Genomic DNA, 392,377 nt, shown 5'->3' with positions numbered 1-392,377 from the left:
CCCCCCTTGCGGGGGAGAAAGGATTTTCACGATCTTAGACGAGCACGCCCGCAGGGCGGCGCAGGCTAAGTCGTAGAAAATCCAAGAGAGGGGATTTTCAGCTGAGAGGTTCGCGTGATTTCTCGATTAGCCTCTCAATCCAGCAGCGCCTGCAGCGTCTCGATGCGGTCGGCTTCGGCGGTCGGCTTGTCCCAGCGCAGGCGGGAGATGCGGGGGAAGCGCATGGCGACGCCGGATTTGTGGCGCGTCGAGCGGTTCAGGCCTTCGAAGGCGACTTCCAGCACCAGGCCGGCGGTGCGGTCGGCGCGCACCGAGCGCACCGGGCCGAAGCGCTCGATGGTGTTGTCGCGCACATATTTGTCGATCTGCTTCAGCTCCTCGTCGGTGAAGCCGAAATAGGCCTTGCCGACCGGCACCAGCTCTTCCGCGCCTTCCGGGCCCGACCAGACGCCGAAGGTGTAGTCGGAATAGAAGGAGGAGCGCTTGCCGTGGCCGCGCTGGGCATACATCAGCACCGCGTCCACCGTGTGAGGATCGCGTTTCCACTTGAACCACGGGCCCTTCGGGCGGCCGGCGACGTAGGGAGAATCCCAGCGCTTCAGCATCACGCCTTCGATGATCGGGTGCGGCGGGTTGCTGCGGCCGGCTTCGAGTTCGGCCCAACCGGTGAACGCCACCAGCGGCGAAAGATCGAAGCGGGCAGGGTCGAGCGTCTTGATGAACTCTTCCAGCCGGCCGCGCCTTTCGCGGAAGGGCAGGGCGCGCAGGTCTTCGTCGCCCAGCTGCAAAAGGTCGTAGCAGCGCATGAAGGCGGGGTATTGCGCCTGGATCTTCGGCGACACGCTCTTGCGGTTCAGCCGCTGCTGCAGGTCGGAGAAGGTGCCGGTGGCGCTGGGCGAGCCGACCAGCAGTTCGCCGTCCAGCACTGCTTCGAAGTCGATCGCGTCGGTGAGGTCGGGGAAGGCGCCGGCGACATCCTCGCCGGTGCGCGAATAGAGCCGCCGCACGCCGCCTTCGGCTGCCGCCTGCACGCGGATGCCGTCCCATTTCCATTCGGCGGCGTAGTCGGCGGGGTCGAGCTTGTCGAAATCCTTGTCCTCGGCCGGATGCGCCAGCATGACGGGCCGAAACAGCGCCTTGGCCGCGCGCTCGGGCTTGCCGGTCTTGCCCTCCAGCCAGGCGAACAGCTCGCTGTAGGGCGGCGTCAGCCCATGCCACAATTCCTCGATCTCGCTCACGTCGACCTGGCCGAGATCGGCTGCCGCCTGCTTGGCAAGCCGTGCCGACACGCCGATGCGCAGGCCGCCGGTGACCAGCTTGATGATGGCGAAGCGCGCCGAGATGCCGGCGCTGTCGAGCAGGCGCGCCAGCACTTGTCGCGCGTCGGAGCGGCTGGCCGCCTGCAATTTCGCCACCACCTCGCCCAGCGTCGGCACATGGTTGGCGCGCGTGGCCGGGTCGGCCGGCCACACCAGCGAGACGGTCTCGGCAAGGTCGCCGACATAGTCGTAGGAATAGCCGAACAGCACCGGGTCCATGCGCTCGGTCACCAGCGCGCGCAGCATGGCCGGCTTCACCGCGGCGATCGACAGATCCCCGGTGATCGCCGCCAGCGCATAGCCGCGATCGGGGTCCTCGACGCTGCGGAAATAGTCGGTCAGCAATTTCAGCTTGCCGTTGCGCGAAGGCGTCAGCACCAGCCGGTCGAGCAGTTCGGCGAAGCGGTTCATGAGCGGATGTCCCCGGCGGGGGCGGAAAGCGGCTTGGACAAAAGCCACGGCAAGACACCCCCACCCCTAACCCCTCCCCTCAAGGGGGAGGGGAAGCTGCCGCATGCCAAGTTCCCCTCCCCCTTGAGGGGAGGGGTTAGGGGTGGGGGTCTCCTGCCACGTTCCGCAAAGGTCCCCGCGCCGTCTCGATCACCTGTGCCGCCGTTCCAGCCCGTCATTGCCCCTCATCCTCATAACCGATGAGATGCAGCGGCTTGGCCGTCAGCCCTTCCAGCTCGCACCAGCGCACCAGCGCTTCCTCGCGGCCGTGGGTGACCCAGATCTCGCGCGCGCCGGTCTCCTTGATCGTCGCCGCCAGCTCATCCCAGTCGCCATGGTCGGAGATGATCAGCGGCAGCTCGACGCCGCCCTGCTTGGCGCGCTGGCGGATGCGCATCCAGCCTGACGCGAAGGAGGACACCGGGTCTGGGAAGCGCCGCGCCCAGCGGTCGGCGAAGGTGGAGGGCGGGCCGATGACGACGGCCCCGGCGAAGTCCGCCTTCGTGCCTGTCTCGACCGTCGCCGGTTCGAGCTGGCCGAGATCGATGCCCTGGCTCTGGTAGTAGTCCGAGATCTTCGCCATCGCGCCGTGGATGTAGATCGGCCGGTCATAGCCGGCGTCGCGCAGCAGCCGCATCACGCGCTGCGCCTTGCCCAGCGCATAGGCACCGACCAGGTGCGAGCGCTCCGGGAACTGCCCAACCGAGCGCAGCAGCTTGGCGATCTCGTCCTCAGCCGGCGGATGCCTGAACACTGGCAGCGCGAAGGTCGCCTCGGTGATGAAGACATCGCACGGCACCACCTCGAAGGCCGCGCAGGTCGGGTCGGGCTGGCGCTTGTAGTCGCCCGAAGCCACGATGGTGAGGCCGTTGTATCGCACGGCGATCTGCGCCGATCCCAGCACGTGGCCGGCCGGGTGGAAGCAGACGGAAACGCCGTTCAGGTTGATCGTCTCGCCGAGCCGGGCGGCCTGGGTGGTGCCGGCGAAATCCTCGCCATAGCGCAGGGCCATGATGTCGAGCGTCTCCTGCGTCGCCAGCACCGAGCGATGGCCGGAGCGGGCATGGTCGGAATGGCCGTGCGTGATCAGCGCGCGGTCGACCGGGCTGACGGGATCGATGAAGAAGTCGCCGGGCGGGCAGTAGAGGCCCTGGGGCCGGGAACAGAGCAGGTCGCTTGGGCGCATTCTTTCAGGATAGGTCATCGCCCGCCGGATGAAAGATGCTCCTGACAAGCCTGCTGCCAGATTTGTCAGGAGGTGCGGTTCGCTGCAGGCAAATTGAAAGGGCCAGTGGAGCTTTCCAAGGGCTCGAATGCCCCGAGGACGTAGCCGAGGGCCCGGACGATCCGCATAGGGAAGGGACCCCCACCCCTGACCCCTCCCCTCAAGGGGGAGGGGACCAGCCGATATTTCCGCTAGGCAAAATCGTTGGCGGTTTGGCAGGACATAGCGGCCGCAAGTCACCCGGCCTCCAAGGGGAGGGAGACCAGCCGGCATTTCGGCCGGGCAAAATCGGCGGTGGTTTCGCAGGTCATAGCGGCTCGCAAGTTCCCCTCCCCCCTGAGGGGAGGGGTTAGGGGTGGGGGTATCTCGTCGAGGGTCGATCGAGGGGGCTTGCGCGGAATACCGCTCTCCGGCTAAGCGACGCGCCGGAGATTCTCCTCATGAAACCGCTACCCGCTTCGTCGGGCGACCTGCTTGCCGACCGCCGCGCCGATTACGCGGAGGCGCTGTTCGCGTCGCACGATTATGTCGATGCCGCCGCGCTGATGCTGGGCGCGCTGGAGCTGGCGCCCGGCTGGACGCTGGGCTGGTTCCGGCTGGGCGAAATGCAGGAGGCGGCCGGCGATCTCGAGGCAGCCGCCCACGCCTGGATGATGGCGCTGAAGCTCGACCCGGCCGACCGGCCGGGCTCCGCGCTGAAACTGGCGCTGATCGGCAAGGCGCCGGTTGCCGCCGCCCCGCCCAGCGCCTTCGTCGAGGCGCTGTTCGACCATTATGCGCCGAACTTCGACACCTCGCTGGTGGAGAAGCTGGACTACCGCGTGCCGGAATATCTGGACGAAGCGATCCGCGCGCAGGACAGCCGCCGCTTCCGCCTGGCGCTCGATCTCGGCTGCGGCACCGGCCTGATGGGCGAAAGGCTGCGCCCGATCGCCGACCGCCTCGAAGGCTTCGACATTTCCGCCGCGATGCTGCGCAAGGCCGAGCGCAAGGGCGTCTATGACCGGCTCGGCAAGGCCGACCTGCAGCAGTTCTCCTATGACGGGCCCGCCCCCGATCTCGTCACCGCGGCCGATGTCTTCATGTATGTCGGCGCGCTGGAGAAAGTCGTCGCCACGGTCGCCGGCCTGCTGGCCGCGGACGGCCTGTTCGCCTTCTCGGTGGAAAAGCTCTCCGGGCCCGACGGCTTCGCCCTGCAGCCCTCGCGCCGCTACGCGCACTCCGAAACCTACGTCCGCGCCGTGCTTTCCGCCAACGGCTTCTCCGTGCTGTCACTCGCAGAGCGCACCATCCGCCAGGACAGGCGTGAACCGGTCGCGGGTCTGATTGTCGTGGCGGGACGGTAGGGCGCAGGCGCGACGCCTCTATCTCCCCCCTTGTGGGGGAGAAAGGATTTTCACGATCTTAGCGAGCACGCCCTTTAGGGCGGCGCAGTCTAAGTCGTAGAAAATCCAAGAGAGGGGATCTTCAGCTGAGGGGTTTCATAGGTGAGAGCCTTCTCTTCTCCGAAACAGATGAGAAGAGCAGATCGCCGACGTTGTGCCGGCAAATCCCCTCTCTTGCGATTTCTAGCACTTAGCCTGCGCCGCCCTTCGGGCGTGCTCGCTAAGCTGCTGAAATCGCTTTCTCCCCCGCAAGGGGGGAGATGAGGGTGCCGCGCCCGGTCGCTCCTCACTATCAACCGGCAAACCCCTCTTTTCACAGAGTCTCGCACCATCTAACCAAGGGTGCCCAATTCGCATCGTCTGGGCGAAGCGTCGACGCTGCTATCTCCCCCCTTGCGGGGGAGAAAGGATTTTCACGATCTTAGCGAGCACGCCCGCAGGGCGGCGCAGTCTAAGTCGTAGAAAATCCAAGAGAGGGGATCTTCAGCTGAGGGGTTTCATAGGTGAGAGCCTTCTCTTCTCCGAAACAGATGAGAAGAGCGCCGACGTTGTGCCGGCCCTCGGCTATGGCCTCGGGCGTTCGAGCCTTTTGAAAGGTCCACCGGACCTTTCAATTCGCCTGCGGCGAACCAGGCTCTCACCCCCTCTCTTGCGATTTCTAGCACTTAGCTGTGCTGCCCTTCGGGCGTGCTCGTCTAAGATGCTGAAATCGCTTTCTCCCCCGCAAGGGGGGAGATAGAAGCGCCGCGTCCGGTCGCCTACCTACCCAAAGCCGATCCCCTTTTGTTCCAAATTCCGCTTGGCTGTTACGCACACCCGCGCTAGGTCTTTCCCGTGACCGCCGAACCGCGCCTTGCCGACGAGCCCGCCCTGCTGCCCGAACCGTTCACCCGGTGGTTCGCGGCCAAGGGCTGGGCGCCGCGCGCGCATCAATTGGAGCTGCTGGCCAATGCCCGCGCCGGCCGCTCCATGCTGTTGATCGCGCCGACCGGCGCCGGCAAGACGCTGGCCGGCTTCCTGCCGTCGCTGACCGAACTGGCCGGCCGCCCGAGGCGCCGTCCGGGCGAGCGGCCGCGCGGCGTGCACACGCTCTACATCTCGCCCTTGAAGGCGCTGGCCGTCGACATCGAGCGCAACCTCGGCAAGCCGGTGGAGGAGATCGGTCTGCCGATTTCGATCGAGACCCGCACCGGCGACACGCCCGCCCACAAGCGCCAGCGCCAGAAGCTGGCGCCGCCCGACATCCTGCTCACCACGCCCGAACAGCTGGCGCTGCTGATCGCTTCCAACGGCGCCGACCGTTTCTTCGAGGATCTGCGCTACATCGTGCTCGACGAGCTGCATTCGCTGGTCACCTCCAAGCGCGGCCACCTGCTGGCGCTGGGGCTGGCGCGCCTGCGCACCTTCGTGCCGGACCTCACGGCCATCGGCCTTTCCGCCACCGTCGCCGAACCCGACGAGCTGCGCCGTTGGCTGGTGCCGCAGGCGCCTTTACCCTCCCCCTTGAGGGGAGGGTCGGCGAGCACCCTGAGCGAAGCGAAGGATGTGAGCCGGGGTGGGGGTATCAACGCGCCAACGTTTCCGACCCCCACCCCGGCGCTTCGCGCCGACCTGCCGGGGCGAGCCACGGGTCTCGCCCGTCCTGCGGACCCCCTCAAGGGGGAGGGTAACTTTCCCATGGCCGGCCTCATCACCGTCGCCGGTGGCGCCAAACCCGACATTTCCATCCTCGATTCCCGCGAGCGCGTGCCCTGGTCCGGCCATTCGGCGCGCTACGCCATTCCCGAGATCTACGAGGCGATCCGCCGCCACAGGATGACGCTGCTGTTCGTCAACACGCGCAGCCAGGCCGAGCTGCTGTTCCAGGAACTGTGGCGGGCCAATGAGGATGCGCTGCCGATCGCCCTGCATCATGGCTCGCTCGAAGTCGGCCAGCGCCGCCGCGTCGAGCAGGCCATGGCCGACAACGCGCTCAGCGCCATCGTCGCCACCTCCACGCTCGACCTCGGCATCGACTGGGGCGATGTCGACCTCGTCGTGCATGTCGGCGCGCCGAAGGGGGCGAGCCGCCTTGCCCAGCGCATCGGCCGCGCCAACCACCGCATGGACGAGCCCTCCAAGGCGATCCTCATTCCCGCCAACCGCTTCGAGGTGCTGGAATGCCGCGCAGCACTCGATGCCAACTATCTCGGCGCGCAGGACACGCCGCCGCTGCTGGCCGGCACGCTGGACGTGCTGGCCCAGCACGTGCTGGGCTCGGCCTGCGCCGCACCCTTCGACGCCGACCGGCTTTATGCCGAGATCTGCACTGCCGCGCCCTATGCCGAGCTTGCCCGCGAGACCTTCGACCGCGTCGTCGATTTCGTCGCCACCGGCGGCTATGCGCTGAAGAGCTACGAACGCTACGCCCGCATCCGCCGCACCAAGGAAGGGCTGTGGCGCGTCACCCATCCGCGCATCGCCCAGCAATACCGCCTCAATGTCGGCACCATCGTCGAGATGCCGGAGCTCAATGTGCGCTACGTGCGCCAGGGCCGCGGCATGGCCGGGCGCGGCGGCCCGGTGCTGGGCAAGATCGAGGAGTATTTCGCCGAGACCTTGCGGCCCGGCGACAATTTTTTGTTTGCCGGCAAGATATTGCACTTCGAAGGCATCCGCGAGAACGAGTGCGTCGTCTCCAACGGCACCGGCGCCAACATCATCGTGCCGAGCTATGCCGGCGGCAAGTTCCCGCTTTCCACCTATCTGGCCGAGCAGGTGCGCGCCATGCTGGCCGACCCGGCGCGCTGGCAGAACCTGCCCGAACAGGTCGCCGAATGGTTAGCCATGCAGAAGCTGCGTTCGGTGCTGCCGAAAAAGGGCGACATGCTGGTCGAGACCTTTCCGAAGGGCAACCGCCACTACATGGTCTGCTACCCCTTCGAGGGCCGCCTTGCGCACCAGACGCTGGGCATGCTGCTCACCCGCCGGCTGGAGCGCGCCAATGCCCGCCCGCTCGGCTTCGTCGCCACCGACTATTCGCTGGCCGTGTGGGCGCTGGACGACATGGGCGCGCTGTTCAAGGCGAAGCAGCCTTCGCTTGCCGAACTCTTCGACGAGGACATGCTGGGCGACGATCTCGACGCCTGGCTGAACGACAGCTGGATGCTGAAGCGCACCTTCCGCAACTGCGCCGTCATCGCCGGCCTGATCGAGAAGCGTTACCCCGGCCAGGAAAAGAGCGGCCGCCAGGTCACCGTCTCGGCCGACCTGATCTACGATGTGCTGCGCAGCCACGAGCCCGACCACATCCTGCTGCAGGCCACCCGCAGCGATGCCGCCGCCGGCCTGCTCGATGTCAGCAGGCTTGGCGCGCTGCTCTCGCGCATCCGCGGTCGAATCGTGCATAAGGTGCTGGACCGCATTTCGCCGCTGGCCGTGCCGGTGATGCTGGAGATCGGCAAGGAGCCGGTGAACGGCGGCGCCAATGAATCGCTGCTGATGGAAGCGGCCGATCTGGTCGAAGAGGCAATGGGACCGGGGGCCAGGACCACTTAATATGATCGAAATGGCGCCTGAAACGGCAAAGAGATGCCAGGAGAAGTCCGAAGGTCGATGGGGTTCCATCGGCCGAGGAGTTCGACGCCGCAGATCGCAGCCGTTTCGGCGTCCTTCGGATGTGGGCCATCTGCCCGCCTACAGCGCATGTCCCGTGCGGACGATAGTCCGCACGAAAGGAACATCCGCCATTTTAGATGTCGGAGCGTCCTTTGCGCGTTCGTTGAACGCGCGGCGCTCCGATCTCGCGAGGGACTTGAAAGCCTTCAGGCTTCCTTCGCCCTCGCTCACCCGCATTTTCCAAATGGAAAATGCAAACTCAAAATCGGCGCATGGCCTTGTCCGAAAAGTCTGCAACTTTTCGGGGCCATCCGCTGTATCCGGCCAGATGGCCTCACACCATTTCGACCAGATTAAGAGGTCCTGGCCCCAATGAATTTTTCGGCCGCGCGTGCAGTGACAGCCATAGGCGGCGAGGCGGTGACCGTCGCTGGCGAGCGCGCGCTGTGCGATCCGCGCGGAACGCTGTTCTTCCCCGACCTTTCCCTGCTCGCCGTCTCCGACCTGCATCTCGAAAAAGGTTCGTCCTTCGCCCGGCGCGGCAAGCTGATCCCGCCCTACGACACCGTCGCGACGCTCGCCCGCCTGGAAGCGGTGATCGCGGACTATCAGCCAAGGATCGTCGTCAGCCTCGGCGACTCCTTCCATGACGGCAAGGGCGCCGAGCGCCTGCATCCCGATTTCCGCCAGCGGCTCGAAGGGCTGATGACCGGGCGCGACTGGTTCTGGATCGCCGGCAACCATGACCCGGAAGCCCCGGCCGACCTGCCCGGCGAAACCGTGCTGGAACTCGCCGTCGGCACCGTGCTGTTCCGCCACGAGCCCTCGAAGCAGCGCGTCGAAGGCGAGATCGCCGGCCACCTCCACCCCTGCGCCCGCATCGTCCAGCGCGGCCGCTCGGTGCGCCGCCGCTGCTTCGCCGGCGACGGCGGCCGCCTGATCATGCCCGCCTTCGGCGCCTACACCGGCTCGCTGAATGTGCTGGATCGGGCGTATCAGGGCCTGTTCAGGCGGGAAACGCTGATGGCGTATATGCTGGGGGCGGAGCGGGTGTTCGCGATCTCTGGGGCGATGCTTAGGGCGGGGTGAGCGGGAAGAGCTGCCTGATCGATAGAGCCACCGCAGCTCATGTAGGAATTTACAGTAGTCGATCGCGTTTCTGAAACCTGCCAATCTGAACTATGCACAGCATCTTGCTGGTAGCAATCGACGCTCTACTCAGTGTCCGAATGATCAGCTAATGATCTGCTTTGCCTCGTAAAGGAAGAGAAGTGCAATGGCTTTGACCGCTGCAGCATTGGCCGATCTACACTTTGGTCTGCGTTTCGCGGCGGGTCGTTATAAAGCGTACGCCAATATGGACAACTCAGCAGGCAATGCGGAGCTCTTCCTTTCAATGTCCCATGAGCGTCAGGGGGACGCAGCCGATCTCGATCAGACCGCCCACCAAAGTGGACTTGCCCTGCGCGATCCGACGATCAGCAATGAGACCGCCGGGCCACTACTAGGCATGGGGGAGGGAGATCCTCACGCAGCTGCTGCCGCTGCCTATCGTGTACAGCGAGCTGAAAATATCCTTTGGCGAATGGCCACGCAGCTTACTTCACTGTCACAAGATAGCCATCTGAGGGACGCTCTCAACCGAGTTCGCGAACACATCGATCGGCGTCGCAAGGCTGTCCGAGCCGCGCGGCAACGCGCTCGGACACTGCAACTGGATGGGTACCACTATGACCGTGCGATGAGTAGGCAACCTATCGAAGGGCAACAGATCGATGTTTGGTTCGGAACCAACCGTCGTCACCATCAGAAAGGGCAATTTCTCGGCGAGCGGGCGAGCAACGTAACCTATGGCCGATGCAGCGTTTTCGTCCCTAGAGACCGGCCAATGGGTTCACTCGGTCGAGGGGTGTTTGGTCGGATCTTCAAGGGTGACAACCGCGTCAAACTGCAAGCGGTTGATATTTTCGACGAACGCCAATTCTGGTCATCTCTAGCTAATGAAGTGTCCGCGCTGAACTCCAGCGATCAGCACGGGTTCATTTTTTTACATGGGTATAACACGAAATTTGAGGACGCAGCGCGCCGAACCGCTCAACTCAAGGTCGACTTAGCACACAAAGGGCCGGCTGGGTTCTTCTCTTGGCCATCGCTGGGCGCGCCTGCTGGCTATGCTGGCGATGAGGCAGCAATTGAAGGCAGTGAGCTCGAAATCCGACGCTTTTTGGTTGACTTCGCTAGCCGCTCTGGCGCCAGCACCATTCACATTATCGCCCATTCGATGGGAAATCGAGGTTTGCTTCGTGCAATGGACGCAATTGCCAATGCTGCTGCATCAGTTTTGCCCGTTCGCTTTGGCCAGATCATTCTCGCTGCCCCCGACGTCGACGCACAGGTCTTCCAGAATCTTGCCGCCGCATATAGGCAGCTATCGACGCGAGCTACCCTTTATGTGACGAACAACGATAGGGCGATCGGCATCTCGCGCCGGTTGCACAATTTCGCGCGGGTGGGGTTGACGCCTCCAGTTGCCGTCGTTCCCGGGATCGATACGATCGACGCAAGCCACGTCAATTTGGGGCTCTTAGGCCATGCCTATGCAGCTGAGGTACGGCCAGTACTTTCGGATATTTATCATCTGATTCAGCGCGATACGGCGCCTGATTGTAGGTTCGGCTTGCGTAAAGCCTTAGGCGGAAAAGCGGATCACTGGGAATTCATTCCATAGCTCAGTAGGGATGCTTCGCCGCCGGAGTCGTCGATGTCAGAGACGATGGTGTTAGAAACCCAATGACGTCGAAGACCGCGAACTGTGGTCGTTTTGGCGCTTCATCGTTGGTCCTATCAGGAGTTGTTCAACCGCGAGACACTGATGGCGTACATGCTGGGGGGCAGAGCGGGTGTTTGCGATATCCGGAACGATGTTCAGGCCGGGGTGAGGGGGCTTTGCGCCTCCGATTTAGCCATTTGAAGGCAACGCGCACCATCCCGAAAACAGGGATGGCTGCGGCCGGCGCACAGGTGCAGTGAGAATGGAAAGCCGACCTTTGCCGTGAGCTTAGCACGCAGAAGTTGTCATTTGCGTACCAAGCGGTCGCCATAGGCCTGTAAAGCCAGGGTCTATGCTTCACAAATCTATTACATGCAATAAAAAGCAAATACTCTAATGCAAGGAATAGATGGCGTGCGCTCGCTTTTTTTAGATCGACTGAAAATCAGGTTGGGTTCGCAACCCTGGTTTTGGAAGATCCGAGCGCGGATCGGAAGGATCGAGTTTGGATTCGAGCGTAGGGCCTATGAGAGGAACAGCTCAATCACCAAAGCAAAGATGCACGCTCGAATTTTGGGTTCTTTCGCATGGGTGGGCGTGAAGAGCCTTTTCTGGGTCGGTGTGGGGCTAGCAGCGCTGATTTCTGCAGAAGATTATGTAAGAGGCAGTCAGACTTCGCTTGCCCCGCTCGGAGCAGGTGACCGAGAGTTCAATATTGCACAGCTCCGGCTATACGCTGAGCTTCTTACCGCAATTTTCTCAATTTACTTTGCAACAATTGGAATTATATTGAGTGCTGGATACACACGACTTCGTCGCGACATCATATACATGCTTACCAATGAGCAAGTGGGCAGCGTCTATTCTCGCGTCCTAGTGCTTGCTGCGATGTTTTGTCTGGCAGCGACGACATTACCCTCATTGGGATTTGAGCCCGGACTTTTTGTTTATATCATCGGAACGGTTCTGACACTGTTGAGTGCCCTGGCCTTATTTCCGTTAGGCCAGAGATTATTCAATTTCTTTGATCTCAACGTTCTCGTTCGCAGCGAAATACTCCCCAATATTGTGCGCCATATCAAAGGTGCGGCAAACCGTAAGAATTCCATCTCGTTGGCCAACCATCATTCGAAGGCTGCGCGACATGCTCTCGAACAACTTTCGTACATTGATGATCGGATAAAGGCCAACAAAGAGAGTCTGGACGACAATTTACCCGCGTTGACCGGCGACTATACAGCTTTGCTTCTCCACTACCTTCAGCAAAAACATAAAATCAACCAGGACAGCTACTGGTTTCCTAGGCGCAGCAAGCACAAGCAATGGTTCTTTGCTGGAGACACCGCGACGTCTATGGCGCTGCAAACAAGCAGTCAGCAAATGCTGGTGGAGGAAAAAACCGACCATCAATGGCTCGAGACCGAGATCGTCAACCGGCTTTCAAGTCACGTTGAGCTTGCGTTTGAGGTTGGAGACTTCGAACTTGCATTGAAACTCCTAGGGCACTTCTCGACGCGAGCTTTGGTGTATGCGGAACAGTTTCAGTTCGACCTCGGTATGCAGGAGCTCAAAAATTTTAAGGAAGTCATTGAAGAAGCTTTTGCGAAAGAGGACGCTTTACTACAAAGAACTGCGGTGGTGACAAGGATTGTCATAGCTGACACATGGGCTGCACTGGGAAGTAACCTGTGTCTAGAAGCCCTTCGCCGTATGTTGGTCTTCGAGAAAGAGCTGAAACGGTTCTTCGATGCGGACGAGTGGAATCAGGAATCTCTACGCAATCTGCCCGCGTTTCTGCAAGTTGAACTCAGGTTCATTGTTGAACGCATTGAATTTGAGCAGGAGATAGAAGGTCATCGGCTTTCTAAGCCAAAATACGTGCGGCAAGTGGCGGTTCAAAAGCTTTTGCAGCACTACGCGAAAATTCTGCCGGAAGTGTGCAAATTCTACCTAGAGACGGTTCCAGCCTTCGTGGCGACATTGACGAAACTGAAGATGTCTGAGGCCGCTACGCAAGTCGTTCTGGCAAGTCTACACAGCCATTGGAAGCTGCCACGCTGGTTCAACGAACTGGCCGAGCTCTTAGATCGGTATAGTGAGCTTGGACACTACAAGGAAGTACAATACACATTACCAACCATCGACGTTGCCGGGATGTCCAAGCAAATCGCAGCGGCGCGAGACACCGCACTTGCAACGCTTGGCAATGGGGCAACGGTCGGACACATCTTTGAGCCAAAACATTACGAGGAGTTGCCGGATCATTTTGGACAGATTTACTTCGAATTAGCCGAAGCATGTATAAGTGCGCTTGAGCAAAACGACGTTGATAAGCTGAACAAAGTCCTTCCGATGTTTATGACCCTTGCATTTCTCGCGGCGGACTCAAAGTTTGTCGATCCAACTCTCGATATTAATAACGAATTCCGACTCCATCTCATTTCAACTGTGATAAATGACTTGGCGTCTGTCTTAGGATTTGCCATTCTCTATGGCGCTTACTTCGAGAACGAGCAGTTGTCGGACGGTGCGCTGGCCAAGTTTGATGCCTGGGTCGGGAAAGCCGCTGAGAAGCAACGATACCTTGAAAGAATGGTACTGCTCTCTGACCCGCATAGCTTCAGTATGAGTGCGTCCCCCCGTGAATTGATTCGGATCAATTGGAAGATGTCGTTCGAAAATCGTGCACGAAATGACGGGTTTGGGAGCCCAATGGAGATGGCACGAAGTGAACAGCACCCGAACAAGATCGTGAGGGAATTTCTAAATTCGTATTCTGATGCGTCTCACCTTTTCTTTGCAAAGCATGTTGTCCAGGATCTTAAATCAAAAGAAATAGATATAGATTATCAAATTACCAACCTTGCCCGGCGATTAATCGAAGAACGCGAATAGGGTCAGCATGAAGATCGTTAGGGCAGAAACACCTTTGCGTCACTACCACTTTGATAGTGAGAGTCTTGGGTTTGTTGATAGTCTTTTTTTGAAAGGAAGAGAGAGAAGGTCTAATTTCAATCGGAGAATGTTTGATGAAGATTTCGCCCGTATCATCAATTACACTGGACGGCGCGGTGGAATATTGTTTGACATTTCTTCAAATGATGAAAAATTGACTGATAGATTGCTCTCCGGCATCGAAACCAGATATGGATCCCGTCCTGTCGATGAGGTGGTTCGTGAGCTGGTCAGAGAAATCGCTGAATCGCTTGTCCGGTCCGGTGCCGCATACTATTTCCTGAAGGATGGCGCCGAGCGTGATGATATTCACATCACTCCGTTTAGTCCTAATGGCGTTGCGCGTCTCTTCGGCATGTATATTCAGTGGGTGCCAAAACGCACGGAAAGACATTGGGATCGTGATGACGAAGTGATCCCCAGGGAATTGCGTATCTTGAATTCAGCTAAAGTGATGCGCTTTGTGATGCCCAAAGCAATCAAGCGTATGCTTTCTTCGCAGAACAGGACTTTGGCTGTGATAGATGAGCACCAGTTTAGGATGACTGACTTCCACGCCCAGGCTACGCATGAGAATCCGAACCCCACCAATCATTTTGATTTCAGCGTTTGGCGAAATACGCAAGAACGCGCTTTGTACCGTTCCACGCGGGCCATTGGTTGGAATGGTAGAAAATACGACTCTTCCAAGCGCTCCGATTTTTTCGATTGTCACCGACTGATCCGGTTCCGACGTAACCAAATTGCGTTGAGAGACGGTATTCTGAATCAGCTCAGCGCCGAACTTGCGAGGATCGGCAGGGTTTACAACAGCGAATTTGCCGTAAAAATTTCAGGAACCAATGATCTGCCGAGTGCCGCACATCTCAACGAACTAGAAGCAAGACTGATCCGAGAGGAAGCAGGCTTCACCGAAATTATCGACTATTGCTTCCAACGCTGATTGGCCGGTGGAGCTGGCCGCAGCTTTGGGTCATCCGCAAAGGTGGGTACCACTCTCATGAGTGTCCGCTTCATCGGATCGGTAGAATTTCACTGTCCGGTATCGGCTCTTATTGGGACTCCGACCCGATACCACCCTAGGACCGCGCGCCCCATGAAACTCCTCTTCAGCCGCAACCCCAATCCCCGCCTCGCGGTCGCGGTCGCCCGCTATCTCGACGCCAAGATCGAGTTTGAGTTCGCCTCGCCTTTCGCGCCGGGGCAGGCGGAGCGCTATCGGCCGCTCAATCCGAATCTTTCCTTGCCCATCCTGGTCGGCCCGGCAAAAAGCCTCTGGGAAGCCGATGCCATCGCGTGCCGGCTGTCACGCGATGCGGGTTCCAATTTCTGGCGTACCGGCGACGACGAGCCCGAGATGATCCGGTGGCTGAGCTGGGGCAAGGAGAACTTCGCGCGGGCCTGCGACATCGTGCATTTCGAGCGCGGCACCAAACAGCGCTACGGGCTTGGCGCGATCGATCAGGAACAGGTCGAGGAGGGGCTGAGACGCTTCGCCACTTCCGCCGCGATCCTGGAAGTCGAGCTTGCCGGGCGAAGCTGGCTGGTGGGGGATACGGTTTCCTACGCCGACTTCCGAATGGCCACCTTCCTGCCCTTCAACAATGCCGCCAGACTGCCGCTCGGTGACTATCCTGCCGTCAGCCGCTGGTATGGCCGGCTCGAAGCGATCGATGCCTGGCGCGATCCTTTCCGGGGGCTGGATGCGCCTGCATTGGCCCCCATTCCGGGTGGATGAGCCGAATGACAGGTCGGGCGCAGGTGACGACGCGGTCCGCCTGCGCGCAGCGGTTTTGCGCCTGTCATAACAAAACGCACTCCCCGTCTCGCGGAACCGCCGCCTCACCCCTCCAGCCAGGCCGCCAGCTTCTCCAGCGTCTGCAGCCCATATTCCACCGCGCCGAAGCCGATGACGATCTGGCGGCGTTCGCGGCTGGGGTGGAGCTGGCGCAGCGTCAGGATCGTCTTGCCATCGCTTTGTTCATCGAAGGTCACCGTTACGCGGAAGCGGTCGGGGTCGTTCGGGTCGGCCGAGCCATGGTCCATCACGATGCGTTCGTTCGGCACGATCTCCAGGAAGCGCATCAGGTTGGGGAAGCGCTGCTCCTTGCCCTCGAACGTGCCAACCATGTCGAAACGCCAGATCCCGCCCTCGCGGATGTCGGCCTCGTGGCTCTCGATGCGCAGGCCCGTCGGGCCGAACCATGCGGCCAGCGCCTCGGGCTTCGTCCAGGCGGCAAACACCTTGGCGCGCGGATGGTTGATGAGCTTGACCAGCACGATCTCGCGATCGAGCGACCAGCTCTCGAGCGGGGTTGCTACGTCTTTCATTCGTTCCTCTTCCCTTCTACCAACGGTCATCTGACCGTTGGAGCGCGCGACTGCGCGCCGCGCCCGTTGGCGCGTGAGCCAAGCGGCCCGGATGGGCCGCGCCGGCGATTGAGGGGTCCTGGATGTTTCATCCAGGACCTTCAGAATTGTCTAAGTAAACATCCAGCCGCTCCAGCCGCATGGCCCAGTTGCGGCGCTCCGCTTCCATCCAGTTGGCCGCCTCGTCGAAGCGCGCCTTCACCAGCCGGCACCAGCGGCTGCGCCCGCGTTTCTCGGAAATGATCAGCCCGCATTCTTCCAGCACCCTCAGATGCTGGGCGAAGGAGGGCAGCGCCATGTCGAACGGTTCGGCCAGCACGGAGACCGGCACCTCGCCCTCGGCCAGCCGCGACACCACCGCGCGCCGCGTCGGGTCGCTGAGCGCGTGGAAGGCAAGGTCGAGCGGGGTCGAATGATAGGGCATGCGTATCCGTAAACCGGTCGAGGGCACCGGTCAATAAAAGAAAGGTACTTGCCTTAGTGTTCGTGTTTCGACATAAAGGTAGTTACCTTAGTATCCGGCTCGCGCCGGGCAACCACACGCAAGGAGGCCCCGATGGCAGTTCGTGTCGATTTCAACATCTCGCTCGACGGTTTCGCGACAACGACGGACCAGACGCCCGAGCAGCCGATGGGGCCGGACTGGATGCGCCTCGTCGGCGCCTATATCGAGACAAGGACGTTCCGCGAGCGCGTGTTCAAGGACACCAGCGGCAAAGGCACGACCGGCATCGACGACCGCTATGCCCGGGGATATTTCGCCAACATCGGCGCCGAGATCATGGGCGCCGGCATGTTCGGCCTGCACTCCTTCCCCGATGATCCGAACTGGAAGGGCTGGTGGGGCGACGAGCCGCCGTTCCGCTGCCCGGTCTTCGTGCTGACCCACAGGAAACGCCCTTCGATCGAGATGGCCGGCGGCACGACGTTCCACTTCATCGACACCACGCCGGCCGAGGCGCTGAAGCAGGCTGTTGCCGTCGCGGGCGGCAAGGACGTTCGCATCGGCGGCGGTGCCAGCACCGTGCGCGACTTCCTCAAGGCGGGCTTCGTCGACCGCCTCCACGTCGCCATCGTCCCCATCCTGCTCGGCCGCGGCATCCGCCTGTGGGACGACCTGCGCGGGCTGGAATCCGGCTACACGGTGGAGTCCGAAACGGCGGAGAGCGGGGTGGTTCACCTGACGTTTCGGCGGTGAACCGCTGCGCAGAGCTCCGCTGGACAGGCGCCTCTATCTCCCCCTCTTGCGGGGGAGAAAGGATTTTCACGATCTTAGCGAGCATGCCCGTAGGGCAGCGCAGTCTAAGTCGTAGAAAATCCAAGAGAGGGGATATTCAGCTGAGTGGCGGCGCAATTGAGCGAAACTCTCTATTTTTTCGAAGGGATGTGAAAAGCCGATTGTCAGCGCTGCGGCTGAAAATCCCCTCTCTTGCGATTTCTAGCACTTAGACTGCGCTGCCCTGCGGGCATGCTCGCTAAGATGCTGAAATCGCCCGGCCTCGGCTATGGCCTCGGGCGTTCGAGCCTTTTGAAAGGTCCACTGGACCTTTCAATTCGCCTGCGGCGAACCAGGCTCTCACCCCCCGCAAGGGGGGAGATAGAGCGCACACTCCTGCAAGGGGAGCTAGAAGCTCTGATGCTGGTGTCACCATCGACGCAGGATATCGGCCCCGGCGCCTCTACAGAGACGTCCGCGCGCTGTCGGTGATCAGCTTCAACCCCAGCGCGCCGACCACCAGTCCCGCGGCCCGGTCGATCCAGGCCTTGGAGCGCAAATAGATGGCCCTTGGCCGGCGCGAGGAGAAACCGAGCGCCACGATGGTGTACCACAGGGCCTCGTTGAGGAAGAGCAGCGGCGGCAGGGCGAACAGCATCCAGGATGGTGTCGGCGAGGGCAGTAGTGCTGCGAACATCGAGGCGTAGAAGATTGCCGTCTTCGGGTTGGACAGCTGCACGAACAGGCCGCGCAGCAGCGACTTCCACAGCGTGCCCGGTCGCCCGGCGGTCGTCTCGGCAACCTCGAGCGGTTCGGGCGCGGCGCGCCAGATGTTGATGCCGAGCCAGACGAGATAGGCGCCGCCCGCCAGCCGCAGCGCCAGGTTCAGCCACTCGACCTGCAGCAGGATCGCGGTGAGGCCGGCCATCGCGATGCAGGCGAACAGGAAGCCGCCCAGGCCCATGCCGATCGCCGCCATCACACCGTCGGCGCGCGAGCCGGAGATGGCGATGCGCGACACCACGACGAAGCTCGGGCCCGGGCTGATGGCGCCGAGCAGGAAGACGCCAAGGATGGAGAACAGGATCGCAAGGTCATGCACGGCGTTTCCTCCTCTTCGCTCCGCACCGGGGTAGCCGCTCGATAGTGGGGCGTCTCATCGGCGTCCGCAATGGGGCAGCCGGAACAGCTGTTGTTCCATCGAGGTCGCGGAGCGTGCAACTTTGGACAGTCGCCCGGGCATGGGGTTTCGTGTTAGATGTTGCCAGCCTCAGCAAGGGAGATTGGCGAGTGAACAAGGCCAGCGTGCGGAGCAGGTTGAGTGATCTGGCCTCGGCCGAATTGGACGGCGCGAGGGCCGCCTATGCCGAGCACCTTCGGGCGAGCAAGCCGCTAGAGGATGAAGCGACCGACGCTGACGATCAGGCTCAGGCCTGGTCGCAGGCGGAGCTCGCAGAAGACCTCGAGAAAATGGTGCGTGCCGCCGAAGCCAAGGTCGCGGTGCTGAACGCGCTCGACTTCGGGCCGAAGGAGTTCGTCGAACCAAGGGCGGTTGTGACCGTTGATGGCCGCCACTTCGTGATCGGCATCTCGATGGACCGCTTCACCTGCGACGGGATCGAGCTGACAGGCCTATCATCGCAGGCGCCGTTCTATCAGGCGATCGATGGATTGGGAAAATCCGACACGGCCGAGTTTGGCGGCCGAAACGTGAGGATTGAAGAAATCCTCTGAGCAAGGGAGAGGGGAAGCGCCTGCCAATCTCTGCCGTTCAAATCAGCTGCACGTCCTCGCGTCCTCGAGCGCCCTGGCGTGGGAAGCTTTGGGCAGATCCCCGATCCGCCGAACGGCGGCGTAGAACCTTGGATAGTCGCCGGCGCACAGGTCGAACAGCCTGAGAAACGCCGGAACCTGTTCGCCGTAGACGGCCGTCGCGGCGAGCTTGGCGTTGTTGATCGGTGTTTCGAACCAGCCGTCATATCCCCGGTATCCCGCCCAGCGCCTGTCGCGCATGTGCCGGTAGCGCATCCGCAGCTTCTCGATCGTGGCTGCCTTGGCCGCCGCCATCTGCGCCGGGCTGCGGGCGCTTCCATAGACCTGCCGCAATTCCTCCCGCGTTTTCGACACCAGGTCCAGAAAATCGGCCCTGCGCTTGCGGTCGGCTTCGTAGCGGCGCAGTCCGGCGAGATTGCCGCCGGCGCGCAGCCATTTCCTGACGCCGGTGGTTTCGACGGCGACCGCGAAGGCTTCATTGAAGGCGGAATCGTCGTTCACATAGACGCGCTGATGCGCCAGCTCGTGAAAGACGAGGCTTGCGACAGACGTATCGTCCTGGCGCAGCATGGTCGAGAGCAGCGGATCGCTGGACCAGCCGAGGGTCGAATAGGCGGTGACGCCGGTGACGTAGACGTCCAGCCCCTCCCGCTGAAGTTCGCCGGCGGTTTCAGCCGCGGCTTGCCGGTCGAAATAACCCTTGTACGCAACGCAGCCGAAAACGGGAAAGCACCAGGTTCGCGGCGTCAGCGAGAATTGCGGCGCGGCGAACACCGCCCAGGTCACGGCCTCGCGGCCGATGTCGACATAGCTGCGGTAGCTGCTGTTGTCGGGCAGGGCCAGCTCGTCCGTCGCAAACCGCCTGATGGCATCCGCCGATGCCAGCTTGGCGCGCAGGGTCTCGGGCGTCGCGGGATCCTGGATCAGGGAGCCGACATTTTTCCGCGCGGCCATGATCTGCATATGGCCTTCCAGCGACGTCGCGTAATAGGAAATGCTGGTGCAGCCGGCCAAGCCGGACACCATGATCGCCGCCACGACCAATCGAAAAACACGCTTCACGGCCGCCCCGCCATTCGCTCATTTCGCCCTAAAGCAAATGTTCCCCACTGCCCGGTCTCAAACAGGCTGTGCGATTTTCGTCAAGGTCTTGAAGGGACGGTGGATCGAACGTTGGCGGAATCTGGACCGCTATGCATTCCGGAACATTGACGGGAATGGCTCCGCCTCCGCGAGATTGCTCCACCTGCATTCTCGCGACTGTGTCAGCCCAACTTCGCAGGAACCCCACACCATCCACGGCGTTCGACATGCAGCGACCTCGTGGAGGAACTGCAGAAATGAACATCGCACCACAACTGGCGTTTTCGGGTGAGTGCCGGCAGGCGTTCGAGTCCTATGCCCGGCTGATGGGTGGCGTGATCACGGTGATGAACACGTTCGGCGGCAATGAGGGCAAGGCGCTGCCGCCGGGGTCCACGGCTGCCGCGGCCGATCAGGTCCGCTTCGCCGAACTCAGCCTTGGCGACTCGGTGCTGAGAGGCAACGACGTGCCAGCCGACCAGTACACGCCGATGCAGGGGTTCAATGTCTCGCTGCACATCGAAGGCGCCGATGAGGCGCGGCGGATATTCGAGGCGTTGAGCGAAGGCGGCACCGTGACGACGCCGCTGACCAAGGTCGACTGGGCGGACCGGTTCGGCATGGTCACCGACAGGTTTGGCGTTCCGTGGCTGGTGCTCGGCATGAAGGCATAGGACATCCCGCCAGCCTTCACCTCTTGATTGTGCATTCCCGACGACAGGTGCGGCAAAGGCGCGGGCGACGATGTATCGTTCGCAGGCGGTGCGATGCCAGGATTCGCAACCGCCCAGGAACAGGAGCCGGCTGATGACGGGCACACGAATGCGCAGGGCGTCCGGCAAAGGCAAAGCTCCCACCGGTGTACGGCAATTCCTCGATATCGAGCAGCAGCGCGATTGGATAGACGGCAAGGCCGATCTGACGGATGCCGACGAGCGCTCGGAATCGGTGGAACACCGGTTCAGATATGCCGCCCGGTTCGAGAAGCTGCTTTCCCGCCCGCAGGGAAAGGACGTGCTGGCAATCCTCGGCCTCTACGGTCCGACCTGCATTCCGATCCCGCGCCGGACCGAGCGTTTCTACTGGTCGGTGTCGTGCCTGCCGTCGACCTCGGACAAGCCGCTCACGCGTGTCAATGCGAGCTGGATGGAGCTTTTCACGCTCTATGCCGATGGCGAGGATGTCCGCTCAAGGTTCATCCTGCATCTCTCGGATTTCACGACCGATGGGTCCGCGACACCCGCGCTCATAGACGAAGCCTTTCTCGAGCAGAGCGTCGCGACGCCGGAAGACGTCAGCTGGTTCGTGCCGAGCGGCGCCGACATGTTCGGCGTCAGGGTGCGCGGCTCCATCTCGATCCGCAAGTTCCTCGCCAATCCCCGTGCGCTGCGCGCCATCCGCACGTTCAACCTGACGCATATGAACAGGGGGCGGAACGCCTATCAGGCGAGCCATAGCTACAGCGTGGCGGATCACATGCTGCCAGGTTGAGAGGACGCCGGCGCGGCGAACGCGCCGGCGCCGTTCCGTCACACCACGATGAAGTCCGAATTGGTCAGCGCAAGGCCCGCTTCGAGCACAGCGAAGTCGGTGAACCCGCCTGCGGCATCGCCATTCGCATCGTAGGTCAGATGGCCGGTTGTCGGGTCGTAGATGACACGGTCGTTGGCATCATGCGCCGCCGTGCCGATATGGAAGGCGGCGGCGTCGAGCGTGCCGGGCGTGGTCAGCGCGGTGAACACGGCGTTGTCCAGCTGGATCGTGTCGTCGGCAACCGAGAAGTCGGCGATCCTGTCGACATTGCTGTTGGGGTTGAGGGCCGTGTTGAACAGGAAGGTGTCGTTGCCGTCGCCTCCCACCAGCGTGTCGTTGCCGAAGCCGCCGGCAAGCGTGTCGTCGCCGGCGCGGCCGTCGAGCCTGTTGGCTCCGGTGTTGCCGGTCACGATGTTGTCGAGATCATTGCCGCTGCCGTTGAGATTGCCGCTGCCGGTCAATGTCAGGTTCTCGATGTCGCCCTTGAAGATCGTCGTGTTCGAGAGCGAGACGGAATAGCTCGACTTTACCGTGTCGATGCCGTCCGGAGGGATGCCGCCATCGGGGGCTTCGTCGACCCGGTCCTCTATGCTGTCGATGGTATAGGTGTCGTTGCCGGTGCCGCCCCACAACTTGTCGCCGCCGGCGCCGCCGTCGAGGATATCGTTGCCGTCGCCGCCATAGAGCTGGTCACGCCCGGTGCCGCCTTCGAGCGTGTCGTTGCCGACTTCGCCCATCAGATAGTCGTTGCCGCCGCCACCGCGCAGCACATTGTCTGCATAGCTTCCGATCATCCCATCATCGAAGGCCGAACCGTCGACATTCTCGATGTCGAAATAGGAATCGCGAGCCCCCATACCGGGATAATATTGCGGGTCGCCAAAACCCTGCCCTGTACCATCTGTACTAAGGTAGAGCGAAATATAGCCTGGGGCGTCGGCGTAACTCACCGTGTCGATACCGGCGCCGCCGTGGAAGAAGTCACCGCCAAGACCTCCATGCAGCGTATCGTCGCCGTCGCCGCCATAAAGCTCATCGCGTCCGGCATCGCCCCACAGGCCGTCATTGCCTTCATTGCCCTCGATCCGGTCGTCGCCGGCACCGCCCTGGATGACGTCGTCACCGCCGAAACCGAACAGGCGGTCGTTGCCGCCGAAGCCGAGTATCTGGTCGCGGCCGCTTGTGCCGTAGAGCTGATCGTCTTTTTCAGTACCGGGAATATAAGCCATGGTGGATCTCATCTCCTTGATAAGCCCCATAGCCCTGAAGCGGCTGCGCCGCCCGACACTTGCGCGGACCAGTTACCGTCCCCATGGACCGCCAGAGCGCTTTCGCGCCCCTTCAGTGTCGTCGCTCATGGTGACATACGGAACTTGACCATTTTGTGACCCGCTGTGAATACCGGCGGTTTGCGGGCGCTGGTCTGCGATGGCAGCGCGGGCAATTGCATGTTGCGCAAGACCCCCTCTCCGTCTCGGCTTCGCCGAGCCACCTCTCCCCCATTTCCTGGGGGCGAGGAACCCAAGCCGGAGAAGCGTCGGCATTGCAACTGCGGTTCCTCGCCCCTGCCGAAGGCGGGGGAGAGGTGGATCGGGCGTAGCCCGAGACGGAGAGGGGGAGCCTCATACGCAATCGCCCTGGATGGCAAAGGATGTTCAAAAGCCGGCCATCTGTTGCTTCGGCGGAATGGCGCCACTTCCTTTGCCGGCATTCAGACGCCGTAAAGGATGCTGATGGCTCATCGCCGCGACGGGTGAGCAAATCGTCGTTGAATTCGATCTTCTAAGTTGCTTCAAAATCGGTCTGGACTGCGGAAAGGGATGCGACATGGTGGATCCTGATCGGATCGACAGGCTGATTGCAGCGGTACCCGCTGCCCTGGCGCTTCGCGCCGGGTTGGATCTTGGCATTTTCACCCGGCTCGGTGGCGGCGCCGCGACCGCTGACAGCCTCGGGGCCGCGCTCGAAGTCGAGCCCGATCGTCTGTCGCGGCTCCTCTACGCGCTCGCCAGCATCGGTTTCCTCGAAGTCGAGGACGGTCGATTTCGTAACGGCGCCGAAGCATCAGCCTTCCTCGACGCTTCGAAGCCGACCTATCGCGGCGGCGATCATGCGCTCCTGCGCGAGCTCTGGGGAGCCGACCTCCTGACCGCGGAGTCGCTGCGGCAGAACCAGCCTGCTGCGCTGCACGACTTTTCCGAAGCGGGGCCTGAGGCGGCGGCCGCCTTCAGCCGCAGACTCGCGCCGGGCGGGTTGATTTTCGGCCGAAATCTGGCCGAGGAAATAGACCTCTCGGCAATCGGTTCGGTGATCGACATCGGCGGGGGACCCGGGACCATTCTCGTCGGACTTCGCGAGCGGCGGCCGCAGATTGTGGCGACGCTGATGGAACTCCCGACGGTCGCGGCGGTAGCGCCGGCCATCCTGTCGGAATACGGTGCCGGCGACGTGGTTGTCGAAGAGGGCGACATAACCGTCGCGCCATCGGTTGGCCGGCACGATCTGGCGATCCTCAAGGCCGTCGTCCAGGTCCTGCCGCCGGATCAGGCGCGCAGCGCGATCCTGAACGCGGCGCGCTGCCTCACACCCGCAGGCGAGATCGCGATCGCGGGATCGGGTGTCATCGATGACGATCGCCTCGGCCCGCCTGAGGGCGTCTTTCTCAACCTCACCTTCCTGAACCTCTATCGCCACGGCGAATCCTACACCGAGGGTCAGTATCGCGCATGGATGACCGAGGCTGGATTCCGGAACATCACCAGGTCGCGCATGAAGGACGGCGGCACGTTGTTTCGTGCGCGCCTTGCAGGCTGATCTTGGCCGAGACTCGAGCTGGGATAGCTGCACCTTCGCCTGCATTCCCGGGCCGGGCGAACGCGGTGATCCCGCATAAGCAGAAAACGATGGGTGTTCAAAAGCCGGCTATCTGTTTGCGTTACCCGGCATAATGGCGCTATTGCGTTTGCCGACGTCAGGGATTGCGGAGAGAAATCATGTTGGGCTGGTTCAGGCGGCTGCTGCCGCGCGAAGATCGTTTCTTCGATCTGTTCGAACAGCATTCCCAGACCGTCGTCGGCGGTGCGGAAGCCTTGCAGCAGCTGCTGTCGGGCAACGATGTCGAGCGCTGGTGCAGGGAGATCGTCGCTCTCGAGAACCGGGCCGACGCGATCACCGCCGAAGTGCTGCTGGCGGTGCGCCGCTCCTTCATCACGCCGTTCGACCGTGGCGACATCAAGGACCTGATCCAGTCGATGGATGATGCCATCGACATGATGCACAAGACCGTCAAGACGGTGAAGCTGTTCGAGAAGCGCGAATTCGATCCGCTGATGCAGGAGATGGGCGTCGTCATCGTGGAAGCGGCGAAGCTGGTCGCGCAGGCGATCCCGCTGCTGAACAAGATCGGCACGCATGCGACGCAGCTCAACGCCATCGCCGAGCAGGTGATGCGCGTCGAAGGCCGCGCCGACGACCTGCATGAGCAGGGCCTCAAGGATCTCTTCCGCCGGCACGGCAAGTCCGATCCGATGGCCTACATGATCGGCTCCGAGATCTACGGGCAGCTCGAGAAGGTCGTCGACCGTTTCGAGGATGTCGCCAACGAGATCAGCGGCATCGTCATCGAGAACGTCTGACCAGCATGGATCCCACCATCGCCTTTCCGATCCTGGTCGCGCTGATCGGCGTCGCGCTGTTCTTCGATTTCCTGAACGGCCTGCACGATGCCGCGAACTCGATCGCCACGATCGTTTCGACCCGGGTGCTGCGGCCGCAATACGCCGTGCTGTGGGCCGCCTTCTTCAACTTCATCGCCTTCACGGTCTTCGGCCTGCATGTCGCCGAGACCATCGGCAAGGGCATCGTCGATGCCGACATCGTCACGCCGGGCGTGATCTTCGCAGCCCTTACCGGCGCGATCGTGTGGAACATCGTCACCTGGCTCGCCGGCATCCCGTCCAGCTCTTCGCATGCGCTGATCGGCGGGCTGGTCGGCGCGGGTCTTGCCAAGACGGGCTTCAGCGCCATCGTCTGGAGCGGGCTTTTGAAGACGGTCGCCGCCATCGTGCTCTCTCCGCTCACCGGCTTCGTGCTGGCGCTCGTCCTGGTGCTGATCGTCTCCTGGACGTTCGTGCGGCAGACGCCCTTCGCCGTCGACAGCTCCTTTCGCGTGCTGCAGTTCTTCTCGGCCTCGCTCTATTCGCTCGGCCATGGCGGCAACGACGCGCAGAAGACCATGGGCATCATCGCGGTGCTGCTCTATTCGCAAGGCATGCTGGGCGACACATTCTATGTCCCGTTCTGGGTGGTCATCACCTGCCAGAGCGCGCTGGCCTTCGGCACGCTGTTCGGCGGCTGGCGCATCGTGCACACGATGGGTTCCAAGATCACCCGGCTCAATCCCATGCAGGGCTTCTGCGCCGAAACCGGCGGCGCCATCACCTTGTTCGCGGCGACCTGGCTGGGCATCCCGGTCTCGACCACGCACACCATCACCGGCGCGATCATCGGCGTGGGCGCCGCACGCCGCGTCTCGGCCGTGCGCTGGGGCATCGCCGGCAACATCGTCGTCGCCTGGGTCGTGACATTGCCCGCCACCGCGGCGATCTCCGGCCTGACCTATCTGGCTCTCAGCCTGTTCTAACCGGCAGTCCGCATCCCGCGTCACCCCAGCCGGACGGGGATGCGCGCTTCGAAGCGACCGAACACCCATACGATCAATCCGGTCAGGATCATGTATGCCAACGCAAGCAGAAGCAGGGGCTCGTATATGACGAACGTGTCCTGGCGAACGCGCAGGGCAACGGCGTAGAGGTCGAGCACGGTTATAGTGGCGACGAGCGGTGTCGATTTGAGCTGCAGCACGGTTTCGCCCGCCAGCGTCGGCAACGCCTTGTGAATTGCCTGCGGCAGCCAGACGCGGCGGAAGACCTTCCAGCGGCTCATCCCGAATGCCCTGGCAGCCTCGAGCTGGCCGTGCGGCACGCCGGCGAAGGCGCCGCGCATGACCTCGCCCTCATAGCCGGCGAAAGACAGGGTCAGCGCCAGCACGGCATACGGCCACGCCTGTCGCACCAGTGGCCACAGAACGGATTCCCGTATCTCCGGAAATTGCGGGAAGAGCGTGCCGAGCCCATAGTAGAGCAACCACAATTGCAGAAGCAGCGGCGTACCCCGGATGACGGTGCAGAACGCTTTCGATGGCATGCTGAGCCATCTTGGCCCAGTCACCTGGGCAAATCCCAGCGGCACCGCCAGGGCAAAGCCGAACACGCAAGTCACGACCAGGATCCAGATCGTCTGCCATAGGCCGGAGATCGCAAGGTCGTAATATTGCGGCAGCCAGTCCCAGCGCATGAAAACGGCGGCCGCGATGACAAGGGCAGCGGCCATGGCGGCCAGAACGACACGGTGCGGCTGGAACGCGATGGCCGGAAAGCCGTTCGCCGCTGTGGTTGAGGACAAAGTCATCACCGCCTCTCCGCCATCGCCGGTTGGCCACGCCTTGCCCAGTTCTCGATCCGGGCTATGGCGATATTGGAGACCAGAGTGAGCATCAGATAGAGCGCGCCGGCCGCCACGAAAAAGGTGAAATAGGCTTTCGTGGCGCCCGCGGCCTGGCGTGTCTCCAGGGTGAGTTCGCTGAAACCGACAACAGCAAGCAATGCGGTGTTCTTGGTGGCGACGAGCCACAGGTTGGCGAGCCCTGGAATGGCGAAGGGCAGCATTGCCGGTGCCGTGATGCGCCGCATCAAGACCACCGGGCTCATGCCGAAGGCCCTGCCGGCTTCGATCTGCCCTTGCGGCACTGCGAGGATTGCGCCACGCAGCACCTCCGTGGCGTACGCGCCCTGCACGAAGCCGAGCGCAACGATGCCTGCCACCTGGCCGTTAACGTCCACCGGATCATGGCCGAACGCTTCCATGAATCGGTTGAGCAGATCCGTACCGGCGAAATAGATCAGCAGGATCAGCACCAGTTCGGGCACCGCGCGGCTGAGCGTCGTGTACATTTGCAGCAGATCGCGCAGGATCTTGCCGCCATAAAGCTTGCCATATGCGCCGCCGGTGCCGACGAGCAGTCCCAACGCGAAAGCTCCGGCGCCGATCTCAAGTGAATTGACAAGTCCGCGCAGCAGGTTTCCGCCCCAGCCGGGCGGGTAGGGCGAAAGAAGCTCGAAGACAGCGGGCAGGAATGGGAGTTCGGTCAAGGGCCGGCACCTCAGCGAGAGCGATCAGTTCAGGTTCACCACAGCGCATCGCGTCTCAGTCGCCGTAGATGTCGAAACCGAAGTAGCGATTTGAGATCTCGGCATATTTCCCGTTGTCGCGGATTGCCTTGATCCCGGCGTTGATCTTTTCCAGGATCTCGGTGTCCCCCTTTCGCACGCCGGCGCCGACGCCTCGCGCCATGATCTCCGGATCGTTGGCGACCGTTCCCTTGACCTCGCAGCAACCCTTGCCCTGGTCGGTGTTCAAGAATTCACTGATGGTGATCCTGCTTGCCAGCGCGGCGTCGATGCGGCCGGCGACCAGGTCCTGCTCGACTTCGTCTTCGGTCTGGTAGGTCTTGAGCTGTGCCACGCTGTCCTGGAAATGCCTGCTGGCGTAGACCTGCGCATTCGTGGAGGTCTGCACGCCCAGGATCTTGCCCTTGAGCCCTTCGGCCGTGGGCTCGACCGCAACCCCCTTCGGGCCGACGACCGTATATCCGTTGTCGCTGTAGTACTTGTCGGAGAAGTCGATCGTCTTCTTGCGTTCCTTGGTGATCGACATCGAGCTCATGATGACATCGATCTTCTTGGACGTCAGCGACGGGATGATGCCATCCCAGGCGACCGGGGTGATCTGGCATTCGAATTTTGCCGCGGCGCAGACGGCATCGATGATCTCAATCTCCCAGCCGACCCACTTGCCCGAAGAATCGAGAGAGGAGAATGGAGGGTAGGGCTCGGCGCTGATCCCGACCCTCAGATTTTCGGCTTGGGCGCCAAGCACCGATGTCGAAAAGGCCACTGCTGCCAACGTCATTCTGTTGAAGATACTCATGTCATTCCCCGTTCGTTTTTATCGTTTCAGATTGCAGAGTTATCCAAGCCTGCGGATGAACTGTTGGAGTCGTTCCGATTTTGGCGATCCGAATATCGCATCCGGCGAGCCCTGTTCCTCAAGCCGCCCCTCGTGGAGGAAGACCACGTGAGTGGCTACGTCGCGGGCAAACTTCATTTCGTGCGTGACGAGGATCATCGTGCGGCCTTCGCGGGCCAGTGCGCCTATGACGCCCAGCACCTCGCCGACAAGTTCGGGATCGAGCGCCGACGTCGGCTCGTCGAAGAGCATCACGCGCGGTTGCACTGCGAGCGCGCGGGCGATTGCGCCACGTTGCTGCTGTCCGCCGGATAGAAAGGCGGGATAGACGTCGCGCTTTTCGAGCAGCCCCACTCGGGCCAACAGCTTTTCCGCTTCGGCGATCGCCACCGCGCGTTTCAGGCCGAGCACATGGATCGGCACTTCGATCACGTTCTCGATCAGCGTCATGTGGCTCCACAGATTGAAGCTCTGGAAAACCATCCCAAGTCTCGAACGGATACGTTCGATCTGCTTGCGGTCGGCGGGAACCGTGTTGCCCGAACCGTCAGGCTTGAGAAGGATCTCCTCGCCGTTCACCCGGATCTTGCCGCTCGTCGGATTTTCCAGGCAGTTGATGCAGCGGAGCAGTGTCGACTTGCCTGAGCCGCTGCCGCCGATGATCGCCACCACGTCGCCGTCGCGCGCAGAAAGAGAGATCCCCTTCAGCACCTGCAGCGTGCCGAAGGTCTTGTGGAGATTGTCGATGTGGATCGCTTCCGCGGCGTCGTTCAAGGCTGTCTGGGAAGCAATCGCGCTGGTCGTCATGGTCATGGGTGATAAGTTCCGCGGTGGGCGAGGAGAACGGTCGGGACAAGGAGTTCTGACGTCATGCGTCCCTGGCCATGGCGAACTGACTTCTCAGACATAGACGCGAGGAATGTGGTCGCGGAGCTGGGAATAGAGCCCGACGATGTCGGTACCCCAGCAGGCGGCGACCTCATCATGCGAGATGGTCTCGTTATCCTGGTGTCCGAGCAGGAGCACCTGGTCGCCAAATCTTGCATTCGGGATGTCCGTCAGATCGATGCGCAGATGTTCGAGATGCACGGGTGGAAGCAGGCGCGCTCGCTTGCCGTTTACCAGCGCCGCGGCCTGAGCCGGCAAGCGCTGCGGCAGTCCGTCTCCGCAACCCATCCCCAGGACCCCGATCGTCATGCCTTGCCGGAATCCAGGCATGTCCGGCAGTGGGCCAAGGGATGCGTCGATCCGCTTGACCGAAACCAGGCATGTCGAAATGGCCTTGAGTGCGGGCCGCAGCACGACCGGCCGAGCGATCGGGCCTGTCTCGGACAGGCCGATGAACAGCGCTCCCGGGTCGACGGCGTCGAAATCCATCTGCGGATGTTGAAGCACGCCCCCAGAGCTCGACATCATCGCGATGGGCGGTCGCGTGCCTGAAGCGGTTGCCGTTTCAAGGACCTTCTCGAAGCGGAGACGCTGTTCGTCAGCGTGCGTGGAGACCAACGAGGGCAACTCGCTGAGATGCGCGTAGAGTCCCTGGACTTCGACGTCCTCATAGGCACGGCCGGCCGCAAGCAACTCGCCAACGGCCGCCGGCGTCGCCCCAGCCCGATGGAAGCCGAGATCAACCTTCACGAAAACGCGGGTCGAGGTCATGGCGGCACGCCAGCGTTCAAGCTCGTCGAGGCTGGAGACGGTGACAGTCAATCCAAGGGCTTCGATGATTTCGGCGGATGCGGGCAGGGGGCCGGGGTAGAGCAGGATCGGATGCTCGATTCCGGCCTTCCTGATCGCGACAGCGTCTGGCAAAGCGGAGACGGCGAAACCGTATGCGCCCTCGGCAGCCAGTGTGGCGGCGACCCGTCCTGCGCCGCAGCCATAGCCGTTGCGCTTGAGGCAGGCGAAAATCTTCACTTTTGCGGGAAGACGCGTGCGAAGTTCGCGAAAGTTGTGCCTGATCGCGTTGAGGTCGATCTCATACCAGCTGCCGCGTGCCGGCACGACTTCGGGATGTGAAGTTGGCGCGCTCGGCAAACGTTGATCTGACCGTGTCGGGTTGTTCAATTGCATGCCGAAAACGATGGAAAGAATTGCGGGAAGCGTCAATTTATTAAGTTTTTCCGACACCCTATTAGCTCTAGTGATATGGCAGTTGCAGGCTGTGCTGAGATCTGTCCGATAGGGAGCTTACGACGATGGAAGAGGCATCGGAGCGCAAGAAGGCGGGGTTCAGGTCCGCCGAAATCTTCAGGGAGATCATCAGGACCGGATCCACCCGGCGCGCCGCCAGGGAGCTCGGCATCACCCAGTCGGCGGTGAGCCAGTATCTCAAGGTGTTCGAGGATGCGGTCGGTGAAAGCCTGTTCGTGCGGGACCGCCGCGGGCTTATTCCCACGACGCGCGCGATCGAGATCTACAACCGTGTCGACAGGTATGTAACGACCTTAAGAAGCATCGAAAGGGAGATCGCGGGGGCTTTCCAGGCTGATCGCGACAGCCTGACGATCGCTGCACCTCACATCTGTGCGTTCAAACTCGTGCCCGAGATCATTCAGGCTGCCGATAAGCTCGACCCGTCTTTGGAATTCCACTTCAAGGCACTGCGATACGACCAGATCGCGCACAACATGATGACCGGAGAGGCCGATATCGGGATCTCGCGCCTGCCCCTGGATGAGCGTTTCTTTGAATGGGAAATCGTGGCCGAGAGCTCGAGCGTCTGCGTCGTGCACAGAGACCATCCGCTCGCCACGAAAGATGTCATCACGATCGACGATATTGCGAGCGAACCGCTTATTGTCCTCGAAAGAGACTTCACCTCCAACAAGCTCGGCTTGGCATCCTACGGCCGGCGTAAGTCCCCGCTCAGGCCAAAGGTCCACTCCGACACCATTGGCCTGGATGTTTCGTTTGTGGCTCACGGCATAGGGGTCGCCATCGACAACGAATTCATCGCTCACCAGTATGACATGTTCGACGTGGCGGTCGTTCCGTTCGAACCTTCGGCGAAGTACCAGTACGTGGTGTTTTGGCGAAGGGGCAGCGGCAGGTTCTCGCGCCAATCGAAGATCGTCGAGACATTCCTGGATGTCATAAAGCGCTCGACTGACCTTTGGGGATCTCAAAGGAAACAGAGACATCCGGCTTTGGATAAAGCTGCGCTTTAGCGGGCTCTTGACCGCTGGCGCTTGCCTCTGGCTCTCCCGCAATCGCACCTGAAGCAGGTCGATCGCCTTGGGGTGTCCCGTCGCTGAATTCAGGCGTTGCTATTTCCCGGTCTGACCTCGGGCGGAATCGGGCAGGCATAGTTCCGGCCGCCGGTGCGCTGAAGCAACTCTGTCCTGGCCCCTACGAGAAGGTCGGGTTTGCGCAAGCAGTTCGCCGCCGTCGTCGCCATGGCTTTTGCCGCCAACAGCATTCCCTTGTGAGCGGCAGGCAGGTTGCCCTGCGTGACGAGCTGCCAGGTATGGAACGCCGTGCCGATTGCAAAACATGCGGTGTGGCATTGAACCGTAGGGGCGATCCAGCTCACGTCGCCCACATCGGTGCTGCCCATCATGACGCCTTCGCTGGCAGGAATGGGGAGCAGTCCGTCGTGCAGCGCCTGGTTGGCGAGGGAGCGATCGTAGGGTGAAACGCTGGCTACGATGTCCTCCTCGCTCAGCGAGGCCTTCTGCAGGCTCTCCGCAAAGACATGATCGCTCGCATCGAAGCCAGGCCCGCCCAGTCGCCTCATGTTTTCAAACATCGCCTCCTGCAATACGTTGTTTGGCAACACGTTCGAGTTTGCGTCCACAATCTCGACGTCGATGGCAGTCTCCGTCATGAGTGCGGCGCCTTCGGCGATTTTCTTGATGCGTTGGAACAGCCGCTGCGCCTGCGGCAACTGCGGTGACCGCACGAGGTAAAGGCTTTCGGCGTTTGCCTGTACGACGTTTGGCGCATCGCCACCCGTGTTGACGACGGCGTAGTGAACGCGCGCGTCCGAGGGCATGTGCTCCCGCAGATAGTTCACGCCGACATTCATGAGCTCGACAGCGTCGAGCGCACTGCGTCCGAGATGTGGAGACAGGGCCGCGTGCGACGCGTGGCCCCTGAACCGGAACCGAGCCTGGATGCAGGCGAGAGACGACGTGGTTTGCACCATATTGACCACATTCGGGTGCCAGCACAGCGCCAGGCTCAGATCATCGAAGAGGCCGGCCCGCGCCATAAACGTCTTGCCTGAGCCGCTTTCCTCCGCAGGGCAGCCATAATAGCGGACCACGCCAGGGATGCCTTCCGCCGCGAGTGCGTTTTTCAACGCTGCTGCCGCCAACGCGGATCCGGAACCAAGCAGATTGTGCCCGCATCCGTGACCGGCTGCACCGTGTTCGGCAGCTTGGATCTCGGTCGCGCCGGAAACCTGGCTTAGACCGGGCAGCGCGTCGAATTCACCAAGAAATCCGATGACGGGCCCGATGCTGCCGTATTCCGCCACGAAGGCCGTGGCCATGCCGCCGGCGTTTCTTGTGATACGGAAGCCCTCGCCCTCAAGCAGGGCAATCTGCCGCCTCACCGCGTCATGCTCCTCGAACGCCAGCTCCGGCGTTTCCCAGATGCGGTCGCTGAGTTCCAGATAGGCTGCCTTTCTGTCGTCCACGCGCCGTACGATCTCATTGAGGCTCAAGGGATCGTTGAACATGTTTGCTTCTCCCTTATCCAGGTCTGGCGTCATCAGCCGGACGGGGCAGTTGATCCGGTACACCGGACTGAAGATTCGAATGACAAGGGGCTATTCGCCGGCACTGCGCTGATCGTCTTCGGGCCAGATCACGCGGCCATCGTGTGCGATGCAGGTTCCATACCTCTTGGAGCGCCGGGACAGATCTTCGAGCATCGCTTGCGACAGGTGCGGGGAGGCGGGCACCGGCACAATTCTCTCATGGTAGTTGCCGCTGCTGCAAAGCATCTGCTCGCCTCCAATCACGATCGGGAGCAGTTCAATGGACTGTAGTTCGTCGTTCGCATCGAAACTGCATGTCGCGACGACGCTCTGCCATATCTCTGGCGAACTCCACTCGTTTTCGCCTTCGGGGAGATGAAACAGGAAATTCCCCAATCCGTAGAAGACCGGGGCTCTTCTGTAGATCTCGATCGCCTGCAGGACAGGGGCGCCGTGGCTTGCAAAGGCGTTGGCCCCGGCATCGATACAGGAGCGCGCGAAGCTTCGGACCCATTCAGGAACCTCATTCCAGCGCGGTTCCCAGTGATGATGATGGAGATAGGCGATGACAAACGCTCCGGTGGCGGCGGCCTGTCTGATCGTCGCCAGTTGTCCGTCGAGGCTTGCTTCATCGACGACCAACCGCCGGCGATCCGAGCCTGCCCGACGGAAAACCGTGCCGTAGAAGTCGATATCGTTGGGGGTTTCGAGGCAAACCGGGTCGTTCGGTTGAGCGTAGGATGCACGCTCTCGATCGGAGCTTGCGAAGGCATCCTGGATGGCGCGCAAATGTCCGAACTTTTCGTCATTCACCTCGAACACGCGCGAGACGGCAAGCCTGTTTACGCCGGGGCGAGCAGGTCGCCCGGTGGCGGCGTTGTCGGCGTACATTATGGATGGCCCGGGTCCTGCGTCCATCGCGACGAGAGCGACCATCCTCTTGTCGAATTGCTGGAAACCGGCCCTGCGTGCATCCTTGGCATCAGCCCCGATACCTGCATGGAGGAACCCGCGCGCTTGCACCTCCTCAAGCGTCGAGAGCACTCCTGACGGGCCGAGATCGAAGGCATGATTGTTGGAGAGGGCCAGCGCGTCAAAACCGAGGTCTCGTAAGCTATCCAGCACCACAGGCTGCGAGCAGCCGAAGTAGAAGCCTTTCAGCGGCCAGCCGCCGTGACGGCCATATATGGTGGTCTCGAGGTTGGTGAACGAGACGTCCGCGCTGCGGATCAGGTCTCTTATGGCAGCAAAGCCACTCTCGCCCACTTGCCTAAGATCGTGATGAATGAGCGACTGTCCAGTCAAAGCAAGAGTGAATGGTGAAGACATGACCCGGGTTCAAACTCCAATATGCGGAGACTGGCGACCATCGGCTTGACCGCCATGCCAAGGGAGATGCTCGCTATTCGGAAGCCCGTCAATTCATTAGGTTTTCAGGACTACCTATTAACACAGCTGATCAAGGCATCCGGTAGCCATTTCATGAAGCGCCGAGACGTTTCGCCGCCAGCGCCTGCGACGATTGCCAGATTGCTTCCATCGTCGTGCCGCTCGATTTCTCCGAGCTGCGGTACAATCGGATCTCGAGGTCGAGCATCCATGAGCGGTCGCTTGAACAGGCGACAAGGCCGCCGCTGGAGATGTCTTTCTCGACGAGACTTTCCGGCAGCCAGCAGATGCCCACACCGGTCAGTGCCAATTCCTTGAGGCCTGCGCTGATCGTGCTTTCATGCACGGTCTGGCGCCGGAACGGCGAGCGCCTCGAAAAGATGCTGCCGAGGGCGACGCCGAAGAAGGAACTGTAGCCGTAGCCCAGATAGGGCAAGGTGCGCTTTGTCGTGTCCACCTTGTCGAGGATGCCTCTTGCAGGCACCGGCGACCTGTCGAGACGCAGCTCCGGCGCGGCGACGGGGATGAGCCGGTCCGATCCGATCGTCACAGAGGAAAACTTGTCGCGGTCGAGGTGAAACGGCACCTCGTGGTGCGCGTAGGTCAGGAAGAAGTCCGCTTCGCCGTCGGTCAGCGCGGCAAGGTTCGCCTCGATGCCGCCTCGGTCGGCGATGAACGAGGTGCCGAACATGCGGTTGTCGCCCTGCAGTTCCCGCAGCCAGATCGGAAAGAAGGTGATGGTCAAGGTGTGAAGGGCCGCGAAGCGCACGAGCCCCTGCGCCGATGGCGGCCGCAGCGTTTCGCGCACCGAATAGAACATTCGGATCGCGTCCTGGGCCATCGGAAGAAAGTTGCGTCCTGCCGGCGTGAGTTCCGCAGGCAAGGTGGCGCGACTGATGAGCGGGGCTCCGATCCAGGTCTCGAGCTGCTTGATCCGCCGGCTGAAAGCGGGCTGGGTGACGTTGCGGATCTCGGCCGCGCGCGAAAAGCTCGATGTTTCCGCAAGCGTCACAAAATCCTCGAGCCATTTGATTTCCACGCGGCCTCCTCCGATGCGGCCAACTGCCGTCGAACGCCTGGGCGTTCCATCACAACTGCAACCTTATGCAATTTTTGCATTTGTGATTGCGAAAACCGAATTGGCCATGTCACCGTTGACACCGCAACCTGTCAGTCGAAAGCAAATCGAGTGCCAGGCGAAACCCTATCGCTGCCAGCGAAGGAACGTACCGCGCACCATTCGGAATCGGCGACGCTTCATGAGCGCCGGGGGGAGAAGAAAAAGCAGCATGAATTCCCAGGCCGATCTCGTTCTGCACGGCGGCAAGATCTGGACCGGATACGGAAATCCGGTCGTGGAGGCGATCGCGATCGCGGGCAACAGGGTCCTGGCCTGCGGCTCCAACGCTGATATCAAGGCCCTGGCCGGATCGGGTACCAAGGTCGTGGACCTGGCCGGGCGTTTTGCGATGCCGGGTCTGAACGATGCGCATCTGCATCTGATCTCGACCGGGCTGCTGCGCGGCAAGGTCGACGCGACACCGGACGCCGCTCCGACCCGCGGCGCCCTGATGGCCGCCTTGCAGGCGCGTGCCGCCGAAACGCCCAGGGGAAAATGGGTCATGGCGCGCGGCTTCGACCAGACCCGCTATCCCGACGGATTGATGCCGAGCGCCAAGGAACTGGATGCGGCGCTGCCGGATCACCCGGTTTCGGTCACCCGCGCCTGCGGCCATGTCACGGTCGTGAACTCGCGTGCGCTGGCGCTGGCGGGGATAGACATCGGCACGCCCGATCCCGACGGCGGCCTGATCGGGCGCGAGGGCGGTGCGCTCACCGGACTGCTGGCCGAGAATGCGCAGAACCTCGTCTACGACATCCAGCCGACGCCGTCGCTCGCCGAGATCGTCGATGCCATCGAGGCGGGCGGCCGTCATCTTTTGCAGTTCGGCATCACCTCCTGCATGGACGCGGCTGTCGGCCAGGTCGACGGCATGACCGAGATCGAGGCCTACCGGCAGGCCGAACATGGCGGCCGGCTGCCGGTGCGGGTCTGGGCGACGCTTCTGGGCGACCCCGGCTCGTCCATCGTCGAGCCGTGCCATGCCGCCGGCCTCGTCACCGGCGTCGGCAGCGACATGTTCCGCATCGGCGGCGTGAAGGTGTTCACCGATGGTTCGGCCGGCGGACGCACGGCCTGGATGCGCCGGCCCTATGTCGGCCAGCCTGACAATTTCGGCGTCCGGATGCTGCCGGACGCGCAGCTGTTCGAACTGGTCGACCGCTACACCGCCATGGGCTACACCATGGTCTGCCACGGCATCGGCGACGCCGCGATCGACCAGCTCGTGCGCGCCTATGAGCGTGTGCGCGCCGCCGATCCGGGCCACGGCCACCGGCACCGCATCGAGCATTGCGGCTATGTCGACGATGACATCAACCGGCGGATGCTGCAGGCAGGCATCCTGCCCGCGCCGCAGCAGGCCTTCATCTACGATTTCGGCGACGCCTACGTCTCGGTTCTCGGGCCGGAGCGCGGCCTGCGCTCCTATCCGATCGCGACTTGGGACCGCCTGGGCATGAAGCCGTCCACCGGCAGCGACTCGCCGGTCTGTTCGCCCAATCCCTTCCCCGACCTCTACGCGATGCTGACGCGCCGGACGCACAAGGGCACGGTCATGGACGCGTCCGAGATGCTCACGCCCGAACAGGCGTTGCGCGCCTATACCGAACATGGCGCCTACTCGCAGGGCGCGGAGACCGTGAAGGGCCGGCTGGAGCCTGGCATGCTCGCCGACATCGCCGTCTTCTCCAACGACCTCCTGACGGCGGCGCCGGAAAGGATCCTGCGCGAAACGCGCTGCGAGATGACAATTCTGGATGGGCGCATCGTCCACGAACGAAGCTGAGACAGGGGATTTCCACAGGAAGTCAGCAACGAGAGAGAAACACCCAGGGAGGAACTGAGGGATGTTGACCAGACTTGGCTTTATCGCAGCGCTTGCGCTTGGAACGGCCAGCGCCGCGCTGGCGCAGGACGCCACCCCGAAGGATGGCGGGAAACTGGTGTTCACCGCGGCTTACGGGAACTCCATCACGTCGCTCGACATCACCGCCACACCGCACACGCAAGACGAGATCGTGGCCAAAGCGATCAACCGCTCGCTCTACAAATGGAACCCCGAAAGCGGCAAGCCCGAGCTCGACCTCGCGGAATCCTTCACGAAGTCGGACGATGGCAAGACCTATACCTACAAGCTCCGAGAGGCGACCTTCCACAATGGCGACAAGCTCGACGCCGATGACGTGGTCTGGTCCTACAACCGCCTGGCCGACCCCAAGAAGGCGCTGCCGGGCGCCGAGCAGATGCTGCAGATCGCCGGCGTCGCCGAATTCCAGGCCGGCAAGGCCGACCATATTTCCGGGGTGAAGAAGATCGACGACAGGACCGTCGAGATCACCGTCGTCAATCTGGCCGATCCGGGCTGGAACCTGATGTCGAACTATGCGCCGATCTATTCCAAGGACTATCCGGAAGACCAGCTTGCCTCCAAGCCGAACGGCCTCGGCCCGTTCAAGCTGGCGAACTATGTCCCCGGCTCCAAGGTCGAGCTGGCCAAATTCGACGGCTACTACGAGAAGGGCAAGCCGCATCTCGACAAGCTCGACATCATGCTGATGGGCGAAGCCTCGGCCCGCGACGTCGCTTTCCGCAACGGCGAGATCGACGCCAACATCCTGGGCCCGGTGCAGTACGACGCCTACAATCAGGATCCGGCGCTGAAGGATCACATCCTCGAAGTGGCCGAGGTCTATACCCGCAACATCGGCTTCAACCCGAAGGTCAAGGCGTTCCAGGACAAGCGTGTCCGGCAGGCGATCAACTACGCGATCAACAAGGATGTGATCGTCACCAAGCTGCTGAAGAACAAGGCCTATCCGGCGGTCTCCTGGCTGCCGATCTCGTCGCCCGCCTTCGACAAGAACGCCAAGCCCTATGCCTATGATCCGGAAAAGGCCAAGGCGCTGCTGAAGGAAGCCGGCTTCGAGACCGGCCTGAAGTTCTCGGTCACCGCGACTTCCAATGAAAGCTGGGGCGTGCCGATCGTCGAGGCGATCATTCCCATGCTTGCCAAGGTCGGCGTGGAAGTCACGACGGATCCGGTGGAAAGCTCGGTCCTGTCGGACAAGATCCTGTCCGACAATTTCGAAACCTTCATCTGGTCGAACTCGTCGGGTCCGGACCCGCTGAAATATCTCAACTGCTTCTATTCCAAGACCTCGCAGACCGCCTGCAACTACGTCAAGTTCTCCAACCCCGACTTCGACAAGCTCATCGAACAGGCGGGCAACGAAACCGATCCGGCCAAGCAGAGCGATCTCCTGAAGCAGGCCAACAACCTGTTGCAGGAGGAAGCGCCGGTCTGGTTCTTCAACTACAACAAGGCCGTCATGGCCTACCAGCCATGGGTGCACGGGTTGAAGGCCAACGCCATGGAACTGGCGATCCAGGATTACGAAGACATCTGGATCGACGACAAGGCGCCGGCATCGCGCAAATAGCGAGCTGAGACGGCCATCGCGTGGGATCGGCTGCGGCCGGTCGCACGCGATGCTTTGCGACCGCCGAATGAAAGGCCGAGCCCGCAGATGTTGCGCTTCATCCTTCGCCGCACATTGCAGATGATCCCGACCCTGCTGGCGGTCGTCGTGATCATCTTCGTGATCTTCTCCGTCATTCCGGGCAGCTTCATATCGAGCCTGATGGCGGAAGGGCGAAACGCCACCAATGCCGACGTGATGGCCCATCTGAACGCGCAGTTCGGCCTGGACAAACCCTTGCCGGTGCGCCTGTGGGACTATCTGTGGAACCTCGGGCATTTCGACCTCGGCATTTCATACCGCACCCGCGAGCCGGTGTGGAACGTGATCGAGCCGCGGCTCTGGCCCTCGGTCAAGCTGGCGCTGGCTGCGATGTGCTTTGCCGCCGCGGTCGGCATTCCGCTGGGGTTCCTCGCGGCGCTGAAGCCCGGCAGCGTGTTCGACACCGGCACGATGATGGTGGCGGTTTCCGGCCTGTCGCTTCCCGAATTCTGGTTCGGCCTGCTGCTGATGTATGTCTTCGCGCTGGAGCTCGGCCTGCTGCCCAGCTTCGGCTATCAGGCCGGCAGCTTCAGACACATCATCCTGCCCGCCATCGCGCTCGGCGTATCGCCGATGGCGTTGCTGGCGCGAACCACCCGTGCCGGCGTGCTCGATGTGATGAACGCCGATTTCATCCGCACCGCGCGCGCCAAGGGGCTGTCCGAACCGCGCCTGGTGCGCAGCCATGTCACCCGCAACGTGCTGGTGCTGATCCTGACCACGCTCGGCCTCCAGGTCGGTTCGCTGATGGGCCAGGCGATCGTGATCGAAAAGCTGTTCTCCTGGCCGGGGATCGGATCGCTGCTGGTCGACAGCGTGTCGGCGCGCGACATCCCTGTCGTGCAGGGCACGGTCATCGTGATCGTCCTGTGGTTCCTGGTCATCAACATGCTGGTCGATATCGCCTATGCGGCGATCGACCCGCGCATCAAGGTGAGTTGATCGATGCGGCTGCGCTTCAACTTCGCCTTTGGCCTCGCGCTGGTGCTGCTCGTGGTTGTCGCGGCGATCTGCGCCGGGTGGATCGCGCCCTACGATCCGATCATCGACGCGGATCTGATGAACTCCGAAATGCCGCCGAGCTGGGAGCACTGGCTGGGCACGGACGGGCAGGGCCGCGACGTCCTTTCGCGTGTGCTTTATGGCGCGAGGGTATCCCTGACCGTCGGTCTCGTCTCGCAGCTGATCAACTCTGTCATCGGCACGGCGCTCGGCGTTTCGGCGGGCTATTTCGGCGGCTGGTGGGACGACCTGGTGAACGGGCTGACCAATGTCATGCTGGCGATCCCGTCCCTGGTCTTCGCACTCGCCATCATGGCGGTGCTGGGGCCGGGCCTGCCCAGCCTTCTCATCGCGCTCGGCCTGACCAACTGGTCCTGGACCTGCCGCATCGCCCGCGGTTCGACCTTGTCGCTCAGGAACCAGGGCTTCGTGCAGGCCGCCAGGACGGCGGGCTTCGGCGACGCCAACATCATGCGCACGCAGATCCTGCCGAACATCCTCGGCCCGGTCCTGGTCATCGCCACGCTCGGCATCGGCGGCGCGGTCCTGTCGGAAGCGGCGCTGTCCTTCCTGGGGGTCGGTATCCGTCCGCCGCAGCCGAGCTGGGGCAACATGCTGACCGACGCGCGCGAACTGTTGCGCAGCGCGCCCTGGGCCGCGATCTTCCCCGGCCTCGCCATCTTCATCACCGTGCTTGGCTTCAACCTGCTTGGCGACGGGCTGCGCGACATGCTCGATCCCCATATGAGGACCCGCAGGACATGAGCAGCGCTCTTCCCGATCCGGTCCTGTCCGTCCGCAACCTGCGCATCGGCGTCGGCAGGCGCAATGAACTGCTGCACGACGTGTCCTTCGACATCCTGCCGGGCGAAACCTACGGGCTTGTCGGAGAGTCCGGCTCCGGCAAAAGCATCACCGGCCTGTCGCTGATGGGACTGCTGAAGCGTCCGCTGCAAGTGACCGGCGGCTCGATCGTCTTCCAGGGCCAGGATGTCCTGAAGCTTGGCAGCCGCGCCAGGCGCCGGCTGCGCGGCGAGCGCATGGCCATGGTGTTCCAGGAGCCGATGACGGCCCTCAACCCACTGGTGACGATCGGCCGGCAGATCGCAGAAATGTTCGTCATCCACAGCGGCCTTGGGTGGTCCGAGGCGCGCCGCAAGGCCGTCGAGGCGCTGGAAAGCGTTCGCGTCCCGTCACCGGAGGAGCGCGCCCGGTCCTATCCGCATCAACTGTCGGGAGGCATGCGCCAGCGCGTCATGATCGCGATCGCGCTGGCCTGCCGGCCCGACCTGCTGATTGCCGACGAGCCCACCACCGCGCTCGACGTGACGGTGCAGGCGGGCATCCTGGAACTGATCGCCGAGCTTTGCAAAGCCGAGGGAACGGCCGTGCTGCTGGTCAGTCACGATCTCGGCGTGATCGCCAATATGTGCCGGCGTGTCGGGGTCATGGATCAGGGCCGGCTGGTCGAGGAGCAGGACACCCGGGCCTTGTTCGAAAAGCCGCTGCATCCCTACACCCGCGGCCTGCTCGCGTCGCGCCCGCGCCTGGGGTCGCGAACGCCGGCCGGCCGCGGCCGTCTGGCCGAACTCGACACGGTGGTCGCGAGGGAAGAACGCGGGCGCGACGCGCCGACGCTGACGACGCCGCGCGGCCTCCGTCTGGAGGCGAGCGCATGACCCGCCCCCTGCTGGAGATCCGCGACCTCGACGTCCACTTTCCGCTGCCGCGCCAGTCGCTTTTCGCGCCAAGGCGCAAGCTGCGCGCCGTGCAGGGCGTGAACCTGACCCTGAACGAAAAAGAGTGCCTGTCCATCGTCGGGGAATCCGGCTGCGGGAAATCCACCACGGCGCTGACCGTGATGGGGCTGCAGGAGCCGACCGCGGGAGAGATCCTGTTCCAGGGCAAGCCGTTGACGGGTCCCGGCGCTCCCGCCCGCAAGGATCGCGCGCGCATCGCCCAGATGGTCTTCCAGGACCCCTATGCGTCGCTCAATCCGCGCCAGACCATCGGCCGCATGCTGTCCTCGCAGCTTTCCCTGCATGGCATCGCCAAAGGCAGCGAGGCCAGTCACCGCGTCGCCGAGATGCTGACCCGCGTCGGCCTGACGCCGGATCACGCCGACCGTTACCCGCATGAGTTCTCGGGCGGACAGCGTCAGCGCATCGGCATCGCGCGCGCCCTGATGCTGGATCCGAAGATCCTGGTGCTGGACGAGCCGGTGTCGGCGCTGGACGTGTCCATCCAGGCGCAGATCATCAACCTCCTGATGGACCTGCAGGAGACGCTCGGCCTGAGCTACATCATGATCTCCCACGATCTGAGCGTGGTCGAGCATGTCAGCGACCGGGTCGCGGTGATGTATTTCGGCCGCATCGTCGAGGAGGGCGACTGGCACTCGATCTTCAGCCGCCCGACGCATCCCTATACGCGCCGCCTGATCGGTTCGGTTCCCGACCCCGACGCGATCCTGGCGGGCGCACGCGGGCTGCCGGACGCTGCCCCGGTGCCCGACGCGGCGCGCTTTTCGCCCGACATATCGCGCCGTCCAGATCCCGACGAAGAACCTGAACCCAGCAGGCTTGTCGAGATCGGACGGAGCCACCGTGTCCGCCTTGCACATCAGAGCATTCCATAGAAAGTTTCGATGACCTTCACCGTCCTCACCTGCGAATTCATGCACGAGAGCAACACGTTCTCGCGCTACCAGACCGGCCTGCCGCAATTCCAGGTGGATACGCTGTTTTATGGCGACGAGGCGATCCGCGCCCGGCGCAACGCCAACACCGAACTCGCCGGTTTCATGGATGTCGCCGAACCCGCCGGCTGGAATGTCGTCCACGCGATTTCGGCCCACGCCGTGCCCGGCGGACAGGTGACGAAGGCGGCCTACGATCACATCGCCGGCACCATTCTGGAGGCCGCGCGCTCGAACCGGCTCGACGGTGTCCTCCTCGGTCTTCACGGTTCGATGGTGCCCGACTTCTGCGACGACGGGGAGGGTTATCTCCTGGGCCTCCTGCGGGCCGAACTGGGCGGGGATATTCCCATCGCCGTGACGCTCGACCTGCATGCGATGGTGTCGGAGGACATGGTCCGCCACGCGCAGATCTTCGTTTCCTACAAGACCTATCCGCATGTGGACATGCGCGAAACCGGCGCTCATGCCGCCCGCATCCTCGACCGCGCGATGAAAGGCGAGATCGCGCCGCGTACCATCAGGGCGCATGTGCCGATGCTGGACGAGGCGAATTCCGGCCGCACCGACATTCCCGAGACGCGCGCACTTTATGAGCGGGCCCGCGATGCCGAGACCGGAGGGCTGCTTGCGGTCTCGGTCAACGCCGGTTTCACGGGAGCGGATGTCTCCTGTGTCGGTGCCACCGTGCTTGCGACCTATGACAGCCGCGGTCCCGGCGCCGAGGATGCCGCCAGGCAGGTGACGGAGGACCTGGCGGACAGGATCTGGCAGGGGCGCACGAAGAAGCGCAACGTCTTCATCGAGGTGGATGAAGCGGCGGCCGAGGCGCTCTCCTGGCGCGGCGACAGACCGCTCGTCATCGCCGACTATGCCGACAACCCCGGCGCAGGCGCCTATGGCGACGCGACGGCGCTGCTCAAGGGTTTGCTCGACGCGGGCGTGAGAGGCGCCGTGTTCGCGCCGATGGTCGATCCGCAGGCGGCGCGGGAGTTGCACCGCGGCAGGCAGGGCGAGACCGTGACGGTCACGATCGGCGGCAAAGGCGATCCGGATTTCGGCGGCGGCCCGCTGACGGTGACAGGCGTACTGCGCAAGCTTTCGGATGGAGCCTATGTCGGCGATGGGCCGATCCAGGGCGCGCTTGCCCATAGTTTCGGGCCGACCGCCGTCATCGATGTCGACGGGATCGAAGTGCTGGTCGTCTCGGAGGCGCAGCAGATGGTCGACCTCCAGCAATTGCGCGCCTTCGGGATCGAACCGACGGCCCGCAAGGTGCTGGCGCTGAAATCGATGCAGCATTTCCGCGCGGCCTTCGAGCCGATCGCCGGCAAGGTCATCGTCTGCGATGCGGGTGCGCTGGCAACGCCACGGGCGGAGCGGCGTCGCTACAGCCGCGCCCCGCGCCCGCTCTGGCCGCTCGACAGGGATTTCGAGCGCGTCCCTGCCGCCTTATCCGATACGCTCTAGAGCAATTCCAGGAAAAGTGTGTAACGGTTTTCCTGGAATTGCTTGAGGGCAGGGGATGACATCTTCCATGGATCGCCGGTTGCGCAAGGTGCTGTCGCTCGACGATTTCGAGCCCCTGGCGCGACGGCACTTGCCGGGACCCCTGTTCGGCTATATCGCTGGAGCCGCCGAGACCAACGCCTCGCTCCGGCTCAATGCCGGGTCGTTCCAGGACTATGTGTTCAAGCCGCGCGTCCTCCGCGACGTCTCGGCACGCACCGCCGCGACGGACCTGTTCGGCGAAACCTATGCCGCACCGTTCGGCATCGCCCCCATGGGCATCAGCGCCTTGATGGCCTACCGGGGCGATATCGTGCTGGCCAAGGCTGCCGAGGAAGCCGGCATTCCGATGATCATGAGCGGCTCGTCGCTGATCCGGCTCGAAGAGGTGGCAAGCATCGCGCCGCGCAGCTGGTTCCAGGCCTATCTGCCGGGTGAGCCCGAGCGGATCGATGCGCTTGTCGACCGGGTCATCGCCGCCGGTTTCAGGACGCTTCTCCTGACTGTCGATACCGCGACGCTGCCAAACCGCGAGAACAACATCCGGGCTGGCTTCTCGACGCCGCTCAAGCCGAGCCTCGCTCTTCTCTGGCAAGGCCTGTCGCACCCCAGCTGGACCGCCGGCACGTTCCTCAGGACGATCGCCAGGCATGGCATCCCGCACTTCGAGAACTCCTACGCGACGCGCGGCGCGCCGATCGTCTCGTCAACCGTGACGCGCGATTTCGGCAAGCGCGATCACCTCAATTGGACACATCTCGAGCGGATCAGGAAACGGTTCCCCGGCAGGCTGATCGTCAAGGGCATCCTGCATGAAGACGATGCCGACCGCGCCGTGGCAACCGGCGTCGACGGCATCATCGTTTCCAATCACGGCGGCAGACAGCTCGACGGTGCGACCGCTCCGCTCCATGCCTTGCCCGACATCGTCGCACGCGTCGGAGACAAGACGTCGGTGATGCTCGACGGCGGCATCCGGCGCGGCACCGACATCCTGAAGGCGCTCGCGCTCGGCGCCCGGTTCGTATTCGTCGGCCGGCCATTCCTCTACGCGGCCGCGGTGGCTGGCGAGCCCGGCGTGGCCAGGGCGATCGAAATTCTCGAGAAGGAACTGCTCCAGGACATGGCGCTGCTGGGCATCTGCGGCGTTCGCGACATACAGCAGGATCATGTCCGGCCAGCCTGGGGCCGAAGGAACCTGTAGCGGAATCGGCTTCCTGGTTCCCCGCCCACGGTTCCAACCGTTAAGGGATGCCCCTAACTGCTTATCCAGGGCATCTCGATCGCCCCGAGGGACACGACGATCCCGAGCCCAACGAGCGCAATGCCCAAGGCACTTTCGAACCAGCGGCCGCGCGGCAGTAGCTTCTCGACAAAGACGACCAACGTCAGAAGCAGCATCCAGGCGACGCTCACGACGCCGGCCGCAACCAGCACGGTAAACAGCGCCCAGCAGCATCCAAGGCAATAGACGCCATGGCGCAGCCCCATCTCAAGGGCGCCAATCCGGCCGTCGCGCCAATGCTGTGCAACGAACGCGAGCGGCGAACGGCAATGGCTCAGGCAAATGTGCTTGAGCCTCGTGAATTGGTAAAGCCCGGCGACGCCAAGCGTGGCCCCAAGCGCGAGCGGCGCCCATTTCGACCGCTGAGGCGGATCAAGGCTCGCGGCCACCTCGCTGCCTAGCTGGACCACGACGTACACCAGAAGGCCTGCCGCCGCCCAGACAAGGATGTAGCCCGCAACGAAGATCCATGTCGGGATGGCAACGTGTTGCGCGCGTCTCGCCTGTGCCGTCGCGAACATGAAGATCATCGGCGTGGCAGCTGGCAGCATCATGGCCGCCATCATCACAGTCCACACGGTGAGAAAGGCGACGGCGCTTGTAACTGACCAGCCATTGGCGGCGATTCCGGCCATGGCCATGCCAGTCATCCCATCCATACCCGCCATCCCGCCCCGCACGGTGATGCCCATGGGCATGTCCATGCTGATCGTTTGGTAGATGGTGAGCGCCCATGCCGCCGCTGTTAGCGCAGCCAGTGATCCAAGAAGGCCCAGCGGCATGCCCCGGAGATCCCGAGTGAAATGCCACCATTTCTTAGGGAGCACATCAGGCAACGGCTCGCTACCCTAGTTCGGCCCGCTCCAGTCGAACGGAATGTGCTTGCTGGAGCGGGCTGTTCCTGTCCAGTCGAGCCCGAAGCCTTTGGTGCTTACTTCTACTGAGCGCCCCCAGGTGGCAACCTGGCCCGGGCCAACCTCTGAGCCCGGCGGGTTGATCGTCTGGACCCGCTTGCCGGGCGGTGTGGTTGGACCGGAAAGTGCTTCAGCATGCCCAACGACGCGGTCAGGAATTTCGACGCGCCAGGTGGCAAGGTCGTCCGCCACCTCAAAACTGATCGGCACAAACTCCATGCCACGCATCTCGCCGATATTGGCCGCAAAGCCCGCCGGCCAGCCGCCGGCCTGGCCGCCGAAGATCGTCTGCAGGGCTTCGCGCTGCCGCTCGTCCGCCTTCTCGTCGATATACATGCCCATTACGGCCTTGGCTTCGCCGGCCCAGAGATTGCCTTCGAACTCGCCGAGTGCCACCAGCGTCAAGCCGTCCAGCTTCACGTCGCCATATTGGCCCTCCTGCACGTGCCAGGCGAGCACGCCTTGGCAGTGATTGCCAGTTGGCCGCTGTGCGAACTCGCATGGGCAAGGGATGTCGCAACTGCAGATATCGAACCAGTCGCCTGCTAGACGCCATTGAGGTACGCCATTCATGGCTGTCCCTCCCAAAAATTCAGAGGCGGATAATACGCCCATGCCGGCTCGCAATCCAGCTGTTCTTGGTTGCCCCACGCTTCCGTGCGGTGTTTGGCCGTTGGTGATGGATCAAAGCTCCCGAAGTCAGCTTTGCGCGTCAATTCGGCCGTCGAAGACGACCTTCTATGTTCCCGAGAGCGGACTGGCAGGTCGGCCAGACCGGCAGGCGGTGGCGCCCGATCTCTATATCGCCTGCGACATCTCTGGTGCCATGCAGCATCTCGCCGGTATGAAGGCTGCAAGGTCATCGCCGACAGCCTCGCCGGCCTCAAGGTGCTACGATGAGAAGCAGATAGGCAAAGAACACCACCAGATGCACGAGACCGGTCAGCACCGTCGTTCGTCCGGTTCCGAAGCTGACGATGCTGGTGCCTAGTGCAACCACAAGCAAAACCGTATCTCCTGAACTCAAACCGAGTGTCAACGAACGCCCCGTCAAAAGACCTGCGGCGGCGACAACAGGAATGGTCAAGCCGATGGTTGCGCAGGCTGAGCCCAGGGCAATATTTAGGCTGCGCTGCAATTCGTTCCGGAGCGCCGCCTTGATGGCAGCAACCGATTCCGGCATCAAGACGAGTGTGGCGATGAAAGCGCCGACTACCGCGTCCGACTGCTCGATGCCAAGGCTCACGAGGCCATCTTCCAGGCCGGCGGCTGCCTCTTCCGCCAGCAGGACTATCCCGACAAGACCTATCACAAGAAGAGCAGAACTGACCGCCACACCTTTGCCATGAGCAAGCGGCCGTTCTGCTGTCGAGTGATCCAGATCCTCCACGAAATCTTCTCGATGGCGCTTCATCTGTGCCAGCACAAAGCTGCCGTACAAGAGAATCGAAAGGATGCTGACAAATTCCATTTGCGTAGGGGAGAAAGTGCCTGGGTCGCTGGCGAGCGTGAAATTCGGCAAGACGAGAGTAAAGCCGGTCAAGGCGATCAGCATAGCCAGAAAGGCGCTCGTCCCTTGCCTTTTGAGATCCTGATGGCGATGGCGCCAACCGCCAAGCGTGATACAGACGCCGACCACGCCGGCACAAACGATCATCACAGTGGAGAAAACGGACTCCCGGGCGAGCGTGGGATTGTTTGCGCCGTGAAGCATCATCGAGACGATCAAAGATGCCTCGATTGTGGTTACTGACAGCGTCAGAACAAGGGTGCCGTATGGTTCGCCGGCATAGTGCGCGACGGTCTCGGCATGGCGCAGGACGACGAAGACCGTTGCGACGAGGAGGCCGATGGCCATTGCTACGAGCGTCACCCTGAATGGCAAACTGGTATCCTCCATTGGAAATTCACCAAAGGAGGCTGCGAGCGGCACAAGCAGGGCGAAAATGGGAAGTCCGACGTTGACGGCAGTTTTGCGATCGAGGTTCATCGTGAACTAATCTTCCGGCCGGGCTCAGCTGAAGCGACTCATCGGATTGCCTGCGTGCGCATATTGTGCCGGAGCGGGCTGAGGTGTCGAGAAGGAGTCGGTCTTGCGCCCACACACAGTCGCCGCAGCCTTGAGCGTGGCGGCCGATCAAGCCACCGGTATCAGGGGCGCAGGCCCGCCAGCGTCAGCGCGACAATATGATCGCGATAGACGGCCAATGCCTCGGGTGTGGAAAGATCGCGCCCGAAAATGGCGGACATGGTGATGCCGTTGGCGAAGTAGAAAAATGTCATGCCGGCAATCGAGATGTAGAGGTTGAGCGGATCGATGCCCTTGCGGAAAACGCCCTGTGCCTCGCCTTCACGCAGGGTCGCCCCGATCATCTCGATCAGCGGCGAATTGGTGCGCTGAAAGGCCTCCGATTCCCGGACGTGAGGGCCACCAAGGGCGTTCTCGTCAGCCAGCATGCGGATGAACTCCCGATGCTGCGCCAGATAGCTGAGCGAGAAATCGATGAGCCGCACGATGGCGTCCTGCGGCGGCAGCGACCGCAGGTCCAGGTCCTTTTCACGCAGGCGTATCTCTGAATAGGCTTCCTCAAGCGTGACCCGGTAGAGGTCGTCCTTGCTGCCGAAATAATAATAGACGAGCTGCTTGTTGAGACCGGAGCGTGCGGCAATGCTGTCGACACGCGCGCCATTGAAGCCCTTTTCGGCGAATTCCACGCGCGCGGCGGCCAGAATTATGTCGCGGGCGTTTCCCGCCTTATGAGCGGCGCGGGTTTGAGTTTTCGCCATTCACAGTCCGTGTTGCCAGCTCTGTTGATCCGCCAGACCTGCTCCGGCCTTCGCCAGGCGATCCGCCCTTCCCGGGCCCCTGCGGGCCCGCCTCCTTGGCAGGCTGAACTGGTACCCCTGCTCACCTTCAGCGCGTTTGATAGTGGGCTAGGCAGGGCCTGTCTAGGTCATCTGCACGGCCATACGGGCGAACTGACACCCGCTCATCGGCAACTGACAACAGAGCCGCAAATCCCACCCCGTCCAGATGCCGATAACGTGACAGCGCCGGACAGCTTGTCTGTCACCGATCTCGAAATCAACCAAATAGTTGAAATCGTTCCCGGCAGCGGTCTAACCTCAGGGCAACAGCCGGAGGCCCACTGATCATGATTCCCGCCATCGTTACCGACGAATTGTCGGATTCGCCCGAAACCGCCTTCGAGCTTGGCCTTGAATGGGGCGTAGACCATTTCGAACTGCGCGGCATGCACGATGCCCGCGTGCCGCGTCTGAGCCCGTCGCAAAGGCGGCGGCTGCTGCGGGCGATCCGCGAATTCGACGTACGGATCAGCGCCATATCTCCCGGGCTTTTCAAGATTCCCCTGCCGCCGGAATCCGCGCAAAGTTCCAATCTCGCGTGGATGGACCGCGAGTTTCACGACGCATGGGCCGGCGCCGAAACATTGCTGCGCGACCATGTCGAAAGACTTCTGCCGGAATCGCTGGAATTCGCCGTGGCCGCCGGGGCGCGGCACCTGATCGCCTTCAGTTTTCATCGCGGCGGGCGGCCTTCAGGACCAGCACCCAGGCGGGTTGCGGATTTGCTCGCCCATGCGGCCGAACTGGCGCAGAGCGCGAATGTGTCGCTGATCATCGAGAATGAGGAGAGCCACTGGGCCAACACGGGAGCGCTTTCGGCGGCTCTGATCGCGGCCACAGGCGCCCCGATCGGTCTCAACTGGGACCCCGCCAACGCGCTGATCGACGGCGATATACCGTGGCCGGACGGTTATGCCGCCTGCCGCCATCTCGTCCGCGGCGTCCATTTCAAGGATGCCCGCGTTCACGCCGACAATTCGTGGGAGTTGCTGGCCGACGGGGATGTCGACTGGGCCGGGCAGGTGAGGGCGCTGGAGGAGGATGGCTACACGGGCTGCGTAACCATGGAGCCGCATCTGTGGCCATCCATAGCCTCGGTCCGGAACGCGCTTTCCAAGTTTAAGTCATTGATAAATATGAAAAATAATCATGCATAAAAAATCCGGCATAAATTCAACCAAATAGTTGAATTCCTTTTTCGCTGCGGCTAGTGTCATCGGCAAGAAAGAACATGAGGGAGCCGATCTTGCATCAGACAGTCGCCAATGATTCCGGTCTGGCCGCCGCCGCGCTGCCCGAGCGCTTCGGTTCCGTGGATGAACTCGAAGAGTACATGACCCGGCCAACCCCCGCTCTCGTGCGGGATCTGGCCTCGGTGGACGGCGACATCGTCATCCTCGGCGTTGCCGGCAAAATGGGCCCGACGCTTGCGCGCCTGGCAAAGCGTGCCGCGCCCGAAAAGCGGGTGATCGGCGTTGCCCGGTTCAGCGAGCCGGAGCTGCGGGCGCAGCTCGAATCCTGGGACGTCGAGACCATCAAGGCCGACCTTCTGGACGAAGCTCAGGTTGCGGCGCTCCCCAAGGTGCGCAATGTGATCTTCATGGCCGGCATGAAGTTCGGCGCTTCGGGCAATCAGGCGCTGACCTGGGCGATGAACACCCATGCGCCGGCGCTGGTTGCCAATGCCTATCGTGACTCGCGCATCGTCGCCTTCTCGACCGGTAACATCTATCCCCTGATGGATGTGCTGCAGCAGGGCGCTCTGGAGACGACGCCGCCCGAGCCGCGGGGCGAATATGCCATGTCCTGCCTCGGCCGCGAGCGGATGTTCGAGCATTTTTCGCGCGTCCACGGCACGCCCGGCAGGCTGTTCCGGCTGAACTATGCCATCGATCTGCGCTACGGCGTCCTCTACGATCTCGCCAGCCGCATCAAGGCCGGCACCCAGCTCGACCTGTCCCTGATGGGGCATGTCAATGTCGTCTGGCAGGGCGATGCCAACGCGCAGGCGCTGCGCTGCCTTGCCCATTGCACGGATGTCACCAGTCCGATCAACGTTTCGGGTCCGGAAACCCTTTCGGTTCGCTGGCTGGTTCATGAACTGGCGTCGCGTCTCGATGTCGAGCCGCGCCTGTTCGGTTCCGAGGCAACCACCGCCTGGCTTACCAACACCGCGCAGGCCAACAGGCTGTTCGGCTACCCATCGGTGCCGCTGACGGCGATGCTGGACTGGACCGCCGACTGGGTTGCCCGCGGCGAAGTCGCCTATAACAAGCCCACCAAGTTCGAAGCCCGGAGCGGAGCGTTCTGAGCATGACCGGGAAAGCCACCCCTCAGGCCCGGCAGGCCGCAATGGACCTTCTGCGCGAAGGGACCGTCATTCCCGCGCATCCCCTGGCGCTCAATGCCGATCGTCAGCTCGATGAGCGTCGCCAGCGGGCGTTGACGCGCTATTACCTTGATGCGGGCTCCGGTGGTCTGGCGGTCGGTGTGCACACCACCCAGTTCGCCATTCGCGAGGTCGGGCTCTATGACCGGGTGCTGTCGCTTGCCGCCGAAGCCGCTGCAAGCTGGACCGACCGCACGCTGGTCATGGTCGCCGGCCTTGCCGGCCCCACCGCGCAGGCGGTCGGGGAGGCGAAGACGGCCATGTCTCTCGGCTACCATGCCGGTCTGCTCAGCCTTGCCGCCCTCAAGGGCCAGGGCGAGGATGCGCTGATCGCACATTGCGAGCAGGTTGCGGCTGAGATTCCGCTGGTCGGCTTCTATCTGCAGCCGGCTGTCGGCGGGCTGCACCTGTCGGCCGATTTCTGGGCGCGCTTTGCAGCCATCCCCAATGTGGTGGCGATCAAGGTTGCTCCATTCAACCGCTATCGCACCGTCGATGTGGTGCGCGGTATCGTCAATGCCGGGGCTGAGAACAAGGTCACGCTCTATACCGGCAATGACGACCACATCATTCTCGATCTGGTCACGCCGTTCACCGTGATGCGCGACGGCCAGCCCGTCACCCTGCGCTTCAAGGGCGGACTGCTCGGCCACTGGTCGGTGTGGACGAAGGGGGCGGTCGAAATCTTCGAGCGCTGCCGGGCGGAAGCGGCGAAGGATGCGGTTTCCGCCGAAATGCTTGCGCTCGACTCCCGCGTGACCGACTGCAACAGCGCCTTCTTCGATGTCGTCAACGATTTTCACGGCTGCATTGCGGGTTGCCACGAAATCCTGCGCCGGCAGGGCCTGCTGGAGGGGATCTGGTGCCTCGATCCGGAGGAGGGGCTTTCGCCGGGACAGGCGGAAGAACTGACCCGTGTCAGCCGCCTGCACGCCGACCTCGCGGATGACGATTTCGTTCGCGCCAATCTCCCGCGCTGGCTGGACTGACCCGATGGCGAAATTGCGCGGAAAATTTCTGGAACTGGTGCCCGCCATCGTTCTCTTCGTTGCGATCATGGCCATATGGCAGGCGGCTGTAAGCTGGGGCGGGGTCAAGCCCTATCTGCTTCCAAGTCCGCGTTCGGTGCTGGACGCCATGCTCGACACCTCGATCGACTGGTGGGGCCACATATGGGCCACCGGCCTCGCCATCGTGGGTGCTTTCGTGCTGGCGGCGGCGAGCGGCGTTCTGCTGGGCACGATGATTGCGTGGTCGCCGGTGCTTTCGCGGGCACTGATGCCGTTCCTGGTGTTTCTCAACACCCTTCCCAAAGTGGCCATTGCGCCGCTGTTCCTGATCTGGGTCGGCTACGGCATTCTTCCCAACATATTGATGGGCGCCCTGATCGGCTTCTTCCCGGTTGTCATCAACACGGCAGTGGGTCTCTCGCAGATCGATCATGACATGATCGATCTCGGACGCGTCTTCAGCGCGCCGAAGTGGAAGGTGTTCGCCAAGATTCGCATTCCGAATGCCTATCCCTACATCCTGTCGGCGCTGAAGGTCACGGCGACGTCCGCCGTCGTCGGCGCCATCGTGGGCGAATTCGTCGCCTCGCAGACAGGGCTCGGCTATGTCATCGTGACCAGCCAGAGCAGCATGAACACCGCGCTGGCTTTCGCCGCGCTCATCTATATCTCGATTATCGGTCTGCTGCTGTTCGCCGCCGTCGGCCTGATGTCGCGTTATCTGGCTCCGTGGGCCGAGGGGACCGACGCCTGAGCCTGAATCATCGTCACCATCCGATAACTGAAAAAATGGGAGCGAACGGGATGAAGACTGCACTGATGATCACAACGGCCATGGTAGCCGCGCTCGCGGCAGCACCGGCCATGGCCAACGAAAAGTTCACCTTCGCGCTGAACTGGTTTCCGGTTGGCGATCACGCCGCCTACTGGGTGGCGAAGGAGAAGGGCTACTTCGCCGAGAAGGGCCTCGACGTGGTGATCGAGAACTCCAAGGGCTCCGGCGATTCCATCGCCAAGGTCGATACCGGCCGGGCCGATGCCGGCCTTGCCGACGCAGCGGTCGTCATCGGCTCACGCGGCCGCGGAACCACCGTGAAGGTTGTCGGCGTCATCTTCGACCGCACGCCGATGAACTTCTTTTCCAAAACCTCCGCCCCGATCACCAAGCCCTCCGACCTCCCCGGCAAGACGGTTGGCGCCCCGCCCGGCGACAGCCAGCGCCTGATGTGGCCGGCATTCGCCAACGCAAACGGCCTCGATCCCAACGTCATCAAATGGGTGAACATCGAGCCTTCGGCCAAATATGTAGCGCTTGCCGAAGGGCGCGCCGATGCGGTGTCGGACTACACGACCGGGCTGCCGCTGGCGGAGAAGGCGGTCGGCAAGGGCAATGCCGCGACGCTGAACTGGGCCGACTACAATTTCCAGCTCTACGCCATGTCGATAATGACCAGCGAAGCCACCATCAAGGACAGGCCCGAGGCGCTTCGCGGTTTTCTGGAGGCCGCGTACAAGGGCTGGCAGGACGTCATGAAAGATCCTGAAGGCGCGATGAAAATCTACAAGAAGGCCGTACCCGAGATCGATGTCGTGGCCCTGCGCGAAAACATGGATCTCGGTTTCGAACTCATGAAGACCAAGACCTTCAAGGAAAAGGGTATCGGAGCCATCGACAAGGAAAAGATGTGCGGATCGGTCGACCTCGTGAACACCTATATGGGACTGTCCACGAAGATAGATTGTGCGGACGCTTATGACGACACTTTCCTGACCAGGATAGAGCTTCCGTTCGACGTTCAATGACCTCTGAAGACAGGCTAGACAGCGTGGACAACACTTCCATCCTGCTCGACGGGGTCTCGATGACCTACGGCACCGCTTCGGGGCCGGTCGAAGCGTTGCGTGACATCAATCTGGCGGTCCGGCAGGGTGAGTTCATTTCGCTCGTCGGCCCGTCCGGTTGCGGAAAATCCACCCTGCTGCGCGTGGTCGCCGGCCTGCGTGAGCGCAGCGCCGGCACGGTCACGGTGGATGGCCAGAAGGTGATGCGGCCGATCCCCAATGTGGGCATGGTGTTTCAGGCGGCTGTGCTGCTGAAATGGCGCACCATCCTCGACAATGTTCTGTTGCCGGCGGAACTGGCGGGCCTGAACCCGCGCAACTACCGCCAGCGCGCCATGGAGCTGCTCGAACTCACCGGGCTCGGGGAATTCGCCAACAAGCTGCCGCGTGAGCTTTCCGGCGGCATGCAGCAGCGCGCCGCGATCTGTCGTGGCCTGCTTCTGGATCCCAAGCTGCTGCTCATGGACGAACCCTTCGGAGCCCTCGACGCCATGACGCGCGACGAGATGAACCTGGAACTGCTGCGCATCTGGGGCGAGGCCTCGGGTGCGCGCAAGACCGTCCTGTTCGTGACCCACTCCATTCCCGAAGCCGTGTTCCTGTCGGATCGCGTGGTGATCATGTCGCCGCGTCCGGGACGGATCGACACCGTGCTCGATATCGATCTGCCGCGGCCGCGCACCGTCGAAAGCCGTATCACGCCGGAATTCGGCGCCCTGTCGCTGAAGATCTACGACATGCTCACCGGCCGGCAGAGCGGCGACGCCCCTCGTTTCGTGCCGGCATGACCTTGCGGCTCAGGGTCGTCGACGTCTGCTGTTACGAGCGGCCCTACCGCATGCGCATCCCGTTCCGTTTTGGCATGAAAACCGCGACGGGCGGAAGGCAGGCCGTGGTCTCGGTCCGCATTCGTCAGGAAAGCGGGCAGGAGGCCACGGGCTGGGCAGCCGAGGCGCTGAGCGCCAAATGGTTCGACAAGAACCCTTCGCTCACCGATGACCAGAACCACCACCAGCTGCGCCGCTCCATCGAGCTGGCCGCGCAGGCCCGTCTTGCCTCCGGTCTGCAGACCGCTTACCGCCTCTTTGAGACCAGCTATTTTGAGCTGAACGACGCATGTGCCGCGCAGGCGCTCAATCCACTGATCGCAAGCTTCGGGATGGCGATGCTCGATCGCGCCATTCTCGATGCCCTGTGCCGGGCGCAGGGCGTGAGTTTCGCACAGGCCATGTCCATCAATCTGGCCGGCATGCGCACCGGGACGCTCGTACCCGAACTGGACGGCTTCGATCTGGATGCCTTCCTTGCTTCCCGTCGCCCCGCGCCGGATATCGACATCCGCCACACCGTGGGACTGGTCGATCCGCTGGTGCCCGACGATCAGGAAAGCCGTGTGAACGACGGCTTGCCGGAGACGCTGTCGGAGGTCATCGCGACCTATGACTGCCGTTACTACAAGATCAAGATCGGCGGCGACGCGGAAGCGGATCTGGAGCGTCTCGGCCGGATTGCCTCGCTGCTGGACAAAAGCGGCGTAGACTACCGCGTGACGCTCGATGGCAACGAACAGTTCGCCGACGGCGATGCCATCGCGGCGTTTTTTGCCCGGGTGGAAGCCGACCCGGCGCTTCGCCGGTTCAGCAAGGCGTTGCTGTGCCTCGAACAGCCGGTCCGGCGCGACCGTGCTCTGGAAGAGCCGGTGCATCGTCTCGCTACCCGAATTCCGGTGATGATCGATGAGTCGGATGGCGGTCTGGATGCATTCCCGGCCGCGCGCTCGCTGGGCTATACGGGCGTGTCGTCGAAGATCTGCAAGGGCTTCTACAAATCGATACTGAATGCCGCCCGGGCGCAAGTCTGGAATGGCGACGGTGCGGCGCGCTATTTTCTCTCGGCCGAGGATCTGACCTGCGAGCCGGGCATCTCCTTGCAGCAGGATCTTGCCCTCGTCAGTTGGCTGGGGCTCACCCATGTCGAGAAGAATGCCCACCATTTCATCGATGGCTTCGCCAATCGCCCCCACGGCGAAGCGACGGCCTTCCTTGCCGCACATGGCGACCTCTATCATCTCCAGAATGGTGTGGTTCGGCTGAAGCTTGAAGGTGGCAAGGTCGCAACGGGTTCGCTACGCGCTCCCGGATTCGCAACGGCATTGTCGCCGGACATTGCCGGACTGGAGCCTATGCCTTCCGCCGACTGGAGCTGAGGGGTCGGATTTGCCGGAGCGCGCGGCGTCGCGATCCTGAACCTTCGGTCCCGTTCCGCTCACAACGCTTTGCTCTCGGTATCCGCAGTCATCGCCTGCAGGCCGGCATCCAGCCCAATCTTGGACGATTGGCTCCGATTGCCGACATCCGGATGTGAGCTGTGGCTAGCTCTTGATGCCGAAGACGGGTTCCAGTGCTTCCCAGCTCTTGTCCATCGCGTAGGTGGACGACAGTACCGGGATGCCAAGGTGCCCATAGATTGGCCAAAGCTGTCTTTCAGCGTCCTCCTCGTCCATGCCTGCCACCTGGCTTGCATAGATGACGGACACCAGGCCGGATCGATCCGCCCCAGCTTTGCAGTGGATCAGAATTGGAGTCTGAGCGGATTTGAGGAGGGCTACCAGTTCCTTGGCTCGGGAAACCTCAAATTCATGGCTTGCCGACATTTGAAAATCGATCATCGTCAGGCCCATGGCCTTGGCGACGCGCTTCTCATCTTCGTACCATCGTGCGCCGGGGGCCGCCCCTCGCAGATTGATGAGCGTCTTTAAGCCATACTGTTTGGCGTAGACTTCAAGGTTTCCCGCACTCGGCTGCGCCGAACGATAGAGCTTGCCCGGAACCACAGTGTGGAAATTCCCGGTCAGCTGCAAGGCTCCCAATCCACCGAGGTAGAGCAGAACGGCAGAGCTGAACCCGATGAGAGCGTTTCGTATGTATCGACGCAATTTCAATTCGATGATCCCAATCGTGCATCTTCATCAATTCCAGACTTTGGCGAATTTGCGTCAGCATTCGAAAATGCGCTTTCGGATATTCAAGACAAGGCCGCCCACCAAAAGTGTTCTGGCCGAGCATGGTGGGGCGGAACGACGAAAGCTGGGTGATGTGCAGGGCTTCGCAATTTCGGGGTCAACCTGACACGCCTGCCGCCGGGTATTGCCTCGGCGGAGCGGCATTGAGACTGCCCTGGGGTGGAGTTCGGACCGACGACTCTCGGATGGACCCGTTGCAGACACTTCTCCGCTTGCGCGAATACATCCGATTGCCGATGATAAATACATGACCGCGTTTGCCGACCACGATGCCTACATCGCTGCGGCTCCAGAAGCGCTCCAGCCACTGCTGGCGTTCGTACGCGCCCGGCTGGCGCAAACGCTCCCTGATGCGGAAGAGATCATCCGGTACGACATGCCAGGGTTCGGTTCCGCGGGTTTAATCATCGCCGGCTATGCGGCATTCAGCAAACAGTGTGGTCTGTACGTCAGCAAGGGCGCGATCAGCGCATATTCGGACGACATTGCCGCAGCCGGGCTCAAAGCGTCGAAAACTGGCGTCACATTCTCGCCGAGCAAGCCCATTCCGGACGAACTCATCGCTGCACTCGCCCTTGCGTCGCGAAAGGAGCTAGGGGTGTGAATGCCGATGCGCGGTGTCTGCCAGAAGGGGCGTGGAGTTGATATTGCTGCGCGACCGCGAACGGCAGGAATGACATCGACTGCTGAATAGCAGCTCTCCGACGATTATGTCCTTCAGCGGATTTTCCGCTTCGGTCACCCCTTGCCGCTGCTCAGCCTCTCGACGGCATTGACGATCATGTCGGCGAATTTCGGCCAGTCGAGCTGCATCGCCACGGTGTGGCGGAAGTTGATCTGCTCGCTGGCGGTGCCGCCGAAATGGTGCATGCCGCCCATCTTCTCGAAGTTGCAGACGGTCATGCCCTTGGTCCACCGGCCGGCGATCTCGACGCGGATGTCAGCTTTTTCGGTAGTGAAGACGGTCGGGTCGATCAGGGCAGCGACGCAGCAGGCGTCATGAACGGCGGGATGCGCGATCTGCAGCAGGCCGCCATGCGTCGTCGCGATGAATTTCCAGATGTCGAGGATAAACCGGCTGATCGGGCCACCGATGGCGCGCACCCTGTCCTGCAGTTCCGGGGTGGCCAACGCCTGGTGGGTGAGGTCGAGCCCCACCATGGTGACGTCCCAGCCAGCACGGAACACCACGTCGGCGGCTTCCGGATCGCCGTAGATGTTGAACTCGGCCGCGGGCGTGATGTTGCCGCGCGTATAGCTGCCGCCCATCGCGACGACCCGCTTCACGCGCTCGACGATGCGCGGCTCCTTGCGGGCGGCGAGCCCGATATTGGTATAGGGCCCGACCGGCACGAGCGTGACCGTCCTCGGCTCATGCGCCATCACCGTATCGATGATGAAATCCACGGCATGGCGCCTGTCGAGCTCGAAGGAGGCGGGCGGCAGCACCGGCCCGTCCAGCCCGGTCTCGCCGTGGATCTCGATGGCCAGGACCTGCTCGCTGAGCATCGGGACGGGCGATCCCTTCGCCACCGGCACCTCGATGCCATAGGCGGTACACACGGAAAGCGCATTGCGCGTGGTGTTCTCGACATTGTGGTTGCCCGACACCGTCGTGATGCCGAGCAGGTCGATGTTCGGGTTGCCGGCCGCAAGCAGGATGGCGATGGCGTCGTCATGCCCCGGGTCGCAGTCCAGGATGATCTTTTCCATGAGGGTCCTCTTCCCGGTTGAACCCGATTACAGACTGCGGCGCCGCGCGCCGTCAAGCGCGGTCCAGGCAAACCAAGGGGACGGCGCGCTGCGCGGCATCCGCGACGATCTTAAGGCTACGCTGCTATCTGCGCTTGGCGTCCCACATCGTGATCAGCCACAGCACCAGCCCGGCCAGCGAAAGGGCGCAGCCGACATAGCCGGCGGAAGGGAAGCCGTAGCCGGCAGAGATGGCGAGGCCGGCGAGCCAGGGGCCGAGCGCGTTGGCGACGTTGAAGGCACTGTGGTTGGCGGCGGCCGCCAGCGTCTGGGCGTCGCGCGCCACATCCATCAGATAGGTCTGCAGTACGATGGCGAGGCCCGTGGTGCAGCCGACGAGGAAGACCACGAGCGAGATCGACCACAGCGAGCCGGCCGCATAGGGGAAGGCGAAGAGGGCGGCGGCGCTCGCGATGATCAGCACCGTCGCCGTCGGCTTCAGCGCCTTGTCCGCGGCCCAGGCCGAAACCAGGTTGCCCAGCGTCATGCCGACGCCGAACAGGCCGATCACCAGCGGCACCACGCGCGGGTCGACCCTGGTGACTTCGAGCAATGTCGAGGCGGTGTAGGAATAGACCGCGAAGAGTCCGCCGAAGCCGATGGTGGCGGTCGCCAGCGTCAACAGCACCTGCCGGTTGCGGAAGGCGCCGAGTTCCCGCAAGGGGCTCGCGCTGTCGTCCGGCCTGTCGCGTGGCGCGAACAGGGCGACCATGATGAAGGTGGCGAGCGCCAGCAGGCCGGTCAGCGCGAAGCCCGCCTGCCAGCCGAAGGCCTGGCCGAGATAGGTCGCCGCCGGCACGCCGACGATCGTCGCCACCGTCAGGCCGAGCATCACGCGGGCGATCGCGGTGGTGCGCTCCTTCGGGCCGACCAGCGATGCCGCGACGAGCGCCGCGACGCCGAAATAGGCGCCGTGCGGCAGGCCGCTCAGGAAGCGGAAGACCAGCAGCCATTCATAATCCGGCGCCAGGGCGGTCAGGCAGTTGGTGACCCCGTAGGCGGCCATCAGGGCCATCAGCAGGGTGCGGCGCGGCACGCGGGCCGACAGCACGGCGATGATCGGCGCGCCGACGACCACCCCCAGCGCATAGGCGCTGATCGCATGCGCGGCCTTCGGCTCGTCGATGCCGAGCCCGGCCGCGATGTAGGGCAGCAGGCTCATCGCCGCGAATTCGGTCGAGCCGATGGCGAAGCCGCCGATGGCGAGCGCCAGCATCACCAGCCAGGGCTGCACGGCGGGCTCGCCTTCGAGGATTGCTGCGTCTGTCTGGGAGGTGGACATGAGGCCGTTCCTGCGCTGCGTCGCGCTGATATGCTGCGCTGCAATATCGGCTTGCGCAGGCCAGGGCAATGCTGCCAGCACCCCGGAGCGCATGGTGCAGCGCGCCGTCCGCGGCGCCACACCTGCCGCACCTTCTCGCCGTGAGCACGGGGTGGCCGTGCTTCGGCCACGGCTATCCTTTCTGCGTTCCGGAATGGATCCCCGACACTCTCCACTCCCTCCGGTCGCTCCGAGGTCGAGGATGACGGGCTTCATGTGCTGTCAGCGCTAGTTGTCACCGTTGGATCCAGCAATTCCAGGAAAAGTGTGTGCGGTTTTCCATCCGGAATTGCTTGGAATAAAGGGGCAGAGCGTTTCCGCGTTTTCGTGAAAAACGGAAACGCTCCAGGGAAAGGCGCGGGCGAAAAGGGAACTCCGTCATCCTCGACCTCGGAAGGAGCGAAGCGACCGGAGAGTGTCGGGGATCCATTCCGGAACGCGGACGAAGGCGCGGCGATCCAGACCCGGCTTCGAGTCCCACCGGCTGCTGTATGCGATTGCGCTGCCGTAGACGGGGAGAAGTGCCCGGCAGGGCGATGAGGGGCAGCGCCCATGGGCGTGCCTCGCAAGCGGAAGAAGGAAGCGCCATCCGATTTTTGCCTATCCACATCGTTCCGGCCACCCTATGAGAACGGCCTGGTGAATCGCATCGGAGGGATCGCGGATGAGCGACCGGAAGACCATAACCACCTGGTACGTCGACCCTGACGCGGAAGACCGCATGGCGGACGGCCATGCGCCGGTCTGGCGCCATCTCATCGACATGATGGTCGAACGCGACCTGTCGGAAAAAAGCGTGCTGGATTTCGGCTGCAACCAGGGCGGCCTGCTGCGCCATCTCCATGCGATGCGGCCGTTCCGCAAGGCGCTCGGTATCGACATCGCCGAACAGTCGATCGCCAGGGCCGAAGCCCTGAAGGGAAATCTTCCCGTCCAGCACGCCGTTGGCGCAACGCTCGAGGGCTGGGTCGAGGAGTTCGACCTGGCGATCAGCCATGAGGTCATCTACCTCGTCGAGGACATCGACGCCCACGCCGCGGATATCTTCAAGGCCCTGAAGCCGGGCGGCGTCTATTACGCCGTCACCGGCTGCCACACCGACAATCCGCTCTGGCCGAAATGGCGCGAGCTGGTGGCCAAGCGCACCAACACCGTCGTGCAGGACCGCTCGATTTCCGACTACGGACGGACGTTCGCCAAAGCGGGTTTCGACGTCTCCGGCCGGAAGCTGGAGTATGACGGGTTCATACCCTTCGTCGAGGACGGCTGGACGCCCGATTTCGCCGACGCGCTGACCTACTACACCCAGACGAAGATCGTGTTCCGCCTCGTCAAGCCGCGCCGGTAATCCGGGCAAGCTCGACGTCGAAATGTGGCGGCTTGTCGGGGGCGACCTCGACGAACCGCCCCTTCACCCGGAACGTCTTTTCGATCAGGCCGCTTTCGGCCAGCGCCCTCGGCTCGCCGTCGAAGCGCAGCTCGCCCTTTTCGAGCAGGGAGATGCGGTCGCTGACGGCGATCGCCTGGTTGATGTCGTGGATCGCCATGACGATCGTCACGCCTTTCTCGCGGCTGAGGCGGTGGACGAGGTCCAGCACCTCGACCTGATAGCCGATATCCAGGAACGAGGTCGGCTCGTCGAGCAGCAGGATGGCTGCCTCCTGCGCAAGTGCCGCGGATATCCAGGCGCGCTGGCGTTCGCCGCCGGAGAGCTCCTGCAGCGTCCGGTCCGCGAGACTTGTCAGCCCGGTGCTTTCGAGCGCCCATTCGATGGCCTCTTCATCCCGGCGCCCATAGGAGCGGAACAGCCCGACATGGGGGAAGCGGCCCTGCCGCACCAGTTGCGCGATCGTCATCTCGTCGGGCGCGGCGGGTTGCTGCGGCAGGAAGGCGAGTTTCCTGGCGATGGCGCGCCGCGACATCGACGCGACCGCGACACCCTCGATCGCCGCCTGTCCGCCGGCGGGCGCGATCAGGCCGGCAAGCGCTTGCAGGGCCGTGCTCTTGCCGGAACCGTTCGGGCCGATCAGCGCCCGGATCTCGCCCTTCTGCAAGGCGAGCTCAAAACCGTCCAGCGCCAGGCGGGGACCGTAACGAACCGACAATTGCGAGCAGGTCAAAGGCATGGCGATCTCAGGGCGTTTTGCGGAGCAGGGCGAGCAGCACCGGCACGCCGGCCAATGCCGTGATCACGCCGATCGGCACTTCCTCGGTGCCGCCGGCGAGGCGGCCGGCGAGATCGCCCAGCGTGACGATCACGGTGCCGAGGGCGACCGTCATCGGAAGGATCAGCGCGAAATGCCGTCCGGCCAGGAACCGCGCCAGATGCGGCACGACCAGCCCGACGAAGACGATGGGCCCGACCACGCCGACGGCGCTTGCCGCGAGCGCGCAGGATACCAGCAGCAATATGGAAAACTGGCGGCGATAGGCGAGACCAAAAGAGCGGGCGACGGGCGCATCGAACTGCAGCAGCACCAGCGGGCGATAGATCAGGGGCAGCACGGCGAGGCCAGCCACGGTGAACGGCAGCAGGAACAGCGCATGATCCCATGTGCGCGCATAGAGGCTGCCGGAAATCCATTCGAGGATGATCTCGATGCGCGCCGATCCCCAGCCGGCGATCAAGCCGATGGCGATGGCGTGGAGAACGGCGCCGATGGCGATGCCGCACAGCGTGATGCGAAGCGGGCTGAGCTCGAGCCGGAAGGCCAGCAGGTAGATGATGCCCCCGGCTGCCATTCCGCCCACCATTCCGGCCAGCGGCAGCCAGGCCACGGGGAGTTCGGCCACGGTGTTCGAGCCCGGGTCGAAGATATAGACGGTGAAAAGGAGGAACAGCGTCACCGTCAGCGTCGCGCCCTGCGAAACCCCGATCAGCGACGGGTCGGCGAGCGGATTGCGCGTGATCGTCTGCAGGATCAGGCCGGCGACCGCCAGTTGGATCCCGGCCAGCATGCCGGTGACGATGCGCGGCAGCCTGATCTCGAAAATGATGGAATGCGCTTCCGGCGAGCCGGCTCCAGTCAGCACCGAGACGACGTCGGCGGCTGGAACGTCCACCACGCCGAGGAACACCGCTGCAAGCAGGGAAAGCAGAACCGATGCGGCCGCGGCCGGCAGCAGCCAGGCGTTCGATCTGCGCGGTATCCGGGAGGCGGCCGTCATGGCTGCTGCGCCTTGAAGTCGAGCCGGCCGCGCTGGATGAGGTAGATGAAGACCGGTCCGCCCAGCAGCGCCGTGATGATGCCGACGGGCAGTTCCTTCGGAATGGCGGCGGTGCGGCCGACCAGATCGGCGCAGGTGACGATCAGCGCGCCGATGGCTGCCGTCAGCGCAATCTCCCAGGCTGCTCCTTTCGGGCCCAGCAGCCGGGCCATATGCGGAGCCGCAAGGCCGACAAAGGCGACGGGGCCGGCGATCGGGGCGACGCCGGCGACGGGCAGGATGGCGAGGATGAGCAGCACGGGCTTCCACAGGTTGAGCTGAAGCCCCATGCCCGCGGCGGCGTGATCGCTCAGCGCGAACATCGCCACCACCCGGTGCAGCGACAGCGCGCCCGCCACGCCGAGCGCGACCCATGGCAGCATGTGGAGGAGCTGCGCCCAACTCCGGCCCTGGAAGCCGCCCGACAGCCAGAACAGCAGAGCGGTGGATTGCGGGCCGGCCAGCAGCAGCACGTAGATCGTGATGGCGCCGAGGAACAGCGACACGCTGATGCCGCCGAGCGCCAGATGCAGCGGACGTCCATTGCCGCCGCGCGCCACCCAGAAAGTCACCGCCGAGGCGGCAAGCCCGCCCGCGAGGCCGACGAAGGGATAGGAGGCAGACGACAGCCAGGGCAGGAAGACGAAACAGGCCACGATCGGGGCGATGGCTCCGGCGGTGGCGCCCGTGATGCCCGGATCGGCGAGCGGATTGCGGGTCAGCGCCTGCAGCAGATAGCCCGAAACGGCGAGACCCGCCCCCGCGACGGCGGCCGCCAGGCTTCGCGGCAGCCTGAGCGTCCAGACCAGGATGGACTCGATCCTGCCGTCGGGAGCCCACAGCACGTGCAGCGCATCGTGGAGGGACAAAATCCTGGCGCCGGGCATCAGGCCGAACAGGATGACAGACAGAGTCGCGGCGACGATCAACGCAATGGCTATGGCTGATTTCCGTGCGTCCATCGTCGTGCGGATCGGCTGGTTACTTCTGGGCCTCGGCCGGGATGATCCTGGCGGCTTCCGCCTTCACGTCGACCGCGGGGAACGCGTCGGGATAGAGGTAATGGGCGGCTTCGCGCAGCACGATCTCGCGGGCGATCGGGCCGTTCGTTTCCACCCATTGATCGCCGACATAGAAGACCCGCTTGTTCTTCACCGCCGAGAGCTCCTGCCAGATCGGATTGTTCTCATGCGGCCGGTCTGGACCGGAATCGTAGATGAAGAGGACTTCCGGATCCTTCTCCAGCATGGTCTCGAGGCTGAGATCGATGCCGAACTCGCCGCCCGGCGTCATCTTGCCGGCGATGTTGTCGCCGCCGATCGCCGCGACGATGGATGCCGCCGTGTTTTCGGTGTGGAAGGCGAATGGCGTCTCGCCGCCCCACATGATCGCGAAACGCGGATGCACGTCCTTCGGCGCCTTGGCGGTGAAGTCGGCCAGATGCTCGCGGAAGTCCTTGTTCAACTGGATCCCGCGCTCGGGCTTGCCGAGGATCTTCGAAAGTTCGGCGATCTCGCGGTCGCTGCCGTCCAGCAGCTCCATATTGTAGGCGACGTAAGGCGCGATCTTCTCGAGCTGCGGCGCGTTGCCGACCGTGTAGCGGCGGATGGCGACGATCAGGTCGGGCTTGGCTTGCGAAAGCAGTTCGAGGTTCGGTTTGGCGCGCTGGCCGATCTGCTTCATATCCTTGGTCAGGCCAAGCAGGAAATCGGGCTCACGTCCGGCCGTCATGTAGGTGCTCGCCACGGGCTTGATGCCGAGGGCGAGCGCGACATCGTCCGCGAAATAGGAGATCGAGGCGATGCGTTTCGGCTGTGCCGGAACCTCCACCGTGACCCCACGATCGTCCGTTATCGTGAGGGCGCTCTCGGCACCGGCGGGGCCGGCCGTCATCAGCGCGGCCAATAGGCCGAAGAGAGTCGCTATTCCACCTGCGTTCGCCATCGCGATGCCCTCTGCATGAATACTGACATCGCTTTAGTCATTAAAGCGGAGCCAAACAATCCACTTTTCGCGCATCCGCGCTGTTAAATCGGAAACCGGCTTCCGCCGGGGAGCCGGCCGCAACCGCCGTGGCTATCCCGCGGCGACTGGCTTTGGCGCCGGCGCTCGAGCCTGAGAACGCACCGCTGCCGACGTCGAGGATTTTTCTCGATTGGTGCTGGAATTGGAATTTGGTTCGTATCCAGCCAGTGCTGACCGTTTATTCTACTAATTCAGTAGACTAATCAAAACGGATCGGACGGCGGGGCACTGGTGGGCAGGCATTTCAATTTCAACGCCCAAGGCAAAGCAGGTCGTCGGATTGCCGATGACTGACACTGCTGAAAAAACCGCACCGGCCAGGATCGTCGATCAGCAGGAGCCTGTGCCTGGCCTGCTGGGCAGCGTCGGGTGGCATCTGCTGCCCTGGCTTCTTCCCTTCGTGCTCCTGGCTCTGTGGCACTGGTCGGCAGTCAGCGGTCATCTGAACCGGAGCGTCCTGCCCGGCCCGCTGGACGTCGTCGACGTGGCGGTCTCCCTGATCGAGCGCGGTCAGCTGCAGCATCACCTGATCGTCAGCCTGCGGCGCGTTGCCGTTGGCTTTGGCCTGGGCGCGGTGACGGGGCTGGCGCTCGGCATTGTCGTCGGGCTGTCCACGACTGCCCGCCAAGTCGCCGATCTCACCATCCAGATGGTCCGCACGGTGCCGCATCTGGCGCTGGTGCCCCTCATGATCTTCTGGTTCGGTATCGGAGAGGAGCCCCGCGTCCTGCTGGTGGCCCTCGGCGTCGTGTTCTCCGTCTACATCAACACCGTTTCCGGCATTCGCAGCGTCGATCCGAAGCTCGTCGAGATGGGGCGCAGCTACGGCCTTTCGAAGCCGCAGCTGATCTGGTCGATCATCCTTCCGGGAGCGCTCCAGCAGATCCTGACGGGCATCCGGTATGCCCTCGGCGTCGCCTGGCTGACGCTCGTGGTTGCCGAGACGATCGCCTCCCGCGAAGGGCTCGGTTTCCTGGTCCAGGACGCGCGCGAACTGCTGCGCCTGGACGTGATCGTCCTGGTCATCCTCATCTATGCGGCGGCGGGCTGGCTCGCCGATCTCCTGACGCGCTCCATCGAAGCCAGGCTGCTGTCCTGGCATCCGTCCTACAGCCCGCGAGCCGCCCGATCATGAGCGGGGCGGCCGTAACGATCCGTCGCCTGGAGCGCAGCTTCGGCGGCAACACCGTCCTGAACGGCGTCGACCTCGATGTCGCGCCGGGCGAGTTCGTTTCGCTAATCGGCGCGAGCGGTGTCGGCAAGTCGACCTTGCTGAAGATCGTCGCGGGGCTCGATGAAGCTACCGCCGGGATACTGCGTGTCGATGCCGGCGCAAAGCGACCCCAGGTGAGGATGATGTTCCAGGAAGACCGTCTGCTTCCCTGGCGGACCGTCCTCGGCAATGTCGTTCTCGGCACCAGGGGCCGCGAGGCTGACGGAGCGGAGATCCTTCACGCCGTGGGACTGGGGGAGCGCGGCAATGATTATCCGGCCGTGCTGTCGGGTGGACAGCGCCAGCGTGCCGCGCTGGCGCGCGCCCTCCTGCATCAGCCGGATCTTCTGCTTCTGGACGAGCCCTTCGGTGCCCTGGACGCGCTGACGCGCGCTGCGATGCAGGAACTGCTGTCGTCCCTGCTCCGGCAATCGCCGCGCACGGTCCTTCTGGTCACGCACGATGTCGATGAAGCCCTGCTTCTGTCGGACCGCGTCATCGTCATGCGGGCTGGAAAGATCGCGCGGAGCCTCGCATTGCCGGGGCCGCGGCCAAGACCGCGCGGCGACGCCGAACTCGCTCGCCTGAAAGAAGAACTCATCGGAAGCCTTCTGCACGACGAAGGCACGGCCGGTCCGGACAAGCCACGGCGCTTCGAGCGCGAACTTCAACCTCACAACTAGATCGGAGCGTCTCATGCTCACTCTCAATCGTCGCAGCTTCATCGCCGCCGGGGCATCGTCGCTGGCCATGTCCGGCCTGAGCATCCCGGCGCTCGCACAGGACAAGCCGGAAGTCACGATCGCCATCATCGGCGACGGCCGCACCGGGCCGTGGGCGGCAGCCCGGGCGGATATCACCGGCTACGACTTCGAAAAGGCGATCGGCGCCAGGCCCCGCTGGCAGCCCGGCTTCACCGCATCGTTGCCCGTGATGGAAGCAATCCGCTCGGGCGATGTCGATTTCACCTTCGCAACGTCGACGGCGGTCGTGAACGCAGTGGACGTCGGCATTCCGATCGTTCCGATCGCGGCCTTTCCCTTGCCCGTCAACACGGTCGACGGCGTCGTGCGCAAGGAGAGCGGCATCAGGCAAGCTACCGACCTGCGCGGCAGGAAAGTCGCTTACCAGCGTGGCACGACCGGTCACTTCAGCCTGCTGAAATATCTCGAGGCTGCCGGGGTCGATTTCAGCGAGGTCCAGGGCGTCAGCCTCACCGGCGCCGACGGGTTCACCGCCTTGTCGCAGGGCGAAGTCGACGCGTGGTTCCACTGGCAGCCGGCGGCGACGATCGGGCTTGCACGGCTGGCCGATCAGGTGAACAGGCTCGATGGCGTGCCGACCTATGACTACGCATTCTACGTCGCGCGGGAAGGCTTCCACCAGGAGCATCCGGAAATCGCGGTCAGGCTCGCGGTCGCCGTCCGCGAAGTCCAGCGGCGCATCAACGCCGATCCCGCCGGGACGGTCGCCATCTGGGCCGCGAATGGGGGCTTCGAGGCCGGGAGCATCGAGGCGAAGGCTTTCGAGCAGCTCCTGACCGAGAAGCGCGTATCGGAATCGACGGCGGTGGACCTTCGTCCGGCCGACAAGCAGGCCGCCGATGCCACCCAGGTGCTGGCGACGAGTTTCTACAAGCATGGAGTGCTTCCGCGCGAGGTCGACCTGCCGGGCTTCATCCTGGACCCGCGTTTCGATCCCGTCCGCGAGGCGGTCGCCGGGGCACTGGCCGCCTGATCATGACCAGCTTCAATCGAAACGGGCAGCTCCACCTTGGAGCCTTCGTCATCGCGGGACCCGGACGTCCGGGTGGCTGGCGCTATCCCCAGTCAGAGGATGGCTGGCTGGACATCGACTATTACCGGCGCATTGCCCAGGTGCTCGAGCGAGGCCGCTTCGACCTGGCGTTCTTCGCCGACATTCTGGCGGTGCCCAATCGCTATGGGAATTCGCATGACAGTCAGCTGCGATACGGAGCGCTCGGCGCGCTGAGGCTCGAACCCCTGCAGGTGCTCGCCGCGATGGCCGGGGCGACCCGGCATCTGGGGCTCGCCGCGACAAAGTCGACTTCCTACTACGAGCCGTTCGACATTGCCCGAGGCATCGCCACGCTCGATCATCTGAGTGGCGGGCGGGCTGCCTGGAACATCGTGACGTCATTCCAGGACGCCGAGGCACGCAACTTCTCGCGGGAAGAGCATATCCCGCGCGAGAAGCGATATGATCGCGCCGACGAGTTCCTGGAAGTGACGCACAAGCTGTGGGACAGCTGGCAGGACGACGCGCTGGTGGCCGATCGCGCCGAGCCGCTTTTCGCCGCGCCCGACAAGGTTCGTCCGATCCTTCACCAGGGCGAATGGTTCAAGGTCGACGGGCCGCTGAACGTTCCGCGCCCGCCGCAGGGCTATCCGGTCCTGATCCAGGCCGGCGCATCCGACCGAGGCCGGGATTTTGCCGCGCGCTGGTCGGACCTGATCTTCGTGACCCATTACTCGCTGGAAAGCGCGGTGGCCTTCTCCCGGGAAATGAAAGAGCGTGCCGCGCGGTTCGGACGCAATCCCAAGGACCTCAAGATCCTGCCGGGCATTACCCCGCTTGTCGGTGAAACCGATGCCATCGTCGCCGAAAAGCGGCGCGTGCTCGCGGACCTGATCGAGCCCGTGTCCGGCCTCACCACCCTGTCCTATCATCTGGATGTCGATCTTTCGGTGTATCCGCTCGACGAGCCTCTCCCGCATCTGAAGGTCCCCGGCGTGACCGGCCATTATGACGAAATGCGCGAAGCCTCCGACAAGGGCGGGCTGCCGCTTGCCGAGGTCGGCCGCATGTATGCCAACCGCTACGAAGGCGACTTCATCGGAACGCCCGACGCGATCGCCGACAGGATGCAGGAGTGGTTCGAGGCCGGTGCCTGCGACGGTTTCATGGTCGCGGCGCATTGGCAGCCGGGTGCCTTCGACGACTTCGTGCGGCTGGTCGTCCCGGAATTGCAGCGCCGAAACCTCTTCCGCAAGGAATACTCCGGCAGCACGCTGCGCGATCACCTGAACCTTTCTCGCCCCGCTGCCGGAGACTGGCAGCGTCTGCATCACTAGAGCGTTTCCGTTTTTCACGGAAACGCGCCCTAACTCTTTTGTTTTTTGATCTAGAACGAGGTAACGGAATGACGGAAACCGCGCTCGATCCCGATGTCGGCAGCCGTGTCGAAGGCAGGGCCGACGAAACCTATGGCCGCGTCGTGCTTTCCGCACGCTCCAACCACCTGATCTCGGACGGACGGGCTTCGCAAGGGGCGCCGGGCGAGGCTATCTCGGCAGGCGAGCTGCTGCTCGCATCCCTGGTGTCGTGCGGGCTCGGTCTGGTTCATGCCAGCGCGCGCGAACGCGAGGAGCCCAGGCCGAATGTGAAGCTGACGGCCGAGTTCCTGCGCGATGGGGAGGACCCGACGCGCTTCGCCTCGTTGACGCTGACCTTCCAGTTCAAGGATGCGGGGCGGGAAAAGGCAGAGCTTTACGTCGCTCACTTCACATCGAAATGCCCGATCTACAACACCCTCAAGCGGGGTGGCTCGATCGACGTGATCATCGAAGCTGCCGGTGGGAAAGCGAACCCAACGGCAAGCTAGCTGGCTTGCACTGGCAATCGCTTGGTGAAGGGAATTCCCACCAATCGCCTGGGGAACCCCCACCCCTAACCCCTCCCCTCAAGGGGGAGGGGGATTCCGCGTCAGCGCTTTCCCCTATGGCTATCACGGACGCGGCGACAACATCGTTCCCCTCCCCCTTGAGGGGAGGGGTTAGGGGTGGGGGTATGCGACAGGCTCGATGTGCAGGACCCGTAAGATCGTGAAGCGATCCAGCGGCAATTCCGCGCGCTGAAGAGCGGTCATTACAACTTGGTCGATGCCGTGGTATGCGCGGCTTCGACAGAGAGACCACGATCATGACATCGACCGACCAGGCAGCATCCCTGCCCATCCACCCCGCGCTTGCTTCCGCCCTGGAAGCGAAAGGCTATCACCAGCTGACGCCTGTCCAGGTGGAGATGGCCAACGCCGACGTCGAGGCCGACCTCCTGGTTTCGGCGCAGACTGGTTCGGGCAAGACCGTCGCCTTCGGCATCGCCATCGCCCCGACCTTGCTTGGGCGCGCCGAACGGTTCCCGGCAGCCGGCCGGCCGCTCGGGCTCGTCATCGCGCCGACGCGCGAACTCGCGATCCAGGTGCAGCGGGAGCTCGACTGGCTCTACGCGGCTGCAGGCGTCAGGATCGCGACCTGCGTCGGCGGCATGGACATGCGCAGGGAGCGCCGCGCCCTGGAGAGCGGCGCCCATCTCGTCGTCGGCACGCCGGGACGCCTGCGCGACCACATCACCAAGGGCGCGCTGGATCTCGGCGCGCTACGCGCCGTGGTGCTGGACGAGGCCGACGAGATGCTCGACCTCGGTTTCCGCGAGGACCTCGAATTCATCCTCGGTGCTGCGCCTGAGGATCGACGGACCCTGCTGTTCTCGGCAACGGTGCCGCGCGGCATCGCGGAGCTGGCCAGGAATTTCCAGCACGACGCGGTGCGCATCGCGGCGACCGCTGCCACCGAGCAGCATGCCGACATCGAGTACCAGATGATGCTGGTGCGGCGCGACGAGCGCGAGCATGCCGTCATCAACACGCTGCTGGATTCCGACAGCGCCAGCGCGCTGGTGTTCTGCCACACGCGCGAGGCGGTGCGGCACCTGACCGCGCGGCTGGCCAACCGCGGCTTCTCGGTCGTCTCGCTGTCGGGCGAGATGGCGCAGTCGGAGCGGTCGAACGCGCTGCAGTCGATGCGCGACGGCCGCGCGCATGTCTGCGTGGCGACCGACGTCGCCGCGCGCGGCATCGACCTGCCGAACCTCGACCTCGTCATCCATGCCGATGTGCCGAGCAATCCCGCGACGCTGCTCCACCGCTCGGGCCGGACCGGCCGTGCGGGCCGGAAAGGCGTGTGCGTGCTCATCGTGCCCGAGAACAGGCGCGGTGCCGCCCAGCGCGTGCTGGCGCTGGCCAAGCTGTCGGCCGTCATGCGTGCCGCGCCGGGCATCGCGGAGATCGAGACCCGCTATCGCGCCCAGATCCTCGACGCGGTGCTGTCGGCCGCCGAGCCCGACGAGGCGGAAGCCGCCTTCGTGGCGGAACTGCTTGCCAAGGCAAGCCCGGAGCGCATCGCCGCCGCCTTCCTGCGCCAGCAGCTTTCCGCCCGGCCCGTGCCCGAGGACCTCTCGCCGTTGCCCGTCCAGGACATGCAGGCGAGGAAATCCAAACGCGACAGGGGGATCGAGGAAAAACGCGACGGCGAGCCGCGCCGTCCGGACATGGAGGGCGGCGTCTGGTTCACGCTGTCGCTCGGGCGCAAGCAGCGCGCCGACCCGAAATGGCTGCTGCCGATGATCTGCCGGGCCGGCGGCGTCTCCAAGCGCGACGTCGGCTCGATCCGGATCGAGGACACGCAAACCCGCTTCGAGATATCCGCCGACAAGGCGGCGGGTTTCATCGAGCAGATCAGGCAGCCCGGCAGCACCGAGCGCGGCATCGTCATCGCGCCTGCCGGCGAGGGTGGCGCGGCATCGTCGTGGCGGGCCAAGCCGAAGTTCGGCAAGGGAAAGCCGGATTTCGCGAAGGGCGACAAGTTCGGCAAAGGCGGCAAACCGGGAAAGAAGCCCCACCGCGGCCAAGGCGCGCCTGGGGATCGCAAATCCAAGGGCAAGCCGAAGCGGCAGGGCTGAGCCGGGTCGGGCTTTTCGAAACTCGCCTTGAGGCCTTGGCTTCCAGTCGCCTGTCATCACCAGCGCGGTATGGCCGCTTTGCGCCGTCAACTCGGCCATTTAAGTACGCTCTGCCGCTGCCTGAAAGCAGACGTTGCCGCGCGGCTATGGTGGACCGTCACGGTTGCGTCACCAGCGGTCGCTAAAGCGATCAAGGCTGGGCGGCCGGAGCCGACTCATTGCGAAAGTTCGTTCGCCCGCGCGGCGCACTTCACGCCCACGACCACCCCGAGGGTCCTTCCAAGATACGCTTACGAGCGACTATGTGGATCAAATGTACGCGTGAGTTCAGCCTGAACCTGCCACTCCGATAGCCGGTCCCTCAAAACGTAGGCGACACGACTGTTCTCAGGCGAACAGCCAGTCCTCAGCCGAGAGGGCCCGAACACCTCCCAGGGTCAGCACGTCTCCGGTGTCAAAGGTAAGCGTCAGACTGCCGTTCCGGGTGCTCAGGCCGATGTCGCCGCTGTCGATCAATGCCTCCAGTTCGGCAAAATCGTCGATGTGATTGCTGCCGATGCTGACATCGAGTTGCACCCGGTCGAAGCTGGGATCGTTCGCATGGCGACTCTGGTCGAAGTCGAAGACCCAGTCGCGACCATCTCCTTCCTTGAAAACGACCAGATCGGATCCCTTGCCGGTCCAGATCCGGTCATTGCCTGCGCCGCCAAGCGCGATATCGTCGCCCTTTCCGGCAAATATCTTGTCGTTGCCATCACCGCCGTCGAGCCTGTCATCGCCCTCGAGGCCGAAAAGAACATCCTTGCCGCCGTGCCCGCGTAAGACATCGTTGCGGTGGGTCCCCTTTAGGACGTCGTTGCCGTCATCTCCGTCCTTGACCACCCCATCCACTGGTGGGGCGACCTCGATCTGGACCACGAAGATATCGTGGACGCCGTTGGTATCACCGGGCACCAGGTTCGTGGCGTTGCTGCTGTAGGCCAGGAAGCGGCCATCCGCGGAGATTGATGGACCGCCGCTGAGATTGTTCGCTTCGGAGACGGTTGTGATGGTGTTGGCCAGCCGGTCGAACAGGAAGACGTCGGTGGTGTCGTTAGGTCGGTCGGTGAATACGTTGTCGTAAGTTACGAAGCGGCCATCCGCCGAGATTGAGCTGTGGAAGCCAGTGCCCTCCGAAGCAGCCGTAGTGGTGTTGGTCAGCCGGTCGAACACGAAAACGCCCTGGAGGCTTCTCGAGTAGCTTACGAATTGGCCATTCGCAGAGATTTCGGGTTGGAAGCCGCCGTCGTCGCTACCGTCGATGGCCATCGAGACTCGTGTGGTGGTGCCGGTCTGTCGGTCGAGCACAAAGACATCGCCGGTGCCGTTGGTATCACCGGAGACAAGGTTGGAGGCATGGCTGCTGTAGGTTACAAAGCGGCCATCCGCCGAGATTGAGGGATCATCGCTGGAGGCGTTCGCTTCAGAGCCGTCACTGGCCACCGAGAGGCGCGTGGTGGTGTTGGTTTGCCGGTCGAACACGAAGACGTCGGTGGTGCCGTTGGTGTCGCCGGAAACCAGGCTGGAGGCGTTGCTGTCGTAAGTTATGAAGCGGCCATCTGCGGAGATCGAGGGATTGAAGCATTGGTAGAACATTTCTGTGGCGTCGCTGGGTACCGAGACGCGTGTGGTGGTCTCGGTCTGTCGGTCGAACACGAAGATGTCGTAACCGTTGGTGTCGCCGGGAACCAGGCTGGAGGCGCCGCTACTGTAGGTAACGAAGCGTCCATCCGCCGAGATTGACGGCTCGGCGCTGTGGTCGTTCGCCTGGGTGCCGTCGCTGGCCACGGACACGCGCTCGGTCGTATTGGTATATCGGTCAAACACGAAGATATCGGTGACGCCGTTGGTGTCGCCGGGGACCAGGTTCGTGGCATTGCTGCCATAGGCGACATAGCGCCCATCCGCCGAGACAGAGGGGCTGCCGCTGCTGTTGTTTGCTTCAGTGCCGTCGCTGGTCACCGAGATACGCTCGGCCTGAAAGGTCTGCAGGACTGACACGTTTTCCTCGGTGGTCTGGTTGCCCATCGTGCCTCCTTCTCGCCGTAGCGAAGCGACCTCTGGGCCGGCGGCTCCGGTCGAGGTCTATGGGTAAAATTGCGGGCCGGCCACCTGAGTTCGTCAGTGCCGGGCAAAGGCCTTATGGCGCGGAGCGCCTAGGAATGGGTCGCTAGGATGCGCTGCTCGATACCCGTGCTGGCGTGAATTACCTAACGGCAAAATAGCATGTCAGCCTACGAGGAGAAAGGCAGAGGAACGGCTAGGGCATTCATTTGAAGATTCCACCAACACGGTCCTCCAGTTGGCCACTTGGACCTTCCGTTGGCGTCAAGTCATCACGATGCGACCCGTCTGCCTTGGATGAAAGCGGGTTTCCGCTGATCGCAATTGACCTGACAGCTATTGACCCGATCGAATTTCGGTCCGAGGCGCGATAATGGACGGATCACTGGAGTTGGATTAGGTCTGTTGTTGGGGGAGCACGCCATGCATCACTGGCACTGGTTCGACATCGCCTTTCCCTGGATTGGCGGCGCTGGCGCAATCGTGTTGGTGGTCCTGCTTTTTGCAACGGACCGTCTCCGGAGCGATCCAGGCCGCTCGCGATGGCATGACCGGGTGTGGTTGTCCTGGCTGGGGATGGCGGCCTATCTGCTTCATAACTTCGAAGAATACGGCATCGATGGGCTTGGGACGTTCCATGCATTTCCGGACATGATGTGCGCACAGCTCGGTTTGCCGCCTCATCCGAACTGCCCGATCCCACCGGTGTTTTTCCTTGCGGTCAATATAACGCGTTCTGGGTCGCGGCCCCCATCGCAGCCCTGTTGAGCGGACGACACCCGCTTGTCGGGCTTTCTGTCTACAGCATCATGATCGTCAACGTCCTGCCACATGTCGTGGCCGCGTTTGGCGGTAACTTCGGCGGAGGATTTTTCACTTCACTGCTGTTCGCCGCCCTGGCCGTGTGGATCATCCACGCCTGCTTCGGTCCAGGCCGGATGAGCTACGGCGCGCTCGCGCTTCTTGTGGCTGGCGGGATCATCGCCCACATCGTTCTGGCGGCCCCGTTGTTGCTGTTCCTCAATTCCGGCTCGAGCATAGCCGTCCTGCTGCAACTGGCGAATCCCTTCCTGCTGATGCTCATCCTGTGGCTTGGTGAGCGGTGGCGTGATGGGGCGCTGATCTCGAACCGGCGAAACCAACTCACCTCAGGAGCGGCGCGGACCTGACCGCGAACGTCCGTTCCTGCTCTTCCTGCCGCCCCGTCGCTCGCTATTCCGCAGGCTCCTGGCGTCTCAGATCACAACCACCGATTTCTGTTTTGCGCTCAGTTCGAGGCCTTCAGCGTGAAAGCCATGACATAGTCGCCTTTGTTCGGTGAATAAGGCGCGCCACCGACAGAGATCAGCACGTATTGCTTGCCTGTCGTGGGCGAGACATAGGTCATCGGGGTGGCGCTCGAGCCGACCGGAAGCGGGTATTTCCACAGTTCCGTGCCATCAGCGGCGTCATAGGCGCGCAGATAATAATCCTGCGTGCCGGCGAAGAATACCAGGCCGCCGGCGGTGGTGCTCGTGCCGGCATAGGTCGGTAGCCCCATCGGCATCCGCATGCCCGACTTGATACCAAACGGCCCCAGTTGCTCGGCGGTTCCCGCCGGCACCTGCCAGGCGATGGTGCGGGTGTTCATATCGATCGCCGTGACCGTTCCAAACGGGGGCGTCACGCAGGGTATGCCCAGCGACGAAACCCACAGTTCCGTCGCCATGCCGTAGGGCGTGCCATTTTGTGGCGACGGGCCGTGGCCGCTGCCATCGGCATGGGCCTTCTTGGCGAAGTCGGGATAATTTTCGCGCGGCACCAGGGCAAAGATACTGGGCGCGCGGATATCGTTCATGAAGACGCGATTGTTATGCACGTCGACCGAAACGCTGCCCCAGTTCAAGCCGCCGACATTGCCGGGCTGCTCGATGGTGTATTTCAGGCTGATCGGCGTGAAATCGCCGTCATAGTGCAGTTGCTGGAAGGCAATGCGGCAAGCAAGCTGATCGAACATCGTCACGCCCCACATGGTTTTCTCCGTCAGGCGGGCGCCCCCGATCGTCGGCATGCCAACCGAATAGGGTTGCGTCTTCGACAGGCGCGGCAGCTCCTCGGGGACAGCCCCCTCAGTCGTCACCGGCTTTTCGGCGACCTCCGCCAGCGGTTTGCCTGTCGCACGATCAAGCAGGAACAATTGCCCGCGCTTGGTCGTCTGCAGCACGGCCTTGGCCGTGCCGCCCTTCATATCCGGCACGTCGATGAGCGCGGGCTGCGACGGCAGGTCGTAGTCCCATATGTCATGATGCACAGTCTGGAATTTCCAGCGTTCCCGGCCGGTCTCGACATCGAGCGCCACGAGCGTCGCGTTGTATTCGTCGGCGAAAGCCGGACGTAACGCACCGTAGTAGTCCGGCGTCGTATTCCCGAGCGGAGCGTAGACGAGGCCCAGTTCGTCATCGAAGGCTGCGGTCGTCCAAAGATTGGGCGTGCCGCGGGTATAGGTCGAACCTTCCGGCGGCAGGCCGGTGATCGCCGGATTTGCGAGGTCCCAGGCCCAGTCGAGCTCTCCGGTAACTGCGTTGAAGGCGCGGATCACGCCCGAAGGCTCGCCGACCTCCTGGTTGTCGACGACCCAGCCGCCCACCACCACCTTGTCTCGGGCGACGAGCGGTGCCGATGTCTGGAAATAGAAACCCTTCTTGACCTCACCCATCCCCTGCGACAGCTGCACCGTGCCGCCTTCGCCAAAACCGGGACAGTAGGCGCCTGTCTTCGCATCAATCGCGATCAGGCGCGCATCGATGGTGGTCATGATCAGACGCTGATTGCATGGCTGATCGGCGATCTGCTCGGCTTTCGGAAGTTCGAAATAGCCGATGCCCCGGCAGCGCTGCCAGAACGGAGCCGTGGCCTTCGGGTCGAACTTCCAACGCTCCGTCCCGGTGTCCGCATCCACGGCCGCCACGACGTTCGCCGTCGTGCAGGTGTAGACCGTATCGCCGATCTGCAGGGGCGTGTTCTGGTCGAAGCCCGTGGTGCCGCGGCCGGTGCGATAGGTCCAGGCGAGGTCCAGCCCGGTCACATTGTCACGGTTGATCTGATCGAAGGGAGAATAGCGCAACCCCTTGGTCGTACGCCCGTAAGACGTCCAGTCGACGGGCGCATTGTCGCCTTTCGCGGCTTCGTAAGCTGGAACGGCAGCGGATGGGCGGATGATGCCATGCGGCTGGAAGGCGAGCGCGAAGCCGACGGCAAACAGCACGGCGGCGAAGGCCGCGCCACCATAATACAGTGGCCGCTGCGGCTGCCGCGCCACCGACGGCGTGAAGAGCAATGCAAAGCCCGCCAGCGCCAGCGGTGACATCAGGCGGGCGAACAGTCCCCAGAAATCGAATCCGGTTTCCCAGATTGCCCACGGAACCGACAGCAAAGCGACGAGTACCATCAACCATGCGCCCGCCACCTTACCCCGCCAAAGCAGCAGCGCGCCGAGGAACCACGCGATGCCGACGATCAGATAATACGGGGAACCACCTAGTGCGATCAGCCAGCCCCCAGCGACTGCGACGGCAATGCCAATCAAGGCGAGTACGACAAGGTAAAGGTGTGAAAGTATCCGCATCCCAGTCTCTTTCTGTGGAGCATGATGCTCCGGAACATGCTCAGCCGGTGACCATGCACTTGTGGCAAGCATCATGGACAGCAGACGATCCTGCAAGGCGTGCTGCAAAGATGGCCCGTCGGGTCGCTGAAGGCCGCAGCATGTGAAATTCCGACGAAGATTGCCTGTTTCATCGATCTGGCACGGCACACTGATTCCGATGCGTCATTCGCATAGGCAATCGTTGTATCAGGTGTGATATTACGAATTTGAACGTGGAATGGATCGACAGGCATTGTGTCGGGCCATTCCAAGACGATAGATGCCGTTTTAGCCACGGAAGAGAGGTTGAGAATTGGTTGCAACCAGGAAAGTCGTGATGATGGTTTATGCCGCCGGCAGCCTGCGCCATGTGCTGCCGTCCCTGCTGGGCGCTTTTGAGGCTTCGACCGGTGTTGTGGCCGAGACGCGGCTCGGCCCCGCCGGGCTGCTGCGCGAGCGCATCGAAGCCGGTGAGCGCCCGGATATTTTCCTGTCGGCAAGTTTCACCCATCCGGCGCGGCTTGCGGAGCGAAAGCTGGCGCGGCCGGCGATGGTCTTCGCCCGCAACACGATGGCTGCCGCCGTACGTCGCGACGCCGGCATTACGACGGATAGTTTCGTCGACCGGCTGCTCGACCCGGCCATCGGCATCGCCACCTCGACGCCGCAGAAAGACCCGTCCGGGGACTATGCATGGGCGATCTTCCGGCGGATTGACGAGAAGAGACCCGGCAGTTTCGCGCTACTCGAGTCCAAGGCGCAGAAATTGGTCGGTGGTTCCGAAACTTCGAACACGCCTGGCCGTTACGATCCGATCGCGACCGCGATGACGGCGGGTCAGGCACATGTCTTCCTCGGCTACCGCACCGGGTTGACCGGACTGGTGACTGAAGTCGAAGGCACCGAGATCGTCGAGATTCCGCCCGAGGTGAATGTCGTGCCTGAATATGGGCTGGCAACGTTGCAGGGCTGCTCGGAGGCAGGGCTGGCTTTCGCGCTGTTTATCCTCTCAGCCGTCGGCCAGGGGATATTGCGCGACTTCGGTTTCCAGCCGGTGGCGCTGCCGCAGAAAAGCTGAGGCGGGGCGGAGAAGCCCGCAAGGGGAGATCTGCTGCATCTGCCTTGCCGCCTCGCGCTCAACGCTATATGCAATAAAACATATCGTTCCCGGTTCCGGGCATCTTGAGAGGTTTCCACATGAACCTGCGTAGCGGCCCGTTGCTGGCCCTTGCCGTTGCCTTGTCGCTGCTGATGCTCGGCCCGGCCGATGCCCGAACCGTCACCGATCAGCTCAACCGCACGGTAACCGTTCCCGACAAGGTCGAGCGCATCGTCGTCCTCCAGCATCAGACGCTCGACATCCTGGTCGAGCTCGGCGCCGCGGACAAAATCGTCGGCGTGCTGCGCACCTGGCAGAAGCTCATTCCCGGCCTCGACAAATACGCGCCTCAGATTGCAAGCCTGCCGACGCCGGGCGATCTGCAGGCCGCCAATGTCGAGGAGGTGCTCAAGCTGAAGCCGGATGTGGTCTTCGTCACCAACTACGCGCCGCCGGCGATGATCGATCAGCTCGCGAAGGCCGGCCTGCCGGTCGTGGCGATCTCGCTGTCAAAAGGCGAGGGCGTCGAGGCACCGAAACTAAACCCGACCTTCGTCGATGACGATGCCGCCTATGCGGAAGGGCTGAAGATCGGCGTGCGCCTGATCGGCGACATCGTCGGCAAGGGCGACCGGGCTGAACAACTCATCGACTACGCCTTTGCCCAGCGCAAGAAGGTGGAGGATCGTGTCGCCTCTATTCCGGATGGAGAGCGGGTGGAGCTCTATATGGCCAATCCCGACATGAGCACTTACGGCTCCGGCAAATATACCGGCGTCATCATGAAGCGCTCCGGCGGCATCAATGTCGCCGCCGGCGTGCGCGGCGCCACCAAAGTGTCAATGGAGGATGTGCTGGCCTGGAACCCGCAGGTGATCTTCGTGCAGGACCGCTACGCGCCGGTTGCCGACGAGATCAGGAAGGGTGCTGCCTGGCAGCATGTCGACGCGGTTGAGAACGAACGCATCCACATCACGCCGGAATATGTAAAACCTTGGGGCTATCCGCTGCCCGAGGCGCTGGCTCTCGGCGAATTGTGGATGGCGAAGAAGCTCTATCCCGAGCGCTTTGCCGACATCGACATGCAGGAGCAGGCTGACGCCTACTACACCCAGTTCTACGGCCAGAAGTACACCGGGCCAAACTGAGCCGTGACGTTGCCGGCGCCAGTTCATCAAAAACCGACGCGCAGCCTCGCGGCGGTCTTTCTCATTCTTCTGCCCGTCGCGATCTTCCTTTTGTCCTTTCTGCTTGGCCGTTATCCGGTCGAACCACTAACCGTCATAAAGGTGATCGCAGCGCAGTTTCTGCCTGTCTCGCCGGATTGGCCGCCAGTCGTAACCTCGGTGGTGCTCGATGTCCGGCTGCCGCGCGTCCTGGCGGCGATGGTGGTCGGAGGCGGCCTGGCGATCGCCGGCGCCTGCTATCAGGGCGTGTTCCGCAACCCGCTGGTCTCGCCTTTTACGCTCGGCGTCTCGGCCGGCGCCGGCTTCGGCGCGGCGGTGGCCATCCTGTTGTTCGGCGAGCGTTACGCTACGCAGGCCTGCGCATTTGCCTTCGGCCTGCTGGCGGTAGCCATCTGCTTCGCCATGAACCGCTTCTTCAGACTGAACTCGACCATCGCTTTGGTGCTGGGCGGCGTCATCGTCGGCTCGCTTTTCACCGCGCTGCTCTCCCTGCTCAAATATGTCGCCGATCCGAACTCAAAGCTGCCGGTCATCGAGTTCTGGCTGCTTGGCTCGCTTTCCTCGGTCTCGACCGCTGACCTCGTGCCCGTCCTCACCGTCACCATTCCAAGCGTGCTCGGGCTGCTCGCCTTGCGCTGGCGGCTCAATCTTCTGGCGATGGGCGACGAGCAGGCAAGCATCATGGGTGTCGAGGTGGCGCGGCTCAGGCTGGCGATAATCCTTCTTTCGACATTGATTGCCGCTTCCGCCGTTTCGATCAGCGGCATCATCGGCTGGGTTGGCCTGGTCATCCCGCATCTTGCCCGCATTCTCGTCGGGCCGGATTTCCGCCGGCTCCTGCCGGCAGCGCTGTCGCTTGGGGCTTGCTACCTTTTGATCATCGACGACGTCGCTCGCACGGTGACCGCGGCTGAAGTGCCGCTCGGCATTTTGACCGCACTGATCGGCGCGCCGGTCTTCATGCTGTTGCTCGGCCGCGGCAGGCTCGGCTGGGCATGAAGGGTTCGCCATGATCCTGTCCGCCGACAAGCTCGGTTTTTCCTATCCGGACCGGCCGGAGCGGATCTTTTCCGATCTCAGCCTGAATATCGCGGCGGGCGAAGTCGTCTGCGTGCTCGGTCCGAACGGCGTCGGCAAGTCGACGCTGCTGCGCTGCCTGGCCGGACTCTCGCAGCCGAACGCCGGCGAGGTCGAACTCGACGGGCGGTCAATGGCATCGCTGTCACGTCCGGAAATCGCCCGGCAGCTGGCGCTTGTGCCGCAGAGCCATGAAACCGTCTTTGCTTTCTCTGTGCGCACCGTGGTCGAAATGGGAAGAGCACCGCATCTGGGCCTCTTCGATGTGCCAGGAAAAGAGGTGACGGAACTTGCGCTGGCAGCCTTGAGCACACTTGGGATCGGCCATCTGGCGGAAGCAGCCTACACCGAAATCAGCGGCGGCGAACGCCAACTCGTCCAGATCGCCCGCGTCCTGGTCCAGGCACCAAAGCTGATGATCCTTGACGAGCCGACTGCGCATCTCGACTTCGCCAATCAGGTGCGCTTCCTGGCGCTTGTCCGCCGCCTGGTCGAGACCGGCCTCGCGGTAATCTTCACCACACACGCGCCCGACCATGCCTACATGCTCGCCGACCGCACTTTGGTGCTCTCACGCGATCATCCGCCTGCGGTCGGGCCGACATCCAAAATCCTGACGGAAGAGACCTTGTCGCAGGCCTATGGCGTGCCGATCCGGGTGATCCGATCTGGCAACCACATCACCTGTGTTGCCGAAATCGATAGGGCGTGACCTACGCGTGGCGTTCAGCGCATGATCGGGCCGGCAGATCTCAGGCACACTTGTATAAGATTGCAGACCAGGCGCTCTTCTTCGTCAGCCTGTTGCGCCCGGCTTAAGGGCCGTACCAAGGTTTCCACGATAGCCCCCACAATGCACATGGAAGTGACCTTGGCGTCCTGGACGACGAATTCGTCTGCTTTGATGCCCTCGTTGATCACATCCTCGATGATCGCCCGGTAGGGTTCACGGAACCTCATCCGATCCGCATCGATTTCCTCGTTGACGGATTCGACCAACAATGCCCATGCGAGCTTGCGACCCGCGAGCGCCCGTCGGGCAAATGTCTCCATCATTTGGGTCAGGCGTTCGCGAGGTGTGCCCTTCGTGTCGGCAACTTCGCGAAACACTTCGATCTCATGCCGGGCGGCTCGCTGATACACTTCCGAGAACAGAGCCGTCTTCGAAGGGAAATGAGTGTAGACGCTGCCGGTGGAAACGCCCGCCGCCTTTGCGACGTCGGGAATAGCCGTACCTCCATAACCGGCTTCTGCCACAAGCCGATGAGCCGCCGTCAGGATCTGCTCGCGTGCGGCATCGATGCGACCTTGCATCTTGGGTGTTCGGCGATAGGCCATTAAGGATTGAACTCCAGTTCATTCTTTCTTATGGTGCTTCTCACGACAGGCTGATCCCTTGTCTCTTCACCTTGAGGAAGCCCTGGTGAGGCATGAATTGCGAGCTGGAATCTTACATTGGCCGCGCAGACTGCGCGAGTGGATCTCGATCGGATCGCCGAAGATCAGATCGTTAACTTCTGCTTTCGGACACTCTCAAAGGAGACAATCCATGAAGCGGATCTCTGCGGGCGCTCTCCTCGCTGGCTGGCTTGTTTCCGGATTTCCGGCGCATGCACAGAGCCTCGAATCCACTGTGGCTTTCGAAATGCCGATCAACGTCGAAAACTGGCGGCCGGACATCGTCGGTCAGAACGGCATGTACAGGTTTCGGCAGGTTTCAGGCGCTTGCCAGATCACCTTTGCCCAGAATCTCGGTGCGGATGCGGCAAGGGCAGCAGGTCGAACGCCGGGCGATACGATCGAGGCCTATGCGCGAAAACTGAAATCGCAGGTTGGCGACGTGGCAAGGAACAAGTCGCCTGACCTGAAGCTGCGCGCCAGCACGGGAGACCCGGTGGCCTTGCTGTCGGAGGAGGCCAGCTATCGAGGGAAAGATGGCATCCATTACCGCAACCGCATCGCAACCCAATGGGTGGAGACGGTGGAATTGCTGATCGTCGCAGCCTGCCCATCGGCCGAATGGAAACGTCAGGCAGCAGCCGTGGACGCATTCATCGCCAAAGTGACGATACATCGATGATGCATCGAAGCTGAATTTTACTCTTTGAAAGAGCGATCGTTACTTCAAAAATTTGTCGTTTTATTTAAGGCCGTTTTGTTCGGAGGCAAGTACGATGACTGTTCGCCAAATCCATCAGCCCTCGCACCACAATGCCGTGGCGAAGTCCGGTTCTCCGCGCGCTGGCACGCTGAATGTGGAGCGGTTCAATGACTTGATGGCAAGGCATATCGAGCAAACCTCTTCGGAGGGCGAGCGCCGGCAATCGACGGCGATGCCTGGCGTGCGGCAAACGGGCGGCACGATGCCCCCGCTTCATCTTGCTCCAACCTTCCGGATCGCTCCGGGCACCACCGTCGAGGAAATCGACGTCACGGCGGACGTCGAGACCGACAAGGAAACACAAACCGACGAGATGATCGACGGTATCGAGGCCGGCAAGACCACCGCCGCGATCGCGGAGGAACTCGGTGTGACCGAGGAAGAGGTCATCGAGGCGCTCGAAGCGCAGGGCTACACTTTCAATCCGATCAATGACGGAACCATCGTAGGCGTTGAAATCATCGATCCCGATGGAGACGTTGCCGCCGTACATGCCCACGATCAGGAGCAGACCGCCTCACAGGAACCTTGGGCCGTCACCTACATCTACTTCGTCGATGGTGACGGCAACGAGGTCAGCCGTATCACCTACAGCGACGGGACGGTGGTAGAGGTTGTGACCGACACCGACGGCCGCGTGACGACAACCGAAGTCGAGCCGGTCGGGGATGGTTCTCCGACCGAACATGAGGTCAAGGACGGCGAAAACCTTACCGAGATCGCCGAACTCTACGGCATCACGCTTGCTGAACTGGCGAAAAGCAATCCCGAACTTTTCGAGACGCGCGATCCCGATCTCATTCATCCCGGCGAAACGATCATCATCGAAGACGGCTCGAAAACGACTGTCACGATCGAGTTCGATGGCCAGACATTGACGACTTACCCGGACGGGAGCGTCGAACTGACCTACGCCGACGGCACCGTGATCCAGATCGCTTCCGGCAGCTTGGAGGAAACCCTTGCCCACCTCCTGCTTTCCGCAAATCCCCACAGCAGCGATCCTGAAGAAGCGAAGGAAGGCGAAATCATCGCAACCGTGGTCACGGGGCTTCTCGCAGGCAAGACTTACGAGGCTCTGTTGGAAGAGGCGGCAGCGAAGGCAGAAGACGTCCAATCCGCAATCGACACCTATGGCATCGGGCCAGAAACGGAACCGACCGTAGATACCGACGGCCGCGGCAACCAGATCGTGAATCTCTTTGGCGAACCTCCCGATGAGGAGACACCTTCAGGGATTTGGGTGCCGGTATCCCTGGACGGCAAGTATCATTGGGTGGACCAGAAAGTGGCCTTGGCAATCAGGGCGGAGGATCTCGCCAATGCCAAGCTGAACGCGCTTCCGGCGACCTTTGAAGAAGGTCTTGCTCAACTCGATGCCTGGGCGCTGGATGCCGACTACGATCAAGCCATGTCGGATGCCGGGAGCGCGTTGAACGAGGCCCTCTCGCCCCATGGCCTGTCATGGGCAGGCCCTGCTCCTGACGGGACGTTGGCCGAAGCGGAGACACGGTTGGACGAAGCTTCGGCGGCTCGCGAATTGGCTGACGGCGCGGTGCAAGCCTACGCGGAAGCCGCAAGCCTGACCGGAGACACATTCACGGACCCGAACCAGGTCGATGCAACCTTGTTCGAGATCGATGCACTGACGACAGAGGGCGACAGGCTGTCGGTCGACTACACGGTCGCGCAACTCGAGGACAAACTCGATACGCTCGAGGAGGGATCCGAGGAGTACGAATATTTCGACGACGAACTGCAGAAAGCCAAAGACCTGCAGGAAGCTTTCGAGAGCAAGTCAGACCTCGCGAGCGCCTACGCCGACTACTACAACGCAAGAGGTGATCTCGCTTCTGTCCAGGCACTCCAAGAGCAGATCGTCGAGGAATGGCAAAAACAGAACCCCATGCCTGAGGATCCGGACTGGAACCATATCGCTGGAAACGGGGCGTTCCTGGGCAAGCTTGAAGAGACAGAGACCTTTGTCGACGATGACGGTCAACTCTGGATCGTCCTGCATTACGAAACCCAAGACGTCAAATGGCAGCTTACCTACGACATCTGCGACCCGAACGCCCCGCAGGAAATCCGCGACTCCGAGCTCAACCAGCAATGGCAAGCGATCGGGCCAGACCTATCTGACCTGAAGGAGAACGAACTCATCGCGGGCAAGGAACTGAACGAGACGCTGGAAGACCAGCTGGATATCCAGATCAATGACAATGATGCTCTGATCGAGGACCTTCAGGAAGAGTTCGATGAACTCTATGTCGAACTCGGGTCGGAGAATGTCGAGCCGCCGGAAGGCGAACAGGTTGAGATAACCGTGGCAGGACAGACGGTTCTCGTATCGGAGGAGGTGGCCAAGGCCTACGAAGAGACAGGGATCGAAGCAATTTCGGATCTCGGACAGCCGGTGCGCATCGAAATCGATGGGCAGCAGGTTTGGGTCGATGCCGAACTGGCCGTGGCAAAAATAGCGCTTGATGCCGCGCAGGAGACGGGCTCCTCACTCGAGGATGCCAGGGAAGCGGTAAGGGATGCGGTCAGCTACTCATCATTCCAGCTCACCCAGCCGATCAGTCCGTTGGACTCGCCCGCGGAGATCGCACGCATGCAGAGCACCTACCTTGAACAGCATGAGCAGGAAATGCTGGACAGCTTTTTCCAGCCGCAGGTTCAGGCGCTTGCATCGGAATACGGCAATGAATTCCGTCAGTTGAATGAAAGTGGCATCGCCGAAGCACTCCAGATAGATCCGTCGACTGAGCCCGGCAAGGAAACCATCGAACTGGTTTCAGCCAAGATCAATGAGATCGGCGGCATGGACAAGGTCCGTATCGTACCGTTCTTCCATGTTGAAGAAGCCGTCGGCGCTCGCAGGACTGCGCTGTTTGCAGTCGAGGATTCCGACGGAAAGACCTGGTATGTCGACGAGTCAGGCATGACGTTCGAAAGCATCCAGGATTTTCAGGACAGCAATTGTCTGTTTTCCCCGGACGCCAAGCTGGTCGTTCCCTCCGACCTTCAGATGCAGCAGGACGGAACCGGAGAAATCCCGCTTGAAGTCGTTGCGGGACACAACACTTCGGAAGTGGAAACAGTCGTCGACACCTCCGTCAGCATCGTCACCACGGCAGCTGCCGGCCTGTCTGTCATTCCGGTGCTGACTCCGTTCACCGCGCCGATCGCTCTGGTAGGGGGTGCCTATCTCGGAGGTCGCGCCCTCAATGACGAGGTGGATTATCTGAGCCACGGCGGCGATTTTTTCGACAGCAGATCGCTGATGAACGTGGCGTCGGTTGCAACAAGCGTGTTGCCGATCGCAGGCAGTTCGCTGCGCTGGGCGGGCACGGTAAAAAACCTCGGCAACCTCTCCAAGGGCGAAATCTATCTTGCGAGCCTGGGCACCGTGCGCTCGACGAGCGTCATCGCCGCGCCGAATGCCAAAGCAATCAACAGCTATCTGAGGACGGGAGGCGAGTGGAGTCTGGCGGCCCGCGTTGTCGATCGCACGGCAATGGGGATCGGCACCCCACTCGCGGCGGTAAGCGCGCAAAACCTGATCCTCAATTGGGATCAGATGTCGAGCCTGGAGATTGCCGACGCGCTCGCGGGTTTTGCCAGCGGCTTTGCAGCTGCAGCTCTGGGTGCAAGAGGGACGTTGTCCAACAGAGCCGACAGGCAATGGTCGGACGGCTCAGGCACGATGCCCGGCGAACCATTGCCAACCGATATCGCGCCCCCGCCAGCGGATGGGACAACGGTTGCTCCGGTCTTCGACGACGGCGATCCGACCGCTGTTCCAGACATCGATCTCGATCACGTCCTGACAGCTCAAAGCTCTGCAGCGGAAACAGCCGCCCTGTCGGCTGCGGTGAAGAGCGCAGGCGACACGTATCAACAGGCCTTCAGCGCCGAACGGGAGCTTATCGGCATACGAAAGGGGTTGAATAAGAGGATCAGGGAAGCTGAAAAACAGAAGAATGCCGACGAGGCCAATCGCCTGAAGGAAGAACTGGCCGAGGTGGAAGCCCGCCGGGAAGAAGCCGCGAAAGACGTGAAACAGGCCAAAATAACTTTCGAAAAGGCAGAGGATAGTCTTTTTGAGGGACGAGTTCGCGAAATCCTCCGTTGGTCCATGCCCGAATTTGCTGGCGAAACCCGGTTTTTGAACGGAACGATCATCGATCGCGATCCCGGCGGCAAACATGCCCATCCGGACGGTTATCTGGAACAGGAATGGAGCAGCAGCCGGCCAACCAATTTCCTGGCGCTGGAAGTAAAGAACTTCAGGAAGCACAGGACCCAAAGCATCAGGGAACTGTATGAGCAGATCAACAAGCGCCACCCGCATATCGAGACGGAAGGCCGTCATGTCAGGCACGCTGTCGTCATTCCGTCCAAGGCGTATCCGAACGAAACCAGAAGGATAGAGATAGCCACAAAGCTCAATGCGGAGACCAACGGAAAGGTCCATGTCGAGGACGTATTTTTCCTGACCGATCACGGTGACACCGCGACCCTTGAATCGGCCGTGCCGGTTAGAGGGCCTGACCGCTTCGGTCCGGGCGGGGAGCAGCGGTACCGGATGGACACCGAAACCTTGAGGCAGCCATTTTTGGTGCTCGACGTCCAGCCTGATGGTCATGGATCCGACCCTCTGCCCGACGGCAAAGATCCGGACAAGCAGGGGACGCCGCTCGATCCGGACCGGCCGGATACGAGCCATGTTTCGGCACTGTCTCTCGAGGAAGTCGCAGCGCTATCCAAAAAAGAACTTGGCTCTTACTCCGTCTGGGAAATGGAGGCGCTGACGCGCCCGCAGATCGAGAACCTGTCGCCAGGGCAGCTCTCCGCACTCGCTCCGAGACAGTTCCGGAAATTCACGCCGGAGCAGGTGGCATGGATGTCACCGGAACAGTTGGACGCGCTGTCGGTCGCCCAACTGAGGCCGTACCAGAGAACGCACGGAAAGACGATGACTTCCGACCAGAAGGCGGCCGTGGAACTGGCTCTCTCGTTTGCCAGGATGCGGGAATACCAGCAGGGGATCGATATCCTCGTATCCATGTTCAACACGTCGCACTTCATCTATGCCATGTTGCCAGAATTGGGGCTGGTGACGGCGGGCGCCTATACCATCCGCTCGGTTGTCTTCGGCACGCAGTCGTTGTTTCCCAATGCCACTGCTTCGGACACGAAGCTTGGCCGGAGCCTCAACATCGCAAGCGGTCTTTCATTCCTGGGCTCCTCTCCGGGTACGTGGCTATCATTCCTGGGCGGTTCGGATCGGATCGGCGATGGGGCCTCCATGGGCGGCAACCTGATTTATGGACCTGGGTCGATCTATAAAGGGCTCGCCGGAGCGCCCGTGCTCCGCTTCCTAAGTGACCATGCCGGCAACCTTGCCTACCTTGTCGGCTCGGCCTCCGCCACGATGCATGCCGGGGGTGCCCCCATGGGGACGACGGCAGGTTTGTTGTTCACGTTCGCCAGCTTCGAATTCTGGGCTTCGGCAATCAGGACCGACAAGGTCTACAACAAGCCCGTTCCGAGGACGCTCGCCGAGATAGCGCAAGCTGCAAAGTCGGATGCAAGGTGGGCAATGGCCGATCGGATTGCGCTTGGTGCGGGCTTCAGCATCGGAATGGGCCTGCTGGCCGTGGACAAGCTGATGAGCACGATCGCTCAGGATGAAGCTGGCAAGCCCGTCGAGCAGGCGGATGAAGTCGATCAGGAAGCAGAAATCGAAGAGGATGAATCTCCCCGGATTTCAGGGCCCGGACGCTACAATCCGAAACTCGAGCAAGAAGGCTACCTGTGGGTGGACGTGATGGAAGGAGACAGTGTGCGGACCATTGCCAACGCCCATTTTGCCGATGTGGCCGAGACCGCCATGCTCAACATGGATCACATCTTTTTCCTGGATCTCGTCCAGCCCGGAGACAGGATCTACCTGCCGACGGCAGCCTAGCTTGGCTCTTGGCGGTAGGGGCCGAGCGAGAGGGGGTAGAAGTTGGTTGCCGCATTCGTCCAGGATGGGCTTGACCCGTCAGGCGCCGATCACGCGTAGCGACCTGTCGAGCGTGGTGAACGACTTGAAGCCTTCCCGGGTGATGAAGCCGGTGTCTTCCACCATCATCCCGCCCCAGCCCGGTTCGTAATAGGGCGTTTCGAGACAGAACGTGGCGTTCTCCCGCAGGACGGCCGTGCTCTCGGGCGTGATGACCGGCCATTCGTAGACCGACAGGCCGATGGCATGGCCGACATGCTGGCGTCTGTAGGGCGAAAGGCCTTTCTTCTCGACCGTCTCGACGCTCGCGTCGAACACGTCGCGGGCAACGGCGCCGGTCCTGGCCATCTCGAAGGCGGTTTCCAGGCCGGCAAGAAGAGCATCGTAGCGGGATTGCTGCAGCCCGGTCGGCTCGCCCATCACCGCCGTGCGCGCGATGTCGGATTTGTAGCCGTAATAGCTGCAGCCGATGTCGAAACGCAGAAGGTCGCCTTTTTGCAGCGGACGTTCCGCGCTCAGCACGTCGGCCAGCGCGCTTGCGGAGCCGCCGGCGACGGTGACGTTGCGCGGATAGCCCCCGGCGGCCGACATGGCCGCCGCCACGACGTTCGACACCTCCTTGTCGGTCACCCCGACCGCAGCGGCGGCAATGCCGGCGTCCAGCGCCCGTTCGGTCATGTTGGCGACATGCTTGAGAAGCGTGTGTTCAATCGGCAGCTTCTCCGCCCTGAGATCGAGCATCCACTGGCCCGCATCCTCGACGCCGGCGGACCAGGCCTCGACGACGGCCCTGGCCTTGTCGGATATGGCATGCCAGTCGACGAGCGCCTTCGTGCCGCGCAACCGGCCGAGGGCATCCTTCAAAGCCGCGTCGAAACCGGCATGTGTGACATCGAGGGTCGACGAGCGCGTTTGGCCGCTGAAGAAGAAGCGGCCGAAGGGAACCACATCGTCGGGCGACAACCCACTATCGATGGCAGGCGCGAAATCGGCTGACGGCGCCACCAGCATCAGACGGTCGGCTGTCAGGATGACGGCAAACGGATGCGATCTGCTCAGCATTGCCGGCATGCTCTCATAGCCGCTGACGTAGAGGACGTTTTCCGGCGCGCTGACGATCAGCACATCGGCGTTGGAGCGCGCGAGCCATTCGCGCGTGCGCTTCAGGCGCTGCGCGGCCAGTTCGGAAAGAGACACGGGTACCGGAATGAAGGTCATTGCATTGCTCATTGCTGTGGACGGCATGCGCCGTTTCTGGATCGGGGCGGGACGGGGGAACGGAGCTAGAGAACCTTGGACAGGAATTCCCTGGCTCGCGGCGAGCGCGGATTGGCGAAGAAGTCAGCAGGTGCGCTTTCCTCGGCGATCACCCCGCCGTCCATGAAAGCGATGCGGTCGCCGACTTCCCGGGCGAAACTCATTTCGTGGGTGACGATCGCCATCGTCATGCCTTCCCTGACCAGGGATCGGATGACTTCGAGCACTTCCTTGACCATTTCCGGATCGAGCGCCGAGGTCGGCTCGTCGAAAAGCATCGCCTCCGGTTCCATGGCCAGTGCGCGCGCGATGGCGACGCGCTGCTTCTGGCCACCGGAAAGACGATCCGGCCGGGCATGGGATTTGTCGGCAAGTCCGACCTTCGCCAGCAGTCCGTGCGCAAGCTCCTCGGCCGCGGCCCTGCTCATTTTTCTGAGCCGCACCGGCCCGAGCGTGATGTTGTCCAGCACGCTCATATGCGGGAACAGGTTGAAGTGCTGGAACACCATGCCCATCCGTTGCCTGAGCCGGTCGACGAGATACTTGCTGTCGAGGATATCGACGCCGTCGAACAGCACTTCCCCGCCCGTCGGCTCTTCCAGCCGGTTGAGGCAGCGCAGGAACGTCGATTTGCCGGACCCGGAAGGACCGATGATGCAGACGACATCCTTCTTGTCGATCTTCAGGTTGACCCCTTTGAGCACGCTGAGCGCCCCGAACTCCTTCGTCACCGCCTTGGCTTCGATCATCGTGAAATCCTCCGCTCGAGCGCGAACGACAGGCGTTCGACGATGAGGAAGATGAGGAAGTAGATGATGCCCACCATCGTCAGCACCCGGACCGTGTCGAAGTTCATCGAATAGATCGTCTGGCCGGACATCGTCAGCTCGGCGACGCCGATGACCGAAAGCAGGGACGTGTCCTTGAGCGTTATGCTGAACTGGTTCGCCAGCGCGGGGATCATCCGCCACACGGCTTGCGGAAACACGATGAGGCGCATCGTGCTCCAGTAGGTGAAGCCGATCGACCTGCCGGCCTCGGTCTGCCCCCGGTCGACCGACTCTATTCCGGCACGGAAAATCTCCGACAGCATGGCGCCGGTGAACAGGGTCATGGCGATGGTCCCCGCGACGATCGCAGGGATCCTGACGCCGAGCAGGAGCGGCAAGCCGAAGTAGATGTAGAGGATCTGGATGAGCAGCGGCAGGCCGCGGATCAGGCTGGTGTAGCTTCTCGCGATGGCTTTCGCGACACGGCTGTTCGATATCTGCATGAGAGCCAGAACCGCTCCCAGGACAGAGCCGAGCACCATGGCCAGAAACGTGACGACGATGGTGAACCACGCTCCGTGCAACAGGGCCGGCAGATAATTGAGGATCGGTTCCATGGTCATGCCCGAAAAGGCACGCACCTGTCGCCAGATGCGTGCGAAGGAAAGTCATTCGGCAACGTAGGTCTTGACGATCTTTTCCAGTTCGCCGGACTTTCTCAGCTTTTCGATCCCGGCATTCAGGATCGGCGTCCACTTGCTGTCCTTCGGCAAGGCGAAGGCGATGTCCGTGGGGTGCTGCACCTCGCCGACGATGCGCAGGGTGGGCTTGTCCCCCTCCAGCGAGATCCGATAGGCGACGATGGCCGAATCGAAGAATATGCCGTCGGCGTTCCCCGACTGGACGGCCATCAGCAGGTTCGCCTCATCCGCCATGGCGCGCACGTCGACACCGCGTTCGGGAGCGATGCCCTGCAGAACGGAAAGCGCCGCCGACCCCTGCTGTGACACGATCGTCTTGCCCTTGAGGTCGTCATAGCTTTTGATCGGGCTGTCGATCGGCACGGCCAGCGCGCTCCCTTCGGTAAAGAAGGGTTCCGAGAAATCGATGATCTTCTTGCGCACGTCCGTCACGAAGAAACCCGCCACAGCGACATCGATCTGATGGGCCTGCATGGCCGGGATCATGGCGTCGAAACCCATGGGGTTCAGGTGGATCTTGAAACCCTGATCCTTGGCGATGGCGTTGAGGAGATCGTAGGTGATGCCCTTCTGCTGGCCGTTGTCCACGTAGGAGAACGGCGGCGCCGTCATCAGGATGCCCGCTTCGATTGTGTCCGACGGTTTCTCGTCGGCCTGGGCCGGCGCCTGCTGCGCCATGAAAAAAGCAAGTCCCGCCGTCAGCGCAAACCTGCCGATGGATGCAAATACACGCATGGATCCTCCTTGTTCCCCGATTGATGCGTTCTTAATGTGTATCTATAATCGGTTCACTGTACCGTTAACTGAATGAGTCGGAACGGTCAATGCAAATTGTGCGGGCCCGGCCGCCAGCTTGACAGGGGCTCGAAATGAACGGAATAAATCCGCGTTTCTATAATCGGGACAGCAAATCGATGTCTGGAAGCCAATCTCTCGATCGCGGCCTGGCGGTGCTCGAGCTCCTCGACAATTCGCCCAGACCGGTCGGCATTCGTGAGATCGCGCGTCAGGTCTCCCTCAGCCCGACGATCGTCCAGCGCCTCGTCAAGACCCTGGCGGACCACAACTATGTCAAGCAGGACGAGGAGACCCGGCGCTACAGCATCGGTTACCGCGCGCTGAGCCTTGGCATGTCGCTGGCACGGACGGACAATCTGATCACCTATGCCCATGCCGAGCTCGAAAAACTTGCCGAAGAGCATCAGCTCAACGGATATCTCGGCACGCTCCATGGAACGCGCGCGGTCTACCTGCTCTCCGTGCAGGGGAAAGGACCGGTGGCGATCCGCAACGAGCCGGGAGAGGTGACCCACCTGCATACCACCGCGATGGGAAAGGTCCTCCTCGCATCGCTCACCGACGAACAGGCGGCGACCCTGATGGGGCCGGGGCCGATGGCACGGGTCACGGAAGCGACCATCACGGATCCGCGCCAATTGCTGGCCCAGTTGGAAAGCATTCGCGCCAACGGCTACGCCACCGTCGTCGACGAGAATATCGCCGGCGTGACCTCCGTGGGGGCGCCCGTACGCGGCGTTTCCGGACGCATCATCGCCTCGTTGAGCGCTGCCTATGTCCGGCAATTCTGTCCCGACCTGACGGTCGAGGCCGCGGCGCGCCTGCTGATGGACGCTGCGGGTCGCCTGTCGGCCAAGCTCGGCTACGCCTCGAAATAAACAGGCCGTTCCCTGGAAAGCTGTCGGCGCCCTTGACAGGCGCGGGACACGCACGTTAGCTATTCATAATCGTAACAGTGTTCCGATTATAGAAACATATTCTCGCTACCAGAGACCACCTCCATGCATGATCATACGATTTGCGTTCAGCATCCCGAAGCTCCGATGGCAGGTTACGCCAGCCTGACGACGCCGACCTATCGCGCTTCGACGATCGTATTCGACAGCGCCGCCGCCTATGCGGCACGGAAGGACCGCGGTCCCGACGGCTACACCTACGGCCTTTCCGGAACGCCCACGACCAAGGTTCTGGAACGCCAGATCAGTGAACTTCATCAGGGCAGCCATACCGTGATCGTGCCATCCGGGCAGGCAGCCATCGCGATGATCATGCTGGCTGTGCTGAAGCCCGGCGATCGCGTGCTCATCCCCGATACCGTCTACCCTCCCACCCGCGCGCTGTGCCGCAACTATCTCGCCGCTCGCGGGATCGACCATGTCATCTACGATCCGGTCGGCCCGATCGAGGAACTGCTCGATTCACGGACCAGGCTGGTCTGGATCGAATCTCCGGGTTCCACCACGATGGAGGTCCAGGACGTGGCGGCGATCGTCCAGGCCTGCCACGCCCGGAATATCCTTGTCGGCTGCGACAACACCTGGGCAACGCCGCTCCTGTTCAAGCCTCTGCTGCACGGCGTCGACTTCGCGGTCGAGGCGCTGACCAAATATATCGGCGGGCATTCCGATCTGCTGCTGGGTTCGATAACGGTCCGCGACAAGGATCATTTCGCCGTGCTCAGGGAGACGATGTCGACGCTGGGCATCGGCGTTTCGCCGGATGAATGTTCGCTGGCGCTGCGTGGCATCGAGACGATGGCCGTAAGGCTCCGGCATGTCGGCGCGGTCGCTCAGCGGTTTGCGCAGCGCCTGTCCGATCAGCAGGCCGGCTACACGGTGCTGCATCCCGCTCTTCCGGGCGCCGCGGGCCATGAAATCTGGAAACGGGATTTCGAAGGAGCCAGCGGGGTGTTCAGCGTGGGGTTTCCCGCACAGGCCGCAACCCGTCTCAACGAAGCGCTTCAGGGTCTCGCGCTGTTTGCCATCGGGGCATCCTGGGGAGGCACGCATAGCCTTCTCGCACCGATGTCGGTGGAGAACGACCGCCATTTCGGCCCGTATGGTAAGAGCCTTCTGCTGCGCGTGAGTATCGGTCTCGAGGACGAAGCGGAGCTGTGGCGGGAGCTTCAGCGCGTCGTATCCGTGCTGGATAGCTCTGCCGAATAGACAAGCTCCCCAACTATTCAGATGATCGCAGCTCCCGCGCCAGCCTTTTGCCGCCGACCGCGCTCACTGAGGCTGAGATCGCAGGTATTGTACCGGGCTGAACGGTGTTTCGTAGCCAGGCTATCCAATAATTTCCACGCTTTCATGCGATGTGATTTGCAGCAGCAGGCACTGGCCCCGGTTCAGCCTTAGTTCGGCTTATAGCGTTTCTGCGGCGGAAGGGCTGTTTGGCTGGAGATATCTGCCTTGCAGCACTCAAAACAAATCCTGGTGACAGGTGGCGCTGGATTCCTAGGTTCATTCCTATGTGAACGGCTTTTGGCCCAGGGTCACGAGGTTATCTGCGTCGACAATTTCTTCACCGGCAGTCGGTGGAACGTCGCGCATCTTGTTTCGAATCCGGCGTTCGAACTCATTCGTCACGATGTGACGTTTCCCCTCTATCTGGAGGTCGATGAGATCTACAATCTGGCTTGTCCCGCAAGCCCGGTCCACTACCAGCACGATCCGGTGCAGACGACCAAGACCAGCGTGCACGGCGCCATCAATATGCTCGGCCTCGCCAAGCGGTTGAAGGCCAAGATCCTGCAGGCTTCGACATCCGAGGTCTATGGCAGTCCCGACATGCATCCTCAGCAGGAGGGCTATTGGGGCAATGTGAACCCGATCGGGCCTCGCTCCTGCTATGATGAGGGCAAGCGCTGCGCCGAAACGCTGTTCTTCGACTATTGGCGCCAGCACGCGCTGCGCATCAAGGTTGCACGGATCTTCAACACCTACGGGCCGCGCATGCATCCGGACGATGGCCGCGTCGTCTCCAACTTCATCGTGCAGGCACTCCGCAACCAGTCGATCACCATCTATGGCGACGGCACGCAGACCCGCTCCTTCTGCTACGTCGACGATCTCATCACCGGCCTGATCAGCCTGATGGAGACGTCCGACGAGGTCACCGGCCCGATCAACATCGGCAATCCCGGCGAATTCACCATGTTGGAGCTGGCGGAGCTGGTGCTGGAGCTGACCGGCAGCCGTTCCAAGATCGAGTTCCTGCCCTTGCCGATCGATGATCCCAGGCAGCGGCAGCCCGACATAAGCGTGGCCAAGGACGTGCTCGGCTGGACACCGCGCACGCCACTGCGTGAGGGCCTCGGCAAGACGATCGCCTATTTCGACGGGCTGCTGTCTTCCAATCGCAGCGGACATGTCGCCGCCGAATGAAGACCGTTCTTGTTACCGGCGGCGCCGGTTATGTCGGCTCGCATTGCTGCAAGGCGTTTGCTCGTGCGGGCTGGACGGTCGTGGTGCTCGACAATCTCTCGCGCGGCTGGCGCGGGGCCGTGAAATGGGGACCGCTGTTCGAGGGCGATATTGCCGATGCCGATGCCGTCAGCACGGCTTTGGAACGTTACCGTCCGGATGTGGTCGCCCATTTCGCCGCCTATGCCTATGTCGGGGAATCCGTTTCCCGGCCGGAGATCTACTATCGCAACAACAGCTCCGGTACGCTCGTCCTGCTCGAGGAGATGATGAAGGCCGGTATCGGCAGGCTGATCTTCTCCAGCACCTGCGCATCCTACGGCATTCCGGTGCGCACGCCGATCGACGAAGAGCATCCGCAGGTGCCGATCAATCCTTACGGTTGGTCGAAGTTCATGATCGAGCGGATGATCGAGGATTTTTCGCGGGCGCATGGCCTCAGCGCCGTGATGCTGCGCTATTTCAATGCGGCGGGCTGCGATCCCGATGGCGAGATCGGCGAATGGCACGAGCCTGAGACCCATGTCATCCCGCTCGCCATCGAAGCGGCTCTGCGGCAGGATCGCACCTTCACCGTCAACGGCACGGATTTCGACACACGCGATGGCACTGCGGTGCGTGACTATGTGCATGTCTGCGACCTGGCGCAGGCGCATGTGCTGGCCGCCGAAAAGCTGCTCGGCAGCGAGGGCGCCCATGTCTACAATCTGGGGACCGGCAACGGGACGACGGTAAGCGAGCTGGTCGAGGCCGTCAGCCGGCTCTCCGGATCGCCATTGCGCGTCGCGCATGGACCGGCACGGGCCGGCGATCCGCCGATCCTGGTCGCCGCGCGCGGCAAGGCCGAACGGGAGCTCGGCTGGGTGCCTGCGCAATCCGGCATCGACCGCATCGTCGAGACGGCACTGGCCTGGTATCGAGGCCGGCTCTAGTTCCGAAGCAGTCTGTCGAGAGCACCACCGACCGCCTCGAGCGAGAATTTCTGTTCGACGCGGCGACGCGCGGCCAGCCCGAGCCGCCGGCGCAACGCTGTATCAGCCTGCAGCCGTTTCAGGCCGTCGGCGATGTCCTGCGGCCGCTCCTTGGGAACCAGCAGGCCGCCCGACATTTCGCCGTCGGCAAGGATATCCGGCAAGCCCTGTGCGTCGCTCGCCACCACGGGAAGACCGCAGGCCATAGCTTCCAGTGGCGCGACCGGCATTCCTTCGGTGCGGGAAGCCGTGACATAGACATCCGCCGCCGAGAGCCATTGCCGCAGCAGGGCGCGGTCCGTCGTGTAGTCGGAAAGCCAGCGCACATTGGTCAGTCCGCTTTCCTGCAGCAGCGCCGCAAACGGCTCGCGATCCTGGCCGGAACCAATGATCACCAGCTCCGCCCGCGGGTCGCCGGCGAAGGCCGACCACGCTTGCAGGAGGATGTCGAGGCCCTTCCTGCGGATATCGATGCGTCCGTGGTTGATGACGACAAAGGCGTCCGCCTTCAGGCCGAGCACGGCGCGTGCTTCCTGGCGTTCGCTCGCCTGCCACTCCTGCACGTCCAGCGGGTTCGGGATGTCGACGACGTTCAGCCGCAGGCGCCGATAGGCATGCGCGATCCGCTCCCTTTCCGCCGCTGAGGCGACGATCAGTCCGCGGCAGGCGCGCAGCGAAAGCTGCCGGGCGACACCCTCGATCCAGGACAGCGTGCGGTCGCCGCCCTGGAACGTCGCATAGAGTGGCAGGCTCATGCGCCATGCCAGCCAAGTCAGTGCGTCGAAGCGTGTGTATTCGTATTCCTGGGCCAGGATCATGTCGCATCCTGTGCGGGTCAGCACCTCGCGGAACGCCGCGAGCGGTGTCGCCTGCCAGCGCCGTAGGCTGTAGGCGGCATCCGATCCTTCCTTGCGGGCTCGCCAGCCGGGCACCACCCATATCGGCGTGCCGGTGGCGGCGTGGTCGAGGCGGGTGATCTCGCCGACACGCTCGGAGGCGCAGACGATGACGGGCGTGTATCCTGCCAGTTGCAGCGCCGCCGCATAGCCGAACAGCCAGCCGCCGGTCATGCGCCCGGCGAAATCCTCAAGCCGCAGCCCAATCGGGTCGAGGAACTCTTCCGCCACGTCTCCCCACGGAAACAGGGCAACAACGGTGTCGCTCATTTGCGCCAGGCGAAGGCCGTTTCGGTGCCGCGCGTCGATGGCCGATGCAGCATGTAGCCAACCGCTGTCAGCGGCGCCGCCAGCGCGTAGAGCAGCTTGCGGCGGCGCGGGCCGAGCCGTGAGAAGGCGACGTCGTGGAAGAAGGCGGTGACCGGATTGATGAAGGTCGCGCGGCGCTCCGCCGGTCGGCCGAACAGGGCATCGAGTTCGGGGTCGCTATAGCCCCGGCGTACATGGCCCCATTCGCGCATGAGTTCGGATTCGTGCGGGCAGTATCGCCGCATCGCCTTGTAATAGGGATAGTGCCACTCGGCCTCCGGCGTGGAGACGAGCACGCAGCCGCCGGGACGCACCACTCGCAAGGCCTCCTGCGCGGCGCGGTCGTCCTCTTCGATATGCTCGAGCACGTCGAACAGCGTCACCACGTCGAAGCTGTCGTCCGGAAAGGGCAGGGCGCGTGCGTCACCGCAGATGAAGACCGAGCGCTCCCAGCTCGGCTGGCTGTCGGCCAGAGCTGGATCGATGTCCAGCGTGACGATGTCGGCTTCCGGATAGAGCAAGCTTGCCATGCCGCTGCGACCGCCGCCGACCTCCAGCACGCGCCCGCGCCCTTCCAGGCGGGGCGGCGCGACACGATGGATGGCCCGCATCTTCTCGCGATAGAACAACCCGTCGGTCAGGCCGTTGGGGAAGGGGTTGCCGGCGAGGAATGTGCCGAGCGGCGCCTTGTGGCTCATCGGCCTGCTCCTTCGGCGGAAAGTTGCGGCGCTCGCTGTCTGCGCCATTTCGGGCGCAGCAGGAATTGCAGGCCGGCGATCCAGCCCGCCACTTCCGCCGTCAGCGTTTCCGGCCGACCCTGGCGCCCCTCCAGCAGACCCTTGAGGAAGGTCTTCAGGAAATACACGGGAAGCTGACCGAAGATGCGCTGGAGATTGCCGCGGTCGCCGAACGCGTCATATTGCGCGACGAGCGCGGCGACGTGCCCCTTCATGTAGGAGCGGGCCTGGTGCCGCAGCTCCGGCAGTTCGCGGCGATGGTGATGGAAGACCACGGCGCGCGGCTCGTAGAGGCAGGCGCCGCCATGGGCGAGCATCCTGTACCAGAGTTCGGAATCCTCGGAGCAGCCGGCAGCTCCCGCGCCCAGCCGTTCGTCGAACAGGCCGATGCGGTCGAACAGCGCACGGCGGAAGGCCATGTTCGCACCCGCGCCGATCTTCCACACATGCGCCCCGTGCGGCCGCGTCTCTTCGAGGAAACGATGGTCGAAGCGCAGCGGCACGAAGGTCGTGCCGAAGCCGCCCATGTCGAGCTGGAAGATGCGCTGCGCCGGCGTGTCGAGCCGGGCCGGCAGCACCAGGCCGGCCAGCGCCTCGACATCCTTGTCCGCAAAGGCACGCGCCACCTCGGCGGTCCACCCCGGATGAAGCTCGACGTCGTCGTCGGTGAAGGCGACGATGTCGTGGCTGCTCGCGCGAATGCCGGCGTTGCGCGCGACGCTGAGCCCCGGGCGCGGCTCGTGCACATGACGCACTTGCGGAAAGCGCTGGCAGATCGACGCTGCACCGCCATCGCGCGAATTGTCGACGACGATAATCTCGCCGGCAGGGCTGTGCTGCGCCGTCACGCTGGCCAGGCATGCGGCCAGCGCCTCGCCGCGGTCGCGCGTGCAGATTACGACCGAGATGTCGCTGGCGGATGCGGCTGCCGCGGTGGCCAGACGGTCCAGTTCGTCGACGAGATCCGCCGCTTCCGCAAGGTGCGTCAGCGTCAGCGCCTGCTTCGGCCTGCCTTCGAAGGTGGCGCGCAGCGGCGCGCCGAGCGCCGGGCTGCGCGAAGCGAGCTGGGCCGCGCCATATTCCGCCGCGAACTGCCGCAGCTGGGCTTCGCCGAAAGGCAGTTCCTCGGCAAGCGAGGCCCGCATGCCCAGCGGCAGGTCCTTCCACCAGAAGACAGAGAAGGCCGCGGCGTCCCCCGCATGGCTGTCGCTGCGTGTGGTGCTGAGGTCGATATGTCTCACGGCAAGCGCCGTCATGGGTTGGACTCCCGTATCGCCTGCACGCGCGAACGCGAGCGGTCGTATTCGCCGGCAAGGCCACATATGCCGCCCCAGATCTCGGCAAGGCCGAACTTGACGTCGCGGCCGCGAAGACCGCGCATGGCGCGCGCCAGCGCCCGGCCCTGGTCGACGAACCACCAGCGGACCATGGCGCGGTGGCGGGCGCGCAAGGCTTGGTCGCTGCGCCGGCACTTGACCAGAAACGCCATCATGCCGAGTCCCCAGGACCAGTATTGCCGCCTCAACTGGGCGATCGTCTCGCGATGCTCGTGGTAGACGGCGAATTGCGGCTCGTAGACCATCGTGCGGCCGGAACGTAGAACGCGGTAGAAGATATCGAGGTCGCCGCCGCCGGGCAGCGGCGCGCCGGTGTCGAGCGCCTCGTCGAACCCGCCGAGCGACATCAGCAGCGCGCGCTCGAAGGCCATGTTGCAGCCGGCACCGAGCACGCCCGTGCCGACGGGGTGAAGCGGATTGTCGAAGCGGGCGTTGCGGAATTCGTTACGGTAGAAGCCGCGCCCGAAGCCGCCGCGCTGTTCGAAATAGACCTGCGCTTCGGTGTCGAGCCGGTAGGGCAGAACCAGCCCGGTGAAGCCGCCTGCGTCGGGATTGTCGCGGCAGGCCTGGGCAAGGCCCTTCAGCCAGTTGCGGTCGACGACCACGTCGTCGTCGAGATAGGTGATCAGCGTGCCGGTGGCGGCCCGCAGGGCTGCGTTGCGGGCGAAGTCGAGCCCTGCCTTGGGCTCGAAAACGTAGCGGACCCCGTCAAAACGCTCGACCGCTTCGCGTGTCGCCGTATCCGTCGAGGCATTGTCGACGACGACGATCTCCAGCGCCTCGAACGGCGAGTTCGCGCGTACCGCCTCCAGCGAGGCAAGCAGCCGCGACAGCCGCTGCGCCCTGTCCTTGGTGCAGATCGCGATGCTGAGCGAGGGCAGCTCCACATCGGGCGCGTCCGCTGCCAGCTCGTCTTCGAGCTTTGCGATGAGCACGCGTGGGGCGAAGTAGTGGTCCGTAAAGACGCCGAGCTCGCCGACGGCAAAGGTCGAGCCGGCGGGGCGCGAAATCATCTCGAAACCGACCAGCCGGTCGTGCCAGCGCGCGATCAGCCCGATGCCGTTCTGTTCCGGCGCAAGCTCGATCGCCTGGAAGGGCTTGGACAATTCGATTTCCACGATCCGGTATGCCATCCCGCGTCTACCTCGCCGCCACGACGGACAGGTGTCCGGCCTGAAGATTGTAAAGCCGGGCAAAATGGCCGGGCTGCTCGAGCAACCGGTCGGGTGGGCCGACCTCGACGACACGCCCCTTCGACATCACGATGATCTGATCGGCTGCGCGCACGGTCGAAAGGCGGTGTGCGATGACCACCAGCGTGCGGTTCTGCGAGAACTGTTCGAGCGCCAGCTGGAAGGCCTGTTCGGTCTCGACGTCGAGGGCGTTGGTCGCCTCGTCGAGCAGCAGGATGTCGGGGTCGCGCAGGATGGCGCGGGCAAGGGCGATGCGCTGCCGCTGTCCGCCGGACAGCCGCATGCCCTGGTCGCCGATCCTGGTGTCATAACCCTCGGGCAATGCGGCGATGAAGTCGTCGGCCCTGGCGATCCGAGCCGCTTCCCTGATCTGGTCAGGGTCGGCATCGAAATCGGCATAGCCGATGTTTCCGGCGATCGTGTCGTTGAACAGCGAGACATCCTGCGACATCACCGAGAGCCGTTCACGCCAGCTGTGCAGGTCGAATTCGGGCAGTGCGGTTCCGTCGGCGGCGATCTCGCCCGAGCTTGGGTCGCGGAAGCGGAACAGCAGCGACATCACGGTCGACTTGCCGGCGCCGGACTCGCCGACAATCGCCGTGGTCTTGCCGGCAGGGATGCTGAACGAGACGTCGTCGAGCGCCAGCGGTTCGCCGGGCGCATAGCGGAACGAGACGCCGCGGAACTCGACTGCCTGCCGGACCGGCTGCACGGGGAGGCTTCCACTCTTCAGGAAAGGCGTGTCGGTGGCGCGCAGGAAGTCGTCGACATCGTCGATCGCCGCGCCGATGCCGTCGAGCGCGATCTTCGACTGCAGCAGTTCCTTGACCGGCCCCTGCAGGCGGTAGAGCAGCGACAGGAAAGCCGCCAGCGCGGCGATGCCGGTGCCGCTCCGTTCCGCAGCCAGGATCAGGATGCCGATCATGATGGCGATCGACATCTCCGAAACCGGTCCCGGCGCCGCCCACAGCATGTCGAGGCGCAGCAGCCGCTGGCGTACCCGGTCCGATATCCGTCGCAGGCGCTGGCTCTCATAGTCCTCGCGGGCAAAGGCGCGGATCAGCTGCAGGGCGTTGATGCTTTCCCACATGCGCAGCCCGAACTGCTTGTTCTCCTCAACGACCGCCTTGCCTGTCTCGTCGGCGCGGCGCGTCGCGAAGCGGATGGCAAATGCCGCCACCGCAAGGAACAGCAGCGAAAGCAGCGTCAGGCTGACCGAGATCGCCAGCATCAGCGCGACGAAGACCACGAAGGTGCAGGCGCAGATGATCAGCCGGTAGCAGAGGCTGAGCCCCTGGCTGAGCTTCCAGGTGTTGTTGGCGATGGTGGTGACGATGTCGGCGCGCTTGCTTTCGACCCGGTAGTCGATGCAGGAGCTGATCGTCTGTTCGAACACCCGGCATCTGAGCTGATGCGCGACCTGTCCGTCGACATAGCGGGTCACCCAGGTGTTGACGAGGTTGACGGCGATCTTCAGCAGGATGCTCACGCACAGCACCATCACCAGAACCGCTGTCACATAATGCTCGGGGATCGGCGACAGGATGCGCTCGAACAGCGGTCGCCACCGGCTGGGCTCCGCCGTCGCACCGAGGCTTTCGATGAGCGGGATGAACAAGAACAGTCCTGCGCCTTCCAGCACGGCCCCGACGAGTCCGAGCGCGACGATGGATGGTCCGGCCCAGGAAGGTGCATCCGCCAGGCGGAAGATCCTTCGCATGCGCGCCAGAAGCGACGGCCTCACCATGCCATCTCCTCATAGGGCGGCCTGGGCTGGGCGCCGCGCACGCGCCGCCAGCCGGTCTTGGCCCATTGCGGCACGAGCCGGGCGCGGCAATAGGTGTCGAGCATGCCGGGCAGGCGCGACACCGCCATGCGGGGTTCCAGCGCCAGCAATTGCCGCATCAATTCGCCGGCGGCGAGCAGGCGGCCGCCGACCAGTGCCCGGACGACGAGCCATTGCAGCATGTCGACCAGATGCGCATCGAGTTCGCCGCGCAGCTCCGGATGCTTTTCCCTGAATTCGGCAAAGACGATCTCGCAGGAGCGCAGCATCTGCTTCACGTCGCTCGACATGTTCGTGTTGGTCATGCGGTAGCCGACCAGATATTGCGGCACGACGCGGAACTCGAACTGTTCGGCCACGCGCAGACAGATCAGCATGTCTTCGCAGCCCTGCGCGTGTCGGTCCCGCAAGGAGGGATCGAAGCCGCCGGCGGCTTCGAAGGCGGCGCGGCGCAGCATCATCGAGCTGCCATTGCCGACGAAGTTGTTGCGGCACATGGCCTGCAACACCCAGCCTTCGGCCAGCGGGCGGTTGTTGAGCGAATAGACGCGGCTTTCGGCATCGATCTGCGCGAACCAGCAATAGGCAAGGCCCGCAATGGAGCCGGCTTGCTGCAGCGCCAGGACTTGCTGTTCCACCTTGGAGGGCGCCCACAGGTCGTCGGCGTCGACAAAGGCCAGGAATTCGGCATCGGTAGAGGCGGCGCCGAAATTGCGCGCGGCGGCCACGCCGCTGTTCTGTTGCCTCAGCAGGCGAATGCGCGGGTCCCGCCGCGCGTAGCTCTCAACGATGGAGGCCGATGCATCGGTCGAGCCATCGTCGACCACGATGATGTCGAGCGCGCCATAAGTCTGGCGGCAGACGCTTTCCAGCGTCGAACCGACAGTGCGCTCGCCATTGTACATCGGTACGATGACGGCGACCGGAACGTTGTCGATTTTCACCGGGCAGCGGTCCTCGAACGGTCAGGCCCGCGGCGATACATGCTGGAATCCGACATCGATGAAACTCCTGAGCACAAGTTCCCTTGCCCAAAAAGCCCAATGCCACCCGTAGTCGCGCCGATCGAAATGATATCCCGACACGCCGGTTGCCATGGCGCGCCGAGCAACGCGTCTGACATAGGGTGAACAAAAATGGTCACATTGCGGCGCGGCAAGGCACTGCCTGCTGCTGTCCGGTCAGCTTTCTTAACAGTGTGAAATAGCTTTTGAAGCCTAGGGTACAGCCTTCAAAGACCGACTGAATGTCTGAGAAGAGATCGGATGCTGAACGGCAGCTATCACTGAGAAGCAAATCAAATCCGACCGTTCGCAACCGGCACCAAAACCGCCGCTGCTGTCACGGGTAGAGGTAGTACTTGGACCATTCCTCTTTGAGGATCTTGTCTCCGATCCGGTAGCCGAAGTTCAGCACCTCCATATGATCGGGCGCTGTTTCGCATTTGAATTTCAGCCGGTACCACTCGCCCCGGCTGCGGAAGGCAGCAACCTTGCTCTTGATGGAATCTTCCGTCATTTCCGGCTGGCCGAAGGCATAGGCCACGACCCGGTCGGCCTTGTAGTGCGGGTCGTCATGCGTGATCCGGTCGAGCACCTCCGCGTCGCAACGCTGTTCCAGCCGCGTCTGCGGATCGAGCTTCAGCAATCCGGCTTTCAGGCGACTGTCGAGGGCATGGGCTGTTGAACTGGCCGCCAGGATGGCGAGCGCGGTGAGCAAGGCTGTTCTCATGGCCCGGGAAGCCACCATATTTTGTCCGACTAATCAACCCGTCACGAAGCCTCACGCGGGGACAGAAGGGCAAACCCCGCGACCGGTAACCGGCAACGCACCGCGAGACCCGCCGAGTTTGGCCGAAATGCCAAATAATTTGTCCTGATCGCCAATTTCGGACAGAGACGGCCTCGCCTACGCTGTCTGGAGGGTGGATTTCTCGTTGATGTTTCTGTTGCGCGCAGCCGTGGGAGCGGCCGGCGGAGGGGCGGCTTGCGCTTCGCATGGCGCAATCAACGGGGTCGCATCGCAAGACTTGAAGCCGCGCCGGCTTCGAGTAGGGGAACCTTGGAGGAGAAGATGAAAGAAAAACCCTTTACCGGAGCCGAATATCTCGAAAGTCTCCGGGATGGCCGTGAGATCTATATCTACGGCGAACGGGTCAAGGACGTTACGACCCATCCCGCGTTCAGGAACAGCGCGCGCTCGATCGCACGCCTTTACGATGCGCTTCACGACGATACCGGCGGCGTGTTGACGACCCCCGTCGACAACGACCAGGGCACGTTCACCCACAAGTTCTTCAAGACGCCGCGCACGGCCCAGGATCTGCGCGAAAGCCGGGACGCCATCGCCGCCTGGCAGCGCATGGTCTATGGCTGGCTCGGCCGCACGCCCGACTACAAGGCGTCGCTGCTGGCGACGATGGATGCCAACAGTGCGTTCTATGCGCCTTACCAGCAGAATGCGCGCGACTGGTACAGGAAGGCGCAGAACCGCGTTCTTTATCTCAACCACGCCATTGCCCATCCGCCGATAGACCGGCACCTGTCGACAGATGCCGCCGGCGACGTCTGCGTGCATGTCGAGAAGGAAACCGACGCGGGCATCGTCGTTTCGGGCGCGAAGGTCGTGGCAACGGGCTCGGCGTTGACGCACTACAATTTCGTCGCCCATTACGGCATGGTCATCAACAAGAAGGAATATGGCGCGGTCTTCATCTCCTCGATGGACACGCCCGGCGTCAAACTGATCTCGCGCGCCTCTTATGAATTCCAGGCGGCGGCGGTCGGCAGTCCTTTCGACTATCCGCTGTCCAGCCGGCTGGACGAGAACGATTCCATCCTCGTCTTCGACAAGGCGCTGGTGCCGTGGGAAAACGTCCTCGCTTACGGTGATATCGAACGCAGCAGTTCCTTCCTGGTTCGCTCCGGCTTCATTCCGCGCTTCACGCTGCATGGGATGACCCGCCTGGCCGTCAAGCTGGATTTCATTGCCGGCATGGTGCTGAAGGCGGTGGAAGCCACCGGGGTCAAGGATTTTCGTGGCGTGCAGGCCCAGATCGGCGAAATCATCGCCTGGCGCCATCTGTTCTGGTCGCTCACCGAGGCCATGATCGCCAATCCGACCGTATGGGAAGGCGATACCATGCAGCCCAACACCGAGGCGGGCCTGGCCTATCGCGTTCTGGCGCCCATTGCCTACCAGCGCATCAAGGAGATCATCGAGAACAATGTCGCCAGCGGCCTGATCTATGTGAACTCCAGCGCCGCCGACTGGAAGAGCGGCGAGATCCGCCCTTATCTCGATCGCTATCTGCGCGGCTCGCACGGCATCGAGGCGGTCGATCGCATCAAGCTGATGAAGCTGCTGTGGGATGCGATCGGAAGCGAGTTTGGCGGTCGCCACGAACTCTATGAGCGCAACTATGCCGGCAACCACGAGGATACGCGCATCCAGACACTCATGCACGCGCAGGCCACGGGTCTTGCCGCCGACTGGCGCGGCTTTGTCGAGAAGTGCATGGGCGAATATGACCTGGACGGGTGGACGACGCCCGACTTCGTAAACCCGGATGACATCAGCCTGATTGGCCGTCGGTGAAATCCTTCACGTGGCGCAGGAGATGCCTGCGCCACCATCCTGGGTGGTGATCATGACTGATGTTTCGCCTGCTGCGATGCGCAAGACGCTCGGCCGTTTCTGCACCGGCGTCACGGTGATCGCGATCCAGCATGAAAATGGCGTTCACGCCATGACTGCCAACGCGTTCATGTCCGTGTCGCTGGAGCCGCCGCTGATCCTGGTGTCGATCGACAAGCGCGCCAGGATGCGGAACTATCTCGACCGGCCTGGCTGCGCCTTCGGCGTTTCGGTGCTGCATTCCACGCAGGAAGCCGTCGCCTGGCATTTTGCCGGCCGCCCCGTCGCCGATGGCGAGACGGCGATCGACGTCGACGAAAACGGCTTCCCGTTCGTCATCGGCGCGATCGCCCACGTCGCCTGCAGCCTCGAGCAGGCCCACGACGCCGGCGACCACACGCTCTATATCGGGCGCGTCTCGCGCCTGTGGAGTGGAACAGGCGAGCCGCTGCTGTTCCACAGCGGCAAGTTCGAACAGATCGAAAAGAGGGTGCTGGACGAACGCTGGGCCTGACGGAGTTCAGCCCGCCAGAATCCGGCTCGCGAAACGGCGGGGGGTCACGCCGACCTCCTTCTTGAACATGGTCACGAAGGAAGCGGGGCTTTCGTAGCCCAGATCCTGTGCGATCTCCTTGATCTGCCGGCCTTGCATCATCAGCGTCGCCGCCGCCACGACATGGGCGTGGCGGCGCCACTTGTCCAGGCTCAACCCGGTTTCGGCCTTGAACAGGCGTGCCATGTTGCGCTCGCTCATGCCGATGCTTTTCGCCCAGCCCGGCAATGTCTTCTTGTCGTCCGGCTTGGCCAGCAGCGCATCGCAATAGGCACGCAGGCGTGGATCCAGCGGCAGCGGCAGATCCAGGAAACCGGGCGGGGCGGCGAGCAGCTCGTCGATCAGCACCCAGGAGAGACGATCCTCCGGTCCGCCTGTCTCATAGCTGTCCGGCAGCAGCGCCATCCTTTGGATAAGCGCCTTCAGGAAGGGCGAAACGCCGACGGCAAAGCAGCTCGAATGCATGCCTCGGGCGATCGCCGACTGCATGAAGATGACGAACCCGGTAGCGTCGCCGATGCTGCGAAACCGATGCACGATGCTGCCTGGGACCCAGATGCCGCTCTGCGAGGGAGCAATCCAGACCCCTTCATGCGTCTCGAGCCTGACCATGCCGCTGGTGACGAAGATCAGCTGGCCCTGCTCGTGCTGATGAAAGGGCAGGTTCCAATGCTCCGGCACGTCTTCGAGATTGGCAACCGAAATCCGCGCCGTGCTGTTGTGAGGGTATTTCGTGTCGAAGTCGCTCAGCGCTTCAGGGACAGCTATGGCACGCACTGGTCATCCGCTTCGCTCCCGTAGCGATCAATGACGGGAGATTAAAGGCTGGGACAACGGATTATCAAGTGAGGGATGACGGTGTCGATCGGACGCTTCACGCACGTCGCGTGCCACGCTTCATCGTTCCCCGATCTCGATTGTGGAGAACAGCTCGTCGACCTTGCCTTGCAGCCGGTAGCCGCCCTTGTCGTAGGTCAGGTCGAACCGTGTCGTCTTTCCCGGCCGCTCGTCGGTCTGGCAATCGTCCGCCGTGGGTTTCGAGGTGGCGAGGGTTTCGCTCTGCTCCACTTCGAGAGCGCGGTAGCGCGCGCTGGTTTTCGGGCCGAGCGTTACGGTGCGCTTCACCGTGGTCATCTCACCCTGGCAATTGCCGTCGTTCTCGCCATTGCCGCGCTCCACGATCAGCCCGTCCAGCACGCGTTCGATGCGGCCTTTGTCGAAGGTGTAGAGCCACAGCGCCTGCTCGTTGTAAGGGTTCACCCGCGAGCTGCCATATTGCGTGGTGCGCAGGCCGAAGGCGCGCAGGCCCTCGGTGACGTCGTAGCGGGCCGTATCGAGGCTCATGTCGCTGAACCGGATCGCGTCGGAGAAGGCCATGCCCGGTTCGAGGCGCCGCGCCAGCGGCTTGCCGGCGCGGTTGGTGACGAGGATTTCGACATCGCCCTTGTTCGAGCCCTCGTCGGCTGGTTTTGCCTCGAGCAGCGGTACGGCAGCCAGCATCAGTTCCGGCCGCCAGGGCCAGGCCTTGCAGACAACGTCGTCGGGCTGGATCGAGCGCTCGAAATCGCCGCCTTTGACCAGCAGGCCGTCCTCGCTTTGCTGCGCATTCGGATAGGCTTGGGCGAGCAAGGGCTCGGTGATGGCGCATTGGGCGAGCGCCGGGGCAGGCAGGATGAAGGCGAAGACGGCGAGGGCAAGCTTCATGGAGGCGTGTTCCGGGAAGGGCGGTCCGACATCGATACACGAAGTCTATGGTCTGGCGTAGCCGCCCTGGTGTTTCCGGACCGCCGGTGATGGCCGCAACGGTCCAAGCCCGGGGGCGCAGCGTAGCAAAAAAGCCCGCCCGCTACGCCAACCTCTGGCGCTTCGGTGCCTCGAACAAAGTCCGGACGCTTTCCGCCGGCGCCGGCCGGCCGACGTGGAAGCCCTGGGCGTGGTCGATGTCGAGCCTGCGCAGCAGTGCCATCTGCTCCTCGCTTTCCACCCCTTCGACCAGGATTTTGGGGCCCCGGTTCCGGAGCAGTCCGACAATGTCCTGGAACATGGCGCGGCCGCGCGGCGTCACGCAGTCGTGCAGGAAGGAGCGGTCGATCTTCACCGTGTCGAAATCGATCAGCCTGAGCCAGGAGAGACCCGCAAAGCCGGTACCGAAATCGTCGAGCCAGACCTTTATGCCGAGCAGCTTCAGGTCGCTGATGCAGCGCAGCACATCGGAATGCATCTCCATTTCCAGCCCCTCGGTGATTTCCAGGGCGAGCCGATCGCCGGTCACGCCGGCCTCGCCGAGCGCGGCCGCCACGGAGGCGGCGAAACCCGGCGCCTTCAGTTGGACGGGGGAGACGTTGACGCTGATCGTGCGGATGTGCTCGTTGGACATCAGTTCGCGGCAGGCTGTCCTGATCGCCCAGCGGCCGAGTTCCAGGATCGTCCCCGTCCGTTCCGCCACAGGGATGAACAGGCTGGGCGGCACCGCCGTCTCGTCCGGCATGGTCAGGCGCATCAGGGCTTCCATCGCCTCCACATTGCCGGAGCGCACATTGGCGATGGGCTGGAAGACGAGGGAAACCAGCCTGCGCTCGATGGCGATCTTCAAAAGCGCCGCGATATTCTCGCTTTCGTCGCTGGTTTGCGGATCGTTCGGGTCGAAAAGATGCACGCAGTTGCGGCCGTCGGCCTTAGCCAGATACAGGGCTCGGTCCGCCTCCTGGATGATCCTCTCGAGCTTGGTTCCTGCCTCATCCCGCGTGAATGCCGCGCCGACCGAGACCGTCACCATCTGGGAACCATCCCGGCGCTCGTTGTGGGTGATCGCCAGCGCTTCCACTTCCCGGCGGATGTCCTCCGCGAGATCGAGGACGTCTTCATGTCTTTTCAGTTGGGCCAGAACGATGAACTCTTCGCCGCCGTAGCGGCCGATGGAAGCGTTGCGTCGCTCCACCACCAGGTGGCGCAGGCTGTCGGCAACCTCCATCAGGCAGCGGTCGCCCTTCTGGTGGCCGTAGTAGTCGTTGAACCGCTTGAAGAAGTCGACGTCGATGAGCAGCACCGCAAAAGTGCTGCCATCACGCTGCCAGCCATGCCACAGGTCCCGCAATCGCTCGTCAACGGCGCGGCGGTTTTCCAGCCCGGTCAGCGGGTCGGTCCGCGACAGCTTCAGCAGCGCCTTGCCTCTCTCCGTGGCTTCCCTGTGCTGGTTTCGAGCTTCGAGTGCATTCAGGAAGACGTTGAAGCGCTCCCTGTTCAATTTCCAGTTTATGTAGGAGGTGAATACAAAACACGAGATGTAAAAAGCGCCAAAGACCAGCTTGTAGGTCAATGTCGATGGTATGAAATAGTTCACCGCATAGAGTATTGAAAGGATAATGGCTGATGTGATGACAGAAAACCTGAACTGGAACGTGAAGAACAGGTTGGCGCTCATCATGAATATGGTTCCGAAAACCATATAGTATGAAACGCTTTCCTGATTGCCGCTTGCAGCCGTTGGCACCAGCCAGCCGATATAGCCAAGGATGATCGCGCCGGCGCAGGTGACGTCCAGCCACTTGGTGGGTGCGTGGAAGCGCAGCAGGGTTTCCAGGGTGAGAAGCGCGGTCACGCCGACCGCGAGGCGCGCCGCGATGGTGTAGAACGCGACATCCGGCACCAGCAGAATGTCCGAGAAGGCAAACAGCAGGTAGATGACGACGGCGATGTAGAGTCCTGGACGGGCTGCCGTTCTGCGTGCGGCCTGGGATTCCTTGTGGAAGAGCGCCCGCAATTCGGCGGCCTCGGGCAGAGCCTCCGTCTGGATGGCCGGCTCCACGGGCGCGAGTTCACCCACTGCCGATATCGCATAATTGCTCATCGCCGAGAGACCTCTCAGGAGGGGCTTTTGCAACCCGTTTGTTGCTTCCGGCCTCAACGCAGAACAGCTCCAACGTGCGAGGGCGATCTCGGCGACTCGCAGACTATGCGGGGTCAGGCAACAAGGTTGGGTTAATCGCGCACGGAATCCGGCGCGAAATGCTCTGGCGCAATCAAACGCGGTAAATGGTGCGTTAACGATAACGTTAGAATGCGACCCAGCGCGGCTTTGCAGGGGGACGGCTTCGCGCTATGAACGTGCCGGGCTGTTAACGGGTTGTTAACCATAGGGGTTTCGGGTGGCCACTGTCCTCGACGGCAAGAGTCTGATTACGGAAGAAACGATCGCAGCCAATCTCGGAAGAGGGCTGGACGACCGAAGCGAAGCCTTCGAAACGGCGCGCGCCGAGCTCGCGCTCATCCTGCTCACCACGCAGCAGCAGATCGCCCTGAAGAAGGGGCCGGCTGAAATCATCCGCCCGCTGATGGCGCGTCTCGAGGCGCTGCGGCTGAAGCTTCATGACGACACCTGGAACGCGCTTGCGCCGATCATCCAGAACCACCCGGTGCTCGACTATTTCCTGGAAGACCCGCTGACACGCTGGTCGTTCGAGAAGCCGCGTGGCTATTCCGGCGACGCCGAGCTGCTGGACTACATCTATTGCGATCCGCATGTCGCCGACGCTGTCGCCGGCGCTTCCGAAATCGGCAAGGCGCTCTATGCCTATACCCAGAACGTGCCTTCCTGCGTGGCGGCGCGGGAGCGGCGCGACCTACTCGCCCGCTATGTCGACGCAATTGCCGAAAAGCGCGGACCTGAAACCGAGGTCCTGGCTGTCGCCGCCGGCCATCTGCGCGAAGCGAACCTGTCCACCGCCTTGCGCGAGAAGCGGCTGAAGCGCTGGGTCGCGCTCGACCAGGATCCGCTCAGCGTCGGCCTCATCTCCCGCGACTTCGCCGGCACCGCGGTGGAAACGGTCGACGGTTCCGTACGCACCTTGCTGACCAGGGGCCACAAGCTCGGCAAATTCGACTTCATCTATGCGTCGGGCCTCTACGACTATCTGCAGGACAAGGTGGCGGTGAAGCTCACCAAGACCTGCCTGCAGATGCTGAAGCCGGGCGGCACCTTCCTGTTCGCCAACTATGCAGAGGGCAATCCGGACGCCGGTTACCGCGAAACCTTCATGAACTGGGTGCTTCTGCTGCGCTCCGAAGCCGACATGTGGAACGTCGTCAACGCCAGCGTCGATCGCAACAAGGTCGATGTGCAGGTGTTCTTCGGCGAGAACCACAACGTGCTCTACGCGGTGATCGAAAAGCACGATTGAGCGCTTCTGGCACGCGAGGCCCGGCGATGCCGGGCCTTTGCCTTGGCACGTCGGGCGGTCCGGGCGTGAACATCACCAACGTTCCGGAATGGATCCCCGACACTCTCCAGTCGCTTTGCTCCTTTCGAGGTCGAGGATGACGGTTGCATGGGTGGCCGGCGCAAATTGTCGGCGTGGCGCGCTTGGCAGGTCTGGTTTTCTGTTCACCATCGCCGATTACCAGCGTTTCGCCCTCGTAGATCGCCGGTGCGGGGTGCCAGCGTCAACAATTAGCGCCGGCCATAAATGAAGCCAGTCATCCTCGACCTCGGAACGACCGTAGGGAGTGGAGAGTGTCGGGGATCCATTCCGGAACGCTGACAAAGGCACCGCGGTCCAGATCCAGCTTCTGTGCCTGCCGCACGTCCTGCGACAATACAGGAGCGATCACACCCCGCCTCGACCCGGCGAAGCTGCTATGAAGGGTCTCCCCATGATTCTCCATGCCGTAGCAAATGAACACCGCCGCCCTCGAAATCCTCAAGACCGTTTATGGCTATGATGCCTTCAGGGGGCCGCAGGCGGACATCGTCGAACATGTCGTTGCCGGCAACAACGCCTTCGTGCTGATGCCGACGGGCGGCGGCAAGTCGCTCTGCTACCAGATCCCCGCCATCGTTCGTCCCGGCATGGGTCTCGTCGTTTCGCCGCTGCTGGCGCTGATGGCCGACCAGGTGACGGCGCTGCGCCAGGCAGGCGTGCGGGCGGCAGCGCTCAACTCCGACCTTGCGCTGGACGACCGCCGCGCCCTGTGGCGCGATATCCGCGCCGGCGCGCTCGACCTGCTCTATGTCGCGCCCGAAACCTTGGCTCGGCCGGACGTGCTGGAGCTTTTGGAAGGCGTGAAGCTGTCGCTGATCGCCATCGACGAGGCGCACTGCCTGTCGCAATGGGGGCACGATTTCCGTCCTTCCTATCGCCAGCTCGACGCGGTCGTGGCGCGTTTTGGCAAGGTACCGCGCATGGCGCTGACGGCCACCGCCGACGAGCCGACGCGCGCCGAGATCCTGTCGCATCTCGATATCGCCGAGACCGACGCCTTCATCGCCGGCTTCGACCGTCCCAACATCCGCTACGCCATCGAGGAAAAGGACAATCCGCGCGCGCAGCTCAAGGAATTCCTCAAGCGTTACGAGGGCGAGAGCGGCATCGTCTACTGCCTGTCGAAACGCCGGACCGAGGAAATCGCCGCCTGGCTGCAGGGCCTCGGCTACGATGCGCTCGCTTATCATGCCGGCATGGACAAGGCGGCGCGCGAAGCCAACCAGATGCGCTTCCAGCATGGCGAGGCGGTCATCATGGTCGCCACCGTCGCCTTCGGCATGGGCATCGACAAGCCGGACGTACGCTTCGTCGCCCATGTCGACCTGCCGGGCAGCATCGAGGCCTACTACCAGGAGACCGGCCGCGCCGGCCGCGACGGCCTGCCGTCCGATACGCTGATGCTCTACGGTCATGAGGATATCGCGCTGCGCAGCCGCTTCATTGAGGAGTCGGAGGCGCCCGACCAGCGCAAGCGCATGGAGCGGCAGAAACTCGATGCGCTGCTGGGCCTTGCCGAGACGGCGCGCTGCCGCCGGCAGGTGCTGCTGTCCTATTTCGGCGACCATTGCGAACCGTGCGGCAATTGCGACACCTGCGCGGAGCCGCCGAAACTGTTCGATGGGGCGATTGCCGCGCAGAAGGTGCTGTCCTGCATCTACCGCACCGGCGAGCGGTTCGGACAGGCCTATGTCGTCGACGTGCTGCTGGGCGCGGACAACGAGCGCATCGCCCAGTTCGGCCATGACAAGATCTCCACCTTCGGCATCGGGAAAGAGCACGACAACCGCACATGGCGGGCGATCCTGCGCCAGCTGATCGCGCTGCGCTTCATCGCAGTCGACCTCGCCGGCCATGGCGGCCTGTCGATCGCGCCGACCGGCCGCGACTTCCTGCGCGAGAAGCCGGCGCTGATGCTGCGCATGCCGGCGCCGCCGCGCGCCAGGCGCGGCAAGGTGGCCCGCAGCAACGCGCAGTCCGCTATCCCTGATCAGGACAACGACCTGTTCCAGGCCTTGCGCCGCAAGCGTACGGAAATCGCCCGCGCACAGAACGTGCCACCCTATGTGATCTTCCACGACAAGACCCTGATCGAGCTGGCGGCCGCGCGCCCCGCCTCGCGCACTGAGATGGCTGGCGTGCCCGGTGTCGGCGAAGCCAAGCTCGACCGGTATGGGCCTGCGTTCCTTTCGGTGATCGCCGAGCACGGGTGAGGGAGAGGCAACCCCGACGGTCGGCACCTCCCTTCACCTGCCTGCCGGCATTTGGAGAACGTCGCCGTAAAACCTATCTTCGCCATGCGTCATTGCGGAGGACAAATTCATGCGAGCAATGCAGGTCCTTGGTGCCGTCGTCTGGCTGTTTCTCGCCGGCGTGGCATCGTCTCAGGCAAATCCGGCATTTGCGCCGATCGAAATCCGCCTCGTCGTGCAAAAGCCGGCGCATGGAACGGCAATTGCCGTCCTGGGCGGTGAACGAACGGTCGAGGTTGAATCCCAAACGCTCCTGGGTCCGTCCGATTTTGTGGCTGTCGGCGACGTGGAATGGGTCGAAGGCAAGCCGGGTTTCAACGTTCGGCTCACCCCGGAAGGCATGAAGAAGTGCGAGCAGGTTACCACCGACAACGTCGGCCGAACGCTCGCGATCATCGTGGACGGCAAGATAGTCATGACGCCGAAGATTCTTGACCCGGTGCGGTCGGAAGGGTTCCTCCTCACTGTGAACACCGAATCCGAGGCTCGGGAACTCGCCGCGAAGGTCCGCGAGGTCGTTGCTCCCAAGTAGCTGCTGGCGTGCCTGCGGCCACGTATCGTGCCTTATGGGATGAAATCCTCGAGGAGGCGCGAGATCGTGCTTCGCCCCAGCGCGCTCATGGTTGGATTGGTGAGCCGATAGTACCAGACAAGGCCCATCGCCTGCTGGAGCGCCCAGGCGGCGCTTCGCCTCCGTTCCAACTCACTGGCCTGCATAGTGTCGAAAAAGACGGCCCGGCGGTCGCGGTCGAGCAGATGCCACGCAACGACGAGATCGAGCGAAGGATCGGCTGGACCGAAACCGCCACCGTCGAGCACACCGATCAGGTTTTCCCTCCGCACCAGGAGATTCGTCGGGATGAGATCCTTATGGCTCATTGCCTCGCTCTCCGTGGAAGGCAGTTCGCGCAACACAGCCCACATGTGCCGCAGACGTGCCACATCGAGGAGGCCCTCGCTGTTGGAGAAGCATACCGCCATCCAATCGTCATGATCGGGGAGGTGTCCGCCTCGCCCTTGCCCGTCGAAGCGCCGCCCCCTGACATCCGCCGCGCGAAGCGAGGTCACGAGGCTCGCGAGATCGAGGGAGAAGGCCGGCGAGCCGCTCAACCCGTTCGGCGTTGCCGTTTTCCCTTCTATCCAGCTCTGCACGAGCCAGGGCATCGGATATGTCAGGCCGGGCTTGCCTATCCCGACTGGTTGGGGGCTTGGGAATGGGCAGCACGCCCTCAATTCGTTCATGGCAGCGGCTTCCGCCCGCAGCAGGTTGCCGCACGCGGTTGGATCCATCAATCGCAGGGGGAAGCGTGCCGCGTATCTCGAACCGATGCGAAAAATTGCGTTGACGGTTCCTGCGGTTGCCACCGCTACGATTGTCTCGCCTTCAAACTGAGGAAACTGATCACGGATCAAGTCCCGCGCCAGCTCTGTTTCGATGTGCACCTGGTCGCTATGCATCCGTCGCCACTCTCATTGAGGTCCGTCTCCCGCGCTCGCGGCGACGACGCTATCGGATCTTGATTTTTGGGGTTAGATCCTTCTCGTCATGAGCGGAAGGCCGGTATCTCCATAGTCACGACAAGCCCGGCCTCGGCAGGCGTCGCCCATATGCGCCCACCATGCAGCTCAAGCGAATGCTTGGCGATGGCAAGGCCGAGACCGTGGCCGCCGATGGATGGATGGTCTCCAACGCGCGCGAATGGGGTGAATATCTCTGCGAGATGTTCGGGCGCAACGCCCGGGCCGCAGTCACTGACGGTTACTCTCAGAAACTGGTCCCGCTCGAGCGATGCATGCACGGAGACGGTGGTGCCTGCGGCCGTATAGTTCAACGCGTTGCGTATGACATTCTCGAACGCCCGAAAGAGCAGCTCTCCGTCGACCTCGGCAACGAATGTCTTCTGTCCACTGAGCCGAACGTCGACATTCCTCTTTTGCCCTTCGAACGATGCGTCTTCGGCAATGATTTTGAGTACGCCGATCACGTCCATCTGTTGGCGTTCGGCCGACGCAAGCGATCCTGATCCCAGACGCGCCAAGGTGAGGATCTGCTCGACCAAGGTGTTGAGTCGCTCAATCTCGCGATCCATCCGGGCAAGCATCGTGCCGGCCTTCGCAGGCTTTTGCCGCAGCACACCCAACTCGACCTGGAGGCGGGAAAGCGGGGATCGCAGTTCGTGCGAAATGTCTTGATAGAGCCTCTGCCGGTTCGCGTGCAGCGTCTGCAGTTTTTCCGCGGTGACATCGAAATCACGCGCGAGGTCGGAAACTTCATCCCGGTGTCTTTTGAGCTTCTCCCCAATCCGCGTCGCGAAGTCTCCGCTCGCCAACCTGTGAAGGCCGTCCTTGAGCATGACAATGGGGCCGGTGAGGTATTTCGCAAGCCAGAATGAGGCAAGCAAACTGGCCAGCACACAGCCGAGCAGCGGGAAGAAAAAAATCGACTTGAAGAGCTGGTACGCGCTGTCCTGGCGCGTGACCGCGATCTTGAAACACCGGTCGCCGGTGGCAATGATGCGGCTGTCGAAACCGGCATGCTGCTCTTCTGTCGGGCAGCGCCGGGACGTGGCGTCCACGGCAATTTCATCGATCTCCGGACGCAAGGAGGAGACCGAGACCAGCGCTGCAGCCACCTTCCTGGCGGTATCGATGTGGTCTGTCGTGATCAGGTTTTCGATCAGATCGAGCGTAAGGGGCGGCGAGTTCCGGGAATTGTTCTCCGCCGGAAGCTGGGATTCGGCGAATTTTGCGAGGGGAACTATGGTGCCGATCATCCCGGCCATCGATAGCCAGATCGTCAGAAACAGTCTTCGGAACAGACGGTTCATGAAGACGTCTGAATGAGCTGGTATCCTTGTCTTCGCACCGTCCTGATCCATGGCTGTCCGTCGTCGCGCAAGCCCAGTTTTTGCCTGATGCTGCTTATGTGGACATCTATCCGTCGATCGAAAGAAGCGAGTGCTGTGCCAAAGACCTGCCTGGACAGATCATTCTTCGTGACGATCTGTCCTGCCTCGCGGATCAAGACTTCCAGCAGGCTGAATTCGGTTCCGGTGAGCTCCAGCCGACGGCCCTCGCATGTCGCCGTTCTCGATCCCGGGTAGACTTCCAGCGCATCTGCCCGAAGCACACGCGGCGCCGCACTGCCGGAAGGCCCCCCAATTCGGCGAAGAATGGCGCGCAGCCGCGCGACAATCTCGTCTGGAGAACAGGGTTTGGGGACATAGTCATCGGCCCCGAGATTAAGCCCGGTGATCCGGTCGATATGTTCTCCCCGCGCGGACAACATCAGCACCGGAATCTCGCTGGAGACACGGATCTTCCGCAGCACGTCAATTCCATTGATGCGGGGCATCATGACGTCGAGAACGACGATATCGTGATGGCCTGATATGGCTTCCTGAAGGCCAAGCCGCGGATCGTTCGCCGCTCGGCAAACGAAACCTTCCTCGCCCAGATATTCGATGAGGAGCGAAGTCAGCTCCTCGTCGTCATCGATCAACAATACCTTTGCCATCGGTCAGATCGCTCATGATCCTCGAAACCCCATTGCCATGGACCGGGCAGATGAGCCGAGCGGTTTTACATAACTTTACATTGGCTTGACAGCACTTAACGCCCAGGCCGGTAAGGCTAGGCCCTCCATGTAGGGCATTGGCGATGCAGGCTCCCGGCTATCGTACCATTCGATCTGCGCACGACACATCGGCAGAGCCGCCGGTCCCCTCATGCCCTGACGTCGACAGGCTCCAGCACCGTGACGGGCATCTGGAGAACCGGCCGCGGTCACCGCACACACGGCCCTCCCTTCAGAAAGCTTTGCCTGACGCCGCTGCGGTACGAACAAATCGGTACCCATTCCCGGTTTCATTGGACCAATTCCACAGCCGGCGGCGTCAGATGATTTTCTTGCTCATCCTTCCGGCGGCCGGGGCCTTGTTCTTCATCAGCGCCCGCAACAGCGAACCCACTGCGAGCCTTGTCGAGGCCATCGGGATCGGCCTGATCGCCGCGGCCATCCTTGGCCGCCTGTGGTCCACGCTCTACATCGGTGGCCGCAAGACCCGTGAACTGGTCGAGACCGGGCCGTATTCCATCACACGCAATCCTCTCTACGTCTTCTCGGCAATGGGCGCCGCAGGTGCTGGAGCGCAAACGGGAAGCGTCATGGTTGCCGTGGCATTCGCCGTGTGCACCTGGCTGATCTTCCATTTCGTTGTTCGAGCCGAGGAAGTACGCCTTCACCAGGCCTTTGGCGCGTCTTACGAAAACTACTGTTCGCGCGTGCCCCGCTTTCTGCCTCGCTTCTCCGCATTCGCCGATGTGGATTGCGTGATGGCCAATCCCAAGCGGCTCTACGCGGTCTTTTTCGACGGCCTTCTCTTCTTCAGCGCCGTGCCGGTATCCGAGCTTATCGAGTGGCTTCAGGCGCGCGGTTCGGTCCCCGCCCTGTTTCGGCTTTTCTGACCGGAGTTGAAGTCACCGGCCGGCCGGAACGGCGCGCAAGACATGGCGCTCCTCGACCTGATGGCTTCTCGCTCAATCCGTTCCAATGGACACTGTCGATGCTTATGAAAGCCCTGCCTTTCTGGCCGAAACTGCTACAGGCGGTGATTGGCCTCTTGCCCGTCCTTTGCCTTGCCGGTTGTGCAAACATTCCGCTGCAGCAAGGAACATCGCTGACGTCCTACCAAGGTCTCGCCGCCCACAAGGGGCTGTTGACCAAAGCGGCGATGAAGGCCGACCGCGATACCCTCCTCGAAGCGCGCACCGTACGGATCGTCCCGACGGAGTTCTCTCCGGCAGCAGCGAGCATGATCAAGGAACCGAAAGACCTTCGCCTTGTCGCCAATGCGATCGATCGGTCCTTATGCGTATCCCTCAGCGATCGTCTGGAAGTCGTGGGTGATGCTGAAAACGCCGATTTGACCGTGCATGCCAACATCACGGCTCTTGTGCCGACAGATGTCGTCGCCTCCGGTGTGGCAGTGGCCACATCATTTGGCAGTTCGATGGTCCTGCCTGTTTCCTTGCCGCGGATACCCCTGGGTCTGGGAGGAATCGCAGTTGAAGCCGAGGCGCTCGGAACCGATGGAACACAGAAGGCCGCCATGCTCTGGGCGAGGGGAGCCAATTCGATCACGGAGAAGCCCCGGATGTCGCAGGTCGGGGACGCATACAGCCTGGCATCCAAATTCGGTGACGACTTTGCGAAGCTGGTCGTCAACGGAAAATCGCCCTTCGGCCGGTGGCCTGAGGTCCCGTCCGGCCAAAAGATATGGTCGACTCTGGGCGGGAAAGCCAAATACGCCGCGTGTCGGACATTCGGTCGCGCGCCGGGGGTAGCGGGTCTGGTTACGGGCAAATTCGGTTTGCCTCCTGGATGGTCCGACAGGGGGGCCATTTCACAGAGGTAGCAGATGGCGTGACTGGCGGTCCTCGGGAGGCTTTGCCTGCATCTGCAACGGCCAAGCCCACTCGCGTCTACGGTCGATTGCCATGCGCTCGGGGCGTGCGTGCAAGCGATCGATGCCAGGTGCCGAGGCGACCTCCCAGCCAGACGCAAGGGATCGCCTCCACTGGAATCGAGATCGCGTACCAGGCAGGCCCAAGCTCGGCTCCGCCATCGCCATAGTAGGCGATCAGGCTCGCCAGACCCGCCGCAAGACCGATGCCTGCCAGGAGCCAGGCATGGCGCATCGGCCGGTCGGGCGCGAGACGAGCGGTGATGTAGCCGCCAGCGACCGTGAAAGCTGCGCGGTAAGCCGCGGCCAAAGCGAAAAGAGGATCGGCCATCACTTGTGGCACAGGTGGGAAAACGCCGGTCGCGTGCATCGCCAGGTCCGTCGCAATGGAGGCAGCCGCCGTAGCGAGGAAGCCGGTGGCCACCGCGATGGCGCTTGCGATCCACGGCCTCATGACGACCGCGGTCCCTTGCCTTGCGCGGCAAGCAAAGCGTCCAGTTTTCGCAGCTGGCTCTCATGCCCGGCACGCTTGCGCTCGGTCCAGATATCGTCGTGCATGGCGTCGAACGTGACGGTCAGTTTCACACCGTCGGTCGTCGCTTCCAACTCGACGACGGTGGCTGTTTCGTAGGGAGCCACATTCGGTACGAAATCGGTCAAAGTGTTATAGGCCAGGCGGTTTGGCGGTGAGATCTCGGTGTAGGTGACCTTGCATTCGCTCGTCAGCGGCATGCCGGCCTGTTTCATGAACGCCACCTGCTCGGGCGCCACGGCGGTCATCAGATAGACCAGCGCCCCACCTGGACGCAGGTCGAGCGACACGACTTTCACTTCGAACCCTTCCGGTCCCCACCACGATTCGATGCCGGATTTCGTGGTCCAAAGCGCCCACGCCGCTTCGATCGAAGCGGCATAGCTGCGCCGAACCGAGAACTGAGCCCTCGCACCAGATGCTGTGTTCATCACGATTTCTCCCGGGGACGAGCCGATGCTCGATTTTGTTCGAGTGCCGCGCCAAATCGGTCGAGACGGGCCTCCCAATGGCGGCGATATCCTTCAACCCATGCTTCGAGCTGATCGAAGGCTTCCTTGCGCAGGGAATAGAGGCGCCTCTGACCGTCGGGGCGCATTTGCACGATCCCAGCCTCTGAAAGGATGCGCAGGTGCCGCGAGACACCGGACTGCTGGATGTCCACGCGTTCGACAATGTCGCCGACCGCGCATTCTCCCGATTTCATGGCCTCGGCAATGCGAAAGCGGACTGGATCCGCGAGCGCCTGCAGGATAGTTAAATTTGTTTCCATGTATATACACTGACATGTATATATTGCGGCGTCAATCGCGAACGAGGCTTTCGTGACGAACTGCTTGTGAAGTCCAGGTGCGTTTGCCCTGAGAGCGCAAGGCAGGCGCCCTTTGTTTTTCCTGCAGGGGGAAGGGGCACGCCGGCTTCGGTCTCTCGATAGCCACAGGCTGGCGGTGAAGAGGGTCTACAAGGCGGGTTTGTTCATCGCGCTCACGCGGGATCTCCACCGACATCGGCATCCCGATAGATATTGCCGCGCCGCCGCACGGCATCGAGCAGCGAAAGGTCGCCCTGTGGGAGATCGAACCCTTTCGGAAAGGGCGCCTGCGGCTCCATGCCGATGGATCTCATCACCGCGCCGTTGCGATAGTAGGCGCGGGACGTCAGAGCCTCCACGACGCCGAAGAACCCAGGCCGCTCCTCGCGAAGACGAGTCAGAAGCGCGCAACGCTCGGCGGGCGCGAGATCGGCAAGCCGGCCGCCGGCTTCACGATCGACGGTGGCAAGGATATTGCGAAGCGCATCGCCGTCCCGTCGAATGGAAGCGAGAAGATCGTCGAAGATCGCCGGATCGTCCGCACCGGGAATGCCGTATTTGGCACTGGCGGGGATCATGCAGCCCACGATGGCACGCAGGCAATCCTGCTCGGGCTGAGACAAGGCGACGACCGGATGATTGTCCTGATGTTTTGTCATGGCGGGTTTCAATCGAAGAGTTCATGCAGGCGCGACTTGATCTGGTCGCTGATGTACAGGGAAACCGCCTGGATCGTGGATGTCGGGTTCACGCCGCCCGACGTCACGAAAACACTGCCGTCGACGATAAACAGGTTTTTCACGTCATGACTGCGGCCCCATTCGCTCACCACAGAGCGCTTCGGGTCTTTGCCCATCCTGGCGGTGCCGAGCAGGTGCCAGCCGGCATGGGATAGCGGCGCGTGGGTGACGATGTCGGTGGCGCCCGCCGCAAGCAGAATTTCCCTGGCGCGCGCGATGGAATGATCCAGCATCTTTTGCGTGTTCTCGCCGATCCGGTAGGTGATCCTGGGCGCGGCAATGCCGTTGCTGTCCCTCAGATCGGGATCGAGGGTGACGGTGTTGCTTTCTTCAGGCAGGTCTTCGCAGATCGAGACCATGCCGGCCTGATGGTCGAAAAAATGCCGGAACGCGTCGTGGTGATTCTCACCCCAGGGGATCAGCTTGTCCGCCATACCGTTGATCGCTGTCGTCGCTGGTCCGAAACCGCGTGTGAATTGATAACAGTAGCCGCGCGCATAGCCCCGCTCCGGATCTGTCTCGTAGAACTCCATGCTCCACATGAAGCCGCGTGCGCCGCGGAAACCATCCTGCGGCGTGTCGAGCCGACCGCGTGCCATCGCGTAGGGATGGAGCATCAGGTTCCTGCCGACCAGGCCGCTGGAATTGGCAAGGCCGTTGGGAAACCGCTCGGAGGCCGAATTCAGCAGCAGGCGTGGTGTGCCGATGCCGTTGCAGGCGATGATGACGATTTCGGCCGGCTGGAACACCTCTTCGCCATTGGCGTCGAAATACCAGGCACCGGTCGCCATCCGATCTTCATTCGTTTCGATCCGGCTTACCCGGCAGCGCGTCCGCACCTCGATACGGTTGCGCAGCGCCTCCTGCCAATAGGTCACGTCGGTGGCGGCCTTAGCGCCCTGCGCGCAGCCATGGCCGCAATGTCCGATGTTGATGCACGGCGCGCGGCCTTCATAGGCGCGCGAGTTGATAGCCGTGTCGGCCGGCCACCAGTGCCAGCCAAGCTGGTTCATGGCGTGCCCGAACATCTCGCCGGTCCGGCCAAGCGGTATCGGCGGCATCGGCGGCTCTTTTTTCGGATAGGCGGGGTCGCCGGCAAGTCCCGACACCCCCATCATCCTGTCGTTGATCTCGAAGAACGGTTCGAGCGTGCGGTAGTCGATCGGCCAGTCATCGGCCACGCCGTCCAGGGAACGCACTCGGAAGTCGGACGGATGCATGCGTGGGAAATGGCCGGCATAGAACACCGTGCCGCCGCCGACGCCATTGAAATTCGCGATCTTGATCGGAGAACCGTCGTCGTTGATCGGGTAGTCCGCAAGGCCGTCGCGACGATTGGGGCTGAGCGCATAGTCTTCGGACTGACGCGTTTCCCAGTCACGCCCATTCGACGGAAAATCCTGGGATTGCGGCCAGTCGCCCTGCTCGAGGCAGACGATGCGCATCCGCGTCTCGGCGAGGTTCCAGGCGACGGCGGCGCCGGAAGCACCGCCGCCGATGATCAGAACGTCAACCGGCTCGTTCATTGGAGAAGTCCCTGCTGGAATTGCTCTAGATCGCGAGGCTCGGTGCCTGGGTGCGATGGAACAGCCCGACCTTTTCCAGGGGAGGATATTTGTCCAAAGCGGCTTCAACCGGCTCGGTGCCCCAGCCCGGACGGTCCGGAAGGATCAGATGGCCGTCCTTGATCTCAGGCGCGTGGCTGAAGACCTCGCTGTCCCAGGCGATGCGGTCGATATCCGTCTCCATGATGCGAAGGTTCGGCACCACGGCGCTGAAATGCGCATTCATCATCGTGCTCAGGTGCCCGTAGAAATTGTGCGGAGCGACATTGACGTCGTAAGCCTCGGCCGCCGCGGCGATCTTCACCGATTGCCACACGCCGTTCCATGGCGCGTCGATGATGGCGACGTCGACGGAGCGGTTCTCGAAATAGGGCAGGAACTGCTGCAGGCCGATCAGGGTCTCGCAAGACGAGATCGGATGCGGGCTGTGCGCACGGATATAGGCGAGCGCCTTGGGGTCCAGAAGGTCGAGCTCGACCCAGAACAGGTCGAGGTCGCTCGTCTCGCGCAGGATCTTGAGATAGCCCTCGGTGCGCGCGTTGAAATTCAGGTCGAGCAGGATGTCGATGTCGGGACCCGCGGCCTCGCGCATGATCTCCAGATGGCGGCGCAGGTTCTTCAAGGTACTGCGTTCGACATTCATGCTCGGATCGTGAGGCCGGCCAAAGCCTGGCGACCAGGGCTCGATGCTGTCGTTCCCGTCATATTCGAAGATGTTCGTCTTGAGCGCCGTGAATCCTCCCGCGCCGACGTCGCGCGCGATCTGGCGCACGCCCTCGGAATCCTTGATCACTGGCGAGAAATGCGGAGCACGCATGCGGTAGCTGACGCAGTGGGACCAGTAGACTCTGATCTTGTCGCGCACCTTGCCGCCGAGCAGGACGTGGCAGGGCACGTCCATCACCTTGGCCTTGACGTCGAGCAGGGCGTTCTCGATGGCGCCGAGAGCTTGGCCGACCACGCCGCCGAGAGCGGGGCGCACCACATTGCGCAGGTCTTCGCGGATATGCTCGTGCAGCATCGCGCTCTGGCCGATCAGGCGATGGCTGATCTGATTGATCACGGCCGCGACGCCCGGCGATCCGAAATTCTCGTCAAACTCACTCCAGCCGACCACGCCACCTTCGGTCGTTATCTTGAGGAAATGGTAGTTCCGAAAGGAGTTGCTGCACGACAGCGTTCTCACTTCGGTGATGGTAGCTTTATTTTTCATGGTCATTCCTGGTCTATCCAACTGCAGGCACCGGCTTTCACGCCTGAACCCGACTCCACCCGGAGATCGACTTGACCTCCAGATACTCCTCGATGCCCCATCGCCCGCCCTCGCGCGAATGGCCGGATGCCTTGACGCCGCCGAACGGCGCGCCCGCGCCGCGCGGCTGGCCGTTCATCTCGACCATGCCGGAGCGCAGCCGTCGGGCGACGTGCATGCGGCGCTCGTCATTCTGGCTCTGGACATAATTGGTGAGGCCGTAGGGGGTGTCGTTGGCGATCTCGATCGCCTGCTCCTCGCTGTCGAAAGGAATGATCGACAGGACCGGGCCGAAGATCTCCTCGCGCGCAATGGTCATGCTGTTCGACACGTCGGCGAATACGGTGGGCTTGACGAAATAGCCGCGATTAAGATCGGCGGGACGTCCCGGTCCGCCGGCCACAAGCCGGGCCCCTCCGGCGACACCGCTTTCGATGAGGCTCTGGATCCTGTCGAACTGTCGTGCCGATATGACTGGCCCGATCTGCGCCCCGTGCTGATCGGACGGACCCACCGGTACGGACTTCGCGATGCTGGCGGCAATCTCCACCGAGCGATCGTAGACGGAGCGCTCGACAAGCATGCGCGACGGCGCATTGCAGTTCTGGCCGCTGTTGACGAAGCACTGGCGGACGCCGCGCTCGACCGCTTTCTCGTCGGCGTCGGCGAAAATCAAGTTGGCGCCCTTTCCGCCAAGCTCGAGCCCGACACGTTTCAAGGTGTCGGCGGACGCCTTGGAGATCGCGATGCCGGCTCGGGTCGAGCCGGTGAAACTCACCATGTCGACGTCGGGATGCGTGGAAAGCCGCTGCCCGACGCCCAAACCATCGCCGTGGATCAGGTTGAATACGCCGGACGGAACGCCTGCCGCCTCGATGATCTCGGCAAACAGGGTTGCCGACAAAGGCGCCATTTCGGATGGCTTGAGCACCATCGTGCATCCGGCGAGCAGCGCGGCCACGACCTTGAGGGCGATCTGATGGATCGGCCAGTTCCAGGGCGTTATCAGCGCAGCCACCCCGACAGGCTCCAGCACAATCCGGTCGTTCGGCGCATGCGGGCCGAGCGGCCTGATGAACTCGAAATCCTTCATGGCGGCGAGATAGTTCGTCATGTGCCGCTGGCCGAGCGTGGCCTGCGCCTGGCGCGCCAGATCGATCGGAGCGCCCATCTCGCGGGAAATTGCCTGCGCCATCTCCTCGATGCGGCTGAGATAGATTTCGAGCATCCGTTCGACACAGGCGGTCCGCAACCGGACGTCGGCCAGGGACCAGGCCGGCAAGGCGCGCCTTGCCGCCGCGACTGCTGCGTCGACGTCCGCGTCGCCGCCGAGCGCGACCGTGCCGTAGCTCTCTTCCGTGTTGGGGTCGATAAGCGAAAGCCGGGTATCACCCAGGGCGTCCACCCAGCGGCCATCGATGAAATACTTGCTCACGTCCATCCTGGTGCCTTTCCCTCGTCCGGCCGTATCAAGCGTCGAGACGCTTGCCTGTGCCGGCATCGAACACGTGCATGTCGGCGGCGGGCACGGTCAGGCGGATGGTCTCGCCCGGCTTGGCGTCTGTCCGGCCCCGGACAAGCACGCGAACGGTATGATCGAAGAGACGCACCGTGATCTGGGTTTCGGAACCAGTTGGCTCCACGACGGAAACCGCAGCGGCCCAGCCTTCTTTGCCGGCTATGAAATGTTCGGGCCTCACGCCCACCGTCACGCGCCCGGCGGCGCCGACGGCACGGGGCAGCGTCAGGCGTTCTCCATTGTCGAGGACAAGTGTATCGCCGCCTTCGATCCTGCCTTCCAGGAAGTTCATCGGCGGTGAGCCGATGAACGCGGCGACGAAGAGGCTCTCCGGCCTGTCGTAGAGATGCAGCGGCGGACCCATCTGTTCGATGACGCCGCCATTCATCACCACCGCGTAATCGGCAAGTGTCATGGCCTCGATCTGGTCATGTGTGACGTAGACGGTCGTCACGCCGAGGCGCTGGTGCAGTTCCTTCAGTTCCGACCGCATCTGGACGCGCAGCTTGGCGTCCAGATTGGAAAGCGGTTCGTCGAACAGGAACACATTGGGCTTGCGAACGATGGCGCGTCCCATGGCGACGCGCTGGCGCTGGCCGCCCGACAAGGCGCGGGGCTTTCGCTCCAGCAACGTCTCCAGGCCGAGGATCCGGGCCGCATCCGAGACCCGCTTCTCGATTTCGGCCTTCGGCGTCCCGCGCTGACGCAGCGCGAACCCCATGTTGTCCCGCACGTTCATATGCGGATAGAGCGCGTAGTTCTGGAAGACCATGGCGATGTCACGATCTTTCGGCGCGACATCGTTGATGACGCGGCCGCCGATCGCGATTTCGCCGGCGGTGACGTCCTCGAGGCCGGCGATCATGCGCAGCAACGTCGACTTTCCGCAGCCCGAGGGACCGACGAGCGCGACAAACTTGCCACCGTCGATATGGACCGAAACGCCGCGCAGCACTTCCAGGTTGCCGTAGGACTTTCGGACCTCCTTGATTTCGACTGCACTCATTCAGTTCTCCCTGGGCATATGCGCGCTGGCATTCAGACCGCTGCCTGTTCCCGCGCCTGTCGCTCGTTCTCTTCGATCTCGCCGACGAGCGCGCGGTATCCCGCCTGCTCATGTTCGATGACAAGATTAGCTGCCTCGGCCATGTTGCCGGCCTGGATCGCATCCCGGATCGTGCGGTGTTCCACCAGCGACGCGGCCATCCGGTCCGGCAGGATGACGAACCCGAAGGTGACCGACGTCATCGCGGTCAGATTGGTGAGCAGGCGAAGGCACCATTGCGAATGCGGGGAACTGCAAAGAAGCGCATGAAAATCATGGTTCAGCTGCGTGTAGGCTGCAGCGTCATTCGCCTTGATGGCGGTGTCGGAGGCAGTGATGTTTTCATCGATCACTGCCAGCCGCGCGGCATCGAAGTCCGGCCATCCCAACTCGATGGCCAGCGCGCCGATGCGCCCGCGCAACGCGTAGATCTCGCGAAGCTGGTCCGTCCCGGCGCTGGCGACGATCGCCCCGACATGGGTCTCGATCTCGAGCCAACCCTCGGCGGCCAGACTGCGGATCGCCTCGCGGATCGGCGTCTCCGAGATGCCCAGCGCCTCGGACATCGCGCGGGTCGTGATCCGATCGCCCGGCTTCACCACCTTGGTGATGATCAGCTTCTGGATATGGCGCCGGGCCATGTCTGTTTTCGATAGAAATACCGGAGTATTCACGGCCATCACCCTTTCGTCGCTCCATCTGCGAGACCCTGGATAAGCCATTTCTGGACGATCAATGCAAAGACGATGACGGGGATGACAGTAATGGTGCCGACCGCTGTCAGCGCGCCCCAATTGGCCCCGTTGATGGTGTCGCCGGCTATGCCCTGGATGGCGACGGGAATTGTCGAAGCGTTGCGATTGGTCAGGACAAGGGCGAACAACAACTCCTCCCACGCCAGGATCATGCTGAAGATCATTGTCGAGAGCAGGCCTGGCAGCGAGATCGGCACGATGATCTTGAAGAACGCGCCGAAGCGGCTGCAGCCGTCCAGCATCGCCGACTCTTCCAGTTCTTTGGGCAGCGCGAGGAAAAAGCCGCGCATGAGCCACATCACGTAAGGGATCAGGAAGGTGCAATAGGCAAGGATCAGCGTAATGTGTTTGTCGGTCAGGCCGAGTTTGCGGGCGACGAGGAACATCGGCACCGCGAGCGCGATCGGCGGCACGCCCCGCGACAGGATGATCAGCAGGCCGATCGTGCCGGCGCCGCGAAGCTTGATGCGCGCGAGTGCATAACCGGCCATCCCGCCGGCGACGACCGACACGATGCCGGAACCGACGGCGACAATCACCGTATTGACCAGGCGTCGCCAGATATCGGGCCGTTGCAAATAGGTGATGTAGGATTCGAGCGTCGGAGTGAAGAACAGCGTCGGCGGCATCGTGAAGATATCGCGTTGCTCCTTGAACGATGTCAGAAACATCCACAGCAGGGGGAACAGGAAGATGAAGCAGAAAACGACGCCGGCGACGATGCGGATGTAGGGGCCGGGCCTGACACGGTGTCGGCGGGTGGCGAGGGTTGAGGTCGTGCTCAAAACCGTTCCTCCAGAAGCGTGCTGCCCCATAGGAAGACGCCGGTCAGCACCATCGTGATGACGAGGATGACGACGGCCATTGCCGCCGATTCCGCAAAATGCAGGGACCGGAAGGCCTCTTCATAGATGAAGAGGTTGACGACGTTGGTCGCGCCGCCGGGACCGCCATAGGTGGCGGCAAGCGCGATATCGAACATCTTGACCGCACCCAGCCAGCGCACGATGAACGTCGCGGCAATGATCGGCGCCAGCAAGGGCAGCGTGATCGACCAGAGCTTCGACCACCAGCCGGCGCCGTCGATCTCGGCCGCCTCGAACACGTCCTTGGGCAGGGAGAGCAGTGCGGCCGTGGCCGTCAGGACGACGAAGGGGGTCCAGCGCCAGGTGTCGATGATGACGAGCGCGGCCATTGCAAGCGTTGCGTCGCCGAACCAGTCGAGCGGCTCAAGGCCCAGCAGGCTCAGGAAATATGTGGTCATGCCCCAGAGAGGGTCGAGGATCATGCGCCACAGGCCGCCGGCGACGACCGGGGCGACGACCATCGGGATCAGGAACAGCGCCCGCACGACGCTGCGGCCGCGCCACTCCGCATTGATCAGGAATGCGATCGAGAAGCCGAGGATGATCTGCGTGGGCAACGCAAACACGAGGTAGATCAGCGTGACTTGCATCGATTCCCAGAAACGATAGTCCGACAGCACGCGGCTGTAGTTTTCCCAGCCGACCCATTCGACCGCGCTGAAGCTTGCGAGATCGAAGCGCGAGAAGCTGATCTCTATCGTGTAGAAGATCGGGTATGCCAGAACGGCGCCGAGCAGAACGGCAGCCGGCACCATGAACGCCCAGCGCGACAGAAAGTCGGTGACCTTGCGCCCTGGGCGCGGGGACCGATGCATGGTTGCGGAAGGCTGACTGCTCAAAACTCTCTCCGGGGTTCCGTTCGACCCGTGTGGAATGTCAAGGTTCCCGACGGCTTGCTGGACGGGAACGAGCATTGCGGTTGCGGATGGCGGAGACCGCCACCCGCAAGCTCCTGGACCCTTATTTCAGGATGTCGGCGATCTTCTCGGCGGCGGCATTGAGTGCATCCGCCGAGGACGTTTTGCCGGCCATGGCACGGCCGATCTCGTCGGCAAGGACCTGCTGTGCGGCATCCGATCTGGGATGGCGGATGCGCCACATCTCGCCCTTGGCCGAGACGTCGTATGCGAGCTGCAGCGCCGGGTAGACGGGAACGAGCCAATCGCTGTCCGGCTTGGAGGAGAGCGTCGACTTGCGCGCCGGGAATGTGCCGAGCGCGTTCGCGCGGAAGGCTTCGCCCTCCTTGGAGGACAGCCATTGCACGAAGGCCCAGGCGGCCTGCTTGTTCTCGCTCTTGGCGCTGACCGATCCGCTCCAGATGCCGCGATGGGCGCCGGCGCTTGCCGAACCCGTCGGCATGACCTGTACGCCGACCTGCTCCGGCTTCAGCGTCGTCGTCTTGGGGTCCACGGCGGAGCTGCGATACACGCTGCCCCACTGGAACATCGTGGCGACGGTTCCCTGCCGGAATGCCTGGAGGGATTCCGTATAACCATGCGCCAGGGCTCCGGGAGGGGCGTATTCGAGCAGCTTGCGATGCGTATCCAGCGCCGCGACGCCGATCTCGCTGTTGAAGGCCGGCTTGCCATCGGCGTCGAGCAGCTTGCCGCCATTCGCGTTCATGATGGTCTGCCAGATGGTGGGGGTCAGCGGCTCGCGCACGAAATAGGTGTCGACCGCCCAGGCATCCGTTTTCCCATCGCCGTTCGTATCCTGAACCAGCTTCGGCGCTTGCTCCATATACTGCGCCCAGGTCAACTCCGGAGTCGGATGCGGAACGCCGGCCTTGTCGTAGAGCGCGCGGTTGTAGAACATCATGAGCATGTTCGAACGAAGCGGAGCGCCATACTGGACGCCGTTCCACTCGCTGGCCGCCAGCGGCGCGGTGTTGAAATCGGCCCAGTCGTAGTCTGGAGCGGTCCACGCCGCGAATTCTGGGCTCTTGAGGTCCGCCAGGGCGCCGACTTCGGCAAGCTGCGGCGCCCACGGATCGTCGATGATGAGCACGTCGTAGGTCGGTGTCGGGCTCGTGGCGTCGAGCATCATCTTGGCCAGCAATTCCACATAGGGAACGCCGTCGACGGTCACCTTGATGTTCGGATAGTGCTTGTTGAACTCCGCGACTTCCGTTTCCTGTATGGCGTTTGAAAACGCCTCGTTGGCCATGACGTGGATTTCAACAGGCTGCTCGGCGGTTCCGAGGCCCTCCTGTGCAAGGGCGCTGATACCCATCGCGCCAAGAAGCGCGAGGGATGCCGTTCCGACCATGAGCATGCGACGCGACACCGAAGTCGCAACATCTGCAGGCTTACTCATTCACTCCTCCCAGTACCTATGCCGGAGACGTCCTCCAACGCGTCGGATCATATATTCTATAGAATCCAGAATATAGAGTCACCTAACCGAAGGCGGTCCTCGATGTCAATGGTGTGGTCTGGGGAACCCGATTCCGCGCTGGCTGAGGAACTTGTTCGGAGGAACGTTGTCGACCGCGCGGCTGCTACCGACGTGCATGTGGTGGCGGCATCGCAAAGCGCGTCCTGACGGTACGCACCATCCATGCAATCGCCGAGCCTGTAGACGGACACCAGGCACGATGCTGGCAATTGGCACTGGCAGATCAACGCCTGAGCCCCTTAGGGCACGTCACGAAATGGAGAGGATCTCGAGTTCGCACTGCCCGAACTGCACAAAGTCGCCCACGGCTTTGCCAAGCAGTGCGATGGCAACCGGCGAGCCATGAGATATCGAGGCCTGAGCCGGGTTGGCCTCGTCGTCGCCGACGATGCGGAAGGTCTGGATGCGGTCATCGTCGCGCTTGAAGGTGACGGAATGACCGAAGGCGACCACTGCATTGGAGGTAGGTGCCGGCATGGGCTGGGCCGTGCGGACGCGCTCGGCATAGTAGCGCGTGTCTCGCACCGGTACGGCCGACTGCCGTCGCCTCTCATTGACGTCTTCCAGCTTGCTGGCGGTCTCGAGCGCCTGCTGCGCACGGGTCAGTTCATCCTGCAGCATTTTGAGGCCGGCCTCGGTGACCAGGTTGATCCGGTCGGGAATAGGGCGAGGTGGCAAGATGGTTTCCGATGCGGCCTCGGCGCTTTCCTCCTTGGCAAATGCGACGCTCAATTGCTTGGAACTCCCGGTCGAACACTGTTGGCCAACGGATACCCCAGCGCTGGCCAAAGCTGCAACAATAGGATGGGTGACGAGGCACCCGTATCTCCCCGCAAGGGGGAGATAGGTGGGCGCCTCCCAAAAGCCACTACTGCCGCTCCGCAGCGCTTTCCTCGCGCACTTTCTTGAACTCCGAGCCATCGTGCCAATCCGGCCATTTGTCCGAATTGGCGAGCTCCGATCCCATCTTGTAGACCAGGTCGACATCCTCGGCGATGCCGGACAGATCCCAGTCGGCGCTCCATTCGTCGGCCGGCTGGTGATAGCGCTCCGCCACATATGTCTTGTACCACGCCTCGCCGCCCTCCTTGCCGCCTTTGACAAGGTCCCTGGCCCCATCCAGGCCGAACGACATGGCAGGGACACCTGCCTTGGCGAAGGAGAAATGGTCGGAGCGGTAGAACAGCCCGGCCTCCGGCTTCGGGTCGGGCGTGAAGATGCGGCCTTCCGCCTTGGCGTAGCTGGCGACTTCATCTTCGAGGCTGACGTCGCCATTGCCGAACGGGCTGATGTTTTTGGCGCGGCCGTTGGTGGTCAGTGCATCGAAATTCAGCACCGCGGCGGTCTTCGGCAGCGGATAGAGCGGGTTCGCGGCATAATACATCGATCCGAGCAGTCCGGTCTCTTCCGAGGTGACCGACAGGAAGACGACCGAGCGCGCCGGCTGTGGCGCCTTGGCCTGCAGGCGCGCCACTTCCAGAAGAGAAGCAAGGCCGGTGCCGTTGTCGACCGCGCCATTGTAGATCTTGTCGCCTTTCGCATCCGGCTCACCGACGCCGAGATGATCCCAATGAGCGGAATAGATCACCGCCTCGTCCGCCTGCTTCTTGCCGGGCACGAAGCCGATGACATTGTGGGTGACGATCTTGTCGTGCTTGGCGTTGAAGGCGACCGAAAGCGTTGCGCCTTCCAGAGGCACTGGCGAGAAGTCGCGCGTCTGCGCCTTGGTCTTCAGTGCGTCGAAATCCTGGCCGGCATTCTTGAACAGCTCGACCGCGACATCGTGCTGGATCCAGCCCTTCAGCGGAACATGCACACCGGCATTGTTGTCGCGGATGATGTCGAACTGATCGTCGGTGAACGAGTTCTTGACCGTCGGCCATCCATAGGCAGCCGGCGCGGTCTCGTGCACGATCAGCAGGCCGAGTGCGCCCTGGCGGGCGGCCTCCTCATATTTGTAGGTCCAGCGCCCATAATAAGTCATGGCCTTGCCGCCGAAATCGCCCTTGCCGGTTTCGAAATCCGGATCGTTGATCAGCACGACGCCGATCTTGCCCTTGAGGTCGACACCCTTGAAATCGTCCCATTTGCGTTCGGGCGCGCTGACGCCGTAGCCCAGGAACACCAGCGGAGCGTTCTCGATGGCGATCTTGGTGTCGTCAGTCTGAGCGGGCATGATCGCGACGTCCTCGCCCTGCTTCAGGGTTTTTGGCGCTTGCTTGCCCGCGCCAAGCGTCGCTGTCACCGCACCGTCGAAGGACGACTTGACCAGCGGCACGGCCTGCGTCCAGCCGCGCTTGCCGTCGTCGCCCTTGTCGCCGCCCGGCTGCAGGCCGGCCGCTTCGAACTGCTCGGACAGGTATTTGACGGTCTTCTTCTCGCCTTCGGTGGCGATGCCACGTCCTTCGAATTCGTCCGACGCCAGCACCTTCACATGGTCGGAAAGGCGCTTCTCGTCCACCTCTTCCTGCGCCTGCGCGTAACCCACCGGGATGGATACCATCGCCAGCACGAAAGCCGATCTCACAATTTTTGACATGTCATCCTCGATGAGCTTCTCGCCAAGTGCCCCCAAAGCGTCGCCCATCGCGGGACGATGGTTTCATCTTCGTGCAAGTCAGTCGATAAAATAGGATTGGACCAGACGGACCGGCCGATCACCACCGCACCGCTTCCGCCGCTCATCCGGTCGACCGCGTCTGCCGGAGCCTCGCAACATGACGGCAGGAATGCGCCCGCGCAACATGGGAACAAACGCGGGCGCCGCTGCCATCAGGTCGCTTCGAGCACCATGTTGAGCGGACTCTCGGCGGCCCTGCGAACCCTGGTGAAGCCGCCGGAGCGGATCACCTCGGCCAGCCGTTTCTCTCCCGCCTGCGCGCCGAGCGCGAGGCCGGTCTCCTGGGCCAGCGAGGTGGGAACGCAGATCATCGTCGAGGCCGAGTAATAGAGCCGTCCGACCGGGTTGATGTTGTCCTCCAGCGTGTCGCCAGCCATCGGCTCGACCACCATCCAGGTGCCACCGTCTTTCAGCGCCCGTCTGATATGCGCCGCCGCTTCCGCAGGATCGCCCATGTCGTGCAGGCAGTCGAAGCAGGTGACCAGATCGAAGTCCTGTCCGGCGAAGTCCTGCGCCCTGCCGACCTCGAAACGCACATTGGTCACAGCATGCGCCCTCGCATGGGCGGTTGCCGCGGCAATCGAAGCCGGATGGAAATCGTAGCCGGTGAAGCGCGACTTGGGGAACGCCTGCGCCATGAGGATCGTCGACAGGCCATGCCCGCAGCCGACATCGGCGACCTTCGCGCCGGCCTCCAGCCTGTCGACCACCCCGTCGAGCGCAGGCAGCCATTCCTGGACGAGCGCATTCACGTAACCGGGACGGAACAGCCGTGCTACCGCGCAGAACATGCAGCCGGCCTGATCGCCCCACGCGACGCCCCGCCCGGTCTTGAAGGCGGACTGGACCTTCGCCTGGTTCTCGACCATCGCCGCGGCAGTATCGAATGCGCCGATCAGGTTGACCGGACTGTCGGGCTCGGCGAAGACGAAGGCCTGCTCCGGCGTCAGGGAGAATTTCCCGCGCTCATAATGCACGTAGCCCGAGGCCGTTTGCGCCGACAGCCATTCGCGCACGTAGCGGGGCGCGCATGCCGACGCTTCGGCGAGTTCTTCGGCCGTTGCCGGTCCGATCCGCTTCAAGGCCGCGTACAGGCCAAGCGCGTCTCCGATCCGCACCAGCGGCACGCTTACGGCTCCGCCAAGATCGCCAAGGACGCGGCCGACGAGTTCATTGAGGACGGTTTCGTTGAGTTGTGTCATGTCCATGCTCCTCCTTGTTTTCCATCCAAGGATGAGACATGCCGTGGCGCAGGACATGAGGCGGCAGTCCCGCACGAGGACAAAAATCCGGCCACGTGGAGAGGCAGATGTCCCGCGTGGAGGGCCGTCGAGGGCCATCCAGCCTCCCGGGACGGTCACTCCCTGCCGGACAGCGTCATGATGATGGCTTGGGACCGGCTGTGCACACCGAGCTTGCTGAAGATCGCGGACAACTGGTTGCGGATGGTCTTGACGCTCTTGCCGAGCCGTTGTGCGATGGTCCGGTTGTCGAGCCCCTCGGCAACGAGATCCAGTATGGCTGCTTCGGCGGCCGTCAGGCCGGCTTCGCGGATTGCGCGCGCATGTTCCGGACGGTCCCGGCCGAGGAAAGTGGAAAGTTCGGCCTGGAATACGGCCCAGGCCGGCTCGCTCGGCAACAGCACATGGTTCTTGCTCTCCAGCGGCACGAAGCGCGCGCCCGGTATGGTGGCGGCAAGCCTGCGGCCTTCCTCGAAAGGCACGCGCATGTCGAAACGGCTATGCGCGATCAAGGTGGGGACGCGCAGCCCGGATGCGAGGTCCAGCACGTCGATACCTTGCATGTGCCAAAGCAGTTGCGCGGCGACATCGGCCGTTGCCGTCACCTTCTCGAGGTCGCCCCACCAGCGGTGCTGCTCGGGTGTTCCGTCCGGTATGAACAGGTTGGTGAAGAACTGGCAGAATGCCGGATTGTCGCGCCCCCAGCCGATGCGAACGAAGTTCACGAGCGTCTCTGCCTCCAGCCGCTCGGCCTCCGTCCGCGCCCGAACCCGGGCGCCCTGGCTGTAAGCATTCAGGAGGACCAGATGCGATACACGCTCTGGGTGCCGCATCGCGAAGGCGAGGGCGAGGGCGCCGCCTTGCGAAAGGCCGAGGAGGACGAAGCGAGGCTCCTCGATCGAAGCGGCCACTGCGTCCATGTCCGCGTGCCATGCTTCCACGGACAGGTCGGCGACATGCCTGTCCGACAACCCGCAGCCGCGAGGGTCGTAGCGCACAAATCGATTGTGCGCCGAAAGAGCCTGAAGCCACGGCCGCCAGATCGGGCTTTCGAGATCGTAGTCGACATGGCTCAGCCAGTGCGCCGCCCGCAGGATCACCTGTCCCGTTCCGCACGACGCAACGGCGATACGGGCGCCGTCGGCCGAGGTGCAGAACCGGATGCTCTGGCTGAGCTTCATGGCCGGATGATATCGCAGCGGAAGATCGGGCGACAAGTTGATCTGATGATGGATCAGACCGGTGCCCGCATCATAAAACGGTCTACGCCTGATGATCGTGGAAGAAGCCGTTCGTCCGCGTCGTTACACCGACCGCCGGGCCACGCATGATCGGCTTCGCCTCCGATCATTTCACCGTCTGCAGCACCGCGGCTGCGATCGTGTCGACGTCCGGTGGCACCCGTTTCGCTCTTCCAGGGTCGTAAAGATCGAGCACCGTCACGGTCAGGTCGATCAACCCGTCGATATCGATCAGCCTGGAGCCCAGCGATATGTCGCCGAGCATCCGTTCAAGCACATCCGCCTCGACCCGCTCTGCATCCAATTCGGCCGCCTTGACGCGCTCGCGCAGAAGAAGTGCCCGTGGTTGGGATGCGAGCCAGTCGTGGGCCTTCATCGCGCGCCTCACCTCCCGCAAGGGCCGGATCGCGGTCTCGCGCCAGACGCGGCAGTTCTCGTCGAACGCCCGAATCTGTTCCGGATCCGGAACGCGCCCGCAGACGCCGCCGTGCAGCACTGCCAGCATCAGCGGAATGTCCAACCCGTGGGCGTCCTGCAATCGAAGACAGGCCGGGGCGACATCGGGACGGGCATAGACGCCGAGCATGAATGCCCAGAGATCGAGCGGCGCCTTGTCGTTGTCGGCCTTTTCCACGGTTTGGCCCCCTGGCTTGTCAGTTGAACGGCCTCGTTCGGCCAGGCTGGAGAAGCAGCCTTTCTCTCATTCCGCAAGCAGCGTGTCGCGAATGCTCTCCTTGAGCCCGCCCCACCGCTTGATCGCGCCCGTATCGATGTCGAAGAGGTCCAGCGCCCGCGCGATGGAGTGGCTGACGATGTCGTCGACGCTCGCCGGCCTTGTATAGAAGGCCGGGACGGGCGGCATGATGATCGCTCCCATTTGCGTGAGGCGCACCATCGTTTCCAGATGTCCGAGGTGAAGCGGGGTTTCGCGCACCATCAGGACAAGGCGCCGCCGTTCCTTGAGCGCGACATCGGCGGCGCGGCTCATCAGGGTCGAGGTGACCCCAGTGCTGATCTCCGACATGGTCTTCACCGAACAAGGGGCGACAAGCATCCCCATGGTTCGAAACGATCCCGAGGCGATCGTCGCGCCGACGTCGGCCACCGGATGGATCACGTCGGCACGCCCCTCGAGACCGGCCTTGTTCAGGCCGAGCTCCTGATGAAGCGTCAGTATGGCCGAGCGGGAGACCACGAGATGTGTCTCGACCCCGGCGGATCGCGCCATCTCCAGCGCCGCGAGGCCGTATGCCGCCCCCGATGCGCCGGAGATGCCGATGATGAGTCGCCGCGAGGTCATGATTACCGGCCCGGGAACCAGTCTTCGGACTGCACCGTGTCGGCCAGCCGCAGGCGTTTGCGTTCGAACTCGGCTTCACGCCCCCAGGGCTTGGTCGCATCCACGAGCAGCCGGCCCCAATGGTCCTTCTGCTCGTCGCGGTAGAAGGAAGGGGTCTCGGGGATGATCATCATGTCCTTGTCGGGGCGGCAACGGGTCAGGATGGCCCATTGCACATCATCCATGCTGTAGATGTTCACGTCGGTGTCGACGACGGTGATCTGCTTGGCCCAGATCGGTTCTGCGCCGATCGTCGCCAGCATGACCTGGCGGGCATGGCCCTCGAACTGCGGCTCGATCTGCACGATCGCATGGTTGACGAAGGGCTGGCACGTCACGTTGACGATCCCCGGCAGGGCGGCACTGAGGCGCTGGTAGATGTTGGCCGACACAGAAAGTTCCAGCGTCAGCACTTCCTCGGGCGAGCCGCAAAGGATCGAGTGGAACAGCGCGTCCTTGCGCACGGTGACGCCGAGCACTTCGAAGACGGCGTTGGGGCCGACCGGCACGTAGTAACCCATGAATTCGCCGAAAGGGCCCTCCGGACGACGCTCATTGGGCAGGAATCGGCCTTCGATCACGACCTCGGTTTCGGCCGGCACCTCGAGGTCGATGTGGTTGCACTTGCGCATCGCGATCGGCCGCCCGCGCAAGCGCGCGGCCACTTCCAGCTCATCCACGTCGTAGGGCAGCGGCGCCGCCGCGGTCAGGAAGGCGTGGGCGGGCGGGCCGATCAGCATGGCAGCCTCGAGCGGCTTACCCATCTTCTCGGCCTTCTCGTGGTAGATGGTCAGATGATGACGCGGTGCGAGGCGGCAACGCAGCTCGCCGTCGTTGATGTACATGGATCGATGGTAGGACAGGTTGCCGACCCCGGTCTCGGGGTCCTTGGCGATGAACATGGCAGAGGTGAAATAGGCGGCCCCGTCCTTGTCGGAATAGGTTATGAGCGGCAGGTCCGAAAGCTTGACCTCCTCGTAGGACGGCATCTCCGTTGCCGGAACCAGCGGCTCCTTCATCTCCGACGTGCCCAGCGAGGCGAGCTTGCTCCATTGGCGACAGAAGTCGCCGGCATCGATCCCGATGATCTCGCCCAGCCGCTCGCGCGTGCTGTAGACGTTGGTGATGACGGGAAACCGGGTTCCTTTTACGTTTGTGAACAGCACCGGCTTGGCCCACTTCTTCTGCGCCAGCTGGGTGACCGCTGCGAGCTCATGTGCGGGATCGACCTCGCGATCGACCCGCAAGACATCGCCACGCGCCTCAAGCTTGCGGACAAACTCTCTCATACCAACCTCCCGAACGGAATCAGCGGCCCTTCCCGGGCATGCTAAGAATGCGATTTGTGCGCGCTTCATGGGTCGAACGCAGGCGATAGCGGTCGCCCGGATAGATGAAGCGGCTGCGGGTGACTGGAATTCCGTCACGCCATGTGGAGCGATCGAGCAGCAGGCAGGGCTGGCTCGCATCGATCTGCAGGAAGTTGCGAACATCCTCATCGGGGCGGATTGCCCGGATGGTGTTGTCGATCGTCGTCACCGTGGTCTCGCGCAGCAGCCAGTTGTGCGGCGTGACGTTGGTGAAGTCCTGTTCGATGTAACCCGGCGCTTCCGCCCCGTTGACATAGCGGTCCTCGAGCTGGATCGGGGTTCCGTCTTCGAGATGGATGAGCCGCGAGAAGAAGACGACGTCTTCGGGTGGCAGTTGCAGCATGTTGCGGCCGGGGCTGTCCTTCCCGAGGATCGAGTGTTGCAGGACCCGGCAGCTGTGGGCCCCGCCGGATACAGAAATCTCCTCCGTGATATCCGGAAGGCTGAATATCGCGCATTGCATCCGGGGGCCGATGACGAAGGTGCCGCGGCCCTGGATGCGCACGAGCAGGCCATCGGCCTGCAGTTCGCGCAGCGCTCGCCGCACCGTCAGCCGGGAAGCCCCGAACTCCCCGGCGAGATCTCCCTCGGACGGGACCTGGAAGTTGGCGGGCCACTCTTCCGTTTCGATACGGCGATCGATGGCGGTCTTGATCTGCTCGTAGAGGGGTTGGTCGTTGGTCACGCGCTTATCCATAATGATATCATTATCCCTTCGATAACTCTCATATACACACCGCCAACATCAAGCCCAATTTTCGGCCGATTCCGTCATCAGCAGCTCGACATAGCTCAAAACCTGCCATCCTCCATGCCTTTTTGCGGTTTTCCTTTCGATTTCTGTTATTTTTTGGCATTCATAATCTCCCCCGTTGACATCTAAAAAAATATCAGATCACTTTTAAAGTGATATCACTAATGGCTGAAAAGCATCGGGCAATGGTGCCCGAAGCAATCCGCCGGCGCAGAAGTTCGTACCAAGGAGGGGTCATGCCGACCGAAAGCCTGCCAAAACTATCCATGTATATCGGCGGCGAATGGGTGGCCCCGGCCTCGGGGGCGTATATCGAAACCGTGGATCCCTTCACCGCGAAGCCGTGGGCACTCGTGCCGCGCGGCAATGCCGAGGATGCCGACCGGGCCGTCCGCGCCGCCCATAAAGCCTTTACCGAAGGACCCTGGCGCACGATGCACCCGAGCCTGCGCGGCCGCATCATCCAGCGCTTCGCCGAGTTGATCGAGGAAAACGCCGACGCGCTTGCCGAGATCGAGGTGCGCGACAATGGCCGTCTTCTGGCCGAGATGCGGCACCAGATCCGCTATATCCCGCGCTGGTATCACTACTATGCGGGCCTTGCCGACAAGATCGAGGGTGCGGTTCACCCCTGTGACAAGAGTGCGTTGAGTTTCTCGCGCCACGAACCGCTCGGCGTCTGCGTCGGCATCGTGCCGTGGAACGCGCCGCTGTTCCTGTTCTCGCTCAAGGCGGCGCCTGCTCTGGCCGCCGGCTGCACATTGGTGATGAAGCCGGCCGAATACACGTCGGCTACCGCGATCAAGCTGATGGAGCTGGTCGAGAAGGCAGGTTTCCCGGCGGGCGTGATCAACGTCGTCACCGGCTATGGCCCGGAGGTTGGTGAGCCTCTCGTTACCCACCCTCTCACGCGCCATGTCGGCTTCACCGGCTCCACCAGGACCGGCGCGCATCTTTATTCGCTGGCGGCAAAGGACATCAAGCGCGTCAGCCTGGAACTCGGCGGCAAGTCGCCGAACATCGTCTTCGACGATGCCAATCTGGACAACGCCGTTCGCGGCGTCGTGGGTGGGATCTTCGGCGCGGTGGGGCAGACCTGCATCGCGGGCTCGCGCCTCCTGCTGCATCGCAAGGTCCACGACCAGTTCCTCGACAAGCTCTCGGCCTTCACGAAGACCGCCCGCATCGGCGACCCAAGGCATGCCGACACGCGCATCGGTCCGATCGCCAATTCGATGCAATACGACAAGGTCCTCGGCTACATCGACATCGCCGTCCAGGAAGGTGCCGACCTGATCCTCGGCGGTAAGCGTCCCGACATCGCCGAATGCGAAGCTGGATACTTCGTGGAGCCGACCATCTTCGCCGGCGTCAACAACGATATGCGCATCGCACGCGAGGAAGTCTTTGGTCCCGTCCTTGCGGCGATCCCGTTCGATGAGCCGGAAGAAGCCATCGCAATCGCAAATGACAGCGAGTTCGGCCTGGCGGCCGGCGTCTGGACCGCGGATATGCGCCGCGCGATCCTGATGTCCGAGCGCCTGGAAGCCGGCAGCGTGTGGGTCAACACTTATCGGGACGTGTCCTACACCACCCCCTTTGGGGGCTACAAAAAGAGCGGTATCGGCCGCGAGAACGGCATCGAGGGGATCCGCGAGTTCTTGCAGACCAAAGCCGTCTGGCTCTCGACCGCGGAAGAGATCGCCAACCCCTTCGTCATCGGCTGATGGCGACGGGTCCGGCAGCCGCAGGAGGCCGGACCGAATGAAGAAGATCCCGGCTGCGAACCCGCAGGCGGGGTCATAACAACAATGGGAGACTGGTAATGAAGAAAAGCAATGAATGCTGGCGCAGCAAAACCGCAGCCAGTTTCGCGATAGCCGCTTCGGGACTGATGCTGGCAGCAGGCGCCGCCAAGGCGGAGGGCGCTGCCGACCTCCTGCCCAAAAAATATCGTGACGCCGGCGTCATCAACCTGGTGACGGACGCCAAGTATCCGCCGTTCCAGTATATCGACGATTCCGGGAAGATGGTGGGCTTCGAGGTCGATCTGTGGAACGCGCTGGCCGAGCGCCTGAAAGTGAAGATGAACGTGACATCGGTGTCGTTCGACTCGATGATCCCGGGCGTTCAGTCCGGCCGCTGGGATGTCTCCATGGAAGGCATCACCGACAATGCGGAGCGGCAGGCGGTCGTAAGCTTCGTCGACTACGGCTACACGACGTCATCCGCCTATGTGCTGGAGACGAAGGGCGCGGACATCAACGACCATCTGGCGCTATGCGGCCTGAAGGGCGCGGCCCAGAGTGGAACCGAATGGGTCGGGATGATCACCGCGGAATTGGCGACGGCCTGCACCGAAGCCGGCAAGCCGGCGCCGACAGTCTCCGAATTCGGAACATCGGACGCAACGCTTCTCTCCGTCTATTCAGGCCGCACCGACTTCGTGCTGACTTCCGCGGCATCCGCCCAGGAGATCCAGAAGGCGGCGCCAAACCCGGTGAAGGTCGTGCCGATGCCCATCCTGCCGCGCAAGCCGAGCGGCATCGCCTTCCGCAAGAATGAAGAAGACCTGGGCAAGGCGTTGCTGGCTGCACTCAAAGAGGTTCGTGCGGACGGCACCTATGAGAAGATCTATTCCACCTGGAGCGTCACGCCCATGGCAATGGAGCACGAGCCCGGCATCAACCTTGAGACCGTACCAGCGAAATAGCCCCGGCGGGCCGACGGGAGTACCGTCGGCCCCTGTTCTTGCACAACCACTCGAGCGACCATGTCCATAGCCACGCAAGATGATCGAGCGGCCTCCGGTTCTCACCAGCCGGATGAGCCAATGCTGACCTACGTACCCGCACGTGCCTGGGGAACCCGCGCAGCCGCCGTTCTGCTGTCGCTGGCGGTCGTCTATTTCCTGGTCTCCATCGCGGGAAATTCCAACTTCGGCTGGTCCACCGTCGGCCAATATCTGTTCGACGCCCGCATTCTCTCCGGCCTCTATCTCACCCTCTGGCTCACGCTCGTCACGATGGCCATCGGCGTCGTGCTCGGGACGGTCTTCGCGGTCATGGCGATGTCCAGGAACGTCGTGATCTCGACCGTGGCCAATGCCTATATCTGGTTCTTCCGCGGCACGCCGGTGCTGGTCCAGCTGATCTTCTGGTACAATCTGGGCGCTCTGTTTCCCGAACTCTCCATCGGCATACCCTTCACGTCCTGGGGCGTGTCGGTGCCCACCAACACGCTCATCTCGCCGATCACCGCGGCCGTGCTGGGGCTGGGTCTGAATGAGGGTGCCTACATGTCCGAGATCATCCGCAGCGGCCTGCTTGCGGTCGACCCCGGCCAGCGCCAGGCCGCGACTTCGCTGGGCATGACGGCGAGAAAGGCGCTGTGGCGCATCGTGCTGCCGCAAGCCATGCCGGTGATCATCCCGCCGACGGGAAACCAGACGATCGGCATGTTGAAGACGTCGTCGCTGGTCAGCGTGATCTCGCTCTCGGACCTGCTCTATTCGGCGCAGACGATCTACTCCCGCAACTTCCAGACCATTCCGCTGCTGATCGTCGCCTGCCTGTGGTACCTGCTGGCAACGACCATCCTGAGCTGGCTGCAAAGCCGGATCGAACGGCACTTCGCCCGCTCTCGAAACGCGTCGACATGATGCATTCCCTACCAGAGACCACAGCCATGCGTGCTCCCATGATAGTGTTCGACCGGGTGTCCAAGAATTTCGGCGACCTCTCCGTCCTGCGCGATATCAACCTCACGGTGGCCGCGGGCGAGGTGATCAGCCTGATCGGACCGTCCGGGTCCGGCAAATCGACGCTTCTACGCTGCGTCAATCACCTCGAGCGGATCGAACGCGGCAGCATTACGGTGGATGGGGACCTGATCGGCTACAGGCGCGTCGGCAATCTCGCCCACGAACTGCCCGAGAAGCTGATTGCCAGGCAGCGTGCACGCATCGCGATGGTCTTCCAGAATTTCAACCTGTTCGGCCACAAGACTGCGCTCGAGAATGTGATGGAAGCGCCCGTGCATGTGCTGGGCATTCCACGCCGGGAGGCCGAAGAGCAGGCGGTCAAGCTGCTCACCCGGGTCGGGCTGTCGGACAAGATGAACAACTACCCGCGCATGCTTTCCGGCGGACAGCAGCAACGCGTCGCCATTGCCCGCGCACTGGCCATGAAGCCGAAAGTCATCCTCTTCGACGAGCCCACCAGCGCGCTCGATCCGGAACTGGTCGGCGAAGTGCTCGATGTGATGCGCGATCTCGCTTCCGACGGCATGACGATGATGGTCGTCACGCACGAGATGTCGTTCGCGCGCGAGGTCTGCCACCGCATCGCCTTCATGGAGGCAGGCAGGATCGTCGAATGCGGCAGGCCTGCCGAGGTCCTCGACAGTCCGGCTTTCGAACGGACCCGGGCGTTCCTTTCCAGGGTGCAGTGACACGGCATGCCGATGGGAACGCAATCCACCCGCAACTGGGATGTGATCGTCATTGGCGCGGGTATCGTCGGATGCTCAGCGGCCTACTACGCCGCTTTGAGCGGCATGCGTGTTCTGATCGTGGAACAGGACGCGCCGGGATCGGCACAGTCCGGTCGCAATCTGGGTTTCGTCCGCCAGCAGAACCGGGACTTCCGCGAGCTTTCGCTGATGATCGGCGCCTTGCGCATCTGGGAAGGCATCGAAGCCGAGTTGGGGCGCCCGGTTGGGTGGCAGCAGGGCGGCAACCTGTCGCTGGCGTTCAGCGATGCCGACCTTGTTTCACGGCATGATTGGCAGCGGCGGGCGGCCGAAGAATTCGGCCTCGATACCCGCATGCTGTCGGCAGAACAAACCCATGCCCTGATACCGCAACTGGCGACCGGTCGCGGTGTCGTCGGGGCGATGTACACGCCGAGCGACGGGAAAGCCGAGCCTGCCCGCGCAACGCGCGCCTTTTTCGATGCCGCACTCGGATTGGGCGTAGCCGTCAGCTTCGGCGAACCCGTCAGCCGCATCGAGGTGAGTGCCGGCAAGGTCTCCGGCGTTCAGATCGGTGACCGGCTCCATCGCGCAGGTGCGGTGATCACTGCCGCCGGCGCCGGTAGCGGTGCCCTGTTGCGCAAGGTGGGATTGAACCTGCCGCAGGAGTTCATACGGGCAACGGTCGCGCGGACGGTTGTCGCGCCCGATCAGCGGATAGCTGCCTGTATCTCGGGCCAGCGGACCGGTATCCGCCAGGACGTGAACGGGGCCTATGTGATCTCGGTCGCGGGCGGCGAATACGATCTGCGCCTGGATTCCTGGCGTCACATGCGCTGGTACGAGGCCACGCGTAAGTCCAATCCCGATGCGGCGCGCATTGACTATCTTGCTCCGGTGAAGCGGCTGCTGCCGTGCAGGACAATTTCACCGCTGGCCGATTTCCCATCAAGTCGGGATCATCCGCGGCCGGAAGCCTTTCGCGTCGAGCAGGCACGTCGCGAATTTGCCGATCTGTTTCCGGCGCTGGCCGGTCTGGAGATCGAGACGTCCTGGGCCGGGATCATCGATGTCATGCCGGACGTCATTCCGGCCCTGGGGCCCGTCGATGGCGTATCGGGCCTGCTCGTTGCGACGGGATTCAGCGGTCACGGCTTCGGCCCGGGCCCGATGGCTGGAAAGGTCCTTTCCGACCTGGCCGCGGGACGACGGTCGTCCGTCGACATATCGAGCCTCTCGCCAATGCGCTTCGAGAAAAAATAGACCGCGTTGCCCGATGTGGTTCTGATGACGGCGAGGCGCCTGCATCATGGTCCCACAACGCTGCGTCGGGCGTCGCAAGACGCCGATGCCCTGCTCCCCGGCGCGGGCTTCGCCGCGCCAAGCTCCGCCCGGCCAAGATGGGCTCACGCGAGGCCAGCCGGGCTTCATCTCAGGATCAGGAACAACCCGCTGACCAGGGCAAACACCAGCACGCCCAGACGCAGCGCCTTCGGGCTGATGATGTGGTGCGTCCTGCGCGACAGCGCGCTTCCGATCAGAACCGCCGGCATCAGGTAGAGAGCGGCCAGGATCTGATGCGTCGCGATGCGGCCGGCGACGGCGAGCACGATCAGCGACATCACTTCGCCGACAAAGAAACACACGGCAACCGTTGAACGCAGGACCGGGCCCTTTGCATGCTGGTAGAGCAGGGCCAGGGGCGGGCCGCCAATGCCTGTTGCCGTTTCGGTCACGCCGGTGAACAGGCCGGCGCCCAGCGCGCTGCGATAGCCCGGCGAGAAAGGTGGAGCGATCAGCGCGGCGACCGCTGCCAGCAGGGTGAACCAGCCCACGGCCTGATCGAGCTGTCCGGCCGAGAGCGCGGCGAGCAGCCACAGGCCGAGGAACGTGCCGGCGAACCGACCGACCGTGATCCATTTCGCGCCGGGCCAGTCGACGGCAACCCGTTCATGCCAGGCGACGAGGAAATTCAGCGGCAGCATCAGGAGCAGCAGGGTCACCGGCAGTAGGTCGGGTTTCAAAATGCCCAGCACCGGCGCGATGATGAGCGCGAAGCCGATGCCGACCGCACCCTGCAGGAAGGCGGCGGCGAGCGTGATCGCACTCAGGATAGCGAAGAGGCCGAGGCTCATCGATAGTGCCCCAGGGCCTGGTGATCCTGCGACACGGCATGCACCCGCTGGATCGGCGCCTTGGCGATTGTCGCGGCCGCGACTTCGCGAACTTCGGTGAGCAATGATTTTGCGTCCCAGTCGACCGGCCATCCCTGCCAGAGCCTCAGACGCCCGGCAGTGAACACCGCATCGATCTGGTCGCGGTTGCCGTAGCGCACGAGTTCCCAGGTCAGGTCGTGTGACGGTGTGAATTCGGGCCGGTCGAGATCGACGAGCAGGAAATCGGCCGCGAGGCCCTGCTGGATGGCGCCCGTCGTCGTTGCCAAGCCGGCTACGTCGGCCGCGCCCCGCGTGGCCCGGTCGAGCCACAGCCAGCCGCCGCCGCAGGAGGAATCGCCTGAGGCTAGGCCGAAACAGGCGCGCTGCAAGCTCTCGCCTGCGTCTGCCAGCCTGAACCCGTCGGCGCGGGTGCCGTCCGTGCCGAGGCCGAAGCGGATGCCGAGCGCCGCCATCTGCAGCGCCGGCGCGGCGGCATTGCCCTTCCAGAGGCTCGCCACCGGGTTGTAGGCGACCGCCGTGCCGCTGTCGCGCAGCAGGTTGAGTTCATGCGGTGTCACCAGGGTGGAATGCGCGATCAGCACATGCGGGCCCAGCGCGCCGACGTGGGAGAGATGTTCGAGCGGCCGGCGACCGTTCGCCACCAGCGAGCGTTCGACGGCGACCAGATGTTCGTTGACATGGGTCTGGAAGATGGCGCCTGCTTCGGCGGCCAGCCGGGAAACATCGGCCAGCATGCCGTCGCTGGCGACCTCGGGGATGGAGATGGCGAGCGCGGGATGGACGAGCTCGTCTGCCTCGTAAGCGGCAAGATGGGCTGCTGCATTCCTGAGGATCGCAGCGCGATCCGCGACCACGGCGGTTCCGCCGAGATCGTTGCAGATGAAGCCGACGACGCTGCGCAGGCCGGTTTCGCGCGCGGCCCGGGCCAGCGCTCCGGTTTGGCCTGCCGAGCGGGTGCCCGCATCGACGGCGGTGGTGAAGCCGCCGCGCAGGCATTCGAGCGCGGAAAGCTTGGCCGACAGATAGACCATGCGCTCGTCGAGACTGCCTTCGAGCGGCACCCAGATGCGACGGAAGATCTCGGACGGTTCGCCGAAGACGAGCGACTTGCCTAGCGATTGCGTCAGATGGGTGTGGGTATCGACGAAGCCCGGCATCAGGAGATGGTCGGGCAGGTCGACTGGAACCAGACCCGGATTGCGCCGGCTTACGATCTCCTCGACATCGACTTCGGCGAAGCGCCCGTCGCGAACGACCACGGCCATGCCGCGCTTCGGTCCTTCGGGCAAAAGCACCTGTCCGGGTCGGAGCAGCATTTCGGTCCTGCCGTGGAGCGCTTCGCGTAAGGCAGTTGCTTGGGCAGTCACTTGGGTGTTCTCCTTCATTCCGCCACGGCCTCGCGGCCGGCCTGCTTCGTTGAGGGATCAGCCTGTCCCGACGTCGCCCCGAACATCGCGTTCACGATCACGGCGGTGATGGTGCCGGCGGCGAGCCCGTTGCCGAGGATCATCTGCGCCCATTGCGGGAACTGGCTGTAGACGCCGGGCACCAGGATCGGCAGCAGGCCCATCGAAAGCGCTGATGCCAGCGTGACCATCGGCCCGTGTTCGCGCAGGTCGACGCGGCGCAACAGATCGATGCCGATCACGCCGATGATGGAGAACACGATCACCGCGGTTCCGCCGACCACCGGGCCGGGCAGCGCCGTCGCCAGGCGGCCGACCGGCGCGAACAGCGCCATCAGCACCAGGATGACGCCGGCGGCCGCGGTGACATAGCGCGACTTCACTCCGGTGGCGCGCACGATACCGACATTCTCGCCGCTGGTGATGATGAGCGAGGTGCCGAACAGGCCGCCCAGCAGTGAGGCGACCGCGTCGCCGCGGATGGTCGAAGGCACGATGGCATGGGCATCGCCGCGGCGCCCGACGATGTCGGCCGTCGCGATGGTCTGACCGGTGGCTTCGGCCATGGAGATGATGGAAAACACGATCAGCGGCAGCGCCGCGTAGAGGTCGAATTTCGGCATGCCGAACGGCATCAGCTGCGGCAGTGCGACCACCGGTCCGTCCAGGACGCCGCTCACGCTCATATGACCGAGCGCGAAGGCGAGCAGCGAGCCGGCGATGAGCCCGAGCATGACCGCGATGCGGCGCAAGGTGCCGGTGAACACGCGTGCGAAGATGACCGTGAGCACGATCGTCGCCAGCGCCAGTCCGACATTGACCGGATCGGCGAAGCCCTCGCTGCCGGGTTTGCCGGTGATGGTGCCGCCATAGATCCTGACCAGATTGATGGAAACGAGCAGGAGCATCGTCCCCACCACCACGGGCGGAAAATAACGCAGCAGCCGCCGGAAGACGGGCAGGGCGACGAAATAGAATGCGGCGGTCAGGATCACCGCGCCGACGGCGGTCTGCACATCCGTCTGCTGCGCGATCGCCAGGAAAATGGCGATCGGCGCGCCGCCGGGCACCATGATGAAAGGCAGCCGCGCGCCGAACCCGGCGGGGCCGAAACTCTGCAGGATCGATCCCAGTCCGCAGACCAGGAAGGTCGCGCAGATCAGTGATGTCGTCACCGCGTCGGAAAAATTCAGCGCCTTGCCGACCAGGAAGACGGCGGTGATCGGCGATGCCGCCATCACCAGCACGTGCTGGAAACCGAAAAGCAGAAGGTTGCGCGCCGGCAGCACCTCATCGACCGGATCCCCGGTCCAGGCATTTTGTTGTGTCATCGTTTCTCCTCCTCCCGGCACCTCCATGCCGGCATGCAAAACGTTTTGCATACGAGCCCAATATCATAATTCTGGCGTCGTGCAAATCGTTTTGCTTATGGGCGGGGGAGTGGTATGTGTGCGGGAGGGATGAGGAGCGGGATCGCGATACCGGTGAACGAGCGCACATGACCAAGCCGACCATTGTGCATCTGGCCCAGGCGGCGGGCGTGTCGCCCACCACCGTCTCGCATGCCTTCAGCGGCCGGCGCTATGTCGACCCTGACACCAAGGCGCGCATCGTCGCGCTCGCGCAGGAAATGGGTTATCGGGCCAACCCCACCGCGCGCCGCCTGCGCAGCGGCGGCGGCGGCTCCGTCGCGCTGGTGTCGTCGATGCCCTTTGCGGTCGCCGCAGGGCCGTCGCGGCTCGGCTTCCTCATGGAGATCGCGGCCTCGGCCGCGGTCACCGCGCTGTCGCGCAACACGACGCTGTGCCTTGTGCCGCCATTGGAGCGCGGCTCGCAGCTCGACGCGCTGGATGTCGACGGCGCCATCGTGGTGGAACCCGCGCTCGACGACAGCGTGCTCGATTTCTTCTTCGAAAGGGCCGTGCCGGTGGTCGCCATAGGCCGCGCGCCGGGCAGGCCCGATCTGCCCGCCGTGGACCTGCGCAGCACGGAAACCGCCCGCCTGCTGCTCGATCATCTTGGCCAGCAGGGCCAGCGCGTCGGCCTGATCACCGGCTCGCAGAGGCGTAACTCCTATATCGAGATGGAGGCCGTCTACGCTGCCTTTTGTGCGGAAAAAGCTTTTACGCCGGCCGCGATGCGCATCGACGAGCGCGGCGGCGAGGACGAAGCTGCCGTCGCCGTCGAAGCCTTTTTGCGCGAGAATCGGGATATCGGCGCACTTTGCGTGCCGGTCGACGCTTTCGCGGCTGGCGCGCTACGTGCCGCCGCCGCGCTTGGCCTTTCTGTCCCGGACGATCTCAGGCTCGCCACCCGCTATGACGGCATGCGCGCCAGGCTGGCCTCGCCACAATTGACGGCGGTCAATCTGCATCTCGACCAGGTGGCTGAAACGGCCATCGACATGCTCACAGGCTTGATCGAGGGCAGGGCGTCTTCATCGAAGCCGATTGCGGCGCCGCTGCTCGTCGAACGGGCATCGTCGGCTCGTTCTTCGAGGTAGGCTCAAGCCGAGCCGCGCATGATCAGCTTGGCTTCCAGCTGCTTGACCTCAGCTTTGCCGGCGAGCGCTTCGGGGACGCCGGCGATGCGCGTGAAAAGCATGTCGACGCCGGCGGCGGCGATGCCCTGGTAGTCCTGCGCCACGGTCGTCAGCGGCGGGCAGGTGAAGCGGCTGAGAGGGTGGTCGTCATGGCCCGCGACGCGCAGTTCGCAACCTTCGTCGCGGCCCACCCGTACTTTGCGCTCGAAGGCCGCTGCAATCACCCCGAAAGCAAGGCGGTCGTTGGCGCAAAGCACGGTCCGGGTCGGAAAGCCGCCGCCGTCCAGGATGCGGCCGGCTTCGCGGTAGCCGAGTTCCTCGAACTCCCAGCCCTTGGCCGAGGTCGGCAGCACGATGGGCTCGAAGCCGAGCCTCTCCATGGTGCCGACATAGGCCGCGCGTCGCTCCAGCGCGTTCTGGTTCACCGCCGGCATCTCCAGGAAACAGGGATGTTCGCCGGTGCGGCACAGATATTCGGTAATCATGCCCATGCTCTGCCGGTTGTCGGTGCCGACGAAGGACTGATCGGTGTTGACCCTGTTGTCGAGGAAGACGATCGGCATCGTGCTGACGAGGCTCGCCAGCAAGGTGGCATCGGTCTCGAAGCCGAGCGGCGCCATCAGCACGCCCGCGATGTTGAGCGACATCAGGGTGCGCATCGCGCGCGCCTCCAGCCTGTGTTCGCCATGCGAGGACAGAACGATCGCCCAATAGCCTTCGGCCAGGCACCGCATTTCGATCTGGCGCACGACCTCGGCATAGAAGGGGTCGGAGATGTGCGGCACGATCACGCCGATGTTCTTCGGCTGCTTGCGGTTGAGGCTGACGGCGAAGATGTTGGGACGGTAGTCGTAGTCCTTGAGCGCTTTCTCGATGCGCGCCCGGGTGGATGGCTTCACGTTGTCGGGGTTGTCGAAATACTTCGAGACCGTCGGGCGCGACAGGCCGGTGGCTGCCGCGAACTCCTCCATGGTCCGGATCTTCTGCTCGTTCATGCTCGGCTTCCTGGCCTGCGGGCGCGCCCGAACGGGATAAATCGATTTATTTCCATGCGTAAATTTATTTTTTGACCGAGGCAAGTCGCAGAGCGTTCCGAAACGATCGTTTCCTGTGCGATGCGTTTCAATTGATACGATAGTTGCCGGATTTATTGGTTTATGCAAGTTTTTATCACGTGTAAAAAAATAAGTTGACACATAGGAGATAGTGCGGCATCTGAATGGCGGCTCGGGTTTCGGGCCGAAGTTCCTGCCCCGGAGGTGGCGGCCGATATTGGTCCGCAAGGCGGGAGGCGCTTCGTTCGCATTCTAATCAGCAACGGGCTGGCCGATGCCGGCTCCAAGGAGGAACTCATGTTTCGCAAAACGCTTGGCCGTATTCTCCTGTCGGGTGCCGCTCTTGCCATGATGGCCGGCATCGCATCCGCCGAAGGCGTCGGCGCATCGCTGCTGACCCAGCAGCATCCGTTCTACATTTCGCTCGCCGACGCGATGAAGAAAGAAGCGGAAGCCGAGAAGGTGCCGCTCGAGATCGCCATCGCCAATCAGGATCTCTCGAAGCAGCTCGCCGATGTCGAGGATTTCATCACCAAGGGCGTGAGCGTCATCATCATCTCGCCGGTGGACTCCAAGGGCGTGAAGGCGGCCATCAACAAGGCCGAGAAGGCCGGCATCAAGGTCATCACCGTCGATGTGCCCGCCAACAATGTCGATGTCACCTCCTTCGTCGGCACCGACAATTTCGCCGGCGGCGAGAAGGCGGCCGAGCTGATGGCCAAGTCGATCGGCGGCAAGGGCAATGTCGCGGTCATCGACTATCCCACGGTGCAGTCGGTGGTCGACCGCGTCGAAGGCTTCAAGAAGGGCCTGGAGAAGCATCCCGACGTCAAGATCGTTGCGGTCCAGCCGGGCATCACCCGTCCCGAGGCGCTCGCCGCCGCGCAGAACATCCTGCAGGCCAATCCCGACATCGTCGGCATCTTCGGTTTCGGCGATGACGCCGCACTCGCCGCCGCTGCCGCCGTCAAGGCCGCCAAGCTGGAATCCCAGGTCAAGGTGATCGGCTTCGACGGCATGGAAGAAGCCCGCAACGCCGTCAAGAACGACCCGGTGATGGTGGGCGTCATCGCCCAGTATCCGGACCAGATGGGCAAGGTTGCGGTCCAGACCGCGGCCAAGGTGATCAAGGGCGAGACGGTCGAGGCCAAGCAGCCGATCGTTCCGGGCGTCGTTACCAAGGACGGCGAGACCAAGTAAACTGACATCGGGGAGCGCACCATGCCCTCCCACGATGCCGGCCGGCTGAATGGCCGGCGAACGCCCGCCGCATCGTCGGCGGGCGGGCCGCACGCGTCAGGAGGAAAATCCGTGACAGCCATCAGCCAGAACGCAGGAAATGCACCGCATGCCCCGGCTTTGAATTCCGAGGGCGACGTGGTGCTCGAGATCCACGACATCGCGAAATCCTTCGGCCCGGTTGCCGCGCTCAAGCGCATGAACCTCACTGTGCGGCGCGGACGCGTACACACGCTGCTCGGCGAGAACGGCGCCGGCAAGTCCACCCTGATGAAGATCCTCGCCGGCGTCTTCACCCCGACCGCCGGCAGCATCGTGCTGAACGGCAAGGCCTACACGCCGCGCAATCCGCGCGATGCCCGTGCGCACGGCATCTCCATCGTCTTCCAGGAGCTCAGCCTCAGCCGCAACCTGTCGGTGGCCGAGAACATCTTCGCCAGCCACGAGCCGAGCCGTTTCGGTTTCATCCGCGACCGCGCGTTGAATGCAGCGGCCGAGCAGCTCATCCGCGAACTCGGCCTGCCGGTCGATGTCCGCGCCAAGGTCGGCGACCTGTCGATCGCGCAACGCCAGCTGGTCGAGATCGCCAAGGGCCTCAGCCTGCCGGCCGACGTCGTCATCCTCGACGAGCCGACCTCGTCGCTCTCCGACAGCGAGGCCGAGATCCTGTTCACGATCGTCGAGCGGCTGAAGAGCCAGGGCAAGGCGGTGATCTACATCTCCCACCGCATGGAAGAGATCATGCGGCTTTCCGACGACATCACCGTCATGCGCGACGGTGAATATGTGACGACGACTGAGAAGAGCGAGACCAGCATCGACAGGCTGATCACGCTGATGGTCGGCCGCGCCATGAACGATATCTATCCGCCGCGCGAGGCGCCGCGCCCGTCGCCCGAAACGCCCCCGGTGCTGGCGACGAAGAACCTCAGCTTTGCCGGTAAGTTCCGCGACGTCTCGATCGACGTGAAGCCCGGCGAGGTCGTCGGCTTGTTCGGGCTGGTCGGATCGGGCCGCTCCGACGTCATGAAGGCGCTGTTCGGCATGCTTGCGCCGCAAGGCGAGATCCTGCTCGACGGCAAGCCTGTCACGTTCCGCTCGGCCGCGCAGGCGATCCGCAGCGGCATCGCCTTCGTCACCGAGAACCGCAAGGAAGAAGGCCTGGTGCTGCTGCACAGCGTGGAGCGCAACATCAACATGGCCGGGCTCGGCCAGCTCTCCGGGCCGCTTGGCCTGATGCGAGGCGCGGCGGAACGCGAGGCTGCGCGGGCCGAGGTCAAGCGCCTCGCCATCAAGACCGCCTCGATCGACACCAGCACCGGTTCGCTGAGCGGCGGCAACCAGCAGAAGATCGTGCTCGCCAAATGGCTGCAGATCAAGCCGCGCGTGCTGATCCTGGACGAGCCGACCCGCGGCGTCGACGTCGGCGCCAAGTTCGAGATCTACCGCATCATCCGCGAACTCGCCGCCGACGGCACCGCGATCCTGATGGTTTCCTCCGAACTGCCGGAGGTGCTGGGCCTCAGCGACCGCGTCGTGGTGATGCACAACAAATCCGTCGCCGCCGTGCTCGAAGCCGACGGCCTCACACCCGAAACCGTCATGACCTATGCAGCGGGGATACACGCATGAGCAATGTTCAGGACATCCAGAAGAAGGCCGCCGACACAGAGGTCCGCCGCTCTTTCTTCGCGTCGCCGACGGTGCGCCAGTATGGCGGCATCATCATTTCGCTGGCCGTGCTGTGCGTCGTGTTCTCGGTGATGAGCCCGCGCTTCCTGGCCTTCAACAACTTCATGAACATCATGCAGCAGGTGGCCGTCATCGCGGTCGCCGCCTACGGCATGACCTATGTCATTCTGCTCGGCGACATCGACCTGTCGATCGGCTCCATCATCGCCGTTTCCGGCATGGTGGCGGCGCAGGCCTTCGCCATGGGGTTCGGCTTCCTGCCTGCGGTGGCGCTGACGCTGGCGGCTGGCGCACTGATGGGCGCGCTCAACGGCGCGCTGTCGGCCAAGCTGATGCTGCCGTCCTTCATCGTGACGGTGGCGACGATGGGCATCTATCGCGGCATGGTCAGCCTGCCGACCAACGGCGCGCCCGCCATGATCGAGAATGACACCTGGCTGGCGATCGGCGGCGAAAGCTGGCTTGGCATCCCGATCATCATCTGGATCATGGCGGTGCTGTTCGTGGTCAACCACATCATCCTGTCCAAGACGATCTTCGGGCGGCAGGTCTATCTCACCGGCGGCAACCGGGAAGCGGCGATCTATTCCGGTATCCGCGTCGACCGCATCAAGATCATCGTCTTCACCATCTCGGGCATGATGGCGGCGATCAGCGGCATGCTGCTGTCCTCGCGGCTGTCGTCGGCGCAGACCAATGCCGGCACGGGTTACGAGCTCGACGCCATCGCGGCGGTGGTTCTCGGCGGCACTTCGCTGGCCGGCGGCGTCGGCACCATCGTCGGCACCATCCTCGGCGCGCTGATCATCGGCGTCATCAACAACGGCATGAACATGCTGTCGGTGCCGTATTTCTACCAGCTCATCGTCAAGGGCGTCGTCATCCTCGTGGCCGTCTGGCTCGATGTGCGCAGCAAATCCGCCCGGACCTGACCGGCCCAGCAACTCCCGGAATGCAAACATGAAGAAGATCATCACCATCGGCGAGATCGTCGTCGAGATCATGGCCGTCGAGCCGGGGCACGGGTTCACCACTGCCATCCCGCTCATCGGTCCATTCGCTTCCGGCGCGCCGGCGATCTTCATCAACCAGGCGGCCAAGCTCGGCCAGCCCTGCGGCATCGTCAGCGCCGTCGGCAACGACGATTTCGGGGTGCTCAATGTCGAGCGCCTCCGTCACGACGGCGCCGACGTATCCGCCATCGGCGTGCATCCGACGGCGGCCACCGGCAGCGCCTTCGTGCGCTACCGGCCGGACGGCAACCGCGACTTCATCTACAACATCCGCCACAGCGCCTGCAGCGCCATCGGCCTGACGCCGGAGGCCGAGACGCTAATCGACAGCGCCGACCACCTGCACATCATGGGTTCGGCGCTGTTCTTCGACGGCATCGTGTCAGCCATCTTCGAGGCGACTCGGCGCATCAAGGCCAAGGGCGGCACCGTCTCCTTCGATCCCAACATCCGCAAGGAAATGCTGGATCTGCCCGGCATGCGCGATGCCCTCGCGCATGCGCTCGAAAACACCGACCTGTTCATGCCGAGCGGCCCGGAGATGTTCCTGTTCACCAAGGCGACCGAAGAGCGGGCGGCCGTCGCCGAACTGCTCGATCGCGGCATCAAGGCCATCGTCGTCAAGCGCGGCGCGGAAGGCGCCAGCTATTTCGACCGCACCGGTGAAGTCTCCGCCCCGGCCTTCAAGGTCGAGGAGGTCGATCCGACCGGCGCCGGCGACAGCTTCGGCGCGGCCTTCGTCACCTGCTGGCTGCGCGGCATGGAGCCACGCAAGGCGCTGACCATCGCCAACGCCACCGGCGCGCGCGCCGTCAGCGTCAAGGGGCCGATGGAGGGCACCTCCACCATGGCCGAGATCGAGACATTCCTGAACAGCCAAGGAGTTGCAGCATGAGCGCCACCAGGACACTCGCCGATCTGCCCGCCCGTTACGCGAGGGGCGAACGCGGCGGCATCACCTCGATCTGCTCGGCGCATCCGCTGGTCATCGAGGCCGCCCTTCTGGAAGGCATCGCCACCGGCACGGATGTGCTGATCGAAGCCACCTGCAACCAGGTCAACCAGGAAGGCGGCTACACCGGCATGACGCCTGCCGACTTCCGCCGCTTCGTCGAGGACATCGCTGCTCGCCTCGGTTTCGACACCGGCCGCCTGATCCTCGGTGGCGATCATCTCGGCCCCAATCCGTGGAAGCACCTGCCCGCCGATGAGGCGATGCAGCGCGCCGACGTCATGATGGACGGGTTCGTCCGCGCCGGCTTCACCAAGATCCACCTCGACACCTCGATGGGCTGTCTTGGCGAACCGATAGCGCTGCCGGATGCGGTCACGGCGGAACGCGCGGCACGGCTTGCCAAGATCGCGGAACAAGCTGCGGCCGAGGCAGGCTACGACCTGCCAGTCTACATCATCGGCACCGAGGTGCCGATCCCGGGCGGCGCGATGGAAGCGCTCGATCATCTGGAACTGACCACGCCGGCCGCCGCCATCGAGACGGTCGAGGTGCATCGCCGCGCCTTTGCCGCGCTGGGGCTTGAGGCCGCCTTCGCCCGCGCCATCGGCGTGGTGGTGCAGCCAGGCGTCGAATTCGGCAACGAGAACGTCGTCGTCTACGACTGCGCCAAGGCTACCCAGCTCAGCGGCGTGCTGGAGCAGATGCCGCAATTCGTCTTCGAGGCGCATTCGACCGACTACCAGCCGCAGGAAGCGCTGTCGGCCCTGGTCCATGACGGTTTCGCGATCCTCAAGGTTGGTCCGGGTCTCACCTTCGCGCTGCGCGAGGCGCTGTTCGGCCTCGACCAGATCGCCGCCTTCCTCGACCGCCTGCCGGAAGAGGAGACCCTGCGCGGCAAGATGGAAAAACTGCTCCTGGCCGAGCCGAAGAACTGGGAGAAATACTACCATGGCGACGCCGACGAGCTGCGCCTGCAGCGCCATTTCTCCTACAGCGACCGCATCCGCTACTACTGGCCGCACCCGCAGGCCTCGGCTGCCGTCGATGCCTTGCTGAAGCGGCTGGAAGGGCGCGCCATTCCAGAGACGTTGATCAGCCAGAATCTCGGAACGCTCTATCCTGCGGTCGCGGCGGGCAAGGTCCGCGCGGCGCCACACGCCCTGATGGTCGAGGCGGTGCGCAACGTCATACGCGGCTACAACCGCGCGACCCTGTCGCTGCAGCCGGCCTGATCCGCAGGGTCATTCCGGGGGCAGAACTTCACGCGAATCTGCCGTCGCCGACCGCATCATGCGATGAGCGGCGAGGGGGACAGCGGCATCTCATCCACCGGGCGCGTCAACGAAACCCGATGGAACGTCGAGCTGCGGTCAGGTTCGACGTTGAAGAACAGTTCGCCACGCTGAGGCGCCATGACGATGCTTGCCGCGGTGCCGAGCTGGATGCCCGGCCACTCCTCCTGCGGCAGGGTCAGGACACCGTCCGGCGCGCCCCAGCGATCGAGCAGCATCGCCATGACATCGGTGATCTGGATGTTGCCCCGCTTTGCACGGGCCAGGCGTTCGAGCCGCAGTTCGCGGCTCAGCGTGTCGGGTCCATCCGCCACCCCGGCGTCGAACAGCTTGGCGCGGGCGGCATCGCTGCGGAAATGATTGGCGTGGACGAGCAGTCCGTCCCACGGCGCCAGCCAGAAGATCTCCTGTGGTGTGGTCTCCAGGTCGATCGCCTCGCCGCTGGCATGCGACAGCATCATGTTGTTGGCGCAGCCGCGCGGGCTCTTGTAGATCGCGCCGAGCGCTTCGGAAAAGCAGCGCGCGGCGAGCACCTTGCGGCGGATCAGGGAAATCGGCAGGCCCTTGTCCGGCAGCGGGCCCGCGATCTTCAGCGAGTTGCCTGTCAGCGCCATGCCCGCCGAGTTGAGGCCGCAGCGCGCGAGGCCGCCCGCCTCGACAAAGGTCAGCAATTCGTGATCGCCCTCGGTGACCCTGAGCAGCACCACCGTTTCGCGGGCTGCCAGCATCCAGTCCCAGTTCTGCGCGTGGATCAGGGTGCTGTCGCCCGAAGCCTCCGGCTGCACGATGATGCCGGTGCAGCCATCGTCGGGGCCTTCTGCTGGCTTGCGTCCGAGGCGATGGATGATCTCCGAACGCGCATTGACGATGACGACACCCTCCACGGGCACGCCCGAACCTTCGGCGATGCCGCGGATCTCCTCGGCCAGCGCCGGTTCCAGGGCCGTTATCTCCTCGAGGAACCTCTTCGCCGCCGCCAGCGCGTCCGCCCAGGCAACGCCACGCTTTTCGAGCGTGCCGCCATAGAGGTCGTAGCTGCGGGCGATCCGATCTGCGGCCGCCCGGCCATAGGCAAGCCCGCGCTCCATCGGCGCGCCGGAAATCTCAATGAGAGGAATGGGAAGTTTCATGCGTTTTCCAGGGCTGTCTGCGGGTCATCGAAGCGCCATTTCAGTTCCACGCCGCCCGCTTTTGTCGTCTCGAGGGCGGGAATGGCGGAGAGCAGCTTGCGCGTATAGTCATGTTGCGGGGCATCGAACACCGGATCGCGCAGGCCCTGCTCGATGATCTCGCCGTCCTGCATGACGATCACCCGGTCCGCGACCTGTTCGACGACGCCGAGATCGTGGCTGATGAACAGGCAGGAGAAGCCGTGCTTGTCCTGCAGGTCCGCGAACAGGTCGAGCACCTGGGCGCGCACCGTCACGTCGAGCGCCGATACGGGCTCGTCGGCGATGATGAAGGAGGGATGGCGCACCACGGCGCGCGCGATCGCGACGCGCTGGCGCTGGCCGCCGGAAAGCTCGTGCGGATAACGGTCGGCGAACTCGTCGCCGAGGCCGACTTCCTTGAGCACTTCGAGCACGCGCGCCCGTTTTGTCTCGGCCACCAGCCCCGGAACCAGCCGCAAGGCCTCGCCGATGATCTTGCCGACGGTCATGCGCGGGTCGAGCGACGAATAGGGATCCTGGAAGATCATCTGGCAGTTCAGCCGATAGTCCCAGAAACCGACATCTCCCTTCGAGATCGGCTTGCCGTTGAAAAGCACGCTGCCCGCCGATGGCCGCAGCAACCCGGCGACGACGCGGCCAAGCGTGGTCTTGCCCGATCCCGAGCCGCCCACCAGCGCAACCACTTCCCCCGGCTGGATTTCGAGGTCGACGCCGTGCAGCGCGCGTTTCGCGGCCGTTGACCGCAGGAAGCGGCGGTGGCCGCCATAATCGACTACCAGGTCGCGCACCGCCACGACCGGTGTCGCCGCCTTCGGCAGCACGCGCGCCGGCTGGCGCGAAGGCATAGCGGCCAGCAGCTTGCGCGTATAGGGGTGCCGCGGTGCGCTGAGCAGGTCGGCCGTCGGCCCGGCCTCGACGATTTCGCCCTTGCACATGACGATGACACGATCGGCGTAACGCGCCACCATCGCCAGGTCGTGGCTGATCATCAGCACTGCCGATCCGTTGGCCTTGGTCAGATCGACCATCAGCTCCAGCACGTCGCGCTGCACGACGGCGTCCAGCGCCGTGGTCGGCTCGTCGGCGATCAGCAGCGCGGGCTTCAGCAGCATGACCGAGGCCAGCATGATGCGCTGGCGCATGCCGCCCGAGAACTGATGCGGAAAGGCGTCGAGCGCGGCTTCCGGATCCTTGATCCTGACCCGGTTCAGCATGGCGAGGATGGCTTGCCGGCGCTGGCTGCGGTCGAGCTTGCCGTGCAGGACAAGCCCTTCCTCGAGCTGGCGGCCGATCGTCATGGACGGGTTGAGCGAGGTCATCGGCTCCTGGAACACCATGCCGACGCGCGCACCGCGCAACTTGCGCAGCTCGGCCGGCGGCATGGCAGTCACCTCGCGTCCCTCGAACGCGATGGAGCCTGCCACCCGGCGTATGGCCGGCGGCTCCAGCCCCATCACCGCGCGGGCAAGCATGGTCTTGCCCGACCCGGACTCGCCGACGATGGCAACGATTTCGCCGGGCGCCACGGTCAGGCTGGCGTCGCGGACGACGGCATGGCCGCTGCGTGCGACGTTGAGCGTCAGGCCGCCGATTTCGAGAAGGACCGGGCGTGCCAACATCAGGCTCCCCTCATGCGTGGATCGAGCTTGTCGCGGACGGCATCGCCAAGAAGGTTGATGCCGAGCAGGGCCAGCGAAATGCAGAGCCCGGGGAAGACACCCAGCCACACCGCCTGCGCGATGAACGGACGGCTGCCCGCCAGCATGTTGCCCCAGGTCGGCGCGGGTGGCGGCACGCCGAGGCCGAGGAAGGAGAGCGAGCTTTCCGCCAGGATGACCCAGCCGAACATCGACGTCGCCAGCACGATCAGCGGCGCGACGCAGTTGGGCAGGATGTGACGCGCCATGGTGAAGAGCTCGGAATTGCCCATCACGCGGGATGCTTCGATGAATTCGCGTTCGCGCAGCGAAAGCACGGTGCCGCGCACGATGCGCGCTACCGAGGGCGTGTAGGCAAGGCCGAGTGCCAGGATGATGCCGTATTTGTTGGCGCCGAGCACCGCCAGCAGGCCGAGCGCCAGCAGGATGCCGGGGAAAGCCAGCAGGGCGTCGTTGAAGGCCATGACCGCACGGTCGATCCAGCCGCGCACATAGCCGGTCAGCACGCCGATGGCGGTGCCGGCGGTGATGGCGAACAGGACGGTGAGCAGGCTGATGGAGGCGCTGCCCCAGGCGCCGACCAGGATGCGGCTCAGCACGTCGCGTCCGAATTCGTCAGTGCCCAGCCAATGCGCAAGGCTGGGCGCCGCGAGCTTGGCCTTGAAGTCGAGCGCGAGCGGGTCGTAGGGCGTCCAGAACGCGCCGGTCGCGGCCGCGACGCACAGGATCGCGACCAGCACGCCGCCCAGCAGGGCATTGGGAGCAAGGGTTCTCATTGGGCGGTCACCCGCGGATCGAAGATGGGATAGAGCAGGTCGACGACGAGATTGACGAGCACATAGACGACCGCGACCACGAGCAGGCAGCCCTGGATGACGGGATAGTCACGCGCAAAGATGGAATCGACCAGAAGCCGGCCGAGTCCCGGAATGGTGAACACGGTTTCCACCACGGCGATGCCGCCGAGCAGGTTGCCGAGCAGCAGCCCGATCAGCGTCCAGGTCGGGCCGAAGGCGTTGCGGAAGGCATGGCGCCACAGCACGGCCGATTCCGAAAGGCCCTTGGCGCGGGCGTGGGTGATGTAGTCCAGCCGCAGCACCTCCAGCGTCGAAGCGCGCGCCATGCGCATGACCACGCCGATCTCGTGCAGGAACAGCGTCATGATCGGCATGACCAGATAGAGCAGCCCGCCGGTGAGGTTCTGCGAAAGGGAGACGTAGCCGACCACCGGCAGCCAGCCCAGTTTCAGGCCGAAGAACAGCAGGAACAGCAGGCCGAGCCAGAAGGTCGGAATCGACAGCAGGAAGGTGGCCGAGCCGACCAGCAGCACGTCGAACAGGCTGTTCTGCCGCCAGGCGGCGATCATGCCGGCCGGCACGGCGACGAGACTGGCGAAAAAGACCGCCGCCAGCACGATCTCGGCGCTTGTCCAGAAACGCTGCATGATCAATGGCAGCACCGGCTGGCCGGTGCTGATGGAGGTGCCGAAGTCGCCCGACACGACGTTGGAGAACCAGATCGCGAACTGCACCGGCATAGGCCGGTCGAGGCCGAGCCGTGCGCGCAGGTCGGCGAGACTGGCCGGGTCGGCCAGGTCGCCCAGCATCAGCGAGGCTGGATCGCCGGGGATGAGCCGGATGAGGAAGAACACCGACAGCGCGACGATCAGCAATGTCGGGACCGCCATGCCGATCCGGGTCAGCGCAAAACGTATCATGCTCTCTTCTCCGGCCACATCCTGGAGATTGCAGGCTCAGTCCGCCACACTGACTTCCCAGAGCCGGGGGCTGCTGGCCGGCCAGGATTTGAAGCCCTTGATCTTGTTCGAATAGGCCGCGGTCGTGATGCCGTTGTAGAGCATCACCATCGGCACATCCTCGAGGAAGCGGCGATGGAGATCGTCGAACAGCTTCTGCCGTTCGGCCTTGTCGGAAACCACCATGGCCCGGTCGAGCAGCTTCTGGGCTTCCGGATTGTCCCACACCTTGCGCGGCTGCTTGTCCTTTGGACCCATCATCGATTCGAAGCTGAGCGCAGGGTCGAGCCTGGCCGAATAGGAGAAGGACATCGCCTGGTAGTTGCCCTTGGTGTAGCGGTCGAGCTGCGTCGCCCATTCCAGGATCTCGAGCTGTGCGTTGATGCCGGCGGCCTGCAGCATGGCCTGGGCCACGATGGCGCCGTCATACATGGCCGGATAGCGCTTGTTGGCGAGGATGGTGATGGGCTCGCTTTTGTAGCCGGCCTCGGCCAGCAATTGCTGGGCCTTCTGCGGATCGGCGCTCCAGCCTTCCTGCTCGACCTTGCCGTAGAAGGGCGACGACCGCGGCACGACCGAATTGTTGCGATGGCCGAGCCCTTCGGTCGTCGCGGCGACAAGCTGGTCGCCGTCGATGGCAGCGGCGATGGCCTGGCGCACCTTCACATTGGACAGCACTGGATCGCGCGTCTGCAACAGCAAGGCGACGAGGCCCATGTGTTCGGCGGTCGAAAGCGCAATCTCCTTGTTGTCCTTCAACTCCTTCACGTCGGCATTGGACATGTCCGGAATGAGATCGATATCGCCGCTGAGCAGGGCGGCCTTCGCCGTCGAGGAATCCGGCACGACGACGAAGCGCACTTCATCGACCAAGGTGCGCTTGCTTCCCGTGTAGCCGCTGCTTTCACCGGCAGGATTGGCGTAGCCGGCGAACTTCGTGAGCCGCACATATTCGCCCTGTTTCCACTCGGCGAGCTGGAAAGGTCCGGTGCCGATCGGCTTGTCCCAACTGCCGTCCGGCTTGACGGAATCCTTGTGCAGGATCGCGGTCATGCCGCAGTCGGTGCGCGCCAGCTTGTTGAGGAAAAGCGCGCTCGGCGAATTGATCTTGAAGACGATGGTCTCGGGGTCCGGCGCTTCCACGCCGGTGACCTTGAGATTGTTGCGGCCGTCGAATTCCGAAAGGCAGCGCCACTCGGTCTTCGGATCCATGTAGCGGTTCCAGCTCCACAGCGCGTCGGCCGAGGTCATTTCGGAACCGTTATGAAACTTCACACCTTTGCGCAGCTTGAACGTGTAGGTGAGCTGATCGTCGGAGACGGACACCGATTCAGCCAGAAGCGGCTTCACCGAGCCATCCTCGCCATAGGCGACCAGCCCTTCCACCATATGCATGACGACGGAATCGGTGTCACCGTCGCGATTGACGCCGGGGTTGGTCGAGCGGATGTCCGCGGGCAGCTGGACTCTGATGACCGATTCCGCCAGCGCGCCTGCGGTACCGGTTGCGAACAGCCCCATCGCCAGGGCTGCCTTGAGCATGGTCTTGTTCATTGTTTCCTCCCGAAATCGATCGTTTCGCAGCCGTTCCGGTTTCCGGTTATTCGGCGGCAAGCGCGACGGGCGCCGGGTCTCCGGTCATGCCGTAGCGCGTGAAGTTGCGGTTGAGTGCCGGCAGCGGTGCCACTTCCATCGTGCCTGCGGCCGGGTCCATGATGACCATCGCCACCGTTGCCGAGAGATTGCCGCTCATGCTCGGGCGCGGCGGACGGCATACGGCATGCGGCGACAGGAAGTCGTCGAAGAAGGCGTTCTTCAGGTCACCTGCCGAAAGCTTCTCTCCGGCCTCGTCGAGCAGCTTGCGCACGCGCCAGTCGCGATAGACGCTTTCCGGCACGCTGGTGAGGCCCGTATCCTTCAGCTTGCCCAGTGCCACGGGGCTCACCCAGTGATTGGCGTGCACGATCAGGCCATTGTCGGGATAGAGCGGGAAAGCCTCATCGGGCGCGCATTCGAAATCGATGGCGAAGCCGCCCACCGTCGAAATCATCATGTTGTTCGAGCAGGCCTTCGGCGTGGTCGCCACCGCCCTCACGGCGAAAGCGAAATGTCCCTGTTCCAGCACCTTGCGGCGGATGATCGCCAGCGGCACGCCGGCCTGGAGGAAATCGCGCTCGGATTCGAGGTAGTTGGCGGTGATGCAGACGCCGGCGGCGTTCATGCCGCAGCGCGCCAGCCCGCCGGCCTCGACGAAGGTCAGGATGTCCGGGCCGTCCTCGCGCACCACCCTCAGCACGATCGCCGTTTCGGCGCATTCCGCCTTCCAGTCCCAGTTCTGACCGTGGATCAGCGTGCCGCTGGCGCTGCGCTCCGGCAGGATCACCGCACCGGTGCAGCCGTCTTCCAGCTCGGCGTCCTCCGGCATGTTCTTTTCGAGGCGCGCCTTGGCGACGACCTCGGTGCGGGCGTTGATCATGACGATGTCTTCGAAGGCAACGCCGGCGCCGGCCGCGATGCCGCGCATCTCTTCGAGATAATGCGGGCCGAAGGCCTCGATCTCGCGCGCGAACTCGTTGATCAGGCGCGACTTGTCAGCTTCGTCATAGCCCAGCTTGGCAAGCTGGTCGCCATAGAGTTCGATGCTGCGCCGGATGCGGGACGGCACGGTCGCGCCGTATTGGCGGCCGCGCTCGAACGGTGTTCCGGAGACGGAGACAAAGGGGAAGGGATCTACGGCCATCGGTGTTTTCGTACGCCCATCGTTGTGTTTTTTGTGTATTTAAAAAACGCTATTTGAGCGGATATGGCGCTGTCAAGTGAATTATGTGAAAATAAATTTGGGAATGTGGGGCTCGACATGACGATTCCGACGAACAGCAACCTCCAGATCGAGATGGCGCGCCAGGTCGTTTCGCTGGCGACAGCGGAGAACTGGCCTGTCGGCAGCCGCGTTTCCGATTTCGCCCTGGCAAAGCAGCTTGGTGTCTCGCGCTCACCGATCCGCGCAGCACTTGCCCTTTTGACCGAGCGCGGATTGCTGGAACACGAACCCGGCCGCGGTTACCTGCTTGCCCGCCTGCCGAACGAAGCGGACGAGCAGGACAATCTGGCGCCCTCCGAGATGGAGGTGCTCTATCGGCGCATCATGTCCGACCGTGCGGCCGGGTCGATCGCCGACGAAGTGTCGGAAGCCGAACTCACCGAACGCTACGGCTTCTCGCGCGGAGCCGTGCGCAAGGTGCTCATGCGCTTCGCCACCGAAGGGTTGGCGCGGCGCCTGCAGGGGCACGGCTGGGGTTTCGCGGAAAGCCTGACGTCGGAAGAGGTCGTGGCCGAGAGCTATCAGTTTCGCCTGATCGTCGAATGTGGCGCGCTGCGCCAGCCGAGCTTTAGGGTGGACTCCCAGGAACTCGCCAACCTGCGCGCTGCACAGGAGACGATCCTGGCGGCGGCAGAAGGCAATGTTCGTCGCGACCACTGGTTTCGTGTCAACGCGCAGTTCCACGAGACGCTTGCGTCATGGTCCCACAATCGCTTCCTGGTTCAGGTCGTGCGCCAGCAGAACAATCTGCGGCGCATGACCGAATATGCCGACTTCGACAAGTTGAGCGGCGCACGCATCCACAATGCCTGCAAGGAGCACATCGCCATCCTCGACGCGCTTGGCGATGGCGACGTCGAATTCGCGGAGGCCCTGCTGCGCCGCCATATCGAGCGCGCAAGCCGCGAACTGGACGATAGTCTGTAGGAAGAGCATATTTGCCGGCTAATCGGAAATCTCTGCCAGGGCATGACCTGGACCCCCATGACTTCTGCTGGGAAGGGACGGCGAGCCAGCCCCCACTTCAAGCAGTGCCGAGCGGCAAATGCGATTGTCCTGCCAGCCGGTCAATTGTGGCGACTTGGTAACGACAATTTGTCCAAATCGTGTCTTTTATGATTGCAAACGTATTTCACCTATAGCTAATTTAGCATCCGGCGGGTGGGTAAGCTTCGAAAGAAGGCTGATGAAGCAACTTATCCATTGTAAGCAGACCTTGTTCGGGTACGCGTTGAATAGGGCAAGCCGGGAATGTTCCGGTGCCTAGAGCAGCAAGGCGAAAGAAAGCCGGAGCCTTGCTCAGTCAAGCAACAGTCACCCTTGCTGTTTCGGAGCAGGACCTTGCCCGGCGGCTGGATCTTCCAATCGCAGCCCTGCGTCATCTCGATCATCCCAATCCGCCCAGATATTTGCGGCTGATGCTGGCTGCATGCGTGGCGGGATTGGATGCCGACCGGATTTTGTCGGAGCTGCAAGGCGGCTCGCGGACAACGAACACCAGCGAACTCGGTTCTTCCTAGGAGCATCTTTTGCCCTTCAGCGTGGAGTACGGGCATGTCTCAGGTTTCGATGTTTCTCGCCCATCTGTTCTCATGTCGCAAAACAAGCATGGCGGTACTTGTCGCTTTGCCATTGTGTGTTGTCTGGTCGTTCGCCCAGGCTGACGACTGCTCGGTTATCGCACGCCAGATCAGGTCCGCCGACCGGACCGTTTCCGGTGCGGATGCGCTTCCGCTGATGCGGCAGTTGTCGGCAATCAGAAGGCTGGAGCAGCAGCGTCGATGCAGTTCGGATTCGATGAGCGGACTTTTCAATGCATGCCGGGATCTGGCAAATCGCAAGGCAGGCATCCAGTCGCAGCTGAGCAGGCTGGGCTCGGGGTCGACCGGACGATTGGAATTGCTGCGCGCCAGATATTCCAGCTTGCGCTGCTCCACGAGCCGGAAAGTGGCCGTCAAGGAGAACACGTCCCGCCCGGCTCAATCGACAACGCAACCCTCAAGGGGGTCGAAAAAAGAGATGTTCTTCTGTGTGCGGCAGGAGGATGGCTACTACTTCCCCGCATCCAATTCGCAATTCGTCGGCACTGACTATGCCTCCAACATGCTCGATCGGTGCAAGTACATCTGCGGGACGCAGAATATCGATCTCTATGTGCTCGACGATCCCGCCAAGGAAACGGAAGAGATGGTCTCCGTGTCGAAAGGGCTGCCGTACAAGGACCTGCATTCCGCCTTCCGATACAGGGATGCGGCAAAGTTCGCGGCTTGTGATTTCCGGGATTATCACCGGAGAGTGGCATTGGTGCGGGCAAATGCCGCCACGACCCTGGCCACCTACAAAAACGTCAACATGCCGGTGCCGGGTCCTCGCCCCGAGATCGCCTATGCCGGCGAAGTGACCCCTGCCGCAACCGTCGGCATGGCGCAGGAAGATGATATGAGTTCTCGTAAAATCCGGATCATCCTGCCTGGGATGATGCCCCCGGACTCCGAACAGGTTTCTGTGCCGGCCCCGGAGGTGGACCCGCTGCGCACCGCATCCAGGTCTCTCGCCGCCAAGGAGAAGACAGGCGCCGAAATTGACGACTCCGTAGAAAACTGAGGGCTTGGTTCCCGATCAGAACCGCACTGCGAACCTCGCAGTGAGGCCGTTCTGCTCGACGCCGGATCCGAACTGGCCCTGATAGGCGATGCCCAGCGTTGCGCTGTCGGTCAGGTCGAGGTCGAGCCCGGCTTCGACGAGGGCCGAATCCCTGGCGATCGGCACACCGGAAATCGTGAAGGCATCGCCTGTCGCGAAAGCATGCGTGCTGGCCGGCGCTACTGCGCCATAGGCATGGCGCCAGCCCAGCATGCCGCGCACCGTCGCGTTCGTCGCGCCGAGCGGGAAGGCGGTCGAGGCTCTGAGGCCAAGCGTGGTGAAGGTGCTGTCGGTTGTTTCGCCCTGCCCGGTGAGCGCCGCCGCGCCGCCCGTTTCCGTGAAGCCGTCCGTGCGCAGATTGACGTAAGCCAGGTTGGCGAAGGGCTCGAAGGCGGCGACCGGCGTATCGATGCGGTAGCCGAGTTCGCCGAAAGCCTGGAAGGTGCCGGCATCCCGTTCACTGCTGGCGCTGTCGGCAAAACCGGGAATGGAAATCGAGCGCGATGTCTGGATGTCGTGCCACGTATAGGCAAGCCCCGAACGGAAGCCGAGATTGCCCCGCTGCGTGCCGGCATAGAGGCCGAGATGGTAGTTGTCGCTGGAACCCGAGCCGCGTTCGGTGCTGAAGCTGGTATGGCTGTAACCGGTCGCGATGCCGAGGCGGACGCTGTCGCTGATCGATCCATCGAAACCGGTGAGGAAGCCGCCGCTGGATGTATCCAGGCCGGCGGCATTGCCGTCGCCGTCGAAATTGCCCCATGAGCCGAAAGCCGTGCCCCAGGCAGCGAAACTGTCGGTAGCGGCGGAGGCCAGGGTCGGTCCGTCTTCGCCATAAGCCAGCACCGGAGCCGTGGAGCCCCCCGTTCCGCCGAAGGCTGCGCGCAGGCGATCGTTGATGGCGTCGCGCACGAAGTGGCTATCTTCGATCAGCGCCGACCTGGCCGATGCATGGATCTCGCCGGAGAGCGCATCGAGTGCCTTGCGGGCGCTGTCTTCGTCGGGGACGGCGGCAACGGCATCGTAGGCGGGATTGCCGCCGCCGGTGCTCTCCAGCCCGTTGCCTGTGGCGCACTGGTTGCGCGTCCGAGCCACGTCGCAGAATGCCGCAGTGTTGCGGGTCGTGTCGATGTAGACCTTGCCGGCATCGTAGGCGAGCGCCAGGTCGACGAAGGGCATGTTCTGGGTGAGATTGTCGAATGTGCCGCTGACGCCGCCATCCGCGCCAAGGATCGTCCAGCGGCTGCCGGGCCTGTAGACGCCGCCCGCCTTGACGGCATGCACCGTGCCGCCATGGATCGTCGCGGTGCCGCTGGCATGGATCAGATCGCTCTGCAGCGCCGGGTCGATCTCGGCTTCGAAAGTCGAGCCGGCCGCGAAGGTGATGTCGCCATTCACCGTGAGCGCGCCGATCGAATTGCCGGGGGCGATCGTGCCGCCGGCAGCGATCGCCACCGTCGAACCCGCGCCGGAGCCGACGGTGCCGTGACCGCCCAGCGTAGCGCCTGTCTGCACGTCGAGCGATCCGCCGAGAACGGCATTGCCATGCGCGGCATCGGAACCGACGATCAGGCTGCCGTCGGCAATCGTTGTTTTGCCGGCAAAGCCTGAGCCGTCGCCGTCATAGCGCAGCGTCCCGGTTCCCGTCTTGATCAAGGCGCCGCTGCCGCTCAGCTTCCCGCCATAGCTCGCATCGGCTGTCTGCTCGAAAGTGAGCGATGCGCCCGTGGCGATGGCGGCATTACCGGTGAAACGCTCGCCGGCCGTGACGAGCCCGCCGGCATCGACCGACCAGTTGAGGCTGGAGGCGCCAGTGAGCACAAGCTTGCCTGCGCCTTGCTTGATCATGCTGCCCGCGCTGCCGTTGAGCCCGGCGATGGTGCCGGCAAAAGTGGCGTCGGATGTCTGTTCGAACACTACCGTGGCGCCGTTGCCGATATCGCCCGAGATCGAGCCGGCGTTGCCGATCAGCACGCCTGCGGCAACCAGCGTGTTGCCATAGGCATTGTCACCAGTAAGCCGCAGGGTCCCGGCACCGCGCTTGATCAGATCGCCCCCGCCCACAATGTCCTGGCCGAGCGTGAAGCTGGTGCCTGAATCGGCGATATCGAAACCGCCGCCATAAGCACCCCAGATGATGTCGCGATCCGTGTCGGTGAAGCTGGTACCCGTGACTTGAAGCGTCCCGCCATTGAAGCTTAGCGCGCCGGTCGCTGCGCCGAGGCTGGCGTCGGCGGAAACGGAAAGCGTGCCGCCGTTTATCGTCGTTCCGCCCTGGTAGCTGTTGCTGCCTTCCAGCACGAGCGTGCCGCCCTGCGTCTTGGTCAGGCCGCCGATCCCGGTAATCGTCGTGGCGATATTCGCAGTCGTGCCAGCCAGCACGCGGATTTCGGCATTGCCGTCGGCACTGTCCGAGCCGTCAATGGCGAGCGAGCCCGAACCTTCCAGTCGATAACCGCTGTCGACGAACTGCAGGCCCTTGAAGCTTTGTGCGCCGTCGATGGTGATGGTGCCGCCGGAAAAGCCGCCGGGCTCGTTCTTGAACACCGCATGGTTGCCCGCCCAGTCGTCGGGCAGGATGCTGCCCTGGTTCAGCCATTTCAGGTTGGTGGCGTTCCAGGTGCCGTTGCCACCCTGCCAGTGCTGCAGCGTGTCGTCGCCATTGGCGCTGATGAGAAGATCGACATTGCCGCCGCCGGCCTGGATCTCGTAAAGAGCGGGATCGGTGAAGGTGGGCGTGGCTCCCAATGTCAGCCCGCCGCCGGAAAGCGTACCGCCATAAGTCATCAGCCGGTAATAGCCGAAACCGGCCGCACCGTCGGCAGGGTTGCCGCTCTGCGCCAGGTTCAGCGTGCCGTTGAGCGTTAGATTGCCGGTGACGGCGATGCCGTCGCTCATGCCGGGCGAGGCGGCGGATGCGCCGGCACTGCCGAGTTCATAGTCGAGGATCGACCCTGCCGACAGGGTGAGGTCGCCATTCACCGTCAGCGTGCCGATGGAGTTGCCGGGCGCGACATGCCCGCCAGAGGCCACGGTGGTGGTGCCGACCGTACCGGAGCCGCCCAGCGTTCCGCCGGCATGCACCGTCATCGTCCCGCCGAGGGTGCCGTTCGCGCGCAACGTTCCGCCATGGACATTCGTCTTGCCTGAGAAGCCCGTGCTGTCACCCGTCAGGCTGGTGACGCCATTGTAGTGGTTGACCGTCCCTATTCCTGCGCTCTGGCTTCCCAATGCGGCGGCGAATTCGTGGTTGGCATCGGTATGGTTGAAGTTGAGGCTGGCGCCGTTTTCCCCGAACACCACCGTCGGGGCGACGACTTGGCCAGCGGCGACGGCATCGGCGGGATCGGTGCTGGCGGCGCCGATATTCAGCGAGGCGGTGCCTGTTGGATTCTCGGTTGCCAGATTGACAAAAAAGGTCGCAGTCAGGGATGCGCCATTCATGATCGTCAACGAGCCGTTTGCTCCGTCGCCGTAACCACCGACCTGCGTTATCTCGGAAACAACTGTCGATCCCAGGCCCGAGACAGTGGCTTTGCTGTTCGTGCTGGTGGTGTCGTATTCGCTTGAGGCGATATACAAATATTGGGTGTCGACTTTCCCCTGATCCTCTACGATCAATTCGCCATCGCCATATCGGCCGATGCCCATCATGTACGCCTTTATGACGGAACCGCTTCCGGTGACCTTGAGGGTGCCGGTTTCGCCGGCATTTCTGGCGACATAAAGCGTGGTGGAGAACTCGAGTTCGCTCGCACCGCTGACGATCACTGCCGCGCCGGAAGTGCCGCCGATGAGGTTTTCGGGGCCGAATGCGCGCACCGGTTCTCGAAATGTTGCGCCATTCTCCAGTTTCAGCGTTCCTGCCGTCACATCCATGACGGCGGTCTCGACATCGCCCTCCAGAACCAGCGTGCCGTTGCCCCGTTTGGAGAAATGTCCGTTCGTATTGCTCCAGTTCTGAGCCAAGGTGAAGGTGTTGTCGGCATCGGCGATGTCGAAGCCGCCGCCGCCATTGCCCCAGGTGATGGCGCGTGCCGTATCGGTGAAATCGGTGCCGGTGACCTGCAGGATACCGCCGTCGAAGGTCAGGCCGCCGCCACCACCGCCAAGATTGACGTCCGATGCGACGGAAAGCGTGCCTTGCTTCAGCACCCAGGGTGTCGATGTCGACGTGGCGTCCTGCAGCGTCCAGGTGCTGGTGCCGGTCTTTTCGTAGTGCTCGAAGCCGCGATATTGTGCCGTCGCCTCCAGATCGGAAACATCGAAGGTGCCGTTGGTGGCGCCTCCGAGCGCCAGCACGTCGCCCGTGCCGGCAGTGGCATCGACCGCGCCGTTGATGATCGAGCTGTTCCACAGTTCGAGCCGGTTGGTGCCGCCGGTGAAGACGATGGCGTCCGCTCGCGTGCCGTCGCCGGCAAGTCCGCCCGAGATCGTACCGGAGTTGGTAACGGTGAGGTTTGAGCCGGAAACGCCCACGCCGCCGGCGCCGTGCAGGTTCGTCTCGTCGGCGCCAGTCCCACGCACGCCGCCGGTGCCGCCGGCGATCGTGCCGTTGTTGATGATGGTGGTGCCGTTTCCGTCCACGCCCGCGCCGCCCGCGCCGCCGTTGCCTGCTGTCCAGGTCGGAGCGGAGGCACCCCGGCCGCCGTTGCCACCGACGATGTTGTTCGTGTTCGTCAAGATGCCGGCACCAATGGTCATACCGGTGCCGCCCAGGCCGCCGTGGACCACATTGTCGACGAACATCTGGTTGTCGCCGTCGCCGCCGTGGCCGCCCTGGATCGTTCCGTGATTGTCGACATCGCCGTTGGCATCGATGCCGTTGCCGCCACTACCACCGCCACCGCCCGACGTCACGGCACCCAGGCCGCCGCTGATCGTGCCGGTGTTCGTCAACACGATACCGGAGAAGGAAAGGCCCGCACCGCCGTCACCAGCGCGGTGAAAGACAGTGGGCAATCCGCCGTTGCCGCCGCTGATCGCACCGGCGTTCGTCAGCGTTTCTCCAGAAAAGACAAGGCCGGCACCGCCCGCTCCGCTTTCCTTAAAGCCGCCATTGCCGTTTCCGCCCTTGACGATGCCGGTCGCGGTATTGGTCAGCGTGGTGCCGGAAAAGTTGATGCCATAACCGCCGTTGCCGCTGAAGGTGTCGAGACCCATTCCGCCATTGCCGCCACCGATCGTACCGGCATTCGTCAGAGCGTTGCCGATGAAGTTGAGGCCACTGCCACCACCGCCGCCTTTGTAACCCGTCTCACCGTTGCCGCCGCCGATCGTGCCGGCATTCGTCAGCCTGTCGCCATTGAAGGAGAGCCCCAGGCCGCCCTCGCCGCCCTCACCGTAAGACGCGCCGCCGGTGGTGTCGCCAAAACCGCCCTTGCCGCCGTTGCCGCCCTGAATTGTCTGTCCGCTGGCGACCTCGGCCGTTCCGCCGCCGGTGATGACGGCGCCATAGCCACCCGCGCCACCACCCCCGCCGCCGCCTGCATTCGCAGTGCCGCTTGCGAGCTTACCGGTAGCTCCGTCGCCGCCATTGTCGCCGGTCAGGTCGGATGCCGGCAAGGCCGCTCCGATGTAGCCGTGAGTGCCGCCGTCGCCGCCGTCGCCGCCGGCACTGCCGTCCGCATTGATTGCGCCGGCGCCACCGCTGCCGGCGCCGCCGCCGGCACCACCGCCGCCGCCGCCGCTGTTTCCGGTTCCGTCGCCGCCCTGCGGGCTATCCAGTGTGCCGCCCGCGCCGGGTGTGCCGATGGTACCTTTGCCGGCAGCGCCACCGCCGGCAAAGGCAATCGATCCCGACAAGGCGAGCGTCAGGGCGAAGGGCGCCGCGGAACATAAAAGCGCGAACGAGCGGCGTCTGCCTGATGTCATGGAATTTCCCCTCGCATGGCAGGGGGCAGGGTGCCTGCCTCGCCACCGATCCGATCACGCAAGGCCTCCGGAAACCTCGCATCCCGCGCTGGTATCGGTTCGCCTGCGCCCGCCACGCACGCATCCCCTCGCCAACAGCTCCCTCGCAATCGCCACGCGAACGCCATGGCGTTGTCAGCGCAGGATAAAGTGTCCCTTCGCAGCAATTCCACTGATCAATTCTGCTGAATTCTGACCAATTCTTGCAGCGCCGGATCGTGCTTGCCTGCCTGCCCAACTCCTGCAAAGTTCTGTACGCGCGCAGTGGGAAATGCGGCTGGGATTCTCGTTACGAATGCTCAAGGATGCTTGATCTCAAGACCGTCCTGGTCGTCACATTCGCCGCTGCGAGCCTGCAGGCCGTCACCTGGCTGTTCGTCTGGCTGGCATGGCGCCGCCTTTACGAACTCAAGTTCCTCGGGGCGGGCTTTGCCGCCATCGCCCTCGGCGTGCTGCTGATGATCGTGCGCGGCATGGAGCCGGCGCCCTGGGCGATCGTGCTCCACAACACGATCATCAAGCTGGGCCTGGTGCTTCTCGCCGACGGGCTTGCACGCTTCCTGGGCCAGCCACGCTATACCTGGATCGGCGTTACGCTGCTGTTGCTCCAGATCGTGGTCTGGGGTGCCGCAGTTACTTTCGATCCGACAAACATCGCCATCCGCATCCATTCATCGACCGTCTTCACGGTGGTGATCATGTCGATGATGTGCCTGGGACTGATGCGGGACCGGACGCAGCCGTCGCTGCTGCGCTGGATCACGATCGGCGTGCTTGCCGAATACATGATCTCAAGCATCGTCCAGAGTGTCATCGAGTATCGTTTGCCAGCCGACTTTGAAAGCGCGTCGGTGCTGGCCGACCGCAACGCCTGGTACCTGCTGCAGGGCACGCTGTTCCTCATCGCTTTCTTTGCCTGCCTGCTGTTCATGGTCAACGCGCGGCTCTCCGCCGACCTGCGCGAGAAGAACGCCGCGCTGTCGCGCGAGGTGCGGCAACGGAGGCGGCTGGAAAGCCAGTTGACCGCAAGCCTAGAGGCCGAGCGCGCGCTTCGCGACGAGCAGGCGGATTTCATGCGCGTCGTCAGCCACGAGTTCCGCACACCGCTCGCCATCATCCGCAATGCGACCGACATGATCGGTCTGGTCGGCAACAAGTCGCCCGAAGCGACGAAGGAACGCATCGCCGGCATAGGCGAGGCGCTCGACCGCCTGTTCTCCCTAATCGACCGTTTCATGGCCAACGATCGTGACAGCGGATTCCAGCCGGAGACGATACGGGTCGGCTCCCTGGTTGGGGATGTGAGGCTGCATTTCGACATGACCGGGCGCGGCGAACGCCTGGTGTTTGTGGTGGATGACGCCGCCATTCCGTTGTTCGCCGACCCCGAAATGCTGGCAACCGTTCTCATCAATCTCATCGACAATGCGTTGAAATATTCGTCGGCGAATGAGCCGGTGGAGATCGATGTGCGCAAGGAGGATGAAAACCTGGTCCTGCGTGTGCGGGATCATGGCATCGGGATTCCCAAGGCTGAGCTCCACAAGATCGGCAGGCGCTTCTTCAGGGCCTCCAACACGATGGCCGGGACTGGAACCGGGCTCGGCCTCTACTCCTCCCGCAAGCTGCTCACCTATCATCGCGGCAAGCTGCAGCTGCTTGCCAATGACGGCCGGGGCATGACCGCGATCGTGAGATTGCCGCTGACGAGCGCGGCTCAATCGTCGCTGGAGGAGGTGACGGCATGACGCACATCCTGATCGTCGAGGACGAGGCGCGGCTGCGCAAGGACCTGGCCGACTTCCTGGAACTGACGGGCTTCACGGCGGAGGGCGTCGCGACGGCGCGCGAGCTCCGCCAGGTGCTGGAGGCGGGCAGCTCGCCTGCCGTCATCATCCTGGATGTCGGACTGCCCGATGGCAACGGCTTCGAACTGGCTGCCGAAATCCGCAAGTCGCATGCCTGCGGCATCATCATGCTGACGGCGCTGAGCGACAGCGACGACCGTATCCGCGGTTTCGAGAGCGGCGCGGACATATACCTGGTCAAGCACAGCACGCTGCGCGAGATCGAAGCCGCCATCCGCAGCCTGTTGCGCAGGACGGGGGAACAGGCGCCCGCTACAAACGGTGCCGGTGAACGGTGGGTGCTGGATGGAACCTCCTGGGTGCTGACCGCGCCCAATCACCGTTCACTCAAACTGACGGCGGCCGAGTTCGCGTTCCTGAACGTGTTGTGCAGGCGCCATGGCGAGATCTGCCAGCGCGAGAGCCTGATGGAAATCGTTGCGCGCCCAAGGTCGAACTTTGATAACCGACATCTCGACGCAATCGTCAGCCGGCTTCGTCGCAAGCTCGAAGACCACACAAGCCTGCCGGCGCCCATCAAGGTTGTCTATGGGGTGGGCTACACCTTCACGGCTGCCGCAACGGTGCAATGAGCGTCGGCGCGATGGCCGGCTCACGTTCCGTCGGCGATCTTTCCATCGACGATATGGATGCGGCGATCCATGCGCTCGGCCATCTCGAGATCGTGCGTCACCGCGATCACGCTCTTGCCGCGCTCATGCACCAGCTTTTGCAGGATCGCGAAAACCTGCTCGGAGCTCTTGGAATCCAGGCTGCCGGTCGGCTCGTCGGCGAGGATCAGCGGCGGATCGTTGGCAAGCGAGCGCGCCAAGGCAACGCGCTGCCGTTGTCCGCCCGAAAGCTGCTCGGGCCGCTTGTCCAGATGGTCGCCGAGGCCGAGGGATGAAAGCAGTTCGCCGGCGCGCTCGCGCATCTGCGATCGCGCCAGCCGGCCGAGCTTGCGCATCGGTATCTCGACGTTTTCCCGCGCCGTGAATTCGGGCAGCAGAAAATGGAACTGGAACACGAAACCCAGCATGGAAAGCCGTGTTCTGGCGCTTTCGCGTTCATTCATCGGGCCGGTATCGCGGCCGCCTATTCTTATCGTTCCCGCGGTCGGATGATCGAGCAGTCCCAGCAGATAAAGCAGCGACGATTTGCCGGATCCGGACGGACCGGTGATCGCGACGAATTCCTTCTCCGCGACGGTAAGCGTGACATCCTTGACCAGCGTCACAGGCACTGTCTCCGGCAGGATGCGCGTCAGCTTTTCGGTTTCGAGAAGGGCGCTCATGTCGCGCCTCGGATGATGTCGACGGGATTGAGGCGCGCGGCGCGTCTGGCCGGCAGATATCCGGCCACTGCTGCCGATCCCAGGGCGAAGGCCGAGGCGATGATGTAGTGCAGCAGGCTCCAGGCGATCGGCAGATGCGTCATCTCCTGGCCCGTCGCGGCGATTTCGAAGCGTAGCTGCGACAACGCATAGATCATCGAGAAGCCGAGCACCCAGCCGAGGGCCGAACCCGCGCTGCCGATTGCCAGGCCCTCCAGCAGGAACAGCCGGCGCATGTCGGACTCCGGGAAGCCGAGCGATTTCATGATGGCGATGTCGCGCGCCTTCTCATGCGTGATGGTGGAGATGATGTTGAAGATGCCGAAGCCGGCCACAAGCATGATCGCGCCGACCACGGTGTACATGATGACGTTGCGCACCACGAGGGCCTGGAGGATCGATTCATTCGCTTCCTGCCAGGCGACGGCCTTGTAGCCGAGCTCCGCCTCGGCCCTGTGCGCCACGGCGGGAGCGCGGTTGGGGTCGTCGAGCTTCACGCGGATCTCGTTGATGGCGTTCGGCCGGGCGGAAAGGATCTGGGCGTTCTTCAAGAGGATATAGGCCTCTCCTTCGTCCCGTGCCGTCGTGCCGGTGTGGAACAGGCCGGCGATCTTGAAATCGCGGGTCAATCCTTCCGAAGAGACGGCGGTGATGGTGTCACCAAGTCCGGCGCCGAGGCGTGCCGCCATCGTGTCGCCGACCAGCACATTGTTGCCTCCGGCATTCAGCGCCGCGAAGCTTCCTTTCACGAAATCCTCGACGATGGGCGACACGCCGCGCTCCCGCTCGGGCTCGACGCCGATGATGGATGCACCGACCTCGCGGCTGGAATAGCGGATAACACCCTGCGTCTTCAGGCTCTCGGCGAAGCGGCCGGGGATCCAGCTCCCCAGCCAGGCCGTCGCCGCTGTCGGGTTGATGATGCCGCGGCGGTCGTCGCGCGGCCTCAGGCCCGAGATCGAGACGGTGGAGAAGATATCTTCCGCCGGCTGACGGCGCGCCGTGCGCTGCTCGTCTGTTATGTCGACATGCGGCATGGTGTCGACGAGCTGCTTCACGAAGTCGTCCTGGCCGCCCTGCATCAGGGCAGCCATCGCGATCGAGAAACCGACACCGACTGCAACACCAAGCACCGCCACGAGCGTCTGCCGGCCACGACCGGCGATATGGGTGACGGCGATATCGAGGATGAGCGGCATCGTCGGCTCACTCCTCGCTGCCGGCTGTGATGGTGACGCGGGCGCCATCGGCAAGATCGGCGGGATAGGGCGAAACGATCCTGCTTTTGTCGTCGATGCCGGACAGCACCTCGATGCCCTTGACGCCGCGGATGCCGGTGCGGATCTCACGCAGCCGTGCCGTTTCTCCTTCGACGATGAAGAGCTTGTTGCCGTCGACCGCAACGGACGGAACCTGAAGCGCGTTCTTTGAAACGCGGACGACGATATTCACGTCCGTCGACATGCCGATCCTGAGCGGCGTGTCGTCGGGAAGGCGGAAGCGGACACGATAGGTCTTCGTGACGGGGTCGCCTTTCGGCGTGATGCTGTCGACGACCGCCTCGAGATTCTGCCCGGGGAACGCGTCCGATTTGAGCACCGCCCGCTGCCCGACCTCGACACGCGGAATGTCCTCTTCATTGACTTCCGCGACCACCAGAAGCGGTCGTGGCTCGCCGACCCAGAACAGGACGCTGCCGAGTTCGGCCACTTCGCCGACCTCGCCATCCTGTCGCAGCACAACGCCGGGGCTGGGCGCACGCAGCAAATAGGTTTCGAGCCGTGCCTTCTGGGCAGCATGCAACGCTTCGGCTTGCGAAAGCTCGCTGCGGGCACGGTCGAGCGCCTGCTGGCTTGCAGCGTTGCGTTCCGCCAGCACCGACCCACGCTGGAACTCCTGTTCGGCGAGCGCCCGGCGCGCCTCCAGCTCGCCAAGCGCGGCTTTTGCTTCGCTGTCGTCGAGACGGGCAAGCACAGCGCCCTGTGCGACCCTCGAGCCTTCGCAATTGCATTGCTCGACGATCCGCTCGCGCACCACGGGCGCCACTTTTGCCCAGACGCGTGGCTCGACCGAGCCGCTCGCATAGACGATCTCCGCGGCATCGCCACGCAAAGGGAGCACGACGGAAACCGCATTCGGCCGCCACAGATACCAGACGATGGCACCGGCCAGGGCCGCCACGATCGCGATACCGACAATCCAACGTATCAGCCGCATGAAACGCTCCTCGAGGGGTTCGAGCGGAGCGTGCTATAACATCAGACCGACCGTCGGTCTATAGAGTTGCACAAGTCGACCGTTCATGCTCCTTTGTGGCAACGCGAAATTGGGGCGTTTCCGCTTGTCGGAAACGCGGAAACGCTCCAGCTACTTGTTTTCATTCAATTCCAGCAAAGGCGCCGCACGCTTTTGCCGGAATTGCTCGAGCGAGAATACTATTGTCCAAGCCAATCAAGCAGCGTGTGATCAAGCAGCCGGAGATACGGTTGGCGGAGCTTTTGGACTGCGCCCAGCGCCTCTTCTTCGAGCATGGCTACGACAACACGACGGTCAACGACATCATCCGCGAGGCCGGTCTCTCGAAAGGCGCGTTCTATCACTACTTCGCCTCGAAGGAGGCGCTTCTCGAGGCGCTTGCGGCGCGCGTGGCGCGCGACAGCCTGGCCGAGCTCAGGCCGATGATCGAAGATCCGTCGCTCGACGCGATCGGCCGCATCAACGCCCTTTTCTCAAACGCCGGGCGGCTGAATGTCGAACTCGCGCCGCAGATGCGCAAGACCTTCTCTGTGCTTTTCCAGCCCGAGAACCTGATCCTGTTCCACCGCATCGAACAGTCGGTCCGCGAACTCGTCCGGCCGATGTTCACCGATCTGCTGAAAGAGGGGGTTGAGGAAGGGGTGCTCGACGTTCCGGACCCGGAGATCTTTGCAGACATGCTCCTGCAGCTCAGGGTGATCTTCCGCGAAGTCATGTATCAGGCCATGCGCAAGGCCGAGCAGGGAAACGTCGATGAGGCGGTATCGATGCTGGAACAGCGACTGGAACTCTATGGCGTTGCCTTTGAACGGCTGCTGAAACTCCCTGACGGAACGATCCAAACCGTGCAGCCGGGCTTTGCCCGGGCCTTCCTGGAGGCGGACACAAAGGGTTGACGATCGGATGTCTCCATGCGGGAGACGCCTGCTACCCGCCGCAGATGAGCCGGGCGTTGAGCAGCCCGTATCGATAGGGTCTTTTGTGAAGGTCGACGGCCAGAGCACCATCGGCAAGGGTGTCGACCTGACCTTCGACAACGGCATCGATGCTTTCGCCTCGATCATCAAGCGGCCATGCACTCTCGACGAAGCTATCAACAAGGGAGAGAAGCTGCTGCGCCGCGCCGCGGAAGACGCCATGCGGATGATCATGGTCGGCACGCGCCTGCGGCCGCCAATGGCTGCATGAGTCTTGCTGCCTGTTCAGGGGGCTGTCCGGTGGGCGAAATGTTCCCAGCTCATCCGCCATGGATCGCCGTCCGAGGCTCTTTCCTCGCCGATCCAGTGGAAGCTGTCGGCCGTGATCTCCGTGAAACGCCATCGCGTTTTCATACCGCGGGAGTCTTCGCCGATCTGGACGATGTCCTTGCCCTCGGCTCGTCCGATCTGGCGCGAATAGTCCTGGTTGAGCGGATCGCTCCAGATGATGTGCCAGCCGTCGATCTCGGGATCGAAGACGCGCAAGGTCGTGCCGTACATAGTGGATGGCTCAGGGCGCCTGGGCCTGATCCAGAGGTCCTGGATCGCACGGCCCTCGAGCACCCAGGCGAAATGGATTTCTCCGGGCCATTTCTCGACTGTGCCGTCGTCGCGGTGGTGGAGCGTGTCCGTCTCCCAGCTGCCGATCAGCCACCCATAAAGGGCCATGTCCTTCACTCGCTCGGCTGGTGGTCCTTCGGATGCGAGAGCGGCGAGAAACGCAGATACAGTCATGGTCACAAGGCCTTTTTGGCTTCGAACAGTCATGGAGTGTCGCACAGGCTTGCTGACACCACTCCTTCAGGAGGGTGCGAGGTCGACTTCCTGTTCAATGTTGCCAAAAGCTGCCGCCAATCGCGCAAGGCAAAGAAGGTTCCCGACCTTGCGACCGTGGAGTGGCGGGAATCCAATGCCTGGAGTATAGCCGGCAAATCAATTTGCCGGCTCGCTTCCCAAGAACGATACGGGATCCGGGCGGGGGGCCTATGGCTTCGGGGAGGTGAACTTCATCGTGTAGACAGAGCCGGCTATGCCTTCTGCCAGCGCCGGTGCGAAGTCGAGAGGCAGGCACTTTGTCACGCCGGCAATGGCCGCATCCGAGAAGGCCTTGGCCGCAGCCTTGTCTCCTTTGACATTGACCGCCGTGGCGCGCGGCGGGCCGATGAGGCTGCCGTCGCGCTTGAAGCTGAAGCTCAGCGTCACCGAGGATCCGTCCGTGTCCGCCGGGGGTGTCCAGCAATTTGTCAGTGCCGTCCCGACATCGTTCATCGTCTTCAGCGTATCCGCCTGCGCTTGCGGCACGCCGATCGTCGCGGCCAGCCCCGTCAGGATTGCCATCTTCGCCATCGCAGTCATTGTATCCCTCCTGGTGAAGCCATCTGTTCGCCGCGAGAACGGTAAGCTTTTTTGTGAACCCTGTCTTCGATCGAGGCCACCTGTTCTGTCGCTCGTTGCCGAAATATTGGCGGCGCAACGCTTTCGAGAGCGCTCCTTCGCTGAAAAAGACAATCGCTCAGGCCGGGGCCGGCCTGAGCATAGACCGGGTTTATTTCCCGGTGCCGGTCAGTTCGCCGCGGGAACGGGACAGTTCGGGTCCCCTTCCTCGCATTTGAGATAACCCTTGAAGTCATCGATGCGGCTTTGGGTGATCGCGGTCTGGCACATCGGGTAGGCCATCCCGGCGATGCTGCCGCCGCCGGCGGTCTGGAAATCGCATTCCCCGTCGCGATAGGCGACCCACGCCTTCTGCGCGGTGACCAGCAGCTTGGTGGTGTCGGGATCGTCCTTCAGTCGCGCCTCGATCTCCTTGTAGAGTTTGTTCAGCTCGGCGTCGGCCTTCTTGAAGACGTTGCCATAACATTCGTTCATGCCCGCCTGCCCGCCTGAGACACTGCCGCAATCCTCGGCACTGGCGGTGGACAGGGGAGCGGCTGTACCGAGAAGAAGGGCAAAAAGTCCTGTCGACAGCTTCATCGATTGTCTCCCTGTGTTGTTCAGAACCGAAACCGGGCTTCCGCACGCCAGGCTGACCTCGATCAGCGCGAGCGGGCCCGTCGTTCGCGGCGGCGGTTTATTTCACGTTCTCGCCTGTCTTCGGGTCGACCTTGATCTCGACCTTGGCACCATCCTTGTTGAAATATTCGATCTCGTAGTAGCCGCGATCGTTCCAATCGACTTCGTCGACATACTGGGTGCCTGGAGCCTGCTCCACCTTGGCAATGATGTCGGCTAATTTTGTGCCTTCAGGAGGCGCCGCCTGGGCACTCAGAGGTGCCAGGATCAAAAAAGCAGAAGCAACAATCAATCGCATTACAGGCTCCGTCGCGGTTTGAATGAGCCCCACACCCAATCGCAATACCCAATATTATTGACAACTAAATGAACACACATGGTCTCAAGGAACAAGTGCCCAAGTAACGAGTGCCAAAGTAACGAGTGAACGAGTAGCAAGCGCCCGAGTAAAAATCGTTTGTGTTGCTTGTATTTTTGATGGGAACAAAACACCGCGGGCCGAAAGTCCCGGATTGCGGGCTGGCTGGCCATGACCGATCGAGCCGCGACGGTGCGCAGCGAACGCGGCCGATGCCGGGTTTTGAAACGCAGGGGTCGCCTGGGGAGAGGAGGGCGCAGCAACAAAGGCCGCCCTTCCATATCATAGATATGGCGCACAACCCTCTTGCTTCAAGGCCCCGACCGCGTCGTAGAAGACTGGCCCCTTACTCACTGCACGAGGTGGCAAATGTCCGAACACGAGATCATCATCGCCGGCGGCGGCCCGACCGGATTGATGCTGGCAGGCGAACTGGCGCTCGCCGGCGTGGATGTCGCGATCGTCGAGCGGCGGACGACGACGGAAGTCCCCGGCAGGCGCGCGGGCGGCCTGCATGCGCGTTCGCTGGAAGTGCTCGACCAGCGCGGCATCGTCGACCGGTTCCTTGCCGAAGGGCAGGCCCACCCCAATGTCGGCTTTCACGTCGCGCTCGACATCAGCGATTTCCCGACAAGGCACAACTACCTGCTTGCGCTGCGTCAGGAGCGCATCGAGCGGCTTTTGGCCGATTGGGTCGAAGAGCTGGGAGTGCCGATCTTTCGCGGCAGGGACGTGGTGGGCGTTGCCGAGGTCGAAGGCGGTGTCCAGGTCTCGACCGCGCAGGGCGTAAACATGCGGGCCGGCTGGCTGGTGGGGTGCGACGGTGGACGCAGCGCGGTGCGAAAATCGGCAGGCATCGATTTCCCCGGCTGGGAAGCCTCGACGAGCTGGCTGATCGCCGAGGTCAGGATGAAGGAACAGCCTGTGCTCGGTTTCCGCCAGACCGCTTCGGGCCGCCACGCCATGGCCATGCTGGACGACGGCGAAAGGGTGGGCGTGGTCCTTGCCGGACAGGATCCGCGCGCCACGGGCGTGCCGTCGCTGGATGAACTCGCCGCCGCGCTGGAGGCGGTCTACGGCACCGACTTCGGCGTGCACGCGCCCAGTTCGATGTCGCGCTTCAGCGATGCGGCGCGCCAGGCGGCCGCCTACCGCAAGGGACGCATCCTGCTGGCGGGCGATGCCGCGCATATCCACTCGCCGATGGGCGGGCAGGGGCTCAATCTCGGCGTCCAGGACGCGGTCAATCTCGGCTGGAAGCTGGCGCGGGTCGTGAAGCGGCAATCACCCGAAACGCTGCTCGACACCTATCAGGTCGAGCGCCATCCGGTTGCGGCACGCGTCCTTCGCAACACCATCGCGCAGAGCGTGCTGCGCTATCCCGGCGAGCGCATTGCGGTGCTCGGAGACTTGGTCTCCGAGCTGCTGGCGATGGAGGAGCCGCGCAGGCGCTTCGCCGCGATGATGAGCGGCCTCGACATCCGCTACGACCTTGGCGAGGCTCATCCGCTGCTCGGCCGCCGCATGCCGGATCTCGACATTGTCACCACCGAAGGGTCGACCCGTGTTTTCGCGCTCCTGCGGGAGGCATGCCCAGTGCTGCTCAGTTTCGGCAAACCGCTGGCCATCGAGAAATGGGCTGACCGGGTCAAATCGGTCGAGGCGACGTTCGAAGGCGTGTGCGAGCTCCCTGCCGTCGGCGTGGTCGACATGCCTGCCGCCGTGCTGACCCGGCCCGATGGGCATGTGGCGTGGGTTGGCGAGGAAGGCCCGGAGGGCCTGTCCGATGTGTTGGGGACCTGGTTTGGCGACTAAATCTCGAAAAGTCAGACGGCAGCGGCCCGTGACGGCCAACTGAGCGTACATCTCAGGCCGCACCGGTCGTCACGGTTGGCTATGGCCAACCGCATGCCCAGTCGGTCCGTGGCAATGGCGGCAATCGTCAGGCCAAGGCCGGTGCCGGGGGTTGTCGTTCCGCGTGTGCGGTAGAAGCGTTGCGTGACGAGCGCAATTTCGTCTTCGGCGATCCCCGGGCCTTCGTCTTCGATCATCATGCCTGCGCCATCCGGCAGCATGCTCCACGATATCCTGCCCTCCGCCCTCGTATGTTCGAGGGCATTTTCATGCAGGTTCCGCAGCACCAGATGCAGGTGCTCGCGATCCCCGCTTACAACCAGGCCGTTCAACCTCGGATCGACCGTTACCTGGAGGCCGGGTGGCGTCTTGCAATCCTTCATCGCGTCCTGGAGCGCGCGGCCGACGTCGACGGCTTCCTGTTGCCGGGGCGGCATCGCATCAAGCTTCGCGAGGGTCAGCAACTGCCGGGTCAGGCGGGTAGCGCGATCCACGGAGGCGATGATCTGGCGCAGTGCCGAAGCGCGGGTGTCATCGTCCCTGGCGGCAAGGGCGACCTGGGCCTGCGTCTTCAGGCCGGCGAGTGGCGTGCGCAGTTCATGTGCGGCGAAAGCGGTGACGTCGCGTTCATGGCGGCGCGCGGCATCCACCTTGCCGAAAAGTCCGTTGAGAGCCTGCAGCAGGGGCCGAACTTCGGAAGGGGCGGCCGCATCGGCGATCGGACGCATGTCGTCGCCATCGCGCTCTGCTATGTCCGCAGCCGTGCGTTCGAGAGGGGAGAGACCGCGGCCCACCCCGAACCAGATGAGCGCGCCGAGGAGTGGGACGATGATGAGCGCGGGGCCAATGAGCCCCAGCACCAGATCGCGCACCAGGCGATCGCGCAGGCCGATCCTGTCGCCAACCGCAACGCGCACGCCCTTCTGCGCGTCGACGATCGTATAGACCCGCCAGCGTTCGCCGCCGATCGTGCGGTCGGCGAAACCTCCATCATCCTGTGCAAGACTGGCTGACGGCGCGCCGCTCGACCGGGCGAGCAGGCGCCCGTCGAGCGACCATATCTGACAGGACAGTTGCCTCTCATATCCGGCCTCCTGGAAGGGCGCCGTGGACGCGGCTGCCGGGACGTTGCCGCTCGGGACGAGCGAATGGACCATCCGTGCCGCTTCCTGGAGGCGCGTATCCAGGACGTGCTCGAGTTCGATGCGGCTTCCGACATAGATCCATATCACCGCGAGCAGCCAAAGGACTCCGGTCGCGGCCAGAAGCAGGACGAACAGGCGGCGCCGGAGGGACGTCATGGCGCGCCGATCCGAAAACGATAGCCCAGGCCGCGCACCGTTTCGATTCTTGCCCGGCCGACCTTGCCGCGAAGATTGTGGATGTGCACCTCCACGGCATTGCTCTCGATCTCTTCCTGCCAGCCATAGAGACGGTCCTCGAGTTCACCACGGGAACGGATGACGCCCGGGCGCTCCATAAGCGCCGACAGGACAGCGAATTCGCGTCTCGACAACGGGACTTCGCGTCCTTCCACGACGACCTTCAGACCGGCAGGATCCAGGACCATTCCGCAAGCGCGCAGCACGGGATCGGCACGACCGTCGCTGCGGCGGGCAGCCGCTCTGACACGCGCTGCCAATTCATCGAGATCGAACGGCTTGCCGATATAGTCGTCGGCTCCCGCGTCCAGGCCCTTTATGCGATCCGGTATCTCGTCCAGCGCAGTCAGGAGCACGACGGGCGTCGTGTCCCCGGCTCCGCGCATCTCGGCAAGCAGGTCCAGGCCGGAACCGTCCGGCAACATCAGATCGAGCACGATCGCCTCGAAACGGGCCACGGCAAGTGCCGCGCGGGCATCGGCGCATCCCGTCACCGCATCCACGGTCCAGCCCGCCAGGCCGAGGCCGACGCGCAGCCCGTCCGACAGGATCGGATCGTCTTCGATGACAAGGATTCGCATTGCCGGCTTCGTACCTCCTTCGAGCACCGTTCTATCCGCACCTTAAGGCTGGCTTAAGGTAACGGGCCGATCCGCGCCACCAGGTTCGAACAACATGGACGCGGAGCCAGCATGTCGCGGTTTTTCAAGATGAGCGTGGTTTTTCTGGCCGTGCTGCCGGTTCTTTTCCTCACCACGCTCGTCAATGCCCAGACACCTCCGCCGGCGGACAAAGTGTTCTCGCTTGCGGCAAGCCGCGGTGGCGACGGTGCAATGACGCTGCGATGGACGGCGGCGCCGGGCAATTATCTCTATCGCGACAGTCTCGAGGCAAAGCTCGATGGTCGCGACCTCGACATCGTCCTGCCTGCCGGCGAGGAAAAGGACGATCCCAATTTCGGCTTCGTGCGAATTTTCCACGGTGGCGTGGAGGGGCAAATCTCCGGTCTGCCGGCAACCGGCGAACTGCAAGTCCGATACCAGGGCTGCGCGGAGCAAGGCATCTGCTACCCCGGCATCGTCAAGAGGGTGGACCTCGCGACGCTGGCGATTTCCAGCACGCGGCTCGGCCTCGGCGGCGAGGCCGTGGCCGATGCACCTCCGCCAAGCGCGACTCCGGTTGCCGCCGACGCCGACCCCGCTGCCGGCTACCTCGCGGGCAGTCCGTTGCTGATGGCGGCCGGCTTCCTGGGCTTCGGTCTGCTGCTGGCGTTCACGCCTTGCGTCTTTCCCATGATCCCGATTCTGTCGGCCATGCTGGCGGGGGCAGGCGAGCGCCTGTCCATGGGCCGTGGCTTCGTGCTCTCGAGCGCCTACGTGCTGGCAATGGCCGCTGCCTATGGCATCGTCGGCCTCGTTGCCGGCTGGTCGGGCGCCAATCTCCAGACTGCCCTGCAGACACCGCTGGCCTTGTCGCTGGCGGCCGCGGTCTTTGTAGGCCTGGCGCTTTCCATGTTCGGTTTCTACGAAATCGCATTGCCGGCGGGTCTCGCCGCGCGTCTTTCGGGCGGCCGGGGCGGCGGATCGGTGCTGGGCGCGGCTGTCCTCGGGCTGGGCTCGGCCTTGATCGTCGGGCCTTGCGTGACGCCGCCGCTCGCGGCCGCGATGCTTTTCGCGGTGCAGTCGGGGGAGGCGGTGAAAGGTGGAGCCGCGCTCTTCTTTCTCGGCTTTGGCATGGGCTTGCCGCTCATCGCCTTCGGCACCTTCGGCGCGCGCATCCTGCCGCGGTCGGGATCGTGGATGGTCCGCGCCCGTCAGGGCTTCGGCGTCGTCTTCCTCGGCGTGGCCGTCCTGCTTGTCTCACGGCTTCTGCCGCCGCCTGCCGCGCTGGCGCTGTGGGGTACGCTGGCCATCGGTGCCGGCGTCTTCCTGGGCGGGTTCGACCCGGTCAGGGCCGGCACCGGCTGGCCGCCGCGGCTCGGCAAGACGGCTGGACTGGTAGCCTCGCTCTATGGCGCCGCTCTTGTCCTCGGTGCGGCCGCGGGTATCGGCGACCCGCTGCGCCCGCTGGCCTTCTTGGCAGTGCAGGACGCCGTTCGCACGCAGCCGTTCGAGGCATTGCGGGTCGATTCACCCGCTTCCTTCGACGCGGCGGTTGCAGCGAATACCGGCAAGCCGATCCTGGTTTCGTTCGGTGCCGACTGGTGCACGGTCTGCAAATCGAACGAGGCCATCATGAACCGGCCGGAGATCCGCCGGCGTCTCGATGCGCTGCCGGTCATCGATGTCGACGTCACCAGGCAGGATGCCGGCGCTCAGGCGCTGATGACGCGCTTCTCGGTGGTCGGCCCGCCGACATTGTTTCTCCTCGATGCCGAGGGCCGCGAGATTCGCGGCTCGCGCATCATCGGCCCGATCACCGCCGATGAGATATCCGGGCGCCTTTCGCGCGCCGGAGCCTGATTCACGCCAAGAGCAAATCCAGAAGAAGACCAAGGAAGACCCATGGACCGCAGACAATTTTGCAGGATGGCCGCCGGAGCGGGCGCTGCCACGCTTTTCATTGCCGCTGCCGGCCAGCGGGCGCTGGCCCAGAATGTCGACGTGAAGGCCATTCTTCATGATCCGGAGGCGCCCGAAGCAGGCAATCCGAAAGGCGACGTCACCATCGTGAATTTCACGGATTACAATTGTCCGTTCTGCAAGAAGGCGGAGCCCGATCTCAATCGGATCGTCAAGGAGGACGGCAAGGTCAGGCTCGTCTACAAGGATTGGCCGATCCTGAGCGAGGCGTCCGTCTATGGGGCCCAACTGGCCCTGGCCGCCAGGTACCAGGGCAGATACGACCTCGTCCATCATGCCCTGATGTCGATACCGGGCAAGAGGATCCCGAAGCCGAAGATGCTGGAGGCCGTGAAAAACTCCGGCGTCGACATGAACCGGCTGAACGCGGACCTGAAGGCGCATTCGGCGAGCATCTCGACGCTGCTTCAGCGCAACCTGGATCAGGCCATGGCGCTCGGGCTGCAGGGAACGCCGACCTATCTTATCGGCCCTTTCAGGACGATGGCGCTGGATTATGACGGCTTCAAGGAAGCGCTCGCCGAGGCGCGCCGCCGTCAGGCAGCCGGAGAACGCATGGAGTGACGCGCACAGTGCTTGCTACGGCGCGCCTTTCAGGTGCGCTTGCCTTGGTGATGTGCCTTGCCGCCTGCGTTTCGGGCCCCGGCGGCGGATCGCCATCCGTGGCGGTCGCCCCGGCCGAACCGGAAGCCGGTCGATACGATGCGGTGGCGAACGAACCGTTCCCGGTTCCGCCGGTCAAGTTGAAGTATCTGAAGCGGCAATTCATGCGCCAGTATGTCGACGACCCCACCGGGCAGCCGCCTGGAACGATCGTGGTCGATCCCGCTCATCGCTATCTCTATCTCGTCCAGGAAGGCGGCAAAGCCTTGCGCTACGGCGTAGGGGTCGGCCGAGCCGGCATGGAATGGTCGGGCGCCGCCAATGTCGCCTACAAGCGTGAATGGCCGCGCTGGACGCCGACCGGAGACATGATCGCCCGAAACCCCGGGACGTACAAAAAATGGGCGGGTGGAATGGACGGCGGTTCGAACAATCCGCTGGGCGCACGCGCGCTCTATCTGTTCGAGGGCGGCAAGGACACGCTTTACCGCATCCACGGCACCAATGAGCCATGGTCGATCGGGAAATCCATGTCCTCAGGCTGCATCCGGATGATGAACCAGGACATCATCGACCTGTATCGGCGCGTGCCCGACGGATCGAGGGTCGTGGTTCTGCCTGTCGCGGCTGGAGTTGCGAAAAGACAAAAAGATCGACCCGAGAGCCCGAGCACCGGAACCTAGACGTTTCTTCGGGCGGAAGCGTGCAGGCGGTGTTTCCGTCTTCGATGACCTCCGCCGCGGCTTGCTCGGACGCATCCGCGGCCGATGGAAGGATAAGTGGCGCATGCTGTTTTAGAACTTCGCGCCAAGGTGCTTTGGCTCTATGGGTCATCGCCTTTGCAGTGCGCTTGGCGCCCGGGCCTATGCGTGCAAAGGTCGCCGCCTTGCCAGGAACCTGCCCATGCCGATTCATCCTGCCTTCACGTCATCGATCGCCGCGCCGCGCCGGGTGCTGTGATGGATCCCGAGCGCTCCAACGGCATCCACCACGTCACGCTGATCACGCGCGACGTGCAGGCGAATGTCGATTTCTATGTCGGCTTCCTGGGCCTGCACCTGGTCAAACGGACCGGCGGCTATGAAGACGGACAGCAATTGCACCTGTTCTACGGTGACGACCAGGGGGCACCCGGCTCCCTTGTCACGTTTCTGGTCTGGCAGGACGGTGCGCCGGGCCGGGCGGGGCTCGGCCAGGTGTCGGAAATCGCCTTTGCCGTGCCGGCGACGAGCATCGGCGGCTGGCTGGTGCGGGCGCTCGACCAGGGGGTGCCGGTGCAGGGGCCTCTGCGCGAATTCGGTGAACCCGTGCTGCGGCTGAAGGACCCGGATGGTTTCATCGTCAAGCTGGTGGGGCTAGCCGAGGGCGCAACCGGTTCTGAAAACGCTGTCGGCAGATTGCGCGCAGTCACCATTCTAACCGGCGATGCCGAAGAGACTTCGGCCTTCGTTCGCCGCTTCGGCTATGCGCCCGGTCCTGTCGCTGAAAACATCCAGCGCCTGGTATCCGATACCGACGCCGTCGATGTGCGCAATGCAGCCGGCTATGTTCCGGGCCTGCCCGGCACGGGCACGGCGGACCATGTCGCGTTCCGAGCTGCCGACGTGGCTGCCTTGCAGGACGTCGAAGCCAGCTTGTCGAGGCTGAACTCGTCGCCGACGACTGTTCACGACCGCAAATATTTCACCTCGCTCTACGTTCGCGAACCGGGTGGCACGCTGTTCGAGCTGGCGACCGACGGACCGGGCTTCGCCATCGACGAGCCCGCTGGGCATCTCGGCGAGACCTTGTTCGTCCCACCGCACGATGCCGCACGGGCCGAGGACCTCAAGGTCATGCTGCCGCAGTTCTCCATGCCGGGCGAACCGCGCCTGCCCAGGCGCGATCTGCCCTTCGTGCATCGCTTCTACACGCCTGAGGATCCGGACGGCAGCACCTTTGTCCTGCTGCACGGAACGGGCGGCAGCGAGGCGGATCTCATGCCGCTGGCGCATCGCATGGCGCCGCGCGCCACCATGCTGGGCGTTCGCGGGCGCAGCCACGAGGAAGGCATCGCCCGCTGGTTCCGGCGCATGTCGCCGAAGGTTTTCGACCAGGCCGATATCCACTCCGAGGCGGAGGCCTTCGAGGCGTTCATGGAAGGCGCGATCTCGGGCTATGGCCTGGAGGCCGGGCGCATCACTTTTCTCGGCTATTCGAACGGCGCCAACTTCGCCGCTGCCGTGATGGCTCTGTATCCGGCGGTGATCCGGCGCGCGATCCTGCTGCGCGCGGTGCCGGTGCTCGATCCGCTGCCGGAGACCGATCTGACCGGAAGCGAGGTGCTGGTCATCAGCGGTGAGCAGGACCCGTTCGGCGACGGCGCGCCGGTGCTTGTCGAATGGCTCGAAACGCATGGTGCGGGCACCGAACATCGCGCGGTCGCCGCAGGCCATCAGTTGACGGCCGACGACGACATGATCGCGCGGCGCTGGCTGAGTGAAAGGAAAAGCCATGGCTGACATTAGAGCGCCGCGCGTCCTTTCGGACGCGCAAAGGTCGCTCTAACACTTTGATCTGGCGCATGATCCTTTCCGAAAATCGATTCCGATTTTCGGGGTCATGCGCTGAGGCCGCCAAGGAGCAGCAGCGGCATGGTCGCTATGTCACCCGCATGGGAGGCGAGGGGATGGTCGTGCCAGAGCCACTTCCTTCCATGCTCCGGAATGGATCCCCGACACGCTCCGGTCGCTCCGCTCCCTCCCGCGGTCGAGGATGACGAAGTTTCCATGTTTCGCGCCAATCGCCAACGTTGCCGTCACCATCAGCGTTGGTGATTAGCCGGTACGCCCCCACGGCCGTCATCCTCGACCTCGTGAGCGACCGCAGGGAGCGGAGAGTGTCGGGGATCCAGTCCGGAACGTGGAAGAAGGCGTGGCGATCCAAGCCATTCTTCAAGAAGCCGAGTGGCAAACGCAATTGCCTGGCGTGGAAGCCGGCATCAGCCTTCGATGTATGCCGCGAAGCCGGCCATGAAATCGCGCAGGCGTTCCCGGATGCCCTCGTCGGTCAGGTTGCCGTCACGGTCGAACACCGTTCCGGCGCGGGCCACGAGCATCCGGCCTGCCGCCCAGTGACGTGTCCCCAGCGTGCGCAGCACCGGCAGCCAGTCGTTCTGCGACAGCACCGTACCGAAGCCGCCCGGCGAGGCGCCGAGCAGCGCCACCGGCTTGCCGCCGAAGTGCCGGGGTATGTCGCTGGCCGGCCGGCTCATCCAGTCGATGGCGTTCTTGAACACGCCGGGGATGCCATTGTTGTATTCCGGCGTCACCAGAAGCAGCCCGTCGGCGGCAAGCAGGCTGTCCTTCAGCGCCTGCACGGCGGGCGGAATGCCGTGCGCGGCTTCGTCATCGGCATTGTACAGCGGCACGTCATGGATCGAGCCGATGACGACATTCGTAGTGGGCGAAGCCGCTGCGGCCGCCGCCTTGAGCAGGCCCGCATTGAAGGACGCCTGCCGCAGGCTGCCGGACAGTCCAAGGATGGTGGTCATATCGCTGTTCTCCCCAAGGCGGTCTCGCGGCGAGCATATCGCCACGAGACCTGTTCATGCTTAGTCCAACGGTTTCAGATTTGCCTCGATCGCGGCGCGCTTGCCTTCCAGGAAGGGCGGCAAAGCGAGACGTTCGCCGAGGCTCTCCAGCGGCTCGTCGGCGGTGAAGCCGGGGCCGTCGGTGGCAATCTCGAACAGGTTGCCACCGGGCTCGCGGAAATAGAGTGAGCGGAAATAGTAGCGCTCGACCTCGCCGGAACTCGGAATCCTGAACTCCGAAAGCCGTGCCGCCCAGTCGCGGATCGCCGGGATGTCGGGCGTGCGGAACGCGACATGGTGGACCGCGCCGGCGCCTTGCCGCGCGATCGGCAGGTCGGGCTGTACGGCGACATGCAGTTCGGCCGCCGGACCGCCTTCGCCCATGGCGTAGACATGGACGTCGCCCTGTCCGTCAGGGGAGGCATAGTGCCGTTCCTGCTTCATATTAAGCACGCGCGTCAGCACCGCATCGGTCGGCCCGAGCGTCGGCACCGAGATGGTGATCGGGCCGAGTCCACGGATCTGGTTTGCGGCCGACACCGGACTGCGATCCCAGGCATGGGCCTCGCCATGGCCGCCGTCGTCGATCAGGCGGAAGCGCTGGCCTTCCGGATCCTCGAATTCGATCGCGGCGCGGCCGTCGATCGTCTTGATCGCATCGGCATCCACGCCGGTATCCTTGAAGCGGGCAGCCCAGTAGTTCAGGCTTTCTTCGCCTGACACGCGCAGGCCGGTGCGGCTGATCGAATGCGTGCCGCGCCGTTCCGGCGAAACCGGCCAGTCGAAGAAGGTGAGGTCGGTGCCCGGCGTGGCTTCGCCGTCGGCGTAGAACAGGTGATAGGCGCTGGTGTCGTCCTGGTTGACGGTCTTCTTGACCAGCCGCAGGCCGAGCGTCTCGGTGTAGAAGCGTTTGTTGGCGGGCGCGTTCGCGGTGATCGCCGTCAGATGGTGGATGCCGGTCAGGTTCATCTCGGTCACTCCTTGTTGGCTGCGACCAGAATGATCGCTTTGTTGTCGCCAATATGAGGGCATCGTCCGCTGCTGTTTAGCCGCTATCTGCCGGACCCGGCGTTCGCGATTCGCGAACGCCCCGGCATCGGAAAACCGTTCGCGAATCGCGAACGGTTTTCCGATGTCGGGTCCGCGCAAATCGGATAGAACGGCGGCATGAAATGGTCGATCGAGGAAATCAGGACGTTCCTGGATGTCTTGGAGGCAGGCACTGTTTCGGGTGCCGCCGCACGCTCCAACCTGTCGAAATCGGTCGTCAGCAAACGCATCACCGATCTTGAGGCTGCGCTCGGCACCGCGCTGTTCAGGCGCCATGCCGGACGCATCACGCCGACGGAAAGCGCCGAGGAACTGGCGCTCAGGCTACGCCCGGCGCTGGCGGAAATGAACGATGCCGTCGAAAGCGCCGCCTGGGGCATGGCCGGCCTCAGGGGATCGCTCGCCATTGCCGCACCGATGAGTTTCGGCATCAGCCATCTCAGCCCCGTGGTCGCCGACTTCGCGCGCCAACATCCCGATCTCGCCATCACGCTCGACTATGACGACAGGACGGTCGACCTCGTGCGCGGCCGTTTCGACCTGGCTGTCCGGATCGGGCAGTTGCGCGATTCCGGGCTGATCGTCCGCAAGCTTTGCGAAGATCCAAGGGTGGTGGTGGCAAGCCCCGACTATCTGGCTCGGCGCGGCACGCCGGAAAGCCTTGAAGATCTGCAGGCGCATTCCAGCATCGGTTATCTCAATGTCCAGGCCGCCAGCGTCTGGCAATTCCAGGGCGAGGACGGGACGGCGACAGGGCTCGCGATGCAGAGCCGCGTCACCGCCAACAATGGCGAGGCCATGCGCGACTTGGCGATCGCCGGCCTCGGTGTCGCGCTGCTGCCGCTGTTCGTTGCCCATGAGGCGCTGCGGCAGGGCCGGTTGGTCAAGGTCGCGGCAAAGCTGACGCCGGTGCCGTTGCCGATCTCGCTCGTCTGGCCGCCGGTCAAGCCGATGTCGATGAAACTGCGCGCGATCATCGATCACCTCGCCAGGGCTTTCGCTGAGCGTCCGCCCTGGCTGTCCTAGAGCATTTCCGCGTTCCTCCGGATCGCGGAACGCTCTAACTTTATTACGCAATTCCGGACGCAAAACCGCGGCGCACTTTTCCTGGAATTGCGCTAGACGCTGTATTCGACGAGCAGCATCACATCCAGCAATTTGCCGAAATCGACCGCGGCGTTGCCGGCTCTCGCGAAGGTGATCGTCAGCTTCTGGTCGAGCGTCTTGCCGATCAGCGGATTGAGCTCCGCGGCTGGAACGGCGCTGCCCGGCAGCCGGAGCGGTTCGCCGTTCGAAAGCGCGTAGCCATCCTTGGTTTTGAAGGCGATGGTCCCTGTCGAGGCGACCATAGACGCCTTGACGGCAGCCTCCGCCAACCCCGGCAGCAGCACGCCGAGATTGACGATCTTGCGGACCTGGCCGCTGGCGGCCGGCAGCAATGCCGGCAGGTCGAACGCGATCTTGATCTGGGCGGCGCCGCCATCTTTGAATTTGGCAAAGCCGGTCGCGTCGATCCGGCGGCCTGAAAGCATGATGCTGTGATGTTCGGCTGCAGGCGCGCTCGACGGCAAGTTGTTCGCATAGAGGGCGCGGCCTTCGACCGTGACCAGCACGTCCAGCAATCCGTTCATCGCCGGCGCGGTCACGGGTTCGCTGAAAGTCAAACGCCACAGGCTGGTGGTGCCGCTTCCTTCGAAAGGCTTCAGCACGTCGCTCGGCAACACCGTTTCGGAAAGACGTGTCGTTGCGGCAAGCTCTCCTATTGGCAGGGCCGCCGGCGCCGCGACCAGCGGCGCGGCTGACATCGTCTCGTCGCGGCTGGCGATCGAAACGCCGGGATTGGAAAGGATCCCGTGCAGGCCTTTCGGGGCCGCCGCGCCGGAAAGCACGGTCGAGACGGTATCGATGCGGTGACCGAAGGTTCCAGGATAGGCAATTCTGAGTGTTGCCTCACTGGTGAGGAACTCGCATCGGCCGAGCGCCTTCAATTGGCCGAAGGCAAGCGGAAAATCGGCCAGCAGGGAGAAGGTGTGGCGGAACGGCACCATCGCTTTCGTCCCGGCGATGCGCGAGGCTTCCAGCTCGGCGAGATCGAGCTGCAGGAGATCCGCCCCTGTCACGCCCTGCAATGCGCGCGGGAAATAGTCGAGCCGCATCAGGTTGATGTTGCGCGACTGCTCGAAGGCCAATGCCCGTTCGGCAAGCCAGCCGGCCCATGCCCCGAGTTCGAGATAACGTTGCATGGCCCGCTTCATGACGTTCGCCATGGCGACATAGAAGTCGCCGTTCAGCAGCTTGTTGTCGTGATAGGCAAGCAGGTTGCGACCCAGTTGCACGTCAGCGGCGACGATGTCGCTGTTCAGCCGCGCGATCTGCAGTTCGCTGTCCTTGACGGATTTGGCGACCTTGGCCGCGGGCATGGCGACATTCTCCAGCGCTTTGATCTGGTCGCCGAGATTGCTGTAGGTATCGGCCATGGCCGACATCGATGTGTATCCGGCATAGCCGAAGACCGCGAAGCCCGCCGTCACCGTCGCGGCGGCGCCTATCCCCATGAAGCCGGCCGCTCCGGCCGAGGAAAGGCCGGCCTCGGAAGCGGCGGCGCCGCCGAGCGCTTCGGCCGCGCCGCCAGGCAGGCCTTTGAACGTCTTCACCAGGCCGCCCGCGAAGTCGCTGAACTGGTTCCAGAACGATTCCTTCTCCGTCAATTCCTTGCGCTTGGCCTCGATCTGCTTCTGCACCGCGTCGATCTGCTGTTGCGCCTGCATGACGCCGACATTGGCGATCTTGATCTGCTCGGATGCGATATCCTGCTGCTTGAGCGCCTTGGTGACCAGGTTGGAGATCTTGAGCTCTTCGACGGTGATGTTCTCCAACCCCGTCATCGCATTCAGGAAATCCTGCTGCGCGGCCTTGGCGAGGGCCGCAAACCGATCCGCCGAATCCTTCAGGCTGCGATAACGCAGGGTCGGGACATGGGCGTCGGTGTAGCCGTAGTAGTTGAGGCCACGGCCGATCTTGTAGAGCGCCAGGCTGGCGCGTTGCGTTTGCGAGGCGCGCGAAGGGTTTCCTCGATTGTTGAAGAAGATGCCCGGGATCACCGGCAGGGGCTCCCACTGCGGACTGACGCCGGGGTCTTCGCCATGCAGCCACATCACGCCCTTGTAGAGTTCGCGGGCGCGCGCCACGCTCGATGCATCGTTCGACCGGAACAGCAGGTCCGCCCATGTCAGCATCGCGTCGCCAAGACGAAGCGCGATGAATTTGCGCTCGAGGCGATGGAGAAGCGGTGCGATGCCTCTGGGGCGGAACGGATAGAGGGCAGGCGCCGTGCTGTAGACCGGTCGTGCGTAGATCCGGTCCGGTTCGAGCGGGTCGGTGTACAGTCCCGCGTCCTTTTCCGAATTCAGGAAGGTGTAGGGCAGGTTGCCGGCATTGTAGAGGTTCGGGTCGCCGTCGTTCCACCAGTCGAACGGTCCGGATTCGCTGTCGAATTCCGCCGCGCCGATGGCCACCGCCGACAGCACCGCATAGTGACGGTTGGCTTCGGGCAGACGGCCAAGCGCCAGCAGGCAGTCGCCTATCCATATGTTGTAGGCATAGCTGAAGAACATGATCAGCCACATCACCTGGCGGTCCTTGTACCAATCCTCGAACGAAATCGGATCGGGATTGGAATCGCTGTTCGGCATCTGCATCAGCAGCTCGAACTTCAACAGCTCGGCCTTCTTCGACACGTTGAAGCGCCGGCGCTGGGCCAGGATCGACTTGTAGCCATATCCGGTAACGAGGCCGTCCTGCATCTGACCGAACGCAGCCTCCCAGGCCGCGCGATAGCGGTTGGCTGCTATCCGGTATTCGCCCTTGTCGAACGCGGCGTGAGCCTTGTCGACCTCATCCATCACGGCCTGTGTTTTCTGAATCCAGGATTTGTAGGGGCTGGAGTCGAGCGAGCTGCCGCTGAGCCGCATGCTGGAACTGTCCAGCATGCGCCGAAGCGACAGGAAGTTCTCGGGATAGAAGGGAGCCGTCGCATCGAGCCATTCCTCGTATTCGAGGAAGAAAGGCGCCTCTTGCAGCATCATCGGTTGCACGATGGGTTGCTGGTAGACATCGGGCAGGGCGTGGGCTGGATCGAGCTCGGACTGGAAACTGTCCCGTAGGAACCCGAGCAAGGTGGCGATGTTCTCCTCTACCGGCGAGGATTGCGCGCTGTCCGGTCGCTCGACATCGATGCGGTAGCGCAGGCTGAATTCGGCCGCGAACGCGCCGCTTTGGGCGATGAGGTTATCGAGGTAGTCGCGGTCTCTGGACGTGCCCTGGGCGGGGATATCGGCCGCGGCCACGCCGCATCCGATATCCGCCGGGGGCGCGGCGGCAGTCAGGATGTTGCGCACGATCGCTATGACCAGCTTGTTGGCCGAGACGCGCGAGACGTCCGTCGTGGCGAAATTCTGCTTGAACCGGTTGTTCAGCTGTTCGAGCGCTTGCGCCGGTGAAGCATTGCCGCCTGTGATCCAGGGATTTTTGTTCCTGAGCGCGATGTATTTCTGCCAGGTCTCCACCAGGTAGTCGCGATAGCCGATATAGGGCGATGGCGGAAACTGAGGGATGCCGAGCTTGCCAGGCACGATATATTTCGCGCCGATTTCCTGGATGAGGTCGCCAAACCGGATGGCGTTCGTATTTTTCAGCGCGATCGGCCAATCGACCTGGTTCAGTCCATCGAAACTGTGCACCTTCGCTTCGAGTGTTGCGAGGGCAGCCGCGACATCCTTGCGTTCGCGCGCCTGCCGCAGGGAATCCTGATAGGACCGCAGCCCTTCGTCCTGGCTGAGTTCCGCGAAACCCGGCAAAGGCGTCGTCTTGCCGAGCAGCCCGGTCGGATCCAGGAAAACGCGCTCCAGCCACGCGGCGGCTTCGGCGGCCTCGATCGCATCCAGCCCGCGTCGCGCCGTGGGATTGTTCGCGAAGGCGGCAAGGCTGGACAGGCTGGCCACATTGGCCTTTGCGGCAGCCTTGAGCCAGCCGTCGATCCTGGAGCCTGCGAGCTTGCGGCGTGCAACGGTGAAAACGAGGTCGTCGCGCCATTCGCTTGCACGCAGCGTCGGGGTCGTCTCGACCGTCTTGCCGGCACTTTTCACGACGACGCGCAGGCTGAGCATATCTCCGCATCGCAGCAGCGATCTGGCCGAAGACGGCAGCACCTGGTCATCGAGGGAAAGAGCGAAACTGCCGTCGGCCGCCGTGGTCGCGGTCGCCAGCGGGATGGTGAACCATGCTTTTGGAAGATCGAGATCGTGGCTGGTCTTGCCGGCCGGTGCCAGCATCACGACGATCTCGGCGCCGGCTATGGGGATCTGTGTGTCTGCGAGGTGTAGAACGCCTCGATGCGAGGGCAGGGTTTTCGATGGCGATATCTCTGCGGCTGGTGAAACTCGGTCAAGCATCGTCGTTGCCTTTCGTCCCGTGTGCAGAACGAAAGTCGCTATTCGCAACGGCTGGAGCAGACTATGAAGTACTTCACAGTTTTCTAATGTAATCGGTCGAGCCAGGTTATCGCAGGCGGGGCCCGGTTTATCCTTTGCCGGTGATGCTGCGGCCCGGATGCCGGACGCGGGTTGGCGTCACGCCGGTATGCTGGCGGAACACCCGGCTGAAATGCCCGGCATTTTCGAAGCCGCATCGGTAGGCGATTTCCCCGATCTGCAGGTCGCTGCCTTCCAGCAGGGATCTTGCGTAATGCACGCGCAGCGCCAGATAGGCGGCCATCGGGCTGGTGCCGAGCTCCGTCGCGAAGAGGCGCTCGAGCTGGCGCCTCGAGCAGTTCAGCCGGCTTGCGATCTCGGCGACCGGCACCTTCTCCTGGAGATTGCTTTCCATCAAGAGCAGGGCCCGCTTCACCGCACGGCTTGAGGCTTCGGGGAACAGGTCGCCTACGGGCTGCACGTCCCCGATGTTGCGGATGCGATCCAGCACAAGGATCTTGGCCGCTTTCTCCGCCGCCTTCTGACCGATGAATTGCGACACGAAATAGCCGGCGAGATCGGCGGCACCGGTACCGCCGGCGCAGGTCGCGCGGCCACGGTCGACGGAAAACAGACTATCCGCATGGGCGCTCACGTCCGGGAACTCGGCGCGAAAATCCTTGATGTGGAACCAGCTTACGGCGGCGCTGTAGCCGTCCAGCAATCCATAGCGCGCGAGCACGAAGCTGCCGGTGCAGAGCGCGGTTATGGGCACTCCCTTCTGGGCTGCCTTGAGCAGGAATGCTTCCTTTTCCGAACTGAGCCTGCGGTTGGTGTCAAGCAGGCCGCCGACGACCACGACGTTGTCGAAATCCTCCGGATTGCCGATCGCCGTCGTCGGCAACAATTCGACGCCACAGCTCGCCCTGATCGGCAGGCCGCGCTCGCCGACGATCTGCCAGTCGAATTCCACCCTGCGGCTGCGATCGCCCTCGTCGCCGGCCAGGCGCAGCGTGTCGATGAAAAGCGAGAGCGGCGACAGGGTGAAGTCGCGGACCAGCAGAAACGCGAATTTTCTAGCCATTCTTTTCCGGCATTGCCCTTCGTGTCATTCGAAGCCCATGCGGCGGCTTTCCATACCTCCGGGTCGCGGATCAATCCTTGCGGAAGATGATGCGGCCGAGCCAGCCGGTGATCATGGCGAGGCAGATGGCGAAGAAGCCATAGAGGAAGGAATAGTCATGCGCGGCGCGGAAGACCGACTGTTCGAAGCCAGACTTGCGGATTTCGAGCTGGGCCGAGCTTTCCTTCACGAAGACGCCGTTCTTGAAGAGGAAAGCGCGCGCCTTGTGGGTGCCCACCGGCACGCTGGGCGCCAGCCGCACCGTGGCGCGGAACAGGTTCTGCGACAGGAACTGCACGCCGCCGACATTCTCGCTGTATTGCCCGGTCGCCGCCTTTCTTTCGCGCAAGGCTGCGGTGAACTCGGCGATGGTAGCCGGGCTGTCGCCCTCGTCCATCGGCTGCATGTAGATGTTGTTGGCGCCGAGCGACAGCTGCTTGTAGCTGGCCGGTTCGGTGATGTCCTGGAAGGGACGCGTGGTGGCGACCGAATAGGACACCGGCACGTTCTCGAAGGTTTCCGATTCCAGGTTGATCCACACGCCGAGGATGCGGTCCTTGCGGCGCACCACCACCGGCCGGGCCGGCCCTTCCAGCACCACGATGACGTCGTAGCGCCCCTGGCGGACAATCTGCAGATCGCCATCCTCCAGCGCGCCAAAGATGGTGAGGTCGGCGCCGGTGAAGCCGGCTGTGATCGTCACCTTGTCGGTGGAAAGCCCGATCTGGATGCTTTCCTGGTGCGGCGACTGCGCCGCTGCCGGCAGGGCGGCGGTGAGCGCAAGGAAGAGGAGCAAGCATGACCCCGAAAAGTTGCAGACTTTTCGGACAAGGATCATGCGGTAAGGCAACAGGCGAAGCGGCGGCGAAGCCACGCAAGTCTGATTGGCCGGCAGGGTTGGCGCTGCCATCAGCTCAGTCCCAGCGCTGAAAGCGAATAGCGGTTGGGCGGCGTCACGAACAGGTCGAAGGCGAGGCGGAGCGCCACCGCCAGAACCAGCAGCGCCAGCAGTGCGCGCAGCTGCTCGCCGCGCAGCTTCTGGCCGGCCTTGGCGCCATATTGCGCGCCGGCAACGCCACCGACCATCAGCACGAAGGCCAGCATCACGTCCACCGTCTGGTTGGTGGTGGCATGCACCAGTGTGGTGTAGGCCGAAGTGAAGATGATCTGGAACAGCGAGGTGCCGATCACGACATTGGTCGGCACTTTCAAAAGATAGATCAGCGCCGGCACCATGATGAAGCCGCCGCCGACACCCATGATCGACGACAGGAAGCCGATCGCCACACCCAGGCCAATCACGGGAATGACGCTGACGAACAGTTTCGAGGCGCGGAAGCGCATCTTGAGCGGCAGGCGGTGGATCCAGTTGTGCTGGCCGGATTTCTTGAGCACCGGCGCGGCGCCGCCGCGCGTGACGCGCAGCGCATTGATGCTTTCCACCAGCATCAAGCCGCCGACGGTGCCGAGCAGCACGACGTAGAGCAGCGAGATGAACAGGTCGAGCTGGCCGATCTCGCGCAACAGGCCGAACACGTAGATGCCGACCGTCGAGCCGACGATACCGCCGGCAAGCAGTACCCCTCCTAGCTTGAAGTCGAGCGTACCCCGCTTCATGTGCGACAACACGCCAGAGAAGGACGAGGCGATGACCTGGTTGGCGCCGGTGGCGACCGCGATCGCCGGCGGGATGTTGTAGAAGATCAGCAGCGGTGTGATGAGGAAGCCGCCGCCGACGCCGAACATGCCCGACAGGAAGCCCACCGCCGCGCCCATGGCGAGCAGCACGAGGATGTTGACGGATATTTCCGCAATCGGGAGATAGATGCTCACCCGTCAGTCTCGATCAATCCAGCCTCTCGGCGACAGAACCTCTGTCCGCTATAACACCGAAAAGCTAACTCGTTCTTGCGTCGGCGCCGCGCCCGGGAAAACCCGGAGCATCGTTACCGAAACAAAAACCGGTTCAATCAGTTAACAGGCATTTTGATGGCAAAGCGTCGCGAAGGCGACGCCTTTGGCGCTATTTGCGCGGCGTGATGCGAAGGGGACACGATCTCTCGATGTTCCGGCGCCGCGGCCGGGTCCGGACCGCTGTGCCCTTGGAACCCAAGCTGGAACATTGGAGGAATGGAAACAAATTCGCGCTGCCCGCCATGCCGCGGGCAGTGCCGGCTTTACTTCCGCGCGAGCAGCGCCTTGACCAGCTTCTCATCGACCGAGCCGGTTGCCGGCAGGTCGTTGTCGGTCTGGAAGGCCATGATCGCCTTCTTGGTCCTGTCGCCCATGACGCCGTCGGTGCCGCCGGCGTCATAGCCGTTCTTGGCCAGGATGCGCTGGATGTTCCGGATCGCTTTCTTCATGTCGAAAGTAGCGGTCGTGCTCGGCGCATCCTGCCAGGCGCTCGGCATGTCGAGGGAATTGGCTGCCTCGTCGAGCGGCTTCGGCTTCCACAGGTCGGTGGCCTGCTTGGCGCGTTCGAGCTGTTCGGGGCGCAGCGCCTTGGCGATCTCGTCGCGCTTGGCGGCGGCGTCCTTGTCGCCGGATTTCGCCACCAGTGCGAACCACTTGTAGGACTCCTCCAGGTTCTGCTGCATGCCGGCGCCCTTGGCGGCCAGGATGCCCAGATTGAACTGGCTGTCCTTCACGCCGAGATCCGCCGCCTGGCTGAACCAGCGGGTCGCGGCGTCATTGTCGGCAGAGCCGTCGGCACCCATGGCAAACAGCACCGCCAGATTGTGCATGGCGCTGGCGTTGCCCTTCTCGGCGGCGCGCCGGTACCATTCCTTCGATTTGGCGATGTCGCGTTCGACGCCGATGCCCTTCTCGTAGAAATTGCCGATGCGGTATTCGGCCGGTGCGAAGCCACGCTCCGCCGCCTCGCCGTACCATTTGGCGGCGGCCACCATGTCTTCCTTGACACCGCGCGCTTCGGCATAGCGCGAACCGATCTCGAACAGCGCCTTGGCATCGCCCGCGGCAGCGGCATCGCGCAGCGCAACCGGGCCGATGGCCTGCGGAACTTCGATCGCATTCGCCGACGGATCGGCCGAGGTCTCGGCCGGCGCGACGGTGCCGGTCTTGTCCTCGGTCGCGACGTCCGGCTTCGCCATGCCCGGCACGTCGATCGTCGGCAGGGTCACCGGTGCGGCGATCAGGGCAGGGGGCGCAGGCGCGGGATCGGCCTTGGCGATGGTTTCGGCCTCCGGCGCCGGCGCGTCGGCTGTCTGCGCGAGATCGTCCCTGGAACTCGGTTCGGGGGAATTCGGTTCTGGCAGGTTGTCGACGTTGCGCACCGGCGGCGCGTCGGCGGGGATCGGCAGAGCCGGCGCCTCGGCGGCGGCCGGAGCCTGCGTGGGCGCCATTGAAGGCGCCTGCAGGGCAGGCGCCATTGTTGCGACGTCGGTCTTTTCCTCGATGGGGGCGATTTCATTGACCGACACCTGCTCGGGGTCGGACAGGAAGGCCTTGCCGAGCTGGAGACCAGCCAAGGCCAGCATGATCGCGGCGGCCGCCATCAGGATCGGCTTGCGGCGAGCCTTCAGCAGATTGCCGAAGCCGAACGACTTGCCGCCGGCCGATTTGCCGGAATGGTGCTTGAGCGCTTCCGCTTCGGCGGCGGCCGCTTGTGCGGCGCGGCGCGCGGCGGCGATGAAATCGGCCTTCGACGCGTCGGTGGCATTCTGCCTGGCGGGCTGGCCACGCTCGTCGCGCACCCGCTTCATGATGGCGTTGAGGTCCGGCGCACCCGAGCCCGGCTCCAGCGGACGGTTGATCAGCTTCGGCTCCAGCGGCTCGTCGAGGTCGACCGTCGGCACGTCCGCGTTTTCGGCAAGAGCAGTCGGCTGCGCGGTTTCGTTTTCGCGGCGCATCTTGAAGGCGCGCGCGATGCCGCCGAACATCGACTTGTTCTGGCCCGAGATTTCCGAATCCGCGGCGATGGCTTCGGAGCCCAGCGCGGCGCGCGCCGCCTCGGCCGCCGCCTGTGCCGGTGTGCGGGCGCCACCGCGCATGGCCGGGCCATCGGGCTCGCCGGAAAGCGGCAGCGGCTCGTCCATGTCGAGCGCCGGCGCATCCTGTACCGTGATCTTGGGAGCTGCCAGCGGTGCGACGCCTTCCAGGGAACCGAGGCGATCGACGATCTTGAGCAGCGTGTCGTGGATGGCCTCAAAAGTCTTGGTGTTGCGCTCGTCGGAACGGCGGGTGAGCCCTTCCAGCGTCTTCAGATCACCGGCCAGTCCGGCGACGGTCACCGTGTCGCTGTTCGACAGGCCGAGCGCGCGCACGGCGTTTTCCGCTGCCTGCCTTGCCGTCTCCAGGATGGTGTCGCGGTTGGTTGCGATCGATTCCTCGATCTTTTCGATACGCGGGCCGATGTCTTCGAATTCGGGCAGCGGCGCGCCGGGACGCGACAGATGCGCTGAAAGACCCGAGACCTGCGCTTCGAGGCTGCGCAGGAGGTCGGGATCGATGCCGGCGGCCTGCACCGAGCGTGAGTCGAGCCGGCTCGAAATGTCGTCGAGCCGGCTTTCCAGGCTGCGGATTGCGTCCTGGCCGGCGCTGTCGACGCCGCGGCTCTCCAGGCGCTGCGCCAGGGCGCTGAAACGGGCATCGATAGCATCCATGATGCCGGAATTGTCGGCATCGAGCGCGCGGTGGTCGAGACGGTCGGCGACATCGTCCAGCCGGCGCTCGAGATCGCGGAACAGCATGTTGCCCTGCTGCATCGCGTCTTCCTGCCGACGTTCGATGATGCCCGACAACGCTTCAAAGCGCTGTTCCAGCCCATGGAAGAGATGATCCATCACTTCGCCGCGCGGGCGCTCGTCGGCCACTTCCTCGATCTGGCTGGCAAGGGCTGCGATACGCTGTTCGATGCGCTCGAACGGCGCCGGATCGAAAGCACTCGACTGGGCGGCGACGGTGGAGGCGACGATGGCGCGCGAGATCTCGTCCAGACGCTCGTCGATCATGCCGTAGACGTCGCCGCCGCGGCGGCCCTGCTGGCTGACGAAATGGTCGACGGCGCCGGCCAGCGTGCGAACCTTTTCTTCCAGCGAGCGCAGCGAGAGCGATTCCGGGAGCTTGTTGACGGCGGTGCCGATCTGCTCGAGCCGTTCGGAAAGCGCGGTGACGTCGACGCCGTCACGCTTGCCGGCGCTGTCGTCGAAGCGGTTCTCGAAGGCCGACCAGCGGCGGTCGAATTCCTGCCAGCGACGGTCCACTGCCTGCACGCTTTCCTCGCGCGCCAGCGTGTCCATCGCGTTCCTGACCTGCTCCAGTTCGAGCCTCAGAAGATTGACGCTCTTGTCGTCGCTCTTTTCCGCCAGGCCCCGGATGGCGCCCGACAGGCGTTCGAATTCGAGGCCGAGTTCGGCGCTGTCGCGGGAAGAGGGGGCTTCTTGCGCGACGCGCTGGATATCCTTGCGCAGGGCCTGGAACTCGCGCTGCAGGCCGGAGCTCATCTGCTGGCGCAATTCCTCGCGCAGGCCGCGCAATTCGCCGGCGATCTTGCTCACCATCGCAACGCCGTCTTCCTGGCCGCGCATGCGTTCGATATCGCGCGCGATCGACTGGTAGGGTCGCTCGGATGCGGCGCGCTGGCGGTAAGGGCGGGGCTCTTCGTAAGGGCGTTGATGGCCGCGGGCGCCTTCATGATCGCGCTCGCGCGGGCGCTGATCCTCGTAGGGGCGCTGGGCGTAGCGCGGGGCATCGTAAGAAGGGCGCTCCGCGTAAGGCTGGCTGCGGCCGTAGCGAGGCTCCTCGTAGCGCGAAGGCTCCTCGCGGTTGCGGCCGAGCCGCTGCTCCAGCTCTTCCATCGACCGGTTGAGTTCTTCCAGCGAGGCATAGCCCCGGCGTTGCCGCCCGGCATTCAGATTATCGAGATAGGACCGCTTGTTGTTCATCGAGCGCCCGTTTTCGCAATTGGCTGGCCTTGGCCAGCGATTCCCCAAACCACCCAGTCGGTTCCGAAAGCGGCCTTGGCCAAGGGAAGGTTAGTTCCGGACAGGCCCGTGCTTCGATGAAACCCGTGTGAAAAGCGAGACAGGATGGACACGGACCGACAGCCGCACCTTTCGCCCAACGTGGTAAACAACCCGTTAACCAAGCTTAAGAAGCTTCAGGATTCGTTGATGAAAAACCGGTGCCGGAAATGCCTGGGCATGGCGTTACGGCACCCTACTTGCATTTCCCCAACGATATCGGTATATCCTTTACGTAAACGTAAGTTTTGCGATATCGCTTACGGATTTGTTGAAACCTGGAAACAGGCCCCCTCCGCCACAGGCGACGCCAGGCAGCAACGCCGCGTGCCATAGCCGGGGCCCACAACGGGAAATGTCGATGACTGTGCAGATGAACACCGCTGGCGGGGTTGCCGGCAACACCAACATTGTGTCGAACGAGCCGGCCGAAGAGCTGGTGCGGATCGGCGAAATGGCCAAGAAATACGGCGTGACGCTGCGCACGTTGCGTTTCTATGAAGACAAGGGCCTGCTGAAGCCCGAGCGCGACGGCGCGACCCGTCTCTACACGCATCGCGACCGCGTGCGCCTCAAGCTCATCCTGCTCGGCCGCAAGGTCGGCTTCTCGCTGCGCGAGGTCAAGCAGATGATGGACCTCTACGATCCGACCGGCACCAACACCAAGCAACTGCGCCTGGCGCTGGAAAAGTCGGAAAAGCAGCTCGTGCGCCTGCAGAAGCAGCGCGCCCTGATCGACGACGCCATCAACGAGCTGAGTGGCGCGATGAATTCCGTCCGCCAGATGGTCGCCGAACGTGCGGCTGCAACCTCGGCTGCCGCGAACTGAACCGGGCAGGCGTTCGCGCCTGTCCCATGCCCACGCAACGAGAAGGCGCGTCGCTCCGGCGGCGCGTTTTTTCGTTTTGGAGGGCTGTTGGCTGGGCTGTCTCGGAGCTCAGGCGCTATTCCTAACGACCTACCGACACTGGCGCTTGGACCCCATCATTTGTCAGCGTTCCGGAATGGATCCCCGACACTCTCCGGTCGCTTCGCTCCCTACGAGGTCGAGGATGACGAGCGTTCCTCTACCCCGCGCTAACCACGAACGCCGGCGTCATTCACCGCGTTAGAGATTGGCCGAGACGCTCTTTACGTTCGTCATCCTCGACCTCGGAGCGACCGGAGGGAGCGGAGAGTGTCGGGGATCCATTCCGGAACGCTGGAGGTGCAAGCTCGTATAGACTCTGCCAGACGATCGGATCTCTCCAACCTTCCCACGAAAACCCTCCTAAAAAAGTGACCACTCGCGCAAATTGACGTTTACGCAAACGTCAATATTTGCTATTCAGATTCTACAGTCGGCCCGAAAGCCGTTTTGGTGCGGGCCTCGTCGCGTTGTTTATGTGGAGGAAGACGCAATGCCGATCTACCAGGCGCCTGTCCGCGATACATTGTTCGTGCTCAACGAGGTGCTCGGCTACGAGCGGTACAGCAATCTTCCCGGCTTTGCCGATGCGTCCCCCGATGTGCTCGAAGCCATTCTCGCCGAAGGCGCCAAACTGGCCGAAAACGTCATCCAGCCGACCAACCGCGTCGGCGACATGGAAGGCTGCGTGCGTCACGACGATGGCTCGGTGACGACGCCGAAGGGTTTCAAGGAAGCCTATCGTCAATATTGCGAAGGCGGTTGGATGGGCCTTGCCGCGCCGGCCGAATATGGCGGCCAGGGTCTGCCTTACGCCGTGCACACGGCGGTTGCCGAATACATGGTCTCGGCTAACCTCGCGCTGCTGATGTATCCAGGCCTCACCCAGGGCGCGATCGCCGCGATCCTCACCCACGGCACCGACGAGCAGAAGACCACCTTCGCGCCGAAGCTGATCGAAGGCGTGTGGACCGGCACCATGAACCTGACGGAGCCGCATTGCGGCACCGATCTCGGTTTGCTGCGCACCAAGGCCGTGCCGAACGGCGACGGCACCTACAAGATTTCCGGCCAGAAGATCTTCATCTCGGCCGGCGAACACGACATGTCCGACAACATCATCCATCTGGTGCTGGCCCGTATCGAGGGCGCGCCGGAAGGCGTGAAGGGCATTTCGCTGTTCATCGTGCCCAAGCTCAAGCTCGATGCCGACGGCAATCCGGGCGAGCGCAACACGCTGTCCTGCGGCTCGATCGAGGAGAAGATGGGAATCCACGGCAATTCCACCTGCGTCATGAACTATGACGAGGCGGAAGGCGTCCTGCTCGGCGAAGCCAATGGCGGCCTGAAGGCGATGTTCACGATGATGAACGAGGCGCGGCTCGGCGTCGGCCTGCAGGGCCTGGCGCAGTCGGAAGTCGCCTACCAGAACGCCGTCGCCTACGCCAAGGAGCGTCTGCAGGGCCGCTCGATCTCGGGTGCCAAGTCGCCCGACAAGAAGGCCGACCCGATCATCGTGCATCCCGACATCCGCCGCAACCTGATGACCATGCGCGCTTTCAACGAGGCTGGCCGAGCCTTCACGCTGTGGACCGCGCTGAAGTCGGATATCGCCCACCGCTCCGGCGACGACGCCGACCGTCAGGCCGCCGACGACCATATGGGCCTGATGACGCCGGTGGTGAAAGGCGTGCTCACCGACAAGGGTTTCGAGCATGCCGTGATGGCGCAGCAGGTGTTCGGCGGCCATGGCTATATCGAAGAGCACGGCATGAGCCAGTTCGTGCGCGATGCCCGCATCGCCATGATCTATGAAGGCGCCAACGGCATCCAGGCGCTCGACCTCGTCGGCCGCAAGCTCGGCGCCAATGGCGGCCGCGCCATCCAGGCCTTCTTCAAGGAAGTCGGCGAATTCTGCGAGGAAAACCGCGCCGACGAGAAGCTGACGCCCTTCACCAAGGCGTTGAAGAAGGGCCTCAACGACCTGCAGGCCGCCACCATGTGGCTGATGCAGAACGGCATGAAGAACCCCGACAATGCCGGTGCCGCCTCGACCGACTACCTGCATCTCTTCGGTCTCGTCACGCTCGGCTACATGTGGGGCCAGATGGCGAAGGTCGCGCAGGCCAAGCTTGCCGAAGGCGCCAACGGCTCGTCATCTTTCTATGACAACAAGCTGGTCACGGCCCGCTACTATATGGATCGCATCATGCCGGAGACGGCGGCGCATCTTGCCCGCATCTCGTCCGGCGCCGATTCCATGATGGCGCTATCGGCCGACGCGTTCTGATGGTGGACGCCGGAGGCTTTCGGTTAGGGTAGGGTAATCGGATATGGTGCTAAGGCCCCCTCTCCGTCTCGGCTTCGCCGAGCCACCTCTCCCCCGCCTTCGGCAGGGGCGAGGAACCGCGGTTGCCACGCCGGCGCTTTTCCAGCTTGGGTTCCTCGCCCCCATGAAATGGGGGAGAGGTGGCTCGGCGAAGCCGAGACGGAGAGGGGGGCATAGCGCTACAGTCGACTACGTTCCCCTCGAGGGGAACGAAGGAGCCAGCCGATGACCACCAACCCCGCCGACATCCTGTCCTTGCCGAGAGCCGGCTGGGCTGGCGACGAAGTTGCCATGCTCTACGACATGTCGACCCGCTTCCTCTCGGAAGAGATCGCGCCGCATTACGACGAATACGAGAAGAACGAGATCGTCGACCGTTCCGCCTGGGAAAAGGCCGGAGCCGCCGGCCTGCTCTGCGCCTCGATGCCGGAAGAATATGGCGGCTCGGGTGGCACCTACGCGCATGAAAGCGTGATTGCCGAGGCGCTCGGCCATGTCGGTGTCGACGGTTTCGGCATCGCGCTGCACAACGCCATCGTCGCCCCTTACATCCTGCATTACGGCTCGGAAGAGCAGAAGAAGAAGTGGCTGCCGAAGATGGCGACCGGCGAGCTGATCGGCGCCATCGCCATGACCGAGCCCGGCGCCGGCTCCGACCTGCAGGGCATCAAGACGCGGGCCGAGAAGGATGGCAACCAGTACCGGATCAACGGTTCCAAGACCTTCATCACCAATGGCCAGAACGCCAATCTCATCATCGTCGTCACCAAGACCGATCCGACCAAGGGCGCCAAGGGCACCTCGCTGATCGTCGTCGAGACCGACGAGGTCGAGGGTTTCACGCGCGGCCGCAACCTCGACAAGATCGGCCTCAAGGCCAACGACACCTCGGAGCTGTTCTTCAACGACGTGCGCGTGCCGACGGCCAATCTGCTTGGCCATGAGGAAGGCCAGGGCTTCGTGCAGCTGATGCAGCAATTGCCGCAGGAGCGCCTGCTGATTGGCGCCCAGGCCATCGGCATGATCGAGCGCGCGCTCGCCGTCACCGTCGACTATGTCAAGGACCGCAAGGCCTTCGGCAAGGCCGTGGTGGAATTCCAGAACACCCAGTTCAAGCTGGCCGAACTGAAGACCGAAGCCACCATCGGCCGCGTCTTCTACAATGACTGCGTCAAGCGCCATCTCAATGGCGGGCTTGATCCGGTCACCGCCTCGATGGCCAAGTACTGGCTCTCCGACCTGCAGTGCAAGGTCGTCGACGAATGCCTCCAGCTGCATGGCGGCTATGGCTACATGAACGAATACCCGATCGCCCGCATGTATCGCGATGCCCGCGTGCAGCGCATCTACGGCGGCACCAACGAGATCATGAAGATGTTGATCGGCCGCTCGCTCTGAGCAGCCGGTCCAAATAGCAAGGAGCACGAATATGGCCGACGCTTATGTCTATGACGCCGTGCGCACGCCGCGCGGCAGGGGCAAGAAGGACGGATCCCTGCACGAGGTGCCGGCGGTGCGTCTCGGCGCCAAGGTGCTGGAAGCGCTGCGCAACCGCAACGAGCTCGACACCGGTGCGGTCGACGACATCATCTTCGGCTGCGTCGACCCGGTCGGCGAGGCCGGCTCGGTGATCCCGCGCGCCGCCGCCTTCGAGGCGGGCTACAACACCAAGGCGCCCGGCATGCAGCTGTCGCGCTTCTGCGCCAGCGGCCTCGACGCCATCAATCTGGGCGCCGCCAAGATCGCGCAGGGCGCCGACGACATCGTCATCGCCGGCGGCGTGGAATCGATGAGCCGCGTCGGCATGGGGGCCTCGGGCGGCGCCTGGTTCATGGATCCTTCGGTCGGCTTCCCCGGCTGGTTCGTGCCGCAGGGTATCTCGGCCGACCTGATCGCCACCAAATACGGCTTCAGCCGAGACGACGTCGATGCCTATGCGGTGGAGAGCCAGAAGCGCGCCGCTCATGCCTGGGAAAAGGGTTACTTCAAGAATTCGGTCGTGCCGATCAAGGACCAGAACGGCCTGACCATCCTCGATCATGACGAGCACATGCGACCCACCACCGACATGCAGTCGCTGGCCTCGCTGAATCCGTCCTTCGTCATGCCCGGCGAAATGGGCGGCTTCGACGCGGTTGCCGTGCAGCGTTATCCGGAGCTGGAAGAGGTCAGCCACGTCCACCATGCCGGCAACTCGTCCGGCATCGTCGACGGTGCCGCCGCCGTGCTGCTCGGCTCCAAGAAGGGTGGCAAGGCGATGGGCCTCAAGCCGCGTGCCCGCATCCGCGCCTTCGCCAACATCGGCTCGGAGCCGGCGATCATGCTGACCGGCCCGGTCGACGTCACCGAGAAGCTGTTGAAGCGCGCCAAGATGAAGCTGTCGGACATCGACCTGTTCGAGCTCAACGAGGCCTTCGCTTCCGTCGTGCTGCGCTACATGCAGGCCTTCGACATCCCGCACGACAAGATCAACGTCAATGGCGGCGCCATTGCCATGGGCCATCCGCTCGGCGCCACCGGCGCCATGGTGTTCGGCACCGTGCTCGACGAGCTCGAGCGCCGCAATCTCAACACCGCCCTGGTGACGCTGTGCATCGGCGCCGGCATGGGCACCGCCACGATCATCGAGCGCGTCTGATTTCGGCCGGAAGGAGAAGACAATGAGCTACAAGAACTTTTTGGTCGACATCGACGGCGACGGCATTGCGCTCGTCACCTGGGACATGCCCGGCCGTTCCATGAACGTGTTCACCGAAGAGGTGATGCGTGAGTTGAACGCCATCATCGACCAGGTCGTGGCCGACGCCGCGGTCAAGGGCGCTGTCATCACCTCGGGCAAGGAGAGCTTCTCCGGCGGCGCTGACCTGACCATGCTGCAGCAGATGCTGGGCCTCTTCGCCAAGGAGAAGGTGAAGGATCAGGAAAAGGCCACCCAGACGCTGTTTACGAATGTCGGCTTCATGACCGGCCTGTTCCGCAAGCTGGAAACCTGCGGCAAGCCGTGGGTGTCGGCCATCAACGGCACCTGCATGGGCGGCGCCTTCGAGATGTCGCTGGCCTGCCATGGCCGCGTCGCAGCCGATTCCGACAAGGTCAAGATGGCGCTCCCCGAAGTGAAGGTCGGTATCTTTCCGGGCGCCGGCGGCACGCAGCGCGTGCCCAGGCTGACCGACACGCAAGGCGCGCTGGAGATGCTGACCTCCGGCAGGAACCTGACCGCGCAGAAGGCCAAGGCCATGGGGCTGGTGCATGAGATCGCCGAGCCGGCCAAGCTGGTCGAGACGGCCAAGGCGATGATCCGCAACGGCCTGAAGCCGGTGGCGCCTTGGGACGAGAAGGGCTTCAAGCTGCCCGGCGGTCCGGTCTATTCGGTTGCCGGTGCGAACCTGTGGCCGCCGGCCATCGCCATCCTGCGCCGCGAGACCTATGGCAACTATCCGGCCGCCATGGCGATCCTGAAATGCGTCTATGAAGGCCTGCTGGTGCCTTTCGACACCGCGCTGAAGATCGAGACCCGCTACTTCACCGAGATCCTGCAGACCAAGGAAGCGGCGGCGATGATCCGCTCGCTGTTCGTGTCGTTGCAGGAGCTCAACAAGGGCGCCCGGCGCCCCGAAGGCATCCCGGAAAGCAAATTCAAGAAGATCGGCGTCCTGGGCGCCGGCTTCATGGGCGCCGGCATCGCCTATGTCACCGCCAAGGCCGGCATCCCGGTCGTGCTGCTCGACCGCGATCTGCCGTCGGCCGAGAAGGGCAAGGCGCATTCCGACACTCTGATCTCCGAGCAGGTCAAGAAGGGCCGCGCGAAGCCCGATGAGAAGGAAAAGCTGCTGTCGCTGATTACCCCGACGGCGGACTATGCCGATCTCAACGGCTGCGATCTCGTCATCGAGGCGGTGTTCGAGGATTCGGAAGTCAAGAAGGCCGCCACCGAGAAGGCCGAGGCCGTGCTGAAGTCGTCGGCGATTTTCGCTTCCAACACTTCGACCATCCCGATCACGGCGCTGGCCAAGAACGCGTCGCGGCCGAAGAACTTCATCGGCCTGCACTTCTTCTCGCCGGTCGACAAGATGATGCTGGTCGAGATCATCCTCGGCAAGAAGACCGGCGACAAGGCGATCGCCACCGCGATCGACTATGTGCGGGCCATCAAGAAGACGCCGATCGTCGTCAACGACACGCGCGGCTTCTACGTCAACCGCTGCGTGCTGCGCTACATGTCGGAAGCCTTCCAGATGCTGATCGAAGGCATCCCGGCACCGATGATCGAGAACGCCGCCAAGGCAGCCGGCATGCCGGTCGGCCCGCTGGCGCTGACCGACGAGACGGCGATCGACCTCGCCCAGAAGATCATGAAGCAGACCATCCGCGACCTCGGCGAGAAGGCCGTCGACAAGGACCAGTTCGCGCTGATCAACACGTTGGTCGACAAGCACGAGCGCCTCGGCCGCAAGAATGCCAAGGGCTTCTACGACTATCCGCCGAAGCCGGCCAAGAAGAAGCTGTGGCCGGGCCTGAAGGACCTCTACCCGCAGCTCGATCCCGACAAGGTCGACTATAAGGAGGTGCAGCAGCGCCTGCTGGTCACCATCGCGCTCGAAGCGGCCCGCGTCATGGAAGAAGGCATCGTCACCGACCCGCGCGAAGCGGATGTCGGCTCGATCCTGGCTTTCGGCTTCGCTCCTTATACGGGCGGTGCGCTCTCCTACATCGACGGCATCGGCGCCAAGGCTTTCGTGAAGATCGCCAAGGGCCTGCAGAAGAAGTACGGCGCGCAGTTCAAGGCGCCGAAGCTGCTTCTCGACATGGCCGAGAAAGGCGAGACCTTCTACCAGCGCTTCGATCCCTACGCGAAGGGCGAGGTCAAGGCAGCGGCGTAAGCGGGAACAGCTTTCTCCTCTCCCCGTTCACGGGGAGAGGATGCCGGCAGGCAGGTGAGGGGCTGCACCCGTCCTGCGGTTTTGGGGAAGCCCTCATCCGTCCCTTCGGGCCACCTTCTCCCCGTGAACGGGGAGAAGGAAGAGAGTAACAGCATGTATGTCTGGGCACGTTTTGCGCGCATGGCGCTGACGGCGAAGTCGCGCGGCGCTTACCGTGTCGGAGATGAAAGCCGGCTCACTTTCCGGTGTCTGCCGACCGACATCGACTTCAACATCCATCTCAACAATGCACGCTACATGATGCTGGCCGATCTCGGCCGCATCGACATCTTCATCCGCGCCGGCCTGATCGCGCTGGCCCGCAAACGCGGCTGGGCGCCGATGCTGGGCGGGCTGCAGACCGTCTATGTGCGCGAGATCAAGCTGTGGCGCAATTTCGAGGTGAGGTCGTCGATCGAAACCTGGGACGGCACCCAGGTGCTCGGCGCGCACCGTTTCGTGCTGGAAAACGGCGAGACCGCCGCCCTGATGAAAACCACCGCCGGCGTCTACGACCGCAAGGCCCGGCATTTCGTCGACATCCAGGAATTGGTCAACGCGCTTGGCTACGACGCGACTCCGCGTGCCCCGACCGAAGCCGAGAGAGCCTTCATGGCCTCGCACCAGGGCCTGCGCGCGGCGGCGAAGGGTGAGGCAGTCGGCAGTAGGCAGTAAACAATTGCCCTATTCCCCCATTCCCAGATTTGCCTACTGCCTACTGTCGGCTGCCTGCTGTCACCTAGCCATCTCTAGCCATCTTGATGGCAGGATTTCCTGCGCTATATTCTCTCTTCAAAACAAGAGCAGGAGGCGCTCATGGCAGAACCACAGCTTTCCGTACGCAGCGCGAAAGCCCGCGATCTCGCCCATCGGCTTGCCCGACGGGAGCGCCGGTCGATCGCCGACATCGTCGAACGCGCTCTTGAAGCTTATGAAGTCCGCGAGGCAGGCCGCGAACCTGCATCAGCCTTCTATGCGCGATTGGCTTCGGATCATGGCGCTGATATCGATCTGGACGCGGTGATCCGCGAAGATCGCAAGCCGCATACCGGGCCGGACCTTTGATCTTCCTCGACACCAATGTGGTTTCGGAAACGCTGCGCAAGGCACCCGACCCGGCTGTTGTTGCCTGGCTGACCCGCCACGATGCGGAGATTGCATTGCCGACCGTCACCATTGCCGAAATTGCCTTTGGCATCCGCAAGATACGGCCGGACCAGAGAGCGGATCGGCTGGAACAAGGCCTATTGGAATGGCGCCGCCGTTTTGCAGGTCGAATCTTCGGACTGACGGAGGAGGCAGCTTTGGCCTATGGCGAGATCATGGGCGAAGCCGTATTGCAGGGCCGGCCAATGACAGCGCCGGATGGCATGGTGGCCGCCATTGCCCGCTTGAATGGTGGCCGTCTGGCGACCCGCAATCTCAAGGATTTCGAAACGACGGGACTCGAACTTATTTCGCCATGGGCCTTTTGAGGAACGTTCGGCGCGCTTGTTTGTCGGCGATTGTGGCATTCGTCTGGACAGGGCCGGATGCCATGGTTAGAAGTGGAAAAGGTATTTTTTCCTGTTCGAAGGGAGCGAGCCGTGCTCTCGCATGATCGTGTCTGGGCCGCGATAGATGCCCTGGCGGAGCGCTATTCGCTGTCGGCCTCCGGGCTCGCCAGGCGCGCCGGCCTCGACTCCACGGCCTTCAACAAGTCGAAGCGGCAGTCGTCCGACGGACGCCCGCGCTGGCCCTCGACCGAATCGCTGGCCAAGATCATGGAAGCGACGGGCGCGACGCTGGATGAATTCATGGGACTGATCCAGGACAGGCAGGCGCGCCCGCACGGTTCTGGCGCCGCGGTGCCCCTGGTCGGTTTCGCGCAGGCCGGCGCCGGTGGCTATTTCGACGATGCCGGCTTTCCTGTCGGGCAAGGCTGGGATCTGGTCGAATTGCCGGCGCAATCCACCGATACGGCTTACGCCTTGAAGGTCCAGGGCGATTCGATGCTGCCGCTTTACCGCAATGGCGATGTTTTGATCGTGGAGCCGGGTGCCGCCGTGCGCCGGGGCGACCGCGTCGTCGTCAAGACCGGTTCCGGCGAAGTCATGGCCAAGGTGCTGGAGCGCCAGACGGCGCGCAGCATCTCGCTGCTCTCGCTCAATCCGGATCACCCCAACCGCGACCTTCAGATGGTGGAAGTGGAATGGGTGGCCCGCATCGTCTGGGCAAGCCAGTAGGATGGCGGCGTGAGACCGCTCCCCGCAGTGCTTGCCGTGCTGGTGCTCGGTGCTTCCGCCGCAGCCATCGTCGCGGGAGGCCGTATCGCCACGGAAAGTGCCAAGGTCGAGATATCCGACGAAGACGTGCCGACGCTGGACATGGTGGGCGATCCTCCGGCTGTCGACGAGCAGACCGGAACCGACGGCGATGCCGCTGCTACGCCGGAGCAGCAGTCGGGCCAGACCCAAACCGCTCCGCAGCCGGACCCCTCGCAGCCCCAGCAAGCCGCGCCGACGGCGCAAACCATCCAGCAGCAAGCGCAGGCGGCCTCACGCGCGATCGATCCGATGATGGCACCGCCGCCAGGTGACCCCGGGGCCTTGCAGCGCATCGAGCCGCGCGCGCCGCTGAGCAAGCTTTCGCTGGCCAAGCCGGCCAAGCAGGCGATGCCGGACGAATGGAAGGGCACGCCGCTCTACCAGCCCGTGGCGCCTGCCGCAGGCCGCATCGAGGCCAAGGGCTATTCGGTTGCGGTTTCGGGCGTCGATGTCATGCCTGAAGACGAGACCTGCACGGATGAAGCCGGCAAGTCATGGCCTTGCGGTGTCAGGGCGCGCTCGGCCTTCCGCGCCTTCATCGGCCATCGCGCCGTGAATTGCGTCGTGCCTCCGGAAGGCGGGCGGGACCTGATCTCGGCTTCCTGCCGCATCGGCAAGGTCGATGTCGGCCAGTGGCTGGTTTCCAACGGCTGGGCGCGACCGGTTGCCGGCGGCCCTTACGCGGAGGCGGGCGAAAAGGCCAAGACCGAGAAAAAGGGCATCTTCGGCAAGGCGCCGGAAATGGCGGGCCTGCCGCCAGCCCCGCCGCCTGTTTCCGCGCCCGAAGCGGTGCCGAGTTCCATCATCGACAGTTCCGGCCTCCGCGCCCCGGCGGCGCCGAACAATCAGCAGCCAACGGGGCCGGGCCAGATACCCGGCGGTGATCCTACGCTGCGAGTTTTCCCTCCAGCGCCTGGGCAATGAGCGCGCGCGTCTCGGTTATGCCGTAGAGTTCGGCGAAGGAGCCGAAGCGCGGGCCGCGTTCCTGGCCGATCAGCACCTGGTAGATCATCTGGAAAAAGGCGACCGATACGCCGGGCCCGCCTTCCGGGCTCTGCTTGTTGTGGTCCTGATAGCGCTCGATCTTGCGCGCCACGTTGAGCGCGCTGTTCTGGATCGCTTCGCCATTGGCGCCGGCAGGCAGCGCGGCCAGCGCATCCGAAAGCTTGGCAAGCGCCTCGCGCTCGACGTCGTCGGGGGCGCGGTAGACCTTGGTCGGCTTCACGAAATCGTCGAAATAGCGGATCGCGTAGCCGGTCAGCTTGTCGAGCTCGGGATGCGTGGCCGGCGTCACACCCTGCGCGTGGCGCGATATGAAGCCCCACAGCACGTCCTTGTTCTGGGCGTTCGAGGCGCTGACCAGGTTGAGCAGCAGCGCGAACGAGACCGGCAGGTCGATGGCCGGCGGGTGGCCGTCATGCATGTGCCAGACCGGGTTGCCGAGCCGCTCCTTCCACTCCTGGCGCGGATAGGCCGAAAGGAAGGAATAATATTCGTCCACCGCCTTCGGGATGACGTCGAAATAGAGCTTCTTGGCCTGCCTTGGCCGCTGATACATGTAGAGGCCGAGGCTCTCGGTCGGCGCGAAGGTCAACCACTCGTCGATGGTCAGGCCGTTGCCCTTCGACTTGGAAATCTTCTGGCCGTTCTCGTCGAGGAACAGTTCGTAGACGAAATGCTCCGGCGCGCGGCCGCCGAGGATGTTGCAGATCTTGTCGTAGACCACGGCATTGGTCTGGTGGTCCTTGCCGAACATCTCGAAATCGACGCCGAGGGCTGCCCAGCGCATGCCGAAATCCGGCTTCCATTGCATCTTCACCTTGCCGCCGGTCACCGGCAGCGTCGTCTCGGTGCCGTCCTCGTCGTTGAATGTGACGGTGCCGGCCTTGGCGTCGACATGCTTCATCGGCACGTAGAGCACGCGGCCGGACTTCGGCGAGATCGGCAGGAAGGGGCTGTAGGTCGCCTGGCGTTCTTCGCCCAGCGTCGGCAGCATCACCTTCATGATGGCGTCGTACTTCTCGGCAGCGCGCAGCAGCATCTCGTCGAAGCGGCCCGACTTGTAGTACTCCGTCGCGCTGGCGAATTCGTAGTCGAAGCCGAACGTGTCGAGGAAACGCCGCAGCATCGTGTTGTTGTGGTCGCCGAAGCTCTTGTAATCGCCGCCGAACGGGTTCGGCACGACGGTGAGCGGCATCTGCAGATAAGGCTCGAGCGCGGCGCGGTCCGGCACGTTTTCCGGGATCTTGCGCATGCCGTCCATGTCGTCGGAGAAGCAGAGCAGCTTGGTCTTCACCTCGCCCTTCGTCAGCACGTGGAAGGCATGGCGCACCATGGTCGTGCGCGCCACCTCGCCGAAGGTGCCGATATGCGGCAGGCCGGACGGGCCGTAGCCGGTCTCGAACAGCACGGTCTCGGGGAAATCGCGGCCTTTGTAGCGTTCGACGATCTTTTTCGCTTCCTCGAACGGCCAGGCTTTGCTCTCGACGGCGGCGGCAAGCAGTTCGGGATTGAGATCGATCGAATTGGATATGGCCATAACGGATGCCCTGAAAAACAAGCCCGGCCACGGTGCCGGACGGCATGCTCTAGAGCATGATCCCGAAAAGTTGAAGGCTTTTCGGACCCAGATCATGCGCAAGGTGCTCCGTGACGCATCGGTGCGTCAACGATTTCGGGCTTTTTCCCTTGGGTTGAGGGTATTCCAAGGAGGCGTTCGATCCTGCACGGCCTGCGGCGATCGATGCGCTCCACACACGATGCCCTGCCCAATAAGGGAGATTTTCCCAAGGAGAGATGACGTGTGCCTCGTTACCGGCAGCATTGCGAATTTTCTGGCGCGCAGCAGGAACTCGTTGCCTGCTGCTCCGCTAGCCAGCGGTCGCGTGGCTTGCAGCTTGCCGGACGTGGCGACAGCTCGACGACGATCTCATCGGCGACCATCGAAGGGGTGGCAGCGCGGTGCAGCTGCATCGGCTGGATGCCGTCGCTCACCTCGAAGGTCAGCCTGGCCGTCCTGTCGAGCGAGAGGTGGTCGGCGACCTTGCCGATGATGGCGGCGAATTTCCCGGCCGTCATCTGCTCCGGCGCGTCGTCGACATCCCAAAGCTGCACGAAGATTTCCGTCCAGGCTTCCGGATTGGCGCCGCAGTCGAGGCCGGCGAAGTCCCCGGCCTTCACTTCCGTCACGTGGTAACCCTTGCGCAGCGGCCGGCCGTCATGGCGGAAGGTGAGGCGGCTGGACGGATGATGGCCAAGCGCCTCCAGCAATTCACCGATCGTGATGTCATCGGCCATTGCCGCCGCCGGAACATGGATATTGCCAAGTGCGTTCATCTGCGCTAATCCTCATTTTGATACTTTTAGGATTATTGAAATATGGATGAACGTCAAGCCCTCGCGGCATTCGGAGCCTTGTCGCAGGAAACCAGGTTGCGCATCCTGCGCATGCTGGTCGTCGCCGGTCCTGACGGCATTGCCGCCGGCGCCATCGCCGAGAAGGCCGAAGTGTCGGCCTCCAACGTGTCGTTCCACCTGAAAGAACTGGAGCGGGCAGGCCTTGCCACGGCAAGGCGCGATGCGCGCTCGATCATCTACAGCGCCGAATACGATGCCCTGAGCGGCCTGATCCGTTTCCTGATGGAGGATTGCTGCGGCGGACATCCGGAAGTTTGCGCCCCTGTCGTCACCGCCGCGGCTTGCTGCACCCCGTCCAAGGACATTGTTCAATGAGTGATCACGTCTACAACGTACTGTTTCTGTGCACCGGCAATTCCGCCCGCTCGATCCTGGCGGAAAGCATCCTGAACAAGGAAGGCGCCGGCCGCTTCAAAGCCTATTCGGCTGGCAGCCAGCCGAAGGGTGATGTCAACCCCTTCGCGCTCAAGGTGCTCGAGGCACTGGACTATCCGACCGACGGTTTCCGCTCCAAGAGCTGGGACGAGTTTGCGGCACCTGGTGCGCCGGAGATGGACTTCGTCTTCACCGTCTGCGACAGCGCAGCGGGTGAAGCGTGCCCGGTCTGGCCGGGCAATCCGATGACGGCGCATTGGGGCATCGAGGACCCGGCCGCCGTCGAAGGTTCCGACATCGACAAGGAACGCGCCTTCTCCACCGCCGCGCGCTACATGAAGAACCGCATCGACGCCTTCCTCAACCTGCCGTACGCCTCGATCGATGATCTGGCCATGCAGCGCCATCTCAGGCGCATCGGATCGGGCGAGGGGGCGACGCAACTGGCGCTCGAAGCCATAGACGGTTCGGATCGGGAGTTCCGGGCCGCACTCGTCGACGCCGACCTGCCAGTCGACGACCTGGAAGAGCCGGGGCGCAGCTTCTTCAGCCTATCGCGCGGCGGCACCAGGGTCGCCTTCGGTGGCTATGAACTGCATGGCGAAGATGCCCTGTTGCGTTCGATCGTCGTGTTGCAGGGGCATCGAGGGCAGGGCGTCGGCGAGACGGCAACCGAGGTCCTGTTGGAACGCGCGCGTCTGGACGGCGCCCGCCGCGCCTATCTGCTGACCACGAGCGCGGCCCCGTTCTTCGAGGAATTCGGCTTCCATAGGATAGATCGCGCGGTGGTTCCTCAAACGATCCTTGCCACCCGGCAGGCTTCCGCGCTTTGCCCGCAGACCGCGATCGTACTCGAAAAGACGCTGGCGGCCTGATCGATGACCACATTCGAACGTTACCTGACGCTGTGGGTCGGCCTGTGCATCGTTGCCGGCGTGCTGCTCGGCCACCTCTTCCCCGGCCTGTTCCAACTCGTCGGCGCGGCCGAGATCGCCAGGGTCAATCTGCCGGTGGCGGCACTGATCTGGCTGATGGTCGTGCCGATGCTGTTGAAGATCGATTTCGCAGCCCTTGGCGAAGTTGGCCGCCACTGGCGCGGTATCGGGGTTACGCTGTTCATCAACTGGGCGGTCAAGCCGTTCTCGATGGCGCTGTTGGGCTGGCTGTTCATCGGCTGGCTGTTCCGGCCCTATCTGCCGGTCGGTCAGATCGATTCCTACATTGCCGGCCTGATCATCCTGGCGGCCGCGCCATGCACGGCCATGGTCTTCGTCTGGTCGAACCTGACCAAAGGCGAGCCGCATTTCACGCTGTCGCAGGTCGCCTTGAACGATGCCATCATGGTCGTCGCCTTCGCGCCGGTCGTCGGCCTGCTGCTCGGCCTTTCGGCAATCACCGTGCCATGGGGCACGCTGGTGCTTTCCGTCGTGCTCTACATCGTCATCCCGGTCATCGCAGCCCAGTTCGTGCGTCGGCGTCTGCTGGCCAGCGGCGGCCAGCCGGCGCTCGACCGGTTGCTTGGAACCCTGCAGCCGCTGTCTCTCGTTGCACTTCTGGCAACGCTGGTGCTGCTGTTCGGCTTCCAGGGCGAGCAGATCATCGCCCAGCCGCTGGTCATTGCCTTGCTGGCCGTGCCGATCCTGATCCAGGTCTATTTCAATGCCGGGCTTGCCTATCTGCTCAACCGCATCAGCGGCGAACAGCATTGCGTGGCCGGTCCCTCGGCGCTGATCGGCGCTTCCAACTTCTTCGAGCTGGCGGTTGCCGCCGCTATCAGCCTGTTCGGTTTCCACTCGGGTGCAGCGCTCGCCACCGTGGTTGGCGTGCTGGTCGAGGTGCCGGTGATGCTCTCGGTCGTGTGGATCGTGAACCGTTCGAAGCCCTGGTACGAACGCGGCCTGAAGCCTGTATCTGCCGCAGAAACCGGAGAGGCATGATGACTGTCACCATTTATCACAATCCGGACTGCGGCACGTCCCGCAACACCCTGGCGATGATCAGGGCCAGCGGCGAGGACCCTGTCGTCATCGAGTACCTTGTCGAGCCGCCATCGCGGCAGCGGCTGGTGGACTTGATGGCTGCCATGCGGATCACGCCAAGGCAGCTGCTGCGCGAGAAGGGGACGCCCTATGGCGAGCTCGGTCTGGCCGACGGCAAATGGTCGGATGACGAACTGGTGGACTTCATGATGACGTATCCGATCCTGATCAATCGTCCGATCGTAGAGACATCGAAAGGCACGCGGCTTTGCCGGCCGTCCGAAGCCGTGCTCGAGCTGCTTGACAACCCCGTTGCCACCTTCACCAAAGAAGACGGCGAAGTGGTGCGGCACGATCCAGAGGCTGCCCGGTAGTGTCACTGCACAATCTCGACATGAGCGCTTTCCGGTTGCCGGACGCGAAAGCCCTGGGCGCGGCGTTTCCGGCCCATAAGCCGCGTATCCTGCTGCTCTACGGGTCGCTGCGGGAGCGCTCCTACAGCCGCCTTCTGGCATTGGAAGCGCAGCGTCTTCTCGATGCCATGGGTGCGGAGACACGCGTCTTCCACGCCGACGGCATGCCGCTGCCGGACGATGCGCCAGCCGACCATCCGAAGGTTCGGGAACTGCGTGAGGCCATGCTGTGGTCTGAGGGGCAGGTTTGGTCCAGTCCCGAGCGGCACGGAGCGATGAGCGCTGTGATGAAGGCGCAGATCGACTGGATCCCGCTTCCCGGCGGCGCCGTGCGTCCGACACAGGGGCGCACGCTGGCGTTGATGCAGGTTAGCGGCGGTTCGCAGTCCTTCAACGCAGTCAACCAGATGCGCATTCTCGGACGCTGGATGCGCATGATCACCATTCCCAACCAGTCTTCGGTGGCCAGGGCTTGGCAGGAGTTCGACGAGGCTGGCAGGATGCGCCCATCCTCCTATTACGACCGCGTGGTCGATGTCATGGAAGAGCTGATGAAGTTCACGCTTTTGACGCGCGGCATCTCCGCCCACCTCACCGACCGCTACAGCGAGCGCAAGGAGAGCGTCGCGCGTCTGGACGAGCGCGTGGGCCGCGCCTCGCAATGATGGCGAGGCAGACGCCGCTCGCCGCCGTGGCGGCGTTGGGGGTCACCCAGATCGTCGCCTATGGCACGCTCTATTATTCTTTCAGCATTCTTGCGCCCGACATGGCGGTCGATCTCGGCTGGTCGAAGGAATGGGTGTTCGGCGCGCTGTCGGTTGCGTTGCTGGTCGGCGGGCTTGCCGCGCCCTGGTTCGGACGGTTGATCGACCGGCATGGTGCCGGACGCATGATGACGGCTGGCTCGCTGCTGGCGGCAGCCGCGCTGGCTGCCTGCGCGGCCGCACCCAACGGAGCCGTCTTCGTTGCGGCATTGATTGCCCTGGAACTCGCCTCGAACCTTGTCCAGTATGGCGCGGCCTTTGCGCTTCTCGTGCAGTTGCAGCCCCATGTCGCGGCCCGCAGCATCACCTATCTCACCTTGATCGGCGGCTTTGCTTCGACCATTTTCTGGCCGGTCACGAGCGCGCTGCATCGCCTGCTGAGCTGGCAGGAAGTCTATCTGGTTTTCGCCGCGCTCAATCTGGTCGTCTGTCTGCCGCTGCACGGCTGGCTGTCGGCAGGCCTGGCGCGCAGCCGGGCTGGCTCGTCCGCGGCACCTGTCCCGGTCCTGGGACGATTGCCGGATGGCAGCAAGCGGAGGGGCTTTGCCCTGATGGTCGCGGGCTTCGCACTACAGTCGCTGGTCGGCGCGGCAATCCTGGTGCACATGGTTCCGCTGCTTTCCGGCCTCGGCCTCGGCGCTTCGGCGGCATTCATCGGAACGCTGTTCGGCCCGTCGCAGGTGGTAAGCCGCCTGATCAACATGGGGTTCGGCCGCAACCTGTCGCCGGTGGTGCTGGCGGTCATCGCCGCGACGTTGATGCCTTTGGGGGTCGTCGTGCTGGCCGCGACGGCGCCGTCGGTTGCCGGCGCCATGGCTTTCGCCATCCTGTTCGGGCTGGGCAACGGGCTGCTCAGCATCGTCTCGGGCACCCTGCCGCTCCATCTGTTCGGCAGCGAGGGCTATGGCCGGCTGCAGGGCAAGGTCAATGCCGCGCGTCTTGTCGTCTCGGCAACCGCGCCTTTTGCCCTGGCGTTCGGCATGATTTGGATCGGTGTCATCCCGTCCCTCGCCGCAGCCATCACCGCGGGCGTTCTTGCCGTTCTGGCATTCCTGATGATCCAACGGGTTTAGGAGACGGTATGTCGGCAAACGCCAGCGTGATATAAGGAAGTCCGTCTCTCGATTGAACGCAATCGATTTGCGACGACTGCAACGACACGGCAGGTGAAAGCGCCGGTGAACATGCGCCCCCAGAGAAGGCCCTCCTACGATCGGTGTGATGACGACGCCTAGAGCGCCGCGCGTCCGTTTGGACGCGCAAAGGACGCTCTAGCACTTTCAAACTGCGCATCGTGCTGTCCGAAAATCGATTTCGATTTTCGGGGCGATGCGCCGCTCGACGTCCTTCAACCACCGTTTGAACCTTTTTCCTGGAGGTTACCATGTTCTCGTCGCGTGCGGCGATCGTCAGCGCGTGCCTGTGTTGGGCACTCGGCACGATCCTCAGCAAAACACTGCTCTCGTCGTTTTCCCCTGTCACCATCCTGGTCTTTCAATTGACGCCGAGCGTCATCGTATTGTGGCTCGCGGTCGTTCTCGCCAGGTCACCGGTTCCCTCAGGCCGCCTGCTGCCTGCAATTGCGCTGCTCGGTCTTTTGAATCCCGGATGGGCCTATACGCTCAGCATGTTCGGCCTTGCCGAAACCTCTGCCAGTGTCGCTACCTTGCTCTGGGCCTTCGAACCGATCCTCATTCTTGGTCTTGCCTGGGCTTTTCTAAAGGAACGGATAGATCGGCAGCTCGTCGGTCTCGTTGCCCTTGCAACCTGCGGTGTCTTGCTGGTCAGCGGGCTTTGGGGCGGTTCTGCCGCGATCGGTTCGGGTTCGGTTCTGATCCTGGCTGGCGTTCTGTGCTGTGCGATCTACACGATCCTGGCACGCAATCTCGACGCCGACCCGCTTTTCACGGTCGCCGTGCAGCAGAGCGTTGCACTCGGTTGGGTGCTCGCGATCTGGCCGTTCGAACTGCGTTTCGTTGGCGTGCCGAACATCGCGACCATCCCTTTCCGGGACGTTGCCACGATCATTCTTTCGGGGTTTCTCTACTACGCGCTCGCCTATTGGTTCTATCTGCACGCACTCCGGTCGATGGCCGCAAGCGTCGCGGGCTCCTTCTTCAATCTCATTCCAGTGTTCGGAGTGATGGGATCGTTTTTATTCCTGGGCGAGCGTCTTGCCCTGTCGCAATGGCTGGGTGCCGTCCTGATCGTCGGGGCGGCGGTGACTGTCCTGCGGCGTAGAACCGACATACCCATGACCGCACAGCGACGTTCCCCGCAACAGGATGTTCCGCTATCCACACTCGACGATCACCAACTCGACGATCTCGGCATAAGCTGTGAACAGGCGAACGAAATCGATGAGCGGACAAGCCATCGGCTCGGGCTATGGAATGCTTTTGCGTCCAGGCGGCGAATTCGGTAGCCGCAGCCGATCCTGAACTGCCTCGACTGGTGCCGCGGCGCTGACTGCGGGTTGGTCGAGGCGCTTCATGAGGTATGCCGAAGCCTTCGGCACGCTGCAGGGATCGTTGAAGTGGTGCGGAACCATGCAAAATGGCGCCTGGCGATTCCGGCAAGTCCTGCGCGCAGAGCGATCGTTTCGGCGATCTGACATGACGCTGGCGGCCATTCGGCGTCGGTCGCGTTTTGACGTTGCGTCGTTGCCCTATCGTGGGCAGGATGTGGTGCGGCTATGCGAGGAAGATGCCACGGTCGGCCTTGCCGCGTTCCTCCTCTTGTCGGTCGCCGCCTTGTTCTTCGCGCCTTTCATCGGACACTACCTGTCCCCGAACGTGACGGCGATCACCAAACGTCTGATGGGAATGATACTTGCCGCGATCGCGGCCGAAATGATCATGGCAAGCCTCAAGGCGTCTTTCAGCGGTCTTGCCGGCTAACTCAACCCAAGGAGTGTCGTGCGATGCAGGAGTTCGATTTCTACACCAATACGGAAAAGCCCACGCTGGGGATCTATGTCCGCAAGGGTGCCGGACTGCCTGATCTCCTGGATGCCGGCCAGTGGAGCCTGGACGGCACGGTCGGACAGAATGAACTGTCCCCCGAAATCCTGAAACAGGTCGAAGCCGATGGGCATGCCTTCCAGGAACTGGGGGATGGCTAGACAGGATCCGGGACGCGACAGTTTTCAAATGACCAGAAAGAGTCTTTCGTGGTTGTATCAGCGCGAAAACCTCTGCCGAGCGGACATACCAGATCGTTGTTATCCCGGGAGTTTCAGGTGCCATCCATAAAGAGCCAGCCTGTTGTTGCCAGCCTCACGCGTGCCGCGATCTTTCTGGTCGTGAACGTGAACCCCGGACCGGAAAACGAAGCATCCGTGCGCGCGCTGTGCGGCGACCTGGCTTCTCTTTTGCGCGCCGTCGGCTTCCGCGACCTGGAGGGGCGCCTGTCCTGTGTCATGGCGTTTGGGTCCAGCGCGTGGGATCAGCTTTTCGGGCTGCCACGGCCGAAGGAACTGCATCCTTTCCGCGAGATCCGGGGCAAGCACCACGCGGTCTCAACGCCGGGCGATATCCTGTTTCACATCCGCGCCACGCGCATGGACCTGTGTTTCGAACTGGCGAGCCAGATCATGTCGCGGCTCGACGGCGCGGTGATCGCGGTCGATGAGGTGCACGGCTTCAATTATTTCGACGACCGCGACCTGATCGGGTTCGTCGATGGCACGGAGAACCCGGTGGACGATGCGGCGATCGACGCGGCGATCATCGGCCAGGAGGACGGCGATTTCGCCGGGGGCAGTTACGTCATCGTGCAGAAATACCTGCACGACCTGAAGAGCTGGAACACGGTTCCCGTCGAGGAACAGGAGAACATCGTCGGCCGCTACAAGCTTTCCGATATCGAGCAGCCCGACGCCGTGAAGAAACCCTATGCGCACAACGTGCTGACATCGATCACCGAGAATGGCGAGGAGCTCGAAATCGTCCGCGACAACATGCCGTTCGGCGATGTCGGCAAGGGCGAGTTCGGCACCTACTTCATCGGCTATGCGCGTTCCCCGCACAGGATCGAGCGGATGCTCGAGAACATGTTCGTCGGTTCGCCGCCCGGCAATTATGACCGGCTGCTCGATTTCAGCCGCGCGGTCACCGGTTCGCTGTTCTTCGTGCCCTCGGCATCATTCCTGGAGGATGTCGGTTCGTAGGCACTGAAAGCAAAACCGCATGGGACGGTTGCAGGAGGAGGCTCTCGATGACGAAAAAACGTCCTGAAGGCATTGCCGACTACAAGGGGCCAGCCGGTGGCTGGGGAGCGTTGAAAGCGGTCGCTCTCGCCCTCAAGGACCAGCAGGTGGTCGCGCGTGGGGCACGCGCGCTGATGAGCCAGAACAAGCCTGACGGCTTCGATTGTCCAAGCTGTGCCTGGCCCGATCCCAAACACACCGCGTCTTTCGAATTCTGCGAGAACGGCGCCAAGGCCGTTGCCTGGGAAGCGACCACCAAGACCATCGGCCCGGATTTCTTCAAGCAACACAGCGTCCGCGATCTCTGGAAGAAATCCGACTACTGGCTGGAGGATCAGGGCCGCATTACCGAGCCGCTGCGCTACAATCCCGGTACCGATCACTATGAGGCAGTCGGCTGGGACGAGGCGATCGCCGAGATCGGCACTGGGCTGAATGCACTCGACCATCCCGACCAGGCCGAGTTCTATACATCCGGCCGTGCCTCCAACGAAGCGGCGTTTCTCTACCAGTTGTTCGTCCGGCTCTACGGCACCAACAATTTTCCCGACTGCTCCAACATGTGTCACGAAGCGACTTCCGTCGGCTTGCCGAAGTCCATCGGCGTCGGCAAGGGCACGGTCAGCCTGGAGGATTTCGATCATGCCGACCTGATCCTGTCCTTCGGTCATAATCCGGGCACCAACCATCCACGCATGATGGCCGCCTTGCGGCAGGTGAAGAAGCGGGGCGCCAAGATCATCGTCTTCAACCCGCTCAGGGAACGGGCCCTGGAAAGGTTCGAGTCGCCGCAGTCGGTCGTCGAGATGGTGACGATGACATCGACCCCGATCGCCAGCACCTATTTCCAGGTCAAGGTCGGCGGCGACACCGCGGCGATCAAGGGTATCTGCAAGGCGCTGCTGGCGATGGACCAGGCGACCCAGCCGGCCGGGCTGCAGCCGATTTTCGACTACAGCTTCCTCGACGAGCATACATGGGGCTTCAATGCCTTTGCCGATGACGTGGCAACGACAAGCTGGGCGGAAATCGAGAGGGCCAGCGGCCTTTCCAGGGCAGACCTGGAGAGCGTGGCGGATGCCTATGCGAAATCGAAAGCCACCATCATCTGCTATGGCATGGGCATCACCCAGCACAGGACCGGTACCAGCAACGTCCAGCAGCTCGTCAATCTCCTGCTCCTGAAAGGCAACATCGGCAAGCCCGGCGCGGGACTCTGCCCGCTGCGCGGACACAGCAATGTCCAGGGCGATCGAACCGTCGGCATATGGGAACGTCCCGGCGAGGCCTTTCTCGATCGATTGGGGCAGGTGTTCGATTTCGAGCCGCCACGGGCGCATGGACATTCGGTCATCGATGCCATCGCGGCTATGCGTGATGGTTCCGCCAAGGCGGTGATCTGCCTGGGCGGCAACCTCGCCATCGCCTCTTCAGACCCGCAAGCCTGCGCCGAGGCATTCCGCAGCCTCGACCTTTCCGCCCACATCACCACCAAGCTCAACCGCACGCATCTGCTGGTTGGCCGCAGGAGCTTCATCCTGCCATGTCTCGGCCGCACCGATATCGATGCGCAGGCGAGCGGCCAGCAATTCGTGACGGTGGAGGATTCCATGTCGATGGTTCATGCCTCGCGCGGCTTTATCAAGCCGCCTGGCGAGAACGTCAGATCGGAACCCTGGATCGTGTCGCGGATCGCCAAGGCGACCCTGAACGGGAAAGGCGCGGTGGACTGGGACGCGATGGCCGCCGACTATGATCTGATCAGGGACAAGATCGAAGCCGTTTTCCCCGACTTCCACGACTACAATGCCAGGGTAGGGGTTCCGGGCGGGTTCAACCTGCCCAATGCGGCCGCACAGCGTGTGTGGAAGACCGATACGGGCAAGGCCAATTTCCTGGTCGCCCCCAGTCTCCAGGAAGATGTTGCAGCCACCGATCCAACGGTGTTGAACCTGACCACGCTGCGATCCCATGATCAGTTCAACACCACGGTCTATGCGCTCGATGATCGCTACCGTGGCGTCTTCGGACGCCGCGACGTGCTTTTCATCAACGCGCATGAACTGCAGCGCCTCGGTTTCGAGGAGGGTGACGTCGTCGACATCCTCACCGCGCTCGACCATGCCGGCGACCATCGCATCGTTCGCGGGCTCACGCTTGTCGAATACAACCTGCCCGACGGATGTTGTGGCGCCTACTACCCCGAAGCGCAGTCGCTCGTGGCCCTCGGTCACCACGATCCGGAAAGCCGCACACCGGCCTACAAGTCGATCCCTGTCCGCATTCGCGCGACGGAAGGGGTCCGCGAGGCTGATCTGGTTGTCGAAAAGGCAGGGGTTATGGGAAACAGGTTTCCGGGTGAAGTCCGTCGCGAATGACTTTGTACGCCTTCACGGAAGCCGGTAGCGGCTCGAATTTCCGGCAGGCTCCGCAAGCGATTTCCTGAGGAGGATATTATGGCTGAGACGTATCGCTGGTCCAATCCTGCCATGACGGCCGTGGGTCGCGCGCCGGACGATCCCAATCTGAAGTTCTCCATGGATGCGGCCGGCAACAAGCCGCCGAAGGGCAGCCTTGCCACGATGAAGCGCCCGGTCATGGACGGTCCCGGCTCCCCTGAAGGCGTGCTCTTTCGCGACGGCCAGGGAGAGGATAGCTGGCATCCGTGACGCAGAGCCGAAGATGCTGCTCCAGGCCAATGTTTTCGGGCATCTCTCCTTGTTGCCGCCTTCCTTCATTCCTAGCTTCGAACCGTCCTGGAGCGTTTCCGTTTTTCACGGAAACGCTCTACCCCCTTGTTTCTACGCAATTCCAGGAAAACCGCTGCACGCTTTTCCTGGAATTGCTCACCGCAACCAAACGGAGACACGATGCCAGGCCTCAACCCGCACGAAGCCCTGATCCACCTGATGGTGATCACCTCGGCTTCCGACCGCGACATGACCGATGTGGAGCTGGCGCGGATTGGCGACGTGGTCTCCTCATGGCCGGTCTTCGAGGACTTCAACCGCGGCAAGCTGGTAGCGATCGCACAGAAATGCCAGAAATTGCTGCATGAGAAGGATGGGCTCGACGGCGTGCTCACCAAGGCGGCCAAGGCCTTGCCGGAACGGCTCCATGACACCGCCTATGCGGCGGCCTTCGAGGTCGCCGCCGTCGATCTCGAAATGCGAATGGAAGAGGTGCGCGTGCTGCAGCTGATCCGTCGCGCGCTCGACCTCGACACGCTGACGGTCGCGGCCATCGAGCGTTCGGCCAAGGCAAGGCATCGTATGCTGACGTAGGCCTCGATGGCTTGACACAGTGGCCGCCACGGCTCAGCTTGAGTGAAGGTTGATACGACCTGCTGGTTGCACCCGCCAGGGTACGGTGAACGTATCGCGCCTCAGTGGCATTTCCTTTGCCCGAGCGACCAAGTCAGCAACGCAACCACCTGACGACCTTGGTTCGCTCATGCAAAGGACGTCTCCATGCGTGACTATCACGATGCAAAATCCATGGCCCAGACCCTGCGGGGCGCTTTGGGATCGAAGGCAATCGCCATAAGCCACGGCGAAAGCCTGGAACTGGTTTCGAAGATGCTCGGATTTTCCGACTGGAACACCCTGTCGGCCAAACTGCAGGGTGAGCGCGAGCCATCGCGCAATGGCAATACCACCGAACCGGAGGTTCCGGTCGATGAGCGCGGCCGAAAGCTGGCGGAACAGGCCGTTCCCCGGGTCGCCGTCCCCTTCGACCCCAGGCGCTTCGATGAATTCGCAGGATATTACGAGCAGCATCCCGGCATTCGGTTCAAGATTTATCGCGAGGACGGACGATATCTTTCCCAGATCACCGGCCAGGGTCCGGTGGAGATCTACCCGGAAAGCGAAACGAAATTCTTCGCCACAGTCGTCCAGGCCCAGATCAGCTTTGTGAAGGATGCCGGTGGCCGGGTGACTGAACTGATCCTCCACCAGAACGGCCTTGAGATGCCCTGGAAACGCATCGACAAGGCGGTAGCGGATCGCGCGGTTGCCGCACTCGAGGAGCGTATCAAAGACAACAGACCACAGGCCGGATCGGGGGATGCGCTACGCCGCCTCATCGACGGGATCGTGTCGGGCCATCCGAACTATGGCGAAATGGGAGACGAGTTGGCTCAAGCCACGCGCGAGCAACTGAGCGGTCTCCAGCAGCTGATCGGCACGAAGGGCGGTATCAAGTCCATTCGATTTGTCGGTGTCACCGATGCCGGCGACGACATCTTCCACGCCGAACACCAGAACCGCCTGTTCCGCTGGAGCATCGGGCTCGATGACGATGGCAAGATCGTCAGAAGCTGGGTGTCGTCCGGCGGATAATCCATGCCCGGAAACGATGGCTGGGGACATCGATCGGAGCCCGATCCAACGCTCCGATCGATCAGTAGAAGCTCACCGGGAAATAGCGCAGATAGAGTTCGGCGAAGGTGCCCTTCAGCGCGATCTGCTGCAGCGCATAGTCGAGCGCGGCGGTGAGGTCCTTGTTGTCCGGCTTGACCGCGATCGCCAGGCCGGTGCCGAGATATTCCGGCGCGAGATAAGGTCCGCCGGCGAAGCGGCAGCAGTCGGCCGCATCCGTCCCAGCCAGCCAGAAGCCGAAGCGCATGCCGTCGCCGAAGCCCGCATCGACCTTGCCGGCCTTGACGTCGGCGAACAGGGCCTCCTCGGTCGGATATGGGGCGGCCGTCACCATCGGGAAGTCGTCGCGCAGCATGCGTTCATGCGCCGAGCTTGCCACGACGCCGACGCGCTTGCCCTTGAGCTTCTCGTAGAGCGGTTCGCTCGCCGCCTTGGCCTTCGGCATGACGAAGCGTGCCGGAAACTGCAGGTAGGAGCGCGAGAATGCGTATTTCTCCCGGTTTTCCTGCGTCACTGCAACGCCGGCCATGATCGCTTCGCCTTCGTCCTTGGCCAGCGCGCCGTCGAGCTCCGCCCAGGGCAGCGCCTGGATCTGGCATTTGTCGGCAATGGCAAGCTCGGCGCAGATGGCCCGTGCGAGATCGACATGGAAGCCCGAAAGCTTTCCGGCGCTGTCCAGGAAGTTGAATGGCGGAAAATCGGTGGTGGTCAGGAAGCGCAGGCGCGGCAGTTGCGCAAGGTCCGGCTTCGGCAGCCGCTCGTTGCCGTCCCAAAGCATCGGCGGCTGCGGCTCCGCCGCGCGTGCGGCTGTGCCGCAAATCAGCGTTGCCAGAAGTGCCAGGGTCAGCCAGCGCAATGTCAAGTTGGAACTCCTGTTAAGGGCAGTAGGGGAATAGGGGTGTAAGGCAGTGGAGCGTGAGGACACAGCACATGCGCACGGTGTCCTATCCCCTGACTGCCCTAATCCCTATTTCTTCATAAACCCCAACCCTTCCCCAATGATCTTCTTGTCTTCCTTGCCGATGACATCGAGATCGCGGCCCTCGTATGGCAGGGTGAGCAGAATGCGGCGGATGACGGCGAGGCGCGCGCGGCGTTTGTCGTTGGCGCGCACGATGATCCAGGGCGCATGCTTGGAGTGCGTGCGCTTGACCATCTCGTCGCGGGCCTTGGTGTAGTCATCCCATTTGTTCAGGCCGGCGATGTCGATGGGCGAGAACTTCCAGTTCTTCAGCGGGCTGTGGCGGCGGTCATGGAACCGTGCAAGTTGCGTCTCGCGGCCGATGTCGAGCCAGATCTTGAAGAAATGGATGCCGTCATTGACGATCATCTTCTCGAAATGCGGCACCTCGTCGAGGAAGTTCTCGTGCTGCTCGGGCGTGCAGAAACCCATCACCGGCTCGACGCCGGCGCGGTTGTACCAGGAGCGGTCGAACGACACGAGCGCGCCGGCTGTCGGGAAATGGTTGACGTAGCGCTGGAAGTACCATTGTCCGGTTTCGGTTTCGGTCGGCTTGGTCAATGCCACGTTGTGGGCACTGCGCGGGTTGAGGAACTGGTGCAGCGCGAAAATCGTGCCGCCCTTGCCGGCGGCGTCGCGTCCTTCGAACAGCGCCATCACCCTGTGGCCCGTTGCCTGCAGCCACGCCTGCGCCTTCACCAGCTCGATCTGCAATTGCTCCAGCGTTTCGTCAAATTCTTCGCTCTTCAGCTTCTTGTCATACGGATAGCCGCCCGCCGACAGCTTGTTCTCTTCGATCCATACCGGCAGCTCCGGCGCATCGATGTCGAAGATGCGTTCCTTGCCGTTGACCAGGATCCTCAACGGTTCCGGGATCGGAATGCCGGCGACCGGGACGGCAGGCTTGTCTTTTTTCATCGATACGAACCTCTCCAACTTTCAAACTCATGCTATGGGGAGCCAGTAAAGGGGTCCAGCGCGAAGTTGGCACGAGAGCGTTTCCGTTTTTCACGAAAACGCCGAAACGCTCTATTCTTTGTTACGCAATTCCGGACGGAAAAACGTCACACACTTTTCCTGAAATTGCGGTAGGCCGCCCGGATGGATTGGAGTGCATATGAGCGACGTTACGGGTGAGGATCGCCGTTCCGGGACGAGCTTGCCGGCCAGGCTGTGGGAGGCGCGCTGGTATCTCCTGGCGGGTCTTGCCGCCGTGCTGGTCGCCTATGGCTTCGGGCCGGGCCGGGCCTGGGCCTTGCCGTTGGCCGTCCTGCTTCTGTTTGCAGCGCTTTTTAGCGCCAAGCCTCGCGCGGTCCGCATCGCCGAGAAGGCGGGGGAAGTGGATGCCGCGGGCCTGCAGCGCCTTTCCGGCGAATACCTTGCCGCGGCCGTCGCCGATCCGCTCATCATCTTCGACCGCAACACCACGGTCGTGCATGCCAATGCCGCCGCCTTTGTCGCTTTCGGCGGCATGTCGCCCGGCCTGTCGCTGCCGCTGAAATTCCGGGCGCCGGAGATGCAGGCGCTGCTCGACAGCGTTGTCTCGGGCAGGGTCGCCTCCGACGCGCTCGATTACCTCGAGAAGCTTCCTGTCGAGCGAGTCTACCGGGTCAGCGCCTCCTCTGTTGGCCACGGCACCGAACTGTTCGTTCTGGTCTTCAAGGACCAGAGCGAGGCACGTCGCATCGACCGCATGCGTGCCGACTTCATCGCCAATGCCAGCCACGAGCTGCGCACGCCGCTCGCCTCGATCTCAGGCTTCATCGAGACCTTGCGGGGACCGGCCCGCAACGATGCCGCCGCGCGCGAACAGTTCCTGCAGATCATGCAGAACCAGACCAGCCGCATGGCTCGGCTGATCGACGATCTGCTGTCGTTGTCGCGGCTGGAGATGAAACCCTATCTCAAATCAGGCGCGCGGGTCGACTTGCGCCAGACGCTGGAGAGCGTCATCGATTCCCTCAGCCCCCTGGCCCGCGACAGCAACCTCGTCGTCGAGCGCGATTTCGCCGAAGGACCGCTCGATGTTCCGGGCGACCGTGACGAGCTGTTCCAGGTGTTCGAGAACCTTTTGGAGAACGCCTGCAAATATGGCCAGGCCGGCGGCCGCGTCGCGGTGAGCGTGGCACGCAGCCAAGCTGGCCCCGAGCCGACTGTCGATGTCACCATCCGGGATTTCGGCCCCGGCATCGCGGAGGAACATATTCCCCGCATCACCGAGCGCTTCTACCGTGTCGATGTCGAGACCAGCCGCGCTCAGAAGGGAACCGGCCTCGGTCTTTCCATTGTCAAGCACATCCTGACCCGCCATCACGCGCGCATGTCGATCCGTTCGGAACTGGGAAACGGGGCTGCATTCACTGTTCATTTGCCAGCAAACTAGATTTCGGCGGAAACGCATATTATGTCTAGGAAAAGCGTTTCGTCTTACTGTCACATGGCTGGCGTATCAGCAGTCAATTGACATGCGAATCGCCGCATGATTCCAGAAGGCCGCGCCCATGCAGTCCGTGCACATTGTCAGCGCTTATGACGAGGAACTGAAGTTCCTGGCCAAGCGTATTGCCGCCATGGGCGGTCACGCGGAGCGTATGGTCGAACAGGCGGTGGCGGCCCTCGTCAGCGCCGACCAGGATCTGGCCCAGAAGGTGATCCGCGACGACATCGTGCTCGACGAAGGCCAGCGCGAGATCGACGACAAGGCCATCCTCATCATTGCGCGGCGCCAGCCGATGGCAACCGACCTGCGCGAGATCGTCGGCGCCATCCGCATCTCCGCCGATCTGGAACGGGTCGGTGATCTCGGCAAGAACGTCGCCAAGCGGGTGATGTCGGTAACGGATGGCCGCGAGGCCACCAGCCTCTATCGCGGGCTGGAGGCGCTGGCCAATCTCGCTTTGATCCAGCTCAAGGATGTGCTCGACGTCTACGCCTCGCGCTCGGTCGAAAAGATCGGCATCGTGCGCGACCGCGACGAACAGATCGATGCCATGTACACCTCGCTGTTCCGCGAGCTCCTCACCTACATGATGGAGGATCCGCGCAACATCACCTCCTGCACGCATCTCCTGTTCTGCGCCAAGAACATCGAGCGCATCGGCGACCACGCCACCAACATTGCCGAGACCATCTATTACATCGTCACCGGCGACCAGTTGCCGGCCGAGCGCCCGAAGGAAGACAAGACGGATCGGGTGGTGGTGCAGCAGGCCGAGGTAGCGAAATAGCGAATAGTGAGTAGGGGAATGAGGCGGTACGTCTCTTTCACTATTCACTATTCACTATTCACTACTCGCTCTTGCGTCGCCGCCAAGCGAGGTTCACTCTGCGTTGCAGAGTGAGGTTCCTCGGGAGGCGACGATGGACCAGACCCGCGATTTCACGCCGGGGCCGCAGGATTCGCGGATCGTTGCCTCGAGTGTCTACGTCGCCGGGCGGCGTGTGGCCGATATCCCGATCGAGGAAGCCGGTGAATGGTCACGCAAGAAGGATCACGTCGTCTGGATCGGCCTGCTTGAGCCCGACCGCGGATTGCTCCGGCGCGTGCAGGCGCAGTTCAACCTGCATGATCTTGCCATCGAGGATGCCGAGCATCCGCATCAGCGGCCGAAGCTCGAGCAATATGGCGACGCCCTGTTCATCGTCGCCCGTACGGCGCAACTGGTGGAAAGGCGCGTCAGTTTCGGCGAGACGCATCTGTTCGTCGGGCGAGGATATCTCGTCAGCGTCCGGCATGGACCCTCGACCTCCTACTCAACCGTGCGGCAGCACTGGGAAAGCTGTCCGACGTCGCTGGCCAAAGGCGAGGATTTCGTCCTCTATGCCATCCTCGATTTCATCGTCGATAATTACTTCCCTGTGCTGGAGCAGATCGAGGACGAGGTCGAGGAGATCGAAGACGGCGTGCTGGTCAAGCCGATGGATGCCAAGGCGATCGAACGCCTCTACATGCTGCGCCGCGATCTCCTGCGCCTGCGCAATGCAGCGCTGCCTTTGGTGGAAGTCTGCCGCCGGCTGACCAGTTCCGAATTGTCGCAGATCGATGCCGACATGCACCCGCTGTTCCGCGATGTGACCGATCACATCCGCACCGTGCAGGAAAAGATCGATTCCTTGCGCGAGGTGCTGGCCTTCGCCTTCGAAGCCAGCCTTTTGGTCGGTCAGAGCCAGGAAACGGCGATCTCGAAGAAACTCGCCTCCTGGGCCGCCATCCTGGCGGTGCCGACGGCCTTCGCCGGCATTTACGGCATGAACTTCACCGACATGCCGGAACTGAGGATGGAATATGGCTACCCGACGGTGCTGGCGGCCATCGCCGGCATCTGCGTGTTCCTTTACTGGCGTTTCCGCCAGAACGGGTGGCTGTGAGGGAGAGGGTAGCGAAATAGCGAATAGCGAGTAGTGAGTAGCGAATAGAAAGAGGGAAGATAAGGTCTGCTGCCCTATCTTCCCTCTTTCTATTCGCTACTCACTATTCGCTAAATTTCAGCGCAGCCGCCGCCGTTCCGAAGCCGGCTGGAAGGCGATGCGGGAGTGATAGGTGCAATAGGGTCCGCTCTCGCCGGCGTCGTTGCCGCAGAAGTGGAATTCTTCCGTCAGCGGATCACCGTTCGGCCACTTGCAGGTGCGCTCGGTGAGTTCGGTGAGTTGCAGGCGCCGCGAGATCGGCACCACCACGTTTTCGACCGGACGCAGATAATGCCGCGCCACCGGCTCGGCGTCGAACTGCACCTGCAGCGCGGTCGCGCCGACCGAGGCGGTGACATGGCGATGCGTGCTGGCGGCAGTGCGTGTCGTCGACTTCGCAACCGATGCGCCGCCGCTGCTGGTCGCCGCCTTTTTCTGGCGCGCCGGTGCCGCCGTCGTGCGGCCGCGACCGGACAGCTTCAGCCGGTGTACCTTGCCAATGACCGCATTGCGGCTCACTCCGCCGAGCTGGGCTGCGATCTGGCTGGCGCTCAGACCCTCCGACCACAGCTTCCTCAAGAGTTCTACTCGCTCGTCAGTCCAGTTCATAAGACCGCGCTCCTTTGAACCGTCCGGTGTTTTCGGAATCCAAAACCGTTCCGGCTCGCGCCGGGCGGGCACCACATATGTTGGGTGATTGGATCCGCCGTACGAAATCTAGCTATTTCTCACTCAACAATTACCGATGCGCTGACTCGGTGACAAGAGTCCCGGCTGCAACACGAATCGGATTTCGCAGTTTTCCCCAACTTGGCTGCGCCCCAACTTGTCTGGGCACGGAACAGGTTGGGCCAGGCAAGGCTCTAAAAGAGCTTTTCGTTGACTTCATGGCCGAAAAACACGATAAGCTGCGAACAGCCGCCGCTTGGGCGGCTTTTATTTTTTCGGTTCCGGAGCAGCATATAATGAGCGGTTCGGCGCTTTACGAGACCTTTGCTCGTGCACCCCTGGCTTTCGAGCGAGGAGAGGGGTCCTGGCTGGTTACGGAAAAGGGCGAGCGATACCTCGATTTTGCTGCCGGCATTGCCGTCAATTCGCTGGGCCACGGCCATCCGCATCTGGTTGCCGCGCTGAAGGACCAGGCTGAAAAGCTCTGGCACGTTTCCAATCTCTATGAGATTCCGGGACAGCGGCGCCTGGGCGAGCGGCTGGTCGAAGCGACCTTTGCCGACAAGGTGTTCTTCACCAATTCGGGCGCCGAAGCCCTGGAGTGCGCGATCAAGACGGCGCGTCGCTACCAGTTCGTCACCGGCCATCCCGAGCGCTTCCGCGTCATCACCTTCGAGGGCGCCTTCCACGGACGCACGCTGGCGACGATCGCTGCCGGCGGCCAGTATAAATATCTGGAAGGCTTCGGCCCCAAGGTCGATGGTTTCGACCAGGTGCCATTCGACGACATCGACGCCGCCGAAAAGGCGATCACGCCGGAGACCGCTGCGATCCTGCTGGAGCCGCTGCAGGGCGAGGGCGGCATCCGCTCCTTCCCGCTGCAGTCGCTGAAGCGGCTGCGCCAGCTCTGCGACAAGCACGGCCTGCTGTTGATCTTCGACGAGGTCCAGTGCGGCATCGGCCGCACCGGCAAGCTGTTCGCGCATGAATGGGCCGGTGTCACGCCGGACCTGATGGCTATCGCCAAGGGCATCGGCGGCGGCTTCCCGATGGGCGCATGCCTGGCAACCGACGAGGCCGCGCGCGGCATGACCGCCGGTGTGCATGGCACCACCTTCGGCGGCAATCCGCTCGCCATGGCCGTCGGCAACGCCGTGCTCGACGTCGTGCTGGAAGAGGGTTTCCTGGAGGACGTCAACCGCAAGGCGCTGCTGTTCAAGCAAGGTCTCGCGGCGGTTGCCGACGAATTTCCCGATGTCATCGAAGGCATTCGCGGCGACGGCCTGATGCTCGGCATCAAATGCGTCATGCCCAACGGCACGGTCAACGGCGCCCTGCGCGACCAGCATCTGCTGGCTGTGCCGGCCGGCGACAATGTCATCCGCCTGCTGCCGCCGCTCACTGTCACCGACGCCGACATCCAGGAAGGCCTGAAACGCCTGCGCAGTGCTGCGAAAGGCCTGTCGGAAGCCGTTGCGGCCGCGGCGAAGTAGACGACATGATGAGCGTTCGTCACTTCACCGATCTGTCCACCGTTTCCGCAACCGACCTGCGCGCCATGCTGGATGACGCGGCTGCGCGCAAGGCGCGCCTCAAGGCCGGCGAGCGCTCCAAGCCGCTCGACGGCAAGGTGCTGGCGATGATCTTCGACAAGCCGTCGACGCGCACGCGCATCTCCTTCGATGTCGGCATGCGCCAGCTCGGCGGCGAGACGATCATGCTCACCGGCACCGAGATGCAGCTCGGCCGTTCGGAATCCATCGCCGACACCGCCAAGGTGCTGTCGCGCTATGTCGACGCGATCATGATCCGCACCACGGCGCACAACCGGCTGCTGGAACTGACCGAGAATGCCACGGTCCCGGTCATCAACGGCCTGACCGACGACACCCATCCGTGCCAGTTGATGGCCGACATCCTGACCTTCGAGGAACATCGTGGGCCGGTGGCCGGCAAGACCTTCGCCTGGACCGGCGACGGCAACAATGTGCTGCATTCATTGATCGAAGCCTCGGCGCGCTTCTCGTTCAACCTGAACGTCGCCGTGCCCGAGGGCAGCGAGCCGGAACGGAAATTCGTCGACTGGGCCAAGGGCCATGGCGGCAAGATCCGTTTCACCCGCGCGGCCGAGGAAGCGGTCGACCAGGCCGACTGCATTGTCACCGACACCTGGGTTTCGATGGGCCAGGAGCATCGTGCCCGCGGGCACAACGTGTTCGTGCCCTATCAGGTCAATGCCGCACTGATGGCGAAGGCCAAGCCTGACGCCCTGTTCATGCACTGCCTGCCGGCGCATCGCGGTGAGGAAGTGACCGACGAGGTGATCGACGGCCCGCACTCCGTGGTGTTCGACGAGGCCGAGAACCGTCTGCATGCGCAGAAGGCGGTCCTGGCCTGGTGCCTCGGCGCTTGATACCAAAGCAGGCTCCGCAAAAGTGTCTCACGGTTTTGCGGTCAGGGCCTGCGACTTGATACCAAAGCAGGCCCCGCAAAAGTGTCTCACGGTTTTGCGGTCAGGGCCTGCGACTTGATACCAAAGCAGGCCCCGCAAAAGTGTCTCACGGTTTTGCGGTTAGGGCCTGCGACTTGATACAACGCGGCGTGATGCCTATCTCCCCGGCATCACGCAAATCATTGGCGTTGGAAGGCATGCCCGGAAAGGCGGTTATGCCGCGCCGGGAGACTTTGTCATGTTGGATACGACGCAAGTGACTGAACACGGAACCAGACTTGGTGAATTCGGCCATGCCGGCGACGACCATGTCGTGCCGTTCGAGGTTGGTCCGCTCGACGTGCGCGGCCGCGCCGTGCAGCTCGGCCCGATGCTCGACGCCATCCTGTCGCGCCACGACTACCCAGAGCCCGTTGCCCGTCTGCTGGCGGAAGCCTGCGTCGTCACGGTGCTGCTCGGCACGTCGCTGAAGTTCGAAGGCAAGTTCATCCTGCAGACCCGCACCGACGGGCCGGTGGACATGCTGGTTGCCGACTTCTCGACGCCGAATGCGCTGCGCGCCTATGCCCGTTTCGATGCCGACAAGCTGGCGGCGGCGACCGCTGCGGGCGACGTGACGGCCGAAACCCTCCTGGGTTCCGGTGTGCTTGCGCTCACCATCGACCAGGGCGCCTACACGCAGCGCTACCAGGGCATCGTCCAGCTCGACAACACCTCGCTGGAAGAGGCCGCGCGCACCTATTTCAGGCAGTCGGAGCAGATCCCGACCGACCTCAGGCTGACCGTGGCCCAGCTTGTGCTGCCGGGCGGACGCAAGCAATGGCGCGCCGGCGGCCTGCTTGCACAGTTCCTGCCCGAGGCGCCGGAGCGCATGCGCGTGGCCGACCTTCCGGGCGGCGATGGCGATGTAGCCGAAGTCGTGCTGGATCCGACCGACAATTCCTGGCAGGAATTGCTGGCGCTGCTGGCAACCGTCGAGCCGGCCGAGCTGATCGACCCGACGGTCGGCACCGAGCGGCTGCTCTATCGCCTGTTCCACGAGCATGGCGTGCGCGTGTTCGACGATATCCATGTCGCCGACCGCTGCTCCTGCTCGCCGGACAAGATCCGTGGCATCCTGGACGGTTTCACTGCCGAGGAAATCAAGGACAGCACCGAAGAAGGGCGCATTCGCGTCGATTGTGAATTCTGCTCGACGCGCTACGAGTTCGACCCGGCCGATTTCGTGGCTGTCGAATAAAGACATCGGCCCCTGCTGCTCGAAGCCGGTGCAGACTGACTGATGAAAAAGGCGACCCTCGAGGGTCGCCTTTTTTGTTGGCAGCTCGTTATCGGGCCGCGATCACACCGGCGATCAGGCCGGTGGCGATACCGACCAGCAGATAGTCGTTGCCGGCGCGGACCCAATGCTGGCCGGGTCCCGGACGACGCAAGCCATAGCGGCTGTAATCCTTCATGCCCTTCGCGCTGCGCCAGCTGTCGTAACGCTGGCCATTTTTCCAACGCTTCTTGACCACCACCTGCTTCGTGACGACCTTTTTCTTGACGATGACGCGTTCGTTGACGACGCGGCGTTCCTTTCGGATCGGCTCCCGGTACTGCGCTGAAATCACGTTCGAGTCCGGGACGCTGGGAACGGCGATCGGCGCGGCAAAGCCCTGCAGGCTCGATGCGGCGAGCATCGAAATCGCCAGGCCGGAGAGAATAAGACGTTTCATCTGTGTAGCTCCTCATGTGTTCGCACAAAGAGGATTAGGTCCCGAAAGATGAACCAAAACTGAATGGCACATTACAATTATGTAACAAATTCAATCTGTTATATTATCAGTGTCGAATGGGTGAGATGCGCCAGCCTGATGGCTTTCCGCGCTGGCCGGGGACAGCGCGGAAAGCGGACGCATCAGCGTCCATCCCTCACATGTGGTCGCGCGGGATGCGCGCGCTGCGTTCGCGTTCGAACACCATGCTCCCCTCATGAAGGGCCTGCATATGCTCGGAGATGATCCACTCCGTTTCCGTGCAGGAGAGTTTCATGACGCTGCGGGTCGTGGTTTCCCAACCTTCGCGGGCAAGAATGCACACCGAGGTGATCTCGGCGGCCATCGACAGCGGGTCTCCCGGCATGATCGACCAGACCTGTTCGGTGATGTCGCGTGCGCTCAGGCCATTGCCGGGATGACGGTTGAGGCCGGTGTCCTCGCTGACCTTGTAGCGGGTGATGCCGTTCAGCATATCGCGCTCCACGACGCGGCCGGCCGATCCTCCCTCAAGCGTCTCATAACGCGGCAGCGGATCGGGATTGGCCGGTTCGGCCAAGTCGATGCGGCGATGCTCGCCGAGCAGCGGCAGCTTCACCTCGATCGACGCAAGGTCGATATCCAACGTCGTGTCATGCGGCGGCGGCAGGATCATCGGCCAATAGGCGCTGGACAGCGACAGCCGGATGCGGTGCCCCGGTCCGAAGCGATAGCCGCAGGCGTCGAGCACCAGCTCCACCTCGACCGTCTTGCCGGGCTCCAGCGCCTTCGGTTCGGCGTTGCCGTCGCGATGCGCGAGGTTGAGCACGCCGAACGAGACGCGGGTGGCGCTGCCGTCGGCATGCACATCCACCAGTCGCGCGGCAAGGTTGGCGAGCGTGGCGTCGCTGGAGAGGCGAAGCTTCAGCACGGGCTGGCCGAGGATGACGCATTCCTCCGCCAGGATCTCGGTTTCGAAGGTCAGCGAGCCGGCGTCGTCGAGGCGCTGGTCGCCCGGCATTTCCGTATCCGGCTTCAGCGTGAAGAACTCGCCAGCCGCCGTTCCGGTGTCCAGCGGTGAACGGAGCAGGGTTTTGCCACCGGCGCGCTCTGCCGGATCGCGTTCCAGCCGGCCGCCGGAGCCGACCGCCAGGACTATGGTTTCGGGGTCGCTCCACGCATCCTTGGCGATCCAGTAGCCTGGATCCGCCTCGCGCCAGCGCGCCGGACGGGGACCGTCGAGGATATAGGCGCGCACCTGCGGCACCGCCTCGGCGCCATTCTTCTCGTCGCACAGCCAGCGGCGCCACCAGGCGATCGCCTCGGCGTGGAAATCGGCACGCGGTTTCGGATAGGCGAAATGCGGATATTTGTGCACCCACGGGCCGACCAGTGCCTTGGCCTTGCCGGGCATGCCGGCCACCGCTTTCAGCGGCGTGTTGCGGTAGCCGTCGGCCCAACCGGCAATCACCAGTGCGGGCACCGGGAAACCGTCGAAATCCTCGCCGATGGAGCCGTGCCGCCAGAAATCGTCGCGGCGTTGGTGCGACAGCCATTCCTCCATGAAGAACGGCTCCTGCTCCAGCCGCTCCAGCCACATGGCGCGCCAGCGATCGCCGACGATCTCCGGATCCGGCGAGCGCGACTGGTAGGCGCTCATCGTCGCCGCCCAGGACAGCTGCGCCGACAGGTGCGTGCCGTTCTTGTAGTGGATGTCGTCATTGTAGCGATCGACCGTGGAAGCGATGGAGATCACCGCCTTCAGCGCCGGCGGCTTCAGCGCCGCCACCTGCAGGCAGTTGAAGCCGCCCCAGGAAATGCCCATCATGCCGACATTGCCGTTCGACCAAGGCTGTGCCGTGATCCATTCGATCACTTCGATGGCGTCGGAAAGCTCGCGCGGCGTGTATTCGCCGTCGATCACGCCGTCGGATTCGCCGCTGCCGCGGATATCGACGCGCACGCCGGCGATCCCTGCGGCGGCGAACACCGGATAGGTGGATTCATCGCGCGGCGCGGTGCCATTGCGCTTGCGGTAGGGAAGGAACTCCAGAACCGTGGGCGCCGGCGCCTTGCCCGCATCATCCGGCATCCAGATGCGCGCTGCGAGCCGCGTGCCGTCCTTGAGCACGATCCATTCGTTCTCGATGACATGAAAGTTTGTGTTCGTCATGAAATCCAACCATGAAAGTGCCGGCGGCGCGTGGGCGCGCCGCTACTTGTCCAACTGACCGACAAAAAGCCTCAGGCCTGAAGCCAGACCCGGCTGGCGATACGACCATTGGAAAGGTCGTTGCCGATGTCGTCGACAAAACCCTTCAGCTTCTTCGACGACGCGTTCAGATAGTCGTTGAACACCGGCAGGATCAGGCCGCCTTCGTCGTGCACAGTGACCGCCATCTGGCGATAAAGGGCGCGTCGCTTGGTCTCATCGAGTTCGCCGCGCGCCTGAGCGACCAGCTTGTCGAAGTCCGGACGCTTGAAACGTGTGTCGTTCCATTCCGCATTCGACACATAGGAGGTGGAATAGCGTGCATCCTGTGTCGGGCGGCCGCCCCAATAGGAGGCGCAGAATGGCTTCTTGTTCCACACCTCGGTCCAGTAGCCGTCGCTCGGCTCGCGCTGGACGTCGAGCTTGATGCCGGCCTTGGCCGCGCTGATCTGGAAGAGCTGCGCGGCATCGACCGCGCCGGGGAAGGCGGCATCGGAGGTGCGCAGCAGGATCGGTCCGTCATGTCCGGACTTCTTGTAGTGGAAGGCCGCCTTTTCGGGATCGTAGGGGCGCTGCTCGATGTCGGTCGGCGCGAGCGCATAGCTGGCATTGATTGGATAGTCGTTGCCGATGGTGCCGAAGCCGCCCACCACCTGCTTTAGGATCGCCTCACGGTCGATCGCCAGTTTCAGCGCCATGCGCAGGTCGTTGTTGTCGAAGGGCGCTGTGTCGCAATGCATCAGGAAGGCATAGAAGCCCTTGCTGGGCGTGCGCAGGATCTCGACTTCGGGCAGCCGCTTCAGCAGTGGCACGACCTTTGGCTGGATGACATTGATGAAGTCGACCTGCCCCGACCGCAGCGCGTTGATGCGTGCCGTCAGGTCGTTCATGACGGTGATTTCGACGGCATCGACATAGCCGCGGTCCTGGCGCCAGTCGTCCTTGTTGCGCTCGAAGGCGGTGCGCACGCCCGGCTCGAACTTGACCATTTTGTAAGGGCCGGTGCCGATCGCCGCATTGGGATTGTCGTTGCCGCCGTTCGGCTGGATCTGCAGATGATAGTCGGTGAGCACCAGCGGCAGGTCGGCATTGCCTTCCTTCAGCGTGATGACCAGGTCTCCGGCCTTGTCCTCGATCTTGTCGATGCTGGTCAAAAGGCCGAGCGCGCCCGATTGCGACTTCTCGCCGGCATGGCGCTGCAGCGTGGCGACCGTGTCAGCGACCGTCAGCGGCTTGCCGTCATGGAAACGCACGTCCTTGCGGATCTTGAAGGTCCACACCTTGGCATCCGGCGAAGGCGACCAGGATTCCGCCAGCGAAGGCACGGCGGCACCGGTCTTGGGATCGGACTCGACCAGGGTGTCGCCCCAGCAATGCGCGATCACGAACAGCACGCTTGCCGAGGCCAGTGCCGGGTCGAGTGCGTCGGCGGAAGCGCCGCCTTCGAGGCCCATGCGCAGCGTGCCGCCACGGACCGGCTCCTCGGCTCTGGCCGGCAAGGCAAACGTGCCCGTCGCCGCCGAAAGGCCGAGAAGCGTGCCCCCTTGAAGAAAGGTGCGGCGCGAGAGATTCAACGTATTGCCTAGCTTGATCATCCAGTCCCCCGTCGGTCGGCGTTTCCCGCCGCATTGGTGTCTGGGGAGAGATAATGATCCTGGCAGGCTCCAGCGCAATTTCGCTCGTTGACGCGATTTTAAGCGAGTTTACACTGAGGTGACCGCAGTGTTCACGTCCCGCACTTCAGCTTTTGATTCTGCATGTCCCTATCTCGAAACCGGTTCTCACCTTCGCAAGACATGCACTGATGCAAGACCTGGCCAACTTCCCAGCCAACCTCAAATTCGCGTGCAGCACCAGGAGGTCGATCTCCGACCTATGCCGTGCCATCGGCGTCAACAGGCAGCAGTTCAACCGCTATCTCAACGCCGGAACCTTGCCCTCGGCGCACAACCGGTTGCGGATCGCGGCCGCGTTCGATCTCGATCCGGCCGATTTCGGCCTGCCCCCGCATGCCTTCCGGCGCAAGCTTGCCGAGAGACGTCGCCCGGCAACGAGCGAAGGGCCGCTGGACGATGCCTTTCCCGGCGATCTGCGGGCATTGCGGCCGCATCTCGGCTTCTATCAGACCTGGCACGTATCGCTTTCCTGGCCGGGCCAGGTCGTCTGTTCCTGCGCCCACATGCGGGAAAGGGACGGCCAGGTTCTCGTCACGTCGCTGGAGCGCATCGTGGATCATGAAAGCGGCATCGCGCAGCGTTCGCGTTATGTCGGCCTCGCCGCCTATCAGCGCCAGCGCATCTTCCTGACCGAGCTGACCCGTGGCGAAGCGCCGACTTTCGGGCAGACGATCCTGATGCCCTTCGAACTCCATCAGCGTCGCTACCTTCGCGGCCTGACGATGGGCGTGTCCTGGCGCAACAACAACATGCCTTATGCTACGCGCACCATATGGCGCCATCTCGGCATCACCGCCAACAAACGAGGCCTGCTTTCCGCCTGCGGCGTCTACGCGCCGACCTCAGCCACCTTGCCTTCCGCGGTCGCGTCTTTCCTGGCCGACGTGCAGCCCTTCACGGCCGCCGCCGCGCCATCGCGGGATGCTTCACGGTAGCGTCCAAAAGCGGAAACGCTTGCGTTGACCGTGGAAAGTGTCCGCCCCTGGCGCAAGGAGGACACTCGCATCGAAGGAAAGCTTGATTTCCGTGCAAGCGTGGTCGATGCTTTCGCCATGGTTGAGAAGGATACCCATATTGTCGCCCGGCTGGCCGGCATCCCTCAGGCGGGATGTCGGGACGCTGATCGCGCAAGTTAACAACGCGGATCGTATTTCCCGACCTCGCCCCAATCGGACGAGGTCTATTCGCGCGGAAAGTTGCCTCGTCCTCCAACTGCTTCAGGAGATGACCATGGCACAAAATATCTACGACAATTCTGATTTCTTTGAAGGATACAGCCAACTGCCCCGACAGGTGAATGGCCTGGACGGTGCACCCGAATGGCCTGCCATTCGAGCCATGCTGCCCGATCTCGTCGGGCGAAAGATAGCTGATCTTGGCTGCGGCTTTGGCTGGGCGTCGCGCTGGATGCGTGAACACGGGGCGGCGTCAGTCGTCGGCTTCGATCTCTCGCAGAACATGATCGATCGGGCGCGGGCGGACACGCAGGATGCGGCGATAGAATTTCACATCGCCGATCTGGAATCCCTTGTGCTGCCGCAGGCTGCGTTCGATTTGATCTTCAGCGCGCTGACCTTTCACTATGTGGAGGATTTCGGTCGTCTGATCGGGACGATACACGCCGCACTGGTCCAAGGCGGCGATCTCGTTTTCACCATCGAACACCCCATCTTCATGGCTGCCGCCCATCCGCATTGGACGCAAGATGAGGACGGACGAAAGACCTGGCCGGTGAACGGCTATTCGATCGAAGGGGAGCGGCGAACAGATTGGTTCGCCAAAGGCGTCCTGAAGTATCACCGGACGCTTGGGACGACGATCAATAGCCTGATCGAGGCGGGCTTCGTCATAGGCCGGATCGAGGAGTTTGCCCCAACGTCAGAACAGATCAGGCAAACACCGGCGCTCGCGGAAGAGTTGGAGCGGCCCATGATGGTGCTGGTTTCAGCGCATAAGCCGTAAACCCGGGCCGCCGCTCAGTCTCCGGGGGGCAGTTGCAGAAGCTCGCGGCCGTGACCTCGCTATTGTCCAATGCATCTCGGATCGTCTGCGGCTGCGCGCCTGTGAGATAGACGATCTAGTGCATCCTTGCGCTGGCATGTTGCCGGCTGGCCGACTATTGCTGAGGGCGACCGGGAGGCGAGGCCCGGTCGCGCAAGAGCAGTTCCAGCAAAAGTGCGCAGCGGTTTTGCGTCCGGAATTGCGTAGAGAGACAGAGCAATTTCAGGCACAGGTTTTTTCATGATCAGCAAGATTTTTGTTGCCGCGGCGGTTTCCCTGCTGGCGGTCTCGGCGGCGAACGCCCAGTCCTGCCAGAAGAACTTCAAGACCGAGGGCGTGCCGATGATAACCGCCGTCAGCTACAAGAGCTCCGGGGTCTTCCCGAAACTCGATTCCAAAAAGGCGCTGGACAATGCCCATCGCGCCATGCTGGCCGAAGGTTTCGAGAACATCAAGGTCGACAAGGCGATGGGCTCGCTGACCGCCAAGCAGGAAACGTCTGGTTCCGGCCGCGAGCAGACCCTGCGTGTCGTTGTGCGCAAATCCGGCAAGGGCAGCCGTGTCGACGTGGTGTTCATGGTGCAGGCCGGCCAGGTGGCTCCGGAAGGCGCCACGCGCGACGCCATCTGCCGCGTCATCGAAGGCGCCGCCGGCTAGACGTCAAACAGCCTCATGTTTCCTGACGCCCCGGAGGCCACAGGCTTCCGGGGATTTTTCTGATCAGGACTCCGGTCCATCACACACCGGGCGGCTTCACCCCGTCGCCGCGCGTCAGCTTCAGCATATCCGTGAACAGCGCGTGCCAATCGGCCTCATTCAGGCTGATCAGGCCGAGCGCCTTCAACAGGAAGGCGCCTTCACCGGCCAGGAAGGCGACGGCGATCTGGCGGTCTGCCGGCTTGGACAGGTCAAGCCTTGCCAGAAAGCCGTTGTACCACTCCCGGCTTGCGGCCACGCGATCCGGCGCCTCCAGCAACGCCGTCATCATGACGGCGGAGCGCGAGTGCTCCTCTTCGTCCTCGTCCCGCGTCACCGAAAGATGTGCCCGGATCACCGCCTCCGCTGACGGTTCGGGGCCCGCCTCTTCCATGACCTTGGTTTCGTAGGTGTCGGCCCAGCGGGCGATCATCGCGCGGATCAGATTATCCTTGGTTCCGAAACAATACTGCACGCCGCTCTTGGTGATACCGGCGGCCTTCGCCACGGCATCGAAGCTCAGCCCTGATGCTCCGAGCTCAGTCACCACCGTCTCGGCGGCGTCGAGGACCTTGTCGCGGTCAATGCTGCGCGGTCTTCCTGACATCCGACCCCTTCCATTTCAATACGATCGTATTTATATACCGGCTCGCGGCGGGGCAAGTCCGCTGTCGTAAGTATTTTGAAGGAAGGTATCATGTCCCCGAGCAACCGCTGGCTGGTTCTGGCCATCGTGTCGAGCGCGCTGTTCCTGATCGTCATCGACATGACGGTGCTTTACACCGCGCTCCCCACGCTGACGCACGACCTCAGAGCGACGGCGACGGAAAAGCTCTGGATCATCAACGCCTATCCCCTGGTGGTCGCCGGTCTGTTGCCGGGCGTCGGGACGCTGGGCGACCGGCTTGGCCACAAGCGCATGTTCCTTGCGGGTCTTGTCGTGTTCGGCCTGGCGTCGCTGGGTGCCGCCTTCTCCCCGACCCCTGCCTGGCTGATCGCGGCGCGCGCCCTGCTCGCGGTCGGCGCCGCCATGATGATGCCCGCCACCCTGTCGCTGATCAGGCTGACCTTCATCGACGAGAAGGAGCGCGCCTTCGCCATCGGCGTCTGGGCGGCCGTGGCCTCCGGTGGGGCCGCGTTCGGTCCGGTCGTCGGCGGCGCGCTGCTGGAGCATTTCTGGTGGGGCTCGGTCTTCCTGATCAACGTGCCAGTGGTGTTGGTTGCCCTGCTTGCCGGCGCCACCTTGCTGCCGTATCGGCCGGGCAACGGCGATCATCCCTGGGATCTCGTCGGCTCCGTTCAGATCATGGTCGGGCTGGTCGGCCTGACCTATGCCATCAAGGAAATCGCCAAGCGCGATCCGTCCTGGCTTGCAGCCGCGCTCGCCTTCGCCATCGGTCTTGTCGCCATGATCGTCTTCGTTCGCCGCCAGCTCGGCAGTCGCACGCCGCTGATCGACTTTTCGCTCTTCGCCAATCCGCGCTTCTCGGCCGGCGTCGTGACGGCCATGGTGGCATCGGCGGCATTGATCGGCGTGGAGCTGGTGTTCAGCCAGCGCCTGCAACTCGTGCTCGGCCTCTCGCCGCTGCAGGCCGGCCTGATCATCCTGCCGATCCCGCTCGCGGCTTTCATCGCCGGTCCCGTTACCGGCCTGGCGCTGCCGCGGGTTGGCGCCGTACGCGTGCTCTGGGCCTCGCTGCTTCTGGCAGGCGCCACGCTCGCCGCGTATCTCCTGGTCTATCAGGGCGAAACCTGGCTGTGGCTCGCGGCGCTGTCGGCAATGGGCTTCGGCTTCGGCGCGGCCATGACGGCGGCCTCCAGCGTCATCATGCTGTCGGCCCCGGAAGAGAGGGCCGGCATGGCGGCCTCCATCGAGGAGGTCTCCTTCGAACTCGGCGGCGCGCTTGGCATAGCGTTCCTGGGCTCGCTGATGTCGGCGCTCTACACCCATGCTTTGGTGTTGCCGCAGGGGATTGCCACGCAGGCAGGCGACAGTCTGGACGAGGCACTGCTGGTCGCCGAGAAGCTGGCGCCGGCGCAGGCGGAAGCGCTGACCGCCCTTGCAGGTGCCGCATTCGATCATGCCTTTTTCGGTGTGATCGCCGCTGCGGCAACGCTGCTGATCCTCGTCAGCCTGGTGATCTGGAGGCGGACTTCGACGGTGTAAGGGATGGCGTATCTTCCCTTCTCCCCCAGGGGGAGAAGGGTTCAGTTCACCACCCGCCTGGCGTTCGGCAGATCCAGCGAGAAGGCCGGGATGGCGATGTCGAACTGCTCGCCGCGTGCATTGCGCATCGTGTAGTGGCCAACCATGATGCCGGACGGCGTCGAAAGCGGGCAGCCTGAGGTGTATTGGTAGCTGTCGCCGGGGTTGAGTTCCGGCTTTTCGCCGACGACACCCGGGCCGCGCACCTCTTCCACCTGTCCAGCGCCGTCGGTGATGTGCCAGTAGCGCGACAGAAGCTGGACGAATTCGTCCGAACGGTTGTCGATCGTCACCCGGTAGCCCCACACGTAACGGCCCTCGTCCGGATCGGACCGGTACTCGAGGTAGAAGGGTTCCACCTCGACCACGATGTTGCGGGTGACTGCACTGTACATGGGTAACCTGGAGCGACTCGTACGAAAAACCTACACCGAGTTTCCGTCCGCAGGCCGTCATGGTCAACCTTCTGTCATGTGCACGACATGAAACGGTGATGGTGTGCGCCGGATCGCGTCCGGCCCCGTGACGATTCCCGGACATCAGATTGCGAGGCTGCCGCATGACCCCGAAAGGATCATGCGGCGGATCAAAGTTTTAGAGCGTCCCATGCGCGTCCCAGAGGACGGGCGGCGCTCTAAAGGCCGCTTTCCGGGAGTGACCTGACTTCATGGACCTGACAACCGCAGCCGCTTCCCTTTCCGCCGCATTGCTTCTCACCAATTTCGTTTCCGTAGGGCTGGCATGGTCTCAGCTGGAACGCCGCCGCACCGTTGCACCGCCGCGTGGCGATGCGCCGCCGGTTTCCGTCGTCATACCGGCGCGTGGCGTCGAGCCCTTCACGGCCGAGACGCTCGAGCGCGCCTTCCGGCTCGACTGGCCGGACTATGAGCTGATCTTCTGCGTGGCGCACGCCGATGACCCGATTGCCCTGGCCATCCGCACCACCATGGCGCGTTTTCCGGACGTGCCGGCGCGCCTCCTGTTCGGCGATGACCGCATTAGCGGCAACCCCAAGCTGAACAACTGCGTGAAGGGCTGGGAGGCGGCCCGCCATGATTGGGTGATCCTGGCCGATTCCAACGTGCTGATGCCGCGCGATTACATCCAGCACATGATGCAGGCCTGGCGCACCGACAGCGGCCTTGTCTGCTCGACGCCGGTCGGCTCGCGTCCGGACGGCTTCTGGGCCGAGGTCGAATGCGCCTTCCTCAACACGCTGCAGGCGCGCTGGCAGTATACCGGTGCTGCCGCGGGTCTCGGCTTCGCGCAGGGCAAGAGCATGCTGTGGTCGAAGCCACTGCTCGATGCCAATGGCGGTATCCGTGCCCTGGCCGCCGAGATCGCCGAGGACGCCGCTGCAACCAAGCTGGTCAACGGGCTCGGCCTCAAGGTCCATCTGGTGGCCTCGCCGTTCGAGCAGCCGCTCGGGCATCGCAGGCTCGAAGCGGTATGGTCGCGCCAAGCTCGCTGGGCGAGGCTGCGCCGCGTCACCTTCCCGTTGTTTTTCGCGCCCGAACTTTGTGTCGGCGCGGCGATGCCTCTGCTGTTCGCGCTGATTGCCGCGGCCGGCTCCGGCGCCGACATGGTCTCGACCGCCTTGCTGGTGCTCTGTGCCGTCTACCTGCCGGAATATGCATTGGCGCTGGCCAAGGGCTGGTATGCCTCACCGCGCCTGATCCCGGCGATGGTGGTGCGCGATATCATGGTGCCGGCGATCTGGCTGCGCGGCTGGCTCGGCGGCGCCATCGACTGGCGCGGCAACACCATGAACATCACCACCAAGTCCGACGAAGCCGAGGAAGTGCTCTCGGGCGCCTGATCTGATCTGTATCGCTGCCGGCTGGTTTGCGGCATGATCGCTGCAGCCCAACGCTTGAGGGGAGGGTGGTCGTGCTGTCCGAGGACCGCTATTGCCAGATCGCGCTCGGCTTTCCCGAAGCCGTGCAGAGCAGCCATTTCGACGTCACCGATTTCCGCGTGCGCGGCAAGATCTTCGCCACGCTGCGGCCGAAGGACAGCCGCGCCGTCATCAAGCTGGCACCGGACGAGCAGCGGCTGCTGCTCGAAACATCGGCCGGTCAGTTCGAGCCGATCCCCGGCTCCTGGGGCCAGAAAGGCTGGACGCGGGTCTGGCTGGAACAGGCGGACGAGGAAACCGTCCGCCATGCCATGACGATGAGCTGGCGCTCCGTCGCGCCGAAGTCGTTGCGGTAGGGGCGACAATGTGAAATTTCGAATGTCGCGCCTGGCATACCCCCACCCCTAACCCCTCCCCTCAAGGGGGAGGGGGATTGGTCGATGCGCGCGCCCTGTAAGACGTCGGTGGTTTCGCATCAGATAGCGACCGAGAAGTCCCCCTCCCCCTTGAGGGGAGGGGTTAGGGGTGGGGGTGTGCCGGGCGCGACGCAGTCAGATATCGACAACTGGCGGGTACGGCATCTCCGTGTGCGAGATCGTGCCCTTACCTCAAGCCTTCGCCAGCGCCTGTTCGATGTCTTCCAGCAGGTCGTCGGTGTCTTCGAGACCGAGCGACAGGCGCAGCGTGCCGTCGCCCATGCCGAGTTCCGCGCGGGCCTCGTCGGTCAGGTTCTTGTGCGTCGTCGTCGCCGGATGGGTGATCAAGCTCTTGGCATCGCCCAGATTGTTGGAGATCAGCACCACGTCGAGCGCGTTCTCGAAGGCGAAGGCCGATTTCTTGCCGCCCTTGAGGTCGAAGCAGATCAGCGTCGAGCCGCCGGTCATCTGCTTCTTGATGATGTCGGCCTGCGGATGGTCGGCACGGCCGGGATAGATCAGCCGCCCGACCTTCGGGTGGTCGGCGAGGAAATCGGCGATCTTGCCGGCTGCTTCCGTCTGCTGGCGCACGCGCAGGGGCAGCGTCTCCAGGCCTTTCAGCAGCACCCAGGCGTTGAACGGCGACAGGCTCGGGCCGGTGTGGCGGAAGTAATCGTGCAGGTTCTCGTCGATCCACTTCTTGTCGGACAGCACGATACCGCCGAGGCAGCGGCCCTGGCCGTCAATGTGCTTGGTGGCCGAATAGACGACGATGTGCGCGCCGAGTTCCAGCGGCTTCTGCATCAGCGGCGTGGCAAAGACATTGTCCACCACCAGCCTGGCGCCGATCGAATTGGCGAGCCTAGCGACGGCGGCGATATCGACCACTTCCAGCGTCGGGTTGGTCGGGCTCTCCAGGAAGAACAGCTTGGTGTTCGGCCTCACCGCGGCTTCCCAGTTCCCGGTCTCGGTGCCGTCGACCAGCGTCGCCTCGATGCCGTATTTCGGTGCCAGCGTCTCGACCACCCAGCGACAGGAGCCGAACAGCGCGCGCGCAGCCACGATATGGTCGCCAGCCTTGAGGCTGCACAAAACGGCGGCCGTCACCGCGGCCATGCCGGATGCGAAGGCACGGGCGTCTTCAGCGCCTTCCAGTGCGCACATGCGCTTTTCGAACATGTCGACGGTGGGGTTCGCGTAGCGCGAATAGATGAAGCCTGGCTCCTCGCCCTTGAAGCGGGCTTCGGCGCGCTCGGCGCTGTCGTAGTGATAGCCCTGCGTCAGGAACATCGCTTCCGACATCTCGCCGAAGCCCGATCGCAGCGTGCCAGCGTGGACGAGCTGGGTTGCGGGTTTCCAGTTGCGCTTTTTCTCGGTCATGGTTCCGTTCCGACACACAAAAAAACCGGCCGCGAAGTCGCAACCGGTCCATAGGGGCTTTGTCGGGCCCTGCGGTCCTTTAGCGACTTGTTTAACGTGGCTGCAAGCCGACCGGCCAAATCACCACGGGATAAAGTTCCCTTTAGACCCGGGGGCGGCTTGCGTCAATTGCCGGCTTCATTAAGAGCATGGAGGGCTGGCTGACTTGAGCCACCTGTGGAGTTGTCATTGCGCAAGACAGGCATTCTTCCCGATCAGGATATCGCGGCGCTGTTCCAGGCAGGCAGCCTGAAGTCGCCGCGTCCGCTCGATGCCGACCAGATCCAGCCGGCGAGCCTCGACCTGCGCCTCGGCGAAAAGGCCTATCGTGTGCGCGCCTCCTTCCTGCCCGGTCCCCACAGCACGGTGGAAGCAAAGCTCGACCGGCTGAAGCTGCATGAGATCGACCTTGCCGAAGGCGCGGTGTTGGAGACGGGCTGCGTCTACATCGTGCCGCTGCTGGAAAGCCTGGAACTGCCGGGCGACATTTCCGCCTCGACCAATCCGAAGAGTTCGACCGGCCGGCTCGACATCTTCACCCGCGTCATGACCGACCATGGCCAGGAGTTCGACAAGATCGCCGCCGGCTATCGCGGCCAGCTCTATCTCGAAGTCAGCCCGCGCACCTTCCCGATCGTCGCACGCACCGGCTCGCGCCTGTCGCAGATCCGCTTCCGCACCGGCAACGCGCTTCTGTCGGAAGAGGAGTTGCATGCCTTGCACCGCGCCGAGACGCTGGTGGCGATCGACCCGCCCAACATCTCAAACGGCGGCATCGCGCTGTCCATCGATCTGGCCGGCGACAAGGACGGGCTGGTCGGCTATCGCGGCAAGCATCACACCGGGCTGGTCGACGTCGACAAGCGCGCCGCCCAGGACATCGTCGATTTCTGGGAGCCGCTCTATCGCAGCGGCGCCGGCGAGCTGGTGCTCGATCCGGATGAATTCTACATCCTCGTCAGCCAGGAGGCGGTGCATGTGCCGCCGCTCTACGCCGCGGAGATGACGCCATTCGATCCGCTGGTCGGTGAATTCCGCGTGCACTATGCCGGCTTCTTCGATCCGGGCTTCGGTCATTCCGCCGCCGGCGGCACCGGCAGCCGCGCGGTGCTGGAAGTGCGCAGCCATGAGGTGCCGTTCATCCTCGACCACGGCCAGATCGTCGGCCGGCTGGTCTACGAGCACATGCTGAAGCGGCCGACCGCGCTTTACGGCACCGACCTCGGCTCCAATTACCAGGCGCAGGGCCTGAAGCTGTCGAAGCATTTTCGGGCAGCGAGGTAGGGAATAGGGGAGTAAGGGAATAGGGGAATAAACAACTGCCCACTTCCTTACTCCCCTATTCCCTTACTCCCCTAAAACGCCACCCATCCAAAGCAGCAACACCACGTCGCATCCTGCGCTTGCCTGGCTCCCTGCGGCGTGCTTGGCTGTCAGCGGACAACAAGACCAACCCGAGGGGGAACATGATGAGAATGTCCAAGTGGTTCGCAACGGTCGCGGCCGCAACGATGATGGTGGCGGGCGCCAGTGCTGCCTTTGCCGCCGACAAGATCAAGATCGGGACGGAGGGTGCCTATCCGCCTTTCAACACCCTCACCGCGGACGGCAAGCTGGAGGGTTTCGACATCGACATCGCCAATGCGCTGTGCGCGCAGATGAAGGCCGAGTGCGAACTCGTCACGCAGGATTGGGACGGCATGATCCCGGCGCTGCAGGCCAAGAAGTTCGATGCCATCATCGCTTCGATGAGCATCACGCCCGAGCGCAAGAAGCAGGTCGCCTTCACCAACAAATATTACACCACGCCGCTGGCGCTGGTTGCCTTGAAGGACAGCGCGCTGGCCGGCACGGATGGTGAGGCAGTCAAAGGCAAGACCGTGGGCGCGCAAGCTTCCACAACCCAGGCCGATTATGCGCAGGACGTCTATGCCAAGGCCGGCGCCGACGTGAAGCTCTACCCGACGCAGGAAGAAGCGGTGACCGACCTGGTCAACGGCCGCCTCGACGCCGTCCTCTCCGACAAGTTCGTGCTGGTCGACTGGATGAAGAACGGCTCGGCCAAGGATTGCTGCAAGATGATCGGCGACGTCAAGGGAACCGAGACCGAAGCCGGAATCGCGATACGCCAGGAGGACAATGAGCTGCGCGAGAAGTTCAATGCGGCCATCGACGCCATCGTGGCCGACGGCACCTACAAGAAGATCCAGTCGAAATATTTCGACTTCGACATCTATTGAGCAGCTGTTGCTGATGGCGGATAGCCAGCCGCCTCGTTGCTGAAAAGGAAGGCCGGGAGCTCTCCCGGCCTTTTATCTGTCCAGCGCCACGCGGCTCAGATCGCACTGCTCCACTGCACGGGCACCAGTTCGAAACCGTTGCCGGATTTGGCGATGTGACCGGTGGCGGGGAAGGGGGCGTGGTAGAAGGCAACCTGCATCTTCTCCGCCGCCGCCATGTCGAGCAGCTTGCGCCGGGTCGCCGTCGCCTGCGGCCCGTCCATGTCGAACACCGCCGTCCAGTCGGGGTTGCGTACGAACAGCGCAGGATGATTGGTCGTATCCGACAATGCCATCAGCCTGTCGTCGCCGGAGGCAATGGCGAAGACGGTGTGGCCGGGCGTGTGGCCGGGAGCAGCGATCGCGGTCACGCCAGGCACCAGTTCCTTGTCGCCTTCGTACTGCTTGACGTCCTTGGCGACGGGGCCGAAGACGCGGCGCACGGTGGCGAATGCGTTCTTCGCGGCTTCCGGCGCGGCGTTCATCTTGGAATCGTCCATCCAGAACGCCCATTCGGCCGCCGGCACCATGACCTCGGCATTCGGGAAGACGGCGGTGCCGTCCTTGAGCCGGAAGCCGTTGATGTGGTCGCCATGGAAATGGCTGATGATGACGGTCGAGACATCCTCTGGCTTGAATCCGGCAGCCTTGAAATTGTTCATCCAGACCCCCGATGTCGGCGCGCCGGAATCGCCGTTGCCGGTGTCGATCAGCACCAGCCGGTCGCCGATCTGCAAAGCCAGCGTGGTGTAGGAGATCGAGATCGCATCGCTCGGCAGATAGGCATCCTCCATCGCCTTCTTGACGTCGGCGAGCTCGGCATTGCGGATGAAGCCGTCGAGCGGGCGCTGGCCGAACCCGTCGTTGAGTGCGGTGACGGTGATGTCGCCCACCTTGTAGCGATAGAAGCCGGGATTGTGGCTCACGGGTGCGTCTTGCGCCCGCGCCGGCGCGATGCCGATGGGCAGGTCGAGGATGGCAGCGGTAGCGAGGGCGCCGGCGCTTGCCATGACGGTGCGACGGGAAAGGGCGAAACTGGCCATTGATCGGACTCCAAAGGTCAGCAGGCACGGCCTTGACCGGCAGCGCTCATCGCCGACCGGTTCCGCGCCCCGGGGACAACCCGGAGAGCAGGCTACCAGCAAGGCTTGCGGCTTCAACCTGATGCGGCCGACGGGAGGTCACCTTTGCGTGAGCCGGGTGTTATCGAGCGAGGATGTCCGGTCCGGATTATTCGCGTGCTGATGGTCACTCGTCGTCGATCATTCGGGATCGTCGTTTGAATTTCCTTGCGTGCGGTTGGCCAAAGCGGCCAAGTAGTGGTCGATGGAGGGGCCATGGTTTCGGCGAAGAAAGCCTTTTGGCGGATGTTCAAGTACGACTACGGCTACGACGTTTATGTGCGGGAGAAGATATTCGATGCCAGGGGCAAGGACATCGCCAATCTGCTCCTGGCAATGGACGATGAGGAGAAGATAATCTGGATTCAATACGCACGAGGTGAATCCGAGGTTTCGCGGATGCTTACGATCGAGAACCTGAAAAGACTCCGCAAGTCCTGCGATATCATCATCCAAAAATACGAAGAGGGTGTTGTCCAACCTTCGCAAGACGCGGGATCGTAGCGCCCCAAAGAAACTATCCTCCGAGCACCAATCGAAGCCCGGCGCTGGCGCTTCCTCGCTTTGCCGGCACATGTTTGGCAGGGCTCGGCCGTTTCGGCCGAAGTTGGAGGGAAAACAGGAATGCAGATTTCGAAATGGCTCGTCTCGGCTGCGGCCGCGACGATGTTGATGATGGGGACGGCTGCCGCCGAAAAGCTGAAGATCGCCACGGAAGGGGCTGCGCCGCCCTTCAGCACGGTGACGGCGGACGGCAAGCTGGCCGGCTTCGACGTCGACATCGCCAACGCGCTGTGCGCTGAGATGAAAATCGAATGCGAGATCGTCGCGCAGGATTGGGACGGCATGATCCCGGCGCTGCAGGCCAGGAAGTTCGATGCCATCATCGCCTCGATGACCATCACCGAGGAGCGCAAGAAGCAGGTCGCCTTCACCAACAAATACTACGCGACGCCGCTGGCCCTGGCCGGCCTGAAGGACACCGCCGTGACCGGCACCGAGCCGGCAGCGCTGGAAGGCAAGACGCTGGGCGCGCAAGGCTCGACCATGCAAGCCACCTACGCGCAGGATGTCTACGCCAAGGCCGGCGCCGACGTGAAGCTCTACCCGACGCATGAGGATGCCGTCGCCGACCTCGTCAACGGCCGGCTCGACGCCATCATCACCGACAAGTTCGTGCTGGTCGACTGGGTCAAGAATGGCAACGGCAAGGATTGCTGCAAGCTGATCGGTGACGTGAAGGGTACCGAGGCCGAGATCGGCATCGCGATCCGCCAGGGCGAGGACGCGCTGCGCGAGCGCTTCAACGCCGCGATCGACGCCATCGTGGCCGACGGCACCTACAAGAAGGTGCAGGCGAAGTATTTCGACTTCGACATCTATTGAGCGGTTGCGGTTCGCGCCGCGTCAAAGCCGATCAGATCGATGGGCGCCGCTGGCGCCACGGGCGCCCTTGGCGCCCGTTTTGCTGTCTGATCCGTGCCCGGTCCAACGCGTTCAAAGACGTCATGCGGCACGCTCAGGCATCCTGAATGTCCTGAAAGGTGGCATCTTTGACATTCAAGACAGAATTCTGTCGTCCTATCTCTAGCTGGCGCTCCGATGGAGAGAGCGTCAAAGGAGAACGAAGATGACAAGCGAACCTAAGGGTACGGCTCTCGTCACCGGCGCATCGTCGGGAATAGGGGCGATCTATGCCGATCGCCTGGCGAAGCAGGGCTACGATCTGATCCTGGTGGCACGCAATGCCGACAAGCTGCGCAACCTGGCGAAGGCCATCAGCGACGAGACAGGCCGCTCGGTTGAAGTTTTCCCGGCCGACCTCGGCAAGAGCGCCGAGCTGAAGCAGGTCGAAAAGCTGCTGCGCACCGATGCCAGCATCACCATGCTCGTCAACAATGCCGGCATCGGCGCAATCGCGCCGCTGCTTTCGAGCGACGTCGATGCCATGCAGTCGATGATCGACATCAATGTGACCGCACCGATGCGGCTGGCCTATGCGGTCGTGCCGGCTTTCGTGTCGCGCGGCAAGGGCACGATCATCAACATCGCCTCGATCGTCGCTATCGCCCCTGAAACACTGAATGGCGTCTATGGCGGCAGCAAGGCCTTCGTCCTCGCCTTTTCGCAGTCACTTCATCACGAGCTGGCCGACAAGGGCGTCCGTGTCCAGGCCGTGCTTCCAGGCGCCACGGCAACCGACTTCTGGGCTCTCTCGGGAAGGCCTGTCGAGCATTTGCCCAGCGAAATCGTGATGGCCGCCGACGCCATGGTCGATGCCGCGATGGCGAGATTGCAGCAGGGCGAACTGGTCACCATCCCTTCGCTGCCGGATATCGCCGACTGGCAGGCCTTCGAGGCGGCACGCGATGCCCTCAAGCCCAAGCTTTCGCTGGGTGCGCCGGCGAAACGTTACGCGGCCTGATCACTGGGGGAAGGCGTACCCATCACGGTGGCGCCGTTCCCTGCAACCTGTCTGGAAGGAAACGACAATGTCTCGAATTCTCGAATCCGATAGTCCATTGCCCGCAACCGCTTTAAAACTGGAAGTCCTCTTGGTTCCCGTTGCCGATGTCGATCGCGCCAAGGCGTTCTACGCCGGTCTCGGCTGGCGGCTCGATGCCGACTTCGTCAATGGCGATGCATTCCGCGTCGTGCAGTTCACGCCGCCCGGCTCGAACGCCTCTATCCATTTCGGCAAGGGGCTGACGCCGGCGGCACCCGGCTCCGCGCAGGGTTATCTCATCGTGACCGATATCGAAGCCGCGCGTGCGAGCCTCAAGGCGCGTGGCGCGGCGGTGAGCGAGGTGTTCCATCGTGCCGCTGTCGGCGGGCCGGCGCTGCCCGGGCGCGATCCGGAGGGGCGAAGCTACAATTCCTTCGCCTCGTTCAGCGATCCGGACGGCAATGGCTGGATACTTCAGGAGATCACCGCACGATTGCCGGGTCGCGTCGAGCCGGACGTCACCGCCTACAGTTCTGTGGCCGACCTGGCGGCCGCACTTCGGCGAGCGGCAGAGGCTCATGGCGAGCACGAGAAGCGGACTGGCGGCCAGCATGATTTCAATTGGCCCGACTGGTATGCCGCCTACATGGTGGCCGAAAAGGCCGGCACGGAACTCCCGCTCTAGAAGAGCGTTCTGGCTCCTGTCTTGAATTGTCTGTATTCAACCTTTTGCGCCAAGGAGAACATCTGATGCTGCGGATCGGTTTCGTTCTGACGTCCGGCTTCCAGATGATGAGCCTTGCCGCCGCTTCCGCGTTCGAGTTTGCCAATCTGGTTGCCGGCGAAAAGGTCTACAGCATCGAAGTCCTCTCGGAGACGGGCGGCTTGTTGGATAATTCGCTCGGCATTCCGATCGAGACGCGCAAGCTTCGCCTGTCCGGCCATGACACCTTGATCTTCGGAACCGGGATCGTGATCGACGAGCCCGCTCCCGTCATCGTGGCCTTTGCCCGCAAGGCGATCAAATCGACGCGGCGCATCGCGTCGATTTGCATGGGCGCCGCCATTCTCGCGGAGGCCGGTCTTCTCGACGGCAGGCGGGCAACCACACATTGGCTGGTCGCGCAGAAGCTCCAGGCGCGTTATCCGAAGGTGAGGATGGAAGAAGACCGCATCTTCATCGTCGACGGACCGGTCTGGACATCGGCCGGGATGAGCGCCGGCATCGACATGGCGCTGGGCATGATCGAGAAGGATCTCGGCGCTGATCTGGCGCGGGCGGTGGCACAGCGCCTCGTGCTCTACCACCGCCGTGCCGGCGGCCAGTCGCAGCATTCCGAACTGCTTGCCCTCGATCCCAAGTCGGATCGCATCCAGAAGGCATTGGCCTATGCCAGGACCAATCTGCGCTCGACGCTTTCGGTGGAGGAACTCGCCGAGGCCGCGCATCTGAGCCCGCGGCAGTTCAGCCGTGCCTTCCGTGCCGAGACGGGGCAGACGCCCGCCAAGGCGGTGGAGAACCTGCGGCTCGAAACGGCGCGCGTGATGATGGAGCAGAGCCGCCATCCCATCGACGTCGTCGCCGCCGAGACCGGTTTCGCCGATCGCGAGCGCATGCGGCGCGCCTTCATCCGTGCCTTCGGGCAACCTCCGATGGCGATCAGGCGCAGTGCGCGGGAATCGTCATTCGCGAACTGACGAACGGGCTTCCAGTCACTTCGGCCAGCAGGCGGATGATTTCGGAATTCAGGCTGCAGCCAGCTCGTTGCCTTGCGCCAGCTGGCTGCCCGGTATGTGGCAGCGAATGAAGCCTGTCTCCGTGCTGCGAACTGGCGGGCGGCTCTCCGCACAGATCTTTCCGATCTGCCGATGGCAGCGGCCCGCGAGAGGACATCCTTGCCCGCCTGCCGACGTCTCACCTGGTGTTGCCGGCGACCTCGAGACGTATTGGTCCTTGCGCAGGCCAGGTGCTGCCTCGAGCAGCATCTGGGTGTAGGGGTGCAGAGGGGATTCGAGCAGGGTGGCCGTGTCGGCCATCTGCAGGAGCTCGCCCCGATAGAGTACAGCTACCTTGTCGGCCAGCTGCTGCACGACAGCCAGATCGTGCGAGATGAACAGCATCGCGACGGAATGCTGTTTCTTCAGCGACTGCAGCAGCTCGACGATGCGCGATTGGACCGACACGTCGAGTGCCGACAGGATCTCGTCGCAGATCAGAAGCTTCGGGTTGACCAGCAGGGCGCGCGCGATGGCGATGCGCTGGCGCTCGCCGCCCGAAAGCTGTTCGGGGAAGCGGTTCAGATAGCCGGCATGCAGGCCGACGCTTTCCAGCACGGTCTCGAGTGTCTTGCTGTCCGATTTGATGCCGAAATGGCGCAGCGGCCGCTCGAGTATCGACCGGATGCGCCGCCGCGGATTGAGCGAGGCATCGGGGTTCTGGAAGATATACTGGATCTGTCGCAACTGCTCGACAGAACGGCGCCGCAACGCCGGCGCCAGCGCGTTTCCATCGAGGCGGATTCCACCCGACCGAGGTTGCAGCCGGCCGCTGATCGCGCGGGCGATGGTCGACTTGCCGCTGCCGGACTCGCCGACGAGGGCGACGACCTCGCCCGCCTTCAGATCGAAGCTGATGTCGCGGGCAACGATGCTGTCGGCTTTGCCGAGAAACGTCCGAAGGACGCTTGGAGACTGGTAGGACAAGGCGAGATCCTCGACGCTGAGCACTGCTCCCACCTCGGTGTCCGGCTGTGGTGACCGGGCCGCTCTGGTCAGTTCCGCCGCGGCGGGTTCGATATCCTTCCAGCGCATGCAGGCGACGGCCCTCTCCTTACCGGCCGGCTCGAGTGTCTGTGGTGTGCTTTTGCAATCCGCCTTTGCGAAGTCGCAGCGCGGTTCGAACTTGCAACCGCTGGGGATCTGGTCCCGCCTCAGCATGCCGCGCAGGCCTCGACCGCTGCTTGCGCCGTCTATCGTCGGGATCGACGCGATCAGGCCGCGCGAATAGGGATGCACCGGCGCCGACAACAACGCGTCGCAAGGTGCGATCTCGACCAACTGGCCGGCATACATCACGCCGACACGGTCCGCGATCTGGCTGAGCAAGGCGAGATCGTGCGTGACGTAGAGCATCGCCATGCCGATGCTGCTTCGAAGACTTTGCAACAGCTGGATGATCTGGCGTTGTGTCGTGACGTCGAGGCCGGTTGTCGGCTCATCCAGAACCAGCAGGTCCGGATTGCACGAGACCGCCATCGCAATCGTTACCCGTTGCTGCTGACCGCCGGAAAGCTCGTGCGGATAACGATGGCCGACATCCGGCAGGCCGACCAAGGTGAACAGCTCCGCGAGGCGGCGCTCCATGGTCATGCCGGCGGGAAGCGCCCGGTGCGTCGTGATCATCTCGCGGATCTGCGCCCCGACCCGCATGCCGGGGCTGAGCGACGTCGTCGGATTTTGGGGGACCAGGGCAACGCGGTTGCCGCGCAGGCGCGCCAGCGATCTGGCGTCGAGTTTCAACAGATCGACGCCATCGAAAAGCACCTCGCCGGTCTGTGCCAGGCTGTTGACCGTGCCGTAGCCGAGCAGGCGATAGGCGACGGTGGATTTGCCGCAGCCGGATTCACCCACCAGCCCGAACGCTTCGCCGCGCGCGATGTCGAAGGAGACGCCCTGGACGACACTCGTCCAATTGCCGGGGCGGCCATAGGCGATGCCGAGATTGCGGACCTCGATCAACGGTCTCATCGTCAAGCTCCCATGACCGGCCGCTGGCCAAGCATGCGCGACAGGCCATCGGTGAAAAGATTGAACCCGATGACGAGGGATGCCAGGCCCAGTCCCGGCCCGAAGACAGTCATCGGCGAGGCGATCAGAAGGTTGCGGTTCTCGCTGATCATCAGCCCCCATTCCGGGGTCGGCGGGCGGATGCCGAAACCCAGGAAGCCGAGAGCTCCGATCAGGATCGGCGCATAGCTCAGCCGCAGCGAGAACTCGACGAGCAGCACATTGGCGGTGTTGGGCAGGATTTCGCGGAAGACGACGGACAACGTGCCTTCGCCGCGGAGTTCGGCAGCGGCGACATATTCGCGGGTCGCGACTTCCATGGCCGCCGCACGCGCGATGCGCGTGATGCGGGGCGCATAGACGATGGCAACCACGACGATGATGAGGGCCGGCTGTCCGGCGAGAGCGGGGCCGGCGGCAATTATCATGACCAGCGCCAATGCCAGGAACGGTATGCTGATCATCGCTTCGACGACACGCTGCAGGATGTCGTCGAGCCAGCCGCCGACATAACCTGAGATAAGACCTATCGCGGCACCCGTGACCATTCCAAGCACGGTGCCCGCGAAGGAAAGCAGAAGCACGATGTGGGCGCCGTACATGAAGCGGCTGAAGACGTCGCGGCCGATCTGGTCGAGGCCCATCGGGTGTTGCCAGGACGCGCCGGAAAGCGGCAGTCCGGCCCCCATTTCGGCATAGCCGTATGGGGTCCAGAACATGCCGACGATCGCGAACAGCAGGTGGACGCCAAGGATGACGGCCCCGGCCTTGAACGGCCCGGGTGCGGTATGCCAGTCCTGAAGGGATCTGGCCGGGCGGGATACGATCGCGCTCATCAGCGTGTCCTCAGGCGTGGTTGCAGCAGGACCGCACAGATGTCGGCGACGAGATTGGCGGCGACATAGACGGCGGCACTGATCATCACGGTTGCCTTGATCAGCGGGATGTCGCGCAGCTGCAGCGCATCGATGAGCAGCGTGCCGAAACCCGGATAGGAGAAGACCCGTTCCACGATCACCACGCCGCCGATGAGGAAGCCGAGGTTCAGTGCCGTCACGTTGAGGGCCGGCACCAGGGCGTTGGGCAGGGCATGCCGCCACAGCACCGCGGAGGGGCGAAGCCCTTTCAGCTCGGCCAGCCGGACATAGTCGGAGCGCAGCACCTCGATCAGGCTGTCGCGCAGCACGCGGATCGCATAGACGGCCATCATGATGGCAAGGGTCGTCGCCGGCAGGATCATCGCACGCAGCATCTCCTGCCAGTTGCTGTTCTCAGAAACCGTCGCCAGCGCCGGCAGGATCGGAATGGCAACGGCGAACAGGAACAGCAGGATCGTCGCCAGCAGGAAATCGGGCAGCGACAGCAGCACCAGCGTGATGACCGAGATGATGTTGTCGACGGCCTTGCCCCGGTTCGTCGCCTGGATGATCGCGGGGACCAAAGCGAGGACGAGATAAAGCGCGAAGGCGAAAAGCGAGAGCAGCAGCGTGTTGACGATGCGGGGGCCGAGCACATCGGCGATCGGCCGCCCGGTCGCCAGCGATGCGCCGAAATCGCCGTGAAGCAGATTGCCGAGCCAGTGGAAGTAGCGGGTCAGCGGCGGTTGGTCGAGATGCAGCTGGCTGCGCAGCACCTCCAGGGCCTTTGCCGTCGCGTCGCGTCCCAGGATGCGGGTCGCGATGTCGCCCGGCAAGGCTTCGAGGATCAGGAAGATCAGGACCGAGACGATCAGGAGTGTCAGGGCCGAGAGCAGGATCCGGCTGGCGAGGAGGCGCAAGATGCTCATTTCAGATCCAATCCAACTGGCGGCGGGGCGGTATCCGGCGGCAGGTGGTCCGGGATGAACGCCGCATCCGTATCGAGGTCGCCTTCCCAGATGTAAAGCAGGACCAGCGGCCTTTCAGCCGAGAGCGTCGCATGCGGCATCCATGGCGGATGATGGATGATCGCCTCGGTGCCGCGCGACACCCAGTCGGCATTTCCAACACGCCAGAACGAGGGGCCGGTGACCGTATAATAGAGCTCGTCGGCGGGGTGGTGGTGGAGTGGGTAGTGGGTCCTGGGGCCGAGGAACATCAGGCCGAATGCGATCTCAGGATCGGTGATCAGTGCGGGCGGACCGCCTTGTGGGCCACAGATGACGCTGTAGCCATAGTTGTCGCCGAAATCGTTGGAAGGCGGGTTGGCAAGGTACGTCTTGCTGCGGGTGATGTGGAGCTGTGGCAGCAGTCCGGACAGCGCTCGCGCCAGCTCGGACGAATCATGCCGGGAAACCAGCTCGCCTTCGCAGGCTTCCTGTATCGGCACGCGGGCCGTCGGCACGGACCTCACCGGCGGCAGGCTGGCCTGCAATGTGCGCAGCCGGGCCGCGTGCGAACGGGACACCGGCATCGCGTCGCCGTCCAGCGCATCCGCGAAGCTTTGCAGGAAGGTCGTCAGGACTTTCATAAAAGCATCCTTTTCCGCGGAACAGGCCTGCTCCGCGGCTCCAGTTTGTGTGAGGCGAAATGCCCGCTATTGGCTGCAGGTCAGCTCGGAATAGTCGATGCGGTTGACGTCGACATTGGGCTTGAAGCCGGTGCAGCCCTTGCGCAGGCCGGCAACGATCGACGTGAACACCGGTAGGATCATGCCGCCTTCCTCGGCGACGATACGTTGCGCGTCACGATAGAGGCCGATGCGCTCCTGCTCGTTGGTGGTCTGGCCGGCCTTGACGACGAGCGCATCGAAGTCGTCGCGCTTCCAGCGGGTCTCGTTCCATTCGGACTTGCTGTTGAGCGACAGCGTCAGGGCTTCTGCCGGCGGACGCGCGCTGGTGTAGGAAATCACGGCTGGCTTCTTCAGCCAGATCGTATCCCAGTAGCCTTCCGCCGGTGACGGGATGACATTGACCTTGATGCCGGCGGGTGCCGCCATCTGGGCGTAGACCTGGGCAAGGAGCAGCATGCCGGGATAGGAATCCGAGGTGTAGAGATCGAACTCGATGCCGTCGGCATGCCCGGCCTCAGCGAGCAGTGCCTTGGCACGTTCGATATCCGCTGTCTTGGCCGGCGTGCCGAGACCCAGCGGCGAACTAGGCGGGATGGGAGCGTCGTTTCCGATCTCGCCATAGCCGAGCAGCACGGTGTCCAGGATCTTCTGGCGGTCCATCACGAGCTTCATCGCTTCACGGACCTTGGGATTGTCGAAGGGCGCCGTGTCCGTCCACACGGCGACGTAGAGCGACGTCGCTCCCGGCGTCGAGACGAGTTCAACGGCCGGATTGTCCTTGAGCGTGATGAGGCTGGTCGGGTCTACTGTCAGCGAGAGGTCGACCGAGCCCGACAGCAGCGCGGACAGCCTGGAGGTCGATTCCAGGCTTGTCGTGATCTCGAGGCAGTCGGCTTTCGGGAGGCCGGCGCGCCAGTAGTTGGCGTTGCGCCGCAGCACCCGGACGGCACCGTTGATGGTGAAGGTCTCCTGCACGAAGGGCCCGGTTCCATCGCCCTTGACGCGCAGGTCTTCCGCTTTGGCGCCATCGGGAACCATCAGGGCGTATTTGGTCGCGATCAGCATCGGCAGCTCGACAACGGGCTGCTTGACCTTGAAGCGCACGGTGTGATCGTCGACGGCGGTGATGCCCTCGGCATCGAGGAAGGCGAGCGTCGAGAAACCGCCGGGCGAAACGGCCGGATCGAGAAGGCGACGGTACGAATAGACGACGTCGGCGGCATCGAAGTCCGAACCGTCGTGGAATTTGACGCCTTTCCTCAGGTGGAACGTCCATTCCGTCGCGTCGGCATTGGACTCCCAGGATTCGGCCAGCACGGGGATCGGCTGCATCGCATTGTTGCGGTCGACCAGGGGCTCGTAGACCGCACGGATATGATAGACGCTGTCGGTGCCGATCAGCGCTGCCGGATCCATCGTCTGCTTTTCGCCGTCGGATTCGTAGCCCAGCACGCGCATGCAGCTCTGCTGCGCAAAAGCCGCGGTGGCCGGCAGCGAACAGGCCCCCAGGAGCAGCGCCAGGGCGGTATTTTTCAGAAGGCTGGTTTTCATATCCGTTCCCCCATTTTTCGGGCTTATCGGGAGACTATGAAAACGCCGCCGTTCCCTTGCAAACGATTAGAATTAACGTCTACATGAACAGAATTCATGTGGCTTCGCGAGAGATGGTCCGGCGTACACTACCACCCCTGACGACCCTGCGGGCCTTCGAAGCCGCGGCACGATTGTTGAGCTTCAAGGGGGCGGCAGAGGAGCTGCGGGTCACGCAGTCGGCGATCAGCCATCAGGTCGCCTCGCTTGAGCGGAACCTGGGCAGGCCACTGTTTCGGCGGCTGCCCGGCCGGGTCGAACTGAGCGAAGAGGGGATGCTGTATTTCCCGGTCGTGCAGGACGCGCTCGACCGCATTTCGCTGACCACGGACCTGATCCGGCAATCCGGCGCGCCGGCATCGCTGACGCTTCAGGTCTACGTCACGGTGGCGGTGCGGTGGCTGATCCCGCGGCTGCAGACGCTACGGGAGACGTCGCCCGAGATCGCAGTCAGTCTGGACGCGAGCCTGCTCGACTGGGAATTCAATCCAGACCGGGCGGATGTCGGCCTCATCTATACGCGCACGCCCAACCGTCCGAACCTGACTTATGTGCTGCTGCGCCGCGAGAAGCTGGTGGCGGTGTGTTCCAGGGACATCGCCAAGGCGATCAAGTCGGTCGATGACCTGCGCCATTTTCCGTTCCTGGCGGTTTCCGGCAGAACCGAGGATGTCTCGATCTGGGCAGAAAGCGTCGGTATCTCCGGTCTCTCGCAGAAATCGTCGCCCCTGTTCGACAGCAATCTGCTCGCCATCGAGGCCGCCGTCAGCGGGCAGGGGATCGTGGTGGTTCCGGAGTTCCTCGTGGAGGCGGATCTCGCCAGCGGCAGCCTGGTTGTGCCGGTCCAGTCCGATATCATGCAACCGGGCGGATGGTATCTCGCCTACCTCCAGCGCCGGGGCGACGAGAAGGCGATACAGAAATTCCAGAACTGGATTAAGTCCCTGTGACGGAAGCCCGCGAGCGGGCTTCCGGTGGTCTGCTTCGGGCTGGTGGCTTGCCGCTCAGTCGGCTTTGCCGTCATAGGTCTTGAGGAAGGTGGCTCCGGCGGAGATATCGGGGGTCATCGAACGATCCTGATCGAGGAAAGGCACCTTTTCGCGGAAGGCATCGTGAAGCTTTGCCGTCGCGGTGGCGAGCCGCCGTTCCGGATGTTCCTTCAGGCGCAGGTCGGCAGCCTGGGCCGCGTGCATCAGTTCCATCGACAGGACGGTGAAGCTGTCGTCAATCTGCTGGCGCACCCGCTCGACGACGTAAGGGGCGTTGGTGCCGACGTCTTCCACACCGCCCGCGATGGGACGTGAGTCGAACGAGGTCGGCTGCGCCAGCGAGCGGGCTTCCGCGGCAATCGCCATCAGCGGCGCTTCCACGACCAGGAAGGCATGATGGGTGTTTTCCGTGCCGAGATAACGCGGCAGTTTCGTGTGGGTTGGATTGTTCAGCTTCAGGACGCGCTCGGACGATGCCGTGGCATGATGCGCCAGCACGATGCCCAGCTCCTCGAACGAAATGACCCACGGCAGCGGCTCGAAATTTGCCGTGGGCAACACCGCGCCGCCCTGGACGTAACCCCTGCGGGCCTGGGGCAGGTCGGACTTCGGCTCGACACCTATGGCAATGCCTGGATTATCATCCGACGAGTTGATCTGGATCTCAACAAGCGCCTTGGTCCTGGCCAAGCTGTCGGCAAAGCTGCCGAGCAGGTATGGCGCGGTGCGGAAGCTCAGCGGGTCCTGCAGGATGCGCTTTTCATCGGCCTGCCACAGATAGCTGCCGGCGAGCACATCGCGAAGTCCGGAAGTCGAATTCACGTAGCTTGGAAACGGCCTCAGGGCCGCGACATCTTCCAGAAGCGGGGAAACGTTTCCGTTCAACCCTTCCAGGCTGAGACCGTAGACCAACTGCGAGGTTTCCAGCAGCTGTTCGGCATCGTGGATGGCGATGGAGGCCAGTGCCGCGGCGTAGGCGTTGGAACTCAGGATCGCCAGCCCGTCCTTGCCGAACGGCTTCAGCGGTTCGATGCCGGCTTCGTCCAGCGCCTGCTTGGCGGGCATGCGGCGGTCCTTGTAATAGACCTCGCCTTCACCCAGCATGGCCAGGCCGATATGGCTGAGCAGCGTCATGTCTGCCTGGCCGACGGAGCCGCGCGACGGCATCACCGGCGTGATGCCTTTGTTCAGGAATGCGACGAGCATCTCGACGACATGTGGCTGAACGCCCGGGCCGCCCGTCAGGATATTGTTCAGGCGAACCGCCATCGCGGCACGAACGACCGGAACCGCGGTGTCAGGACCGACGCCGACGGAATGGGCGCGCAGCAGCCCCTCGTTGAACTCCCGCGAAGCCTCCATCAGTTCAGGCGTCAGTTCGCCCTTGGCGTCGACCATCTTGCGGTCCTTGTTCCAGCCGACGCCGACGGTCAGGCCGTAGATTTCCTGCCCTTCCTTTGCGCCCTGCAGGAGCACGGCATAGGCACGCTTGACCTTGTCGAGGCTTTCGTCGCTGACCGAGACGTTTTCTCCGTTGGCCACGCGAACGATCATTTCGGGCGTGGCGTCGTGGCCGCTCAAAGCCACATCCGCGAGGGCAGTGCCGGACAGGAGCAGGACGATGCCGATCGTTCCGGATAGAAGGCGCAGGCTTTTCATGAGTATCCCCTGAAGTTGTTTCGGGGGGACTATCGAAAGTTAGAAACACGCCCGCAAATGATGAGTTTTTACGTCCACTTGAACAAAATTCATGACCTTGGCAGCTTATGCTGACCCATCCGGCAAGCGTCCAGCCTGCCCGCCAGGCTTAAGGAGAGCATTTTCATGGCCCAGTTCATCAACAGGCGCGAAGACGTCGTCACCGAGGCGATCGACGGCGTGCTCGCTCTCTCCGGCGGCGCGCTGACCCGTCTCGACGGCTATCCGCATATCCGCGTCGTTCTGCGCAGCGACTGGGACAAGTCCAAGGTGGCGATCGTCTCTGGCGGCGGCTCCGGCCACGAGCCGGCCCATGTAGGCTTCGTCGGCAGGGGCATGCTGACGGCGGCCGTCTGCGGCGACGTCTTCGCCTCGCCCAGCGTCGATGCGGTGCTCGCAGGCATCCTGGCCGTCACCGGTCCGGCCGGCTGCCTGCTCATCGTCAAGAACTACACCGGTGACCGGCTGAATTTCGGCCTCGCCGCCGAGCGCGCGCGGGCTTTTGGCCTCAACGTCTCCATGGTGATCGTCGGCGACGACATCGCGCTGCCCGACCAGCCGCAGGCGCGCGGCGTCGCCGGCACGCTGTTCGTGCACAAGATCACCGGCGCGCTCGCCGAACGTGGCGCCGACCTCGACGCAGTGACGGCCGCCGCCAAGCGCGTCATCGCCGGCACGCGCTCCATCGGCATGTCGCTAGACACCTGCCGCGTGCCCGGCTCGCCGAAGGAAGACCGCATTCCTGAAGGCAAGGCCGAACTCGGCCTCGGCATCCATGGCGAGGCCGGCGTAGACCAGATCGACTTCGCCGGCGCCCGTGCCGCGGTCGCGAGCATGGCCGACAGGCTGGCGGCCGTCATGGGCGAGGGGCAGCATGTGGCGCTGATAAACAATCTTGGCGGCACCTCGGTCGTGGAAATGTCGGTGCTCGGGCATGATCTCCTCGGCTCCTCCGTGGGCGCAAGGATCAGCCACGCGGTCGGTCCGGCTCCGCTGATGACCTCGCTCGACATGCAGGGCTTTTCGATCTCGGTCTTTGCCGCCAATGCGGCCGAGCTGGAACTGTTGAAGGCACCCGTGCCGATGGTTGCCTGGCCGGGCGTCTCCGAGGTCCGGCCCATTGCCGTTGCCGCCTTGCCGGACGGCTTGACGCCGATCATGCCGATGCCGTCCAATCATGCGGCGACACGCGCTTTCCTGATCGACTGCTGCAACGTGCTGATCGCCGCGGAGCAGGACCTCAACGCCCTCGACGCCAAGTCCGGCGACGGCGATACCGGCTCGACCTTGGCCGGGGCGGCGAGTGCGTTGATCAACGCCATCGACCGCCTGCCGCTGTCGGATCACACGCAACTCCTGCGTGCCATCGGCCTGGAACTCAGCCAGACGATGGGTGGCTCGTCCGGCGTGCTGCTTGCCATTTTCTTCGCCGCTGCCGGTGATGGCGCATCGAGCGGCCTGCCGATACGCGAGGCGCTGCGGGCCGGGCTCGCCCGCATGCAGGAGATCGGTGGCGCCCATATCGGCGATCGCACCATGGTGGATGCGCTCGCGCCCGCGCTCGAAGCGCTTGGCGAGGGCATGACCGCCGCCGCCGTTGCCGCCCGCCAGGGCGCGAACTTCACCGCGACGCTCACCCGCGCCAAGGCGGGCCGCGCCGCCTACATCAACGCCCGACAGCTCGAAGGTCACGTCGACCCCGGCGCCGAGGCGGTGGCAAGGCTGTTCGAGCATCTGGCGGCCCAGCCATCGCCTGCTGGTCGCTTGTGACCGAAGTCACGCTGCCGGCGATGTTGTCGAGGCTTTCAATTCGGCAGTCTTGATTTCCACCCAGGAGATGCCGAAGGTCCGCGAGAGCGTTTCCGTTTTTCACGGAAACGCGGAAGCGCTCTAACTCTTTGTTTTTGCGTAATTCCGGACGCAAAATCGCTGCGCACTTTTGCTGGAATTACTCCAGCGTCGAAACAGGGATGAACGACATGGCCACCTTTATCCTGATCGCCGGAGGCTGGCAGGGCGGCTGGGTCTACCAGAAGGTGGCCGAATTGCTGACCGCGCACGGGCATAAGGCTTTACCGATCACGCTTTCGGGGCTTGGCGACGTTCCGGCCCCGACGGCCAATCTTGAAACCCACATCGGTGAGGTCGCCGCCATCGTGAAGGGGCAGCGCGACGATCTGGTTCTTGTCGGACAGTCCTATGGCGGCATGGTGGTCAGCGGCGCGGCGGATGCCGAGCCATCACAGATCAAGGCATTGGTCTATGTCGATGCCTATGTGCCCGATACCGACGACTCCGTCTGGTCGCTGACGACACCCCGGTTTCGGGACATGTTCATCGCGGGTGCGAAGACTGATGGACTGAACTGCATGCCGCCGCCCAAAATGGACCCGCGCTGCCGGCCGCAGCCGATGGGAACGTTTCTCCAGGCCGTCACACTCAGCGGCCGCTGGCGCGAGGTGCCGCGCAAGACTTTCGTCGGCGCACATGGCTGGGATGGAAGCCCGTTCCTCGACCTTTATCGGCGCTTGAGCGGCGATCCGGAGTGGTCGACCTTTTCCCTCGATTGCGGGCACAATGTAGCCCGGCTGCAGCCGGAGGCCCTGACCGAGATATTGCTGGCTCAGCTTTGACCCAATGCGTTGAAGAAACGCTCTAAAGCGCCTTCACCACCACCGCCTGCGGCTGCTCGATCTCGAGCGGGTTGCGCAGCGGCAGGCCGAATTCCGGCGCCTCGATCTCGAACACGTCGTCGGCCTCGGCGCGTATGCCGTCCGCGAAGGAGAGCGTTGCGGTGCCGAACATGTGCACGTGCACATCGCCGGGCCGGCGAAACAGCGCATATTTGAAATGGTGGTGTTCGAGATTGGCGATCGTGTGCGACATGTTGGTTTCGCCCGACAGGAACGGCTTCTGCCACAGTTCCTTGCCGTCGCGCAGGATGCGCGATGTACCGCGGATATCGGCCGGCAAGTCGCCGATCAGGATCTCCGGGCCGAAGGACGCATTCCTCAGTTTCGAATGGGCGAGATAGAGATAGTTCACCCGTTCGGTGACGTGATCGGAGAACTCGTTCGACAGCGCAAAGCCGACGCGGAACGGTTGGCGATCGTCGCCGATCACATAGATGCCGGCGATCTCCGGCTCTTCGCCGGCGTCTTCGGCGAAGGCTGGCGAGAGCAGGGCCGCTCCCGGCGCCACCGCCATCGTGCCGTTGCCCTTGTAGAACCACTCCGGTTGCACGCCGGTCTGGCCCGCGGCCGGCTTGCCCGCTTCCAGGCCCATGCGGAACATCTTCATGGAATCGGTGAGTTGCTCTTCGCCCTCCGCGTTGAGCTTCTTGTGCATGGCGTCGCGTGCGGCGGCAGAGCCGAGATGTGTGAGGCCGGTGCCGGTGAGGTGCAGATGCGCCGGGTCGGGATGGTTGATCGGCGACAGCAGCCGGCCCTTGCGGTAGAGCCCTTCGAGGTCGACCGTGTCGGCGAGGCCTTTCTTCTCGATCAGCGCTTCCAGCCCAGTGCCCGTGCGCGCCGCTTCCGTCGCCAGCGAATAGACGCTGCGGGCGCCTGTGACAATGCGGGCCTTGCCGCCGTTGCGCGCCACGACACGAATGGCGTCGCTCTCGTCGAGAAACTGGGAGATCAGCATGATGGCCCTCTTTCTGTCGTGCCGGGTTCCTGAAAACCCGACAAAATTCGTCCTTCACGGGCCGGTTGGCGGTCCGCGTTCAAGTCGTCCGTTCGGATGTTGCCCGCGGGGCTTCGCTGCCCCGACTATGCGGCCGGTTACCGGCCCGCGAGCTGTCCCGTCTTTCGGTCGGAGCGGAAGATCCGCTCCATTTTCTCTGTTTGCCCGGCCTAGGCTTTTTTCTTGTTGTAGAGGTCGAAGGCGACAGCGCCGAGCAGCACAAGGCCCTTGATGACCTGCTGCCAGTCGATGTTGATGCCCATGATGCCCATGCCGTTGTTCATGACGCCCATGATGAAGGCGCCGATGACCGCACCGGCCACTTCGCCGACACCGCCCATCGCCGAAGCGCCGCCCACGAACACCGCGGCGATCACGTCGAGCTCCATGCCGGCGCCTGCCTTCGGCGTCGCCTGGTTGAGGCGCGCGGCATAGATCAGGCCGGCCAGTGCCGCCAGCATGCCCATGATGACGAAGACGTAGAAGGTGAGCCGCTCGGTCTTGATGCCGGAAAGAGCAGCCGCCTTGATGTTGCCGCCCATGGCGAAGATGCGTCGGCCGAAGGTCATGCGCTTGGTGATGAATACGAACAGCGCCGTCAGGATGCCCATCACGATCAGCACATTGGGCAGGCCCCGGTAGGACGCGAACTTGTACATCAGGAACATGATGATGACGGCCATGATGGCGTTCTTGACCAGGAACAGGCCGAAGGGCTCGGTGTCATGGCCGTGGCGTTCCTGCGCGCGCCGCGTGCGCATGGCGAGATAGAACATCAATGCCACGATCAGCACGCCGATCACCATGGTGGTCGAATGAAGCGCGATGCCGGTGTTGGGGATGGCGTTGCCCGAGGCATTGAGCGCCGGCGCAACGATCGTCCATCGGCCGATGAGGTCGGGGATGAAGCCGGCCGACAGCATCTGGAATTCGGTCGGGAAGGGGCCGACGGAGCGGCCGCCGAGCAGGGCGAGCAGTAGACCCTTGAACACCAGCATCCCGGCCAGCGTCACGATGAAGGACGGGATCTTCATATAGGCGACGAAGTAGCCCTGCGCCCCGCCGATGACGGCGCCGACCGCGATGCAGGCCACCGCGGCAAGCAGCGGGTTCCACCCGTAGTCCACCATCAGCACCGCTGCGACCGCGCCGACGAAGCCGGCGACGGACCCGACCGAAAGATCGATATGGCCGGCCACGATGACCAGCAGCATGCCGAGCGCCATCACGATGATGTAGGAGTTCTGCAGCACCACATTGGTGAGGTTGACCGGCAGGAACAGGATGCCGTTGGTCATCACCTGGAAGAACACCATGATGATGATCAGGGCCAGCACCAGCCCGTATTCGCGCAGGTTCTCCTTCAGCGCATCGCGCATGGACTGCCTGGCCGGAGCCGCTTCGGCGGGCGTTGCGGTTTCCGTTGTCATGATGCCGCTTTCTCCTCCCCGCGGACGATCGCCCGCATGATCTTTTCCTGGCTGGCCTCGTGTCCGGCGAGTTCGCCGACGATGCGGCCCTCGTTGAGCACATAGATGCGGTCGCAGATGCCGAGCAGCTCCGGCATCTCGGACGAGATGACCAGTATGCCTTTGCCCTCATCGGCCAGCTTGTTGATGATGGTGTAGATTTCGTATTTGGCGCCGACGTCGATGCCGCGCGTCGGCTCGTCGAGGATCAGCACGTCGGGATTGGAAAACAGCCATTTCGACAGCACCACCTTCTGCTGGTTGCCGCCCGAAAGGTTGCCGGTGACCTGGTAGACGCTGGAGGAGCGGATGTTGGTACGCTTGCGGAATTCTTTGGCGACTTTCAGCTCGTTCATGTCGTCGATGACACCGGCTTTCGAGGAGACGCCCGGCAGATTGGCGATCGTCACATTGTGCTTGATGTGGTCGATCAGGTTGAGGCCGTAGGTCTTGCGGTCCTCCGTGGCATAGGCGAGGCCGGCGGCCACCGCCTTCTCCACCGTCGTCGTGTCGGCGGTCTTGCCGTGCAGCAGCACCTCGCCGCTTACTTTGGTGCCGTAGCTGCGGCCGAACACGCTCATGGCGAATTCCGTGCGGCCGGCGCCCATCAGGCCGGCGATGCCGACGACCTCGCCCTTGCGCACCGACAGGTTGATGCCCTTGATGATCTGGCGGTCGGGGTGCAGCGGATGGTGCACGACCCAGTCCTTCACCTCGAAGATGGTCTCGCCGATCCTCGGCGTACGCGTCGGATAACGGTCTTCCATGGTACGGCCGACCATGGAGGTGATGATGCGGTCCTCGCTGACGTCGTCGCGATCCATAGTCTCGATGGTGCGGCCGTCGCGGATGACGGTGACGCGGTCGGCCACCTTCTTCACTTCGTTGAGCTTGTGCGAGATCAGGATCGCCGTCATGCCCTGGCGCTTGAATTCCAGCAAAAGGTCGAGCAGCGCCTGGCTGTCCTTCTCGGAAAGGCTGGCGGTCGGCTCGTCCAGGATCAGCAGCCTGACTTCCTTCGACAGCGCCTTGGCGATCTCCACCAGTTGCTGCTTGCCGACGCCTATATTGGTGATCAGCGTGTCCGGATTTTCGTTGAGGCCGACGCGCGCCAGCAGCTTCTTGGCGCGACTGCGCGCCGAGTGCCAGTCGATGACGCCGAAGCTGGCCTGTTCGTTGCCGAGGAAGATGTTCTCGGTGATCGACAGGAGCGGCACCAGCGCCAGCTCCTGGTGGATGATGACGATGCCGACGCGCTCGCTGTCATGGATGCCGTTGAAGCGGCATTCCTGACCGTCGAAATGGATTTCGCCTTCATAGCTGCCATGGGGATAGACGCCGGAAAGCACCTTCATCAGCGTCGACTTGCCGGCGCCGTTCTCGCCGACGATGGCGTGGATCTCGCCTTCCTGGACGTTGAGATTGACGTCCTGCAGGGCTTTCACCCCGGGAAACGTCTTGGTGATGCCGCGCATCTCCAGAATGGTTTTTGCCATCGCCGAACCCGATGCCTGTGGAGCCAGCCCGTGAGAGCCGGTTTCCCATGATACAGAACGGCCCGAGAGCCTAAAAGGGGCTGCTGAAAAGAGGCTCCGCGCCCCGGTACAACCGGCGCGCGGAGCCAAGCCGAGCCTGATTATTTCAGGTCTTCTGCCTTGATGTAGCCGGACTTGACCAGCAGCTCTTCGTAGTTCGACTTGTCGACTTCGACCGGCTTCAGGAGCACGGACGGAACCACCTTGACGCCGTTGTTGTAGGTCTTGGTGTCATTGATCTGCGAGGGCTCCTTGCCCTGCATTACCTGGTCGACCACCTCTGCGGTCACCTTGGCGAGTTCGCGGGTGTCCTTGTAGACGGTGGAATACTGTTCGCCGGCGATCATCGCCTTCACCGAAGGCACTTCGGCGTCCTGGCCGGAAATGATCGGCCATGGCTGGTCGGCCGTGCCGTAGCCGACGCCGCGCAGCGAGGAGATGATGCCGCGCGACAGACCGTCATAAGGCGCCAGCACAGCATCGACGCGGCTGCCGTCCGAATAGTTGGCCGACAGGATGTTGTCCATGCGGGCCTGGGCTACCGCCGCATCCCAGCGCAGCGTGCCGACCTTCTCCATGCCCATCTGGCCCGACTTCACGACGAGGTCGCCCTTGTCGATGAGCGGCTGCAGCACCGACATGGCGCCGTCGTAGAAGAAGAAGGCGTTGTTGTCGTCCGGCGAGCCGCCGAACAGCTCGATGTTGAACGGACCCTTCTTCTCCGGATAGCCGAGGCCCTTGAGGATCGAGTTGGCCTGCAGGACGCCCACCTGGAAATTGTCGAAGGTGGTGTAGTAGTCGACGTTGCCGCTCTGCTTGATGAGGCGGTCATAGGCGATGACCTTCACGTTCTGTTCAGCGGCTTTCTTCAGCACGTCGCTCAGTGTGGTGCCGTCGATCGAAGCAACGATCAGGGCCTTCGGCCCCTTGGTCACCATGTTCTCGATCTGCGCGAGCTGGTTCGGGATGTCGTCTTCCGCATACTGCAGATCGGCCTTGTAGCCCTTGGCTTCCAGCGCCTTCACCAGCTCGTTGCCGTCGCTGATCCAGCGCAGCGAGGACTTGGTGGGCATGGCGATGCCGACAAGGCCCTTGTCTTCGGCGTGCGCGCCGAAGGTCATGGCCGCGAAACCGATCGCCACCGTGGCGACCAACGTCTTCATGAGCTTCACTGTTCTCTCCCTAAGTTGAAGAATGCCGCGCGACGCTTTCCCGCCCGCGCAATCCCGCCGATGGCGGGTCTGTCAATCCCTGCTAACCTCCCAATCGCCTCGTGCCGCCATCAGCCGTCCTTTGGCGCCGGCTAAGGGCGCGGCAACGAGCGCGCGAAGGGTGGTTCCCTTTGACATAACTGTCAAATTCGATCTTCGCTGTTTGATATATCGAAAATGGTATATCTGTTCGGCAGTCGGGAAGGAGGAGGGGCGTATGGATAGTCAGCGGGATGGCATTGGCCGTGGAGAGGGCGCGGCACTCCTGCACAGCGGGCTCAGCCTGCGCCACATGCGCATGATCGTCGCCCTCGACGATCATGGCCGCGTCAGCGCCGCGGCCCAGGTGATGAACATCTCGCAGCCGGCCGCTTCGCGCATGATCGCCGAGATGGAGGCCATTCTCGATGTGACGCTGTGCGAACGCCTGCCGCGCGGCATCGCGATGACGCCTTACGGCAAGACGCTGGCCAGGCGGGCGCGCATCATCCTGATCGAAATGCGCGAGGCCGACCGCGAGATCGCCGAACTGAAGGCGGGCAAGGGCGGTTCGGTGTTCCTCGGCGCGGTGACGGCGCCAGCCATCGAGCTGGCCGTGCCGGCTATCCGCGAGATCCGCCGGCTTTATCCGCGCATGGAGATCACCATGCAGGTCGAGACCAGCAATGTGCTGGCGCGCGAGCTGATCGCCATGCGCCACGACTTCATCATCGCCCGTGTGCCGGACGACCTCAATCCGCGCCTGTTCGAAAGCCGCGTCATCGGCATCGAGAAGGCCTGCCTGATCGTGCGGCGCGGCCACCCGCTGATGGCAAACAAAACGGTGCGGCTCGAAGAGACCGCCGGTTATGACTGGGTGTTCCAGTCGGGCTCCTCGCCGTTGCGCCAGGCGATGGAAGCGAATTTCCTCAACCGCAACATCACCTTGCCGGAGCGCATCTTCAACACCAGTTCGCTGCTTCTGACGCTGGTGATGGTGGCGCAGTCGGATGCGGTCGCGCCTGTCTCGGTGCAGGTGGCGAAATTCATCCAGGGGCCTGAAGGCCTTGGCGGCGCGATCGACGTGCTGCCGACGGATTTCGACATCGAGGTCCGACCCTATTCGCTGATCACCATGAAGCAGCGCGTGCTCTCGCCCGCTGCCAAGATGCTCTACGACTTCATCCTGCGGGAGGTCAGCTGAGAGATCGATTTGAAACGACCTCTGCGGCGCTTGTAGATGTTCGGGCCGGGAAACCTCGTCCGCCGCCTGCCTTGCCTGTCGGCGCTCGATGCCGTAGCGATGCCTGCATGACGGCAACGCGGCACGGCACACAGGCGCTGGCGCAGAGACTTCTCTGCGTCCTCCTCGCGCTGTTCTTCTGGCAGTACGGACAGCCCGGTGGTGTCACTGTCGCCTCCGATGGCCTGCCGCAAGTATCGGTTGCCAAGCCCGACCTGAAATTCGGGTTGCCGAACAAGGCGCCGGCGCTCGCCCTGGAGAGTGCGCGGTCGATCCGCGCGAAGTTCCATGCATCGGCCTTCGATGCGATCGTGCCAGGTCCGGATGCATTGGAAGCGCCTGCGCTGTCTTCCCGCATCATCCAGTGGGCCTCGTATGACGTCGGCGGACAGAAGCCCGAGCGCCCGCAGGTTCGCGACCCGCCAGCGCCAGCGGCCTAGGCCTTCAGGGCCTGCATCCCACATTTCCGATTTTCATGCGCGCTGCTTTTCCGGCAGCTGCGCAAACACGGGCATTTCGAATGAACCGTATCATCACTCCGTACTCGCTGTTCGGCGTCGCGGTCGCGACGCTGCTTCTCACAGCCAAGCTCCTCATCTCGGTCGGCGTCATCCACTGGGTGATCGCAGCGTTGCTCGGTCTGCCGTTGTGGCCGCAACTCATCCTGGCCGGCATCCTGGCCGTTCCGACACTGATCCTGATCTGGAGGATCGTCTGGCTCTGCTATGAGGCCGAGACCAGTCCAGAGAACAACTGAAGCAACTTCCGCCCCGGTTCGCCGGGGCGGGCTTTTGTGCTACAGGCCCCACGGATGCTTCGGCGTGGGATCGCCGAGGGGGTCGTGAAGGTCATCCACTTCCGGAAAAAGTTCCTTGAGGCCCATCTGGCTCATCGCAGCCGAAGACTTTGCCTCGAGTTGCGCGGCATTCTCTCTTGCCCAGTCGACCAGGCGAGCGATTTCGGGTTCGCTTTGAGTTGCCGGCGACGCCCATTCGGCCCATTCGCGGATTTTTGCCGCTCTTTCGTAGTCCGAGATGCAGGCATCCAGAAGATTGAGACGATGCTCGTCACGTTCCTTGCGCCGCAGGGCGAGAAACCTGCGCCGCTGCAGTGCGGTTTGTTCGATCGTAAGGGACAAGGCTTCCATTGCGCGTGCTCCTGCTAAGACATGCAGGATCTAGTTCAGCAATTCTGGGTCAAGCAGCCACCCGTTTCTTGCTCGAATTTGGGAAACGCCAAGTAGATCCCTTTGCCGAACGTATGTTGCATGAAACGGGTGGGTCGTCGGATGAATTCTTGCGATGATTGCTTCCATTCAACTGAGGAGGCTGCGCAAATGATACCGTTCCTTTTGGCAATCAACAGTCATGCCGCCGCGCGTGGCGAAGGGCTGCATACCGAATTCACCAAACACTATGCGCAGTTGCTGCGAATGGCAGGGGGGCGAGCCGAAACTCAACGCTTCGTCAGGTTGCCGAAACCGACAGCGCGGCAAAGTTCCTGACGGTCAACATCGTCCGCCCGGTCAGATGCCGTGGGGCCGCCCCTTAAACAAGGCGATATGCGTTCGACGTCGGCGCTTCGACGAGGGCTACAGGTCTCGCAGTTCCGGACGCAACCTGTGCCTTTCGCTTGCGCCAGGCGGCGATGGGCAGTGCGTTGACTGGCGAGTTCTCCTGGATTTCGACAATCGCCATCTCGAAGACCGGCGAGACTTCGAAGAAGGAGCGCCCTTGGCTCAGCCGTCGGCGAGCGCTGCCGTCATGGCCATGAGCCGCACGTCGCTTGGTGTCATGGCATAGCGAAGGCGGAACTGTCGGTAGAATGTCGACGGTTCCGTGAACCCGCTTTCGAATGCGATGTCCGCAATCTTTCGCAGCGCCTGCCGGCGATCGGTCAGGCAGCCGTGGACATGGGCGAGCCTCTGATCTGTCACATAGTCGGAAAAGCTCGTGCCGTCCTCCGCGAAGAGCTGACGGATGTATCGGCTGCTGATTGCGAATTTCCGGGATATCTGTTCCGCGCTGAGCCCCGGATCATGAAGATTGCGGGCGACATATTGCTTGATCGCTGCCAAACGGGCGGCGCGCACGCCGGGCGGCATGGCGCCGCGAATGGCGCCCAGCGAGACTGCCAGCAGATCGGTCACATGCCGGGTGATCATCGGAGCCAGTGCTGCCGGCGCGTCCATCTGCTGGAGCGACCAGAGATAGTTGAAGAGCAGGCGATGGGCCGGCTGCGACCTGCCGATGCCGTCCGGAGCGACATCGTCGAGATGTTTCACCAGCGGCGCCAGCAGTGACCGCTTGAGCTGGAGCGCCATCGTCCATCTCGAATCCTCGGTCCAGATCGAGAACCTGCGGTCCATGGGCACCAGTGCAGCCGTCCCCGGCCTGGTTTCGAAATCTCCCCGGCCCGGCATGTTGAGACGATAGCCGCCCCGATTCCACGTCAGGATGATGTCGTCATTGTTGTCGTCCATGAGCTCGGGTGTCCGCTCCCACGTCATCGGAGAGACCGAACCCTTGGTGCACATCATGCCGGGCATGATCAGCGTCTTTGCATTGAACTGCAGCGACTGGTCGCGCTGCGGCTTGAGCAGCAACCGCATCTGGATGCGGCCGTAGAAATCCCGGATGAACTCGTCCCGACGCCGTTCGGGAAGATCATCCGCGCTGAACGTTGCAACACTGTCCGATTCTGGCGGCACTGCCCTGTCCCCCCTCAGGATCCGCGGGCGAAAGGTGATCGAAAGACTTCGAAGTTGCAAGAGCCGCCGCTTCGAAGTCGGCGCACAGTTCCGTCCCTGCAACAACGACTTCCGTCTCCCCGACACGGTTGCGGATTTTCTTTGCTAGCACTGCCGGAAAGCGGCGCCCCAAGCCAGGAAGTGGGGATCCTGCGGTTGTCGATCGCTGGGTGGAGCGCTGCAGGGGACACAGAGAATCATTCGAGGGTCACATATGACGCAGCCATGTCGGGGAGTGGAACCGGCGAAAGCCTTGACGGGTGCCGGTGCACGGGACCGGGCGAGCCTGCTGTTGAATGCAGCTCGCAAGACGGCCTTGCTGGCAACGAGCGCGCTTGCCGTGACAGCGCTTTCGGGCATGCCTGTTCTTGCGCAGACCGCCTGGACCGGGCCGAATTCGCCGGACTGGTTCGATCCCGGCAACTGGAGCGCCGGCGTGCCGAACAATGCAATCAATGCCGAGATCGACACGGTGGCCAACTACCTTCCGTTCATCGGGGGCGGTCCGGCTCAGGCGCTCAACACCTTCGTGGGGCTGTCAGCGCACGGTGTCTTGACCATTCAGAACGGCGGCAGCCTCGCCGACGAGCGCGGCATCATCGGCCACAACGCGAATTCGCTCGGAGGGGTTACCGTCATCGGCAATGGTGCGTCCTGGACGAATTCCGTCTACCTGATCGTCGGCAATTTCGGAGAAGGCTCCCTGTCCGTCGTCAATGGCGGCACCGTCTCCGCCAATGATGCTTATGTCGGCCTCGGGGCCAATGCCTCCGGCCTCGCGACCATTACCGGAGCCGACGCGCTGTTGACCGTCACCGGAGGCTTCGTGATCGGCAACTCCGGCTTCGGCACGGTCAACATCGACACGGGCGGCAAGGTCGTCTCGTCCGGCGCCGATATCGGCTATTTCGCGGGCTCATTGGGCACCGTCAACGTGACGGGCAACGGCTCGCTCTGGGAAAGTCTGGGCATCCTCACCGTCGGCAAGTCGGGGGAGGCGGTGGTCAACGTCCAGGACGGTGGCCAGATAAGCAGCGAACACAGCTTCTTCGCCGACGAGGCCAGCAGCACCGTCGACGCGTTCGTCGGCGGCCCGGGGGCGAAGTGGACCACGACCGGCAATTTCCTCGTCGGTGTCAGGGGCGAGGCGGATGTCGTCGTTCACGCCGGCGGCATCGTGGAAGCCACCAGCAGCGTCATCGGCTTCGACGCAGGCTCGTCCGGTCTGGTCGTCGTCACCGATGCGGGCTCGGCCTTTTCGATCACGGACGGGATCCACGTGGGCGGCGACGGCGAAGGCGGTCTCGTCGCGATTGCCGGCGGCGTGGTGCAGAGCAGTGAAGGGATGCTGGCGAGCACTCAGGCTTCGTTCGGTGGTGCGCTCGTGTCCGGCAGCGGCTCGGCCTGGCTGAACAGCGGTTCGCTCATTGTCGCCAATAGCGGCTCGGCCGAACTTTATGTCGAGGATGGCGGTCTGATGACCAGTGCCGGCGCCGAGATCGGGCGTTTCAGCGCGGGTGTTGGGAGTGTCAGCATCACCGGCGCAGGCTCAATCTGGGACAATTCGGGCGATCTCCATGTCGCCGGCGAGGGCAAGGGCGAACTGAGCATTGCCGAGGATGCCTTCGTGAAGGTGACCGGCACGACCTTCGTCGGGACGGCAGCCGGCTCTTTCGGCATCGCGAATATCGGCGCTGCCTTGGGGCAGGCACCGTTGTCTCCCGGCAAGCTTGAAACCCAAAAGGTCGCCTTTGGCCAGGGCAACGGCGCTCTCGTTTTCAACCACACGGCTACGGACTACCTCTTCGCACCGGCGATCGAAGGCGCGGGCACGATCGCGGTGTTGTCGGGCAGCACAACCCTCAGCGCCGACTCGAGCGGTTTCACGGGCCAGGCGATCATCGACGGCGGCGCTACCCTTGTCGTGAACGGCAGGCTGGGCGGCACGCTCCATGTGCTCGCCGCTGCCCGGCTCATGGGTTCAGGCACGGTCGGTTCGACCACGATCGCCGCTGGAGGCACCGTCGCCCCCGGCAATTCCATCGGCACGTTGAATGTTGCGGGCGGCGTGACCTTCGGCGCGGGGAGCATCTACGAGGTGGAAGTCGATCCGGCAGGAACGGGCGCGGACTTGATCCACGCCACCGGCAAGGCAACCCTCAACGGCGGAACGGTCAGGCATGTGGGTCTTGGTGGCACCTACAAGCCTTTCGCGACCTATGAGATCCTCGCCGCCGACGGCGGTGTTTCCGGGACCTTCGCCGGCGTGGCTTCGGATTTCGCCTTTCTCGATCCGCAGCTGACTTACGATCCGGACAGCGTCTTCCTCACCCTTGTGCGTAACGACACCTCCTTTTGCGGGATCGGGGTGACCCCGAACCAGTGTGCGACGGGCGACGGCGTGGAAAGTCTGGGAGCGGGCAGTCAGCTCTATGACTGTGTGGTCATGCTGGACGAAGGCACCGCGCGCAATGCGTTCGATCAGCTTTCCGGCGAGATCCATGCCTCGGTCGGTGGCGCCCTTCTCGAAGACAGCCGCTTCGTCCGCGACGCGGCCACCGCCCGGATCCGCGCCTCGTTCAAGGATAGCAGCCCCGTCCTGTCGCGACATGGCCTTGGCGAAGGAGTGGGCACGCTGGCCGCTGTCGGCGTGGAACAGCCGGCCGCTTGGGTCCATGCCTTCGGCGCATGGGGACAGATTGACGGCGACGGGAATGCGGCTGCGCTGGATCGCAACATGGGCGGCGTGCTGATCGGTGCCGATGCGACCGCGTTCGAGAACTGGCGCCTCGGCGTGCTTGCCGGCTACAGCCGTTCCACCTTCGATGTCGACGCCCGCGCCTCGTCGGCCTCTGCAAACAGCTACAGCCTTGGGCTCTATGGCGGCAGACAATGGGGTGCGCTCGGCCTGAGAGCGGGAGCCGTCTATAGCTGGCACTCGATCGAAACCAGCCGCTCCGTCGCCTTTCCGGGTTTTGCCGACCAACTCTCCGCGGACTATGACGCGGCGACGGCCCAGGCCTTCGGCGAGCTTGGTTACGAGATCGATCGCGGGCCCATTGCCTTCGAACCTTTTGCCGGCGTCGCCCATGTGAATGTCCATACCGACGGCTTCAATGAAAAGGGCGGGGCAGCCGCCCTGAGGAGCTCCAGCTCCAATGCCGATGTCACCTTCACCACTCTTGGCCTGCGGGCTTCGACCGTGTTCGGGCTCGGCGGGATAGAGGCCACGGCCCGGGGCATGCTCGGTTGGCGCCATGCATTTGGTGACGACACACCGGCATCCACCTTCGCCTTTGCAGGAAGCGATGCCTTCGCAATCGCGGGAGTTCCGATTGCCAGGGACGCCGCCGCCGTCGAGGCGGGGCTCGACTTCGCCCTATCGTCGTCAGCTACTTTGAGCGTATCATACAACGGTCAGTTCGGATCGGCCCTGAGCGATCATAGCGCGAAGGCCAACTTGGCGGTCAGGTTCTAGGCGATGGCGGAACAGAGCTCCCTCTCCCCGCAACTGGAAACGGAACAGGCAAGCCTCGTCGTTCGGCGCGTCGCCACCATCGCATTGCTGGCGGTGCTGCTGGGATTCGCCATGCAAGGCCTGATCCTTGGCGCCAAGCTGCTCGCAGGCGGTCCCTTTCCGGGAACGAAGCTCTTCGTCGACCTGACGCAAGGGGTCACATGGTCCCTGCTCGTCTGCGCCGGCGTCGGGATCGGGACCTCGATCATGAAGATCCGGGCGGCGCTGGCCGGGTTGGTCGCTGCGCTGTTTGCGCCGATCGCCTTGGCGGTCGCGAAATCCGTCCAGAAGGTGATGGCCAGCGCCATCGGAGTTGTCGATCAGCCGGCTGCGCTGTCGCTGGTCACCATCAGCGCGATGAGGGCGGTGGAGTACGGCATCCTGGGCTGGGTATTGGCTTCACTGGTGCAGAAGGAAGTGAAGAGCGCTTCCGCCTATCTCGGCGCGGGCTCCACCGTGGGTATCGTCTTCGGAGGAGCGATCGCGGCGCTGGGTTATCATGCGGCGAGCCTCGGCGGACAGAGCCCGGCCAGCGCCCAGGTTGCAGCCAGCCTGGTCAACGAGATCGTCTCGCCGATCGGGTGCGCCCTGGTAATCTATTGCGGTCAATTGGTCGGCCGCAATGTCAGCATGCTTTCTGGCCGCGGCTAAGGGCCAGCCTTGCATCAGACGCGCGGCATGTGCCTTATGCCTGGAGGGCATCTTCCACGACCCGCGCCAAATGCCGCTGGTACGAATAGCCGGAGGAGACAGCCAGGCGCGTCAGGTGCAGCTCATGTTCCTGCAATTTGTTCGCGATAAGCAGGGCTACGACCGCAGCGCGGGCATCGCCGTCCGAAGCCGCTATGAGTTCATCGGCCGCGTTGTCGATCTCGAGACGTGCATCATCGTTCGGTATTTTCGCCGCTTCGGTCATGGTCGTGTTCCAATTGTCTCCGGAGCGGTTCACCATTTCATGGAACGGCGACCCGCTCTAACTCTTTGCTTTGACGCAATTCCGGACGGAAACCGCTGCGCTGGAATTGCTCTAGGCGGCCTTGCGGGTGCGTAAATCGATTTCGCTGTTGGCCGCAACGGGCAGGGTGTTGGCAGGCGAGCCTTCCTTGATCTCGACAACCGTCATCTCGAAAACGGGCGAGACTTCGAAGAAGGATCGGTTCTTGCTCAGCACGAGGATCGCGGCTTCTTCCGCATCGATCCAGGCCAAGGCGTTCCTGGCGTCTTCGTCCGTATAGTCCGGATCATCTTCAACGCAGCCACGGTCATCCCAGCCTTCAAGCTGGCAACGTCCTTCCATCCCTTTCAACGGATGTATCTTTTTGCGAATGAAGACGGCTTCTGCTGCTCTCAACGCGCTTTGGAGTTCTTCCCCGGTCGCGTCATCCATCCTGATCTTGAGAACCCACATTCCAGCCTCCTGCGGCTTCGATGAAGACAGTGAACAAAATAAGAACAAAAATGTCAACCGGAGTCTTGACGGCGTAGGAAAATGATCCTTTTCATGTGTCGGCAGGGTTGGAGGGGCGGATGAAGAATTGGGCGGCGTTGACGGTGCTGACATTGACGACCTTGGCGGGTTGCCAATCCAAATCACCTGCGGAAATGAACTATTCCGAACTCAGGCAATACGGCACCTCCCTGACAGAGCGATGCAGGAAGCAGGGTGTCAAACGCGATGCCGAGATGCAGGCCTGCATAAACCAGGAAGCGCTCTCGGATCACGCAAAGCGTCAACAGGTGAATGAAACGAGGCAGGCAATAGGCATGGCGATGGCCGGCATGGGCCAAGGCATGCAAGCCGCTGCCCAACAGGCAGCCAACCGCCCGGTGACGTGCAGCTCTGTTCCCTCGAGCACATGGGTCGGTGGCCCTGTCAGCCAGGTCAGGACAAGCTGCTACTGATCCGTGAGCGGATCGAGGAACACGACGCGCGGGCTGAAATTGCAAAACTGCAGTCGAGATGGGAACTGGCCTAGTGAAGGATCCTGTCCGGTTCGACGGGGCGGCTTTCTCCTTGGGCCTCGACCCGGAACAGCTTCCGGCACCACACCAGAAAGAGACCGTACGGCCGGCCGGAGAGCGCGGAGATTACGAGGATGCTGCTCGCGGCTGAAACGATCTGCGAAGCCGTCGCGCCGTTGATGGCAAGAAGCGCGCAGTAGATCGGAATCTGGAAAGTGACGTTGGCAAAGGTGTCGACGGCGGTGGCCTTCAACTGGCTCGAATTGCCGGCTGTCAGCCTGAAAAGCCAATCGCGGTAGAGGCCGTAGGGGCGGCCGACGAACAGTATGACGGGGATTGCGGCCAGGCGTACGCTGGCGCTCTGCCCGAGCGACAGCCCCGCCACGAAAATTTCAACGAATGCGCCGACGATCGTGGAAAACACGATCTGCGCGAAGGTATCTGCGAAATATCTGCGCATGGCCAATTCATGGAGCTTCGGCCACACAGTGTCGGAACCGTCCGGCCTGCGCAATCGAGGACTCCGGCAGCTATCCACGGCGAGCGGTGATGATCCACGCCCGCGAGTCGAACAGCACGCCCTCGGGCGTCAAACGCGCCTCGAGCAGATCGCGCAGCCGCCGCGATACCGTGGCGGCTGGCTCGGCCGCGTGGGCAAGCGCGTCCTTCACCATCTGGAAGCCGTTGATGGCCTCGAACGCCGCATCGACATCCCGTCCATAGAAGACCGGCTCATGCACGTCGGCGAAGTCGACTGATGTGAAACCGGCCGCACCCAGAAGATCCGTCGCGACGGCAGGATCGCCAAGTGAAAATGCCATCGGGACATCGCCGGACGGCATGCTCCCCGGGACGAGCGCTTGCCGGATGGCCCCCGACCACTCGTTGCGCTCCTGGCTCTGCCACACCATCCACACGAGACGCGCGCCGGGCTTCATCGCCCGCGCGATATTGGCGAATGCCGCCGCCGGATCGGCAAAGAACATCACGCCGAAGCGGCTGATGCACAGATCGAAGCTGGCAGCCGGGTATGGGTGTGACTGTGCGTCCGCCAGCGCGAACGTCACGTTGCGCAGCCCGTCTTCGGCGCAACGCCGTCGGGCGATTTCCAGCAGCTCGGCCGACGTATCCACGCCGAGCACTTCGCCTTCCACCGCGGCGCGGGCGGCCTCGCGGCTTGTCAGTCCTGCACCGCAACCGATATCGAGCACCCGGTCATTAATCCTGACATTGGCAACGACCCGGAGATGCCGGTTGTGCCGGGCGAGTTCGGCATCATAAAAGTCGGCGAAGGCCGAAGTCATTCCACTCACCTGTTTTATCCGAGGCAATCTTTATCGAGAGCTGCTCGGCGAGGCGCCGTAGCGCTTCTTGAAGGCATTCGAGAAATACTGGCTGGAATTGAAGCCGCAGGTCAGCGCGATCTCGGTCACGCTGTTTCGTTCCGGCTCGCGCAGCATGCTGGATGCTTTCTCAAGCCTCAGATGCTGCAAATACTGGCGAGGCGCCATGTTGGTCAGCTTCTTGCAATAATCGGAAAAACGGGTGCGCGAGAGCCCGCATTCCTCGGCCATGCCTTCGAGCGACCAGTCTTCGTCCAGCGCATAGGCGAGGCGTCGCAGGAAGATCGCGACCGTGTGCTGCGAAGTGGACAGGTCCGGATCGAGGGTCGGCACCTGCTCGCCCATCCGGTCGATCAGGTTGAGCATCATGGTGTTGATCGCCACCTTCAGCCGCGTCTCGCCATCCTCCGGGCTGCGATCGAGCAGGATGGAGGGGATGGCCTCGAAGGCGCGGCAAAGTTCTGCGCCACCGTCCCAGACCGGCTGGTTGTTCTGCGTCAGGATATCGCCCAGCCGCGCCGCCTCGGCCTTGGAGAAGACGAGCCAGTCCGGCCAGTCGGGCGTCTCGCTCGGCCGTCGCAGGCCCGCGTCGAGGATGATCCACAGCAGCCGGCTCGGGCCGACATGAGGATTGCCGATCGAATGAAGCTGCCAGGGGCGGATGACGATGAACTGGCCCTGCTTGAGCGCATAGGTCTTGTCGTCGACCACGAGATCGAGGCTGCCTCGCGCGAGATAGGCGATCTTGAAGCCTTCGTTGCAGTGGCGGCCGAGCCCCCAGGGCTGGCTGTGGCGCGCATCCCAGAAGCCGACGGTGCGGATGCCCGGCAGGCGCTCGCCGAGTGAAATGCCGGGATAGCTGCCGCGGGTCCAGGCGTGCAGTTCGACCTCGCCACGCCTGGCCGCGGCCTGCAATTCCTTGCAGTTGTCAGCGTACATGACCGAGTCGGGCTGCCGGAACACCGATGGCCGGCAATCGGCCGGTGAAATCACCGCATGTCTGTTCACTTCGCGCCTCCCAACACAAAATGACTTAAGAAATCTACCACTGTTGTTGTCCGCAAGAATTGTCGAGTCAAGCCTGCCATTGTGCCGTGCGTCGCGAAGGCCTGATGGGGGAGGCCGCGCGACGCGGGGAGGACGTTCTTGAAAGTCGCATTCAATCTGCTCGTCATCGGCGCCGACATCGGCATGCAGCACGCGCGCCAGCTCGAAAGGCTGAAGGCGCTCGGCTATGACGCAGTGGAGGTCCCGGTCTTCTCCGGCAAGGCGGAGCACTACGCGGCGCTCGGGCGGCTCCTCGCCGATATCGGCCTTACAGCCGGTGCCGCCGCCGTCGCGACACCCGACGCCAATCCCGTCAGCCCCGATGCGGAAATCCGCGCCAGGGCGCGCGATCATCATCGCTGGATCGTCGACTGTACTGCGGCCATGGGTGGCGAGATCATCGCCGGCCCTATCCATTCGCCCGTGGGCGTCTTCACCGGCTTCGGGCCGACCGGCGCCGAGTTCGACCGCTGCGTCGAGGCGATGCGTGCTATGGCGGAGTATGCTGCACCTGCCGGCATCCGCATTTCGGCGGAAGCCGTCAACCGCTTCGAATGCTACATGATGTCGACCATCGCCCAGGCATCGGCCATTTTCCGCGCCGTCGACCACCCCAACTACGGCTATATGTTCGACACATTCCACGCCAACATCGAGGAAAAGGATCCGCCGGCCACCTACGAGCGCTATCACGGCGAGATCAACCACTTCCATGTCTCGGAAAACGACCGCGGCGTACCTGGTTCCGGTCACGTGCCCTTTGCCGCGCATTTCGACGCGCTGCGCCGCTGCGGCTATGACGGCTGGCTGACCGTGGAATCCTTCGGCCGCGCCTTGCCGGAACTTGCGGGCGCGACCCGCGTCTGGCGCGACCTGTTCGACGATCTCGACGGCCTCTTTGCTGAGAGCGTCGCCTTCATCCGCCGCGAATGGGCGGCTGCCGGAGAGCGGCTGGCATGACGGCTGCGCTCAGCATGTCCGGCATCAGCAAGGCCTTTCCGGGCGTGCGCGCGCTGGATGGCGTCGACTTCGACTGCCTGCCCGGTGAAGTCCACGCGATCTGCGGCGAGAACGGCGCCGGCAAGTCGACATTGATGAAGATCCTCGGCGGCAGCTACCGGCCGGATGCCGGTACCATCCGGCTTGCTGGAAACGCCGTGCATTTCAGCCATCCCCGGCAGGCGGCGGAAGCCGGGATCTCGATCATCCATCAGGAGCTGAGCCTGCTGCCGCACCGGAGCGTGGCGGAAAACATATTCATGGGGCGCGAGATCGCCCGGCGTGGCCTGCTGGACAAGGCGGCGATGCGGGACAAGGCGGTCCGGCTTCTCGGTCGTGTCGGCGCCAGGATCGACCCGCAGGCGCTCGTCTCCTCGCTCTCCATCGCCATGCAGCAGCTTGTCGAGATTGCCAAGGCGCTCCTCCTCGATGCGCGCATCCTCGTCATGGATGAGCCGACGGCGGCGCTGGACGAACGGGACAGCCGCACGCTGCTCGCGCTGGTGGAAAGCCTTCGGCGCGACGGTGTTTCGATCGTCTACATCTCCCATCGCATGCCGGAAGTCATGGCGATCGCCGACCGCATCACCATTCTCAAGGACGGAAAGAAGGTCTGGACGCGGCCGCGTGACGCCGCCCCGGTCAGCGAGATCGTGCGTGCGATGGTCGGCCGCGACCTCAACGACTTTTATCCTGCCCCACCATCTTCCGCGCCGGATCAGGTTCTCCTCGCCGTCGAGGGCGGAGCGAACGCCGCGCTGCGCGATGTCGCCTTCGACGTCCGTGCCGGCGAGATCGTCGGCGTGGCCGGTCTCGAGGATTCGGGCAAGGCGGCGCTGGCGCAGGCACTCGTTGGCGATGCGCCATTTTCCAGCGGCACGGTCACGCTGCGTGGCAAGCCCGTCGCCTTGCGCGCGCCCCGGCAGGCCACGGCCGCCGGGATCGGCTACCTGCCGGGCGACCGCAAGCGCGAAGGGCTCGCGCTGCGCCAGTCCGTGCGCGACAACGCGCTGCTGACGCTGCGCTCGATGGCCGGTCTTTTCGCACGCCCGCAACGCGGTGCCTTCGCGTCAAACGTCATCGACGGGAAGCTCCGCGAGATGGATGTGCGCGCCGCGGATTTCGGCCAGGAAGTCGGCACGCTCTCGGGCGGCAACCAGCAGAAGGCGATCATCGTGCGCTGGCTGGCGCAGGCATCCGACATCCTCGTCTTCGTCGAGCCGACGCGCGGCATCGACATCGCGGCCAAGGCGGCGATCTACGAGACGATGCGCGGTTTCGCCGATTCCGGCCGCGGCATCGTCGTCGTCTCGTCCGACATGCCCGAACTGATCGGCATCGCCGACCGCATCCTCGTCATGCATCAGGGCCGCATATCCGGCGCGTTGCCGAGGGGCGCGAGCGAGGAGGACATCATGCATCTCGCCCTCGGCCTTGCGGACCAGCCGCACCGGGAGGCCCGCGCATGACGACGGACGTCGCGAAGCCTGGACCGGCCCGATCGGGTCTGCCCATCTCCATCCTGCTTGCGGGACTTTCCATCGGATTTTTCGTCGTGGTCGCGCTTGCCACCGGCGAGATCGCGCAATTGAGCGGGCAGGGGATCACCGGCCTGCTTCAGCGCATGGTGGCGCTGGGGCTGGTGGCGATCGGCCAGACCTTCGTGATCCTCGTCGGGTCGATCGATCTTTCGGTCGCGGCGCTCATCAGCGCCGTCGCCGTGCTGGCCTCGCACATCATGCAGGGCGATCCGGCGATGATCCTGCCGGCGGTCCTCCTGTGCCTCGGCCTCTGCCTCGCGGTTGGCCTCGTCAATGGCGCGCTGGTCGCCTATGGCGGCATCAATCCGCTGATCGCGACGCTCGGCACCGGCCTCATCGTCCAGGGCGTGCTTGCCGCGTCGTTCGGCGCCCTCCAGGGCGCCGTGGCGCGTGAGTTCCAGGCAATCGCCTACGGCGGCCTGCTGGGGGTGCCTTATTCCCTCCTGCTTCTGGCCATCCTGTCTCTCGCTGCCGCCTTCGTGCTCGATCGCACCCTGTTCGGCGCGCGCATCTATGCGGTCGGCGGCAATCCCGATGGGGCAAGGCTCGCCGGCATCCGCACCGAAAGGGTCACCCTTTCCGCGCATGTCGTCGCCAGTCTCTTTGCCGGTGCGTCGGGGCTCTATCTCGCCGCGCGGCTGCAGTCCGGCACCCCATGGGTCGGCCGTGACGGGATCTACGACCTCGAATCCATCGCCGTCACGGTCATCGGGGGCACGATCCTCGCCGGCGGCAAGGGCGGCGTCGCGGGCACGCTCGCAGGCGTCCTGCTCTTTGCGTGCCTCGATGCCGGCTTCAACATGCTCGGCATCGACGCCTTCCTGAAACAGGTGCTGCGCGGTGCCATCGTGATCGCCGCCGTCGCCGTCCATGCCGTTCGCACGAAGGGGCACGTCGCATGACGACCGTTCCGCTTCCCTCCCTTCGTCGCCCGGCGCGCATCGCGATCAATGCCGGCCTGGTAATCTTCATCGCGCTCTATGCGGCCATCGCCTTTCTTCAGCCCAACTATCTCGAGCCGGGCCTCTTCATGAACTTCCTGCGGCGGGCCGCGCCGCTGCTCATCCTCGCCTGCGGGCAACTCTACGTCATCCTCACGGGCGGCTTCGATCTCTCGATGGGGGCGGTGGCGACCCTGGTGGTGCTGGCCGCGTCCATCCTGATCAATGGCGATCCGGAAGCCACCTGGGCGGTCATCGGCACACTTTACGTCATGGGCATCGCCGTCGGCCTGGTGAACGGTCTCGTCGTCGCTTTCCTCAAGGTGCCCTCGATCATCACGACGCTCGGCACCATGCTGCTCGTCAACGGGCTGGCGCTCGCCTGGTCTGGCGGGGCGGCACGCGGCGACCTGCCGGACAATTTCCGCAATCTCGGCCGGCTGGTCTGGCGCGACATTCCCGTTATCGGCACGCTGCCGCTCGCGGTGATCGTTCTCGCCGGCTTCGTGGTGCTCGCGTGGTGGGGTCTCGCCGGCACCGTCTACGGCAAGCGGGCCCTCGCCGTCGGCGACAACCCACGGGCGGCGGAGCTTGCCGGAACGCCGGTTGCCGCAACGCGCATTCTCGCCTTCGTGGTCTCGGCGGTCTCCGCCGTCACGGCCGGCATCCTGCTCGGCGGCTTTTCGGGTGTCTCGGTCAATGCCGGGGAGGGGCTTGAGCTGCAGGCCATCGCCGCCTGCGTCATCGGCGGTGCGCAGCTGCTCGGCGGGCGCGGCTCCATCTGGAGCGCGGTCTTCGGGGCGCTCAGCCTTTTCGCGCTTTTCACCCTGCTCAACATCCTGGGACTGCCGCAGGCACTGCGCGACAGCGTCCAGGGCCTGATCTTGATCGCCGCGGTGGGCGCCAGCATGTGGCGCAGCCGCAGGCGGATCTGAATTCGACTTTCGATAGCAACCGCCGGGCGCAACCGGCTTCGTGGAGGAGGAGAAAAAAATGAAACTCAGGACTGTTCTGGCAACCACCGTGGCGCTCACATTCGTCGGCCAGGCACTGGCGCAGGATTTCAACGATCCGGCCGAGTTCAAGAAGCAGCGCGAGCAGCTGTCGATGAAACCGCAGGGGCCGGAAGGCCAGCCCTGGGCGCAGCATCTCGGCGACGGCATGGTCGACACGGCGAAATACAAGAAGGACGGTCAGGTCACGATCTGCTTTTCCAATGCCGGCGTCTTCAATCCCTGGCGCGTGGTCGGTCTCAACAACCTCAACGCCGAGGCCGAGCTGCACAAGGATCGTCTCAAGGAGCTGATCGTCGTCGACGCCGAAGGCAAGGACGACAAGCAGATCTCCGATATCGAAGCCCTGGTCAACGGCGGCAAATGCGATGCGCTGATCGTCTCGCCCAACACGACGGCGGCGCTCACCCCTGCGGTCGAGGCGGCCTGCGGCAAGTTGCCGGTCATCGTCTTCGACCGCGGGGTCAACACGCAGTGCCCGGTGACCTACATCCATCCGGTCGGCGGCTATGGCTTCGGCATCACCTCAGGCGAGTTCATCGCCAGCAAGCTGAAGAAGGGTGCCAATGTGCTGGCGCTGCGCATCATGCCCGGCGTTGATGTGCTGGAAACCCGCTATTCGGCGGCCAAGAACATCTTCGACGAAGCCGGCATCAAGGTGGTCGGCTCCGAGTTCACCGGCAGCGACCGGGCCAAGACCAAGTCGGTCGTCGAGGACTACATCAATCGCGGCGAGAAGATCGACGCTGTCTGGATGGATGCCGGCGACACCGCGACGGCAGCGCTGGAGGCCTTCGAGGATGCCGGCCTTCCCTATCCGGTGATCAGCGGCGAGGACCAGCAGGACTTCCTGCGCAAATGGCAGTCGGAAAAGCTGACGGCGATCGGCCCCTCCTATCCGACCTACCAGTGGCGCACGGCCATCATCGCCGCTCTTGACGTGCTGGATGGCAAGCAGGTCCCCGGCCCGGAATGGGTGCTGCCGCAACCGGCGATCACCGAGGACGTGCTGGCCAAATATGTCGATGAGCGCATGCCGCCGCTGCACTACAGCCTCTGCGGCTGCCAGGAACTGCCCGGTTATCCGGAACGCTGGGGCGGGAAGAAGTAATTTCGGCTGCTGCAAACAAATCCAGCGTTGTGATCTTGTCGTCACAACGCTGGAGTTCGGTTCTGTTGCGTCATCTATCGTCAATCTTCGAGAGTTTTGCTCAATATTCACGAGTGTTATGGCTCATGAAATATTGCTTGGCTAAAAGGATATGCATTGATTTAGGCTAAAAGGAATAGAGTTCAGCACATCACGACGTGTGAACAGGGTCACAATTATTGATCGGCCTGCCGTGTCGGTGCGGCATATTTCGATTGCGCCCATCCGCCTCGTTTGGAAGCCTGCCATGGCAGCGCTGCTAACTGAGGAGAGCAAGATGCAGACTTCACCGGAAATTGTCGAACTGAACGATGACGAAATCGATGCCGTGTCCGGCGGATGGAGCTGGGGCGGCGCCGCGGCCGGCGGGATCGGTGGCTATGGTCTCGGGCGCACGATCGGCCATGATGTCGCCGAAAGCAGAGGAGCCAACAAAGGGACCTATGGCCTGGTTGGCGGCGGCATCGGTTTCGGCGTCGGCTTCGGTATGGGCGGCGCCGGTGGCGGCAAATAATGAATGTCGATTTAGCCCCTCCCCGACGGGAGGGGCTTTTTGAGGTTTGATCCATGGACAAATATAACTTGTCGTCGGATATCCTGGAGGCGATCGGCTTTGTCCTGAAGTTTTTTGGTATTTGTTTTATTCTTTCTTCCTTGTCCCCGTCTTTGCAAAGCATATCGTTGATAAAAAAGATCGTCGCATTCGTGGTTCTTTGCGCCATATATGTCGTCGTCAACGCCGCCGTTCTGAAAGCGTGATCTGTGTTTGCGAACAGGGATTTTTTGCTGGAAAGCGGGTAAGGTCATCACCTGTTATGATTGCGGTTCTGCAGAATATGCCGCTGCGATAGATCATCGAAGCCGGTGAAACTTGCCCGGTGGCGGGAATGAAGTCAGACTTGCGCTTGTCAAATCAGACGGATGAGACATCGGTTCATGCTCCATCAATCGCCACGTGCCGACTTGTCGCCCCCGCTCATTCCAGCTCGCGATTTCTTCGCAAATACAAACAGCAAGTGGGGTTACGCACCATCCTGCGATGGGGCGATGGTCGCATGGTACGGGATCAAGTGGACCAGGACCGTTTTGTATGTCGGCAAGACCGCCGACTGGTTGCGTGCGCCCGTCGCCATAACCGCTCCCGGTGTAGACACCTTTATCTGGCACCCTTTCGAGCCTGTTCTGCTCGTCTTCGCAGGCGGGCGCCTGTTGAGGATCGACCCTCGCAAGCCCCAACGGACCCATTGGGTCGACATAACGCCCCAGGGGTTCAGAAACTGGCGGATAGACAAGCTGCCGGGCCATGCCGATGCGCCGCTGATCGTCGCTTCGAATGACAGGGATCCGGCTTATTTCGACCTGTTCACGGTCAGCCAGGATGGCCGCTCCCATGCCGTCCTGGTCGAAAATGACGGACGGACACTCGGTTGGCTGCTGGACGATCAGTCCGTGCCCCTGGCAAGGATCGATCGTCTTCGAGACACAGGAACCGCCATTCTCCTGCGTGATGGACAAGACGAGCCATGGCGGACGCTGCTCACGGTCGAACCCGACGATACATTCAGCCTGATCGGAGCGGTTGAAAGAGGTGCGCCGCTCATTGCCATTTCCGATCGTGGTCGCGATCGCACCGCCCTGGTCAGTGTCGACCCCCAGAGCGCCGAAGAAACGGTCATTGCAGATCACCCCAGGGTTGACGTGAAGGATGCCGTTCACCTGAGCAAGGATGCCGGCCGGCCGGATTTCGTCGTCTTCGACGACGACCACCCGCGGCTGCGCGCGTTCACGCCAACCGGAGAGGCTGTCGATCGCCTGATGCTGGACGGAGACAATCCCGTCGATCTCGAATTGCTGGGGCGATCGCGTGACAGCCGCTTCGTCACCGTCGCCCGGTCCTGGCGCGAAAAGCCGTTCGAATACCTGCTCTACGATCTCGAGAGTGGCACTGAAACCGAACTCGCCAAACATCCGCTTCACAAGCACAAGGATGTTTTTGTCGAGACGCAGGCGGTCTCCTTCACGGCGCGCGATGGCCTGGAAATTCCGGCTTTCCTCACTTTGCCCTCCGGGGTGGGGCAACAAAACCGGCCGTCGATCATCGTGATCCATGGCGGACCGGCGGAGCGCCAGGGCTGGGGCTACAATCCCGACCTGCAGCTCCTGGCCAACCGTGGATACGCGATCCTGTCGGTCAACTTCCGGGGGTCCACGGGTTATGGAAAGTCATTCAGGGCGGCCGGATATCGTGAAGTCGGCAAGGCGATGCAGGACGACATCGTCGATGCCGCGAACTGGCTGATCGCCAAGGGCATTGCCGACCAGCGCAATCTGGCAGTGATGGGCGCCAGCTATGGCGGCTATGCGGCAGCCCTGGCGATGGCGCGCGACCGCGGCCTGTTCAAAGTCGCCATCATCGAGAATGCGATCACGGATCTGGTGCATTGCATGCAGAACACTCCTTCGGCCTGGGGGCTGCACATGGAGGAGGTGAAGCGTTACTTCGGTGACGTCGACGACCCCGCCGACCTTGTCGAGATGCGGGCCAACTCGCCGCTGACGCGCGCCAAGGACATCACGGGGCCTATCCTGATCCTGGCGGGAAAGCAGGATCAGGTCGTTGGTGTCGAACATTCCATCATGTTTCAACGCGCCCTGAAATCCCTGGGCAAACCCGTCACGGCCATGTATTTCGCCGACGAAGGCCACATCTACGCGAAATGGCAAACCAAGCTGCGTCGAGCGCTCGCCATCGAAAGGTTCCTGGCAAGGAACCTCGGCGGCCGGGCCGGGTCCTTTGATATCTATGGCGTGGCTGCCAGATATCTTAGGTAGGCTATTTGATATGCCACACCTGGTCTGCGTGACTGCCCACCAGATCCGAGTGGGACGCGAAGATGACGGTCTTGTTGAGCTGCTTCAGGCGCGCAAGGATGCTCTCTTCGATTTCTGAATTCAGGTTTGCGGTCGCCTCGTCGTAGATCAGGATCGGCGGGTCGCGGTAGAGAGAGCGGGCAAGCAGGAGGCGCTGCTGCTGGCCGGTGGACAGGTTGGAGCCCAGGTCGCCAACCTCGCTTTGATATCCGAGCGGCAGCCGCGCGATCTCGTCGTGGATATGGCAGAGCTTGCAGCATTCCTCCACGCGGCCAAGGTCGAGCCGGTCGTCGAACAGTGAGATGTTCTCCACGATACTGCCTTTGAAAAGCGTGTCCTCCTGCAAGACCACGCCCACGCTGTTTCGCAGCACCGAAACATTGCCTTCCGAAATGGGGATCTGGTCGACGAGGATGACGCCGTTGTCTGGCCTGATGATGTTCAGGATGATCTTGAGAAGCGTGGTCTTCCCCGCGCCCGTAGGTCCCGCGACGTGGACGAACTCACCTGCTTTCGCGGATCCGGAGAAATTCTCAAGGACGGGCAGTCTTCTGTTGTCGACCGCGTATTTGATCCCCTCGACGGCCACCGCGCCCTTGAAGCGCATGAAGAAACCGATGTCGACGCTTTCTTCCGTGCCTTCCTCAACCTGAAAGGCTTCCTGCAGCCTATCCTTGTGGACTTGCAGGTTCAGCACGTCTCCGACCGACTCGACGAAGTTGGAAAGACGCTGGTCGAGGAATTGTCGGTATGCGTAGAAGGCATACATCATGCCGACGCTCATCATGTTCTGCATGACCGCAAGCGCGAGGAAGTAAAGGACGACTATGATTTCGAATGCTTTTACGACGCTCAGGAAAAGCGCATATCGCGTCGTGAACAAACCAAGCCCGAACGACGCGTTCGTTGATTTGATCGTCCTGTCGAGATTGCCTTCGAGGCGAAGGAATTCCAGTTTGTTGGCCTTTACGGAAGAGATTCCTCGTATGGATTCCACGAAGAAGGCTTCCTCTTTCGACCGTTCGAGGACGTCGTTGTCCTGCAGCCTCCGGGCCTGATTGAGCAAGGCGATCCGCATCCCGACGACGGCCAGATTGATGACGAAGACGATCAGCGCGATCTTCGGCTCGATCAGGAAAAGAATGATGCTGACGACGGAAATGAACAGCGTATCGGAAATAAGGGCGCCGACGCTTTTGACGACGAAGCTCACCAGGAAATGCAGCGAGTTGTATTGCGCGACGAAGCTGCCCAGGTTGCGCCGCGAGAAATAGGACCATCGGTGTGAGAGCAGCCTTTCCAGGAACCGATAGGTGATTTGCGACCTGGTCAACGCTGAGTATCGAAGCAGATGCAGGCTTTGCGCATATGCCGCGATGGCGCCCGTGACATTGGCGAATACGAAAGCGAGGCACACCAGCATCAGCAGATCGCGATCGTCCTTCAAGATGACTTCGTCGACGATGATCTGTACGGCCAGTGGGGAAACCAGCGAGAAGGCGAGCGCAAGGATCGAGATCGCAACGAACTGGACGATCGGCTTGGCGAAGGCCTTGACCGGAATGAAACTGGCGCTTGGCTTCCTGGAATCCGCATCCTGGGCGGCGTCGTTGAATTGCGGCGAAGGAACCAGCTCCAATGCCACACCGGTATAGTGCTGCGAGAAAACTGCGAGATCGATCGTCTGCCGCCCTATTGCCGGATCGACGATCTGAACTTTCTGCCGGTTGACCTTCTCCAGAACGACGAAATGGTTGAAATCCCAGTGCACGACGCAAGGCAGGCGCAGCCCTTCCAGGGCTGACAGGTCTGCCCTGACCGCGCGCGGGCTCAATTCGAGACGGCGCGCTATTTCCATCATGTCGCGCAACGTGCCCCCACGCCCCAAAGAGGGGAATTGCGTGCGCAGCTGCGACAGCGTCAGGCGCCTTCCATAAAATCCGGCGATCATGGCAATACAAGCCAGGATACATTCGTGGCTTTCAGCCTGTCTGATGGGCGTAATCCTGCGCCGCCAGGAAAGATCAGGCCGAAACACGGGACTGGAACCGAAGCAATGGCTTTAGAAGAAGTCGCCAGATTGCGACCTTCTCCTTGCGGATATGGACGGTGACTTCCATGCCGGGGACGATCGCCTTTTCTTTGAGGAAAGCCTTGAATGAAGCCGGATCGGGCTCGACGATCAGGCGAAAATTCGAACCGGTGGGCAAATTCGTGCTGAAGCTGATCGGCTCATTGGGTGCGCGCGTGAAGTAGCGAACCCGACCGTCGACAAACCCGTATTCCGAAAACGGGTAAGCTGTGACCTCTATCTTGGCGGAAAGCCCTTCTTTCAACTCGCCGATCTGGGGCGCGGGCACGTCGACTTCGAAGAGGTAATCCTCCTTCTTGTCGGTGATGTCGAACAGAAGATCTCCGCTCTTGACGGTCTGGCCCGCCGCAAACCCGCGCGGCAGGATCGTTCCCGCCTTGGGCATCACCACATCGATGGTCTGCAGTTCGGGTTCGGCCGTCTGCGCCGATTTGATCTCCGAGAGCTGGTTTTCCAAGGCAAGCCTGTCGCGCTCGTAGGCGTCGGCGCGTTCACCGCGCTTGACGCGCAATTCGGAAAGCTGGGTGATGATGCTGGCTTCTCTCAGCCGCGTTTCGCGCGCCTGGATCGTGCGCTCGGTCAGCAGGTTCTGGATGACATCGATCTGCTCCTTGCGCACCAGTCCCTGGTCCATCAGGCGCCGCTTCTGGTCGAGTTCGGACGTCAGGCGCTTCAGGTCCTGGTCATAGACCGGCTGGAGTTCGTTCAAGCCGTTCGAAAGCGCTTGGAGGCTCTTCTCCATCTGCACGCTTTCCGCCGCCTGGGCGGCAAAGCTGCCGCGAAGATTTTCCAGGCTCGCTTCCGTGCGTTTTCGCCGCTCGGCCAGATCCGCCAGGCTGTATTGCAAATTCGGGGCGCGGCGCATTGTTATGAGGTCGAGATTCCGGATGCTCGCTATGGTCTGCCCCGCGCTGGCGACGACCGGCTTCCGTTCCGAAGCCACGAAGGTGAGGACGCCGGCTCTTTCCGCCACGATCGGCGTGCTGGCTCCGGCCGGACGCAGGATTCCCTTGGCCGAGACCCCCAGGGAGATCTGGAAAAAACAGACGCAGACAAGAAGAACCGAGAGAAAAACAGCCAGATAGACAGCCCGGTTTGGCCGCTGCAGGCGAGGGTCCTGTGTCGCCTGGGACATGGTTGTCTCCAGGGACTGCATGGCCTCGCTTCGGAAGATCGGCTTGTTCATTGTCGGCCGTACTTGTCCAGATGCTCCCACATGAACCAGTAGCCCGGGTTCTCGTGGACGAGGATTTCCAGGCTTCGGCTCAGCGCTCGCATGCACTCGCCGACAAAATGCTCCTGTGTCGAAGAGTTCCTCGGGTCTATGACATCGAGAATGAGGATATCCGGCCGCTGCAACGAGGCGGGAGCGACACTGACCACCACTGATTGGGCAAGGTAACACAGCTTTGCCCAGCCGATTGTGACGTGCAGTTCCGCATCATAGAAACGGATCGGAGCGGTTTCTCCGTATTTCCTGAAGAGATCAAAGAGCACGAACAGATGTGTGCCGTTGCGCATCTCCTTGACGATGCTCGCAAGGATGCGCCTTTGATCGGTGTGATAGATGGATACCTCCCTTCGGCTCAGCTGGTTCAGATATTCCCAGAACAGCCCCTCGCTTTCTCCCCAGTCGTCCCCGCGAAATGCGATGAACCTGGATTCGTCGGGAAGCTGAAACGCGATGGACGTGAATGTCGCGACATAGTTCCCCCAGTGCGGGCAGACGAAGGTTGCGGAACGTCCCGTGGCGGACAGAGGTTTCAGCGCGGCAACCAGCCGCCCCGTTTCGCTGCTTCGCTCGAGATCTCCAAGCGTCAATCGTGGGTTGCGAACGGTTTCGTCGTTGGCCGCCAACTGCCGTTCCATGTCGCGCCTCGACCCACCAAGGGTCAGGTTCGAGTTGGTCACGGAGCGGAGGTAATCCTGAAGACGTTTTTGGATCGCTTCCATCGAAGTCTGGAACAACCCCCCTGGATCTCGCGCTGGCAAGCGACAGTAATCACGCTATGCTTTTTCGCGATTTTCTCGGGCCCGGCATAGTCACATATTTTCTCAGCCGGTAAGCGATGGCGAGTGGTGGGCCATCAGGATCGGTGAAATCCATGCTGTCCTGGCGGAGGGCAGGTTCGCCCGGATGAACGCGACGGAGCATTGATCGGCAGACAAGTACAATTGGTCAGCGCCGGCTAATCATCTGCAATTCGCAGTTGTTTTCGGCAGGCGATCCACGGTGGTCAAAGTGGAGCTGATCTGTGCCAGGTCGCCGGAACCATCAAAGCGCCTGCGAACGCCTTTCTCTATTTTTGTTGCATTGCAGCAAATGCAGGGCAAAAGTGAAGCATGCTTTCCAGCGCGCTCCGCATCCTTGTCATCGATGAAAACCGCATCCGCGCGGCGATCATCGAAGCCGGGCTGCGTGAGGCCGGCCACGCGGAAGTGACGCTGGTCGATGACGTGACCGGCATCGCCGCCCGCATCGCGGCGCTGCAGCCGGATGTGATCGTCATCGATATCGAGAATCCCAACCGGGACATGCTGGAGAACATGTTCCAGCTCTCGCGCGCGGTGAAGCGGCCCATTGCCATGTTCGTCGATCGCTCCGACACCGCTTCGATAGAGGCGGCGGTGGATGCCGGGGTCTCTGCCTATATCGTCGATGGGCTGAAGAAGGAGAGGGTGAAGCCGATTCTCGACATGGCGATCAGCCGCTTCAACGCGTTCTCGCGGATGGAGCGTGAACTCGAGGAAGCGCGCACTGAACTGGAGAGCCGCAAGACCGTGGAGCGCGCCAAGGGCATCCTGATGAAATCGCGCGGACTTTCGGAGCAGGATGCCTACGCCCTGCTGCGCAAGACCGCGATGAACCAGAACCGCAAGATCGGCGACGTGGCGCAGAGCCTTGTCACCGCCGCTGGCCTGCTGGGCGCAGGAGACGATCAATGAGCCGGATCCATCAGATCTCCGCAGGCTTCCTGCCATTGCTCGACAGCGCCGTGCTGGTTGCCGCACGCGAGCTGGGGTTCGCGGCCAAGGAAGGCATCGACCTTCGTCTCACCCGGGAGAATTCCTGGGCAAGCATCCGCGACCGCCTTGCCGTCGGCCATTTCAACGTCGCGCATATGCTGGCGCCGATGCCGATCGCCTGCAATCTCGGCCTGACGCCGCTTGCCGCACGCACCATCGCGCCGATGGCGCTGGGTCTCGGCGGCAATGCGGTCACCGTCTCACATTTGCTCTGGGACGAGATGCGGGCACAGGGCGCATCGCCGGATTTCGATCCCCGATCCACCGGGGCCGCGCTGGCGGCCGTCATGGCGCGCCGCAAGGCCACCGGCAAGCCGCCGCTGCGCTTCGGCGTGGTGCATCCGCATTCCGGCCATAACTACGAATTGCGCTACTGGCTCGCCGCCTGCGGCGTCGATCCCGACAGCGATATCGAGATCGTCATCGTGCCGCCGTCCTACATGGCCGACGCGCTCGGCGCCAGGCGCATCGATGGTTATTGCGTCGGCGAGCCCTGGAACACGGCGGCGGTCGCCAAAGGCGTCGGCCGCATCGTCACCACCAAGGCCAGGCTCTGGCGCTCCAGCCCGGAAAAGGTGCTGGGCGTCGCGGCTGAGTGGGCCGAGGAACAGCCCGAGGCATTGTCGGCGTTGTTGCGGGCGCTCTACCGCGCCGCCGCCTGGTGTGGCGACAGCGGCAACCATGGCGAACTCGCGGAACTGATGGCGAGGCCGGCCTTTGTCGACTGCCCCGCCGAATGGCTGAAGCCGGCGCTCACCGGGCTGATCCGCACCGGCGATGGCGGCGAGGTCGCGACGCAGGATTTCTTCCTGCCGCACGCCAAGGCCGCCACCTTTCCGTGGAAGAGCCATGCGCTCTGGTTTTACAGCCAGATGGTCCGCTGGGGCCAGGTCGAGGCGGCCCAGGCACACGAAGCCGTTGCGCGCGAATCCTATCGCCCTGATCTCTATCGGCAGGCCCTGCGTGATCTCGGCGTGGCGCTGCCTGGAGCCAACGCCAAGGTCGAAGGCGCGCTCGTGACGGAAACGCCGGTCGGTTCGGCCGGCGCCAGCCTGGTGCTCGGGCCGGACGGCTTCTTCGACGGGCAGGTGTTCGATCCCGACCGTGTTGCGGACTATATTCGCAGCCAGATGGCAGTCACGCCGAAAGAGTAGGCGTTCTTTCGCACTGCATCATTTTTGTGCATGGCGATATGCTGTTTGCCGGAAGTTTTGCCAGCGCTGACAGATGCCGATTTCAGTCGATGCACTGATGATGATTGATTTCATTAAATAAAATGCTGACGGCCGAAACTGGCACGCATCCTGCTTTGTAAAAGTCGAGGCCCAGGACTGGGCCGCGAATTCTGCGTCCAATGACGGGCGCACCAGGCAAGGCTGCCGTTCAGGTCACCACGCGCTCCCGGATGTACGGACGCGGGGCGGCCTGTTCGGCAGCCTTTTGTTTTCAGCCGCGCAACGGCTTTGAAGCCGAATACGGAGCGAGCAATGGGCGTATCTTTTCGACAGGGCCGGGATCCGGCGGCCACACATGCACTGATCCTATCCACGCTGTCGTTCACGGTGTGCTTTGCCGTGTGGACGATCTTTTCCATCATCGGCATCCGCATCAAGCAGGAGCTCGGGCTCTCCGAGACCGAGTTCGGACTGCTTGTCGGCACGCCGATCCTCTCCGGCTCGCTTGTCCGGATCGTGCTTGGCGTGTGGACCGATCGTTTCGGCGGCCGCCTGGTCTATACGGCCACCATGCTGGCGGCCGCATTCGCAACGTTCCTGCTGGCTTTCGCGCAGACCTATCCGCAGATGCTGCTCGCGGCACTCGGCGTTGGCTTGGCGGGCGGTTCCTTCGCCGTCGGCGTTGCCTATGTCTCGCGCTTCTTCCCGGCCGCGAAACAGGGCACGGCCCTGGGCATCTTCGGCGTCGGCAATGTCGGTGCCGCGGTCACGAAATTCCTGGCGCCCTTCGTCATGCTGGCGCTTGGCTGGCAGGACGTGGCGATCATCTGGGCCTGCGTGCTCGGTTTCATGGCGTGCATCTTCTGGTTCACGACCGAAGATGACCCGGTGATCCGCCAGCGCCGCATTGCCGGTGCCGGCCAGCCGCGCAGCTTCCTGTCCGAATTCGAACCGTTGAAGGACGTTCGCGTCTGGCGTTTCGCGCTCTACTACTTCTTCGTCTTCGGCGGCTTCGTCGCGCTGGCGCTCTGGCTGCCGCGCTACCTGATCGGCGTCTACGGCTTCGACATCGCCACCGCGGGCATGGTCGGGGCGGCTTATTCGATCCCGGCGTCGATCTTCCGCGCCTATGGCGGCGTGCTGTCGGACAGGATCGGCGCGCGCATGGTGCTCTACTGGACCTTCGCGGTCTCGGCGGTGTGCTGCGCGGTGCTGGCCCTGCCGGCGGCCGACTTCACGCTGCGCGGCATCAGCGGTCCGGTTTCCTTCCATTTCGAAATAGGCTGGGTCGCCTTCATCGCCGTGGCCTTCGTGCTCGGCTTCTTCATGGCCGTAGGCAAGGCCGCGGTCTACAAGCACATCCCTGTCTATTATCCCGGCAATGTCGGCGCCGTCGGTGGCCTCGTCGGCATGATCGGCGGGCTTGGCGGCTTCTTCCTGCCGATCGCCTTCGGCGCGCTCAACGACCTGACCGATGTCTGGTCGAGCTGCTTCATGCTGCTTTTCGTCATCGTGGCCGCCTGCCTTGGCTGGATGCATCTCGCCATCCTGCGCATGGAGCAGGCCCGCGCCCTGGCCGAACAGGCCGCCGTGTCCCCAGCCGAATAACGAAGGCCAGGAATCATGACAGAGAAACTCGTCATCATCGGCAACGGCATGGCCCCGGGGCGCATGCTCGAGCACCTGCTCGAAGCCGCACCCGATCGCTACCGGATCACCATCTTCAACGCCGAACCGCGCGTCAACTACGACCGCATCATGCTGTCGCCGGTCCTGTCGGGCGAGAAGGAGTACGAGGAAATCGTCATCCACGGCGACGGCTGGTACATCAAGCACGGCATCATGCTCTACAAGGGCCACAAGATCGTCGGTATCGATCGAGCGGCCAGGACCGTCACGTCCGACAAGGGCGTGACCGAGCCCTATGACAGGCTGGTCATCGCTACCGGCTCGGTGCCTTTCATCATTCCGGTGCCCGGCAAGGATCTGCCCGGCGTGCTCTCCTATCGCGACCTCGACGATGTCGGCGCCATGCTTCTCGCCGCCCAGTCACGCGACAAAGCGGTGGTGATCGGCGGCGGGCTGCTTGGCCTCGAGGCGGCAGCCGGGCTGAAGGAACGCGGCATGGATGTCACCGTGCTGCATGTCATGCCCACGCTGATGGAGCGTCAGCTCGATCCGGCCGCCGGCTATCTGCTGCAGAAGCAGCTGGAGGCACGCGGCATCACGGTCCGGACCAAGGCGAACACCAGGCAGATCGTCGGCGACGGCAAGGTGCAGGGCGTCGAGCTCGACACCGGCGAGGTCATCCCGGCCACACTGGTGGTGATGGCCGTTGGCATCCGGCCGAATGTCAGCCTTGCCAGGGAGGCAGGGCTCGAAGTCAATCGCGGTATCGTCACCGACGACCGCATGCAGACCTCCGATCCCGACATCTTCGCGCTCGGCGAATGCGTCGAGGTCGATGGCCGTGTCTACGGCCTTGTCGCGCCGCTTTATGAAATGGCGAAGGTGATGGCGGCCAAACTTGCCGGCGCCGACGACAGGCGCTTCGTGCATTCCGACACGCCGACCAAACTCAAGGTCACCGGCATCGATCTCTATTCGATCGGCGATTTCGCCGATGGCGAGGACCGCGAGGAGATCATCCTGCGCGATGCCGCGGCCGGCATCTACAAACGCGTGATCCTGCAGGACAACCGGATCATCGGCACGGTGCTGTTCGGCGAGACGGCCGACGGCGCCTGGTTCAACGACCTCAAGAAGAAGGAAGTCGATATCTCCGAGATGCGCGACACGCTGATCTTCGGACAGGCGTTCCAGGGGGGCGCTTCCGCGGACCCTCTGGCGGCCGTTGCGGCTCTGGCGGATGATGCGGAAATCTGCGGCTGCAACGGCGTCTGCAAGGGAAAGATCGCTGCCACGATCACTGAGAAGGGCCTGACGTCGCTGGACGACGTGCGTGCCCACACCAAAGCTTCGGCCTCGTGTGGTTCCTGCACCGGCCTGGTCGAGAAGGTCATGGCGCTTGTGCTGGGCGATTCCTACAACCCGGCTGCGGTTCAGCCGATGTGCACCTGCACCGAACTCGGCCATGACGAGGTGCGCCGGCTGATCAAGGCAAAAGGCTTGAAGACCATCCCGGCGCTGATGCAGGAGCTGGAGTGGAAGACCTCCTGCGGCTGCGCCAAATGCCGGCCGGCGCTCAACTACTATCTCGTCGCCGACTGGCCGGGCGAATACGCCGACGACTACCAGTCGCGCTTCATCAACGAGCGCGTCCACGCCAACATCCAGAAGGATGGCACCTATTCGGTGGTGCCGCGCATGTGGGGCGGCGTCACCTCGGCGGCGGAGCTGCGCGCCATCGCCGACGTGGTCGACAAGTTCGCCATTCCCACCGTCAAGGTCACCGGCGGCCAGCGCATCGACATGCTGGGGATCCGCAAGGAAGACCTGCTGGCGGTATGGGCCGATCTCGGCCAGGCCGGCTTCGTTTCGGGCCATGCCTATGCCAAGGGGCTGCGCACGGTGAAGACCTGCGTCGGCACCGACTGGTGTCGTTTCGGCACGCAGGATTCGACCGGGCTCGGCATCCGCATCGAAAAGTTCATGTGGGGCTCGTGGACGCCGGCCAAGGTCAAGATGGCGGTCTCCGGCTGCCCGCGCAATTGCGCCGAGGCGACCTGCAAGGATGTCGGCGTGATCTGCGTGGACTCCGGCTACGAGATCCATTTCGCCGGTGCCGCCGGCCTCGACATCAAGGGCACGGAAGTGCTCGGCCTGGTGCGCAGCGAGGACGAGGCGATGGAAGCGATCGTGGCGCTCGTGCAGATGTACCGCGAACAGGCGCGTTATCTCGAGCGCATCTACAAATGGGCCAAGCGCATCGGCCTCGACGAGATCCGCCGCCAGATCATGGCCGATCCCGACAGGCGCAAGGCCTATTTCGGACGCTTCGTCTTCAGCCAGAAATTCGCGCAGGTCGATCCATGGTCCGAGCGCGTCTCGGGCAAGGACAAGCATGAGTTCCGGCCGATGGCCGAGACGGATTACCGGGTCGCTGCGGAGTGATGAAGATGGACTGGTTGGACATCGGCATGATCGACGACATCCCGCTGCGCGGCGCGCGCTGCGTGAGGACCCCGAATGGCAGGATCGGCGTCTTCCGCACGCATGACGACCGTGTCTTCGCCATCGAGGATCACTGCCCGCACAAGGGCGGACCGCTCAGTCAGGGCATCGTGCACGGCGCCGCCGTGACGTGTCCGCTGCACAACTGGGTGTTTTCGCTCGAAACCGGCAAGGCGCTCGGCGCGGACGAGGGGGCGGTGAAGATCATCCCGGTGCGGGTCGAGGATGGGCGCATTTCGATCGCGCTCGGCGCAATGCTGCAGGCGGCGGAGTGACCATAGGTATGGGCGCTGAGGTGAACACGACCTGTCCCTATTGCGGGGTGGGTTGCGGCGTGCTGGCCAAGGCTGGCGAAACTTCCGTTCGCGGTGATCCCGACCATCCTGCCAATAGTGGCAAGCTGTGCTCTAAGGGTTCGGCGCTTGGTGAAACCATCGGTCTGGACGGACGGCTGCTTCACCCGGAAATCGCCGGCAGGCGGACAGATTGGGATATGGCACTCGACCGCGTCGCTCGGCAGTTCCAGGACACAATCGCCGAGCATGGGCCGGATTCGGTTACCTTCTACATTTCCGGGCAATTGCTGACCGAGGACTATTACGTCGCCAACAAGCTGATGAAGGGTTTCATCGGTTCTGCCAACATCGACACCAACTCCCGGCTGTGCATGGCTTCGTCGGTCGCCGGCCACCGCCGCGCCTTCGGCGAGGACATCGTGCCCGGGATCTATGAGGATTTCGACGAAGCCGACCTAGTCGTGCTCACCGGGTCGAATACCGCCTGGTGCCACCCGATCCTCTACCAGCGCCTGTTGGCCGCGCGAAAAGTCCGCGGTACCCGCATCGTCGTGATCGATCCGCGACGTACCGCCACGGCCGATGAATGCGACCTGCATCTGGCGCTCGATCCCGGTACCGATGTGCTTCTGTTCAACGGCCTGCTGGCGCATCTGGCGCATGCCGGCGCTCTGGAAAGCGACTACATCGCCGCGAGCACGACAGGGTTCGAGCAGGCCGTGGCGCTGGCCGCAGCCGATGCGCCCAGTGTCGAGCATGTGGCGAAGGGGTGCGGTCTGGCGCCGGCCGATGTCCGCTTTTTTTATGAACTCTTCTCGGTCACCGAGCGGGTGGTCACCGTTTACAGCCAGGGCGTGAACCAGTCGGCGCATGGCACCGACAAGGTCAATGCCATCATCAATTGCCACCTTGCGACCGGTCGGATCGGCAGGCCCGGCATGGGCCCGTTCTCCGTGACGGGCCAGCCGAATGCGATGGGCGGTCGCGAGGTGGGTGGACTGGCCAACCAGCTTGCCGCCCACATGAATTTCGACAATGGCGCCGACGTCGACCGTGTCGCGCGCTTCTGGAACGCGCCGGAGATCGCGACCAGGGCCGGCTTGAAGGCGGTCGATATGTTCCGGGCGGTTGCGGATGGCCGGGTCAAGGCGCTCTGGATCATGGGCACCAATCCGGCTGTCTCCATGCCGGATGCCGGCCGCGTGCGCGCTGCGCTGAAGGCCTGCGATTTCGTCGTCGTCTCCGATGTCACACGCACCGACACCACCCGTTTCGCCGACGTGCTTTTGCCTGCTGCCGCCTGGGGCGAGAAGGGCGGCATGGTCACCAATTCCGAGCGCCGGCTTTCGCGGCAGCGGCCGTTCCTGGCCATGCCGGAGGAGGTGCGGCCGGACTGGCGTATCATCTGCGATGTCGCTGTCCGCATGGGATTCGGCTCGGCGTTCGATTTCGCCAATCCCGCTGCAATCTTCCGCGAGCATGCGGCGCTTTCCGCCTTCGAGAACAAGGGCGAGCGGCTGTTCGATCTCGGTGCGCTGGCCGACATCTCGGACGCGGACTATGAGACGTTCGAGCCCAGGCTCTGGCCTGCGCGCGACGAGCGCAGGGCAGGTCGTCTGCTGGGTCAGGGCAAGTTTCCCACTCCCGACGGGCGCGCGCGCTTCGTTGCCGTGCGGCAGGAAGGCACTGCACTTGCCGTCACTGCCGAGCACCCGCTGGCGCTCAACACCGGCCGGCTGCGTGACCAGTGGCACACCATGACGCGAACCGGCGCAGTGCCGCGCCTGATGGCGAACACGCCGGAGCCGATGCTCGACCTCAACCCGCGCGACGCGACAGCCAACGGGCTCGCCGATGGCGATCTCGCGCATCTGTCGACGCGTTATGGTTTTGCCCGTGCCAAGGTTCGCGTCACCGAGGCGCAGCGTCCGGGCCAGGCTTTCCTGCCTATGCACTGGAGCGGCCATTTTGCGGCCAATTCAGGGGCCGGGGGGCTGACGACGCCGATCACAGATCCGCATTCCGGCCAGCCGGAACTGAAGAACGTGCCGTTGCGCATCACGCGTGAAGAGGTTGCCTGGGCGGGCGTGCTGATGACGCGCCGCGACCTGAAACCGACCGGCTTCGTGCACTGGAGCCGGCAGGCCGTCGCGGGCGGCTGGGTCTACGAGCTCGGCGGCACCGAAACGCCGGACCAGGGCATCCTGCTGGCGCGCGGGCTGCTGGCCAGCCCCGACCATCTGGTCGAATACCGCGACCGCAAGGGCCTGACCTACCGGGCGGCGGCCGTCGATGAAAACGGCGCGATGGCCGAGGCGCTGCTGGTCGCCCCGAAGGGACAGTTGCCGGCACGCGACTGGCTGGTTTCACTGCTGGGCAGCCGGGCGCAGCTCACATCTGCCGACCGCCATGCACTGCTGTCGGGACGTTCGCCCGCCGCCATGCCGTCGGCTGGCCGCATCGTCTGCTCCTGCTTCAATGTCGGCGTGAACCAGTTGGCCGATGCCGTGGCCGCCGGCTGCCGCAATCTGGAGGCTATCGGCAGGGAGCTGGGTGCTGGCACCAATTGCGGCTCCTGCCGCTCCGAGATCAGGGCCATCATCGACACTGGTCTTGTCCAGGCAGCCGAGTGATCTTCCCTTGCATCGCGGTTAGAGCGAGCTGGCCTCTTTCCTGATCAGCCCTGCAACGACCTGCTCGGCTTCCTGCAAAAGCGTGCGTAGTTGGAATGGGCTGACGCTCTCGACCTGGTCCTGCATGTCCAGGATGTTCAGATACAGTTCGACGGTGCGCTCGTAGAGATGCGGAACCGTGTTCAACGGCCGTGCCCTGCTCATTATGCTCAAATCAGACATTTCGATCACCCAGCCTTTGCTGCTGGCTCCAACGACGCGACTCTTTCGATACGTCCGATCGCCGAGCAAACGGCGTCAACTCATCCAAAATGGGAGAATCGGACCTGCCCAGGATAACTGGGGCAAACTGACATCATTCTGTCAGGAGGGTGCCGCCTCAGGTCAGTCCGCGTTCATATCGTCGCCGGTGCTATGAGCCCCTAACAAGAACAGCCCGCCCGAAAATCGGGGCGGGCTGTATGCGAAGGCCGGCTTGATCAGCGGTTGGGGAAGTTCGAACCGTATCCCGCCGGATAATAGCCGCCGTCACCGCCGCCACCGATGCGCCAGCCTTCCCCGGTGGCGACCCGCAGGCTCTGCGAAACGTCGCTCAACCTTGCCAGCAGTTCCCGTGAGCCGTCGCCGCGTGCGGCCTGGCCGCGGATGGAGCGAGCTTCGGAAGCCAGCGAGCCGGCCTTGGCCGCGTCGATCAGGTTGAGCTGGGCGGCATAGCGTATGCCCTGTTCCACGCCTTCGGCCTGGTTGAAGATCGCCCGGGCCATGCTGTTGTCGGGCACGGCAATCGCATGGGCCGCTTTGCGCGCGTGGCGCTCGGCGGCCAGTGCGCCGTCTGCAACCGGGACCAGTGCGACAACGGAGGCAAGAAGGAGAAGCCTGGAAGAAATGTGAGACATTTTTGTTCCTCGACAGATTTTGAACAAGCAACGTCCACTCCGCAGCCCGTTCAGCTGCTGGATCGTCTGGTTCCACCTGTCGCGACTTGCTCTCCTCGCCGGAAGTTCCCGATCCACGGAAAGGGAATGCGGCTAAAAAGTGCGAGTTCCAGCTACACGGAAATGTTACTGTTCGGTAACATGGCGCGAACCGGGTGGTCAGCGTTGCCGGATCTTCACAAGGTGACGGTGGCTACCGACGACGGGAGAGCGACGTGAACCTTTTTTATCTGATTGCCGCATTCGGTCTGGGGGCATTGATCTCGATGCAGCCGCCGATCAACGCCCAGGCCGCAGCCATATTGGGAAGTCCTTTGCTGGCCGCCATCTGCTCGATCACGATCAGCTTCGCGATGGTCTTCATCGCCAGGGTTTTCCTGGATCCGTCATCGGTTGGCTGGTCGCGCTTTGCGGAGCTGCCCTGGTGGGTGCTGATCGGCGGGGCTGTCGGAGCATTGTTCGTGATCGGCGCGCTGATGGTCGCGCCGAAGGTCGGCGTTGCGGCGTTTTTTGTCTTCGTCGTGCTCGGTCAATTGACCGGGGCGGCCATCATCGACCAGTTCGCCGGCTTCGGCGTTCCATCCAACCCGATCACCTGGCAGAGGGCGGCAGGCATACTGCTTGTCTTCGCGGGAGCCGCCATGACGCAACTGCGCTTCTGATAGCGGCGCGGTGGCTGTCATGAATCGGCTTCCCGACACTTCTGTGGTTTATTTCGGAGCGCTCTCGAGCCGCTGTTTCAGGAGCCAGTCCCACAACCCGGCATCGTTCAGGGCGGCTGTTTCGATGCCGGAATGATCCACGCCTTCGAGCACGCTCAATCGCACGTTGCGCTTGAGACCCTTGAGCCGTTCATAGAGGACAACGGAATCGGATAGCGGAATGACATCGTCATCCGTGCCATGGAACACCCAGAAGGCGGCCTTTTCGTTTGTCCTGTTCAAATAGTGGCGATTGCCGCCGCCCGCGATGGGAACGATGGCTGCGAACCGGTTCGGGAACTGCTCGGCCAGCGCCCAGGCACCGAAGCCGCCGCGGCTATAGCCGATCACGTAGATGCGGCTGCGATCGACGCGGTGTTTTGCAATGACGTCCTCAAGCGCGGCATCCACTTTTTCGATCGGATAGAGCAGTTCCTCGCTGGGGTTCTGCGGCGAGAAGACAAGGAACGGAAACTCCTTTCCGCCCTCGATCAGTTTCGGCAGCCCGCTCCTTTTGACCTTTTCGATATCGCTTCCGCCCTGGTCCCCGCCATGAAGCCAGACGACGAGCGGATATGTCTTGTCGGAGCTGTCGTAGTCCGAAGGCTTGTAGAGCAGGTAGTTGAGGTCGTTCTTGATGCTTGCGTTCGACGTGAGCGCAGTCTGGCCCGCGAAAGCCGGCATCGGGCTCCACAGGGCAATCGACGCGAGCGCGACAACTGACAACAACGATCGAAACATGATCCATCCTTTGCATGCTGAACGACGACCGCATCCAGGTGGTCGCCATCGGGACAACTGATTCCCCTGCCCACGGCATCGATAACATGCCGCGTCAGATGCTTGAGGATAAAGCGCGTTTCGAAGCGAGCCGCCGCACGCTGGAGGCGCAGCTCCATCTGTTCCGCACAGGTCAGCGTGGCGGCTGCGATCGCACCCACCAAGGCTGCAAGGGGACTGAGCGACCGGAACATCGAAGCGCCGGCGACATTCTTCCCGAACCTGCCGCATGAAAACGCAACCTCGGCAGCGGAGCGGCGTTGATCCCGAACTGGGAGGTCGACCGTGAAGAAACTCATCATCACGCTTGCCATACTCGTCGTCGTGATCGCCGGCGGCGGCTTCGCACTCGTCTATGCGTCACGCCACGAGGCCACGGTCCCGATCGAGCAGACCTATGGCGCGAGCCCGACGCTTGCCGAGCCGCGCCCCGAATGGCTGCCGAACGTCAATGTGGCCGAAGCCATGCCATGGCCTGACGGCGGCAAGCCGACGGCCGCGCAAGGGCTGACAGTGAACGAGTTTGTCGGCGGCCTGGACCATCCGCGCTGGCTGCACGTGCTGCCGAACGGCGATGTGCTGGTGGCGGAAAGCAACTCGCCGCCGAAGCCGGAGACCGGCTTCAGCATCCGCGGTTTCTTCACAGACCTCTTCCAGAGTCAGGCTGGAGCGCAAACCCACAGCGCCAATCGCATCAGCTTGCTCCGCGATGCGGACGGCGATGGTATCGCCGAATTGAAAACGCCCTTCCTGGAAGGTCTCTCGTCGCCTTTCGGCATGACCTTGCTGAACGGCAAGCTCTATGTCGCCAATGCCGACGCGATCGTCGCCTTTCCCTATCAGGAAGGCGCAACCAGGATCGACGCGCCGGCGGAAAAGATCGTCGACCTGCCTGCCGGCCGCAACCATCACTGGACGAAGGACGTCATCGCAAGCCGGGACGGCACCAAGCTCTACGTCACCGTCGGCTCCAACTCCAATGTCGGCGAGAACGGCATGGACGAGGAAGAAGGCCGCGCGGCGGTGCACGAGATCGACCTCGCGACCGGCAGGATGCGCCTGTTCGCTTCCGGGCTGCGCAACCCAAACGGCCTGTCATGGAATCCCGAGAACGGCGCACTCTGGGTGGTGGTGAACGAACGCGACGAGATCGGCAGCGACCTGGTTCCGGACTACATGACCTCGGTCCAGGACGGTGGCTTCTACGGCTGGCCCTACAGCTATTACGGCCAGCATGTCGACGACCGCATCCAGCCTCAAAAGCCGGATCTTGTCGCACGTGCGGTCAAGCCCGACTATGCGCTCGGCCCCCACACCGCCTCGCTGGGACTCACCTTCAATCCAGACGACCGGTTTGGGAGCGACATGAGGAACGGCGCCTTTGTCGGGCAGCATGGTTCCTGGAATCGCCTGCCGCGCAGTGGCTACAAGGTGATCTTCGTGCCGTTCATGGGCGGGAAGCCATCCGGTCCGCCGAAGGACATCCTGACCGGCTTTCTCGACCAGGACGACAAGGCCCGTGGCCGGCCGGTCGGCGTTGCAATCGACAAAAGCGGTGCTCTTCTTGTCGCGGACGATGTCGGCAACAGGGTCTGGCGGGTGGTGCCTGCGCAATAATGGATTATCGCTCGATCACTTCCACATCGACCGCATCTTGCCCTTGAGGTCGACATTGGCGCGCGGCCGCACGGATTGCTCGTCGCGAAGCGCCTGGCTTGTCCACGACGTCAGATGGAAATGCTGCAGGATATGGGCCGGGATGAAGCGCGTTTTCGAGGCATAGACATGCCGGTCGCCACGCGCCGCCTGGCCGGAGGTGTAGAAACGCTGCGGCGTGATCAGGTGCAGCGAATCCTTCGCCCGCGTCATCGCGACATAGAGCAGGCGGCGCTCTTCCTCCAATTCCTTGCGTTCGCCGGCGCTCAGATCGATCGGGATGCAGCCGTCGACGGCATTGAGGAGAAACACCTTGGTCCATTCCTGGCCCTTGGCCGAGTGGATCGTCGACAGGATCAGATAGTCCTCATCGAGGAGCGGCGGTCCCGCCTCATCGCTGGTCGCGCTCGGCGGATCCAGCGTCAGATCGGTCAGGAAGCGTTCGCGGGACGGATAGCCTGCCGCGATCTGCTCCAATTGCAGCAGGTCCGCCCGGCGCGCCGTCGCGTCCTCGTGCTTGCGCTCGAGATGCGGCTCGTACCAGAGCCTGGCCCGCTCCATTTCCGAAGGCCAGGCGGGGCCTCGGCGCAGGTCCGAGAAGAGATCGACGAATTGCGGCCAGTCCTTGGCGGCACGGGCCGGCGGCGCGAAACGCGCCAGGCCCATCTCCAGGTCGAGCGACTGCTCCATGCTGTCGATCGCCTGTGTGGCCGCGGCAGGCCCGATGCCCGGCAAAAGCTGCATCACACGGAAGCCTGCGATGCGGTCGCGCGGGTTCTGCACGAAGCGCAGCACGGCAAGCACGTCCTTGACATGGGCCGCGTCGAGGAACTTCAACCCGCCGAATTTCACGAAAGGGATGTTGCGCCGGGTCAGTTCGACCTCGAGCGGTCCTGAATGGTGGGATGCCCGAAACAGCACCGCCTGCTGCTTGAGCACGGTTCCGGTCTCGCGTTCCTTCAGCACCTCGTCGCAGATGTAGCTCGCCTGCTCGGCTTCGTCGCGAACGGTGACGATCGCCGGCTTTTCATGCGACGAGCGATCGGTCCACAGGTTCTTGGTGAAGCGTTCGGCCGCTTCGCCGATGACGGCGTTCGCGGCGTTCAGGATCGCATCGGTCGAACGATAGTTGCGATCGAGCGTGACGATTTCGGCGGGCGAGGGGAACAAAGTGGGGAAGTCGAGGATGTTGCGCACTTCCGCGGCACGGAAGGAATAGATCGATTGGGCGTCGTCTCCCACCACCGTCAGGCCGGCTCCGTCCGGCTTGATCGCCGTCAGGATCGATGCCTGCAGCCGGTTGGTATCCTGGTACTCATCGACGAGGATATGGTCGAAGCGCGAGGCCAGATGCGCGGCGATTTCCGGCTCGGCAGCCATCTGCGCCCAGTAGAGCAGCAGGTCGTCGTAATCGAGGATGTTCTGCCGCTGCTTTGCCTCGACATAGGCACCGAACAGCTGCTTGAGCTCTTCGGTCCAGCCGACGCACCAGGGGAAACAGTCGCCGACGACCTGTTCGAGCGCGTCCTGCGCATTGACGACACGCGAATAGATCGAAAGACATGTCGCCTTGGTCGGGAAACGGTTCTCGGTCGCAGAGAGGCCAAGCTCGTGCCGGACCAGGTTCATCAGGTCGGCGGAATCCTCGCGGTCATGGATGGTGAAGCTCGGCTCCAGCCCGATCTCCAGCGCATAGTCCCGCAACAGCCGCGCGCCGATCGAATGGAACGTGCCCGCCCATGTCAGCCCTTCCATGAGGCTCGCGGCGCGCTCCTTCATCACCTCGGCGGCGATGCGCTCGACGCGCTTCGCCATCTCGGTCGCGGCACGGCGCGAGAACGTCATCAGCAGGATGCGCCGAGGATCGGCGCCGCGCACGATGAGATGCGCGACGCGGTGGGCAAGCGTGTTCGTCTTGCCCGATCCCGCGCCCGCGATGATCAGAAGCGGTCCGCAAACGGCGCCCTCTCCGTGCAGGACCGCCGCCCTCTGGCCGTCGTTCAGCTTCGACAGGTAGGCGGGGTCCTCGATCGAATCACGGATGGCGATGTTCATGGGGGCATGAAGCATCGTTTCCGTTTCGTTCGCAATGGCTGGGCGGCGCGGGCTTTGCAGGTTGGTCGCGGCCCGGCTATGCATCTCGTTCGAGATCTGTCCCGTTGCCTCGAGCGTTCGATGCTCGCCATTGAAATTGAAACATGCAGCCACCGTTGTTTTTCGCATTCGATGCCTCCGTTCCTGACGCGAAGGCGTGCCTGGATCAGGTCTACGAGGTGTTCTCGTCCTATCGGGCGCCACGCGGCTTCTGCCGGCAGTGCTTCACGCCCGAACAGGAGGAGCAGATCTGCGGCCCCCGAAACGTGCGCACCGCGGATTACGCCGTTTTTTCTCCGATCTATTTCGAACATCCCAATTGCTCCGGCGGCGTTGCCACATTCCGGCACTGGCTGCCGCGGGCGCTTGAATGCGCAGCGTTCGACACGCGCCCATTTCCGATGCTACCGGACCAGATAGCCAGGCTCGGCCTGTTGTCCTGGCCGCTGGCCGAACAGCAGGCTCTGCGCAATGTGTTCAGCCAGGCAGCGGCGAACTGGTTCGCGACAGGCGAGCCGGCTCCTCTCGGGCAGCAGGTCCCTGATGACGTGAAAGGCAACTGGTTGCCGGATATCTGGACGGCCGAGATCCTGCTCTCGGCTCTGACCTATCTGCGCGTCGATCCGGTGTCGCTGGCAAGGCATATGCTGGCCACGGATACGAGCTGGGCCACCCTCGGCCTCGCGGCCGCGATTGGCCGGCCGTCGATCCTCGACGATATCGGCTATCTCGTGCTGGAGGACACCGACGATGAAGCGGCGATGCGATCGGCTTTCGCGGCCCTCGATCGTCGTGCCCGAGCCGGCTTCCATCACATCGTCACCTATGAAGTTCTGATGAACCGGTGGGAGGCACTGACTGCCCGAGGCGAGGAAAAACTCGCTGCCCACCTGCTCGAGGCGATGGACAGGAGTGATCCGCCGCAATTCACCGAACAGGAGCAGGCAGACGACGAGAGGCTGCTCGCCAGGATTGTTCGGGCCTGATCCCGGGCAGTCTTTCCAGCCGGCGCAAAGGCCGCTCAGCTCAGAGTGACCGCCTTCAGGCGTCCTGCGATTCGCTGACGGAAATCGATCTTATCGACGGGTATTGACAAATTGCTACGTATCAATAGCGTATTGCTACGTAGCAATTGGATCTGTCCTGTGAGATCTGGTCGGAGAATTACGCAAAAGGAAGTGGCGGAGCGCGCTGGTGTCGCCCAGGCGACGGTTTCCCTCGTGCTGAACGGTGGCCGCGACAAGATTGCGCCCGAGACCGCAGAGCGCATCGAGGCTGCGATCGCTGAACTTGGATATCAGCCGAACCGCTTTGCCCAGGCGCTGCGCACCCAGCGCACACATGTGATCGCCTGCATTGTGCCCGATCTGACCAATCCGTTTTATCCATCCCTTGTGGTGGCGGTGCAGAAGGTGGCGCGCGCTTCCGGCTATGAAGTGATCACGATCGATACCGAGGGGAAAGCCGCAAACGAGAAGCAGGTGCTGATGAGCGCGCAGCAAGGCCGCTTCGATGGCATCGTGGGTGTCTTTTTCAATCTTGATGCCCGGGATTTGCAGCCGCTGGGCGAGGCCGGCATGCCGGTGGTGCGTGTCGAGGTGAGCCGCAAGTCCGGCGGGCCACAGCCCATCGACGACCTTTTCATCGACAACGTGGCGGCGGCACGTGTGTTGACCCAGCATCTGATTGAACTTGGGCATCGCCGCATTGCCATGGTTGCCGCCCCGGGCGGCCCCCAACGGGTGCGTCTTCAGGGCTATCTCGAAGCCATGGCGACGGTGGGAGCCGAGCCCATGGTTTTCAGCGCGATGAATTTCACGCTCGAAGGAGGTCGTCAGGCCGCCAGTCAACTCCTGGGGATCGGTGATCTGCCCAGTGCGGTTGTCGCGGCCAATGATCTGATGGCGATCGGCGTCATGCAGCGCCTGGTATCGGAAGGCCTGTCTATACCCGATGACATCTCTGTCGCGGGTTTTGACGACATCCTGGCATCCGCCCTGGTTACGCCTGCGCTGACCACAGTGGCGCAGTTTCAAGACAGGATCGGTGCGCGAGCCGCGGAAGTCCTGATCGAGCGCCTGGCCCGCGGCACGATCGGACCCGGCCGCGCCGAGGAAATGCCTTTTGAACTGGTCGTCCGTGCCTCGATCGCTCCATTCGGCGGTTGAGCGAAATGACAATGAATCGGGAGGGAACAATATGAAGATGGTCAACGCGTTTGCTGCGGCTGCAGTGTATTTGGGTCTGGTTCACAACGCTGCCGCGCAGGAGCGGGTGACATGGTGGTATGAGCAGGCAACGCCTGATCAGCAGAAGCTGATCCAGGACAACATTGTCGGCCCCTTCGACAAGTCGCAGCCCGGCTATAAGCTGGTTATCGACTATCGCGGCAGCGAGCTGGACAAGCAATTGCGTGTCGCGATGCTCTCCGGCAACGGCCCGGACGTGGTCTACACTGCGGGGCCGAGCTATGTGGCGCCGATGGCGCAGTCCGGACAGCTTCTTGCGCTCGACGACTATGCCGCGAAATACAAATGGGCGGATCGTATCCTTCCGGTCTTTGTGGAAATGGGCCGCTACAACGGCAAGCTCTTCGCGCTTCCCAAAACTTACGAAACGCTTGGCTTGTTCTACAACAAGACGGTTTTCGACAAGCACGGCTGGAAGGTTCCAGCTTCGATTGCCGAGCTCGAAACGGTGGCCGACGCCATGCTGAAAGAGAACATCACACCGTTCGCAGCCGGCAATGCCGACTGGCGAGGCGCCAATGAATGGTTCGTCACGCTCGCGCTGAATTCCGTTGCTGGTCCCGACAACATCGGCAAGGCATTGCGCGGCGAAATCCCCTGGACTGCCGAACCTTTCGTGAAGGCGATCGATACTCTCGATCAGTGGTGGCAGAAGGGCTATTTCGGAAAGAACTACTTTTCGCTCACAAGCAGCGAGCAGACCGCCAACATGCTGGCAGCAGGCCAGGCCGGCATGATGCCAAGCGGCACCTGGCAGTTCCACAATGTGGATACCTATTTTGGAAAGAGTGGCGCTACGCCAGGGTTCGTTGGGTTTCCCAGCGCGGAAGGCAAGCCAGTCTACCCCCTCGGCATCGGCTCGACGTTCTCGATCGCTTCCAAGGCCAGGCAGCCGGACGGTGCGGCAGCCGTGATCGATTTCGTCTTCACACCGGCAGTCTATGGCTCGATGAACTCGGCCTGGCAGGGGGAGTGGAACATCCCGCTGAAGGATCATTCCGGGGTAAAGATGGGTGAAAATACCTCGCCGCTCTTCACCGACACAATGGCAACCCTGGCGCGCGCGGTGAATGACGGTGACTATGGCTATACGACCTGGACGTTTCTGCCTCCTGCTACAGACAGCTATCTGATCAACGGCATTGAAGAAGTCTGGCTGAAGCGGACAACGACGGCGGACTTCCTGGCGAAGCTCGACGCTGCGTTCCAGAAGGAAAAGCGCGACGGCAAGGTGCCAGCCGTTCCCGCTCGCTGAACATTCGCCCCCGTGCCTGTCCCCGAGGCAGGCTCTTCTCGATCTTCCCGTGTTCATTCCGGGAGGAAACGAGCCCTGCCGACCCTTGAAAGGGGTATGACCCATGCATCGGCTGTATGTCTTGCCGACCCTTTTAATCAACATCGTCATCATCGCCGTGCCGGCGCTGATGACGGTTGCGCTGGCCTTTTTCCAGTGGGACGGCATCAGCGCTCCGGTCTTTGTGGGTCTCGATAATTTTCGCGATCTCTGGGCCGACAGCGTGTTCTGGACCGCCCTGGGCAACAACGTCATCTGGACAGTGATCTTCCTGACCGTGCCGATAGGGATGGGGCTTCTTGCCGCGACAATGATGCTGGTTGCGCGCCGGGGTTCGAACTATTTCCAGGTCATCTATTTTCTACCGGTCATTATCGCGACCGCCATCACGGCGCGCGTTTGGCAGGGTATGATCTATTCACCCGTCACCGGCGTGACTGGCCTGCTCCAACGCATGGGTCTCGATGTTCCCAACCCGCTGACGCAGACGTCAAGCGCCCTCTATGGCATTGCCGTCGTCGATCTCTGGCATTGGTGGGGCTTCCTGTGCGTGATCTTCTTTGCGGCCTTGCGGCAGGTGCCCTCCGAACAGATCGAGGCGGCGCGCGTTGAAGGTGCCACCTTTTTCCAGACCATCCGCTATGTGCTGCTGCCCGGCATCCGCCCGACCATCACGCTGATGATGATCATGACGATCATCTGGTCCTTCCTGGTCTTCGATTTCGTCTACATCCTGACCCAGGGCGGTCCGGCCTTTTCGTCGGAAGTTCTGTCGACCTTCGCCTATCGTTCGGCGTTCTACGACCTTGCCGTCGGCAAGGCGGCGGCGATCTCCGTGGTTATCAGTCTGTTCGGCCTGGTTGCCACCGTCTTCTACATCCGCGCCCAGGCCGGGGAGTTCGAGGAATGAGAATGACCGAGAACCGCCTGACGCTGACGTTCGTCTACATCACGCTTGTGGTGCTGATGATCGTTGCGCTCTTTCCAATAGCGCTTTTGGTCTTGAATTCGCTCAAGCCGTCGGCGGAGATCGTCCAGAACCCTCTGGCCTGGCCGTCCGAACTGCGCTGGGACAATTTCACGCGCGCCTGGAGCGACGCGAATTTCGGCCACACGCTTCTGAATTCGCTCGTGCTGACGGCTTTGACGATCGCGCTTGTTTGCACGACCGGGTCGCTGACCGCCTATGTCCTGGCACGACGCAAGATCAAGACGTGGAAAATCCTGACCTTCTACCTTCTGGCGAGTACGACGGCACCCATCCAGCTCTTTCTCTTTCCGCTCTATTTCGGTTTTGCCCAACTCGGTCTGATCAACAATCCTGTTGCGGTGGCTTTCGTCTATACGGCTGTCTATTCGCCCTTCGCGATCATGCTGCTGCGAACCTATTTTCTGGCAGTGCCGCGCGAATTGGAGGAAGCGGCTCTCATCGATGGCGCCACGCAGTGGCAAGTTTTTCGATACGTTTTTCTTCCGATTGTCTCTCCCGGAATTCTGACCGTCGCGTTGATCATCGGTCTTTATTCCTGGAATGAGTTTCTGATCGCCACGACCTTTTTACAGGGACAGGACAGGCTGACCGCCGTTGTCTCCTTCTTCCTGCTTTCTGGCCAATACAGTTCCGACTGGGGCGTCATCATGGCTGCCGCCCTCATCATCATCCTGCCTATCGTGACACTCTTCATCCTGTTGCAGCGCCGTTTCATCGAAGGAATGGCCGGCGGCTCGGTGAAGGGCTGAAAGGAGAATTCCATGTCCATTCCAGCGGATTATCTGAACCGGGTCTATGCCGGTGTGCTTGGCAAGTTGATCGGCGTCTATCTCGGCCGCCCCTTCGAGAACTGGCGCTACAAGGAGATTCTCCAGAAGCTCGGCCCGATCACCTACTATGTTCACGACAGGCTGGGCGTGCCGCTGGTAGTCACCGACGACGACGTGGCCGGCACGTTCGCCTTCCCGCGCGCTCTGGACGACTATGGGATCTCGTCTTCGCTTTCCTCGGAAGATATCGGCCGGGCCTGGCTGAACTATATCGTCGAAGAGCGCTCGATCCTGTGGTGGGGCGGAGCGGGCAATTCGACCGAGCACACCGCTTGGCTCAATCTCGCGCGTGGTATCCCGGCACCTGCCTCCGGTTCCATCGAGACAAATGGCGCGACTGTTGCCGAACAGATCGGAGCGCAGATCTTCATCGATGGCTGGGCGCTGGTTTCGCCCGGCAATCCTGCGCAGGCAGCGAAGCTGGCGCGCGCCGCGGGCTTGGTCAGCCACGATGGCGAAGCCGTCAATGCAGCCGTGCTTTGGGCTGCCATGGAGGCGGAGGCCTTTCTCAGTCGGGATGTCGATCATCTGCTCGACACCGGCCTGTCCTACATTCCAAAGGATAGCCTGATCGCGAAGCTCGTTTCGGATATCCGCCAATGGACGTCGGGCAACCAGGACTGGGAAGCCACGCGCCAGAAGATCGAAGACAATTACGGCTACGACAAATATCCCGGCAATTGCCATGTTGTGCCCAACCACGCGCTGATGATCATGGCTCTTCTGCATGCGCCGCATGATTTCCAGCGCGGGCAGATGATCGTGAACACCTCCGGCTGGGACACGGACTGCAATGCGGGAAATCTCGGTTGTCTCCACGGAATCATGCTGGGTCTCGATGGGCTGGAGGCCGGGCCGGATTGGCGCGGCCCGGTGGCGGATCGTCTCTACATTTCCACGGCCGATGGCGGCCGCTCGATCACCGATGCGGTCGAGGTTTCGTTATGGCTCGCCAACCTTGGACGTCAGCTTGCTGGTGAAGCGCCGCGGCCAGCGCCGAAAGACGGAGCGCAATTCCACTTTTCGCTGCCGGGTTCCGTTCAGGGTTTTCGGCCTCAGCAAAGTCAGGCCGGCCTGACCGACCTGAAGGTGGCGGGCACCGGTGAGGGGTTGGCGATTGCATTTTCTGCGCTTGCCCCCAGCCGGGAAGCCGCTGTCACGACAGCGGTCTTCACGCCGCGCGAGGTCAAGGACATGCGCACTTATGATCTTCTGGCCAGCCCGCGCGTCTATGCGGGGCAGACATTGAAGACAACGCTGAAGGCGGCGCCTGATCTCCGTGGCACGGTCGAAGCAAAATTGCGCATCCGCCATTATGATGGAAATGACGAGCTCATCGATCTGGACATGCCAAATCCGGTTCTCGTGTTGCCCGGCCGCTCGACGGAGCTTTCCTGGACGATCCCTGAAACCGGGCACCAGCCAATCGCTGAAATTGGCGTGGTTCTGACCACTCCGGAAGGGCGTAGCGATGGCCGCGTTCTCCTGGACAGGATGTCCTGGGAGGGCAGCCCGGACGTTACCTTCCGTCGGCCGAGCGGAGGCGGTGATTTCTGGCGCAAGGCCTGGGTCAGCAATGCCCACTTCTTTTCCAAGCACTTCCCGCAGGACTTTCGCATCAGTCAAAACCGGGGCGAGGGCATGATCCTGCAGGGCGCGCGCGACTGGGCCGACTACACGATCGAAGCAGACCTGATGCTGCATCTCGGTGAACATGGCGGCCTTGTGCTGCGCGCGCAGGGACAACGCCGGTATTACGCGGCAAGGGTGACCAGGAAGGGAGAGCTGCAGATCGTCAGACGCAAGGACGAGCTTGAGGATATCCTGGCCTCCGTCCCGCTGAAGGTTGCCTTCGAGGAAGCATTCACCATGACTTTGCGGGCAAAGGGCAACCGGATTTCCGCCGCTGTCGGAGACACCGTCGCCGAGGCTGAGGATGCGACCTTTGACTGTGGTGCCGCCGGGCTGCTGATCCACGAGGGAGCACTTTCGGCGACCCGCATCCATGTCGGCGCGGCGTAGGAGGCATCCATGGCAGGCGTTACGATCGACAAGGTCTTCAAGAAATACAGCGGTGTCGAAGTCATTCACGGTATCGACGCGGACATCGCCGATGGCGAATTTGTTGTCCTGGTTGGACCTTCCGGCTGCGGCAAATCCACTTTGCTGCGCATGATCGCTGGCCTGGAAGAGATCTCGGGAGGGAACATCTCGATCGGCGGCAAGGTGGTCAATGATCTGCCGCCGAAGAGCCGCGATATCTCGATGGTTTTTCAGAACTATGCGCTCTATCCCCATATGACTGTCGAGCAGAACATGGCCTTTTCGTTGATGCTGGCTGGCGCGAGCGAAGAGGAAAAGGCACGCAAGGTGCGAGAGGCCGCAGAAATTCTGGGGCTTGTCCCGTTGCTCGACCGCAAGCCGAAGGCACTGTCCGGCGGACAGCGTCAGCGTGTGGCCATGGGGCGCTCGATCGTGCGCAATCCGCAGGTGTTTCTCTTCGACGAGCCGCTGTCCAATCTTGACGCCAAGCTCAGGGTTCAGATGCGCAGCGAGATCAAATCACTTCACCGCCGGCTCGGTGCGACCATGATCTATGTCACTCATGATCAGATCGAAGCGATGACGATGGCCGACCGGATCATCGTCATGCAGGGTGGGAAAATCGAACAGGTCGGAACGCCGCTCGAACTCTACGATCGGCCGGCCAACTCATTCGTCGCCCAGTTCATAGGCTCGCCGGCAATGAACCTGTTCTCCGCGGCAGTGAGGGATGGAAAGCTCGTGCTGGAGGATGGTCAGCAGACCGGGCTCGCCTCGCCAACGCATCTTGGCGAGGGACATCGGGTGCTCATCGGCAAGCGGCCCGAAGAAATTCGATTGTCCGCCGAGGGAGTGTTGAAGGGAACGGTCGCCAACATAGAACCGACGGGATCGGAAACCTTCGTGGAAATCGACCTGCCAACGGGACCGGTCTCGATCGTGTCGCGCGAGCGTCCTGATTTCGACGTGGGCGCGGAACGGTCGCTCATCCTCAACCAGGGTGCGGTCCATATCTTTGATCGGGACCACGGAAGGAGGTTCGAGTAGGTTGGTCGTCAAGTTCCCGTCGGGCTCATGATTTCGATGTCCGGCATCGCCGCCGGTCCATACCAGCGCGCGGTCGTGCGAAAACGGCATTCTCCGGCTCGAGACCCTGAAGGATTCAAACAACGCTTGCCGTAAAAACATGAGTATTGTACTCATGAATTTAAGCTCATCCCTGACGGATTGAAGGATGGGGGCAAGTTTGAACTTCCGCCCGAAGATGCATGCCATGGTCCACGGTTTTGCCGTGGTCGACAACCTCAAATGGCGCGCGTGGGACGACGTGGTCGCCGATGTCTGGCGCGCCCAATGTGCCCAGGACGCGCAGGGCGACTATGTCTCGCCGGACCCGCGCCTGTTCGTGATGCTCGATCTCAACCCGGGCGGGGTCTTCGTGCTGGACCAAAAGGGTGCGGGAACCACCGGTCGGCACGACGCTGCCGAGACCATGAGCTACGTGCCCGCCGGCATGCCCGTCAGCGGCCACGGCGAGAGGCTGAAGCGGATCCAGCATCTCGATCTGCATTTTTCGGAAGCAGCCGTGACGCGGCGCTTCGGGCGAACCGTCGATCAGGCGCGCCTGTCGGTACCGCGTTTCCAGTTCCGCGATGCCAAGATCGCAATGCTGGCCCGCGCCATCGCCGACGAATGCACGAACCCGGCCGCCATGCATGGCCTGTTCGGGGCAGGGCTGGTCAATGCGCTGCTGGCGCTGCTTTTCGACATCCGGCACGAGGACGGGCACCGCAAATCCGGTCTTTCGCGCGGCCAGTTGCGCCTGGTTACCGAATTCATCGAAGCCAATTGCTTCAGGCCGATCCGGCTCGGCGAGCTGGCCGATCTGATCCAGTTGTCGGAGACCCATCTGAGCCACGCCTTCAAGGCCTCGACCGGTTTGCCGCCGCATCGCTGGCAGATGAAGGCGCGGATCCGGAAGGTTCAGGAGAAGCTGCTTGGCGAGCCGCTGACCCTGAGCGAGGTGGCGCTTGCCGCCGGTTTTGCCGATCAGGCGCATTTCACGCGGGTGTTCAAGACGGTGGTGGGTTTGACGCCCGCACAGTGGCGACGCAGTGCCGCGGATCGATGACAGCAAAGCCACCGCGTTTTCCGTCAAGAATCGACAATTCAACGCAAAAAGGTCCAAGCCACTGCCAAATAAGATGAGTTAATAACTCAACTTAGCGCATGACCCCGAAAATCGGTTCCGATTTTCGAAAAGGATCATGCGCTCAATCAAAGTGTTCGAGCGTCCTTTGCGCGTCCGAATAGACGCGCAGTGTTCGAACGGCAGCCTTTCGGGTGCGAAAGGCGAGGTGGCTGGGGGTATGCATGGCATTGGTTTCGCTCAGATTGCTTGGTGCCTCAGGCGTCGCGATTGTTGCCGCGCTGGGCTCGGTCCATGCCCAGCAATCCACCGTGCTGGACAGGATCGTCATCCAGGGCGAAGGCGGCGGACAGACAGGTGACCGCGCGACTGCCACCGGCAAGGTCAAGGGCGTCGTTGCCAGGTCCACCACGACCGGTTCCAAGACAGCCACCGACATCAAGGACATCCCGCAGTCGGTTTCCGTCATCGGCCGCGAGGAGATCGACGAGCAGGGCGCGCAGAAGGCGGACGAGGCGCTGCGCTATACCGCCGGCGTGTTTACCCAGCCCTTCGGGCCCGACAGCGACACCAACTGGATGTTCATCCGCGGCTTCCAGGCCACCGCGACCGGAACCTACATGGATGGCCTGCAGCTCTTCAGCCACGGCTTCGGCGGGTTCTACGTCGACCAATTCGGCCTGGAGCGCATCGAGGTGCTGAAGGGCCCGGCATCGGTGCTTTACGGTGGTTCCAACCCGGGCGGCGTCATCAACTATGTCAGCAAGCGTCCTGATTTCGAAACGCGGCGCTATGTCGAGACAGGCATCAACGACGCCGGCAACGCCTATCTCGGCGTCGATCTCGGCGGCGTTTCGAACAATGTTGTCAGCTACCGGGTGCTCGGCAAGATTGCCGGCGGCAACACCTATTCCGATCTGCAGGACGGCTGGCGCGGCTTCATTTCGCCGAGCGTCACCTGGAAGCCGGACGAACAGACCAGCCTGACCATCCTGGCCAACTACAGCCATATCGATGAAAACCACAATGGCGGCAGTTTCCTGCCCTATGAGGGTACTGTCGTCGACCGTATCGTCGGCGGGATCAACTATGGGCGCATCCCGCGCGATGCGAACTACATGGAACCGGATGTCGATCTCTACAGGCGCGAGCAGGGCGCCCTGGGCTACGAGTTCGAACACACCTTCGACAGCGACTGGACGATCCGTTCCAACGCCCGCTTCAACGCGGCCAGCGTCAAGGAGGTCAGTGTCTATCCCAATGGATGGTCGGGGCCGACCACACTCGACCGGATCAATTTCGGCCATGACACGGATGTCACTTCCTTCCTTTTCGACAACCAGGTCGAGGGAAAGTTCGATACCGGCGGCATCGAACACAGGCTTCTGGCGGGCCTCGACTACAAATATTTCAACATCGACCAGGTGCAGTCGTCGGCGCTGTTCGGCACGACGCCGCCCATCGACGCGTTCAATCCCGTCTATGGCGCGGCGCTGACGCCGCGCGTCAGCTACCTCGATCAGGATCTGAGCCAGCAGCAGCTCGGCCTCTACATCCAGGACCAGTTGCGTTTCGGCGGTGGCTGGATCGCCACCCTGAACGGCCGCTACGATCGCGGCTGGCTGAGCGCGCACGATCGGCCGAACTTCTATGCGCCGACACAGGACACCACCCAGAAACGCAGCGATGGCTCGTTCTCGGGACGCGCGGGCCTCGCCTATGAATTCGACAACGGCGTGACGCCCTATGCCAGCGTCGCCACTTTCTTCAATCCCATCATCGGCACCAACGCCGCGGGCAAGCTGTTCGAACCGGAGGACGGCGTCCAGTACGAGGTCGGTGTCAAATATGCGCCGACCTTCGTCGATGGCCTCATCACGCTCTCGGTGTTCGACCTCACCCGGCGCAACGTGCAGTCCAACCTCACGCCCTTTACTTATGTCCAGACCGGCGAGGTGCGCTCGCGCGGCGTCGAGCTGGAAGGGAAGGTCAACGTCACCGACGATTTCAAGGTCACCGGCGCGTTCACGGCCTACAATATCGAGATCACCAGGGACGAGGATCCGACGATTGTCGGCAAGCGCCCCTTCATCGTGCCGGAGGTGATGGCATCGGCAAAGGCCGATTACACCTTCCGTGGCGACTGGTATGACGGTATTTCGGTCGGCGGCGGCCTGCGTTATGTCGGCTCGTCCTGGGCCGACAACCAGAACACGCTGAAGGTTCCGGGAGCGACCCTTGTCGATCTCAAGCTTGGTTATGAGAAGGACAATTGGGGTGTCGATCTCAACGTGACCAACGTGTTCGACAAGGCCTATGTCGCAAGCTGCCAGACCGCGCTGACCTGCAGCTACGGCGAGGGGCGCGCCTTCAAGCTGAAGGCCTATGCCACCTGGTAGCAGCCGCTATCTCGTGATGTTTGAGGACCGACTTTATGGATGCAGCAAAGAACCCGGACCTGCATCTCTATGATGTCGACGCCGCCTCTTTCGCGGCCGGCGGGCGCACTATCCTGTCTCCGCTCACCATGACGCTGGCGCCGGGCCGTTTCTACGGTCTGGTCGGCCCGAACGGTTCTGGCAAGAGCACATTGCTAAAGCTCCTGGCGCGGCAGCAGGATCCCGCCCAAGGCTCGATCCGGTTTTCAGGCAGGCCGCTCGAAACCTTCGGTACGCGCGACTTCGCCCGCAGCGTTGCCTATATGCCGCAATTCACGCCACCCGCCGAAGGCATGAACGTGCGCGAACTGGCGAGCCTCGGCCGCTTTCCCTGGCATGGTGCGCTCGGCCGTTTCAGCGCCGACGACGAGGACAAGGTGAGCCGGGCGCTGACGCAGACGTCGCTTACGGCGCTCGCCGACCGCATGGTCGACAGCCTGTCGGGTGGAGAGAGGCAGCGTGCCTGGCTTGCCATGATGCTCGCGCAGGATGCGCGTTGCCTGCTTCTCGACGAGCCGACCTCCGCGCTCGATCTCGCGCATCAGGTCGAGATCCTGGCGCTGGTCAGGCAGCTCAGCCGCGAACAGGGCATCGCCGTGGTCGCCGTGCTCCACGACATCAACATGGCTGCATCCTTCTGCGACGAATTGATCGCGCTGCGCCAAGGCAGGATCGTCGCGCGCGGTACTCCTGATCGGATCCTCGACCCCGCCGTTCTGGACAGCATCTATGGCCTGGCCATGGGCATCACCAGGCATCCGCAAACCGGTGCGCCGATCAGCTATGTCCTTTAAGCCTTCGAGCCATGGCCGGCCGGCGCAAGGCTCGGCGGATCGGACCTTGCACCGCCTCGGCCGGCGCGCGTTCCTCGGCATCGCCGCCTCGGCCTTCCTGCCTGCGCTCGTGTCCGCCGGCCCGCAGCGCCTCGCCATCATCGACTGGGGCGTGCTCGAAACAGCCCTGGCGATCGGCGCGGTGCCGCTTGCCGCGACGGAACTCAGGCAATTCGCGCGCATCGCGGTGGAGCCGGCTGTTCCCGCCAGCGTCGTCGATCTTGGCCTCAGGGGCTCGCCGAACTATGAGCTTCTTCGCAGCGTCGCCCCCGATCTGATCCTGATTTCCGGCTTCTACGAATATCAGCGTCCCTCGCTGGAGCGGATTGGCCCGGTCCTCACATTACCGATCTATGAAGCCGGCAAATCGCCTTACCCGCTGGCATTGTCGTCGATGCTGGCCTTGGGCGAGCGCGTGGGGCTGAGCGGCGAGGCCGAACATTATGTCGCCGACACGACTGCCGAGTTGCAGCAGCTGCGCACGGCCCTGCGTTCCTTCGCATCACGGCCCGCCTTCCTGATCAGCCTTGGCGATGCCCGCCATTTTCGCGCTTTCGGTGCCGACTCCATGCCGGGCGACGTGCTGACCCGGCTGGGTATCGCCAACGCGTGGCGCGACGACACCAGCTACAGCGCGGCGGCGCCGGTCGGCATCGAAGCGCTCGCCCGCGTGCCCGAAGCTTCGATCACCGTCATTGGACCATTGCCGGCGGAGGTCAGTCGCGGCCTGCCCGACAATGCGCTGTGGAACGCCTTGCCCGCCGTGCGCGAGGGGCGTGTCGCGGTGCTCGAGCCGGTCAACCACTTCGGCGGGTTGCCGTCAGCGCGCCGTTTCGCGCGCCTGCTCGCCGAAGCGGTCGCCGCGAAAGCCGCGCATGACTAGGCGCCTTCCCTTGCCCACGCTTTTCTGGGGCGCCATGGCGCTGCTGGCCGCCCTGCTTTTTGGCCAGAGAGTGGGACAGCAATGGTCGGCAATACACCCCGGCCAAGCGGTGAATCTCGATCGTGTCATCCTGTTCTACGGCCTGTTGCCGCGGGCGGCGGTTGCCCTGCTTGCCGGTGCCGCGCTCGGACTTTCGGGCCTGCTTTTGCAGCGCATATTGCGCAATCCGCTGGCCGAACCCTCGACCCTGGGCATTTCCGCCGGCGCACAGCTGGCGCTGGCTTCGGCAACGCTCCATGCGCCGGCTCTGGTTGAGCATCACTCCGCCGGGGTAGCCTTCTCAGGCGGTACGGCCGCCGTCGCACTGATTCTTGCCCTGACCTGGCGTCGCGGCCTGGAGCCTGTCTCTGTCGTGCTCGCCGGCATGATGGTGGCGCTGACCGCCAATGCCGCCGGTGCCGCTCTGATCCTGGCCAATGGCGACTATCTGTTTTCGCTGTTCATCTGGGGTGGCGGTTCCCTCGTCCAGCAGGGCTGGGACCCTGCCATCGCGATCGGCTGGCGGCTTGCGATCGGTTTTTGTGCTGCCATCGTGCTTTTGCGGCCTCTCGCCATCCTCGGCCTGGATGACGTTTCGGCGCGCGGTCTCGGTCTCTCGTTGAATACCAGTCGTTTCTTGTTGATCGCACTCGCCGTGTGGCTGGCGACCACGGTCGTGGCCGAGGTGGGCATCATCGGCTTTGTCGGCCTCGCCGCCCCCGTGCTGGCGACGCTGTCCGGAGCCCGCTCGTTGAAGCAGAAGCTGATTGCTGCTCCCTTGATCGGTGCGGTGCTGCTGTGGTTGACGGACGGGCTGGTGCAGCTTGCCGCCGGGGCAGGCGGCGAGCGGGTGCCCACGGGGGCCGCGACCGCATTGCTGGGCGGTCCGCTCCTGCTGTGGCTGCTGCCGCGTCTGCGCCTGTTCGAATGGCCCTCGCTTCAGGAGAGCAGGAGCGCACCGCGCCGCGCTGCGCACCCGTGGCGGCGGACCGCCCTGCTCGGCCTGTTGGGCATCCTTGCGTCGGTCGTTGCCCTGTCGCTCGGCCAGGGATTGGACGGATGGTCGTTTGCCTCCGGTGACCTGCTGGCCGATCTGGTGGCATGGCGTTTGCCGCGCGTTGTCGTTGCCGCGGCCTGTGGCGGCATGCTTGCGGCTGCCGGCGTGGTCATCCAGCGCGTGACGTCCAATCCCTTGGCGAGCCCGGAAGTGCTGGGCATCGGCGCCGGTGCCGGCGCTGGTCTGGCGGCCGTTCTGCTTTTGGCGGGAACTGCCGGGCTGGGCTGGCAATTGACCGGCTCGAGCCTCGGGGCCCTGCTTGCGCTCATCGTGATCCTGGCGATCGGCGCACGCGGCAATCTCGGTCCCGAACGTCTTCTGTTCGCCGGCATTGCCATGAACGCGCTGTGCAGCGCGATCCTTGCCGCGGTCATCTCCCTGGGAAATGCGCAATCCTACAGGCTGCTGGGCTGGCTCACCGGCTCCACGATCCAGGCGACCGGCCTGGAGGCGTCGATCGCCGTGATCGGCCTTGTCGTGATCACCGTGCCGCTGCTGCTCGCCGCCCGCTGGCTGGAGATCCTGTCCTTTGGTCCGAGCACGGCGCTTGCCCTGGGGCTTCCTGTCCGCCCGGTGCGCAACACGCTGATCCTTGTCGCTGCGTTCGCCAGCGCTCTCGCTTCGCAGTTCGTCGGCCCGCTCAGCTTTGTCGGCCTCATCGCACCGCATCTCGCCCGCATGATCGGGCTCGATCGTGCCCGGGCGCAACTGACCGGCGCCATCATCCTCGGCACACTTTTGATGGTGATCTCCGACTGGCTGTCACGGATGATCGTCTTTCCCTATCAGCTTCCCGTCGGATTGTTCGCCTCGCTGCTGGGTGGGGTCTATCTGACCTTCCTGCTTGGCAGGGGCGTTCACCGTCATGGCTGAGGGTGTCCACACTAGTCTCATGCCTCGATCTCCAGGGCCGTGAGCGGCTTCGAACAGCAGGCGAGGATGTATCCCTCGCCGATCTCCTCATCGAGGATGCCGCCATTGTGGTTCATCTCGACCTCGCCGGAGACCTTCCTGACGCGACAGGTGCCGCAGAGGCCGAACTCGCAGGCCGCCGGGATGCGAACGCCGCTGGCGCGTGCCGCCTGCAGCACCGTCTGGCCGGCGACACAGTGGCTGTCGATATCGGAACTGGCGAAGCGCAGCGGCAATGTCGCTTCGGCAGGCTGCGCGGCTCCGGCCTCGGCTTTTGCCGGAGGCGGCGTCTCCACCGGCGGAGCACCGAAACTCTCCTGGTGGTAGTGCGCCATGTCGAAGCCGGTCGCTTCCAGCATGTTGTGCACGGCGCGCATGAACGGATCAGGCCCGCAGCAGAACACTTCGCGTTCGTGAAAGTCGGGCGACAGAAGCGGTAGCCGAACGGCATCGAGACGGCCCATATGGCCGAACCAGCTTTCACGCGACGAGCGTTCCTCGATCAGGAAGCCGAGCGAGAGGCCGGGCATATGGCTGCCAAGCAGCTCGAGCTCCTTGCGGAAGATGATCTCCTCCGGCCGTCTGGCGCAGTTGACGAAGGCCACATCCGTCCATGGCGCGCAGTCGTTCAGCCAGCGCAGCATCGACATCATCGGCGTGATGCCGGAGCCGGCCGAGACGAAGAGATATCTGGCTGCTGGATGGTTGTGGTGCGTGAAGTCGCCGGAAGGGCCGAAGGCGCGGATGCGCGTTCCCACCGCAAGGTTGTCGAACATCCAGTGGGTGCCGACGCTGCCGGGCTGCGCCTTCACCGTCACCGCGACGGAGAACGGGCGCGACGGTGAGGACGACAAGGTGTAGGTCCGCATCAGTGGTTCGTCGCCGACGGGCAGTTCCAGCGTGATGAACTGCCCGGGCTTGTAGCGGAACCAGGTCTGCGCGTCCGAGCGGAAGGTGAAAGTCTTCACCTGGGGCGCCTCGTCGCTAACCCCGATGACCTCCAGCACCTGCAGGCGGTCGTTCCACGGCGCCATTTCGTCGAGATGGCGGTAGAGGGAAAATTCCGGCATCGCGTTCACCGGCGCCTCCCGTCAGGCGACGCTGCGAAGGGCGTGCGGCTCGCCCTCGGCAAGGCGTGGCTCGATGAAGTTCGTGTACCACTCGACGAACTGCGTGACCCCACCCTCATGCTCTTCCGAGTAAGGCCCGGGTTCATAGGCCGGCGATTTGATGCCGAAGGCATTCTCCTCGACGATGCGGCGGTCCTGGTCGTTGGTCTCCGTCCAGACATGGGTGAGTTCGGCGAGATCGTAGTCGACGCCTTCGACGGCATCCTTGTGGACGAGCCACTTGGTGGTCACGGCTGTCTCGTCCGCGCTGATCGGCAACACGCGGAAGGTGATCGCGTGGTCGCCCAGGACATGGTTCCAGGTGGTCGGGTAGTGATAGAGCAGCAGGGAACCGATGCGGTCTGCGTTGACGCTGTCCGACAGTTTGCGGGCGACGGCGGGCTTGCCGCTCATGGTGTAGCTGACGCTGTCGCGCAGCAAGGGCGCGCGTGTGGCGCGGTATTGCCCGGCCGTGTCGATGGCGAAACGCGAGGGCAGGCCGGCCGCCTCGCATCTGGCCCAATGGGCGAGCATTTCCGGATCGCTCTCGGCCCCGTTCACGCCGGTGGCGATCGGGGCTTCCGGGAAGGTCTTGCACAGTTCCGGGTGATTGCCGGCGCAATGGTAGCATTCGCGGTTGTTTTCCCAGACCAGCTTCCAGTTGCCCTTTTCGACGATGGTGCTTTCAAAGGCGACCTTCGCCTCGGTCAGGCGGTGCGGCAGGAAATAGGGCTCCATCATCCGGCGGAAGGGCGCGAAGTCGGCCGGCTGGTCGGCCAGGCACACGAAGATGTAGCCCCCGGCGCTTTCGCAGGCGACCGGCTTCAGCCCATAGTCGTTGCGGTCGAAACCTTCGGCCATCTGCCGGGCAAACAAAAGCTTGCCGTCGAGATCGTAAGTCCATTGGTGGTAGGGGCAGACCAAGCGGGCCGAGACGCCCTTGTCGACGGTGCAGACGCGGCTGCCGCGATGGCGGCAGGAATTGTGGAAGGCGCGGATCCTGCCTTCGCGGTCGCGCACCAGGACGATCGGATAGGAGCCGATCTGGACGGTGAAGAAACTGCCCGGCTTCACGATTTCGCAGTCGTGTCCGACGAAGAGCCAGTCGCGGTACCAGATCAGCTCCATGTCGAGCTTGAAGAAATCCGGATCGGTGTAGAAGGGCTGTTCCAGCGAGAAGCCATCGCGCCTCGCACGGATGAGCCTCAGCATTTCATTGCGCGTATCCATGTCCTGTCCTCGTAGCAAGGACTGAACTGGTGGTGATGGAGGGTAGATGGCCGTGTTGGACGGTCTTCGACCGGCGCACGGCTTTCTGCCTCTTGACCGCCCACCGCGATCAGTCGAGTTCCAAAAAGTCCAGGGCTGGTTTCCGGGCTTCGAAGCTGTCCTTGCGGACCGTCCCGACACCTTCCCAGGCTTCGCCCAGTGGTCTGTCGTCGGAACAGAACTTCGCTACCGTTGCGGGGGCAGCGCCGGCATCAAACCGGCTTCCCAATTATCCGCTGCGACCTTCGCCGCAGCGGCACCTTGAACATCACAATCTGATCATGAGCGCTGCGCCGTTGCGATGACGAAAGCGACATCGGCGCTGTGCAAAGGCGACAGGCCGAAATTACTCGGCAGCCTCGGCGAGCGGAGTGGGAACATAGTTGAGGATCGGTCCGAGCCAGCGTTCGACATCCCGCACGGCCATGCCCTTGCGTGTTGCGTAGTCCCCGACCTGATCGCGCTCGACCTTTGCGACGCCGAAATAATAGCTTTCGGGCTGCGCGAGGTAGAGCCCGGAAACCGACGAGCCGGGCCACATCGCCATGCTCTCGGTCAGGCGCACGCCAATCCGCTCCTCCGCCTCCAGAAGGTTGAACAAGGTCACCTTCTCGGTGTGATCGGGCTGGGCCGGATAGCCGGGGGCAGGGCGGATGCCGCGATAGGGCTCGCCGATCAGATCGTCGGGCGCGAGGTTCTCATCGGCAGCATAGCCCCAATACTCCTTGCGTACCTTTTCGTGCATGCGCTCGGCGAAGGCTTCCGCGAAACGATCCGACAAGGCTTTCACAAGGATTGAATTGTAGTCGTCATTGGCGCGTTCGAAGCGCTCGGCGATGGCGATTTCCTCGATGCCGGCCGTCACGACGAAACCGCCGATGTAGTCAGGCTTGCCGCTGTCCTGGGGCGCGACGAAATCGGAAAGCGCGACATTCGGCTTGCCGTCGCGCTTTGTCAGCTGCTGGCGCAACGTGAAGAAGGTGGCCAGCTCCTTGTTCCTGGCCTCGTCCGCAAACAGCCGGATGTCGTCGCCTATCGTGTTGGCGGGCCAGAAGCCGATAACGGCTTTCGGCGCGAACCACTTTTCGTCGATGATCTTCTTCAGCATTGCCTGCGCGTCGTCGAACAGCTGCCGCGCCGCGGCGCCCTGCTTTTCGTCTTCGAGGATCTTGGGATAGCGCCCCTTCAGCTCCCAGGTCTGGAAAAAGGGCGTCCAGTCGATATAGCGGGCGAGTTCGGCCAGGTCCCAGCTTTCGAATACCCTGGTTCCCAGGAACGACGGCTTGGGTGGCTGGTAGTTGGCCCAGTCGATCCGGTGCGCATTGGCGCGCGCCTTCGCCAGCGGCAGCCGCTGCTTTTCGCGCTCCGAGCGCTCATGCGCTTCGGTCACCTTGCGGTATTCGGCCTGGATCGTGTCGACATAACCCGCCTTCATATCAGGCGACAGCAGGCTGGAGACGACACCGACCGCGCGGCTGGCATCGGTCACGTAGACAGCCTGCCCCTGATGGTAACGCGGATGGACCTTGACCGCGGTATGGACACGGCTGGTCGTGGCTCCGCCGATCAGCAGGGGGATGTCGAAACCCTCGCGCTCCATCTCCGAGGCCACATGCACCATCTCGTCGAGCGAAGGGGTGATGAGACCGGAAAGTCCGATCACATCGACCTTTTCACTGCGCGCCGTTTCCAGGATCTTGGTCGCCGGCACCATCACGCCGAGATCGATGATCTCGTAATTGTTGCAGGCGAGCACGACGCCGACGATGTTCTTGCCGATGTCGTGGACGTCGCCCTTGACGGTGGCCATCAGGATCTTGCCGGCGCTCCGGCGTTCGCCGCCGCCATTGGCCGCCTTTTCCGCCTCCATGTAGGGCAGCAGCACAGCCACTGCCTGCTTCATCACCCGCGCCGACTTCACCACCTGCGGCAGGAACATCTTGCCGGCGCCGAACAGGTCGCCGACGACATTCATGCCGGCCATCAGCGGCCCCTCGATCACATGCAGAGGGCGCTCCGCCGCCTGGCGGGCGGTTTCGGTGTCCTCGACGATGAATTCGGTGATGCCGTTGACGAGCGCATGCTCCAGCCGTTTTTCGACAGGCCATTCGCGCCAGGCGAGATCCTTCTCCCTGGCTTCCATGCCGCCGTGGCCTTTGAAGCGTTCGGCGATCTCGAGCATGCGTTCGGTCGCGGTGCCGCCTGTCTTGGGCTGGCGGTTGAGCACAACGTCCTCGCAGGCCTCGCGCAGTTCCAGATCGATCGATTCATAGACTGCCAATTGCCCGGCATTGACGATGCCCATGTCCATGCCGCGCTGGATGGCGTGGTAGAGGAACACGGCATGCATGGCTTCCCGCACCGGCTCGTTGCCGCGGAACGAGAAGGAAAGGTTCGACACGCCGCCGGAGATGTGGACATGCGGCAGCGTCTTGACGATCTCTCCCGTCGCCTCGATGAAGTCGACGCCGTAATTGTCATGCTCCTCGATGCCGGTGGCGATCGCAAAGACGTTCGGATCGAAGATGATGTCTTCCGGCGCGAAGCCGGCCTGCTCGGTGAGCAGCTTGTAGGCTCTCGAGCAGATCTCGACCTTGCGGGTTTTGGTGTCCGCCTGGCCGATTTCGTCGAAGGCCATCACCACCACGGCTGCGCCATACATGCGGCATAGCCTTGCGTGATGCAGGAAGGCCGCTTCGCCTTCCTTCATCGAGATCGAATTGACGATCGGTTTGCCCTGTACGCATTTCAGGCCGGCTTCGATGACGTCCCATTTCGAGGAATCGATCATCACCGGCACGCGCGCGATATCGGGTTCCGCGGCGATCAGGTTGAGGTACTCGACCATCGCCTTTTGCGAATCGATCAGGCCTTCGTCCATGTTGATGTCGATGATCTGCGCGCCGTTGGCGACCTGATCGCGGGCGACGTCGAGCGCCGCCGCGTAGTCGCCAGCGGTGATCAGCTTCCTGAACTTGGCCGAGCCGGTGACATTGGTGCGTTCGCCGACATTGACGAAAGGAATATCCTTGGTGAGCGTGAACGGCTCCAGACCGGACAGGCGCATCAGGGGCGAACGCTTCGGCAGGCTCCGCGGCTCGTGCCTGGCAACCGCCTCGGCAATGGCCGCGATATGCTCCGGCGTCGAGCCGCAGCAGCCGCCGACCACATTGACCAGCCCTTCGCGCGCGAATTCCTCGACCTGGGCCGCCATGAAGTCCGGGCTTTCGTCATACTGGCCAAAGGCGTTCGGCAGGCCGGCATTCGGGTAGGCGCAGGTGAAGGTGTCGGCGGCCGACGACAGTTCGGCCAGATGCGGGCGCATCGCGGCCGCACCCAGCGCGCAGTTCAGGCCGATGGTGAAGGGCTGGGCATGCCGGATGGAATGCCAGAAAGCAGTCGGCGTCTGGCCTGAAAGCGTGCGTCCGGAAAGGTCCGTGATCGTGCCGGAAATCATGATCGGCAGCCGGACGCCTTTCTCCGCGTAGATCTCCTCGCAGGCGAAGATCGCCGCCTTGGCGTTGAGGGTGTCGAAGATGGTCTCGATCAGGATGATGTCGGCGCCGCCGTCGATCAGGCCGCGCAATTGCTCGCCATAGGCAAGGCGCAGATCGTCGAAGCTGACAGCGCGATAGCCAGGGTTGTTGACGTCCGGCGAAATCGATGCGGTGCGGTTGGTCGGCCCGAGCGCACCGGCGACGAAACGGCGCCTGCCGTCTTCCTGTTCCGCCCTGCGGATCGCGCGCCGCACCAGCCGTGCACCGTCGCGGTTGAGGTCATAGACCATGTCCTCCATACCATAGTCGGCCTGCGCGATCGAGGTGGAGGAGAAGGTGTTGGTCTCGATGATGTCGGCGCCGGCCTTGGCATAGGCGTAGTGGATATCTTCGATCGCTTTCGGCTGGGACAGGATCAAAAGGTCGTTGTTGCCCTGCTGATGGCAGGCGCAGCCGCCGAAACGGTCGCCGCGGAAATGATCCTCGCCGAAACCGAGCCCCTGGATCTGGGTGCCCATCGCGCCGTCGAGCACAAGGATGCGCTCCCGCGCAGCAGCCTTGAGGGCGGTGAGGATTTCCGAGCCGTCGGGACGCGACGACAGCGGGCCGAAGAGTTCATCGACCGAAGACATTATTGCGACACTCTTCATTCCAGGAACGACGTCACTGAAACTAATCACATAAAGACATCTTTATGTCAACATGCGGATTTCGCATTGGTCATGCCAGCGGCAGCGAATCCGAGGTCAGAGCGAAGGTGTCCTCTTGCGCGGCAGGAGGCCTTTTGCGAATGCGACGCATCTGAGATAGGACTGCGAAGACCTTCAAGGCCGGAGCAAGCGGGAGAGTCGCAGGTTGGAACAAAGCATTGCAGACCTTTGCAAGGAATTCGGGCTGAGGCTTACAGGCCCCCGCCGCATCATCATGCAGGTTCTGTTCGATTCAAGCGATCACCCGGATGTCGTCGAACTCCACCGCCGCGTCACCGCGATCGAACCGACGATTTCGCTGGCGACTGTCTATCGCACGGTCAATCTGCTGCGCGAGAAGGGCGTGCTTGAGCGCCATACTTTCGGCGACGGCCGCGCGCGCTACGAGACCACGCCGCGCGAACATCACGATCATCTCATCAATGTGGAAACGGGCAGCGTGATCGAGTTCCAGTCGGAGGAAATCGAGCGATTGCAGGAAGAGATCGCCCGCAAGCACGGTTTCGCCATCGTCAGCCACAAGCTCGAGATCTATGTGCGGCCCCTGAGGCGGGGCCGAAGCCGAACATAACCCGACGCAGTCGTGGCTCCTTCAGCCGGTTGGATGGCTGGCTGCCGCTCGCGCTGCCTTCAACGTTGTGACGAGGAAGGCGGCAATGAAGAGCGCGGTCAGCAGCAGAACGATGGTCGGCGCCGGTGCGCTGTCGATGAAGAATGACAGGTAGACACCCAGCAGCGACGCGCCGACGGCGATCACGACCGACAGCCAGAGCATGACGCTGAAACGCGTCGTCAGCAGGAAGGCGATGGCGCCGGGCGCGATCAGCATGGCGATGGCAAGGATGATGCCGACCGCCTTCAACGCGCCGACGATTGTCAGCGAGATCAGGCACAGCAGGCCGTAATGCAGCAGGTTGACGCGCAAGCCGACGGCCTTGGCCTGGGCAGGGTCGAAGGCATGCAGCAGGAAATCCCGCCATTTGATCGCGATGATGCCCGTGGTGATTGCCGCTATGACGGCCGTTTCGGCGATATCGCGCAGGCCGATCCCCAATATGTCGCCAAACAGGATATGGTCCAGGTGAACCTCGGACTGGATCTTGACGTAGAGCACCAGGCCGAGCCCGAACATGCCCGAAAACACGATGCCCATCACCGTGTCCTGCTTGATGCGGCTGTTGTCCTTGAGGAAGCCGGTGGCGAGCGCGCAGATCATGCCGGCGGCGAAGGCGCCGACCGCGTAGGGCAGGCCGACGATGTAGGCGAACACCACGCCGGGAAAGACGGCGTGGCTGATGGCGTCGCCCATCAGCGACCATCCCTTGAGCACGAGGAAGCAGGAGAGCAGCGCGGTTGGGATCGCAATCAGCGCCGCGATCACCATCGCGTTGATCATGAAGTCGAACTGGAAGGGCGCATGCAAGGCATCGAACATATCAGGCTGTCCTTTCCAGCGCCTTTGCGGCACGGCGTCGTGCGGCCAGCATGCCGTGCTTGGGCGCGAAGAAGAATGCGACAAGGAAGATCAGCGTCTGCAGCACCACGATGATGCCGCCGGTGGCCCCGTCAAGGAAGTAGCTGGCATAGGCGCCGACGAAGCTGGTGACCGACCCGATGACGACGGCGATGAGAAGCAGGCGCGGGAAGCGGTCGGTCAAAAGATAGGCGGTGGCGCCCGGCGTCACCACCATGCAGATCACCAGGAAGGCGCCGACGGTTTGAAGTGCCGCGACCGTCGATGCCGAGAGCAGCGTAAAGAACATGATCTTGAGCGCCGCCGGGTTGAGGCCGATCGAGCGCGCATGGCTCTCGTCGAAGAAGACGACCATCAGGTCCTTCCACTTCACCAGCAGGATGGCGAGCGAGACGAAGCCGATGATGGCGAGCTGAAGCGTGTCTTCGGGCGTGATGGCAAGGATATTGCCAAGCACGATGGTCTGGATGTTCACGGAGGTCGGCGACAGCGACACCATGAACAGGCCGAGGCCGAAGAAGGAGGAGAAGATCAGGCCGATGATGGCGTCCTCCTTCAGCTTGGTGCGCTGGTTGAGGAACAGCATCGCCGCCGCGGCAAGGCCGCCGGAGAAGAAGGCGCCTATGGAGAACGGAAGCCCCAGCATATAGGCGCCGGCAACGCCCGGCACGATCGAATGCGAAAGCGCGTCGCCGATCAGCGACCAGCCCTTCAGCATGAGATAGCATGACAGGAAGGCGCACACGCCGCCGACAAGCGCCGACACCCACATGGCGTTCAGCATGTACTGATAGCCGAAGGGCTCCAGGAGCAGCCCGCTCATTCCTTGTCCTCCCGGAGCTTCTGCTGCATCGATCCGCTTTCGCCGTAAAAGACCAGCGGCCGCTCATCGTCGGTGATGACGGCGAGGCGGCGCCGGTCGTCGTCCTGATGCAGTCCCGCGCCGCCGAGCACGAAATGGCGCAGCACGCCGCCGAAGGCCTTTTCCAGATTGGCCTGGGTGAAGGTCTCCGCGGTCGGGCCGAAGGCGAGCACGGTGTTCTTCAGCAGCACGGTGCGGTCGCAGAATTCCGGCACGCTGCCGAGATTATGCGTGGACACCAGCATGACGCGGCCCTCGTCGCGCAGCGCGCGCAACAGGCCGATGATGGCATCCTCGGTCTTGACGTCCACCCCGGTGAACGGCTCGTCGAGCAGGATGACGCGGCCATCCTGCGCGAGCGCGCGGGCAAGGAACACCCGCTTCTTCTGCCCGCCCGACAACTCGCCGATCTGGCGCTTCCGGTATTCCGTCATGCCGACGCGGGCGAGGGCGGCCGAGACCGCCTCGCGGTCGGCGGCCTTGGGTATCCGCATCAGGTTCATATGGCCGTAGCGGCCCATCATGACGACGTCCTCGACCAGAACGGGAAAGTTCCAGTCGACTTCTTCGGCCTGCGGTACATAGGCGACCAGATTCTTGCGCAGCGCCTCGGCGACAGGCATGCCGAGGACCTGGATGCTGCCTTTGGCGAGATGCACGAAACCCATGATCGCCTTGAACAGCGTCGACTTGCCCGAGCCGTTGACGCCGACCAGCGCCGTGATCGTGCCGGTCGGGATCTCGAAGCTGGCATCATGCATCGCCGTCAGGCCGTTGCGATAGGTGACGGTCGCATCCCTGACCGAGATGCCGGTCTCTGAAGCCAATGGGGCGAAGCTCTTGAAGCGAGCCGTCATTGCGAGATGCCTTCGGCCAGACCCTGCCTTATCGTATCGGAAGTGACGCGAAGCAGATCGATATAGGTGGGCACCGGCCCATCGGCCTCGCTCAGTGAATCGACATAAAGGACGCCGCCGTAATGGGCACCCGTCTCGCGGGCGACCTGCCGCGCGGGCTTGTCCGAAACGGTGCTTTCGCTGAAGACCGCGACGATGCCATTGGCCCTGACGGCATCGATCACCTTGCGGACCTGCTGGGGCGTGCCCTGCTGGTCGGCATTGATCGGCCACAGATAGAGTTCCTGCATGCCGAAATCGCGCGCCAGATAGCTGAAGGCGCCTTCGCTGGACACCAGCCAGCGCTTGTCTTGCGGGATTTCCTCGAGCTTCTGCCGGATCGGCGCGATCGTCGCCTCGATCTTCTGCTTGTAGGCTTCCGCATTGGCCCGGTAGGTGTCGGCGTTGGCCGGATCGTATTTGGTGAAGGCGTCGCGGATGTTGTCGACATAGATCAGTGCATTCTTTGGCGACATCCAGGCATGTGGATTGGGCTTGCCGGTATAGGGTCCTTCGGCGATGCCCATAGGCTCGACTGCTTCGGAAACGACTGCGCCCGGCACGTCATGCAGGTTCTGGAAGAACTTCTCGAACCACAGTTCGAGATTGAGGCCGTTCCACAGGATGAGTTTCGCGCCCTGCGCGCGCTGGATGTCGCCCGGCGTGGGCGCATAATTGTGGATCTCGGCGCCCGGCTTGGTGATCGATTCCACGATCGCGGCGTCACCCGCGACATTCTTTGCCATGTCGGCGATCACCGTGAAGGTGGTCACGACCTTGAACTTCTCCTGCGCGGATGCCGGTGCGATCGCCAGCACGGCAGTGATCGCCGCTCCTATCGCTGCGGCCAGGATCGATCGTCTCATTCCATCGGGCATGACGGTTCCTTTTTGCGAACAATTCTCATTTGCATCTGACCTTTGATGCAAATGAGAATTGTTTGCAATAAGAATCTGGCCGTGCGGTCGACCGGTGTGGACCTCAGCCTTCTCAAGAAGCGCTGTTCGGGTCTTTTTTCCGAAGCATCGCCTCGACGATCCAGCCTCGGCCCTGAAGCGCTTCTTCACGAACCCGTTCGAGTTCGTCGACGATGTCGCGCAGCCTGCCCGAGACAAGCACGTCGTCCGGCATCCCCGCATAGAGGGTCCAATGCATGTCGCCGGCAGGGGCGTCCAACTGGTCGGACGCATCCAGCATGAACACGGTGCTCTCCGCATTGTTGGGGAAGCTGCTCGCGATGCAACGCCCCGTCGCCGTCAGGATCGATCGGCCGATATTGCAGAGCGCGACCTTGTGCGCTGGCGCCAGCGCCTGGATGTCGCTGTTGCCCGGGATCACTTCATGGTCGAGCTCGAAGCCTCCCATCGATCGGAGCTGTCGCAGAATTCGCTGCACGGTTTCGTAAAGCGACCGTTCGCTCCAGACGAGGAATGCACCGGCTTCGGAAGCATCCACTGCCTCGATGGACAGTCCACCCAGTCGAAGGTCGGCCGCAGCTGTATCGTCACTTCGGGCCGGTTCTCGAAACGGCGCAGTGCGGAACGGCCGACCCCGCACATAACACTCGATGATCTCCGCGCGAACACGGGCGAGTTCATCCGTCTTCATCCCCTTGTTGGGGATGAAGAACAAGGTCACATGGCCCTTGGCGTCGATCGCCTGCACCGTCGTGAAGTCCGGATTGCCGGCACCGATACCGAGGATGAGGACTTTGCGCCTCATTGCCGAGGCAGGATCGTCAATCCCGGAACGGCCGACCCTCGCAAGCCTTCGAACAGTTCGAGAAGCTTTTGCGGTCCGGGATGGTTTCCCTGGTATCGCTGCAGTTTACGGATCTCGATTTCCGCAGCCTCAGCGAGATCTGCGCCGCCGGGTTGGGCCAGCAGCCAGGACAGGAACACGTCTTCCGGCTGCGACGAAGCGAACCCACCGGCATGTCTTCCCTGCATGTTCAGTCCCATGCCAGCGCTCCGAGTCGCGCACAGCGGCGGTTGGCAATGAAATGCATATATGGCGTCGCCGAGCCGTTGCGTCGGATCGCCTTGTAGGCGGCGTGTGGCGAGCCGTGGCTTTCGGCAAGGCGTGGAATTTTGGGAACTCCCTTCGTGGAGAGTGCAGTCGTGGCCATGTCATCCCCGTGGCGTTGTGGACGGGGGAGTTTGGGGGAACGCATTGGCCATTTCGGACGCAGCGACGCCCAGCCAAGCGCACCGCCGGGACACCCCGCCCGAGGTTCGTTTCTCGTCTGTCGCGGCAGGTCTCCTGGCTTGCAGGTCATTGCCCTTGTCGGCCTTCCCGGTGCGTTGCGGCACCAGTGGCATTCTTCGACGCGGGCTCACTGCTTACAGTTGCGGGGGCAGCACCGGCTTTGCACCGACTTCCCTCTTAGCTCCCGAACCGAACGACTCGGGAGAACCTCGACGTCGATATCTAGTATATGACATCGACTCGATGTCAACGTTTGGTGCGGGTGGCTGCCGATCCGAGGATATCGGGAGTGGACAGCGCACGGCCTGCCGGCTGTGTGAGCCATCTCGTTGACGCGTGAGGCTTCAAGGCGGCCCATGCGTGGCGACACGGTCAAAATGGTTGAAGAAGCGCCAAGCATCCGCTTCTATATGTTCATGGTTCGACATTCGCTGAGATCGACAGTCCGTCAAATCTGGGTCCGCCTGCTCGCCGCGCTCGGTATCTTCGCCGCCATTGCCGTCGCCTGGTGGATGAAGGTGGAAGACGCGCGTGTTCCGGACGCTCCGCCGCAGGTCGCCTTTGGCGAGCCCGTCAATGTGGGGCGGGCTATCCTCGTCCCATACAAGCTTACCATCGAGAATGCCGCGCCCTCAGCGACCGGCTCGCAGCGGAAGCTCGTCCTCACGGGACAGCTCGAGAGTGTGACCGGTTCGAGTCAGGTTTCGATTTTCGGATCGCCGGAGAAACTGCCCGCTCTCTCTTCCGGCGGAATGACTTTTCCTGCGCCCAAGGTCTATCTCGTCCGCGACAAGGAACCGCTGAAGCAGCTTCACCCGCGCATCCGCGAACTCGTCTCGATCGTCTGGGACATTCCGGAGGGCTGGACTGAACAGGATGTCACGATCGGATTCAGCACGCAGCAATTCAAGCTCAAGGACAATCTCTATGCGAAGGCGAGCTGGCTGCAGTTTCATCCGAGTGGCACCTTGAGCGCGCGGCCGGAGCGCGGTGCATGAATCATTTCGTCAACCTCGTGGTCGTCGTGCTCGGCGGCGGATTGCTGGGCATGATGATGAACACGCTGCCGAGCTATGACAGCAGCTTCCAACCCTTCGGTGTCCGCGCCGGTGAAAACGGCGTTGGGGAAGGGCGTCTCTTTACGGCCGAACTGGCTGGCTTGAGGTCGAGCGGCACTATTTCCTACGCGCAGTTCGGCAAGGAGGTCGTTCGCGACACCTCTGCGATTTTCCTGGTCGCCGAGCTTGCGATTTCCGCGCGTGAGAAGTCGCAGCAGGTCGAGGCGATCTGGCTTGGCGCAACAGGTCGCCAGTACGTCCAGTCCGCCCGTATCGAAAGCTTCCCGCGCGCCCTGTCCTTGGCCCAGTTCGAGCCGGGGCTGAAGGGGCAGGCATTTGCCGTGTTCGAACTGCCCGAAGACGAGATCGCGGGAGGGCAACTGGTGCTGATGGCGCGCGGCAGCATGCTCATGGACAGCGCTGTGCACCTTCCCGCGCCGAAAGTGCTGCCGGCCAGGCAGGTTTCGCTGAGGCTCGAGCCATGAGACGGATCTTCTGGCTCGGGGCTACGCTCGTTTTATTCGCGACTACGCTTGGCCTGACCGCATGGTCCGATTTCAAGGATCTTGGCCATCAACGGGAATGGGATGTCGTTGCAGCCCAGGCTGCCGAAGCAGAATTGGCGGGCATTCGTGTCGGTGTGCGGGAAGCGCGGGCCGCGGTTGTCGACGCCAAGCCGGACCGCGCATTCCTTTTCGTGCGTTTCAATCTGGAGGGCTCGCCTGAGGCCGCGAAGTCATGGATCGATTGCAGCGCCAGCCTGCAAGGAGCGGGTGGAGAAACCTGGCTGCCTCTCTACGACTATCGGATACGCGGCGCGGTCAAGATCCTGGCATCGGACGGGAAGGACAACGGCAATTGCAATCCGGGCGCTGTCTCGGGCACTGGGCCGGTGACGTTTGACCAGATCTACCGCCTGCCGACAGCGTCCCTCGACAATCTGACCTTGCACGTCTCGGGCTATGGAACACGCCCGTCTGCCCTCGCATTCAAACTCGAGCCGACCATTCGCACCTTCAAGTCCGAATAGGTCGCCGCTCAGCCCTGCGGCGTGGGCGCGACGGCTTGCCTCTGAGCACGGCCGGCCAGTTCCAGGCCAGCCGCGAGGACGCAGAACTGCACGACCACGACGATGAGGCCGTCCTGTGGTTGGCCGGGAACGCCAAAGAGGATGTTCAAAGGCCGTTCGGCGAGACGCCAGACCCACTGGTCCTGGGGACCAATGAGCTGCGACGCCCCGATCCAGGCCCAGCGTCCCAGCCAGTCGACGAGACGCCACAATAGGATGACGGAGACGGTGAGCGCGACGCCGGCCGAGGCAGCCAGCATCAACCCGTTGACGACCGCGTGCCACCTCTTGACCGCTCCGCCCCAGAAATAGCCGATGAAATCGGTGACCGGTTTCGGCAGGCTGGTCCAGCGTTTCAGCGCACTGCTCGTCACGCGTTCGGTCGTGCTGGTCATCATGTTCAGATCATGGCCATAGATGATGGCGCCGAGGTTGAACCAGATCAGCGGCAAGGCCGAATACCAGAACAGCAATGTCAGCCACTCGGAGAGCTTGAATTCCGCGGGCCAGTCCATCGGATGGGCTCCGGGGGTGACGACCTCGGCGCGGGCCGCCGGGATCAGCGATCGCAGAAGCTCCTGTGGTGATGGCCAGTGCGCAAGCCATTTGACGAACTGATCCTGCCAGCCCGCGATCAGATAGAGGCCGAGCAGCGCCCACGCCGTTTCGCAGGCGACGATGAACAGCGGCCACAGGCGGTTGCCGGTGCGCTTGTGGAGTTCCTTTGCGATCCGACGCAGCCCCCATATGATGACGACCGCGACGACGATCCACAAAGAACTCTCCACCTCCAGGGCGGTGGGACCGAAACTGTCCGGCTTCAGGAAATCGATCCGGCTCATCTGGGTGTCGAGGAACAGTTTCGAATAGTCGCGCAAGGTGTTCGACAGGAAACCCCAGCCTGCATAATAGCCGTAGAACGGGATGAGGACGGCCAGCAGGGCGCCGGCGAAGAAGCCGCCGTCGCGGGTCTCGGCTTCGGTGGTTTCCGTCTCGGCAATCTGATGCCGTCTTCGCAGCAGCGGCAGTCCGTCGCGCAGGACGATGAACATCGCGGCGAAGACCAGGAGCTGCAGCAGGATGATGGGCGCGAGTGCGATCAGGCCCGCAAACCGGCTATGGAGGCCGACTTCGACAGCACCGCGCAGCAGCAGGATGTTGAGGAGGTAGCTTCCCATCCAGATGGTGCTGAGAGGCGCACCGAAGCGCCAGAGAAGGTTGGTGGCCAGCGCGATGTGGCTGCCGACGGTACGCAAGGCTTCGGGCATGTATCGTCGCGGGCCCCTGACGATTGCTGTCTGGTTGTCGAGGCCCCCACCCGTCCGTGGGCATTCTAGACTGCTCACATTCCATGTCGCAAGAAGCCGGCTGTGGGTGCCGGATCGAGTGGATCGGCCGCGCGCGAGACAGGACTGCGTGGCGGAGCCTGTGCTGGCCAGTCCGAATCAGTGCCTTGTCGCCTTTGAGCCAGCCGGATCGTTGGCCGGCTTTTCAGAGCCGAAGGTCAATCCTGATGCGGCATCGACGTGGTTTTACGTTCGGAACCGCGCACCCCCATCTGTTCGTGCCCGGGTCGTGCAAAACGGCGCGGCCCCTGCGTTTCGGCCCGCAGATCCGGTGTCGTTGGTGGCATATGACCGGGCGTGTCGAACCTCCTTCGGGAGCATGGCGTTAACCTTTTGTTAACCATTTCGCCCATACATCTTGGCAATCAAAAATTAACCAAGATCACCATCGTGTTAACGAAACCCCGGCCCATCCGCCTCAAGGGGCGGTCCTTCCTTGCCCTGTCGCTCGCCCCGGAGCTTCCTCTAGAGGATTGGCTGGCCGGGCTCGACGACCTCGCCGCACGCTCCGCCGGCTTCTTCCTGCGGCGGCCCGTGGTGCTCGATGTAGACGGCCTCGACATCAACAAGGCGGAACTGCGCAAGCTGGTCGACGATCTTGGCCAGCGCAAGGTCCGCGTCATGGGCATCGAAGGCGCGCGGCACTCGCTGCTCGGACCGGACATGCCGCCAGCCATGAACGACGGGCGCCCGGCCTCGGATTTCGAGCCGCCGGCCGAAGGCGAGACGGATGAGGCGGCCGAAGCGCAGGATGCTCCTGCGGTGGAAACGGTCATGGCAGCCCGGCCGCCGGTACAGGCCACCGGTTCGCTGGTCGTCACCGAACCGGTCCGCTCCGGCCAGTCGGTGTTCTTCCCGGAGGGGGACGTCACCATCGTCGGTTCGGTCGCATCGGGCGCGGAAGTCGTCGCTGGCGGCTCGATCCACGTCTACGGCACGCTGAGAGGGCGAGCGCTCGCCGGCACCACCGGCAACGGTTCGGCGCGCATCTTCTGCCGCAAGCTGGAAGCCGAGATGATGGCGATCGACGGTTTCTACCTGACCGCGGAGGACATGGAACCGGATCTGCGGGGACGAGCGGTGCAGGTCTGGCTGGAAGGCCATGCACTCAAGACGGCAATTCTAGGCTGACCTTAACGAGGTCCATAAAGGAGAGGTCAATGGGCAAGGTTATCGTGGTGACATCCGGCAAGGGCGGTGTGGGCAAGACCACCTCCTCGGCCGCGCTGGGCGCCGCACTGGCGCAGAACGGCGAAAAGGTCGTGGTCGTCGATTTCGACGTCGGCTTGCGCAATCTCGACCTGGTCATGGGGGCGGAACGGCGTGTCGTCTATGACCTCGTCAACGTCATTCAGGGCGAAGCGAAACTCCCCCAGGCACTGATCCGCGACAAGCGGGTGGAGACGCTCTATCTGCTGCCTGCCTCGCAGACGCGCGACAAGGACAACCTCACGCCCGAGGGCGTGGAGAAGGTCATCGCGGCGCTGAAAAAGGCATTCGACTGGGTGATCTGCGACAGCCCGGCCGGTATCGAGAGGGGCGCCACGCTTGCCATGCGCCATGCCGACGTGGCGATCGTGGTGACCAATCCGGAAGTCTCCTCGGTTCGCGATTCGGACCGTATCATCGGCCTGCTCGATTCCAAGACGCTGAAGGCCGAGAATGGCGAGCGTATGGAAAAGCACCTGCTTTTGACCCGCTACGACCCTGCGCGTGCCGAGCGTGGCGACATGCTGAAAGTGGACGATGTGCTGGAGATCCTGTCGATTCCGCTGCTCGGCATCATTCCCGAAAGCATGGATGTGCTGCGCGCCTCCAACCTCGGCTCGCCGGTCACGCTGGCGGATGAAGGCAGCGCGCCGTCGCGGGCCTATTTCGATGCGGTACGCAGGCTGAAGGGCGAAGCCCTGCCGGTCTCGGTTCCGGGCGAGAGGCGGAGCTTCTTCGGCAAGCTCTTCGGGAGGAAAGCGGCATGAATCTGTTCCGGTTCTTTTCCAAGACGCAGTCGGCGCCGGCGGCGCGCGAGCGTCTGCAGGTGCTGCTCGCACATGAGCGCGCCAGCGCCGGCGGCTCGGACCTGGTGGCGAAGCTGAAGGACGAGATCCTGCGCGTGATCTCTAGGCATATGCAGATCGACCAGGACAAGGTGAGCGTGAAGATGGAACGCGGCGAGCAGGTCTCGACGCTGGCCGTCGACGTCGAAATTCCGTTCAATGCGGCCAAGGCGGCTGCCGGCAGGAAGAAGGCGGCCTGATAGGCCGCTTTCGCGACGCATTATCGGGGGCATGGGAGGCAATGAGCCTCGGCGCCAGGGAATGATCAGCGGATGCGACGGCATCCGCCGGTACGGCTGCCGAGCATACCGTCATCAGCAAAGGAGCAACGCCATGACCCGTATTTCACTTCTGGAACGGCTGAAGGAAATCCAGAAGATGCCGCGCTACCAGGGCCGCGACATCACCACGATCAGCGCGGTGCTGACGAACCAGGCACTGGCGAAGCACATCGAGGTCTGCGAGCAGGCCGCCGGTCTCGCGCCGCGTCCGGAAGGCCAGGCCAACGCAGCGTAGCAGGGGAGCCGCCCGAGCGGTTCCGTCGCATGGGCAATCCGGCATCCGAGCGATCCCGGGAAAGTTGCTCACGCGGCCACACCGGCGAGGCCAATGGATGCCTCGCCGCTGGATCGATCAAAGGATAGTGGCGCTGCCGCGCCCCGATGCCTCGGACATCGCTTCCTCAGAGCGCGACCATGCGACCCAATCCGCACCTTGTGGCTTCGCGATAGGCGAGGTCGGCAGCAACCATATCTTCCATGGCGACACCCATCGCCTTGTAGACAGTGACTTGTTCGCTGTTCACCCGTCCTGGCCGCAGCCCAAGCAGCATTTCGCCCAATTCGGTTCCGGTTTGTGGGTTGAGCCCCGCAAGTTCGCAGGAGCCGACAGGGGTAGGGGCGAAAGCTTCGGTGGTCTCGACGAAGAGGCTGGACCGTTTGATAAGGTCGACCGGCATTTCACCGCCGGGCGGGGCGACGCCAACCGACGAGACATGGGTGCCGGGCCTCACCCATTCCGCCGAGATCACCGGTTGATAGGAGTGGGTCGCCAGGCAGACGACGTCTGAAGACCGTACCGCGGCCTCGATGTCACGCACGGCGATGGCGCCGGGATGTCGGGCTGCCAGTGCCTCCGCGTCCGCGAATTCCTTGGAAACGACACGGATCTCGGCGAAATCGCGTACCAGCGGCAGAAGATGCAGGTGCTGATCGGCCTGCACCCCGGCGCCGACCACGGTGACGACCTTTGCGTCACGTCTGGCAAGTTCGCGCACGGACAGCACGGCCGAGCCGGAGGTGCGCACCGCGGTGATGTAGGTGCCGTCCATGACGCAGACCGGCATGCCCGTTTCCGGATCGAAGAGATGGATGGTGGCAAGATGGCTGGGAATGCCCTTGGCGATGTTGCCTTCGAAGACGTTGACGATCTTCACGGTCAGATGCATGCCCGCCATCCAGGCCGGCATCGCCAGCGAATAGCCGGTGTTGGGGACGTCGAGTTGCGGTCGCGCCGGACAGACGATCTTGTGTCCCGATAGCGCCCTGAACCCCTCGGCCAGTGCGTCGAGAAGCTTCCGCAAGTCCATGCAGGTTTTCACTTCGGCCTCACTCAGGATGAGGACTGGAATGTCGCCCTTGGCGTGGGCGTCTTGGAGACGCGTCATAGGTGAGGTCACGTGTCGTTCCTTGACTGGAATGAAAGTTGCCAATCAAGTTATTGCCACTGATGTGCGTGACGAAATATATTGTTTTCTCGAAATTTGCGTGACTATCACGCATTGAGGCGCAAAAAAGTGTGGATGCTGAAATGAGCGACCTGGACCAGATCGACCGATCCCTGCTGCGCCTTCTGCAGGAGGATGGGCGCCGCACGAACCTGGAATTGGCACAGCGCGTGGGCTTGTCGCCGACCGGGACGGCGCAGCGCATCAAGCGACTTTTCACGGAGGGCTTCATCAGGGCCGTGCGCGCCGTGCTCGATCCTGTCAAAGTCGGACAGGCACAGCTTGTCTTCATCGAAGTAAGGCTCGACCACACGGCGCCGCAAGTCTTCGACCGGTTCGCCGAAGCGGTCCTGCAGGCGCCCGAGATCATCGAGTGCCATATGGTGGTCGGCGGCTTCGATTACCTCGTGAAGGCGCGCATGGCCGACATGGCAATGTTCCAGGACTTTCTGCAGCGCGTCATCCTGCCGCTCCCTGGGGTTCGGGAAACACACACATACGCTTCGATCGCCAATGTGAAACCCGACGCCCTGTTGCGAATCTAGCCGCTTCTTTTTCTTCCCCGATCCTGCCGCCGGCCCGGTCTGTCGTGATATATGGAGGGGTGGCGACCTATGTCCGCGACAGCAAGCAAGAAAGTGGAGGAGGAAATCATGACCATTTCGGTAACGATACATCCGGCACTCGACGGCGGGATAAAGCCGGGCGATGCCGGCTTTGGCGGCGGCACGCTTGTCTGCGCATGCAGCGACCGGCCGGTGAAGGTGGCAATCAAGGGGCAGATCGCCCACAACCATGCCTGCGGCTGCACGAAGTGCTGGAAGCCGCAAGGAGCCAGGTTCTCCGTTGTCGCGGTGGCTGCCCATGAGAATGTCACCGTGCTCGAGAACGGTGACAAGTTGGCGGTCGTTGACCCCTCCGCCCTGATCCAGAGACACGCCTGCAAGGAATGCGGCGTGCACATGTATGGTCCGGTCGAGCGCGATCATCCGTTCAAGGGGCTGGATTTCATCCATCCTGAGCGCTTCGAGACAGGCGGATGGGCCGAACCGGGATTTGCCGCCTTTGTCTCCTCGATCATCGAGTCGGGCGTCGATCCCTCCGAAATGGATGGCGTGCGCGCCCGCTTGAGAGAACTCGGCCTTGAACCCTATGACTGCCTGTCGCCCGGATTGATGGACTACATCGCCACCTGGACAGCCAGGAAATCCGGGGCTCTTGCGAGCTAGTGTCGGTTTTGCAGGTTGAGCTGGAGCGTTTCCGTTTTTCACGGAAACGCTCTGCCGTCAGCGCGCATCTTGCGTCTGGTTGGATTGTGAAATTTGGAGCGGGTAGCGGGAATCGAACCCGCGCGTTCAGCTTGGGAAGCTGACAGGCTACCATTACATCATACCCGCGCGTCGCCTCGTTAGCATGGCCGCAGCGCTTCCGGCAATGACAAAGCCGCAACTTGAAGCGCGCGCCTCGAACGCGTATCTCAGCGGAGGAACTTCGAAGGAGAAGAGCCTTGTCCGCATTGACCCGCTTTCTCGGCGACAGCCCGCTCAAGGTGTTTTTGAAGCTGCTGGTGGTGTCGTTTCTCGTCGGCATCGTCATGAGCGCGTTCGGCTGGTCGCCGTTCGACGTGCTCTATGGCATCCGCAACTTCTTCGTCGATCTGTGGAACCTCGGCTTCCGTGCCGTCGATCGTTTCGTCGGCTACATCCTGCTCGGCGCGGCCATCGTCATTCCGGCCTTCATCCTGCTCAGGCTGGCCAGCTACCGCAAATAAGGGCGTCCCTGAACGCTAGGCCACGGCGGCAGCCTCCTCGAACAGGATGGCGTGGCGGGCGGCAAGCGTCGGCACGTCCGTCGAATAGCCGCCGCCGATGACGCCGCACAGCGGCATGCCGCGCGCCCCGAAATGCTCGATCACCAGCCTGTCGCGGGCGCGGATGCCGGCATCGCTGAGCGAGAGCCGGCCGAGCCGGTCCCCCGCATGCACGTCGACACCGGCATTGTAGAAGACAAGATCCCAGTGCCGCCGGCCTGAAAGCTCCGGCAGGATATCGGCCAGCCGCTCCAGATAGGCATCGTCCTGCATCCCGTCAGGCAGGCCGATGTCGAGATCGGATGCGATCTTGCGCACCGGATAGTTGCGTTCGCCATGCATGGAAAAGGTGAAGACGCGTGTCTCGTCACGCAGGATATCGGCAGTGCCGTCGCCCTGATGCACGTCGAGGTCGACCACCAGCACATTGGCGACAAGGCCTTCCTCGATGAGCGTCAGCGCGGCAACGGCGACATCGTTGAAGGTGCAGAAGCCCGCGCCTTGCGCGCGCCTGGCATGGTGGCTGCCGCCGGCGGCATTGCAGGCGATGCCGTGTTCGAGCGCCAGCCGCGCCGCCAGCACCGTGCCGGCCGCCGCAAGCTGGGCGCGCAGCGAAACGCGGGGGCCGACCGGAAAGCCGATCTCGCGCTCGATCCTGGCCGGCACGGCGCAACCGATGACCTGATCGACATAGAGCGTGTCATGCGCAAGCTTAAGCCATTGCGGCGCTGCCGGCCCCGGCTGATGCAGCGCTTCCGCCAGCCCGCGCGCGACCAGCGCCTGCATCAGCAGCGGATATTTGCTCATCGGGAAACGGTGGTTGACGGCGAAACCGGCGTCATAGTCGGGATGGTGGGCGATCTGCAGGGGCAAACGGTGGATACCTCGGGCCAGGACGACAATTCGATTGCCCGGGCCGCAATGTCAGTTGCGTGGCAGGGCGAAATTGGGCCACATCTGCCACCCGTTCAAGACATTCCGTAGGAGAGAAAGCTGGATCAGGCGTCGTCAGCGGCTGCGAGCCGGCCGTTCTCCGTCACCAACCGCTCGGTGCTTGCCATCGCGGTGCCGATGACGCTCGCCTATCTCACCACACCGCTGCTCGGCCTGGTCGATACCGCGGTCGTCGGCCAGTTCGGTGATGCCGCCTTGCTGGGCGGGCTTGCCGCGGGTGCGCTGGCGTTCGACGTGGTCTTCACCACCTTCAACTTCCTGCGTTCCGGTACCACCGGGCTGGTCGCCCAGGCCTTCGGCCGCGGCGACGGCGCCGAAGAGCAGGCCGTGTTCTGGCGTGCGGTGCTGATCGCCGTCGTCGCCGGCGTCGTTCTTGCAGCGCTCGCGCCGGTCGTATCCTTGCTTGGCCAGAAGTTCATGGGTGCCGATGCGCGCGTCAGCGAAGCAATGGACACTTACGTCCGCATCCGCCTGCTGGCAGCACCCTTTTCGCTCGTCAACTATGCCATCCTCGGCTACGTGCTCGGGCGCGGCGAGGGCAATCTCGGCCTGTTCCTGCAGATCGTGCTCAACGGCATCAACATCGCGCTGTGCATCGTGCTCGGGCTCGAGCTGAACTGGGGCGTGGCGGGCGTCGCCTGGGCAACGCTGATCGGCGAGTTCTGTGCCATGCTGCTGGGGCTGGCGATCGTGCTCAGACGCTTTGCGCGCATCGGGCGCCTGCCCTTGAGTCGCATTCTCGACTGGCCGGCCTACAGACACATGATGTCGCTGAACCGCGACATCATGATCCGCTCCTTCTCGCTGCTGGCCGCCTTTGCCCTGTTCACACGCCAGGGCGCGCAGTTCGGCACCGTCACGCTTGCCGCCAATGCCGTCTTGATGAACTTCTTCCTGATTGCCGGTTATTTCCTCGACGGCTTCGCCACGGCTGCCGAGCAGCTTGCCGGCCGCGCCATCGGCGCGCGGGCCGAAAGCTCGTTCCGGCGTGCCGTGCGGCTTACTTTGTGGTGGGGCTACGGGCTGGCCGGCACGGCGACCCTGGTGCTGCTGTTCGGCGGGGCGGCGCTCGTCGGTGTCGTCACCACCTCGGATGCGGTGCGCGCGATAGCCGACACCTATCTGCCCTGGGCAGCTTTCACGGCAATGAGCGGCGTGCTGGCCTTCCAGATGGATGGCGTCTTCATCGGCGCCACCTGGTCACGCGACATGCGCAACATGATGCTGCTGTCGTTCTGCGTGTTCCTCGTGGCTTTGCTGACGCTGACGCCGGCCTTTGGCAATCATGGCCTCTGGGCCTCGCTGCATGTCTTCCTGCTGGTGCGCGGCATCAGTCTCTATTCGATCATGCAGCGACGGATACGCCAGGCGTTCTAGACGCTGCGCCCTTGCGCATAGGCTCTTCGGCCGTCGCTGCCCGTTATTTTCGCGCTATCCCTCTCCGCTTGGCGACGGCCCGAAAGAGACTGCATAGGCAACGATTCACCTTGGCTGACCCGCAGCTGACGCGAGCTCACGGATCACATGTGCCGGCACGATCAGGCACCGCATTGTCGCCGCAGCCGGAAACATGGCTCGGTCGCGGTTTATCGTCGATATCCTGTCTGACAGGTTGACAGGTTTACCGATGCGTGCATTTTACCGGCCATGTCTAAACTCGATGTTCCCCTCGAACCGCTCAGGCAAAGGCGGCTGTCCGAACAGGTGGCCGACCACATCGTGCGCCATATCGTCGAGAACCGCCTGTCGCCGGGCGATTCTCTGCCGAGCGAAGTCGAACTGGCACGCTTTCTGGGTGTGAGCCGGCCGGCTGTTCGTGAGGCGACCAATACGCTTGCAGGACGCGGGCTGATCCAGATCGTCAGCGGCAAGCTGCCTACAGTCCATTCCCTCGCGGAGGGGCCGTTTTCCGTGCTCGTCAATCACGCCCTGGTGACGGGCCAGGTCTCGATGCTGAAGGTGCTTGAGGTCCGCCGGCCTTTGGAAGAGCAGGCGGTCGTGCTTGCCGCGCGTCATCGACGCGATGAAGATATCGAGGCGCTGAAGGCGCTTTTGCCGAAGCTCGAAGCCTCCGTCGGCGACGTCGATGCTTTTTCACGGCACGACATGGCATTCCATCGGGTGATCGCAAACGCCACCGGAAATGTCCTGCTCGCATGCATTCTGGCCGGCATCGCGAATGTATCGCTGGAGTCGAGCCGCACCGGCCTTTGGCAGGCGAAAAACGATGCCGAATGGGCGGAGATCGTTGAATTGCATCTCAAGATTGCGGAGGCCGTCATTGCCGGCGACCCCGAAGCCGCCTCCCGGCATATGCGAGCGCATTTTGCGTCCGCACAAGGCCGGCTTGAACGCGATAAGCAGGAGAAAACGACAGAATGACGCAGAAGATCAGCGACGCCGATGCCAAGACTTTCGAGCTCGTTCGCGAGAACCTCTTCACCGCCGTGCTCGGCGACGTGATGGACGCCTTGGGCCTCAGGCATCAGTTCCTTCCGCCGGCGATCAGAATGCAGGTGCCCGGCACGAAGATCGTCGGACGTGCGATGCCGGTGCTCGAAGCCGACTGCGCCAGCGATGAAAGCGCAAACAGCGGTGCTTTTGGCCTGATGTTCGAGGCGCTGGACAGCCTGCGGCCGGGGGAGATCTACATCTGCACGGGCTCCTCCCCGCGCTACGCGCTTTGGGGCGGTCTGATGAGCACCAAGGCGAGGGCCCTTGGCGGGCTCGGCGCGGTCGTCGATGGATTTCACCGCGACACGCATGAGATTCTAGCGCTCGGCTTTCCCGTTTTTTCGAACGGCTCCTATGCCCAGGACCAGCGCGTTCGCGGCCGCGTCATCGACTATCGCTGTCCGATCGAATTTGGAAATGGCTGTCGCGTCGAGCCGGGGGATCTCGTCGTCGGGGATATCGACGGCGTCGTCATCGTTCCCCGGAAGCACGAGACAAAGGTGCTGGAAAGTGCGTTGGCCAAGGTGCGGGGCGAGGAAGAGGTGCGCTCGATGATCCTTGCAGGCACATCGACCGTCGAAATCTTCGCCAAGACTGGAATCATGTGAGGTCGGGGCAAAAGAGCAGACGATGGCGGAAGGCAAACCAATGACGCAAACCGAATCGACCATGCGCGACGCGCTGCCGGCGAAAGAAGCGGCGAAGGCCGCGAACATTCGCCGCGCGGTCACGGCAGCGACCGTCGGCACGGTCATCGAATGGTATGACTACGCGCTCTACGGGGCGGCGTCCGGTCTGATCATAAGCAAGCTCTTCTTTCCCGATCTGTCGCCGGTCAACGGGGTGCTCGCCGCCTTCGCGACCTTTGCCGTGGGATATTTCATCCGCCCGCTTGGCGGCCTCGTCATCTCGCATATCGGCGACCGGTTCGGCCGCAAGCCCGCCTTGATCTTGTCGATCTCACTGATGGGGGCGGCTACCGTCGCCATGGGCTTCCTGCCTGTCCATGCCCAGGTCGGCATTCTGGCACCGATCCTTCTCATCCTGCTGCGGCTGCTGCAGGGGTTCGGGGCAGGGGCAGAACTCGCCGGCGCAATCACGCTGGTCGCCGAATATGCGCCGGCCGACAAGCGCGCCTTCTACACCGCGATCCCGAACGCTGCCACCGTCGTCGGCATCATGCTGGCGACCCTGGCGTTCCTGGCGATTTCCTATGTGCCGGAAGAGATGCTGCTAGGCTGGCTCTGGCGCGTGCCTTTTCTCGTTTCGGCTCTTCTCTTTGTCGTGGCCCTCTATATCCGCAACCAGTTGGACGAGACGCCCGAATACAAGGCGGCAATGCAAAACGCCGAAACGCGCAGGCACGAACAGAAGGTGCCGGTCGGCGCCCTCTTGCGTGGCAGCCCCCGGGAGGTGGTGTTCGGGTTTCTCACGGTCACCGGCCACAATGCAAATGCCTATATTCTGAGCGCGTTTGCCCTCAGCTACATGACGAACACGCTCGGCATGTCGCGGACGTCGAGCCTGACCGCCACGGTGGTCGCCACCGTCTGCGGCATCGTCGGCGCGCCGCTGCTCGGCATGCTTGCCGACCGGATCGGCAGCGCGAAAGTCTATATGCTCGGCGCCGGGTTCGTATTTGTCTTCGCCTTCCCGCTGTTTTGGGCGCTCGACACGCGCAATATCGTCCTGGCAGCGATCGCCATGGGCCTTTGCTATGGAATAGGATTCGGTGGCATGGCGGGCGCACAGGGAGCCTTCCTCGCCAACCTGTTCCCGACCCGCTACCGCTTCTCGGGAATAGCCGTCACACGCGAACTCAACGGCGTCCTCGTCGCCGGACCCACGCCGCTCATCGCCTCGGCGCTTGTCCAGTATGGTGATGGCCGTCCCACCTATGTGGCCCTCTACCTGATGTTGTGTTGCGCGCTGACGATCGTCTCGGTGCTTGCAGTCCGGCACCTTTCAGCGCACGACTAAGAGCAATTCCAGGAAAAGTGCGTAGCGGTTTTCCGTCCGGAATTGCGTGAAACAAAGGGTCAGAGCGTTTCCGCGTTTCCGTGAAAAACGGAAACGCTCTGGGAGCAATTCCAGGAAAAGTGTGCAGCGGTTTTCCGTCCGGAATTGCGTAAAAAACAAAAGGTTAGTTTTCGCGGTGTCCGTCTTTCTTGGAAACGGTTCCGGATTGCAGGGCGGGCCTGCCCGTTCAAGCCGGTATCAGGAAAAGTACGGCCGCAGATTGCTGCGAACCCGGTCCAGCACTGTGGCGCCGGAAAGATCGGGGACGAAGGCCTTCCCGGTGATGACTTCGTAGGCCTGTTTATAGACCTCCGACGTCTGTTGGATGAGTTCCGCGGGGATTTCCGGAATGGCGTCCTTGTATGGATCGCAACGCTCCGCCACCCAGGCGCGGATGAAATCCTTGTCGAAGCTGCGCGGTCGCTCGCCGGTTTCGAAACTCTTCCCGTAGCTTTCCGCGATCCAGTAGCGGCTGCTGTCGGGGGTATGGATCTCATCGGCCAGAACGATCCTTCCGTCCCTGTCCGTGCCGAACTCATATTTGGTGTCGACCAGGATCAGACCGCGTTCCGCGGCACGAGCCTGGCCGCGCGCGAAAAGCGCCAGGGCATAGTCCGAGACGGTTTTCCACTGCGCTTCCGTCAGGAGGCCTCGTTCGAGGATCTCCGTACGGGACAGCGGCTCGTCGTGGCCCCCATCGAAGGCCTTGCTGGTCGGCGTGATGATCGTCTGCGGAAGCTTCTCGTTGTCGCGAAGGCCATCGGGCAGGCGAACGCCATACATGTCGCGTTCGCCGTTTCTGTATTTCGTCAGGACCGACGTGCTGGTGGTTCCGGCAAGATAGCCGCGGACGACGATTTCGACCGGCAGGATGTCGAGCCGGGTGCCGATGACGACATTGGGGTCGGGATAATCCAGCACATGGTTCGGGCAGATATCCGCGGTTTCCTCGAACCAGTAACGTGCCGTCTGGGTCAGGACCTGGCCTTTGAACGGGATCGAAGCCAGGACGATATCGAAGGCGCTGAGACGGTCGGTCGCGATGATGATGCGGCGGCCATCCGGCAGATCGTAATTCTCGCGGACCTTGCCTTTGTAATAGTTGGGAAGCTCGGGGATGAAGGCATCCGAGAGTGTTGGTGAAGCGCTCATCTTGGGCTCCTAGATCGGCTTGGCCAGCCAGTCGGCCAGTCTGCTGTCGCGCAGGTTGCGGATGGATTTCAGGCCGTCCTTCTCCACCGTGCGCAGCATGCCGGTGACGATGCGCCCTGGCAGCGACGGGCCGGCATAGATCATGCCGGTGTAGAGCTGGACGAGGTCGGCGCCGGCGCGGATCTTTTCCAGCGCGGTTTCGGTGGAGTCGACGCCGCCGACGCCGATGATGGCGCGGTCCGGGCCGAGCAGCTTGCGCATCCTGGCCAGCACCGCCGTCGAGCGTTCGAACAGCGGCTTGCCGGAAAGCCCACCCGCTTCGCCGGCATGGGCAGCGCTCTTCAGCGTCGGGCGCACTATCGTCGTGTTGGAGACGATGACACCGTCCACCGCCTTTTCGGTGACTTCCGCGGCGATGTCCTCGAGCTCGGCCTCGACCAGATCGGGGGCGATCTTCAGGAACACCGGCGGCTGGCTTGCCGCCTTGGACCGCGCCGCCATGACGCGCGACAGCAGTTCCCCCAATTGCTCGCGCGCCTGCATGTTGCGCAGGCCGGGCGTGTTGGGCGAGGAGATATTGACGGTGAGATAGGAAGCCAGCGCCGCAAAGCGTGTGACGCCCTTTTCATAGTCGCCGCTACGGTCGGCGCTGTCCTTGTTGGCGCCGATGTTCACGCCGACGATGCCACCGCGCCCTCTGCGGGCCAGCAGGCGTTTTTCGGCCGCGTCATGGCCTTCATTGTTGAAGCCCAGCCGGTTGATCACAGCCTCGTCGCGGGTCAGGCGGAAGATGCGCGGCTTCGGGTTGCCTGTCTGCGCCAGTGGGGTCACCGTGCCGACCTCGGCAAAGCCGAAGCCGAGGCCAAGCAGCGCGTCGGGCACTTCGGCGTTCTTGTCGTAACCCGCGGCCATGCCGAGCGGGTTCGGGAAATCCAGGCCGCACAGGCTGACCTTGAGGCGTGCGTCGCGCGGTGGGCGCGAAGCCACCGGCATGCCGCAGCGCAGGGCGGTGATGGAAAGTCCGTGCGCGGTCTCGGGATCGAAGCTGAACAGGACCTGCTGGCCGATGCGGTCGATCAGGCTCATTCGGCCTCCAGCGGCGGGAAGACATGGTTGCCGTCGGCGTCGAGCGGCAGCGGCTTCACCCAGGCAACCGCATCGAGCGTGAATTCGCCATAGAGATGTGGGAACAGGTCGCCGCCGCGCGAAACCTCGTATTTCAGCGCCGGCCCGAGCTTCGCCTCGTCGAGCGCCACCAGCACCAGGTCGTCCAGGCCGGCGAAATAGCGGGCTGCCGTTTCCTTGACCTGGGCGCCTGTCGAGAAATGGATGTACCCGTCGGCAAGGTCGATTGGTGCCCCGGTGAAACGGCCGGCGGCTTCGGCTTCCTGCCACAACGACTGCGGCGCGATCTTGTAGATAAATCGTGACATGGCAGCGCTATAGTCCGATTGTGGCGACCGGGAAAGAGCGCGATCCGCGCTCTCCCCATTTCTGGCATAAAGCGCGACCACACTGCGCGAAACGGCTGAAGGAGAACACCATGCGTATCGAAAGGCTCATCGTTCCAGCCGCATTGGCCGGGTTTCTCGCGGCTCCCGCGCTCGCCGAAGACGCCAATCGCTTCAAGCTGGAAAAGACCAACGAAGGTTACGTGCGCATGGACACGCAGACCGGCGCGATGTCGATCTGCAATGAGCGAGACGGCCAACTGGTGTGCCGTGTCGCCGCCGACGAGCGCAGTGCTTTCCAGGACGAAGTCGACCGGCTGCAGGGCACGATCAAGACGCTGGACGAGCGTGTCACCAAGCTCGAGAACTCGCTGGCGGCGCGGCTGGAATCCAAGCTGCCCTCCGAAGAGGAATTCAACAAGACGATGGGCTATATGGAGCGTTTCGTGCGCGGCTTCATGGGCATCGTCAAGGACATGGAAAAGGACGGCGATCCGACCAAGCCGGGACTGCAGAAGACCTGATTGGGTCGGCGCTGGACGGAAGCCGTTTCATGCCGGCTGGTACTGTTCCTCGTGCGTTCCGGAATGGATCCCCGACACTCTCCGCTCCCTTCGGTCGCTCACGAGGTCGAGGATGACGGGCCGAGGGGCGTTTGACTGATCTCCAACATTGCGAGCCACACCAACGTTGACGTGGCGCCGGAGTTCGCAATTTGCGCGAGGCGCAGAAACTCCGTCATCCTCGACCTCGCAGGGAGCGAAGCGACTGGAGAGTGTCGGGGATCCATTCCGGAACGCTGATGATAATGGAGCAGTCATCTGGACGACTGCCTGTTGGAAAACGATCGCCACGATCTTTGCCGCTTGAAAACGTCGGCCGTGACCGCATAATCCAGTCCGCTTGATCCTGCGGGAGAAGACAGGGATCGGGGAGGACCATTTGCCGGCAGGCTACAGCTTCGTCATCGCTGACGATCACCCCTTGTTTCGCGGTGCCCTCAAGGCCGCGCTTGCCGGCGTTGGCGACGTTGGCGTCATCCATGAGGCCGGCGACTTCGAAAGCGTCAAGGCGCTGGTTACCGCCAATGAGGATATCGATCTCCTGCTGCTCGACCTGTCGATGCCCGGCGCCAGCGGTCTCTCGGGGCTGGTTGCCTTGCGCGGCATCCACCCGTCGGTGCCGATGGTGGTGGTCTCGGCACATGACGATCCCGTCACCATCCGCCGCGCGCTGGAACTCGGCGCCTCCGGTTTCATCTCCAAATCCGCCAGCATGGAAGAGATACGCGACGCGGTGAAGTCCGTTCTCGCCGGAGATATCGCCGCCCCCGCGGGCATCGATCTCGGTGTCGAGCGCGACCCGGAAATCTCCGACCTCATCAAGCGCCTGCAGACGCTGACCCCGCAGCAGACGCGGGTGCTCGGCATGCTGGGCGAAGGGCTGCTCAACAAGCAGATTGCTTACGAACTCAACGTTTCGGAAGCCACGATCAAGGCACATGTCTCGGCGATCCTGCAGAAGCTCGATGTCGACAGCCGCACGCAGGCGGTGATCCAGCTGTCCAAGATCGGCACCGATCCGCTGCAGGGAAGCTGAAGCGCTCCGCCCTGCATCCAGCCCTTCTTCAGACCGAGAAAAGGTCGTTGGCGCGTAAGCGCTGAGTGGCTCGGGCGCGGCGGCTTCGCCGCCGCGTGCCCGAGACGGAGAGGGGCCTGCGCTGCGAGCAGCGTGGGCTGGCGAGTCTATTCCGCCGCCGGCGCCAATGGCTTCACCCGCGCCATCATGGTGCGTAGCGCGGCGGGTTTCACCGGCTTGTTGATCACCGGAACATCGAGTTCGGCTGCCGCCATGCGCACTTCGCCCGAACGGTCCGCCGTCACCAGGACCGCAGGTATCGCGTCGCGGTAATGCCGACGCAGCCGGACAATCACGTCGAGCCCGGTTTCTCCATCGAGATGGTAGTCGGCCAGGATGAGGTCGGGTTGAGGTGCCTTGTCCCCTCTTGCCTGAAAATCGGCCGAGCCGGAAAAGGTCGTCACCGTGCAGCCCCAGCCTTCGATCAGGAGCCGCATGCCCTCCAGGATGCGCGCGTCATTGTCGATGCAGGCGACCGTCAGGCCGGCCAGCGTCGAGCCGGTGCGGGCTGGGGCGCGTGGCCGAATTTCGGGCGCGGCTTCGGCAGCCTCTGCCAACGGCAGCACGATCGAGAAGCGGGTGCCCTTGCCCTGATTGGAGAACAGCCTGATCTCGAGCCTCAGCACGCGCGCGATGCGATCCACGATGGAAAGGCCGAGGCCCAGCCCTTGCGCCTCGCGCGCGCCCTCGTCCAGCCGGGTGAATTCGCGGAACACAGTGTTCAGCTTGTCGCCGGCAATGCCGATGCCGGTGTCGATCACCTGCACCTCGGCCAGCTCGCCGCGCCGCCGCACCCCGACGAGGATCTGGCCCTTGCGGGTGTATTTGATCGCGTTGGAAACCAGGTTCTGGATCAGGCGGCGCAGCAGGTTGCGGTCGGTGGTCACTGACAGCGATGAGGGCACGATGGTCAGTTTCAGCTGTTTCTTGGCGGCGAGCGGCTTGAAGTCGGTGCCGATCTGGGCAAGCAGGCCATCGAGCCGGAACGTCGTTTCTTCCGGTTTCATCGCGCCGGCGTCGAGCCGGGAAATGTCGAGCACTGCACCGAGGATGGTTTCCACCGATTCCAGCGAGGATTCGATGTTCATCGCCGCCTGGCCGGCGACGCCCTTGCCGGCCTTTTCGATCAGCGAGGCGCAATAGAGCCGCGCGGCATTCAGCGGCTGCAGAATGTCGTGGCCGGCGGCGGCCAGGAAGCGCGTCTTGCCGAGATTGGCTTCCTCGGCCAGCATCTGCGCCTGCGCCAGTTCTTCGTTGACGCGGGTAAGCTCGGCGGTGCGGCTCTTGACGCGCTGTTCCAGCGATTCATTGGCGCGTTTCAGCGCAAGGTCCGCCTCCACGCGTGCCGAGATGTCGGCATAGGTCGCGACCAGCCCGCCATCCGGCATCGGGTTCGAGCGCAGCTCCAGGATGCGGCCGCTGGTCCTGAGTTCCATCTGCCAGGGACCGGCGAAATTCGCGAGCCGGTCGAGCACCGTCAGCCGCGTTTCCTGCAAGATGTCGCCGCGATCGGCAAGATGGCGCAGGATCTGGTCGAGCGACACGCCGACCTGGCCCATGTCGTCAGGCAGGTCGAACAAGGCGCGGTACTGACGATTCCAGCAGATCAGGCGGAAGTCGCGGTCGAAGACGGTGATCCCTTGTTCCATCTGGTCGAGCGCGATCTGAAGCAGGTCACGGTTATGCTGGAGGGCTTCCGTCGCATCGTCGAGCAGGCGAAACGCATCCTTGGATTCGCGGTCGTTGCGGCGAAACAAGAGCGACAGGATCAGCCGTGCCGAAGACGAGCCAACAGCACTCGCCAGCAACTGTTCGGAAAAGCGGATCACCTCCATGCTGGCCTGCTCGTTGCCGTACAGGGTGATGCCGTTGTCGCGCTCGAAACTCTGGAATGACCGTTCCGTGCGCTCGACGCCGAGGTAACGGCCGATCGTGTCCTTGAGGTCGTTGACCGTCGTGGCGGTGCGGAAGCGGCGCAGGCTGGGCATCGGGCCCGTATCGCGCGGCACGAAGATCGCGGCCTGGATGCGCTCCAGCGGCACGGAAATGCGTGACAGGGAGCCCAGAATGAAAAACAGCGCGTTGATCGACAGGCTCCACATCACGCCGTGGTTGAGCGGTTCGGCGACCGTACCGAACAGGGCCTGTGGCCTCAGCGCCTCGATGCCGAACAAACCGTTGGCCACGATGGCGTTGTCGGGTGCTGCGAGCGAGGGAAACAGCAGCGTATAGGCCCACACCGCAATGCCTGCCACCATGCCAAGCGCGGCACCCCTTCCATTGGCGCGTCGCCAGATCAGGCCACCGATCAGGGCCGGCGCGAACTGTGCGATCGCCGCGAACGACATCAGGCCGATGGAGGAGAGGCGGGCGCTGTCGGTCGAGGCGCGGTAGTAGAGGAAGGCGATGAACAGCACGATGAAGATGGAGCCGCGCCGCACATTGAGGATGAGCGTCGACCAGTCCTCGTTTTCCGATGCGCTGTTCTTCAGCACGCGGCGCACGAACAGGGGGATGACGAGGTCGTTGGAGATCATGATGGCGAGCGCCACGCTCTCCACGATGACCATGGCCGTGGCTGCGGAAAGCCCGCCGATGAAGGCCGCCATCGCCAGCCCGTCATGGCCGCCGAGCAGCGGGAGCGACAGCACGTAGAGATCGCTCGACGTGCGATCGCCAACAACGGTCAGCCCGGCCAGCGCGATCGGCAGCACGAACAGGTTGATGGCGATGAGGTAGAGCGGGAACACCCACGTAGCGGTGCGCAATTCGCGCTGGCTGCGGTTCTCCACGATCATCACGTAGAACTGGCGTGGCAGCATCACGATGGCGAAGGCGCTGAGGCCCGTCAGCACCAGCCAGGTGGCAAGCGAGGTCCGATAGCTCATCGCCTGCTGCACCTGGGCGTTGGCGCTGAGCCGGTCGAGCATGTCGCCGGGACCGCCGAAGATCAGGAAAGTGACGAGCAGGCCAATGGCAACGAAGGCGGCCAGTTTCACTACCGATTCCACGGCGACCGCCAGCACCAGGCCGTCCTGGTGTTCGGTGGCGTCGGCGTGGCGGGTGCCGAACAGCACGGCGAAGACAGCCAGCAGCATCGCCACGATCAGCGATATGTCGGAAACGAACGGATCGAAGGAAGGCGGCGAACCGGAATAGTGCTCGACCATCAGGCTGACTGAGCCGGAGATCGCCTTCAGCTGCAGCGCGATATAGGGCACCGCGCCGACGGTTGCGATGAGTGTGGCGATCGCCGCCACGGTAAAGCTCTTGCCATAGCGGGCGCCGAGGAAGTCGGCCACCGAAGTGATCTTTTCGGCCTTGGCCAGCCGCACGATGCGCGACAACAGCGGAAAGCCGAAGGTGAACAAAAGCACCGGGCCGATATAGATGCCGAGGAATTCCCAGCCGCGCCCGGACGACAGCCCGACCGAACCGAAGAAAGTCCAGGAGGTACAGTAGATGGCAAGGCTGAGCGCATAGATCAGCGGCCGTGGCCGGCCGGGTCCGCTCACGGCGGCGCGCCGGTCGCCGATGCTGGCGACCGCGAACAGCAGCGTCACATAGGCGAGCGCTATGATGACGATGAACCAGCCCTGCACGCCGGATATTCCTCCCTGACCAATTGTCGCTTCGAGGCAATCACAGCTTCACAGAACTGTCCATTACGACCTTGGGTGCGACCCACAGCCGACGCATCGCAACTCTACGTTTCGTTTTTGCTCGTGCTGCGGTGCGTTTTTGTTATTGTTTCTGCGAATCGGCAGAAGGGCCGGTTGCCGAGGGTCGCGGCGTTGGGCCGCGAAAAGGAGGACAAAATGCTGAAAGAATTTCAGGAGTTCATCTCCAGAGGCAATGTCATGGATCTGGCGGTCGGTGTCATCATCGGCGCCGCCTTTGGAAAGATCGTCGACTCGCTGGTCAACGACATCATCATGCCGATCGTCGGTGCGATCTTCGGAGGCCTGGACTTCAACAACTACTTTTTTGGCTTGTCCTCGGCCGTAACGGCCACTTCACTGGCCGAAGCCAAGAAGCAAGGCGCCGTCTTCGCCTATGGTTCCTTCATCACCGTGGTGATCAACTTCATCATCCTCGCCTGGATCATTTTCCTGATGGTCAAGGCGGTCAACAATGTCCGCCGCCGGCTGGAAAAGCAGAAGCCTGCCGAAGCCCCGGCCGCGCCGCCGGCCGACGTCGCGCTGCTCACCGAAATCCGCGACCTGCTCGCCAAGAAGTAATCTCAGTCCTCTGGACCAAGAACCCGGTCGCTTGCGGCCGGGTTTTGCTATTTTCGGGGCAAGGCAAACACGATAGCACTCCGGGACAATTTCAAGCCGGAAGATACCCATGGATCTGGTCGAGACCCTGCGCGCGGAAGCACGCGCTGCACCTGAAAGCGGCATTGTTGCCGTCATGAACCACGGCCGCGGCCGTGATGGCATGATTCCGCTCTGGGCAGGTGAGGGCGACCTGCCGACGCCTGCCTTCATCGCGGATGCCGCGAGCCGTGCGCTCGGCAACGGCGAGACCTTCTACACCTGGCAGAAGGGCATCCCGGAGGTACGGCAGGCGCTCGCCAGCTACTATGAGCGCCACTTTGGCAAAAGCTTCGCGCCGGAGGAGTTCATCCTCACCGGTTCCGGCATGCACGCCATCCAGCTCGCGATCGATGCCGTCGCTGGCAAGGGCGACGAGGTGATCTATCTGTCGCCGGCATGGCCGAATTTTGCAGCGGCAGCCGGTATCAGCGGCGCGGTGCCTGTGCCGGTCGTGCTCGACCTCACCGACAATGCTGGTTCCGGGGGCTGGTCCTGTGATGTCGAAAAGATCGCGGCGGCGATCACGCCACGCACCAGGGCGATCTTCGTCAACACGCCGTCGAACCCGACCGGCTGGACCGCCGACCGCGAAACATTGCAGGCGATCCTCGAACTCGCGCGCGCCAGGGGCCTCTGGGTCATCGCCGACGAGATCTACGCGCTGTTCCACTATGATGGTGGCCGTGCGCCGTCCTTCATCGACATCATGCGCGACGATGATCGCATTCTGTTCGTCAACAGCTTCTCGAAGAACTGGGCGATGACCGGCTGGCGCGTCGGCTGGATCAAGACGCATCCTTCCCTGCAGCAGGTGTTCGAGAACCTGATCCAGTATTCGACCTCCGGCGTGGCGCAGTTCATGCAGCGCGGGGCGGTGGCTGCCCTCGATGAAGGCGACGCTTTCGTCGCCAGGCAGGTTGCGCATGCACGCCAGGCGCGCGATCTTGTCTGCGGCATCCTCGGGCAGACCGGCAAGGTGCGTTTCGCGGTTCCGCCCGGCGCCTTCTACCTGTTCTTTTCCGTTGACGGTTTGAACGATTCCCGCGCTGCCGCGTTCGACATTGTCGACCATGCCAATGTCGGGCTGGCGCCGGGTACCGCGTTCGGAGCAGGTGGCGAGAAATTCCTCAGATTGTGCTTCCTGCGCCGGCTGGACCAGCTTGAAGAAGCCGCGACCCGCATCGCCGACTGGACGCGGCGCTTGTAATTTCGCGCAAGATTGTTACGAGCAATATTATTACGTGCCTCTGAGAAGGCGAGATCTGCCGTTCCCGACGGAAGGCTTGAGGAAAGTACGCCAGATGACTGCCCAGACGACTGCAAAGCCGCGCATTGAACTGATCCCGCATGCCTCGCCGACCTCGCTGGAGGCGCGCGCCGCGCTGATGGCCAATCCCGGCTTCGGCAAGGTGTTCTCCGACCATATGGTCACGATCACCTGGACCGTGGAACGCGGCTGGCACAACGCGCAGGTTCGTGCACGGGCACCCTTCGCCATCGACCCGGCGGCGGCGGTGCTGCACTACGCCCAGGAGATCTTCGAAGGCATGAAGGCCTACCGCACCCCGGACGGGCTGGCACTGTTCCGCCCGGAGGAGAATGCGCGCCGCCTCAATCTTTCAGCCGAGCGCATGGCGATGCCGGCGATCCCGGAAGAGCTGTTCATCGAGGCGGTCGAGACGCTGGTGCGCACCGACGCGGCCTGGGTGCCGGAAGGCGATGGCAGCCTCTATCTGCGTCCGTTCATGTTCGCCAGCGAAGCCTTCCTCGGCGTGCGCCCGGCCACGGAATACATCTTCTGCGTCATCGCTTCGCCGGTCGGCGCCTACTTCAAGGGCGGCTACAAGGCAGTGAGCGTCTGGGTGTCGGATGATTATACCCGCGCGGCGCCCGGCGGCACCGGTGCCGCCAAATGCGGCGGCAACTATGCCGGCAGCCTGATTGCCCAGGCCGAGGCTACCCGCAACGGCTGTGACCAGGTCGTCTTCCTTGACGCGGCCGAGCGCCGCTGGATCGAGGAGCTCGGCGGCATGAACGTCTTCTTCGTCATGGACGACAAGCGCATCGTCACCCCGCCGCTCGGCACCATCCTGCCCGGCATCACGCGTGCATCGATCATGAAACTCGCCGCCGAAGCCGGCTACACGGTCGAGGAACGACTCTACAGCTTCGACGAGTGGCAGGCCGATGCAACCAGCGGCAAGCTGCGCGAGGCGTTCGCCTGCGGCACCGCCGCCGTCATCGCCGGCATCGGCACGGTGAAGTTCCGCGAAGGCTCGTTCTCGATCGGCAACAGCGGCGACGGCGAGGTCACCTCGCAGCTGCGCGCCAAGCTGGTCGGCGTGCAGCGCGGAACCGTCAAGGACGACCACGGCTGGATGCGCAGCATCTGATACGGCTCGACCGCTGCATTGCGGTCCTGTTTTCCGGAATTGCCTGAAAAACCAAGTGCCAAAGTGGTTCCGCTGACAAGCGGAACCACTTTGGGGCGTTGCATGCCTTGCTGATGCGTTGGAGCTAAACAAGATGTCGTTCATTCCCAGAATCGTCGTGGCTTTGGTGGTCGCGCTCATCGTCGGCTTCGGGTTCATGGTTTACGACAAGAAAACCGGCGCGGAATGGGTGGTCTCGCCTGAGCAGATCGCTGCCGGCAATGGCTCCGTCGAGACGCGTCCCGGCACGGTCGCGGTGCGTGCGATCCGCAGCGAGACCGCCGACGTGCTTCCCTACAAATGGGCGATAAGCGGCATCATCGCTGGCGGCCTGGCCTTTTTCATGCTGCGCCGCAGGAACGCCTGATCCTGGACAGGCGACGCGGCTCGGTCAGGAACGACGGCTGAATACGCGGTAACTGACATTTTCCAGGACGCGTGATTGCCTTTCGCAGGCAGCTTCGTAATATCCCTCTGAGTATAACGGAGCTGCCGTATGAAAACCGTTCGCGCCTTGCTGCCCATCCTGATCCTGCTGGCGACACCAGCCCTGGCCACGGACGGCATCGCGCTTTCAGGTGCGGGCATCACCACGGGCACACTGACCGCCGCGGACCTCGACAAGTTGCCGGCAACCGAGCTGGACGTCTCGTTCAAGACCAGGAACGGGATGGAGAAAGGCCACTACAAGGGCGTTCTCCTGTGGTCGCTGCTACAGGAAAAAGGCCTGTCCAGGCTCAGCCAGGAGCATCACGAAGACCTGAAGCACACCTTCCTGGTCACTGCGGATGACGGCTACAGCGTCGCCTTTTCGATCGGCGAAATCGCGCCGGATTTCGGCAACCGCGCCGTCATCCTCGCCACCGAGCAGGACGGAAAGCCGCTGGTTCCCGGCGAAGGCTTCCGGCTGGTTGTACCAGGCGATGCTCGTGGCGCCAGGAGCGTCAAGGGCGTGGTCTCGATCGAAGTGAAATGAATTTGTCGCGCAACGTGTGCGGCGCGATCACAACATGCGCGAAACCGCAGGGGCGAACCTGAGAGGTCGCGGCGTTGACGCTCTAAGGTGCCAGCCGCACGGTGATCGCTGCGTTCGGGGCGGACAGTTGCTCCGCGAGACCCTGGGCTTTTGTCGTATCGAAGCCGTTGATCGTGATCATGCCTTGAAGGATAGGTTCACGAACAACCGGTTCCAGGATCACTGTCTCGCCGATCAGAAGCTGCGTTTTTTGGCCGATCGCGGCGCGGGTGAAATCGCCGAAGACCTTGGCGCTGTCCGGTGTCAGCACGACGCTCACGACGGTTTCGCCGTAAAGCGGGTCCCTGGTGGTTTCAGCCTTCGCGATCTTGAGCGAGATCGGGGCGATGGCTTTCGGTGGTTCTGCCGCTGCTTGTTGCTCTGCCGGTGCGCCGGACTTGGCCTCGCCGCTGAACCCCTCCAGGTCGGAAGGCTGCGTCGTGGTCTGTCCCAGCGGGCTGACGCTCTGAGCCGAGACGATCTTGGCCTTCCACGCCGGTGGCTCGGGCAGGGTCGGCAACTGGTCGTCGCGCCAGATATGGGCGACGATGGTGAGCTTCGTGCCAGCACTGTCCACCGTCACGCTGTCCAGGGCTTCCACTGTCGAACCGTCCTGCAGCGACACGACCAGCGTCAGGTCACGGGATTTTTGCGGGCTTAGGACCCGCGTCATCTGTTCATCCGTCAGTTGCTTCGCCCGTTCGCCGAAGCCCGCGATTATCTTTTCGGTTGGCGCTTTCGTAGCCGCCTGGAGGGCCGCCGGATCGAAGCTCTGCAGCATGCTGAAGGTGGCGATGCGCCTGGCGCTGTCGGTCGACACGAGTTTCCATGCCGATGTCGCGGAAACGATTCCATCTCCGATGCTTTCGTCGCCTTTTGCGCTCCACGCGCTGCCGACCTCGATGGTGGCGTCCTGCGAGGCCTGACCCAGGCTGAGAGCGATGACCTCGGGGATGAGCACGTCGACCACCTTGAGCGGGTTGTCCTTGATTGCCTGAACCATGCGGCTGGCGACGCTGTCGGCCGGCACCGTCGCTCCACCTGGTCCAGGCGCGGCGATGAGGCTTTCCATATGGGCGACAATCTGGTCGGCTCCCGCCAACGCAGTCGGATAGCCGGTCAGATCCGTCTCGACCTCCAGCTGCTGCACGCCGTAGGCGGTGAGCGAATTCCGATATTGCGCATTCATCGGGTAGGAATCCGCGACGCTCAGGGCCGCCGGCGGAAGATCGGCCGACAGCACCCAGCGCACCCGCATGCCCTTGTCGTCGCGCGAGACCACCGCGGTCTGCTGGCGGAAATCTCCGCGCATCACCATCGCGGCTGCTTCGGGCTTGTCGAACCACAGCGACATGTCGGTCTCGGTCGTCTTCTGGATGCGGTAGGTATGGACGGTGCCGATTTCCGGCTGATACCGGGGAATGGTGACGTTTTCCGCCGCCTGCGCGACGGCTGCGGTGATCACCTGGCCGCCCACTGCAAGGACAAGCGGGATCAGCGTTCTCAGCCGGGGCTTGAAACGATCATCGATGGCACGAAATGGCATGAAGGTTATCCGGTCTAAGGGCTCCGGCGCCAACCTAGAGCAATTCCAGGAAAAGTGCGTAGCGGTTTTCCGTCCGGAATTGCGTGAAAACAAAAAGTTAGAGCATTTCCGCGTTTCAGTGAAAAACGGAAACGCTCTGGAGCATCCATTTTGGCCAAGGAAGAGGCGGGCGTCATTCCTGTTCCCGCGCGTCGACGCGTTCGCTGATACGCACCTTGCCAATGCGGCGCTTGTCGAGCGAGAGCACTTCGAAGCGCCAGCCGTTCGTCTCGAACGCCTCACCTTCCTTCGGCAGGTGGCCGAGTTCGGTGAGGATATAGCCGGCGAGCGTCGCATAGCGGTTCGTGTCATCGACCAGGTCGTTCTCGATGACACAGCTGAGCTGGCGGATGTCGATGAAGCCGTCGGTCAGCCACGCCCCGTCCTCCTGGCGTTCCAGCGCCGCAGCCTCTTCATCCATGTCCGGGAACTCGCCGGCGATGGCTTCCAGGACGTCGGTCGGTGTCGCGATGCCTTCGAGCGAGCCATGCTCGTCGACGACCATGGCCATCTGCACCGGCGAGCGGCGCAGTTGCTCCATCACCTCGAGCACATTGGCCGCCTCGTGCACGATCACCGGCTGCCGGGTCATGCGCGCCCAGTCGATTGCGTTGCCGTCGAGCAGTGAATTGGACAGATCATTGGTGATGGCGACGCCGACGAAATCCTCGACGCTGCCGCGCGCGAGGACAACGCGGCCATGCGTGAGCCTGCGGATGTTGGTTCGCAGCGTCTCTGCATCCTGGTCGAGGTTCAGCCATTCCAGCTCGTTGCGCGGCGACATGATGGAACTGACGGGTCGTTCGCCGAGGCCGAGCACGCCGCGGATCATTTCCTTCTCTTCAGGCTTGAACAGGTCGCCTTGCCTCGCCTGCTCGGCAATCACGTCGACGATCTCGCCCAGCGGCTGTTCACCGATGCGACCGCCGAGCAGCCTGAAGACGGCCTCGGATGTCCGCTCGCGCAGATCGCCGGTGCTGATGACCTTTTCGCGGTTGCGGCGACCAAGCTGGTTGGCCGCCTCGATCAGGACCGAGAAGCCGATGGCAGCGTAGAGATAGCCCTTCGGAATATGGAAACCGAAACCTTCGACCACGAGGCTGAAGCCGATCATCAGCAGGAAGCCGAGGCAGAGGATGACCACGGTCGGGTGCCTCGAGACGAACGCCATCAGCGGCCTGGAGGCGGCGGTCATGACGGCCATGGCCACGCAGACGGCGGTGATCATCACCCAGAGCTCGTCGACCATGCCGACGGCGGTGATGACACTGTCCAGCGAAAACACGGCGTCGAGCACCACGATCTGCACGATGACCTGCCAGAAGGCCGCCTGGAACACCTTGCCCCGCTTTGGCTTGTGTCCGCCCTCCAGGCGTTCGTGCAGTTCCAGCGTGCCCTTGGCGAGCAGGAACACGCCTCCGAGGATGAGGATGATGTCGCGGCCCGAGAACGAGAACGGGGCGATCGAAAACAGCGGTTGAGTCAGCGTCACGATCCAGGAGATCGAGAACAGCAGCACGATGCGCATCATCAATGCCAGCGACAGGCCAATCAGGCGCGCTTTGTTGCGCAGGTGTGACGGCAGCTTGTCGGCCAGGATCGCGATGAAGACGAGATTGTCGATGCCGAGGACGATTTCGAGGACGATAAGGGTGATGAGGCCGGTCCAGATGGCTGGATCCGCGAGGAGTTCCATTGTTGGTCCTAAACGTTGTTGCGTGAACGCAGAAAGCCCCCGGCGGGAACACCGGAGGTCAAGACAAAGCGAAGCGGATGATGAGATGAACGAAGGCAGCTGGTTCCGCATCGCGGAACCAGCTGCCTTCGGTGTCGACCGTCGCCGGCACTACTGTCGCCGTCGTCAGGCAAGAGTGTGTAACGTCCCGTTACGCGTGTAATTTCTGCATGCGATCGATCCCGCTCAGCCGCCGGACTTCGGCACCAGCAGCGGGATGACACGTTCGGTCTCGGTAACGGCCGGGCGGCCGGTGGAGCCGTAGGGAATGCCGAGCGCATCCCAGGTCTCGACCAGCGCGTCGCGCAGGCCGTCGATCAGCGCGTCGTCATGGAACGGCGTCGGCGTGATGCGCAGCCGCTCCGTGCCGCGCGGCACGGTCGGATAGTTGATCGGCTGGATATAGATGCCATGCACGCCGAGCAGGCGATCGCTCGCCATCTTGCAAAGCTCGGGCTCGCCGACCAGCACCGGTACGATATGCGTGGCGGAATTCATCACCGGCAGGCCGGCAGCGGCCAGCACCTGCTTGGTGCGCTCGGCCTGGCGCCTCTGGCCGTCGCGCTCGACCTGCGAGGCCTTGAGGTGGCGGATCGAGGTTGTGGTTGCAGCCGCGATGGCCGGCGGCAGCGCCGTGGTGAAGATGAAGCCCGGTGCGTAGGAGCGCACGGCGTCGATGACAGCGCGCGGGCCAGTGATGTAGCCGCCCAGCGTGCCGAACGCCTTGGCCAGCGTGCCTTCGATGATGTCGATGCGGTCGACCAGGCCTTCCTGCTCGGTGATGCCGCCGCCGTGCGGACCGTACATGCCGACGGCATGGACCTCGTCGATATAGGTCATGGCGTTGTATTTGTCGGCGAGGTCGGCGATCGCCTCGATCGGCGCGATGTCGCCATCCATGGAATAGACGCTTTCGAACACGATCAGCTTGGCGCGCTCGCGCCCGGCGCTCTGCAGCAGGCTTTCCAGGTGCGCCACGTCGTTGTGGCGGAAGATCTTCTTCTCGGCGCCCGAGCGGCGGATACCTTCGATCATCGAGGCATGGTTGAGCTCGTCGGACAGGATCAGGCAATTCGGCAGCAGCCGCGCGATGGTCGAGATGCCTGCTTCATTGGAAACGAAGCCGGAGGTGAAGACCAGCCCGGCCTCTTTGCCATGCAGGTCGGCCAGCTCGAGCTCAAGTTCCACCAGCGGGTGGTTGGTGCCGGAAATGTTGCGGGTGCCGCCCGCGCCCGTGCCCATGCCGCCGGCAGCAGCCTGCATCGCGGCGATGACATCGGGGTGCTGGCCCATGCCGAGATAATCGTTGGAGCACCAGACGGTGATCTCCTGGGCACGGCCATTGGCGCGCCAGATCGCGCGCGGAAACTTGCCCGCGATGCGTTCCAGATCGGCGAATACCCGGTAGCGGCGCTCCGCATGGAGCTGGTCGATCGCTTCCTCGAAGAACCGCTGATAGTTCATCTGTGCTTCCCAATTTGCGGCCGGATCATAGTCACAGCCCCGTCCGGCGTCCATGTACCAGCTTTGGTCAAAATGCCACGCCCAGTCTTTGGATGTCCATCGACCAAATCTAACGAACACGGTCTGTGAACTATTCCCTTGATGTGGATCAAAGATCGCATCGCAAATTGGCAGAAGCCGTCACATTGCTTCTTAAGGCTTTCCGGCTAGCGTCTGCAACAATCCTGCGCATGAGAGTGTTTGCGGATTTTAGAGGGGAGTAGGCCGCATGGCCGTGTTGGTGACGGGTGGTGCCGGCTATATCGGCAGTCACATGGTTTGGGAACTTCTCGATGCCGGCGAAGAGGAGGTCGTCGTCCTGGACCGGCTATCGACTGGTTTCGACTGGGCCGTGGCGCCGGAAGCCAGGCTGGTCGTCGGCGATGTCGGAGACAAGGATCTTGTCGCCAGAATCATTCGCGAGCATGGCATCGACGCCATCATCCATTTCGCAGGTTCCATCATCGTTCCGGAATCGGTGGCCGATCCGCTCGCCTATTACGAGAACAACACCTCCAAGACCCGCTCGCTGATCGAAGCCGCGGTTCGAGGCGGAGTGGCGAATTTCATCTTCTCTTCGACCGCGGCTGTCTATGGCGGCAGCCGGTTGGAGCCGGTGACGGAAGACGCGACTACCATGCCAGAATCGCCTTACGGCATGTCCAAGCTGATGAGCGAGTGGATGCTGCGCGATGCCGCCGCCGCCTACGGCCTGCGTTACTCGGCCTTGCGCTATTTCAATGTCGCCGGTGCCGATGCCAGGGGCCGCACGGGACAGGCTTCGCCGCGCGCAACGCATCTGATCAAGGTGGCCAGTGAAGTTGTGCTCGGCAAGCGGCCTTCGCTCGAGGTTTTCGGTACCGACTATCCGACACCCGACGGAACCTGCCTCCGTGACTATGTCCATGTCAGCGATCTCGTGACCGCGCATCGACTGGCCCTGCAGCGGCTGCGTGCCGGTGCTGGCAACCTCGTCGCCAATTGCGGTTACGGCCACGGCTATTCGGTACTCGAGGTGATTGAGGCGGTGCGCCGTGTCAGTGGCCGCGACTTCGTTGTCACCATGGGACCGCGCCGTCCCGGCGATGCGGCATCCGTCATCGCCAATGCCGATCTGGCCCGTGGGGAACTGGGCTGGGCGCCGCACCGCGACGATCTCGATCTCATCGTGCGCGATGCGCTCGAGTGGGAGCGCGTGCTGGCAGGGAAGAACTCCGCGCGCAACTGAACCCCGTAAAATCTGGACTATCAGGTCGAGGCTCGAAATGCCGGCCGATTGCCGTTATGAGGACGCGGCGTCGCGGGCGCCTCAAAGCCTGATCCGGAACCGAAGGCCGGCGAAGCAAAAGGTGCGGACCTTTCGGACAAGGTCATGCGGCGAAGGCAAGCGGCGTGATCCCGAAGGCGATCGCTTGGTTGGGGAGACGGTTTTGAAGATTGTGGTTCTTGGCGCCGGCGTTGTCGGCACGGCGGCGGCCTATTACCTGGCCAGGGACGGCCATGAGGTCACCGTCGTGGAACGTCACGAGACGGCGGCGCGCGGCACCAGCTATTCCAATGCCGGCCTGGTCTCGCCAGGCGATGCGACCGCCTGGGCCTCGCCGGCCGCGCTGAAGACCTTCCTGCGGGCGCTCTACAACCATGATCTCGGCATCAAGGTGAGACTGCGTTTCGATCCTTATTTCCTTGCCTGGAGCCTACGGTTTCTCAGGCAATGCACCCGGGAGCGCCTGCGCGCCAACAGCGAGGTGAAGCTAAGGCTCGCGCTCTATTCGCGCGACTGCATCAATGCGCTGCAGCAGCATACCGGCCTGTCCTATGACGAACGACGCCGGGGCATTCTTTACTTCTTCCGCACGCAGAAGAGCCTGGAGCACGGCACCGCGAACTACGAGTTCCTGGCCAAACACGGCCTGCCGATCGAGATCGTCGATCGCGACCGTCTGGTCGAGATCGAGCCCGGCCTTGCCGGCGCCAGGGACAAGATCGCCGGCGGTGTCTATTCACCGATCGACCAGACCGGCGATTCCCGGCAGTTCGTCGAAAATCTCGCCGCTTTCGCCGTCGAAAGGCTCGGCGTGAAGTTCCTCTACGGAACCACGGTGGAAGGCCTCGACATCGAGGGCGACACCGTCCGCAACGTGATGACGTCCAACGGACCGGTTTCCGGCGATGCGGTGGTGATCTCGATGGGGCCGGAAAGCGGTCTGCTCGGTCGTCGCTACGGCATCGACCTGCCAGTCTATCCCGTCAAGGGCTATACCGCGACGGTGCCGCTGGAGGACGAAAGCAAGGGACCGACCATGGGCGGCGCCGACGAGGACCAACTGATCGCCTATTCGCGGCTCGGCAATCGCCTGCGCATCGCCTCGACGGCCGAGTTCACCGGTTTCGACCGCAGCTACCACCCGCGCGATTTCACCGCCATGTTCCGGACGGCGAAGGACCTGTTCCCCGGCGCTTTCGACGAGAAGAAAGCGGAGCTGTGGTCGGGTCTCAGGCCGATGATGCCGAATTCGGTTCCGGTGATCGGCCGCGCCAGGTACAGGAACCTGTATCTCGATACCGGACACGGCCATGTCGGCTGGACGATGGCCTGCGGCTCCGGCGCCTTCCTGGCCGATCTCGTTGCCGGCCGCAAGCCGGAGATCGACCCGCAGGGCCTTGTCTACAAGGGTTAGGTCACAGCGGCCTTCAGGTGCGAGACGAGCGAGGAGGCTGACCCGCTCGACTAAACCGGTTGAGAACTCGCCGGCTGCAACGTCATCACCTCGACTTCCCGATTTTGCCGGGAAATGATCGCTGCTTGGGCGATGCCGGCAAAAGCGTGGCGGGTTTGCCTTGTGGTGGCGGAGGGCGTGATGCGGCGTTTCCTGAAGATCGTTTTCGCGGTGCTGGTGGTGTTGATTGTCGCCGGGCTCGGCTTTTTCTTCTTCGTGCTGCCCGCGCGCGTCGAGCAGGCGATGAACGGTGTGATCAATCCTCCGCCTTGTGCCGCGTCGGACAGGGCCAAGGCGCTGCACGAGACGCTGACCATCGCCGATCTGCATGCCGACCCGCTGTTGTGGGGCCGCGATCTCCTGGCGCGTGGCACCCGTGGCCAGGTCGACATACCGCGCCTGGACGAGGGCAACGTCGCCCTGCAGGTCTTTGCCGTGGTCAGCAAGTCACCGCGTGGCCAGAACATCGAGCACAATGACGGTTCGACCGACAACATCACGCTGCTTGCGATCGGCCAGCGCTGGCCGATTTCAGCGATCTTCAGCCTCAAGGAGCGTGCGCTTTACCAGGCCGCCAGGCTGAACGACATGGCGGCGCGCTCCGATGGCCATTTCGTCGTCATCAGGTCGAAGCGCGACCTGCGCCGTTTCCTCGATCGCCGCAAGGTGGAGTCCGGCCTTGTTGCCGGTCTGCTCGCCATCGAAGGCGCCCAGGTGCTGGAGGGCGATCCGGCCAATGTCGACGCGCTCTTCGATGCAGGCTTCCGCATGATGTCGCCGGCGCATTTCTTCGACAGCGAGATGGGTGGGTCCGCGCATGGCGTCGACAAGGGCGGGCTGACCGACAAGGGCCGCGAGATGGTCCGCCGCATGGAGGAAAAGGGCATGATCCTCGATCTCGCTCATGCCTCGTCGGCCACCATCGACGATGCGCTCGCCGTCTCAACGCGTCCCGTGGTGGTTTCCCACACCGGGGTGAAGGGCACCTGCGACAACAACCGCAACCTGTCCGACGATCAACTGAAAGCCCTGGCGGCCAAGGGTGGGTTGATCGGCATCGGTTATTGGGAAACCGCCGTCTGCGGCAAGGACGCAACTGCTGTCGCCGAAGCAATCCGGCATACGGCCGACATGGCCGGCATCGACCACGTCGCGCTCGGCTCCGATTTCGATGGCGCCGTCACGATGCCGTTCGACACCACCGGGCTCGTCCAGGTCACCGACGCCTTGCTGACGGCCGGCTTCAATGACGAGGATACCGGCAAGGCGATGGGCGGCAACGAAATCCGTTTCCTGCTCGAAAACCTGCCGGATTGAGATCTGTCGTTTCGGCCAGCACTTGAGGGTCTCATTTTTCCAGCGTTCCGAAACGGCGACGACAGCAAGGCGATCCAGACCCCAACTTCGTCCCGCTGCGCGTTGTGCCGATTATTTCCCGCACATGGCGCCTTGCGTCGAAACGCGTTTGGGGCGAGTCATTGGTCCCGTCGTGAATCACCACTAGTGTCCCGATTTTGAAATTCGCCAGAGTTTTGATATCGGGCGGGGAGCGAATTTCAAAATCAAAGGGGACACTAGCAACTCATAGTTTCTGGTGTAGTGATTTCGAAGTTCGCTCCGGGCGTTATATCGAGGATCTGGCGAACTTCGAAATCACCACACCAGGGCGGGGGTATCTCTGGAGAAATGGTCATGCAACCAGTCCGCCATGCGCTGATATCCGTCAGCCTTGTTGTTGCGCTCGCCTTCGCGCCGCTTGAGCTTGCCATCGCCGCTTCACCGGCGCCGGCCAAGGGCGAAAACGGCATGGTCGTCACCGCGCAGCGCCTGGCCACCGAGGCCGGCGTGGAAGTGCTGAAAAAGGGCGGTAACGCCGTCGACGCGGCGGTCGCCGTCGGCTACGCGCTCGCCGTCACCTATCCGATCGCCGGCAATATCGGCGGCGGCGGGTTCATGACCATCCGCTTCAAGGAAGGCAAGACCACCTTCCTCGATTTCCGCGAGCGTGCACCGCTTGCCGCCACCAAGACCATGTATCTCGACAAGGACGGCAACCCGATCAAAGGCGCCAGCCTCGACGGTTATCTGGCCGTCGGTGTGCCGGGTTCGGTCGCGGGCCTGGAAATGGCGCGCGAGAAATACGGCACCTTGCCACGCGCCGACCTGATGGCGCCGGCGATCCGGCTTGCCGGCGATGGCTTCACGCTGGAGCAGGGCGATGCAGCCGCTCTTGCCTCCGATGCCGAGCGGCTGGCCAAGGACCCGGCGGCGGCTGCCATCTTCCTGAAGCCGGACGGCAAACCCTTCGGCATTGGCGAGAAGCTCGTCCAGCCGAATCTCGCCGCCACGCTCTCCACGATCTCGGAGAAGGGGGCTGATGCCTTCTACAAGGGTGGTATCGCCGACACCATCATCGCGGCATCGAGCGCCAAGGGCGGCATCCTCGCCAAGGCGGATTTCGAACAGTACAAGGTTCGCGAACTCGCCCCCATCACCTGCAATTATCGCGGCTACGAGATCATTTCTTCGCCGCCGCCGAGCTCCGGTGGCGTCATCATCTGCGAAATCCTCAATGTGCTCGAAGGCTATCCGCTCGGATTTCTCGGCTATGGTTCGGCCGATACGGTGCACCTGATGGCCGAGGCGATGCGTTATGCCTATGTCGATCGCAACTCGGCGCTCGGCGATCCGGACTTCGTACAGAACCCGGTCGAAAAGCTGCTCGACAAAGGCTATGCGGCACAGATCCGCGCCAAGATCGATCCGTTCCGCGCCGGCGTTTCGAAGGATCTGATGCCGGAGGGCTTCGGCGAGAGCAAGGAAACGACGCATTATTCGATTATCGACAAGGACGGCAACGCGGTTGCCGTCACCTACACGCTGAACGGCGCCTTTGGCGCCGGCGTGGTGGCAGATGGCACCGGTATCCTGCTCAACAACGAGATGGACGATTTCACCCAGAAGCCAGGCGTGCCCAATCTTTATGGCCTGGTGCAGGGCGAGGCGAATGCGATCGCGCCGAAGAAGACCCCGCTGTCCTCGATGAGCCCGACCGTCGTCGCCAAGGACGGCAAGCCATTCATGGTCATCGGCAGCCCTGGTGGCTCGCGCATCATCACCATCACGCTGCAGGCGATCCTCAACGTGATCGACCATGGCATGAACATCCAGGAAGCGATCGACGCGCCGCGTATCCATCATCAGTGGTTGCCCGACACGCTCTATGTCGAAGACAACGGCCTGTCGCCCGACACGCTGAAGCTGCTGGCGGGAATGGGCTACAGCCTGAGCGTTTCGGAAGAAGGCAAGACCTGGGGGCAGGCCGCTGGCATCCTGGTCGGCGGACGCAGTCTGGGTGAGATCCAGAAGGGTGGCGGCGCACGCTACAACGGCGCCATCGACAGCCGCGCGGTTGCAGGAGAGGCGCAGGGGTATTGAGCGCTGGGGCGCCCCATTCTCCCCACAGGGGCAGGGCAATCGCACATGGGTTGTGCTGGGACATTCCCTTCAGCGTTCCGGAATGGATCCCCGACACTCTCCGCTCCCTGCGGTCGCTCACGAGGTCGAGGATGACGCAGGTTGCAATACCGCGGCTCATCTTCAGCGTTGAAGGTTGAGATGGTGCCAACGTTGGAGATTGGCCGAAGCGCTCTGCCAAGCTCCGTCATCCTCGACCTCGTAGGGAGCGCAGCGACCGAAGAGTGTCGGGGATCCATTCCGGAACGCGGAAGAAGGGGCGGCGATCCAGACCCTGCATCGAGGCGTACCGCATGGCAAATGCCTGCAAGGGGAAGAACGAGGCGCCGCAAGAAAGGCGCAGGGATATCGAACCCCTGCGCCCTCCGACCGAGCCCAACTGGGGGCTTATGAGCTCGGCGTCTCGGCCTGCTTTGCGGCAAGCAGTTCCCCGGCGGCGCGATCGGCGTCGGTGACTGAGGTCAGCGGCCGCAGCCTGCGTGCCAGCCATCCGTTCAGATCGTCCATAACGGTGAACATCACCGGCACGAACACCAGCGACAGCAGCGTCGAGGTGATCAGGCCGCCGATCACCGCAATCGCCATCGGTGCGCGGAAGCCGGCATCGGCGCCGACACCGATGGCCGCCGGCGCCATGCCGGCCACCATGGCGATCGTCGTCATGATGATCGGCCGTGCGCGGGTCGTGCCGGCCTTCATCAGAGCTGCGCGCCGGTCGAGGCCCCCACGCCTGGCTTCGATCGCATAGTCGACCAGCAGGATCGAGTTCTTGCCGACGATGCCCATCAGCATCAGGATGCCGATGACCGACGACAGGTCGAGCGCGGAGCCGGCGATGAGCAGCGCCAGCGCCGCGCCGCCCAGCGACAGCGGCAGCGCGATCAGGATCGTCACCGGCTGCAGGAAATCCTTGAACAAAAGGACCAGTACGGCCATCACCATGAGCACGCCCGCCAGCACCGCGAGCGCGAAGTTGCGAAACATCTCGGCCATGGATTCGGTGTCGCCATACTCCTTGAGGCTGACGCCGGCCGGCAGCTGCTTGTAGGCCGGCAACTCCATGATCGCCGCCATAGCGGTGCCGAGCGTGGCATTGTTGTCGAGATTGGCTTCGATGGCGACCTGGCGCTTGCGGTCGAGGCGCTCGATCTGGCCTTCCTCGGCACCGAAGCTGATGTCGGCCACCGAAGTGAGCGGCACCATCTTGCCGCCCGACGTGCCGACGCGCAGCTTGCGCAGCGCTTCCAGGTCCGCCCGGGCGGAGCTGTCCAGCAGCACGCGGATCGGCACCTGGCGATTGCCGAGATTGAACTGCGCCGAGGCTGAATCGATCTCGCCGAGCGTTGCGATACGGGCGACGGTTCCGAGCGCCATCGACGATACGCCAAGGCGGGCCGCCTCGTCCGGCCGAGGCTTCACCACCAGTTCCGGCGCCAGCGGCGGCTCGCTCGACAGCACGTTGGCGAGCTGAGGAAGGCCGCGCATTTCCATTTCGAGCTTGCGCGCCGCATCCGACAGCACCTGAGTATCCTCGCCGACAAGGTTGATCGCGACCTCCTTGCCGCCACCGTCCGACAGGAAGGTGAACTGGATATCCGGCGTCATGGCGAAGATCGGCCGCACCGCCGCCTCGAACCCCTTACGGTCCTCGTTGCGCTCGCTGCGTGGCGTCAGCCGGATCAGGAAATTCGCCTCGTTCACATTTTCGGATGTGACCAGCACCGTTTCCACTTCCGGCCGGGCCAACAGCTGCTTGACCATGCCATCGGTCACGCTCTCGGTCTCGTTGAGCCTCGTGCCGGGTGGCAGCGTCACTTTCACTTGCGAGAGATTGCCGTCGCTGGTCGGCAGGAAGCCGGTCGGCAGCATGGTGAGCAGCGCGACCGAACCTGCGAAGATCACCGCGACGATCGCCAGCGCGGTCTTGCGATGGTCCAGCGTCCAGGCGAGCAGCCAGGTGTAGCTGGTCGCGATCCTGGACGGCTTCACGTCATGATCGACCTGTTTCGCAGGCTGCATCAGATAGGCAGCCATCAGCGGCGTGAGCAGGCGCGCGACCAGCAGCGAGAACATGACGGCAATGGCGACCGTGAGGCCGAACTGCTTGAAATATTGCCCGACCGCGCCGCCGATGAAGCTCACCGGTGCGAAGATGGCGACGATGGTCAGCGTGGTGGCGACCACCGCCAGCCCGATGGCGTCTGCGGCCTCGATCGAAGCGATATAGGGCCGCTTGCCCATATGGATGTGGCGCTCGATGTTCTCGATCTCGACGATGGCGTCGTCGACGAGGATGCCGATGACCAGCGTCAGTGCCAGCAGGCTGATCGAGTTCAGCGTGAAGCCGAGCAAATCCATCGCCGCGAAGGTCGGCAGGATGGAAAGCGGCATAGCCAGCGCCGAGATCATGGTGGCGCGCCAGTTGCGCAGGAACAGGAACACCACGATGACCGTCAGCACCGCGCCTTCCACCAGCGCGGTGGAGGCCGCGTCATAGCTTTCCATCGTGTACTGGACCGTCGAGATCAGTTCCTTGATCTCGATATCCGGCGAGCGCGCCTGGATTTCGGCGATGCGGGCACGGGTGGCGTCGGCGACGGTGGTGTCGCTGTAGCCCTTGCCGCGCGACACGGAGAAACCAACGGTGGACTCGCCGTCCTGCCGCGCGAAGAAGCGCGGTTCCGCCGAACTGTCGGTGACGGTCGCGATGTCGGCCAGTTTTACCCAGCGCTTGTCCGGCAGCGGCACGGAAAGCTGCGCCAGCTCCTCCACCGTCTTGACGCTGCCGAGCGCGCGGATCGATTGCTCGCGCCCACCAATGGTGCCGCGGCCGCCTGGAATGTTGGCATTGATGTCGCGCAGGGCGGAATTGACCTGGTCGGCGGTCACGCCCAGCGCCAGCATCTTGTCGGGGTCGAGCGAGACGCGGATTTCGCGGGCGACGCCGCCCAGCCGCTGCACCTTCTGGACGCCGCTGACGGCAAGCAGCTCGCGGTTGATGGTGTCGTCGACGAACCACGACAATTCGACCGGCGTCATGCGCGGCGCCCTGACCGTGTAGTAGAGGATGGCGCTGCCATCGACGTCGACGCGCGCAATCACTGGTTCCTGGATCGATTGCGGCAGGTCCGAGCGGATCTGCTGGATCGCCTCGCGCACGTCATTGGTGGCGCGGTCGGGATCGGTGCCGATCTTGAATTCCACCTCGGTGGTGGAGGAGCCGGTCGTGATGGTCGACTTGATGTGGTTGACGCCTGCGAGGCCGGACGCCGCACCTTCGACGCGCCTGGTAACCTGCGTCTCCAGTTCTGCCGGGGCGGCACTCGACTGCGTCACCGTGACCGTCACGATCGGGAAGGTGACGTTGGGGTTGGCGTTGATCGGCAGCCGCATGAAGGCGGCGAGACCCGCGAAGGTCAGCACGATGAACAGGACAATGGTGGGGACCGGCTTTCGGATCGCCCAGGCGGAAATGTTGCTGGTGTGCATTTTTTAGCTCGGTGGTCCTTCCGAAAATCGATCTCGATTTTCGGGGCCTGTCATTTCTTGACGCTGCCGGCCTGCACCAGGTCGACGGTGGTCACGGCGTCGCCCTCGCGCAGGGCCGCACCCGCCTTGGCGACAATGCGTTCGCCGGGCTCGAGGCCGGCGCGGATCTCGACCCTGCCGCTCCTGCGCAGGCCCGTTTCGACCGGGCGACGCTGCACGCGGCCGTCACTGACGACGAAGACGGCGCAATCGTCGGTGCCGCGTCCGTAGACCAGCGCGCTGTCGGCGACGACGATGGCCTCGCGTTTGGCGAAGATCACTTCGGCCCTGCCGAAGGCTCCGACAAACAGCGGCTCCGTGGTGTCGAGCGTGATCTGCGCCGATCCCAGCCGGGTTTCGCGGTCGATCTTCGGGGCAACGATGCGCACCTTGCCACTGACCTCAACGGTACGGCCGGCAAGCTTCACCTTGACCGGCTGGCCGATGGCCAATGCGGGCAGGTCGGCTTCCGGAACCTCGGCGGCGAACTCGACCGCGCCATCGCGTATGAGGCGGATCAAAGGCTCGGCACTTGCCTGCGCGCCGGCGCGGGCCAGGCGTTCCGAAACGACACCGTCGGCCGGCGCGCGGATGGCTGCGCGTTCCAGCTGTCGCCCAGCCTCGGCACGCTGTGCCTGTGCCTCGGCATTCTCCGCCCGCTGCACGGCAACGCCTTGCCTCGCTACCGCAACGGCGGAGGCGCGATCCTCATAAGCCTGCTCGGAAATCGTCCGGGTCATTCTCAGACGCTCGGCGCGTTCGAATGCCGACTGGGTCTGCGCCAGCGTTGCCTCCTGCTGGGCAAGGGAGGCTTTGCTGCGCGCCACGCGGCCTTCCGCTTCGCGCAGCTTGTTCTCGAGCATCGCGGTTTCCAACTGGACCAGCACCTGGCCGGCCTTGACGTGCTCGCCGACTTCCACCTCGACCGAAGCGATGCGCTGATCCTGCAAGGACGTTCCGACAGCGATCTCGTCGCGCGCCACCAGAACGCCGGTGAAGGTCAATGTCCATTCGGCCGGCTGCCGTTCCGCGATGAAGGTCGAGACAGTGCGCTGGGAAAGATCCGTCCGGGCCGCTGCGGCGGCCCCTTCGGCCAGCAGCGGTCCGGTGCCCGCCACCACGATGAAAACGGATGCCGCCGCTGCCTTGAAGCAATTCCGGGAAAAGTGCGAAGCGGTTTTCCGTCCGGAATTGCGTAAAACCAAAAAGCGAGAGCGTTTCCGCGTTTCCGTGGAAAACGGAAACGCTCCGGCAAAGCGAGAAACGTAACGCATGGGTCCTATTCGCCTGTATTTGCGGCGTCCCTGCCGCTCATTAAATTATTAGACTAGTCGATCTAATTAACGACTCAGCCGAATGTCAATGCGCGGAAATGTAATAGTTTCTGCGTTGACAGGCCATAGTTCGCCATTTATTAGACTGAGTAGTCTAGAAATAAAAGGGCGGAATTGAGGCGGTATGCGCAAGGTCGATCCCGAGAAGCATGAGGCGAAGCGCCAGCAGATATTGCAGGCAGCCGTCACCTGTTTCGCGGTCAAGGGGTTCCATCGCACCTCGACCGCCGAGATCTGCGCCGAGGCCGGCATGAGCCCGGGGAATCTTTTTTATTATTTCCCGAACAAGCAGGCGATCATCGCCGCCATCGTCGAAGAAGAGCGGCGCCAGACTGCCGACTATTTCGAAGGCACGGTGCAGTCGACGGACCTGTTTGCCGAACTGCTCGACTTCATGGACATCGTGCTCGAGCTTGCTTCCGATCCCACCTATCTCAAGCTGGCACTGGAGATCGCGGCCGAAGCGATGCGCGACGAAGAGATCGGCAAGCTCGTCACCAAGAACGACAACGAACTGCAGGTGTCCCTGAACACGCTTCTGCGCAACGCCGCTGCCCGCGGCCAGGTTGATCCGACGCTCGACCCGGCCGACAGCGCCCGCTGGATCGCTGCACTGATCGACGGCGTCTTCAGCCGTGTCGCCATCGATCCCGGTTTCAACCCCCTGGAGCAGCGGCCGATGCTGCGGCTCCTCATCACGCGCTTTCTGCGGCCAGGCGCGGCGCCGACGACCTGAAACATCCGAGGCGCTATGCGGTCGCGCTGCTGCAAGGCAACCGTTCATCACCATGGCAGACGATCCAAAGGCACTGCGCCCGGCGCGCACCATATGGCCCTATACCGGGCTCCAGGCTGCCAGCGTCACCGTCAATCTCGCCAACGCGATCACCGCGGTGGTCTATCCCTGGCTGGTCTACGATTTGTCGGGCAACGCGAGCTGGATGGGCATCATCGCGGCGCTGACGCTGTTCCCGGCCATCTTCGGCTCGGCCTTCGGCGGCATCATTGCCGAAAAGGTTGGCATCCGCCGCGTGGCGCTGGTCTCGGTGGCGATGGGAGCGGGGGGGGGGGGTTTTTTTGTCCCTTCCCCCCCCCCCCTCCCTCTCCCCCCCCCCGTGCTTGCCGCACTCTCCTTTCTTTTCTCCTTCCCTTCCGGGTCCCACCGGACCCCCCCCCCCG

The 392,377-nt window shown here is 63.1% G+C and carries 337 protein-coding genes, 1 tRNA gene, 2 pseudogenes and 3 riboswitches; of the genes and pseudogenes, 188 read left to right on the top strand and 152 right to left on the bottom strand.

The genetic code is table 11. The features are described 5' to 3' along the window. Positions 1-134 precede the first annotated feature (134 nt). Both ACFWXH_RS23890 and ACFWXH_RS23885 read right to left on the bottom strand, forming a co-directional pair. Positions 135-1,730: a cisplatin damage response ATP-dependent DNA ligase gene (locus tag ACFWXH_RS23890; RefSeq protein WP_379123811.1), complete on the bottom strand. Its 1,596-nt coding sequence runs from the start codon at positions 1,728-1,730 to the stop codon at positions 135-137. Between the two features lie 214 nt (positions 1,731-1,944). Continuing rightward, a complete protein-coding gene (locus tag ACFWXH_RS23885; RefSeq protein WP_379123810.1) occupies positions 1,945-2,955 on the bottom strand; it encodes a ligase-associated DNA damage response exonuclease in 1,011 nt (336 codons plus the stop codon). 479 nt (positions 2,956-3,434) lie between these two features. On the opposite strand from ACFWXH_RS23885, the gene ACFWXH_RS23880 reads away from it, so the two are divergent. From ACFWXH_RS23880 to ACFWXH_RS23850, 7 genes are all read left to right on the top strand, one after another. Further along, on the top strand, positions 3,435-4,340 hold the full coding sequence (locus ACFWXH_RS23880; RefSeq protein WP_379123809.1) for a methyltransferase: 906 nt from the start codon (positions 3,435-3,437) through the stop codon (positions 4,338-4,340). 873 nt (positions 4,341-5,213) lie between these two features. Beyond that, complete coding sequence (locus ACFWXH_RS23875) at positions 5,214-7,916, top strand: ligase-associated DNA damage response DEXH box helicase (protein ID WP_379123808.1); 2,703 nt, start codon at positions 5,214-5,216, stop codon at positions 7,914-7,916. A gap of 432 nt (positions 7,917-8,348) precedes the next feature. After that, positions 8,349-9,065, top strand: a complete 717-nt coding sequence (pdeM, locus tag ACFWXH_RS23870; protein ID WP_379123807.1) for a ligase-associated DNA damage response endonuclease PdeM — start codon at positions 8,349-8,351, stop codon at positions 9,063-9,065. Positions 9,066-9,252: 187 nt separating this feature from the next. Further along, positions 9,253-10,704, top strand: a complete 1,452-nt coding sequence (locus ACFWXH_RS23865) for an alpha/beta hydrolase (protein WP_379123806.1) — start codon at positions 9,253-9,255, stop codon at positions 10,702-10,704. Between the two features lie 456 nt (positions 10,705-11,160). Beyond that, positions 11,161-13,641 carry a hypothetical protein gene (locus ACFWXH_RS23860; RefSeq protein WP_379123805.1) on the top strand — a complete coding sequence of 827 codons (2,481 nt, stop codon included), beginning with the start codon at positions 11,161-11,163 and terminating at the stop codon, positions 13,639-13,641. A 7-nt stretch (positions 13,642-13,648) separates the two neighbouring features. Next, positions 13,649-14,644 (top strand): hypothetical protein, encoded by a 996-nt coding sequence (locus ACFWXH_RS23855; RefSeq protein ID WP_379123804.1) that lies wholly within the window; start codon positions 13,649-13,651, stop codon positions 14,642-14,644. Positions 14,645-14,797: 153 nt separating this feature from the next. Next, positions 14,798-15,439, top strand: coding sequence for a glutathione S-transferase family protein (locus ACFWXH_RS23850; RefSeq protein ID WP_379123803.1), 642 nt, complete (start codon positions 14,798-14,800; stop codon positions 15,437-15,439). A gap of 104 nt (positions 15,440-15,543) precedes the next feature. On the opposite strand, the gene ACFWXH_RS23845 is transcribed toward ACFWXH_RS23850, so the two are convergent. After that, positions 15,544-16,032, bottom strand: coding sequence for an SRPBCC family protein (locus ACFWXH_RS23845; RefSeq protein WP_379123802.1), 489 nt, complete (start codon positions 16,030-16,032; stop codon positions 15,544-15,546). Between the two features lie 127 nt (positions 16,033-16,159). Beyond that, the gene (locus tag ACFWXH_RS23840; protein WP_379123801.1) at positions 16,160-16,495 is read right to left on the bottom strand and encodes an ArsR/SmtB family transcription factor; all 336 of its coding nucleotides are present in this window, start codon (positions 16,493-16,495) and stop codon (positions 16,160-16,162) included. A gap of 132 nt (positions 16,496-16,627) precedes the next feature. On the opposite strand from ACFWXH_RS23840, the gene ACFWXH_RS23835 reads away from it, so the two are divergent. Next, positions 16,628-17,269, top strand: coding sequence for a dihydrofolate reductase family protein (locus ACFWXH_RS23835; protein WP_379123800.1), 642 nt, complete (start codon positions 16,628-16,630; stop codon positions 17,267-17,269). Positions 17,270-17,750: 481 nt separating this feature from the next. On the opposite strand, the gene ACFWXH_RS23830 is transcribed toward ACFWXH_RS23835, so the two are convergent. Beyond that, complete coding sequence (locus tag ACFWXH_RS23830; RefSeq protein ID WP_379123799.1) at positions 17,751-18,389, bottom strand: LysE family translocator; 639 nt, start codon at positions 18,387-18,389, stop codon at positions 17,751-17,753. A gap of 188 nt (positions 18,390-18,577) precedes the next feature. On the opposite strand from ACFWXH_RS23830, the gene ACFWXH_RS23825 reads away from it, so the two are divergent. Beyond that, on the top strand, positions 18,578-19,021 hold the full coding sequence (locus ACFWXH_RS23825; RefSeq protein ID WP_379123798.1) for a hypothetical protein: 444 nt from the start codon (positions 18,578-18,580) through the stop codon (positions 19,019-19,021). A gap of 42 nt (positions 19,022-19,063) precedes the next feature. Here ACFWXH_RS23825 and ACFWXH_RS23820 read toward each other — a convergent pair whose 3' ends face one another. Next, a complete protein-coding gene (locus tag ACFWXH_RS23820; protein ID WP_379123797.1) occupies positions 19,064-20,122 on the bottom strand; it encodes an aminopeptidase in 1,059 nt (352 codons plus the stop codon). 278 nt (positions 20,123-20,400) lie between these two features. On the opposite strand from ACFWXH_RS23820, the gene ACFWXH_RS23815 reads away from it, so the two are divergent. Together ACFWXH_RS23815 and ACFWXH_RS23810 are read left to right on the top strand one after the other, a co-directional pair. After that, a complete protein-coding gene (locus ACFWXH_RS23815) occupies positions 20,401-20,817 on the top strand; it encodes a VOC family protein (protein WP_379123796.1) in 417 nt (138 codons plus the stop codon). Positions 20,818-20,950: 133 nt separating this feature from the next. Further along, positions 20,951-21,634 carry a hypothetical protein gene (locus ACFWXH_RS23810; protein WP_379123795.1) on the top strand — a complete coding sequence of 228 codons (684 nt, stop codon included), beginning with the start codon at positions 20,951-20,953 and terminating at the stop codon, positions 21,632-21,634. Between the two features lie 38 nt (positions 21,635-21,672). On the opposite strand, the gene ACFWXH_RS23805 is transcribed toward ACFWXH_RS23810, so the two are convergent. Next, positions 21,673-22,905: a calcium-binding protein gene (locus ACFWXH_RS23805; RefSeq protein ID WP_379123794.1), complete on the bottom strand. Its 1,233-nt coding sequence runs from the start codon at positions 22,903-22,905 to the stop codon at positions 21,673-21,675. 598 nt (positions 22,906-23,503) lie between these two features. Between ACFWXH_RS23805 and ACFWXH_RS23800 the strand changes: the two genes are divergently transcribed. The 3 genes from ACFWXH_RS23800 (at position 23,504) to ACFWXH_RS23790 (ending at position 26,318) form a co-directional block, all read left to right on the top strand. Beyond that, a complete protein-coding gene (locus ACFWXH_RS23800; RefSeq protein WP_379123793.1) occupies positions 23,504-24,490 on the top strand; it encodes a methyltransferase in 987 nt (328 codons plus the stop codon). Between the two features lie 179 nt (positions 24,491-24,669). Beyond that, positions 24,670-25,311 (top strand): DUF47 family protein, encoded by a 642-nt coding sequence (locus ACFWXH_RS23795; RefSeq protein ID WP_379123792.1) that lies wholly within the window; start codon positions 24,670-24,672, stop codon positions 25,309-25,311. Positions 25,312-25,316: 5 nt separating this feature from the next. Next, positions 25,317-26,318, top strand: a complete 1,002-nt coding sequence (locus tag ACFWXH_RS23790; protein ID WP_379123791.1) for an anion permease — start codon at positions 25,317-25,319, stop codon at positions 26,316-26,318. Between the two features lie 20 nt (positions 26,319-26,338). Here ACFWXH_RS23790 and ACFWXH_RS23785 read toward each other — a convergent pair whose 3' ends face one another. The 5 genes from ACFWXH_RS23785 to alr form a co-directional block, all read right to left on the bottom strand. Then, positions 26,339-27,145, bottom strand: coding sequence for an ABC transporter permease (locus ACFWXH_RS23785; RefSeq protein WP_379123790.1), 807 nt, complete (start codon positions 27,143-27,145; stop codon positions 26,339-26,341). Beyond that, on the bottom strand, positions 27,145-27,885 hold the full coding sequence (locus ACFWXH_RS23780; RefSeq protein ID WP_379123789.1) for an ABC transporter permease: 741 nt from the start codon (positions 27,883-27,885) through the stop codon (positions 27,145-27,147). The genes ACFWXH_RS23785 and ACFWXH_RS23780 overlap by 1 nt, the downstream gene beginning before the upstream one ends. A 55-nt stretch (positions 27,886-27,940) precedes the next feature. Next, positions 27,941-28,723 (bottom strand): transporter substrate-binding domain-containing protein, encoded by a 783-nt coding sequence (locus tag ACFWXH_RS23775; RefSeq protein ID WP_379123788.1) that lies wholly within the window; start codon positions 28,721-28,723, stop codon positions 27,941-27,943. 39 nt (positions 28,724-28,762) lie between these two features. Then, a complete protein-coding gene (locus tag ACFWXH_RS23770) occupies positions 28,763-29,575 on the bottom strand; it encodes an ABC transporter ATP-binding protein (protein ID WP_379123787.1) in 813 nt (270 codons plus the stop codon). A gap of 87 nt (positions 29,576-29,662) precedes the next feature. Continuing rightward, positions 29,663-30,799, bottom strand: a complete 1,137-nt coding sequence (alr, locus tag ACFWXH_RS23765; protein WP_379123786.1) for an alanine racemase — start codon at positions 30,797-30,799, stop codon at positions 29,663-29,665. 161 nt (positions 30,800-30,960) lie between these two features. Here alr and ACFWXH_RS23760 point away from each other — a divergent pair, with 161 nt between their 5' ends. Then, positions 30,961-31,932, top strand: a complete 972-nt coding sequence (locus tag ACFWXH_RS23760; protein WP_379123785.1) for a LysR family transcriptional regulator — start codon at positions 30,961-30,963, stop codon at positions 31,930-31,932. A gap of 89 nt (positions 31,933-32,021) precedes the next feature. On the opposite strand, the gene ACFWXH_RS23755 is transcribed toward ACFWXH_RS23760, so the two are convergent. The 3 genes from ACFWXH_RS23755 to ACFWXH_RS23745 all read right to left on the bottom strand — a co-directional run bounded on the left by ACFWXH_RS23755 (position 32,022) and on the right by ACFWXH_RS23745 (position 35,898). Beyond that, a complete protein-coding gene (locus ACFWXH_RS23755; protein ID WP_379123784.1) occupies positions 32,022-33,449 on the bottom strand; it encodes an amidohydrolase in 1,428 nt (475 codons plus the stop codon). A gap of 90 nt (positions 33,450-33,539) precedes the next feature. Then, positions 33,540-34,799, bottom strand: coding sequence for a CapA family protein (locus ACFWXH_RS23750; RefSeq protein WP_379123783.1), 1,260 nt, complete (start codon positions 34,797-34,799; stop codon positions 33,540-33,542). 151 nt (positions 34,800-34,950) lie between these two features. After that, entirely contained in the window at positions 34,951-35,898 is a 948-nt protein-coding gene (locus ACFWXH_RS23745) for a LysR family transcriptional regulator (protein ID WP_379123782.1), read from the bottom strand. Between the two features lie 250 nt (positions 35,899-36,148). Here ACFWXH_RS23745 and ACFWXH_RS23740 point away from each other — a divergent pair, with 250 nt between their 5' ends. From ACFWXH_RS23740 to ACFWXH_RS23705, 8 genes are all read left to right on the top strand, one after another. Then, on the top strand, positions 36,149-37,768 hold the full coding sequence (locus ACFWXH_RS23740; protein WP_379123781.1) for an amidohydrolase: 1,620 nt from the start codon (positions 36,149-36,151) through the stop codon (positions 37,766-37,768). A 61-nt stretch (positions 37,769-37,829) separates the two neighbouring features. After that, positions 37,830-39,422 carry an ABC transporter substrate-binding protein gene (locus ACFWXH_RS23735; protein ID WP_379123780.1) on the top strand — a complete coding sequence of 531 codons (1,593 nt, stop codon included), beginning with the start codon at positions 37,830-37,832 and terminating at the stop codon, positions 39,420-39,422. Positions 39,423-39,509: 87 nt separating this feature from the next. Next, positions 39,510-40,445 (top strand): ABC transporter permease, encoded by a 936-nt coding sequence (locus ACFWXH_RS23730; protein WP_054312399.1) that lies wholly within the window; start codon positions 39,510-39,512, stop codon positions 40,443-40,445. A gap of 3 nt (positions 40,446-40,448) precedes the next feature. Next, entirely contained in the window at positions 40,449-41,270 is an 822-nt protein-coding gene (locus ACFWXH_RS23725; RefSeq protein WP_054311977.1) for an ABC transporter permease, read from the top strand. After that, entirely contained in the window at positions 41,267-42,184 is a 918-nt protein-coding gene (locus tag ACFWXH_RS23720) for an ABC transporter ATP-binding protein (protein WP_379123779.1), read from the top strand. The genes ACFWXH_RS23725 and ACFWXH_RS23720 overlap by 4 nt, the downstream gene beginning before the upstream one ends. After that, positions 42,181-43,143: an ABC transporter ATP-binding protein gene (locus ACFWXH_RS23715; RefSeq protein ID WP_379123778.1), complete on the top strand. Its 963-nt coding sequence runs from the start codon at positions 42,181-42,183 to the stop codon at positions 43,141-43,143. The genes ACFWXH_RS23720 and ACFWXH_RS23715 overlap by 4 nt, the downstream gene beginning before the upstream one ends. A gap of 9 nt (positions 43,144-43,152) precedes the next feature. Then, positions 43,153-44,673, top strand: a complete 1,521-nt coding sequence (locus ACFWXH_RS23710; protein WP_379123777.1) for a M81 family metallopeptidase — start codon at positions 43,153-43,155, stop codon at positions 44,671-44,673. A gap of 55 nt (positions 44,674-44,728) precedes the next feature. Further along, a complete protein-coding gene (locus tag ACFWXH_RS23705) occupies positions 44,729-45,916 on the top strand; it encodes an alpha-hydroxy-acid oxidizing protein (protein WP_379123776.1) in 1,188 nt (395 codons plus the stop codon). Positions 45,917-45,969: 53 nt separating this feature from the next. Here ACFWXH_RS23705 and ACFWXH_RS23700 read toward each other — a convergent pair whose 3' ends face one another. Continuing rightward, positions 45,970-46,779 (bottom strand): DUF2182 domain-containing protein, encoded by an 810-nt coding sequence (locus ACFWXH_RS23700; RefSeq protein ID WP_379123775.1) that lies wholly within the window; start codon positions 46,777-46,779, stop codon positions 45,970-45,972. Positions 46,780-46,845: 66 nt separating this feature from the next. Beyond that, on the bottom strand, positions 46,846-47,484 hold the full coding sequence (locus ACFWXH_RS23695; RefSeq protein WP_379123774.1) for a DUF1326 domain-containing protein: 639 nt from the start codon (positions 47,482-47,484) through the stop codon (positions 46,846-46,848). A gap of 182 nt (positions 47,485-47,666) precedes the next feature. Between ACFWXH_RS23695 and ACFWXH_RS23690 the strand changes: the two are divergent. After that, positions 47,667-47,770: pseudogene (locus ACFWXH_RS23690) on the top strand (FAD-binding protein); the annotation flags it as partial. A gap of 24 nt (positions 47,771-47,794) precedes the next feature. On the opposite strand, the gene ACFWXH_RS23685 reads toward ACFWXH_RS23690, so the two are convergent. Then, positions 47,795-48,901, bottom strand: a complete 1,107-nt coding sequence (locus ACFWXH_RS23685; RefSeq protein ID WP_379123773.1) for a calcium:proton antiporter — start codon at positions 48,899-48,901, stop codon at positions 47,795-47,797. Between the two features lie 161 nt (positions 48,902-49,062). Then, positions 49,063-49,698, bottom strand: coding sequence for a TetR/AcrR family transcriptional regulator (locus ACFWXH_RS23680; RefSeq protein WP_054311251.1), 636 nt, complete (start codon positions 49,696-49,698; stop codon positions 49,063-49,065). A gap of 368 nt (positions 49,699-50,066) precedes the next feature. Between ACFWXH_RS23680 and ACFWXH_RS23675 the strand changes: the two genes are divergently transcribed. The 7 genes from ACFWXH_RS23675 to ACFWXH_RS23645 all read left to right on the top strand — a co-directional run bounded on the left by ACFWXH_RS23675 (position 50,067) and on the right by ACFWXH_RS23645 (position 57,226). Continuing rightward, positions 50,067-50,936 carry a sugar phosphate isomerase/epimerase family protein gene (locus ACFWXH_RS23675; RefSeq protein WP_379123772.1) on the top strand — a complete coding sequence of 290 codons (870 nt, stop codon included), beginning with the start codon at positions 50,067-50,069 and terminating at the stop codon, positions 50,934-50,936. Between the two features lie 89 nt (positions 50,937-51,025). Then, positions 51,026-52,090, top strand: a complete 1,065-nt coding sequence (locus tag ACFWXH_RS23670; RefSeq protein WP_379123771.1) for an NAD-dependent epimerase/dehydratase family protein — start codon at positions 51,026-51,028, stop codon at positions 52,088-52,090. Between the two features lie 2 nt (positions 52,091-52,092). Then, positions 52,093-53,157, top strand: a complete 1,065-nt coding sequence (locus ACFWXH_RS23665) for a dihydrodipicolinate synthase family protein (RefSeq protein ID WP_379123770.1) — start codon at positions 52,093-52,095, stop codon at positions 53,155-53,157. A gap of 4 nt (positions 53,158-53,161) precedes the next feature. Further along, positions 53,162-53,932: an ABC transporter permease gene (locus ACFWXH_RS23660; protein WP_379123769.1), complete on the top strand. Its 771-nt coding sequence runs from the start codon at positions 53,162-53,164 to the stop codon at positions 53,930-53,932. A gap of 50 nt (positions 53,933-53,982) precedes the next feature. After that, positions 53,983-54,981, top strand: coding sequence for an ABC transporter substrate-binding protein (locus ACFWXH_RS23655; protein ID WP_379123768.1), 999 nt, complete (start codon positions 53,983-53,985; stop codon positions 54,979-54,981). Positions 54,982-55,004: 23 nt separating this feature from the next. Continuing rightward, entirely contained in the window at positions 55,005-55,808 is an 804-nt protein-coding gene (locus ACFWXH_RS23650; RefSeq protein WP_379123767.1) for an ABC transporter ATP-binding protein, read from the top strand. Further along, complete coding sequence (locus tag ACFWXH_RS23645; protein WP_379123766.1) at positions 55,805-57,226, top strand: mandelate racemase; 1,422 nt, start codon at positions 55,805-55,807, stop codon at positions 57,224-57,226. The genes ACFWXH_RS23650 and ACFWXH_RS23645 overlap by 4 nt, the downstream gene beginning before the upstream one ends. Before the next feature lie 165 nt (positions 57,227-57,391). Here ACFWXH_RS23645 and ACFWXH_RS23640 read toward each other — a convergent pair whose 3' ends face one another. Next, positions 57,392-57,889 carry a tyrosine-protein phosphatase gene (locus ACFWXH_RS23640; protein WP_379123838.1) on the bottom strand — a complete coding sequence of 166 codons (498 nt, stop codon included), beginning with the start codon at positions 57,887-57,889 and terminating at the stop codon, positions 57,392-57,394. A 400-nt stretch (positions 57,890-58,289) separates the two neighbouring features. Between ACFWXH_RS23640 and ACFWXH_RS23635 the strand changes: the two genes are divergently transcribed. Beyond that, the gene (locus ACFWXH_RS23635) at positions 58,290-58,646 is read left to right on the top strand and encodes an iron chaperone (RefSeq protein WP_379123765.1); all 357 of its coding nucleotides are present in this window, start codon (positions 58,290-58,292) and stop codon (positions 58,644-58,646) included. Positions 58,647-58,780: 134 nt separating this feature from the next. On the opposite strand, the gene ACFWXH_RS23630 is transcribed toward ACFWXH_RS23635, so the two are convergent. Together ACFWXH_RS23630 and ACFWXH_RS23625 are read right to left on the bottom strand one after the other, a co-directional pair. Then, on the bottom strand, positions 58,781-59,755 hold the full coding sequence (locus ACFWXH_RS23630; RefSeq protein WP_379123764.1) for a nucleoside hydrolase: 975 nt from the start codon (positions 59,753-59,755) through the stop codon (positions 58,781-58,783). Positions 59,756-59,879: 124 nt separating this feature from the next. Beyond that, positions 59,880-61,076 (bottom strand): MFS transporter, encoded by a 1,197-nt coding sequence (locus ACFWXH_RS23625; protein WP_379123763.1) that lies wholly within the window; start codon positions 61,074-61,076, stop codon positions 59,880-59,882. 703 nt (positions 61,077-61,779) lie between these two features. Here ACFWXH_RS23625 and ACFWXH_RS23620 point away from each other — a divergent pair. Next, the gene (locus ACFWXH_RS23620) at positions 61,780-62,463 is read left to right on the top strand and encodes a class I SAM-dependent methyltransferase (protein WP_379123762.1); all 684 of its coding nucleotides are present in this window, start codon (positions 61,780-61,782) and stop codon (positions 62,461-62,463) included. Here ACFWXH_RS23620 and ACFWXH_RS23615 read toward each other — a convergent pair. Genes ACFWXH_RS23615 through ACFWXH_RS23600 form a run of 4 tightly spaced genes read right to left on the bottom strand, consistent with a single transcriptional unit; the run spans position 62,447 to position 66,266 of the window. Next, entirely contained in the window at positions 62,447-63,241 is a 795-nt protein-coding gene (locus ACFWXH_RS23615) for an ABC transporter ATP-binding protein (RefSeq protein ID WP_379123761.1), read from the bottom strand. The two genes, ACFWXH_RS23620 and ACFWXH_RS23615, sit on opposite strands and share 17 nt — an antisense overlap. A gap of 7 nt (positions 63,242-63,248) precedes the next feature. Beyond that, positions 63,249-64,283, bottom strand: coding sequence for a FecCD family ABC transporter permease (locus tag ACFWXH_RS23610; protein WP_379123760.1), 1,035 nt, complete (start codon positions 64,281-64,283; stop codon positions 63,249-63,251). After that, complete coding sequence (locus tag ACFWXH_RS23605; RefSeq protein ID WP_379123759.1) at positions 64,280-65,284, bottom strand: FecCD family ABC transporter permease; 1,005 nt, start codon at positions 65,282-65,284, stop codon at positions 64,280-64,282. Before ACFWXH_RS23605 ends, ACFWXH_RS23610 begins: the two co-directional genes overlap by 4 nt. Positions 65,285-65,303: 19 nt before the next feature. Then, positions 65,304-66,266, bottom strand: a complete 963-nt coding sequence (locus ACFWXH_RS23600; protein WP_379123758.1) for an ABC transporter substrate-binding protein — start codon at positions 66,264-66,266, stop codon at positions 65,304-65,306. A 367-nt stretch (positions 66,267-66,633) separates the two neighbouring features. Between ACFWXH_RS23600 and ACFWXH_RS23595 the strand changes: the two genes are divergently transcribed. From ACFWXH_RS23595 to ACFWXH_RS23570, 6 genes are all read left to right on the top strand, one after another. Next, a complete protein-coding gene (locus ACFWXH_RS23595; protein WP_379123757.1) occupies positions 66,634-67,482 on the top strand; it encodes an ABC transporter permease in 849 nt (282 codons plus the stop codon). Beyond that, positions 67,479-68,243 (top strand): ABC transporter ATP-binding protein, encoded by a 765-nt coding sequence (locus ACFWXH_RS23590; RefSeq protein ID WP_379123756.1) that lies wholly within the window; start codon positions 67,479-67,481, stop codon positions 68,241-68,243. Before ACFWXH_RS23595 ends, ACFWXH_RS23590 begins: the two co-directional genes overlap by 4 nt. Positions 68,244-68,256: 13 nt before the next feature. Then, positions 68,257-69,297: an ABC transporter substrate-binding protein gene (locus tag ACFWXH_RS23585; protein ID WP_379123755.1), complete on the top strand. Its 1,041-nt coding sequence runs from the start codon at positions 68,257-68,259 to the stop codon at positions 69,295-69,297. Between the two features lie 2 nt (positions 69,298-69,299). Beyond that, positions 69,300-70,655, top strand: a complete 1,356-nt coding sequence (locus tag ACFWXH_RS23580; protein ID WP_379123754.1) for an LLM class flavin-dependent oxidoreductase — start codon at positions 69,300-69,302, stop codon at positions 70,653-70,655. Between the two features lie 68 nt (positions 70,656-70,723). After that, positions 70,724-71,185: an OsmC family protein gene (locus tag ACFWXH_RS23575; protein WP_379123753.1), complete on the top strand. Its 462-nt coding sequence runs from the start codon at positions 70,724-70,726 to the stop codon at positions 71,183-71,185. A gap of 317 nt (positions 71,186-71,502) precedes the next feature. Then, complete coding sequence (locus ACFWXH_RS23570; protein ID WP_379123752.1) at positions 71,503-73,320, top strand: DEAD/DEAH box helicase; 1,818 nt, start codon at positions 71,503-71,505, stop codon at positions 73,318-73,320. 387 nt (positions 73,321-73,707) lie between these two features. Here the strand turns inward: ACFWXH_RS23570 and ACFWXH_RS23565 are convergent, their stop codons facing one another. Next, positions 73,708-75,387 (bottom strand): hypothetical protein, encoded by a 1,680-nt coding sequence (locus ACFWXH_RS23565; RefSeq protein WP_379123751.1) that lies wholly within the window; start codon positions 75,385-75,387, stop codon positions 73,708-73,710. A gap of 692 nt (positions 75,388-76,079) precedes the next feature. On the opposite strand from ACFWXH_RS23565, the gene ACFWXH_RS23560 reads away from it, so the two are divergent. Continuing rightward, positions 76,080-76,592 (top strand): hypothetical protein, encoded by a 513-nt coding sequence (locus ACFWXH_RS23560; RefSeq protein WP_379123750.1) that lies wholly within the window; start codon positions 76,080-76,082, stop codon positions 76,590-76,592. 98 nt (positions 76,593-76,690) lie between these two features. On the opposite strand, the gene ACFWXH_RS23555 is transcribed toward ACFWXH_RS23560, so the two are convergent. Continuing rightward, entirely contained in the window at positions 76,691-79,027 is a 2,337-nt protein-coding gene (locus tag ACFWXH_RS23555; RefSeq protein ID WP_379123749.1) for a membrane-bound PQQ-dependent dehydrogenase, glucose/quinate/shikimate family, read from the bottom strand. A gap of 358 nt (positions 79,028-79,385) precedes the next feature. Here ACFWXH_RS23555 and ACFWXH_RS23550 point away from each other — a divergent pair, with 358 nt between their 5' ends. From ACFWXH_RS23550 to ACFWXH_RS23535, 4 genes are all read left to right on the top strand, one after another. After that, positions 79,386-80,126, top strand: coding sequence for a substrate-binding domain-containing protein (locus tag ACFWXH_RS23550; protein ID WP_379123748.1), 741 nt, complete (start codon positions 79,386-79,388; stop codon positions 80,124-80,126). A 119-nt stretch (positions 80,127-80,245) separates the two neighbouring features. Continuing rightward, positions 80,246-81,295: an ABC transporter substrate-binding protein gene (locus tag ACFWXH_RS23545; protein WP_379123747.1), complete on the top strand. Its 1,050-nt coding sequence runs from the start codon at positions 80,246-80,248 to the stop codon at positions 81,293-81,295. 9 nt (positions 81,296-81,304) lie between these two features. Further along, positions 81,305-82,333 (top strand): FecCD family ABC transporter permease, encoded by a 1,029-nt coding sequence (locus tag ACFWXH_RS23540; RefSeq protein ID WP_379123746.1) that lies wholly within the window; start codon positions 81,305-81,307, stop codon positions 82,331-82,333. Between the two features lie 10 nt (positions 82,334-82,343). Then, positions 82,344-83,123 (top strand): ABC transporter ATP-binding protein, encoded by a 780-nt coding sequence (locus ACFWXH_RS23535; RefSeq protein ID WP_379123745.1) that lies wholly within the window; start codon positions 82,344-82,346, stop codon positions 83,121-83,123. 14 nt (positions 83,124-83,137) lie between these two features. Here the strand turns inward: ACFWXH_RS23535 and ACFWXH_RS23530 are convergent, their stop codons facing one another. Continuing rightward, entirely contained in the window at positions 83,138-83,749 is a 612-nt protein-coding gene (locus ACFWXH_RS23530; RefSeq protein ID WP_379123744.1) for a TetR/AcrR family transcriptional regulator, read from the bottom strand. An 85-nt stretch (positions 83,750-83,834) separates the two neighbouring features. On the opposite strand from ACFWXH_RS23530, the gene ACFWXH_RS23525 reads away from it, so the two are divergent. Further along, positions 83,835-84,491 carry a hypothetical protein gene (locus ACFWXH_RS23525; RefSeq protein ID WP_379123743.1) on the top strand — a complete coding sequence of 219 codons (657 nt, stop codon included), beginning with the start codon at positions 83,835-83,837 and terminating at the stop codon, positions 84,489-84,491. A 64-nt stretch (positions 84,492-84,555) separates the two neighbouring features. Here the strand turns inward: ACFWXH_RS23525 and ACFWXH_RS23520 are convergent, their stop codons facing one another. Beyond that, entirely contained in the window at positions 84,556-85,065 is a 510-nt protein-coding gene (locus ACFWXH_RS23520; RefSeq protein WP_379123742.1) for a hypothetical protein, read from the bottom strand. A gap of 123 nt (positions 85,066-85,188) precedes the next feature. On the opposite strand from ACFWXH_RS23520, the gene ACFWXH_RS23515 reads away from it, so the two are divergent. Then, positions 85,189-90,549 carry a DUF4781 domain-containing protein gene (locus tag ACFWXH_RS23515; protein ID WP_379123741.1) on the top strand — a complete coding sequence of 1,787 codons (5,361 nt, stop codon included), beginning with the start codon at positions 85,189-85,191 and terminating at the stop codon, positions 90,547-90,549. 78 nt (positions 90,550-90,627) lie between these two features. Here the strand turns inward: ACFWXH_RS23515 and ACFWXH_RS23510 are convergent, their stop codons facing one another. Genes ACFWXH_RS23510 through ACFWXH_RS23495 form a run of 4 tightly spaced genes read right to left on the bottom strand, consistent with a single transcriptional unit; the run spans position 90,628 to position 94,051 of the window. Further along, positions 90,628-91,833: a M24 family metallopeptidase gene (locus ACFWXH_RS23510; RefSeq protein ID WP_379123740.1), complete on the bottom strand. Its 1,206-nt coding sequence runs from the start codon at positions 91,831-91,833 to the stop codon at positions 90,628-90,630. A gap of 38 nt (positions 91,834-91,871) precedes the next feature. Then, positions 91,872-92,594, bottom strand: a complete 723-nt coding sequence (locus ACFWXH_RS23505) for an amino acid ABC transporter ATP-binding protein (protein ID WP_379123739.1) — start codon at positions 92,592-92,594, stop codon at positions 91,872-91,874. Next, the gene (locus tag ACFWXH_RS23500; protein ID WP_379123738.1) at positions 92,591-93,238 is read right to left on the bottom strand and encodes an amino acid ABC transporter permease; all 648 of its coding nucleotides are present in this window, start codon (positions 93,236-93,238) and stop codon (positions 92,591-92,593) included. Before ACFWXH_RS23500 ends, ACFWXH_RS23505 begins: the two co-directional genes overlap by 4 nt. Before the next feature lie 45 nt (positions 93,239-93,283). Continuing rightward, positions 93,284-94,051, bottom strand: coding sequence for a transporter substrate-binding domain-containing protein (locus ACFWXH_RS23495; protein ID WP_379123737.1), 768 nt, complete (start codon positions 94,049-94,051; stop codon positions 93,284-93,286). Between the two features lie 179 nt (positions 94,052-94,230). Here ACFWXH_RS23495 and ACFWXH_RS23490 point away from each other — a divergent pair, with 179 nt between their 5' ends. The 4 genes from ACFWXH_RS23490 to galE (ACFWXH_RS23475) all read left to right on the top strand — a co-directional run bounded on the left by ACFWXH_RS23490 (position 94,231) and on the right by galE (ACFWXH_RS23475) (position 98,471). Continuing rightward, positions 94,231-94,992, top strand: a complete 762-nt coding sequence (locus ACFWXH_RS23490; RefSeq protein WP_054311289.1) for an IclR family transcriptional regulator — start codon at positions 94,231-94,233, stop codon at positions 94,990-94,992. Positions 94,993-95,115: 123 nt separating this feature from the next. Continuing rightward, complete coding sequence (locus ACFWXH_RS23485; protein ID WP_379123736.1) at positions 95,116-96,279, top strand: trans-sulfuration enzyme family protein; 1,164 nt, start codon at positions 95,116-95,118, stop codon at positions 96,277-96,279. A gap of 246 nt (positions 96,280-96,525) precedes the next feature. Continuing rightward, positions 96,526-97,500, top strand: coding sequence for a UDP-glucuronic acid decarboxylase family protein (locus ACFWXH_RS23480; RefSeq protein ID WP_379123735.1), 975 nt, complete (start codon positions 96,526-96,528; stop codon positions 97,498-97,500). Then, the gene (galE, locus tag ACFWXH_RS23475) at positions 97,497-98,471 is read left to right on the top strand and encodes a UDP-glucose 4-epimerase GalE (protein ID WP_379123734.1); all 975 of its coding nucleotides are present in this window, start codon (positions 97,497-97,499) and stop codon (positions 98,469-98,471) included. Before ACFWXH_RS23480 ends, galE (ACFWXH_RS23475) begins: the two co-directional genes overlap by 4 nt. Here the strand turns inward: galE (ACFWXH_RS23475) and ACFWXH_RS23470 are convergent. The 7 genes from ACFWXH_RS23470 to ACFWXH_RS23440 form a co-directional block, all read right to left on the bottom strand. Further along, positions 98,468-99,676 carry a glycosyltransferase family 4 protein gene (locus ACFWXH_RS23470; protein ID WP_379123733.1) on the bottom strand — a complete coding sequence of 403 codons (1,209 nt, stop codon included), beginning with the start codon at positions 99,674-99,676 and terminating at the stop codon, positions 98,468-98,470. The genes galE (ACFWXH_RS23475) and ACFWXH_RS23470 overlap by 4 nt on opposite strands. After that, positions 99,673-100,413 carry a class I SAM-dependent methyltransferase gene (locus ACFWXH_RS23465; RefSeq protein ID WP_379123732.1) on the bottom strand — a complete coding sequence of 247 codons (741 nt, stop codon included), beginning with the start codon at positions 100,411-100,413 and terminating at the stop codon, positions 99,673-99,675. The genes ACFWXH_RS23470 and ACFWXH_RS23465 overlap by 4 nt, the downstream gene beginning before the upstream one ends. Then, positions 100,410-101,708: a glycosyltransferase family 2 protein gene (locus ACFWXH_RS23460; RefSeq protein WP_379123731.1), complete on the bottom strand. Its 1,299-nt coding sequence runs from the start codon at positions 101,706-101,708 to the stop codon at positions 100,410-100,412. The genes ACFWXH_RS23465 and ACFWXH_RS23460 overlap by 4 nt, the downstream gene beginning before the upstream one ends. Further along, entirely contained in the window at positions 101,705-102,922 is a 1,218-nt protein-coding gene (locus ACFWXH_RS23455) for a glycosyltransferase family 2 protein (protein WP_379123730.1), read from the bottom strand. The genes ACFWXH_RS23460 and ACFWXH_RS23455 overlap by 4 nt, the downstream gene beginning before the upstream one ends. Positions 102,923-102,929: 7 nt before the next feature. Further along, positions 102,930-104,729 (bottom strand): ABC transporter ATP-binding protein, encoded by a 1,800-nt coding sequence (locus tag ACFWXH_RS23450; RefSeq protein ID WP_379123729.1) that lies wholly within the window; start codon positions 104,727-104,729, stop codon positions 102,930-102,932. Continuing rightward, a complete protein-coding gene (locus ACFWXH_RS23445) occupies positions 104,723-105,712 on the bottom strand; it encodes a glycosyltransferase family 2 protein (protein ID WP_379123728.1) in 990 nt (329 codons plus the stop codon). The genes ACFWXH_RS23450 and ACFWXH_RS23445 overlap by 7 nt, the downstream gene beginning before the upstream one ends. Positions 105,713-106,109: 397 nt before the next feature. Then, on the bottom strand, positions 106,110-106,499 hold the full coding sequence (locus ACFWXH_RS23440; protein WP_379123727.1) for a DUF930 domain-containing protein: 390 nt from the start codon (positions 106,497-106,499) through the stop codon (positions 106,110-106,112). A gap of 342 nt (positions 106,500-106,841) precedes the next feature. On the opposite strand from ACFWXH_RS23440, the gene ACFWXH_RS23435 reads away from it, so the two are divergent. After that, the gene (locus ACFWXH_RS23435) at positions 106,842-108,365 is read left to right on the top strand and encodes a 4-hydroxyphenylacetate 3-hydroxylase N-terminal domain-containing protein (protein ID WP_379123726.1); all 1,524 of its coding nucleotides are present in this window, start codon (positions 106,842-106,844) and stop codon (positions 108,363-108,365) included. A 52-nt stretch (positions 108,366-108,417) separates the two neighbouring features. After that, positions 108,418-108,918 carry a flavin reductase family protein gene (locus ACFWXH_RS23430; protein ID WP_379123725.1) on the top strand — a complete coding sequence of 167 codons (501 nt, stop codon included), beginning with the start codon at positions 108,418-108,420 and terminating at the stop codon, positions 108,916-108,918. 6 nt (positions 108,919-108,924) lie between these two features. Here ACFWXH_RS23430 and ACFWXH_RS23425 read toward each other — a convergent pair whose 3' ends face one another. From ACFWXH_RS23425 to ACFWXH_RS23415, 3 genes are all read right to left on the bottom strand, one after another. After that, positions 108,925-109,734 carry an AraC family transcriptional regulator gene (locus ACFWXH_RS23425; protein ID WP_379123724.1) on the bottom strand — a complete coding sequence of 270 codons (810 nt, stop codon included), beginning with the start codon at positions 109,732-109,734 and terminating at the stop codon, positions 108,925-108,927. 120 nt (positions 109,735-109,854) lie between these two features. Continuing rightward, on the bottom strand, positions 109,855-110,661 hold the full coding sequence (locus ACFWXH_RS23420; RefSeq protein WP_379123723.1) for a hypothetical protein: 807 nt from the start codon (positions 110,659-110,661) through the stop codon (positions 109,855-109,857). Between the two features lie 142 nt (positions 110,662-110,803). Beyond that, on the bottom strand, positions 110,804-112,804 hold the full coding sequence (locus tag ACFWXH_RS23415) for a putative bifunctional diguanylate cyclase/phosphodiesterase (RefSeq protein WP_379123722.1): 2,001 nt from the start codon (positions 112,802-112,804) through the stop codon (positions 110,804-110,806). 298 nt (positions 112,805-113,102) lie between these two features. Here ACFWXH_RS23415 and ACFWXH_RS23410 point away from each other — a divergent pair, with 298 nt between their 5' ends. The 3 genes from ACFWXH_RS23410 to ACFWXH_RS23400 all read left to right on the top strand — a co-directional run bounded on the left by ACFWXH_RS23410 (position 113,103) and on the right by ACFWXH_RS23400 (position 116,999). Next, positions 113,103-114,134, top strand: coding sequence for a class I SAM-dependent methyltransferase (locus ACFWXH_RS23410; RefSeq protein WP_379123721.1), 1,032 nt, complete (start codon positions 113,103-113,105; stop codon positions 114,132-114,134). A gap of 494 nt (positions 114,135-114,628) precedes the next feature. Continuing rightward, positions 114,629-116,428, top strand: a complete 1,800-nt coding sequence (recQ, locus tag ACFWXH_RS23405; protein ID WP_379123720.1) for a DNA helicase RecQ — start codon at positions 114,629-114,631, stop codon at positions 116,426-116,428. A 109-nt stretch (positions 116,429-116,537) separates the two neighbouring features. Further along, positions 116,538-116,999, top strand: a complete 462-nt coding sequence (locus ACFWXH_RS23400) for a hypothetical protein (protein WP_379123719.1) — start codon at positions 116,538-116,540, stop codon at positions 116,997-116,999. 32 nt (positions 117,000-117,031) lie between these two features. Here ACFWXH_RS23400 and ACFWXH_RS23395 read toward each other — a convergent pair whose 3' ends face one another. From ACFWXH_RS23395 to ACFWXH_RS23385, 3 genes are all read right to left on the bottom strand, one after another. Beyond that, positions 117,032-117,925, bottom strand: a complete 894-nt coding sequence (locus ACFWXH_RS23395; protein WP_379123718.1) for an aminoglycoside phosphotransferase family protein — start codon at positions 117,923-117,925, stop codon at positions 117,032-117,034. A gap of 86 nt (positions 117,926-118,011) precedes the next feature. After that, on the bottom strand, positions 118,012-119,295 hold the full coding sequence (locus ACFWXH_RS23390) for an ATP-binding protein (protein ID WP_379123717.1): 1,284 nt from the start codon (positions 119,293-119,295) through the stop codon (positions 118,012-118,014). Further along, entirely contained in the window at positions 119,292-119,984 is a 693-nt protein-coding gene (locus ACFWXH_RS23385; RefSeq protein ID WP_379123716.1) for a response regulator, read from the bottom strand. Before ACFWXH_RS23385 ends, ACFWXH_RS23390 begins: the two co-directional genes overlap by 4 nt. A gap of 383 nt (positions 119,985-120,367) precedes the next feature. Here ACFWXH_RS23385 and ACFWXH_RS23380 point away from each other — a divergent pair, with 383 nt between their 5' ends. Next, positions 120,368-120,934, top strand: a complete 567-nt coding sequence (locus ACFWXH_RS23380; RefSeq protein WP_379123715.1) for a methyltransferase family protein — start codon at positions 120,368-120,370, stop codon at positions 120,932-120,934. 98 nt (positions 120,935-121,032) lie between these two features. Continuing rightward, positions 121,033-121,884: a DUF3313 domain-containing protein gene (locus ACFWXH_RS23375; RefSeq protein WP_379123714.1), complete on the top strand. Its 852-nt coding sequence runs from the start codon at positions 121,033-121,035 to the stop codon at positions 121,882-121,884. 67 nt (positions 121,885-121,951) lie between these two features. Here the strand turns inward: ACFWXH_RS23375 and ACFWXH_RS23370 are convergent, their stop codons facing one another. The 20 genes from ACFWXH_RS23370 to ACFWXH_RS23275 form a co-directional block, all read right to left on the bottom strand. Beyond that, entirely contained in the window at positions 121,952-122,386 is a 435-nt protein-coding gene (locus ACFWXH_RS23370) for a hypothetical protein (RefSeq protein WP_379123713.1), read from the bottom strand. Then, positions 122,383-122,895, bottom strand: a complete 513-nt coding sequence (locus tag ACFWXH_RS23365) for an SRPBCC domain-containing protein (protein WP_379123712.1) — start codon at positions 122,893-122,895, stop codon at positions 122,383-122,385. The genes ACFWXH_RS23370 and ACFWXH_RS23365 overlap by 4 nt, the downstream gene beginning before the upstream one ends. Beyond that, on the bottom strand, positions 122,895-123,170 hold the full coding sequence (locus tag ACFWXH_RS23360) for an ArsR/SmtB family transcription factor (RefSeq protein WP_379123837.1): 276 nt from the start codon (positions 123,168-123,170) through the stop codon (positions 122,895-122,897). The genes ACFWXH_RS23365 and ACFWXH_RS23360 overlap by 1 nt, the downstream gene beginning before the upstream one ends. Before the next feature lie 278 nt (positions 123,171-123,448). Then, complete coding sequence (locus ACFWXH_RS23355; RefSeq protein WP_379123711.1) at positions 123,449-123,934, bottom strand: hypothetical protein; 486 nt, start codon at positions 123,932-123,934, stop codon at positions 123,449-123,451. 8 nt (positions 123,935-123,942) lie between these two features. Continuing rightward, complete coding sequence (locus ACFWXH_RS23350; RefSeq protein WP_379123710.1) at positions 123,943-125,541, bottom strand: GMC family oxidoreductase; 1,599 nt, start codon at positions 125,539-125,541, stop codon at positions 123,943-123,945. Positions 125,542-125,566: 25 nt separating this feature from the next. Next, the gene (locus ACFWXH_RS23345) at positions 125,567-126,793 is read right to left on the bottom strand and encodes a mandelate racemase/muconate lactonizing enzyme family protein (protein WP_379123708.1); all 1,227 of its coding nucleotides are present in this window, start codon (positions 126,791-126,793) and stop codon (positions 125,567-125,569) included. A gap of 37 nt (positions 126,794-126,830) precedes the next feature. Further along, a complete protein-coding gene (locus ACFWXH_RS23340) occupies positions 126,831-128,273 on the bottom strand; it encodes an aldehyde dehydrogenase family protein (RefSeq protein ID WP_379123707.1) in 1,443 nt (480 codons plus the stop codon). Positions 128,274-128,301: 28 nt separating this feature from the next. Continuing rightward, on the bottom strand, positions 128,302-129,357 hold the full coding sequence (locus tag ACFWXH_RS23335) for an ABC transporter ATP-binding protein (protein WP_379123706.1): 1,056 nt from the start codon (positions 129,355-129,357) through the stop codon (positions 128,302-128,304). A 32-nt stretch (positions 129,358-129,389) separates the two neighbouring features. Beyond that, complete coding sequence (locus ACFWXH_RS23330) at positions 129,390-130,037, bottom strand: GntR family transcriptional regulator (protein ID WP_379123705.1); 648 nt, start codon at positions 130,035-130,037, stop codon at positions 129,390-129,392. Positions 130,038-130,075: 38 nt separating this feature from the next. After that, on the bottom strand, positions 130,076-130,936 hold the full coding sequence (locus ACFWXH_RS23325; RefSeq protein WP_379123704.1) for a carbohydrate ABC transporter permease: 861 nt from the start codon (positions 130,934-130,936) through the stop codon (positions 130,076-130,078). Next, a complete protein-coding gene (locus ACFWXH_RS23320) occupies positions 130,933-131,856 on the bottom strand; it encodes a carbohydrate ABC transporter permease (RefSeq protein WP_379123703.1) in 924 nt (307 codons plus the stop codon). The genes ACFWXH_RS23325 and ACFWXH_RS23320 overlap by 4 nt, the downstream gene beginning before the upstream one ends. 121 nt (positions 131,857-131,977) lie before the next feature. After that, positions 131,978-133,333, bottom strand: a complete 1,356-nt coding sequence (locus tag ACFWXH_RS23315; RefSeq protein WP_379123702.1) for an ABC transporter substrate-binding protein — start codon at positions 133,331-133,333, stop codon at positions 131,978-131,980. A gap of 330 nt (positions 133,334-133,663) precedes the next feature. After that, on the bottom strand, positions 133,664-134,146 hold the full coding sequence (gene greA, locus ACFWXH_RS23310) for a transcription elongation factor GreA (protein WP_379123701.1): 483 nt from the start codon (positions 134,144-134,146) through the stop codon (positions 133,664-133,666). A 136-nt stretch (positions 134,147-134,282) separates the two neighbouring features. Beyond that, positions 134,283-135,953 carry a M28 family metallopeptidase gene (locus ACFWXH_RS23305; RefSeq protein WP_379123700.1) on the bottom strand — a complete coding sequence of 557 codons (1,671 nt, stop codon included), beginning with the start codon at positions 135,951-135,953 and terminating at the stop codon, positions 134,283-134,285. A gap of 233 nt (positions 135,954-136,186) precedes the next feature. Beyond that, entirely contained in the window at positions 136,187-137,236 is a 1,050-nt protein-coding gene (locus ACFWXH_RS23300) for a class I SAM-dependent methyltransferase (protein ID WP_379123699.1), read from the bottom strand. Positions 137,237-137,391: 155 nt separating this feature from the next. Continuing rightward, positions 137,392-138,456, bottom strand: a complete 1,065-nt coding sequence (locus ACFWXH_RS23295) for an alpha/beta fold hydrolase (protein ID WP_379123698.1) — start codon at positions 138,454-138,456, stop codon at positions 137,392-137,394. Positions 138,457-138,622: 166 nt separating this feature from the next. Then, the gene (locus ACFWXH_RS23290) at positions 138,623-139,150 is read right to left on the bottom strand and encodes a TIGR02444 family protein (protein WP_379123697.1); all 528 of its coding nucleotides are present in this window, start codon (positions 139,148-139,150) and stop codon (positions 138,623-138,625) included. 66 nt (positions 139,151-139,216) lie between these two features. After that, on the bottom strand, positions 139,217-139,816 hold the full coding sequence (locus ACFWXH_RS23285) for a UbiX family flavin prenyltransferase (RefSeq protein WP_379123696.1): 600 nt from the start codon (positions 139,814-139,816) through the stop codon (positions 139,217-139,219). Between the two features lie 2 nt (positions 139,817-139,818). Then, positions 139,819-141,144, bottom strand: a complete 1,326-nt coding sequence (locus ACFWXH_RS23280; protein WP_379123695.1) for a UbiD family decarboxylase — start codon at positions 141,142-141,144, stop codon at positions 139,819-139,821. Between the two features lie 19 nt (positions 141,145-141,163). Further along, the gene (locus ACFWXH_RS23275) at positions 141,164-141,922 is read right to left on the bottom strand and encodes a UTRA domain-containing protein (protein ID WP_379123694.1); all 759 of its coding nucleotides are present in this window, start codon (positions 141,920-141,922) and stop codon (positions 141,164-141,166) included. 293 nt (positions 141,923-142,215) lie between these two features. Between ACFWXH_RS23275 and ACFWXH_RS23270 the strand changes: the two genes are divergently transcribed. The 5 genes from ACFWXH_RS23270 (at position 142,216) to ACFWXH_RS23250 (ending at position 147,715) form a co-directional block, all read left to right on the top strand. Next, positions 142,216-143,706, top strand: a complete 1,491-nt coding sequence (locus ACFWXH_RS23270; RefSeq protein WP_379123693.1) for an aldehyde dehydrogenase — start codon at positions 142,216-142,218, stop codon at positions 143,704-143,706. Positions 143,707-143,804: 98 nt separating this feature from the next. Next, entirely contained in the window at positions 143,805-144,692 is an 888-nt protein-coding gene (locus tag ACFWXH_RS23265; RefSeq protein WP_054311318.1) for an ABC transporter substrate-binding protein, read from the top strand. 120 nt (positions 144,693-144,812) lie between these two features. After that, positions 144,813-145,640 carry an amino acid ABC transporter permease gene (locus ACFWXH_RS23260; RefSeq protein WP_379123692.1) on the top strand — a complete coding sequence of 276 codons (828 nt, stop codon included), beginning with the start codon at positions 144,813-144,815 and terminating at the stop codon, positions 145,638-145,640. Positions 145,641-145,666: 26 nt separating this feature from the next. Continuing rightward, a complete protein-coding gene (locus ACFWXH_RS23255; RefSeq protein WP_379123691.1) occupies positions 145,667-146,431 on the top strand; it encodes an amino acid ABC transporter ATP-binding protein in 765 nt (254 codons plus the stop codon). A gap of 12 nt (positions 146,432-146,443) precedes the next feature. Further along, positions 146,444-147,715: an NAD(P)/FAD-dependent oxidoreductase gene (locus ACFWXH_RS23250; RefSeq protein ID WP_379123690.1), complete on the top strand. Its 1,272-nt coding sequence runs from the start codon at positions 146,444-146,446 to the stop codon at positions 147,713-147,715. A gap of 164 nt (positions 147,716-147,879) precedes the next feature. Here the strand turns inward: ACFWXH_RS23250 and ACFWXH_RS23245 are convergent, their stop codons facing one another. From ACFWXH_RS23245 to ACFWXH_RS23235, 3 genes are all read right to left on the bottom strand, one after another. Further along, positions 147,880-148,587, bottom strand: coding sequence for a sulfite exporter TauE/SafE family protein (locus tag ACFWXH_RS23245; protein ID WP_379123689.1), 708 nt, complete (start codon positions 148,585-148,587; stop codon positions 147,880-147,882). Further along, the gene (locus tag ACFWXH_RS23240; RefSeq protein ID WP_379123688.1) at positions 148,584-149,945 is read right to left on the bottom strand and encodes an amidohydrolase family protein; all 1,362 of its coding nucleotides are present in this window, start codon (positions 149,943-149,945) and stop codon (positions 148,584-148,586) included. The genes ACFWXH_RS23245 and ACFWXH_RS23240 overlap by 4 nt, the downstream gene beginning before the upstream one ends. A 65-nt stretch (positions 149,946-150,010) precedes the next feature. Continuing rightward, positions 150,011-151,366: a uracil-xanthine permease family protein gene (locus ACFWXH_RS23235; RefSeq protein WP_379123687.1), complete on the bottom strand. Its 1,356-nt coding sequence runs from the start codon at positions 151,364-151,366 to the stop codon at positions 150,011-150,013. 167 nt (positions 151,367-151,533) lie between these two features. On the opposite strand from ACFWXH_RS23235, the gene ACFWXH_RS23230 reads away from it, so the two are divergent. Continuing rightward, positions 151,534-152,538, top strand: coding sequence for a LacI family DNA-binding transcriptional regulator (locus ACFWXH_RS23230; protein WP_379123686.1), 1,005 nt, complete (start codon positions 151,534-151,536; stop codon positions 152,536-152,538). 2 nt (positions 152,539-152,540) lie between these two features. Here ACFWXH_RS23230 and ACFWXH_RS23225 read toward each other — a convergent pair whose 3' ends face one another. Continuing rightward, complete coding sequence (locus ACFWXH_RS23225) at positions 152,541-153,572, bottom strand: LacI family DNA-binding transcriptional regulator (protein WP_379123685.1); 1,032 nt, start codon at positions 153,570-153,572, stop codon at positions 152,541-152,543. Between the two features lie 357 nt (positions 153,573-153,929). On the opposite strand from ACFWXH_RS23225, the gene ACFWXH_RS23220 reads away from it, so the two are divergent. From ACFWXH_RS23220 to ACFWXH_RS23200, 5 genes are all read left to right on the top strand, one after another. Then, positions 153,930-154,832, top strand: coding sequence for a substrate-binding domain-containing protein (locus tag ACFWXH_RS23220; RefSeq protein ID WP_379123684.1), 903 nt, complete (start codon positions 153,930-153,932; stop codon positions 154,830-154,832). Between the two features lie 120 nt (positions 154,833-154,952). After that, entirely contained in the window at positions 154,953-156,503 is a 1,551-nt protein-coding gene (locus ACFWXH_RS23215; protein ID WP_379123836.1) for a sugar ABC transporter ATP-binding protein, read from the top strand. Continuing rightward, a complete protein-coding gene (locus ACFWXH_RS23210; RefSeq protein WP_054311324.1) occupies positions 156,500-157,495 on the top strand; it encodes an ABC transporter permease in 996 nt (331 codons plus the stop codon). The genes ACFWXH_RS23215 and ACFWXH_RS23210 overlap by 4 nt, the downstream gene beginning before the upstream one ends. Positions 157,496-157,523: 28 nt before the next feature. After that, positions 157,524-158,471, top strand: a complete 948-nt coding sequence (locus ACFWXH_RS23205; protein WP_379123683.1) for a sugar kinase — start codon at positions 157,524-157,526, stop codon at positions 158,469-158,471. Then, positions 158,468-159,763 carry a D-tagatose-bisphosphate aldolase, class II, non-catalytic subunit gene (locus ACFWXH_RS23200; protein ID WP_379123682.1) on the top strand — a complete coding sequence of 432 codons (1,296 nt, stop codon included), beginning with the start codon at positions 158,468-158,470 and terminating at the stop codon, positions 159,761-159,763. The genes ACFWXH_RS23205 and ACFWXH_RS23200 overlap by 4 nt, the downstream gene beginning before the upstream one ends. A gap of 56 nt (positions 159,764-159,819) precedes the next feature. On the opposite strand, the gene ACFWXH_RS23195 is transcribed toward ACFWXH_RS23200, so the two are convergent. From ACFWXH_RS23195 to ACFWXH_RS23170, 6 genes are read right to left on the bottom strand one after another with little or no spacing between them, the layout of a single operon-like run. Continuing rightward, a complete protein-coding gene (locus ACFWXH_RS23195) occupies positions 159,820-160,953 on the bottom strand; it encodes a C45 family autoproteolytic acyltransferase/hydolase (protein WP_379123681.1) in 1,134 nt (377 codons plus the stop codon). Continuing rightward, the gene (locus ACFWXH_RS23190) at positions 160,950-162,611 is read right to left on the bottom strand and encodes an ABC transporter ATP-binding protein (RefSeq protein ID WP_379123835.1); all 1,662 of its coding nucleotides are present in this window, start codon (positions 162,609-162,611) and stop codon (positions 160,950-160,952) included. Before ACFWXH_RS23190 ends, ACFWXH_RS23195 begins: the two co-directional genes overlap by 4 nt. Before the next feature lie 2 nt (positions 162,612-162,613). Then, positions 162,614-163,429 carry an ABC transporter permease gene (locus tag ACFWXH_RS23185; protein ID WP_379123680.1) on the bottom strand — a complete coding sequence of 272 codons (816 nt, stop codon included), beginning with the start codon at positions 163,427-163,429 and terminating at the stop codon, positions 162,614-162,616. Next, the gene (locus tag ACFWXH_RS23180; protein ID WP_379123679.1) at positions 163,426-164,370 is read right to left on the bottom strand and encodes an ABC transporter permease; all 945 of its coding nucleotides are present in this window, start codon (positions 164,368-164,370) and stop codon (positions 163,426-163,428) included. The genes ACFWXH_RS23185 and ACFWXH_RS23180 overlap by 4 nt, the downstream gene beginning before the upstream one ends. A 36-nt stretch (positions 164,371-164,406) precedes the next feature. Next, on the bottom strand, positions 164,407-165,963 hold the full coding sequence (locus ACFWXH_RS23175; protein WP_379123678.1) for an ABC transporter substrate-binding protein: 1,557 nt from the start codon (positions 165,961-165,963) through the stop codon (positions 164,407-164,409). Positions 165,964-166,009: 46 nt separating this feature from the next. Then, the gene (locus ACFWXH_RS23170) at positions 166,010-167,149 is read right to left on the bottom strand and encodes a C45 family autoproteolytic acyltransferase/hydolase (protein ID WP_379123677.1); all 1,140 of its coding nucleotides are present in this window, start codon (positions 167,147-167,149) and stop codon (positions 166,010-166,012) included. Between the two features lie 117 nt (positions 167,150-167,266). Between ACFWXH_RS23170 and ACFWXH_RS23165 the strand changes: the two genes are divergently transcribed. Then, a complete protein-coding gene (locus ACFWXH_RS23165) occupies positions 167,267-168,157 on the top strand; it encodes an FCD domain-containing protein (RefSeq protein WP_379123676.1) in 891 nt (296 codons plus the stop codon). A gap of 627 nt (positions 168,158-168,784) precedes the next feature. Further along, positions 168,785-169,834: a DUF2865 domain-containing protein gene (locus tag ACFWXH_RS23160; protein ID WP_379123675.1), complete on the top strand. Its 1,050-nt coding sequence runs from the start codon at positions 168,785-168,787 to the stop codon at positions 169,832-169,834. 15 nt (positions 169,835-169,849) lie between these two features. Here ACFWXH_RS23160 and ACFWXH_RS23155 read toward each other — a convergent pair whose 3' ends face one another. Continuing rightward, on the bottom strand, positions 169,850-175,744 hold the full coding sequence (locus ACFWXH_RS23155; RefSeq protein ID WP_379123674.1) for an autotransporter domain-containing protein: 5,895 nt from the start codon (positions 175,742-175,744) through the stop codon (positions 169,850-169,852). Between the two features lie 344 nt (positions 175,745-176,088). Here ACFWXH_RS23155 and ACFWXH_RS23150 point away from each other — a divergent pair, with 344 nt between their 5' ends. Both ACFWXH_RS23150 and ACFWXH_RS23145 read left to right on the top strand, forming a co-directional pair. Next, complete coding sequence (locus ACFWXH_RS23150) at positions 176,089-177,531, top strand: sensor histidine kinase (RefSeq protein WP_379123673.1); 1,443 nt, start codon at positions 176,089-176,091, stop codon at positions 177,529-177,531. Continuing rightward, entirely contained in the window at positions 177,528-178,223 is a 696-nt protein-coding gene (locus ACFWXH_RS23145; protein ID WP_379123672.1) for a response regulator transcription factor, read from the top strand. The genes ACFWXH_RS23150 and ACFWXH_RS23145 overlap by 4 nt, the downstream gene beginning before the upstream one ends. A 20-nt stretch (positions 178,224-178,243) precedes the next feature. Here the strand turns inward: ACFWXH_RS23145 and ACFWXH_RS23140 are convergent, their stop codons facing one another. Genes ACFWXH_RS23140 through ACFWXH_RS23130 form a run of 3 tightly spaced genes read right to left on the bottom strand, consistent with a single transcriptional unit; the run spans position 178,244 to position 181,180 of the window. Further along, the gene (locus ACFWXH_RS23140) at positions 178,244-178,924 is read right to left on the bottom strand and encodes an ABC transporter ATP-binding protein (protein ID WP_379123671.1); all 681 of its coding nucleotides are present in this window, start codon (positions 178,922-178,924) and stop codon (positions 178,244-178,246) included. Continuing rightward, a complete protein-coding gene (locus ACFWXH_RS23135) occupies positions 178,921-180,162 on the bottom strand; it encodes an ABC transporter permease (RefSeq protein WP_379123670.1) in 1,242 nt (413 codons plus the stop codon). The genes ACFWXH_RS23140 and ACFWXH_RS23135 overlap by 4 nt, the downstream gene beginning before the upstream one ends. A gap of 7 nt (positions 180,163-180,169) precedes the next feature. Beyond that, on the bottom strand, positions 180,170-181,180 hold the full coding sequence (locus ACFWXH_RS23130) for an efflux RND transporter periplasmic adaptor subunit (RefSeq protein WP_379123669.1): 1,011 nt from the start codon (positions 181,178-181,180) through the stop codon (positions 180,170-180,172). Between the two features lie 269 nt (positions 181,181-181,449). Here ACFWXH_RS23130 and ACFWXH_RS23125 point away from each other — a divergent pair, with 269 nt between their 5' ends. Together ACFWXH_RS23125 and ACFWXH_RS23120 are read left to right on the top strand one after the other, a co-directional pair. Next, entirely contained in the window at positions 181,450-182,115 is a 666-nt protein-coding gene (locus tag ACFWXH_RS23125; RefSeq protein WP_379123668.1) for a TetR/AcrR family transcriptional regulator, read from the top strand. Positions 182,116-182,200: 85 nt separating this feature from the next. Continuing rightward, on the top strand, positions 182,201-182,407 hold the full coding sequence (locus tag ACFWXH_RS23120; RefSeq protein WP_379123667.1) for a glycerate kinase: 207 nt from the start codon (positions 182,201-182,203) through the stop codon (positions 182,405-182,407). A gap of 14 nt (positions 182,408-182,421) precedes the next feature. Here the strand turns inward: ACFWXH_RS23120 and ACFWXH_RS23115 are convergent, their stop codons facing one another. The 4 genes from ACFWXH_RS23115 to ACFWXH_RS23100 form a co-directional block, all read right to left on the bottom strand. Further along, positions 182,422-182,931 (bottom strand): hypothetical protein, encoded by a 510-nt coding sequence (locus ACFWXH_RS23115; protein WP_379123666.1) that lies wholly within the window; start codon positions 182,929-182,931, stop codon positions 182,422-182,424. Positions 182,932-183,180: 249 nt separating this feature from the next. Then, on the bottom strand, positions 183,181-183,552 hold the full coding sequence (locus ACFWXH_RS23110) for a hypothetical protein (protein ID WP_379123665.1): 372 nt from the start codon (positions 183,550-183,552) through the stop codon (positions 183,181-183,183). Between the two features lie 207 nt (positions 183,553-183,759). Continuing rightward, positions 183,760-184,170 (bottom strand): lysozyme inhibitor LprI family protein, encoded by a 411-nt coding sequence (locus tag ACFWXH_RS23105; protein WP_379123664.1) that lies wholly within the window; start codon positions 184,168-184,170, stop codon positions 183,760-183,762. A gap of 97 nt (positions 184,171-184,267) precedes the next feature. Further along, positions 184,268-184,507: a PepSY domain-containing protein gene (locus ACFWXH_RS23100; RefSeq protein ID WP_054311725.1), complete on the bottom strand. Its 240-nt coding sequence runs from the start codon at positions 184,505-184,507 to the stop codon at positions 184,268-184,270. A gap of 429 nt (positions 184,508-184,936) precedes the next feature. Here ACFWXH_RS23100 and ACFWXH_RS23095 point away from each other — a divergent pair, with 429 nt between their 5' ends. After that, a complete protein-coding gene (locus tag ACFWXH_RS23095; protein ID WP_379123663.1) occupies positions 184,937-186,382 on the top strand; it encodes an FAD-dependent monooxygenase in 1,446 nt (481 codons plus the stop codon). An 11-nt stretch (positions 186,383-186,393) separates the two neighbouring features. Here ACFWXH_RS23095 and ACFWXH_RS23090 read toward each other — a convergent pair whose 3' ends face one another. Both ACFWXH_RS23090 and ACFWXH_RS23085 read right to left on the bottom strand, forming a co-directional pair. Next, the gene (locus ACFWXH_RS23090; protein WP_379123662.1) at positions 186,394-187,722 is read right to left on the bottom strand and encodes an ATP-binding protein; all 1,329 of its coding nucleotides are present in this window, start codon (positions 187,720-187,722) and stop codon (positions 186,394-186,396) included. Then, positions 187,719-188,384, bottom strand: a complete 666-nt coding sequence (locus tag ACFWXH_RS23085) for a response regulator (RefSeq protein ID WP_379123661.1) — start codon at positions 188,382-188,384, stop codon at positions 187,719-187,721. The genes ACFWXH_RS23090 and ACFWXH_RS23085 overlap by 4 nt, the downstream gene beginning before the upstream one ends. A 111-nt stretch (positions 188,385-188,495) precedes the next feature. Between ACFWXH_RS23085 and dsbD the strand changes: the two genes are divergently transcribed. From dsbD to ACFWXH_RS23065, 4 genes are all read left to right on the top strand, one after another. After that, the gene (dsbD, locus tag ACFWXH_RS23080) at positions 188,496-190,265 is read left to right on the top strand and encodes a protein-disulfide reductase DsbD (RefSeq protein WP_379123660.1); all 1,770 of its coding nucleotides are present in this window, start codon (positions 188,496-188,498) and stop codon (positions 190,263-190,265) included. 42 nt (positions 190,266-190,307) lie between these two features. Further along, on the top strand, positions 190,308-190,949 hold the full coding sequence (locus ACFWXH_RS23075; RefSeq protein WP_379123659.1) for a DsbA family protein: 642 nt from the start codon (positions 190,308-190,310) through the stop codon (positions 190,947-190,949). Then, a complete protein-coding gene (locus tag ACFWXH_RS23070; protein WP_379123658.1) occupies positions 190,946-191,671 on the top strand; it encodes a L,D-transpeptidase in 726 nt (241 codons plus the stop codon). The genes ACFWXH_RS23075 and ACFWXH_RS23070 overlap by 4 nt, the downstream gene beginning before the upstream one ends. A 276-nt stretch (positions 191,672-191,947) precedes the next feature. Further along, positions 191,948-193,489, top strand: coding sequence for a VOC family protein (locus ACFWXH_RS23065; protein WP_379123657.1), 1,542 nt, complete (start codon positions 191,948-191,950; stop codon positions 193,487-193,489). Between the two features lie 479 nt (positions 193,490-193,968). On the opposite strand, the gene ACFWXH_RS23060 is transcribed toward ACFWXH_RS23065, so the two are convergent. Both ACFWXH_RS23060 and ACFWXH_RS23055 read right to left on the bottom strand, forming a co-directional pair. After that, the gene (locus ACFWXH_RS23060; protein WP_379123656.1) at positions 193,969-194,520 is read right to left on the bottom strand and encodes an NADPH-dependent FMN reductase; all 552 of its coding nucleotides are present in this window, start codon (positions 194,518-194,520) and stop codon (positions 193,969-193,971) included. Between the two features lie 60 nt (positions 194,521-194,580). Then, entirely contained in the window at positions 194,581-195,528 is a 948-nt protein-coding gene (locus ACFWXH_RS23055; protein ID WP_379123655.1) for a ring-cleaving dioxygenase, read from the bottom strand. A gap of 198 nt (positions 195,529-195,726) precedes the next feature. On the opposite strand from ACFWXH_RS23055, the gene ACFWXH_RS23050 reads away from it, so the two are divergent. Further along, entirely contained in the window at positions 195,727-196,635 is a 909-nt protein-coding gene (locus ACFWXH_RS23050) for a LysR family transcriptional regulator (RefSeq protein ID WP_379123654.1), read from the top strand. Between the two features lie 92 nt (positions 196,636-196,727). Here the strand turns inward: ACFWXH_RS23050 and ACFWXH_RS23045 are convergent, their stop codons facing one another. The 5 genes from ACFWXH_RS23045 to ACFWXH_RS23025 form a co-directional block, all read right to left on the bottom strand. Continuing rightward, a complete protein-coding gene (locus tag ACFWXH_RS23045; protein WP_379123834.1) occupies positions 196,728-200,939 on the bottom strand; it encodes a hypothetical protein in 4,212 nt (1,403 codons plus the stop codon). Between the two features lie 247 nt (positions 200,940-201,186). Next, positions 201,187-202,161, bottom strand: coding sequence for a GlxA family transcriptional regulator (locus tag ACFWXH_RS23040; protein WP_379123653.1), 975 nt, complete (start codon positions 202,159-202,161; stop codon positions 201,187-201,189). Between the two features lie 70 nt (positions 202,162-202,231). Beyond that, positions 202,232-203,038: a TIGR02186 family protein gene (locus tag ACFWXH_RS23035; RefSeq protein ID WP_379123833.1), complete on the bottom strand. Its 807-nt coding sequence runs from the start codon at positions 203,036-203,038 to the stop codon at positions 202,232-202,234. Between the two features lie 71 nt (positions 203,039-203,109). Further along, on the bottom strand, positions 203,110-204,033 hold the full coding sequence (locus ACFWXH_RS23030) for a sulfite exporter TauE/SafE family protein (protein WP_379123652.1): 924 nt from the start codon (positions 204,031-204,033) through the stop codon (positions 203,110-203,112). Positions 204,034-204,377: 344 nt separating this feature from the next. Then, positions 204,378-208,106, bottom strand: coding sequence for a peptidoglycan-binding protein (locus ACFWXH_RS23025; protein ID WP_379123651.1), 3,729 nt, complete (start codon positions 208,104-208,106; stop codon positions 204,378-204,380). A 439-nt stretch (positions 208,107-208,545) separates the two neighbouring features. Here ACFWXH_RS23025 and ACFWXH_RS23020 point away from each other — a divergent pair, with 439 nt between their 5' ends. The 10 genes from ACFWXH_RS23020 (at position 208,546) to ACFWXH_RS22975 (ending at position 219,569) form a co-directional block, all read left to right on the top strand. Beyond that, positions 208,546-209,013 (top strand): MerR family DNA-binding transcriptional regulator, encoded by a 468-nt coding sequence (locus tag ACFWXH_RS23020; RefSeq protein WP_379123650.1) that lies wholly within the window; start codon positions 208,546-208,548, stop codon positions 209,011-209,013. A 571-nt stretch (positions 209,014-209,584) separates the two neighbouring features. Continuing rightward, positions 209,585-211,381: an acyl-CoA dehydrogenase C-terminal domain-containing protein gene (locus tag ACFWXH_RS23015; RefSeq protein ID WP_379123649.1), complete on the top strand. Its 1,797-nt coding sequence runs from the start codon at positions 209,585-209,587 to the stop codon at positions 211,379-211,381. 264 nt (positions 211,382-211,645) lie between these two features. Next, on the top strand, positions 211,646-212,818 hold the full coding sequence (locus ACFWXH_RS23010) for an acyl-CoA dehydrogenase family protein (RefSeq protein ID WP_379123648.1): 1,173 nt from the start codon (positions 211,646-211,648) through the stop codon (positions 212,816-212,818). Between the two features lie 31 nt (positions 212,819-212,849). Then, positions 212,850-214,058: an acetyl-CoA C-acetyltransferase gene (locus ACFWXH_RS23005; protein WP_379123647.1), complete on the top strand. Its 1,209-nt coding sequence runs from the start codon at positions 212,850-212,852 to the stop codon at positions 214,056-214,058. A gap of 22 nt (positions 214,059-214,080) precedes the next feature. Continuing rightward, positions 214,081-216,300, top strand: a complete 2,220-nt coding sequence (locus ACFWXH_RS23000) for a 3-hydroxyacyl-CoA dehydrogenase NAD-binding domain-containing protein (RefSeq protein ID WP_379123646.1) — start codon at positions 214,081-214,083, stop codon at positions 216,298-216,300. A gap of 153 nt (positions 216,301-216,453) precedes the next feature. Further along, entirely contained in the window at positions 216,454-217,014 is a 561-nt protein-coding gene (locus ACFWXH_RS22995; protein WP_379123645.1) for a thioesterase family protein, read from the top strand. A gap of 141 nt (positions 217,015-217,155) precedes the next feature. Beyond that, a complete protein-coding gene (locus tag ACFWXH_RS22990; RefSeq protein WP_379123644.1) occupies positions 217,156-217,404 on the top strand; it encodes a type II toxin-antitoxin system VapB family antitoxin in 249 nt (82 codons plus the stop codon). After that, positions 217,401-217,814 carry a type II toxin-antitoxin system VapC family toxin gene (locus tag ACFWXH_RS22985; RefSeq protein ID WP_379123643.1) on the top strand — a complete coding sequence of 138 codons (414 nt, stop codon included), beginning with the start codon at positions 217,401-217,403 and terminating at the stop codon, positions 217,812-217,814. Before ACFWXH_RS22990 ends, ACFWXH_RS22985 begins: the two co-directional genes overlap by 4 nt. A gap of 111 nt (positions 217,815-217,925) precedes the next feature. Next, the gene (locus ACFWXH_RS22980; protein WP_379123642.1) at positions 217,926-218,564 is read left to right on the top strand and encodes a S24 family peptidase; all 639 of its coding nucleotides are present in this window, start codon (positions 217,926-217,928) and stop codon (positions 218,562-218,564) included. Positions 218,565-218,573: 9 nt separating this feature from the next. Then, positions 218,574-219,569, top strand: a complete 996-nt coding sequence (locus tag ACFWXH_RS22975) for a thermonuclease family protein (protein WP_379123641.1) — start codon at positions 218,574-218,576, stop codon at positions 219,567-219,569. Here the strand turns inward: ACFWXH_RS22975 and ACFWXH_RS22970 are convergent. Both ACFWXH_RS22970 and ACFWXH_RS22965 read right to left on the bottom strand, forming a co-directional pair. Beyond that, a complete protein-coding gene (locus ACFWXH_RS22970; protein ID WP_379123640.1) occupies positions 219,532-221,184 on the bottom strand; it encodes a lysine--tRNA ligase in 1,653 nt (550 codons plus the stop codon). The two genes, ACFWXH_RS22975 and ACFWXH_RS22970, sit on opposite strands and share 38 nt — an antisense overlap. A gap of 272 nt (positions 221,185-221,456) precedes the next feature. Continuing rightward, on the bottom strand, positions 221,457-221,981 hold the full coding sequence (locus tag ACFWXH_RS22965) for a DUF6428 family protein (RefSeq protein WP_379123639.1): 525 nt from the start codon (positions 221,979-221,981) through the stop codon (positions 221,457-221,459). Between the two features lie 42 nt (positions 221,982-222,023). Here ACFWXH_RS22965 and ACFWXH_RS22960 point away from each other — a divergent pair, with 42 nt between their 5' ends. From ACFWXH_RS22960 to ACFWXH_RS22890, 15 genes and pseudogenes are all read left to right on the top strand, one after another. Next, positions 222,024-222,377: an ArsR/SmtB family transcription factor gene (locus ACFWXH_RS22960; protein WP_379123638.1), complete on the top strand. Its 354-nt coding sequence runs from the start codon at positions 222,024-222,026 to the stop codon at positions 222,375-222,377. Beyond that, positions 222,374-222,877 (top strand): annotated as a pseudogene (locus tag ACFWXH_RS22955) (arsenate reductase ArsC); the annotation flags it as partial. The gene ACFWXH_RS22960 and the pseudogene ACFWXH_RS22955, both read left to right, overlap by 4 nt. Next, positions 222,854-223,312, top strand: coding sequence for an arsenic resistance N-acetyltransferase ArsN2 (gene arsN2 / locus ACFWXH_RS22950; protein ID WP_379123832.1), 459 nt, complete (start codon positions 222,854-222,856; stop codon positions 223,310-223,312). The pseudogene ACFWXH_RS22955 and the gene arsN2, both read left to right, overlap by 24 nt. A gap of 3 nt (positions 223,313-223,315) precedes the next feature. Further along, positions 223,316-224,374, top strand: coding sequence for an ACR3 family arsenite efflux transporter (gene arsB, locus ACFWXH_RS22945; protein ID WP_379123637.1), 1,059 nt, complete (start codon positions 223,316-223,318; stop codon positions 224,372-224,374). After that, on the top strand, positions 224,374-224,790 hold the full coding sequence (arsC, locus tag ACFWXH_RS22940; protein WP_379123636.1) for an arsenate reductase (glutaredoxin): 417 nt from the start codon (positions 224,374-224,376) through the stop codon (positions 224,788-224,790). The genes arsB and arsC overlap by 1 nt, the downstream gene beginning before the upstream one ends. Before the next feature lie 20 nt (positions 224,791-224,810). Next, positions 224,811-225,494 (top strand): arsenical resistance protein ArsH, encoded by a 684-nt coding sequence (arsH, locus tag ACFWXH_RS22935; RefSeq protein WP_379123831.1) that lies wholly within the window; start codon positions 224,811-224,813, stop codon positions 225,492-225,494. Next, the gene (gene arsK / locus ACFWXH_RS22930) at positions 225,494-226,666 is read left to right on the top strand and encodes an arsenite efflux MFS transporter ArsK (RefSeq protein ID WP_379123830.1); all 1,173 of its coding nucleotides are present in this window, start codon (positions 225,494-225,496) and stop codon (positions 226,664-226,666) included. Before arsH ends, arsK begins: the two co-directional genes overlap by 1 nt. Positions 226,667-226,977: 311 nt before the next feature. Then, positions 226,978-228,018 (top strand): DMT family transporter, encoded by a 1,041-nt coding sequence (locus ACFWXH_RS22925; RefSeq protein ID WP_379123634.1) that lies wholly within the window; start codon positions 226,978-226,980, stop codon positions 228,016-228,018. 67 nt (positions 228,019-228,085) lie between these two features. Then, complete coding sequence (locus ACFWXH_RS22920) at positions 228,086-228,493, top strand: hypothetical protein (protein ID WP_379123633.1); 408 nt, start codon at positions 228,086-228,088, stop codon at positions 228,491-228,493. A 23-nt stretch (positions 228,494-228,516) separates the two neighbouring features. Next, positions 228,517-228,717, top strand: coding sequence for a hypothetical protein (locus ACFWXH_RS22915; RefSeq protein ID WP_379123632.1), 201 nt, complete (start codon positions 228,517-228,519; stop codon positions 228,715-228,717). 117 nt (positions 228,718-228,834) lie between these two features. After that, positions 228,835-229,764, top strand: a complete 930-nt coding sequence (locus ACFWXH_RS22910) for a Dyp-type peroxidase (protein WP_379123631.1) — start codon at positions 228,835-228,837, stop codon at positions 229,762-229,764. 47 nt (positions 229,765-229,811) lie between these two features. Then, positions 229,812-232,181 carry an FdhF/YdeP family oxidoreductase gene (locus tag ACFWXH_RS22905; RefSeq protein ID WP_379123630.1) on the top strand — a complete coding sequence of 790 codons (2,370 nt, stop codon included), beginning with the start codon at positions 229,812-229,814 and terminating at the stop codon, positions 232,179-232,181. A 78-nt stretch (positions 232,182-232,259) separates the two neighbouring features. Further along, positions 232,260-232,472, top strand: coding sequence for a hypothetical protein (locus tag ACFWXH_RS22900; RefSeq protein ID WP_379123629.1), 213 nt, complete (start codon positions 232,260-232,262; stop codon positions 232,470-232,472). Positions 232,473-232,673: 201 nt separating this feature from the next. Then, positions 232,674-233,087: a tellurite resistance TerB family protein gene (locus ACFWXH_RS22895; RefSeq protein ID WP_379123628.1), complete on the top strand. Its 414-nt coding sequence runs from the start codon at positions 232,674-232,676 to the stop codon at positions 233,085-233,087. A 186-nt stretch (positions 233,088-233,273) separates the two neighbouring features. Continuing rightward, the gene (locus ACFWXH_RS22890; RefSeq protein WP_379123627.1) at positions 233,274-234,146 is read left to right on the top strand and encodes a glyoxalase superfamily protein; all 873 of its coding nucleotides are present in this window, start codon (positions 233,274-233,276) and stop codon (positions 234,144-234,146) included. Positions 234,147-234,207: 61 nt separating this feature from the next. Here the strand turns inward: ACFWXH_RS22890 and ACFWXH_RS22885 are convergent, their stop codons facing one another. Together ACFWXH_RS22885 and ppk2 are read right to left on the bottom strand one after the other, a co-directional pair. Further along, the gene (locus ACFWXH_RS22885; RefSeq protein WP_379123829.1) at positions 234,208-234,963 is read right to left on the bottom strand and encodes a transporter substrate-binding domain-containing protein; all 756 of its coding nucleotides are present in this window, start codon (positions 234,961-234,963) and stop codon (positions 234,208-234,210) included. Between the two features lie 189 nt (positions 234,964-235,152). After that, complete coding sequence (gene ppk2, locus ACFWXH_RS22880; protein WP_379123626.1) at positions 235,153-236,064, bottom strand: polyphosphate kinase 2; 912 nt, start codon at positions 236,062-236,064, stop codon at positions 235,153-235,155. 199 nt (positions 236,065-236,263) lie between these two features. On the opposite strand from ppk2, the gene ACFWXH_RS22875 reads away from it, so the two are divergent. The 3 genes from ACFWXH_RS22875 to ACFWXH_RS22865 all read left to right on the top strand — a co-directional run bounded on the left by ACFWXH_RS22875 (position 236,264) and on the right by ACFWXH_RS22865 (position 239,514). Beyond that, positions 236,264-237,529 carry an ATP-binding protein gene (locus ACFWXH_RS22875; protein WP_379123625.1) on the top strand — a complete coding sequence of 422 codons (1,266 nt, stop codon included), beginning with the start codon at positions 236,264-236,266 and terminating at the stop codon, positions 237,527-237,529. A 118-nt stretch (positions 237,530-237,647) separates the two neighbouring features. Then, positions 237,648-238,373, top strand: coding sequence for a phosphate signaling complex protein PhoU (gene phoU / locus ACFWXH_RS22870; protein WP_379123624.1), 726 nt, complete (start codon positions 237,648-237,650; stop codon positions 238,371-238,373). 133 nt (positions 238,374-238,506) lie between these two features. Continuing rightward, a complete protein-coding gene (locus tag ACFWXH_RS22865; protein WP_379123623.1) occupies positions 238,507-239,514 on the top strand; it encodes a magnesium and cobalt transport protein CorA in 1,008 nt (335 codons plus the stop codon). A 117-nt stretch (positions 239,515-239,631) separates the two neighbouring features. Here the strand turns inward: ACFWXH_RS22865 and ACFWXH_RS22860 are convergent, their stop codons facing one another. Beyond that, entirely contained in the window at positions 239,632-240,162 is a 531-nt protein-coding gene (locus ACFWXH_RS22860; protein WP_054308672.1) for a GcrA family cell cycle regulator, read from the bottom strand. A 356-nt stretch (positions 240,163-240,518) separates the two neighbouring features. Between ACFWXH_RS22860 and ACFWXH_RS22855 the strand changes: the two genes are divergently transcribed. The 3 genes from ACFWXH_RS22855 to ACFWXH_RS22845 all read left to right on the top strand — a co-directional run bounded on the left by ACFWXH_RS22855 (position 240,519) and on the right by ACFWXH_RS22845 (position 243,914). Continuing rightward, entirely contained in the window at positions 240,519-241,715 is a 1,197-nt protein-coding gene (locus tag ACFWXH_RS22855; protein WP_379123622.1) for an aspartate aminotransferase family protein, read from the top strand. An 8-nt stretch (positions 241,716-241,723) separates the two neighbouring features. Continuing rightward, positions 241,724-242,635 carry an ornithine carbamoyltransferase gene (argF, locus tag ACFWXH_RS22850; protein ID WP_379123828.1) on the top strand — a complete coding sequence of 304 codons (912 nt, stop codon included), beginning with the start codon at positions 241,724-241,726 and terminating at the stop codon, positions 242,633-242,635. Positions 242,636-242,912: 277 nt separating this feature from the next. Then, positions 242,913-243,914, top strand: coding sequence for an Hsp33 family molecular chaperone (locus tag ACFWXH_RS22845; RefSeq protein ID WP_379123621.1), 1,002 nt, complete (start codon positions 242,913-242,915; stop codon positions 243,912-243,914). 88 nt (positions 243,915-244,002) lie between these two features. Here ACFWXH_RS22845 and ACFWXH_RS22840 read toward each other — a convergent pair whose 3' ends face one another. From ACFWXH_RS22840 to ACFWXH_RS22830, 3 genes are all read right to left on the bottom strand, one after another. Beyond that, positions 244,003-244,392, bottom strand: a complete 390-nt coding sequence (locus tag ACFWXH_RS22840) for an RcnB family protein (RefSeq protein WP_379123620.1) — start codon at positions 244,390-244,392, stop codon at positions 244,003-244,005. A gap of 196 nt (positions 244,393-244,588) precedes the next feature. Further along, complete coding sequence (locus ACFWXH_RS22835; RefSeq protein ID WP_379123619.1) at positions 244,589-246,583, bottom strand: CocE/NonD family hydrolase; 1,995 nt, start codon at positions 246,581-246,583, stop codon at positions 244,589-244,591. A gap of 71 nt (positions 246,584-246,654) precedes the next feature. After that, positions 246,655-248,217 (bottom strand): ABC transporter substrate-binding protein, encoded by a 1,563-nt coding sequence (locus tag ACFWXH_RS22830; protein WP_379123618.1) that lies wholly within the window; start codon positions 248,215-248,217, stop codon positions 246,655-246,657. 209 nt (positions 248,218-248,426) lie between these two features. On the opposite strand from ACFWXH_RS22830, the gene ACFWXH_RS22825 reads away from it, so the two are divergent. The 3 genes from ACFWXH_RS22825 (at position 248,427) to ACFWXH_RS22815 (ending at position 250,956) form a co-directional block, all read left to right on the top strand. Continuing rightward, the gene (locus tag ACFWXH_RS22825) at positions 248,427-249,233 is read left to right on the top strand and encodes a helix-turn-helix domain-containing protein (protein ID WP_379123617.1); all 807 of its coding nucleotides are present in this window, start codon (positions 248,427-248,429) and stop codon (positions 249,231-249,233) included. 295 nt (positions 249,234-249,528) lie between these two features. Further along, positions 249,529-250,260 (top strand): class I SAM-dependent methyltransferase, encoded by a 732-nt coding sequence (locus ACFWXH_RS22820; RefSeq protein WP_379123616.1) that lies wholly within the window; start codon positions 249,529-249,531, stop codon positions 250,258-250,260. A gap of 279 nt (positions 250,261-250,539) precedes the next feature. Further along, positions 250,540-250,956: a hypothetical protein gene (locus ACFWXH_RS22815; protein WP_379123615.1), complete on the top strand. Its 417-nt coding sequence runs from the start codon at positions 250,540-250,542 to the stop codon at positions 250,954-250,956. Positions 250,957-251,035: 79 nt separating this feature from the next. On the opposite strand, the gene ACFWXH_RS22810 is transcribed toward ACFWXH_RS22815, so the two are convergent. After that, positions 251,036-251,602: a TetR/AcrR family transcriptional regulator gene (locus ACFWXH_RS22810; RefSeq protein ID WP_379123614.1), complete on the bottom strand. Its 567-nt coding sequence runs from the start codon at positions 251,600-251,602 to the stop codon at positions 251,036-251,038. Between the two features lie 90 nt (positions 251,603-251,692). On the opposite strand from ACFWXH_RS22810, the gene ACFWXH_RS22805 reads away from it, so the two are divergent. Beyond that, positions 251,693-253,162: an MFS transporter gene (locus ACFWXH_RS22805; RefSeq protein WP_379123613.1), complete on the top strand. Its 1,470-nt coding sequence runs from the start codon at positions 251,693-251,695 to the stop codon at positions 253,160-253,162. Positions 253,163-253,203: 41 nt separating this feature from the next. Here ACFWXH_RS22805 and apaG read toward each other — a convergent pair whose 3' ends face one another. After that, positions 253,204-253,596 carry a Co2+/Mg2+ efflux protein ApaG gene (gene apaG / locus ACFWXH_RS22800; protein ID WP_379123612.1) on the bottom strand — a complete coding sequence of 131 codons (393 nt, stop codon included), beginning with the start codon at positions 253,594-253,596 and terminating at the stop codon, positions 253,204-253,206. Positions 253,597-253,868: 272 nt separating this feature from the next. On the opposite strand from apaG, the gene ACFWXH_RS22795 reads away from it, so the two are divergent. Then, complete coding sequence (locus tag ACFWXH_RS22795) at positions 253,869-255,020, top strand: ceramide glucosyltransferase (RefSeq protein WP_379123611.1); 1,152 nt, start codon at positions 253,869-253,871, stop codon at positions 255,018-255,020. A 71-nt stretch (positions 255,021-255,091) separates the two neighbouring features. Beyond that, entirely contained in the window at positions 255,092-255,415 is a 324-nt protein-coding gene (locus ACFWXH_RS22790; RefSeq protein ID WP_379123610.1) for an MmcQ/YjbR family DNA-binding protein, read from the top strand. A 252-nt stretch (positions 255,416-255,667) separates the two neighbouring features. On the opposite strand, the gene ACFWXH_RS22785 is transcribed toward ACFWXH_RS22790, so the two are convergent. Next, entirely contained in the window at positions 255,668-256,855 is a 1,188-nt protein-coding gene (locus tag ACFWXH_RS22785; RefSeq protein ID WP_379123609.1) for an O-succinylhomoserine sulfhydrylase, read from the bottom strand. Positions 256,856-256,914: 59 nt separating this feature from the next. Continuing rightward, positions 256,915-256,992, bottom strand: a riboswitch (SAM riboswitch). Positions 256,993-257,083: 91 nt separating this feature from the next. On the opposite strand from ACFWXH_RS22785, the gene ACFWXH_RS22780 reads away from it, so the two are divergent. Both ACFWXH_RS22780 and ACFWXH_RS22775 read left to right on the top strand, forming a co-directional pair. Next, positions 257,084-258,178, top strand: coding sequence for a 2'-deoxycytidine 5'-triphosphate deaminase (locus ACFWXH_RS22780; protein ID WP_379123608.1), 1,095 nt, complete (start codon positions 257,084-257,086; stop codon positions 258,176-258,178). Positions 258,179-258,369: 191 nt separating this feature from the next. Continuing rightward, entirely contained in the window at positions 258,370-259,134 is a 765-nt protein-coding gene (locus ACFWXH_RS22775; RefSeq protein ID WP_054308655.1) for an ABC transporter substrate-binding protein, read from the top strand. A gap of 95 nt (positions 259,135-259,229) precedes the next feature. Here ACFWXH_RS22775 and ACFWXH_RS22770 read toward each other — a convergent pair whose 3' ends face one another. Beyond that, a complete protein-coding gene (locus ACFWXH_RS22770) occupies positions 259,230-260,216 on the bottom strand; it encodes an MBL fold metallo-hydrolase (protein ID WP_379123607.1) in 987 nt (328 codons plus the stop codon). A gap of 294 nt (positions 260,217-260,510) precedes the next feature. On the opposite strand from ACFWXH_RS22770, the gene ACFWXH_RS22765 reads away from it, so the two are divergent. From ACFWXH_RS22765 to ACFWXH_RS22745, 5 genes are all read left to right on the top strand, one after another. Continuing rightward, on the top strand, positions 260,511-260,798 hold the full coding sequence (locus ACFWXH_RS22765) for a hypothetical protein (protein WP_379123606.1): 288 nt from the start codon (positions 260,511-260,513) through the stop codon (positions 260,796-260,798). Between the two features lie 126 nt (positions 260,799-260,924). Next, on the top strand, positions 260,925-261,680 hold the full coding sequence (locus ACFWXH_RS22760) for an ABC transporter substrate-binding protein (RefSeq protein ID WP_379123827.1): 756 nt from the start codon (positions 260,925-260,927) through the stop codon (positions 261,678-261,680). A 244-nt stretch (positions 261,681-261,924) separates the two neighbouring features. After that, positions 261,925-262,719, top strand: a complete 795-nt coding sequence (locus tag ACFWXH_RS22755) for an SDR family NAD(P)-dependent oxidoreductase (RefSeq protein ID WP_379123605.1) — start codon at positions 261,925-261,927, stop codon at positions 262,717-262,719. Between the two features lie 67 nt (positions 262,720-262,786). Continuing rightward, complete coding sequence (locus ACFWXH_RS22750) at positions 262,787-263,425, top strand: VOC family protein (protein WP_379123604.1); 639 nt, start codon at positions 262,787-262,789, stop codon at positions 263,423-263,425. A 65-nt stretch (positions 263,426-263,490) separates the two neighbouring features. Further along, positions 263,491-264,438 carry a GlxA family transcriptional regulator gene (locus ACFWXH_RS22745; protein WP_379123603.1) on the top strand — a complete coding sequence of 316 codons (948 nt, stop codon included), beginning with the start codon at positions 263,491-263,493 and terminating at the stop codon, positions 264,436-264,438. A 48-nt stretch (positions 264,439-264,486) separates the two neighbouring features. Here the strand turns inward: ACFWXH_RS22745 and ACFWXH_RS22740 are convergent, their stop codons facing one another. From ACFWXH_RS22740 to ACFWXH_RS22720, 5 genes are all read right to left on the bottom strand, one after another. After that, complete coding sequence (locus tag ACFWXH_RS22740) at positions 264,487-266,487, bottom strand: dipeptide ABC transporter ATP-binding protein (RefSeq protein WP_379123602.1); 2,001 nt, start codon at positions 266,485-266,487, stop codon at positions 264,487-264,489. A 2-nt stretch (positions 266,488-266,489) separates the two neighbouring features. Beyond that, positions 266,490-267,362 carry an ABC transporter permease gene (locus tag ACFWXH_RS22735; RefSeq protein WP_379123601.1) on the bottom strand — a complete coding sequence of 291 codons (873 nt, stop codon included), beginning with the start codon at positions 267,360-267,362 and terminating at the stop codon, positions 266,490-266,492. Continuing rightward, entirely contained in the window at positions 267,362-268,312 is a 951-nt protein-coding gene (locus ACFWXH_RS22730; RefSeq protein ID WP_379123600.1) for an ABC transporter permease, read from the bottom strand. The genes ACFWXH_RS22735 and ACFWXH_RS22730 overlap by 1 nt, the downstream gene beginning before the upstream one ends. Beyond that, entirely contained in the window at positions 268,309-268,974 is a 666-nt protein-coding gene (locus ACFWXH_RS22725) for a dimethylsulfonioproprionate lyase family protein (protein ID WP_379123599.1), read from the bottom strand. The genes ACFWXH_RS22730 and ACFWXH_RS22725 overlap by 4 nt, the downstream gene beginning before the upstream one ends. 66 nt (positions 268,975-269,040) lie before the next feature. After that, on the bottom strand, positions 269,041-270,567 hold the full coding sequence (locus ACFWXH_RS22720) for an ABC transporter substrate-binding protein (RefSeq protein ID WP_379123598.1): 1,527 nt from the start codon (positions 270,565-270,567) through the stop codon (positions 269,041-269,043). An 83-nt stretch (positions 270,568-270,650) separates the two neighbouring features. On the opposite strand from ACFWXH_RS22720, the gene ACFWXH_RS22715 reads away from it, so the two are divergent. Continuing rightward, the gene (locus ACFWXH_RS22715; protein ID WP_379123597.1) at positions 270,651-271,556 is read left to right on the top strand and encodes a LysR substrate-binding domain-containing protein; all 906 of its coding nucleotides are present in this window, start codon (positions 270,651-270,653) and stop codon (positions 271,554-271,556) included. 54 nt (positions 271,557-271,610) lie between these two features. On the opposite strand, the gene hutH is transcribed toward ACFWXH_RS22715, so the two are convergent. Then, on the bottom strand, positions 271,611-273,254 hold the full coding sequence (hutH, locus tag ACFWXH_RS22710) for a histidine ammonia-lyase (protein WP_379123596.1): 1,644 nt from the start codon (positions 273,252-273,254) through the stop codon (positions 271,611-271,613). A gap of 165 nt (positions 273,255-273,419) precedes the next feature. On the opposite strand from hutH, the gene ACFWXH_RS22705 reads away from it, so the two are divergent. Further along, positions 273,420-275,063 carry a dihydroxyacetone kinase subunit DhaK gene (locus ACFWXH_RS22705; RefSeq protein ID WP_379123595.1) on the top strand — a complete coding sequence of 548 codons (1,644 nt, stop codon included), beginning with the start codon at positions 273,420-273,422 and terminating at the stop codon, positions 275,061-275,063. Between the two features lie 209 nt (positions 275,064-275,272). Next, positions 275,273-275,926, top strand: coding sequence for an alpha/beta fold hydrolase (locus ACFWXH_RS22700; protein ID WP_379123594.1), 654 nt, complete (start codon positions 275,273-275,275; stop codon positions 275,924-275,926). 22 nt (positions 275,927-275,948) lie between these two features. Here ACFWXH_RS22700 and araD1 read toward each other — a convergent pair whose 3' ends face one another. The 4 genes from araD1 to chvE form a co-directional block, all read right to left on the bottom strand. Continuing rightward, positions 275,949-276,941, bottom strand: a complete 993-nt coding sequence (gene araD1 / locus ACFWXH_RS22695) for an AraD1 family protein (protein WP_379123593.1) — start codon at positions 276,939-276,941, stop codon at positions 275,949-275,951. A gap of 209 nt (positions 276,942-277,150) precedes the next feature. Further along, positions 277,151-278,410: a multiple monosaccharide ABC transporter permease gene (mmsB, locus tag ACFWXH_RS22690; protein ID WP_379123592.1), complete on the bottom strand. Its 1,260-nt coding sequence runs from the start codon at positions 278,408-278,410 to the stop codon at positions 277,151-277,153. Further along, positions 278,407-279,945, bottom strand: a complete 1,539-nt coding sequence (gene mmsA / locus ACFWXH_RS22685; protein ID WP_379123591.1) for a multiple monosaccharide ABC transporter ATP-binding protein — start codon at positions 279,943-279,945, stop codon at positions 278,407-278,409. Before mmsA ends, mmsB begins: the two co-directional genes overlap by 4 nt. A gap of 140 nt (positions 279,946-280,085) precedes the next feature. After that, positions 280,086-281,147, bottom strand: a complete 1,062-nt coding sequence (chvE, locus tag ACFWXH_RS22680) for a multiple monosaccharide ABC transporter substrate-binding protein (RefSeq protein WP_379123826.1) — start codon at positions 281,145-281,147, stop codon at positions 280,086-280,088. Positions 281,148-281,412: 265 nt separating this feature from the next. On the opposite strand from chvE, the gene ACFWXH_RS22675 reads away from it, so the two are divergent. From ACFWXH_RS22675 to ACFWXH_RS22665, 3 genes are all read left to right on the top strand, one after another. Beyond that, the gene (locus ACFWXH_RS22675) at positions 281,413-282,378 is read left to right on the top strand and encodes a LysR family transcriptional regulator (protein ID WP_379123590.1); all 966 of its coding nucleotides are present in this window, start codon (positions 281,413-281,415) and stop codon (positions 282,376-282,378) included. 107 nt (positions 282,379-282,485) lie between these two features. Further along, positions 282,486-282,857 carry a hypothetical protein gene (locus ACFWXH_RS22670; RefSeq protein ID WP_379123589.1) on the top strand — a complete coding sequence of 124 codons (372 nt, stop codon included), beginning with the start codon at positions 282,486-282,488 and terminating at the stop codon, positions 282,855-282,857. Positions 282,858-282,937: 80 nt separating this feature from the next. Continuing rightward, positions 282,938-283,174 carry a hypothetical protein gene (locus tag ACFWXH_RS22665; protein WP_054308637.1) on the top strand — a complete coding sequence of 79 codons (237 nt, stop codon included), beginning with the start codon at positions 282,938-282,940 and terminating at the stop codon, positions 283,172-283,174. A 39-nt stretch (positions 283,175-283,213) separates the two neighbouring features. Here the strand turns inward: ACFWXH_RS22665 and ACFWXH_RS22660 are convergent, their stop codons facing one another. Continuing rightward, positions 283,214-283,564, bottom strand: coding sequence for a hypothetical protein (locus ACFWXH_RS22660; protein WP_379123588.1), 351 nt, complete (start codon positions 283,562-283,564; stop codon positions 283,214-283,216). Positions 283,565-284,155: 591 nt separating this feature from the next. Then, positions 284,156-285,127: a helix-turn-helix transcriptional regulator gene (locus ACFWXH_RS22655; RefSeq protein WP_379123587.1), complete on the bottom strand. Its 972-nt coding sequence runs from the start codon at positions 285,125-285,127 to the stop codon at positions 284,156-284,158. Positions 285,128-285,380: 253 nt separating this feature from the next. Here ACFWXH_RS22655 and ACFWXH_RS22650 point away from each other — a divergent pair, with 253 nt between their 5' ends. Both ACFWXH_RS22650 and ACFWXH_RS22645 read left to right on the top strand, forming a co-directional pair. Then, entirely contained in the window at positions 285,381-288,644 is a 3,264-nt protein-coding gene (locus tag ACFWXH_RS22650) for an autotransporter domain-containing protein (protein WP_379123586.1), read from the top strand. Positions 288,645-288,647: 3 nt separating this feature from the next. Then, positions 288,648-289,334 (top strand): hypothetical protein, encoded by a 687-nt coding sequence (locus ACFWXH_RS22645; RefSeq protein ID WP_379123585.1) that lies wholly within the window; start codon positions 288,648-288,650, stop codon positions 289,332-289,334. 34 nt (positions 289,335-289,368) lie between these two features. Here the strand turns inward: ACFWXH_RS22645 and ACFWXH_RS22640 are convergent, their stop codons facing one another. Together ACFWXH_RS22640 and ACFWXH_RS22635 are read right to left on the bottom strand one after the other, a co-directional pair. Next, on the bottom strand, positions 289,369-289,599 hold the full coding sequence (locus ACFWXH_RS22640) for a hypothetical protein (protein WP_379123584.1): 231 nt from the start codon (positions 289,597-289,599) through the stop codon (positions 289,369-289,371). 111 nt (positions 289,600-289,710) lie between these two features. After that, positions 289,711-290,070: a hypothetical protein gene (locus tag ACFWXH_RS22635; RefSeq protein WP_379123582.1), complete on the bottom strand. Its 360-nt coding sequence runs from the start codon at positions 290,068-290,070 to the stop codon at positions 289,711-289,713. 140 nt (positions 290,071-290,210) lie between these two features. Here ACFWXH_RS22635 and ACFWXH_RS22630 point away from each other — a divergent pair, with 140 nt between their 5' ends. Continuing rightward, positions 290,211-290,585 (top strand): hypothetical protein, encoded by a 375-nt coding sequence (locus ACFWXH_RS22630; protein WP_379123581.1) that lies wholly within the window; start codon positions 290,211-290,213, stop codon positions 290,583-290,585. A 70-nt stretch (positions 290,586-290,655) separates the two neighbouring features. Here ACFWXH_RS22630 and alaE read toward each other — a convergent pair whose 3' ends face one another. From alaE to ACFWXH_RS22615, 3 genes are all read right to left on the bottom strand, one after another. Further along, positions 290,656-291,105 carry an L-alanine exporter AlaE gene (gene alaE / locus ACFWXH_RS22625; protein ID WP_379123580.1) on the bottom strand — a complete coding sequence of 150 codons (450 nt, stop codon included), beginning with the start codon at positions 291,103-291,105 and terminating at the stop codon, positions 290,656-290,658. A 70-nt stretch (positions 291,106-291,175) separates the two neighbouring features. Then, positions 291,176-291,949 carry a class I SAM-dependent methyltransferase gene (locus ACFWXH_RS22620; RefSeq protein ID WP_379123579.1) on the bottom strand — a complete coding sequence of 258 codons (774 nt, stop codon included), beginning with the start codon at positions 291,947-291,949 and terminating at the stop codon, positions 291,176-291,178. Between the two features lie 30 nt (positions 291,950-291,979). Next, positions 291,980-292,996, bottom strand: coding sequence for a helix-turn-helix domain-containing protein (locus tag ACFWXH_RS22615; protein ID WP_379123578.1), 1,017 nt, complete (start codon positions 292,994-292,996; stop codon positions 291,980-291,982). Positions 292,997-293,134: 138 nt separating this feature from the next. On the opposite strand from ACFWXH_RS22615, the gene ACFWXH_RS22610 reads away from it, so the two are divergent. The 7 genes from ACFWXH_RS22610 to ACFWXH_RS22580 all read left to right on the top strand — a co-directional run bounded on the left by ACFWXH_RS22610 (position 293,135) and on the right by ACFWXH_RS22580 (position 301,511). Continuing rightward, on the top strand, positions 293,135-293,995 hold the full coding sequence (locus ACFWXH_RS22610) for a sugar phosphate isomerase/epimerase family protein (RefSeq protein ID WP_379123577.1): 861 nt from the start codon (positions 293,135-293,137) through the stop codon (positions 293,993-293,995). Then, a complete protein-coding gene (locus ACFWXH_RS22605; RefSeq protein WP_379123576.1) occupies positions 293,992-295,503 on the top strand; it encodes a sugar ABC transporter ATP-binding protein in 1,512 nt (503 codons plus the stop codon). Before ACFWXH_RS22610 ends, ACFWXH_RS22605 begins: the two co-directional genes overlap by 4 nt. Then, a complete protein-coding gene (locus tag ACFWXH_RS22600) occupies positions 295,500-296,477 on the top strand; it encodes an ABC transporter permease (protein WP_379123575.1) in 978 nt (325 codons plus the stop codon). The genes ACFWXH_RS22605 and ACFWXH_RS22600 overlap by 4 nt, the downstream gene beginning before the upstream one ends. Then, positions 296,474-297,451: an ABC transporter permease gene (locus ACFWXH_RS22595; protein WP_379123574.1), complete on the top strand. Its 978-nt coding sequence runs from the start codon at positions 296,474-296,476 to the stop codon at positions 297,449-297,451. Before ACFWXH_RS22600 ends, ACFWXH_RS22595 begins: the two co-directional genes overlap by 4 nt. A 58-nt stretch (positions 297,452-297,509) precedes the next feature. After that, complete coding sequence (locus ACFWXH_RS22590; protein ID WP_379123573.1) at positions 297,510-298,640, top strand: ABC transporter substrate-binding protein; 1,131 nt, start codon at positions 297,510-297,512, stop codon at positions 298,638-298,640. 316 nt (positions 298,641-298,956) lie between these two features. After that, positions 298,957-299,193 (top strand): hypothetical protein, encoded by a 237-nt coding sequence (locus ACFWXH_RS22585; RefSeq protein WP_054308621.1) that lies wholly within the window; start codon positions 298,957-298,959, stop codon positions 299,191-299,193. Positions 299,194-299,726: 533 nt separating this feature from the next. Next, a complete protein-coding gene (locus ACFWXH_RS22580; protein WP_379123572.1) occupies positions 299,727-301,511 on the top strand; it encodes an alpha/beta hydrolase family protein in 1,785 nt (594 codons plus the stop codon). Between the two features lies 1 nt (position 301,512). Here ACFWXH_RS22580 and ACFWXH_RS22575 read toward each other — a convergent pair whose 3' ends face one another. Genes ACFWXH_RS22575 through ACFWXH_RS22565 form a run of 3 tightly spaced genes read right to left on the bottom strand, consistent with a single transcriptional unit; the run spans position 301,513 to position 305,595 of the window. Further along, complete coding sequence (locus ACFWXH_RS22575) at positions 301,513-303,588, bottom strand: peptidase domain-containing ABC transporter (RefSeq protein WP_379123571.1); 2,076 nt, start codon at positions 303,586-303,588, stop codon at positions 301,513-301,515. Further along, positions 303,575-304,777, bottom strand: a complete 1,203-nt coding sequence (locus ACFWXH_RS22570) for an HlyD family efflux transporter periplasmic adaptor subunit (protein ID WP_379123570.1) — start codon at positions 304,775-304,777, stop codon at positions 303,575-303,577. The genes ACFWXH_RS22575 and ACFWXH_RS22570 overlap by 14 nt, the downstream gene beginning before the upstream one ends. Positions 304,778-304,824: 47 nt before the next feature. After that, positions 304,825-305,595, bottom strand: coding sequence for a hypothetical protein (locus ACFWXH_RS22565; protein ID WP_379123569.1), 771 nt, complete (start codon positions 305,593-305,595; stop codon positions 304,825-304,827). Between the two features lie 390 nt (positions 305,596-305,985). Here ACFWXH_RS22565 and ACFWXH_RS22560 point away from each other — a divergent pair, with 390 nt between their 5' ends. The 6 genes from ACFWXH_RS22560 (at position 305,986) to ACFWXH_RS22535 (ending at position 314,907) form a co-directional block, all read left to right on the top strand. Beyond that, entirely contained in the window at positions 305,986-306,588 is a 603-nt protein-coding gene (locus tag ACFWXH_RS22560; protein ID WP_379123568.1) for an ANTAR domain-containing response regulator, read from the top strand. Continuing rightward, the gene (locus tag ACFWXH_RS22555; protein ID WP_379123567.1) at positions 306,585-307,823 is read left to right on the top strand and encodes a CmpA/NrtA family ABC transporter substrate-binding protein; all 1,239 of its coding nucleotides are present in this window, start codon (positions 306,585-306,587) and stop codon (positions 307,821-307,823) included. Before ACFWXH_RS22560 ends, ACFWXH_RS22555 begins: the two co-directional genes overlap by 4 nt. Positions 307,824-308,156: 333 nt before the next feature. Further along, positions 308,157-309,452, top strand: a complete 1,296-nt coding sequence (locus ACFWXH_RS22550; protein WP_379123566.1) for a nitrate/nitrite transporter — start codon at positions 308,157-308,159, stop codon at positions 309,450-309,452. A 15-nt stretch (positions 309,453-309,467) separates the two neighbouring features. Beyond that, on the top strand, positions 309,468-311,918 hold the full coding sequence (nirB, locus tag ACFWXH_RS22545; RefSeq protein WP_379123565.1) for a nitrite reductase large subunit NirB: 2,451 nt from the start codon (positions 309,468-309,470) through the stop codon (positions 311,916-311,918). Further along, positions 311,918-312,253, top strand: coding sequence for a nitrite reductase small subunit NirD (nirD, locus tag ACFWXH_RS22540; RefSeq protein ID WP_379123564.1), 336 nt, complete (start codon positions 311,918-311,920; stop codon positions 312,251-312,253). Before nirB ends, nirD begins: the two co-directional genes overlap by 1 nt. 8 nt (positions 312,254-312,261) lie before the next feature. Then, positions 312,262-314,907: a molybdopterin-dependent oxidoreductase gene (locus ACFWXH_RS22535; protein ID WP_379123825.1), complete on the top strand. Its 2,646-nt coding sequence runs from the start codon at positions 312,262-312,264 to the stop codon at positions 314,905-314,907. Positions 314,908-314,925: 18 nt separating this feature from the next. Here ACFWXH_RS22535 and ACFWXH_RS22530 read toward each other — a convergent pair whose 3' ends face one another. Together ACFWXH_RS22530 and ACFWXH_RS22525 are read right to left on the bottom strand one after the other, a co-directional pair. Next, entirely contained in the window at positions 314,926-315,129 is a 204-nt protein-coding gene (locus ACFWXH_RS22530) for a hypothetical protein (RefSeq protein WP_379123563.1), read from the bottom strand. Between the two features lie 257 nt (positions 315,130-315,386). After that, on the bottom strand, positions 315,387-315,803 hold the full coding sequence (locus tag ACFWXH_RS22525) for a hypothetical protein (protein WP_379123562.1): 417 nt from the start codon (positions 315,801-315,803) through the stop codon (positions 315,387-315,389). 254 nt (positions 315,804-316,057) lie between these two features. Here ACFWXH_RS22525 and ACFWXH_RS22520 point away from each other — a divergent pair, with 254 nt between their 5' ends. Further along, complete coding sequence (locus ACFWXH_RS22520) at positions 316,058-316,504, top strand: DMT family transporter (RefSeq protein WP_379123561.1); 447 nt, start codon at positions 316,058-316,060, stop codon at positions 316,502-316,504. Positions 316,505-316,552: 48 nt separating this feature from the next. On the opposite strand, the gene ACFWXH_RS22515 is transcribed toward ACFWXH_RS22520, so the two are convergent. Then, the gene (locus ACFWXH_RS22515; RefSeq protein WP_379123560.1) at positions 316,553-317,284 is read right to left on the bottom strand and encodes an alpha/beta fold hydrolase; all 732 of its coding nucleotides are present in this window, start codon (positions 317,282-317,284) and stop codon (positions 316,553-316,555) included. Positions 317,285-317,298: 14 nt separating this feature from the next. Here ACFWXH_RS22515 and ACFWXH_RS22510 point away from each other — a divergent pair, with 14 nt between their 5' ends. Then, positions 317,299-317,556 (top strand): hypothetical protein, encoded by a 258-nt coding sequence (locus ACFWXH_RS22510; protein WP_379123559.1) that lies wholly within the window; start codon positions 317,299-317,301, stop codon positions 317,554-317,556. A gap of 52 nt (positions 317,557-317,608) precedes the next feature. Further along, positions 317,609-318,940, top strand: a complete 1,332-nt coding sequence (locus tag ACFWXH_RS22505; protein ID WP_379123558.1) for a PQQ-dependent sugar dehydrogenase — start codon at positions 317,609-317,611, stop codon at positions 318,938-318,940. A gap of 15 nt (positions 318,941-318,955) precedes the next feature. Here ACFWXH_RS22505 and ACFWXH_RS22500 read toward each other — a convergent pair whose 3' ends face one another. Further along, positions 318,956-321,034: an ATP-dependent helicase gene (locus tag ACFWXH_RS22500; protein WP_379123824.1), complete on the bottom strand. Its 2,079-nt coding sequence runs from the start codon at positions 321,032-321,034 to the stop codon at positions 318,956-318,958. Between the two features lie 143 nt (positions 321,035-321,177). On the opposite strand from ACFWXH_RS22500, the gene ACFWXH_RS22495 reads away from it, so the two are divergent. From ACFWXH_RS22495 to fhuB, 12 genes are all read left to right on the top strand, one after another. Further along, entirely contained in the window at positions 321,178-322,059 is an 882-nt protein-coding gene (locus ACFWXH_RS22495) for a hypothetical protein (RefSeq protein ID WP_379123557.1), read from the top strand. A gap of 159 nt (positions 322,060-322,218) precedes the next feature. After that, a complete protein-coding gene (locus ACFWXH_RS22490) occupies positions 322,219-323,241 on the top strand; it encodes a LacI family DNA-binding transcriptional regulator (protein ID WP_379123556.1) in 1,023 nt (340 codons plus the stop codon). 31 nt (positions 323,242-323,272) lie between these two features. Continuing rightward, the gene (locus ACFWXH_RS22485) at positions 323,273-324,577 is read left to right on the top strand and encodes an ABC transporter substrate-binding protein (RefSeq protein ID WP_379123555.1); all 1,305 of its coding nucleotides are present in this window, start codon (positions 323,273-323,275) and stop codon (positions 324,575-324,577) included. A gap of 103 nt (positions 324,578-324,680) precedes the next feature. Beyond that, positions 324,681-325,526 carry a carbohydrate ABC transporter permease gene (locus tag ACFWXH_RS22480; RefSeq protein ID WP_379123554.1) on the top strand — a complete coding sequence of 282 codons (846 nt, stop codon included), beginning with the start codon at positions 324,681-324,683 and terminating at the stop codon, positions 325,524-325,526. A gap of 2 nt (positions 325,527-325,528) precedes the next feature. Beyond that, the gene (locus ACFWXH_RS22475; protein ID WP_379123553.1) at positions 325,529-326,356 is read left to right on the top strand and encodes a carbohydrate ABC transporter permease; all 828 of its coding nucleotides are present in this window, start codon (positions 325,529-325,531) and stop codon (positions 326,354-326,356) included. Between the two features lie 12 nt (positions 326,357-326,368). Beyond that, positions 326,369-328,459 (top strand): ADP-ribosylglycohydrolase family protein, encoded by a 2,091-nt coding sequence (locus ACFWXH_RS22470; RefSeq protein ID WP_379123552.1) that lies wholly within the window; start codon positions 326,369-326,371, stop codon positions 328,457-328,459. Between the two features lie 9 nt (positions 328,460-328,468). Next, the gene (locus ACFWXH_RS22465) at positions 328,469-329,527 is read left to right on the top strand and encodes an ABC transporter ATP-binding protein (protein WP_379123551.1); all 1,059 of its coding nucleotides are present in this window, start codon (positions 328,469-328,471) and stop codon (positions 329,525-329,527) included. A gap of 187 nt (positions 329,528-329,714) precedes the next feature. Beyond that, a complete protein-coding gene (locus tag ACFWXH_RS22460; protein ID WP_379123550.1) occupies positions 329,715-330,611 on the top strand; it encodes a helix-turn-helix domain-containing protein in 897 nt (298 codons plus the stop codon). Positions 330,612-330,853: 242 nt separating this feature from the next. Further along, a complete protein-coding gene (locus tag ACFWXH_RS22455) occupies positions 330,854-333,028 on the top strand; it encodes a TonB-dependent siderophore receptor (protein WP_379123549.1) in 2,175 nt (724 codons plus the stop codon). 35 nt (positions 333,029-333,063) lie between these two features. Continuing rightward, complete coding sequence (locus ACFWXH_RS22450) at positions 333,064-333,861, top strand: ATP-binding cassette domain-containing protein (RefSeq protein WP_379123548.1); 798 nt, start codon at positions 333,064-333,066, stop codon at positions 333,859-333,861. Between the two features lie 46 nt (positions 333,862-333,907). Continuing rightward, positions 333,908-334,783: an ABC transporter substrate-binding protein gene (locus tag ACFWXH_RS22445; RefSeq protein ID WP_379123547.1), complete on the top strand. Its 876-nt coding sequence runs from the start codon at positions 333,908-333,910 to the stop codon at positions 334,781-334,783. Continuing rightward, on the top strand, positions 334,776-336,752 hold the full coding sequence (gene fhuB / locus ACFWXH_RS22440) for a Fe(3+)-hydroxamate ABC transporter permease FhuB (protein WP_379123546.1): 1,977 nt from the start codon (positions 334,776-334,778) through the stop codon (positions 336,750-336,752). The genes ACFWXH_RS22445 and fhuB overlap by 8 nt, the downstream gene beginning before the upstream one ends. 17 nt (positions 336,753-336,769) lie before the next feature. On the opposite strand, the gene ACFWXH_RS22435 is transcribed toward fhuB, so the two are convergent. The 3 genes from ACFWXH_RS22435 to metH all read right to left on the bottom strand — a co-directional run bounded on the left by ACFWXH_RS22435 (position 336,770) and on the right by metH (position 343,301). After that, complete coding sequence (locus ACFWXH_RS22435; RefSeq protein ID WP_379123545.1) at positions 336,770-337,861, bottom strand: 2Fe-2S iron-sulfur cluster-binding protein; 1,092 nt, start codon at positions 337,859-337,861, stop codon at positions 336,770-336,772. A 21-nt stretch (positions 337,862-337,882) separates the two neighbouring features. Further along, a complete protein-coding gene (locus ACFWXH_RS22430) occupies positions 337,883-339,130 on the bottom strand; it encodes an aromatic ring-hydroxylating dioxygenase subunit alpha (protein ID WP_379123544.1) in 1,248 nt (415 codons plus the stop codon). 115 nt (positions 339,131-339,245) lie between these two features. Continuing rightward, positions 339,246-339,448, bottom strand: a riboswitch (cobalamin riboswitch). Between the two features lie 67 nt (positions 339,449-339,515). After that, the gene (metH, locus tag ACFWXH_RS22425; protein ID WP_379123823.1) at positions 339,516-343,301 is read right to left on the bottom strand and encodes a methionine synthase; all 3,786 of its coding nucleotides are present in this window, start codon (positions 343,299-343,301) and stop codon (positions 339,516-339,518) included. A 220-nt stretch (positions 343,302-343,521) separates the two neighbouring features. Between metH and ACFWXH_RS22420 the strand changes: the two genes are divergently transcribed. After that, complete coding sequence (locus tag ACFWXH_RS22420) at positions 343,522-343,947, top strand: Fur family transcriptional regulator (RefSeq protein WP_379123543.1); 426 nt, start codon at positions 343,522-343,524, stop codon at positions 343,945-343,947. A 21-nt stretch (positions 343,948-343,968) separates the two neighbouring features. On the opposite strand, the gene ACFWXH_RS22415 is transcribed toward ACFWXH_RS22420, so the two are convergent. The 6 genes from ACFWXH_RS22415 to ACFWXH_RS22390 form a co-directional block, all read right to left on the bottom strand. Further along, on the bottom strand, positions 343,969-344,811 hold the full coding sequence (locus tag ACFWXH_RS22415) for a metal ABC transporter permease (RefSeq protein ID WP_379123542.1): 843 nt from the start codon (positions 344,809-344,811) through the stop codon (positions 343,969-343,971). Position 344,812: 1 nt separating this feature from the next. Continuing rightward, a complete protein-coding gene (sitC, locus tag ACFWXH_RS22410; RefSeq protein ID WP_379123541.1) occupies positions 344,813-345,673 on the bottom strand; it encodes an iron/manganese ABC transporter permease subunit SitC in 861 nt (286 codons plus the stop codon). Then, a complete protein-coding gene (locus ACFWXH_RS22405; protein ID WP_379123540.1) occupies positions 345,670-346,569 on the bottom strand; it encodes a manganese/iron ABC transporter ATP-binding protein in 900 nt (299 codons plus the stop codon). Before ACFWXH_RS22405 ends, sitC begins: the two co-directional genes overlap by 4 nt. Further along, entirely contained in the window at positions 346,566-347,486 is a 921-nt protein-coding gene (locus ACFWXH_RS22400) for a metal ABC transporter substrate-binding protein (protein WP_379123539.1), read from the bottom strand. Before ACFWXH_RS22400 ends, ACFWXH_RS22405 begins: the two co-directional genes overlap by 4 nt. A gap of 112 nt (positions 347,487-347,598) precedes the next feature. Next, a complete protein-coding gene (locus ACFWXH_RS22395) occupies positions 347,599-348,330 on the bottom strand; it encodes an SAM-dependent methyltransferase (protein WP_379123538.1) in 732 nt (243 codons plus the stop codon). After that, the gene (locus tag ACFWXH_RS22390; RefSeq protein WP_379123537.1) at positions 348,327-348,569 is read right to left on the bottom strand and encodes a hypothetical protein; all 243 of its coding nucleotides are present in this window, start codon (positions 348,567-348,569) and stop codon (positions 348,327-348,329) included. The genes ACFWXH_RS22395 and ACFWXH_RS22390 overlap by 4 nt, the downstream gene beginning before the upstream one ends. Before the next feature lie 273 nt (positions 348,570-348,842). Next, positions 348,843-349,043: riboswitch (cobalamin riboswitch) on the bottom strand. 129 nt (positions 349,044-349,172) lie between these two features. On the opposite strand from ACFWXH_RS22390, the gene ACFWXH_RS22385 reads away from it, so the two are divergent. Genes ACFWXH_RS22385 through ACFWXH_RS22375 form a run of 3 tightly spaced genes read left to right on the top strand, consistent with a single transcriptional unit; the run spans position 349,173 to position 350,904 of the window. Beyond that, entirely contained in the window at positions 349,173-349,814 is a 642-nt protein-coding gene (locus ACFWXH_RS22385) for a hypothetical protein (RefSeq protein WP_379123536.1), read from the top strand. Continuing rightward, the gene (locus ACFWXH_RS22380; RefSeq protein ID WP_379123535.1) at positions 349,811-350,359 is read left to right on the top strand and encodes a hypothetical protein; all 549 of its coding nucleotides are present in this window, start codon (positions 349,811-349,813) and stop codon (positions 350,357-350,359) included. The genes ACFWXH_RS22385 and ACFWXH_RS22380 overlap by 4 nt, the downstream gene beginning before the upstream one ends. Continuing rightward, positions 350,356-350,904: a hypothetical protein gene (locus tag ACFWXH_RS22375; RefSeq protein ID WP_379123534.1), complete on the top strand. Its 549-nt coding sequence runs from the start codon at positions 350,356-350,358 to the stop codon at positions 350,902-350,904. The genes ACFWXH_RS22380 and ACFWXH_RS22375 overlap by 4 nt, the downstream gene beginning before the upstream one ends. An 8-nt stretch (positions 350,905-350,912) precedes the next feature. On the opposite strand, the gene ACFWXH_RS22370 is transcribed toward ACFWXH_RS22375, so the two are convergent. Then, a complete protein-coding gene (locus ACFWXH_RS22370) occupies positions 350,913-352,211 on the bottom strand; it encodes a hypothetical protein (RefSeq protein WP_379123533.1) in 1,299 nt (432 codons plus the stop codon). A gap of 459 nt (positions 352,212-352,670) precedes the next feature. On the opposite strand from ACFWXH_RS22370, the gene minC reads away from it, so the two are divergent. The 4 genes from minC to ACFWXH_RS22350 all read left to right on the top strand — a co-directional run bounded on the left by minC (position 352,671) and on the right by ACFWXH_RS22350 (position 354,859). Continuing rightward, entirely contained in the window at positions 352,671-353,420 is a 750-nt protein-coding gene (gene minC / locus ACFWXH_RS22365) for a septum site-determining protein MinC (RefSeq protein WP_379123822.1), read from the top strand. Positions 353,421-353,449: 29 nt separating this feature from the next. Further along, on the top strand, positions 353,450-354,265 hold the full coding sequence (minD, locus tag ACFWXH_RS22360; RefSeq protein WP_379123532.1) for a septum site-determining protein MinD: 816 nt from the start codon (positions 353,450-353,452) through the stop codon (positions 354,263-354,265). After that, positions 354,262-354,543 carry a cell division topological specificity factor MinE gene (minE, locus tag ACFWXH_RS22355; protein ID WP_054308577.1) on the top strand — a complete coding sequence of 94 codons (282 nt, stop codon included), beginning with the start codon at positions 354,262-354,264 and terminating at the stop codon, positions 354,541-354,543. Before minD ends, minE begins: the two co-directional genes overlap by 4 nt. A 133-nt stretch (positions 354,544-354,676) precedes the next feature. Then, positions 354,677-354,859 carry a hypothetical protein gene (locus tag ACFWXH_RS22350; protein ID WP_054308576.1) on the top strand — a complete coding sequence of 61 codons (183 nt, stop codon included), beginning with the start codon at positions 354,677-354,679 and terminating at the stop codon, positions 354,857-354,859. A gap of 166 nt (positions 354,860-355,025) precedes the next feature. On the opposite strand, the gene ACFWXH_RS22345 is transcribed toward ACFWXH_RS22350, so the two are convergent. Further along, positions 355,026-356,009: an ornithine cyclodeaminase family protein gene (locus tag ACFWXH_RS22345; RefSeq protein WP_379123531.1), complete on the bottom strand. Its 984-nt coding sequence runs from the start codon at positions 356,007-356,009 to the stop codon at positions 355,026-355,028. A gap of 143 nt (positions 356,010-356,152) precedes the next feature. Here ACFWXH_RS22345 and ACFWXH_RS22340 point away from each other — a divergent pair, with 143 nt between their 5' ends. Next, positions 356,153-356,614, top strand: coding sequence for an Lrp/AsnC ligand binding domain-containing protein (locus tag ACFWXH_RS22340; protein WP_054308574.1), 462 nt, complete (start codon positions 356,153-356,155; stop codon positions 356,612-356,614). 108 nt (positions 356,615-356,722) lie between these two features. Then, positions 356,723-357,298 carry an S-(hydroxymethyl)glutathione synthase gene (gene gfa / locus ACFWXH_RS22335; protein WP_379123529.1) on the top strand — a complete coding sequence of 192 codons (576 nt, stop codon included), beginning with the start codon at positions 356,723-356,725 and terminating at the stop codon, positions 357,296-357,298. 94 nt (positions 357,299-357,392) lie between these two features. Here gfa and ACFWXH_RS22330 read toward each other — a convergent pair. Further along, positions 357,393-357,466: transfer RNA gene (locus ACFWXH_RS22330), tRNA-Gly, on the bottom strand. A gap of 110 nt (positions 357,467-357,576) precedes the next feature. On the opposite strand from ACFWXH_RS22330, the gene ACFWXH_RS22325 reads away from it, so the two are divergent. Further along, positions 357,577-357,840: a DUF6460 domain-containing protein gene (locus ACFWXH_RS22325; RefSeq protein WP_054312905.1), complete on the top strand. Its 264-nt coding sequence runs from the start codon at positions 357,577-357,579 to the stop codon at positions 357,838-357,840. Between the two features lie 15 nt (positions 357,841-357,855). Here ACFWXH_RS22325 and ACFWXH_RS22320 read toward each other — a convergent pair whose 3' ends face one another. Continuing rightward, complete coding sequence (locus tag ACFWXH_RS22320) at positions 357,856-358,752, bottom strand: histone deacetylase (RefSeq protein ID WP_379123528.1); 897 nt, start codon at positions 358,750-358,752, stop codon at positions 357,856-357,858. A gap of 120 nt (positions 358,753-358,872) precedes the next feature. On the opposite strand from ACFWXH_RS22320, the gene ACFWXH_RS22315 reads away from it, so the two are divergent. The 4 genes from ACFWXH_RS22315 to ACFWXH_RS22300 all read left to right on the top strand — a co-directional run bounded on the left by ACFWXH_RS22315 (position 358,873) and on the right by ACFWXH_RS22300 (position 363,267). Further along, positions 358,873-360,210, top strand: a complete 1,338-nt coding sequence (locus ACFWXH_RS22315) for an MATE family efflux transporter (protein WP_379123821.1) — start codon at positions 358,873-358,875, stop codon at positions 360,208-360,210. Between the two features lie 270 nt (positions 360,211-360,480). Next, a complete protein-coding gene (locus ACFWXH_RS22310; RefSeq protein ID WP_379123527.1) occupies positions 360,481-361,215 on the top strand; it encodes a FadR/GntR family transcriptional regulator in 735 nt (244 codons plus the stop codon). Then, on the top strand, positions 361,212-361,895 hold the full coding sequence (locus tag ACFWXH_RS22305) for an RraA family protein (RefSeq protein ID WP_379123526.1): 684 nt from the start codon (positions 361,212-361,214) through the stop codon (positions 361,893-361,895). Before ACFWXH_RS22310 ends, ACFWXH_RS22305 begins: the two co-directional genes overlap by 4 nt. Before the next feature lie 40 nt (positions 361,896-361,935). Next, positions 361,936-363,267 (top strand): MFS transporter, encoded by a 1,332-nt coding sequence (locus ACFWXH_RS22300; protein ID WP_379123525.1) that lies wholly within the window; start codon positions 361,936-361,938, stop codon positions 363,265-363,267. Positions 363,268-363,504: 237 nt separating this feature from the next. Here ACFWXH_RS22300 and ACFWXH_RS22295 read toward each other — a convergent pair whose 3' ends face one another. The 3 genes from ACFWXH_RS22295 to ACFWXH_RS22285 are packed head-to-tail and all read right to left on the bottom strand — an operon-like array spanning position 363,505 to position 365,891. Continuing rightward, complete coding sequence (locus ACFWXH_RS22295) at positions 363,505-364,458, bottom strand: phosphoribosylaminoimidazolesuccinocarboxamide synthase (protein ID WP_379123524.1); 954 nt, start codon at positions 364,456-364,458, stop codon at positions 363,505-363,507. A 9-nt stretch (positions 364,459-364,467) separates the two neighbouring features. Beyond that, the gene (locus tag ACFWXH_RS22290) at positions 364,468-365,544 is read right to left on the bottom strand and encodes a quinone-dependent dihydroorotate dehydrogenase (protein ID WP_379123523.1); all 1,077 of its coding nucleotides are present in this window, start codon (positions 365,542-365,544) and stop codon (positions 364,468-364,470) included. Beyond that, positions 365,541-365,891 (bottom strand): DUF952 domain-containing protein, encoded by a 351-nt coding sequence (locus tag ACFWXH_RS22285; RefSeq protein ID WP_379123522.1) that lies wholly within the window; start codon positions 365,889-365,891, stop codon positions 365,541-365,543. Before ACFWXH_RS22285 ends, ACFWXH_RS22290 begins: the two co-directional genes overlap by 4 nt. A gap of 110 nt (positions 365,892-366,001) precedes the next feature. On the opposite strand from ACFWXH_RS22285, the gene ACFWXH_RS22280 reads away from it, so the two are divergent. Next, positions 366,002-366,433: a hypothetical protein gene (locus ACFWXH_RS22280; RefSeq protein WP_379123521.1), complete on the top strand. Its 432-nt coding sequence runs from the start codon at positions 366,002-366,004 to the stop codon at positions 366,431-366,433. A 418-nt stretch (positions 366,434-366,851) separates the two neighbouring features. After that, on the top strand, positions 366,852-367,508 hold the full coding sequence (locus tag ACFWXH_RS22275) for a response regulator transcription factor (protein WP_379123520.1): 657 nt from the start codon (positions 366,852-366,854) through the stop codon (positions 367,506-367,508). 146 nt (positions 367,509-367,654) lie between these two features. On the opposite strand, the gene ACFWXH_RS22270 is transcribed toward ACFWXH_RS22275, so the two are convergent. Then, the gene (locus ACFWXH_RS22270; protein ID WP_379123519.1) at positions 367,655-371,149 is read right to left on the bottom strand and encodes a NahK/ErcS family hybrid sensor histidine kinase/response regulator; all 3,495 of its coding nucleotides are present in this window, start codon (positions 371,147-371,149) and stop codon (positions 367,655-367,657) included. A 216-nt stretch (positions 371,150-371,365) separates the two neighbouring features. On the opposite strand from ACFWXH_RS22270, the gene mscL reads away from it, so the two are divergent. The 5 genes from mscL (at position 371,366) to ACFWXH_RS22245 (ending at position 375,277) form a co-directional block, all read left to right on the top strand. Next, positions 371,366-371,788, top strand: a complete 423-nt coding sequence (gene mscL, locus ACFWXH_RS22265; RefSeq protein WP_379123518.1) for a large conductance mechanosensitive channel protein MscL — start codon at positions 371,366-371,368, stop codon at positions 371,786-371,788. A 109-nt stretch (positions 371,789-371,897) separates the two neighbouring features. Further along, positions 371,898-373,076 carry a pyridoxal phosphate-dependent aminotransferase gene (locus tag ACFWXH_RS22260; protein ID WP_379123517.1) on the top strand — a complete coding sequence of 393 codons (1,179 nt, stop codon included), beginning with the start codon at positions 371,898-371,900 and terminating at the stop codon, positions 373,074-373,076. A gap of 94 nt (positions 373,077-373,170) precedes the next feature. Next, positions 373,171-374,262, top strand: coding sequence for a branched-chain amino acid aminotransferase (locus tag ACFWXH_RS22255; protein WP_379123516.1), 1,092 nt, complete (start codon positions 373,171-373,173; stop codon positions 374,260-374,262). Positions 374,263-374,395: 133 nt separating this feature from the next. Continuing rightward, a complete protein-coding gene (locus ACFWXH_RS22250) occupies positions 374,396-374,668 on the top strand; it encodes a hypothetical protein (RefSeq protein ID WP_054312892.1) in 273 nt (90 codons plus the stop codon). Between the two features lie 129 nt (positions 374,669-374,797). Beyond that, the gene (locus ACFWXH_RS22245) at positions 374,798-375,277 is read left to right on the top strand and encodes a molybdopterin-dependent oxidoreductase (protein ID WP_379123515.1); all 480 of its coding nucleotides are present in this window, start codon (positions 374,798-374,800) and stop codon (positions 375,275-375,277) included. A gap of 82 nt (positions 375,278-375,359) precedes the next feature. Here ACFWXH_RS22245 and ACFWXH_RS22240 read toward each other — a convergent pair whose 3' ends face one another. The 3 genes from ACFWXH_RS22240 to hemA form a co-directional block, all read right to left on the bottom strand. After that, entirely contained in the window at positions 375,360-376,862 is a 1,503-nt protein-coding gene (locus ACFWXH_RS22240; protein ID WP_379123514.1) for a hypothetical protein, read from the bottom strand. A gap of 172 nt (positions 376,863-377,034) precedes the next feature. Next, positions 377,035-378,597: a transporter associated domain-containing protein gene (locus ACFWXH_RS22235; RefSeq protein WP_379123513.1), complete on the bottom strand. Its 1,563-nt coding sequence runs from the start codon at positions 378,595-378,597 to the stop codon at positions 377,035-377,037. 225 nt (positions 378,598-378,822) lie between these two features. After that, positions 378,823-380,100 (bottom strand): 5-aminolevulinate synthase, encoded by a 1,278-nt coding sequence (gene hemA, locus ACFWXH_RS22230; protein ID WP_054312888.1) that lies wholly within the window; start codon positions 380,098-380,100, stop codon positions 378,823-378,825. 268 nt (positions 380,101-380,368) lie between these two features. On the opposite strand from hemA, the gene galE (ACFWXH_RS22225) reads away from it, so the two are divergent. From galE (ACFWXH_RS22225) to ggt, 4 genes are all read left to right on the top strand, one after another. Next, positions 380,369-381,367, top strand: a complete 999-nt coding sequence (galE, locus tag ACFWXH_RS22225) for a UDP-glucose 4-epimerase GalE (protein WP_054312887.1) — start codon at positions 380,369-380,371, stop codon at positions 381,365-381,367. A gap of 202 nt (positions 381,368-381,569) precedes the next feature. Further along, positions 381,570-382,820, top strand: a complete 1,251-nt coding sequence (locus ACFWXH_RS22220) for a D-amino acid dehydrogenase (protein ID WP_379123512.1) — start codon at positions 381,570-381,572, stop codon at positions 382,818-382,820. A gap of 180 nt (positions 382,821-383,000) precedes the next feature. Beyond that, positions 383,001-384,176 carry a dipeptidase gene (locus ACFWXH_RS22215; protein WP_379123511.1) on the top strand — a complete coding sequence of 392 codons (1,176 nt, stop codon included), beginning with the start codon at positions 383,001-383,003 and terminating at the stop codon, positions 384,174-384,176. Positions 384,177-384,551: 375 nt separating this feature from the next. Continuing rightward, on the top strand, positions 384,552-386,297 hold the full coding sequence (gene ggt, locus ACFWXH_RS22210; protein WP_054312920.1) for a gamma-glutamyltransferase: 1,746 nt from the start codon (positions 384,552-384,554) through the stop codon (positions 386,295-386,297). A 426-nt stretch (positions 386,298-386,723) separates the two neighbouring features. Here the strand turns inward: ggt and ACFWXH_RS22205 are convergent, their stop codons facing one another. Beyond that, positions 386,724-389,825 (bottom strand): efflux RND transporter permease subunit, encoded by a 3,102-nt coding sequence (locus ACFWXH_RS22205; protein ID WP_379123510.1) that lies wholly within the window; start codon positions 389,823-389,825, stop codon positions 386,724-386,726. 50 nt (positions 389,826-389,875) lie between these two features. Next, complete coding sequence (locus ACFWXH_RS22200; RefSeq protein ID WP_379123509.1) at positions 389,876-390,985, bottom strand: efflux RND transporter periplasmic adaptor subunit; 1,110 nt, start codon at positions 390,983-390,985, stop codon at positions 389,876-389,878. Positions 390,986-391,322: 337 nt separating this feature from the next. On the opposite strand from ACFWXH_RS22200, the gene ACFWXH_RS22195 reads away from it, so the two are divergent. Next, the gene (locus ACFWXH_RS22195; protein ID WP_379123508.1) at positions 391,323-391,934 is read left to right on the top strand and encodes a TetR/AcrR family transcriptional regulator; all 612 of its coding nucleotides are present in this window, start codon (positions 391,323-391,325) and stop codon (positions 391,932-391,934) included. Positions 391,935-392,377 lie beyond the last annotated feature (443 nt).

It is taken from the genome of Mesorhizobium sp. NPDC059054 (assembly GCF_042739215.1).
GTDB lineage: Bacteria > Pseudomonadota > Alphaproteobacteria > Rhizobiales > Rhizobiaceae > Mesorhizobium.
The sequence above is the reverse complement of the archived record's forward strand: the minus strand, read 5'-3'. Positions and strand labels throughout refer to the sequence as shown.

What these genes read in the sequence shown, in the direction of transcription:
- ACFWXH_RS23890 (WP_379123811.1), bottom strand. Translation starts at nt 1,730, where the DNA reads ATGAACCGCTTCGCCGAACTGCTCGACCGGCTGGTGCTGACGCCTTCG.
- ACFWXH_RS23885 (WP_379123810.1), bottom strand. Translation starts at nt 2,955, where the DNA reads ATGCGCCCAAGCGACCTGCTCTGTTCCCGGCCCCAGGGCCTCTACTGC.
- ACFWXH_RS23880 (WP_379123809.1), top strand. Translation starts at nt 3,435, where the DNA reads ATGAAACCGCTACCCGCTTCGTCGGGCGACCTGCTTGCCGACCGCCGC.
- pdeM (WP_379123807.1), top strand. Translation starts at nt 8,349, where the DNA reads ATGAATTTTTCGGCCGCGCGTGCAGTGACAGCCATAGGCGGCGAGGCG.
- ACFWXH_RS23865 (WP_379123806.1), top strand. Translation starts at nt 9,253, where the DNA reads ATGGCTTTGACCGCTGCAGCATTGGCCGATCTACACTTTGGTCTGCGT.
- ACFWXH_RS23855 (WP_379123804.1), top strand. Translation starts at nt 13,649, where the DNA reads ATGAAGATCGTTAGGGCAGAAACACCTTTGCGTCACTACCACTTTGAT.
- ACFWXH_RS23850 (WP_379123803.1), top strand. Translation starts at nt 14,798, where the DNA reads ATGAAACTCCTCTTCAGCCGCAACCCCAATCCCCGCCTCGCGGTCGCG.
- ACFWXH_RS23845 (WP_379123802.1), bottom strand. Translation starts at nt 16,032, where the DNA reads ATGAAAGACGTAGCAACCCCGCTCGAGAGCTGGTCGCTCGATCGCGAG.
- ACFWXH_RS23840 (WP_379123801.1), bottom strand. Translation starts at nt 16,495, where the DNA reads ATGCCCTATCATTCGACCCCGCTCGACCTTGCCTTCCACGCGCTCAGC.
- ACFWXH_RS23835 (WP_379123800.1), top strand. Translation starts at nt 16,628, where the DNA reads ATGGCAGTTCGTGTCGATTTCAACATCTCGCTCGACGGTTTCGCGACA.
- ACFWXH_RS23815 (WP_379123796.1), top strand. Translation starts at nt 20,401, where the DNA reads ATGAACATCGCACCACAACTGGCGTTTTCGGGTGAGTGCCGGCAGGCG.
- ACFWXH_RS23810 (WP_379123795.1), top strand. Translation starts at nt 20,951, where the DNA reads ATGACGGGCACACGAATGCGCAGGGCGTCCGGCAAAGGCAAAGCTCCC.
- ACFWXH_RS23805 (WP_379123794.1), bottom strand. Translation starts at nt 22,905, where the DNA reads ATGGCTTATATTCCCGGTACTGAAAAAGACGATCAGCTCTACGGCACA.
- ACFWXH_RS23800 (WP_379123793.1), top strand. Translation starts at nt 23,504, where the DNA reads ATGGTGGATCCTGATCGGATCGACAGGCTGATTGCAGCGGTACCCGCT.
- ACFWXH_RS23795 (WP_379123792.1), top strand. Translation starts at nt 24,670, where the DNA reads ATGTTGGGCTGGTTCAGGCGGCTGCTGCCGCGCGAAGATCGTTTCTTC.
- ACFWXH_RS23790 (WP_379123791.1), top strand. Translation starts at nt 25,317, where the DNA reads ATGGATCCCACCATCGCCTTTCCGATCCTGGTCGCGCTGATCGGCGTC.
- ACFWXH_RS23785 (WP_379123790.1), bottom strand. Translation starts at nt 27,145, where the DNA reads ATGACTTTGTCCTCAACCACAGCGGCGAACGGCTTTCCGGCCATCGCG.
- ACFWXH_RS23775 (WP_379123788.1), bottom strand. Translation starts at nt 28,723, where the DNA reads ATGAGTATCTTCAACAGAATGACGTTGGCAGCAGTGGCCTTTTCGACA.
- ACFWXH_RS23770 (WP_379123787.1), bottom strand. Translation starts at nt 29,575, where the DNA reads ATGACCATGACGACCAGCGCGATTGCTTCCCAGACAGCCTTGAACGAC.
- ACFWXH_RS23760 (WP_379123785.1), top strand. Translation starts at nt 30,961, where the DNA reads ATGGAAGAGGCATCGGAGCGCAAGAAGGCGGGGTTCAGGTCCGCCGAA.
- ACFWXH_RS23755 (WP_379123784.1), bottom strand. Translation starts at nt 33,449, where the DNA reads ATGTTCAACGATCCCTTGAGCCTCAATGAGATCGTACGGCGCGTGGAC.
- ACFWXH_RS23750 (WP_379123783.1), bottom strand. Translation starts at nt 34,799, where the DNA reads ATGTCTTCACCATTCACTCTTGCTTTGACTGGACAGTCGCTCATTCAT.
- ACFWXH_RS23740 (WP_379123781.1), top strand. Translation starts at nt 36,149, where the DNA reads ATGAATTCCCAGGCCGATCTCGTTCTGCACGGCGGCAAGATCTGGACC.
- ACFWXH_RS23735 (WP_379123780.1), top strand. Translation starts at nt 37,830, where the DNA reads ATGTTGACCAGACTTGGCTTTATCGCAGCGCTTGCGCTTGGAACGGCC.
- ACFWXH_RS23730 (WP_054312399.1), top strand. Translation starts at nt 39,510, where the DNA reads ATGTTGCGCTTCATCCTTCGCCGCACATTGCAGATGATCCCGACCCTG.
- ACFWXH_RS23725 (WP_054311977.1), top strand. Translation starts at nt 40,449, where the DNA reads ATGCGGCTGCGCTTCAACTTCGCCTTTGGCCTCGCGCTGGTGCTGCTC.
- ACFWXH_RS23720 (WP_379123779.1), top strand. Translation starts at nt 41,267, where the DNA reads ATGAGCAGCGCTCTTCCCGATCCGGTCCTGTCCGTCCGCAACCTGCGC.
- ACFWXH_RS23715 (WP_379123778.1), top strand. Translation starts at nt 42,181, where the DNA reads ATGACCCGCCCCCTGCTGGAGATCCGCGACCTCGACGTCCACTTTCCG.
- ACFWXH_RS23710 (WP_379123777.1), top strand. Translation starts at nt 43,153, where the DNA reads ATGACCTTCACCGTCCTCACCTGCGAATTCATGCACGAGAGCAACACG.
- ACFWXH_RS23705 (WP_379123776.1), top strand. Translation starts at nt 44,729, where the DNA reads ATGACATCTTCCATGGATCGCCGGTTGCGCAAGGTGCTGTCGCTCGAC.
- ACFWXH_RS23700 (WP_379123775.1), bottom strand. Translation starts at nt 46,779, where the DNA reads ATGCCGCTGGGCCTTCTTGGATCACTGGCTGCGCTAACAGCGGCGGCA.
- ACFWXH_RS23695 (WP_379123774.1), bottom strand. Translation starts at nt 47,484, where the DNA reads ATGAATGGCGTACCTCAATGGCGTCTAGCAGGCGACTGGTTCGATATC.
- ACFWXH_RS23685 (WP_379123773.1), bottom strand. Translation starts at nt 48,901, where the DNA reads ATGAACCTCGATCGCAAAACTGCCGTCAACGTCGGACTTCCCATTTTC.
- ACFWXH_RS23680 (WP_054311251.1), bottom strand. Translation starts at nt 49,698, where the DNA reads ATGGCGAAAACTCAAACCCGCGCCGCTCATAAGGCGGGAAACGCCCGC.
- ACFWXH_RS23675 (WP_379123772.1), top strand. Translation starts at nt 50,067, where the DNA reads ATGATTCCCGCCATCGTTACCGACGAATTGTCGGATTCGCCCGAAACC.
- ACFWXH_RS23665 (WP_379123770.1), top strand. Translation starts at nt 52,093, where the DNA reads ATGACCGGGAAAGCCACCCCTCAGGCCCGGCAGGCCGCAATGGACCTT.
- ACFWXH_RS23660 (WP_379123769.1), top strand. Translation starts at nt 53,162, where the DNA reads ATGGCGAAATTGCGCGGAAAATTTCTGGAACTGGTGCCCGCCATCGTT.
- ACFWXH_RS23655 (WP_379123768.1), top strand. Translation starts at nt 53,983, where the DNA reads ATGAAGACTGCACTGATGATCACAACGGCCATGGTAGCCGCGCTCGCG.
- ACFWXH_RS23645 (WP_379123766.1), top strand. Translation starts at nt 55,805, where the DNA reads ATGACCTTGCGGCTCAGGGTCGTCGACGTCTGCTGTTACGAGCGGCCC.
- ACFWXH_RS23635 (WP_379123765.1), top strand. Translation starts at nt 58,290, where the DNA reads ATGACCGCGTTTGCCGACCACGATGCCTACATCGCTGCGGCTCCAGAA.
- ACFWXH_RS23630 (WP_379123764.1), bottom strand. Translation starts at nt 59,755, where the DNA reads ATGGAAAAGATCATCCTGGACTGCGACCCGGGGCATGACGACGCCATC.
- ACFWXH_RS23625 (WP_379123763.1), bottom strand. Translation starts at nt 61,076, where the DNA reads ATGTCCACCTCCCAGACAGACGCAGCAATCCTCGAAGGCGAGCCCGCC.
- ACFWXH_RS23620 (WP_379123762.1), top strand. Translation starts at nt 61,780, where the DNA reads ATGAGCGACCGGAAGACCATAACCACCTGGTACGTCGACCCTGACGCG.
- ACFWXH_RS23615 (WP_379123761.1), bottom strand. Translation starts at nt 63,241, where the DNA reads ATGCCTTTGACCTGCTCGCAATTGTCGGTTCGTTACGGTCCCCGCCTG.
- ACFWXH_RS23610 (WP_379123760.1), bottom strand. Translation starts at nt 64,283, where the DNA reads ATGACGGCCGCCTCCCGGATACCGCGCAGATCGAACGCCTGGCTGCTG.
- ACFWXH_RS23605 (WP_379123759.1), bottom strand. Translation starts at nt 65,284, where the DNA reads ATGGACGCACGGAAATCAGCCATAGCCATTGCGTTGATCGTCGCCGCG.
- ACFWXH_RS23600 (WP_379123758.1), bottom strand. Translation starts at nt 66,266, where the DNA reads ATGGCGAACGCAGGTGGAATAGCGACTCTCTTCGGCCTATTGGCCGCG.
- ACFWXH_RS23595 (WP_379123757.1), top strand. Translation starts at nt 66,634, where the DNA reads ATGACTGACACTGCTGAAAAAACCGCACCGGCCAGGATCGTCGATCAG.
- ACFWXH_RS23590 (WP_379123756.1), top strand. Translation starts at nt 67,479, where the DNA reads ATGAGCGGGGCGGCCGTAACGATCCGTCGCCTGGAGCGCAGCTTCGGC.
- ACFWXH_RS23585 (WP_379123755.1), top strand. Translation starts at nt 68,257, where the DNA reads ATGCTCACTCTCAATCGTCGCAGCTTCATCGCCGCCGGGGCATCGTCG.
- ACFWXH_RS23580 (WP_379123754.1), top strand. Translation starts at nt 69,300, where the DNA reads ATGACCAGCTTCAATCGAAACGGGCAGCTCCACCTTGGAGCCTTCGTC.
- ACFWXH_RS23575 (WP_379123753.1), top strand. Translation starts at nt 70,724, where the DNA reads ATGACGGAAACCGCGCTCGATCCCGATGTCGGCAGCCGTGTCGAAGGC.
- ACFWXH_RS23570 (WP_379123752.1), top strand. Translation starts at nt 71,503, where the DNA reads ATGACATCGACCGACCAGGCAGCATCCCTGCCCATCCACCCCGCGCTT.
- ACFWXH_RS23565 (WP_379123751.1), bottom strand. Translation starts at nt 75,387, where the DNA reads ATGGGCAACCAGACCACCGAGGAAAACGTGTCAGTCCTGCAGACCTTT.
- ACFWXH_RS23555 (WP_379123749.1), bottom strand. Translation starts at nt 79,027, where the DNA reads ATGCGGATACTTTCACACCTTTACCTTGTCGTACTCGCCTTGATTGGC.
- ACFWXH_RS23550 (WP_379123748.1), top strand. Translation starts at nt 79,386, where the DNA reads ATGATGGTTTATGCCGCCGGCAGCCTGCGCCATGTGCTGCCGTCCCTG.
- ACFWXH_RS23545 (WP_379123747.1), top strand. Translation starts at nt 80,246, where the DNA reads ATGAACCTGCGTAGCGGCCCGTTGCTGGCCCTTGCCGTTGCCTTGTCG.
- ACFWXH_RS23535 (WP_379123745.1), top strand. Translation starts at nt 82,344, where the DNA reads ATGATCCTGTCCGCCGACAAGCTCGGTTTTTCCTATCCGGACCGGCCG.
- ACFWXH_RS23530 (WP_379123744.1), bottom strand. Translation starts at nt 83,749, where the DNA reads ATGGCCTATCGCCGAACACCCAAGATGCAAGGTCGCATCGATGCCGCA.
- ACFWXH_RS23520 (WP_379123742.1), bottom strand. Translation starts at nt 85,065, where the DNA reads ATGTACGGCGGCAACGTCTCCATCGGGATCGATGATTTCAACGCCTAC.
- ACFWXH_RS23510 (WP_379123740.1), bottom strand. Translation starts at nt 91,833, where the DNA reads ATGCCGTCCACAGCAATGAGCAATGCAATGACCTTCATTCCGGTACCC.
- ACFWXH_RS23505 (WP_379123739.1), bottom strand. Translation starts at nt 92,594, where the DNA reads ATGATCGAAGCCAAGGCGGTGACGAAGGAGTTCGGGGCGCTCAGCGTG.
- ACFWXH_RS23500 (WP_379123738.1), bottom strand. Translation starts at nt 93,238, where the DNA reads ATGACCATGGAACCGATCCTCAATTATCTGCCGGCCCTGTTGCACGGA.
- ACFWXH_RS23495 (WP_379123737.1), bottom strand. Translation starts at nt 94,051, where the DNA reads ATGCGTGTATTTGCATCCATCGGCAGGTTTGCGCTGACGGCGGGACTT.
- ACFWXH_RS23490 (WP_054311289.1), top strand. Translation starts at nt 94,231, where the DNA reads ATGTCTGGAAGCCAATCTCTCGATCGCGGCCTGGCGGTGCTCGAGCTC.
- ACFWXH_RS23485 (WP_379123736.1), top strand. Translation starts at nt 95,116, where the DNA reads ATGCATGATCATACGATTTGCGTTCAGCATCCCGAAGCTCCGATGGCA.
- galE (WP_379123734.1), top strand. Translation starts at nt 97,497, where the DNA reads ATGAAGACCGTTCTTGTTACCGGCGGCGCCGGTTATGTCGGCTCGCAT.
- ACFWXH_RS23470 (WP_379123733.1), bottom strand. Translation starts at nt 99,676, where the DNA reads ATGAGCGACACCGTTGTTGCCCTGTTTCCGTGGGGAGACGTGGCGGAA.
- ACFWXH_RS23465 (WP_379123732.1), bottom strand. Translation starts at nt 100,413, where the DNA reads ATGAGCCACAAGGCGCCGCTCGGCACATTCCTCGCCGGCAACCCCTTC.
- ACFWXH_RS23460 (WP_379123731.1), bottom strand. Translation starts at nt 101,708, where the DNA reads ATGACGGCGCTTGCCGTGAGACATATCGACCTCAGCACCACACGCAGC.
- ACFWXH_RS23455 (WP_379123730.1), bottom strand. Translation starts at nt 102,922, where the DNA reads ATGGCATACCGGATCGTGGAAATCGAATTGTCCAAGCCCTTCCAGGCG.
- ACFWXH_RS23450 (WP_379123729.1), bottom strand. Translation starts at nt 104,729, where the DNA reads ATGGTGAGGCCGTCGCTTCTGGCGCGCATGCGAAGGATCTTCCGCCTG.
- ACFWXH_RS23440 (WP_379123727.1), bottom strand. Translation starts at nt 106,499, where the DNA reads ATGAGAACAGCCTTGCTCACCGCGCTCGCCATCCTGGCGGCCAGTTCA.
- ACFWXH_RS23435 (WP_379123726.1), top strand. Translation starts at nt 106,842, where the DNA reads ATGAAAGAAAAACCCTTTACCGGAGCCGAATATCTCGAAAGTCTCCGG.
- ACFWXH_RS23430 (WP_379123725.1), top strand. Translation starts at nt 108,418, where the DNA reads ATGACTGATGTTTCGCCTGCTGCGATGCGCAAGACGCTCGGCCGTTTC.
- ACFWXH_RS23420 (WP_379123723.1), bottom strand. Translation starts at nt 110,661, where the DNA reads ATGAAGCTTGCCCTCGCCGTCTTCGCCTTCATCCTGCCTGCCCCGGCG.
- ACFWXH_RS23415 (WP_379123722.1), bottom strand. Translation starts at nt 112,804, where the DNA reads ATGAGCAATTATGCGATATCGGCAGTGGGTGAACTCGCGCCCGTGGAG.
- recQ (WP_379123720.1), top strand. Translation starts at nt 114,629, where the DNA reads ATGAACACCGCCGCCCTCGAAATCCTCAAGACCGTTTATGGCTATGAT.
- ACFWXH_RS23400 (WP_379123719.1), top strand. Translation starts at nt 116,538, where the DNA reads ATGCGAGCAATGCAGGTCCTTGGTGCCGTCGTCTGGCTGTTTCTCGCC.
- ACFWXH_RS23395 (WP_379123718.1), bottom strand. Translation starts at nt 117,925, where the DNA reads ATGCATAGCGACCAGGTGCACATCGAAACAGAGCTGGCGCGGGACTTG.
- ACFWXH_RS23390 (WP_379123717.1), bottom strand. Translation starts at nt 119,295, where the DNA reads ATGAACCGTCTGTTCCGAAGACTGTTTCTGACGATCTGGCTATCGATG.
- ACFWXH_RS23385 (WP_379123716.1), bottom strand. Translation starts at nt 119,984, where the DNA reads ATGGCAAAGGTATTGTTGATCGATGACGACGAGGAGCTGACTTCGCTC.
- ACFWXH_RS23380 (WP_379123715.1), top strand. Translation starts at nt 120,368, where the DNA reads ATGATTTTCTTGCTCATCCTTCCGGCGGCCGGGGCCTTGTTCTTCATC.
- ACFWXH_RS23375 (WP_379123714.1), top strand. Translation starts at nt 121,033, where the DNA reads ATGCTTATGAAAGCCCTGCCTTTCTGGCCGAAACTGCTACAGGCGGTG.
- ACFWXH_RS23370 (WP_379123713.1), bottom strand. Translation starts at nt 122,386, where the DNA reads ATGAGGCCGTGGATCGCAAGCGCCATCGCGGTGGCCACCGGCTTCCTC.
- ACFWXH_RS23365 (WP_379123712.1), bottom strand. Translation starts at nt 122,895, where the DNA reads ATGAACACAGCATCTGGTGCGAGGGCTCAGTTCTCGGTTCGGCGCAGC.
- ACFWXH_RS23360 (WP_379123837.1), bottom strand. Translation starts at nt 123,170, where the DNA reads ATGAAATCGGGAGAATGCGCGGTCGGCGACATTGTCGAACGCGTGGAC.
- ACFWXH_RS23355 (WP_379123711.1), bottom strand. Translation starts at nt 123,934, where the DNA reads ATGACAAAACATCAGGACAATCATCCGGTCGTCGCCTTGTCTCAGCCC.
- ACFWXH_RS23350 (WP_379123710.1), bottom strand. Translation starts at nt 125,541, where the DNA reads ATGAACGAGCCGGTTGACGTTCTGATCATCGGCGGCGGTGCTTCCGGC.
- ACFWXH_RS23345 (WP_379123708.1), bottom strand. Translation starts at nt 126,793, where the DNA reads ATGAAAAATAAAGCTACCATCACCGAAGTGAGAACGCTGTCGTGCAGC.
- ACFWXH_RS23340 (WP_379123707.1), bottom strand. Translation starts at nt 128,273, where the DNA reads ATGGACGTGAGCAAGTATTTCATCGATGGCCGCTGGGTGGACGCCCTG.
- ACFWXH_RS23335 (WP_379123706.1), bottom strand. Translation starts at nt 129,357, where the DNA reads ATGAGTGCAGTCGAAATCAAGGAGGTCCGAAAGTCCTACGGCAACCTG.
- ACFWXH_RS23330 (WP_379123705.1), bottom strand. Translation starts at nt 130,037, where the DNA reads ATGGCCCGGCGCCATATCCAGAAGCTGATCATCACCAAGGTGGTGAAG.
- ACFWXH_RS23315 (WP_379123702.1), bottom strand. Translation starts at nt 133,333, where the DNA reads ATGAGTAAGCCTGCAGATGTTGCGACTTCGGTGTCGCGTCGCATGCTC.
- ACFWXH_RS23305 (WP_379123700.1), bottom strand. Translation starts at nt 135,953, where the DNA reads ATGTCAAAAATTGTGAGATCGGCTTTCGTGCTGGCGATGGTATCCATC.
- ACFWXH_RS23300 (WP_379123699.1), bottom strand. Translation starts at nt 137,236, where the DNA reads ATGACACAACTCAACGAAACCGTCCTCAATGAACTCGTCGGCCGCGTC.
- ACFWXH_RS23295 (WP_379123698.1), bottom strand. Translation starts at nt 138,456, where the DNA reads ATGAAGCTCAGCCAGAGCATCCGGTTCTGCACCTCGGCCGACGGCGCC.
- ACFWXH_RS23285 (WP_379123696.1), bottom strand. Translation starts at nt 139,816, where the DNA reads ATGACCTCGCGGCGACTCATCATCGGCATCTCCGGCGCATCGGGGGCG.
- ACFWXH_RS23280 (WP_379123695.1), bottom strand. Translation starts at nt 141,144, where the DNA reads ATGAGAGAGTTTGTCCGCAAGCTTGAGGCGCGTGGCGATGTCTTGCGG.
- ACFWXH_RS23275 (WP_379123694.1), bottom strand. Translation starts at nt 141,922, where the DNA reads ATGGATAAGCGCGTGACCAACGACCAACCCCTCTACGAGCAGATCAAG.
- ACFWXH_RS23270 (WP_379123693.1), top strand. Translation starts at nt 142,216, where the DNA reads ATGCCGACCGAAAGCCTGCCAAAACTATCCATGTATATCGGCGGCGAA.
- ACFWXH_RS23265 (WP_054311318.1), top strand. Translation starts at nt 143,805, where the DNA reads ATGAAGAAAAGCAATGAATGCTGGCGCAGCAAAACCGCAGCCAGTTTC.
- ACFWXH_RS23260 (WP_379123692.1), top strand. Translation starts at nt 144,813, where the DNA reads ATGCTGACCTACGTACCCGCACGTGCCTGGGGAACCCGCGCAGCCGCC.
- ACFWXH_RS23255 (WP_379123691.1), top strand. Translation starts at nt 145,667, where the DNA reads ATGCGTGCTCCCATGATAGTGTTCGACCGGGTGTCCAAGAATTTCGGC.
- ACFWXH_RS23250 (WP_379123690.1), top strand. Translation starts at nt 146,444, where the DNA reads ATGGGAACGCAATCCACCCGCAACTGGGATGTGATCGTCATTGGCGCG.
- ACFWXH_RS23245 (WP_379123689.1), bottom strand. Translation starts at nt 148,587, where the DNA reads ATGAGCCTCGGCCTCTTCGCTATCCTGAGTGCGATCACGCTCGCCGCC.
- ACFWXH_RS23240 (WP_379123688.1), bottom strand. Translation starts at nt 149,945, where the DNA reads ATGCTGCTCCGACCCGGACAGGTGCTTTTGCCCGAAGGACCGAAGCGC.
- ACFWXH_RS23235 (WP_379123687.1), bottom strand. Translation starts at nt 151,366, where the DNA reads ATGACACAACAAAATGCCTGGACCGGGGATCCGGTCGATGAGGTGCTG.
- ACFWXH_RS23230 (WP_379123686.1), top strand. Translation starts at nt 151,534, where the DNA reads ATGACCAAGCCGACCATTGTGCATCTGGCCCAGGCGGCGGGCGTGTCG.
- ACFWXH_RS23225 (WP_379123685.1), bottom strand. Translation starts at nt 153,572, where the DNA reads ATGAACGAGCAGAAGATCCGGACCATGGAGGAGTTCGCGGCAGCCACC.
- ACFWXH_RS23220 (WP_379123684.1), top strand. Translation starts at nt 153,930, where the DNA reads ATGTTTCGCAAAACGCTTGGCCGTATTCTCCTGTCGGGTGCCGCTCTT.
- ACFWXH_RS23210 (WP_054311324.1), top strand. Translation starts at nt 156,500, where the DNA reads ATGAGCAATGTTCAGGACATCCAGAAGAAGGCCGCCGACACAGAGGTC.
- ACFWXH_RS23205 (WP_379123683.1), top strand. Translation starts at nt 157,524, where the DNA reads ATGAAGAAGATCATCACCATCGGCGAGATCGTCGTCGAGATCATGGCC.
- ACFWXH_RS23200 (WP_379123682.1), top strand. Translation starts at nt 158,468, where the DNA reads ATGAGCGCCACCAGGACACTCGCCGATCTGCCCGCCCGTTACGCGAGG.
- ACFWXH_RS23195 (WP_379123681.1), bottom strand. Translation starts at nt 160,953, where the DNA reads ATGAAACTTCCCATTCCTCTCATTGAGATTTCCGGCGCGCCGATGGAG.
- ACFWXH_RS23185 (WP_379123680.1), bottom strand. Translation starts at nt 163,429, where the DNA reads ATGAGAACCCTTGCTCCCAATGCCCTGCTGGGCGGCGTGCTGGTCGCG.
- ACFWXH_RS23180 (WP_379123679.1), bottom strand. Translation starts at nt 164,370, where the DNA reads ATGATACGTTTTGCGCTGACCCGGATCGGCATGGCGGTCCCGACATTG.
- ACFWXH_RS23175 (WP_379123678.1), bottom strand. Translation starts at nt 165,963, where the DNA reads ATGAACAAGACCATGCTCAAGGCAGCCCTGGCGATGGGGCTGTTCGCA.
- ACFWXH_RS23170 (WP_379123677.1), bottom strand. Translation starts at nt 167,149, where the DNA reads ATGGCCGTAGATCCCTTCCCCTTTGTCTCCGTCTCCGGAACACCGTTC.
- ACFWXH_RS23165 (WP_379123676.1), top strand. Translation starts at nt 167,267, where the DNA reads ATGACGATTCCGACGAACAGCAACCTCCAGATCGAGATGGCGCGCCAG.
- ACFWXH_RS23160 (WP_379123675.1), top strand. Translation starts at nt 168,785, where the DNA reads ATGTCTCAGGTTTCGATGTTTCTCGCCCATCTGTTCTCATGTCGCAAA.
- ACFWXH_RS23155 (WP_379123674.1), bottom strand. Translation starts at nt 175,744, where the DNA reads ATGACATCAGGCAGACGCCGCTCGTTCGCGCTTTTATGTTCCGCGGCG.
- ACFWXH_RS23150 (WP_379123673.1), top strand. Translation starts at nt 176,089, where the DNA reads ATGCTTGATCTCAAGACCGTCCTGGTCGTCACATTCGCCGCTGCGAGC.
- ACFWXH_RS23145 (WP_379123672.1), top strand. Translation starts at nt 177,528, where the DNA reads ATGACGCACATCCTGATCGTCGAGGACGAGGCGCGGCTGCGCAAGGAC.
- ACFWXH_RS23140 (WP_379123671.1), bottom strand. Translation starts at nt 178,924, where the DNA reads ATGAGCGCCCTTCTCGAAACCGAAAAGCTGACGCGCATCCTGCCGGAG.
- ACFWXH_RS23135 (WP_379123670.1), bottom strand. Translation starts at nt 180,162, where the DNA reads ATGCCGCTCATCCTCGATATCGCCGTCACCCATATCGCCGGTCGTGGC.
- ACFWXH_RS23130 (WP_379123669.1), bottom strand. Translation starts at nt 181,180, where the DNA reads ATGCGGCTGATACGTTGGATTGTCGGTATCGCGATCGTGGCGGCCCTG.
- ACFWXH_RS23115 (WP_379123666.1), bottom strand. Translation starts at nt 182,931, where the DNA reads ATGACTGTATCTGCGTTTCTCGCCGCTCTCGCATCCGAAGGACCACCA.
- ACFWXH_RS23110 (WP_379123665.1), bottom strand. Translation starts at nt 183,552, where the DNA reads ATGACTGCGATGGCGAAGATGGCAATCCTGACGGGGCTGGCCGCGACG.
- ACFWXH_RS23105 (WP_379123664.1), bottom strand. Translation starts at nt 184,170, where the DNA reads ATGAAGCTGTCGACAGGACTTTTTGCCCTTCTTCTCGGTACAGCCGCT.
- ACFWXH_RS23100 (WP_054311725.1), bottom strand. Translation starts at nt 184,507, where the DNA reads ATGCGATTGATTGTTGCTTCTGCTTTTTTGATCCTGGCACCTCTGAGT.
- ACFWXH_RS23095 (WP_379123663.1), top strand. Translation starts at nt 184,937, where the DNA reads ATGTCCGAACACGAGATCATCATCGCCGGCGGCGGCCCGACCGGATTG.
- ACFWXH_RS23090 (WP_379123662.1), bottom strand. Translation starts at nt 187,722, where the DNA reads ATGACGTCCCTCCGGCGCCGCCTGTTCGTCCTGCTTCTGGCCGCGACC.
- ACFWXH_RS23085 (WP_379123661.1), bottom strand. Translation starts at nt 188,384, where the DNA reads ATGCGAATCCTTGTCATCGAAGACGATCCGATCCTGTCGGACGGGCTG.
- dsbD (WP_379123660.1), top strand. Translation starts at nt 188,496, where the DNA reads ATGTCGCGGTTTTTCAAGATGAGCGTGGTTTTTCTGGCCGTGCTGCCG.
- ACFWXH_RS23075 (WP_379123659.1), top strand. Translation starts at nt 190,308, where the DNA reads ATGGACCGCAGACAATTTTGCAGGATGGCCGCCGGAGCGGGCGCTGCC.
- ACFWXH_RS23065 (WP_379123657.1), top strand. Translation starts at nt 191,948, where the DNA reads ATGGATCCCGAGCGCTCCAACGGCATCCACCACGTCACGCTGATCACG.
- ACFWXH_RS23060 (WP_379123656.1), bottom strand. Translation starts at nt 194,520, where the DNA reads ATGACCACCATCCTTGGACTGTCCGGCAGCCTGCGGCAGGCGTCCTTC.
- ACFWXH_RS23055 (WP_379123655.1), bottom strand. Translation starts at nt 195,528, where the DNA reads ATGAACCTGACCGGCATCCACCATCTGACGGCGATCACCGCGAACGCG.
- ACFWXH_RS23050 (WP_379123654.1), top strand. Translation starts at nt 195,727, where the DNA reads ATGAAATGGTCGATCGAGGAAATCAGGACGTTCCTGGATGTCTTGGAG.
- ACFWXH_RS23045 (WP_379123834.1), bottom strand. Translation starts at nt 200,939, where the DNA reads ATGCTGGCACCGGCCGGCAAGACCAGCCACGATCTCGATCTTCCAAAA.
- ACFWXH_RS23040 (WP_379123653.1), bottom strand. Translation starts at nt 202,161, where the DNA reads ATGGCTAGAAAATTCGCGTTTCTGCTGGTCCGCGACTTCACCCTGTCG.
- ACFWXH_RS23035 (WP_379123833.1), bottom strand. Translation starts at nt 203,038, where the DNA reads ATGATCCTTGTCCGAAAAGTCTGCAACTTTTCGGGGTCATGCTTGCTC.
- ACFWXH_RS23025 (WP_379123651.1), bottom strand. Translation starts at nt 208,106, where the DNA reads ATGAACAACAAGCGGTCCTATCTCGATAATCTGAATGCCGGGCGGCAA.
- ACFWXH_RS23020 (WP_379123650.1), top strand. Translation starts at nt 208,546, where the DNA reads ATGACTGTGCAGATGAACACCGCTGGCGGGGTTGCCGGCAACACCAAC.
- ACFWXH_RS23015 (WP_379123649.1), top strand. Translation starts at nt 209,585, where the DNA reads ATGCCGATCTACCAGGCGCCTGTCCGCGATACATTGTTCGTGCTCAAC.
- ACFWXH_RS23010 (WP_379123648.1), top strand. Translation starts at nt 211,646, where the DNA reads ATGACCACCAACCCCGCCGACATCCTGTCCTTGCCGAGAGCCGGCTGG.
- ACFWXH_RS23005 (WP_379123647.1), top strand. Translation starts at nt 212,850, where the DNA reads ATGGCCGACGCTTATGTCTATGACGCCGTGCGCACGCCGCGCGGCAGG.
- ACFWXH_RS23000 (WP_379123646.1), top strand. Translation starts at nt 214,081, where the DNA reads ATGAGCTACAAGAACTTTTTGGTCGACATCGACGGCGACGGCATTGCG.
- ACFWXH_RS22995 (WP_379123645.1), top strand. Translation starts at nt 216,454, where the DNA reads ATGTATGTCTGGGCACGTTTTGCGCGCATGGCGCTGACGGCGAAGTCG.
- ACFWXH_RS22990 (WP_379123644.1), top strand. Translation starts at nt 217,156, where the DNA reads ATGGCAGAACCACAGCTTTCCGTACGCAGCGCGAAAGCCCGCGATCTC.
- ACFWXH_RS22970 (WP_379123640.1), bottom strand. Translation starts at nt 221,184, where the DNA reads ATGGCCATATCCAATTCGATCGATCTCAATCCCGAACTGCTTGCCGCC.
- ACFWXH_RS22965 (WP_379123639.1), bottom strand. Translation starts at nt 221,981, where the DNA reads ATGAACGCACTTGGCAATATCCATGTTCCGGCGGCGGCAATGGCCGAT.
- ACFWXH_RS22960 (WP_379123638.1), top strand. Translation starts at nt 222,024, where the DNA reads ATGGATGAACGTCAAGCCCTCGCGGCATTCGGAGCCTTGTCGCAGGAA.
- arsB (WP_379123637.1), top strand. Translation starts at nt 223,316, where the DNA reads ATGACCACATTCGAACGTTACCTGACGCTGTGGGTCGGCCTGTGCATC.
- arsC (WP_379123636.1), top strand. Translation starts at nt 224,374, where the DNA reads ATGACTGTCACCATTTATCACAATCCGGACTGCGGCACGTCCCGCAAC.
- arsH (WP_379123831.1), top strand. Translation starts at nt 224,811, where the DNA reads ATGAGCGCTTTCCGGTTGCCGGACGCGAAAGCCCTGGGCGCGGCGTTT.
- arsK (WP_379123830.1), top strand. Translation starts at nt 225,494, where the DNA reads ATGGCGAGGCAGACGCCGCTCGCCGCCGTGGCGGCGTTGGGGGTCACC.
- ACFWXH_RS22925 (WP_379123634.1), top strand. Translation starts at nt 226,978, where the DNA reads ATGTTCTCGTCGCGTGCGGCGATCGTCAGCGCGTGCCTGTGTTGGGCA.
- ACFWXH_RS22920 (WP_379123633.1), top strand. Translation starts at nt 228,086, where the DNA reads ATGAGGTATGCCGAAGCCTTCGGCACGCTGCAGGGATCGTTGAAGTGG.
- ACFWXH_RS22915 (WP_379123632.1), top strand. Translation starts at nt 228,517, where the DNA reads ATGCAGGAGTTCGATTTCTACACCAATACGGAAAAGCCCACGCTGGGG.
- ACFWXH_RS22905 (WP_379123630.1), top strand. Translation starts at nt 229,812, where the DNA reads ATGACGAAAAAACGTCCTGAAGGCATTGCCGACTACAAGGGGCCAGCC.
- ACFWXH_RS22900 (WP_379123629.1), top strand. Translation starts at nt 232,260, where the DNA reads ATGGCTGAGACGTATCGCTGGTCCAATCCTGCCATGACGGCCGTGGGT.
- ACFWXH_RS22895 (WP_379123628.1), top strand. Translation starts at nt 232,674, where the DNA reads ATGCCAGGCCTCAACCCGCACGAAGCCCTGATCCACCTGATGGTGATC.
- ACFWXH_RS22890 (WP_379123627.1), top strand. Translation starts at nt 233,274, where the DNA reads ATGCGTGACTATCACGATGCAAAATCCATGGCCCAGACCCTGCGGGGC.
- ACFWXH_RS22885 (WP_379123829.1), bottom strand. Translation starts at nt 234,963, where the DNA reads ATGCTTTGGGACGGCAACGAGCGGCTGCCGAAGCCGGACCTTGCGCAA.
- ppk2 (WP_379123626.1), bottom strand. Translation starts at nt 236,064, where the DNA reads ATGAAAAAAGACAAGCCTGCCGTCCCGGTCGCCGGCATTCCGATCCCG.
- ACFWXH_RS22875 (WP_379123625.1), top strand. Translation starts at nt 236,264, where the DNA reads ATGAGCGACGTTACGGGTGAGGATCGCCGTTCCGGGACGAGCTTGCCG.
- phoU (WP_379123624.1), top strand. Translation starts at nt 237,648, where the DNA reads ATGCAGTCCGTGCACATTGTCAGCGCTTATGACGAGGAACTGAAGTTC.
- ACFWXH_RS22865 (WP_379123623.1), top strand. Translation starts at nt 238,507, where the DNA reads ATGGACCAGACCCGCGATTTCACGCCGGGGCCGCAGGATTCGCGGATC.
- ACFWXH_RS22860 (WP_054308672.1), bottom strand. Translation starts at nt 240,162, where the DNA reads ATGAACTGGACTGACGAGCGAGTAGAACTCTTGAGGAAGCTGTGGTCG.
- ACFWXH_RS22855 (WP_379123622.1), top strand. Translation starts at nt 240,519, where the DNA reads ATGAGCGGTTCGGCGCTTTACGAGACCTTTGCTCGTGCACCCCTGGCT.
- argF (WP_379123828.1), top strand. Translation starts at nt 241,724, where the DNA reads ATGAGCGTTCGTCACTTCACCGATCTGTCCACCGTTTCCGCAACCGAC.
- ACFWXH_RS22845 (WP_379123621.1), top strand. Translation starts at nt 242,913, where the DNA reads ATGTTGGATACGACGCAAGTGACTGAACACGGAACCAGACTTGGTGAA.
- ACFWXH_RS22840 (WP_379123620.1), bottom strand. Translation starts at nt 244,392, where the DNA reads ATGAAACGTCTTATTCTCTCCGGCCTGGCGATTTCGATGCTCGCCGCA.
- ACFWXH_RS22835 (WP_379123619.1), bottom strand. Translation starts at nt 246,583, where the DNA reads ATGACGAACACAAACTTTCATGTCATCGAGAACGAATGGATCGTGCTC.
- ACFWXH_RS22830 (WP_379123618.1), bottom strand. Translation starts at nt 248,217, where the DNA reads ATGATCAAGCTAGGCAATACGTTGAATCTCTCGCGCCGCACCTTTCTT.
- ACFWXH_RS22825 (WP_379123617.1), top strand. Translation starts at nt 248,427, where the DNA reads ATGCAAGACCTGGCCAACTTCCCAGCCAACCTCAAATTCGCGTGCAGC.
- ACFWXH_RS22820 (WP_379123616.1), top strand. Translation starts at nt 249,529, where the DNA reads ATGGCACAAAATATCTACGACAATTCTGATTTCTTTGAAGGATACAGC.
- ACFWXH_RS22815 (WP_379123615.1), top strand. Translation starts at nt 250,540, where the DNA reads ATGATCAGCAAGATTTTTGTTGCCGCGGCGGTTTCCCTGCTGGCGGTC.
- ACFWXH_RS22810 (WP_379123614.1), bottom strand. Translation starts at nt 251,602, where the DNA reads ATGTCAGGAAGACCGCGCAGCATTGACCGCGACAAGGTCCTCGACGCC.
- ACFWXH_RS22805 (WP_379123613.1), top strand. Translation starts at nt 251,693, where the DNA reads ATGTCCCCGAGCAACCGCTGGCTGGTTCTGGCCATCGTGTCGAGCGCG.
- apaG (WP_379123612.1), bottom strand. Translation starts at nt 253,596, where the DNA reads ATGTACAGTGCAGTCACCCGCAACATCGTGGTCGAGGTGGAACCCTTC.
- ACFWXH_RS22795 (WP_379123611.1), top strand. Translation starts at nt 253,869, where the DNA reads ATGGACCTGACAACCGCAGCCGCTTCCCTTTCCGCCGCATTGCTTCTC.
- ACFWXH_RS22785 (WP_379123609.1), bottom strand. Translation starts at nt 256,855, where the DNA reads ATGACCGAGAAAAAGCGCAACTGGAAACCCGCAACCCAGCTCGTCCAC.
- ACFWXH_RS22775 (WP_054308655.1), top strand. Translation starts at nt 258,370, where the DNA reads ATGTCCAAGTGGTTCGCAACGGTCGCGGCCGCAACGATGATGGTGGCG.
- ACFWXH_RS22770 (WP_379123607.1), bottom strand. Translation starts at nt 260,216, where the DNA reads ATGGCCAGTTTCGCCCTTTCCCGTCGCACCGTCATGGCAAGCGCCGGC.
- ACFWXH_RS22765 (WP_379123606.1), top strand. Translation starts at nt 260,511, where the DNA reads ATGGTTTCGGCGAAGAAAGCCTTTTGGCGGATGTTCAAGTACGACTAC.
- ACFWXH_RS22755 (WP_379123605.1), top strand. Translation starts at nt 261,925, where the DNA reads ATGACAAGCGAACCTAAGGGTACGGCTCTCGTCACCGGCGCATCGTCG.
- ACFWXH_RS22750 (WP_379123604.1), top strand. Translation starts at nt 262,787, where the DNA reads ATGTCTCGAATTCTCGAATCCGATAGTCCATTGCCCGCAACCGCTTTA.
- ACFWXH_RS22745 (WP_379123603.1), top strand. Translation starts at nt 263,491, where the DNA reads ATGCTGCGGATCGGTTTCGTTCTGACGTCCGGCTTCCAGATGATGAGC.
- ACFWXH_RS22740 (WP_379123602.1), bottom strand. Translation starts at nt 266,487, where the DNA reads ATGAGACCGTTGATCGAGGTCCGCAATCTCGGCATCGCCTATGGCCGC.
- ACFWXH_RS22735 (WP_379123601.1), bottom strand. Translation starts at nt 267,362, where the DNA reads ATGAGCGCGATCGTATCCCGCCCGGCCAGATCCCTTCAGGACTGGCAT.
- ACFWXH_RS22730 (WP_379123600.1), bottom strand. Translation starts at nt 268,312, where the DNA reads ATGAGCATCTTGCGCCTCCTCGCCAGCCGGATCCTGCTCTCGGCCCTG.
- ACFWXH_RS22725 (WP_379123599.1), bottom strand. Translation starts at nt 268,974, where the DNA reads ATGAAAGTCCTGACGACCTTCCTGCAAAGCTTCGCGGATGCGCTGGAC.
- ACFWXH_RS22720 (WP_379123598.1), bottom strand. Translation starts at nt 270,567, where the DNA reads ATGAAAACCAGCCTTCTGAAAAATACCGCCCTGGCGCTGCTCCTGGGG.
- ACFWXH_RS22715 (WP_379123597.1), top strand. Translation starts at nt 270,651, where the DNA reads ATGAACAGAATTCATGTGGCTTCGCGAGAGATGGTCCGGCGTACACTA.
- hutH (WP_379123596.1), bottom strand. Translation starts at nt 273,254, where the DNA reads ATGAAAAGCCTGCGCCTTCTATCCGGAACGATCGGCATCGTCCTGCTC.
- ACFWXH_RS22705 (WP_379123595.1), top strand. Translation starts at nt 273,420, where the DNA reads ATGGCCCAGTTCATCAACAGGCGCGAAGACGTCGTCACCGAGGCGATC.
- ACFWXH_RS22700 (WP_379123594.1), top strand. Translation starts at nt 275,273, where the DNA reads ATGGCCACCTTTATCCTGATCGCCGGAGGCTGGCAGGGCGGCTGGGTC.
- araD1 (WP_379123593.1), bottom strand. Translation starts at nt 276,941, where the DNA reads ATGCTGATCTCCCAGTTTCTCGACGAGAGCGACGCCATTCGTGTCGTG.
- mmsB (WP_379123592.1), bottom strand. Translation starts at nt 278,410, where the DNA reads ATGACAACGGAAACCGCAACGCCCGCCGAAGCGGCTCCGGCCAGGCAG.
- mmsA (WP_379123591.1), bottom strand. Translation starts at nt 279,945, where the DNA reads ATGGCAAAAACCATTCTGGAGATGCGCGGCATCACCAAGACGTTTCCC.
- chvE (WP_379123826.1), bottom strand. Translation starts at nt 281,147, where the DNA reads ATGAAGACGTTGGTCGCCACGGTGGCGATCGGTTTCGCGGCCATGACC.
- ACFWXH_RS22675 (WP_379123590.1), top strand. Translation starts at nt 281,413, where the DNA reads ATGGATAGTCAGCGGGATGGCATTGGCCGTGGAGAGGGCGCGGCACTC.
- ACFWXH_RS22670 (WP_379123589.1), top strand. Translation starts at nt 282,486, where the DNA reads ATGACGGCAACGCGGCACGGCACACAGGCGCTGGCGCAGAGACTTCTC.
- ACFWXH_RS22665 (WP_054308637.1), top strand. Translation starts at nt 282,938, where the DNA reads ATGAACCGTATCATCACTCCGTACTCGCTGTTCGGCGTCGCGGTCGCG.
- ACFWXH_RS22660 (WP_379123588.1), bottom strand. Translation starts at nt 283,564, where the DNA reads ATGGAAGCCTTGTCCCTTACGATCGAACAAACCGCACTGCAGCGGCGC.
- ACFWXH_RS22650 (WP_379123586.1), top strand. Translation starts at nt 285,381, where the DNA reads ATGACGCAGCCATGTCGGGGAGTGGAACCGGCGAAAGCCTTGACGGGT.
- ACFWXH_RS22645 (WP_379123585.1), top strand. Translation starts at nt 288,648, where the DNA reads ATGGCGGAACAGAGCTCCCTCTCCCCGCAACTGGAAACGGAACAGGCA.
- ACFWXH_RS22640 (WP_379123584.1), bottom strand. Translation starts at nt 289,599, where the DNA reads ATGACCGAAGCGGCGAAAATACCGAACGATGATGCACGTCTCGAGATC.
- ACFWXH_RS22635 (WP_379123582.1), bottom strand. Translation starts at nt 290,070, where the DNA reads ATGGATGACGCGACCGGGGAAGAACTCCAAAGCGCGTTGAGAGCAGCA.
- ACFWXH_RS22630 (WP_379123581.1), top strand. Translation starts at nt 290,211, where the DNA reads ATGAAGAATTGGGCGGCGTTGACGGTGCTGACATTGACGACCTTGGCG.
- alaE (WP_379123580.1), bottom strand. Translation starts at nt 291,105, where the DNA reads ATGCGCAGATATTTCGCAGATACCTTCGCGCAGATCGTGTTTTCCACG.
- ACFWXH_RS22620 (WP_379123579.1), bottom strand. Translation starts at nt 291,949, where the DNA reads ATGACTTCGGCCTTCGCCGACTTTTATGATGCCGAACTCGCCCGGCAC.
- ACFWXH_RS22605 (WP_379123576.1), top strand. Translation starts at nt 293,992, where the DNA reads ATGACGGCTGCGCTCAGCATGTCCGGCATCAGCAAGGCCTTTCCGGGC.
- ACFWXH_RS22600 (WP_379123575.1), top strand. Translation starts at nt 295,500, where the DNA reads ATGACGACGGACGTCGCGAAGCCTGGACCGGCCCGATCGGGTCTGCCC.
- ACFWXH_RS22595 (WP_379123574.1), top strand. Translation starts at nt 296,474, where the DNA reads ATGACGACCGTTCCGCTTCCCTCCCTTCGTCGCCCGGCGCGCATCGCG.
- ACFWXH_RS22590 (WP_379123573.1), top strand. Translation starts at nt 297,510, where the DNA reads ATGAAACTCAGGACTGTTCTGGCAACCACCGTGGCGCTCACATTCGTC.
- ACFWXH_RS22585 (WP_054308621.1), top strand. Translation starts at nt 298,957, where the DNA reads ATGCAGACTTCACCGGAAATTGTCGAACTGAACGATGACGAAATCGAT.
- ACFWXH_RS22580 (WP_379123572.1), top strand. Translation starts at nt 299,727, where the DNA reads ATGGTCGCATGGTACGGGATCAAGTGGACCAGGACCGTTTTGTATGTC.
- ACFWXH_RS22570 (WP_379123570.1), bottom strand. Translation starts at nt 304,777, where the DNA reads ATGTCCCAGGCGACACAGGACCCTCGCCTGCAGCGGCCAAACCGGGCT.
- ACFWXH_RS22565 (WP_379123569.1), bottom strand. Translation starts at nt 305,595, where the DNA reads ATGGAAGCGATCCAAAAACGTCTTCAGGATTACCTCCGCTCCGTGACC.
- ACFWXH_RS22560 (WP_379123568.1), top strand. Translation starts at nt 305,986, where the DNA reads ATGCTTTCCAGCGCGCTCCGCATCCTTGTCATCGATGAAAACCGCATC.
- ACFWXH_RS22555 (WP_379123567.1), top strand. Translation starts at nt 306,585, where the DNA reads ATGAGCCGGATCCATCAGATCTCCGCAGGCTTCCTGCCATTGCTCGAC.
- ACFWXH_RS22550 (WP_379123566.1), top strand. Translation starts at nt 308,157, where the DNA reads ATGGGCGTATCTTTTCGACAGGGCCGGGATCCGGCGGCCACACATGCA.
- nirB (WP_379123565.1), top strand. Translation starts at nt 309,468, where the DNA reads ATGACAGAGAAACTCGTCATCATCGGCAACGGCATGGCCCCGGGGCGC.
- nirD (WP_379123564.1), top strand. Translation starts at nt 311,918, where the DNA reads ATGAAGATGGACTGGTTGGACATCGGCATGATCGACGACATCCCGCTG.
- ACFWXH_RS22535 (WP_379123825.1), top strand. Translation starts at nt 312,262, where the DNA reads ATGGGCGCTGAGGTGAACACGACCTGTCCCTATTGCGGGGTGGGTTGC.
- ACFWXH_RS22530 (WP_379123563.1), bottom strand. Translation starts at nt 315,129, where the DNA reads ATGTCTGATTTGAGCATAATGAGCAGGGCACGGCCGTTGAACACGGTT.
- ACFWXH_RS22525 (WP_379123562.1), bottom strand. Translation starts at nt 315,803, where the DNA reads ATGTCTCACATTTCTTCCAGGCTTCTCCTTCTTGCCTCCGTTGTCGCA.
- ACFWXH_RS22515 (WP_379123560.1), bottom strand. Translation starts at nt 317,284, where the DNA reads ATGTTTCGATCGTTGTTGTCAGTTGTCGCGCTCGCGTCGATTGCCCTG.
- ACFWXH_RS22510 (WP_379123559.1), top strand. Translation starts at nt 317,299, where the DNA reads ATGCTGAACGACGACCGCATCCAGGTGGTCGCCATCGGGACAACTGAT.
- ACFWXH_RS22500 (WP_379123824.1), bottom strand. Translation starts at nt 321,034, where the DNA reads ATGAACATCGCCATCCGTGATTCGATCGAGGACCCCGCCTACCTGTCG.
- ACFWXH_RS22495 (WP_379123557.1), top strand. Translation starts at nt 321,178, where the DNA reads ATGCAGCCACCGTTGTTTTTCGCATTCGATGCCTCCGTTCCTGACGCG.
- ACFWXH_RS22485 (WP_379123555.1), top strand. Translation starts at nt 323,273, where the DNA reads ATGAAGATGGTCAACGCGTTTGCTGCGGCTGCAGTGTATTTGGGTCTG.
- ACFWXH_RS22480 (WP_379123554.1), top strand. Translation starts at nt 324,681, where the DNA reads ATGCATCGGCTGTATGTCTTGCCGACCCTTTTAATCAACATCGTCATC.
- ACFWXH_RS22475 (WP_379123553.1), top strand. Translation starts at nt 325,529, where the DNA reads ATGACCGAGAACCGCCTGACGCTGACGTTCGTCTACATCACGCTTGTG.
- ACFWXH_RS22470 (WP_379123552.1), top strand. Translation starts at nt 326,369, where the DNA reads ATGTCCATTCCAGCGGATTATCTGAACCGGGTCTATGCCGGTGTGCTT.
- ACFWXH_RS22465 (WP_379123551.1), top strand. Translation starts at nt 328,469, where the DNA reads ATGGCAGGCGTTACGATCGACAAGGTCTTCAAGAAATACAGCGGTGTC.
- ACFWXH_RS22460 (WP_379123550.1), top strand. Translation starts at nt 329,715, where the DNA reads ATGGGGGCAAGTTTGAACTTCCGCCCGAAGATGCATGCCATGGTCCAC.
- ACFWXH_RS22455 (WP_379123549.1), top strand. Translation starts at nt 330,854, where the DNA reads ATGGCATTGGTTTCGCTCAGATTGCTTGGTGCCTCAGGCGTCGCGATT.
- ACFWXH_RS22450 (WP_379123548.1), top strand. Translation starts at nt 333,064, where the DNA reads ATGGATGCAGCAAAGAACCCGGACCTGCATCTCTATGATGTCGACGCC.
- fhuB (WP_379123546.1), top strand. Translation starts at nt 334,776, where the DNA reads ATGACTAGGCGCCTTCCCTTGCCCACGCTTTTCTGGGGCGCCATGGCG.
- ACFWXH_RS22435 (WP_379123545.1), bottom strand. Translation starts at nt 337,861, where the DNA reads ATGCCGGAATTTTCCCTCTACCGCCATCTCGACGAAATGGCGCCGTGG.
- ACFWXH_RS22430 (WP_379123544.1), bottom strand. Translation starts at nt 339,130, where the DNA reads ATGGATACGCGCAATGAAATGCTGAGGCTCATCCGTGCGAGGCGCGAT.
- ACFWXH_RS22415 (WP_379123542.1), bottom strand. Translation starts at nt 344,811, where the DNA reads ATGTTCGATGCCTTGCATGCGCCCTTCCAGTTCGACTTCATGATCAAC.
- sitC (WP_379123541.1), bottom strand. Translation starts at nt 345,673, where the DNA reads ATGAGCGGGCTGCTCCTGGAGCCCTTCGGCTATCAGTACATGCTGAAC.
- ACFWXH_RS22405 (WP_379123540.1), bottom strand. Translation starts at nt 346,569, where the DNA reads ATGACGGCTCGCTTCAAGAGCTTCGCCCCATTGGCTTCAGAGACCGGC.
- ACFWXH_RS22400 (WP_379123539.1), bottom strand. Translation starts at nt 347,486, where the DNA reads ATGCCCGATGGAATGAGACGATCGATCCTGGCCGCAGCGATAGGAGCG.
- ACFWXH_RS22395 (WP_379123538.1), bottom strand. Translation starts at nt 348,330, where the DNA reads ATGAGGCGCAAAGTCCTCATCCTCGGTATCGGTGCCGGCAATCCGGAC.
- ACFWXH_RS22390 (WP_379123537.1), bottom strand. Translation starts at nt 348,569, where the DNA reads ATGGGACTGAACATGCAGGGAAGACATGCCGGTGGGTTCGCTTCGTCG.
- ACFWXH_RS22385 (WP_379123536.1), top strand. Translation starts at nt 349,173, where the DNA reads ATGCGTGGCGACACGGTCAAAATGGTTGAAGAAGCGCCAAGCATCCGC.
- ACFWXH_RS22380 (WP_379123535.1), top strand. Translation starts at nt 349,811, where the DNA reads ATGAATCATTTCGTCAACCTCGTGGTCGTCGTGCTCGGCGGCGGATTG.
- ACFWXH_RS22375 (WP_379123534.1), top strand. Translation starts at nt 350,356, where the DNA reads ATGAGACGGATCTTCTGGCTCGGGGCTACGCTCGTTTTATTCGCGACT.
- ACFWXH_RS22370 (WP_379123533.1), bottom strand. Translation starts at nt 352,211, where the DNA reads ATGCCCGAAGCCTTGCGTACCGTCGGCAGCCACATCGCGCTGGCCACC.
- minD (WP_379123532.1), top strand. Translation starts at nt 353,450, where the DNA reads ATGGGCAAGGTTATCGTGGTGACATCCGGCAAGGGCGGTGTGGGCAAG.
- minE (WP_054308577.1), top strand. Translation starts at nt 354,262, where the DNA reads ATGAATCTGTTCCGGTTCTTTTCCAAGACGCAGTCGGCGCCGGCGGCG.
- ACFWXH_RS22350 (WP_054308576.1), top strand. Translation starts at nt 354,677, where the DNA reads ATGACCCGTATTTCACTTCTGGAACGGCTGAAGGAAATCCAGAAGATG.
- ACFWXH_RS22345 (WP_379123531.1), bottom strand. Translation starts at nt 356,009, where the DNA reads ATGACGCGTCTCCAAGACGCCCACGCCAAGGGCGACATTCCAGTCCTC.
- ACFWXH_RS22340 (WP_054308574.1), top strand. Translation starts at nt 356,153, where the DNA reads ATGAGCGACCTGGACCAGATCGACCGATCCCTGCTGCGCCTTCTGCAG.
- gfa (WP_379123529.1), top strand. Translation starts at nt 356,723, where the DNA reads ATGACCATTTCGGTAACGATACATCCGGCACTCGACGGCGGGATAAAG.
- ACFWXH_RS22310 (WP_379123527.1), top strand. Translation starts at nt 360,481, where the DNA reads ATGTCTAAACTCGATGTTCCCCTCGAACCGCTCAGGCAAAGGCGGCTG.
- ACFWXH_RS22305 (WP_379123526.1), top strand. Translation starts at nt 361,212, where the DNA reads ATGACGCAGAAGATCAGCGACGCCGATGCCAAGACTTTCGAGCTCGTT.
- ACFWXH_RS22300 (WP_379123525.1), top strand. Translation starts at nt 361,936, where the DNA reads ATGACGCAAACCGAATCGACCATGCGCGACGCGCTGCCGGCGAAAGAA.
- ACFWXH_RS22295 (WP_379123524.1), bottom strand. Translation starts at nt 364,458, where the DNA reads ATGAGCGCTTCACCAACACTCTCGGATGCCTTCATCCCCGAGCTTCCC.
- ACFWXH_RS22290 (WP_379123523.1), bottom strand. Translation starts at nt 365,544, where the DNA reads ATGAGCCTGATCGACCGCATCGGCCAGCAGGTCCTGTTCAGCTTCGAT.
- ACFWXH_RS22285 (WP_379123522.1), bottom strand. Translation starts at nt 365,891, where the DNA reads ATGTCACGATTTATCTACAAGATCGCGCCGCAGTCGTTGTGGCAGGAA.
- ACFWXH_RS22280 (WP_379123521.1), top strand. Translation starts at nt 366,002, where the DNA reads ATGCGTATCGAAAGGCTCATCGTTCCAGCCGCATTGGCCGGGTTTCTC.
- mscL (WP_379123518.1), top strand. Translation starts at nt 371,366, where the DNA reads ATGCTGAAAGAATTTCAGGAGTTCATCTCCAGAGGCAATGTCATGGAT.
- ACFWXH_RS22260 (WP_379123517.1), top strand. Translation starts at nt 371,898, where the DNA reads ATGGATCTGGTCGAGACCCTGCGCGCGGAAGCACGCGCTGCACCTGAA.
- ACFWXH_RS22255 (WP_379123516.1), top strand. Translation starts at nt 373,171, where the DNA reads ATGACTGCCCAGACGACTGCAAAGCCGCGCATTGAACTGATCCCGCAT.
- ACFWXH_RS22250 (WP_054312892.1), top strand. Translation starts at nt 374,396, where the DNA reads ATGTCGTTCATTCCCAGAATCGTCGTGGCTTTGGTGGTCGCGCTCATC.
- ACFWXH_RS22245 (WP_379123515.1), top strand. Translation starts at nt 374,798, where the DNA reads ATGAAAACCGTTCGCGCCTTGCTGCCCATCCTGATCCTGCTGGCGACA.
- ACFWXH_RS22240 (WP_379123514.1), bottom strand. Translation starts at nt 376,862, where the DNA reads ATGCCATTTCGTGCCATCGATGATCGTTTCAAGCCCCGGCTGAGAACG.
- ACFWXH_RS22235 (WP_379123513.1), bottom strand. Translation starts at nt 378,597, where the DNA reads ATGGAACTCCTCGCGGATCCAGCCATCTGGACCGGCCTCATCACCCTT.
- hemA (WP_054312888.1), bottom strand. Translation starts at nt 380,100, where the DNA reads ATGAACTATCAGCGGTTCTTCGAGGAAGCGATCGACCAGCTCCATGCG.
- galE (WP_054312887.1), top strand. Translation starts at nt 380,369, where the DNA reads ATGGCCGTGTTGGTGACGGGTGGTGCCGGCTATATCGGCAGTCACATG.
- ACFWXH_RS22215 (WP_379123511.1), top strand. Translation starts at nt 383,001, where the DNA reads ATGCGGCGTTTCCTGAAGATCGTTTTCGCGGTGCTGGTGGTGTTGATT.
- ggt (WP_054312920.1), top strand. Translation starts at nt 384,552, where the DNA reads ATGCAACCAGTCCGCCATGCGCTGATATCCGTCAGCCTTGTTGTTGCG.
- ACFWXH_RS22205 (WP_379123510.1), bottom strand. Translation starts at nt 389,825, where the DNA reads ATGCACACCAGCAACATTTCCGCCTGGGCGATCCGAAAGCCGGTCCCC.
- ACFWXH_RS22195 (WP_379123508.1), top strand. Translation starts at nt 391,323, where the DNA reads ATGCGCAAGGTCGATCCCGAGAAGCATGAGGCGAAGCGCCAGCAGATA.